This window comes from Citrobacter sp. Cpa228, assembly GCF_030333085.1.
Classification (GTDB): Bacteria; Pseudomonadota; Gammaproteobacteria; order Enterobacterales; family Enterobacteriaceae; genus Citrobacter; species Citrobacter pasteurii.
Genome location: NZ_JAOWGQ010000043.1, coordinates 1 through 418,211, shown reverse-complemented (window position 1 = coordinate 418,211; position 418,211 = coordinate 1). Strand labels below are relative to the sequence as shown.

The following is a 418,211-nucleotide window of genomic DNA, read 5'->3' as shown; positions in this document are numbered from 1 at the left end:
CGGCCATTCATGCCATCCACTTCCCATCTTACACCTCCTTCGGATTAGCCAGATAACCCGTGGTATCCCCGGTCGGGCGGCTATTGGCATTTGGTTTGATGACGATGCTCGGTTTGGTAAAGTGCGCGCCAGGGAGCGGCGCAACCGCGGCCAGGGTGCCGTGTTTTTTACGCAGTTCCTCTATCGGGCCGAAGTCCAGCGCACGCAGCGGGCAGGATTCGACACAGATGGGTTTCTTACCCTCAGCAACACGTTCATGACAGCCATCGCACTTGGTCATGTGTCCTTTGGCGGCATTGTATTGCGGTGCGCCATACGGGCAGGCCATGTGGCAATAGCGACAGCCAATGCACACGTCTTCATCCACGACCACAAAACCATCTTCACGTTTGTGCATCGCGCCGCTTGGACACACCTTGGTACAGGCCGGGTCTTCACAGTGGTTACACGCAATGGAGAGGTAGTAGGCGAAAACGTTCTGGTGCCAGACACCGTTATCTTCCTGCCAGTCACCGCCGGCGTATTCGTAAATACGGCGGAAACTGACGTCCGGCGTTAAATTTTTGAAGTCTTTGCAGGCCAGTTCGCAAGTTTTGCAACCGGTGCAACGGCTGGAATCAATAAAAAATCCATACTGGGTTGTCATCGGTTACTCCTTACACCTTTTCAACCTGAACAAGGTTCGTATGTGATGGGTTCCCCTTAGCGAGAGGAGAAGGTCGCTGGGTCGTCAGCACGTTAATACAACCGCCCTGATCCACACGTTTCACATCCGGGTCATACCAGGCGCCCTCGCCCAGCGCTACAACGCCAGGCATCATACGTGGGGTAACTTTAGCCTCAATATGCACTTCTCCACGGTCGTTAAAGATACGTACCTTGTCACCGTTGTTAATACCCCGCCGTTGTGCATCCATCGGGTTAATCCACATTTCCTGGCGACAGGACGCTTTCAGAACATCAACGTTGCCATAGGTCGAGTGGACGCGAGATTTATAATGGAAGCCCGTTAATTGCAGAGGGAATTTTTCCACCAGTGGATCGTTTAAGCTTTCAAAGCCCGGTGTATAAATCGGTAATGGATCGATCACATCGCCTTCCGGCAGTTCCCAGGTTGCGGCGATGTCTGCCAGCGCTTGAGAATAAATTTCAATCTTGCCTGACGGTGTGGTAAGCGGATTGGCTTTGGGGTCCTCACGAAATGCTTTATATGCCACGTGATGTCCTTCAGGATCACGCTGCTTAAAGATGCCCTGCTTACGGAACTCTTCAAATGTCGGCAGTTCCGGTATAGCCTTGCGCGACTGTTCATACAGATGACGCATCCACTCTTCCTGAGTACGGCCTTCCGTGAACTGTTGCTCGACGCCAAGGCGTTTCGCCAGCTCGCTGGTCATTTGGTAGATAGTCTTGCATTCAAAGCGCGGTTTGATCGCCTGATCGGTGAAAATCACGTAGGACATATTCCCGCAAGATGCATCCAGCGCAAAGTCCATCTGCTCAGAGGCCGTGCAGTCCGGCAGTAGAATATCGGCATATTTCGCCGAGGAGGTCATATGGCAGTCGATAACGACGATCATTTCACACTTCTTATCATCCTGCAGGATTTCATGCGTGCGGTTGATATCAGAGTGCTGGTTAATCAGGCAGTTACCGGCATAGTTCCAGATCATCTTAATCGGAACGTCGAGCTTATCCTTACCACGAACACCGTCGCGCAGCGCCGTCATTTCCGGACCACGCTCAATCGCATCCGTCCACATAAACATTGAGATACTGGTTTCGATGGGGTTTTCCAGCGTTGGCATACGCTCAAACGGTAAATCGTATGATCCCTCGCGTGCACCGCTGTTGCCGCCGTTGATCCCAACGTTGCCGGTCAGAATGGCCAACATCGAAATGGCACGGGTCGCAATCTCACCGTTAGCGTGACGCTGCGGCCCCCAGCCCTGGCTAATATAAGCGGGTTTCGCGCTACCAATTTCACGCGCCAACTTAACAATTCGTTCAGCAGGAATACCGGTTATCTGCGCAGCCCATTCCGGGGTCTTCGCGATACCGTCTTTACCCTGACCGAGAATATACGCCTTATAGTGACCGTTCTTCGGCGCTCCCGCCGGGAGGGTTTTTTCGTCATAGCCCACGCAGTACTTATCGAGGAACGGTTGATCAACCATATTCTCGCTGATCAGCACATAGGCAATACCGTTAACCAGCGCTGCATCTGTACCCGGTCGAATGGGGATCCATTCATCTTCGCGCCCCGCACCGGTATCCGTGTAGCGGGGATCGATTATGATCATGCGGGCATTAGATTTCTGCCGCGCCTGTTCAAGGTAATAGGTCACCCCACCACCGCTCATCCGGGTTTCGCCTGGGTTATTACCAAACAAGACAACGAGCTTACTGTTTTCAATGTCAGACGGGCTGTTACCGTCTGCCCATCCACCATAGGTATAGTTCAGTCCTGCCGCGATTTGCGCAGAAGAATAGTCCCCATAGTGGTTCAGGTAACCGCCGCAACAGTTCATTAAACGTGCCACCAGCGTTTTACCCGGCGGCCATGAGCGCGTCATCGTACCGCCCAGCGTACCGGTCCCATAGTTAAGATAGATAGACTCGTTACCGTAGTCTTTAATCAGACGCTGCATATTGCTGGCGATGATATCGTAGGCTTCATCCCAACTGATGCGCTCAAATTTACCTTCGCCGCGTTTGCCGACACGCTTCATTGGGTATTTCAGACGATCGGGATTATAGACGCGACGACGCATGGAGCGACCTCGCAGACAGGCGCGTACCTGGTGCAAACCGTCGTAGTTGTCATCGCCCGTGTTGTCGGTTTCGACATATTTGATTTCACCGTCTACGACATGCATACGCAGCGGACAACGACTGCCGCAGTTTACCGTACACGCGCTCCAGATCACTTTCTCATTGATCGGTGGCGGGTTGATGGCATCTGCAGCGTTTACAATACGGGTAAATGGCAGGGTAAACGCGCTACTGGCTACTGCCAGTCCGCCTATCGCCGTCGTTTTTACCAAACTGCGACGACTCACCTCAGCAGCCAGCACGGCATCGGGGATCTTAGTTTTCATAGTGGCTCACTCTGCTGCTCACAATAAACAAAACGGGAATGTTCGTTGTATAGTCGTTTATATATCGATACTATCGTTATACAGACCGTTATATATCGAATTTATGCAAAGACAGAGATAAATACTGACTTTCATTCGAAGGCAGTATTACCACTAATGGAGTAAGGGTTATTGTCCGGCATCAAACGGGCGTAAAAAAAGCGCCCTGAGGCGCTTTTTTAGCAAGGAAAAATGACTTAACCGATGAATTCCAGGCCATTCATGTACGGACGTAATACTTCCGGTACCTGAATACGGCCATCAGCTTGCTGGTAGTTTTCCATAACTGCAACCAGCGTACGTCCCACAGCCAGACCAGAACCGTTCAGCGTATGCACTAAACGTGTTTTCTTGTCAGATTTGCTACGACAACGCGCCTGCATACGGCGAGCCTGGAAATCCCACACGTTGGAGCAAGAGGAGATTTCACGATAGGTATTCTGCGCCGGGATCCACACTTCCAGATCGTAGGTTTTGCATGCGCCGAAACCCATGTCGCCTGTGCACAGGATGATCTTGCGATACGGCAGACCCAACAGTTGCAGGACCTTCTCAGCATGACCGGTCATCTCTTCCAGCGCGTCCATCGAATCTTCTGGACGAACAATCTGCACCATCTCAACTTTATCGAACTGGTGCATACGGATCAGACCGCGGGTATCACGACCGTAAGAACCAGCCTCAGAACGGAAGCATGGCGTATGCGCAGTCATTTTGATCGGCAGCGCATCTTCGTCGATGATTTCGTCACGTACCAGGTTGGTCAGCGGCACTTCTGCCGTTGGGATCAGCGCATAATTGCTGCTGTCAGCTTCTTCATCCAGCGGACGCGTATGGAACAAGTCACCAGCAAATTTCGGCAGTTGGCCTGTGCCGTACAGCGTGTCATGGTTAACCAGATACGGGACGTAGTTTTCGCTGTAACCATGCTGTTCAGTGTGCAGATCCAGCATGAACTGAGACAGCGCACGGTGCATACGCGCAATCTGCCCTTTCATAACAACGAAACGAGAGCCGGTCAGCTTAACCGCCGCGGCGAAATCAAGCCCCGTGTGCATTTCACCCAGAGTAACGTGATCGCGCACTTCGAAATCGAACTCGCGTGGTGTACCCCAGCGGCTGACTTCGACGTTGTCATTTTCATCTTTACCCACCGGAACTTCGTCCGCTGGCAGGTTGGGAATGGTCAGCGCAATGTCGCGGATCTCGGCCTGTAAGGTATCAAGTTCAGCTTTCGCGGCATCCAGCTCTTCGCCCAGTTTGTTCACTTCCAGACGTAAAGACTCGATATCTTCCCCGCGCGCTTTTGCCTGGCCGATGGATTTCGATCGAGAGTTACGCTCTGCCTGCAGGTTTTCAGTTTGTACCTGCAGAACTTTACGACGCTCTTCAAGAGCGCGCAGCTTATCTACATCCAGCTTAAAGCCCCGGCTTGCCAGTTTTTCTGCGACTGCGTCTGGCTCATTACGCAGCAGATTGGGATCGAGCATGCTTATCCTGTGCTTATCGAATTAAAATAGGAGAAAGTGACCACAGCCTGCGGTCACAGGGATACAGAGACAACATTACCGCAACGATAACACTAACGGTAGCGTTTTATAGGGCTATTTTGATCCTGTCCGGCGAGCCAGGCGAGCTTTTCGCCAATCTTGCCTTCAAGACCTCTGTTTGTGGGACGATAATAGCGCGTTTGTGCCATTTCCTGCGGGAAGTATTCTTCTCCGGCAGCGTAGGCATTTGGCTCATCATGGGCGTAGCGATATTCCTGGCCATAACCCATCTCTTTCATCAGCTTCGTCGGCGCGTTGCGCAGGTGGACCGGCACGTCGTAATCCGGACGTTCCCGGGCATCAGCCAGCGCGGCTTTAAAGGCGGTGTATACCGCATTACTTTTCGGCGCACAGGCCAGATAGACAATCGCCTGAGCAATCGCGCGCTCACCTTCCGCTGGCCCCACGCGGGTAAAACAATCCCATGCAGAAATTGCCACCTGCATGGCGCGAGGATCGGCATTGCCCACATCTTCAGAGGCAATCGCCAGACAGCGACGGGCAACGTACAGCGGGTCGCCGCCAGCGGTGATGATACGCGCATACCAATAAAGCGCCGCATCCGGCGAACTACCGCGGACCGACTTATGTAATGCTGATATCAGGTCGTAAAAACGATCGCCTTTATTATCGAAACGCGCGCTACGTTCACCGGCAATCTCAGTCAGTAACGTAGCGTGTAAAACGCGTTTTCCGCTGTCATCCACTTCGGCCATGTCGGCCATCATTTCCAGCGTATTTAACGCCCGCCGCGCGTCACCGTTTACCAGTTCAGCAATCGCCCGACGCGTTTCGTTCGGCAAAACGATGTCCTGGCCGCCATAACCCCGCGCTTTATCTGACATCGCCTGGTCCAGCACCTGTTCAATATCGTCGGTGGTTAACGATTTCAGTAAGTAAACGCGCGCCCGCGACAGCAGCGCCGAGTTCAGCTCAAACGAGGGGTTTTCAGTGGTCGCGCCAATAAACGTGATGGTACCGTCTTCAATATGCGGTAAAAACGCATCCTGTTGGCTTTTATTAAAACGGTGAACTTCGTCCACAAACAGGATCGTACGCCGACCAGCGTTACGGTTCTGACGCGCACGCTCAATCGCTTCACGAATTTCTTTTACACCAGACGTAACCGCCGAAATGCGTTCAACATCGGCGTTGGCGTAACGGGCAATAACTTCGGCAAGCGTGGTTTTGCCCGTCCCCGGCGGCCCCCATAAAATCATGGAGTGCAGGTGCCCGGCCTCGATGGCGCGCGGCAAGGGCTTACCCGCAGCCAGCAGATGTTGCTGGCCGATATACTGCGCTAAATTTTCTGGCCGCATACGCGCGGCCAGTGGCTGAAAAGTATTATCAGAAAAGTCGAGCGACAGATTGCTCACTCACACGCCTCTACTTACGTTGATCGTCAACCGTTACACCTTGCGGCGGGGTAAAGGTGAATTTGGAAGGTTCAATAGCGCCGTTCTGCTGCGATTTCAGCTGATAGCTGCTGCGCTGATCGTCTTGTTCAACGGCGCTAAACTGGTGGATCGTCCCGTCCCGCCCAACATTGATCGTAAACTGCTTCAGGTTACCGCTGCTGGTTTTGGGCGTCAGCACAAAATCATCGCCGTTTTGCTTAATATTGTACTGCTGCCAGTCGCTGGACTGGTTACGCGCAATCAGCATAAACGGCGTGTTACCCGTAGCATCTTTCAGCCAGGTCGCCGTCGCCTGCTCAACAAACGGGTTGAAAAACCACAGTGTTTTACCATCTGAGACCAGAATGCTTTCGTCAGGCTGTGTCATATGCCAGTTAAACAGATTCGGACGTTTAACCCATAAATCACCCTGGCCTTCCTGCACCGCTGCGCCGCTACCATCCGTTACCTTCTGGGTAAAACTGGCGTGGAAGCTGCTGACTTTATCCAGACGGCTTTTCAGGTCGCTGGCGGCGTCAGCCCAAACGCTGCTCACCACAAAGCTCGATAGTAATGCACAGGTGATTGCGATTCTTTTCATCGTTATTCCTCAAAATACGTCACTCCCAACGGGGAGCTCCTTCTGCTATCCATTTCAGGCCAAAAATCAGCATGAGGAAAGTAGAAAATACTGAATTACTTAACTTTGCAATCAATCAAAGGGCGGTGGAGCCAGCACTTCACGATTGCCATTATGTCCCTGCTCACTGACAATTCCCTGCGCTTCCATCTGTTCGATGATGCGCGCCGCACGGTTATAACCAATGCGGAACTGGCGCTGGACGCCGGAGATGGAGGCTTTGCGTTTCTGGGTAACAAAATTCACCGCCTGATCGAACAACGGATCCAGCTCTTCCCCACCGTCAAAACCACCGCCACCACCTTCATTCTCGGTGTCTGAGGTGATGCCTTCAACGTACTGTGGACGACCACGCGCTTTCCAGTCCTGGACGACCGCATGAACTTCCTCATCGCGCACAAAAGCACCATGTACACGCACCGGAATCGTTGAGTTTGGCGCAGAATAGAGCATATCACCCATGCCCAACAGGGATTCAGCACCACCCTGATCAAGAATGGTACGTGAGTCAATCTTACTCGACACAGTAAACGCTATACGCGTCGGGATATTTGCTTTGATAAGCCCAGTGATAACGTCAACCGACGGACGCTGGGTCGCCAGCACCAGATGGATACCTGCCGCACGCGCTTTTTGCGCCAGACGGGCAATCAGTTCTTCCACTTTTTTACCGACAGTCATCATCAGATCAGCAAATTCATCGACCAGAACCACAATATACGGCTCTTTTTTCAGCACCGGATGAGTGACATCCATGCTATCGCCTGGTTTCCAGTACGGATCCGGGATTGGACGTCCCATACGATCTGCTTCCGCAATCTTCTCGTTGTAGCCCGCAAGGTTACGCACGCCCAGCGCCGACATCAGCTTGTAGCGACGTTCCATTTCATTGACGCTCCAGCGCAAGGCGTTGGCAGCATCTTTCATGTCGGTCACAACTTCGGTCAGCAGATGCGGAATGCCTTCATACACTGAAAGTTCCAGCATTTTCGGGTCAATCATGATAAAGCGAACATCTTCCGGCTGCGCTTTGTAGAGCATGCTGAGGATCATGGCGTTGACCCCAACAGATTTACCTGACCCCGTGGTACCTGCCACCAACAGATGCGGCATCTTCGCCAAATCGGCAGTCACAGGTTCACCAGCAATGTCCTTGCCGAGAACGACAGTAAGCGGTGACGGATTATCACGGAATTTTGCGTTATCCAGTACTTCACGCAGATAGACGGTCTGGCGTTTTTTGTTCGGTAACTCCAGTCCGACATACGGCTTACCTGGAATAACCTCCACTACACGAACTGCCGCGGTTGAAAGCGAGCGCGCCAGATCCCGGGAAAGGTTAGAAATACGCGCAGCTTTAACACCCGGTGCCAGATTTAGCTCAAAACGGGTAATGACCGGCCCGGGCGAGTAGTTCACCACATCGGCTTTAATACGGAAATCGGCCAGACGCGCTTCCACCAGACGCGCCATTTGCTCCAGCGCGAATGTATCTATTGGCTCAACTTCCGCCGGTGGAGGGGTGAGCAGATCCAGTGATGGCAGCAGCGTCGTCGGACGCTGTACAGGGCGGCTGTCGCCATTACGCATCAATAATGGATGGATCAGGCTTTCCTGCGGCGGCGGTGTGGCAGGCTGCGATGGCTGCTGATAATGCTGCGGCGGTGCGACAGGCTGCGGCGGCTGCTGATATTGCTGCTGCGGTGCGACAGGCTGCGGCGGCTGCTGATATTGCTGCTGCGGTACGACAGGCTGCGATGGCTGCTGATAATGCTGCTGCGGTGCGACAGGCTGCGGCGGCTGCTGATAATGCTGCTGCGGTGCGACAGGCTGCGGCGGCTGCTGGTAATGCTGCTGCGGTGCGACAGGCTGTTGATACTGTGGCGCAGGTTCCGGCATCACGCTGGGGGTAAACAGCGGCTCATGCGGCCCCTCATCCACTAACGCTTTCATTGGTGAGAATTCAAAATCATCAAGCGAGAATGGATTTGCCCCGGCAGGCTGTGCGCCGGAATAACGTTGCTGTTGAGAAGAAGCGAACTGACGCGCCAGTTCCGCTTCTGCGGCTGAATCTTCGTCATCAGCATGCGCTGTGTCATCCTGATACTCTTCGCCATAGCGGTGCTGCTGCGACTGGGCAAACTGACGCGCCAGTTCATCCTGCTGCATGGCATCAATTTCATCGTCACTGTATTGCGCATCTGTATCAAGCTGCTCTTCGCGCGCTTTCTCTTCCGCCATACGTTGTGACGGCAACTTAATGCCATATGAAGCCAACTCTCGGCGTGTCGGGACACGCACACGATTAGGGCGCGGCAGTTGCGGGCCAATTCCCTCTTTCACCTGCGGACGCGGCGCACCGCTCCCAGCAAGACTAAATACCGGTGCGGCAACGGCTGCACCGGCACCCAATGCAGCGTTTTTCACCCCAGCAGCCAGCGGCGCTGCAGCAGCCACAGACTCAACGGGAGGTATGGATGCTGTTGGCATAGACGGTGCAGCGGATTTCACCCGCTCAGGCTCTTGTGCGGGTTCTGGAATCGGTTGATACCAGGCAGCTAGCTGTTCACGCTCACGCGCACGTTTTTCTTCCACTTCTTCAAAATAGTAGAGCGGTGGACGCGCAGGCTTCACCTCTTCAACGACAGGTTCAGGCTCGGCAACCGGCGACTGTTCCACCACCGGCTGCTGATGAACCACGTGTTGTTGCTGCACGGAGTCTTGCTGATAGACCGGCTGCGGTTCAAGCGGCGCATTCTGCTGGTAAACCGGTTCTGGTTGCCAGGCGTGTTCCACCACCGACTCAGGTGCTTGCCACGGCATTGCCGGTTGCGGCATCGTCGGCTGTTCATAGCCAGCTTCGGCAACTGGCGGTACAGAATAAGGCATCTGCGGTTCAACCGGGGCAGGTTGCTGCCAGGGTTCATAAGGCTGAACCGGAGGCTGCGCGTACTGAACGGGCTGAGGGTAACCTTCCGGCGCTGGTGCGATAACCGCTTCACCGGTTTGCGGAGCCGGTGCGGATTGCCATGCCACCGCGGGAGTGGGTTGCTCTGAAGCGGTTCCCGGTACTGGCGCATTTTGCAACAGCGGGTCGACTGGCGCACTCCAGGCCTGAGTTGCCGCAGTGGCAGTGGCGACCGCTGCGGCGGTGACCGGCTCAGTCACTGAATGGCCGTTTAATAGCGGGTCGAATTCATCGTATTCAGGTAATGTGGCACGGTTGCCAGAAAACAACACATCGTCAGGATCGGCTACAACGCCACGCGCGCTGTATTCAATTTCGTCCTCATCATCCATGCGCTTGCCGGAGAACAGCGCGGCATCAGTGTGACGTCCAAGTGGATTGGTGAACTTCTCTGCCAGACGTTTACGGCGCGCTAACGCTCCGCGCAGAATACGTGCCCGTCGAGATCCATGTGGGGTGCCATCAACGGCGTCGACAGACTCTTCATCATCTTCATATTCTTCGTCATCGACCCAGGTATCATCGCGACGAGTACGATTGCTGGCAAATGTCAGGATATTCAGTAACCAGCCACCCAGTTTCTCGGCAATGCTCACCCATGACCAGCCAGTAAACAGCGTTAAACCCGCGGCCCAGATACATAACAGCGCAAGCGTACCGCCACTGCTGTGCAGCAGGGGTTGCAGCGTAGTACTGAGCAGGCTGCCAATAACCCCGCCAGAGGCAAAATACCAGATGTCATCGGCATTGATTGCGGCAAGCCCGCAAGATGTGAGAATCAGCGCCAAAACGCCAATAATACGCAGCGATACGGCGAAGTAATCGACGTATTCGTCGCTGGCCTGATGTCGCCAGGCAAACCAGCAGCCGCCGACGATTATCACGGGGATAGTGTAAGCCATGACACCAAAAATGAAGAACAGCGTATCCGCCAGCCATGCTCCGGGTATTCCTCCCAGATTATGGATAGGTTCGTGCCATGCGGTTTGCGACCAACTGGGGTCCGAAGGGTTAAAGCTGAGTAAGGCAGCCATCAACCAGACGGCAAAAAGGGCAATAAGAATCAGCAACGCTTCCAGAAGTCGGCGCCCGCTGCTTAACTTCGTCAATGTGACGTCTTTGTCTTCAGTGTATTCCTGGCTCAAAAACGGCTCTCCAGGTTTCAGGCTTTTCCTGCCCGATGCTAAAACGGACAACAGCACCGGGTTACCCCGGCACTGTTGCTGTATGGATTAACAGGAGTGTAATCAAACTGCGTCGATTTTGCACCTGTTCCGTGTTAGCGCGTCTTAATTACCAGACGATTGCTCTGTTTGACTTCTTCCATTACCACGTAAGTACGTGTGTCATTCACGCCAGGCAGACGCAGCAGGGTTTCCCCCAACAGCTTACGGTATGCCGACATATCCGGTACGCGTGTTTTCAGCAAATAGTCGAAATCACCGGAAACTAAATGACACTCTTGAATTTCTTCAAGTTTTTGTACTGCAGAGTTGAATTGTTCAAACACATCCGGGGCGCCACGATTCAGAGTAATCTCAACAAAAACCAGAAGTGATGCATCCAGATAATGCGGGTTCAACAGCGCTGTATAGCCCTGAATAAAACCCTGTCTTTCCAACCGACGCACACGCTCAAGGCAGGGCGTTGGTGAAAGTCCCACACGTTTAGAAAGCTCGACGTTAGAAATACGCCCATCCTTTTGCAGCTCATTAAGAATGTTACGATCGATACGGTCGAGATCTTTGCCAGGGCGCTTCTTACTATCTACCATTATTATTGTCTCTCTGTATTCCTTCCCTACTCCTGCCTGACTCTACTAACATCACTGTTCAGAGTCGCTACCCATCACAATAAACCGCAACCCAGAGGGATTTACGGTGCGCAATGCCTGGGTTTATGGTGAGAAGACCGTTGCCTGTCGGCGGCTATCGACATCACGAATGGCATCTGTCCACACCATGCGTAGATTTCACTAACCCGGTAAACATGGTATCTACATGCATGATTATGCAGCATATACATGACACAGTTTTTTTCTTCCTTGAATGTTTTCGCAAAACAGCAGGTGATTGTCAAAGCAAAACATCGATTTTTAGTACAACATGCCAGTTATTCATTGGGAGTGATGGAAAATCGTCATTTTATCACCTTATAACTGACCGATTTTAAGTAGAAATCATTATATCCCCGTCATAGTTCACGTCGCCGGTGCGTTGGCTTCACGCGGCCCCCCAACTCGAATAAATTAGGGAAGCGCATTACCCTCAATTTTGCCCATCATCGGTTTCCGCTATTACACATATTGTTAACAAAATCGCCATACTCTTTTTTTACGTCTGCAAATTCCCTACAATCCTGCCCATTGCCTACCAACAACTATGGGGATCTCATGGGCACGACCAAACACAGTAAACTTCTTATTCTGGGTTCAGGCCCTGCGGGCTATACCGCTGCCGTCTATGCTGCGCGCGCAAACCTGCAGCCGGTGCTGATTACCGGTATGGAAAAAGGCGGTCAGCTGACCACCACAACAGAAGTGGAGAACTGGCCTGGCGATCCAAACGATCTCACTGGCCCGCTGCTGATGGAACGCATGCACGAGCACGCAACGAAATTTGAAACGGAGATCATCTTCGATCACATCAGCAAGGTAGATCTACAAAACCGCCCTTTCCGTCTCACCGGAGACAGCGGCGAGTACACCTGTGACGCACTGATCATCGCCACTGGTGCTTCAGCACGCTATCTGGGCTTACCTTCAGAAGAAGCCTTTAAAGGCCGCGGGGTTTCCGCCTGCGCAACCTGCGACGGTTTCTTCTATCGTAACCAAAAAGTTGCGGTGATCGGCGGCGGCAATACCGCGGTGGAAGAAGCGTTATACCTGGCGAATATCGCCTCCGAAGTTCACTTGATTCACCGCCGCGACAGTTTCCGTGCCGAGAAAATCCTCATCAAACGTTTGATGGATAAAGTTGAAAACGGCAACATCGTGCTGCACACGCACCGCACACTGGAAGAAGTGACTGGCGATCAAATGGGTGTAACCGGATTGCGTCTGCGCGATACACAAAATACTGACAACGTTGAATCTCTTGACGTCGCCGGATTGTTTGTCGCCATCGGCCACAGCCCGAACACGGCTATTTTCGATGGTCAACTTGAACTGGAAAACGGCTATATCAAAGTTCAGTCCGGTATTCACGGCAATGCGACACAAACCAGCATTCCTGGTGTGTTCGCTGCCGGCGACGTGATGGACCATATTTATCGTCAGGCGATTACCTCAGCGGGTACAGGTTGTATGGCCGCCCTGGACGCAGAACGTTATCTCGACGGTCTGGCGGACGCCTGCAAATAGTTTTTACAAATCAGTAACAAAAGTAAAAAAGGCGACTATAAGTCGCCTTTATTTTTGCCCCGTTGTAACATTGTCCTGCCCAAAAATTCCAATAACTCACCTGCTAAGCGTGCAATGAATAAAACCCGTCAAAAAGAGCTTACCCGCTGGTTAAAACAGCAAAGTGTCATTTCTCAGCGCTGGCTGAATATTTCACGCCTGTTGGGGTTCGTGAGTGGCCTGTTAATTGTCGCTCAGGCCTGGCTCATGGCTCGGATTCTGCAGCACATGATCATGGAAAATATCCCCCGTGAAGCGCTGCTGTTCCCTTTCGTCGTGCTGGTCTTGATTTTTATCCTGCGGGCGTGGGTTGTCTGGTTACGTGAGCGAATAGGGTTTCATGCGGGCCAACATATTCGTTTTGAGATTCGTCGCCAGGTTCTGGATCGTCTGCAACAGGCGGGGCCAGCATGGATACAGGGGAAGCCTGCCGGAAGCTGGGCCACGCTGATTCTGGAACAGATTGACGATATGCATGACTACTATGCGCGTTATTTGCCGCAAATGGCGCTTGCGGTATGCGTCCCGCTATTGATTGTGGCTGCCGTTTTCCCGTCAAACTGGGTTGCAGCCCTTATCCTGCTGGGAACCGCACCACTGATCCCTCTGTTTATGGCGATGGTCGGTATGGGCGCTGCCGATGCTAACCGGCGTAACTTTCAGGCACTTGCCCGACTCAGCGGTCATTTCCTCGATCGCTTGCGCGGCATGGAAACACTGAGAATTTTTGGTCGCGGCAAAGCGGAGACGGAAAGCATCCGGGCTGCATCGCAGGATTTCCGTCAGCGTACGATGGAAGTGCTTCGTCTGGCATTCCTGTCTTCGGGCGTGCTGGAGTTTTTCACTTCGCTCTCTATTGCCCTGGTAGCCGTGTACTTCGGTTTTTCTTATCTCGGCGAGCTTGATTTCGGCCACTACGGAACCGGCGTCACGCTGGCGGCTGGTTTCCTGGCGCTGATTCTGGCACCGGAATTTTTCCAGCCCCTGCGCGATCTGGGCACGTTTTACCATGCCAAGGCGCAAGCGGTAGGCGCTGCCGACAGTCTGAAAACGTTCATGGAAACCCCGCTCGCGCATCCTGAGCGTGGCGATATTGAGCTGGCGACCAAAGACGCGGTTTCAATTGAAGCCGAAGATCTGATCATCACCTCACCCGAAGGCAAGATCCTGGCTGGTCCGCTTAACTTCTCCCTACCCGCAGGCCAGCGCGCGGTGCTGGTTGGGCGTAGTGGTTCCGGTAAGAGCTCGCTGCTGAATGTTCTGTCAGGCTTTCTCTCGTATCAGGGCTCATTGCGTATTAATGGCTTTGAACTTCGTGACTTGTCGCCTGATGCCTGGCGTAAACAACTCTCATGGGTTGGGCAAAACCCGCAGCTTCCGGCTGCTACATTGCGCGAAAATGTGCTGCTGGCATGCCCTGATGCCAGCGAAGAACAGTTACAGGCCGCGCTCGATAGCGCCTGGGTCAGTGAGTTTTTACCGCTGCTTCCTCGGGGTGTGGATACCCCTGTGGGCGACCAGGCAGGTCGACTTTCTGTCGGGCAAGCGCAGCGTGTTGCCGTTGCCCGTGCCTTACTCAACCCGTGTCAGTTACTGCTGCTCGACGAACCCGCAGCCAGTCTTGATGCTCACAGCGAACAACGTGTGATGCAGGCATTGAATGCAGCATCGCGCCGCCAGAGCACACTGATGGTTACGCACCAGTTGGAAGATCTTGCCGACTGGGACGCTATCTGGGTCATGCAAGACGGCCAGATTGTCGAACAAGGTACCTACGCGCAACTTAGCGCAGCCAACGGGGCTTTTGCGACATTACTGGCTCACCGTCAGGAGGACATCTAAATGCGCGCTTTGCTACCCTATCTGACGCTGTATAAACGTCATAAATGGATGTTAACACTGGGGATCGTTCTGGCGATCGTTACATTACTGGCAAGCATTGGTTTACTGACGCTTTCAGGCTGGTTCCTGTCTGCTTCCGCCGTCGTCGGTGTCACCGGGATTTACAGTTTTAACTACATGCTTCCGGCGGCTGGCGTTCGCGGGGCGGCAATTACCCGAACCGCAGGTCGTTATTTCGAACGACTGGTCAGTCACGACGCGACGTTTCGTGTATTGCAGCATCTGCGTATTTACACCTTCAGCAAATTGCTGCCGCTCTCCCCTGCCGGGCTCGCCCGATACGGCCAGGGCGAACTGCTCAACCGCGTTGTGGCGGATGTCGACACGCTCGATCATCTCTATTTACGCGTGCTTTCCCCGCTGGTTGGTGCGTTTGTCGTTATTGTGGTAGTCACGCTAGGGTTGAGCGTTCTCGATCTCACACTCGCCATCACCCTTGGCGGTATTATGCTGCTGACTCTGTTTATCTTGCCTCCGTTGTTTTACCAGGCGGGTAAAAGCGCCGGGCAGAACCTGACGCATCTGCGCGGGCAATACCGTCAGCAGTTGACCTCCTGGTTACAGGGTCAGGCGGAGCTGACCCTTTTTGGCGCCAGTGAACGCTACCGCACACAAATGGAAGCCACCGAGCTGCAATGGCATGAAGCTCAGCGTCGTCAGTCCGAATTAACGGCCTTGTCTCAGGCTGTCATGCTGCTGATTGGCGCTCTGGCTGTGGTGATGATGTTATGGATGGCTTCAGGTGGCGTAGGCGGAAACACTCAACCAGGCGCACTGATAGCGTTGTTTGTGTTCTGCGCGCTGGCCGCTTTCGAAGCGCTGGCCCCTGTTACCGGCGCATTTCAGCATCTCGGCCAGGTGATTGCTTCAGCACTACGTATTACCGAACTGACAGAACAGCAACCGGAAGTCACCTTCCCGGATACGGAATCTACGGTTTCGCAACAGATTACTCTGACATTGCGTGAGGTGTCTTTCAGCTATCCTGGGCAAACACAAAAAGCTCTGGACACCCTTTCTTTGCTCGCTAAACCCGGTGAACACATTGCGATTCTGGGTCGGACAGGCTGTGGGAAATCAACGTTGCTGCAATTATTGACCCGTGCATGGGATCCACAACACGGCGAAATCCTGATTAACGATCGTCCGATTTCAACGCTGAACGAAGCCGCATTGCGCCAATGCATCAGCGTCGTACCACAGCGAGTGCATCTGTTCAGTGCGACATTGCGCGATAACCTGCTGTTGGCTGCGCCACACGCCAGCGATGAAGCGCTATCCCGGATGCTGTGTCGTGTCGGTCTGGAAAAACTGCTTGAAGGTGATGGTCTCAATGCCTGGTTGGGTGAAGGCGGTCGTCAGCTTTCAGGCGGAGAGCTACGCCGTTTGGCTATCGCACGAGCCTTGCTGCACGATGCGCCGCTGATGCTTCTGGATGAACCTACTGAAGGTCTGGATGCAACAACGGAAAGCCAAATGCTTGAATTGATTAACGATGTGATGCGCAATAAAACCATCCTGATGGTCACACATCGCCTGCGCGGACTGTCGCGATTTAATCAAATAATAGTGATGGACAACGGACGCATAATTGAGCAAGGTAATCACGCAGATCTGTTAGCCAGGCAGGGGCGTTATTACCAGTTTAAGCAACGTCTGTAAGCTATTATTGAACGATCCAACTCGCGTAGTGGAGTTTCGCTGTCATGCGCCTGGTGCAACTGTCCCGCCATTCTATCGCCTTCCCCTCACCGGAAGGCGCTTTACGCGAGCCTAATGGTTTGTTGGCGCTGGGGGGCGATCTCAGCCCTGCCCGCCTGCTAATGGCCTACCAACGCGGTATTTTCCCGTGGTTTTCTCCTGGCGACCCTATCCTCTGGTGGTCGCCCGACCCACGCGCCATTCTTTGGCCTGACAAATTTCACGTAAGTCGCAGCATGAAGCGCTTTCATAAACACTCACCGTATCGTGTGACACTTAATTACGCGTTTGGTCAGGTCATTGAAGGATGTGCAAACGACCGGGAAGAAGGCACCTGGATAACGCATGATGTCGTGGATGCCTATCATCGGCTGCATGAACTTGGACACGCGCACTCTATTGAAGTATGGCGGCAAAATGAATTAGTCGGCGGGATGTACGGCGTTGCGCAAGGTACCCTTTTCTGCGGTGAATCGATGTTCAGTCGCCAGGAAAATGCCTCCAAAACCGCACTGCTTGTTTTTTGCGCTGAATTTAACCGTCAGGGCGGAAAATTAATCGATTGCCAGGTGTTAAATACCCATACCGCGTCGCTGGGAGCCATTGAGACTCCGCGCAGGGACTACCTTGAACATTTAAGCAGGCTACGCCAGCAGCGCCTACCGAGCCACTTCTGGGTGCCCAGGACGTTATTTTCGCCTCAGGAGTGAATGTTTTCGGCACATTTTTTGTCGGGGTGTTATAATTGGTGCCGCAGAGTCGGTTTAGCCCATTACCCCGCCGCCGTTAAGGAACAGTTCGCGTCAGGCAACGCCTATCGTTTATCTCATCGTTCCCTTACACGTTGCGCTTTTAGTGCGGCTTTGTTGTGTGTGGTTAGAGTAATGCGCCAAACCCGATTTACTGCGTTTTAAACGCACAAATCTTTACTTATTAAAAGAACTTCGGCATTATCTTGCCGGTTCAAATTACGGTAGTGATACCCCAGAGGATTAGATGGCCAAAGAAGACAATATTGAAATGCAGGGTACCGTTCTCGATACGTTACCTAATACCATGTTCCGCGTAGAGTTAGAAAACGGTCACGTGGTTACTGCACACATCTCCGGTAAAATGCGTAAAAACTATATCCGCATCCTGACGGGCGACAAAGTGACTGTTGAACTAACCCCGTACGACCTGAGCAAAGGCCGCATTGTCTTCCGTAGTCGCTGATTGTTTTAACGCCCAAATGGCGTCCAGATAATAAAAGGTCGGTTTAACCGGCCTTTTTTGTGGACTGATATTACGTATTTAATCCTCGATCATTCGTGCATATTCTTCCGTGAGGAAATCCACCAGTGCACGAACCGACGGCAATAACCCCCTGCGCGATGGAAAAACCGCGTGAATGATCTCTCGCTTTGGTTCCCAACCGCCGAGTAATGCCACCAGCTCGCCCGCCACTATTTGCTCTTTTACCATCAATTGCGGAAGCTGAACGACCCCTACACCTGCCACTGCCGCTTCGCGTAAAGCCAGCATATCGGTGGTGATCATACGCGGTGTGAAATGCACTTCCGCACGTGCGCCCTGTGGGCCAAATAATTCCCAGCGATGCACATGCTTACCCGTGGCCAGGCTCAGACCAGGCCATCTGGTCAGCTCCGCTGGCGCATGTAAAGTGCCCATCCGCTCGATCAATCGCGGGCTGGCATACAGGCGATGCCCCCTGTCAGCAAGTACACGCATTACCAGATCGCTATCCTCAAAAGGACGGGGTCTGACGCGAATCGCGACATCAAGGCCTTCACCGACCACGTCAACCCGACGATTTGTCGCCTCAAGCTGTACGGATACATCGGGATAACGTGCCATAAAACGGGCGAGCATGGAGCCGACATGTACGTGCAGTAAAGTGACCGGACAGGTCAGCTTCACAATACCTCGCGGCTCTACCTGCAACGCCGCAATGGCATCCTGCGCTGCCTGCGCTTCCACCAACATAGCCTTACAGTGTTCATAGAACGTTTGTCCAACTTCAGTAACATTAAACTGCCGGGTGGTTCGCTGAATCAATCGCACCCCCAACCGCTCTTCCAGTTGCGCTATCCGTCGGCTCAGTTTTGATTTCGGTTCATCAAGCGCCCGACCGGCCGCAGCGAATCCTCCTTCTTCAACTACGTGAACAAACCACGCGAAATCATTGAGATCCGGCTTAGTCATCTTATTGTCCTATTTATGAGACTGTGAAAGCTATTTTAGCTACTACTCAGTTTTCTGTCATGAATATAAGCTTATTCACATCAAGATAACGCCACTGAGGAGACACATATGAAACAAGTAACAGGCGTCTACACCGCACCTCGCCCACACTGGGTTGGCGATGGATTCCCGGTTCGCTCGATGTTCTCTTACCAGTCTCATGCTGAACAGTTAAGTCCGTTCCTGCTGCTGGATTACGCCGGGCCACATACCTTCACCCCTGGTAATGAAAAACGTGGCGTGGGCGAACACCCTCACCGTGGTTTCGAAACGGTGACCATCGTGTACAGCGGTGAAGTTGAGCATCGTGATTCAACCGGTCGCGGCGGCATTATCGGCCCCGGCGACGTGCAGTGGATGACCGCGGGCGCAGGGATATTGCACGAAGAGTTCCATTCGCCTGAATTTACCCGTCAGGGCGGCGAGCTGGAAATGGTGCAGCTGTGGGTCAATCTGCCGGCAAAAGACAAAATGGCCGTACCAGGATATCAGGGCATTAGTAGTGATGTTATCCCTACTGTCGCGCTGCCAGATGACGCCGGCACTCTCCGTGTCATTGCGGGCAGCTATCAGGAAACAAAAGGTCCGGCACATACCTTCTCGCCGCTGAATGTCTGGGATATGCGTCTGCAGCGTAATCATCAGTTCACGTTGTCCCAGCCGGAAGGATGGAGCACTGCACTGGTGGTACTGAAAGGGAATATCACCGTAAACGGCACCACGCCTGCCAGCGAAGCGCAACTGGTGGTGCTCGGCCAGCAGGGGAAAACGCTACACATTGAAGCCACCAGCGACGCCTGCGTGCTGCTGCTGTCCGGCGAACCGTTGAACGAGCCGGTTGTGGGTTACGGTCCATTTGTCATGAACACGAAACAAGAAATCGCAGAAGCAGTACGCGATTTTAACTCCGGCCGCTTTGGCCAAATCTGAATCAAAGGAGAATACTATGTCCAGCCCTGCAAACTTTAATGGTTCACGTCCGGTCATCGATGTAAATGATTCCGTTATGCTGCTTATCGATCACCAGAGCGGACTTTTCCAGACCGTCGGCGATATGCCCATGCCAGAACTGCGTGCGCGTGCTGCCGCGCTGGCTAAAATGGCCTCCCTGGCGAAGATGCCGGTGATTACTACGGCATCTGTACCGCAGGGGCCTAACGGTCCGTTGATCCCAGAGATCCACGCTAATGCGCCACATGCCCAATACGTGGCGCGTAAAGGTGAAATCAACGCCTGGGATAACGAAGACTTCGTGAAAGCCGTGAAAGCGACCGGTCGTAAGACGCTGATCATCGCCGGTACGATCACCAGCGTATGCATGGCTTTCCCGGCCATCAGCGCGGTTGCGGAAGGCTACAAAGTTTTCGCAGTGATCGACGCTTCCGGTACTTACAGCAAAATGGCGCAGGAAATCACCCTGGCTCGTGTCGTTCAGGCAGGCGTAGTCCCGATGGATACCGCCGCCGTCGCGTCTGAAATTCAGGGGACATGGAACCGTGAAGACGCCGCTGAATGGGCGGAAGTGTATACCAAGGTCTTCCCTGCTTATCAGTTGCTGATTGAGAGTTACAGCAAAGCCCAGGAAGTCGTCACCAACGGTGAAAAACTGGACTCTCAGCGCTGATCTTATCCTCCGTGCCTGCCCGGGCGGAGGAATATGTACATTGCGTAACCAAACGAGAGTGAACACGTAAATTCTGCTTGACCGTTTTAGCGCAACTCCCTATAGTAGCGCCCCGTTGCCCCCCAAGCGGTCAGGCAGCAATACAATATGGTGAGGTGTCCGAGTGGCTGAAGGAGCACGCCTGGAAAGTGTGTATACGGCAACGTATCCGGGGTTCGAATCCCCGCCTCACCGCCATATTTGAAGAAGAGCTCGTACGCAAGTACGGGCTTTTTTTTCGCATATTGCATTTGCCGGATGCGGTGCAAGCACCTTATCCGGCCTACGAATGACGAACAACCTGTAGGCCTGATAAGCGAAGCGCCATCAGGCAAGTCAGTTATTGTCGGCTGAGCAGCGTTAACACCCGCCTCACCGCCATATTTTAAGAAGAGCTCGTACGCAAGTACGGGCTTTTTTTTCGCATGTTGCATTTGCCGGATGCGACGCAAGCGCCTTATCCGGTCGACGAATAACAAACAGCCTGTAGGCCTGATAAGCAAAGCGCCATCAGGCATGCCATTTATCGCCGACTAAGCAGCGTCAACACTTCGTAGTGTGCAGTGTGCGGAAACATATCGAAAAGCTGAACGCGCTCAATGCGATACCCTGGCAATTCACGAATATCCTTCGCCATGGTTTGCGCATTACAGCTGGAATAAACGATAAAACGCGGTGCCATGTGAGAAAGAAAATCACACAGCGGTTTGCCAATTCCCCGACGCGGTGGATTCACCAGCACCAGGTCCGGTACTTCGCCCTGAGCGGTAGCAAACTGAGTTGAGTCCAGCGCCTGAAAATGCAGATTCTGCAACCCAAGTTCCTGCGCCGACTGCTTCGCGCAGGTAATCGCCTCTGGCGCGATTTCAATCCCCGTCAGTTTCATCTGCGGCGTGGCGCAGTGCAGCCCAAACCCCCCAACACCGCAAAACAGATCCCACATGTGATTAACAGGTAGCTGACGCACCCAGTCGCGCGCCGTGGCATATAGCTGCCCCGCCACGAGCGGATTGGTCTGGAAGAAGCTCTGCGGACGGATCCACAGCGGTACGTCGTTAAAACGTTCGGCCAGTGCCTGCTGTTCGGTCAGGAAGATTTCTGTCTCCCCTTCCATAATCGCCATATGCACAGGCTGGATATTGACACTAATGACTTTTAGCTGCGGTAACTGTGCCTGCAGCCACGGTAGCGCCGTACGCAGCTGTGCCAGTTTCGCGTCGGAACGCAGGACAAAACGCAGCATCATACCGCCATCAAACTGGCTTTCCGTTAACAGCAGATATTTCAGTTCTCCACGTTTACGCGCCACGTTATAGGGCGTCAGCCCCGCGCGGGCGATAAACGGTTTGAGTGCGGCAAATACGGGCGCAAAAGACTCAGGATAAAGCGGGCAGTCGCACAAATCCTCAGGCGTACCGTCACGATGCAGCATTCCCAATAGCGGTTTCTCCACGCTGCCGCTAACCACCATTTTAGCTTTATTACGAAAAGCGCTTTCCGGGCCGCTGACTGGCGCGCACCATTCACCGACTGGATAATCGGCCAGCAGATTTTGCAGATCGGCTGTTTTGGCGAAGAGTTGATCGGCGACAGGCTGTGCTATCCACTGACAGGAGCGACAGCGTTCAGCGTCATAAAGTGCGCACTGCATACAAAAACCTACAAATTAACCGGGGGCCAGAATTATACACGTTATTGCAAGCGGAAGAACCGCCTGCTGGACGCAGGAATAAACAGCAGTAGCAACACCAGCATATCCGGCAATTTTTGCATCACCAGCGTATGCAGAATTTCACGTCTGGACTCCCCCGCAATACTGAACAGTTCCGGATATCCGTAGCCCAGCGAAGCCGCCCACAGATAGACGCTGGCGATAATCTGGGTCAGCAGATAGATCCAGCGGGCCCAGTTCCGTCCTTTGACCAGCGAAAATGCGCAGTAAATTTCGATAAATAGCAGCACCAGACTGCCAAGAAATACCAGCGTCAAATTCCAGGTCTGCACACTGCGATGAATAAACTCACTGGTTCCACGAAACCCAAGCGTATTAAAAATCATCAACAGATCGAGACAGCGGATCATGATGATAGCCAGCGCCGCCACCTGCACAAAAGCAGGGACGTTTAAGCGAGCATGTGATGTGGATGATTTCTTAAAAAATCCCAACGCGTCGTCTTCCATGAAAACGGCGCAACCACCACAGCTGCGCCGTATAGACAGATTGGCAGATTTTAGTTTTTTCAGCCGCGTCTTGCACGTTGGATATCGCGTATCCGTTGTTTTTCTGTTCGCGCCATCAGATACCACGCCATAAATCCGATAATTCCTACCACGCCAAGGATCAGCGTCGCCAGTGCGTTGATCTCTGGGTTAACCCCCATACGTACGCTGGAGAACACCAGCATCGGTAACGTTGTGGCTCCAGGACCAGAGACAAAGCTGGCGATAACCAAATCATCCAGCGATAGCGTAAAGGCCAGTAACCAACCGGAAATGACCGCCGGCATAATCATCGGCAGCGTAATGACGAAAAAGACCTTCAGCGGCGTCGCACCGAGATCCATCGCCGCTTCCTCAATGGAGTGATCCAGTTCGCGCAAACGCGAGGAAATCACCACCGCTACGTACGCCGTACAGAAGGTGACGTGCGCCAGCCAGATGGTCAACATACCGCGATCCGCCGGCCAGCCGATGGCATGAGCCAACGCCACAAACAGCAGCAGCAGCGACAAACCGGTAATGACATCCGGCATGACCAGCGGCGCGGTGATCATAAAGGCGAAACCATTCGAACCACGAAAACGACCAAAGCGCACCATCACCACAGCGGCGATGGTGCCAAGGATCGCCGCCATCGTCGCAGCACAGGCAGCAATCGTTAAACTCATGCCGACGGCACTCATCATTGCAGTATCGTGGAAAAGTTCACCGTACCAGCGTGTTGACCAACCCGCCCACACTGTCACCAGCTTAGAGCTGTTAAACGAATAGATAACTAACATCAGCATGGGGGCGTACAGGAAAGTAAACCCCACGACCAGGATAAAGATCCGCCACGGCGAGCGGACGACCGGCAAGTTATTCATCCGTGTTCCCCCACGCTTTTCTGCTGATACTTATGGAACCACATGATTGGCACAATCAGTAACAGCAACATAATGATGGCAACCGCAGACGCTACCGGCCAGTCACGGTTATTGAAAAACTCCTGCCATAGCACACGGCCGATCATAATGCTGTCCGGCCCCCCAAGCAGTTCCGGAATAACAAATTCCCCTACCGCCGGGATAAACACCAGCATTGAGCCAGCGATAATCCCGCCTTTGGTTAACGGTACAATCACGCTAAAAAAGGTTTTCAACGGCCGTGCGCCCAAATCCAACGCCGCTTCCACCAGCGAATAGTCAATGCGCGTCAGTGCGGTATAAATCGGCAGCACCATAAAGGGCAAATAGGCATAAACAATACCGATATAAACCGCCAGGTTGGTATGCAGGATCGTCAATGGCTGATCGATAACCCCCAGCCACATCAGGAAATTGTTCAGCACCCCGTTATTTTTCAGGATCCCCATCCAGGCATAGACGCGAATCAAGAAAGAGGTCCAGGAAGGCAGGATCACCAGTAACAGCAAAATATTGCGTGTAGAAGGCTTGCTGTGTGCCACCGCCCACGCCAGTGGGTACCCCAACAACAGACAGCAGATCGTCGAAATCCCCGCTACCTGCAAAGACTGCAGGTAAGCATCGAAATAGAGCGGGTCGTCCGTCAACTGCAGGAAGTTACCTAAATTGAGCGTAATAGATAGCTGACCATCGGCCCATGCCACAAGGTCAGTGTACGGCGGTATCGCCCGTGCCATTTCTGACAGGCTTATCTTGAAGACAATCAGAAACGGCAATAAAAACAGGAGAACCAGCCACACATACGGCAACGCGATCACCAGCTTGCGACCATGTTTCATTTGCAACTGCGACATATACAGCGTGAAACGGTTCGCTTTTTCGGCACGTGCCGGAGGTTCAAGTGTACTCATCTTCGCTCCTTAAACCGTCAACACCACACAGCTGTCCGCATCCCAACACAAACGTACCTCGTCACCCCAGGTCGGTAGCCCCTTGCGATAGCGATGTTCGTTTTGCAGCTGGGCACTCAACATCTGGCCGCTTTTTAAACGCACGTGGTACACCGACAAATCGCCCAGGTAGGCAATGTGCACCACCTCACCCACCGCAAAGTTATAGCCATCCGGCGGAGGGGCATCACAGAGCATGATTTTTTCCGGACGAAGCGCGACATACACCGGGACGTTATCGACAACAGAAGCATCTGCGTCCACTTTCAGCGGATGCACCAGACCTGGAGACTCTATAATCAAACCATCTTCCTGACGTTCTTTCAGTAGCCCCTCAAAAACGTTTACCGAACCGATAAACTCTGCGCTGTAGCGCGTGGTCGGATGCTCGTAGATCTCTTCCGGCTCGCCGATCTGCACAAATTTGCCGCGGTTCATGATTGCAATGCGCCCTGCCATGGTCATGGCTTCTTCCTGGTCGTGCGTCACCATCACGCAGGTCACCCCTACACGCTCAAGAATATCAACCACTTCCAGCTGCATGCGGTCACGCAGTTTTTTATCCAAAGCGCCCATCGGTTCATCCAGCAGCAGCAGCTTCGGGCGTTTCGCCAGGCTACGCGCCAGTGCCACGCGTTGACGCTGACCGCCTGAAAGCTGATGTGGCTTACGTTTGGCGAACTCCTGCATGTGCACCAGCCCGAGCATCTCATTCACCCGGCTAGCGATTTCTGCTTTCGGCAGCTTGTCCTGCTTGAGTCCAAAGGCAATATTCTGTTCCACCGTCATATGTGGAAACAGAGCGTAGGACTGAAACATCATATTAATTGGGCGCAGATAAGGTGGGACATGCGCCAGATCGACACCGTCCAGCATGATTTGCCCGGTAGTCGGCAGCTCAAACCCCGCCAGCATGCGCAACAGGGTTGATTTACCACAACCGGACGCACCCAGCAGGGCAAATATTTCGCCTTTGTAGATAGTGAGATTGACGTCATCGACGGCGTGCTGACCGTCAAATGACTTCGTCAGGTTGCGAATTTCAAGCAGCGGGGTCAGCGCCTTGCGGATTTTCGCTTGTGGGCGTGGGGTTGCATCATTCACTCAAGTGCTCTCCGGCATAAATAAAGAAACAGTGCAAATAACGCACCTTATTGGTGCGTATTGCCGGGTTTTGTGTGTCCGGGATCGGCACTGCCCGGCAGGCGTAAATCCTGCCGGGTCACGTCCCGTACATCAGGTTATTTCCCGCTTTTTACCTTCGTCCAGGCGCGAGTACGGACACGATCAATCTTCGGATCCTGAACTTTCAGCGTGAACAGCTTGGCGCGGACATCCGCAGGCGGGTAAATACCAGGATTGTCGCGAACTTCCTGGCTGACCAGTGCTGTCGCTTCTTTGTTGGCATTGGCATAGAACACGTGGTCGGAAATATGCGCAATCACATCAGGGCGCAGCAGGTAATTGAGGAACTGATAGGCTTCGTCTTTGTTTTTCGCATCTGCAGGCATCGCGAACACATCAAAGAACGCCATCGCCCCCTCTTTGGGAATCGAGAAGGAGATATTGACGCCATTTTTCGCTTCTTTCGCACGGTTTGCGGCCTGCCATACATCCCCTGCCCAGCCAATCGCGACACAGGTATCACCATTTGCCAGATCGTTAATGTATTGCGAGGAGTGGAAATAACGGATATTCGGACGCAGTTTCAACAGCAAATCGGTTGCCGGCCCGGTGTAATCATCCGCTTTGGTACTGTTTGGATCTTTACCCAAATAGTTCAGCACAGTGGCAAACACTTCTTCAGGCGCATCGAGGAAAGAGACACCGCAGCTTTTGAGTTTTTCCAGATTCTCCGGTTTCAGGATCAAATCCCAGCTGTTAACCGGGGCATCCGCACCCAGCACCGCTTTAACTTTATCCACGTTGTAGCCAATACCGGTGGTTGCCCACATATACGGCATAGCAAACTTATTGTCTGGATCGTGTTTACCCACCAGTTTCAGCAGTTCAGGATCGAGGTTTTTCCAGCCTGGCAGTTTGCTCTTATCCAGGGGCTGAAAAACGCCCGCGGTCAGTTGCCGTTCGAGGAAACTGGCTGACGGGACAACAAGGTCAAAACCGGTGCTGCCAGCCATGAGCTTACCTTCCAGGACTTCATTGGAATCAAATACGTCATAAATAACTTTAATTCCGGTCTCTTTTTCAAAATTAGCCACCGTATCCGGGGCAATATAATCAGACCAGTTATAAATATGCAGCGTTTTTTGTTCAGCAGCGAGCGTGCCGGCAGAGATGGCCATCAGAGCACCCGCAACCAGGCCTGATAACCATTTTTTATTTAATGCGGTCATAATCTCTTTCCTTCTGAAAGTTCGTTAACAAACGAACAAAAAAGTCACACTCTAATGATATGCAAGAAACGTGCATATTATTTCATTCGGCACCAATGAAAGAGAGGTCTCTCTCCCCGCCGCTATTGCTCGCTGATATCCGCTGACTCATTCAACATGCATACAGCCACAGATAGCTCATAGTGGACACATTGAACGGTGACGTTTATAAGCCTTGCAAGAATAACTTTAGCCAGGATTCGAGGATATAGCCCAGATAAAAAAACGTCTTTTATCAATTTTTTATGCAGGTTTTGTCTATGACGTAAAGCGATAGAGACTGAATCGAAGTGAATAATTCTTTAAGAAAAGGTTAAATGCAGAATAAAAACGTGAAATACGCAACCGCTCTGGCAGCGGCTACGCTATAGATACCCAAAATCAGGAACGATTAATGGAGGAAATGCACCTCTGCATTGCCGTTTTGCCCGTCTTCTTCGGCATTAAACAACAACTGATGTGCCCCGGCTTCAAGGATCACCATCGATATCTGTTCTTCGCTCTGACGCACAAAACATTCAAACTGTTCAAACGTCACACCCGGCATAACGGATAACGACTGACAAACCACCAGCTTTGGCAGATTATCATCCTGCATATCCAGAAAGGCCTTTACCGTCAGCGAGCTGGCATTGATTGCGGACAGATCGGCGGCCAGCGGCAGCAGCGCTGAAGGTCTGACTTCCGCCATCGCGGAAAATAGAATGACGTTATCCACCAGATCAATTTTTGCATCAAAAATGCCATCGAAGTTCTGCATGTGCGGTAAATGCAGCGCCTGACAGGTATCACATTCAAAAAAACTCATGCCCAGGTCGTCGAGCCATTGACGCAACGTATCCAGAGTGGGAACGACCAGTGATGTCATAATAATGTGCGACCTCTATTGATGAAAAAATTACCGGCACAGCTTACGCAAAAAGACCGTGTCATACCACGATCGCTATCGATATTGCGTTTAGCCGCCGATTTTAAGACAAAATTCAGGAGTAGCATGACGCTCGATCCACTGGATCATTCGCGCAGCAATATCTATCCCTGTGGTTTTTTCCACGCCCTCCAGCCCTGGAGAAGCGTTGACCTCCATAACCAGCGGTCCGCGTTCTGCACGCAGGATATCGACGCCAGCAACATCAAGCCCCATCGTGCGGGCAGCTTTAAGCGCAATGTCCCTTTCCTGCAGCGTGATATTGGCAATAGTGGCGACCCCGCCGCGATGCAAGTTAGAACGAAAATCGCCCTCTTTCGCCCGGCGCTCAATGGCGGCCACCACCTCGTCTCCCACCACAAAACAGCGAATATCTCGCCCCTTCGCCTCTTCGATATATTCCTGGACCAGAATATGGGCATTCAGACCACGAAATGCATCCACTACGCTCTCTGCGGCCTGGCGCGTTTCGGCCAATACCACACCGATTCCTTGAGTCCCCTCCACCAGTTTCACCACCAGCGGTGCACCGCCGACCATATCAATCATATCGCTGGTATCGTCCGGCGAGTGGGCTATTCCGGTAATGGGCAGGTCAATTCCCTGTCGCGCCAACAGTTGTAACGAACGCAGCTTATCGCGTGCGCGGGTAATCGCTACTGACTCATTCAGCGGATAGCTACCCAGCATCTCAAACTGGCGTAATGCCGCCGTACCGTAGAAGGTAATGGCTGAGCCAATTCTTGGAATGACCGCGTCAAAATGGGGAAGCTGGCGGCCTTTATAATGGATAGAAGACGCTGCCGGGCTAATGTTCATATAACAAGAAAGAGGATCGATAACTTCAACCAGGTGACCGCGTTGCATCGCCGCTTCACGCAGGCGTTTGCAAGAATAGAGCGTTCCATCCCGGGACAAAATGGCAATTTTCACCCTGCACCTCTCTAAAAGACCTGGTAAAAGCTGGCGTATCATACACTGGGTTAAACGCTTTAGCGCGTCGCCCATCCCTGTTTATGTAAATATTCCAGGATAAAGGGACGGCTTTCTTTAATGATGGTGCGGCGAATATGATCGCTCCAGGTATCGCGACGCGTGTTGCTACCACGGGTCAGATAGTACTGCGCAAGCTGTTCGTCATATTGCGACAAAACATCCTGATCGAGCGGCTGGTAATGGTTTTCATGCACCACCAGTGTTGCTGGCAGCCGGGGCTTGATGTCCGGGTTATCCGCAGGCCAGCCGAGACACAGGCCAAACAGTGGCAAAACATGCTTCGGCAGCGTCAGTAATTCCGTTACCGGCTCAATATTGTTGCGCAGACCGCCAATGAACACACCGCCAAGTCCCAGCGATTCAGCCGCTGTCAGCGCATTTTGCGCCATCATCGCCGTATCAACCACGCCAAGCAACAGTTGCTCCGCCAACCCCAGTTGCGCATCGGGGCAAATCTGCAAATGGCGATTAAAATCAGCGCAAAAAACCCAGAATTCAGCGGCCTGTGCGACGTGCTTTTGTCCTCCGGATAAGGTCACCAGGGACTCACGCAGACTTTGATCGGTAATACGAATTATCGTCGTGCACTGCAAAAAACTTGAGCTTGATGTCCCTTGAGCGGCAGCAATAATCGCCTCACGCTGTGCGTCCGAAATACTTTCATCGGTGAAATGGCGAATGGAACGGTGGCTGCGAAGTAAATCAATGGTTGGAGTCATCTTTTTTTTCTCTGGCTGAATGGGAAGAAGCGTCGGGAGCACGCGGCATCAGCTGCGGTGCCAACAGCTGCGCAATGCGCAACATCAATACCACCGCGGCGGGAAGCATCAGCAGCACGCCCAGAAATATCATTACCACGCAGGCTAACGGGCTGCTAAGCGGTGCGGGTAAGGTGAGATAATCGTTAAGCGATAGCAGCGCCAGCGATAACAAAACCATCCCTATTATTTCCAGCATCAATACACTTTTGGGTAATACACCAATTGTGCGCATAAGCGGCCTCCCGGCGAAATGGCTTTCATTATAAAACGTTCCGCCTTGTCGTGTTTAACAGTTATAGCTTGAGGATATCAAAGCAACAGGCTGAACCTGCTTTCCATCCGTCACAAATCGCGGCATCATAACAAGTATTGCCATCCGGCCTGATAAGCTCGAGGAGAGAGAGATGTTTGCCGTTATTTTTGGTCGCCCAGGGTGCCCGTATTGCGTGCGCGCAAAAGAATTAGCAGAAAAATTAAGCAATGAGCATGACGATTTTAACTTCCGCTACATTGATATCCATGCCGAAGGTATTACTAAAGCAGATCTGGAAAAAACGGTAGGTAAGCCAGTTGAAACCGTTCCGCAGATTTTCGTTGATCAACAACACATCGGCGGCTGCACGGATTTTGAAGCGTGGGCAAAAGAGAATATGAATCTGTTCGCCTGATAACTGTTTCTACGCCCTCCGCTGGAGGGCGTCATCAGTTTTTTTTCCGCCGCTGACGCTGGTTGAATAAGCTACTGATAAATAAAAAACACAATGCCCCAAGCGCACACCAAAACACTGCACTGAACAACCATGCCAGCTCTTGCCACAGCGAACGCGTCGGCATAAAAACGAACCGCATCAGTAACAAACAGCACGGCGCTGCCAGTATTGCACCAAGAAGGGGTTTGAGCACCTCGCGACGGTGGGAGAAAAAGCTTGCCACAGCGCCAGGCAGAATAAAAAACAACAACCCGACCTCAGGATGCCCAGCCGCTCTAAATGCGCCTTTCATATTCAGCGTCAATGAAAGACACACTACAATAAAGAGCACAAAGCAGCAGATCGCACCCGCCCAACTTTGCTTATGTTTCAATCGTTCCTCCTGACATCCTCTCTATCGAACACTCTTTTCGCCCGTAGGCGTCCAGTCAGATAAAGTTACTCGGCATTCCATGCCAAAAACACACCCACACGATTCTTATAGCCGTTGATACGTAATGAGATTAAACTAGCCGCATATATTGTCGTGCTGCATTATTTGGGGCTGTGTACGATGCTGTCGCCCCTTAATTTCTGGCAAAAACATTAGCGTAAATTGCCATTTCTTTCAATAGCTTACTAGTAAACAAGAAGTTAGCCTCCGTGAATATAAACGTCGCAGATTTGTTAAATGGGAATTACATCCTGTTATTATTTGTGGTCCTGGCTCTGGGCCTGTGTCTGGGTAAATTACGCCTGGGTTCAGTCCAACTCGGTAATTCCATTGGCGTTTTAGTGGTCTCCCTATTATTAGGTCAGCAGCACTTTAGTATTAACACTGACGCATTAAATCTTGGCTTTATGCTGTTTATTTTTTGTGTCGGGGTGGAAGCCGGTCCCAACTTTTTTTCGATTTTTTTTCGGGATGGGAAAAATTACCTGATGCTTGCACTGGTGATGGTCGGTAGTGCACTGCTGATCGCCCTGGGACTGGGTAAGCTATTTGGCTGGGATATCGGCCTGACGGCAGGCATGTTGGCTGGTTCAATGACGTCTACGCCCGTTCTGGTCGGCGCGGGCGATACGTTGCGCCATTCAGGGATGGAAGGTACACAGCTATCCACCGCCCTTGATAACCTGAGCCTCGGTTACGCCCTCACCTATTTAATTGGGTTGGTCAGTCTGATTGTTGGCGCGCGCTATCTGCCAAAACTGCAGCATCAGGATCTGCAAACCAGCGCCCAACAAATCGCGCGTGAGCGTGGGCTCGACACTGACGCCAACCGTAAGGTTTATCTACCGGTGATCCGCGCCTACCGTGTCGGCCCGGAACTGGTTGCATGGGCTGACGGGAAAAATCTGCGCGAGCTGGGCATCTACCGCCAGACCGGTTGTTATATTGAACGTATCCGCCGCAACGGTATTCTGGCCAACCCGGACGGTGACGCAGTGCTGCAAATGGGCGATGAAATTGCCTTAGTGGGCTACCCGGATGCACATGCTCGCCTCGACCCCAGCTTCCGTAACGGTAAAGAGGTGTTCGATCGCGATCTGCTCGATATGCGTATCGTCACTGAAGAGATTGTGGTGAAAAACCACAATGCCGTAGGTCGTCGTCTGGCTCAGTTGAAGCTGACCGACCATGGCTGCTTCCTGAACCGCGTGATCCGCAGCCAGATCGAGATGCCCATTGACGACAACGTCGTACTTAATAAAGGCGATGTATTACAGGTCAGTGGCGATGCGCGCCGTGTGAAAACCATTGCCGATCGTATCGGCTTTATTTCAATTCACAGCCAGGTGACCGATCTGCTGGCTTTCTGCGCATTCTTTATTATTGGCCTGATGATCGGGATGATCACCTTCCAGTTCAGTAACTTCAGCTTCGGTATCGGCAACGCGGCCGGATTGCTCTTCGCCGGAATTATGCTGGGATTCCTGCGTGCTAACCATCCAACGTTTGGCTACATCCCTCAAGGTGCGCTGAACATGGTCAAAGAGTTTGGCCTGATGGTCTTTATGGCTGGTGTCGGCTTAAGCGCAGGTAGCGGCATTGGTAATGGCCTCGGCGCAGTGGGTGGCCAAATGCTGATTTCGGGTCTGATTGTCAGCCTGGTTCCAGTAATCATCTGTTTCTTGTTTGGGGCTTATGTATTGCGCATGAACCGGGCCCTGCTGTTCGGGGCGATGATGGGGGCGCGTACCTGTGCGCCAGCAATGGAAATCATCAGTGATACCGCGCGCAGCAACATTCCTGCTTTAGGCTATGCGGGCACATACGCGATTGCTAACGTTCTGTTGACGCTGGCGGGGACACTCATCGTCATCATCTGGCCTGGCATCGGTTAGAACTGTTTTTTTGCTTTTAATGAAAATTTTTGCAGGTAAGCAGAACTTTTCTTAAAGGCGTCAGTCATAACTATTGCCACTGCTTTTCTTTGATGTCCCCAATTTGTGGAGCCCATCAACCCCGCCGTTTTGGTTCAAGGTTGATGGGTTTTTTGTTGCCTGGATTTTAGCTCCCCCCCCGAAATTCCTCCCCAAATTTGCAGCATGCCGGTTATGGCACATACTTTTACTCGGTGCTAAATGGTGATGGGGGGTTGCTATGTTACTCGCAGGCAAAGTCACGGTGATCTTCGGTGGCAGCGGCGCTATTGGTAGTGCAGTTGCGCATACTATGGCGCGCGAAGGTGCCCATGTGTATCTGGGCGCGCGCCGTCAGGAAAAGCTGGATTGGACCGCCAGCAGCATCAGAACGGCGGGTGGCGCAGTCGAAACTTTTATTACCGATGTTCTCGACGAACACGACGCATCAAAACAAGTTACTCGCCTTATCCAGCAAACCGGTGGAATAGATGTGGTGGTCAACGCGACCGGTTTTATGCATGAGCAGGGCAAGCGCATCGAGGCATTATCCCTCTCCGGTTTTATGAGCGGTATCACCCCTTTCCTCTCGACACAGTTCAATATCGCAAAAGCCGTAACGTCACACATGGGCGGCAATCGTGCGGGCTTTATTCTTACCGTTGTCGCTCCCGCAGCGCCTATGGCAATACCAGAACACCTCGGACACATCGTCGGCTGATTTCGACCTTTTCACACCGAAGGCTGCTGCGCCGCATTGTATTTTGTCGAGCGAGAACACAGCGTAATACCGCAGACGATAACCAGCGCGCTTACCAAATGATATGAATGCAGCGTGACGTTTAAAAATACTACGCTGAAGAACCCTCCACTCAGTGGAATCAAATGCGAATAGATTTCACCGCGCGTGGCACCAATGGCGCTAATGCCTTTGTTCCACAGTAAGTATGAAAACCAGGAAGGGAAAATAATCAGATAGGCTAATCCGGTTATGACCTCATAATTTGCATAATGATGCCAGTCAGGCATGCCATTGCGCATCAGTTCAAAGCCCAGAACAGGAATAAGCGCGATAGCACCCAATAGTGCACTGACGGCAACAAATGCGTTTCCCTTCACCGCTCGCGGTTTAATCCGCAGAAAAGCACAATAGACCGCCCAACTGAGCGCTGAACCCATAGTCCAGAGATCGCCCTGATTCAGATGATTAAGCACCTGCGCATGTTTCAGATCTCCCTGTGACACCAGCCAGATAACACCAAGGGTACTGAGGATCACTCCGGCAATATTGCGCGTGGAAATAAGCTCGTTAAAAAAGAGCTTATTAATAAGTAATACTATCGCGGGCGTCGTCGACATATAAATTGCGGCATTCAATGATGACGTGTATTGCAGGCCAATGTACAAGGTCAACGGAAAAAGAACCTGACCACAAAGCGCCAGGAATGCGATAGTGCCAAAGGATCTTTTCATCATTGGCCACTGTTCTGCGACCTGGCGAAAATAAAGCGTCATTAACACCAGAGCAGTAAAAATCCAGCGTGCTGCTGATAAAACGATAGGATTAACATCAGCGACCAATATATGGCCAACCACATAGTTTCCGCCCCAAAAACAGGCTGCCAGACTGAGTAAAATATAGGGCATGTTATCCGCCTTGTTGTCACATTCTCTGTATTACAACAAGGCTACGGCGGCGTCAGAATGAATGCTAATATAACCTTTTTATCCAGGTGGATAGATTAAAACTATGAAATTTACGCTCAGGCAACTGGAATTTTACATTGCACTTACAGAAACATTACAAATTTCCAAAGCTGCAGCGCGTTGTCATATCTCCCAGTCATCAATGACCATTGCCATGCGCAACCTGGAAGAAGCGCTAAACGTACAGCTTTTTGTGCGCTATCCCAAAGGGGTCAAGCTTACCGTCGAGGGTGAGCGCTTTCTGAATCATGCCTGTAACATTATCAACAGCAGTCGCGTTGCGATTGATTCCCTGCAAGATACAAGTGATATCCTTACCGGAATGGTGCGTATCGGCGTCGCAGAAACGCTCTCCGCTTATCTGATACCTGATATTCTTGGCGACATTGAACGCCGTTTTCCTCTTCTTGAGATCGTTTTTCATGAAGCCACAGCGCCAGAATTAATACAGGCACTGCGGGACAAACAGGTCGATTTTTGTCTGCTGCTTACCTCAAACATCAGCCACGACGCCGATCTGGATATCGAAACCTTTATTCGCTCCCAGCGACGTCTGTGGACGTCGATCGGACATCCGCTACAGAGCCAGTCCTCTATCCGGTTGAAAGATGTTGGCAAGTTGCCGTTTTTACTGCTGGAAACCGACAAGTATCCTGACGTCATCACAGAGTACTGGCAACAGCGTGGCTACGTACCCAACATCTGCTTTCGCAGCAACTCTTTTGAGGCGGTACGCAGCCTGGTTGCCAAAGGCCGAGGGATCACCATTTTATCCGATCTGGTATATCGCCCGTGGTCACTGGACGGACTGCGCGTTATGCGCAGAACGATTGATGATTTTATTACTTACATGGATGTCGGCACCGTTAAAGCAACACACCAACCGCTGACCACCGAGGCTGGAAAAGTCATCGATTTTTTACGTCAGGTGATTACCCGCCTCGACAAACCTTATTGATACAGCTCAAGAACGTGGCAGCCCGGCAATACGCGCCACCATCAGCAAGATATCTTCTCGCTGCAGCGGTTTTTTGTCCGTGACAAAATGCAGCGTCATCCCCTCGATAAACGCATCCAGCGCCCGCGCGGTAATCGGTTCGAACCACTGCTCCAGCGTCTGCTGACTGCGTAACATCCAGTTTTGCATAACCGTCTTTAACGCCGGTTTACGACTGGCAAACGCATACAATTGGTACATGAGTTCCATATTACCAGGCGTCGTGACCTGGGAGCTATAGATCATATCGGTAATGGCATGGCAGGCCTGTGGCGCATTTTCAACACCGGCAAAAAATGCCTGATATTGCACAGACATGGTGTCAGTAAAACGCTCGAATGCCTCCATTAAAAGCTCATCTATTCCCGAAAAGTAATAGGTCATTGAGCCCAGCGGCACCTCGGCAATCATGGCGATTTTCCGGTGTGTAACCCCATGAACACCATGGATTATAACCGCATCCAGCGTGGCCTGGACTATTTTATCCCGTCGTTGTGGATCGTTCGCGCGTCGCACTGCATTACCTCTTCTTGCATTTGTGTACAAATGTACACAACCTTGCTAATGTTGTCTTCTTCCCTCTTTTCTTTGGCTCGAATTCATGACTGGCATCTCATCACGCAAAGCCTTAAGACGCCGTATGTGGGCGCTTTTCACGTTCTTCTTTTTACCAGGATTATTAATGGCTTCCTGGGCGACGCGTACCCCTGCCATCCGAGATATCCTCTCTATTTCCACCGCTGAAATGGGCGCGGTGCTGTTTGGACTCTCAATTGGCTCGATGAGTGGCATTCTTTGTTCGGCCTGGCTGGTGAAACGATTTGGCACGCGAAACGTCATCCGCGCCACCATGTCATGCGCGGTTCTGGGAATGACAATTCTCAGCCTCGCATTATGGCTGCATTCCGCCTGGCTGTTTGCGTTTGGTCTGTGCGTGTTTGGCGCCAGTTTTGGCGCGGCTGAAGTGGCCATCAACGTCGAAGGCGCAGCGGTTGAGCGCGAAATGAATAAAACCGTGCTGCCGATGATGCATGGTTTTTACAGCCTGGGAACGCTGGCGGGCGCAGGCGTCGGGATGATGCTTACCGCCTTCAGCGTCCCGGCAACCGCGCATATTCTGCTGGCGGCGCTGGTAGCTCTCACCCCTATCTTCATCGCCATCAAGGCGATTCCTGACGGCACGGGTAAAAATGCCGCTGACGGCTCTCACTCCAGCGAAAAAGGCTTGCCATTCTATCGCGATATCCAGTTATTGCTGATTGGCGTCGTGGTGCTCGCAATGGCATTTGCTGAAGGTTCTGCCAACGACTGGCTTCCATTACTGATGGTTGATGGGCATGGATTTAGCCCGACATCTGGATCGCTGATTTATGCCGGCTTTACGCTCGGTATGACCGTCGGGCGCTTCACCGGCGGCTGGTTCATCGACCGCTACAGCCGTGTGACAGTGGTACGCGCCAGTGCGCTGATGGGCGCACTCGGTATCAGCCTGATCATTTTTGTCGACAGCACATGGGTAGCCGGAGTTTCCGTTATTCTGTGGGGACTCGGCGCGTCGCTCGGCTTCCCACTGACCATTTCGGCTGCCAGCGACACCGGCCCCGATGCGCCAACCCGCGTCAGCGTTGTCGCAACCACCGGCTATCTGGCGTTCCTGGTTGGACCGCCGCTGCTGGGCTACCTGGGTGAACACTACGGCCTGCGCAGCGCCATGTTGGTTGTGCTGGCGCTGGTGCTTGTCGCCGCCATCGTAGCGAAGGCTGTAGCTAAACCGGATGTCAAAAATACCACTGTGATGGAGAACGGCTAATGGGTATCAAGTTAATTGCAGTAGACATGGACGGTACGTTTTTAAGCGACCAAAAAACCTATAATCGTGAGCGGTTTATGGCGCAGTACCGTCAAATGAAAGCACAAGGGATCCGTTTTGTGGTCGCCAGCGGCAATCAGTATTACCAGTTGATCTCTTTTTTCCCCGAACTGGCCGACGAAATCTCATTTGTGGCGGAAAACGGTGGCTGGGTGGTCAGCGAAGGGGAAGATATTTTTAACGGTGAACTGGCAAAAGACGATTTCCAGACCATCGTGGAGCATCTGCTGACCCGCACGGACATTGATATTATCGCCTGCGGTAAAAGCAGCGCCTACACCCTGAAGCAGTACAGCGATGAGCATAAATCCATCTCTGCCATGTATTATCACCGTCTTGAGTTTGTCGATAACTTCGACAACATCAACGATGTATTCTTCAAATTTGGCCTGAATATCTCCGACGATCGCATTCCCCAGGTACAGGCAGATCTTCATGAGGCGATTGGCGGCATTATGGTACCGGTGCATACCGGATACGGCAGTATCGATTTAATTATTCCTGGTGTTCATAAAGCCAACGGTCTACGCCTGCTGCAACAACGCTGGAATATTACCGACGATGAGGTTGTCGTGTTTGGCGATGGCGGAAATGATATTGAGATGCTACGCCAGGCTGGATTTAGCTTCGCAATGGCCAACGCTCACGAACCTGTTGTTCTGGCAGCAAAATATCGTGCGGGTTCGAATAACGAAGAAGGCGTGCTGAATGTTATAGATCGCGTACTAAAAAATGAGGCGCCCTTTACCCGTTAACGCATCAGCACAGACGGCAACAAAAGGACAGCATGATATATTCATAATCCGCCTCAAATTAACCCGCTGGATTATTACTTCCAGTGAATATTTCAGGTGAGCAAATTATGAAAAAAAGTGTACTGATGGCAACAGTGTTGCTGGGGTTTGCAGGGTCAGTATTTGCACAAAGCGTTACCGTTGATGTACCAAGCGGTTATAAAGTGGTGATCGTGCCCTCTTCCGTCAGCGTTCCGCAGGCGGTCAGTGTGACTACCGCGCCACAAACGGTGTATGTTGCTCCGGCAGCCACTCCAGCCCCTGTTTACCGCGCACATCCGTATGCGCGTCATGTTGCCAGCGTCGGTGAAGGCATGATCATCGAACATCAGATTGACGATCACCACTAAGTTTCTACCAGGCCCGGGCAACCGGGCTTTAGCCTTCCCGGGAATCCCCAACCCGTTTATCTTTCAGGAAGATAACCATCAGAATCAGCCACAGCACACCGCTGGCCAGATTAAACAGACTGAACAAGCCGTTGCCACCCAGCAGATAAGCATGTTTGCTCAGCTCAATACCGACGGTAAATATCAACATTTGCAGCATACCCATTGCTGCTGAAACTGTCCCTTTGCTCATTTCACTGGCAAACAGCGTCAGGCGCACCAGCCCGGCATTCGCCACGCCAATGCCAAACGCATAAAGACTTAAACCTGCCGTCATCCACAGATACGCATGAGAAGAAAAAACCGTGGCTGCGGCGGCAATGATCAATCCCACAGAGATTGGCCAGCCCCCCATGATAATCAGCGAGCGCACCGTGCGACGTGATGTCAGACGCGCCAGCACCAGGTTACCGGCAATCAGTGCGCCAAAAATCGGCACCTGCAGCAGGCCATATTCGTAGCTGCTGAGATGTTCGCCACTGATAATAATGATCGGGGACTGCGCAATCCACGCCAGCAATGGCAGACTGACAAAGCCCAATGCCAGTGCGCCTGCGACAAAACGCACATTCTTTAGCACCAGCTTATAATCTTTGCCCAACTCTTTGATGGAAAGCTTCTCGCCCAGTCGGGTAGCCGTTTCCGGCATCGCGCGCTGCAGGCCAAAAAAGGCGATTGCAGCCAGCGCGGCAAACAGAACAAACATGCCTTCCCACGGCAGAACATGTACCCAGGCGGCCCCAACCAACGGCCCCAAAAGCGGTGCAATCAATGCTACGTTTGCCATTAGCGCAGTGATTTTAATGCACACCGCTTCTTCAAAGGACTCCTGAATTGCGGCGTAACCTACCGCACCAATAAAGCACAGGCTAATCCCCTGTAAAAAACGCAGGAAAGTAAACTGCTCAATATTCTGCGCAAGCAGGGTCGCAAGACAGGTCACAATGAACCAGAGCACGCCGGTTAACATCACCGGACGACGACCAACACGGTCCGACAGCGGCCCTAACAACCACTGTAAAAACATGCCGCCAGCCAAATAGGCGGTCATGGAGGTTGGAACCCAATCTAAACCGGCCTGATATTGCTCCACCACCGCCAACATTCCGGGTTGGATCATATCGTTACCGATATATGTAGAGAATTCGTAAAGCACCAGACAGAGAGGGAAAAGTAATGCCTGACGCCCCAAGCGGGCGCCTGAAGATAAACGGTTCTGCATGCAATCTCTTAACAAATGAAAAAACGCGCAAAGTGTAATAAATGCGCGGTAGTGGTGATAGTGAATTATGTGATTTGAAAGCAAAATGCGCACATTTTTACACTCAATTGCACGATAGCTTTTTGTTTTAAGGTTAATTTAAGTTGAGACCGCTATCATGCTCAATAAGCCTCATTAATTGTCTTAAAAAGAGTCAGTTAACAGACAAATAGGACAAGACCGCTTTTTATCGCCTGAAAGCAATTTTATGATCCCCAATATGGGCCTTTTTAACGATTACATTGAGTCTGGATGTTATGCTGGAAAATCTGAACAACTCGCTTTTTTACCTGATCAACGCCACGCCGGACTCTGCGCAATGGACGATCTCGCTCGCCATTTTTATTGCCAAAGATCTGATTAGCATCGTACCGCTACTGGCGATCATTCTCTGGCTTTGGGGGCCGAAAAACCATGTGACCATCCAGCGCCAGTTGGTCATAAAAATGGCGATTGCGCTGGCAGTCGGCCTGACCATTTCATGGCTCATGGGACATTTATTCCCTCACGACCGGCCATTCGTCAATCATATCGGCTACAACTTCCTGCACCATGCTGCAGATGACTCTTTCCCGAGCGACCACGGTACGGTTATCTTTACCTTTGCGTTGGCCTTCCTGTTCTGGCACCGCCTGTGGTCCGGAGCGCTGCTGATGGTCGTTGCCGTGGCGATTGCCTGGTCGCGGGTTTACCTTGGCGTACACTGGCCGCTGGATATGCTGGGGGGGTTACTGGCAGGTCTGATCGGCTGCCTAAGCGCCCAGATGATCTGGCAACGATTCGGCACAACCCTGTACCACGGTTTGCAGACCTGCTATCGCACTTGCTTCGCCCTGCCTATTCGTAAAGGCTGGGTACGTGACTAACCCACGGTAAAGAGAGTAGTATTAAGCGCGAAACTGAGCACGTATTCTACTCTCCAGGGGAACTATGGAAACTCGACGCGACGAGCGTATTGGTCAATTACTGCAGGCGCTAAAACGCTGCGATAAATTACACCTTAAAGAAGCCGCGACACTGCTGGGTGTATCAGAAATGACCATTCGTCGCGATCTGAATAATAACACGGCCCCGGTCGTATTGCTTGGGGGCTATATTGTTCTGGAACCCCGTAGCGCCAGCCACTATTTAATCAGCGATCAAAAATCCCGCCTGGTTGATGAAAAACGCCGGGCAGCGCAGCAGGCAGCCAGCCTCGTCCAGGCGCATCAGACCGTTTTCTTCGACTGCGGAACAACAACGCCGTGGATCATTGAAGCTATCGACAATGAATTGCCTTTTACCGCAATCTGCTACTCACTAAATACATTTCTGGTGCTGCAGGAAAAACCGCAGTGCCGCGTCATTCTGTGTGGTGGCGAATTCCATGCCAGCAACGCTATTTTCAAACCGCTCGATTTTCAGGAAACACTGAACAATCTGTGCCCGGATATCGCCTTTTATTCCGCAGCGGGTGTTCATATTGAGAAAGGCGCGACCTGTTTTAACCTGGAAGAGCTGCCGGTGAAACACTGGGCGATGTCGATGGCGCAGCATCACGTTCTGGTTGTCGATCACAGTAAGTTTGGTAAGGTGCGTCCGGCGAGGATGGGTGAGGTAAAACGTTTTGATACCATCATCAGCGACAGCCGCCCTGATGATGCGTTTGTTGAGTACGCTAAAGCGCAACGTATAAAGCTGATGTATTAAACGATGTTGCCGGATGGCGATAGCGTCATCCGGCAATCGGTGTGATTAAGAGAACCAGCCGCCAAACCACTGGTGGAATTTCATCATCACAAAATCCCACATGCGGCTAAAGAAACCGCCCTCTTCCACATCTTCCATCACCATCAACGGGCGCTGCTCGATGGATTTCCCGTTCAACTGGAAGTCGATAGTCCCCACAACCTGGCCTTTCTTCAGCGGCGCAGTTAACTGGGGTTCGGTCAGGGTAAAGCTGGCCTTCAGGTTTTTGAGTTGACCACGCGGGATGGTCACTGAGCCGCCTTCCCCTGCGCCCAAATTCACTTCGCTCTTATCACCAAACCAGACGCGCTGGGTCACGAAAGTGGCATCCGGCTTGATTGGCGTGACGGTTTCAAAGAAACGGAAGCCCCAGGTCAGCAGCTTTTCTGACTCATTAAAACGGATGCGGTCAGTTTTCGCCCCCAACACCACGGAGATCAGGCGCATATCGCCCTGGGTCGCGGAAGCCACCAGGTTGTACCCCGCACCGGCGGTAGTACCCGTTTTCATACCGTCCACGTTCAGATTGGTACTCCACAACAGACGGTTACGGTTCGGCTGACGGATTTTATTAAAGGTGAATTCTTTCTCTTTGTGGATAGCATACTCTTCCGGTACATCGTGGATTAATGCCTTCCCGAGCAGCGCCATATCACGCGCGGTACTGAACTGTCCTGCCGCATCCAGGCCATGCACCGTCTGGAAAGTGGTGTTGGTCAGCCCCAGTTTTTTCGCGTAGCCGTTCATCAGACCGATAAAGGATTCCTGGCTGCCAGCAACATAATCAGCCAGCGCGATACAGGCATCGTTACCAGACTGAATGATAACGCCTTTGTTTAGATCGGACACCGCAACCTGATCGCCAGGTTTGAGGAACATGACCGAAGAGCCGCGCAGAGCCGGATTCCCGGTCGCCCAGGCATCTTTCCCGACGGTAACCATGTCATTCAGATTAATTTTCCCGGCTTTTAGCGCCTGACCGACCACATAGCTGGTCATAATCTTGGTCAGACTGGCGGGATCCAGTTTCTCATCGGCATTACCTTCCGCCAGCACTTTGCCGCTGGCGTAATCCATTAAGATCCACGCACGTGCGTCAACGCTCGGCGGAGCCGTTGGTTGTTCCGCCGCCTGTACGGTCGGCGCAAAAAGGATTAAGAGTGCTGAACCTGCAGCAAGGCTGCGTAGGGAAGAGAAGTATTGCGTCATAAATGCCACCCGAGTATCCATTCCAAAAACCACGTCATACCACACCGTGTTTACACAAAACCGGCTAAGTTGCCTCAGCCAACCATACAGAAAAGTTCTGATGGATGACGTGTAAAATAAGTGCGGTGAGTAATAACGCACTAACGAGCTTAAAGAAACCGTAAGTTGGTAAAGTTTTTAAAGTTTATGCAATAACGCAGCGCTGCGCTGCTCTCATCACGATTTTTTTGCGCCTTGTTGCGTAAATATTAGGTTTACCCCACCATGTGAGCGAGTCAAATAGAGAATGCAGCCATAAAGCTGCTCAATTAATTTGCGGGGTTACTATGATTACACTATGGGGTCGCAATAATTCGACCAACGTAAAAAAAGTATTGTGGACACTCGAAGAACTGGAACTGCCATACAGCCAAATTCTGGCTGGCGGACAGCATGGCGTAAATCATGATGCAGACTATCTGGCGATGAATCCTAACGGGCTGGTTCCACTGCTACGCGATGACGAAACAGATGTATTGCTGTGGGAATCCAATACCATTGTCCGCTACCTCGCGGCCCAGTACGGGCAAAAACGACTGTGGGTTGACGCCCCGGCGAAACGCGCCGAGGGCGAAAAATGGATGGACTGGGCTAACCAGACGCTGAGCCCTGCACATCGGGTTATCTTATTTGGTCTGGTCAGAACCCCGGCGGAGAAACGTGACATGGCGGCCATTGAGGCCGGTGCTAAGGTCTGCGATAACCTGTTTGCCATACTGGACAACGCGCTGGCGGATCAGCCATGGTTCTCCGGAGCTGAATTTGGCACTGCCGATATCGCCGTCGCACCGTTCATCTATAACCTGTTTAATGTCGGCCTGAGCTGGACGCCGCGCCCTCACCTGGAACGTTGGTACCAACAGCTCACCGAGCGCCCGGCATTCCAGAAAGTCGTGATGATCCCGGTCAGCTAATCCTGTCAGGGACTCACTTTCAGCAATTCCCCGTCGGACTCGTCGGTTAATACATACAAATAACCGTCTGGTCCGACGCGCACATCGCGGATCCTCTGCCCCCTTTCCTGCAACAGACGCCCCTCTTCGGCGACGGCATTCCCTTTAACGCTCAGTACGATAACTTCTTTATCTTTCAACGCGCCGACGAACAACTTCTGCCGCCATTGCGGGAAGGTATCGCTATTATAAAAAGCCATTCCGCTGACCGCCGGTGACTTTTCCCAGTAAAAGATAGGTTGTTCCGTACCCGCAACAATCTGGCCTTTTGCTTCAGGAATTTTAAGTCCACTGTAGTTAACGCCCCAGGTCGCGAGCGGCCAGCCGTAGTTTTTCCCTTTCTCCGGGATATTAATTTCATCCCCCCCGCGTGGGCCATGCTCATTGAGCCACAGCGTATCGCTCCAGGGGTTCATCGCCATCCCCTGCGGGTTGCGGATGCCATACGACCAAATCTCTGCCCGCGCGCCCGTTTTACTCACAAACGGATTATCCGGTGGAATTTTTCCCTCGTCGGTCAGCCGTACGACCTTACCCTGCAACTTATCCAGATCCTGAGCGGTTGAACGTTGGTTATTCTCACCAAGGCCAATAAACAGATAGCCGTTGCCATCAAACACCATACGTCCACCAAAATGGTTTCCGGTAGAGAGCTTCGGCTGTTGGCGAAAAACGGTCTGAAACCCTTGCAAATGTTTGAGATCGTCGCTCAGTCGTGCGAAACCTACCGCCGTGCCGGCGTTGCCTTCCCTGTCAGCTTCCGCGAAGCTTAGCCACACCCGGCGGGATTGAGCAAAATCCGGTGCCAACGCCACATCAAGCAGTCCCCCCTGACCATTCGCCCAGACTTTGGGTACGCCGGTCAGCGGGTCGGAAAGCCCCTTCCCTGGCTGCCAGAGTCGAAGCTGACCGCCTTTAAGCGTAATGAGCATACCGCGATTATCGGGTAAAAAAGCCAGCGACCATGGGTGATCGAGTTTGGTTTGCAGCACTTCCACCTTTACCGCGGCGGCATAAGTGGAAAATAGCGCAAGGGAGATAGCACAGAGCAAGAGTCGACGCATAACACCTCCTTAATGGCTCTGCATAAAGCGTAGCCAGCAAGGGGAATTATCTCGTCATATTTACATAATCTTAACGAAAAGGGGGAGCGCCCTCCCCCTGATTCAGACGTGTTCCAGCGTTGGGTAAGATTCCAGGCTCTGGATACTCAGCGTCAGCGTTGTCAGGCAGTTTGCCAGTTTCTCTGCGTTAACGGCGATAAACGTTGGACAATCATGGTGTCCACTCATAAGACAAACAGCGGCGGCGGCTAACGCCCCTTCAGCACGATGAAAGGCATTCCACTCTTCCTGATCAAGATGCATACCGTGAAGCTGTGATTGCTCGTGCAATTCGCGATTCAGTGCAAAAAAATTATCACGCAGACGATCGCTCTCGCTGACTGACATGTAGCCTTTCGCCTTTCTCAACAGCAGATAAGCGGCAAGTTCGATACGGGCGTTTATCAATTTGTTGAGAAGATCGGTTCTCAGTCTGTCAACAACCATACTTTGTTCCTCCTCTTTCCAACTATGGTGCAACTTAATAGTATGGTTAATTTTTGAACAAAGTCGTGTTCAGGATCAATCCATCACCTAAAATTAACATAATTTACAAATAATCTTTAATTCCGCGCCGGGCAGGCCGCTGATGGTATGAGATTGCGATACAATTTTTGTTCAGAACTCTGTAGAATCCCTGCCCTGAATATTCCAATAACTGAACACTTTTTACGCTATGAGCAATGTAACCCACCAGCCGAAAATCGGCTTTGTCTCCCTCGGCTGCCCGAAAAACCTTGTCGATTCTGAACGCATCCTGACCGAACTTCGTACCGAAGGCTATGATGTCGTGCCAAGCTACGACGACGCGGATATGGTCATCGTTAACACCTGCGGTTTTATCGACAGCGCGGTCCAGGAGTCTCTGGAAGCAATTGGCGAAGCGCTGAACGAAAACGGCAAAGTGATCGTCACCGGTTGTCTGGGCGCGAAAGTCGATCAGATCCGTGAAGTCCACCCGAAAGTGCTGGAAATCACCGGGCCGCATAGCTATGAGCAGGTTCTGGAACACGTTCACCACTACGTTCCCAAACCAAAGCACAACCCGTTCCTGAGTCTGGTTCCTGAGCAGGGCGTCAAACTGACGCCGCGCCATTATGCCTATCTGAAGATATCTGAAGGCTGTAACCACCGCTGCACGTTCTGTATTATTCCGTCGATGCGTGGCGATCTGGTGAGCCGTCCGATTGGCGATGTTCTCAGCGAGGCTAAACGTCTGGTCGATGCGGGCGTGAAAGAGATTCTGGTGATCTCCCAGGATACTTCTGCTTACGGTGTGGATGTGAAGCATCGTACCGGTTTCCATAACGGCGAGCCGGTTAAAACCAGCATGGTTGATCTGTGCGAACAGTTGTCAAAACTGGGGATCTGGACCCGCCTGCACTACGTCTACCCGTATCCGCACGTAGATGATGTGATCCCGCTGATGGCGGAAGGGAAAATCCTGCCGTATCTGGATATCCCACTGCAGCATGCCAGCCCACGTATTCTGAAACTAATGAAACGCCCGGGTTCTGTGGACCGACAGCTGGCACGTATTAAACAGTGGCGTGAAATCTGTCCTGAACTGACCCTGCGTTCAACGTTTATTGTTGGCTTCCCGGGCGAAACCGAAGAAGACTTCCAGATGCTGCTCGACTTCCTGAAAGAAGCACGTCTGGACCGCGTCGGCTGCTTTAAATACAGCCCGGTAGAAGGTGCGGGAGCCAATGAGCTGCCGGATCAAATCCCGGAAGAGGTAAAAGAAGAACGCTGGAATCGCTTTATGCAGCTGCAGCAGCAGATCTCTGCTGAACGTTTGCAGGAGAAAGTCGGCCGCGAGATTCTGGTCATTGTTGATGAAGTTGACGAAGAAGGCGCGATTGGTCGCAGTATGGCTGATGCCCCTGAAATCGACGGTGCGGTGTACCTCAATGGCGAAACCAACGTGAAGCCTGGCGATATCCTCCGCGTGAAAGTCGAAAACGCAGATGAATACGATCTGTGGGGCACGCGCGTTTAATAAGCGTAACTCAACCGTAGGCCGGATAAGGCTTTACGCCGCATCCGGCAATGCCTGATGGCGACGCTGAAGCGTCTTATCAGGCCTACGGTTCACCCTTTAATTTTTGGATCCAGCGCGTCGCGCAACCCATCCCCCAGCAGGTTAAACGCCAGCACCGTCAGGAATATCGCCACCGCCGGGAAAATCGCCACGTGCGGTGCGATCACCATATCAGCCCGCGCTTCATTGAGCATGGCCCCCCATTCCGGCGTCGGCGGCTGCGCGCCTAAACCGAGGAAGGACAGACTGGCGGCAGAAATGATTGACGTCCCGATACGCATGGTGAAAAAAACCACGATTGAAGAGACCGTACCCGGCAAAATATGGTTAAAGATAATGGTCGCGTCACTGGCACCAATGCTGCGTGCTGACTCAATAAATGTTTGTTGCTTGAGAACCAACGTATTGCCACGAACCAGTCGCGCAAAAGCCGGAATGGAAAACACCGCAACCGCAATAATCACATTCGCAATCCCACTGCCCAGCACGGCGACCACGGCTATTGCCAGCAGAATGCCGGGAAAGGCGAACAGTACGTCACAGATACGCATAATCAGCCGATCCCACCAGCCTTCGTAATATCCAGCCAGCAGACCCAGTACCGTGCCAATCGCCGCGCCTATAAAGACGGCAAAGACTCCGGCCGCCAGCGAAATTTGTGCACCAACCAGCACGCGGCTAAAAATATCCCGCCCAAGCGAGTCAACGCCAAACCAGTGCAGCATCGACGGCCCGTCATTCAGCCGGTCGTAATCGAAGTAATTTTCAGCATCAAACGGCGTCAGCCAACGGGCAAAGATGGCCACCAGGATCAGGGCCAGCACAAATAACCCCGCGATCATCGCAACATGTTGACGACGAAAACGACGCCAGAACTCATGCCACGGCGTACGTATTTGCTCTGGCTTAACGAGGGGCATCGCATTTAAAATCGCCTGTCGGCGCCAGTTAAAAAATCGCATCCTTACTTGTACCTGATAGCCGGATTAATGGCGGCATAGAGCACATCCACCACTAAGTTAATAAGAATAAATTCCAGGGAAAACAGCAGCACCTCGGCCTGAATCACCGGGTAGTCGCGCATTTCAACTGAGTCGACCAACAATCGCCCAAGTCCAGGCCAGTTGAACACCTTCTCAACCACAATCGAGCCACCCAGCAAAAAGCCAAACTGCAGCCCCATCATGGTGACCACCGGGATCATCGCGTTACGCAAACCATGTTTTAATACCACCCAGGTTTCACTCACTCCTTTGGCCCGCGCGGTACGCATATAGTCCTCGCTAAGCACATCGACAAACGAGGCTCGGGTAAAACGGGCGAGTACCGCGGCCACTGCCGCCCCTAGCGTAATTGAAGGGAGAATGTAGTGTAACCAGGTATCCGCACCTACGGTCGGTAGCCAACCCAACTCAACGGAAAAGATCTGCATTAACAGCATGCCAAGCGCAAAGGCCGGGAAAGAGATCCCGGTGACTGCCAGCGTCATACTCAATCTGTCCGGCCAGCGATTGCGCCAAACGGCGGCAATGATCCCTGCCGTCATGCCAAATAACACCGCCCACGCCATGCTGGCAATGGTCAGCCACAGCGACGGCATAAAACGGCTGGCAATCTCGTCGGCAACCGGACGACGAGAAACCATCGAGGTCCCGAAGTCGCCTTGCAACACGTTGGTCATGTAATGCCAGAACTGAACGTGCAGCGGCTGATCCAGGCCCAACTGCGTACGCACCAGTTCAATCACCTCTGCATCGGCCTCCGGCCCGGCAATAAGCCGCGCCGGATCGCCGGGTAGCAAGTGAACAAATAAAAACACCAGCACCGCCACAATTAACAGCGTTGGAATCAACCCCAGCAGGCGCTTAAAAACATAGTTGAGCATCAGACTCCCTTCGCCGGCCCCACCCACGCAGGGCCGAATGAATAGCTTATTTCAAATCCGCGTCATCAAAACTAAACCCGGTGTCGGGCATGATCCAGAATCCGGTCAAATTCGTACTGTGCGCCGAGATCAGTTTCTCCACCACCAGCGGGATCCACGGCGACTCTTTCCAGATAATATCCTGCGCGTCTTTGTACAACTGCGCTTTTTGCGCCGGATCGTTGGTTTGCAATGCCGCCGTTAAATCATTGTCCACCTGCTTGTTACTGTAGAACGCGGTATTAAACAAGGTTGGCGGCCAGTTCTGTGACGCAAACAGCGGCGACAGCGCCCAGTCCGCTTCTCCCGTAGACGCCGACCAGCCGGTGTAGAACATCCGTACCCCGCTATCTTTCTGCGCCTTGCCCTCGACTTCTGCGGCTCGCTGCCCGGCATCCATCGCCGTAACCTGAGCCTTCACGCCCACCTGCGCCAGTTGCTGCTGGGTAAATTGCAGCACTTTCTGCGCGGTGCTGTGGTTATGGGATGACCACAGCGTGGTGGTAAAGCCGTTGGGATAACCCGCTTCTTTCAGCAATTCGCGAGCCTTTGCCGGATCGTAAGGCCACGGCGTGTAGCTTTGCGCATAGGCTATCGATGGCGGAAGAACGCCCGTTGCCGGCGTCGCGTAACCGGCAAAAGCCACTTTCACCAGCGCCTGACGGTTGATGGCATAATTTAACGCCTCGCGCACCTTCGGATTATCGAACGGTTTTTGCGTGACGTTCATGCTGATATAACGCTGCATAATAGACGGGCTGGCGACCAGTTCCAGGTTTTTGTTCTTCGCCAGTAACGCCGCCTGCTCGTAAGGGATCGGGAAGGCAAACTGGGCTTCCCCGGTCTGTAGCATGGCCGCACGCGTGTTGTTGTCCGTTACCGGACGCCAGGTAATCGTATCAAGCTTTGGCAACCCTTGCTGCCAGTAGCCCGCGAACTTCTTAACTTTGACAAAGTCGGTCTGATTCCAGGTTTCAAGCTGATACGGCCCCGTCCCTACCGGATGGAAACCTATCTCTTTCCCGTATTTCTCCAGCGCAGCCGGGGATATCATCGCCGTAGCCGGATGCGCCAGAATATTGATAAAAGCAGAGAATGGCTGCTTCAGCGTAATCTTCACCGTAGCGGGATCAACAACCTCGGTTTTATCGATATTCTTATACAGGTTATAGCGTTTAAGGTGATTTTCCGGATTGCTGGCGCGATCAAGGTTGGCTTTTACCGCAGCCGCATTGAAATCAGTCCCATCCTGAAACTTCACGCCCTGTCGTAGTTTAACGGTGTACGTCAGGCCATCATCAGAAACGGTATAGCTTTCCGCCAACACATTTTTCAGCTTCATCTCTTTATCAAGGCCGAACAGCCCTTGGTAAAACGACTTGGCTACCGCCTGCGACAACGTGTCGTTGGCATCATAAGGGTCGAGCGTGGTGAAATTAGACCCTACCGCAACCACCACATCTTTGGCAGCCCAGGACGGGGATGCAGCCAGCGCAGAGGCGACCCCCAGAGCAACCAGCCATTTCCGAGCAACAATTTTTGTCATATTATTCTCCTTAAACCCTGCCTGCCTGTCATAAACGCGAAAGCGCATTTTCTGGTTGCCCACGCGCAACATAATGCCCCGGGCCAACTAACTGTAGTGAAACGGGGGAAATTTCTTCACCGCGTTTGCGGATATTGCTGGGGATATCATCCGACAACAGCACGCGCTGTGGCCTTTGATGCGATGGATCAGCGACCGGGACTGCCGCCATCAGTTTGCGGGTGTAGGGATGCTGTGGATTTTCAAACACCGCCCGTCGGGTGCCGATCTCAACGATTTGCCCAAGATACATCACCGCCACACGGTGACTGATCCGCTCCACCACCGCCATATCGTGGGAAATAAACAGGTACGCAATACCCATTTCCCGCTGCAGGTCGAGCATCAGGTTGATGATTTGCCCGCGAATTGAAACATCCAGCGCCGAGACAGATTCATCGGCAATAATCACTTTGGGATTGAGTGCCAATGCCCGTGCAATACAGATACGCTGACGCTGACCGCCGGAAAACTCGTGCGGATAGCGCCAGGCATGCTCAGGCAACAATCCTACGCGTTCCAGCAGCCATGCAACCCGTTTTGACCCCGCATCACCCTGCAATAACCCATGCACCCGTAGCGGCTCCAGAATGGAATATCCCACCGTCTGGCGCGGATCGAGCGACGCATAAGGGTCCTGGAAGATAAACTGGATATCCCGACGCAGCGGCTGCAACTTGCTGGCGGCCAGAGTATCAATACGCTGTCCGTTGAAAATGATTTCCCCACGCTGAGACTCAACCAGGCGCAACAGCGCCCGCCCGGTGGTGGATTTCCCACAGCCCGACTCTCCCACCAGCGAGAGCGTTTCTCCCGGCCACAGGTCAAAGCTGACGTTTTCCACTGCATGCACCTCGCGAGTCACGCGATTTAGAATGCCGCTACGCAGAGGAAAACGCGTCACCAGGTTACGTACCTGCAAAATTGGCTCGCCTTCAACCACGGTATCCTGTTCGGTCTGTGGCTCTACATGGCTGGGATCGTGTAATGAAATAAGCGGGAAACGGCGCGGAAGTTCATGCCCGTTCATTGCCCCAAGCTGCGGCACGGCTGCCAGCAGCGCTTTAGTATAAGGATGCTGGGGAGCGTGAAAAATCTGCTCAACGCTGCCGGTTTCTACCGCCTCGCCCTGATACATCACCAGCACGCGGTCGGCAATATCCGCCACAACGCCCATATCGTGGGTAATAAAGATCACTCCCATCGACATATCCTGCTGCAACACTTTTATCAGTTGCAGGATCTGCGCCTGAATGGTGACATCCAGCGCGGTTGTCGGCTCATCAGCAATTAAAACCGCAGGGCGACACGACAGTGCCATGGCGATCATCACCCGCTGGCGCATACCGCCGGAAAGCTGGTGTGGATAACGCGATAAAATCGCCTTCGCCTCGGGGATGCGCACCTGATCGAGCATTCGCTTCGCTTCTACCATCGCCTCTTCGTGACTGGCCCCCTGGTGCAAGCGGATAGACTCGGCAATTTGCTCGCCCACGGTAAACACCGGATTAAGCGATGTCATAGGCTCCTGGAAGATCATCGCGATATCCGCACCGCGCACGTGACGCATTTGTGATGCGCTCTGTTCACCCAGCTCAATAACCTGTCGATTACGGCGTCGGAGGAGCATTTCATCGCAGCTCACCTCGCCGCCGGACTGTTCAATCAGACGCATCAGCGACAAGGCGGTCACCGACTTACCAGAACCAGACTCACCGACTATCGCCAGCGTTTCGCCACGCTTCAGGCGAAATGACAGATTGCGCACTGCGCTGACACGCTGCTGCTCTTGTTCGAAGGCGATATTCAGGTTGCTGACGGCCAGTACGTCACTAACATCAAGCTCATCACTGTGTGGCAACGCTATCTCCTTTTTCCCGATAAATACCGGTGGTGGGCGTATCACCAGCGTATCCCCATGCGCGGTACATACCTTCGCTGTTAAACGGCAAAGCCACATTCCCTTCATGATCGATAGCAATTAATCCACCGCTGCCGCCCAGCGCCGGCAACTTTTCCATCACCACGCGCTCGCACGCCTCTGACAGACTCAGGCCGCCATAATCCATCAGCGCCGCAATGTCATAGGCCGCCAGCGCGCGAATGAATACTTCTCCGGTTCCGGTACATGAAACCGCAACGTTGGCATTGTTGGCATAGCAACCCGCGCCAACCAAAGGACTGTCGCCCACCCGCCCCGGTAATTTGTTGGTCATTCCGCCGGTCGATGTTGCCGCCGCCAGATTGCCAAACATATCCAGCGCAACCGCACCCACGGTACCCATTTTGTTGTTTTCATCCAGCGGAGTCGCGCTGTGATCCAGCACCGTTTCGCCCACCGCTTGCGCCGCCAGCAGTTGTGCATAGCGTTCTGGCGTCGAGAAAATATCCGCCGAAACGCGCGCCATACCCTGCGCAATGGCAAAATTTTCTGCCCCTTCGCCAATCATCATGACGTGGGGACTGTGTTCCAACACCAGGCGCGCCGCAAGAATCGGGTTTCGCAGATGGCTTACCCCGGCGACGGCGCCTGCGTTCAGCGTATTACCGTCCATCACGCAGGCGTCCAGCTCATGGGTTTCATCACGGGTATACACCGCGCCAATTCCGGCGTTAAACAGAGGGCACTCTTCCAGCAAGCGTACGGCTTCGGTAACCACATCCAGTGCGCTACGACCGTCTTCAAGCATCCGCTGGCCGGTTTCAACGATATCCGACAGCGCTTGTATATAACGCAACTCTTGCTCCTGGCTCAACTGCGCGCGGGTGATAGCCCCTGCGCCGCCGTGAATTGCAATGACTGCTTTACCCATTTTATTCGTCCATCAGGTGGCAGATACCGGGGTTATAAATATCAGAATTTCTGTGACTTATTGATTCGATTTTTGAATATAGAAAGATGCAGACGTCATGTAAAGGTAAAGGCCCGCGCCTAAGTCTGAGGTGGCATACTGTCCGCGTCCATTTTCTGACATAATGAGCGGATTCGATTTTGCCTCGCAGGAGTCTTCTCATGGAATTTACCGCCGGACTGATGCCGCTTGAAACGGCTCTCTCTCAGATGCTTTCGCGTATCACCCCGCTCACCGCCGTCGAAACGCTACCGCTGGTTCAATGCTTTGGCCGCATTCTGACCACCGATATCGTCTCTCCCATTGATGTCCCTGGATTCGATAACTCGGCAATGGATGGCTATGCGGTGCGATTAGCCGATCTGCAATCCGGCCAGCCGCTCTCCGTTGCAGGTAAAGCCTTTGCCGGTCAGCCCTTCAATGGCGAGTGGCCTGCGGGAACCTGCATCCGTATTATGACCGGCGCCCCGGTTCCTGCCGGTTGCGAAGCGGTAGTGATGCAGGAGCAGACGGAACAAACTGACGACGGTGTGCGTTTTACCGCCGACGTCCGCAACGGGCAAAATATTCGTCTGCGCGGTGAAGATATTGCAAACGGTGCGGTGGTGTTTCCCACCGGGACTCGCCTGACAACCGCCGAGCTTCCCGTGCTGGCTTCGCTCGGTATTGCCGATGTCCCCGTTGTGCGCAAAGTCCGCGTGGCGCTGTTTTCTACCGGTGATGAACTGCAATTACCTGGTCAGCCGCTGGGGGACGGACAGATTTATGACACTAACCGTCTGACCGTTCATCTGATGCTGCAGCAGTTGGGCTGCGAGGTGATCAACTTAGGGATTATTCGTGACGATCCCAACGCGCTGCGCGCCGCGTTTATCGAAGCCGACAGCCAGGCTGACGTCGTTATCAGCTCTGGTGGTGTTTCCGTTGGTGAAGCGGATTACACCAAAACCATTCTGGAAGAGCTGGGAGAAATCGCCTTCTGGAAGTTGGCCATCAAACCGGGCAAACCGTTCGCCTTTGGCAAACTGAGCAACAGCTGGTTTTGCGGCCTGCCGGGTAATCCGGTGTCTGCGGCTCTCACCTTTTATCAACTGGTCCAACCGCTATTGGCGAAACTCAGCGGTAACACCGCCTGCGGACTGCCGCCACGCCAGCGCGTGCGCACCGCATCACGCCTGAAGAAAACGCCTGGCCGTCTGGATTTTCAGCGCGGTGTATTACAGCGTACCGCAGAAGGCGAACTGGAAGTCACCACTACCGGACATCAGGGCTCGCATATTTTTAGCTCCTTTAGCCTGGGCAACTGTTTTATCGTGCTGGAACGCGACCGTGGTAACGTCGAAGCCGGAGAATGGGTTGAGGTCGAGCCGTTTAACGCCCTGTTTGGAGGCCTGTAATGGCAGAACTCAGCGACCAGGAGATGATGCGCTATAACCGGCAAATCATTCTGCGCGGCTTCGATTTTGAAGGTCAGGAGGCGCTCAAGGAAGCACGGGTTCTGGTCGTGGGTCTGGGCGGGCTCGGTTGTGCGGCTACCCAGTATCTGGCGGGCGCTGGCGTCGGGCAGTTAACCCTGCTCGACTTTGACACGGTCTCCGTGTCGAATCTCCAGCGCCAGACGCTGCACAGCGATGCTACCGTTGGACAGCCGAAAGTGCTATCCGCCCGCGACGCCCTGGCGCGGATTAACCCCTATATCACCATTACGCCAGTGAATGCGCTGCTGGACGACAGTGAGATTCACTCGCTTATCGCCGAACACGATTTGGTGCTGGACTGTACGGATAACGTCAGCATCCGCAATCAGCTGAATGCAGGATGCTTTGCCGCCAGGGTTCCGCTGGTTTCCGGTGCGGCAATTCGCATGGAAGGACAAATTACCGTCTTTACGTATCAGGAAGGCGAGCCCTGCTACCGTTGCCTCAGCCGGCTGTTCGGTGAAAACGCCCTGACCTGCGTAGAGGCTGGCGTGATGGCTCCGCTGATCGGCGTGATCGGATCGTTACAGGCGATGGAAGCCATTAAGCTGCTGGCAAACTACGGTAAACCGGCGTCGGGAAAAATCGTCATGTACGATGCCATGACCTGCCAGTTTCGCGAAATGAAGCTGATGCGTAATCCGGGGTGTGAGGTCTGTAGTCGGTAAAAAAGTCGGGTGACGGCTTTGCCTTACCCGACCTACAACGGCTCGAACGTAGGCCGGGTAAGCGTTAGCGCCACCCGGCAACAACATCAGATCGACGTACGACCAAATGCGCTCTGCCAGTCGTGCTCGAACTGCGCCACGGCAGCATCAACGGCTGGAGAGCTAATCATCTGCTGAGCGACATCCAACGGCAGCGTGATGGACTCGCAACCTGCCAGCAGGCAATCCAGCGCCTGACGCGGCGTTTTGAAACTGGCGGCCAGCACTTTGGCGTGCGGGGCATGCATTTTCAATAAGGCCTGCAGATCGGTCACCGTCTGAATGCCGTTACCGCCCTGAGCATCTACGCGGTTAACGTATGGCGCTACGTATTCAGCCCCCGCCAGCGCAGCTAAAAGCCCCTGAGCAGCACCGTAAACCGCAGTCCCCAGCGTCGGGATACCCTCTTCTTTCAGCAATTTAATCGCCGCCAGACCTTCTGCCGTCACCGGCACTTTGACCACGATATCCGTGATGATTGCCCGCAGTTTACGCGCATCGCTGACCATCCCTTCGGCGGTGGTCGCCATTACCTGAGCAAACAGACGCCCTTGCCCGCCCATTGCGTCCTGCAGTTGCGGCAGTAATACGTCCAGCGTCTGCTTACCTGCCGCCACAATGCTTGGGTTAGTGGTCACCCCTGCCAACAGAAAAACACGCGCCAACGCTTTTACCGCGGCAACATCAGACGTATCTAAATAGAGTTCCATAACCTTTCCTCAAACGAATAATTAGCATGAATAAAAGGTAGCACGGCAAAACCTCGCGGTTAGTTGACACACGTCAATATAACTTTCATTCGAAAGTAATTTAATCTTTATACGAAAGAAATGAGGCCGCTTATGATTTTCAATATCCAGCGCTATTCCACTCATGATGGTCCCGGTATCCGCACCGTGGTGTTCCTTAAGGGATGTTCCCTGGGCTGTCGGTGGTGCCAGAATCCGGAGAGCCGCGCCCGGACGCAGGATCTGCTCTATGACGCACGTCTGTGCCTTGATGGTTGCGAACTGTGCGCGCAGGCTGCACCGGCAGTGGTTGAACGTGCGTTGAATGGTCTGCTTATTCACCGTGAAAAACTGACGGATGAGGCCATTACGGCGCTGACCCACTGCTGTCCGACCCAGGCACTGACCGTCTGTGGGGAGATAAAAAGCGTGGATGACATCATGGCGACCGTCCTGCGTGACAAACCGTTTTACGACCGCAGCGGAGGGGGCCTCACTCTTTCCGGCGGCGAACCGTTTATGCAGCCAGAGCTGGCGGCTGAATTGTTCCAGGCCAGCCACGAGGCGGGCATTCATACGGCAGTAGAGACCTGTCTGCATGTTCCGTGGAAGTATATTGAGCCGTCATTACCCTACGTTGATCTGTTCCTGGCCGATTTAAAACATGTCGCCGACGCGCCGTTTAAACAGTGGACCGATGGTAGCGCCTCTCGCGTGCTGGAAAACCTGAAAAAACTGGCCGCAGCCGGTAAAAAAATAATTATCCGCGTCCCGCTGATTCAGGGATTCAACGCTGACGAAGCGGCTATTCAGGCCATTACCGATTTTGCCGCCGACGAACTCCACGTCGGAGAGATCCATTTTTTGCCCTACCACACGCTGGGCATCAACAAATACCACTTACTCAATCAACCCTACAACGCCCCGGATAAACCGCTTGATGCGCCTGCGCTGCTCGAATTTGCCCAGCAGTACGCCAGCCTTAAAGGTTTAACCGCGACCCTACGAGGATAATCGCCATGACCACTCTGAAACTGGACACACTCAGCGATCGTATCAACGCGCATAAAACGGCTCTGATCCACATCGTGAAACCGCCGGTTTGTACCGAGCGCGCCCAGCACTATACCGAGATGTACCAGCAGCATCTGGATAAACCCATCCCGGTACGCCGTGCGCTGGCGCTGGCTCATCACCTGGCGGAACGTACTATCTGGATCAAACATGACGAGCTGATCATCGGTAACCAGGCAAGCGAAGTACGCGCCGCGCCAATCTTCCCGGAATACACCGTCTCCTGGATTGAAAAAGAGATCGACGATCTCGCCGACAGGCCTGGCGCAGGTTTCGCGGTTAGCGAAGAGAACAAGCACGTATTGCACGAAGTATGCCCATGGTGGCGCGGTCAGACCGTACAGGATCGCTGTTACGGTATGTTTACCGACGAACAAAAAGGCCTACTGGAAACCGGCATTATCAAAGCTGAAGGTAATATGACCTCCGGCGACGCACACCTGGCGGTGAACTTCCCGCTGTTGCTGGAAAAAGGTCTCGACGGCCTGCGCCACAAAGTCGATGAACGTCGTTCCCGCATCGATCTGACTTGTCTGGAAGACCTCCATGGCGATCAGTTCCTGAAAGCGATTGATATTGTGCTGGAGGCCGTCAGTCTGCACATTGAGCGCTTTGCCGCGCTGGCGCGTACAATGGCATCCGCAGAAACGCGCGCCAGCCGCCGTGATGAACTGCTGACCATGGCGGAAAACTGCGATGTGATTGCCCATGAGCCGCCAAAAACCTTCTGGCAGGCGTTGCAGCTGTGCTATTTCATTCAGTTGATCCTGCAAATTGAATCGAACGGTCACTCAGTATCGTTTGGCCGTATGGATCAGTACCTCTATCCTTTCTACCGTCGTGACGTAGAACTGAACCAGAGTCTCGACCGCGAGCACGCCATTGAGCTGTTGCACAGCTGCTGGCTGAAATTGCTGGAAGTGAACAAAATTCGCTCCGGCTCCCACTCGAAAGCCTCGGCGGGCAGCCCGCTGTATCAGAACGTCACCATTGGTGGTCAGAATCTGGTCAACGGTCAGGCGATGGATGCCGTCAATCCACTTTCCTACGCCATTCTGGAGTCCTGTGGCCGACTGCGCTCTACCCAACCAAACCTCAGCGTGCGTTATCACGCGGGGATGAGTAATGACTTCCTGGATGCCTGCGTGCAGGTGATCCGCTGCGGCTTCGGGATGCCAGCCTTTAACAACGACGAAATCGTCATACCTGAATTCATTAAGCTGGGCATTGAACCGCAGGACGCCTATGACTACGCGGCTATTGGTTGCATCGAAACCGCCGTCGGCGGCAAATGGGGCTACCGCTGCACCGGCATGAGCTTTATTAACTTTGCCCGCGTGATGCTGGCGGCGCTGGAAGGCGGACGCGATGCCACCAGCGGCAAGGTATTCCTGCCGCAGGAGAAAGCGCTCTCAGCCGGCAACTTCAATAATTTCGATGAAGTGATGGACGCCTGGGATACACAGATCCGCTACTACACGCGCAAATCTATCGAAATAGAGTATGTCGTCGACACCATGCTGGAAGAAAACGTACACGATATTCTGTGCTCCGCGCTGGTAGATGACTGTATTGAACGAGCGAAAAGCATTAAACAAGGCGGTGTGAAGTATGACTGGGTATCTGGTCTGCAGGTGGGTATCGCCAACCTCGGCAACAGCCTGGCAGCAGTGAAAAAACTGGTCTTCGAGCAGGGGGTTATCGGCCAACAACAGCTGGCCGCCGCGCTGGCTGATGATTTTGATGGTCTGACCCACGAGCAGTTGCGTCAACGCCTGATCAACGGCGCGCCAAAATACGGCAACGATGACGATAGCGTTGATGCGCTGCTGGCTCGCGCTTATCAGACCTATATCAACGAGCTGAAACAGTATCACAACCCGCGTTACGGCCGTGGTCCGGTTGGCGGCAACTACTACGCCGGGACCTCGTCTATCTCCGCAAACGTACCATTCGGCGCGGCAACCATGGCAACGCCGGACGGCCGTAAAGCGCATACTCCACTGGCAGAAGGCGCCAGCCCGGCCTCCGGTACGGACCATCTCGGCCCAACGGCGGTCATTGGCTCGGTGGGTAAACTGCCTACCGGTTCGATCCTCGGCGGCGTGCTGTTAAACCAGAAGCTGAACCCGGCCACGCTGGAAAATGAGTCTGATAAACAAAAGCTGATGATTCTGCTGCGTACCTTCTTTGAAGAGCACAAAGGTTGGCATATTCAGTACAACATCGTTTCTCGTGAAACGCTGCTGGAAGCCAAAAAACACCCGGATCAGTACCGTGACCTGGTGGTGCGTGTCGCAGGTTATTCCGCCTTCTTCACCGCTCTCTCCCCAGATGCGCAAGACGATATCATCGCGCGCACTGAACATATGCTGTAACCCCCGCCCGGTGACGCTGCGCTTACCGGGCCTACATACTCTCCCTTTAGCCGGGTAAGGCGAAGCAGCTACCCGGCTTTTTACTTTCATTCGAAATTAAATTTGTGCTACAGGTCACATTGTTATTAGAATGTTTCTGGTCGCAGTTATGAGCCAGGAGCAAGTATGACCATCAAAGTTATCGTCACTGATATGGACGGAACTTTTCTCGACGACGCCAAGCAATACGATCGTGCACGCTTTATGGCGCAGTATCAGGAACTGAAAAAACGAGATATTGAATTTGTCGTGGCCAGCGGCAACCAGTATTACCAGCTAATCTCCTTTTTCCCGCAACTCAAAGATGAGATCTCTTTTGTCGCCGAGAACGGGGCGCTGGTGTTTGAACATGGCAAACAACTGTTTCACGGTGAGCTTACGCGCCACGAATCACGCATTGTCATTGGCGAATTGCTCAAAGATAAGCAGCTCAACTTTGTGGCCTGTGGACTGCAAAGCGCCTATGTCAGCGAAAATGCCCCAGAGTCCTTTGTCGCGTTGATGGCAAAACATTATCATCGCCTGAAACCCGTAAAGGATTATCAGGACATTGATGATGTGCTGTTCAAGTTCTCGCTGAATCTGCCTGATCAGCAAATCCCGCTGGTTATCGATCATCTGCATACTGCTCTCGACGGCATTATGAAGCCCGTCACCAGCGGCTTTGGATTTATCGACCTGATTATTCCCGGCTTACATAAGGCCAACGGGATCAGCCGCCTGCTAAAACGCTGGAACCTGTCGCCACAAAACGTCGTCGCCATCGGCGATAGCGGCAACGATGCGGAAATGCTGAAGATGGCGCACTACTCTTTCGCCATGGCCAATGCGGCAGAGAGTATCAAATCAATTGCCCGCTATCAGACCGAGGATAATAACCATCAGGGGGCGCTGAACGTGATTCAGGCAGTGCTGGATAACACTTCGCCATTTAACGTCTAATCCTGCCAGCCGGGGTATCCCTTACCCCGGTTTTCACTCTTTTTCCATTTTGCGCACACCAGCAGGTTTTTAAACTTGCATTAACTAATTTTTAACTTATATTGTCATTTGCAATCAAATTCAGTTTCGAATGAAAGTTAATGCGAGGTGGTTATGGCTTTTACTTTTACCAGCGACACGTTGCCCGCCGATCACAAAGCGGCAATCCGTCAGATGAAACAGCAACTGCGGGCACAGCTTGGAGATGTTCAGTTGATCTTCAATCAACTGAGCGATGCCATTGCCACCCGCGTGGCGGAAATCAACGCCCTCAAAGCGCAAGGTTCCCCGGTATGGCCTGTGTTGTCCTATGCAGATATCAAAGCGGGTCGCGTGAGCGCAGAGCAGCGTGAAGAAATTAAGCGTCGCGGATGCGCGGTCATTAAAGGGCATTTCCCCCGCGAACAGGCGCTGGCATGGGATCAGTCGATGCTCGATTACCTGGATCGCAACCATTTTGATGACGTCTACAAAGGGCCCGGCGATAACTTCTTCGGCACCCTGAGCGCATCACGGCCTGAAATTTACCCAATCTACTGGTCACAGGCGCAAATGCAGGCCCGCCAGAGTGAAGAGATGGCTAACGCGCAGTCGTTCCTCAATCGCCTGTGGACCTTTGAAAGTCAAGGTAAACAGTGGTTTAACCCGGATGTCAGCGTAATCTATCCTGACCGTATCCGCCGTCGCCCGCCGGGAACGACGTCCAAAGGTCTCGGGGCGCATACGGATTCCGGCGCGCTGGAACGCTGGCTGCTGCCTGCGTATCAGCAGGTCTTTGCTCATGTTTTCAATGGTAAGCTGGACGATTACGATCCATGGCAGGCTGCGCATCGCACCGAAGTAGAAGAGTACACGGTGGATAACACCACCAAATGTTCAGTATTCCGTACCTTCCAGGGCTGGACTGCGCTGTCCGATATGCTGCCAGGTCAGGGATTGTTGCACGTGGTTCCTATTCCTGAAGCGATGGCGTATGTGTTGTTACGCCCATTGCTTGACGATGTGCCGGAAGATGAGCTTTGCGGCGTAGCGCCCGGCAGAGTGCTGCCGATTTCCGCGCAATGGCATCCGCTGCTGATTGAAGCGCTAACCAGCATTCCACAACTGGAAGCCGGAGACTCAGTGTGGTGGCATTGTGATGTGATCCATTCCGTTGCGCCGGTTGAGAATCAACAGGGTTGGGGCAACGTGATGTATATCCCTGCCGCACCGATGTGCGAAAAGAATCTGGCCTACGCTCACAAAGTGAAAGCTGCGCTGGAAAAAGGCGCCTCGCCGGGTGATTTCCCACGAGAAGATTATGAAACTCACTGGGAAGGACGCTTCACGCTGGAGGATTTGAATATCCACGGTAAACGCGCACTGGGGATGGAATAAACTGTCCCCTTTCAGCATCTTTAAAACAGCCCGGCTTTCTTCACGACGTGATAAAAACCGGGTATTTTTTTATTCTACTGATACTGCTGCCAGTTTCCATTTATCATGTTCTTTGAGCATCGTAACGTTAATCTCGCCAGACTCTCCGTTTTTAAACTCTACGCTTCCAGATAAAGAACCAACATCATTTACTACATTGAAACTATCGAAACTGTATTCACTAATATCATCAAAATGAACAGACTCAGTTACAAGCTTAAAATCCTCGCTGTTCATTTTTCTTTGCAGAGAAGAAGAGCTTGCCTGATAAGCCTGAACATATTGTCCATTACGGAGCAAATCTATCTCTGTTCGTGCAGCATCCTTCAAATCACCCATCGTGGAAAAAAGGAAAGTGCCAAGGCCGATAAAAATAATCAGTGCGGCAATCACCGCTCCCGCAATAACAAATTTCCTTTTTTTCTTGTCTGCTAACAGACCACGAACCTGCCATCCAGCATCACGAGCCATATCAAAAACAGGGTCGGTAATTTCCGTGGATGCAAATTTATAGCCATCAATTTTACCGAAGCTACCATCTTCTTTTTTACCCCAGGAGCCCCCAGCAGAAAACTCAAGACGTTTCCCTATTTGGACAGATTTGCTCAATCTGAACCCACCCCAATCTGCATCCCATTCCACATCGGTCGTTTTTTCCCGATAGCTAATCTGCTTTTTACTTTCATTGAAAAACAGTCTTAACTCATATTGTTTTTGCAATCCGTATTGGCTGAAATAATCTACCCACTCAGCATCTTCGATATTCCAGGATGCAACAATATCATCGCCATCTTCACGTAAAACGAAAGGATGCTCGTTACTGTTGTTTAAATTTAGTAAGTTTAATTTAAGATTGGCTAAAGAAAGCGGTTCCATCTGACTCATTTCCTTTCCCTGTATTCATAGTTACGGAAAGTATCTTAGCCACAATTGTGGCTAAGATTAATAAGCAGAAAATTTTTTCAGAAAAGTGCGGGGGAGGAACTTATTCGATACCTTTACTACGCAGGTAATCTTCGTAGTTGCCGGTGAAGTCGATCACGCGTTCCGGCGTAATCTCAATCACGCGGGTCGCCAGGGAACTAACGAACTCACGGTCGTGAGAAACAAAGATCAGCGTGCCCTGATACATTTCCAGCGCCATGTTCAGCGACTCGATAGATTCCATATCCAGGTGGTTGGTCGGTTCATCCATCACCAGGATATTCGGTTTCTGCATCATCAGCTTACCGAACAGCATGCGTCCTTTTTCACCACCGGAGAGCACTTTTGCCGGTTTCTTGATATCGTCCTGGCTGAACAGCAGGCGGCCAAGGAAGCTGCGCACAACCTGCTCATCATCGCCTTCTTGTTTCCACTGGCTCATCCATTCGAAAACGGTCAGATCGTTTTCAAACTCGTATTCATGATCCTGCGCGTAGTAACCAACCTGGGCGTTTTCAGACCACTTCACGGTACCGTTGTCCGGCCGCAAATCGCCAACCAACGTTTTCAGCATGGTGGATTTACCCACGCCGTTGGCACCAATGATGGCAACCTTCTCCCCCACTTCCAGCAGCAGGTTGAAGTTTTTAAACAGCGGGCCTTCATCAAAACCTTTCGCCAGCGCTTCCACTTCCAGCGCGTTACGGAACAGTTTCTTATCCTGTTCGAAGCGGATGAACGGGTTCTGACGGCTGGACGCTTTCACTTCGTCGAGCTTGATCTTATCAATCTGGCGCGCACGAGAGGTTGCCTGACGAGATTTAGACGCGTTGGCGCTAAAGCGGCTGACGAAGGATTGCAGATCGGCAATCTGTGCTTTCTTCTTGGCGTTATCGGCCAGCAGACGTTCACGCGCCTGAGTTGCCGCCGTCATGTATTCGTCGTAGTTGCCCGGATAAACACGCAGTTCGCCGTAGTCCAGATCCGCCATGTGCGTACAGACCATGTTCAGGAAGTGACGGTCGTGCGAAATGATGATCATGGTGCTGTCACGCTCATTGAGCGTCTGCTCGAGCCAGCGGATGGTGTCGATATCCAGGTTGTTGGTTGGTTCGTCGAGCAGCAGAATGTCCGGGTTAGAGAACAGCGCCTGTGCCAGAAGCACACGCAGTTTCCAGCCGGGGGCGACTTCACTCATCGGGCCGTAATGCTGCTCTACCGGAATACCGACGCCCAGCAGCAGTTCACCCGCACGCGCTTCCGCAGAATAGCCGTCCATTTCGCCATACTGAACTTCGAGGTCAGCCACTTTATAGCCGTCTTCTTCGCTCATCTCGGCCAGCGCATAAATGCGATCGCGCTCCTGCTTCACTTCCCACAGTTCACCGTGACCCATGATGACAGTGTCAAGCACGGTGAATTCTTCAAAGGCGAATTGATCCTGACGCAACTTACCGATGCGCTCATTCGGATCGAGGGAAACGTTGCCCAGCGTCGGTTCGAGGTCGCCGCCGAGAATTTTCATAAAAGTGGATTTACCGCTACCGTTCGCGCCAATCAGGCCGTAACGGTTGCCGCCGCCAAATTTGACGGAAATATTTTCAAACAGCGGCTTACTGCCGAACTGCATGGTGACGTTGCTGGAAACTAACACTGGCGTATCCTGAAAGAGAAAGAAATATGTGACAAACCGCTTATTATGCCATAACTCTGCAATAAGATCGCGCCGTTCATGCTGCACAGATAAAGTGAAAGCAAAAGGAAAAAAATGTGATTTAGTACACATCCGAATTCCTTGTTGCTCAGAATGCACATATAATGCGTGCCCAACACTACATAAATCTCAACCCACTAGCCTGCCTGGCACTGAATCTCGCATACATGAACATGAATATGAAATTAACAACGCTTTTCGCGGCGGCACTCGCAATAGTTGGTTTTTGTAACACCGCTTCTGCCGTCACGTACCCGCTGCCTACCGATGGCAGCCGTTTGATTGGCCAAAACCAGGTCATCACGATTCCTGAAGGCAACACCCAACCGCTGGAATATTTTGCGGCAGAGTATCAGATGGGTCTGTCTAACATGCTGGAAGCTAACCCAGGCGTGGATACCTTCCTGCCGAAAGGCGGCACCGTGCTGAACATTCCTCAGCAGTTGATCCTGCCGGATACCGTGCATGAAGGTATTGTGATTAACAGCGCCGAAATGCGTCTGTACTACTACCCGAAAGGCACTAACACCGTCATTGTTCTGCCGATCGGTATCGGCCAGTTGGGCAAAGACACGCCAATCAACTGGACCACCAAAGTAGAACGTAAAAAAGCGGGCCCAACCTGGACGCCTACGGCGAAAATGCATGCGGAATACCGCGCTGCGGGTGAACCACTGCCAGCCGTTGTTCCGGCAGGTCCGGATAACCCGATGGGTCTGTACGCACTGTATATCGGTCGTCTGTACGCCATCCACGGTACCAATGCTAACTTCGGCGTCGGCTTACGCGTCAGCCACGGTTGCGTGCGTCTGCGTAACGACGACATCAAGTTCCTGTTTGAAAATGTGCCGGTCGGCACCCGCGTACAGTTTATCGATGAGCCGGTAAAAGCCACTACCGAACCAGACGGCAGCCGTTACATCGAGGTACATAACCCACTGTCTACTACTGAAGCACAGTTTGAAGGCGGGGAAATCGTACCAATTACGCTGAATAAGAGCATTACCAGCATCACCGGTCAGTCTGACGTCGATCAGGCCGTCGTTGAGCAGGCGGTACAGAACCGTTCTGGTATGCCGGTTCGTCTGAACTAATCTGCTATACATGCCCGATGGCGCTACGCTTATCGGGCCTACCAACACTGTAGGCCCGATTAGGCGCCAGCCGCCATCCGGCACACCACATCAATTACATCATCAGTAACAAACCATACCCCACCAGCGCCGCCCATATCAGCATCGGCACCGAATACCAATGGAAACGCCACCAGATCCGGCGGTCGTTTGCCATGCGTAAAGCAATAAGATTCGCCAGCGATCCCGGCAACAGCCCAAAGCCACCCACATTGACCGCCCAGGCCAGCAGCAGCGTCGGCGGGACGTAGTTCAGCAGCAAAATCGTACTGGGAACATTACTGATAAACTGCGACAGGCCAATGGCCGTCAACCACAGCCCCGGCGCTGAAAGCGTGCCAATCTGGTGGGTAATCCCCTGCAAGGCCGGGAGTTGCGTCAGTAAGTGCACATCAATAAACATCGCCATAAACACTAATAGCAACGTCCAGTCAACGCTGAGGATCACGCGGCGAGCCAGCACCATGAACCCTGCGGCGACGATCGCCAGACCCCACAGCTCTTGTTTTAACTCCAGTGCCGCCAGGAAGATGATATACAGCGCCAGACAGCTCCACACCAGACGCGGTTGCCAGTCAGGCGCGGACGTACCGGTGTGATAATGCAATGCTTTATTCGGGAAACTGAACCAGCACAGCACCACCAGCGTTAGCATCATGGCTCCCGCAAGCGGCGCCATTTGCCAGGTAAACGCGGCAAATGACAAGCCAGAACGCCCCCACATCAGAATGTTTTGCGGGTTACCTATTGGCGTCAGCAACGATCCGGCGTTAACCGCCAGCGCCTCAAAGATAATCAGGCGATTCACCGGAATAGCGCACAATTTTTTCAGGGTGATCGTCAGCGGAACAACAATAAATAGCGCCACATCATTGGTCAGAAACGTCGACAGCAGCGCCGCCGCCAGCACCATAAATATCGCCAACTGGCGTTCAGTATTGAAGCGGCGGGTCATCTTGCGCCCTAACACATCAAAATAGCCGCTGAGCTCCACGCCTTTGGTCAGTAACATCAGGCCGCTAAGCGTAATAATCGTGTGCCAGTCAATGGCCCCCGGCCACAGCCGGGGCGCAAATGGCGTGAACAGACTCAGTGCAACCCCGACGATGATTAACAGCTGGAAAAAGCGATCGCGCTGCAAAGCGCGTAGTAAAGGGAAACTCATTCAGAGCCTGTTCCTTGCTGTTGCGTAAACCGGCTAAAAGCCTCCAGCGTTTCCTTACTGACGTGATGCTCCATTCCCTCCGCGTCGCGACGGGCAATTTCCGGGCTGATACCTAACATCAACAGGAAATTTTCCACGATCTGATGACGCTCCCGACTCTCCTGAGCCAGTCGTTCACCTTCAGCGGTTAAAAACACACCCCGCCAGGGAATCATTTCAATCAACCCGACTGAAGCAAGGCGCTTAAGCATTTTGGCAACCGTCGGCTGGGAAACCCCAAGCCGCGCGGCCATATCAACCTGGCGCGCCTCCCCCACCTCAATAATGAGATCGGAAATCAGCTCTACGTAGTCATCAATCAGCTCGCGGCGATGCGCCTCCCGAACCTGACGAAATCCTTCAACGTGTTCTTCGACATTCACCAATTGCGTCACTTTTTTTGTTGTTGGCGTACCTGCGCGACGACTCATTCTGCTTCCTCGTTACTGTGACGCGTTAACGGCATCTGATTAGAGAGCGTTCATTGTAAACCAGAGTTGCGCGGGCACAAAAAATTAACGTTTTAGCAATAGCTATATAATATAGCCTGTGCTATATCTGTATATAATAAAGACATCCCTCAAGGACTGATGGGATCGTGAAGTCAGGAGGTTTATATGAATGAATTTAAGAGGTGTATACGCGTGTTTAGCCACTCTCCCTTTAAAGTACGGTTGATGCTGATCTCTATGCTGTGTGACATGATTAACAGCAAACCAGAGCAGGATAAATCCTCAGCAAAATAATGCGGCGTCGCGGTACGCCGCTTCTTTTTCCTGCCGTCACCCGAATAGGGCGATCGTTTTCGTACCAATAACCCTTCTTTTTGTCAGTTTTGCCACGTCCCTCGCAAAACAATTTCTTTGTAGTAGTTGACCTTCTCTTGTACACACTCTATCTTTTCGCAGCCCTGCATATATTGCGGCTCGCGGATGCGGACCCATTCCCTCTTCTCGCTCTCTCAGGCAGGCAATGACCCTTAGCGCCAGGGTAAGCACATGGCGTTTTTGTAACAGTGGCATATGAATTTAACCCTCAAAGATTCAATCATTGCTCGTAGCCGGGCGATTAGTCCGTGGACTGGCCTCTATTTCTTACAGTCTCTGCTGATCAACCTTGCGCTGGGCTATCCGCTTAGCCTGCTCTATAGCATTGCTTTCACCTGTATATTAATGCTGATGTGGCGCAGTGCGCCGCGCGCGCAGAAAGTGCTGATTGGCATTTGCTCGCTGATTGCGGCAATGTACTTTCCGTTCGGCCAGGCTTACGGCTCGCCAAACTTTAATACGTTGTTGGCGCTGCATTCGACCAACATGGAAGAGTCGACCGAAATCCTGACTATCTTCCCCTGGTACAATTATCTGGTTGGCGTGTTTATTTTTGCGCTCGGCGTTATCGCCGTACGGCGTAAAAAAGACGAGCAGAAACGTCGCTGGAACAAGTACGACAGCCTGTGCTTGCTGTTCAGCATCGTTGCATTCTTTGTTACTCCGGTACAAAACCTGGCATGGGGCGGCGTTTTCAAGTTAAAAGATACCGGTTACCCGGTTTTCCGCTTTGCCAAGGACGTTATCGTCAACAATAACGAAGTGCTCGACGAGCAAGAGCGCATGGCTAAGCTGTCGAGCGTGAAAGACAGCTGGACGGTAACCGCCGTGAAGCCGAAGTATCACACCTACATGGTGGTGATCGGCGAAAGCGCCCGCCGCGATGCGTTAGGGGCATTTGGCGGCCACTGGGATAACACCCCGTTTGCCAGCTCGGTTAACGGCTATATCTTCGCGGATTACATTGCCGCCAGCGGTTCTACGCAAAAATCGCTCGGCTTAACGCTAAACCGGGTCGTCGATAATAAGCCTCAGTTCCAGGATAACTTTGTCACGCTGGCCAACCGCGCAGGATTCCAGACGTGGTGGTTTTCCAATCAGGGACAGATTGGTGAATACGATACGGCAATCGCCAGCATTGCGAAGCGAGCAGATGAAGTTCAGTTCCTCAAAAACGGTGATTTCGAAGCGGACAAAAACACCCGTGACGAGGCGCTGTTGAAGATGACCGCCCAGGTACTGGCCACCGAACGCACTCAGCCGCAGCTCATCGTACTGCATTTAATGGGCTCGCATCCGCAGGCCTGCGATCGTACGCAAGGAAAATACGACACATTCGTCCAGTCGAAAGAGACCTCCTGTTATCTGTACACCATGACGCAGACGGATGACCTGCTGCGCCAGCTTTACGAACAGTTACGTAACAGCGGCAGTAGCTTCTCGATGGTCTATTTCTCCGATCATGGCCTCGCCTTTAAAGAGCGCGGAAAAGAGGTACAGTACCTGGCGCATGACGATCAGTTCCAGCAGAACTTCCAGGTGCCCTTTATGGTACTGTCCAGCGATGACAAAGCGCATCGGGTGATTAAAGCCCGCCGCTCGGCGAATGATTTCCTGAGTTTTTTCTCACAGTGGACGGGGATCAGCGCGGAGGAAATTACCAACAGCTACCGCTTTATCTCTGAGAAAAAAGCCGGACCTGTGTATATCACTAACTTTAAGCTGCAGAAGGTGGACTACAACCACCTTGGTACCGACATCTTTGAGACCAAATCTCGTTAACAGCTCAAATTGCAGGCAAAAAAAATCCGCCTCAGGAGGCGGATTTTTTATATCACCGAAGTGATTAGAAGCGGTAACCAACACCCGCGATCCAGGTACCTACATCAACGCTACGAATACGGCTCTGCTCGTAAGAGAAGTCCAGAGCAACGTTTTCGATCGGGTTGAACTGCACACCGGCACCATAAGAGAAACCGTAATCACTGGTGTCGTGTTTGTCAGCCGGAGAGGCTGCATCCTGGAATTTACCGTAGCCAACACCTACAACACCGTAGACGCTTGCCCAGTCATTCAGACGGTAAGCTGGACCTGCAGTGATGCCGTAGTATTGGGTTTTGTTGTAATCGCCAAACGAGTCGGTACGATCTTTTTCAGTGTAAGTGAAGGAACCGATCACGCCCAGCGGGCTGTTGTCCTGCTCATAACGATACTTCAGGTTGAAACCGTTCATTTTGTTCGCTGCGCCCTGAGCATCGCTCTGAGCGTAACCACCCGTAACGGTAGAAGTAGCAGCTACAGCGGTACCTGCGGAGAAAGCCAGAACAGCGGCCAGTGCTGAAAGACATGCAATTTTTTTCATAACCACCTCAAATGTGCTTCAAGTAAATCTTAAGTTTTAAATATACCAAAAACTGATGGGAAACTCTTTGCGATTCGCGATGTCTAACGGATCTTTTCATGTAACAGAACGTTTCAGAAACCCGCTATCTCTTTCAATTAACATCACTTTTCTAATGATTTATGCCATTATTACGCGCACAACACGGCACATTCATCCAGATGATTCCTAATCGCGCAGATTATTAATCCATCGTTTTCATACCATTGTACGGATCTCAGTAATTTTTTTTTCAACGAATACTCAACCAGCCGAGCGTATTTCCATTACACTCGCTGTTTTACTTTTCTATACACAAACTCACGCGCATCGCAGTAAATCTGCGGCGTCCCGCGGGGAAAGGTGTGTAACCATCATTTGACAGGAGAAAGGATGCCGGGGTCGTCACGTAAAGCGCCAGTCTGGTTGCCTATTTTGGTTTTGCTGATAGCTATGTCCTCTATTCAAAGCGGCGCATCGCTGGCGAAATCGCTGTTCCCTCTCGTCGGCGCGCCAGGCGTTACCGCCCTGCGCCTCGCGCTGGGAACGCTCATCCTTATCGCATTCTTTAAACCCTGGCGTTTACGTTTTGCCAAAGAGCAACGTCTTCCCCTGCTGTTTTACGGTTTGTCTCTGGGTGGAATGAACTACCTCTTTTACCTGTCAATTCAGACCGTCCCGCTGGGCATTGCCGTGGCGCTGGAGTTCACCGGGCCACTCGCGGTAGCGCTGTTTTCATCCCGACGTCCGGTGGATTTCATTTGGGTTGCGCTGGCCGTGCTCGGACTGTGGTTCCTGCTGCCGTTAGGTCAGGATGTTTCTCACGTTGATTTAACCGGTGCCGCGCTGGCATTGGGTGCTGGCGCCTGTTGGGCTATCTATATTCTTACCGGGCAACGCGCAGGGGAAGAGCATGGCCCGGCAACGGTCGCAGTTGGCTCATTAATCGCAGCGCTAATTTTCGTGCCGATTGGCGTCATTCAGGCAGGCGATGCGCTGTGGCACTGGTCTATTCTCCCGTTGGGCTTAGCGGTAGCAGTCCTCTCTACTGCGCTCCCCTATTCGCTGGAAATGATCGCATTAACGCGACTGCCTACACGTACCTTTGGGACACTGATGAGTATGGAGCCTGCACTGGCGGCGGTGTCTGGGATGATTTTCCTCGGGGAAACGCTGACGTTTATTCAGACGCTGGCTCTGGGCGCGATTATTGCTGCGTCAATGGGCTCTACGCTCACCATCCGTAAAGACCCGCAAATTAAGCAAGTTGACGTGAATTAACCTGCCAATATTCTGCATGGTTTGCATAATCATGCAGAATATCTTGTTATCTATCCCCACTATTATTATCGCCCTCTACCTCCCTGTTGAAGCACGCTATTTATGCTGAGGCATAGCATTAACACAATAATAACAACACGCTGTGCTAAAATAATTTATTACATTGATTTATATCGATATTTTATACTTTCACTCGCCTCGCTATTAAAGCAATAGGCAACACCAGAAAAATAAAACTGAAATTAGCGCTATACTTATCCTCGTTGAAGATTTGGGACGTAAACATCAAGAGGATATGAGATTATGAGTACTGCAAAACTGGTAAAAACAAAAGCATCAGCCCTCCTTTATACCCGTAACGATGTAACCGACAGCGATAAAAAAGCGACCGTTGAACTGCTGAATCAGCAGGTGATCCAATTCATCGACCTGTCACTGATCACCAAACAGGCACACTGGAATATGCGCGGCGCAAACTTCATTGCCGTACATGAAATGCTGGATGGTTTCCGGACTGCACTGACCGATCACCTCGATACCATGGCTGAGCGTGCCGTACAGTTAGGCGGTGTGGCACTGGGGACAACGCAGGTTATTAACAGCAAAACGCCACTGAAAAGTTACCCGCTGGATATCCATAACGTACAGGACCACTTAAAAGAGCTGGCCGAACGTTATGCCGTGGTTGCTAACAGCGTACGTAAAGCGATAAGTGAAGCAAAAGATGAGGATACAGCAGATATCTTCACTGCGGCTTCCCGTGACCTCGACAAATTCTTGTGGTTTATCGAAGCGAACATCGAATAACAGACATATAAGAAATACCTATATTACCCTCGCATTTGCGGGGGTTTTGCACCTCTATGGTGCATAACATTGATCATTCGTCACTCCAAAGTAAATTATTTGTAATAATCACCTCACACAATCGTTAACGAAAGATTGTTTTATCAACAATTTTTACGCTAAATAGTCATACCGTTTGCACCGCGCCCGTCATGCACCAAATGAGTGCCCTGAAACGGTGCAAACAGCCCGCTTTGCCCTACTTATTGTGCAACAAAATGAGACACCCTCTTTTTAAAACAATGAGTTGCAAAATTGGCACGATTTTTTCATTAAGCCATATGTTCTCGCAGGGGATCGCCCCGTGGATATAAAAGGAAATCCTATGAAGTCTGTATTAAAAGTTTCACTGGCTGCACTTACCCTGGCTTTTGCGGTGTCCTCCCATGCCGCAGATAAGAAACTCGTTGTCGCAACCGACACCGCCTTTGTTCCCTTTGAATTCAAACAGGGCGACAAATACGTTGGTTTTGATGTGGATCTGTGGGCTGCCGTCGCCAAAGAACTAAAGCTGGATTATGAACTGAAACCTATGGATTTCAGCGGCATCATCCCGGCCCTGCAAACTAAAAACGTCGATTTGGCGCTGGCAGGTATCACTATTACCGAAGAGCGTAAAAAAGCCATCGACTTCTCTGACGGCTACTACAAAAGCGGCCTGTTAGTGATGGTCAAAGCGAACAATAACGATGTGAAAAGCGTAAAAGATCTGGACGGTAAAGTCGTCGCTGTGAAGGGCGGTACCGGCTCAGTGGATTACGCAAAAGCGAACATCAAAACCAAAGACCTGCGTCAGTTCCCGAACATTGATAACGCGTATATGGAACTGGGTACCAACCGCGCAGACGCGGTACTGCACGATACACCAAACATTCTGTATTTCATCAAGACTGCGGGCAACGGTCAGTTCAAAGCTGTAGGTGATTCCCTGGAAGCCCAGCAATACGGTATCGCCTTCCCGAAAGGCAGCGATGCACTGCGTGAGAAAGTGAACGGCGCGCTGAAAACGCTGAAAGAGAACGGTACTTACAACGAAATCTACAAAAAATGGTTCGGTACTGAACCTAAATAATAACCGGTAACGTTGCCCGGTGGCGCGATGCTTACCGGGCCTACGCCTGGATTTTTGAGACCTGTAGGCCGGATAAGCACAGCGCATCCGGCGAAATGGGCAATTGAATATTTACACCACGGTAACAGGTACGACATATGCAGTTTGACTGGAGTGCCATCTGGCCCGCCATCCCGCTTTTGATAGAAGGCGCCAAAATGACCTTGTGGATTTCAATCCTCGGTCTGGCTGGCGGTCTGATTATCGGGCTTGCAGCAGGTTTTGCGCGTACCTTCGGCGGTTGGATAGCCAACCACGTAGCGCTGGTCTTTATCGAAGTCATCCGCGGTACGCCAATTGTTGTACAGGTGATGTTTATTTACTTCGCCCTGCCAATGGCGTTTAACGATTTGCGTATTGACCCCTTCAGCGCCGCTGTTGTCACCATCATGATTAACTCCGGAGCCTATATTGCGGAAATCACCCGCGGCGCGGTGCTCTCAATCCATAAAGGATTCAGCGAGGCTGGGCTGGCGCTTGGGCTTTCACGCACGGAGACTATCCGTCACGTAATTTTACCTCTCGCGCTGCGTCGTATGCTGCCGCCGCTGGGCAACCAGTGGATCATCAGCATTAAAGATACCTCGCTGTTTATTGTCATTGGCGTCGCCGAACTGACCCGTCAGGGCCAGGAAATCATTGCCGGTAACTTCCGCGCACTGGAAATCTGGAGCGCCGTTGCGGTGTTCTATCTGATCATTACGCTGGTGCTGAGCTTCATTCTGCGTCGTCTGGAAAGAAGGATGAAAATCCTGTGATTGAATTTAAAAACGTTTCTAAGCACTTTGGTCCAACCCAGGTGCTGCACAATATTGATCTGAACATTGAGCAAGGTGAAGTGGTGGTCATTATCGGGCCATCTGGCTCCGGTAAATCTACCCTGCTGCGCTGCATTAACAAACTGGAAGAGATAACCTCTGGCGATCTGATCGTCGACGGTCTGAAAGTGAACGATCCGAAGGTAGACGAACGGTTAATCCGCCAGGAAGCCGGAATGGTGTTTCAGCAGTTCTACCTGTTCCCGCATCTGACTGCGCTGGAAAACGTCATGTTTGGCCCGCTACGCGTACGCGGGGCGAATAAAGAACAGGCGGAAAAACTGGCCAAAGAACTGCTGGCGAAAGTGGGTCTGGCCGAGCGCGCCCATCACTACCCTTCTGAGCTGTCCGGCGGTCAACAACAGCGTGTGGCTATCGCCCGTGCGCTGGCGGTGAAGCCGAAAATGATGCTGTTTGACGAGCCAACCTCTGCGCTGGATCCGGAACTGCGCCACGAAGTGCTGAAAGTTATGCAGGATCTGGCGGAAGAAGGGATGACCATGGTGATTGTGACCCACGAAATCGGTTTTGCCGAAAAAGTGGCTTCACGCCTGATTTTCATTGATAAGGGTCGTATTGCCGAGGACGGTAATCCGCAGGCCCTGATTGAAAATCCGCCCAGCCAACGCTTACAGGAATTCTTGCAGCACGTTTCCTGATAGCTCTGCCTCCCTTCTCCCGAAGGGAGGTTTTTCACCAGAATCCTCTCATTTCAATTCTCTCCCGCCCTGACATCTATACTTATCCTTTTGAATTTATTTTCTCATGGGAGGAGTCATGCGCGGGATCCTGTTCATCATTGTTTGTCTGTTGAGTCTTCCGACCCAGGCGGTGACGATTCCTAGCATCACCACGCCAACGTCAACCAACGCACAAGCCACACCGGCAAAAGAACCGGATATTGAACAGAAAAAAGCGGCTTACGGCGCACTGGCCGATGTGCTGGAAAATGACGCCTCGCGTCAGGAGCTGATCGGTCAGTTACGCAAAGTGGCCACTGCCCCTCCTGCCGAGCCGGTACCGACCATTGTCCCGCCCACGTTAACGGAAGAAAAAACGGTGCTGGAAAACGTCACGGATGTCACCCGCCACTACGGTGAAGCCCTCTCCAGCCGCTTTGCCCAGCTTTATCGCAATATTACCGATGCCCCGCACAAGAGCTTTAACTCGCAAACGTTCACCAATGCCCTGACGCATTTTTTAATGCTGGCGGTGTCAGTGTTCGGTTTTTTCTGGCTGGTTCGCCTGTGTGCGCTGCCGCTGTATCGCAAAATGGGGCAATGGGCACGACGCAAAAACCGCGAGCGCAGCAACTGGCTCCAGCTTCCGGCGATGATCGTTGGCGCATTCGTTATCGATTTACTGCTGCTGGCGCTGACATTGTTTGTCGGGCAAATACTGAGCGATAAAATGAATGCCGGCAGCCGCACGATTGCCTTTCAGCAAAGCTTGTTTCTCAATGCCTTCGCACTGATTGAATTTTTTAAGGCCATTTTGCGCCTGATTTTTTGCCCGGCAGTGACAGAGCTGCGGCCATTTAATATTCAGGATGCTGGCGCGCGCTACTGGAACCGGCGTTTGAGTTCATTGAGCAGCCTGATTGGCTACGGGCTTATCGTTGCCGTGCCGATTATTTCGAATCAGGTCAATGTGCAGGTCGGCGCGATGGCAAACGTCATCATCATGCTGTGTATCACGCTATGGGCGCTGTACCTGATTTTCAGAAACAAGAAAGAGATAACGCAGCATTTGCTGAATCTGGCGGAAAGGTCCCTCGCTTTTTTCAGTCTGTTTATTCGCGCTTTTGCGTTGGTATGGCATTGGCTGGCCAGCGCCTACTTCATTGTGCTGTTTTTCTTCTCGCTGTTTGATCCCGGCAACAGCCTGAAATTCATGATGGGCGCTACGCTGCGCAGCCTGGTGATCGTCGGGATCGCCGCCTTTGTTTCGGGCATGCTTTCCCGCTGGATAGCCAAAACCATCACCCTTTCACCGCATACCCAGCGCAACTATCCGGAACTACAAAAGAGGTTGAATGGCTGGCTGTCGACGGCGTTAAGCGTGGCCAGGATCCTGACCGTGTGTGTCGCCGTTATGTTGCTACTCAACGCCTGGGGGCTGTTCGACTTCTGGAACTGGCTGCATTACGGCGCAGGCGAAAAAACGGTCGATATCCTGATCCGTATTGCGCTAATTTTATTCTTCTCCGCCATCGGCTGGACGATTCTCGCCAGCCTGATTGAAAATCGTCTGGCTTCCGATATTCATGGTCGCCCGCTGCCCAGTGCACGGACTCGTACGCTGTTGACGCTATTTCGCAACGCGCTGGCGGTGATCATCAGCACGATCACCATTATGATTGTGCTGTCAGAGATTGGCGTCAATATCGCCCCTTTACTGGCTGGTGCCGGGGCGCTGGGGCTGGCGATCTCTTTCGGCTCGCAAACGCTGGTAAAAGATATTATTACCGGGATCTTTATTCAGTTCGAAAATGGGATGAACACCGGGGATCTGGTCACTATCGGTCCGTTAACCGGCACGGTAGAACGCATGTCCATCCGCTCTGTGGGCGTGCGTCAGGACACCGGGGCATACCACATCATCCCGTGGTCCTCGATAACGACCTTCGCCAACTTTGTGCGTGGAATTGGATCGGTCGTCGCCAATTACGATGTAGACCGTCATGAAGATGCGGATAAAGCCAATCAGGCGCTGAAGGATGCAGTCGCTGCGGTGATGGAAAAGGATGATATTCGTGGGCTTATCATTGGCGAGCCGTCATTCGCCGGGATTGTGGGATTAACCAATACGGCATTCACCTTGCGGGTCTCATTTACCACCCTGCCGCTGAAGCAGTGGACGGTACGTTTTGCGCTCGACAGTCAGGTGAAGAAATATTTCGATCTGGCGAACATACGCGCGCCGGTACAGACATATCAGGTCTTGCCTGCACCGGTGAATGGCCCAACGCCTGCGGCAAGCGAACCGCTGCCGCCAACCGAGCCCACGCTTTAGCGTTGACGCGCCATAAAACGGCGACGCTGATCGTTATCCATAAAGGTCCAGGCAATAAAGCGGCTCTGCTTTTGTCCCTGGGCCATCTCTTTCTTCACCACTTTCACCGCGCCCGCGTCCGTTAACGCGTGATACAGCGGAGGCAAATTCTCGCCACGCGAAACCAGCGTGGTGAACCACATTACCTGGCGACCAAAGGCCTGGCTTTCGGCGATCATTTTTTTGATGAACGCCACTTCACCACCTTCACACCACAGCTCCTGCTGCTGGCCGCCAAAGTTCAGCGCATCATCTTTGTCTTGCCCCAGATTGCGGCGTTTGCGCTCGCTTCCGGCACGGGCAGAGGCAGCAGAATCATGGAATGGCGGATTACACAATGTAGCTTCATACTGCTCATTTTTGTGAATGATGCCATTGAAGATAGCCGAAGCATCTTTCTGACGACGCAAACGAATCGCCCGGGTTAAGCCAGGGTTGCCATTGATAATTGCCTGAGCGCTGCTAAACGCTTCGCTACTGGTTTCGCTGCCGGTAAAACGCCAGCCATATTCATGCACGCCAATCAGCGGGTAAATACAGTTTGCCCCTACGCCTATGTCCAGGATGCTCGCATTTGCCGGAATGGTTCCGGTAGTTTCACCCAACAGGTCGGCCAGATGGTGAATGTAGTCCGCACGACCCGGAACCGGCGGACACAGGAAACCTTCCGGGATATCCCAGTTTGCCACCGCATAATAATGCGCCAGCAGTGCTTTATTGAGCGCCTTAACTGCCTGCGGATTCGCGAAATCAACACTCTGCTCGCCGCCTGGCGTGAGGGTGAGAAATTGCGTCAGCTCTGGGGTAACCTGGCATAACGTCGCAAGATCATAACGGCCATTGTGGCGGTTGCGTGGATGTAATCCCGGTTTCTGGGGGGGCATAGCATTCTCCTTTTAACAGCGGCGTAAGATACCCGCATAACGCCACGGGGTAAACATACACAGCAGGGAAATTTCATTTTTTATGCGAATTCTATCGTTCAAAAAACAGCCTGTTGTTGGTCGATTTTTTGCGGCAAATGCCCTGCAATGACGACCTAAACTTATCAGGCACGATCTGTTGTTTCTCAGAGGATATCATCATGAAGAAATGCCTCACATTCCTTGCCGCTACCGTACTTACCGGCATGACATTTGCGACTTTTGCTGCACAGCCCAATACCAGTCCTGCCACCGGTCCACTACAAGCCTCCGGTACGATTTCCGTGGGCGGAGCATCAAGCCTGGATGACCTCGAAGGTAAGCTGGCAGAAAAAGCAAAAGAGCAAGGCGCGAAAGGTTTTGTGGTTAATTCCGCTGGCGGTAAAAATCAGATGTACGGTACAGCAACTATCTATAAGTAACTCTCCCTCAGCTCAACTGCATTCGCCCTGAATGCAGTTTGCTGTCCTTTCTTTCTGATATCCCCTGCGTGAACTGTAACCGCCATGTTGGAATTTTGAATCCAATGTAAATAAATGTATTTATTTTTGAAGTAATGAATGCTAAAACGTCTCACTGATTAGCAATGATTATCAAAATCATTATCAATTACATATTCATTTTCGCGAGACCTGCAGGGTACAACATCCACAGAGATGTCCCTTCGCGTGAATGAAACCTTCTACTCAAAAATAATAAGTCACTTATTAACATGGATAAAAATCGCAACTTGCCGTCCAGTAGTTTTCATTCACTGACTTTTTTTGCTGGTCTGTGCATTGGCCTGTCTCCGCTAGCCCAGGCTGTCGCAGCAGGCGATCAGGATAAAAAACAAGAAGATACGTTGGTCGTTGAAGCGGCTAAACCTTCGCTGTATGCGCCTACGCAGTCTGCCGACCCTAAATTCTCCCGCCCTGTGGCGGATACCACCCGCACCATGACGGTGATTTCCGAGCAAGTGATTAAGGATCAAGGCGCAACAAATCTGACCGATGCGCTGAAAAACGTACCGGGCGTTGGCGCGTTTTTCGCCGGTGAAAACGGCAACTCCACCACCGGTGATGCGGTTTATATGCGTGGTGCAGATACCTCGAACAGTATTTATATCGACGGTGTTCGTGATATCGGCAGCGTCACGCGCGATACCTTCAATACCGAACAGGTCGAAGTGATCAAAGGCCCTTCCGGCACCGACTATGGGCGTAGCGCGCCGACGGGCTCCATCAATATGATCAGCAAACAGCCGCGCACCGACTCCGGGATCGATGCGTCAGCCAGCGTCGGCAGCGCCTGGTTCCGCCGCGGCACGCTGGACATTAACCAGGCTATCGGCGACACCGCCGCCGCACGCTTAAATCTGATGGGCGAAAAAACACATGATGCCGGTCGCGACAACGTGAAGAATGAACGTTACGGCGTGGCCCCCTCTCTCGCTTTTGGCTTAGGCACTGAGAACCGACTGTATCTGAACTATCTGCACGTGACTCAACACAACACACCGGACGGGGGCATTCCCACCATCGGCCTGCCGGGATATTCCGCGCCTTCCGCAGGGACGTCTGCACTGAATCATTCAGGAAAAGTGGATACGCATAACTTCTACGGCACCAACTCGGATTACGACGATTCGACGACCGATACCGCGACAATACGTTTTGAACATGATCTGAACGACAGCACCACGATTCGCAACACCACCCGCTGGTCACGTATTAAACAGGATTATTTGATGACGGCGGTAATGGGCGGCGCGTCTAACATTACGCAACCCACCAGCAGCGTCGACACCTGGACATGGTCACGCCTGGCAAATACCAAAGATGTCAGTAACAAAATCCTGACCAACCAGACCAACCTGACCTCAAAATTTTACACCGGGTCCATCGGTCATGACATCAGTACCGGTGTGGAGCTGACGCGCGAAACACAAACCAACTATGGCGTAGCCCCGATCACCCCGCCGCCGGTTAATATTTATCACCCCAACAGCGACGTGAATATCGGCGGATTATCGCGTAACGGCGCCAACGCTAACGGGCAAACCGACACGTTTGGCGTATACGCTTTTGATACGTTACAAATTACCCGTGAGTTTGAGCTGAACGGTGGTATTCGCCTCGACAATTACCGCACTGAATATGACAGCGCCACCGCTTGCGGCGCTTCTGGCCGTGGTGCAGTTGCATGTCCGACAGGCGTCGCCAAAGGTTCTCCGGTTACGACCGTGGATACTGCCAAATCAGGCAATCTGGTGAACTGGAAAGCAGGCGCGCTGTATCACCTGACCGATAACGGCAATGTCTACATTAACTATGCCGTTTCTCAGCAACCGCCGGGCGGCAGTAACTTTGCCCTTGCGCAGGGCGGAACCGGTAACAGCGCAAACCGTACCGACTTCAAACCGCAAAAAGCGAAAACCAGCGAGATCGGCACCAAATGGGAGGTGCTGGATAAGCGCCTGCTGTTAACCGCCGCGATTTTCCGTACGGATATTGAAAATGAAGTAGAGCAGAACGACGACGGAACATATTCTCAGTACGGGGAGAAACGCGTTGAAGGCTACGAACTCTCTGTAGCAGGCAACATTACCCCCGCATGGCAGGTTATTGGGGGATACACCCAGCAACGCGCCACGATCCACAGCGGCAAAAACGTTGCTCAGGATGGTTCTTCTTCCCTGCCCTATACGCCGGAACATGCGTTCACGCTGTGGAGCCAGTATCAGGCTACCGATGATATTTCCGTTGGTGCGGGCGCACGCTACGTGGGCAGTATGCATCGCGGTTCGGACGGCGCCGTGGGTACGCCATCTTATACTGAAGGTTACTGGGTCGCCGACGCCAAACTGGGTTATCGTGTGAATCGCAATCTCGATTTCCAGCTGAACGTCTATAACCTGTTCGACACCGATTATGTATCCTCCATTAACAAGAGCGGATACCGTTACCATCCGGGCGAGCCAAGAACCTTCCTGCTCACCGCCAATATGCATTTCTGATCCATCTCGTGGGGCGTAAGCCCCACTTTCAGGAGAAACACTGATGATGTACCACATTCCCGGCGTTCTGTCGGCGCAGGATGTTGCCTGGTTTCGCGAACAACTGGACGCTGCCGACTGGGTTGATGGCCGCGCAACCACCGGCGCTCAGGGCGCACAGGTAAAAAACAACCAGCAGGTGGATACGCAAAGTGAGCGTTACGGCATTTTGCAACAGGCGGTACAAACCGCGGTGAATAACAGCCCGCTTTTCTTCGCCGCAGCATTACCGAAAACGCTCTCCACACCGCTGTTTAATCGCTACCAGGACCACGAAACCTACGGTTTTCACGTTGACGGCGCGGTACGTAGTCATCCGGAAAACGGCTGGATGCGCACAGACCTTTCCGCAACCTTATTCCTCAGTAATCCCGACGATTATGCGGGAGGAGAGCTGCTGGTCAATGACACCTACGGCCAGCATGCGGTGAAACTTCCGGCAGGCGATCTGGTGCTTTACCCTTCCAGCAGCTTGCACTGCGTTACGCCGGTAACCCGTGGGGTTCGTGTGGCATCCTTTATGTGGATCCAGTCGATGATCCGTGACGATAATAATCGCGCCATGCTTTTTGAACTGGATAAAAACATTCAGTCCCTGAAGGCACGTCATGGGGAAAGTAGCGAGATCCTGTCATTACTCAATCTCTACCATAACCTGCTGCGCGAATGGTCTGAAATCTGATACCGCTGATGCGTGGTCGTTTTTCGCCCATCACATTCGCTATACTTATTCTGTAGACATCAGCAGGAGGTACATATGGCATCCGGATGGGCAAATGACGACGCAGTTAACGAACAGATCAACAATACTATTGAAGATGCTGTTGCCCGCGCCCGCGGTGAGTTACCGACGGGGGAAAGTCTGTATGAATGTGAAGAATGCGGCAATCCTATGCCACAGGCCAGGCGTGAGGCAGTACCTGGCGTACGCTTGTGTGTCGCATGCCAGCAGGATAAAGATTCACATAGTTCTACATTTTCAGGATATAATCGCAGAGGTTCGAAAGATAGCCAGCTACGTTGACTCATCTTTACCAAAAGTTTCAGCGCATACGATTTCCTTTACGAGCACGCTTTTTCGCACTCTGTGTGGCAAAATGTGCCGTTGTTGGTTTCTCTGTAAAGCGTAGTGACAAGAACTGTAAATCCTTCGTCTGAATTTATTAATATTCAATAAGTTATTTGTCATTCAATTTTTTTGATTGATGTCGTCAATTCTATTCGATTTTCTCTCACCCAAAAAAACGTGATACTTATCACATCGACGGAACAACGTCTTCTTAACAGAACATCGACTAACCGAATAAACCTGCGAGAGAAAAATCATGAAAAACATTAAATTTGCTGTTGCTGCTATCGCCCTGTCTACCCTGTCATTTGGCGTTTTCGCTGCCGAGCCGGTTTCCTCCACTCAGGCACAAAGCATGAATAAGATTGGTGTAGTTTCTGCTGATGGCGCCACCACGCTGGATGGCCTGGAAGCCAAACTGGCTGAGAAAGCGGCTGCTGCTGGTGCATCTGGTTACAGCATCACTTCCGCTGTCGGTAAAGACAAAATGAGCGGCACCGCGGTTATCTATAAATAACCGAAAGATTACCTGTACGACCCAATGCTCCAACCCTCATTGACCCTGTTTGTTACCCTTTGTTTGCCCGTCCGCCACTGGACGGGCTTTTTTTTGCTTAGTATTCCAGCCGTTGACGGAATTCCTGCAACACGGCGTCCGGCATGCCTATTTGCAGGGCCGCCTCGCAAATCGCCTGCCAGCTTCCGGTATCCAGCGGAATACCTTTTTCCAGCCGTTCCTCGCGAGTATTCACTTCCCACTCCCCTGGCAACAGGATCGGGGCATCTTCAGCATGCGGGGACGCTTTCACCCATTCAGCAAATGCCGCAACCTGGTTGTCACAGTCCGGCGCGCCAAACAGTTCCGGATTCATAATAATTGTGGTCATACAGTTAATGATGGCGTCCGGGCTGGTCTGCAGGCTCTCTTCATGCGTGGTTTTACCCCCTGAAAGCGCACCACCCATAATTTCGCACATCGCGGCCAGCGCATAACCTTTGTGTTGGGCAAACGTGAGCAACGACCCCAGCGGAGAGACCTGCATCACGGCAGGATCGGTTGTGGGCATCCCGTTTGTATCAATCAGGCATCCCGGAGCCACCGGCTCCCCCTTGTGCCATGCCACCCGGGTTTTGCCAAACGCGATGGCACTGGTTGCATAGTCGAGCAATAGCGGGAAGGTATTTTTACGCGGAAAAACAACGCAGAAGGGGTTGGTGCCAAAACGACTATCGCGGCCATGAAACGGTGCGACCATCGGGATCCCGACCACACTCACAAAATGCACTGAGACAAAACCTGCCGCCGCACATTGCTCCGCCCAGTAGCCAATACGTCCGATATGATGCGAATTATGTAATGCCACGGCGGCGATACCGTGCTGGCGCGCTTTTTCAATCCCCAGCGTGATTGCTTCGTGCGCCGCCACTTGGCCAAAGGCACTATCGCCATCAAGCGTAATCACCGCCCCCGCATCTTTAACCACTTTGGCATGACGATTGATCTGCAGATGTCCCTGCGAGAATGAGCGAATATAGCTTGGGATCATGCCGATGCCGTGGGAGTCATGACCGGCGAGGTTAGAGGCAATCAGATGATCGGCCACCAACTGCGCTTCCTGTTTATTGCTTCCCATCTGGTGAAACACGGCCTGGATAAAGGCGTGCAGCGTTGGCACATGGAAGCGATGTCCACTGTTCATTGTTATCTCCTGTTGTGTCGCGTGTTGATTGTGTTTCTTATTATTCAACAAACTATGCTGCGCCACGGCGCTCAGGAGGTCAATAAACGTGCAGAAATTTCACGTTGATGAAAAGAGAGAACCGACAGGCCTGGTAAATGGCCCGCCGGAACAACAAATGGATTAGAAACTTTGCTCGACGCGAGCAAGTCCTTCATCCAGCGTCGCGGATTCACCGGTTGCCACCAGGCAGCAGGCCATCTGGATTTTCAGCGATGCCGGAACCGGCTCACTGCCAGCCAGACAACGCTCAATCCAGCGTGCGGTGGTTTCCGGGTCTTTTGCCACCGGCAGCGGTACCGGCTCGTCAGGCATCTCGCTCTGTCGGTCCTGTAGCACTCGCACGCCGGACGAATCTATCAGGCTTATCTGCGGACAGCGCTGCGGGTTGGCGTACACCTCGCCTTCGGTACCGTGCATCAACAGGCCACGTCCACCGATATCGCCGAAGAATTTTGCCACACGTGAGACGTATTCCGGGTGTGACACGCTGGAAAGACGCAGCGCGGCGTCTTCGGCAAACGGCGTGGCTAATTTAGCCAGCGTGTGCGCACTGTTGCGCACCCCCATTCTCCAGCGCATCGCCAGCTGTTTTTCCAGCGGAGGGCACAGCGCGCTTACCGGGATAAACACCGGCTGATGACCATCCAGTTTTGCCTGTGCCTGCCCGGCATGCAGCGTCGGCGCAATCCCCATCAGTTCAAAAATGGTTTCTGTCAGCACGCGGGTAGGATCCTCGCTGACGCCATGCACCACCACCGGGAATCCCAGCTTATGCAGTAAAATCGCCAATAGCGGCGTCAAATTCGCCTGCTTGCGCGCGCCATTGTAACTGGGGATAACAATGGGCATGGGTTTGGCAACTGGCGGCGTCAGGCGAATGGTGTGGTTTTGCATCGCTTCATAAAAGCCCAGCATCTCCGCTTCTCCCTCTCCTTTAATGCGCAACGCAATCAGCACGCCGCCCATCTCAAGGTCAGGGACATCGCCATTCAGCATATGGGTATACAGTCCGCGAGCAGTATCCTGGTCCAGGTCACGCGCGTGATTTTTACCTCGCCCAATCTCTTTGATGATTTTGCGGTAATCCATCGATAACTCCTTTCCTGTTGCTCGCATCGTTAACGCCGACGGCGGCGCGTAGGTTTCGTTTTTTCTTTTGGTTTTACTATAACGTCTGGCACAGCAGGTTGCTCTATCGGAAAAATGGGTAACGCATTCAGTAAACGCTTGCCATAGTTTTTGGTCAACAACCGCTTATCGTAGATCACGACTTCACCCCAGCAGCCATGGCTACGAATGAGTCGCCCAACCTGCTGGATCAAATTGAACGATGCTGCCGGTAAGCTTTGCACCTCAAAAGGGTAGCGGTTCAGGCTTTTCAGCCACTCCCCCTCAGTGACCACTACCGGACTGTCGATAGGCGGAAACGCAATTTTGTGAATATGCACCTGGCTCAGCAGCTCGCCTTTCAAATCCAGACCTTCAGCAAAAGACTGCAGCCCAACCAGCACGCTGCGTTCGCCGTTTTCTACCCGTTTTCGGTGTAACTCCACCAGACGATAGCGCGGCTGGTCGCCCTGTACCAGCAACAGCAGGCGCAGATCGGTAACGTGCTCAAGAAAACGCTGCATCGCCCGACCGCTGGCAAACAGTACCAGCATGCCCTGATGCTTTTTACTTTCCAGTTGTTCGCGGAAATAAGCGGCCATTTCCGCGATATGCTGCTCTTCGTGCTCAATTAACGGTTCGTAGCGCATCTGCGGAATAACGATTTTGCCCTGCTCAACGTGGTTAAACGGTGAATCCAGCGCGACAAAGCGGTCTCCGGCCTTTTCTTTCAGCCCGCTCATTTCCTGAAGACGCGAGAAGCTATTGAGAGAACGCAGCGTGGCAGAAGTGACAATAATATGCGGCACGCTGCGCCACAGCAGGCGTTCGAGCTGATCGCTCACGCGGATCCCCACGCAGTGAAACCAGACGTGGATCTGTCCGTCACGCACCTCACGCGTCGCCCATTTACTCACCGGCGCGCCTGATGACTGCGCGAGCGATGCCAAACGCCACAATTTGCTTTGCGCCTCAAACATGCCCAGCGCCCGGTTCATCTGTAAAATAACCCGATGCAGACGCACAATATCGTGGGTGCCGGTTTTTTCGCTGAGATCGTTGAGAAACAATTCAGCCAGACCGCGCAGCATTTCCGTCAGTTTCGCCAGTCGCTGGCAGATCTCCATCACTTCACCAGGCAGTTCTCCCATTGCAAAGCGGTGTTCCGCTTCCTGGGTAGCGGGCATATAGAGATTGAGGATGTTATTAAGTGAGGCAATCAGCTCATATAGCTCTTCACAGTGACCGTTCAACCGCTCGGCGTTCGCCAGTGGCGGCGTGGTTTTCGGGCGGAACTGCTCCATGCAGGTCGCGACTAATTTGCAAAACAGATCCAGTTGGAGCCGATACCAGGGGGCGCTGATTTCTGCACTCATCTCCAGCGCATCGCGGGCAACATCCGGCAAATGATGGCCTTCATCAAGGACCAGCAGCAGGTTTTTCGGCTCTGGCAAAACGGCTTCGCTTTCCATAGCCGCCATCACCAACGCGTGATTGGCTACCACCACTTCGGCTTCCTGAATCTCGCGGCGGGCGACAAAAAAAGGACATTCACGATAGTAGTGGCAGTTGCGGTTCAGACAGCTCGCTTTATCGGTGCTCAGACGCTGCCAGAGTCCGTCATCAATGGCGATACCCGTGTGATCGCGCAGCCCGTCCCACTTGTAGCTATCGAGATCGCCTTTTAGCCTGGCGCAGCGCTTTTGTTCTTCCTGGTTGTTGGGCGTCAGGTCATCGTCAAGAAAGGCCAGCAGATCCTGCTGATTGGGTTCGGTACTGGCCAGCGCCGCTAAATTACGCGGGCAGACATAGCGACCACGACCAAACGCGGCGGTAAAACGCAGATCGGGGATAATTTTACGCAGCAACGGCAGGTCTTTGCTGTAGATCTGATCCTGCAAAGCAACGTTGGCGGTACTGACCACCAGCGTTTTTTGTTCTTCACGCGCAATGGCAATACCGGGGATCAGGTACGACAGGGTTTTCCCCACCCCGGTCGGCGCTTCAATCGCCAGATGCCGCCCTTCTTCACCTGCCAGCGTTTTCGCAACGTCAGCAATCATCTGCCGCTGCGGCGCACGGGGGATAAAGTCGGGGATCTGTTCCTGAAGCGCCTTATACCAGGCGGCGATTTGCGCTTTTAACGCGGCCGTTAGTGCCATGAGAAAACCTGAAATACTGTATAAACAGCCACTATTGTGGCACATTTCAGTCCCTGGATGTACCTTTTTCCCCCATTCTGGAAAGCGCTTCGCAATTCATTTTTCCTGGCCGGACGGCTGTTCGGGTCCTGTCCGGCCAATAATTCGCTAACGCTTAATAGTATCCCAACAGCTTCCACCACAGCATGCCCACGACAAAAATGATAATCACATTCGCCGTCACCACGCAGAGGTTGATTTTGTAAAAGCGCGGACGTTCAAAATAACCCTGGGCAAAATAAATGGGGCCAGGTCCACCACCGTACTCGGTATTCCCCCACATCAGGTTACTAAAGATACCGAAGCAAATAGCCACCATCATCGGCGGCGCGCCTGCTGCGATCGCCGTGGCCGCGAAAGGGGCATACAGTGCAGCGACATGCCCGGTCGCCGTAGCGAAGAGATAATGGACGTAAATGTAAAGGATCCCCAACACAATAAACGATTCGATCGCGCCAAAACCCTGAATACCGCTGCCTAATTTTATGGTCATCCATTTAATAAAGCCCAGATCGGCAAGCCCTGTCGCCAGACTAATAATGACGCTAAACCAGATCACCGTATCCCAGGCCGCATGGTCATTAAGCAAACTTTTCCAGCTAACAGCGCCCGAGGCAAACAGATACGCAGCTAATCCCAGCCCGACAGATGTGGCAGACAATCCCGTAATCAAGCTGGTACCCCAGCCAACCAGCGCCAGCACAAAACCAAACGCGACCTTTTTCTCGTTGCTGCTCATCGAACCGAGCTCACCGAGGGCCTGTTTGCCCATCGCTTTCGCCTCCGGCGTACGCTTAAGCTCGGGATCCAATAATTTATAGACCAGTAGCGGCATCAGGCAGAAACAGACCATCGCAGGGACCACTGCGGAAATAAACCATCCACCCCAGGTTATCTCTATTCCTAATGACGATTTCGCCAGACTCGCTACCAGCGGATTCGCCGCCATCCCGGTGAGAAATATTGCCCCGGTAATCGGCGTAAACTGGAAGCACACCATGGTTAAGAAATCGCCGATACGCTTGCCCGTTGCCCCTGGTGCGGAACCCAATACATCATTGATGGAACGAGTGATAGGGAAAATAATCCCCCCGGAACGCGCGGTTACGGATGGCATCGCCGGGGCCATAATCAGATCGGAAACCCCCAGTGAGTAAGCTATACCCAGGCTACTGCCACCAAAGAGCGATAACATTTTATACGCAATACGTTTCCCCAATCCCGAGGTTACAAAACCAAGAGACAAGACGTAGGCACAGAAAATGAGCCATACCGTACCGGATGCAAAACCTGACAATGCTTTTGCCTCTGGCAAGGTTTTGGTAAAAATGACCACGCAAAGTGCAATCAACATCACCGCCCCCGAAGGGAGCGGCTGGGTAAGGATCGCGGCAATGGTCGCGGCAAATATCGCGAACATATGCCAGGCCTGAGGCGTCAGACCATCAGGTACGGGATAAAACCAAACGATCGCGCCTATCGCCAGCGGTATCAGGAACGACAGAATGGATTTTCCCGCGACAGAATTTGTTGACATAAAAATATCCTTATTCCGTTAGCCCAAGAGCGTTCATTTCCGCGACATATATCTCGCTAATACCTGATCCACCATTGCTGGCGCCATTCCAAGGTAATTTGCCGGGTCGGTCAGTTCTTCAATCAACTGCGGGTCAAGTCGTTCCGAGACAGATGGCATCGCATTCAGCACATCCGCCAGTCGTCCCCCTTGTTCATTGACGATACGACAGGCGTCGTACACGACGTCATGCGCATCCTGACGACCGATATACGGCGCCAGTCCCATCATGACCGCTTCAGCCACAATCAGTCCGTTGGTCATGCCGAGGTTACGTTTCATCGCCGCTTCATCAACCACCAGCCCCGCCAGCATAAAGTTAGCCTGATGCAATGCCCCGGCGCTGAGGACGAAACTTTCCGGGATAGCAATCCATTCGGCATGCCACGGCCCGGTTGCGCGCTCCAGATCCTGCACCATTGCATCAAGCATCAGCCCTGCCTGTTGGCGAACGCCTTTGGCACAGGCCAGCATTAACTCGCTGGAAATAGGGTTGCGTTTCTGCGGCATAGTACTGCTGGCGCCGCGCCCTTTAACAAACGGCTCATACAACTCACCAAACTCGTTTGCTGCCAGCAGCATTACGTCGTAGGCAATCTTGCCCAGCGACCCGGTAATCACCGCTAACAGATTCACCGCTTCGGCAAAACCATCACGCGCAACATGCCATGTGGACGTAGGGACATTCAGCCCAAGTTCTTCCATCATCGCTTTTTGTACCGCCAGCCCTTTATCCCCCAGCGATGCCAGCGTACCGGCTGCACCCGCAAATTCGCCGACCAATACACGAGGACGCGCCTGAGTCAGACGTTCCGCGTGACGTTCAAACATATCCAGCCAGATGGCTGTTTTATAACCAAAGGTTACGGGCAGAGCCTGCTGCAAATGGGTTCTCCCGGCCATCGGCGTATCACGGTAACGGCGTGAGAGATCGGCCAGCGTCGCACGAAGCTTGTCCATATCGGTTTCAATTAACGCGAATGCATCACGAATTTGCAGAACTACCGCGGTGTCCATGATGTCCTGCGTGGTTGCGCCCCAGTGCACATAGCCGCCGGACTCGCCAGCCTGTTTAGAAATCTGGTGCACCAGCGGTAGGATCGGATAACCCACGATTTCGGTTTCATGGCGTAATAAATCAAAATCGAGCGTATCGGCATTACATTTTTCAGCAATTTCCTGCGCCGCAGCCTCGGGTATCACACCGCAGCGTGCCTGGGCTTTGGCTAATGCCACTTCCACTTCCACGTATTTGCGTACCAGCTCGCGATCGTCAAACACCGCGCGCATCGCTGGTGTGCCGAAAGAATCCCTGAACAGAACAGAATCAAGTACATTCGAAGCCATAAATCCCCCTGGAAAATCTGATAGTGATAAGATGCGTGTTTACGGTGGTTTGTTAGATATTCAAACACCGCCACAATGTCCAGACATAATAAAATGTCCGTACATTTGAATGTACGGACATTTATAGTATTCATAAGAAATGTAGGGAATAGTCCGTACAAATTTTCGTGATAAAGATCACTAATATTTTGATGAAACCGCGATGAAAGAATCTCTGTACAAGCGAATAGCACGTGAACTGGCGCAGCAAATTTCGGTGGGGACCTTTGCCCCCGGCTCGCTGTTTCCAACGGAAATGGAACTGTGCGAAACATGGCAGGTCAGCCGCCACACCATGCGTGAGGCGTTAAGGGAATTAACAGAACAGGGGCTGATTTCACGGCGTAAAGGCGCGGGAACTCGCGTTTGCGAACCTAAGACTAACGGTGTCAATCACCCGCTATCGCATCTTGAGGATCTGTTGCTGCTGGCCAAAAACAATCTGCGCGTCATCAAGAAAATCGATGAGATTGTGGCAGACATCGAGTTGTCCCAGATGATTGGCTGCCCGCCAGGTTCCCGCTGGCTGCACATTGCCAGCACTCGCGAAGATGCGCAAAACCCCGACGCGCCAATCTGCTGGACGGACAGCTATGCCAGCACGGATTACGCCAAGCTGCGCACCTACATCCGTGACGATCCACACTCATTAATCAGCGATTTGATCGAAACTCATTACGGCATCAAAAGCCATGAGGTGCATCAGACTATTACGGCTGTCGGTGTGCCCAAAAAGGTGGCAAAGATCCTTAACGTAGCGCCTGATTCGCCAGCAATGAGAATTGTGCGTCGTTATCTGGACAGGGACGGGAAAGTATTTGAGACAACGATTTCGATTCACCCGGCAGGACGATATACCTGCTCGATCGTGCTGAAATCGCAAAGTTCGGGGGAGTGATTGAGCTGTCCGGCCTACACCCTGTGTAGACCGGATAGCGTGTTTATACTGCCAGACAGCAAGGTGAATTACTGGGCGGAAGACGGTTTGCGCGGACGGCGCGGTGGACGAGGCTTATCGCCTGCCGGTTTGCCTTCGCCGCTACGCGGTTTCGCTTTTGGCGCACCGCCATCCTGACGACGCGGCTGCTGACCACGCCCTGCGCCACCCTGACCGCGACCGCCACCGCCACCACCACGCTGCTGGCGACCGTTCTGGATCGGCTCGGCTTTGATGGAGGGGTCCGGCTCGTAGCCTGGCGTTGTAATACGCGGGATCTCTTTTTTCAGCAGCTTCTCGATGTCACGCAACAACTTGTGTTCATCGACGCACACCAGAGACAACGCTTCGCCGGTAGCGGCGGCACGCCCGGTACGACCAATACGGTGCACATAATCTTCCGGGACGTTTGGCAGCTCGTAGTTCACCACGTGCGGCAACTCTTCAATGTCCAGGCCACGCGCGGCAATATCCGTCGCCACCAGCACGCGAATATCACCGGATTTAAAATCGGCCAGCGCGCGGGTACGCGCTCCCTGAGATTTGTTACCGTGGATCGCCGCGCTGCGGATACCGTCTTTATTCAGCTGTTCAGCCAGATGATTCGCACCGTGTTTGGTACGGGTAAACACCAGCACCTGCTGCCAGTTGCCTTGACCTATCATCTGCGACAACAGCTCACGTTTACGTTTTTTATCCACGAAATGAACGTGCTGAGTCACCTGCTCTGACGCGGTATTACGACGCGCCACTTCGATTTCCAGCGGATTGTGCAGCAGCTTTTCGGCCAGCGACTTAATATCGTCAGAGAACGTTGCTGAGAACAACAGGTTCTGGCGTTTTGCCGGCAGCTTCGCCAGAACGCGACGAATGTCGTGAATAAAACCCATATCCAGCATGCGGTCAGCTTCATCCAGTACCAGGATCTCAACCTGATCCAGTTTCACCGCATTCTGGTGTTCCAGATCGAGCAAACGACCAGGCGTGGCAATCAGCACATCCACGCCGCCGCGCAGTTTCATCATCTGCGGGTTGATACTGACGCCGCCGAACACCACCAGCGAGCGGATGTTCAGATACTTACTGTAATCACGTACGTTTTCGCCAATCTGAGCCGCCAGTTCGCGGGTTGGCGTGAGGATCAGCGCACGCACCGGGCGACGGCTTTTACCATGCGGCTGATGGGTAATCAGGTGCTGCAACAACGGCAGGGTAAAACCTGCCGTTTTCCCCGTACCGGTCTGGGCGCTGGCCATCAGATCGCGGCCTTCCAGCACGGCAGGGATCGCCTGCTGCTGAATAGGGGTAGGTTCACGGTAACCCTGTTCGGCAACGGCACGTAAAATTTCAGGGTTTAAACCAAGGGAATCAAAAGACATAACAACTCCGAACCGCCCTGACCGTTACCGGTGTCGTTTTCAGGGAGATACATACAATAGAGATGACAAAAACCACAATGTCATGAAGGGGCGGAGTGTAGCAGTTTTTGTGATGTGCCGCATAAATTATCCCTGCGAAGGAAAATAACGGTCCGGACTGGACAAGGTTGCACATCAGTCATAATCTTAATCAATCGATTGATTAAGATCAGAGTCGTGCCATGAATACACCCACCATGACAACCAAAGGTGAACAGGCGAAAAATCAGCTCATTGCCGCCGCGCTGGCGCAGTTTGGCGAGTATGGTCTGCACGCCACAACGCGCGATATCGCCGCACAGGCCGGGCAAAATATCGCGGCTATCACCTACTATTTTGGCTCAAAAGAGGATTTATATCTCGCCTGCGCCCAGTGGATTGCGGATTTTATCGGCTCAAAGTTTCGCCCACACGCTGAAGAAGCCGAGCGTCTGTTTGCCCAGCCAGAGCCGGATCGTGGCGCGATGCGCGAATTAATCCTGCGCGCCTGCAAAAATATGATCATGTTGCTCACCCAGGACGACACCGTAAACCTGAGCAAATTTATCTCGCGTGAACAGCTTTCACCCACCGCGGCTTATCAACTGGTGCACGACCAGGTTATCAATCCGCTGCATACACACTTAACGCGCCTGATTGCTGCTTATACCGGCGGCGATGCCAATGATACCCAAATGATTCTGCATACCCACGCCATACTCGGCGAGGTGCTGGCCTTTCGTCTGGGGAAAGAAACCATTCTGTTGCGTACGGGTTGGTCACAATTTGATGAAGATAAAACCGCGCTGATTGACCAAACGATCACCTGTCACATCGATCTTATCCTACAAGGCTTAACGCAAAGGAGTCTGGAGTCATGAAAAAACCTGTCGTGCTCGGGCTGGTTATCGCGGCCCTCGTTGCCGTGATTGCCGGTGGAACGTGGTGGTACCAAAGTCGACAAGATAACGGCCTGACGTTGTACGGCAATGTCGATATCCGTAGCGTCAACCTGAGTTTTCGCGTTGGCGGCAGGCTGGCCTCACTGGCGGTTGACGAAGGCGATGCTATTACAGCCGGTCAGGTGCTGGGTGAACTGGATCACGCCCCGTATGAAAACGCGTTAATGCAGGCGAAAGCCAATGTTGCCGCCGCGCAGGCGCAATACGATCTGATGCTGGCCGGGTATCGCGCTGAAGAGATCGCCCAAGCGGCAGCGGCCGTCAAACAGGCGCAGGCCGCCTATGATTACGCACAGAACTTTTATAATCGACAGGTAGGATTGTGGAAAAGCCGCACTATCTCCGCTAACGACCTGGAAAACGCCCGTTCATCACGCGATCAGGCGCAAGCCTCGTTGAAATCCGCACAGGACAAACTCACCCAATATCGCAGCGGTAATCGTGTGCAGGACATCGAACAGGCGAAAGCCACGCTCGAACAAGCTCAGGCCCAGCTTGCGCAGGCAGAACTCAATTTACATGACACCACGCTAATCTCCCCGTCTGACGGCACGCTACTCACCCGTGCGGTAGAGCCAGGCAGCATGCTGAACGAAGGCGGCACGGTGTTGACGCTGTCGCTTACGCGTCCGGTTTGGGTTCACGCCTACGTAGATGAGCGGAATCTGAGCCAGGCGCAGCCGGGACGTGAAATCCTGCTCTACACCGATGGCCGTCCGGACAAACCGTATCACGGCAAAATCGGCTTCGTGTCGCCTACTGCCGAGTTTACGCCGAAAACGGTTGAGACTCCTGACCTGCGCACCGATCTGGTGTATCGCCTGCGTATTGTGGTGACCGACGCGGACGATGCGCTGCGCCAGGGAATGCCGGTAACGATCAAATTCAGTGACGAGGCACGGCATGAATGATGCCGTCATTACGCTCAAAGGGCTGACAAAAAACTTTACCGGAATGGAAAAACCGGCCGTTGCCCCGCTCGACTGCACCGTACATGCAGGCTACGTGACCGGACTTGTCGGGCCGGACGGCGCGGGGAAAACCACGTTGATGCGCATGCTGGCGGGATTGTTAAAACCCGATGCCGGAAGTGCTGCAGTAATTGGCTTCGATCCCATCAAGGACGACAGCGCGCTGCATGCGGTGCTGGGCTATATGCCGCAGAAATTTGGTCTGTATGAAGATTTGACCGTCATGGAGAACCTCAATCTCTATGCTGATTTACGCAGCGTCACCGGTGAAGCGCGAGAAAAAACCTTTGCCCGGTTACTGGAGTTTACCTCGCTGGGGCCATTTACCGGACGACTGGCCGGCAAACTTTCCGGCGGCATGAAACAGAAGCTCGGGCTGGCCTGTACGCTGGTCGGCGAACCCAAAGTGTTGCTGCTGGATGAACCGGGTGTCGGTGTCGACCCCATCTCCCGTCGCGAACTGTGGCAAATGGTGCACGAACTGGCGGGGGATGGCATGTTGATCCTCTGGAGCACTTCGTATCTGGATGAGGCAGAGCAGTGCCGCGATGTGTTGCTGATGAACGAAGGGGAACTGTTGTACCAGGGCGATCCCACTCAACTGACGCAAACCATGGCGGGTCGCAGCTTCCTGATGAGCAGTCCGCAGGAAAATAACCGCCGGCTGCTGCAACGCGCCTTAAAACTGCCGCAGGTGAGCGATGGGATGATTCAGGGGAAATCCGTCCGTTTAATCCTGAAAAAAGCAGCCACTGCGGACGATATTCGTCGGGCAGACGGCATGCCAGAGATTAACATCAGCGAAACGACTCCCCGCTTCGAGGATGCCTTCATTGATTTACTGGGTGGTGCCGGAACATCGGAGTCCCCGCTGGGCGCGATCCTGCATACCGTGGAAGGAACGCCAGGTGAAACGGTGATCGAAGCCAAAGCACTAACCAAGAAATTTGGCGATTTTGCCGCGACTGACCACGTAGACTTTGCCGTTCAGCGCGGCGAGATTTTTGGCCTGCTAGGGCCTAACGGCGCGGGTAAATCTACGACCTTTAAAATGATGTGCGGCCTGCTGGTTCCCACCTCCGGCAAAGCGCTGGTGCTGGATATGGATCTGAAAGTCAGCTCCGGCAAAGCGCGCCAGCATCTGGGCTATATGGCGCAGAAATTCTCGCTGTACGGCAACCTGACCGTTGAACAGAATCTGCGCTTTTTCTCCGGCGTCTATGGCCTGCGCGGTCGGGCGCAGAAAGAGAAAATCGATCGTATGAGCGAGGCATTTGGCCTGAAGAGTATCGCTTCCCACGCCACCGACGAACTGCCGCTGGGGTTTAAGCAGCGTCTGGCGCTGGCCTGCTCGCTGATGCATGAACCCGACATTCTGTTCCTTGATGAACCCACTTCCGGGGTCGATCCCCTCACCCGTCGTGAGTTCTGGTTGCATATCAACAGCATGGTGGAAAAAGGCGTCACGGTGATGGTGACCACCCACTTTATGGATGAGGCGGAGTACTGCGATCGCATCGGGCTGGTGTATCGCGGCAAACTAATTGCCAGCGGTACGCCGGACGACCTGAAAGCTCAGGCTGCCGACAACGACACGCCGGATCCGACGATGGAACAGGCGTTTATCACGCTAATCAATGACTGGGATAAGGAGCACGCACATGAGTAATTCCGCTCTCTCCTGGCGTCGCGTACGCGCGCTGTGCGTGAAAGAGACCCGCCAAATCGTCCGCGATCCCAGCAGTTGGCTGATTGCAGTGGTGATCCCGCTGCTGCTGCTGTTTATCTTCGGCTACGGGATCAACCTCGACTCCAGCAAGTTACGGGTAGGGATTTTGCTCGAACAGCAAAGCGAAGAGGCACTGGATTTTACCCATACAATGACCGGCTCGCCGTATATTGACGCCACCATCAGCGATAACCGTCAGGAATTGATTGAGAAAATGCAGGCCGGGCGCATTCGCGGGCTGGTGGTGATCCCGGTGGATTTTGCCCAGCAGATGGCGCGACCAAACGACGTGGCACCGATCCAGGTGATCACCGACGGTAGTGAACCCAATACCGCCAACTTTGTGCAGGGTTATGTCGAAGGCATCTGGCAGATTTGGCAGCAACAGCGGGCGGAAGATCGTGGGGAATCGTTCGAGCCCTTGATCGACGTACAGACCCGTTACTGGTTTAACCCGGCGGCCATCAGCCAGCATTTTATTATTCCCGGAGCGGTAACCATCATAATGACGGTCATTGGCGCGATCCTCACCTCATTAGTGGTGGCGCGTGAATGGGAACGCGGAACCATGGAAGCGCTGCTGTCTACGGAAGTCACCCGCGTCGAACTGCTGCTATGCAAACTGATCCCGTATTACTTTCTGGGCATGCTGGCGATGCTGCTGTGTATGCTGGTGTCGGTGTTTATTCTTGGCGTGCCCTATCGCGGTTCGTTGCTGATCCTGTTTTTCATTACCAGTCTGTTTCTGCTGAGTACGCTCGGCATGGGTCTGTTGATTTCGACTATCACCCGCAACCAGTTTAACGCCGCGCAGGTCGCGCTGAACGCCGCTTTCCTGCCCTCGATTATGCTGTCAGGTTTTATCTTCCAGATAGACAGCATGCCCGCGATTATCCGGGCGGTAACCTACATTATTCCGGCGCGTTATTTTGTCAGCACCCTGCAAAGCCTGTTTCTGGCGGGAAATATTCCTGTGGTGCTAATTGTCAACGTGCTGTTTTTAATCGCTTCGGCGGTAATGTTTATTGGCCTGACGTGGCTTAAAACCAAACGTCGGCTGGATTAAATATGTGTATGGATAATTGTAGCCGTAGGCCGGATAAGGCGTTCGCGCCGCCATCCGGCATTATGCCTGATGCGCTTGGCTTATCAGGCCTACAAACTGGACTGAGAGGACGGGCATGTTTCATCGCTTATGGACGTTAATTCGCAAAGAGCTGCAATCGCTGTTACGCGAACCGCAGACGCGAGCCATTCTGATTTTACCGGTACTGATTCAGGTGATCCTGTTCCCGTTTGCGGCGACGCTGGAAGTGACCAACGCCACGATCGCAATCTATAACGAAGACAACGGTAAACATTCGGTGGAGTTAACCCAACGCTTCGCCCGCGCCAGTGCCTTTACGCATGTTCTGCTGCTGAAAAGCCCAGAGGAGATTAAGCCGACTATCGACACACAAAAAGCCTTGCTGCTGGTGCGCTTCCCGGCCAATTTTTCGCGCAACCTGGACACCTTCCAGCAGGCTCCCATGCAGATTATCCTCGACGGGCGTAACTCCAACAGCGCGCAAATTGCCGCCAATTACCTGCAGCAGATCGTTAAGACGTATCAGTTGGAGCTGATGGACGGCAAGCCGAAACCGAACAACAGCGAGCTGGTCGTGCGTAACTGGTATAACCCGAATCTGGATTATAAATGGTTCGTGGTGCCGTCGCTGATCGCCATGATCACCACTATCGGCGTAATGATCGTCACCTCGCTGTCGGTTGCCCGTGAGCGCGAACAAGGCACGCTGGATCAGCTACTGGTCTCCCCGCTTACCACCTGGCAGATTTTCATCGGCAAAGCAGTTCCCGCGCTGATTGTAGCCACCTTTCAGGCCACCATTGTGCTGGCGATCGGCATCTGGGCTTATGACATTCCATTTGCCGGTTCACTGGGGCTGTTCTATTTCACGATGGTGATTTACGGACTGTCGTTGGTCGGGTTTGGTCTGCTGATTTCATCGCTGTGCGCCACTCAGCAGCAAGCGTTTATCGGCGTGTTTGTGTTTATGATGCCGGCGATTTTGCTCTCAGGTTACGTCTCGCCGGTCGAAAATATGCCGGTGTGGTTGCAGAATCTGACGTGGATAAACCCAATCCGCCATTTTACGGACATTACGAAACAGATTTACCTGAAGGATGCGAGTCTGCAGATTGTCTGGGAAAGTTTGTGGCCGCTGTTGGTGATAGCGGCCACAACCGGCTCAGCGGCGTATGCGATGTTTAGACGTAAGGTGATGTAGCTTTTTATCTTTCGCCAGCAGCGAGACCACGGCGGGTCCGGCCAGGATCACCAGCCCCGCCAGTGCCAGCAAGACGTTGTTTTGCAGCACGCGCGACAGTAACCACAGCACGATCATCGCAGCACCGAAATACCACGTGGTGGTGAGTTCTTCCAGCACATCCGCTACGTCGCGCCAGCGTTGTTCATGGTGACGTTGCAAGGCCAGCATTAAGATAACCGTTACGCCGTAAACGACGCATAATCCCAGGCCGACGCGCACCAGCGTGCCGCTCATCCAGCCCATTACCAGCAACGCCACTACCAGTAAATGCAACACAATCTGCCAGCAACTTAGACCTGTTGCGACACGAACACGTTGTTGCCACCTCATGGCTTTTCTCCTGAAGGATTTTCAACTAATTGTTCAGAGTACCGGACTTTACGGAAAATTCCGCAACACTGCATCTTTTTGTGACGATGACTACACTATTTTATTTAGGAAGTGACGCCAATGGGAGGCTCATGAGCGGATCGGGAGTTCAATTTTCATTCAATGTGCTCACCATTAATACTCACAAAGGGTTCACCGCCTTTAACAGACGCTTTATTTTGCCCGAGCTGCGGGATGCCGTCAGGGCAGTTGGCGCAGATATTGTGTGCCTGCAAGAAGTGATGGGTGCGCACGAAGCTCACTCATTGCGCATTGAGAACTGGCCGGATACTCCCCATTACGAATTTCTGGCGGACACAATGTGGAGCGACTTCGCCTACGGGCGTAACGCTGTGTACCCGCAGGGGCATCACGGTAATGCGGTGCTGTCGCGGTATCCCATTGAGCATGATGAGAATCGCGATGTGTCGATCGACGCGAGTGAAAAGCGCGGGGTGCTTTACTGCCGTATCGCGCCGCCAATGCTCTCTCACCCCATTCATGTCATGTGCGTACATCTCGGTTTACGTGAAGCTCACCGCCAGGCCCAGCTCGCGATGCTGGCTGACTGGGTCAATGCCCTGCCCGACGCGGAGCCGGTGGTGATCGCTGGAGATTTCAACGACTGGCGGCAAACGGCCAATCACCCGTTGAAAACCAGAGCCGGACTTGACGAGATTTTTACCCGCGCCCACGGTAGCCCGGCGCGCACGTTTCCGGTGCAGTTTCCCCTGCTGCGTCTGGACAGGATCTATGTGAAAAACGCGAATGCCAGTACCCCAACAACGCTGGCGCTGCATCACTGGCGACATTTGTCCGATCATGCTCCCCTGAGTGCGGAGATTCAGTTATGAAAAATGGCTGGCGTGAAGGCAATCAAATTCAACTGCTGGAAAACGGCGATCAATACTATCCCGCCGTTTTTGACGCCATTGAACAGGCACAACAAAAAATTATCCTCGAGACCTTTATCTGGTTTGAAGATGCGGTCGGAAAACAGCTGCATACCGCGTTGCTCGGTGCCGCCCGGCGGGGAATAAAAGCTGAAGTACTGCTGGATGGCTACGGTTCACCGGATCTTAGCGACCGTTTTGTTGAGGAGCTGACCGCAGCCGGCGTTGTCTTCCGCTACTACGATCCACGTCCGCGCCTGTTCGGGATGCGCACTAATCTCTTTCGCCGTATGCATCGCAAAATTGTGGTCATTGACGATCGCGTTGCTTTTGTCGGCGGCATCAATTATTCCGCTGAACATATGTCTGATTACGGCCCGGAGGCCAAGCAGGATTACGCCGTCCGCGTTGAAGGTCCAGTCGTTGCTGACATTCTGAAATTCGTGCTGGAAAACTTGCCCGGACAGAGTGTTGTACGACGCTGGTGGCGACGTCATCATCGGGCCATCGACAATCATCGCCCCGGCGAAGCACAGGCACTGTTTGTCTGGCGCGATAACGAAGAACATCGTAATGATATTGAACGCCACTATCTGAAAATGCTGACCCAGGCACGGCGGGAAGTGATCATCGCCAATGCCTATTTCTTTCCTGGCTATCGCCTGCTGCATGCCCTGCGTAAAGCGGCACGACGCGGCGTGCGGGTAAAACTCATCGTCCAGGGTGAACCGGATATGCCGATTGTAAAAGTGGGTGCCCGCCTGCTGTACAACTATCTGGTTAAAGGCGGCGTCCATGTTTATGAATACCGCCGTAGGCCTCTGCACGGCAAAGTGGCGCTGATGGATGACCACTGGGCAACGGTCGGTTCCAGCAATCTCGACCCACTGAGCCTGTCGCTGAATCTGGAAGCCAATCTCATTATTCATGACCGTGCTTTCAATCAGATCCTGCGCGACAACCTGAATCCAATTATTGCAGATGACTGCCAGCGGGTTGATGAATCAATGTTACCCAGACGCACCTGGTGGAACCTGACCAAAAGCGTGCTGGCCTTCCACTTTTTACGCCACTTCCCGGCGCTGGTCGGCTGGCTACCGGCACACACTCCGCGCCTGACTGAAGTGGAGCCGCCAGCACAACCTGCGATCGAAACACAAGATCGCATTCAAACCGAAGATGCAGGAGGAAAAACCTGATGGCGAAGTCGGACGAAAAAGCTGCGGGTAAAAACGAGAAGGCGATGGCGAAATGATGGTGTATATAGTGCCGGATGCGGCGTAACGCCTTATCCGGCCTACTTTCGATACCAAGCGGTAGGTCGGATAAGCGCAGCGCCATCCGGCAACAGACAATTAACGACGATTGCCGAAGATACGCAGTAGCATCAGGAACAGGTTGATGAAATCCAGATACAGCGTTAACGCCCCAAGAATGGCGTATTTCCTCAGGTTGGAACTGTCGCGCAGGTCAATTTGCTCACCGATATTTTTCAGCTTTTGCGTGTCATAGGCGGTCAGACCGACAAATACGATCACCCCAATGTAGGTCACCGCCCACATCAGCGCTTCGCTCTTCAGCCAGAAGTTAACCAACGAGGCCAGCACAATACCGATCAGCGCCATAAACAGCATGTTGCCAAAGCCGCTGAGATCGCGTTTAGTGGTGTATCCGTACAGGCTCATGATACCGAACATCCCGCCGGTAACCACGAAGGTGCTGGCGATAGACGAGTAGGTATAAACGATAAAAATACTCGATAGCGTCAACCCGGTTAACGCCGAATAGAGCATGAACAGCGTCGTTGCCATTCCAGCACTGAGCTTTTGCACCATTCCCGACAGGACAAATACCAGCGCCAGTTGCGCAATGATCAGCCCAAAGAAGGTGATCTTGCTGGAGAAAACAAACATCATCACCGCAGGCGTATTCGCCGCATACCAGGCGATAAACGCCGTCAGCAACAGCCCGCAGGTCATCCAGCCATAGACCTGCGCCATGTAGGTTTGCAGGCCGGAACGGGCCTGCACAATAGAATCGGATCGTGGGAATCGGTCCATGACAATCTCCTGAATCAGTTTGAGCCTAACACAAGTGTACTACTCTACCAGCGTTTTGCTGCTAGCTTATCACTGTCGCGGGCATCAACCCAGCGCTCACCTTCCGGCGTAGCCTCGCGCTTCCAGAATGGCGCGCGAGTTTTCAGGTAATCCATAATGAACTGCCCGGCATCAAACGCGCTGCTGCGATGCGCGCTGGTCACGCCAACAAAAACAATTTCGTCACCCGGCCACAGTTCGCCAATGCGATGAATCACCGTCACACGACCCAACGGCCAGCGCGAACGCGCTTCGTCGACAATCTCCGCCAGCGCTTTTTCGGTCATCCCTGGATAGTGTTCCAGCGTTAACGCCTGCACGCTGTCACCGAGATTGTGGTTGCGGACTTTACCGGTGAAAGTGACCACCGCGCCGTCTTCATCACGCTCGGCAAGCCAGGGATACTCATCCCCGACGCGAAACGGCGCAGGGCCAACAACAATTCGCGTTTCAGCCATCTTAGCCTCCGGTTACCGGTGGGAAGAAGGCCACTTCGTCCCCGGCGTTAAGGGGATGGTCAAAATCGACCAGCGTCTGGTTTACCGCCGCCAGCAGCTTGCCGTCTTCCAGCGCCAACGCCCAACGATCGCTTTTTGCCGCAAGATGCTGGCGCAGTGCTTCTACCGTTGGAAATTCAGCCGTCACCTCTAGCATATCGGTGTTAACCAGTTCTCGCACCTGAGCAAAGAAAAGAACCTTAATCATGCGCATCCACCTTAAAATCTCCCGACTTGCCGCCGCTTTTTGCCAGCAGGCGCACCGGACCAATCACCATATCCTTTTGCACTGCTTTGCACATGTCGTAAATGGTCAACGCCGCAACGGAAGCCGCCGTTAACGCTTCCATTTCGACACCGGTTTTCCCGGTCAGGCGACACAGCGTTTCAATGCGTACGCGGCTATGTTCCGGCTCGGCGTGCAGATTGACTTCCACCTTGCTGAGCATCAGCGGATGACACAGCGGGATAAGATCCCAGGTACGTTTGGCGGCCTGAATACCCGCAATACGCGCCGTAGCGAAAACATCACCTTTATGATGACTACCATCGATAATCATCGCCAGCGTTTCACTGCGCATGGTCACGAATGCTTCAGCACGCGCCTCGCGTACGGTTTCCGCCTTGGCGGAGACATCCACCATATGCGCTTCGCCAGCGGCGTTAATATGAGTCAGTTGCGACATACTTATTTCTTCAAATGTGGGTGGAAATTACACGGACGCGTACGGGCATCAAGCTGCGGCGCAATGATATTTTCCCATGCGGTACGACACGCTTTGGTCGACCCCGGCATGGCGAAAATCAGCGTTTTATTGGCGACTCCGGCAATCGCCCGGGATTGCAGCGTCGCGGTACCAATCTCCTCAAAGGAGAGCATACGGAACACTTCCCCGAACCCTTCAACTTCTCTGTCGAACAGCGGTTGCAGCGCTTCCGGAGCCTGATCGCCTTCGGTTAAACCGGTACCGCCGGTGATGAGCACCACCTGTACGTCGTCACTGGCAATCCAGGCTGAAACCTGGGCGCGGATAGCGTAACGATTCTCTTTGACAATCGCCTTATCGACAATTTGATGACCCGCTTCCTGCGCCGAGTCACGCAGATAATGGCCGGAGGTGTCATCTTCTTCGCCACGACGACTGGAAACGGTAAGAATAGCAATGCGTGTCGGGATAAATTCAGCGCTTACCTGACTCATGAAAAACTCCTTTTAGCGATCAGCCGCCAATGTAAGATAAGTTTTGCGTAATACCGGTATTGTTCTGATGTAAGAAATGGGTCTGCTTTTTCTCCTGCAGCGCGGCTGAAATGCGTTCTTCCAGCGCTGGCTGCTGAGCGTCATCTTCCAGCAAATCACGCAGGCTTACGCCACCTTCACCGAATAAACACAGATGAAGCTTACCGACAGAGGAAACACGCAGACGGTTGCAGGTCGCGCAGAAGTCTTTCTCATAAGGCATGATCAGACCAATTTCGCCGACATAGTCAGGATGGCAAAAAACCTGAGCCGGGCCGTCGCTGCGCTGTCGGATCTGATGGATCCAGCCGCGACGCAGCAGTTCATCGCGCAGTACCTGACCGGAGATATGGTGTTTACGGAAGAGCGAGCTGCCCTCGCCCGTTTCCATCAGTTCAATAAAACGCAGTTGGATCGGACGCGGTTGAACCCAGGCGAGGAAGGTGTCCAGCTGATGATGGTTTACGTCGCGCATCAGCACGGTGTTGACTTTCACTTTTTCAAAACCCGCATCAAAGGCGGCGTCAATGCCTGCCATCACCTGTTGAAACTTGTCCTGTCCGGTAATGGCATGAAACTGACGAGCATCCAGGCTGTCGACGCTCACGTTGAGCGCGGTCAGTCCGGCATCGCGCCAGGCGGCGGCATCGCGCGCCAGACGATAACCATTGGTGGTCACCGCAATCTGACGGATGGCGTCGTTTTCACGCACGGCGGCGATAATGTCGGTAAAGTCGCGACGCAATGAGGGTTCGCCCCCCGTCAGACGCACTTTCTCCGTTCCCAGACTGGCGAACGCGCGCGTGACGCGACGAATTTCATCAACGGTTAAAAAGCCGTTATTGGTGACCCCGCCGGGCTTATAGCCATCCGGCAGGCAGTAGGTGCAACGGAAGTTACACACATCGGTAATCGACAAACGTAAGTAGTAAAACTTACGCGCGAATGCATCGGTAAGTTGAGAGCCCATGTACACCTTTCCAAATACGGGAGGCGAAGTCATTTCTTCCTGCGCCCTGGTGACAATCGTATTCACGTATCGTCACGGCCAAAGCACCGTATCATTTGACCCAGGTGCAGAGGCTAGAGTGTTTATACTCGTCATACTTCGAGTACATTGTGGTTATGCCGATACTAGCGTGTAAATGACGCTTTTGCCATGTACACTTTCGCTGTATAAATATGTATATAGCGGCATGATCGTGCATTTTCGCTACAGAATAAGCAAAAACCACAGTTTTGCATTGATATACATCATCTTGCTGTCAGGTCGATGTCGTCAGAAAGGGGTAGATCGCAGAAAATTATTTTCTGCAGATGACGACTGGATAATTGCTGAAAACACGCTATTTACGTTACTGTAACGCCGATCAATTGATATCAGGAATAACTATGCGCACTCGTACGCTGGCAGATCTGGATCGCGTTGTCGCTCTCGGCGGAGGGCATGGATTAGGACGCGTTCTGTCATCACTTGCCTCTTTAGGTTCACGCCTGACGGGCATCGTCACGACCACCGATAACGGCGGCTCCACGGGGCGAATTCGCCGTTCAGAAGGCGGCATTGCCTGGGGAGACATGCGGAACTGCCTCAACCAGTTAATTACCCAACCAAGCGTCGCATCGGCGATGTTTGAGTATCGTTTTGGCGGTAATGGCGAACTTTCCGGCCATAACCTCGGAAATCTGATGTTAAAGGCGCTCGATCACCTCAGCGTGCGGCCTTTAGAAGCCATCAATTTAATTCGTAGCCTGCTAAAAGTTGATGCACATTTAATTCCCATGTCAGAACTACCGGTGGACCTGATGGCGCTCGACGATCAGGGACATGAAGTGTATGGCGAAGTGAATATCGATCAGCTCACCATCCCACCTCAGGAGCTGATGCTGTCACCAAAAGTGCCGACCACGCGCGAAGCGGTAGAGGCTATCGCTGAAGCAGATTTGATTTTAATTGGGCCAGGCAGTTTTTACACCAGCCTGATGCCGATCCTGCTGCTCGACGAACTGGCACAGGCGTTACGTCGCACACCGGCTCCAATGGTTTATATCGGCAATCTGGGACGCGAACTCAGCCTGCCTGCCGCCAGCCTGACGCTTGCCGATAAGCTGGCCATCATTGAGCAATATGTTGGTAAGAAGGTGATTGATGCGGTGATTGTCGGACCAAAAGTCGATGTTTCCGCCGTGACCGACCGCATTGTGATTCAGGATGAACTGGAGGCCAGCGATATTCCCTACCGTCATGACCGTCAACTGCTGCATAGCGCGCTGGAGAAAGCGGTGCAGGCGTTAGGTTGAACGTATTTGCCTGATGCGCTGCGCTTATCAGGCCTACAGGTGCGCTTGTAGGCCGGATAACGGATCTCCCCCGCCATCCGGCACCAAACACGGCCTGGTGCGCTGCGCTTATCAGGCCTACAGGTGCGCTTGTAGGCCGGATAAGGGGTTTACCCCGCATCCGGCACCCACCTACGATGCCGCGATAAACAATTCACGCAACTGATGCAACTGGTCACGGATCTGCGCGGCCTCTTCGAACTCAAGGTTCTGCGCATGCAGCATCATCTGACCTTCTAACTCGTGAATCTTCTGCTGCAGCGCTTTTGGCGTCATGTCCAGCTCAACAACCTCGGATTTCGCCCCGGCACGTGACTTCCCTTTGCCTTTCGCCTTGGTCTTCGCAATATTCTGACCCAGCGCCAGAATATCGACCACTTTCTTATTCAGCCCTTGCGGCGTAATACCGTGCTCTTCGTTGTAGAGCTGCTGTTTCTCACGACGGCGTTCGGTTTCACCAATCGCTTTGGCCATTGAGGCGGTAATTTTATCGCCGTAGAGAATCGCTTTACCGTTGATGTTACGCGCCGCTCGACCGATGGTCTGGATAAGCGATCGTTCCGAACGCAGGAACCCTTCTTTGTCTGCATCCAGAATCGCCACCAGAGAGACCTCAGGCATGTCCAGGCCTTCTCGCAACAGGTTGATACCCACCAGCACGTCAAACTCGCCCAGGCGCAAATCACGAATGATTTCCATGCGTTCCACGGTATCAATGTCGGAGTGCAGATAGCGCACCCGCTCGCCGTGCTCTTCAAGGTATTCGGTGAGGTCTTCCGCCATGCGTTTGGTAAGTGTCGTCACCAGCACGCGTTCGTTAATCGCCGCACGGGTGCGGATCTCAGACAGCAGGTCATCAACCTGTGTCGCCACCGGACGAACTTCAATGACCGGGTCCAGCAGCCCGGTCGGCCGCACCACCTGATCGACCACATCCTCACCGGATTTCTCCAGCTCATAATTGCCCGGTGTCGCTGAGACATAAATGGTTTGCGGTGCCAGCGCCTCAAACTCTTCAAACTTCAGCGGACGGTTATCCAGCGCCGACGGCAGACGGAATCCATACTCAACCAGCGTCTCTTTTCGTGCCCGGTCGCCACGGTACATCCCACCAATTTGCGGAATCGTAACGTGGGATTCATCCACCACCAACAGGCCATCGGCGGGCAGGTAATCAAACAGCGTCGGCGGCGGCTCGCCCGGACCGCGTCCGGACAGATAGCGTGAATAGTTTTCAATCCCCGAGCAGTAACCCAGCTCGTTCATCATTTCCAGATCGAACTGCGTACGCTGGCTTAAACGCTGTTCTTCCACCAGCTTGTTGTTCGCCAGCAGGATTTTGCGGCGCTCCGCCAGCTCGACTTTAATTTCTTCCATCGCCTGCACAATGCGTTCGCGCGGTGTGACATAGTGCGTTTTAGGGTAGATGGTAAAGCGCGGAATGCTGGATTCAACCTGCCCGGTTAGCGGGTCGAATAGCGACAAGCGCTCAACTTCTTCATCAAACAACTCGACGCGTAGCGCGATATCGTCAGATTCCGCCGGAAAGATATCGATCACCTCACCACGCACGCGGAACGTCCCGCGCTGGAATGCCTGATCGTTACGCGTGTATTGCAGTTCAGCAAGCCGGCGCAGGATCGCACGCTGATCGATAATCATCCCCACCGTCAGGTGCAACATCATCTTCAGATACAGATCCGGATCGCCCAGACCATAGATCGCGGAAACCGAGGCCACCACCACCACATCCCGCCGTTCAAGCAGGGCTTTGGTCGCCGACAGGCGCATCTGTTCAATGTGTTCGTTTACCGACGCATCTTTCTCGATAAAAGTATCCGAGCTCGGGACATAAGCTTCCGGCTGATAATAGTCGTAGTAGGAGACGAAATATTCCACTGCGTTATCCGGGAAGAACTCTTTCATCTCACCGTACAGCTGAGCAGCAAGCGTCTTATTGGGAGCCAGCACCATGGTAGGACGCTGCAAGTCCGCAATCACGTTGGCGATAGTGAATGTCTTCCCCGACCCCGTCACCCCGAGCAGCGTCTGATGCGCCAGACCATCCTCCAGCCCTTCTTCCAGGCGACGAATCGCCTCAGGCTGATCGCCAGAGGGTTTAAAAGCGGAATTCAGTTTGAACGGTTTACTCATGAGCAGCTACCTGAAGCAATGGGCGGGCAGGTGTGTAATTTTACCCGCAGCAGTATATTTTGCCAGTAAAATATACTGGATGAAAAAACAGTAACACACCAGAATATTTCTGTTACGCCATCAGAATGCCCGTCAGAGCAGGCTAAAATTTTGGCACTGGCGGGATAAAACACCAGTAAAAATGTGTTATCCCCAAACCAATGACTTTTTTAACATTTGTCAAGACGGCAGATGAAAGTTTTATGGCAACGCATGACACTTCCGCGACAGCCATTGCTTTTATCTAACATTCTGTATTTCAATAACTATTCTCTCGAGCCGTCTTTCGCATCAATTTAGTCGCAGGCCGCGTCTTCTCTCGCTTACATTGTGTTTTCTAACTCTAATACACAAGGTTATCCACAGGAATAGTGGATAACTGCCTCCAGCCCGTGCTGACTGCCGCCTGGCAAAAACACCGACTTGCTCTTTTCGAGTGGGATAAAAAAAAATTATCGCCATTTTTTTATATTTATCAGCTAACGAAGCCCTGGAGGTGGTCGAGATCTTGCTCGCATTTTCACCATTTACCTGCCTGCACCATCCCGACGCGACCAGGCACTGGCAATGTGCGCAAAATTAACCCGTATCGTTAAAAACCAGATATCGCTGCCGGTGGATCACGCTATCCCGCTGTTTTTCGCGCATTTCCCATTTGTGGCAAGAGATTTGCAATTTTCTTCTGCTCCCCGGCCTGTCGGGCGGATAACTTCATGATGGAGAAAATCTATGTTGAGTCTTCGCGCAGTGAATCACTATTACGGTAACCAGCACACGCTATGGGATGTGGATCTCGACCTGCAGCCCGGCAAGTGTACCGGTGTGCTGGGACTTCCGGGGATGGGGAAAACGACGCTGGCCAATTGCATCATCGGCAATTTGCCTATTGAAAGCGGTACGATGGTCTGGCATCAGGCAGGCGCACCACCGTGCGATCTGAGCCCGATCCCAGCGGCAAATCGCATTGCGCTGGGTATTAACTCCGTTTCACAACAGAGACGGATTTTTTCGCAGCTGACGGTCGAGGAAAATCTGCATATTGCGCGCCAGGCGGTTGAGGAAAGCGAAACGATGAACAGCAGCGATATATACCGCCTCTTCCCACAGTTATACAGTCTGCGTCAGACCAAAGGGGTTGCCTTATCAGAGGATAATCAGCACCAGCTCGCGCTCGCCAGCGCGCTGGTTACACGCCCACGCCTGCTGATCCTCGATGAGCCTACGCGAGGAACGGGTCAGGCGTATATCCACAAGCTGGGGAACCTGATTGTGAGGCTAAGCCAGGAGTTGGGCATCGCCATTATGCTCGCAGAGCAAAGCCTGCCGTTTATTCGTCGGGTCGCTGATTGCTATTGCCTGTTACATCGCGGACGCAATGTGGCCCAGGGACAACTGGGGCAGCTCAACGACCCGTTTCTTAACGGCTGGATGGCGCCGGAGGCAAAACGCTAAGGTCGAGGTAATGCCCTGTCGTTGCGCGTTCTGGCTCGTCTTCCAGCCATGGGATCTCCCCCAGCAGCGGGGCCGGAATCGCGCGTTTCAGCGTTGCCATATATTCAGAATGGCGTTTCCCTGGCGGAGCCACATCATTGGCGACCCACCCCGCCAGCGTCAACCCAGCCTGTTGTACTGCTTGCGCAGTCAGAATGGCATGGTTGATGCAGCCAAGCTTGACGCCAACCACCAGAATCACCGGCAGTTGTTCTGTTTGTACCCAGTCAGAAAAACTCAGCGTGGGTGAAAGCGGCGTAAACCAACCGCCAGCGCCCTCCACCAGCACCCAGTCAGCCTGCATTCGCAGCGCCTGTAAACCAGCAGACATCACTGAGGCCAGAATCGGTCGCCCTTCATCAGCGCTGATGATATGCGGTGACGTGGGCTCGGCAAAGGTATAGGGATTGATTGCCGTATAATTCACTGCCACAGCGCTGTTGCGCTGCAGGGCAAGGGCGTCAGAGTTTCGCAGACCATCTGCCGTCATTTCACTCCCAGAGGCTACAGGCTTATAGCCGACCGTTCGATAACCCAATTGCCCCGCTGCCTGCAGGAGCGCACAGCTGGCAATTGTTTTACCAACCTCAGTGTCCGTCCCGGTGACAAAATACGTTCTGGTCACGTTGAATTACTCCTAAAAAAAGTTGATACGTCAGCGGGTATTTTCCTTGCACAGAGGGCCAGGCTAACTGTAACTGCTGCAGCTGTGAACGGGTCAGTACGCGCTGTTCGCGTCCATCATGGAGATGCGTCGCACCGATCCCTTTGAGCGAGCGCATGGCGCTCAACGCGTCATCAAACCACAGTGTCACCGTATGAAGCTGATACTCAACGTCCCAGCCATGCAGAGCCTTTTCAAGTTGCTCCACGGGCAAGAAACGGTTGGTGTGCTCCCGGTCATCTACCGCTTGCCACGCCCGGCGTAATTCAGGCATCGAACCATGTGCCAACGTACTAAACGCCACCGTGCCTCCGGGGCGCACAACCCGGCAAAGCTCGTTTAGCGCCCCGCGTAAATTATCGCACCACTGAACCGCCAGATTGCTCCAGGCCAGGTCAAAGGTGGCGGCGTTTTGTGGGATGGCTTCAATATCCGCCAGCAGATAGTGGTGGGCAGCATTTTTCCGCTGTGCCTCTGCCAGCATTTGTTCAGAAAGATCCAGTGCGCTGACTTCGCTTCCCTGCTCACGCCAGTAGCGACTCATGCGCCCAGGGCCGCACCCCGCATCCAGTACCCGTGCATAATCCCGTTCACCAAGTAGCGCCAGCAAGGCGTCGGCGCTTTGACACTGTAGCCCGGCATGTTGCTCATAGCGGGAAGCAGCGCGTCCAAATGCGGCAGCAATGGCCTGTTTATTAACCTGCGCCATGCAGCACCTCCAGTAAACAGTCGATATCCTGGCATTCATGCGCCTGCGTCAGCGTCAGCCGCAATCTGGCTGTGCCGACCGGTACCGTAGGAGGCCGGATGGCGGTCACCCAACAACCTTGAGCGCGTAAAGCCTCCGCCAGTTGCAGCGCTTTATGGTTATCGCCCACGATCAATGGCTGGATGGCACTGTCTGAGTTTGCCAGCGTGAAATCCGCAATATCCAGGCCAGCACGAAAACGTTGGATTAACATAGCCAGTTTTTCCCGGCGTTCATCGCCCTCACGACTGCGGATCACTGCCAGCGCGGCACGCAATGCCTGCGCCTGAGCAGGCGGCATGCTGGTGCTGTAAATCAGATGACGGGCAAATTGCAGCAGATAATCAGCCACGCTGTCTGAACACAGGATTGCCGCGCCGCTGACGCCAAATCCCTTACCAAATGTCACCACCAGCAGTTCAGGTTTGACCTGCGAGTGCCAGCACGATCCGCGACCTTCTTCACCAGTGACACCGATACCGTGGGCATCATCCACCAGCAACCAGGCCCCCTGGCGTTGCGCTACGGCATGGATATCCGCCAGCGGTGCGCTATCGCCATCCATGCTGAACACGCCTTCAGTCACCACGAGCTGCTGCCCCGGACAGGGGGCTGACAGCAGACGAGCCAAATGTTGCGGGTCGTTATGGGTAAAACGGCGTAACACGGCGGGACTCAGACTGGCCGCTTCCAGCAACGACGCATGGCTGAGTCGGTCGGCAACAATCCGATCCTCTTTGCCCATCAGCGCGGTGATCACCGCCTGATTAGCGGCAAAACCGGAGATGAACAACAGTGCCCGGGAATAGCCCAGCCAGTGGGCCAGTTCTTCTTCCAGCGCCTGATGCGCAACCGAATAACCGCTGACATGACCCGAGCCGCCGCTGCCGACGCCAAACCGTTCTGCCCCCTGCTGCCACGCACACACAATATGCGGGTGGTGGCTTAAGCCAAGGTAGTCGTTGCTGGAGAAATTCAGATACTGGCGACCATCAGCCTGCAGCCAACGACCGGCGCCCTGCGTCACTGCATAGCGACGACGCAGGGTATCGGCAGCACAACGCGCTGCCAGCGCATCGTCGATTTTTTGTTGCCAGGTCATACGGTTGCCGCGTTGTAGTAATCGTCGGTATCCGGAGTACGCAGCGCCTGCTCCAGGCGTTGCTGCTGTTCGTTATCGCCCGCCAGTACCGCCGTTTGTTGCGGATTCAGACCGAGTTTGCGGAATAAAAGCAGATCTTTGTCTTCGTTCGGGTTGGGTGTAGTGAGCAGTTTGCAACCATAGAAAATCGAGTTGGCCCCAGCCATAAAACACATTGCCTGGGTTTGTTCGTTCATCTGCTCGCGCCCGGCGGAAAGACGCACATACGAGGTCGGCATCATGATGCGCGCGACGGCGATAGTGCGAATAAAATCAAACGCATCGACATCGTCGTTATCAGCCAGCGGCGTGCCTTTTACTTTCACCAGCATGTTGATGGGGACGCTTTCCGGCGGGGTTGGCAGATTCGCCAGTTGCAGCAGCAGACCCGCGCGATCGGTGACCGTTTCCCCCAGCCCCACAATCCCGCCGGAGCACACTTTAATGCCCGCCTCACGCACTTTATCCAGCGTATCCAGGCGCTCCTGATACGAACGGGTGGTGATGATATTGCCGTAAAATTCCGGCGAGGTGTCGAGGTTGTGGTTGTAGTAGTCCAGACCCGCATTGGCCAGACGCTGAGCCTGGGTTTCGTCCAACGTGCCCAGCGTCATACACGCTTCCAGCCCCAGCGCTTTTACGCCCTGAACCATCTGTTCCAGGTAAGGCATATCGCGTTCGTGAGGATTCTTCCACGCCGCGCCCATGCAAAACCGCGTTGAACCGGCCTGCTTCGCCTTACGCGCGGAATCCAGAACCTGCTCAACTTCCATCAGACGCTCGGTTTCCAGACCGGTTTTATAGCGGGAACTTTGCGGGCAGTATTTGCAGTCTTCCGGACAGGCACCGGTTTTAATCGACAGCAGCGTACTCACCTGTACCTGCCGCGGATCAAAATGCTGACGGTGCACTTGTTGCGCTTCAAACAGCAGATCCAGCAGGGGTTTTTCAAATAATTCGGTGACTTGCGACATTGTCCAGCGAGAAGTGTGAGCCATATTGATATACGTTTCGTTGTGAGTTTCGTGTAGACTCGTAAACCTAAATCTTTTTAATTTGGTTTACAAGTCGATTATGACAACGGACGATATTGCTTTTGACCAACGCCATATCTGGCATCCATATACCTCCATGACCTCCCCTTTGCCGGTTTATCCGGTAGCACGCGCCGAAGGTTGCGAACTGATTTTAGCCAACGGTGAAAGACTGATTGACGGCATGTCATCCTGGTGGGCGGCGATCCACGGTTACAATCACCCGCAGTTGAACGCCGCGATGAAAACGCAGATTGATGCCATGTCGCACGTGATGTTTGGCGGCATTACCCATGCCCCGGCTATTGCGCTGTGTCGCCAGTTGGTGGCGATGACGCCAGAGGCGCTGGAGTGCGTTTTTCTCGCGGATTCAGGTTCGGTTGCCGTCGAAGTGGCAATGAAAATGGCGCTGCAATACTGGCAGGCCAAAGGCGAAGCGCGTCAGCGTTTCCTGACGTTTCGTAACGGCTATCACGGTGACACCTTCGGCGCAATGTCGGTCTGCGATCCCGACAACTCAATGCATAGCCTGTGGAAGGGTTACCTGCCAGAAAACCTGTTCGCCCCAGCCCCACAGAGCCGTATGAACGGTGAGTGGGATGAACTGGATATGGTACCGTTCGCCCGCCTGATGGCCGCGCATCGCCACGAGATAGCGGCGGTGATCCTTGAGCCAATCGTACAAGGCGCTGGCGGTATGCGTATGTATCACCCCGAATGGCTGAAACGTATTCGTAAGATGTGTGACCGTGAAGGTATCCTGTTGATTGCCGATGAAATCGCCACCGGGTTTGGTCGCACCGGCAAGCTGTTTGCCTGTGAACACGCCGATATTACGCCAGATATTTTGTGCCTCGGCAAAGCGTTAACCGGCGGGACAATGACCCTTTCCGCGACCCTGACCACCCGCCTGGTCGCAGAAACCATCAGCAACGGTGATGCTGGCTGCTTTATGCACGGCCCAACTTTCATGGGTAATCCACTGGCCTGCGCCGTCGCCTCCGCCAGCCTGTCGCTGCTCGAAACCAATGAATGGCGCTCGCAGGTCGCGGCCATTGAAGCGCAGCTGTGGGCAGAGCTCGCCCCAGCGGCGGACTCCCGTTGGGTCGCCGATGTCCGCGTGCTTGGCGCCATCGGCGTAATCGAAACCACCCAGCCGGTAAATATGGCAGCACTACAGAAGTTCTTTGTCGATCAGGGCGTGTGGATAAGACCGTTTGGTAAGCTCATCTATCTGATGCCGCCGTACATTATTCAGCCTGAGCAGTTGCGCCGCCTGACGCAGGCCGTCAATGAGGCTGTGCGCCATGCAACATTTTTTAGCGATTAATCAGCGGTAAGCTCTACGGTTTCTGGCTACACTTTTTGGCTAACGAGAGGAGTCAGTATGAAACTAATCAGCAACGATCTGCGCGATGGGGAAAAGCTACCACATCGCCACGTCTTTAACGGCATGGGGTATGACGGGGATAATCTTTCGCCACATCTGGCATGGGATGACGTACCCGCTGGGACCAAAAGCTTTGTCGTGACCTGCTACGATCCTGATGCGCCAACCGGCTCCGGTTGGTGGCACTGGGTGGTGGTTAACCTGCCTGCAGATACCCGGGTTTTACCACAAGGGTCTGGCTCCGGACTGGTTGCACTGCCGGATGGGGTGATTCAAACCCGTACGGATTTTGGTAAAGCGGGCTATGGCGGCGCAGCGCCGCCGAAAGGGGAAACCCATCGCTATATCTTTACGGTCCATGCGCTGGATGTGGAGCGTCTTGATGTCGATGAAGGTGCCAGCGGCGCGATGGTCGGATTTAATGTCCATTTCCACTCGCTCGCCAGCGCCTCGATTACAGCGATGTTTAGTTAATCTCTGTGCCGGATGGCAACGCTGACGCGTTTTATCCGGCCTACGAGCTGGTTTGTAGGCCGGATAAGCGTCAGCGCCATCCGGCATTTTTACAGAAACTCCGGAACTAAATGCAGCAGCGCGCCCTGCGCTAACAGTTCGGTCGCGCACTCGATATCCGGGGCGAAAAAGCGATCCTGCGTATAGTGGGCAACCTGCTCACGTAGCGTCTGACGCGCCTGCTCCAGCAGCGGGCTTGAGGTTAACCCTTCACGCAGGTCAATTCCCTGACACGCCGCCAGCCACTCCACGGCAATCACGCCGCGCGTATTCGCCGCCATCTCCCACAGTCTGCGTCCCGCCGCTGGCGCCATCGACACATGATCTTCCTGGTTGGCGGAGGTTGGCAGGCTGTCTACGCTGTGCGGATGCGCGAGGGCTTTATTCTCGCTCGCCAGCGCAGCGGCGGTCACCTGGGCAATCATAAAACCGGAGTTAACCCCGCCATTTTTCACCAGGAACGGCGGCAACTGCGACATATGTTTGTCCATCATCAGCGCAATACGTCGTTCTGATAACGAGCCGATTTCCGCGATCGCCAGCGCCAGATTATCTGCCGCCATCGCCACCGGTTCAGCATGGAAGTTACCACCAGAAATCACATCACCTTCTTCGGCAAACACCAGCGGGTTGTCGGAAACCGCGTTGGCTTCCACCAGCAGAACATCCATTGCCTGGCGCATTTGCGTCAGACACGCCCCCATCACCTGCGGCTGACAGCGCAGAGAATAGGGATCCTGCACTTTTTCACAGTTATGATGCGACTGTGAAAGTGCGCTGGAATCAGTCAACACATGGCGATACAACGTCGCGGCATCAATTTGTCCACGCTGTCCTCGCGCCGCATGAATACGGGCATCAAACGGACGACGCGAGCCTAAAACCGCTTCGGTGGTCAGCGCCCCGCACACCGTCGCGGAAGCAAACAGCTCCTGCGCCTCAATCAACCCACGTAATGCAAAGGCGGTGGAAGCCTGGGTGCCGTTCAGCAGCGCCAGCCCTTCTTTCGCCTCCAGAGTAATCGGCTCCAGTCCGGCCTTCTTCAGCGCGTCTGTCGCCGGGAGCCATTCTCCCTGCCAGCGCGCCTTGCCTTCTCCCAACAGCGTCAGGGACATATGCGCCAGCGGAGCCAGATCGCCCGATGCGCCCACCGAGCCTTTCGCCGGGATCAGCGGATACACTTCGGCATTCACCAGCGCAATCAGCGCTTCAATGACACTCAGGCGAATACCGGAAAAACCACGCGCCAGGCTGTTAATTTTCAGCACCATAATCAGGCGAACCATGTCGTCATCGAGCGCCTCGCCGACGCCTGCCGCATGGGAAAGCACCAACGAGCGCTGCAAATTCTGCAAGTCTTCCGTGGCGATACGGGTCTGGGCCAGCAAGCCAAACCCCGTATTAATGCCATATGCCGTGCGGCCTTCAGTGACAATATTATTGACGCAGGCGACGCTGGCGTTGATAGCATCAATCGCGGCGGCATCCAGATTCAATTTGACCGGCTGCTGCCAGATGTCGCGTAGTTGCGCAAAGCTCAGATGACCCGGTGTTAATGTCATGGTGTTCATATCAGCGTTTCTCCTGCGTCGCAGCAATCATCGGCAAATTCAGCCCTTCTTCGACGGCGCATTCCACCGCAATGTCATACCCGGCGTCGGCGTGACGCATCACCCCGGTCGCCGGATCGTTGTGTAAAACCCTGGCAATACGCGCAGCGGCTTCATCGGTGCCATCACACACAATCACCATCCCGGCATGCTGGGAGAAGCCCATTCCTACCCCGCCACCGTGGTGCAGTGACACCCAGGTCGCGCCGCTGGCAGTGTTAAGCAGCGCGTTCAACAGCGGCCAGTCGGATACGGCGTCAGAACCGTCGCGCATGGCCTCGGTTTCGCGGTTCGGGCTGGCAACAGAGCCTGAATCCAGATGGTCACGGCCAATAACAATCGGCGCGGACACTTCACCGCTACGTACCATCTCGTTAAACGCCAGCCCCAGCTTTTGCCGCCATTCCAGCCCGACCCAGCAGATACGCGCCGGTAAACCCTGGAAATTAATCCGCTCACGCGCCATATCCAGCCAGTGGTGTAGATGTTTATCGTCAGCCACGATCTCTTTCACTTTGGCATCGGTTTTATAAATATCCTGCGGATCGCCGGAAAGCGCCACCCAGCGGAACGGGCCAATGCCGCGGCAGAACAACGGACGAATATAAGCAGGCACAAATCCTGGGAAATCAAAGGCGTTTTCCACCCCCATCTCTTTGGCCATCTGGCGAATATTATTACCGTAATCAAACGTCGGCACGCCCATTTTGCTAAACGCCAGCATCGCCTCGACGTGCGTTGCCATTGAACGTTTTGCCGCCTGCACCGTGCCCTGCGGATCGGATACCGCTTTCGCCTGGTATTCTTCCCAACTCCAGCCGGACGGCAGATAGCCATGCAGCGGATCGTGGGCGCTGGTCTGGTCGGTGACCATATCCGGGCGCACGCCGCGCTTCACCAGTTCCGGCACAACGTCGGCGGCGTTCGCACACAGCGCAATAGAGACCGCTTTACCCTCGCGGGTGTACTTATCAATACGCGCCAGCGCATCGTCAAGCGATGTCGCCTGCTCGTCCACGTAGCGGGTACGCAGACGGAAATCGATCCGGCTTTGCTGGCATTCAATATTCAGCGAACACGCACCCGCCAGCGTTGCAGCGAGCGGTTGCGCGCCGCCCATGCCGCCCAGCCCGGCGGTCAGAACCCAGCGTCCGCTCAGGTTACCCTGATAATGCTGACGCCCGGCCTCAACGAAGGTTTCATAAGTCCCCTGCACGATGCCCTGACTGCCGATGTAGATCCAGCTCCCGGCGGTCATCTGGCCGTACATCGCCAGCCCTTTGGCGTCCAGTTCATTAAAGTGTTCCCAGGTAGCCCAATGCGGCACCAGGTTGGAGTTGGCAATCAGCACGCGCGGCGCATTGTCATGGGTTTTGAACACGCCGACCGGTTTGCCGGACTGAACCAGCAGGGTTTCATCGGATTCAAGTTCGGTCAGCGCCTTGACGATGGCGTCATAGCACTCCCAGTCCCGCGCTGCACGGCCAATCCCGCCGTAAACCACCAGCTCATGCGGATTTTCCGCCACATCAGGATCCAGATTGTTCATTAACATGCGCAGCGGCGCTTCGGTCAGCCAGCTTTTGGCCGTTAAGGTAGTGCCGCGTGGGGCACGAATATCCTGCTGACGATACTTGCTATGAGACATGGTAGAGCACTCCTCGGACAGAATGTAGGCCGGATCAGGCGTTTACGCCGCCATCCGGCAAGTGCCTGATGGCGACGCTAACGCGTCTTATCAGGCCTACGTTGAATGGTTACGCACATCTGGAGTATATACTTGTCTATACAAGCTATCGCAAGGTCGATTTTAACAATTAAGATACATTTTTATTATACTGCGGCAGCAATCACGGTTTTCATCTCCTGTATCAGGACATAAACCGCCCCTGCAGACGATAGCGGGAACCCGGGAAGAGCAAACGGGCATGAGAGACAATAGAAGATGCCGACCAGGTCTTACGGCGGATCAACAGGCAGGGATCGTGCTCTTTGATATGCAACAGCGCACACTCTTCCGCGCTGGCGCGTACCGCTTCGACAATATGTTCCCCTTCCGTCAAAGGGGCGATGAGTGACAGGTAAGCATGCGGCGTGGTCTGGCTGTAATCCTGCAACAGATACTCGGGCACAATTTCGGCATTCACACAGCGATCTTCAATCTGCACGGGTAGGGCGTTCTCGTAGTGCACCATGACAGAGTGAAAAATGGAGGTGCCTTCTTTGACGTTTAACTCCAAAGCCTGCTGCGCGTTTGCCTGGGTTCTTTCCAGCGTCAGCACCTCGCATCGGTGCTGATGCTGGCGCGCATTAATTTCATCCGCGATGCTGCGAATTTCGAACAGCGCGGATTGGCCTTTTGGCTCAGCGACAAACGTCCCCACCCCTTGCAAACGCACCAGTAATCCTTCATCCGTTAGCTCACGCAGCGCCCGGTTGATGGTCATGCGGCTAAAACCATACTGCGCCACCAGTTCCGCCTCAGATGGGATACGATCGTGAGGTTGCCAGATACCGCTGGAAATCTTCTCACTGATCTCCATTTTGACCTTTTCGTAAAAAGGAGCCGGAGCAGAACGGGATGGGTGCATGCGTGAGCCTTCCTTAAGCTGAGAATAAGAGTTGCCAAATGGCGGCGTAACGTTATCAGGCACGTCAGTGCCACCAGTGTGCGATTTGCCAGCCAAGCCGCGCCGCAACGCGCGCCGCGTTGCCATCATCGTCAAAACGGGGATTAAATTCAACCATATCCACCGCCTGGAGTTTACCGCTGCGACAAAGGGGTTCAATCAGCCCCAGCAATGTCGCCAGCGGGACACCCAACGCAGCAGGCGCGGATACGGCGGGCATTTCCCATACCGGCAAAACATCGAGATCGATAGTCAGATAGATAACGTCGACGCTTGATATGAACTGCGCCATCTGCGCCTGCGCATTATGACAGTGCAGATCCTCCACTACGGTCACACCGAGTCGCTGCGCTTCATCCCACAATGCCTGGGTGTTGGCCGCCCGGTTAACGCCAAAGCAGGCGTAACGAAATTCTCGCTGTTGCGCATCGCAGAGCTGCGCCAACTGGCGAAAAGGCGTACCAGAGGTCGCCTGGTCAGCATGGCGTAAATCCAGGTGAGCATCGAGGTTGACGATACCTACGGTTGAACGCGGGAACGCATCCAGTACGCCTGCACCGTGCGCGAAGGCGGTTTCGTGCCCCCCACCCAGCACGAAGGTACGCATTTCAGCCTGCTGGCAGCGTTGCACCGCATGGCGTAACGCCTGCTGCGCGCCTTCGAGATCGGGAGCCTGCGCCACAATATTACCCAGATCCACCAGCCGATCATGACCGTGGTGACTGGCTAAATTTGCAAGCGCTTTGCGCAGCGCATCGGGCGCGCCAGCCGCCCCCGTGCGTCCCTGATTACGCTTCACGCCTTCATCGCAGGCGAATCCCAGTAGCGCTATCTGCTCGCGATAGTTTTCAGGGCTAAACGCTGTACTGAGCGTGATGGTCTGAAACAAGCGCAGCGCAGTTGACGATTCAGCGCGGTCATCGCGACCTTGCCAGAGCGCAGAAGAAGCGGGTTGCCAGTTGGTCATGATGGTTGTCCTCGGAATACGCGCTGGTAGATCGGGTTACGACCGGGCTCATAGAGAATTTCGACCGGTAATTGTGCGTCCCACACCACAAAGTCGGCCACAAATCCGGCTTTCAGTTGACCGTGAGTGGCATGACGCCCCAGCGCACGGGCAGCATGACGCGTTACCCCTGCCCATGCCTCTTCCGGCGTTAAGCCAAACTGAACGCAGACCATATTCATCGCCCAGTGCAGGCTGATAAACGGACTGGTGCCGGGGTTGAAATCCGTCGCCACTGCCATCGGGACCTGATATTGACGCAGCAGCTCTACCGGGGGGCGCTGCTGCTCTTTGAGGAAATAAAACGCGCCGGGCAGCAGCACGCCGACCGTACCGCTTTGACTCATCGCCGCCACGCCCTCTTCATCGAGGTATTCAATATGGTCGGCGGATAATCCGTGATAGCGGCTTACCAACTGCGCCCCCCCCAGCAGCGACAACTGTTCAACGTGACCCTTAACCGGAATGCCCAACGTCTGGGCGGCCTTAAATACCCGTTCGCTCTGCGCGAGGTTAAATCCGACGCTTTCACAGAACAGATCGACGGTCTCAAACAGACCCTGTTCCCACAGCTGCGGCAAAATGGTCTCGCACACCAGCGTAATATAGCCGTCAGGATCATCCCTGAATTCCGCTGGAGTCGCGTGCGCGGCCAACAGCGTCGGACTTATTTCTACGATATTCTCCGCAGCCAGTGCCGCCGCCACGCGTAGAATCTTCTCTTCTGTCTGCAAATCCAGGCCGTAGCCCGATTTGATTTCCAGCAACGTAACGCCTTCTTTGATCAACCGTTCCATTCGCCCCTGTGCGAGCTGTAAGAGCTGCTCATCGGAGGCGCTGCGCGTCGCCGACACGGTGGCATTGATCCCTCCCCCCTGAGCACTGATCTGTTGGTATGAAACACCGTTTAACCGCTGTTCCCATTCACCTGCGCGATTGCCGCCAAACACCAGGTGCGTATGGCAGTCAATCAGACCCGGCGTAATCAATCGTCCTTGCATATCCAGGGTATTGTCATGCGTGAGGTATAACGATGACTCTGGGACGATATCGCGAATCTTACCCTGGCGGACGATCAGCGCATGACCATCCACCAGCCCATACGGGGTATCACGTTCAGGATCCATGGTCGCCAGGCGGACATTACGCCAGATAGCATCATCAGGGAAAAATTGCTGCATTCGACTCACCACTTGTCATAGGTTGTATAGACATTTATTTTGCATCCTGTGGATGTTGTCAACCTGAAGGACCAAAATTGTTATCTAATTGTGATATAAAGACTCTCTACACCCGAGATTGCTGCTATAAAAAACAACTTTTTACCTTTTCACCTTCCCGTTTCGCTCAACTTAGTATAAAAAAGCAGGCTTCAATGGATAACTTTCAAAGCCCGGAGCAACCTGTGAACATTTCATCAGTTTCCCGTCTGGCGCTGGCTATGGCTTTTGGCGTGACGCTGACCGCCTGTAGCTCTACACCGCCCGATCAAATTCCTTCCGATCAGGCCGCGCCAGGAACGTCTATGCGCCCGATTCTGTCGGCCAATGAAGCGAAAAATTTCGTCGCTGCGCACTATTTTTCCGCGCTGACGCCAAACTCTGCGCCGTGGAGCCCCTCTTCTATTACTTTGCCCGCGCAGCCTGACTTTGTCGTTGGCCCGGCAGGCACCCAGGGTGTGACGCATACCAGCATTCAGGCCGCGGTTGATGCGGCAATCATTAAACGTACCAACAAACGTCAGTACATCGCGATTATGCCAGGCGAGTATCAGGGCACGGTCTACATTCCGGCAGCAACGGGAAGCCTGACGCTGTACGGTATGGGCGAAAAACCGCTTGATGTGAAGATTGGCCAGGCTATTGACGGTGAAATGAGCACCGCGGACTGGCGTCGCACGGTAAACCCTGGCGGTAAATACATGCCGGGCAAACCTGCGTGGTACATGTTTGATAATTGCCAGAACAAACGCGGTACCAACATTGGCGTGCTGTGTTCTGCGGTCGTCTGGTCGCAAAACAACGGCCTGCAATTACAGAACCTGACCATCGAAAATAACCTCGGTGACAGCGTGGATGCGGGTAATCACCCGGCCGTTGCCCTGCGTACCGATGGCGATAAAGTGCAGATCAACAACGTCAATATTCTGGGTCGTCAGAACACCTTCTTCGTGACTAACAGCGGCGTACAAAACCGTCTGGAGAACGATCGTCAACCGCGTACGCTGGTGACTAACAGCTACATTGAAGGCGATGTGGATATTGTTTCTGGTCGCGGCGCAGTGGTGTTCGATAACACCGATTTCCGCGTAGTGAACTCCCGCACCCAGCAGGAAGCCTACGTGTTTGCACCGGCTACCCTGTCAAACATTTACTACGGTTTCCTCGCCACCAACAGCCGCTTTACTGCAGCAGGCGATGGCGTCGCGCAACTAGGCCGCTCGCTGGATGTCGATGCTAACACTAACGGTCAGGTGGTTATTCGCGACAGCGTGATTAACGAAGGCTTTAACATGGCGAAACCCTGGGCTGACAGCGTTATCGCAAAACGTCCGTTTGCCGGGAACACCGGTGCGGAAGATGACAAAGGTGAAATTCAGCGCAACCTGAACGACACCAACTTCAACCGCATGTGGGAATACAACAACCGCGGTATTGGTAGCAAAGTGGTTGCTGAGCCGAAGCAGTAATAGCAAAAAGGGATGGCTTACCGCCATCCCTGAACATGTCTATCAACTTAGACTGATTGCCCGGAAGAAAGGCTCTTGCGGGCGATGTCTCTTTTGCTGAGACTGTGTTTCAGAGTCTTGCTAACTGCAGGCTGTAGAGCGGCAGGTTCTGTTGTTTTAGTTATGAATTGTTTATATTCTTTCACAAGACTGAACAGTTCTTCAGAATGCGTTTTAAGTTCTCCATCCTCCATCGATTTAATTTCAACTTCATCATAAGGTTTAAAGAATGCCGTAATAAACCTATTGAAATGGTCTTCCAGATATACTTTTGTCATGGCATTGAGCATGTCACCATCCATTACAGGATCATGCTCCGTTGCAATTCGATTTAACATCTTCGCCGCAGAATGAAAAAGACAGTTACCATCACCGACTACCGGAACAGGTTCCCTTGAAACAGGGCTAAAGCCATTATAATGTCCGTTTTCTAAAACAACGTAAATATCCTTGTTAGTTTCCCACCCTGTCCCTATATCTAAATCTCTAGATTTTGATGCCGAGTTAAAATCAACACGATTAAAAAGGTTATTACCGACTGGGTTAAGAACATGAAGACGAATGCCTTTACTTGCCAAATATGAGTAAAGAGCTAAAACAGCTATTTCGCCATCAATTTGCGAATGGAACTTCTTAAAATCAATTCCACTGAGAATTTCATCCTTCAATTCTTTTTGTTTAGTTAACGCAACTTCAGAATTAGAAATTCTGCCAGTTTGCGGCTCTTCAGGATTAGAAATTTTGGCAGTTTGCGGCTCTTCAGGATTAGAAATTTTGACAGTTTGCGGCTCTTCAGGATTAGAAATTTTGGCAGTTTGCGGCCATTTAGGTTCACTCGGCCATTCAGCAGATAGCCTGTCTGGAAGATAATTATCCCCGAGAGGTTTTATTACACTCATGACATCTCCAGATTTTATAGTTGAAAAAATAGCCTTCATTTTTTTTATTTCTTGAATCTTTTTATCATTTCTCCCACCATTTGTTAGTGTTGGAGTTCTCATATTGAGAACTGTATTCAAATCGTAATTATGGTTCAGGAGGTTGTCCAGTGGCATGTCATCATGGAAATTTGTATCATGAAGTCTTTCCATTGCGGAGTGCCCATAAGACCGAAGTTCCAGCGGAGGTGTATTTTTTTCTTTAGGTAATGCTCGACTCACTGCCTCAAAAATACTTTCTTTTCTAGAATGCTTAGCTGCTAGCCGGAATGAGCCATCGCCGTAATCCAGTATGGAAATCTTCTTATGGCCTTTATTACTTACTTTAATAATATCGTCAAACATTTTTTCTCGTTCTTCCTCCGAGTAACTTTCTGGGACTTCAATGATGTTTATTTCTTTTTTATATACAGAGTTTACAAATTCAATAAGTGCAGAAATCTCAAATTCAGCTTTCACATCCATTGATGAATTTTGCACAGTATTACGTATGAACGCCCTAAGCTTGTACTTATCATCACTGGAGGGCTCCTGGCGTTTAATGTTGCCGGTATTCTGACTATTTTCCACTAGCTGTTCATTTTTTTGAATAGAAGTTTCATTGCTGTTGCTGACAGGCAAACGAAAGGACTTCTGTAGACGGCGGATTTCCCGGCCACTCATCGTTTTGCCAATTACATTATTTTCTTGCAATGATTGAGATGGCGTCTGGGTTTGCAGCGGTAACACCTGCGAAATATTCTCGCTTACCGGTGACAACACGGGTTCCACAGAAAATACCGTTGTGGGGTTATCCGTACCCGTTTTAGGTAGTGAAGCATTGTCATCCTGTACAAGAGCATCAAGAGAATCTCCAGGTCTCGCCACATCCGACAGATCGTCACTTATCTCATTATCACCAGATGCGGAAACGCTACCCAGTGATGAGTCTGAGTACTTTTCTCCAAAAAGTTGATTAAATTTCTCATTGAGATGCGAGCTACCTTCACGCATTTTAAAGTCAAAGTAGGAGTTACCGTCAGAATTATCACAATTATATTTTTCATCTTGATAAACATTCAAACACCCCATGTTCTTTAAGTTAAAATCATTAATTATCTCAACAAATTGAGTTTTATTTATCCCCATTTCTTTAAGTATTGAAAAATCATATTTATAATGTTTACGTTTAATATTCACATCAGTAATATCATTATTTTTAATAACTTCCTGCACAATACGACCAGTAGGAGCAACAACATCAAGTAATACTCTTGAATTGGCAACTTCGGTTTTTATTTCCTCTTGCCACATAAATAATTCTTCTTTTTTAAAATTTTTTGTCAATTTATTAAAAACGGGATAATTAAATTTATTTTCCACATCGACAATAACACCATCTCCCCCACTATATCTTTTTTTAACAAATAATTCATTTAGTGGCAAATCAACTCCATTTTTAAATTTTAAATTTGTTAGTCCCTTTGAACGGCCACCTTCAACGTCGGAAGAGAATAGCGATTTTATTTGTATGGTTGATTCATCCTTCAATAGATAAGGAAGACCTGAGTCTATCTCGGATGCAACAAATAAAAGTTCTTTCATAAAACGAAGAAAAATTCCGTCTTCATCCTTCAACTCAAGATAATTTTCTGCAAGAATTTTTCTAGCTTTATTCTCATTATTTTTACAAAATTCAGAAAATTCAGAAATAAATTCACCTAAAAACTTATTGCCATTTTTTTCATATTTTTCAAAAATATCCGGAAAGTTATTGACAATGGTCATTAATCTCGGATCAAGACCTTTAGTCTCACTATTGATAATGGGAATTCTATTACCAGAATTAATCCTGATAATATTCCCCTTACCAGGATTATTTTCATTTTCCGCTGTTTGCGGCTTGAAATAGCTTTCAATCTTTCTACTATCTCTATCTATCACGTCTTGCCGAGATATATCTTTAATTTGCTTGCGAAGATCATTCAATTCCGATGGCGTCATGCTTCTCATATAATCAAATCTGTTTTCATTTATTAATGAATCAATATATTCGATAAAACCTTTATGTGAAGAATGGGTTATTTTTGCCTCCTCTACTTGCTTAAAACTCTCATAGAAATGAGAAGCAATCAACTCTCTATCATATTTCTTATAAATACAACCAGGAATAGTATAAATCTTACCATTCACCCCTGGTATTTTAAGATCCCCTTTGCCAGATATTGGTTTATATTCTGTCGCAAGTTCATTACACTTACCTTTTGAATCATAAAAATATTTAATCTGCACAAGCAAATGCTTCTGCATCTGCAATTCCGTGACGACCATACCGTTTTCAGTAAACTCAATATTTTCAAATGAAACATTCATTTTTCTTAATATTGACTTTTGCTCTATAATTTCTTCAAGCAACCGTTTTTTTTCTGCTCTATCAGAGGTTTTCCTGGCCTTTTCCTCAAGAGCATTTATATCTTTTAACTTATATTTATTATTATAAGATGTGATTGTAAACGCAGGAGAACTCCCCCCCACAGGAACAGTTGAATCAGTCGATACATTTGATGCAAGGGTTTCATTACCCCCAACGATCGGTTTATCCTGACTCACTGCAACTTCATTTACCAGTTTCTCTTCGCTTGACGATACATCGATAAACTGCTCTTTCGCAACTTGCTCACTGGATTGATTCACTGCAGCTTCAGTTGCCTGCGTATCAACAATATGCTCACTTGCTTCAGGCTGACTGGCTTCAGAATCAGGAATTTTGCCAGTTTGCGGCACTTCAGATGCACTATTGTCTACAGGATATTCATATTTCTCCCCGAAAAGCAGCTCCATCACTGCCGGGCGCTTTAGTATACTAAAACCAAACTTTCTCTGTATTTCTTTTAGTTCTTGAATCATTTCATCACTTTTGTTTAGTTTTGGGGCCATGGTGACAAGTGTATGATAATCCCAATCTTCAACCAGGCACTGTCCCAGGGGCAAATCGCTTTTTGCACTGTTTATCACACTATGCTGCGATTGATACAATGCGTGGTACTCAGAAGAACGCTGTCTCAACGAAGGAAGCATACTCTTTCCGTTATCTTCTATATGTAATCCTCGATACACTGCCTCAAAAATATCTTCTCTTTTAGAACCCTCGGTCGCTAGCTGGAATGAGCCATCGCCGTAATCCAGTATGAAAATCCAATTAGCGAGTTCCTTTGGAGTTAGAGTTCCATATGAGAATCTCTTGCCTGCTTTAATATCGTCAATTAGTTTTTTTCGATCTTTCTTCGAGGAGCCTTTTGGGACGGTTATGAACTCTATTCTTTTTTTATATAAACTGCTTACAAATTGAAGAAAAAATTCAAGCTCCACTTCAGCTTTCACATCCGCTGACATATGTTCCACAGTATCACGCATGAACTCCCCGATCCTGTACTTATAATCCTTATCCACCTTGTCCTTCTCGTCCTGGCTCTGGGGGTCATAATAAAATGATCTAAATTTATACTCCTTAGGACCCTCAGGAAGAGTTGAATCAGTCGATACTGTGACTCTTCGAGCAAAATTTAACCCTATAGTCAGTTTATCCTCTACAGATTCACTGGATTGACTCACTGCAGCTTCAGTTGCCTGCGTATCAACAATATGCTCACTCGATTCAGGCTGACTGGGTTGCCCTACTGCAGAATTAGTTTTTTCATGTCGCGGTAAACCACTAGCCCATTTTAGAAACTCATTAATCCTTTTTGCCTGTTTCTCAGTTGCGCGACATTGTTCTTTATTCTGATGATCCGTTCCGTTTACAGATTTTAATTTTTCGTCATTAAGCGAGCGGATCTCTTCAAGCGCATGAGATGAAAATGTAAAATCGGCACCTTTTATATCGACCATTTTTTCTATTGAAGAAAGTAAATACTTCAACTGGCTTTCTCTGGTGATTGCCAGATGATGATATTTTCTGGCCAATTCCCTGTTGCCCGATGTATGCTCTTTACTTGAATACGAGGCATACTTATCCCATGCATGAGTGGATTCTTGCTGTAAAAACAGGACTTTATCTTTCAGAGATAATTGATTGTAATAGGACTTCACTACCGAAGAGGCTTTTGCAGCTTCCTTAACTGTCAAGGTCTCAATATGGTTGTCCAGCCATGCGATTTCATGCCTTGAAATTTCTCGCTTATGCTTGTCTTTAAGATTGTGAAGCCCAGATATCTTGTCATCTCTCAATTCCCTGAGCGCATTAATACCTTTCTGAGAAAACGCATTTTCTACATGTTTGTTTTTAAGGAATTCTGCAACCATACTCTCCACACTACCGGGTTCTGCTTTACTACCGGGTTCTGCTTCGATGATTTTTTTTAACTCCATTTTAAGTGAGGTAATTTCTTTACGATATGCTTTATTTTTTAACAATGCCAACTGTCTTTTTAGTTCACCAATCTCTTGTCCGTACTCTGCCGATTTGGCATCACGATCCGGAATGATATGATTCACTTGATAATCGGACTGTTCTTTTTCCTTTTGTTTCAGTTCGCGCTTGATTTGTTTAGGGGTTAGATCTCCCAACTTCTCCAGACTGGAAATAGCACCCCTGATATTATCCGCTCTCGAAGATACCGTTTTAACATCTTGTATTCCGCAAAAATTATTATCTTTCACTATGTTACTCAGAGCTGTTCGATAGCCAGAGTCAGCAGCGTAAACAGTATTAATATACTGATTGAATTTCTTACCATGATAAATCGTAGGAAGATATTTCTCTGCATCAGCTTTAGATATAAATTTAAGATTACCCTCTTTAACAAGATTCTCAATAACTGCACAACGCAGTTTATCTTTGTCTGTCCAGCCTTCCATGGATTTTGCAGACCAGTCCGCACACAGTGCATCTATCCCTTTCGCGTAGTGTTTTTTAGCCATAGACCGCGTTAGAGCCTGAGAATCTGCATGGCGTTTACTTTGTTGTAGCGCTTCCCAATTCTTACCATTAGAGTTACGGAACATTAAATTGATATTATTCTGCAAATGATAAAATTTATCCTTTCCAAAAGACTCCTTGGCATCAGCATCTATTCCTATATCTATAACCCTGGCAGGAACAGCACTACCAAATTCATGAACAAGAGATTTTACATATTCACTGGCTTTATTCTCTTGAAATAATTTTGATGTATCCAGAAGAGTGGGGAAGTGTGTCTCTAACGATGCTTTACCACATAGGAGTGCATTATTTTCGTTAAGAATGATTCCCTGGTCCTGGTCTTTTTCACGGATAAATAACTTTAACTTCACAACATTATTGGGTTTGTCAAAGGAGCTGTATTCTGTTTCAGGTTCCTGCCAGGCAATTATATTATCCCATGAAATATTCTTACCGTCATATTTAATCCCGTCAGCACTGATTGATTTCTTTCCTGTACTATCATCGATGGCACTATCAGCAATGAGTGTCATCCTTTCTTTTCTGTCCAACGTTCTGGCAAATGTAGTCCTCCCATCCTTCTCTACCAACAGATATTTAACCAGAGGGTTACCAACATGTTTAGCAGGCACATGTAAGTTAAGGATTTTCTCGTCATCACCGCTGCCAGAAACAAGGGTCAGGGTTCCCATGACACTAACCTGCGCTTTTAGAGGCACGTTAACAGTGGCCGTAGTTTCACTATTAGGTCGACAATCAGAAATACGTTGAATGGTGTGAAATGTTGCAGCTCTGGAAAGTTTTTTGTCTGATGAATTAGATACAGATTTAATGTTTTCCCTAAAGTTGCCTACCGTTTTGTTTCTGCATAATTGCTTCGGAATTGAGTTTTGTACTTCAGGCGCAGTGCTCCATTGACTTCCGGTATTCAATACATCAATTGTACTCATATTATTACTCCAGAATATAATCCATTTAATTATCACTACTTTGAATGAATCACAGCATATATATGCAGCATTGATTCTTATCACTCTGTAGGATACAATATGTTTTGAATGGGAAATTTCAAAAAATGCTCCATTTTCCGGAAATTTTTTTACACAAAAATTCAGTGATGTTTAATGCAGAAAAAGGAAGAAACGTAAACCGTCAGCAGAAACGCGAGTACGGCTAACTGTAGAAGGGAATTAAACAGGCAGAAACAGCAAAAGTATTCGCAATCAATCTTACAGATAGCGACGCCCGCTAACGGGCGTCGCTGTTGTTAGTACGCGTTAATCACCACCCACATCGGACCCTGCCCTACCGCGTAACGGCCTTTCTCCGTCAGCAGCCCTTGTTCGCCTGCAATCTCATACACCGCGATATGGTGCGATTTTTGCCCGGCGGCGATCAGGTATTTCCCACTGTGGTCGATATTAAAACCGCGCGGCTGGGTTTCGGTCGGCTGGAAGCCTTCTTTCGTCAGCACACTTCCGTCTTCTGAGACGCTGAATACCGTAATCAGGCTGGCGGTACGGTCACAGGCGTACAGATGACGACCATCTGGCGTAATATGGATATCTGCCGCCCAGCGGGTGTCGGAGAAATCAGCAGGCATCATATCCAGCGTCTGTACGCACTCAATCTTGCCGTACGGATCTTTCAGTTCCCAAACATCGACTGAACTGTTCAGCTCATTCACGCAGTAGGTATATTGCTGATTCGGATGGAACACCATATGACGCGGACCCGCACCTTCAACGGTGGTCACTTCCGCGGGTTCCTGGGCGACCAGATGACCATCATCGCTGACGGTGAACAGGCAGATACGATCCTGTTTCAACGCCGGAACCCACAGGGTACGGTTATCCGGCGAGATGTTGGCCGAGTGGCAGCCGTCCAGACCTTCAACCACGTCAACCAGCTCTACCGGCAGGCCATCATCCAGACGCGTGACGCTCACGCTGCCCGCGTTATAAGAGCCAATGAACACGAAACGCCCTTGATGATCGGTAGAAATATGGGTTGGGCTACCCGGCAGCGCAGACTCTGCCGCGAAGGTCAGCGCACCGTCATCAGGCGCAATACGATAAGCCAGTACGCGAAACTCCGGACGCACGCCAACATAGAGATAGCGCTTATCCGGGCTGACGACCATCGGCTGTACCTGACCCGGCACATCAACCACCTGCGTCAGCGTCAGAGAACCCTCGTGATTCAGGCTCCAGACGTGAATTTGCTGACTCTCAGGACTGGCGGTATAAACGGTTTGCTTCATGAATACTCCTTTGCTTTTTGGCAGGTGGCTGCAATTGCCTGACACACGCCTAAGGTAGACGCTTTTAACGGTGAATGCTTAATTAAGGCTCAGAATTTTGTCCGGCTCCCGTCTCGGTGTACCATTCCAGCAGACAAAATTCTCAACCTTCATCTGGAAAAAACTATGACCGCACGCGTGATTGCCCTGGATTTAGACGGTACCCTGTTGACCCCGAAAAAAACCTTGCTGCCATCCTCTCTCGAGGCGCTCGCGCGCGCCAGAGAAGCAGACTACCAACTTATCATTGTCACAGGTCGCCATCACGTTGCCATCCATCCTTTTTATCAGGCACTGGCGCTGGATACACCTGCAATTTGCTGCAATGGCACCTACTTGTATGATTATCAGGCGAAAAAGGTGCTGGAATCCGATCCCCTTCCGGTTAACCAGGCGTTGCAGCTGATCGATATGCTGAATGAACATCAGATCCACGGACTGATGTATGTGGATGAGGCCATGCTGTATGAACGCCCGACCGGGCATGTGGTGCGTACCGCTAACTGGGCGCAAACTCTGCCGCCGGAACAGCGCCCTACTTTCACTCAGGTACCTTCGCTGGCACAGGCGGCGCATGACGTCAACGCCGTGTGGAAATTTGCCCTGACCGATGAAGATATTCCGAAACTGCAGCAGTTTGGTAAGCATGTTGAACAGCAGCTGGGGCTGGAGTGTGAATGGTCGTGGCACGATCAGGTCGACATCGCCCGTAAAGGCAACAGTAAAGGACGACGCCTGACCCAGTGGATTGAAGCCCAGGGCGGGTCAATGAAAAACGTGATTGCCTTTGGCGATAACTTTAACGATATCAGCATGCTGGAAGCCGCAGGCACCGGCGTAGCGATGGGCAATGCGGACGACGCGGTCAAAGCCCGCGCCAATATCGTGATTGGTGATAACACCACCGACAGCATCGCGAAATTTATCTATTCCCACCTACTGTAATCAGGCAGTAATCGACACACTCTTAATTTGTGCGTACAGCCACAGGCCAGGTTTGATCCCAAGTTCATCCCTGGCCCATGGGCTAATTCTCGCCCACAGCGTTTTCCCGCCGACCTCAAGCTGAACTTCCACCTGACCGTTATCGTCATAGCACTGCGCGACTTTCGCCCGCAGCACGTTACGAATACTGGTCTGCTGCGGTGGTTGGAGCACCAGTGAAACATCTGATGCCTGAATACGAATACGCAGCGCGGTTTGCAGCGGTTGATCCAGCTTATTGACCCACAGGTGCTGATCGCCAAGCGCCAGCGCGGTCATCGCGTAGTGTGGATGATGTTCCAGTACGCTGACTTTCAGAATGCTGCTTTGCTGTTCCTTCGGCAGCCAAGGGTGCATCACGCTGCTGCCCCAGACGTCCTCCAGCGAACCAAACGCTTTCACCTGCCCATTTTCCAGCACCATTACTTTGTCGGCCAGGTGCAAAATCTCATCCAGCGAGTGACTGACATACAGCATCGGAATATTAATTTCACGCGCCAGGCGTTGCAGGTAAGGCAGCAGTTCGCGCTTACGCGGAATATCCAGCGAGGCAAGTGGCTCATCAAGAAGCAATAACTCAGGCGCGGTTAGCAGCGCCCGACCGATGGCGACACGCTGTTTTTCGCCGCCGGAAAGACCGCCGGGCAGACGGTCAAGTAGCGGTTCAATACCCAACAGCGCCACCAGCTTATCAAACTGTCCGGCCATGCTTTTCGCCATACCGTAACGCAGATTGCCGCGCACTTTATAATGCGGGAACAGACGCGCATCCTGAAAAACATAGCCCACCCGGCGTTTTTCAGGAGTTAAGCAGATACCGTTTTCAACGTCATTCAGTACCCGACCGTTGAGCACAATGCGCCCGGACTGTGGTTGGGTCAGACCACTGATAGCATTAATCAGCGACGTTTTGCCCGCGCCAGAGACACCAAAAATAGCGGTGATGCCGCTGGCGGGCAGCGTTTCGTTGAGCGTCAGACAGTGGGTTCCCAGCGTCTGGGAGAAATTAAGTTCCAGCATGGTTATCGCCCCGTCCGCTCACGGCTAATGCGCGCCAGCCATTCAGAAATGAGCAGCGAAATCAGCGCCAGCACAATAGAAATAATGCATAACCTTGCCGCCGCGCTTTCGCCGCCAGGCGTCTGGATGAGGGTGTACATTGCCGAAGGAATGGTGCGCGTTTCGCCAGGGATATTAGAAACAAAAGTAATGGTTGCGCCGAATTCACCGAGTGAACGCGCAAACGCCAGCACCGTACCGACAATAATACCGGGCAGCATCAGCGGTAAGGTAATGGTCATGAATACGCGCCAGCGCCCGGCTCCCAGCGTGCGGGCCGCCTGCTCCAGCTTGACGTCAACGCCTTCCAGCGCCAGACGAATAGCCCTTACCATCAGAGGGAAGGACATCACCGCCGCGGCCAGCACCGCCCCACGCCAGCTAAAGGCAAAGGTGATGCCAAACCAGTCGTACAGCCACTCGCCAATAAATCCGCGCCGCCCCATAGCCACCAGCAGCAGGTACCCCACCACCACCGGCGGCAGTACCAGCGGCAAGTGCAGTACGCTGTCGAGCAACGCTTTGCCCGGGAACTTACAGCGTACCAGTAGCCAGGCAAAGAAGATCCCAAACGGCAGGCTAAACAACACGGCCAGGGAAGAAACTTTCAGGCTCAGTAAGACGGCCTGCCATTCAGGATCGGTCAGTATCATTACTTGGTCGTAAATCCATAACGTTTGAAGATTTCAGAAGCCTGCGGTCCTTTCAGGTAATCATAGAACGCGCTGACCGTTGCGTTGGAGTGCCCATCAACAACCGCGATCGGGTATTCCACTTTTTTGTGCGAATCTTCCGGGAAGGTCGCCACAACTTTTACGCCTTTGCTGGCGACGGCATCAGAACCATAGACAATGCCCAGCGGGGCTTCGTTACGTTCAACCAGCGCCAATGCGCCACGAACATCTTCAGCCGGAGCCAGTTTCGGCGCCAGGGTATCCCATACTCCCAGTTTTTGCAGCGCTTCTTTCGCGTAAATGCCCGCCGGAACATGTTCCGGATCGCCAACAGCCAGGCGTCCACCGTTCAACAGACTGGTCCAGTTGGTTTTGCTGTCGATGGTGAAGTCTTTCTGTGCACTGGCTTTCGGCGCGACAACGACCAGGCTGTTACCGAGCAGCGTTTTGCGCGTTGCGGTATCGATAGACTTTTTGTCTACCGCGTAATCCATCCATTTCTGATCGGCTGAAATAAACAGATCGGCGGGTGCGCCTGCTTCAATCTGGCGCGCCAGCGTGGAAGAAGAAGCAAAAGAAGAGACGACATCAACGTTCTTCTCTTTTTTATATTCTGCGGCAATGTCCTGCATCGCGTTCGTTAACGACGCCGCTGCAAACACTGTGATTTTACCTTCATCCGCCAGTGCATGTCCGGCAACGGTAAGAGAAAGTGTTGCCCCTGCAAACAAGCGTAACCATGTACGTGCCATCTGTAACTCCTTTGCGTTTCGTTATGTAGGCGCAAATATAACGATTAAATCAGGATTTTCCCAGTGGTTATTACTACCAATTAGAGGTTACACAAAGAAAATATCGGCAGGGAAAGCAGGATCTTGAGGAACTAACGCAGTTGGATAATGAGCAATAAAAAACGCCCGGCTAAGCGGGCGTTCGGGGAATCAATGGTTCTGTCTGGATTGGTCTTTCTGACCGATACCGGAAAAAATGTTGAACACTTCACCCAGTCCGTAAATCAGTCCCAGAATGATGGCCATTACCACAGGTACCATGATTACGGCGAATACCAGACTTTTCAATAACTCTAACATGGTCAACTCCAGATATAGTCCTTAGTTATATTCTAACCACATAACACAGAAAAGCACTCCCCTTTTGTGCGGTCGGCTATGCTCAGGCGCGGTTTTCCGTCACAATACCCTTTTTTGCCAGGAGCTTGTTATGCAGGCCGAAATCCTACTTACACTGAAACTTCAGCAAAAACTGTTTGCCGATCCCCGCCGCATTTCTCTGCTTAAGCACATTGCGCTTTCCGGCTCCATCAGTCAGGGCGCGAAGGATGCAGGTATCAGTTATAAAAGCGCCTGGGACGCGATTAACGAAATGAACCAGCTTAGTGAGCAGACGCTGGTAGAGCGCGCCACCGGTGGCAAAGGCGGCGGCGGTGCAGTGTTAACCCGCTACGGCCAGCGCCTGATTCAGTTGTACGACCTGCTGGCGCAAATTCAGCAAAAAGCCTTCGATGTTCTCAGCGATGACGATGCGGTTCCACTTAATAGCCTGCTGGCGGCTATCTCTCGTTTTTCACTGCAAACCAGTGCGCGTAACCAATGGTTTGGCACTATCACCGCGCGCGACCACGACCAGGTTCAGCAGCATGTCGACGTCCTGCTGGCTGATGGCGCAACCCGGCTGAAAGTCGCGATTACCGCGCAGAGCGGTGAACGTCTGGGGCTTGATGAAGGCAAAGAAGTCTTGATCCTGTTGAAAGCGCCGTGGGTGGGGATCACCCATGATGATGCTATCGCTCAGGCCGCCGACAACCAATTGCAAGGCACCATCAGTCATATTGAACGCAGTAGCGAGCAGTGTGAAGTGTTAATGACCTTGCCGGATGGACAGACGCTGTGCGCCACCGTTCCGACTGACGATGCCCTATCGCTGCAAGAAGGCGCGAATGTCACTGCCTATTTCAACGCGGACAGAGTGATTATCGCCACACTATGCTGAGTGATTGACATCGGCCTGAAGAACACGTATCCCTGTTATTAATCGCTGCAAATAATGGGATACAAAATGTCATCGTTGCAAATTTCGCAAGGCACGTTTCGTCTTAGCGACACAAAAACGCTCCAGTTAGATGCGTTGACGTTAAACGCGGGTGACTGCTGGGCGTTTGTTGGCTCGAACGGTAGCGGGAAATCCGCGCTGGCTCGTGCGCTGGCGGGAGAATTACCGCTCCTGAAAGGCGAGCGCCGCTGTCAGTTCGCGCGTATAACCCGACTCTCCTTTGAGCAGCTCCAAAAACTGGTCAGCGACGAGTGGCAGCGAAACAACACCGATCTTCTCAGTCCCGGTGAGGACGACACCGGGCGCACCACCGCAGAAATCATTCAGGATGAGGTTCACGACCCCGGCCGCTGCGCTGCGCTGGCACAGCAGTTTGGTATCTCCGCCCTGCTTAGCAGGCGTTTCAAATACCTTTCCACCGGCGAAACGCGGAAAACTCTGCTCTGTCAGGCACTGATGTCTGAACCCGATTTGCTGATCCTTGATGAACCGTTTGACGGACTGGATGTGGCTTCACGTTGCCAGTTGGCAGAGGTGCTCGCGGCGTTACATCAGGCCGGTTTTACGTTAGTGCTGGTGTTAAACCGCTTTGATGAGATCCCCGATTTTGTGCAATTTGCTGGCGTACTCGCCGATTGCACATTGACAGAAACCGGTGAAAAAACAGCTCTTCTGCAACAAGCGTTAATCGCCCAACTTGCCCACAGTGAACGGCTTGATGGTATTACCCTCCCTGAACCGGATGAACCTTCCGTACGCCGCATGTTGTCTGAGAACGAACCGCGGATTATGCTCAACGACGGGGTCGTTTCCTATAACGATCGCCCGATTCTTCATCATCTGAGCTGGCGGGTAAATCCAGGTGAACACTGGCAGATTGTCGGTCCAAACGGGGCGGGAAAATCAACGCTGCTCAGTTTAATCACCGGCGATCATCCGCAGGGCTATAGCAATGATTTGACGCTGTTTGGCCGTCGTCGGGGTAGCGGCGAAACTATCTGGGATATTAAAAAGCACATTGGCTACGTCAGCAGCAGCCTGCATCTGGATTACCGGGTAAGCACCACGGTGCGTAACGTCATTCTCTCAGGCTACTTCGATTCCATCGGTATTTATCAGGCCGTATCAGACAGACAACACAAGCTGGTACAACAGTGGCTGGATATTCTGGGAATGGATAAACGCACTGCAGACGCCCCTTTCCACAGCCTTTCCTGGGGACAGCAGCGCCTGGCGCTGATCGTCCGCGCGTTAGTGAAACACCCTACGCTATTGATCCTTGATGAACCTTTGCAGGGTCTGGACCCGCTAAACCGCCAGTTGATCCGCCGTTTTGTGGATGTTCTGATCGGTGAAGGTGAAACCCAGCTGCTGTTTGTTTCTCACCATGCTGAAGATGCACCCGCCTGCATTACCCACCGACTGGAGTTTGTGCCCGAAGGCGATATCTACACCTATCGGCAATCATCCCTGCGTTAGTTTTCATACCGGGGCGCGCTAATGCGCCCTTTTTTAAACCTGATTTTTCAGACAAAAGCTGCAATCATTAAATAACATAATGATTTAAAATCAAAAAATACAATTCAGGCGTTGAGAATCAGTATGTGTAAACGATTCCACTAATTTATTCCATGTCACACTTTTCACAACTTTGTTATGCTATCTTCATTACATGATATAGGCACAACGGAGCGAATTATGAGAGTATTGGTTACAGGTGGTAGCGGTTACATTGGAAGCCACACTTGTGTGCAGTTGCTTAAGAATGGCCACGACGTCGTGATCCTTGATAACCTCTGCAACAGTAAGCGCAGCGTACTGCCTGTTATTGAGCGTTTAGGTGGAAAACATCCGACCTTCGTCGAAGGTGATATCCGTAACGAAGCGCTGATCACCGAAATCCTGCACGATCACGCCATCGATACGGTCATCCACTTCGCCGGTCTGAAGGCCGTCGGCGAATCCGTTGCTAAACCGCTGGAGTACTATGACAACAACGTCAACGGCACTCTGCGTCTGGTCAATGCGATGCGCGCCGCCAACGTGAAAAACTTCATATTCAGCTCCTCCGCCACCGTCTATGGCGATCAGCCACAAATTCCTTACGTTGAAAGCTTCCCGACCGGCACCCCACAAAGTCCGTACGGCAAAAGTAAGCTGATGGTCGAGCAGATCCTGACCGATCTGCAAAAAGCACAACCTGAGTGGAGCATCGCGTTGCTACGCTATTTCAATCCGGTTGGCGCACATCCGTCAGGAGACATGGGCGAAGATCCGCAAGGCATCCCTAACAATCTGATGCCATACATCGCGCAGGTTGCCGTGGGCCGCCGTGAGTCTCTGGCCATATTTGGTAATGACTACCCGACCGAAGACGGTACCGGCGTTCGCGATTACATCCACGTGATGGATCTTGCCGACGGCCACGTTGTCGCTATGGAAAAACTGGCAGGCAAGCAAGGGGTACATATTTACAACCTTGGCGCTGGCGTTGGTAGCAGCGTACTGGATGTGGTCAACGCCTTCAGCAAAGCCTGCGGTAAGCCAGTGAACTACCATTTTGCTCCGCGCCGCGACGGCGATCTGCCTGCCTACTGGGCTGATGCCAGCAAAGCCGATCGCGAGCTCAACTGGCGCGTGACGCGTACACTGGATGAAATGGCACAAGATACCTGGCACTGGCAATCACGCCATCCACAGGGATATTCGGATTAAGGACACGTTATGACGCAATTCAACCCTGTCGATCATCCACACCGCCGTTTTAATCCGCTCACCGGACAGTGGATCCTCGTTTCGCCACATCGTGCCAAACGCCCCTGGCAGGGGGCGCAGGAAACGCCATCTAAACAGGTACTGCCCGCGCATGATCCGGACTGCTTCCTGTGCGCTGGCAATACGCGCGTTACCGGCGACAAAAACCCGGATTACACCGGGACCTATGTCTTCACCAATGACTTTGCCGCACTGATGTCTGATACCCCGGATGCTCCCGACAGCCACGACCCACTAATGCGTTGCCAGAGCGCACGCGGTACCAGCCGCGTGATCTGCTTCTCGCCCGATCACAGTAAAACGCTGCCAGAACTCAGCGTCCCTGCGCTGACAGAAATTGTACAGACGTGGCAGGAACAGACCGCAGAGTTAGGAAAAACCTATCCCTGGGTGCAGGTATTTGAGAATAAAGGTGCGGCGATGGGATGTTCAAACCCGCACCCACACGGACAAATTTGGGCCAACAGTTTCCTGCCTAACGAAGCCGAACGTGAAGACCGTCTGCAAAAAGCGTACTTTGCCGAGCAGGGCACGCCAATGCTCGTTGATTACGTCCAGCGCGAACTGGCGGACGGCAGCCGTACGGTCGTAGAAACCGAGCACTGGCTGGCGGTTGTGCCTTACTGGGCCGCATGGCCGTTCGAAACGCTACTGCTGCCGAAAACGCATGTGCTGCGTATTACCGATTTGACTGACGAACAGCGTGCCGACCTGGCGCTGGCGTTGAAAAAACTGACCAGTCGCTACGACAACCTGTTCCAGTGCTCATTCCCCTACTCTATGGGCTGGCACGGCGCGCCGTTCAACGGTGAAGAAAACGAACACTGGCAGTTGCACGCGCACTTTTACCCGCCGCTGCTGCGTTCCGCGACCGTGCGTAAATTTATGGTCGGTTATGAAATGCTGGCGGAAACCCAGCGTGACCTGACGGCAGAGCAAGCGGCTGAGCGACTGCGTGCGGTCAGCGACATCCATTTTCGCGAATCCGGAGTTTAAATAATGAGTCTGAAAGAAAAAACACAATCTCTGTTTGCAGAAACGTTTGGCTACCCTGCCCCCCATACTATTCAGGCACCGGGTCGCGTAAACCTGATCGGCGAACACACCGATTATAACGACGGCTTCGTTCTGCCCTGCGCCATCGACTATCAAACCGTCATTAGCTGTGCCCCCCGCGACGATCGAAAAGTTCGTGTGATCGCCGCTGATTACGACAATCAGATTGATGAGTTCTCTCTTGATGCGCCGATTATCGCCCACGAAACCCAGCAGTGGTCAAACTACGTGCGCGGCGTGGTGAAGCACCTGCAAAAGCGCAATAACGCCTTTGGCGGTGCGGATCTGGTGATCAGCGGTAACGTCCCGCAGGGCGCGGGTCTAAGCTCTTCCGCCTCACTGGAAGTCGCTGTGGGTACAGTATTCCAGCAGCTCTATCACCTGCCGCTCGACGGCGCGCAGATTGCCCTGAACGGCCAGGAAGCGGAAAACCAGTTTGTCGGCTGTAACTGCGGCATTATGGATCAGCTCATCTCTGCGCTCGGCAAGAAAGATCATGCGCTGCTGATCGACTGCCGTACGCTGGGCACCAAAGCCGTTTCTATGCCTGAGGGCGTGGCGGTGGTGATCATCAACAGCAACTTTAAACGCACGCTGGTTGGCAGCGAGTACAACACCCGCCGCGAACAATGTGAAACCGGCGCGCGTTTCTTCCAGCAGCCAGCGCTGCGTGATGTCAGCCTTGAAGCGTTTAACGCTGTCGCCCTCGAACTGGATCCGATTGTCGCCAAACGCGTCCGCCACGTCATCACAGAAAATACGCGTACCGTTGAAGCCGCGCAGGCGCTGGAGAAAGGCGATCTGCTGCGTATGGGTCAATTGATGGCAGAATCTCACGCCTCAATGCGCGATGACTTTGAAATCACCGTGCCGCAAATTGATACGCTGGTAGAGATTGTCAAAGCGACCATAGGCGATAAAGGCGGTGTACGTATGACCGGCGGCGGCTTCGGCGGCTGCATCGTGGCGCTGATCCCACAAGATTTGGTGCCTGCCGTACAGCAGGCTGTCGCTGAACAGTACGAAGCGAAAACCGGTATCAAGGAAACCTTTTATGTCTGCAAACCTTCACAAGGAGCCGGACAGTGCTAAACGAAATTCCCGTAATGGCGCCCGACGGCCAACCGTTTCGCCTGCTCACCCTGCGTAATGACGCGGGGATGGTAGTCACGCTGATGGACTGGGGCGCGACGCTGCTGTCTGCGCGTATTCCGCTCAGCGATGGTAGCGTGCGCGAAGCATTACTCGGCTGCGCAAGCCCGGAGCAATACCCACAACAAGCTGCATTTTTGGGAGCCTCGATTGGTCGCTACGCTAACCGTATCGCCAACAGCCGTTATACCTTTGCCGGCGAAACCGTCGAATTAATACCCAGTCAGGGCGACAACCAGCTGCACGGTGGGCCGGACGGTTTCGACAAACGTCGCTGGCAGATAGTCAATCAGAATGACCGTCAGGTGCTGTTTGCCTTAACCTCTGACGATGGCGACCAGGGCTTTCCGGGTCACCTCTGCGCCACCGCGCAATATCGCCTGACCGATGATAACCGTATTTCGATTACCTACCGTGCGACAGTGGATATGCCCTGCCCGGTGAATCTGACGAATCACGTTTATTTCAACCTCGACGGCGACAAAACGGATGTGCGCCAGCACAAGCTGCAGATTCTGGCCGATACGTACCTGCCGGTTGATGAAATGGGTATCCCGCATGACGGACTGAAACCCGTGGCGGGCACCTCGTTCGATTTCCGGGCACCTAAACGCATCGACAGCGAATTTCTGGCCGATGACGATCAGCGCAAGGTGAAAGGTTACGATCACGCTTTCTTGTTGCAGACGCAAGGCGATGCCCGCAAACCGGTCGCCATGGTCTGGTCCCAGGATGAAAAACTGCAAATGGAGGTCTACACCTCTGCCCCGGCATTGCAGTTTTATTCCGGGAATTTCCTCGGCGGCACACCATCCCGTGGACCTGAAGCCTACGCCGACTGGCAAGGACTGGCGCTGGAAAGTGAGTTTCTGCCTGACAGCCCAAATCATCCGGAATGGCCGCAGCCAGACTGCTTCCTGCGACCGGGTGAAGAGTATTCCAGCCTGACCGAATACCGGTTTATTCCTGCCTGATAGTTAACCGTGACGAGCCGATACCCGGCTCGTCATTTATTCCCACGCCAGATCCGTTCAAAACCCCACCACTCAAAGACAAAATCGCAACCTTGAATTCACAAGAACCTTACACTGCGCCGCTATTTTCGCTATGGTTATGCGTAAGCATTGCCGCTGGTGCATTACGGCAATATAATGATAATTATTATCATTCAACATGATTTATAGGAGTGAGTGTATGGCTGTAACTAAGCTGGTTCTGGTACGTCACGGTGAAAGTCAGTGGAACAACGAAAACCGCTTTACCGGTTGGTATGATGTTGACCTGTCTGAAAAAGGTGTGGGCGAAGCAAAAGCGGCAGGTAAACTGCTGAAAGAGGAAGGCTACAGCTTCGATTTTGCTTATACCTCTGTGCTGAAACGTGCCATCCACACCCTGTGGAATGTCCTGGACGAACTGGATCAGGCCTGGCTGCCGGTTGAGAAATCCTGGAAACTGAACGAACGTCATTACGGCGCATTGCAGGGGTTGAACAAAGCCGAAACCGCTGAGAAATACGGTGACGAGCAGGTTAAGCAATGGCGTCGTGGCTTTGCGGTAACCCCACCGGAACTGACTAAAGATGACGAGCGCTATCCGGGTCACGATCCACGCTATGCGAAGCTGACCGACAAAGAGTTACCGGTTACCGAAAGCCTGGCGCTGACCATCGATCGCGTTATTCCTTACTGGAATGAAACCATTCTGCCGCGCATGAAAAGCGGTGAGCGTGTGATTATCGCCGCTCACGGTAACTCCCTGCGTGCGCTGGTGAAATACCTGGATAACATGGGCGAAGATGAGATCCTGGAACTGAACATCCCGACGGGTGTCCCGCTGGTGTATGAGTTCGACGAAAACTTCAAGCCGATCAAACATTACTATCTGGGTAACGCTGACGAGATCGCAGCAAAAGCTGCAGCGGTAGCCAACCAGGGTAAAGCGAAGTAATTTCATCAGGCCTACAAGATTGCTTGTAGGCCTGATTACTCTATTTCTTATTCCACTTTACCAGCTGTAACGGACATCCAGGCTACCGTTGAGATCGCCATAATCATTACGTCCCTTTTGCCCTGCAACCTGACCAGTGATGCTCCACTGGCTATTCAGATTCGCCTGAATACCTACTTTCACCTCGGCGCGATCTGCCGGAAGATCCTGCTTCACCTGCGCGCCATCAAACGAAACGGCAACATCATCGCTGGTGTGTAACCAGTTCACCTCCGCAAACGGCTGGATCACCGACGTGGTATTCTTGTGCAACTTGCCATCTACCCGCAGTCCGAGACGCGTGGTCCAACTGTCACCGTTTTGTCCGTCAATACGCGTTCCATTCTGCACAACCGCGTCCGCTTTATATTGCTGCCATGTCACCTGAGCCTGTGGCGTCAGGCTAACAGTATTCAGGTTTTCAAGTCCGATGTCGTACCGATAGCCCGTTTCCAGAGAAACAGCGCTGGCTGTCGAATCATAATCCTTTGACCCCACATCACCGTTATTTACGCTGTTATTGTAGAGACCATACTGGTACCAGCTATCCACATACAGTCCGCTATGGTCCTTCGCATCCGCAAACCAGGTGGCATAAGCCCCAAGGTTGTAACCGGCTACGTTACCACTGGCAGAGAACTGGCTCCCATCCGCCCCTCGGTTACCGGTGCTATCCGTATCGGCATTGATATAACTCACCATCAGCCCTGCTTTCAGGCTCTGCACGCTATCATCCCAGCTCAGTATATCGCCGCCGATCTGGAACTGAGAATAGTTGTTGTCAATATCCACATGATCGTTTGCTGCTGTTGACGACGCATCACCCGCTTTAAAACGCATCCACATACTGCCGTCATCGGTGCGTAACTGGCTGCCTTCGCGGTCATAAAGGGTCTGCATTTGCAGACTACGCGCCATCCACTGGTTGCCGAGATAGGCGCCGATATCGGCGCGATACTGAGGGTCCACAGGGGTGACATTACCACCGTCATCTGGATTAACCGGGGTAACGGTCTGCGAGCGCAAATACCAGTCACCACCGTCCTGATACAAGCGGTACTCATACACTCCGACCTGAACCTGGTTGCCCTGGGTAAAGACGCCGTCAGACTGACCGCCGACATCTATCACCTCGATCCCTTGCGTGGTGAGGGCTCCGTCCCCACCAGTATTAGTAACAAAGACGGTGGTCGTGCCTGCAGTATCGCCGGAAATCAGGAGCTTATCCGTCGGGGAGGCATCATCCCCCAGCTGTGTATTAAGGGAGAGCGTGCCATTATTACCGGTGTAATTGCCGTTAATGGTGAGGGTGTGACCAGTCTCATTGCTCTGGCTGATGGCAATGTTGCCGGCATTCGAGACATCATCATTGATAACGCCGGTACCGCCGAGGGTTGCCCCAGCCGCGATGCTGACGGAGCCGTTAGACGTAGTGGCCATTAACTGCGAAGATGAGCCGGAGACACCGGGTGTGCCAATAACGGCAGAATCAGCGAGCCAGAGGGTGCCTTCATCGACAAGCGTGTCACCGGCGTAAGTGCTGTTACCGGTAAGCAGCAACGTACCCTGCCCGGTTTTTTGCAGGGACCCAATACCCTGAATACTGTTGCTCTCGGTACGGGAGGCTCCCGCGTCGAGGTCATAATCCAGGATCCCACTGTTGGTGATAACACCGGTTAAGGCATTAACGGTGGCGCCGGTTTTAATCAGAGTGGTGCCTTCAAGAATGGCATAATCTGATTCCAGCCAGAGTGAGCCGCCGCTGTTGACGGTGGTGTTGCTGGCGAAACTGGCTATTTTTTTGCCGTCCTCCTCTGTTCTAAGTACCAGCGTCCCCCCCTGATTTACAGTCGATTCTTTAGCGCGACCATAAACGGACTGAATACCCTTGTTGTTGATGGTCGTGCCGGTGGACAACCCAAAAACGGTTTCCGTTCCACCAGCATTGATGACGGAATCCGTTGCGGTTCCCAACACATCGTTTTTTGCTCCCGAATTGATGGTAGTGTGTTCTGCTGTACCATAGACAACCTGTAGGCCTTTTTCGCTCAGCACGGCATTCACGGAGGTGCCATTCTCTTCAACCTCAAGATAGCCTCCCGTTACCTGCGCATCCTGGGACAGACCACCGTCCATGACATACTGCAACCCGCCTTCTATCGTCGTATTGAAGGCGCTGCCGTAAACAAACTGATCCCCGGCATCTATTGTCTCTCCACTAACGGACTCACCGGCCGCAACAGTCGGGGTATAATCCGCCATCGCCGGACCAGAGAGTAACCCCAGCAGCGTGGCGATGCCTGCCGCCCTGGCCTGGTTTTTTATCTGACTGTCACCCTGTGCATGTTCAGAAGCCACGACATACATATTACGCGCGGTATTCCAGACGATGTTAAAATTTTTATTCATAGTCATCCCTTTAATTAATATTAAATTCCCCATGGAATGATAACCCTGGATTTAATATATTTATTACAGGAATGACAAAATTAAGAATATATTTATATTCACCCTAACAATATATTGGCGATATAAATAAATTTATTAATATTAATTAAAAAACCGGCCTGATTCGCCGGTTTTAATAAGGGAGGAAAGTAACTTTAACCGCGACGCGCGTTGACCGCATCCGCCAGCTGGCGCAGCACCGCATCGGTATCTTCCCAGCCAATGCAGGCATCAGTGATGCTTTTGCCGTAGGTCAGCGGCTCACCGCTATCCGGGTTCTGATTACCCTCGACCAGATGGCTTTCGATCATCACGCCAATAATCGCTTTTTCGCCGCCAGCGACTTGTCCGCAAACGTCTTTCGCAACATCCATCTGCTTTTTGAACTGCTTGCTGGAGTTGGCATGGCTAAAGTCGATCATCACTTGCGCAGAGAGCCCTGCTTTAATCAGACCTTCTTTCACGTCGGCAACGTGCTGAGCGCTGTAGTTCGGCTCTTTGCCGCCGCGCAGAATAATATGGCAATCGCCATTACCGCTGGTATTTACGATCGCCGAATGACCCCATTTGGTCACAGACAGGAAGCAGTGTGGTGCCCCTGCGGCGTTGATCGCATCAATCGCAACTTTGATCGTGCCATCGGTACCGTTTTTAAAACCAACCGGGCAAGACAGACCCGATGCCAGCTCGCGGTGTACCTGGGACTCAGTGGTACGCGCACCAATCGCCCCCCAACTCATCAGATCGGCAAGATATTGCGGCGTGATCATATCAAGGAATTCACCCGCTGCCGGCAATCCGCTGTCGTTGATATCCAGCAGCAATTTACGTGCAATACGCAGGCCATCGTTGATCTGGAAGCTATTGTCCATGTGCGGATCGTTGATCAGCCCCTTCCAGCCGACGGTGGTACGCGGTTTTTCAAAATAGACGCGCATGACGATTTCAAGTTCGCCTTTTAACTCTTCGCGCAGCGCCAGCAGGCGAGCGGCGTACTCTTTAGCGGCTGCCGGATCATGAATAGAGCACGGCCCAATCACCACTAACAGGCGATCGTCGCTCCCTTTCAGAATTTTATGAATCGCCTTACGGGCATGAGCCACCGTGTTTGCGGCATTTTCAGTAGCGGGGAATTTTTCCAGCAGTGCGACTGGCGGTAATAACTCGTTGATCTCTTTGATGCGTAAATCGTCGTTCTGATAATTCATGATTATTCCAGCGTTGCCATACTTATATAAATGAATGCAATCCCTCCAATCTATATCTTCAGTCATAAAGTGTAAACGGGGTTTTACAGTACGAACCGTGTTATCCCAGGGTTATGCAAAAAAACGCAAGAATATAGCGAATAATGAGATCAAAACAGCAAATCACAACTGTAATTGCTTATTTCATTATTATTTTCAAAATTCTGTGCTGGCTATCGATACATATCGTGGATTTTTACCCACTGTAATGTAAGGCAACGCCCAATATTTACGTGGCTGATAACGAGAGAATAGAAGCTCTCCTTTTTAATTTTATCCCCCCAAAAACGGTATGATGTCATACAGTAAAGGTGAGAATAACAAAGGGATGGCACAATGGCGCACACACATACTCATACTTCCTCTGAGCAACCCAAAGACAATAACGCCCGCCGACTGATGTTCGCCTTCTGCATTACAGCGGGATTTATGTTGGTCGAAGTGGTGGGCGGAATACTTTCAGGCTCACTGGCGCTGCTGGCCGACGCCGGGCATATGCTTACGGATGCGGCAGCGCTGCTTTTCGCGCTGCTGGCCGTCCAGTTTTCCCGTCGCCCGCCCACAATACGCCACACCTTCGGCTGGCTGAGGCTCACGACGCTGGCTGCATTCGTTAATGCCATAGCATTGGTCGTTATCACCATTTTAATCGTCTGGGAGGCGATTGAGCGCTTCCAGACACCTCGTCCCGTGGCGGGCGGCATGATGATGGTTATTGCTGTTTCGGGTTTACTGGCCAATGTGCTTGCTTTCTGGGTTTTACATCGCGGTAGTGAAGAGAAAAACCTGAACGTCCGCGCTGCAGCGCTGCATGTGATGGGGGATTTACTCGGCTCGGTCGGGGCGATCATCGCTGCGCTGATTATTATCTGGACGGGCTGGACACCTGCGGATCCGATCCTCTCAATTTTGGTTTCCGTACTGGTGCTGCGCAGTGCCTGGAGATTGTTAAAAGATAGCGTCAATGAATTGCTGGAAGGCGCTCCGCTGGCGCTGGATATCGCCGCACTGCAGCGCCATCTCAGCCGGGACATTCCCGAAGTTCGCAATGTGCACCATGTCCACGTCTGGATGGTGGGTGAAAAGCCGGTAATGACGCTGCATGTGCAGGTGATCCCACCGCACGATCACGATGCGTTGCTGGAGCGTATTCAGCATTTCCTTATCCATCACTACCAGATTGAACACGCAACGATCCAGATGGAATATCAGCCGTGCAATGGACCGGACTGCCACCTGTATCAGGGCGTGTCCGGCCACTCACATCATCACCATTAATGAGACAGCGCGTGGGAACCTCGCTCACGCGCGCTGTTGATCCACATCCTGCTCCCGTTGAGGGCGATAACCGTCAGGATCATATATTCCAGCGACATGGCATATACGCCTTGCAGAGCAAAGATCGCCACGCTGATGACGTTGATGATTACCCACAGCAGCCAGTTTTCAACGTATTTACGTGTCATCAGGATCATCGCCACAATCGACAACACCATCATGCAGGAGTCCCAGAACGGGAAGGCATCGGGTTGCAGTTCAGGCACAGCAACCTGTAATCCCAATGCCTGCATTATGTTGACCGCAATGCGGGTCAGGAACGCAAAAACCGGATCGATATAGACCGACATCAGGCCGATCGCTACCACGCAGGCCGCCAGCCAGCCGATCGCTTTTGGCAACGGCAGCCAGCGAATTTTCAGTTCCGCTTCATGCTGGTTGGTTTGCCGGGACCAGGCATACCAGCCGTAGATGTTGGCGGCAAAGAAAAAAACTTGCAGCAACAGGCTGGCATAAAGCTGGATCTGAAAGAAGATAATCGCAAACAGCGTGACGTTTATCAGACCGAAGACGTAATTGCTGATTTTCTCAAGACTCGCCAGGCCAATACACAACAACCCGGCAATCGTCCCCACGGCTTCGATCCACGACAGATCGTAACCACCCGCGCCAATCGGAATATGTACCAGAATGTTCTGCGTGCTAAAAAAGTCCATCTTTTCCCCCAGAGCAAAAAAATTCATTACGCTCGTAGTGTAGCCGCAAATTCCAACATGCGGTTTAACGGCAACAACGCTCCTTCTCGCAGCGCGTGATCAACATGTATCTCATGCGCCACGCCGCCATGTTCCAGCCCCTCAGCAATCGCCTTGAGGCCGTTCATCGCCATCCACGGGCAATGCGCGCAGCTACGACAGGTAGCCCCCTCGCCGGCTGTCGGGGCTTCAAGTAGCTCTTTATCCGGAACGGCCTGCTGCATTTTGTAAAAAATACCCCGGTCAGTCGCCACAATCAGTTGCTTATGCGGTAACGATTTAGCTGCGGTGATGAGCTGGCTGGTTGAGCCAACGGCATCGGCCATATCAACGATAGACTGAGGGGACTCTGGGTGCACCAGCACCGCTGCATCAGGGTACAGCGCTTTCATGCGTGTTAAAGCCTGGGTTTTAAATTCGTCATGGACAATACAGGCTCCCTGCCAACAGAGCACGTCTGCGCCGGTCTGTTTTTGCACGTAGTTGCCCAGATGTCTGTCCGGGGCCCAGATTATTTTTTCACCTAAACTATCAAGATGCTCAATAAGTTCCACTGCGATACTGGACGTTACAACCCAATCCGCACGTGCTTTTACGGCGGCTGAGGTATTGGCATAAACCACCACGGTACGATCCGGATGCGCATCGCAAAATGCGCTGAACGCATCAATCGGACAGCCCAGATCTAATGAACATTCCGCCTGTAAGGTCGGCATCAGGATAGTCTTTTCCGGGCTAAGAATTTTGGCGGTTTCTCCCATAAACCTCACGCCCGCCACCAGCAGCGTAGAGGCTGAATGCTTTGAGCCAAACCGAGCCATCTCCAGAGAATCAGAGATGCAGCCACCGGTCTCTTCAGCCAACTGCTGAATTTCAGGATCGGTGTAATAGTGCGCGACCATAACGGCATCACGCTCTTTCAGCAGGCGCTTGATTTTTTCACGATAAAATTGCTTTTCATCCGCACTCAGCGGCGCTGGCTTCGGCGGAAACGGATAAATTGCTGCTTCTGGATCAAACATCACGCTCATCTTGCTTTCTCGTTTTACTGGCTTAACGAAATAACCGATTAAAAGCGTGACTCACGCCGTATTCGGTTAGATTTGTTTTATATGCTAAACAAGATAGCGGATTGGCGTAAGAAAGTCACAATAATTGCGTGTGATGAATGCCGGATGGCGACTGACGTCTTATCCGGCCTACGTGAATAGTGTCGTCTGTAGGACTGATAAGCTAAGCGCATCAGGCAAGCAGGTTCGAATCAAAAATCCTGCGCATAGCAAAAAAGCGCCTTTAGGGCGCTTTTTTACACTGGTGGGGCGTGCAGGATTCGAACCTGCGACCAATTGATTAAAAGTCAACTGCTCTACCAACTGAGCTAACGCCCCCATATGGGGTTTACTTCTTTATTCTTTCAGAGATGGTGGGTCGTGCAGGATTCGAACCTGCGACCAATTGATTAAAAGTCAACTGCTCTACCAACTGAGCTAACGACCCGCTCGGATGTCACCTGAAAATTTTTACTCGGAACCACCAAAATAGTGGTGGGGCGTGCAGGATTCGAACCTGCGACCAATTGATTAAAAGTCAACTGCTCTACCAACTGAGCTAACGCCCCGAGTGGTGGGTGATGACGGGATCGAACCGCCGACCCCCTCCTTGTAAGGGAGGTGCTCTCCCAGCTGAGCTAATCACCCGATACTACGCTGGATACTACTTACTAACTGAGTTAGTGGTGGGTCGTGCAGGATTCGAACCTGCGACCAATTGATTAAAAGTCAACTGCTCTACCAACTGAGCTAACGACCCACTTTTGCGCTGCTTTTGGTTTGTTTGATATCCCTTGGCAACGGCGGCATATATTACTGATTTCAGATTTTAGCGCAACAAAAATTTCGATGTAAATTACTCAACTGCTTAGGAATCACACGACACGACCAGAAATAACACGATTTCTGGTCGCATGGTGGTCATTACATCGCGCCAAGACGTTTTTGCGCTTGTTTCGCGCCATCAGTGCCAGGGTATTTAGTGATAACCTGCTGATAAACCGCTTTAGCTTTTGCTGTGTCACCTTTGTCCTGCATGATGACGCCGACTTTGTACATCGCGTCTGCAGCCTTCGGTGATTTCGGGAAGTTTTTTACTACCGAAGCAAAATAGAACGCTGCATCATCTTTTTTACCCTTATTGTAATTCAACTGACCGAGCCAGTAATTCGCATTTGGCAGGTAAGTAGAGTCCGGGTACTTTTTGATGAAGTTCTGAAATGCAACGATCGCATCATCCTGGCGGGATTTATCCTGCACCAGGGCAATTGCCGCATTGTAATCGGTATTCGCATCGCCAGTTTGCGCCGGAGCGCCTGACGAAGCTGCAGCACCGGCATCGGGTGCCGGGGTTGCCGCCCCACTCTGATCGCCAGCCGCAGACTGCGCCGCAGGCGCACTACCGCTGCCAAGATTATTCATCTGCAGCAATATCTGTTTTTGGCGTTCAACAACCTGATTCAGCTGGTACTGATTTTCCTGAATTTGACCACGCAGGGAATCAATATCGGACTGATTATCGGAGAGTTGTTGCTGGAGTTGGGTTAAAAGCTGACTGTGAGCGTTAGAAATACGCTCGAGTTGAGTGACTCGGTCTTCGACCGAGCCTGAGCCGACACTACTGATTGGCGCCTGAGCAAAAGCGGCCCAGGGGGCCGCTATGCCAACCAGTAACGACAGACTCAACAGGTGATGTCTGAAGTTACTGCTCATGCAATTCTCTTAGTAAACCAGTACGGCGCGACGGTTTTTGGCGTAAGCCGCTTCGTCATGACCCAGTACTGCAGGTTTTTCTTTACCGTAAGAAACGATGGAGATCTGGTCCGCAGAAACGCCTTTACCCTGCAGGTACATCTTAACGGCGTTTGCACGACGCTCACCCAGGGAGATGTTGTACTCAGGAGTACCACGTTCGTCCGCATGACCTTCTACGGTGACTTTGTAAGACGGGTTGCTACGCAGGAAGTTAGCGTGCGCATCCAGCATTGCGGCGAAGTCAGAACGGATATCGTACTTATCCAGATCGAAGTAAACGATGTTGTTCTGCTGCAGCTGTTGCATCTGCAGACGCGCTTGCTCTTCGGAAGACATGTTGCCGCTACCGTTTGCATCCATACCAGTGCCGGCACCCAGCATGCCTTCGCTGCCGTCATTGCTGGCGTTCTTGTTAGAAGAACATGCCGCAATAGCCATAACAGGCAGAGCAATCATCAGCCCTTTCAGCACTTTGTTCAGTTGCATTTCAATGATTCCTTTATTAATCAATTATTTATTATCACAGATACGGCGACCAGGCAGGGAATTTAACCTGTCCATCAGTTGCCGGAAGACGCGCTTTGAAACGCCCATCTGTAGAAACCAAATTCAGCACGGATCCCATCCCCTGAGAAGAGCTGTAGATTACCATAGTGCCGTTAGGTGCCAGACTTGGCGTTTCGTCCAGGAACGTTGACGACAGAACTTGTACGCCACCCGCTACCAGATCTTGTTTGGCAATGTGCTGCTGACCATTAGCCGAGCTTACCATTACCATAAACTTACCGTCGCTGCTGACATCAGCATCCTGGTTTTGCGAACCTTCCCAGGTAATACGCTGCGGAGCACCGCCGTTGACGTTAACTTTATACACCTGTGGACGACCGGCCTGGTCAGACGTAAAGGCCAGGTTTTGGCTGTCCGGGAACCAGGTCGGTTCCGTGTTGTTGCTGCGACCATCAGTGACCTGACGGATCTGACCGGAACCGATGTCCATAACGTACAGGTTCAGGCTACCGGTTTTAGACAGGGCAAACGCCAGTTTGCTGCCATCCGGAGAAAACGCAGGTGCACCGTTGTGACGCGGGAACGAAGCAACCTGACGCACTGCGCCGTTGGACAACGTCTGAATAACCAGCGCCGAACGACCACTTTCGAAGGTAACGTAGGCCAGTTTTGAACCGTCCGGAGACCACGCCGGAGACATCAACGGCTGCGGAGAGCGGTGAACGACAAACTGGTTGTAACCATCGTAGTCCGACACACGTAATTCGTACGGGAACTGACCACCGTTTGTCTGAACAACATAAGCGATACGGGTACGGAATGCACCTTTAATACCAGTCAGTTTTTCAAACACTTCGTCACTTGCGGTATGGCCCGCATAACGCAGCCACTGCTTGTTCACTTTATACGTGTTCTGTGCCAGTACGGTACCCGGTGCACCACCGGTATCAACCAGTTGATAAGCAACACTGTAGGAGCCATCTGGATTCGGTGTGACCTGGCCTACCACCACGGCATCAATACCCAGGGCAGACCATGCGGCAGGTTGAACTTCCTGCGCGGTACCCGGCTGCTGCGGCAGGCGAGAACGGTCTAATGGGTTAAATTTACCGCTGTTACGCAGGTCAGCGCCCACGATACCACCGATATCTTCAGGTGCAGCACCCGGCCCTGCCCACTGGAAGGGGACAACACCAATCGGGCGTGCCGAGTCCACCCCTTGGGTGATCTCGATACGTACTTCTGCATGCAGCACCGCTGCCCACAGCATCAGAAAACCAAATGCTACTCGTAATGCCTGCTTCATCATATCTCCCTTATCTGGACGGAACGCCCACGATAATTTAGCAGAATGTTAACAAACTCAAATACACAAAACTACCAGAACTCTGTCTCAACCTTAGACCGTTTCCCCCGATTTCTCAGGGGCCGTTATTACAGTTTAAAGTCCAGTTTGGCATCTTTTACTTTTTCATAAACAGCCTGGCTAGGCGGTTTAGGAATTCTGGCTGTTTTCGCAGCCGTTAGCGCAGCCTGGCACAATGCCGGATCCCCGCCCTCTTCAGTCACATCCAGTAGCAGACCATCAGGCGCTAACTTGATATGTAATACGCAGGATTTCCCTGCATACAAATCGGCGCCATACAGACGGCTCTGAATCGCATTACGAATTTGAGATGCGTAAGCACTGATATCAGCACCAGATGCACCGCCATTTGCACCACTTGTACCACTATCTTTCGCCGGTTGGCCGTTTCCTTTCGCTCCACCACCCGATTTCGGTGCATTCTTACCGGAGCTTAGGTCGCCCAACAAGTCGTCAACGCCAGAGGCTGCTGCAGCTTTTTCGGCCGCAGCCTTTTTCGCAGCAGCGGCTTTATCTGCCGCAGCTTTCTTATCGGCAGCGGCTTTCTCGGCTGCAGCCTTTTTATCTGCCGCAGCTTTTTCAGCAGCAGCTTTCTTGTCAGCGGCGGCTTTTTCAGCCGCAGCGGCTTTCGCGGCGGCGGCTTTTTCTGCTTTCTCAGCGGCAGCTTTTTCAGCCGCAGCTTGTTTAGCGGCTTCAGCCTGCGCTTTCTTCGCTGCGTCTGCGGCGGCCTTGGCAGCCTGCGCCTCAGCTACCTTCTTAGCATCGGCAGCCGCTTTTGCAGCTTCAGCTTCAGCTTTCTTCTGGGCATCAGCAGCGGCTTTCTTCGCGGCATCTGCCGCTTGTTTCGCCTGAGCATCTGCTTTGGCTTTCGCGTCTGCAGCAGCCTTCGCCGCAGCCTCTTCAGCCTGCTTTTGTTGCTCCTGCGCTTTCGCCGCAGCGGCTTCAGCCTGTTTCTGCTGTTCCGCCTGCTCGCGCACTTTTTCCTGCGCCGCTAAACGTTCTTTCTCCAGCTGTTTCAGACGCTCTTGCTCTGCCGCCTGCTTCTCACGAAGCTCCTCGGCCTGCTGCTGCGCCTGTTTCTCACGCTGTTCTTCTGCACGTTTCGCACTTGCCTGCTGTTGCTGCTGCCTGTCGTACTGTTGAACAACAGCACCAGGATCGACCATAACGGCGTCGATGGACGAACCGCCACCGCCGCCGGCTGAAGCATCAATGTGCTCATCGAACGAACTCCAGATCAGCGCTGCAAATAAAATAACATGCAGCACCGCTGAAATAATTATCGCCCTTTTGAGCTTGTCGTTTTGTTCGGTTGCCTTTGACACTCTCGGTTCCCAAAAAACTGTTCGCCTGTTACGCGCTATCTTTCAAGCCAGCAAAACGCCGTCATCAGATTGGCTGCGTCATCAAGCCAACCGATTTTACGCCTGCACTGTGTAACAAGTTCAGCGCTTTAATTATTTCATCATAAGGCACGTCTTTCGCACCACCGATTAAAAATACCGTTTTCGGATTGGTCTGCAGGCGGCTTTTCGCTTCCGCGATAACCTGCTCCGGCGGCAGTTGATCCATCCTGTCTTTCTCAACCACCACGCTGTATTGCCCAACACCGGAAACTTCAATAATGACCGGCGGTTCATCGTTACTGCTGACGGCTTGCGATTCGGTCGCATCCGGCAGGTCGACTTCCACACTCTGCGTAATGATCGGCGCGGTTGCCATAAAGATCAGCAGCAGCACCAGCAGTACGTCGAGCAACGGTACAATATTGATTTCGGACTTAAGTTCGCGACGACCTCGTCCACGCGTTCTGGCCATGGTTTACCCCTTGTTGCTCTCGCTAACGGTAAACGCCTGGCGGTGCAGAATCGCGGTGAACTCTTCCATAAAGTTGTCGTAATTCAGTTCCAGCTTGTTCACGCGCTGATTCAGTCGGTTGTAAGCCATAACCGCCGGGATTGCCGCAAACAGACCGATGGCCGTTGCAATCAACGCTTCCGCGATACCCGGTGCAACCATTTGCAGGGTTGCCTGTTTTACCGCGCCCAGCGCGATAAATGCGTGCATGATCCCCCAAACGGTACCGAACAGACCGATATACGGGCTGATGGAGCCGACAGTGCCGAGGAATGGAATATGCGTTTCCAGCGTTTCCAGCTCACGGTTCATCGAGATACGCATCGCACGGGAAGCCCCCTCAACGACCGCTTCCGGCGCGTGGCTATTTGCCCGATGCAAACGAGCAAACTCTTTGAACCCGCTGTAGAAAATTTGCTCTGAACCCGCCAGGTTATCACGACGCCCCTGGCTTTCCTGATACAGACGCGACAATTCAATGCCGGACCAGAACTTGTCTTCAAACGCTTCGGCTTCACGTGAAGCAGCATTAAGAATACGGGTCCGCTGGATAATAATGGCCCAGGATGCGATTGAGAAACCAATCAAAATCAACATGATAAGTTTAACCAGAAGGCTTGCCTTCAGGAACAAATCAAGGATATTCATGTCAGTCACTGCTTAAACTCCGCGACAATAGACTTGGGAAGCGCACGAGGCTTCATTTTGAGTGGATCAACGCAAACAATCAGAACTTCGGCTTCATTCAGCACGACGTTCTCTGCGTTGACAATGCGTTGCGTGAAAACCAATGAGGTGCCACGCATTGACGTAATTTCGGTTTGGACTTCGAGCATATCGTCAAGCCGGGCAGGCGCAAAATACTCCAGGGTCATCTTGCGCACCACAAAGGCTACACGTTCGGCCAACAGAACCTGCTGACTGAAGTGATGATGACGCAGCATCTCTGTGCGTGCTCTTTCATAAAAAGCGACGTAGCTGGCGTGATAAACCACCCCACCGGCATCAGTGTCTTCATAATAGACACGAACCGGCCATCGGAAAATATACTTATTCATTCTTACTGCCTCTTTGTTGGCTTTGCCCACTCACACCGGTCGCTTAACTTTGTAAGCTCCTGGTGACTCGCGTTCTTGCCGCCGCGATGCATCAAGAATGTCGTTGTATATCGCGCTGTCTTCACTTTACATCCCGGTAATGCAATTAGGTTAGTGCTTTCAAACTTCGCTACTATACGCGCGGGAATGGTGCTTTGGAATGGGGGAAAGTAAACGGAGAGTAAAAAATTATGGGCTTATGCAAGCCCATAAATATTTAAGGATGTTTCTTATTCAAAAGAAGAAGAAAATCAGACCAACAACGAGGACGATATCTGCGATCAGCGGGCAGAAGATGCCCTGCCAATGTACGGCGCGAGGACGGAAGCCAACGCCGTGAATGATGCCTGCGCAGACCGCCCACATCAGCAGAAAACCATGCCAGATTTCAAGCGTACTGGTTTTGGCCGCGAAACGTGACGGATCCCAGAATATGCAGCCGGCCAACACGATTGCCAGCACAAAGGAAAGCGCCCGCAAGGGGCGCTTGTCCATCGCGTTGTATACCATCGCGATAATGTTGATCATCAACTATCTTCTTGTCCGGCCTTGCCTGATTCAACGTGCTCAAGCGCCAGCGCTGTGATTATCCCAAATGCACAGGCAAGAAGCGTTCCCAAAATCCATGCGAAATACCACATTTTAAGCTCCTTACTTAGTACAGAGAGTGGGTGTTGCTTTCAATATCTTCTTTGGTGATGCGACCAAACATCTTCCAGTAACACCAGCCGGTGTACAGCAGAATGATCGGTACGAACACACAAGCTACATACGTCATCAGATTCAGCGTCAGCTGGCTGGACGTTGCATCCCACATGGTCAGACTCGCATTCATCATGGTGCTGGATGGCATCACAAACGGGAACATTGCGATACCGGCAGTCAGGATGATGCAGGCTAACGTCAGTGAGGAGAAGATGAACGCCCAGGCCCCTTTCTCCATACGAGAAGTCAGAATGGTCAGCAGCGGCAGAACCACGCCCAGAGCAGGAACCAGCCACAGAATAGGTGCATTGTTAAAGTTCACCATCCATGCGCCCGCTTCACGTGCCACTTCTTTGGTCATCGGGTTAGAGGCGGCGTGGTGATCCAGAGCGGAAGTCACAACATAACCATCAATACCGTAAATAACCCAAACGCCGGCCAGTGCGAAGCAAACCAGAGTCACCAGCGCCGCAACCTGTGAGGTGGTACGTGCACGCAGGTGTAGCTCGCCCACGGTACGCATCTGAAGATAGGTGGCGCCCTGAGTGATGATCATCCCTACGCTCACAACCCCTGCCAGCAGACCAAACGGATTCAGCAACTGGAAGAAGTTACCGGTGTAGTACAAGCGCATGTACTCATCCATGTGGAACGGAACACCTTGCAGCAGGTTGCCAAACGCAACACCGATAACCAGCGGCGGAACGAAGCTACCAATGAAGATGCCCCAGTCCCACATGTTGCGCCAGCGCATATCTTCAATCTTGGAGCGGTAATCGAAACCGACCGGACGGAAGAACAAAGACGCCAGTACCAGGATCATCGCCACATAGAAACCGGAGAACGCAGCGGCATACACCATCGGCCAGGCAGCGAACAGTGCGCCACCCGCGGTGATGAGCCAAACCTGGTTACCGTCCCAGTGCGGGGCGATGGAGTTAATCATAATTCGACGCTCGGTATCATTACGACCGAGGAAACGGGTGAGCATGCCCACCCCCATGTCGAAGCCATCAGTGACCGCAAAACCAATCAGCAGAATGCCAACCAGCAGCCACCAGATAAAACGCAATACTTCATAATCGATCATTTGACGACTCCTGTCTTAGCGTGCCGGCTGAGAAGTCACGGTGGACTGCTCGTAGTGATAACGACCGGTTTTCAGGCTACTCGGCCCAAGGCGTGCGAACTTGAACATCAGATACAGTTCAGCCACCAGGAACAGGGTATACAGGCCGCAAATCAACAGCATCGAGAAGATGAGGTCGCCAGCGGTCAGCGAAGAGTTCGCTACGGCTGTTGGTAACACTTCACCAATTGCCCACGGTTGACGACCGTACTCTGCGACAAACCAACCGGATTCAATGGCAATCCACGGCAGCGGAATCGCATACAGCGCGGTGCGCAGCAGCCATTTTTTCTCGCCGATACGATTACGAATCACGGTCCAGAAGGACACAGCAATGATAGCCAGCATCAGGATGCCGCACGCCACCATAATACGGAATGCGAAGTACAGCGGTGCAACACGAGGGATAGAGTCTTTCGTGGCTTGCTGAATTTGCGCTTCGGTCGCGTCGGTGACGTTGTCCGTGTAGCGTTTCAGCAGCAGACCATAACCCAGATCTTTCTTCATGCTGTTGAACTGGTCGCGAACAGCCTGATCGGTACTACCAGCACGCAGTTCTTCCAGCAGTTGATACGCTTTCATGCCGTTACGAATACGCTCTTCGTGCTGCACCATCAGGTCTTTCAGACCAATGACCGGTGTATCAACGGAGCGGGTAGCAATGATGCCCAAAGCATAAGGAATTTGAATCGCAAAATGGTTTTCCTGCGCATCCTGGTCCGGAATACCGAACAGCGTAAAGGATGCCGGTGCAGGTTGGGTTTCCCACTCGGCTTCAATAGCAGCAAGTTTGGTTTTCTGCACGTCGCCCATTTCGTAACCAGATTCATCACCGAGAACGATAACAGACAAAATGGCAGCCATACCAAAGCTGGCGGCGATAGCAAAAGAACGTTTAGCAAACGCGAAGTCACGGCCGCGCAGCATATAGTAGGAGCTGATACCCAGAACGAACATCGCGCCACAAACATAACCAGAAGCCACAGTGTGAACAAATTTCACCTGAGCAACCGGGTTGAGCACCAGTTCAGAGAAGCTCAGCATCTCCATACGCATGGTTTCAAAGTTGAAATCCGCAGCGATTGGGTTTTGCATCCAGCCGTTCGCAACCAGAATCCACAGTGCGGACAGGTTTGAACCTAAGGCCACCAGCCAGGTGACGCACATATGCTGGACTTTACCCAAACGGTCCCAGCCGAAGAAGAACAGACCTACAAAGGTGGATTCGAGGAAGAAGGCCATCAAACCTTCAATCGCCAGCGGCGCACCGAAAATATCCCCTACATAGTGGGAATAGTAAGACCAGTTAGTCCCGAACTGGAACTCCATGGTCAGACCGGTTGCCACACCCAGAGCGAAGTTGATACCAAACAACTTGCCCCAGAACTTGGTCATATCTTTATAAATCTGTTTGCCGGAAAGGACGTAGACCGTTTCCATGATGGCCAACAAGAACGCCATACCGAGCGTCAGTGGCACAAACAGGAAGTGGTACATCGCGGTCAAGGCAAACTGTAAGCGCGACAGTTCGACTATATCTAACATCATGACTCCTTGCTCATCGCATGAAGACTCCGAGAGTGAACCCCGTTAGAAAGGGTCACACGCATGCCCCAATACAAATTTATTTGCTTCCTTCCGCCGCTGCTCTTTCTTCTCATTTGAAGAAAGGACAATGATGGAAAAGTTACAAACATGTTAATAAAACACTCAAATTGATCCCGCAATTATATTACGCCGTAAAATCCTTACAATAAACAGGTTTTTATCGAGGTAAATTTGCATTTTTCGATAGTGATCAATTTATAGCTAATTTATCACCTTCAGACCAATTTGATCTGCAGCAATTTAACCTCATTTGATGATGTTTACCAAGTTTTAAACATTGATTTAAATCAATTTTCAATTTTAATGTTAATAGTGTTTATCACTAGTGCAACTAGTGAACATCATGTTAACAATATGTTTTTCAATGAGTAATTGCCGTTACTACAAATGATAGAATATTTATTTAAATCTACACGATCTTTTAACCAGTGGGGGGGACAAAATTATGGACAGATAAAGAGTCACTATTGCTGGGTAGCTCACAGTTTTTTGTTTAGCAAGCTCCGTAGCCATTATTTAATACAAATAATTAATTTTAATTTCACTTATAATTAACACCACAATGTAACTATCTCAACTGGAAGCGAAGCGGCAAGCATTGACCGACGCCCTGAGGTTTGGCGATCTCCCTGCAGAGACCCGCCGTTTCGCTTAAATCATCACTGTAAGTTATCACTCCAACCACAACATCGCTTCTACGACAAAGAATGAATATATTCCAAACAATTCATTATCATTTTTATCTTAAATTTAACAAAAAATATTTACGACATATAAGATTAATAAATAAAAAACCGTTATGTCGTTCACAAGTTATTTAGCGAATATCATTTTCGAAATTATTAAAAACGCCCCTAATAAAGCCTGCACCACAAAATAAGATTTCGATCACAAACATCGCAAGTGGTTTATTAGGCAATTCGCTAATAAATAAAATAACCAATGTAAATAAATTTATAACATACTGATTTAAATGAATTTTTATGAAAATAAAATATAACAATCGTTTTATGCAGGATATTTTGAAAATAGATCAATTGCTTCCTTTTCCGCTTCCACTGAAACTCCAAACCTATTAAGAGGTTGTCACAATCCATGTTCTAAATATTAGAAATATTTTTTACTTATTGACCATCAGCCCTACAGAGGATTACCCATGAAGAAATCTACACTTGTTATTGGCGTCATCGGTGCTGACTGCCATGCAGTAGGCAATAAAGTTCTGGATCGCGTTTTTACTGCTCATGATTTTCACGTAATCAACCTCGGGGTGATGGTGAGCCAGGATGAATATATTGATGCCGCAATTGAAACAGGCGCCGATGCCATCGTGGTGTCCTCCATCTACGGCCACGGCGACATTGACTGCCTCGGACTGCGTGAGCGCTGCATCGAACGTGGCCTCGGCGACATCCTGTTGTATGTCGGCGGCAACCTGGTCGTAGGTAAACATGACTTCGCCGATGTGGAAGTGAAGTTTAAAGAGATGGGATTTAACCGCGTCTTCGCACCGAGCCACGACCTGGAAGATGTCTGCGCGCTTATCACTAATGATATTCACCAACACAAAGGCCTCGAGCAGCGTTGCCTGGAAGAGGCCATCTGATGCAAACAGTTTCTGTCGATATCGGCTCGACATGGACCAAGGCAGCCCTCTTCGCCCATGAAGGTGAGGAATTAACCCTGGTAAACCATGTCCTGACCCCAACCACCACACATCATCTGGCAGACGGTTTTTTTGCCAGCCTGAATCAGGTGCTGAACGTTGCCGATGCTCGCCCGTTACTGAAAAGTGGTGAAGTGCAGTTGAAATACTCCTCCTCGGCCAAAGGTGGACTTGCCGTAGCAGCAATGGGGCTGGTGCCTTCCATTACGCTGGAATCGGCAAAAGTTACCGCCCATTCGGCGGGAGCGAAAATCGCGCAATATTATTCGTACAAGCTGAACCGTCATGACATCCAGGAGCTGGAATCATCACCACCAGATATTCTGTTGTTTACCGGCGGTACAGACGGCGGTGAAGAAAGCTACGGCCTGGCGAATGCGCACGCGCTGGCAGGTTCAAAGCTTGATTGCGCCATTATCTACGCCGGAAACCGGGACATTCAGGACGAAATACAAACGATTCTGGGACACAAAGATCTGACCACGGTAGACAACATTCTTCCTGACCTCGATCACCCGAATCCGTTTGCCGCGCGCCAGGCGATTTGCGATGTGTTCTTGTCACGCATTGTCAAAGGTAAAGGTCTGGACGTCATTGTCGGCGAAACAGGCGAAGAGCCAATGCCGACGCCATGGACGGTCTATGAGTTAGTCAAAGCCATTAGCGATTACGACAACGCATGGAAGGAGTTCATGCTGATTGATATGGGCGGAGCCACCACGGATGTCTATTCGGCCAGCGCGAATACCCTCTCCCCCGACACTGTCCTGCATGGTGTTCCTGAACCGTTCGTCAAACGTACCGTTGAAGGTGACCTGGGCATGCGCGTTTCCGCCGTCGTGGTGGGAGAAAGCACGCAGGATATGGTGAAAGTTGTTTTCGCCCAACAGCCACAACGTGAGGAGGCGTTTTATCGCTACCTGCGTCATCTGGTTGGGCAGCCGGACTACCTGCCGGTCAACGCGGAAGAGAAATATTTCGACACTCTGTTAGCCGGTTTGTGCGTGGGCTATGCCACTGAGCGCCACGCGGGCACTAAGAAGCAGGTTTGCACCTGCGTCGGTAACGTGGATTTACAGATGGGTCGCGATCTCACCACCGTACGCAAAGTCGTCGGTTCAGGTGGATGGCTCTCTCGTGCCAGCCAGTTCGATATCCATAACTGGCTTAAATACCGGGAGCTGGACGACCAGGGTAAAAGAATTCTGTTACCGAATCAGTTTGAGTATTACCGCGATTCATATGGCCTGCTCCCGCTACTGGCAAATGTCGCCAGGCTGTACCCGCAAGCCGCTGCTCGCACCAGCATTCAGTGTTTAACCCTACAAAACTAAAGGCAGCTACGAATGGAACTTCGAAATAAAAAATTGACCCACGACGAATTCATGACCGAAAGGCACCAGGTATTGCAAACCTGGGAAACCGGCAAAGACGTTGAGAACTTCGAAGATGGCGTGAAGTACCAGCAATCAATTCCAGATTCAAAACGCTTCTCCCTCGCGCTGTTGAAGGCCGATCAAGAAGGTAAAACACTGAGCCAGCCGCGTGCAGGCGTCGCACTCATGGATGAGCATATCGAGCTGCTTAAAACATTGCAGGAAGAATGTGACCTCCTGCCAAGTACCATCGATGCCTACACCCGTCTGAACCGCTATGAAGAAGCAGCTGTCGGGATCCAAAAATCTATCGAGGCGGGCACCTCCAAACTGAATGGTTTACCCGTCGTCAATCATGGGGTTGCTGCCTGCCGCCGTATGACTGAGTCGCTGGAAAAACCAATCCAGGTCCGCCACGGTACGCCAGATGCACGTCTGCTGGCAGAAATCGCCATGGCCAGTGGCTTCACCAGCTACGAAGGCGGCGGTATCTCCTACAACATCCCTTACGCCAAACGCGTCACCCTGGAAAAATCCATTCGTGACTGGCAGTACTGTGATCGCCTGATGGGACTGTACGAAGAAAATGGTATTCGCATCAACCGTGAACCGTTTGGCCCATTGACTGGCACCCTGATCCCCCCGTTTATGTCCCACTCGGTAGCGATTATCGAAGGTCTGCTGGCACTGGAACAAGGCGTGAAGTCCATTACCGTCGGCTACGGCCAGGTCGGTAGTTTGACTCAGGATATCGCCGCCATTCAGGCGCTGCGTGAACTGTCCCACGAATACTTCCATAACCATGGCTTCGACGATTACGAACTGAGTACCGTTTTCCACCAGTGGATGGGCGGATTCCCGGAAGATGAAGCGAAAGCCTTCTCCGTTATCGCCTGGGGTGCGGCGGTTGCCGGTATGTCCGGTGCCACAAAAGTGATCACCAAAAGCCCGCACGAAGCGTTCGGTATCCCAACGGCTGCAGCCAACGCCCAGGGACTGAAAGCGTCACGCCAGATGCTCAACATGGTCAGCGACCAGAAATTCCCGCAATGCGCTGCCGTCGAACAGGAAGTTGATCTGATTAAGAGCGAAGTCCGCGCAGTGCTGAAAAAAGTCTTCGAACTGGGCAATGGCGACATTGCGCGCGGCACGGTGCTGGCCTTTGAAGCTGGCGTACTGGATGTACCGTTCGCACCTGCCGCTTGCAACGCAGGCAAAATTCTGCCGGTGCGCGATAACACAGGTGCTATCCGTATTCTCGAAGCCGGTGCGGTTCCGCTGCCGAAAGATATTCTCGCCCTGCACCACGACTATGTCGCAGAGCGCGCACATTTTGAAGGCCGCAAGCCTTCTTTCCAGATGGTCATTGATGACATCAACGCCGTATCCCACAGTAAATTAATAGGAAGACCATAATGAAAATCAAAAAGGCCCTTTTCACCGCTGGCTACTCCTCATTTTATTTTGACGATCAGCAGGCCATCAAAAATGGCGCCGGTCATGACGGGTTTATCTATACCGGCGATCCGGTAACACCTGGATTTACCTCTGTTCGTCAAGCGGGTGAATGCGTTTCCGTGCAACTGATTCTGGAAAATGGCGCGGTAGCGGTGGGCGATTGTGCAGCGGTGCAGTACTCAGGTGCAGGTGGCCGTGATCCGCTATTCCTGGCAGAAAATTTCATTCCGTTCCTCAACGATCACATCAAACCGCTGCTGGAAGGCCGTGACGTTGATGCGTTCCTGCCGAACGCCCGTTTCTTTGACCAACTGCGTATTGACGGCCATCTGCTGCATACCGCCGTTCGTTATGGTCTGTCTCAGGCACTGCTTGACGCGGCGGCGCTGGCCACCGGTCGTCTGAAAACTGAAGTGGTTTGCGATGAATGGCAACTGCCGTGCGTGCCGGAAGCCATTCCATTATTTGGCCAGAGCGGCGATGACCGTTATATCGCCGTTGACAAGATGATCCTCAAAGGTGTGGACGTTCTGCCGCATGCGCTGATCAACAACGTGGAAGAGAAGCTGGGCTTTAAAGGCGAAAAACTGCGTGAGTATGTACGTTGGTTGTCCGACCGCATCTTAAGCCTGCGCACCAGCGAACGTTATCACCCAACGCTGCATATTGATGTGTACGGCACGATCGGTCTGATCTTCGATATGGATCCCGTGCGCTGCGCCGAATACATCGCCAGCCTGGAAGCCGAAGCTCAGGGCCTGCCGCTGTATATCGAAGGGCCGGTAGATGCCGGTAACAAGCCGGATCAGATCCGCATGTTGACCGCTATCACCAAAGAGCTGACCCGTCTGGGTTCCGGCGTGAAAATTGTCGCCGACGAATGGTGTAACACCTATCAGGATATCGTGGACTTTACCGATGCGGGCAGCTGCCACATGGTACAGATCAAAACCCCTGATCTTGGCGGCATTCATAACATTGTTGATGCAGTGTTGTACTGCAACAAACATGCCATGGAAGCCTACCAGGGCGGTACCTGTAACGAAACCGAGATCAGCGCCCGCACCTGCGTACACGTGGCGCTTGCCGCGCGTCCGATGCGTATGCTGGTCAAACCTGGCATGGGATTCGATGAAGGTCTCAACATCGTGTTTAACGAGATGAATCGCACCATCGCGTTGTTGCAAACTAAGGATTAAGAGATGGCTCGCACATTTAAGATCTTATCGCCGACGGCTATCCTGGGTTATGGCTTCCCGGAAGAGAGTTTTCGTAAAGCCATGGAAGAGTCACCGGATCTTATTGCTGTTGACGCAGGTTCCTCCGATCCTGGCCCCCACTACCTGGGGGCAGGTAAACCCTTTACCGACAGGGCTGGGGTAAAACGCGATCTGCGCTATATGATCGTGGCGGGCGTTAAGAATAACATCCCGGTCGTGATCGGCACCGCCGGTGGTTCTGGCGCAGCTCCGCATCTGGAGTGGTGTCGCCAGATTATCCATGAGATCGCACAGGAAGAAAAACTGTCCTTCTCAATGGCGCTGATCCCGTCTGATGTCGACAAAGAAATCGTTCATCAGGCGCTGGATAACGGCAAAATCACCGCGCTCGATTTTGTGCCTGAACTGACTCACGAGGCGATTGAAGAGAGTACCTACATCGTCGCGCAGATGGGTATCGAGCCTTTCCAGCGCGCACTGAAAGCCGGTGCGCAAGTGGTGCTGGGCGGACGTGCCTACGATCCGGCCTGCTTCGCCGCGCTGCCGATTATGCAGGGCTTTGATGAAGGTCTGGCGCTGCATTGCGGTAAGATCCTTGAGTGTGCTGCCATTGCTGCCACCCCCGGCTCTGGCTCCGATTGTGCGATGGGCATTATCGACGACAACGGCTTTACGCTGAAGGCGTTCAATCCCAAGCGTAAGTTCACTGAAACTTCTGCTGCGGCGCACACCCTGTATGAGAAGTCCGATCCGTACTTCCTGCCGGGACCCGGCGGTGTGCTGAACCTGAAAGCGTGCACCTTTACCCAGGTTAACGAGGGCGAAGTGTATGTCAGCGGTTCACGTCATGAAGAAACACCGTATGCGTTGAAACTGGAAGGCGCGCGTCAGGTTGGCTTCCGCTGCCTGACCATCGCCGGAACGCGCGACCCGATTATGATTGCCGGAATTGACACCATTCTCGAAGAGGTCCAGGCAAGCGTAGCACGTAACCTCTCCCTGAATGACGACAGCATCCGCATGACGTTCCACCTGTACGGGAAGAACGGCGTGATGGGCAACCATGAACCGATGAAAACCGCCGGTCACGAACTGGGGATTTTACTGGATGTCGTCGCACCGACGCAGGATATCGCCAACAGCGTTTGCTCGCTGGTGCGCTCTACCCTGCTGCACTACGGCTATGAGAATCGCATTGCGACGGCGGGCAACCTCGCCTTCCCGTTCTCGCCATCTGATATTCAAAGTGGACCGGTGTATGAGTTCTCGATCTATCACCTGATTGAAGCAAGCGATGCGCTGCGTTTTGATTTCCACATTGAACAGGTGACGCCAGAAGGAGTTCAGGCATGAAACAGTCAATTTGTTCACTGGCGCAAGTTATTCGCTCGAAAAACGCCGGACCGTACGAACTGGTTTTAGATATTTTATTTAAAACCCGGGAAGACTATCAGCGAGTAAAGCGTTCGGAGCAATTAACTCCGCAACTTATTGCTGGGTTATATAATGTCGAACCTGACTTTATTCACAATATTGTGTGGTTTGATCCCGCTAATGCAGTAAAAATTGTCATGCCGCGCGATATTATTTCCGGCAATGTCGGTGACAATGATGTTTATGGCGCGCAGCAACACGCACCATTATTAAGTATTGAATTCGATCTGTAACAAAAAAACACAATAACAGCCATTGGAGCACAGAGTTCAGCTGTATCACAGTGCTTCGAATATTCATGCGGTTGGTCACAACAGGCGTGCGTCTGAGCTGCTGTCCAGGCTCAGGCGCACGCCACCCTACACAATTCCAATTACCAACCTTTATCCGATGGAGTACACATGAAGAAAATTAGTTTAACGAAGATGATCATATTAGGCCTGATACTCGGCATGATTGCCGGGGTGGCCATTAATAATATGGCCGCGGCTGAAACAGCAAAATCATATGCACAGGATATTTCCATTTTCACCACTATATTCTTACGTATGGTGAAGATGATTATTGCGCCATTGGTTATTTCAACGCTGGTTGTCGGTATTGCCAAGATGGGTGATGCCAAAACGCTGGGTCGTATATTTTCTAAAACCTTTTTCCTGTTTATTTGTGCCTCACTGCTGTCGATCGCATTGGGTCTGGTTATCGTTAATATCTTCCAACCGGGCGCAGGCATCAACTTTGTTGCTCATGACGCAGGCGCTGTTGCCGCCGTTAAGTCTGAACCCTTCACGCTGAAAGTCTTTATCTCACATGCCGTACCAACCAGTATCGTTGACGCGATGGCGCGGAACGAAATCCTGCAGATCGTGGTGTTCTCCATTTTCCTTGGTTGCAGCCTGGCCGCAATCGGTGAAAAAGCCGAGCCTATCGTGAAGGTTCTGGATTCCCTGGTGCACGTGATGCTGAAGCTGACAGGCTACGTCATGCTGTTTGCGCCACTGACCGTTTTTGCCGCTATTTCAGGTTTGATTGCCGAACGTGGTCTGGGTGTCATGGTCAGCGCCGGTATCTTTATGGGCGAGTTTTACCTGACACTGGGCATGCTGTGGGCAATTCTGATTGGCCTGTCGACACTCATTGTTGGTCCTTGCATCAGCCGTCTCACTAAATCAATCTTCGAACCGGCGCTGCTGGCCTTTACCACGTCCAGTTCTGAAGCCGCCTTCCCGGGCACGCTGGATAAGCTGGAAAAATTCGGCGTATCGTCAAAAATTGCCAGCTTCGTTCTGCCTATTGGTTACTCCTTTAACCTCGTAGGTTCCATGGCCTATTGCTCCTTTGCCACCGTCTTTATTGCTCAGGCGTGCAATATCGAACTGAGCATGGGCGAGCAAATTACCATGTTGTTAATTCTGATGCTGACCTCTAAAGGGATGGCGGGTGTACCGCGTGCCTCGATGGTCGTTATCGCCGCTACCCTGAACCAATTCAACATTCCGGAAGCCGGTTTGATCCTGCTGATGGGCGTCGATCCGTTCCTCGATATGGGTCGTTCAGCCACCAACGTCATGAGTAACGCCATGGGCGCTGCCATTGTGGGCCGTTGGGAAGGCGAACACTTCGGCCAGGGTTGCCGTGGAACTGCGCCAGTGAAGTCACCGGAACAGGAACGTCCGGTTACCGAACCGTCAGAAGTTGCGATGTCCTGATACCTCGTTATTGCCGGATGGCGCTTGCGCTTATCCGGCCTACATAACGTTTAATTATCCGTAGGCCGGATCAGGCGGTACGCCGCCATCCGGCGCATGATAAGTACCCCAACAGGAAAGCACCATGACTAAAACTCTGCTCGGCGTGAGTCTCTTTTCTTTCAGCGTCTTGTTTAGCGCTACCTCATTCGCGCAAACCGCGCCGGACTACGCCAGACTGATAGAACAGGCGCATCAAAAGTACAAAAGTAATAACGATGGAAAAGTCGCCGACTACATCCCTGCCCTGGCGACCTACAGCCCAAATAATTTTGCCATCACTATTGCTACGGTGGACGGCAAGATCTACCAGGTTGGCGATGTTAACAAACCCTTTCCCATGGAATCCCTGAGTAAAGTCTTCACCATGGCGCTCGCCATGGAACAGCACGGTCCTCAGGTGGTGCTGGATAAACTCGGGGCTAATGCTACTGGCCTGCCATTTAATTCCGGTTTAGCCGTTGAACTGACCAAAGGCGCGCCGGAAAACCCGCTGGTAAACGCCGGAGCCATGAGCACCGTTAGTCTGATTGAAGCCAAAGACAAAACCGATCGCTGGAACAAAATCCTCGACAACCTGAACGTCTGGGCGGATGCCTCACTGACGGTCAACGAACCGGTATTCAAATCCGAGATGGAGACCAACCAGCACAATCAGGCGCTGGCGAAACTGATGGAATCCTATAACAGCTTCTATGGCAATACCGACGACGCCGTCGAAATTTATACCCGTCAGTGCTCGGTGGATATCACCGTTGAGCAACTGGCCAAAATGGGTGCCGTATTGGCGAACAAAGGCAAGTCACCGTTCAACGGTAAGCAGTTGCTGAATGAAAAATATGTTCCGCAGGTGTTGGCGGAAATGGCAATTTCCGGACTGTACGACGGCAGCGGTAAATGGCTGTATACCGTTGGCATTCCGGCGAAAAGCGGTGTTGGCGGCGGAATGGTTGCGGTGGTACCCGGCAAATATGCGATTGCCGTCTATTCTCCGCCGTTGGACGAAGCCGGTAACAGCGTTCGCGCCCAGCAAACTATCGAATATGTCGCCGAAGCGACAAAAGCCAATGTCTTTTTAACCAAATAACTTTACGCCGGATGGCGCTTCGCTTATCCGGCCTACGACTAACGCATCAATGTAGGTCGGATAAGCGAAGCGCCATCCGGCAAACTACACGAAGAGGTGAGAAGTAAACATGTCTAAACCATTTGTCTGGCAGGAACTCTTTGTTCAGAGTAAAGATAGTACCGAGTATGAATTACTGAGTAACCAGCACGTAACGGTAACGGAGTTAGACGGAGAGGAAGTGATTAAGGTAGCGCCAGAAGCGTTAACCTTATTAGCACAGCAGGCATTTTATGAGGCTTCATTTTTTCTGCGCGCCGGACATTTGAAACAGATAGCCAGCATTTTGCACGACTCGCAGGCCAGCGGTAACGATAAGTACGTCGCTTTACAACTGCTGCGCAACGCTGAGGTTTCGGCCAAAGGCGTCCTGCCTAACTGTCAGGACACCGGGACGGCAACTATTGTGGCCTGCAAAGGACAGCATGTCTGGACAGGCGGCGATGACGCCGAAGCCTTAAGCAAAGGCGTGTATACCACCTTCACCGAAAACAATCTGCGTTACTCGCAAAATGCCCCGCTGGACATGTATACCGAGATCAATACCCAGACTAACCTGCCGGCGCAAATCGACATCAGCGCCACGCCGGGTAATGAGTATAAATTCCTGTTCGTCAACAAAGGCGGCGGTTCTGCTAATAAGGCGGCGCTATTTCAGGAAACCAAATCTATTCTGCAGCCGGAGAAGTTGACGGCTTTCCTGATCGAAAAAATGAAATCGCTGGGTACCGCCGCTTGCCCGCCGTACCACATCGCTTTCGTGGTTGGCGGATTATCTGCCGATCAGGCGCTGAAGACAGCCAAACTGGCATCAACCAAATATTACGATAACCTGCCCACCAGCGGGAACGAGCTAGGTCAGGCGTTCCGCGATACGGCGCTGGAAGCCGAGCTGCTCAATGCCAGCCGCGAGTTTGGCATCGGCGCGCAGTTTGGCGGGAAATACTTTGCCCACGATATCCGGGTGATCCGCCTGCCACGCCACGGCGGCTCCTGCCCTATCGCCATGGCCCTCTCCTGTTCTGCCGACCGCAATATCAAGGCTAAAATTAACAAACACGGTATCTGGCTGGAGAAACTTGAGCATAACCCGGGCAAATTTATCCCTGATTCACAGCGGGTGGAAAACGGCGCCCAGACCGTTCAACTGGATCTGAATCGCCCGCTGCGCGAAATCCTGCATGACCTTTCCGCCCTGCCCATCGGGACTCGTTTGTCGTTAAGCGGCCCAATTGTTGTTGCCCGAGATATCGCCCACGCAAACATCAAAGCGCGCCTGGATAACGGCGAACCGATGCCGGAATACATGAAAAAACATATCGTTTATTACGCCGGCCCCGCCAAAACCCCCGAAAACCAGGCCTGCGGCTCAATGGGTCCAACAACCGGCGGACGCATGGATGGGTATGTCGATGCTTTCCAGGCACAAGGCGGAAGTCTCATTATGCTCACCAAGGGTAATCGCAGTCAGCAGGTCACTGATGCCTGTCACAAACACGGTGGATTTAGCCTCGGCAGCATTGGCGGCGCGGCGGCTCTGCTGGCCCAGCAGTATGTGAAGAGCCTGCAGTGCCTTGAATATCCTGAGCTGGGAATGGAAGCGGTGTGGATGATGGAAGTTAAAAATATGCCTGCGTTCGTATTAGTCGATGACAAAGGCAATAACTTCTTTAGCCAGTTTGAGCAGCAGCATCGCTGCGCAACCTGCCCGGCAGGACATTAAGGAGTCACCATGGAAGCGCGAGCCAATAATGACAGGCACCGCCAGCGTCAGCAGAAACTGAAAGCGCAGGTTGATACCCGCGTGGCGGCGGCAACGGAGAAGAAAGGGATTCTGATGGTCTTTACCGGCAACGGTAAAGGAAAATCTACCGCAGCCTTCGGCACAGCGACGCGCGCGGTTGGTCACGGAAAAACCGTTGGCGTCGCGCAGTTTATTAAAGGCCAGTGGGATAATGGCGAGTACAACACACTGCACCCTCTCGGCGTGGAGTTTCATATTATGGGTACCGGTTTTACCTGGGAAACCCAGAACCGGGAAGCCGATATCGAGGCGGCCACCGCAGTGTGGCAGGAAAGTAAGCGCATGCTGGCCGATGCGCATTACGATCTGGTCGTGCTGGACGAACTCACCTATATGTTGGCTTATCACTATCTGGATACGCAGGAGGTTATCAGCGCCATCGAAAATCGCCCTGCCGACCAAAGCGTGATTGTCACCGGGCGCGGTTGCCATGCGCTGTTACTTGAACTTGCCGATACGGTCAGCGAGCTTCGCCCGGTTAAACACGCTTTTGATAGCGGCATTCAGGCACAGCCAGGAATCGACTGGTAATCGTTCTTTTGCCGGATAAGACGTTTACGCCGCATCCGGCGTTTTGCCCGAAACCGATACGCTTATCGGGCCTATGGTGAACACCGAAACCTGTAGGCCTGATAAGGCGCAAGCCGCCATCAGGCAGCCGACATCACGGATTTATTTAGCAACCAGTTGCGGAAGATCTCCAAATGCAGGGATTCTGATTTCTCCTCCCGCCACGTCATGATAAATCGATTCCCGGTGCGCATTGGAACATCGCAAGGAATCACCATATCCCCACTATCCAGATCGTGTTGAATGGCAAAACGGGGGAGCAATGCGACGCCAAGGTTGGAACGTACCGCCGCAATCAGCATCGACAAGAGATCAAATCTCGGACCTTTATTCACCAGCGGACTGCTGACATCGGACAGCGCAAACCATTCCTGCCAGCCTTTGATGCGGGTACTTTGATGCAACAGCGGGTATTCGTTCAGCAGTTCATCGACGGACAGCTTCCGGTCCGGTTCGGCAAGCAGGCAACGGCTGCACACTGGCAGAATTTCCTCTTCGAACAGGTACTCGACCCCCGACCACGGCGAGTAAAAATCTTCCCGCATGATCGCTGCGTCATATTCCCGGTTAAGAAAATCACCAATATTCGCCAGAGAATGAATATTAACGATAATATCAGGATTGAGTTTATTGAACTCACGCAGGTTTGGGATCAGCCAGTGCGTACTGAACGTTGGGTTAACCGCCAGTTCGATCACTTGTACGGTCGGCTGCCATGTCATGATCGTCGTTGTATCTCGTTCAAGCTTGTTCAGTGTTTCTTTAACGATAGCTAAATAGTGTTTGCCTGCCGCATTTAAAAAAATGCGCTTTTTGGCATGATTAAATAGCGCTGTATTAAGAAAATCCTCTAGCGCATTCACCTGGCGGAAAACAGCACTTTGTGTTAAAGCCAGCTCTTCAGCTGCCCGGGTATAACTTTCGTGACGCGCAACCACTTCAAAAGTTACCAGCAACTCCGTTTTGGGTATTTTTCCTCTCATAACCTCTTCCATATGCAGCGTACAAAAATAGTTTAATTTATAAAAAATAATTCATATCACCCGAACAAACATCGAGTGTTATATTTTATTTCAGGCATTGATGTCATTGATCCAATCCATGATTTGTTCATACTGATGGCGGATAAATATTAACCAATAATACTCAAGCACAACAATAAACACAATTTAATTAAGGTTAAATTCAGACACATAGCGCCAATAAGTTCTTAATAATTTTTCAAGTCATCTTGTTTATTGTGGAAAAAACTTTGCGAGATTAATCAATATTATCATTGTGATAATTTAGGAAAATTCAGCGTTATAACTTACAGGCAAACGACTGCTTTTAATCATTCTCCGGAGTGGTTCTGCCTTTTTTTGTTAGACGTGATAAAGGACACAATGTGAAAATTTTCGGAAAGGTCTGGCTCGTTGGCGCAGGTCCCGGTGATATTTCATTACTCACCCTCAAAGCAGTGATGTGCATTAAACAAGCAGATGTCATTATTTACGACAGGTTGGTCAATCCTAAGATTCTGGAATGGGCATCCGCTGACTGTGAGCTTATCAATGTCGGTAAGAATCCGGGATTTCATTGCGTGCCACAGGATGAAATCAATGCGCTTCTCGTTCAGTATGCTCAGACGCATCACAATATCGTGCGCTTGAAAGGTGGCGATCCCTACGTATTTGGCCGTGGAGCCGAAGAAGCTGAAGGGCTTATTGAGCCGGGGATCCCTTTTGAAGTCGTCCCCGGTATCAGTTCAACCATTGGGGGATTAACCTGTGCCGGGATCCCGGTAACACATCGCGATTACGCCTCTGGTTTTCACGTGGTGACCGGTCATACACGCGAAGGTAACCAGCAACAGAACTGGCGCCAGCTGGCCAAACTGAACGGTACATTGGTTATCGTCATGGGTATCGCTAATCTGGCGTTTATTTGTGAAGAACTGTTGATGGGCGGGAAAGCAGCAGACACACCCGCCGCGCTAATTATGTCCGCGACCCGGGAGAATCAACGCCGCCTGACCTGTACGCTCGGTTCATTACTGGGCAAAGCGCAGGAAGCCAACATTACGCCGCCTGCACTGATCGTCATTGGCGATGTCGTCACGCTGAGCGATCGTCTGTCTTTCATTCCTGCCGCTATCAACCTCCCTGAACATCTTTACTGCGAGAGTCTTGCGTGACGAAAAGACTGGGGTGATGTTTGATGCGCCGCCCGGAAAACGCGACAAAAATAGCTGGTTTGTGCGTACTGAAGTTTCCGGGCAATACTGTCTATAGAATGAACAGGATCATGTAATAGTTCCCCCGCCTTTTGCATTTTTTTCTGATTTACCCAGGTTTTAAAATTAACGCCCTGGCGTTTCTTAAAAAATCGGCTGAAATAATTCGCACTTAAACAGACATGTGCTGCCACAGACTCCAGGGATAAGTCACTATACAGGTTATCATCAATATAACGCAGTGCCGCCAGTAGTTTTTTCTCATGACGAGACAGCTCTGTTAAATAGTGCCGGACGTTACTTGCCGGTTTATCGAACACCACTTCAGATTGTTTTTCTTGTACCTCAAAATTGTTAACAATAAAATGCAATAAATTAGCCGATGCCACCAACGTATTATTATCAACTGCAACAAGCTGATCCCACTCGGCTTTTATTTGAGGATCTCTCATCCATCGTAATTCATCGTCAACAATGATAGTTTTATATTCCGGGTACTTAGCCCGAACCTGACCACAGATAATAAAACCATGCAGATTCTCCTCATAAATTAATGGTATGGAGAACAGACTTAGCCCTGCATGGCAGCTGAATATTCTGGGCTTACATTGTTTCAGAGCCTCAAAAAAGCACTGTTTATCGCACGTTTGGCAACCAACACTGTAGCGTTTATTCGCTCTCATCAGCTTACAGAATGAATTAAAATTATAGCAATCAGAGAGTGCTCTGCCTGTAACATCAACGACTACCGTTGCTAACCCCGTCGCATTGGAGAAAACTTCTGCTATAGAGAAAAAACATAGTAAGTAATCATCCTGAATTTTCAGCGACACGCCATCCTCCAACTTTATTATGACTAAAGGCGGTAATATGCAAAATCCAGGCACAAGAAAGAATGATGCTCGCCGCAAAAAATAATCTCATTTGTGAAGATGATTGTGATCAAATTGCATGATGCGGGATGACAGAAAATAAAAAAGGCCATCAATAGATGGCCAACCATGTCGAAAACGAATCAGTCTTGCTTCCTTCGCGTAACAGCTGTTTTCTGCTACGCGAAGAGGTCGGACCTTATACTGCTTTTTGAGAATTACTTAATTACCGCTTTCAGCGCTTCGCCGATATCGGCCAGGCTGCGCACAGTTTTCACGCCTGCTGCTTCAAGAGCCGCGAATTTCTCATCCGCTGTCCCTTTACCGCCGGCGATGATGGCACCTGCGTGACCCATACGCTTACCTTTCGGCGCGGTAACACCTGCGATGTAGCCGACAACCGGCTTGGTCACATGATCTTTAATGTACGCAGCCGCTTCTTCTTCCGCGCTACCGCCAATCTCACCGATCATCACGATCGCTTCAGTCTGCGGATCTTCCTGGAACAGCTTCAGGATGTCGATGAAGTTAGAGCCTGGGATCGGGTCGCCACCGATGCCCACACAGGTAGACTGGCCGAAACCGTAGTCGGTGGTCTGTTTAACCGCTTCATAGGTCAGCGTACCGGAGCGGGAAACGATGCCCACTTTACCCGGCTTGTGAATGTGACCTGGCATGATGCCGATTTTACATTCGCCCGGGGTGATAACACCTGGGCAGTTCGGGCCAATCATGCGTACACCAGCTTCATCCAGCTTCACTTTCACGGTCAGCATATCCAGGGTTGGGATACCTTCGGTGATGGTGATGATAAGCTTGATGCCTGCATCGATTGCTTCCAGGATGGAGTCTTTGCAGAACGGCGCCGGAACGTAGATCACGGTAGCGGTCGCGCCAGTCGCTTCTACAGCTTCACGTACGGTGTTGAACACCGGCAGGCCCAGGTGCGTGGTGCCGCCTTTACCTGGCGTTACACCGCCAACCATCTGAGTACCGTAAGCAATCGCTTGTTCGGAGTGGAATGTCCCCTGGCTACCGGTGAAGCCCTGGCAGATAACCTTGGTATCTTTATTAATTAAAACTGACATTATTTCCCCTCCACTGCGGCAACAACCTGCTGAGCTGCATCCGTCAGACTTTTCGCTGCAATAATATTCAGGCCGCTATCAGCCAGTTTTTTCGCGCCGAGTTCAGCGTTGTTACCTTCCAGACGTACCACGACCGGAACGTTTACACCTACTTCTGCTACCGCGCCGATGATACCGTCAGCGATCAGGTCGCAACGTACAATACCGCCGAAGATGTTAACCAGTACGGCTTTAACATTGTCATCAGAGAGGATAATTTTGAACGCTTCGGTTACACGCTCTTTGGTCGCACCGCCGCCAACGTCAAGGAAGTTAGCCGGCTCGCCGCCGTGCAGCTTAACGATGTCCATGGTGCCCATTGCCAGGCCCGCACCGTTAACCATACAACCGATGTTACCGTCCAGTGCAACGTAGTTCAGTTCCCACTGCGCAGCCTGTGCTTCACGCGGATCTTCCTGAGACTGGTCGCGCATTTCGCGCAGGTCAGCCTGGCGGAACAGCGCGTTGCCGTCAGCGCCCAGTTTGCCGTCGAGGCAGATCAGGTCGCCCTGCTTGGTCACAACCAGCGGGTTGATTTCGATCAGCGCCAGATCGCGCTCCAGGAAGATAGTCGCCAGACCCATGAAGATCTTGGTGAACTGCTGAACCTGTTTACCTTCCAGACCCAGTTTGAACGCCAGCTCGCGTCCCTGGTAAGGCATCGGGCCTGCCAGCGGATCGAGCGCCACTTTGTGGATCAGGTGCGGGGTTTCTTCCGCTACTTTTTCGATTTCCACGCCGCCTTCGGTAGAGGCCATGAAGACCACGCGACGGGAGCTACGGTCAACCACTGCGCCGAGGTAAAGTTCTTTACCAATGTCGGTCGCGGCTTCAACCAGAATCTGATTTACCGGTTGGCCATGAGCGTCTGTCTGGTAAGTGACCAGACGTTTACCCAGCCAGTGTTCAGCAAAAGCGCGAATGTCTTCTTTGCTGTTAACAACCTTCACACCGCCCGCTTTACCACGGCCACCAGCGTGAACCTGACATTTTACTACCCACGGGCCAGCGCCGATTTTAGATGCGGCTTCTTCTGCTTCACGCGGAGTAGTACAGGCATAACCCACCGGTGCCGGTAAGCCATAGCGGGCAAAAAGTTGTTTTGCCTGATATTCATGTAAGTTCATGTGTTCTATCCATCCTTCAGGTAATCATTATCTTATAACCCGTAGGCCTGATAAGCGAAGCGCCATCAGGCATTACAGCCTCGCCGGATGGCGGCATAAATGCCTTATCCGGCCTACGGGGCAGGTGATACTTTTATTGACTACACGTCCAGCAGCAGACGCGTTGGATCTTCCAGCAACTCTTTAATGGTTACCAGGAAGCCCACTGACTCACGACCATCGATCAGACGGTGGTCATAAGACAGCGCCAGATACATCATCGGCAGGATTTCAACCTTACCGTCTACCGCCATCGGCCTGTCTTTGATGGCATGCATACCCAGGATGGCGCTCTGCGGTGGGTTGATGATCGGCGTAGACATCAGGGAACCGAACACACCACCGTTAGTGATGGTGAAGTTACCGCCCGTCAGATCTTCAACCGTCAACTTGCCGTCGCGACCTTTAACTGCCAGTTCTTTAATGTTCTTCTCGATGTCAGCCATACCCAGCAGATCCACATCACGCAGAACCGGCGTTACCAGACCACGCGGCGTGGAGACCGCCATGCTGACATCAAAGTAGTTGTGATAAACCACATCGTCGCCGTCGATAGACGCGTTCACTTCCGGATAGCGTTTCAGCGCTTCAACCACCGCTTTCACGTAGAAAGACATAAAGCCCAGACGGATACCGTGGCGTTTCTCGAACGCGTCACCGTACTGCTTACGCAGATCCATGATTGGCTTCATGTTGACTTCGTTAAACGTGGTCAGCATCGCAGTGGAATTTTTCGCTTCCAGCAGACGCTCGGCTACGCGTTTGCGCAGACGGGTCATCGGAACACGTTTTTCGCCACGTGCGCCCAGTTGAGCCTGTGGCGCAGGCGCAGCGGCCGGTGCTTTGGCTTCAGCTTTCACCGCCGGGGCTTTCGCCAGATGCTTTTCAACATCTTCACGCGTAATACGACCGCCGACGCCGGTACCGTTAATGGCGCTGGCTTCGAGGTTATGCTCACCCAGCAGGCGACGGATCGCCGGGCTCAGGGCATCGTTGTTCTGCTCAGCAAGAGACGCCTGCTGGCGCTGTGCCGGAGTAGAATCTTTCTCTTCAGACTTAGCGCTGGTTTCTTTACCGGCGCTGTTGCCTTCACGCAGGCGACCAAGGATCTGGCGAGAAGTGACGGTTGTCCCTTCATCTTCCAGAACCGCATCAAGAATACCGTCCGCTGATGCCGGTACTTCCAGTACCACTTTGTCAGTTTCGATTTCTACCAGTACTTCATCACGACGTACTGCATCGCCCGGTTTTTTGTGCCAGGTTGCAACCGTTGCATCCGCTACGGATTCAGGCAGGTCGGGAACAAGAATATCTACGCTACTCATTATTTATCCTTTATTTAATCGACGTTCAGCGCGTCATTAACCAGATCTTGTTGCTGCTTCTGGTGAACGGACATATATCCTACTGCCGGAGAGGCAGAGGCCGGGCGACCTGCATAACGCAGAGCTGACCCAAATGGAATTACTTCACGGAAATGATGCTGGCTGCAGTACCATGCGCCCTGGTTGAGCGGCTCTTCCTGGCACCAGACAAAATCATGTACATGAGCAAACGGTTTCAGCGCTTCCTGCACCGCTTTATGCGGGAACGGATAGAGCTGTTCGATGCGCACAATGGCAACATCTTTTTGGCCATTCTTGCGGCGTTGCTCCAGCAGGTCGTAATAAACCTTACCAGAACACATCACGACGCGCTTCACGCCTTTCGGATCAAGTTCATCGACTTCGCCAATGGCTGGCAGGAAGGTGCCATTTGCCAGTTCGTCCAGCGTAGACACCGCCAGCGGATGACGCAGCAGCGACTTCGGTGACATCACCACCAGCGGACGACGCATCCCGCGCAGCGCCTGACGACGCAGCATGTGGTAAACCTGTGCCGGGGTGGACGGGACGCAAACCTGCATGTTTTGCTCAGCGCAAAGTTGCAGATAACGTTCCAGACGTGCGGAGGAGTGCTCCGGCCCCTGACCTTCATAGCCGTGCGGCAGCAGCATCACCAGACCGCACATACGGCCCCATTTCTGCTCGCCGGAAGAGATGAACTGGTCAATCACCACCTGCGCACCGTTGGCAAAGTCGCCGAACTGCGCTTCCCAGATGGTCAGCGTGCGTGGTTCTGCCGTGGCATAACCATACTCGAACGCCAGCACGGCTTCTTCAGACAGCACGGAGTCCCATACGCGGAACGTGCCCTGGCCGTTATGCACATGCTGCAGCGGCGTGTAGGTTGAACCGTTCGCCTGGTTATGAATCACTGCGTGACGGTGGAAGAAGGTTCCGCGGCCAGAGTCTTCACCCGACAGACGAACCGGAATGCCTTCATCAACCAGCGTGGCGTAAGCCAGATTCTCTGCCCCACCCCAGTCGAACAGCTTATCGCCTGCGGCCATGGCCTGACGGTCACCGTAAATTTTGGCGACGCGCGACTGCATTTCAACGGCTTCAGGCACGGTGCTGATGCGTTTTGCCAGTTCCTGCAAACGCTTCATCTCAACCTTGTTCGGGTAGTTTTCGTCCCACTCGTGGTTGAGGTACGGCGACCAGGTGAAGGAGTGCATGTTCATTGGACGCCACTCTTTCACCACGCATTCGCCAGCATCCAGTGCGTCACGATACAGATTGACCATTTCGGTCGCATCTTCCAGCGTGGCGACTTTGTCCGCTTCCAGCTTGTCAGCGTAGATTTTACGCGGGGTCGGATGCTTTTTGATTTTCTGATACATCAACGGCTGAGTTGCGCTCGGCTCGTCGGCTTCGTTGTGACCGTGACGGCGGTAGCACACCAGATCGATGAAGACATCGCGTTTGAAGGTGTTACGGAAATCCAGCGCCAGACGCGTCACGAAAGCGACCGCTTCCGGGTCATCCGCGTTAACGTGGAAAATCGGCGCCTGAACCATCTTACCGATGTCGGTGCAGTACGGTGTAGAACGCGCATCCAGCGGGTTAGAGGTGGTGAAGCCCACCTGGTTGTTGATGACGATACGCACGGTACCGCCCACTTCATAACCACGCGCTTTCGACATGTTCAGGGTTTCCTGAACCACGCCCTGCCCGGTTACTGCCGCATCACCATGAATGGTAATTGGCAGCACTTTATTGCTGCTCGGCTCATCCAGACGATCCAAACGTGCGCGTACGGAACCGATAACCACCGGGCTAACGATTTCCAGGTGCGACGGGTTAAACGCCAGCGCCAGGTGCACCAGACCGCCTTCGGTTTCGATATCAGACGAGAAGCCCATGTGGTACTTCACGTCACCGGTGCCGAGGTGTTCTTTATGTTTGCCCGCAAATTCGTCGAACAGTTCCTGCGGGCGTTTGCCCAGTACGTTAACCAAAACGTTCAAACGACCACGGTGCGCCATACCCAGCACCACTTCACGGGTACCGCTGTTACCGGCGTGGCGGATCATCTCTTTGAGCATTGGGATTAACGCATCCCCGCCTTCCAGCGAGAAGCGTTTCGCGCCCGGGAACTTCGCACCCAGGTAGCGTTCCAGACCTTCCGCTGCGGTCAGTTCGCTGAGGAAGCGTTTCTTCTCTTCACTACTGAAGGCGGCGCGGCCAGACTCAATACGCTGTTGAAGCCAGCGTTTTTCTTCGGTGCTGGTGATGTGCATATACTCGGCGCCAATCGGGCCGCAGTAGGTTTGTTTCAGCGCGACAACCAGGTCGCTCAGCTTCATCGTGTCTTTGCCGCCGGCAAAAGAACCTACGTTAAAGCTTTCCTGGAAGTCCGCATCGGTCAGATCGTGGAAGGACGGATCCAGATCGGCCACATTTTCTTGCTGCCACAGTCCCAGCGGATCGAGATTCGCATGCTGATGACCGCGGAAACGGTAGGCGTTAATGAGCTGCAGGACTTTAACCTGCTTCACATTGGCATCAGGGTCGGAAATAGAAGAAGAGTAACGTGGGGTAATCAACGCCTGCCGACGGAAATAATCACGTGTTTTTGAGTGGAGTTGATCCGGTTTGACTCCGGTACCAGGTAACTGCTGGAACGTCGAACGCCAGTTAGCATCTACCGAGTCAGGGTCGGTTAAGAAGTCTTCATAGAGCTGTTCTATCCAGCTCTGGTTAGAACCAGAGAGGTAAGAAGAGTCCAACCAGGCTTTCAAAGCGCTGTTCTGCATCGTGATCCCTTAAGCATCTTTTCTGCTTATTTAATACTCTAAATAGATCACGTATCAGGAAGGCGGCAAGCTTGCGAATCCCTGGGAGCTTACATCCAGTAAGTGACCGGGGTGAGCAAGTGCAGCCAACGCACATGCAACGTGATCTATGGCGAGTATTTCGCCGTGGATACTACCACGCACACCGATGTGCGTGCCGGGGTTCACTTGTTGCGGACTGTCGTGTTTTCTGCGTCCGCTAAGGAACCTTTAAAAACTGTCTAATAATCGTCGCTGTTCAGGCTGCGATTATTGCTATCAATGTGGCAGTTTTTAGAGGTTTCCTGCACTTATAATGCCTGATGGCGCGTAGCTTATCAGGCCTACGGGTTATGTCCCTTGTAGGCCGGATAAGACGTTTACGTCGCCATCCGGCAATCACTACAACTTATGCACTACGTTTGAGCAACATCGACTTAATATGGCCGATGGCGCGCGTCGGGTTCAGCCCTTTCGGACATACGCTGACGCAGTTCATGATGCTATGGCAGCGGAATACGCTGAAAGCGTCACTCAAACCTTCCAGGCGGCTGTCGGTCTCGGTATCGCGGCTATCAATTAAGAAGCGATACGCGGCCAGCAGGCCTGCCGGGCCAATAAACTTGTCCGGGTTCCACCAGAATGATGGGCAGGACGTTGAGCAGCATGCACACAAAATACATTCATACAGCCCATCGAGCTTCTCACGCTGCTCAGGCATTTGTAAATGCTCACGAGCCGGAGGATTTTTCCCATTATTCAACAAGTAAGGTTTAATCTTCTCATACTGTGCGTAGAATTGCCCCATGTCTACCACCAAATCGCGCACAACCGGTAAGCCCGGCAGCGGGCGAATGACAATTTTCTTGCCCGGCTGATTCAGCGCAGAAATAGGTGTGATACAGGCCAGTCCATTTTTGCCGTTCATGTTCAGACCGTCGGAGCCGCAGACCCCTTCCCGGCAGGAACGACGAAACGACAGCGTAGGGTCTTTTTCTTTCAGCTGCATCAACGCATCCAGCAGCATCATGTCGCGCCCTTCTTCCGCCTCCAGGGTGTAATCCTGCATGTGCGGAGCGTCGTCAACATCCGGGTTATAGCGATAAACTGAAAACTCGAGTTTCATTGTCCTGTCTCCGCATTAATAAGTACGAATCTTCGGCGGGAATGCCGGGCGCAGTTTCGGTTCCATATTGACCTGACGTCGTGTCATGGATTCCGATTCTGGCAGGTACAGGGAATGGCACAGCCAGTTTTCATCATCACGTTCCGGGAAGTCGAAGCGGCTATGCGCGCCACGGCTTTCGGTACGGAAGTTTGCAGATACGGCGGTGGCGTACGCGGTCTCCATCAGGTTATCCAGCTCCAGGCACTCAACGCGCTGGGTGTTGAACTCGCTGGAGGTATCATCCAGACGGGCATTTTTCAGCCGCTCGCGAATCGCTTTCAGCTCTTCCAGACCTTTCGCCATCGCATCGCCTTCGCGGAATACCGAGAAGTTGTGCTGCATACATTCCTGCAGCGCTTTGCGAATGGACACCGGGTCTTCACCGTTGCGATTACCGTTCCAGCGGTTCAGACGCGCCAGAGAAGCATCGATTTCATCTTCGGTCGCATCCAGCAGGTCACCCTGCTCGGCGATAGATTCCTGCAGATGCAAGCCCACCGCACGCCCAAACACCACCAGGTCCAGCAGCGAGTTGCCGCCCAGACGGTTGGCGCCGTGAACCGACACGCAGGCGATTTCGCCGACGGCAAACAGCCCTGGGATCACCACATCTTCGCCCTGCTCATTCACAGTCAGCGCCTGGCCGGTGACTTTGGTCGGAATACCGCCCATCATATAGTGGCAGGTAGGGATAACCGGGATGGGCTCTTTCACTGGGTCAACGTGAGCGAAGGTGCGAGACAGTTCGAGAATGCCCGGCAGACGGGATTCCAGCACTTCTTTACCCAGGTGGTCGAGTTTCAGCTTAGCGTGCGGACCCCACGGGCCGTCACAGCCGCGACCTTCACGGATTTCGATCATGATGGAACGCGCCACCACGTCACGACCCGCCAGGTCTTTCGCGTTCGGGGCATAACGCTCCATGAAGCGCTCGCCGTGTTTGTTCAGCAGGTAGCCACCTTCACCACGGCAGCCTTCTGTCACCAGAACGCCCGCACCGGCGATACCGGTTGGGTGGAACTGCCACATTTCCATATCCTGCACCGGAACACCAGCGCGGATAGCCATACCCACGCCGTCACCGGTGTTGATGTGGGCATTGGTGGTGGACTGATAAATACGGCCAGCACCGCCGGTCGCCAGCACGGTGGCGCGGGCTTTGAAGTAAACCACTTCACCGGTTTCGATACACAGCGCGGTACAACCGACAATCGCGCCATCGGCGTTTTTCACCAGGTCCAGCGCATACCACTCGGAGAAAATCGTGGTGTGGTTTTTCAGGTTCTGCTGATACAGCGTGTGCAACAGCGCATGACCGGTACGGTCAGCCGCCGCTGCGGTACGTGCAGCCTGCTCGCCGCCGAAGTTCTTCGACTGGCCGCCAAACGGACGTTGATAGATAGTCCCATTCTCCAGACGGGAGAACGGCAGACCCATATGGTCCAGCTCCAGAATCGCTTCCGGACCGGTTTTACACATATATTCAATAGCGTCCTGGTCACCAATGTAGTCCGACCCTTTAACGGTGTCGTACATGTGCCATTCCCAGTTATCTTCATGGGTATTACCGAGCGCAACGGTGATACCACCTTGCGCAGATACGGTGTGGGAACGGGTTGGGAACACTTTGGAGAGCAGCGCACAGGTCTGACCGCTCTGGGAAATTTGCAGCGCCGCGCGCATACCTGCGCCGCCGGCACCAATCACAACAGCATCAAATTCTCTGACTGGCAGTTTCATTACACACCCCACACTACAACAAATCCATAAATGACGTAAACCACCAGCGCAACGACGATAGCCAGTTGCAGAATCAGGCGCACAGCCAGAGGTTTAACGTAGTCGGTCAACACCTGCCACATGCCGATCCAGGCATGAATCAAGATGGAGAAAAGTGCCAGCAGGGTGAAGACTTTGGTGAATGCCGATGAGAAGAAACCGGTCCAGACTTCAAACGTCAGCTCGCCGCTGGTGGCGAAGAAGCCGACCATATAGATGATGTATAACGTCAGAACGATAGCGGTAGCACGGACCAGAATGAAGTCATGTACGCCGTTGCGTCCTAATGCGGAGGCGTTGCTTACCATACGAGGACTCCTGCGAGAAGTGAAAGCACGACAATGATAACGAAACAAATTTTGGCGGAGCGTGTCCCTGCTTCGAGGGTTTCTTCGATATAGCCAAAATCCATCAACAGATGGCGAATGCCCATTACGGCGTGATAGGCCAGCGCAATCAGGATCCCCCACAGAATTAACTCCACAAAGAAGTTATTCATAATGGATGACGCGGTGAGGAAACCTTCAGGGGAGGAAAGGCTGGTACCCAATAACCACAACAGAATCCCGACCGCCACGAAGGTGATCACTCCGGATACGCGATGGAGAATGGACGCTATCGCCGTGATTGGGAACCGGATCGTTTGTAGATCCAGATTGACAGGTCTTTGTTTTTTCACATTTCTTATCATGAATAACGCCCACATGCTGTTCTTATTATTCCCTTTGGACTTCGGGTACAGAAGATGAAGACACCTGTAGCCTGAAAGACGACGGGATTTCCTTCCTCCGGTCTGCGTGCGGGTCAGACAGCGTCCTTACTATAACTACGCGTCATATAAAACACCGCTTCCAGATGCTAAAACGACACGTTACAACGCTGGTTGGCTCGGGATTGCAGGGTATTCCGGAGACCTGGCGGCAGTATAGGACGTTCACAAAATCATTACAATTAACCTACATATAGTTTGTCGGGTTTTATCCCGAACAGTGACATAGGTCACGATAACAACATTATTTTAATTTTTAATCATCTGATTTGACAATCATTAAACAAAGTTGTTACAAACGACACCAGAAAAAGCATATAATGCGTAAAAGTTATGGGGTCACTCTTTCACCGGAGATTTAGTTATGCAACAGTGTGGAAGTATTGACCAATACCGTCAGGACAGTTATTAGTGATAGACAGGTTTAATAATTCGGATTGCTAAGTTCTTGATTTGCAGTTTATTCGCCATGAAAAGACCGTTTTACCTGCAAGCGCCCATAGCTCTGTACCCAGGTCATCCCCTCTTTCGCAGAGCGGCGAGCCAAATAACAAACTGGTAACGGTTCATTGATGTACGAAGGCAAATGTGAGTTCCGGCAGTCTTAAGCAATAAGGCGCTAAGGAGACCGTAAATGGCTGATACTAAAGCAAAAATCACTCTAAATGGTGACGCTGCTATTGAACTGGATGTGCTGAAAGGTACGCTCGGTCAAGATGTTATTGATATTCGTAGTCTCGGTTCAAAAGGGATATTCACTTTTGACCCAGGTTTCACCTCTACCGCATCCTGCGAATCCAAAATTACGTTCATCGATGGTGACGAAGGTATTTTGCTGCATCGCGGCTTCCCGATTGACCAGTTGGCGACCGAGTCCAACTATCTGGAAGTGTGTTATATCCTGCTGTACGGCGAAAAACCGACGCAGGAAGAGTACGACGAGTTCAAAACCACGGTCACTCGCCATACCATGATCCACGAGCAGATCACCCGTCTGTTCCACGGTTTCCGCCGCGACTCTCACCCGATGGCCGTTATGTGCGGTGTAACCGGGGCGCTGGCTGCGTTCTACCACGATTCGCTGGATGTGAATAATCCGCGTCACCGCGAAATCGCCGCTTTCCGTCTGCTGTCCAAAATGCCGACCATGGCCGCAATGTGCTACAAATACTCCATCGGCCAGCCGTTCGTGTACCCGCGTAACGACCTCTCCTACGCTGGTAACTTCCTGAACATGATGTTCTCTACGCCGTGCGAAAAATACGAGGTGAATCCGATTCTGGAACGCGCCATGGACCGTATCTTGATCCTGCACGCTGACCACGAACAGAACGCCTCAACGTCTACCGTACGTACCGCGGGCTCTTCTGGCGCTAACCCGTTTGCCTGCATCGCGGCCGGTATTGCTTCCCTGTGGGGACCGGCACACGGCGGCGCAAACGAAGCTGCGCTAAAAATGCTGGAAGAAATCAGCTCAGTTAAACACATTCCGGAATTTGTTCGCCGCGCGAAAGACAAGAATGACTCCTTCCGCCTGATGGGCTTTGGTCACCGTGTTTATAAAAACTATGACCCACGCGCCACCGTGATGCGTGAAACCTGTCACGAAGTGCTGAAAGAGCTGGGTACCAAAGATGATCTGCTGGAAGTGGCGATGGAACTTGAGCACATTGCGCTCAACGACCCGTACTTCATCGAGAAGAAACTCTACCCGAACGTAGACTTCTACTCCGGCATCATTCTGAAAGCAATGGGCATTCCGTCTTCTATGTTCACCGTTATCTTCGCCATGGCGCGTACCGTTGGCTGGATTGCGCACTGGAACGAAATGCACACCGACGGCATGAAAATCGCCCGTCCGCGTCAACTGTACACCGGCTACGACAAACGCGGTTTTAAGTCTGATATTAAGCGTTAATTGTCTGCCGGATAGCGTTAGCGCCTGTCCGGCTTACAGCAATCAACTCTCCCAGGCCGGACAAGGCGTTGAAGCCAGAGTCCGGCCTGTTTTTATTGATCCACATTATTTTATTCTCATCACGCTTTCTCTATGATTTACTGAGAATTCCGTCATTTAACTCAGGAGCATGGGATGCCTGTTTTACAGTGGAGCCTGTTGTTTCTGCTATCGCTCCTTCTCTCCCTGTTCTTTCTGTTGATACATCTTCCAGGCGCATTGCTGCTCGGTTCGATGATCGTCGGTATCATTTTCAGTCTGCGCGGGATCTCCCTGCACCCTCCCCGCTGCACATTTCTTGCCGCGCAGGCCGTTCTCGGCTGTATGATTGCGCAAAACCTGACAGGATCTATTTTAACGACACTTGCGGCACACTGGCAGATGGTGATGGTTATCCTGCTGGTAACCCTTATTAGCAGCGCGGTAATCGGCTGGCTGCTGGTTCGCTACAGCACTCTACCGGGGAACACCGGCGCGTGGGGTTCATCACCGGGCGGGGCAGCCGCGATGGTGGCGATGGCGCAGGATTATGGCGCCGACATCCGCCTGGTGGCGTTTATGCAGTATCTGCGGGTACTGTTGGTGGTTGGCGCTGCCGCGCTGGTAACCCGACTGGTAATGGGCGACCAGGCGCAAACTGTAAGTGAGCAAATCGTCTGGTTTCCGCCGCTGAGCAGCAATCTATTGAGCACCATACTGCTGGCCGCCGTTGCCGGAACGGTCGGGCGCTTACTGCGCATCCCCTCTGGCGTCATGTTGCTGCCGATGCTGGCGGGCGCATTGCTGAATGCCGGTGGTGTCATGGTAATTGAACTGCCGGAATGGCTACTGGCGATAGCGTATATGGCCATCGGCTGGCAAATCGGCCTGGGTTTTGACAAGCAGATCTTTTTAATGGCGCTGCGCCCTTTGCCGCAGATCCTGTTGTCCATTTTTTCACTGATGACGATTTGTGCCGCTATGGCCTGGGGTCTGGCGCATTACATGCAAATCGATTTTCTCACCGCCTATCTGGCGACCAGTCCAGGTGGCGTGGATTCCGTCGCGGTAATTGCCGCAGGCAGCCACACCGATATGGCGTTCATCATGGCGATGCAAACCCTGCGGCTGTTCAGTATCTTATTGACCGGTCCGGCGGTGGCGCGGTTTATCTCCGCGCATGCGCCAAAACAGCCCACCTAATGCTGGCAGCCCGGACACCAGTAAAACGGTCGCGAGGAAAGTGTCGTTTTCTCGATGATTCCACCACAGCGCTCACAGGTTTCGCCGTCCCGGTGAAAAACCTTAAAGCGAAACAGCGCCCCGTGATACTTGTTCTCATCCGCCAGCCCACGGGTGTTGTAGGACAGACGAGGAATATCAAGCAGCGCATGCGCCAGCACATCCAGCTGTTCATCGCTAAGCTGCGACGCTTTATGCTGCCCGGTCAACCCTACCTGCCAGAGAATCTCTACCCGCAGATAGTTACCTAATCCCGCGAGAAATGCCTGATCGAGCAGCAGACCAGAAAACTGGCGGTTGCGAAAACGCGGGGATAACAGACGCGCTTTAACGTCATCGGGCGTTAAACGTACATCCAGTACGTCCGGCCCAACCCGCTGCAGGAACGGATGGGTGGTAAGCTGCTCTGGCGTCAGCATTTCGATGTCAGACGCGCTATACAGCAGGATAGTTTTATCTTCTGTTTGCAGCCTGACGCGTAGCACCCGCGTGGTTTGCGGAATGTTGCCGGTATCGACCACACGCCACACGCCGTAAAGCTGATTGTGACTATACAGCGTCAGACCATTGGAAAAATGGGTCAGCAAGGCTTTACCCCGCGTTTCAAGCCGGGTAACACGCTGCCCGATGAGTTGGGATTGATACGGTTTTAACTGCTCAAAGGCAAACCAGACATCCGTCAGGGGTTTGCCTTTGACTGCCGCCTCCAGGTTATCCGCCGCGCGGCGGATCTCCGGGCCTTCAGGCATAATACTGTCCTTTGTTAGTGTGTTGCACCGCCCGTCACCGCAATATCGCTGTCCACCTGCAATGCGGTGTCAATGGCAATTTCCAGCGCCCGGCGCACCGTTTCGCTCGCCATACTTGGCGCTCCGGGGTGCGCGGCGGCCTGTTGTGGCAGATAAGGAATATGGATAAAACCGCCCTTCACTGCCGGTGTATCGCGTAACGTATGCAGCAGGCCATACATCACATGATTGCAAACAAAGGTACCCGCGGTTTGGGAAACCGAGGCTGGAATACCCGCATTACGCATGGCCATCACCATCGCTTTGATTGGCAGCGTGCTAAACCATGCTGCCGGTCCCTCGGCGACAATCGGCACATCAACAGGCTGCTGATCGTGGTTATCCGCGATACGCGCATCGTCAACGTTGATTGCCACGCGCTCCACGGTGATATCCGTGCGCCCCCCTGCCTGCCCCACCGCCAGCACCAACGACGGTGACAGCGCGTCAATCGCGGCATTAAGTACGGCCAGAGACTCGCCAAACACACACGGTAGTTGACGCGCAACGACGCGGCATCCAGCGATGATAGCATTGTCGAGCCCGGAGACCACTTCCCAGGAAGGGTTAACTGACTCTCCGCCAAAGGGTTCAAATCCGGTGATTAAGACCGTTTTCATCCTTCCTCCTTACAGGAACATCAGGAAATACATCAGGAACACGTTAACCAGCAACAGCAGTATGCCGGTTGGCACCTGCGCTTTAATCACGGCATTTTTATCCGGTAACTCCAGCAGGGCTGCAGGCACGATGTTAAAGTTCGCTGCCATCGGCGTCATTAAGGTTCCGCAATAACCGGAGAACATGCCAATAGCCGCCATCACCGCGGGGTTACCACCATGCTGCAACACAAGAATTGGAATACCGATCCCGGCGGTCACAATCGGGAAAGCAGCAAACGCATTGCCCATCACCATGGTCAGCAATGCCATGCCGATGGTGTACACCGCCACGGCGATGAAGCGGCTATCTACCGCGAGGTATTCCTGGGTCAGATATGAAATGCCGCTGCCTACGCCCGCTGCCGTAAACAGCAGCCCGAGCGTCGCCAGAATCTGCGGCAGGATGAACGCCCAGCCGATGGAATCCAGCAGACGACGGGCTTCCTGAATGGGCTGATGGACGCGCTCATGGGTCATTTTAACCGCCATGGCCAGACCAATCAGCGAACCCGCAGTCATAGAAAAGAGCGTCACCAGCGTGGCGTGATTCCCTGGCCCAAACAGCGCATCCTGCAAGCCCGGAATATGGTTAAACATCAGTACACCGATAACGGTCACCACCGGAATAGCCAGCGCCGGGAAAAACAGACGATTACCCAGGCGGCTGGCGCTCTCTTCACGCTGCTGCTGGGTGCGTTGATGGTAACTTCCCAGTTTCACACCGCCAAACCCGGCAATCAGCGCCAGTATGACCACCGCAATGCCGACCGCGATATGTACCGTACGTTTGTCGCCAAACAGTGAGTACGTCCAGTCGCCAAGCAGGAACAGCACCCCATACAGTCCCCAAAACAGCCCCGTGCTCAGACGGCGTGGGTTCGCTTTGTCCTGCCAGGACATCACCACCACAATCAACAGTACCGCCCCCGCCAGCCAGTAGAGATAGCTTTGCTGAAAATTCATTGCGCTGCTCCTTTCGCTGCCGCATTGGCTTTCGCCACCTCACGCTGCAGATAGTTGTCCAGACGCCACAAGCGCGTACCGTGGATCAAGAAGGCGCAAATTGCCGTTGGGATCCCCCATAAAGCAATATGCAGTGGCTCAGTCTGGATCCCACCGGACTCCAGCATAAAGTTGTGCATGAAAATGATCGCCCCAAAGGCAACGAAGATGTCTTCACCGAAAAACAGACCAACGTTGTCAGTCGCCGCAGACATTGCACGCAGGCGATAACGCACGGCCCCCGGCAATTCGCCATGATTTTTCTCTGCTGCCCCTTCAGCCATCGGGGCTAATAACGGACGTACCATCTGAGGATGCCCACCCAGGCTGGTCAAGCCCAGCGCGGCGGTCGCTTCACGGATAAACAGATAGACAATGAGCAGACGACCGCTGGTGGCGCTGCGGATTTTCGCGATCCACGCCTGGGCACGCTCTTTCAGCCCGTGACGTTCCAGCAGACCAATGACTGCCAGCGGAATCAGCAGGATAAACGGCAGGTTGCGGGTGTTGAGAAAGCCTTCACCCAGCTTTTCGAGAATAGTGGCGATTGGCATATGCGCCGCCAGCCCGGTGACGATCCCGGCAACGATAACCACCAATACCGGGTTAAAACGTAAAAGAAATCCGACCACGATGACGGCGATCCCCGTCAATGGCCAGAGAGAAATAGCCTCTCCCATAATTAAATCCCTTATGTTGTTGTGTAATATATTATTGTTTTGTATGAATAAACTTACGCGCTAATTTGAATATTGCATGCATTAAAGGCGCTGCGCAAACGACGGGCAAAAGCGAGTGCGTGCTCGCCATCCCCGTGAATGCATACCGTCTGGGCTGTCACGCTCGCCCATGTTCCACTTTGGCTTTTTACTCTGCCGGATTGCACCATTTCTAACGTTTGCGCCAGCGCCTGCTCTTCATCCTCAATCAGTGCGCCTGGCTGGCTGCGCGGAACCAGACTGCCATCAGCCTGATAACCCCGATCGGCAAACACCTCCTGACGCGTTACCAGGCCATAATGTTCTCCGGCACGGATCAGCTCACTTCCCGCCAGCCCTACCAGGATCAATGACGGATCGCAGGCATGAACCGCTTTCGCAATCGCATCGGCCAGTTGAGGATCTTTCGCCGCCTGGTTATAGAGCATGCCGTGCGGTTTCACATGACGCATCACGCCCCCTTCAGCCCGGGTGATGACTGACAGTGCACCAATTTGATACAGCGTCTGAGCATAAACCGTTTCGGCAGGCAGATTCATAGCACTACGACCAAAATTTTCCCGGTCCGGAAAGCCAGGGTGTGCCCCCACAGCCACGCCGTTTTTCAATGCTTCCCGTACACTTGCCAGCATGGTTTGTGCGTCTCCGGCATGAAATCCACAGGCGATATTGGCCGATGACACCAACTGGAGCAACGTCGCGTCGTTCGCACAGCCTTCTCCGAGGTCTGCATTCAAATCAATTTTCATCGTTAAGTCGCCATGTTAGCTGTTCCAGATAGCGCTGCTGATCGTGACGCGCCTTCAACGCCTCTTCCAGCGAGCACTGAACAAAGTGAATCGGTTGTCCAAGAGGGATCTGCGCAAGGTGATACATATCCGCCTCGATGATACAGGCGATACGCGGATATCCGCCCGTGGTCTGGGCATCGTTCATCAGTACAATTGGCTGCCCGTTATGCGGAACCTGTACCACGCCGGGGAGCAAACCGTGTGACAACATCTCGCGGTCTGTCGCGCGTGTCAGTGGCTGCCCCTGCAAGCGATACCCCATACGGTTACTCTGTGGACTCAGTCGCCACGGCGAGCGCCAGAACGATGCCTGCGATGCCTCGTCAAATTCCTGATATTCAGGTCCAGGTAACGCACGAATGTGGTTGCCCCACATCAACTGTTTTACCCCTTGTGGGCCATTGAATTGTCGTGTTGAAACGCCAATCGCCAACTTATCGCCATCGCGTAACAAACGTCCTTCAAACCCGCCAATACCGACTTTCAAATCGGTACTGCGCGATCCCATAACGTCGGGAACATCAATACCGCCCGCCACCGCCAGGTAACTGCGCATACCATGATGCGGGTGTTTTAATGACAGGCGTTGTCCGGCTTTAACCGGCAACCGCCAACCGCTCCATACCGGAGTACGATCCAAATGCGCTTCGCATCCCGCGCCGGTCAAGGCAAACCAACCATCCGCGTCAAACTCCACCACCAGCTGACCCAACGTGACTTCCAGCGCGGCAGCATTCGCATCATTTCCTACCAGCAGATTAGCGACGTTCAATGCCGGTTTGTCCAACGCGCCGCAGTGACTTATCCCTGACTGACGAAAGCCATGACGACCCCCATCCTGTACAGAGGTGTACATGCCAGCACGAATGATGTTTAACATACGCCCTCCTTCTGCGGGACAAAACGTACAGTATCTCCAGCCCGTAACAGGATCGGCTCCTCGCGCTGCGGATCAAAAAGCTTAACGGTGGTACGTCCTATCAGTTGCCACCCGCCGGGCGTTGCAATCGGGTAGATACCGGTTTGTGAGCCGCCGATCCCCACCGCCCCTGCCGGAACAAGTAAGCGCGGTTCGGCTCGTCTTGGCGTATGCAATGGTTCCGGTAAGCTCCCAAGATAGGGAAACCCAGGCTGAAACCCTAAAAACCAGACGACATAATCAACTGACGCATGCAATTCAACGACCTGCTTGTTGCTCAAACCACTGTGCCGGGCGACTTCGGCCAGATCGGGCCCATATTCGCCGCCATAGATAACGGGGATTTCGACAAAGCGCGAATCCGGCTCCAGCGCCTCGCTCTCTTCCCACCAGCGCTGCAGTCGTTCAATCGCATCCAGCGCCAGCGTTTGCGGGGAATTCAGAATCACCGTGATATTGTTCATTCCCGGAATGGCTTCAAGTACATTCGGAGCATCAACCAGACGCTGGGCCAGACGCCAGATGCGTTTCTGAGTTGCCAGCGTAATCGGCGGTTCCAGCTCCAGAACCACCGCGGTTTCACCTAACAGATAACAACGCGCTCGCTGCACTTTCGTCCCTCTTTAATTAGGCTGGGTTAGGGATGTCGACGAACGTCACATCCAGATCGGTATTTTCATTCAGCCATTCGCTCAATGCACGAATACCGCCGCGTTCGGTAGCATGGTGGCCGGCAGCATAGAAATGCAGTCCCTGCTCGCGGGCAGAGTGAATGGTTTGTTCAGAAACTTCCCCGGTAATAAAGGCATCAACACCAAAGCGGGCTGCGCTATCAATGAAACTTTGACCGCCCCCCGTACACCAGGCAACACGCTGAACGGTTTCCGGCCCGGTATCACCGCACCATAACGGTTTACGTCCCAGACGCGCTTCAATCCAGGATGCCAGTTCCAGCCCAGGAACCGGCATGGAGAGTTCCCCCCACGGTACCAGAGGCTCGATTTCACCCATCACGGTAATACCCAACAGCGCGGCCAGCTGTGCGTTATTCCCCAGTTCGGGGTGGGCATCCAACGGCAGATGCCAGCCATACAGGTTGATGTTATTTTCCAGCAGCGTTTTCAGACGCCGGCGCTTCATGCCACGAATAACCGGAGATTCTCCCTTCCAGAAATAACCATGATGAACGATGACCGTATCGGCCCCAAGGCGAACAGCCTCATCCAGTAATGCCTGGCTTGCGGTTACGCCGGTCACGATTTTTTGCACCGTTTCTTTGCCCTCAACCTGCAAACCATTCGGTGCATAGTCGCTTATGGCTGCGCTGTTCAGCTTGTCATTAATCAGTTGTTCCAGCTCGGTGTTTTTCATCATCGTCCTCGTTGTCATAAATTCTGCCCGCTCAATCAGCAACACAGCTTCAGTTAAAATAGCGTCCTCACCTCCGTTCGTCGATAGCCATTTCGCTGACACATCAAGAAACAATCACGCGGCCTGTAAACGTAAATTGCTTACCACCATGAGATTGTATTCATGTATATTTATGCAATCAGACAGCATATTGCAAAAATAATCAGATCTGTATCAAAGTTACAACTTTAAGGAAACACCCTCACACGGCACGTTCCTCCCATCGTGAGGCATTTACTTCGAGAAAATAATGAATAAACAAGCATCTCAGCCGCGCGCGATTTATTACGTCGTCGCGCTGCAAATTTGGGAATACTTCAGTTTTTATGGCATGCGTGCACTGCTGATCCTGTATCTCACTAACCAGCTTAAGTACAACGATAATCACGCGTATGAACTGTTCAGCGCTTACTGTTCGTTGGTGTATGTCACGCCTATTCTCGGGGGATACCTGGCGGATAAAGTGCTCGGTAACCGCATGGCGGTAATGATTGGCGCATTTTTGATGGCAGTGGGACATCTGGTGCTGGGCGCCAGTGAAATGGCTCCGGCGTTTCTCTATTTATCTCTGGCCATTATTGTCTGTGGTTACGGTTTGTTTAAATCCAACATCAGTTGTCTGCTGGGTGAATTGTATAAACCAGAAGATCCGCGCCGTGACGGCGGATTTTCTCTGCTCTATGCCGCCGGTAACATTGGTTCAATTATTGCCCCTATCGCCTGCGGCTATGTGCAGGAAGAGTACAGTTGGGCAATGGGCTTTGCGCTGGCCGCTATCGGTATGCTGGCCGGACTGGTCATTTTCTTATGCGGGAATCGTCATTTCGCTCACACTACCGGCGTCAACAAAGCCGTGCTGTGTGCCAAATCGTTCATTCTGCCGAACTGGGCCTGGCTGCTGGTTCTGCTGGTCGCCGCACCGCTTTTAATTACCGTCCTGTTCTGGAAAGAGTGGTCCGTGTACGCGCTGATTGTCGCCACCGTCATTGGTTTGGCTGTTCTGGCAAAAATTTACCGTCAGGCGCAAACGCAGAAACAGCGTAAAGAACTGGGGCTTATCGTCACGCTGACCTTCTTCAGCTTGTTGTTCTGGGCCTTTGCACAGCAGGGTGGTAGCTCCATCAGCCTGTATATCGACCGCTTTGTCAATCGCGACGTGATGGGATATTCAGTCCCTACTGCCATGTTCCAGTCGGTAAACGCCTTCGCCGTTATGTTGTGCGGCATCGTGCTGGCCTGGGTGGTCAAAGAAAGCGTGAGTGGCAATCGTACTGTTCGTATCTGGGGTAAGTTTGCTCTCGGCCTCGGCTTAATGAGTGCTGGTTTCTGTATTCTGACCTTAAGCGCCCGTTGGTCCGCCACATATGGGCACTCCTCCATGCCGTTGATGGTTTTAGGGCTGGCAGTTATGGGATTCGCCGAGCTGTTTATCGACCCTGTCGCCATGTCACAAATTACACGCATTGAGATCCCAGGGGTAACCGGCGTATTAACCGGCATCTATATGTTGCTTTCCGGGGCCATTGCCAACTACCTGGCGGGTGTGATTGCTGACCAGACATCACAGGGCGCATTTGATGCTTCTGGTGCCATCAACTACTCCATCAACGCCTATATTGATGTCTTTAGCGAAATTACCTGGGGCGCGCTGGCCTGTGTGGCGTTGGTGCTGATGATTTGGTTATATCAATCGCTCAAATTCAAAAACCGTCCGCTCGCGATAGAGTCCTGAGTTTACGGGCCCGACGATGTCATATGCCTCGGGCCTGTTTTGATCCGGCGATTACGAATGACGCGCTGCTTCATATGCTGCCAGCGTGGCTAACCTTGCCTGCTTATGATCGACAATCGGACGAGGATAATTGAGTGTCACCTGCATTTTTTCCGCCCACGTCCACGGTTCGTGAATGGCTTTTCCCGGTACATCGCGTAATTCCGGTACCCATTGGCGGATAAAATCACCGTCACGGTCAAATTTCTCCCCCTGTGTGGTGGGATTAAAAATACGGAAATACGGCGCAGCATCCGTTCCGGTAGAAGCAGCCCACTGCCAGCCACCATTATTCGCCGCCAGATCACCGTCGATCAGTTGTGACATGAAATACTGCTCACCTTTTCGCCAGTCGATCAGCAGGTCTTTCACCAAAAAGCTCGCCGCGATCATGCGTAAACGATTATGCATCCACCCTGTGCCGTTAAGCTGGCGCATCGCCGCATCTACGATTGGATACCCTGTATTTCCCGTCTGCCATGCCTGAAAATGCGTCACGTTATTTTGCCATTGCACACGATCGGTCCAGCGAATAAAGGGCTGATGCCGACACAGTGCGGGATAGTACGTCAGTAGATGGCGATAAAATTCGCGCCAGATGAGCTCGTTTAGCCAAACGCTCCCGGCGCCTCCCTCTAGCGCCTGCGGTTGCTCGACTAACAAACGGTGCAGACACTGACGCGGTGATAACCCGCCGGTGGCAAGGCTTGCCGACAACCGACTGGTACCTTCATTTGCCGGGAAATCGCGTTGTTGCTCGTATTCTGCCGCGCCGTGCTGACAAAACTGACGTAATTGCGCGATAACCGATTTTTCTTCTACCGGGAAAAGCGCCACATCAAAATCCTGCTGTGGATAATTGAGCGTAATTGGCGTTGATGGGGGGGAAATTGCGCCGCTTTCGCGGGCTTTTGGTGCCGCAACACACTCCGGGATACTGTCTTTTAACCGCTTCAGCCAGGCATTTTTAAACGGTGTAAAGACTTTATACATCTCATGATTCCCGGTCATTACCGCGCCCGGCGCCAGGATTACGCTATCGTCAAAACCCTCACACACCACCTGCGATAATGATTTTTCAACCTGAGCATCGCGCTGGCGTTCGTTGATTTCGTACTGATAGTTATAAAACAGTCGGTTAACGTCATGCTGTGCGCAGACATTTTTGACTATCTCTACGCTGGCTGTGAAATCCCCGCCGTCATAAACCAGCAGCGGGATGCCTTTTTCTGCCAGCGCCGTTTGCAGCGCATTCAACTGCTTGTCGACAAACGCCGCCTGACGCGGTGACATATCATGCGCTTTCCACTGTGCGGGCGTGGCAATATATAGCGCCAATACCCGTGCCGCACGATCCCGACATGCCGCTGCCAGCGCAAGATTGTCATGCAGACGTAAATCTCGCCGAAACCAGACCAGATGAGTGGTCATAAAACTCCCGAATAAAAATTAAGCTTTGCCGTGTAAACGCAGAATCGCAGGCCAGAGTTCAAAGTAACGTTGCCCGGACAACCAGCTGTTCGGGTGCTCCGTCATATAGTGTTGGAGGAGCATCAATGGCGCAAGCAGCGGCTGCATCTCACGTCGATAGTTATCGATTATTGAGGTCAGTTCCTGACGTTGACGAAGATTGAGCTGGTTACGGAAATAGCCCTGCACATGCATCAGGACATTAGTATGGTTGCGTCGGGTCGCGTTATTAAACAGCAGATGAATCAACCGCAAACGGTACTCCGTATAAAAAGCATCGAGGCTTGCCCATTCGTGGATTGCGGCAACAAAAGGGCCGAGCTCACGATACTCCGGTTGGGAGTGTGCCAGTAACACCAGCTTGTAACGGGTGTGAAAATCAATCAATGCACCACGTGATAATCCGCTCTGGCGCAGTCGGTGCAATTCATGCAAGGCATAAATACGTACCAGCGTATTCTCGTCAAACAGAAATTTATCGTTCGCTTCTGTGGTCAGACAGGCGCGGATACCAACAGAAATTCTCTTGCTCATTGCTACTCCTTATCCGTTACACAGGTAAGTGTAGACTGCGACGTATAAAAAAACCGCCACATTGCTGTTGGCGGTTTTTTGAGCCTGAACGGTAACTTAGTAGAAATCGCAGGTGGCTTTTTCAGCCTGCTCCATCCACACCGGCTTATCACTGGTTTTCGACCAGACGCGATGTAGGTAGCTGTAAAAACGGGCACGGTCTTTCCAGAACAGCATGACCGGCAGCGCCAGCACACCAGCCAGTACGGCAAAGGTACGGCGCAAGAAAACAATGTGTGCTGGATACTCTTTATAAAAGTCCATAATCCTCTCCCATATATCTGTTCGGTGAATCGCACCGGAAAATAAACTTGGTTAACTGATGAAAATAATACCGCCTTGTGTGTAATTTTGCTACTCATCCGACCACTTATTTTTATCTATTGATGCTCCGTTTAACGTAAACCTGTAATTAAGTTACACAAAGGTTAAATTAATACTAATCATTAGTTAAATGATGGTCTTTGCCATTTTTATACTTTTTTTACACCCCGCCCGCAGATTTTTGCGAAATCTTTGCAACCAAAAACCTACGCTCTGGTTATCACATTTATGCCACTGGAGGTGCACTGTGAGTGCAGGCGTGATAACCGGCATTGTGCTGGTCTTTTTGTTACTGGGTTATCTGGTGTATGCCTTGATTAATGCGGAGGCGTTCTGATGGCAGCGCAAGGATTTTTACTCATCGCCAGTTTCCTGCTGGTGCTGTTTGTTCTCGCCAGGCAGTTGGGCTTTGGGCTGGCGCGTCTTATCAACAACACATCCTTACCCGGCCTTGCAGGCGTTGAGCGTGTGCTGTGGCGTGGGCTGGGTATTTCGCAGCAGGAAATGACCTGGCTGCACTATTTGCTGGCGATCCTCGCACTTAATATCCTCGGCCTGCTGATACTGTTTGCGATGTTAATGGCGCAAAACCTGCTGCCGCTGAATCCACAACAGTTACCAGGGCTATCGTGGGATCTCGCGCTCAATACCGCGGTGAGTTTTGTGACCAACACCAACTGGCAGTCCTATGCGGGTGAAACCACTTTAAGCTACTTCAGCCAGATGGCCGGCCTGACCGTGCAGAATTTCCTGTCTGCGGCGACCGGTATTGCGGTGATCTTTGCCCTGGCTCGCGCCTTCACGCGCCAGAGTATGAACACGCTGGGCAACGCCTGGGTGGATCTGGTCCGCATTACGCTGTGGATATTGCTGCCGATTTCTCTGCTCATCGCGCTGTTTTTCATCCAACAAGGTGCGTTGCAAAACCTGCTGCCTTATCAGGCGATCACCACGCTTGAAGGGACAAAACAACTGCTGCCGATGGGACCTGTCGCCTCACAAGAGGCCATTAAGATGCTCGGTACCAACGGCGGCGGCTTTTTTAATGCCAACTCCTCACATCCGTTTGAAAACCCAACCGCGCTGACCAACATGGTCCAGATGCTGGCAATCTTCTTAATTCCCACTGCGCTGTGTTTCGCCTTCGGTGACGTCGTGGGCGATCGCCGACAGGGGCGCACCCTGCTGTGGGCTATGTCGCTTATTTTTGTCGTTTGCGTGGCGGTTGTAATGTGGGCCGAAGTGCAGGGTAATCCGCATCTGATGGCGTTTGGCGCAGACAGCAATATCAATATGGAAGGTAAAGAGAGCCGCTTTGGCGTGCTGGTCAGTAGTCTGTTTGCGGTCGTCACGACAGCCGCATCCTGTGGCGCAGTCATTGCTATGCACGACTCCTTCACTGCGCTGGGCGGCATGGTACCGATGTGGTTGATGCAGATTGGCGAAGTGGTGTTCGGCGGTGTGGGGTCAGGGTTGTACGGCATGCTGCTGTTCGTGCTGCTGGCGGTCTTTATCGCCGGGCTGATGATTGGCCGTACGCCGGAATATCTGGGTAAAAAAATCGATGTCCGCGAAATGAAAATGACCGCGCTGGCGATTCTGGTTACCCCTGCGCTGGTTCTGCTTGGGACAGCGATCGCCATGATGAGCGATGCCGGGCGTAGCGCCATACTCAATCCCGGGCCGCATGGTTTTAGCGAGGTGCTATACGCGGTCTCGTCTGCCGCCAATAACAACGGGAGCGCTTTTGCCGGATTAAGTGCCAACAGCCCATTCTGGAACAGTCTGCTGGCCGCGTGCATGTTCTTCGGCCGCTTCGGCGTCATTATCCCGGTGATGGCGATTGCCGGTTCACTGGTCGGTAAAAAGAGTCAACCAGCAAGTCCCGGCACGCTACCTACCCACGGCGCGCTATTTGTTGGATTGTTGATCGGTACGGTGTTGCTGGTTGGCGCCCTCACCTTTGTTCCTGCGCTGGCGCTTGGCCCGGTAGCAGAATACCTCTCTTTACGTTGAGTGATGCGGAGCACATGACTATGAGTCGCAAGCAACTGGCGCTGTTCGAACCTTCTCTGGTCGCACAAGCGCTAATGGACGCAGTGAAAAAATTAAGTCCACATACTCAGTGGCGTAACCCGGTGATGTTTATCGTCTGGCTGGGCAGCCTGCTGACCACCCTGTTAACGGTAGCGATGGCGACCGGCCATATGTCAGGTAATCCACTGTTTACCGGCGCGATAAGCCTCTGGCTGTGGGTGACCGTTCTGTTCGCTAACTTTGCGGAAGCGCTGGCTGAAGGGCGTAGTAAAGCGCAGGCCAACAGCCTGAAAGGGGTCAAAAAAACCGCCTTTGCCCGCAAACTTCGTGAACCGAAATATGGCGCGCAAATGGATCACGTGCCAGCCGAAGAGTTACGCAAAGGGGATATCGTGCTGGTGGAAGCGGGCGATATTATCCCTTGTGACGGCGAGGTGATCGAAGGCGGTGCCTCGGTGGATGAAAGCGCCATTACCGGTGAATCCGCGCCTGTAATTCGTGAATCCGGCGGCGATTTTGCCTCCGTCACTGGCGGGACACGCATTCTCTCGGACTGGCTGGTGATCGCGTGTAGCGTCAACCCCGGAGAAACATTCCTCGACCGAATGATTGCCATGGTCGAAGGCGCACAGCGACGTAAAACGCCAAATGAAATCGCCCTGACGATCCTGCTGATTGCCCTGACTATCGTCTTTCTGCTGGCAACCGCCACGCTGTGGCCGTTTTCCGCCTGGGGCGGTAGCGCTGTCAGCGTCACGGTATTGGTTGCGCTGCTGGTGTGTTTAATCCCTACGACGATAGGCGGGCTGCTCTCCGCGATTGGCGTCGCCGGGATGAGCCGCATGTTGGGTGCGAACGTTATCGCCACCAGCGGACGTGCCGTAGAGGCGGCAGGTGATGTGGACGTACTGCTGCTGGATAAAACCGGCACCATCACGCTGGGTAACCGTCAGGCTTCTGATTTTCTGCCCGCCCAGGGCGTGGACGAAAAAACGCTGGCCGACGCTGCACAGCTTTCATCCCTGGCCGATGAAACACCGGAAGGCCGCAGCATTGTAATCCTGGCCAAACAGCGCTTTAACCTGCGTATTCGCGATGTGCAATCGCTGCATGCCACCTTTGTACCGTTTACCGCGCAGAGTCGGATGAGCGGTATCAACATCGACAATCGGATGATCCGCAAAGGTTCGGTTGATGCTATTCGTCGTCACGTCGAAGCCAACGGCGGCCACTTTCCTGCCGATGTGGAGCAGAAGGTCGAAAACATCGCTCGCCTTGGCGCAACGCCGCTGGTGGTGGCCGAAGGCTCGCACGTACTGGGCGTGATTGCCCTGAAAGATATCGTCAAAGGCGGGATTAAAGAACGTTTTGCCCAACTGCGTAAAATGGGGATCAAAACGGTGATGATCACCGGCGACAACCGTTTGACCGCCGCCGCAATCGCCGCGGAAGCCGGAGTGGATGACTTTTTAGCCGAAGCGACACCGGAAGCCAAGCTGGCGCTGATTCGTCAGTATCAAGCGGAAGGCCGTCTGGTGGCGATGACCGGAGACGGAACTAACGACGCTCCTGCCCTTGCGCAGGCCGACGTTGCGGTCGCCATGAACTCCGGGACTCAGGCCGCGAAGGAAGCGGGCAACATGGTGGATCTCGACTCTAACCCCACTAAGCTGATTGAAGTGGTGCACATTGGTAAACAGATGCTGATGACGCGCGGGTCGCTGACCACCTTTAGTATCGCCAACGACGTAGCGAAGTATTTTGCCATTATCCCGGCGGCATTCGCCGCCACCTACCCGCAGCTCAATGCGCTGAACGTCATGCGACTGCATTCGCCGGATTCGGCGATCCTCAGCGCCGTCATCTTCAATGCGTTGGTGATTGTCTTCCTGATCCCACTGGCGCTGAAGGGGGTGAGCTATAAGCCATTATCCGCTTCCGCGATGCTGCGCCGCAATCTGTGGATCTATGGTCTGGGCGGTTTGGTTGTGCCGTTTATCGGTATCAAAGTAATTGATTTACTGCTGACTCTGCTGGGTCTGGTGTGAGGTTTCTGATGAGTGGATTACGTCCTGCATTATCAACATTGCTTTTCCTGATGCTTATCACCGGCGGTGTTTATCCGCTGCTGACCACTGTGCTGGGGCAGTGGTGGTTCCCCCACCAGGCTAACGGTTCGCTTCTGCGCGAAGGTCAGATCGTTCGCGGCTCTGAGCTTATTGGGCAACACTTTACCGCTGCCGGTTATTTTCAGGGACGCCCCTCAGCCACAGCGGAAATGCCCTATAATCCAATGGCTTCAGGCGGCAGTAATCTGGCAGCCAGCAACCCGGAACTGGATAAACAGCTACAAAGCCGGATTGCCGCGCTGCGAGCTGCTAATCCACAGGCTAACCCTGCTGTGCCCGTGGAACTGGTCACAGCGTCCGCCAGCGGTCTGGACAATAATCTGACACCCGATGCGGTCGCATGGCAAATTCCCCGCGTGGCGCAGGCTCGCAACCTCAGCGTTGAAGAGGTTACGCGCCTGGTTGCACAATACACGCAAAAGCCGCTGGTCAGTTTTATCGGCCAGCCGGTGGTGAACCTGGTGGAACTTAATTTAGCGCTGGATAAGCACTGAGAAAAAGGACATGCATAGCGAACCCCTACGTCCCAACCCCGATCGCCTGCTGGAGCAGACCACAGCGCCGCACCGGGGAAAACTGAAAATTTTCTTCGGTGCCTGTGCGGGCGTCGGCAAAACCTGGGCCATGCTAACGGAAGCCCAGCGGCTACGGGCGCAAGGGTTAGATGTGCTGATTGGCGTGGTGGAAACCCACGGACGCAAAGAGACCGCCGCGCTGCTGGACGGTCTCAGCATCCTGCCGCTTAAGCGGCAGTCACGTCACGGACGTAATATCAGCGAGTTCGATCTCGACGCTGCGCTGGCCCGCCGTCCAGCGCTCATTTTGATGGATGAACTGGCGCACAGTAATGCGCCAGGCTCACGGCATCCTAAGCGCTGGCAGGACATTGAAGAGCTGCTGGAAGCTGGCATTGACGTTTTTACTACCGTTAACGTCCAACATCTGGAAAGCCTGAATGATGTGGTCAGCGGCGTCACCGGTATTCAGGTGCGCGAAACCGTTCCTGACCCGTTTTTCGATGCCGCTGACGATGTGGTACTGGTCGATCTCCCACCTGACGATTTGCGTCAGCGCCTGAACGAAGGCAAGGTCTATATCGCCGGTCAGGCAGAGCGTGCAATCGAGCATTTCTTTCGCAAAGGTAATTTGATAGCGCTGCGCGAACTGGCTCTGCGACGCACCGCCGATCGGGTAGACGATCAGATGCGTGCCTGGCGGGGGCGTCCGGGAGAAGAAAAAGTCTGGCATACCCGCGATGCCATTTTACTGTGTATTGGACACAACACCGGCAGCGAAAAACTGGTGCGAGCTGCTGCACGCCTGGCGGCGCGTCTCGGCAGCGTCTGGCATGCAGTGTATGTTGAAACACCTGCGCTACACCGACTGCCCGAAAAACAGCGCCGCGCTATTTTAAGCGCTCTGCGGCTGGCCCAGGAGTTAGGCGCAGAAACCGCCACTCTTTCCGATCCCGCCGAAGACAAAGCGGTGATCCGCTATGCCCGTGAGCATAATCTGGGAAAAATTGTCCTCGGGCGTCCAACGACGCGTCGCTGGTGGCGCAGCGATTCCTTTGCCAACAAACTCGCCCATCGCGCACCGGATCTCGACCTGATGATTGTTGCGCTCGATGAGCCCCCTGCTCGCCCTGTGCCGCAAACTGCAGATAGCCGCACTTTTAAGGATAAATGGCGGGTACAAATTCAGGGTTGCGTGGTTGCCGTCGCGCTGTGCGCCATCATTACAGTGATTGCCATGCAGTGGTTGGTTGCATTTGACGCCGCCAACCTGGTGATGCTCTATCTACTGGGCGTGGTGGTTATCGCCCTCTTTTACGGACGCTGGCCGTCCGTTCTGGCAACGTTTATCAACGTCGCCAGCTTTGATCTCTTTTTTATTGCGCCACGCGGCACGCTGGCCGTGTCTGACGTCCAGTACCTGCTTACCTTCGCCGTGATGCTAACGGTCGGTCTGGTTATCGGTAATCTGACCGCCGGGGTGCGGTATCAGGCGCGGGTCGCGCGTTATCGTGAACAGCGTACGCGTCATTTGTATGAGATGTCGAAAGCGCTGGCCGTCGGACGCAGTCAGACGGATATCGCCGCCACCAGCGAACAGTTTATTGCCTCGACGTTTCAGGCACGCAGCCGGGTGTTATTGCCTGACGAAAACGGTAAGTTGGTTCCCCTGACGCATCAGCAGGGTATGACACCGTGGGATGATGCCATTGCCCAGTGGAGTTTTGACAAGGGGCAGATGGCAGGTGCCGGCACCGACACATTACCGGGCGTGCCGTATCAAATTTTACCATTAAAAAGCGCCGACAAAACGCATGGGCTGCTGGTAGTGGAACCGGGAAATTTACGCCAGTTGATGATCCCCGAACAGCAACGCCTGCTGGAAACCTTCACTTTACTGGTCGCCAGTGCGCTGGAGCGCCTGACGCTAACCGCCAGCGAAGAGCAGGCCCGCTTTGCCAGCGAGCGCGAAAGTATTCGCAACGCCCTGCTCGCTGCCCTGTCCCACGATTTGCGCACGCCATTGACGGTGTTGTTCGGCCAGGCAGAAATCTTAACGCTGGATCTGGCAAGCGAAGGATCGCCGCACGCGCGCCAGGCCAGCGAAATTCGCCAGCACGTCCTGAACACGACCCGACTGGTGAATAACCTGCTGGATATGGCGCGAATTCAGTCTGGCGGCTTTAATCTTAAGAAGGAGTGGTTAACGCTGGAAGAGGTGGTCGGCAGCGCTCTGCAGATGCTGGAGCCAGGTCTCTCTGCCCCGATAAATCTGTCGTTACCAGAACCGTTGACATTGATTCACGTCGATGGCCCGCTCTTTGAACGGGTGTTGATTAACCTGCTGGAGAACGCCGTCAAATACGCGGGTCCACAGGCGCAGATCGGTATTAATGCCAGCGTCGATGGCGAACACCTGCAACTGGACATCTGGGATAATGGGCCGGGTGTTCCATCGGGTATGGAACAGCGCGTTTTTGACAAATTTTCTCGGGGAAATAAAGAGTCATCGGTGCCAGGCGTTGGGCTGGGGCTGGCAATTTGTCAGGCCATTGTGGACGTGCATGGCGGGACTATTTCTGTCCACAATCGCGCGCAGGGAGGAGCATGTTTTCGTGTTACACTGCCCCAGGAAATTCCCCCTGAACTTGAAGATTTTCATGAGGATATGTGACGAACGTACTGATTGTTGAAGATGAACAGGCCATCCGCCGTTTTCTGCGCACCGCGCTGGAGGCCGATGGGCTACGTGTATTTGAAGCGGAAACGCTGCAACGTGGTCTGCTGGAAGCCGCCACGCGAAAACCCGATCTCATCATTCTCGATCTTGGCCTGCCGGATGGCGACGGCATTGATTTTATTCGCGACCTGCGTCAATGGAGCGCGATTCCGGTGATTGTGCTTTCAGCCCGCAGTGAGGAAAGCGATAAAATCGCCGCGCTGGATGCCGGAGCCGATGACTATCTCAGTAAACCTTTTGGTATTGGCGAGCTACAGGCGCGATTGCGTGTGGCATTACGTCGCCACGCCAGCGGGACTTCTCCCGAACCGGTCGTGCATTTTTCTAATGTTAAAGTGGATATCGCCGCCCGCCTCGTACACCGAGGTGACGAAGAGATTCATTTGACGCCGATTGAGTTTCGCTTGTTAGCGGTACTGCTGAATAATGCCGGGAAGGTGCTGACGCAACGTCAGTTATTGAATCAGGTTTGGGGGCCAAACGCCGTCGAACACAGTCACTATCTGCGTATTTATATGGGGCACCTGCGCCAGAAGCTGGAACTGGACCCGGCCCGTCCGCGTCATTTTCTCACCGAAACCGGGATTGGTTATCGGTTTATGCCGTGAATATGCACTGAATAAAAAAGCCGGATCAGCTGATACGCTATCCGGCTTTTTCATCATTCATACCGGATGACGACGCTAGCGTCTTATCCGGCGGGTGATTTATGCGTTTTTCAATACTTCGCTGACAATCTCAACCGCTTCTTTCTCAATCTGCTTGCGATGTTCTTCACCGAGGAAGCTTTCGCAGTAGATCTTGTAAGCGTCTTCGGTGCCGGACGGACGCGCGGCAAACCAACCGTTATCAGTCATGACCTTCAGGCCGCCAATCGATGCGCCGTTGCCTGGCGCTGCCGTCAGACGCGCAGTGATCGGGTCGCCCGCCAGCGTGCTGGCGCTCACCATTTCCGGAGAGAGCTTAGACAACGCCGCTTTCTGCGCGGAAGTGGCTCCAGCCTGAATTCGGTTATAGCTCGGTGCGCCAAAGCGCGCCGCCAGTTCGTTGTAATGCTCTTGCGGGTTCTTGCCTGTCACTGCCGTAATTTCCGCTGCCAGCAGGCACATGATGATGCCATCTTTGTCGGTTGACCACGGTGTACCGTCGAAACGCAGGAAAGATGCCCCCGCGCTCTCTTCCCCACCAAAGCCAAAACTGCCGTCAAACAGACCGTCAACAAACCATTTAAAGCCAACCGGCACTTCAACCAGTTTACGCCCTAAATCATTCACTACACGGTCAATCATCGCCGATGACACCAGCGTCTTACCGACGGCAACATCTTTGCCCCACTGCGGACGATGCTGGAACAGGTAGTTGATCGCGACCGCCAGATAGTGGTTCGGATTCATCAGTCCAGCCGGCGTTACGATACCGTGACGGTCATAGTCCGGGTCATTGGCAAATGCCAAATCAAACTTGTCACGCAGCGCCAGCAGACCGGCCATCGCGCACTCGGAGGAGCAGTCCATACGAATGGCGCCGTCTTTATCAAGATGCATAAAGCGGAAAGTCTGATCGACCTGATCGTTAACGAGGGTCAGATTCAGGTTGTAGTGCTGAGCGATACGTTTCCAGTATTCAATACCAGAACCACCCAGTGGATCAACGCCCAGCGTCAGACCCGCTTTCTGGATTGCCGCCATATCAACGATATCTGCCAGCCCTTCCACGAAGGGTTGAACCAGGTCTTGTTCTTTAACATGACCGGACGCCAGCGCGGCATCCAGCGGAATACGCTTCACGCCTTGCAGACCGTCAGCCAACAGTGCATTAGCCCTGTCTTCTACGACTTTGGTGACGTTGGTATCTGCCGGGCCACCGTTTGGCGGATTGTATTTAATGCCGCCGTCTTCCGGCGGGTTGTGGGACGGCGTGATCACAATGCCATCAGCCAGCGAACCGCCTTTTTTATTGTGGACCAGGATAGCATTCGACACGGCAGGGGTTGGCGTAAAGCCGTTATTTTCCTGCACGATGACATCAACACCGTTCGCTGCCAGCACTTCCAACACAGAGATAAATGCCGGTTCAGACAACGCGTGGGTATCCTTGCCCACATAGCACGGGCCAGTAATCCCGTTTTTCGCACGTTCTTCGGCAATCGCCTGAGCGATAGCCAGAATATGCGGCTCATTAAAACTATGACGACCCGCACTACCGCGATGCCCGGATGTACCGAACTTCACCGCGTGCTCCGCATTCCCTGCCGTCGGTTTTAGTACATAGTATTGCGCCGTTAACTGGGCGACATTAATCAAATCACTCTGTTGTGCAGGTTGACCTGCACGGTTGTGGATTGCCATTGCCTGGTCCCTCTAATGCAAGGATTAAATTGTTCCGCAAACCTTTTCAATCAACTCCGCGGGGAATTGCATTGACTGCATGATGTATTCAACCATGCTGCATTTACGGCCGGTATTGGTATTGGTGATCACCCAATATGGCGTGCCTGGCACGTGCTTCGGTTTGGTTTGATTACCATTTTTCAACAGCGTCTGTTCATCCGCTGCAAAATAAACGCGCGTACGTCCGTGCAACGATTCCGTTGCTTCGGCGAACGCGTTGTGATCCAGTGAATAGAGTGTAGACAGCACCAGCATAAAGCGATTCACTGCTTTTTTCTGTTCCGCATATTCATCGGAAAGCAGCAGTTCACGCATGGCGCGCACTTTGTCTTTCGCGGGGTTGACCGGCTTGGCTTCCACGACAGGTTGCACGGCGCGGACCTCTTTTACTACCGGAGAGACAGGCTGTGATGCGGCGGAAAACTTCAACATACGCCGTAAAATGTCGGATGCGCTCTCGCCAATATGCTTGGTGTGGCTGGCAATATAGCTATAGAGTTCATCATCAACTTCAATCGTTTTCATCTTAATCCAGTGCAATGTTTGGCTGAATACAAGTTGTCAGGACTTTACACGCTGTAGTGTAAAGGCAAATCCTAACAGCGGATAGCGTCAAGCCTGGTGACCAGCAAAACTCGGAGTAACCGTAGTTATTGCAGCCATGTGGCAGAATGGTCAACATGATACCCTAACCCGTCAGTGTGAAAAAAAGAACTTTGCCATGAAATTGAATATCCGAGCGCAATCTGCGCAAAACCCGCACAATAATTCTCCCATCGTCCTGGTTCACGGCCTGTTTGGCAGTCTGGATAACCTCGGGATCCTGGCACGCGATCTGGTGGCCGATCACGACATCATCCAGGTTGATATGCGAAATCATGGCCTCTCCCCTCGTTCACCGGAGATGAATTATCCGGCCATGGCGCAAGATCTGCTGGATACGCTGGACGATCGGCAGATTGAAAAAGCGATCTTTATTGGACACTCGATGGGCGGTAAAGCCGTTATGGCGCTGACTGCGCTGGCTCCTGAACGTGTCGCACGGCTGGTCGCCATCGACATTGCTCCCGTTGACTACCATGTTCGCCGCCACGATGAGATTTTTGCTGCCATTAACGCAGTCACCGACGCGCAATCCTCTTCGCGCCAGCAGGCGGCGAGCGTTATGCGTCAGCACCTGCAAGAAGAAGGCGTGATCCAGTTTCTGCTGAAATCCTTTGTTGACGGCGAGTGGCGCTTTAATGTTCCCGTGCTGTGGGATCAATATCCTCATATCGTCGGTTGGGAGACCATTCCGGCGTGGGAACACCCGGCGCTGTTTATCCCGGGTGGCAATTCACCCTATGTTACCGAAGCGTATCGTGACCAACTGCTGGCGCAATTCCCGCAGGCCCGGGCGCACGTTATAGCCGGCGCGGGGCATTGGGTGCATGCAGAAAAACCGGAGGCGGTGCTGCGCGCCATCCGTCGTTATCTGAGCGAGCAGGTTAACTGATTAAAAACTCAGCGTCCGCGCGTGATTACGCGCGTGGGCGTTGGCGCGCCTCTCCTGCTGATGTATTATGGCGCGCTATCCATCCGGGCGGACGCCTGGCTGATTGTTTCCCCGAAGTCACCAAGATCATGGCCAAAGAACAAACGGACCGTACGACATTAGATCTGTTCGCGCAGGAGCGTCGCCCGGGACGACCCAAAACCAATCCGCTTTCGCGTGATGAACAGTTACGTATTAATAAACGTAATCAGCTTAAACGCGACAAAGTTCGCGGGCTTAAGCGTGTCGAACTGAAACTGAACGCCGATGCCGTTGACGCGCTGAACGAGCTGGCCGAGGCGCGCAACATGAGTCGCAGTGAACTCATCGAAGAGATGCTGATGAACCAACTCACCGCGTTGCGCGGTCAGGCTTAGTCTGAATTTCTGCTCCATACCCTAAATAATTCGAGTTGCAGGAAGGCGGTGACGCAGCGAATCTCCAGGAGCGTACATAAGTACGTGACTGGGGTGAGCGAGGAAAGCCAACGCACCTGAAACTTGAAGTATGACGGGTATAAATCATAAATCGTGTAGCACAGAGTGCAGTCCTGCGTGTTTGCTGTTTCCGCATGCCGGACTGTTCTGCTATGATTGCCCTTATCCGTGGGCAATGCGCCACCACCATTTCAATAAGTTTCAAGAGGTTATTTTACTCATGGCAATCACTGGCATCTTTTTCGGCAGCGACACCGGTAATACCGAAAATATCGCAAAAATGATTCAAAAACAGCTTGGTAAAGACGTAGCCGATGTTCATGACATTGCAAAAAGCAGCAAAGAAGACCTGGAAGGGTATGACATTCTGTTGCTCGGCATCCCAACCTGGTACTACGGTGAAGCGCAGTGCGACTGGGACGACTTCTTCCCTACTCTCGAAGACATTGATTTTAACGGTAAACTGGTGGCATTGTTCGGCTGTGGCGACCAGGAAGATTACGCAGAATATTTCTGTGATGCGTTAGGCACCATCCGCGACATCATCGAGCCGCGCGGCGCCACCATCGTCGGCCACTGGCCAACGGCGGGTTACCATTTCGAAGCGTCCAAAGGTCTGGCAGATGACGACCACTTTGTCGGTCTGGCTATCGATGAAGATCGCCAGCCGGAACTAACCGCTGAACGCGTAGAAAAATGGGTTAAGCAGATCGCTGAAGAGCTGCACCTCGACGAAATCATCAATGCCTGATTTCGTGCGGCGTAGATATTCATCTGCGCCGCATCAATAGATAAAACCAATCAAAATAATTGCTACAAATTTGTAACTTTTTCGTCTGACCCTGTACAATGGCTGGATGCCAATCGGGTGTTGCACAGTGTGTTTGTCGGCGATACCACGTTTTGATTAACAATTTATGCCAGAGACTTGCAGTTTTCATTTAGCCATGGCAGTTCTATAATGAATCGCATTATCTCAAGTGCAATTTCTGTCACTTCTGTTAATGAAGTGAATCGTTTAGCTACAGGACAGATTCCGCATGACTGACAACAATACCGCATTAAAGAAAGCTGGCCTGAAAGTAACGCTTCCTCGTTTAAAAATTCTGGAAGTTCTTCAGGAACCGGATAACCATCACGTCAGTGCGGAAGACTTATACAAACGCCTGATCGATATGGGTGAAGAAATTGGTCTGGCGACCGTGTATCGCGTGCTGAACCAGTTTGATGATGCCGGTATCGTGACCCGCCATAATTTTGAAGGTGGTAAATCCGTCTTCGAACTGACTCAACAGCATCATCACGATCACCTCATTTGCCTCGACTGCGGCAAAGTGGTCGAGTTCAGCGATGATTCCATCGAAGCGCGCCAGCGTGAGATTGCGGCTAAACATGGTATTCGTTTAACCAACCATAGCCTGTATCTTTACGGTCACTGCGCCGAAGGTGATTGCCGCGAAGATGAGCACGCGCACGACGGCAAGTAATGTAATGCTTTCTGAAAAGCCAACCATCCGGTTGGCTTTTTTATGCGCGTTATCAGTACGTTTCCCCTTCCCTCCACTCTTGTGTTGCTTTAATGTAAAAATCAATTGTCCCTTCCGGAGAGTCGAAATGGAACTTCGCCAGCTACGTTATTTTGTGCGCATTGTCGAAACCGGCAGCATGGGTAGCGCGGCGCTCGATCTCAATATTGGGGTTTCGGCACTCAGCCAGCAGATGTCGCGTCTGGAAAACGAACTTGCTATTCGCCTGCTGCAACGCACCTCGCGCGGCGTGACGCCCACCAGCGCCGGGCTGGCATTTTACGCCCAGGCGCAGCTGGCGCTCCGTCACGCAGACGATGCGATCCTCGCCGCACGGGAGGCCAGACTTTCCGGGCACGTCAGCGTTGGCATGGCCCCCAGTACCGCTTCCGTTCTCGGCATGCCTTTCATCAACGCCATGCGAGAAACCTATAGTGATGTCCGCCTGCATGTAGTGGAAAGCCTCTCTGGCAACCTGGAGCGAATGATTAATACCCGCCAGATTGATCTGGCGGTGGTATTTCAAAAAGAAAAGATCCTACGCTGGAGCGCCAGACCGATTCTCGAAGAACGGCTATTTTTAATTGGTACTCATGCCCTACTGGCTGATATTACCGATGACAATATTTCTCCAGCCCAATTGGCACATATGCCATTGATCATGCCCAGCCCTGGCCACGGTCTGCGCGGCAGGCTGGAAGCGATTTGTCAGGAACACGCGCTACGCATTGATATCGCCACAGAAATTGACGGCCTGACGCTACTGATGCACGCCGTTCGCAGCGGAATTGGAGCAACACTTCAGCCCGGTGCGGCAATTTCCCATCTCGATAAAGAGACGCTAAGAGTGATCGGCGTCCATAATCCGATACTTAGCCGCCCCAACTTTCTGGTGAGCCTCTCTGACGATGAGCTCACCCCGGCGGGCCTCGCAGCCCGCGTGGTGCTGACGAAAGTGATGCATCAACTGGTGGAATCTGGACACTGGCCAGGTGCGATTCTTTACAATAATTAAAGGGCTGTTTAGCATCACGTCATAGCGTCCCCACAACTTACTCGTATACATTTTAATTACAAACTTAACAATTGGTTAAGTGGTAATGGAGTATGCGATGGTTGATGTTCTGGTGATTGGCGGCGGCAATGCTGCACTATGTGCCGCCTTAACCGCCCGGGAGCAAGGCGCTTCGGTACTGCTGCTTGAGGCGGCTCCGCGTGAATGGCGCGGAGGAAATTCCCAACACACGCGTAATTTACGCTGTATGCATGATGCGCCACAGGATGTCCTGGTGGAGAGCTATCCAGAAGAGGAATTCTGGCAGGATCTCTGGCGTGTAACGGAAGGAAATACCAACGAAGCCCTGGCACGTCTGGTGATCCGCACCTCTTCACAGTGTCGCGACTGGATGCGCCAGCACGGCGTCAATTTTCAACCTCCACTCTCTGGCGCTCTACACGTGGCGCGAACCAACGCCTTTTTTATGGGCGGCGGGAAAGCCCTGGTGAATGCCTATTATCGCAGCGCAGAAAAGTTAGGCGTACAAATCCGCTATAACACCCCGGTGCAGGCGCTTGAACTGCACAACGGCGAGTTCGTGGCGGCGCTGGCAGGCGAAGAGCGTATTACAGCGAAATCCTGCGTGCTTGCCGCTGGTGGGTTTGAGTCAAACCGCGAATGGCTGCGAGAAGCGTGGGGAGAGAACGAGCGCGGCGAATGGCCTGCAGATAACTTTCTGATTCGCGGCACGCGCTTTAACCAGGGCGTACTGCTCAAATTTATGATCGATGCCGGAGCCGACATCATCGGCGAACCCTCCCAGTCACACTGCGTAGCCATTGACGCCAGAGCGCCATTATATGACGGCGGGATTTGTACCCGCGTGGACTGCGTTTCGCTCGGCATAGTCGTCAACCGTGACGCTGAGCGTTTTTATGATGAAGGCGAAGATTTCTGGCCCAAACGCTACGCCATCTGGGGACGTCTGGTCGCCCACCAGCCCGGACAAATTGGTTACTCCATTATCGACAGTAAAGCGATCGGTCACTTCATGCCCCCGGTTTTTCCTGGTGCACAGGCCAAGACGTTAGCAGAGCTGGCACGCCAGTTGGGGCTGGATACTGAGCGCTTTACCCATACTGTCATGCAGTACAACAGCGCCTGCCGGCCAGGCCGCTTTGACCACACCACTCTGGATAACTGTGCAACACAAAATCTGACACTGGCAAAAACACATTGGGCGCGACCGCTGGATACGCCACCTTACTATGGCTATGCCTTACGTCCGGGGATCACCTTCACCTACCTGGGGTTAAAGGTGAATGAACACGCCGCGGTGCATTTTGCCGGGCTTCCAAGTCGCAATCTGTTCGTCGCCGGAGAGATGATGGCGGGCAACGTGCTGGGAAAAGGCTACACCGCAGGCGTAGGCATGTCGATCGGCACCACTTTTGGCCGCATTGCCGGAAAAGAAGCCGCGCTGGCCGCACGTAAGGAGACTCGTCATGAGGCAGCTTGAGAAACTGATTATCGAAGCGCAAATTATCACCGAACCGGAAGCGGAAGTTGAACGCGTGATGCAGGTCTGCAACGCCTGTCGCTATTGTGAAGGATTTTGCGCCGTGTTCCCGGCCATGACGCAGCGCCTGGAATTCGGTAAAGCGGATATCAATTATCTGGCAAACTTGTGCCATAACTGCGGTGCCTGCCTGCACGCGTGTCAATACGCACCGCCCCATGAGTTTGCCATCAACGTGCCGAAGGCGATGGCAGAAGTCCGGCTTGAAACCTATCAGCACTACGCGCAACCCGCGGCCTTTGGCGCGCTTTATCGTCGCGCAGGCGTCACCGTGACGCTGGCGCTGGTTTTCGGTCTGATCCTGTTTTTACTGCTCGCCATGGGGTTAAAAGGCTCGTTACTCCATCCTCCGCTGGCCGGAGATTTCTACCAAATTTTCCCGCATAACCTGCTGGCCTGGATGTTTGGTTCGGTATTTATTCTGGCGATAGGTCTGCTGATGGCGGGCGTTATCCGCTTCTGGCGCGAGATTTCTCCGGGGATGCCGCGTTCCGTCGAAATTGCTGAAGCCTCACACAATGCACTGACGCTGAAATATCTCGATGGTGGGCACGGTAAAGGGTGTAACGAAGCGGATGATGCCTTCACCCTGATGCGCCGCCGCTTCCATCACTTCACCTTCTACGGTTTTATGCTCTGCTTTGCCGCCACCGTGGTGGCGACGGGCTATCACTATTTCGCAGGTATAGAAGCACCCTATCCGTTCTTCAGCGTTCCGGTCATGCTGGGCACGTTGGGTGGCATTGGCCTGGTTGTCGGCCCGGCTGGTTTGTTATGGCTGAACATTAAGCGCTCACCGCTACATGGCGACGCACGGCAAAAGCCAATGGATCGCGGTTTTATTTTACTGCTGCTGCTGACCAGTCTGACCGGTTTAGCGCTACTGGCGGGAAGAGACACGTCATGGATGGCTATTTTGCTCGCCATTCACCTCGGCGTGGTCATGGCGCTCTTTCTGACCATTCCTTACGGAAAATTTGCCCATGGATTTTACCGTTGTGCGGCATTACTCAAGTGGGCAATTGAAAAACGACGCTAAAATGCAAACGGGCGAAGAAATCTCTCCGCCCGTTGTTGTTCATACCACGTTTTATTTCGCCGTATTATTACTGCGAATTTCCTGCCAGACCTTATCACAATCGGCCTTAACGGATTGATCGTTACCCGTACGCGTTGCCTGGATACACTGTTGGTAATCCAGTACGCGCACGCTTTCTTCATTCGCAAACTGCTGGTGCTGTTTTTCTTTCTTCAGCACATTCAACACGCTTTGGCAGGCTTCGATTTTCTCCGGCGAGCCCTGCGCGGTATTGATACACGCGCTATAGGCTTCTTTAAGACGGCTATCTTCTTTCGGCGCGGGTGATTGCGCGCAAGCAACCAGCCCTGATGCCATGACGGCGATGAGTATCAGCTTTTTCATAACACGCTCCTCAACAAAACGGCAGGCTTGCGGCCTGCCGCTGTCGGCATTAGAAGATGGTGAACGGCGCAATAACGATGAATTTCACGTCGCGCTCATCCTGGAAGATGTTGCCGTAACCACCGCCCCAGCTCGGAATATCTGAATGGTTGTCGTACTGGGTGAAGTGCAGTTTAAACATAGTGCCCTTCGCACGGCCGTCCTGCAGGGTATAGACCGCATCCAGGCTGTAAGACGACTCTTCGATAGTACGATTTTTGTCGTAGTACGCATCCGGGTTGAGCTGCCAGGTAGCCGGTTTAGCATCCCACGCGTAAACGTATGATGCCCCCACAGCCCAGCCAGGCAGGTTCCAGTTCTTCAGGTCATACATCGCGCCGAAGAACACGGCCTTTTCGCCGTTGGCGTTGAAGTCAGAGCGGTTATCCCACCAAACGTCCAGACGACCGTTTGAAGACGCATAGGTCGGGGTCATACGCTGCAGGAAGTAGCCCTGCTGCCCGTCAGCTTTAACCCAGGTCCCTTCCAGTCGCAGATCAACCACTTCCGCTACTTTATAACCGAAGGTCAGCGCCTGCAGCCAGGCCGTGCCGTCATAAATATCGTTCACGGTGCGATCGTCAACTTTGTCACGTGCGCCGTAGAATTGATAGCTGGTAGTAAACGGGTTACCGCCTAAATCGAATTTGTAGCTGGCTTTGGCGAAGTACTGATCGACGTAGCCTTCAGACTGACCAAATGCCGCTTCCAGCAACAGGTTATTTTTGAAGTCATATTTCGCGCCGATTGAATGCAGGTAATCAACGCTGGTCTTTTTATCAGCCTGATAGAATTTATCGACTTCGGTGTGCCACGGCGCTTTATATTCGTTAGCCCACATATAGGAGAAGCTCAGCGCACCCGCATCGCCATAATCGAAGTTGGCACCGGCTTCAGCACCCTGATAGGTACCAGGCATAAAGCTCCAGTGTGGTGCCAGCAGAGTTTGTCCGGTTGGCTGAATATAACCCGCGCGTGCCCAGGTTGGGCCAAATTTGAATTTGGCTGCCGCTTTATACAGGCTAATCCCGCTCTTATCGCCGGAGTAATCTTCGTCATAGCCTTTATTTTTTGAAGAGAATGCGATTTCGTTTGGATGGCCGCTTTCGCTACTTTCGTTCATTTCAATAGCAGTGAATGCTGCGATATCAATACCAAACATATCGGCCGCATAACCGGACTGGAAGTCGAGGTTAGCGTTCCAGGTGGAGTGAGAAAGGTTGGTTTTGTATTTGTCGTGATCGGTCACATCTTTACGGTCACGCTCACGCTGCCAGTAATAGATGCCGCCGGTTAAGGTCGAGTCATCAATAAAACCTTCGGCGTGAACCTGGGGAGCGACAACAAAACCCGACATTGCTGTGATACCGGCGATAGCCAGCGCCAGCGTACTACGTTTGCCACTAAACGTACGCATATGTTAATCCTCTTTGACGTATAAAATGCTGCCGATAAAAGCGGACAGCGAAAAAGCAAAAATTAAAAAAAGTAGCGCTGAGAAAACCTCATTGACTACAATGAATAGACTATTTTTCGCGACGCGAATTATCAATCTCTTTCTGTAACGAGTATGTAATAGTATGAGCAACCGCACATATTTGATTGCTTTCTGTTACATTTTCATCGACAGATAAAAAAGCGTTGAAAAATTGAAAAAATTGCTTGTTTTCCATGAGGATGAAATCGGTTTCAGCCTATTTCATATTGAGGTAGGTTATTTAAACGTAAAAATATTCAGCCATTCCATTATTACAGACATGTAATTAATTCGCTCCGCAAACGGAGCCTGGCGTACGGTTTTTTTGCGAAAAAAACGCCGCATGAATGCGGCGTTTAGACTGGATGCGTAGCGACTTATTCGCCGACTTTAGCCCACGTGTCGCGCAGACCAACGGTGCGGTTAAACACCAGCTTGTCTGCTGTTGCATAGCGGCTGTCGAGGCAGAAGTACCCTTCACGCTCGAACTGGAACGCTTTGCCTGCAACCGCAGCCTGCAGCGACGGCTCACCGTAACCGTGCTTAATCACCAGCGACTCTGGGTTAATGACGGACAGGAAGTCTTCCGCCGCGCCAGGGTTTGGTACGCTAAACAGGCGATCGTAAAGACGGATTTCAATCGGCAGCGCATGGGACGCGCTCACCCAGTGAATAACGCCTTTAACTTTACGACCATCGGCCGGATCTTTGCTCAGGGTATCGGCATCATAGGTGCAGAAAATGGTGGTGATATTCCCTTGTGCATCTTTCTCGACACGTTCAGCTTTGATCACGTAAGCATTACGCAGACGCACTTCTTTGCCCATCACCAGACGCTTGTACTGCTTGTTCGCTTCTTCGCGGAAGTCTGCCCTGTCGATCCAGATTTCACCGCTAAACGGCACTTCACGGCTGCCCATTTCCGGTTTGTTCGGATGGTTAGGCATGGTGACCAGCTCGCTTTCGCCCTGCGGGTAGTTTTCGATAATCAGTTTCACCGGATCGATAACTGCCATCGCGCGCGGGGCGTTTTCGTTCAGATCTTCACGGATGCAGGATTCCAGAGAAGCGATCTCAATGGTGTTGTCCTGCTTGGTCACGCCAATACGTTTGCAGAACTCACGAATTGCAGCAGCCGTGTAACCGCGACGGCGCAGACCCGAGATAGTCGGCATGCGCGGATCGTCCCAGCCTTCAACGTGCTTGTCGGTTACCAGCAGGTTCAGCTTACGCTTGGACATCACGGTGTATTCCAGATTCAGGCGCGAGAACTCGTACTGGCGCGGGTGAACCGGAATGGTGATGTTGTCCAGCACCCAGTCATACAGACGACGGTTATCCTGGAACTCCAGCGTACACAGGGAATGCGTGATGCCTTCCAGCGCATCGCTGATGCAGTGGGTAAAGTCGTACATCGGGTAGATGCACCACTTGTTGCCGGTCTGGTGGTGTTCAGCGAACTTAATACGGTACAGCACCGGATCGCGCATCACGATAAACGGCGAAGCCATATCGATTTTCGCACGCAGGCAGGCTTTACCTTCTTCAAAACCACCGGTACGCATTTTTTCAAACAGCGCAAGGTTTTCTTCAACGCTACGATCGCGGAACGGGCTGTTTTTACCCGGCTGAGTCAGCGTACCACGGTATTCGCGGATTTCGTCCGCTGACAGTTCGTCAACGTACGCCAGGCCTTTATTAATAAGCTCTACCGCATAGGCGTGAAGCTGATCGAAGTAATCCGAAGAGTAGCGAATGTCGCCAGTCCAGTGGAAACCTAACCATTCAACGTCGTTTTTAATCGACTCAACGTACTCGATATCTTCTTTAACCGGGTTCGTATCATCAAAACGCAGGTTGCACTGGCCCTGGTAATCTTGCGCAATGCCAAAGTTCAGACAAATGGATTTCGCGTGGCCAATGTGCAGATAGCCATTTGGCTCCGGCGGAAAACGTGTATGGATAGTGGTGTGCTTACCACTGGCCAGATCTTCATCGATGATCTGACGAATAAAGTTACTCGGGCGGGCTTCAGCCTCACTCATCGTGGATTCCTCAAAGCGTAAACAACGTATAACGGAACATGATCTTATAAGCGACGTCAGGAGACAACTATTAGTTGCACAAAAAAGGTGTTTCAACAGGATATATGAGGGCATTTGCTGCAAAAAAAAGCGGCGGAGGACTATCCCCCGCCGCTTAAGGCACTTAACTCACTTTACTCAGGAGCAGTTATTTACCTTTAATCTCGTACAGTGGTGTTTGACCGGCAACCACATGACCTTCGGCTTTAACAACCAGACCACCGAAATCATCGCTATTGCTGCAAACAACCGGACTAATCATGGAACGTGCGTTGGCGTTCAGGTATTCCAGATCCATTTCCAGAATCGGCTGACCTGCTGCAACAACCGCACCTTCTTCAACCAGACGTTTAAAGCCTTTACCTTCCAGCGCCACGGTATCGATACCCATATGGACCACGATTTCCGCGCCTTTTTCCGTTTCCAGACAGAACGCATGGTTGGTGTTGAAGATTTTCACAATAGTACCCGCTGCCGGAGAAACCACGATTTTATCCGTTGGTTTTACCGCCACGCCGTCACCTACAGCTTTGCTGGCGAATGCTTCATCAGGCACCTGCTCCAGTGCAACCACATCACCGGTAATCGGAGAAACCAGCGCTTCAATGGTGGCTGCATTCGCTACCGCCTGCGGTTTTGCAACCGGGGCAGCCGCTGTCGGGGCTTTGTCAGTAGACGCTGCCGCAACCGGGCCGCGTGCGACAACTTTCTTCATTTCGTCGCCGATAGATTCAGCTTTCGCACCCACGATGACCTGAATAGTTTGTTTGTTCAGCTTAACCACACCCGACGCGCCTAAGCGTTTGCACATCGCATCATTGACGCGGGCAGAATCGCCAACGGTCAAACGCAGACGGGTGATACAGGCATCAATCGCTTTCAGGTTATCCGTACCGCCAACCGCTGCAATGTAGTTGGTTGCCAGTTGAGCTAAACCTTCTTCGGTATTGCTGTTCGCTTCGTCAGTAACAATCTCGTCTTCTTTATCTTCGCGGCCCGGCGTTTTCAGGTTAAACATACGAATAACCGCGCTGAACAGGATGAAGTAGATAACGAAGAACACCAGACCCATGGCGACCAGCATCCAGACGTTCTTACTTGCAGCCGGCAGGTTGTACATCAACACGTAGTCGATAGCACCTGCGGAGAAGGAGAAGCCCGCATGGATCCCCAACAGCGTCGCAACGAACAGACTGATACCCGTCAGAACGGCGTGCAGGAGGTACAGCAACGGAGCCAGGAACATAAACAGGAATTCCAGCGGCTCGGTAACACCGGTCAGGAATGCGGTGATAGCAACGGACAGCAGCATGCCGCCGACCATCGGACGACGCGCTTTCGGCGCGGCGAAGTACATCGCCAGTGCCGCACCCGGCAGACCAAACATCATGATCGGGAAGAAGCCAGACATGAACATACCCGCAGTGCCGTCACCCGCGTAGAAGCGGTTAATATCACCGTGGAATACGGTACCTGCAGCGTTAGTGAATTCGCCAATCTGGAACCAGGCGATAGTGTTCAGCACCTGATGCAGACCGGTTGGGATCAGCAGACGGTTGATGAAGCCAAAAATACCAGAGCCCAGCGCGCCAGCGCCCACGATCCACTCACCACCCGCATGGATGGCGTTCTGCACCGGCGGCCACACGTAGCCGAAGATAGCAGCCAGTATCAAACAGAAGAAGCCCGTGGCGATGGGTACAAAACGTTTGCCGCCGAAGAAGCTCAGGAAATCAGGCAGTTTGATGCCAGACCAACGGTTATACACGGCACCGCCGACCAGACCGGTGATGATACCCGCCAGCACGCCCATGTTGATTGCCGGGTTAATGGTAACCATTGCTTTGGTCAATATGAAATAACCAACCGCACCCGCCAGCGCTGCCGCACCCGCGCTGTCTTTAGACCAGCTGGAAGCCACACCGATAGCAAAAATTAACGCGAGGTTATCAAAGATAGCCCCACCCGCTTGCGCGATGAAGGGTACATTCAGTAAATCTGGTTGGCCAAATCGCAGCAACAGTGCCGCGACTGGCAGCACCGCGATGGGGAGCTGTAACGCCCTACCCAGCCGCTGGAAAAAACCTAAAATATTCATTTTATTCCCCCTACGAGACCCCGATTAGGCTCCTTTGAAGCCATATTTTTATTGTGCGACCATTCCTGACTGCAACAGCAAGAGATTTTGGAACAACAACATTAACCATTCATCTACATTCAGAGTGTGTGAAAAATTAATTCGTATCGCAAATTAAAAGCGTGTTTTTTGTGATTACAATCACCAAATATCGTTATTAACCCTCCCTTGCACTGGCTAACTACGAAAACTTATTTTATCATTCAAAAAATCGAAACGGATTGATCCTTACCGATGCAAAACCAGGTTACGCTTAATACTGCACAGAGACTCAATCCGCCAACTGCTTACATTTACTTTTGAGGTGAAGAATGAGACTGATCCCCCTGAATACCGCTGAACAAGTCGGCAAATGGGCTGCTCGCCATATCGTTAACCGTATTAACGCGTTCAAACCAACGGCAGATCGTCCGTTCGTTCTGGGCCTGCCGACTGGCGGCACTCCGCTGACTGCCTATAAAGCATTAGTCGAAATGCACAAAGCGGGCCAGGTGAGCTTCAAACATGTTGTCACTTTCAACATGGACGAATATGTTGGTCTGCCGAAAGAGCATCCGGAAAGCTATCACAGCTTTATGCACCGTAACTTCTTTGATCATGTTGATATTCCAGCAGAAAACATCAACCTGCTCAATGGTAACGCGCCGGATATTGATGCAGAATGCCGTCAGTATGAAGAGAAAATCCGTTCTTACGGTAAAATCCATCTGTTTATGGGCGGCGTTGGTAACGATGGACACATTGCGTTCAACGAACCCGCTTCTTCTTTAGCTTCCCGTACTCGTATCAAAACGCTGACCCACGACACCCGCGTAGCAAACTCACGCTTCTTTGACGGCGACGTAAGCCAGGTGCCTAAATATGCACTGACCGTAGGCGTGGGCACCCTGTTGGATGCTGAAGAAGTAATGATCCTGGTGCTGGGTCACCAGAAAGCCCAGGCGCTGCAGGCGGCTGTTGAAGGTAACGTTAACCACATGTGGACTATCAGCTGTCTGCAACTGCATCCGAAAGCGGTTGTGGTCTGCGATGAGCCTTCCACTATGGAACTGAAAGTGAAGACGCTGAAATACTTTAACGAGTTAGAAGCGGAAAATATTAAAGGTCTGTAATGATGTCTCCGCCCAGCCGAAAACGTGCAGGGCGGCATTTTTTTGAAATCGGGGGTCGGAATGTATGCTTTAACCCAGGGCCGGATTTTTACCGGTCACGAAATTCTTGATGACCATGCGATTGTTGTCGCCAATGGCCTAATCGATAGCGTTTGCCCACTGTCTGAATTGCCGTCAGGGATTGAACAGCGCTCGCTGAATGGGGCCATTGTCTCCCCCGGTTTTATTGATGTGCAGTTAAACGGCTGTGGCGGTGTACAGTTTAACGATACGGCTGAGGCCGTTACCGTTGAGACGCTGGAAATCATGCAGAAAGCCAATGAAAAATCGGGCTGCACCAACTATCTGCCAACGCTAATCACCACCAGCGATGACCTGATGAAGCAGGGCGTTCGCGTTATGCGTGAATACCTCGCTAAGCATCCAAATCAGGCATTAGGGCTACATCTTGAAGGTCCGTGGCTGAATCTGGTGAAAAAAGGTACGCATAATCCAGGCTTTGTCCGCCAGCCAGACGCTGCGCTGGTCAATTTCCTGTGCGATAATGCGGATGTAATCACCAAAGTGACGCTGGCGCCTGAAATGGTTCCTGTCGAAGTGATCACCCAACTGGTGAATGCAGGTATCGTGGTGTCTGCGGGCCACTCTAACGCGACGCTGAAGGAAGCAAAAATCGGTTTCCGTGCAGGCATTTCCTTTGCAACACATCTGTTCAACGCGATGCCTTATATTACCGGTCGCGAACCAGGTCTGGCAGGCGCGATTCTGGATGAGGCCGATATTTATTGCGGTATCATCGCCGATGGCATGCATGTTGACTATGCCAACATCCGCAATGCCAAACGCCTGAAAGGCGACAAGCTGTGCCTGGTCACCGACGCGACCGCGCCGGCGGGGGCAAACATTGAGCAGTTCATTTTCGCTGGTAAAACAATATACTACCGCAATGGACTGTGTGTTGATGAGAACGGCACGCTGAGCGGTTCATCATTAACCATGATCGAAGGTGTACGTAATCTGGTTGAACATTGCGGTATCGCACTGGACGAAGTCCTGCGTATGGCAACGCTCTACCCTGCTCGCGCCATTGGCGTCGACAAACAACTCGGCAGTATCGCGCCAGGCAAAGTAGCCAACCTGACCGCGTTCACGCACGACTTTAAAATTATCAAGACCATCGTTAATGGCAACGAGGTCGTTACTGAGTAAGAGAAAGAATGACACCAGGCGGACAAGCTCAAATAGGTAATGTTGATCTCGTAAAACAGCTTAACAGCGCGGCAGTTTATCGCCTGATTGACCAGCATGGGCCAATCTCGCGAATTCAAATTGCCGAACAAAGCCAGCTTGCCCCCGCCAGCGTAACCAAAATTACGCGTCAGTTGATTGAACGCGGGCTGATCAAAGAAGTCGATCAGCAGGCCTCCACCGGGGGCCGCCGCGCTATCTCTATCGTCACCGAAACCCGTAATTTCCACGCCATTGGCGTACGCCTGGGTCGCCACGACACGACGCTGACGCTCTATGATATGAGCAGTAAAGTGGTCGCCGAAGAGCATTACCCTCTCCCGGAGCGCACCCAGGAAACGCTGGAATATGCGCTGCTCAACACGATTGCCACCTTTATTGAGAGCTGCCAGCGGAAAATCCGCGAGCTGATTGCGATTTCCGTCATCCTGCCTGGCCTGGTCGATCCTGAAAGCGGCGTTATCCGCTATATGCCACACATTCAGGTTGAAAACTGGGGTCTGGTCGAAGCACTTGAAAAACGCTTTAAGGTCACCTGCTTTGTTGGTCATGATATTCGCAGCCTGGCGCTGGCCGAGCACTATTTCGGGGCAAGTCAGGATTGCGAAGACTCCATTTTGGTGCGTGTTCACCGCGGAACCGGCGCGGGAATTATTTCCAATGGCCGCATTTTTATCGGCCGCAATGGCAACGTGGGTGAGATTGGTCATATTCAGGTAGAACCGCTGGGTGAGCGCTGTCACTGCGGTAATTTCGGCTGTCTGGAAACCATTGCGGCCAATGTCTCTATCGAACACCGCGTACAAAACTTGCTAAAACAGGGCTATCCAAGCCGGCTCACGCTGGATGACTGCAGTATCAAAGCCATCTGTAAGGCAGCGAATAAGGGCGATAATCTGGCAGCAGAAGTCATCGAGCACGTTGGTCGCCATCTGGGTAAAACCATTGCTATCGCCATCAACCTGTTTAATCCGCAAAAAATCGTCATTGCGGGCGAAATTACCGAGGCGGATAAAGTGCTGCTGCCTGCCATAGAAAGCTGTATCAACACCCAGGCGTTGAAGGCGTTTCGCCACAATTTACCTGTGGTTCGTTCCACGCTGGATCATCGTTCCGCCATTGGCGCCTTTGCGCTGGTGAAGCGCGCGATGCTCAACGGGACTTTGCTGCAACGTTTGCTGGAAAGCTAATGCTCTCATATAGTAGTGGATTGCTATCAGACTCATAACGAATTTCCTGGGTAGTTCATGACCATTAAGAATGTAATTTGTGATATCGACGGCGTGCTAATGCACGACAATGTTGCCGTACCGGGTGCGGCAGAATTTTTGACAGGCGTGCTGGAAAAAGGATTGCCGTTAGTCCTGCTGACTAACTACCCTTCGCAAACCGGGCAAGATCTGGCCAACCGCTTCGCCACTGCGGGTGTGAATGTCCCTGATAGCGTCTTTTATACTTCAGCCATGGCTACCGCTGATTTTCTTCGTCGCCAGGAAGGTAAAAAGGCCTACGTGGTAGGTGAAGGGGCGTTAATTCACGAACTGTATAAAGCCGGATTTACCATTACCGACGTGAACCCGGATTTTGTGATTGTTGGCGAAACGCGTTCCTATAACTGGGACATGATGCATAAAGCAGCCTATTTTGTGGCTAACGGCGCGCGTTTCATCGCCACAAATCCGGATACGCACGGTCGCGGCTTTTATCCTGCCTGCGGCGCGCTGTGCGCCGGTATCGAAAAAATCTCTGGCCGTAAGCCGTTTTATGTGGGGAAACCCAGCCCGTGGATTATTCGCGCAGCGCTCAACAAAATGCAGGCACACTCGGAAGAGACGGTTATCGTTGGCGACAACCTGCGTACCGATATTCTGGCGGGCTTCCAGGCGGGTCTGGAAACTATCCTGGTACTGTCTGGCGTATCCAAGCTTGACGATATTGACAACATGCCATTCAGACCAAGCTGGATCTACCCCTCCGTTGCAGAGATTGATGTGATTTAATCCCCAGGCCGGATAAGACGCACTCGCGTCACCATCCGGCAATTCTACAGCGTTATTGCCGGATGGCGGCCTAAACGCCTTATCCAGCCTACAGAATCTTATCCATTCAATAAAATCACCATTTTATTGCTGATTCATCAATAACAATGTTCATTACATAATCTTTTTTCACCAATCCACAATGACCATTGCATTTTTTATTTTCTGACCCGCAATTCGCTTGCGCCCTCTCCCGCTTTGCGGCATTTTCTTTATCAAGCAAACATAAAAAGCATCACGCAACAGGTTAACGGAGAAGGTTATGTGTTCTATTTTTGGCGTATTCGATATTAAAACAGACGCAGTTGAACTGCGTAAAAAGGCTCTGGAATTGTCCCGTCTGATGCGCCATCGCGGCCCGGACTGGTCGGGTATTTACGCCAGTGATAACGCCATTCTGGCACACGAACGTCTGTCCATCGTCGACGTCAACGCCGGTGCTCAGCCGCTGTACAACGTGAAGAAAACGCATATCCTGGCGGTTAACGGTGAAATTTATAACCACCAGGCGCTGCGCGCTGAATACGGCGATCGCTATCAGTTCCAGACCGGTTCCGACTGTGAAGTTATCCTCGCGCTGTATCAGGAAAAAGGCCCAGAGTTCCTGGATGACCTGCAAGGCATGTTCGCTTTTGCCCTGTACGACAGCGAGCAGGACGCTTATCTGATCGGCCGCGACCATATCGGGATCATCCCGCTGTATATGGGTTACGACGAGCACGGTAACTTCTACGTCGCGTCTGAAATGAAAGCGCTGGTTCCTGTATGCCGCACGATCAAAGAATTCCCGGCCGGTAGCTATTTGTGGAGTAAAGACGGCGAAATTCGTCAGTACTACCAGCGCGACTGGTTTGAATACGATGCGGTAAAAGACAACGTTACCGATAAAAACGAGCTGCGTCAGGCGCTGGAAGATGCGGTGAAAAGCCACCTGATGTCAGATGTTCCTTACGGTGTATTGCTGTCCGGCGGTCTGGATTCTTCGGTCATTTCCGCAATCACCAAAAAATACGCCGCGCGTCGTGTTGAAGATCAGGAACGTAGCGAAGCCTGGTGGCCGCAACTGCACTCTTTCGCAGTTGGCCTCGAAGGCGCACCGGATCTGAAAGCCGCACAAGAAGTGGCAAACCATTTGGGTACCGTGCACCACGAGATCCACTTCACCGTTCAGGAAGGTCTGGATGCTATCCGCGACGTGATTTATCACATCGAAACTTACGATGTCACAACCATTCGCGCCTCGACGCCAATGTACTTAATGTCGCGCAAAATTAAAGCGATGGGCATTAAAATGGTGCTGTCTGGCGAAGGTTCGGACGAAGTGTTTGGCGGCTATCTTTATTTCCACAAAGCGCCAGATGCAAAAGAGCTGCATGAAGAGACCGTGCGCAAGCTACAGGCGCTGCATATGTTCGACTGCGCTCGCGCCAACAAAGCCATGTCAGCCTGGGGCGTGGAGGCTCGCGTGCCCTTCCTGGATAAGAAATTCCTTGATGTGGCAATGCGCATCAACCCGCAGGATAAAATGTGTGGCAACGGCAAAATGGAAAAACATGTTCTGCGCGAATGTTTTGAATCCTACCTGCCAGCGAGCGTCGCATGGCGTCAGAAAGAGCAGTTCTCTGACGGTGTCGGTTACAGCTGGATTGACACGCTGAAAGAAGTCGCTGCTGAACAAGTTTCTGACCAACAACTGGAAACCGCCAGCTTCCGTTTCCCGTACAACACGCCATCATCTAAAGAAGCGTATTTGTATCGCGAAATTTTCGAAGAGTTGTTCCCGGTTGCCAGCGCGGCGGAATGTGTTCCAGGTGGCCCTTCTGTTGCCTGCTCTTCAGCAAAAGCCATTGAATGGGATGAAGCGTTCAAAACCATGAACGATCCATCTGGTCGTGCGGTTGGCGTACACCAGTCCGCTTATAAATAAGTTAATCCTTAGAAAAGGGCCCTGCGGGGCTCTTTTTTATGTCCGTTTTCTGTGCAAAAAAACAATTAATAACTAATAATTGCCGAATATTGCGTCATGCTGTTCGCAACCTAACCAAACAGTCACATTCCAGCTATTTTCAATGAAAAAGGGGTTGACGCTTCAAGGCTCAATACGCATAATGCGCCCCGCAACGCCGATAAGGTTACGCGAAAAAAAAGATGGCTACGTAGCTCAGCTGGTTAGAGCACATCACTCATAATGATGGGGTCACAGGTTCGAATCCCGTCGTAGCCACCATCTTTTTTGCGGGAGTGGCGAAATTGGTAGACGCACCAGATTTAGGTTCTGGCGCCGCAAGGTGTGCGAGTTCAAGTCTCGCCTCCCGCACCATTCACCCGTAAGCGTTGCACGGATGGGGTATCGCCAAGCGGTAAGGCACCGGTTTTTGATACCGGCATTCCCTGGTTCGAATCCAGGTACCCCAGCCACTTTTCTTCGATATAGCGGTTCACCGCGACGGTCATTGGGGTATCGCCAAGCGGTAAGGCACCGGTTTTTGATACCGGCATTCCCTGGTTCGAATCCAGGTACCCCAGCCATCGAAGAATATGATAGTATCAGGCTACGTAGCTCAGTTGGTTAGAGCACATCACTCATAATGATGGGGTCACAGGTTCGAATCCCGTCGTAGCCACCATATTAAGGACGTATCGACTCGTTCGGTAAATCCAAAAAATTGTTGGGGTATCGCCAAGCGGTAAGGCTCTGGTTTCTGATACCAGCATTCCGAGGTTCGAATCCTCGTACCCCAGCCAATTTCAAAAAGTCGTCCACTCTGTGGGTGCACCCGTTGGGGTATCGCCAAGCGGTAAGGCTCTGGTTTCTGATACCAGCATTCCGAGGTTCGAATCCTCGTACCCCAGCCATATTAAAAAAGCTCGCTTCGGCGAGCTTTTTGCTTTTCTAACACCGGGAGACGGCAAGCTTTACCCGGCCTACATGACTTGCAGGCCTGATAAGCGTCACGCCATCAGGCCCCACCCGGGCTACAACCCTAACGCATACTTCAGCGCCTGACGCTTCAGCACACCGGCGCGCTCCGCGGCCATAAGTCCTAAGTTACGTATGATGCGCAGCGGTTGCAGATTATTACTGAACCCGGCGTAGAACAAATCCATGCCACTCTGCATGATGAAATTGTCAGTCATACGACGATTCTGATAACGCTTCAGCACTGGTTGACTGATCCAGGACTCACCGTAGCTGCGGGCATTCACCAGCACGTCAATCAGCGCATCCACATCGCGAAATCCCAGATTTACGCCCTGCCCCGCCAATGGATGAATGGTATGTGCGGCATCACCGACCAGCGCCAGCCCCGGCTGGACATACTGCAACGCATGACGACGTGTAAGCGGAAATGCGCCTGCAGCCACAGGCAGCACGTTACCCAGTCGCGATGGGAAATGTTTGGCGATCTCCATCTGTAGTTGGGGCATGTTCAGACCTTGCAGCTGGCGGATGCGTGCCGGTGAGTCGTACCACACCAGCGAGGCCCAGTTATCGAACAGCGGTAAAAACGCGCGCGGACCGTCAGGAGTAAACTGCTGCCAGGTGCTGTCTCCGGGTGCGTTTTCACACTGGACAGTTATCAACATACAAGATTGCGCGTATTGCCAGGCATGGATGCCAATCCCGGCCATTTTGCGTACCTGAGAGTTGGCACCATCAGCACCGATCACCAGCTTCGCATTGATTTTTTCACCACCAGCCAGCTCAAGCTCATGCCGGTCATTATGTCGATGTAAAGAAATCAGCGAGGTGGGCACGCGCAACGTCACTTTAGGGTGAACTTCCAGAGCCTGCCAGAGCGCCTGTTGCAGGACCGTGTTCTCCACCATATAGCCCAACAGAGGCAGCTTAAGCTCGGTGGCATCAAACATCACATGGGCATTTTCCCATTCCCACGTCTCCAGCCGACGATAAGGATGGCTGCGCATCCCCTGCACCGTATCCCAGACGCCCAGCCCTTTAAGCAGCGATACCGAGGCGGAACTGATGGCCGAAATTCTGACATCCGGCTGTCCGTCAGCCACAAACGGCGCGGGCACGGCATGCTCGATAACCGTTACCGTAAATCCGTGCTGCGCCAGTCCCAGCGCCAGCGCGCCGCCGACCATCCCCCCGCCGACAATGGCAATTTCCGTTGGTTGATTTGTCATGGTCAATCATCCTGTTACATGTATTGTGTAAGTTTACAGGATTTTTTACCCCTTGAGGCTGACATCCGTCATACTGGTCACAACCGCGCCAAAGCAGTACACTATGCGCCCTGCATTTCAGCCACAATTTCGCAAGAGCAAGTCGATGACCAAAAAACTCCATATTAAAACCTGGGGCTGTCAGATGAACGAATACGATTCATCGAAGATGGCCGATCTGCTGGATGCCACTCACGGGTATCAACTGACCGACGTGGCGGAAGAAGCGGATGTGCTGCTGCTGAATACCTGCTCAATCCGCGAGAAGGCTCAGGAAAAAGTCTTCCATCAATTAGGTCGCTGGAAGCTGCTAAAAGAGAAGAATCCCAAGCTCATCATTGGTGTTGGTGGCTGCGTGGCATCTCAGGAAGGCGACCATATTCGCCAGCGCGCGCATTACGTCGATATTATTTTTGGGCCGCAAACCCTGCACCGTCTGCCGGAAATGATCAATAAAGTGCGTGGAAGCACCACCCGTAGCCCGGTAGTTGATATCAGTTTCCCGGAGATCGAAAAATTCGACCGCCTGCCAGAACCGCGTGCTGAAGGGCCAAGTGCGTTTGTGTCCATCATGGAAGGCTGCAATAAATATTGTACTTACTGCGTGGTGCCATACACCCGTGGTGAAGAAGTCAGCCGTCCGGCGGATGATATCCTGTTTGAAATCGCCCAGCTTGCGGCACAGGGTGTGCGTGAAGTGAACCTGTTGGGGCAAAACGTCAACGCCTGGCGCGGTGAAAACTACGACGGCACCACCGGCTCGTTCGCCGATCTACTCCGTCTGGTCGCTGCAATCGATGGCATTGACCGTATCCGCTTTACCACCAGCCATCCGATCGAATTCACCGACGATATCGTTGAAGTCTACCGTGATACGCCAGAGCTGGTGAGCTTCCTGCACCTGCCGGTACAGAGCGGTTCGGATCGTGTACTGAACCTGATGGGTCGTACTCATACCGCGCTGGAATACAAAGCAATCATCCGTAAACTGCGCGCAGCGCGTCCGGATATCCAGATTAGCTCCGACTTCATCGTCGGCTTCCCGGGTGAAACCACCCAGGACTTCGAGCAGACCATGAAGCTGATCGCTGATGTCAATTTCGACATGAGTTACAGCTTTATCTTCTCTGCGCGGCCTGGCACTCCTGCCGCCGATATGGTTGATGACGTACCGGAAGAAGAGAAAAAACAGCGCCTGTATATTCTGCAGGAACGTATTAACCAGCAAGCCATGGCCTGGAGCCGTCGTATGGTCGGTACGACCCAACGCATTCTGGTCGAAGGTACGTCACGGAAAAGTGTGATGGAACTGTCAGGGCGTACCGAAAATAACCGCGTGGTGAACTTTGAAGGTACCCCGGATATGGTCGGTAAGTTTGTTGATGTTGAAATTACCGATGTCTGGACGAACTCCCTGCGCGGCAAAGTGGTGCGTACCGAAGACGAAATGGGTCTGCGCATCGCAGAATCCCCTGAGTCGGTCATTGCGCGTACCCGCAAAGAAAACGATCTGGGCGTCGGTACTTACCAGCCTTAATCTTCAATGCCCGATGGCGCAGCGCTTATCGGGCCTACACTTCTGGGCTCGCTGCCCCGGCGGGTCTTGTAATCGATCTTATCATCCCCATATTTATCGCAATGCTTGCGCCTTTCCCCCATGGCGTGAATAATTTCCTTAGATGCCGGTAAATGTTCAGCGTCCGGCGAGACATGCATAAGAGGAACAGTTTGAACATAAACACTCGCGAAATCACCCTTGAACCCGCAGACAATGCCCGTCTGTTGAGCCTTTGCGGTCCATTTGATGACAACATAAAACAACTGGAGCGTCGTCTCGGCATCGAAATTAACCGCCGCGATAACCACTTCAAACTGACTGGTCGTCCAATTTGTGTCACCGCGGCGGCAGATATTTTACGCAGCCTGTATGTCGATACGGCCCCAATGCGCGGTCAGACACAGGACATCGAGCCAGAACAAATTCACCTTGCGATTAAAGAAGCGCGTGTGCTTGAACAGAGCGCAGACAGCGTGCCGGAATTTGGCAAAGCGGTGAATATCAAAACCAAGCGCGGGGTCATTAAGCCGCGAACGCCGAACCAGGCGCAGTATATCGCTAATATTCTTGACCATGACATCACCTTCGGCGTTGGCCCGGCAGGTACCGGTAAAACGTATCTGGCGGTTGCCGCTGCGGTCGATGCGCTAGAGCGTCAGGAGATCCGCCGTATTCTGCTGACCCGTCCGGCAGTAGAAGCGGGTGAAAAACTCGGTTTCCTGCCGGGCGACCTGAGCCAGAAAGTCGATCCCTATTTACGACCGCTGTATGACGCGCTGTTCGAAATGCTCGGTTTTGAGAAGGTTGAAAAGCTGATTGAACGTAACGTCATTGAAGTTGCGCCGCTGGCCTATATGCGTGGTCGTACGTTAAACGATGCGTTCATCATTCTTGATGAGAGCCAGAACACTACCATCGAACAGATGAAAATGTTCCTGACCCGTATCGGCTTTAACTCCAAAGCGGTTATCGCCGGCGATATCACCCAGATTGACCTGCCGCGCAGCACCAAGTCCGGTCTGCGTCATGCCATTGAAGTGCTGGCTGAAGTCGACGAAATTAGTTTTAATTTCTTCCATAGCGAAGACGTGGTTCGCCATCCGGTGGTTGCCCGTATCGTCACGGCGTATGAAGCCTGGGAAGAAGCAGAACAGAAACGCAAAGCCGAGCAGGCTGCAGAACGCAAGCGCGAAGCTCAGGAGCAGGAACAAAAATGAGTCAGGTTATTCTCGATTTACAGCTGGCATGTGAAGACGAATCCGGTTTACCCACAGAAAGCCAGTTTCAGGGCTGGCTGAATGCGGTGATCCCGCAGTTTCAGGAGGAGTCTGAAGTGACCATTCGTCTGGTCGATGACGCGGAAAGCCACGAGCTGAACCTGACCTATCGCGGGAAAGATAAATCAACCAACGTGCTCTCTTTCCCGTTTGAAGCTCCACCGGGCATTGAGATGCCGCTGCTGGGCGATTTGATCATCTGTCGTCAGGTTGTCGAGAAAGAAGCGCAGGAACAAGGTAAACCGCTTGAGGCCCACTGGGCGCACATGGTGGTGCACGGTAGCCTGCATTTACTCGGCTACGACCATATTGAAGACGATGACGCGGAAGAGATGGAATCCCTCGAAACAGAGATTATGCTTGCTCTGGGCTATGAGGATCCGTACATTGCCGAGAAGATTGCAGAATAGTAGCTTGCCGGATGGCGGCGCTTGCGCCTTATCCGGCCTACATTCATGCCTTTCGTAGGCCTGATAAGCGTAGCGCCATCAGGCAAAACATGCCGTCAACAGCTGAGTATACGCATGACGCGCTTTGTATTAACTAACATGAGAACCCATACGACGCCATGAGCGACGACAATTCACACAGTAGTGACACCTTAAACAGCAAAAAGGGATTTTTTTCCCTGTTACTGAGCCAACTTTTCCACGGTGAACCCAAAAACCGCGACGAACTGTTGGAGCTGATCCGTGATTCCGGGCAAAACGACCTTATCGATGAAGATACGCGCGATATGCTCGAAGGGGTGATGGATATTGCGGACCAACGCGTGCGCGACATCATGATCCCCCGCTCTCAGATGATTACCCTGAAACGCAACCAGACCCTGGACGAATGTCTCGATGTCATTATCGAGTCTGCCCACTCGCGTTTCCCGGTGATTAGCGAAGACAAAGATCACATCGAAGGGATTCTGATGGCCAAAGATTTGCTGCCGTTTATGCGCAGCGATGCCGAGGCCTTCAGCATGGAGAAAGTGTTACGCCAGGCGGTTGTCGTACCTGAAAGCAAGCGGGTTGACCGCATGCTGAAAGAGTTCCGCTCCCAGCGTTATCATATGGCTATCGTCATCGACGAATTTGGCGGTGTCTCAGGTCTGGTGACCATTGAGGACATCCTTGAACTGATCGTTGGTGAAATTGAAGATGAGTACGACGAAGAAGACGATATTGACTTCCGTCAGCTCAGCCGCCACACCTGGACCATTCGCGCGCTGGCGCCGATTGAAGACTTCAACGACGCTTTCGGAACCCACTTTAGCGACGAAGAAGTCGATACCATTGGCGGGCTGGTCATGCAGGCCTTTGGTCATCTGCCCGCGCGCGGGGAAACTATCGACATTGATGGTTACCAGTTTAAAGTGGCAATGGCCGACAGCCGCCGTATTATTCAGGTTCATGTAAGAATTCCGGACGACTCACCCCAGCCCAAACTGGACGAATAAACCCGAAACTGGATCTAAGACTACATGGCATTTGCCCCATTAATTGAACGCCAGCGCATTCGCCTGCTGCTGGCGTTATTATTCGGTGCCTGCGGGACGCTGGCTTTCTCTCCGTATGATATCTGGCCCGCCGCGATTGTTTCGCTGATGGGCCTGCAGGCTCTTACCTTCAACCGTCGCCCGCTCCAGTCTGCCGCTATCGGCTACTTCTGGGGACTGGGGCTGTTTGGCTCAGGTATCAACTGGGTTTACGTTAGCATCGCGCAGTTTGGCGGTATGCCCGGCCCGGTTAACGTTTTCCTCGTGGTTCTGCTAGCCGCATACCTTTCCCTCTACACCGGTCTGTTTGCCGGCGTGTTGGCGCGCTTGTGGCCGAAAACCACCTGGCTGCGGGTGGCGATTGCCGCGCCGGTAGTCTGGCAAATCACGGAATTCCTGCGAGGCTGGGTACTGACCGGCTTCCCGTGGCTGCAGTTCGGTTATAGCCAGATCGACGGCCCGTTGAAGGGGCTGGCACCGGTGATGGGCGTTGAGGCGATTAACTTCCTGCTGATGATGGTTAGCGGCCTGTTGGCGCTGGCGCTGGTGACGCGTAACTGGAAGCCGCTGGTTGCCGCATTCGTGCTCTTTGCTCTGCCTTTTCCACTGCGCTATATCCAGTGGTACACGCTTGTGCCGGGAAAAACCACGCAGGTGTCGATGGTGCAGGGTGACATTCCACAGTCGCTTAAATGGGATGAAAGTCAGTTACTCAACACCCTGAAGATTTATCTCGACGCCACCCAGCCCGAGATGGGTAAATCACAGCTCATCATCTGGCCAGAATCGGCTATTCCGGACCTGGAAATTAACCAACAGCGCTTTCTGAGCATGATGGATGACCTGTTGAAATCGAAAAACAGCACGCTAATTACCGGGATCGTAGACGCGCGTCTGAACAAACAGAATCGTTACGACACCTACAACACCATCATCACGTTGGGTAAAGACAGTCCGTACAGCTACGATTCCAGCAACCGCTACAATAAAAACCATTTGGTCCCGTTTGGCGAATTTGTCCCGCTGGAATCGATCCTACGCCCGTTAGCGCCGTTCTTTGACCTGCCAATGTCTTCGTTCAGCCGTGGGCCTTATGTACAGCCACAGCTGCGTGCGCACGGCTTTAAGCTGACGGCTGCCATCTGCTACGAAATCATTCTTGGCGAACAGGTTCGGGATAACTTCCGTCCGGATACGGACTACCTGCTGACTATCTCCAACGATGCCTGGTTTGGTAAATCCATTGGCCCGTGGCAGCACTTCCAGATGGCGCGGATGCGTTCCCTGGAGCTGGCACGCCCGCTGCTGCGTAGCACCAATAACGGTATTACCGCGGTGATTGGCCCGCAGGGTGAAATTCAGGCGATGATCCCGCAGTTTACCCGTCAGGTACTGACCACCAGCGTGACGCCAACGACGGGCTTAACCCCTTATGCCCGTACCGGTAACTGGCCGCTGTGGCTGCTGACCGCACTGTTTGGCTTTGGTGCGGTGGTCATGAGCCTGCGTCAACGTCGTAAGTAACCCTCCTTCCCCTGGCCGGATAACATCTCGCTTATCCGGCTCAAAAATATTTCCCACATCCCATTCTGGCACGTCTATTGCTTTGTTCTACAAGGCAAACGCTGTTTTGGCTGAATGTGCAACCTGGTCGCACCAAAGTTGAGCACCGGTAGCACCTGAAAAGTGCAACAAGATATTTTTGCCCCCAAATGGTGCGGCGCACTTCGCAAAAATAAACAATAACACAGCAAATTCTTTACATTCATCCAAACTAAATGTTAACAAACACATACAAGACTGCACGTTTTAGTAGCAAACAATAACAACATCACAATGGGTATCAATGCGTCCCTGGCGCAGACGATAAAGGAGTTGGATATGCAATTACGTAAGCTCGCCACTGCCATGCTGGTCATGGGAATGTCCGCCGGTCTGGCGCACGCAGAAGACGCAGCACCAGCGGCAGGCAGCACGCTGGATAAAATCGCTAAAAATGGCGTAATCGTCGTCGGACACCGTGAATCATCAGTGCCGTTTTCTTACTACGATAATCAGCAAAAAGTGGTCGGTTATTCACAGGATTACTCCAACGCGATCGTTGAAGCGGTGAAGAAAAAGCTGAACAAGCCCGATCTACAGGTGAAACTGATCCCGATTACATCACAGAACCGTATTCCGCTGCTGCAAAACGGCACCTTCGACTTTGAATGTGGTTCCACCACCAACAACGTCGAACGTCAAAAACAAGCGGCTTTCTCAGACACTATTTTCGTTGTCGGTACCCGTCTGCTGGCGAAAAAAGGCGGCGACGTCAAAGATTTCTCTGACCTGAAAGGCAAAGCCGTGGTCGTGACGTCGGGTACGACCTCAGAAGTCCTGCTGCACAAACTGAACGAAGAACAAAAAATGGATATGCGCATCATCAGCGCGAAAGACCACGGTGACTCTTTCCGTACTCTGGAAAGTGGCCGCGCCGTTGCCTTTATGATGGATGACGCCCTGCTGGCTGGCGAGCGCGCGAAGGCGAAGAAACCGGACAACTGGGAGATCGTCGGCAAGCCGCAGTCTCAGGAAGCCTACGGCTGTATGTTGCGCAAAGATGACCCTGAGTTCAAAAAGCTGATGGACGACACTATCGCCAAGGCGCAGACCTCAGGCGAAGCTGAGAAATGGTTTGATAAGTGGTTTAAAAATCCAATTCCACCGAAGAACCTGAACATGAATTTCGAACTGTCAGACGAGATGAAAGCCCTGTTCAAAGAACCGAATGATAAAGCGCTTAACTAACTAAAATAAATGGGAGGCTTCCCCTCCCTCTCGATTGTTACTCGGCACGGACAGACTATAAGCCTGATGGTCGTTCCCCATCAGGCCTGAAAACCGCAAAACGCCGAATAGCAATCTTCGAGGGTAGCGCTGCTACCCTTTTTTTTCTGGAGTAGATTTATGTCTATAGACTGGAACTGGGGTATTTTTTTACAACAGGCCCCGTTCGGCAACACCACCTATCTCGGCTGGCTCTGGAGTGGTTTCCAGGTCACGGTCGCGTTATCTATCACCGCCTGGATTATCGCTTTCCTCATAGGCTCTCTATTTGGCATCTTACGTACCGTACCAAATCGTTTCCTTTCCGGGATCGGCACGCTGTACGTTGAGTTGTTTCGTAACGTTCCACTCATCGTCCAGTTCTTTACCTGGTATCTGGTCATTCCTGAACTGCTGCCGGAAAACATTGGCATGTGGTTCAAGTCAGAGCTGGATCCCAACATTCAGTTCTTCCTCTCATCCATGCTTTGTCTGGGGCTGTTTACCGCCGCGCGCGTCTGTGAGCAAGTTCGCGCCGCGATTCAGTCCCTGCCTCGCGGGCAGAAAAACGCCGCGCTGGCGATGGGCTTAACGCTGCCGCAAGCCTACCGCTATGTGCTGTTGCCAAACGCTTACCGCGTGATTGTGCCGCCAATGACCTCAGAGATGATGAACCTGGTAAAGAACTCCGCGATCGCCTCCACCATCGGTCTGGTGGATATGGCGGCGCAGGCGGGAAAACTACTGGATTACTCCGCCCACGCATGGGAATCATTTACCGCCATCACGCTGGCCTACGTCCTGATTAACGCCGTCATCATGCTGGTGATGAATCTCGTCGAACGCAAAATCCGCCTGCCTGGCAATTTGGGAGGCAAATAATGTACGAATTTGACTGGAGTTCTATCGTCCCTTCCCTGCCGTATCTGCTGGACGGGTTGGTCATCACCCTGAAAATCACCGTTACAGCGATAATCATTGGTATCGTCTGGGGGACCATCCTTGCCGTCATGCGTCTGTCCAGCTTCGCGCCGATTGCCTGGTTTGCGAAGGGCTACGTCAACGTATTCCGCTCCATTCCACTGGTGATGGTACTGCTGTGGTTCTACCTGATTGTGCCCGGCTTCCTGCAAAACGTGCTGGGACTGTCGCCAAAAACCGATATTCGCCTGATCTCAGCAATGGTCGCGTTTTCGATGTTCGAAGCCGCCTACTACTCGGAAATTATCCGTGCAGGGATCCAGAGTATCTCTCGCGGACAGTCCAGCGCTGCGCTGGCGCTGGGGATGACGCACTGGCAATCAATGAAGCTGATCATTCTGCCGCAGGCATTCCGCGCCATGGTTCCGCTGCTGCTTACACAGGGCATCGTACTGTTCCAGGATACCTCGCTGGTCTACGTATTGAGTCTGGCAGATTTCTTCCGCACCGCCTCCACTATTGGCGAGCGTGACGGTACACAGGTTGAAATGATCCTGTTCGCTGGCGCCGTTTATTTTGTATTCAGTCTGAGCGCATCGTTGTTGGTCAGCTATTTGAAGAAAAGGACAGTTTAATGATTACCCTGAAAAATGTTTCTAAATGGTATGGTCACTTTCAGGTGCTGACCGACTGCTCCACGGAAGTGAAAAAAGGAGAAGTGGTGGTGGTCTGTGGCCCGTCAGGCTCCGGTAAGTCCACTCTTATCAAAACGGTGAACGGCCTGGAGCCGGTGCAACAGGGCGTCATCACCGTTGATGGCACCGTGGTAAATGATAAAAAAACCGATCTGGCCAAACTGCGCTCCCGCGTTGGCATGGTGTTCCAGCACTTCGAACTGTTCCCGCATCTGTCGATCATTGAGAACCTGACTCTGGCGCAGGTAAAAGTGCTTAAGCGCGATAAAAAGCCGGCCCGCGACAAAGCGCAAAAGTTACTGGAACGCGTTGGCCTGTCGGCGCATGCCGAGAAGTTCCCGGCCCAGCTATCCGGGGGTCAGCAACAGCGTGTCGCCATTGCCCGGGCGCTGTGTATGGATCCTATCGCTATGCTGTTTGACGAACCAACGTCGGCGCTCGATCCTGAAATGATCAACGAAGTACTGGACGTCATGGTTGAACTGGCCAATGAAGGGATGACCATGATGGTGGTAACCCACGAAATGGGCTTTGCGCGTAAAGTGGCGAACCGGGTGATCTTTATGGACGAAGGAAAAATTGTTGAAGACTCGCCGAAAGAAGAGTTCTTCGCTAATCCGAAATCAGACCGAGCCAAAGACTTCCTCGCGAAAATCCTGCACTAATCTGGCTGGCGCGCACTGCCATGTGCGCGCCACCTCACGATTTACCTCTTCATTTCTCGAAACCGATACAGCCCAGCGTTAACCTTGTCACAGAGTCCCACTTACAAGGAGCAACAATGGCACTTCCTATCCTGTTTGATTGCGATCCTGGCCATGACGACGCTATCGCAATTGTTCTCGCCCTCGCCTCACCTGAACTGGATGTGAAAGCGATAACCTCGTCAGCCGGTAACCAGACGCCCGACAAAACGCTGCGTAACGTATTACGCATGCTAACGCTGCTCAATCGTAGTGATATTCCCGTCGCCGGTGGCGCTGTGAAACCGCTGATGCGCGATCTGATTATTGCCGATAACGTCCACGGCGAGAGTGGGTTAGATGGCCCGTCGCTCCCGGAACCAGCCTTTGCACCGCAGGCCTGTACCGCTGTAGAACTGATGGCGAAAACCCTGCGAGACAGCCCGGAACCAGTGACCATTGTCTCCACCGGGCCGCAAACCAACGTGGCATTGCTACTGAATAGCCATCCTGAACTGCACGCCAACATCGCCCGTATCGTGATAATGGGTGGAGCAATGGGGCTCGGAAACTGGACGCCCGCCGCCGAGTTCAACATTTTCGTTGATCCTGAAGCCGCTGAAATCGTCTTCCAGTCGGGCATTCCGGTGGTGATGGCGGGACTGGACGTGACGCATAAAGCGCAAATACACCGCGAAGATACCGAGCGGTTCCGCGCTATCGGCAATCCTGTTTCAACGATCGTAGCTGAACTACTCGACTTCTTCTTTGAATATCACAAAGACGAAAAATGGGGATTCATCGGCGCGCCGCTGCACGACCCCTGTACCATTGCCTGGCTGCTGAAACCGGAACTGTTTACCACCGTTGATCGTTGGGTTGGTGTGGAAACCCAGGGTAAATACACGCAGGGCATGACCGTGGTGGATTACTACTTCCTGAGCGGCAATAAGCCAAACGCCACCGTGATGGTGGACGTTAATCGCCAGGGGTTTGTCGATCTGCTGGCAGAACGTCTGAAGTTTTACGCCTGATACACGCCGGACGGCGCTAACGCTGATCCGGCCTACAAAATCGTGCAATTTGTAGGCCGGATAAGACGCTTCGCGTCGCCATCCGGCAATAAGCGATTACGGCTCAAATGGCCGTCTTTGGAACTGATCGTGACCGCATTTCGGGCACAGCGGCAGCACATCCGGTGTGTAAACAGCTAAGTGGAAGTGACATTTCTCGCAAACCAGATTGCCCAGCCCAACCACTTCACCGCTGTGATAAACCCCGTGATGGCTGAGATCCTGGAACACTTCGCGCCATTCGAGCTGCGTTTTATCGGTAATATCCGCCAGTTCCTGCCAGATACTCTCCTTGATGACCCGCATAAAGACGCTGTCAGTCTCCTCATCAAGGCTCTCTTCATAACTGAGCGCAAACTCTTCGAGGTCGCGTCTGACGGCTCTTGTGAGTTCTTCCACCTCGGTTCGCGTTAACTCCCCGGTCTGCATAACTCGCTGACGTGCCTGCTCCACCAGCGCATCGATATCGCGTTCACCATTGCGCAGACGTTCACTAAGTGACGTCACCAGTTCACGGTAATATTGAGCAACCTTGTTCATCGCTTCGCCTCCTGGGTCGTTAACTGTCTATAATAATAGACGTTATTTACGCTACGCTTTGCAAGACTGTCCACAGAGTATGTAAATTCGTGCAATATTTATCCTTGCGGGAATTCAATGCTGAATGCGCGAAAGGCTGTTTTGACGCGGACGTTTGGGCTATGCTATGCGGATCTGAAACACCACATCTAAAGCTACGTTTGTAGCTGTATTGAAAACAGGACCACTGGCTGCCATGCAAGAGCAATACCGCCCGGAAGAGATAGAATCCAAAGTACAGCTTCACTGGGATGAGAAGCGCACATTTGAAGTTACCGAAGACGAGAGCAAAGAGAAGTATTACTGCCTGTCTATGCTTCCCTATCCTTCTGGTCGACTACACATGGGCCACGTACGTAACTACACCATCGGTGATGTGATCGCCCGCTACCAGCGCATGCTGGGCAAAAACGTCCTGCAGCCAATTGGCTGGGATGCGTTCGGCCTGCCTGCGGAAGGTGCGGCGGTAAAAAATAATACCGCGCCAGCACCGTGGACATACGACAACATCGCGTACATGAAAAACCAGCTCAAAATGCTGGGCTTCGGTTACGACTGGAGCCGTGAGCTGGCGACCTGCACCCCGGAATATTACCGCTGGGAACAGAAGTTCTTCACCGAACTGTACAAAAAAGGTCTGGTATACAAGAAAACCTCTGCGGTGAACTGGTGCCCTAACGACCAGACCGTACTGGCAAACGAACAGGTTATTGACGGCTGCTGCTGGCGCTGCGATACCAAAGTTGAGCGTAAAGAGATCCCACAGTGGTTCATCAAAATTACCGCTTACGCTGACGAACTGCTGCGCGATCTGGATAACCTGGATCACTGGCCTGACACCGTTAAAACCATGCAGCGCAACTGGATTGGCCGTTCTGAAGGCGTGGAAATCACCTTCGACGTTAACGGTTATGACAACACGCTGACCGTCTACACTACCCGCCCGGATACCTTTATGGGTGCGACCTACCTGGCTGTTGCGGCAGGTCATCCACTGGCGCAGAAAGCGGCGGCAAATAACCCGGAACTGGCTGCCTTCATTGACGAATGCCGCAACACCAAGGTTGCTGAAGCCGAAATGGCGACCATGGAGAAAAAAGGCGTCGACACTGGTTTTAAAGCCGTTCATCCGCTGACCGGCGAAGAGATCCCGGTTTGGGCGGCAAACTTCGTGCTGATGGAATACGGCACCGGTGCGGTGATGGCTGTTCCGGGTCACGATCAGCGCGACTACGAATTTGCCACCAAATACGGCCTGACCATCAAGCCGGTAATTCTGACTTCTGAAGGCGCAGAGCCGGATCTGTCTGAACAGGCGCTGACCGAAAAAGGCGTGCTGTTTAACTCCGGTGAGTTTGACGGCCTGGCCTTCGAAGACGCTTTCAACGCCATTGCTGACAAGCTGGTAGCTCTTGGTGTCGGTGAGCGTAAAGTTAACTACCGTCTGCGCGACTGGGGTGTTTCCCGTCAGCGTTACTGGGGTGCACCAATCCCGATGGTCACGCTGGAAGACGGTACCGTACTGCCGACGCCAGAAGATCAGCTGCCGGTTATTCTGCCGGAAGACGTGGTCATGGACGGCATCACCAGCCCGATCAAAGCCGATCCGGAGTGGGCGAAAACCACCGTTAACGGTATGCCTGCGCTGCGTGAAACCGACACTTTCGATACCTTTATGGAATCCTCCTGGTACTACGCACGCTACACCTGCCCGCAGTACAACGAAGGGATGCTGGACCCAGAAGCGGCTAACTACTGGCTGCCGGTTGATATCTACATTGGTGGTATTGAACACGCCATCATGCACCTGCTCTACTTCCGCTTCTTCCACAAACTGATGCGTGATGCGGGCATGGTCAACTCTGACGAACCGGCTAAACAGCTGCTGTGTCAGGGGATGGTGCTGGCAGACGCCTTCTACTACGTTGGCGTAAACGGCGAACGTAACTGGGTTTCTCCGGTTGACGCCATCGTTGAGCGCGACGAAAAAGGTCGTATCGTTAAGGCGAAGGACGCAGAAGGCCATGAACTGGTGTATACCGGCATGAGCAAAATGTCCAAATCCAAAAACAACGGCATCGACCCGCAGGTGATGGTTGAACGCTACGGTGCGGATACCGTGCGTCTGTTCATGATGTTCGCTTCTCCGGCAGATATGACCCTGGAATGGCAGGAATCCGGCGTTGAAGGGGCGAACCGCTTCCTGAAACGTGTCTGGAAACTGGTTTACGAACACACCTCACAGGGTGATGCACCGGCGCTGAACGTTGCTGCACTGACGGAAGATCAAAAAGCGCTGCGTCGTGACGTACACAAAACCATCGCGAAAGTGACTGATGATATCGGTCGCCGTCAGACCTTTAACACCGCGATTGCGGCGATTATGGAACTGATGAACAAGCTGGCAAAAGCACCGCAGGAAGACGAACAGGACAGAGCCCTGATGCAGGAAGCGCTGCTGGCCGTTGTGCGTATGCTTAACCCGTTCACCCCACACGTTTGCTTCACCTTGTGGCAAGCGCTGAAAGGCGAAGGCGATATCGACAATGCACCGTGGCCAGTTGCTGACGAAAGCGCCATGGTCGAAGACTCTACGCTGGTCGTGGTTCAGGTCAACGGCAAAGTCCGTGGTAAAATTACCGTCCCGGTAAACGCCACTGAAGAGCAGGTTCGTGAACGTGCTGGCCAGGAGCCTCTGGTGGCAAAATATCTTGATGGCGTTACCGTACGTAAAGTGATTTATGTACCGGGTAAACTCCTCAATCTGGTCGTTGGCTAAGCGCGGGAGGAAGCGTGCGACATCTGACAACATTGTTGTTATCCCTGGTGGTGCTGGTCACCGCCGGGTGTGGCTGGCATCTGCGTAGTACTACGCAGGTTCCCCCCACGATGAAAACCATGATTCTGGTCACGGGTGATCCGAACGGCCCGTTAAGCCGGGCGGTACGTAATCAGCTGCGTTTGAATGACGTTACACTGCTGGAAGACAGCTCAACGCGCAAAGACGTTCCGTCCTTACGCCTTGGTGCAGTCAGCATTTCGCAGGATACCGCGTCCGTGTTCCAGAACGGTCAAACCGCTGAATACCAGATGGTGATGTCCGTTAGTGCTTCAGTCCTGATCCCGGGCCATGATATTTACCCGATCAGCGCTAAAGTCTATCGTTCATTCTTCGACAACCCACAAGCGGCACTGGCGAAGGATAACGAGCAGGAGATGATCGTTAAAGAGATGTACGACAAGGCGGCCGAGCAGTTGATTCGTAAACTGCCAAGCGTACATATCGCTGATGTTCAGTCATCCAGTGATGACGTCGAGCCTGCAGTGAAAACTGCAGCGCCAGCGTCCTCCTCTCCGGCGCGTGTTTCCACCACGCTGGGTAACTGATGCTCAAGTTGTACCCTGAACAACTCCGCGCACAGCTCAATGAAGGGCTGCGCGCGGCGTATTTACTACTGGGCAATGACCCCCTGTTGTTGCAGGAGAGTCAGGACATCGTCCGTATGGCTGCCGCCGCGCAAGGGTTCGAAGAACACCATACGTTCACCCTCGATACCAGCACCGACTGGGGCGCAATCTTTTCCCTTTGCCAGGCGATGAGCCTGTTTGCCAGCCGTCAAACGTTACTCCTGCAACTGCCAGAAAATGGCCCCAATGCCGCCATTAACGAACAACTTGCCTCGCTCGTCACGCTGCTACATGACGATCTGCTGCTTATTGTCCGTGGTAACAAGCTGACCAAAGCCCAGGAAAACGCGGCATGGTATACCGGGCTGGCGAATAACGCGGTGCTGGTCAGTTGCCAGACACCTGAACAGGCACAGCTTCCGCGTTGGGTAGCCGCAAGGGCGAAGCACCATAATCTGCAGCTGGATGACGCCGCCAACCAGCTCTTATGCTATTGCTACGAAGGCAATCTGTTAGCGTTAGCGCAGGCGCTGGAGCGGTTGTCGCTACTTTGGCCTGACGGTAAATTAACATTGCCTCGTGTGGAGCAAACCGTTAACGATGCCGCGCACTTTACCCCCTTCCACTGGGTGGATGCGCTACTGATGGGCAAAAGCAAGCGCGCGCTGCATATTCTGCAACAGCTCCGTCTTGAAGGCAGTGAACCTGTTATTTTGTTACGTACTCTGCAGCGGGAATTATTGCTGCTGGCAAACCTGAAACGGCAGTCGGTTCATACCCCATTACGGGCATTGTTTGACAAACATCGGGTATGGCAAAATCGCCGTGGCATGATGGGAGAAGCGTTAAACCGACTGACCCCCACGCAGTTACGTCAGGCGGTCACGCTGTTAACACGTACGGAAATTACGCTTAAACAAGACTATGGTCAGTCAGTGTGGGCGGAGCTTGAGGGACTTTCCCTGTTGCTTTGCCATAAATCACTGGCAGATGTTTTTATTGATGGTTGATATGAAATCATTGCAGGCTCTGTTCGGTGGCACCTTTGATCCGGTGCATTATGGTCATCTGAAACCCGTTGAAATTCTGGCTAATCTGATTGGCCTGTCTCGGGTCATTGTCATGCCCAATAACGTGCCACCACATCGTGCGCAACCGGAAGCCTCCAGCGCCCAGCGTAAACATATGCTTGAACTGGCCATTGCCGACAAGCCTTTGTTTTCACTGGATGAACGCGAGCTAAAACGCGATACCGCCTCGTACACCGCGCAAACGCTAAAAGAGTGGCGCGAGGAGCAAGGCCCGAACGTGCCGTTAGCATTTATCATTGGTCAGGATTCGCTGCTGACCTTCCCTTCCTGGCACGACTACCACACAATTCTGGACAACACCCATCTTATCGTGTGTCGACGACCGGGTTATCCGCTTGAGATGGCACAGGAACAGCACCAGCAATGGCTGGAAAATCATCTGACGCATTCGCCGGATGACCTGCACAACCTGCCTTGCGGGAAAATTTACCTGGCCGAAACGCCGTGGTTCAATATCTCCGCCACGCTTATCCGCGAACGCCTGGAAAAAGGCGAGCCGTGCGACGACTTACTGCCACGCGCCGTGCTCGACTATATCAACCAGCAGGGTTTGTACCGCTAAGCGTGTTGTTTAATGCCGCCAGCAGGCGGTCGTTTTCTTCCTGACTGCGAACAGCAACCCGGTAATAACGCGCGTCCAACCCAGGGTAATTGGCACAACTGCGGATCAAAACATGTTGTTCCAGCAGTGATTTTTGCAAATCGATATCCGGTCGATCGCAGCGTAACAGCCGATAGTTAGCCCGACCGGGATAGACTGTCAGGCCGGGCAGTGTTTGCAATTGTTGATCAAATCGCTGTCCTTCCTGCGCCAGCCATTTCCACGTCGCCTGCTGGTAGGCGCTATCGCTAAGAATCATCTCTCCCGCCAGCGCGGCAAATGCGTTAATTGACCACGGCATTTGTCGGCTGCGCATCCGTGCCACGGCCTGTTCGTCACTATTGACCAGATAACCCAGTCGCAATCCCGGTATCGCATAGAACTTGGTCAGCGAGCGAAGAACCCAAATGTGCGGATTCTCTTGTAGCCGCGGAATAAAACCCTCCTCCCCGGCAATAAAATCGATAAAGGCTTCATCCAGAATCAAGGTAATCCCCAATTCGGCGCAGCGCGTTGCTATCGCAGCAAGCAGATGACCATCGGGCAATAGCCCTGTAGGGTTGTTGGGCGTACAGAGAAAAAGGCAGTCCAGCTGCGGCGTTAACGCTTCAAGGATCGTGGCGGTGAGCTGCCAACTATCCTCCTCGCGCAGCGCAAACTCATGGATTGCACATTCGCCCCATTCCAGCGCCCGGCGGTATTCAGCAAACCCGGGGGCAACAATCATCGCATGACGCGGCTTGAGCCCATTAACCAGAGTGAAGATAGATTCTGTTTCGCCATTCCCCGCGACAATCCACGAAACAGGTACCTGATGATGCTGCGCCAGCGCCGCATGCAACTGGGTGTAGTCAACGTCCGGGTAGCATTCAGCCCTGTCCAGATTGTCGATAAGCGCGCATTTTAAGGTTGCGGGCATACCCAGCGGGTTAATATTCGCGCTAAAATCCAGCAATTGCTCAGGCGGGATGCCCAACAATGCGGCGGCTTCTCGGGTATTACCGCCGTGCGCGCTCTTCAATAAAGACATCGTGCCGCTCCAGTCAAAAAAGGGTATTTTATTGAAAAAATCTCTGCGCAATCAGGGCAAGCATCATATTTTGTGCGAATAGGCCCAAGAGGAAAAAATGAGACTCTGGTTAGTACGTCACGGAGAAACCGAAGCCAATGTCGCTGGGTTATACAGCGGTCATGCCCCAACACCGCTAACGGAACGGGGGATTGCTCAGGCGCAATCACTGAGTGGACTGCTACACAATGTCCCTTTCGACAACGTTCTGTGCAGCGAGCTGGAGCGTGCCCGCCATACAACGCAGTTGATCTTAGGCGATCGCGAGATTCCTGTGCGTATCATGCCTGAACTTAATGAGATGTGCTTTGGCGACTGGGAAATGCGCCATCATCGCGATCTTGCGCGTGAAGACGCTGAAAATTATGCCATATGGTGTAACGACTGGCAGAATGCGACCCCAACCAACGGTGAAGGATTCCAGGCATTTTCACAGCGTGTTGAACGTTTCATTGCTCAGCTTGCTGATTACAAAGACAGTCAAAATCTGTTGGTGGTAAGTCATCAGGGCGTGCTGAGCGTGCTGGTGGCCCGGCTGCTGTCCATGCCCGCGGCCGCCATGTGGCACTTTCGCATCGAACAGGGATGCTGGAGTGCCATTGATTTTTGTGACGATTTTGCAGTTCTGAAAGTTCTCAATAGTCGCGCCGTATGGCACGAGGGGGAGTGAATGCACTGTTTTTTCTGCCGAAGGGCCTCTCTCCCATTGACACCCTATGACAGGCTGCTATTCTCCGCAACCTGACTTTTCCCGCCTTTCAGAGCTTTGCAGAAATTGTTTTACAAAAATGGCGATGCATTCTGTTGCGTGGGGTGGGATGATAGCGCACCTCAAAAGCGCTTTCGGAGACATTTGTCCCGATATCGCCTCTGGTTCAGGTATACTAACAGACGTTTTTAACTCTTTTTCACCCAGGGGGAACACTTGCAGGGTAAAGCACTCCAGGATTTTGTAATCGACAAAATTGATGACCTGAAAGGTCAAGACATCATCGCCTTAGATGTTCAGGGCAAATCCAGTATCACCGATTGCATGATTATCTGCACTGGCACGTCCAGCCGCCATGTCATGTCTATCGCCGATCACGTTGTTCAGGAATCTCGCACTGCCGGTCTGCTGCCGCTTGGCGTAGAAGGTGAAAACGTAGCTGACTGGATCGTCGTCGATCTTGGCGATGTGATTGTCCACGTTATGCAGGAAGAGAGTCGTCGCCTGTATGAACTGGAAAAACTCTGGAGTTAATGCGTGAAGCTGCAACTTGTCGCTGTGGGTACGAAAATGCCTGACTGGGTGCAAACCGGTTTTACGGAGTACCTGCGGCGGTTTCCAAAAGACATGCCCTTTGAGCTGATTGAAATCCCGGCAGGAAAACGCGGCAAGAACGCGGACATTAAGCGCATTCTCGACAAAGAGGGTGAACAGATGCTGGCCGCCGCAGGCAAAAACCGCATCGTCACCCTTGATATCCCAGGAAAACCCTGGGACACGCCACAGCTGGCGACCGAGCTGGAACGTTGGAAACTGGATGGTCGTGACGTCAGTCTGTTGATTGGCGGGCCGGAAGGACTGTCCCCTGCCTGTAAAGCGGCAGCGGAGCAAAGCTGGTCACTCTCTGCGTTAACTCTTCCCCACCCTCTTGTTCGGGTGCTGGTCGCAGAGAGTCTGTACAGGGCGTGGAGCATTACCACCAACCATCCTTATCACCGTGAGTGATCATTGATTCTTGAGTAGATTAAGCAGCGGATGAAACTACAGAATTCTTTTCGCGACTATACGGCTGAGTCCGCGCTGTTTGTGCGCAGGGCGCTGGTCGCTTTTTTGGGGATTTTGCTGCTCACTGGCGTGCTAATCGCCAATCTTTATAATCTGCAAATCGTTCGCTTTACTGATTATCAGACCCGTTCGAACGAGAACCGCATCAAACTGGTGCCTATTGCCCCCAGCCGCGGCATCATTTATGACCGCAACGGAATTCCCCTCGCCCTTAACCGCACCATTTATCAGATAGAGATGATGCCGGAGAAGGTCGACAATATTCAGGATACCCTCGAGGCGCTACGCAACGTCGTGGATCTGACCGATGACGATATCGCAGCCTTTAAAAAAGAGCGAGCCCGCTCGCACCGATTCACCTCGATCCCGGTAAAAACCAACCTGACTGAAGTTCAGGTCGCTCGCTTTGCCGTGAATCAGTACCGTTTCCCCGGCGTCGAGGTCAAAGGCTATAAACGCCGCTATTATCCGTACGGCTCTGCACTGACCCACGTGATTGGCTACGTATCGAAGATCAACGATAAAGACGTTGAACGCCTGGATAAAGACGGCAAGTTGGCCAACTACGCAGCCACGCATGACATCGGCAAGCTGGGTATCGAGCGCTATTACGAAGACGTACTTCATGGCCAAACCGGTTATGAAGAGGTTGAAGTCAATAACCGTGGCCGCGTCATTCGTCAGTTGAAAGAAGTGGCGCCGCAGGCCGGGCACGATATCTATCTGACGCTTGATTTAAAACTCCAGCAATACATTGAAACGCTGCTGGCGGGAAGCCGTGCCGCCGTCGTGGTCACAGACCCGCGTACCGGCGGTGTCCTGGCACTGGTCTCTATGCCGAGTTACGATCCGAACCTGTTCGTGGACGGCATCTCCAGCAAAGATTATTCTGGGTTACTCAATGACCCCAATACCCCACTGGTTAACCGCGCCACGCAAGGCGTTTACCCTCCGGCATCCACGGTTAAACCTTATGTTGCGGTCTCTGCGTTAAGCGCAGGCGTTATTACCCGCAATACCGGGCTATTCGATCCCGGCTGGTGGCAATTACCCGGCTCAGAGAAACGTTACCGTGACTGGAAAAAATGGGGGCACGGTCATCTGAACATCACCCGTTCTCTGGAAGAGTCCGCTGATACGTTTTTCTATCAAATCGCCTATGATATGGGGATTGACCGTCTTTCTGAGTGGATGAGCAAGTTTGGTTACGGTCATTATACGGGCATCGATCTCGCTGAAGAGCGAGCAGGAAACATGCCAACCCGTGAGTGGAAGCAAAAACGGTTTAAAAAGCCCTGGTACCAGGGTGATACAATCCCCGTCGGTATCGGTCAGGGCTACTGGACAGCAACGCCTATCCAGATGAGTAAGGCGCTGATGATCCTCATCAACGACGGCATGGTGAAAGTCCCGCATCTGCTGATGAGCACGGCAGAAAATGGCAAGCAGGTTCCGTGGGTACAGCCACATGAGCCTCCTGTCGGTGACATTCATTCTGGCTACTGGGAAATCGCCAAAGACGGTATGTACGGTGTAGCGAATCGCCCTAATGGGACTGCGCACAAGTATTTTGCTGGCGCACCCTACAAAATTGCGGCGAAATCCGGTACCGCGCAGGTATTTGGCCTGAAAGCCAATGAAACCTATAACGCACATAAGATCGCCGAACGTTTACGCGACCACAAACTGATGACTGCATTCGCGCCCTATGACAAACCCGAGGTCGCTGTCGCGATGATCCTCGAAAACGGTGGGGCCGGTCCGGCGGTAGGTACACTCATGCGCCAGATCCTTGACCACATTATGTTGGGCGACAACAACACCAATCTGCCTGCTGAAAACCCGGCGGTTGCAGCAGGTGAGGACCAATAATCGTGACGGATAATCCGAACAAAAAAACATTCTGGGACAAAATTCATATCGATCCCACAATGTTGCTTATCTTGCTGGCCCTGCTGGTATACAGCTCGCTGGTCATCTGGAGCGCCAGCGGCCAGGATATTGGCATGATGGAACGTAAGGTCGGCCAGATCGCTATGGGGCTGGTCATCATGGTGGTGATGGCGCAAATTCCGCCCAGAGTCTATGAAGGTTGGGCGCCGTACCTCTATATCTTCTGTATCATCCTGTTGGTTGCTGTCGATGCCTTCGGCGCCATTTCCAAAGGCGCACAACGTTGGCTGGATTTGGGAATCGTGCGTTTTCAGCCCTCGGAAATCGCCAAGATAGCCGTCCCGCTGATGGTGGCGCGCTTTATCAACCGCGATGTCTGCCCACCTTCGCTGAAGAATACGGCTATTGCGCTGGTGCTCATTTTTATGCCAACGCTGCTGGTTGCCGCGCAGCCTGACCTTGGAACCTCAATCCTGGTTGCGCTTTCCGGCCTGTTTGTCTTGTTCCTCTCCGGGTTGAGCTGGCGTTTAATCGGCGTTGCCGTGGTTCTGGTTGCGGCGTTTATCCCGATACTGTGGTTCTTCCTGATGCATGATTACCAGCGACAACGCGTGATGATGCTTCTCGACCCGGAAACCGATCCGCTGGGCGCGGGCTATCACATTATTCAGTCTAAAATTGCTATTGGTTCAGGTGGGCTACGCGGCAAAGGCTGGTTGCATGGTACGCAGTCGCAGTTGGAGTTTTTGCCCGAACGTCATACTGACTTTATCTTTGCAGTACTGGCGGAAGAGCTGGGTCTGGTAGGGATTTTAATCCTGCTTGCCCTGTACATTTTGCTGATTATGCGCGGATTGTGGATCGCCGCCCACGCACAAACGACCTTTGGTCGCGTCATGGCCGGTGGTTTAATGTTGATATTATTCGTTTATGTCTTCGTAAATATTGGTATGGTGAGCGGTATTCTGCCTGTAGTTGGGGTTCCACTCCCACTGGTCAGTTACGGAGGCTCTGCACTGATCGTGCTGATGGCCGGGTTCGGGATTGTCATGTCGATCCACACCCATAGAAAAATGTTGTCAAAAAGCGTGTAAGGGGTACGCAATGCGTAAGCAGTGGATTGGAATCTGCATCGCAGCAGGAATGCTCGCGGCGTGTTCAAGTGATGATGGTCAGCAACAGGCTGCCGTCGCGCCGCAGCCTGCGGTGTGTAATGGTCCGATTGTTGAAATCAGCGGAGCCGATCCGCGCTTTGAACCCCTGAACCCAACGGCGAATCAGGACTATCAGCGTGACGGTAAGAGCTACAAGATAGTCCAGGCTCCCTCTCGCTTTAGCCAGGCTGGACTGGCCGCCATTTACGATGCGGAGCCAGGAAGTAATTTAACCGCCTCAGGTGAAGCGTTCGACCCGATGCAGCTGACCGCTGCGCACCCGACGCTGCCTGTTCCAAGCTATGCCAGAATTACCAACCTGGCAAACGGCAGGATGATCGTCGTGCGCATTAACGATCGCGGTCCTTATGGCAACGATCGCGTAATCTCACTTTCACGTGCCGCCGCCGATCGTCTGAACACATCTAACAACACGAAAGTGCGTATCGATCCTATCATTGTCGCACAGGATGGTTCTCTGTCCGGCCCAGGTATGGCCTGTACCACAGTCGCTAAACAAACGTATGCCCTGCCCTCTCGCCCTGATTTAAGCGGCGGCGGCAGCATGCCTGCTACACCGGATGCGGGTCAGCCGCAAGGTGATATCCGCCCGATCAGCAATTCCACCCTGAAAAGCGATGACCCTACCGGAGCACCAGTAAACAGCGGTGGTTTCCTCGGCGCACCGACCACGCTCGCTTCCGGTGTGCTTGAAGGTAGCGAACCGACGCCAGCGCCACAACCTGCCGCCCCTGTGACTGCGCCAGCCACAACACCGACTGTCGCAGCAGCACCAGCCGCCGCCGTTGCCACTCCGGCAGCCGCAGCCAACGGTCGTTACGTCGTTCAGGTTGGCGCGGTAAGCGAGCAGGCGCGTGCACAGCAGTATCAAAAGCGTTTAAGTCAGCAGTTTGGCGTTCCGGGCCGGGTTGTGCAAAACGGCGCCGTTTGGCGTATTCAGATGGGGCCATTCGCCAGCAAGGCTGAAGCCTCCACACTGCAGCAGCGTCTCCAATCCGAGGCGCAATTACAGTCCTTCATCACCGGCGTGTAATAACGTAAGCCAGGCATCTGAGTTGTCAATTTCTGTAAATGACATTAACAAAGTCACGCGGAAAGTCAGATGCCTGCCAGTTATGCATTTGCTATAGTAGGGCACTTTTTTTAATTTCACCACGGACGTCGTAGTTCAGACCATGAAGACCACTTTTTCCGCTCGTTTCGTGCAGCGCATGGCGCTCACCGCGGCTCTCTGCGCAGCCTCTCTTTCTGCTGCCCATGCAGATGACCTGAATATTAAAACCATGATCCCGGGTGTTCCGCAGATCGATGCGGAGTCGTATATCCTGATTGATTACAATTCAGGTAAAGTTCTCGCTGAACAGAATGCGGACTCTCGCCGTGACCCCGCCAGCCTGACCAAAATGATGACCAGCTACGTCATCGGCCAGGCGATGAAAGCCGGGAAATTTAAAGAAACCGATCTGGTCACCGTCGGCAATGACGCTTGGGCAACAGGCAACCCTGTCTTTAAAGGTTCATCGCTGATGTTCCTCAAACCTGGCATGCAGGTTCCTGTTTCTCAGCTGATCCGTGGCATCAACCTGCAATCCGGTAACGATGCTTGCGTGGCGATGGCGGACTTCGCGGCCGGTAGTCAGGATGCTTTCGTCGGTCTGATGAACAGCTATGTTAATGCGCTGGGGCTGAAAAACACCCACTTCCAGACCGTACATGGTCTCGATGCAGAGGGTCAGTACAGCTCGGCCCGCGACATGGCGATGATTGGTCAGGCGCTGATCCGCGACGTGCCTAACGAATACTCTATCTATAAAGAAAAAGAGTTCACCTTTAACGGTATCCGCCAGCTCAACCGTAACGGTCTGCTGTGGGATAACAGCCTGAATGTTGACGGTATCAAAACCGGCCACACTGACAAGGCGGGTTATAACCTTGTGGCCTCCGCGACGGAAGGTCAGATGCGTTTGATCTCCGCCGTGATGGGCGGTCGCACCTATAAAGGTCGTGAAACCGAAAGTAAAAAGCTGCTGACCTGGGGCTTCCGTTTCTTTGAAACCGTGAACCCGCTGAAAGTCGGCAAAGAGTTTGCCTCAGAGCCCGCCTGGTTTGGTAATACCGATCGTGCGTCGTTAGGTGTCGATAAAGATGTTTACCTGACTATTCCACGCGGCCGCATGAAAGATCTGAAAGCAAGCTATGTGCTGAACACCACAGAACTGCATGCACCGCTGCAGAAAAACCAGGTTGTCGGCACCATCAACTTCCAGCTTGATGGCAAAACCATTGAGCAGCGTCCGCTGGTGGTTCTGCAGGAAATCCCGGAAGGCAACTTCTTTGGTAAAATCATTGATTACATTAAATTAATGTTCCATCACTGGTTTGGCTAAAAATCGAACACTTGAAAGTGTGATTTACGTCCCCATATACTAGGTATCCAGATAACTCCCACACGCCGTGGGAGTTATTATTTATTGATGTAACGCCGGAGCTGACATGAAAACCAAACTTAACGAACTGCTTGAATTCCCTACTCCATTTACTTACAAAGTAATGGGGCAGGCGTTGCCTGAGCTGGTTGATCAGGTGGTTGAAGTGGTACAGCGCCATGCGCCAGGTGATTACTCCCCAACGGTAAAACCGAGCAGCAAAGGCAATTACCACTCGGTCTCTATCACTATTAATGCGACACACATTGAGCAGGTTGAAACACTGTACGAAGAATTAGGTAATATCGATATCGTACGTATGGTGCTGTAAAAGCCTGTCGGTTACCCGCTGCATCCCCGCTCGGGTAACCCCTCCCCCCTGTGATATACTTTCCCCCTCTTTAACATTCTCTACTCTATGTGAGTATCTACGGAGATGCCGTTTTGTATCAGGATAAAATTCTTGTCCGCCAGCTCGGTCTTCAGCCCTACGAGCCAGTCTCTCTGGCCATGCACGAATTCACCGATACCCGCGATGAAAATAGTCATGATGAAATCTGGCTGGTAGAGCATTATCCTGTCTTTACCCAGGGTCAGGCCGGTAAAGCAGAGCACGTACTGATGCCCGGTGATATTCCCGTTATCCAAAGCGATCGGGGCGGTCAGGTGACATACCACGGACCCGGCCAGCAGGTTATGTATGTTCTGTTGAATCTCAAACGCCGCAAACTGGGCGTGCGTGAACTGGTAACACTGCTGGAACAAACCGTGGTGAATACGCTTGCGGAGATAGGTATTGACGCTCATCCGCGCGCTGATGCGCCTGGTGTATACGTCGGGGAGAAGAAAATCTGCTCTTTGGGGTTACGTATTCGTAGAGGATGTTCGTTTCACGGCTTAGCGCTCAACGTGGATATGGATTTGTCGCCTTTCCTGCGTATCAATCCTTGTGGTTACGCCGGAATGGAGATGGCGAAAGTATCGCAGTGGGATAGCGCAGCCACGACCGAGAACATTCGCCCACGCCTGCTGGCGAACATCTTAGCGCTGTTGGGCAATCCCCCCCACGAGTACATCGCAGACTGAAAAACAGGTTATCGTTTGCCGCAGCAAATGTTGTGGCAAATGGCACAAAACAACAACTATTTTACATTTTGCCAGCCTGTCAGGCTGCTTTCTGGCCCGTTTCAATGATATACTGCGTATCACTAATTCAAAAATAGTTGATAAATGCAACATTTCCTTGAATTGAAACGCTTTCCTTCGTAATTCGCAACTGGAACACGCAAGCTATGAGTAAACCCATTGTGATGGAACGCGGTGTTAAATACCGCGATGCCGATAAGATGGCTCTTATCCCGGTAAAAAATGTAGCAACAGAGCGCGAAGCCCTGCTGCGTAAGCCGGAATGGATGAAAATAAAACTGCCAGCGGACTCCACTCGCATCCAGGGTATCAAAGCAGCGATGCGCAAAAATGGCCTGCACTCTGTATGCGAAGAAGCGTCCTGCCCTAACCTGGCAGAATGTTTCAACCACGGGACCGCGACCTTTATGATCCTCGGCGCAATCTGTACCCGCCGTTGCCCATTCTGTGACGTTGCCCATGGTCGCCCGGTTGCCCCTGATGCTAACGAACCGTTAAAACTGGCTCAGACGATTGCTGACATGGCGCTGCGCTATGTCGTCATTACCTCCGTTGACCGCGACGATCTACGCGATGGTGGCGCTCAGCATTTCGCGGATTGTATCACCGCTATTCGTGAGAAGAGCCCGTCGATTAAAATCGAAACGCTGGTGCCTGACTTCCGTGGTCGTATGGATCGCGCGCTGGATATCCTCACAGCCACGCCGCCGGACGTGTTTAACCACAACCTCGAGAACGTTCCGCGTATTTACCGCAACGTACGCCCTGGGGCTGATTACAACTGGTCACTGAAGCTTCTGGAACGTTTCAAGGAAGCACACCCTGAGATCCCAACCAAATCCGGTCTGATGGTGGGTCTGGGTGAAACCAATGCTGAAATCATTGAGGTTATGCGCGATCTGCGCAGTCACGGCGTGACAATGCTGACGCTGGGGCAGTATTTACAGCCAAGCCGTCACCACCTGCCGGTTCAGCGCTATGTAAGCCCGGACGAGTTTGATGAGATGAAGGCTGAAGCGATGTCCATGGGCTTTACCCATGCAGCCTGCGGCCCATTTGTTCGTTCTTCATACCATGCTGACATGCAGGCCAAAGGGCTGGAAGTGAAGTAATCGTGTAATACTCACTTACATTTCAGCAATAAAAAAACCGGCAATTGCCGGTTTTTTTTCATGCAGAGTATGCAGTATGAGCATCGTGCTCCTGACATTACTCTTTATGGGAAAGCTTCTCAGTCTGAACGCTACCGTCAGCCTCTTTCCTGGCATCGGCATTATCATCGTTCATCGCCTTCTTGAAGCCTTTAATTGCCGTTCCCAGGTCTCCACCCAGTGTACGTAACTTCTTGGTACCAAACAGCAGAACGACCAGTGCGGCAACCACCAGCAGTTTGGTAATACTAATCTCACCCATAGATACCTTCTTAACTTAAACCAGGCTGCATAAAGCGCCATATTAACCTGAGAATATTAACGGCCTTTCGACGCGCGCACACAATAGCAATCTGTAACAAGGTGAATCAAGCCTTGTTTAAAAAAACGTCATAATAATTGCGGTGGCGCAAAGCGGCGGTTACGTAACACAGGAAGTTGCGCCCTGACCTGCCTCACCCGCTCGGCAGAAACCTCCGTCATTATCAGCGCGGGCGTTTCCGCCGCAGCGGCAATGGTCACACCAAACGGATCGATAACCCGGCTTTGGCCAATATTCTTGTTACCGCACTCCCCTGCAGCAATCACATAACAGGTTGCATCCAGGGCTCTTGCCGCCAAAAGCGTAGCCCAGTGATACTCTTTCAGCGATCCTCGCACCCAGGCAGCCGGTAAGACCAGGATTTCAGCCCCCTGTAACGCGAGCGCCAATGCCAGCTCAGGGAAGCGTAGGTCATAGCAGGTCATTAACCCTACTTTTAATCCGCCAACGTCCAGCAGCGGCGCTACAGCCTCACCTGCATCGACATTCCGCGACTCCTGAATCGAAAAGGCATCGTAGAGATGTAATTTCGCGTAATGGGCCACGACTCGACCTGCCCGAAGTGCCACCAGCATATTCAACGCCCGGCCAGGCACAGAGGGAACATGAATCGTCAGAATCGTCGTCATCTCGTTTTGCGCGCTCTCTTGCTGTAGCCGCGTCAAAAAACCGCCCTCCAGTAGCTGAGCTGACTTCACCGATAAATCGGGGTCGAGATCGTCACGGGCTAACAGCGCTTCCGGCAACACCAACAGAGATGCTCCCTCTCCTGCGGCCTGAGACATCAACTGGACACACGTTTCCGCATTTTTTTCCCACGAGGGGCTCACGGCAAATTGCCCTGCTGCAACAAACATATTCCCTCCAGAAAAATGGGTTAAGCTCGCCAACAACGATTATTCAGCGTTACACTCACGCTATATACAATCAAATAGCAGGATTACGCAGTGTTACAACTCCTTTTAGCAGTTTTTATCGGTGGCGGTACAGGAAGCGTAGCAAGATGGATGTTAAGCATGCGCTTCAATCCGCTGCATCAGGCCATCCCATTCGGTACGCTGGCAGCAAATCTGATTGGCGCGTTTATTATTGGCATGGGGCTGGCGTGGTTTAACCGCATGACAAACATTGATCCAATGTGGAAAGTGTTCATTACCACCGGTTTCTGCGGGGGACTGACGACGTTTTCAACCTTCTCGGCAGAAGTGGTGTTTTTGCTGCAGGAAGGACGCTTTGGTTGGGCAATGGTGAATGTGCTGGTTAACCTGTTGGGTTCATTTGCGATGACCGCCCTGGCATTCTGGCTGGTTTCAGCTTCTCCTGCACACTAGGCGAAAAAAACCCGCAATTAAGCGGGTTTTGAATGCTTGCTGTCGTATGCTTACAGAGCGATTACGTTTGCAGCAGAAGGGCCTTTGGCACCGTTAGTGATTTCGAACTCTACGCGCTGACCTTCAGCCAGAGTTTTAAAACCATTGGTCTGGATTGCAGAGAAGTGTACGAACACGTCTTTGCTGCCATCTTCCGGAGTAATGAAACCGAATCCTTTGGACTCATTAAACCACTTAACGTTACCTTTAATCTTAGACATCAAAATTACCTTTACATGAAAAATAGACACAAATGCTGTGTCGGGTATCAGTACAACAATTGTGATGCACTTTGTCCAGTCGAACTTTGTCAAAAAGTGATAAATGTCGCGTTATTTTTCAGACAAACAATATATCCATTTGTTTTTAAACAAGTTTATAATAATCCACCTGACAATACAGGTAGTCTGTCAAAACTGGAAACGCATCCAGGCAAAGTAGACATTTCCGTTGTTATACGTACCCGGAATGTAGGTCATCTGGAACGTTGCCGGGCCATAGCCTATCGATGCCAACGGCAGGATCAATGGCACGGGAATATAGTTCCAGTTATCGCGCGCGGTGAAACCAGCTGTATAGCCCAGCCCCAGACGGAAATTATCATCGGCCAGCGGTCGCCAGGTTTTTTCCCAGCCATAGCCGCCAATCGGCTCCCATTTATTGAAGGAATCCTTGAAGGCCATAATATAGAGCCCGTGCCAATTACCCTTATCATCCCAACGGGACTGGCCAAATCCTGCCCCCCAGGGACGTTCGTTGTAGCGATCGGTTTTCTCTTTATCGTAGGCAAAACGCGCATGCCAGGTAATGGCCGGCACATACAGATCATAATGTTCGGGCTGCTGCCAGGTTTCACTGACATTATCTTTAAAAGTATCAAACCACCCTTTATCCTCAGCAATCCCCTGGGGAATAAAGGCTAACTGAATAAAAAGAAATGAAAAAATGAGAAAATAACGTTTAGCGACAATCACGACTTAATTACCATCCTGGGAGTTAGTATTAATTGTAGCAAACGGAACCTTAACGTTAACTTAACAAAGATGCGCTAATAAAAAATCAGAATATTCTCCACATATAAATTTCAGATTATTATCATTATGTTTATTGTGGTTTTTATTTATGACACGCTCTCTTATTTTTATTAACCAGCTTTTTTATGCAAAAACGCCAAAATATATTACAATCAATTAACATAAATGCATCATTACAAAGCAAAATAACACATAAAACCAGAGCGCTTTACAACTTTTGATTGCAGTACTCCCTTCTCATCCGCTATGTTGAAAAAACGCCTGCGCCATCGGTTGAATCCGTATTTTTATTGATTTTAATCAGCAAGAGGCAGGTGTTTATTAGGCACATTCTCACACCGCTTTATGCTTTTTTTAGTTTTTTAACTTTCTGGGCGTCAATATGACAGGGGAAACAATGTTGACATTTATAGAACTCCTTATTGGAGTCGTTGTTATTGTGGGTGTAGCTCGCTACATCATTAAAGGTTATTCCGCGACCGGCGTATTGTTTGTCGGGGGCCTGGCTTTATTGATTATCAGCGCCCTGATGGGACATAAAATTCTGCCCGGCAGTGCCGAAAGTACTGGCTACACCGCGACAGATATTGTTGAATATATTAAGATTTTGCTAATGAGCCGCGGCGGCGATCTCGGCATGATGATTATGATGCTGTGTGGTTTTGCCGCCTACATGACGCATATCGGCGCGAACGATATGGTCGTTAAGCTGGCCTCCAAACCCCTGCAATATATCAACTCGCCTTACATGCTAATGATTGCCGCCTATTTTGTTGCCTGCCTGATGTCACTGGCAGTCTCTTCGGCAACCGGGCTGGGCGTGCTGTTGATGGCGACACTCTTTCCGGTCATGGTTAACGTTGGGATCAGTCGTGGTGCTGCGGCGGCCATTTGCGCCTCCCCTGCCGCAATCATTCTTTCTCCAACTTCCGGGGATGTCGTGTTGGCTGCAAAAGCAGCGGAAATGCCACTGATTGACTTCGCGTTTAAAACCACGCTGCCGATTTCCATTGCGGCCATTATTGGTATGGCGATTGCTCATTACTTCTGGCAGCGCTATCTGGATAAAAAAGAGAACATCTCTCACGAAATGTTAGATGTGGCAGAAATCACCACTACAGCTCCCTCGTTTTACGCCATTCTGCCGTTTACCCCGATCGTCGGTGTACTGATTTTTGATGGTAAATGGGGCCCGCAACTGCACATTATCACGATTCTGGTGCTGTGCATGCTTATTGCCGCAGTGCTGGAGTTCATCCGCGGATTCAACACCCAGAAGGTTTTCTCAGGTCTGGAAGTCGCCTACCGCGGAATGGCAGATGCCTTTGCTAACGTCGTCATGCTGTTAGTTGCAGCCGGTGTATTTGCTCAGGGTCTGAGCACCATTGGCTTTATTCAGAGTCTGATCTCTATCGCCACCTCATTTGGTTCTGCGAGCATTATTCTGATGCTGGTGCTGGTTATCCTGACCATGTTGGCCGCAATGACCACGGGCTCCGGTAACGCGCCTTTCTACGCCTTCGTTGAGATGATCCCAAAACTGGCGCACTCTTCCGGTATCAACCCTGCCTACCTTTCGATCCCAATGCTGCAGGCATCAAACCTCGGACGCACAATCTCCCCGGTATCCGGTGTGGTTGTGGCTGTCGCGGGGATGGCGAAGATTTCACCGTTTGAAGTCGTAAAACGGACTTCTGTTCCGGTTCTGGTCGGACTGCTGATTGTGATTATTGCTACTGAAGTGATGGTACCGGCAACGTCTGCCCTGATTGGCGGTTAACGATACCTGTCAATACCTGACCTTAATACACAAAATCATTTATGCTGCATCGCGGCGGAAAGTGAAGACATCCCCAGGAGCATAGATAACTATGTGACTGGGGTTTCTGCACACAGCCAACAAAGAGGCTGCTTAAAGGATGACGTGTATTAGCCGCCGTGGTAGATACGCTGCGGCCTACCTACTTTCCCGTGAATAATCTCCGCAATGATCAAATGGCGGCTGGCACAGTACTCCAGGTAGCGTCTGGAGGTGGTACGGCTGATAGTAAGCGCCTGGGCGATCGTTTCCGCAGTATGATGCACCGTCGGGTCAGCAAATAACTTAAGTACCGCATTCAGCGTTAGCGCGTCGATCCCCGTCGGCAAATCCCCTTTCGGCTCACCGCGCGCATAGGCATTAAACATTTCATCAATCTGTTTTTGGCTGGCACTGTCATTACCGGCCAGCATTCTTCTGCGTTGCTGATAGCGGGTAAGCGTCTGCCCCAGTCGCTCGTAGGCTATAGGTTTAACCAGATAATCAAACGCCCCGCTGCGTACGGCTTCAGAAACCGTATCCATATCACTGGCTGCCGTGGTAAACACCACGCCGCCTGGGTAACGTGCCTGAGTCAGCTCGTGTAATAAAGTTATGCCCTTACCATCCGGCAGGTAGTTATCAAGAAGAATCAAACCGGGCTTAAAACGCTCAATCATCATTCTTGCCTGCGCAAGATTACCCGCCAGCCATATCTGGCTGAAACCGGGTATATGGCGGATATATTCAGCATGCATTTCCGCCAGTAGCGTTTCATCCTCAACGATCAACAGCGTTAATGGTTCCGTCATTGTTTTTTTTCACTTTCGGAAGAAATAAAGAAAATAAGGTACCGCAGGGGGAGTTATCTTCGAGCGTAATAACCCCATTACAGCGCCTCACATAACTTGCAATCAGATACAAACCGATGCCATGCTCGCCTGGTTCATCGGTACGAGTGCTCACACCCTGTTCAAATATTTTTTCGCGCAATGCTTCCGGTACGCCACAACCTTGATCGGCGACTTCGATGATCACCTCATCGCCCTCATCGCTCAGATAGAGTTCAACGACCTTGTTACCCTGCTGGGTACGCAAACTGGCTTCAAAAGCATTATCAAGCAGATTGCCAACAATTGCTGCAAACTCTGTGCTATCCAACCCCTCAGGAAGTTTATGCAGTTGACTGCCAGGCACAATAATCATAGTGAGGCCCAGTTCCCGCGCACGCTGTACCTTGCCAAACAGCAGGCCTGCAACCTGACGATCGGCGAAAGCGCCGCGCAGACTATCAATGAGTTGCTGCTGCGCCTGCGACTCTCCCTGAACCATGGCCAGCACCCGGTCATACTCTTTCATTTGTAGCAGACCATTGATGGTGGACATCCAGTTCAGGTGTTCATGACGTAGCGTTCTCAGACTTTCTACATACTGTTTGATTTGTGTTAGCTGGGCATTCAGGGTCGCAATTTCATCTTTGCTACGAAAGCTGATGATAGCTCCGAGCAGTTCATCGCCAGAGCGAATCGCCTCACGGTTGGCAATAACACTCAATCCATTAAAGTTAACCATCGCATCCTGACGCTTTTCCGCAATCTGCTGGGTAAAAAAGTCTGCTGGCTGAACGACGTCCGCAATCGGCTTACCCAACCACTTACGTCCGGGCGACGAGAGCCCCAGCATTTTTCTCGCACTGCGGTTTATCGCCGTAATGCACCCGTCAGGATCAACAGCAATTAAGCCTTCGTAGACTGAGCTAAACAGCGCCTCCTGCTGACGTACCACCCGCGCGATTTGTTTAGGCTCCATACCCAACATCTGACGCCGAATATGGGCGGCAAAAAACCAGGAAAGTAACATAAGCACCAGCAACAACAGAATGAACACCCCAGCCATCGGAAGTAAGAAATCCGAGCGCCAGCTGTCGATTTTACTGATCAGGTAGCCAATTGAGACAACACCGATGATTTTACCATCATCATCAAAGATAGGGGTTTTGGCGCGCATCGCCATCCCGATAGACCCTTTACCGGTAATAAAGTAGCTTTCCCCTTTCTCCAGCGCACCGGGTTTGGTGAACTGCATGGGGTAGCCGATTTTATCCGGATTAGGGTGATAAAGACGGATCGAGTGGGTATCACCGATAACCACATAGTCAAAGTCAGTCCCGCTCTGCAACTTATCCGCTATCGTTGCCAGACGCTCGTAATCACGGTGCTTTACGGCAGCAATAATGCTGTCGTTCGAGGCGATAATTTTCGCCTGATTCATTGCCATATCGCGGACATGCGTTGCCAGATAATCTTCAAAGCTGGCGGTAAAGTATTGTGCTAACGCCGCGATGATAAAAACAGAAACGACCAGAATGAGTAGAAAGATACGCAACGGAAACGCCAGACTGCGAAAAAAAGGAAACCGTGTTTTATTTTTCTTTTTCGACATATGTTTTCCTCACCGACGTTAACCGAAACTTATTTTTCGTTGTATATGTAATAAAAATGTTTTATTTACAAGTCACGGCCTAAAATAGGATCGTTACAGATTCCCCACCTTAAATCAATTAAACAAATAAAAACCACACGCTATTTCCGGGTTAAATTAATTAAAAAACTTAAAACCATAAAACACATTAAAACCATCTAACTTATTGTGAAATAAATCAAAATTTGCCGCCAAAATACTCCTTACGATGTATGCAACAGGGAAAAAAAGAAATACTCCGTAATAAAAAAACATTCCCTTCAATTGCAAACAAAACGTTATCAAGTTGCTAAACAGAGCAACAAAAACAGAAACCCAGTAACAAATATACCATCGGGGCTCTATTTACTATGTTCGGTAATAATATATTCACGCAAGTTAAACGCTCAGAAAATAAAAAGATGGCGGTTATCGCTCAATTTCTGAAAGAAAACGATTTGAGCGTTGATACCACCGTCGAAGTATTTATCACCGTCACCCGTAACGACCGCCTGATCGCTTGTGGCGGCATCGCCGGCAATATCATTAAATGCGTCGCGATCTGTGAATCCGTACGCGGTGAAGGCTTAGCACTGACGCTGGCGACTGAGTTAATCAACCTCGCCTACGAGCGGCATTGCACCCATCTCTTCATCTATACCAAAACCGAGTATGAGTCACTGTTTAAGCAGTGCGGCTTTTCGACGCTGACCAGCGTGCCCGGCATTATGGTATTAATGGAAAACAGCACCACTCGCCTCAAACGTTACGCTGAATCATTGGCAAAACAGCGTCGTGAAGGGAAAAAAATTGGCTGTATCGTGATGAACGCCAACCCCTTCACCAACGGGCACCGTTTTCTGATCCAACAAGCCGCCGCACAGTGCGACTGGCTGCATCTGTTTTTGGTGAAAGAAGATACTTCGCGTTTCCCGTATGAAGACCGACTGAACCTGGTTCTCAAAGGGACAAAAGATATTCCACGTTTAACCGTACACCGCGGTTCGGAATACATCATCTCTCGCGCCACGTTCCCGTGCTACTTCATTAAAGAGCAGAGCGTTATTAACCACTGCTACACCGAAATAGACCTGAAAATTTTCCGTCAGTACCTGGCCCCAGCACTCGGCGTTACGCACCGCTTCGTCGGGACTGAGCCGTATTGCACCGTCACCTCCCAGTACAACAACGATATGCGCTACTGGCTGGAGACCCCAACACTTCCCGCCCCGCCGATTGAACTGGTGGAAATTGAGCGGCTGTGTTTCCAGGAGATGCCGATTTCCGCCTCCTGGGTGCGCAAGCTGCTGGTTAAAAAAGATCTCACGGCTATCGCATCCCTGGTTCCCGAAGCCACGCTGCACTACTTGCAAAGCATGGTTGAGCGAACCTCATCGGCTGCGGCAGTCCGCCAAAATACCCCCGCATTAGCAACAGGTGAAAAATGAAAATAAACCAGGCAGCCGTCGCAGGCACTCTCGAGTCCGGTGATGTGATGATTCGCATCGCCCCGCTCGATACGCAGGATATTGACCTGCAGGTTAACAGTAGCGTCGAAAAGCAGTTCGGTGATGCCATCAGGGCCACCATTCTGGACGTTCTGTCCCGCTATAACGTCCGCGGCGTGCAATTAAATGTTGATGATAAAGGCGCACTGGACTGCATTTTACGTGCGCGACTGGAAGCATTACTGGCCCGCGCCAGCGGCATTCCGGCACTGCCATGGGAGGATTGCCAATGATTTCCGATTCTTTACAACAACGTAAATCCCGCACACGCCGCAGCATGTTGTTCGTACCAGGCGCTAACGCCGCGATGGTCAGCAACTCATTCATCTACCCGGCAGATGCGCTGATGTTCGACCTGGAAGACTCCGTCGCACTGCGTGAGAAAGATACCGCGCGCCGCATGGTTTATCACGCGCTACAGCATCCGCTGTATCACGACATTGAAACTATCGTGCGCGTTAATGCCCTCGACTCCGAATGGGGCATCAATGACCTCGAAGCCGTCGTACGTGGTGGTGCTGACATCGTGCGTTTACCCAAAACGGATACCGCCCAGGATGTCACCGATATCGAAAGCGAAATCCTGCGTATTGAAAACGCCTGTGGTCGTGAACCCGGTAGCACCGGTCTGTTGGCCGCTATCGAATCACCATTAGGTATTACCCGCGCGGTAGAAATTGCCCACGCTTCCGAGCGTCTGATCGGTATTGCTCTCGGCGCAGAAGACTACGTGCGTAACCTGCGCACCGAACGCTCGCCGGAAGGTACCGAACTGCTGTTTGCACGTTGCTCAATTCTGCAGGCTGCGCGTTCCGCCGGCATTCAGGCGTTCGATACCGTCTATTCCGATGCCAATAACGAAGCGGGTTTCCTGCACGAAGCCGCACACATCAAGCAACTGGGTTTTGATGGTAAGTCGCTCATCAACCCGCGTCAGATTGAACTCCTGCACAACCTGTATGCCCCGACGCGTAAAGAGCTGGCTCACGCACGTCTGGTGGTAGAAGCCGCTGAAGCCGCCGCCCGTGAAGGCCGTGGCGTAGTTTCCCTGAACGGCAAGATGGTCGACAGCCCGGTTATCGAGCGCGCCCTTCTGGTTATCTCCCGTGCAGAACTTTCCGGCATTCGCGAAGAATAAGGCAAAAAAATGACGCAGAAAATCGAACAGTCTCAACGACAGGATCGCGTGGCGACCTGGAGCCGTCATGCAGAAAGCGAGCTTTCCGCTTATCAGAGCACCGCAAAAGTTGAATTACAGGCGCAAAAACCGCGCAACAAAAAGCTGTGCGCTAACCTGGAAGAGGCCATTCGCCGTTCAGGCTTACAGGATGGTATGACCATCTCCTTCCACCACGCTTTCCGTGGTGGCGATCTGACGATCAACCTGGTGATGGATACCATCGCTGCAATGGGCTTTAAAAACCTGACGCTGGCTTCCAGCTCCCTGAGCGACTGCCATGCGCCGCTGGTTGAACACATTCGCCAGGGTGTCGTCAGCCGTATTTATACTTCTGGTCTGCGTGGCCCGCTGGCAGAAGAGATCTCTCGCGGTCTGCTGGCTGAACCTGTTCAGGTCCACTCTCACGGTGGTCGTGTACATCTGGTACAAAGCGGCGAGCTCAACATTGATGTCGCCTTCCTCGGCGTGCCGTCCTGTGACCCGTTTGGTAACGCCAACGGTTACACCGGTAAAGCCTGCTGTGGCTCGCTGGGCTACGCTCGTGTCGATGCTGAAAACGCAAAACAGGTTGTTCTGCTGACCGAACAGCTGCTGACCTACCCGCATAATCCAGCCAGCATTACCCAGGATCAGGTGGATCTAATTGTACAAATCGACCAGGTCGGTGATGCTGACAAAATTGGTGCTGATGCCACTCGCATGACCACCAACCCGCGCGAATTGCTGATCGCCCGCAGCGCAGCAGATGTTATTGCTAACTCCGGCTACTTCAAAGAAGGTTTCTCATTGCAGACCGGTACCGGCGGCGCGTCTCTGGCCGTTACCCGTTTCCTGGAAGACAAAATGCGCAGCCGCGACATCCGTGCTGACTTTGCGCTGGGCGGCATCACTGCCACCATCGTTGACCTGCATGAGAAAGGCTTAATCCGCAAACTGCTGGATGTACAGAGCTTCGACCGTAATGCGGCAGAATCTCTGGCACGCAATCCAAATCACATTGAAATCAGTGCTAACCAGTATGCCAACTGGGGCTCAAAAGGCGCCTCTGTCGATCGTCTGGATGTCGTGGTGCTGAGCGCGCTTGAAGTGGATACCAACTTCAACGTTAACGTACTGACCGGTTCTGACGGCGTACTGCGCGGCGCATCCGGTGGCCACTGTGATACAGCTGTTGCCGCAGCGCTTTCCATCATCGTCGCACCGCTGGTTCGCGGGCGCATCCCGACGCTGGTTGATAACGTCCTGACCTGCGTAACCCCGGGTTCCAGCGTTGATATCCTGGTCACTGACCACGGTATCGCCGTCAACCCTGCACGCCCTGAGCTGGCAGAACGTCTGCAAGAAGCGGGCATGAAAGTCGTGTCCATTGAATGGTTGCGCGAACGTGCCCAGCAGCTTACCGGTCAGCCCCGCGCTATCGAATTTACTGACCGCGTGATTGCCGTTGTGCGTTATCGCGATGGCTCAGTAATTGACGTTGTGCATCAGGTGAAGGAATAAGCCATGCACCTGCTCCCTGAACACGCCACCTGCCACGCGGTTTCCATTCCCGAGCTGCTTGCCAGCCGTGATGAGAGACAAGCGAGGCAACATGCCTGGCTCACGCGTCATCACGCGCCATTGGTCTCTTTTACCGTGGTAGCGCCAGGTCCGATCAAAGACAGCGAATTAACCCGTCGCATCTTTAATCACGGCGTCATCGCCCTGCTTACGCTGGCGAAACAATCATCCTGGATTGTCAGGGAGCAAACTGCGCTGGTCTCTGCCAGCGGTCCGGAAGGACTGTTGTCCATTGAGGCGCCAGCCCACGACCTCAAGCTCGCCACCATCGAGCTTGAGCATTCACATCCGCTGGGACGGTTATGGGACATCGATGTCCTGACCCCTGAAGGAGAAATCCTGTCCCGCCGTCATTTCGCGCTTCCTGCCCGCCGCTGTCTGTTGTGCGAGCAAAGCGCTGCCGACTGTGCGCGGGGTAAAACCCACGCGCTTTCCGACTTACTCATTCAAATGGAGGCACTGCTGCATGATGCCGATTCCCGCAACATCGACGAATAACGCAGTCCTTCCACTGGATCTGCCCGACGCCTACGCAACGCTTGCCTGGCGCGCCATGCTGACTGAAGTCAACTTATCGCCCAAACCGGGCCTGGTGGATCGCATTAATAACGGCGCACATAAAGATATGGCGCTGGAAGATTTTTATCGCAGCGCAGAGGCTATCCAGGCCTGGCTGCCACGTTTTATCGAATACGGCGCATTCAGCGCGCAGTTGGCACCTGAAGAGGTACTGAAAGGACTGCGTCCGCTGGGTATGGCCTGCGAAGCCGATATGTTTCGCGCCACCGCCGGGGTGAATACCCATAAAGGCAGCGTCTTTTCTCTGGGACTGCTGTGTGCCGCCATTGGCCGCCTGCACCAACTCCAACTGACTGTTACCGCTGAAACCATTTGCTCTACGGCAGCAACATTTTGCCGTGGCCTGACCGAGCGCGAACTGCGCCAGAACAATCAACAACTCACGGCTGGCCAACGTCTTTATCAGCAACTGGGATTAACCGGCGCACGGGGCGAAGCCGAAGCGGGATATCCGCTCGTCATCCAGCATGCCCTGCCGCACTACCGCGCACTGCTGACTCAGGGCCGCGACCCTGAACTGGCGTTACTCGACACATTATTGCTGCTGATGTCTATCAATGGCGACACCAACGTGGCTTCACGTGGTGGCGCGGAGGGTCTGCGGTGGATACAACAGCAGGCCACCACATTATTGCAGCAAGGGGGAATTCGTACCCCTGCCGATCTCCATTACCTACACCAGTTCGACCAACAGTGCATCGAACGCAACCTCAGTCCTGGAGGCTGCGCCGATCTGCTGATCGTTACCTGGTTCTTAGCTCAGATTTCGCAAGTTCATCATTATCACAATTAAAGATCCTTTCCGGAGAATCACACACATGTCTTTAGCAAAAGATAAAATTTGGAAGTTACTGGCCCCATTGGTCGTGATGGGTGTCATGTTTCTTATCCCCGTCCCTGATGGAATGCCTCCACAGGCCTGGCACTACTTTGCCGTATTTGTGGCAATGATCGTCGGTATGATCCTCGAGCCGATCCCGGCAACAGCGATCAGCTTTATCGCCGTCACGATCTGCGTTATTGGCAGCAACTACCTGCTGTTTGATGCTTCCGAACTGGCCGACCCGGCGTTTAAAGCAGGTAAACAAGCGCTGAAGTGGGGTCTGGCAGGCTTCTCCAGCACCACCGTGTGGTTGGTGTTCGGTGCGTTTATATTTGCGCTGGGTTATGAAGTCACCGGTCTGGGTCGTCGTATCGCGCTGTTTCTGGTGAAATTCATGGGTAAACGTACCCTGACGCTGGGCTATGCGATTGTTATTATCGACATCCTGCTGGCGCCGTTTACGCCGTCCAACACCGCGCGTACCGGTGGTACAGTGTTCCCGGTTATCAAAAACCTGCCGCCACTGTTCAAATCCTTCCCTAACGATCCTTCCGCACGCCGTATCGGCGGATATCTGATGTGGATGATGGTTATCAGTACCAGCCTGAGTTCCTCTATGTTCGTTACCGGCGCTGCGCCAAACGTACTGGGTCTGGAATTCGTTAACAAAATCGCTGGCATTCAAATCAGCTGGTTGCAGTGGTTCCTCAGCTTCCTGCCGGTCGGTATTCTTTTGCTGATCGTTGCCCCGTGGCTGTCTTACGTACTGTACAAACCGGAAGTCACCCACAGTGCTGAAGTTGCAGCATGGGCCGGCGATGAACTGAAAACTATGGGTAAACTGACCCGTAAAGAGATAACGCTGATCGGCCTGGTACTGCTCAGCCTGGGCCTGTGGGTATTTGGCGGCAAGCTGATTGACGCTACCGCAGTGGGTCTGCTGGCAGTCTCCCTGATGCTGGCTCTGCATGTTGTACCGTGGAAAGACATTACTCGCTATAACAGCGCATGGAACACCCTGGTCAACCTTGCCACTCTGGTGGTAATGGCCAACGGTTTGACCCGTTCAGGTTTCATCGACTGGTTTGCCAACACCATGAGCACGCACCTGGAAGGGTTCTCGCCTAATGCGACAGTAATCGTTCTGGTACTGGTGTTCTACTTTGCTCACTACCTGTTTGCCAGCCTTTCTGCACACACCGCCACCATGCTGCCAGTTATTCTGGCGGTAGGTAAAGGTATCCCGGGCGTTCCGATGGAACATCTGTGTATCCTGCTGGTGTTGTCCATCGGTATCATGGGCTGTCTGACTCCGTATGCCACGGGCCCTGGTGTTATCATCTATGGCTGTGGATATGTGAAATCCAAAGACTATTGGCGTTTGGGTGCTATCTTCGGTGTCATCTACATCTCAATGCTTCTGCTGGTTGGCTGGCCGATTCTGGCAATGTGGAGTTAATCCGCGCACTTTACACATAGTCAAAACGCATAGCTAAAATGATGCCAGTCAGCTAAACCTGACTGGCATTTTTTATGATTAAATAGATGATATTCAGAATTTATATAAGTGTCCGAATTCATCATGACATCAACATGGCGTTCTTTTTCTTTACTGGCAGCGCTTCTGCTGCCGGTTTCTGCGGCTCAGGCCGATGAACTTCAGGCCAGACAGTACGGTGATTTTGACCGCTACGTGCTGGCCCTCTCCTGGCAAACCGGTTTTTGTCAGAGTCAGCATGAGCGTAATCGTCAGGAGCCTGACGAATGCCGTTTGCAAAAGGAGACCGACAATAAAGCAGATTTTCTGACGGTTCATGGCCTGTGGCCCAGCCTGCCAAAATCCATTGCCGCCCGCGGTGTCGATAATCGTCGTTGGATGCGTTTTGGCTGCGCGACTCGCCCCATACCCAACCTGCCTGAAGCTCGCGCCAGCCGGAAATGCGCCGCTCCCGAAACCGGGCTGTCGCTGGAAAGCGCGGCAAAACTCAGCGCCGTCATGCCCGGCGCCGGTGGGAGATCCTGTCTGGAACGTTACGAGTATGCCAAACATGGCGCCTGTTTCGGTTTTGATCCCGACGCGTACTTCGGCACCATGGTGCGGTTGAACAATGAGATTAAGAGTAGCGAGACGGGCAAGTTTCTGGCGGATAACTACGGTAAAACCGTCAGCCGTAGCGCATTTGACGCCGCATTCGCTAAAAATTGGGGCAAAGAGAATATCAAAGCAGTGAAGCTAAGTTGTCACGGCAACCCCGCTTATCTGACGGAGATCCAGTTTTCATTAAAAGCCGATGCCATCAACCAACCTTTATCATCCCGTTCATTCCTGCCGCAACCGCATCCAGGTAACTGCGGTAAACAGTTTATTATCGACAAAACAGGATACTGAACAGCCCGACCGAACGCTACGCTGCTCCCCTGTCGGGCGGAACAGCGTAGTACTTCTCAAAAGATTACGACTGAATAAAGTCGAGTAGATCGGCGTTGATCTGCTGTTTATGGGTGGTGCAAATACCGTGAGACCCTCCGGCATACACCTTCAACTGTGCATCTGGTAGGATTTCTGCTGCAACCTTGCCGCAGGTTTCAAACGGGACAATCTGATCGTCGTCACCATGAATCACCAGCGTCGGGATGGTCATTTTTTTGAGATCTTCACGCAAGTCTGTTTCCGAGAAAGCATGGATACAGTCGTACAGTGCTTTGATTGATCCTTGTAAGCCCTGTTCGACAAAACTTTCGCGGATCGCCTTCGACTCCTTTGCGCCAGGTCGATTGTAGCCATAAAATGCAGCCGTCAACTCATAGAAAAAGGCGGCACGATCGTTCACAACGCCTTCACGAATGCTATCGAACACCTCCCTTGGTACACCATTCGGGTTAAAGTCGGTTTTAATCATGATGGGGGTTACCGCACCAATGAGTACCGCTTTTGCTACCCTCTGCGTCCCATGGCGGCCAATATACCGGGCAACTTCGCCACCGCCGGTAGAGTGCCCGACATGGACGGCATCTTTAAGATTGAGATGCGCGGTAAGTTCAGCCAGATCGTCAGCATACTGATCCATATTGTGATCATCCCAGGGTTGGGCCGAACGCCCATGTCCACGCCTGTCATGGGCGATCACACGAAATCCTTTCGACCCGAGGAACAACATCTGATCCTCAAACGCATCTGCCGTCAGCGGCCAACCATGACTGAAGACAATGGGCTGTCCACTTCCCCAGTCTTTGAAATGCAAATAGCTGCCATCTTTTAAGGTAAGTTTGTCGTACTGGCTCATGAGATCTCCTGTCGAGGAACACTGAGTTGTCGTGGCGCGCCCGCAGCGAGCGCTTAAAAAGCATAATGCAAATTTGAGAACGATCACGTTTTTTACCTCCCCCTTCATCTGCAGCAATATTGATGATTTGCCTGAATGTGAACTAAATCACTTCAAACCAGGGGTAAGTCTCAGTATCATCATAAAAGCTAAACCCTTGCCGCCTGACGGTGAGGGTTTTCTTTTGGGATTATTTACCTGCGCATCCGCAGTATCGACGACATGGAGTAATAAATGTCCAGACCAACTATTATCATTAACGACCTCGATGCGGAACGCATTGACCGCCTGTTGGAGCAACCTGCGTTTGCTGGTTTACCGATAGCGGACGCATTAAACGCTGAACTGGATCGCGCCCAAATGTGTTCCCCGGAAACCATGCCGCACGACGTGGTGACCATGAACAGCCGCGTGAAATTCCGCAATCTGAGCGATGGCGAAGTACGTGTACGTACCCTGGTATATCCGGCCAATATGACTGACAGCAGTACACAGCTTTCGGTAATGGCGCCAGTCGGTGCAGCGCTTCTGGGTCTGCGCGTTGGCGATACGATCCATTGGGAATTACCGGGCGGTACATCGACCCACCTCGAAGTCATCGAGCTTGAGTACCAGCCTGAAGCTGCAGGCGACTACCTGCGCTAACTCTGTCTTATCAAAGCGACTCGCTTTATCTTACAGGGGATGCATCCGCATCCTCTTTCCGCTTCACCCCCTGCTTTCTTTCATTTACTGCACTTCCTTTTCTCCTGTTCGCAAAACATAAATCTGTGTCGTGACTGACAGAATCATTTTTAATACTATGCTGTTATGTGTTCATGTAATGACAAGGAGAATGTTTATGTACAACACAATCATAATGCCTGTTGATGTATTCGAAATGGAGCTGAGCGACAAGGCTGTTCGCCATGCAGAATTTCTGGCACAAGACAAAGGGGTGATCCATCTGCTGCATGTGCTCCCAGGTTCTGCCAGTCTGAGTTTGCACCGCTTTGCCGCTGACGTTCGCCGTTTTGAAGAGCATCTGCAACACGAAGCGGAAACCCGTCTGCAAACGATGGTCGGTCACTTCAGTATCGATCCTTCCCGCATTAAGCAGCACGTTCGCTTTGGTAGCGTGCGTGATGTGGTCAACGAATTGGGTGAAGAGTTGAATGCAGATGTGGTGGTCATCGGATCACGTAACCCATCAATCAGCACCCATCTGCTCGGATCTAACGCCTCCAGCGTTGTTCGTCACGCGACCCTGCCGGTGCTGGTTGTACGTTAACAGCAACTGATTTGCTATAGAAAACCCCTGCCAGGTGAAGCCCTGACAGGGGTTTTTATTACCTCACAATCAATACAAGTGACCGATATTGACGATGGTGCTGACCGTATCGCCAAAGAATGTCAGACGACTCAGAAAGACGCCAACAAACAGCAGGATAAAGAGCACCTTAGCTCTACGCTCACCGTGACGGCTCAGCACGAATGCCAGCGCCAGGCACACCAGACTCGTCAGATAAAGCGGTGACGAAAGCCAGGCATGTGCCGTCATCTGCATGATGGTGCCGCCGCTTAACCAGATAATCGGCGCGGCGATCATGACCGCCATACATACAACAATCCCCTGGCGCAATGCGGCAACGGCAGGTGCAAGGTTAAGCAGTGGAATCGCCGCACAGCCCATGACCCATACCGTAGCAAAGAACAGCAGCATCGTCAGACCGTTGGCGATAGCGACCATTGCCGGTGCGGCATAGGTCATGCCTTGTACCGCTACCAGCGCGATCCCGAGAAAAGATGCCAGAACAGCCGGAACTTTGTGCCCTTTCGCCAGGAACACCACACCGACTGCCGCTCCGTACAAGGTTGCGCCAAGAATTTCGCGGCTCAACCAGGCATGCTGCAGGTTAATCAGGGCGTTGTAGGCGCGATCCGGGTGTGCGAGATGTAATACCGCCGCCACGGACGCCGCCGCCAGAATCAGTCCGCTAACCAGCCAGTAAAGACGTTTGCTTTCCAGTTTTCCGCGCAACGTGCGCAGCGTCAGAATGAGGGTGATCCCGACCGACATCTGGCTTAAAACCGTAAAAATCACCAGAGGAAGTTCATACTTTTCCATTACTTGCCCTCCGGTTGCTTGGGTTGACGCGCGAGGATAAAACGCGTGCCCGGATTAAGCTGCGGCATGCGCGGGAATCCCGGCGGATACTGCACGGCATTGTTCGGGATGGAATCAGCATCCAGATCAATAAGTGTAAGCGCACCTACCGGACAGGCATTCACGCACGCCGGCTGCATACCAACATCAAGGCGCTCGTAGCACATGCTGCATTTTTCCGCTTTCTTCGTCTCCTCATTAAAGCGCGGCGCACCGTATGGGCAGTTGCGGATACAGTTTTTGCATCCAATACAGCGCTCCGGGTTATGCACCACCACACCGTCCTCACGTTTGGTGTAAGCCTCAACCGGACAAGCCGCCAGGCAGGCCGGATTTTCGCAATGGTTACAGGCCAGCGAGTAGAACGCCCGCTCTTCATGCGGATAAATTTCTTTATCCAGCGGGTAAACATAGCGCCAGTAGCGTTCAGGCTCCAGTTGGTTAAAACTCTTACACGCCATCGCGCAGCCACGGCAGCCGATGCACTTATCGCTATTGACTAAAAACGCGCGTCTCATGCCGCAGCTCCTTCACTTCCTAACAGGGTAATATCAACAAATTGACTATGAATGGCCGCGCCGGGTGCGCCGGTCGCCATTTTGCCCATATCGGCCGGCGTGTCCTTAACCACGTTTTGTACGTTGTAACTAAGCTTGTTGAACCAGGACTCATACATCACAAGGAAATCTTCCGGCACGTTGGTGGTGATTTTGGCGCGCAATTCAACATGACCCGCTTCGTTGAAAACTTTAACGCGAGCGCCCTCGGTGATGCCTTTTTTCTGTGCGGCAAACGGATGGATATACACAAACGGTTCAGGCCAGAAAACCTGCATCCAGTCCAGATTCACAAACTGCGAGTGCAGTCCGTACTGGAGATGAGGCGTAAATAAATGGAACGGTAGTGCGCCTTTAGCACCGGCCTTATATTCCGGCAAGGCTGTGTGACCATTTTCCGCACAGCGTTCTGATTTGAATTCGTACTTGCCCGATGGTGTTTTAAATTTGCGATCGTACCAGGCCGCTGTGCTGACCATTTTCGCTTTGCGCGGCCCTTCAAGCAGATCGTCCCAGCCCGCAATACCAAACTGTTTACCCATCGCCTCGTTGAACTCCTGATCCAACCAGCGTTTGGCATTAAACTCCTGCGGGAAAGTACACGAACCCGGCTCCAGCTTATTGATGGTCTTAGATAACAACGCGGCGATTTCCGGATCGCTTTTACACTCATACAGCGGTTTAATGGCTGGTTCGTTGACGGACAACCAGTAGTGCCAATAAGACGAGGAAACATCCCACTGCTCAAACGTGGTGGTAACAGGCAAGACGATATCGGCGTGCTGCACGGTTTCGTTGAAGAATTGATCGACACAAACCACCATCTCCAGTTTATCGAACGCTTTCACCATCTTGTTGCGGTCGAAATCCTGAGCAAACGGGTTTTTAGACGCGACCCACAGCATTCTTACTGGCGGTTCGCTGGCGTCGAGGATCCCCTGCGCCGTCTGGTTGATGTTCAACGCACGGTCGGAGTATTCGCTCTTTTCACCGCTATCGCTGACAAACTCACCCACCGGGCCACCAGCGCCTTTCATCCCGACAGATCCCACCGGAGGTTTCTGCATCATGCCATGGTAGTTGTAACCCCAGGTCTGCAGATGACCGTAGCGAGCACCACCGCCCTCAATGCCGATGTTGCCGGTCATCGCGACAAATGCGTCGATCGCTCGGACGTTAGCCCCGCCGTTGACATGGCGCTGCATCCCGTAGCCAATCCACACCGTGGCGGGATTTACCGCCGTAAACTCTTCCGCTAACTGGCGGATGACATCAGCCGGCAGGCCACAAATTTCAGATGCCCACTCTACGGTAACACTGTTGCGCAGATAGGCTTCAAATTCGGCATAGCCATGGGAATAGTTGTTGACGAAATCCTGATCAACCAAGTCTTTGTCTACCAGGTGACGCGCCATACCGAGCGCCAGCGCACCATCAGAACCCGGACGAACGCGCAGGTACAGATCGGCTTTGGCTGCGGTTTGCGTCAGCAGTGGGTCAATCACCACGACCTTCGCCCCTTTCTCACGAGCCTGATAGATGTACTTCATGGTGTGCATCGAGCACCACGCCGGGTTTGCTCCCCAAATAATAATGTATTTGGCTTTAACAAAATCTTCCGGGTCGTTGCACCACATATCGCCCATGTCGTAGTTCTGCGCATCAATACCCGCAGGCCAACATGGCGTACCGGCAAAACGGGTGGTGTAACCCAGAGAAGACATCATCCCTTCAACGGCATACCCCATCACGCCAAGATTGCCTGAGTATTTTGATAGTGCCAGCCCCAACATTGAGCCGTCTTTCTTTTTGATCTCCAGCATCTTGCTGGCAATGCGCTGCATCGCCTCATCCCAGGAAACCCGACGCCATTTACCGCTGCCACGGCCATCCTGAACCATCGGATACTTAATGCGGTCGGGGCTGTATACCCGACGCGGATACGTCAGTCCTTTAACGCAAGGCGTTCCGTGCGTGAAGGTAGACTCCGACGCACCTTCTACAAAGGTGATAACGTCATCCTTCACCCAGGTTTTCATGCTACAGGTGTCATAGCAGTTACGCGGACACGCATTGCGGAAAATTTTATACGTCTTAGGGTTAAACGGAACCGGCGGCTGCGCATAAGCACAGCGGGATGACAACAGCCCGCCCGGTAAAGCCGCTACCGTGCCCAGTACAACCAATCCCTTTAAAAAAGAACGTCTGTTCAGAAGTCCCGGATCATTGCTCATAGTGATACTCTCGTGTTTAATTCATCAAGCCAAAAAGACAATTTTTCCGCTACGCTTTTCAATGTGGCGGTTTGTGCATTTCTATTTATTTTTTCGATATACTCGGGAACCCAACTCGCTATATACTCTTTTGTATAGCAATTAAGTGCGACTTGATACTCAGAAGACACCCTGGCGTTAGCCGATAATAAAACCGTCAATTCCAATACATAAGAAATATGATCATCAGGAATATTATTCGCGTTATTTATGGATAGGCCTATGCTTACCATAAACTCCCGAATGTTCAGGGTTGATTTACCCATCACAAGGGCATCTTCTTCGAGATAAACTGACGCGAACGGTGCGGCCTTTAGCGTCTGCGGCCCGACAAATAGCGCATTGAAGTCATACTCCGCTTCCCGCCACTCCTGCTCTGTTAACGTTGAGGCATTTTTATCCAGGGCTGAATAAGCCTCTTTCAACGTAGAGCCATCATAAGAGATAAAAAAATCACGCAACAATAACCCTGTCGATTCAAAGCTCGTCAGGGTTTCATAAATTTCACCCATGAATTAACCAACCATTTATTCATACAGCAAATAAAAAATAATGCAGGTTAATATAATAAAGAAAACGCTAACACTTTCTTTGACCAAAGAAATGATCAGTCTAACTAAAATAATGATTTATGCGGTTTATTGTTTCAAGAATTGACAATTTGCGAGAGGCGGAAATAAAAAAACCGCCAGCAGATAGCTAGCGGTTTGAGTATTGCAGGTGAGTCTTACTTTTTTTATGCTGTCGTCGTGCGGATCAAATAATCAAAGGAACTCAGCGATGCTTTCGCGCCCTCGCCAGTGGCGATGATGATCTGCTTGTACGGTACGGTTGTACAATCCCCCGCAGCAAAAACACCCTTCACGCTGGTTTCGCACTTGGCATCAATGATGATTTCACCCATGCGGTTACGCTCAACGGCGCCTTCCAGCCAGTTCGTATTCGGTAACAGGCCAATCTGCACAAAAATACCCGCCAGTTCCACATTGTGGATATCACCGCTGACGCGGTCACGATACTCCAGACCGGTGACTTTACTGCCGTCGCCTTTCACTTCTGTGGTTTGCGCATTCAGAATAATGTCGACGTTTTTCAGACTGCGTACTTTATTCTGCAGAACCTGATCGGCCTTCATTTCCGGGGCAAATTCCAGCAACGTCACGTGCTCGACGATACCCGCCAGATCGATAGCCGCTTCAACACCCGAGTTACCGCCACCTATCACCGCGACACGCTTACCTTTAAACAGCGGGCCATCACAGTGCGGGCAGTAGGTTACGCCCTTGGTGCGATACTGATCTTCACCCGGAACATTCATGTTGCGCCATTTTGCGCCAGTAGCAATGATGATGCTGCGTGCTTTCAGCACCGCACCGGAAGCCGTTTCAATCTGATGCAAACCACCTTCCTGAGCTGCCGGAACCAGTTTGCTCGCGCTCTGACTGTCGATCACATCAACATCGTAATCATCAACGTGCGCTTTCAGCGCGCCGGCCAGCTTCTGGCCTTCGGTTTTCGGTACGGAGATGTAGTTTTCGATATCAACAGTATCAAGAACCTGACCGCCAAAGCGTTCGCCCATCAGACCGGTGCGAATACCTTTACGTGCAGAGTACACCGCAGCCGCTGCCCCGGCTGGACCCGAACCGACGATCAGCACATCGTAAGCATCACGCTTGTTCAACTCTTCCGCTGCGCGTTTTTCTGCGCCCGTATCAACTTTCGCTACGATTTCAGTCAGCGTCATGCGGCCCTGACCAAACTCTTTACCGTTCATATAGACCGCCGGAACGCCCATGACGTTACGGTCAGTAATTTCGTTCTGGAATGTACCGCCATCAATCGCCGTATGCTTGATACGCGGATTCAGCACGGACATCAGGTTCAGCGCTTGCACCACATCCGGACAATTATGGCAGGACAGTGAATAATAGGTTTCAAACTCAAAATCCCCGTCGAGGTCGCGGATCTGCTCCAGCAGTGACTGTGCCTCTTTCGACGGATGACCGCCTGTCCACAATAGCGCCAGAACCAGAGAGGTAAACTCATGACCCAATGGAGAGCCGGCAAAACGTGGCCCCTGGTGAGAACCCGGGTTGGTTATCAGGAACGATGGCTTACGTACAGCCAGAGTATTATCTTCTTTAAAGGTGACTTTCTCTGACAGTTCAGCAATTTCAGTCAGCAGTTCCTTAATTTCTGCCGATTTAGCGCTGTCATCCAGCGTAGCAATCAGCTCAACAGGTTTGGTCAGTTTCTCAAGATAAGCCTTGAGCTGGGTTTTCATATTTGTGTCGAGCATTATTCTTCCCTCTCTGAAAACATCATCATGCAAGCCGGATTCGCGGAGCCGCATCAATGCAACTTGCGTCATGGTGCTGGAATAAAATGGGCGCGCCTGCGCCCATGACTGACGTAATCTGACGTAATTTCCTAAGTATTTCGCGTCAGAGCAAGGCGGCTAGCCTGAGAATCCCCGGGAGCTTACAGAAGTAAGTGACCGGGGTGAGCAGGCGACGCCAACACTGCTATGACGTGAAAGACGACGGAAATTTAGATTTTACCAACCAGGTCCAGGGACGGAGCCAGAGTGGCTTCGCCTTCTTTCCACTTAGCCGGGCAAACTTCGCCAGGGTGGGAAGCGACATACTGTGCAGCTTTAATTTTGCGCAGCAGGTCAGACGCATCACGGCCGATACCTTCAGCGGTAACTTCGATTGCCTGGATGATGCCCTGCGGGTCAACAACGAAGGTTGCGCGGTCAGCCAGACCTTCATCTTCACGCATGTTGTCGAAGTTACGGGTCAGGGCGCCAGTCGGGTCGCCGATCATCGCATATTTGATTTTCGCGATGGTTTCAGAGCTGCTGTGCCATGCTTTGTGAGTAAAGTGAGTGTCGGTAGAAACAGAGTAAACGTCCACACCCAGTTTCTGCAGTTCTTCGTAATGGTCAGCAACGTCGCCCAGCTCGGTCGGACATACGAACGTAAAATCAGCCGGGTAGAAGAAGAAGACACTCCAACGACCTTCGGTATCTTTCTCGGTTACTTCGATGAACTCACCGTTTTTGAACGCCTGGTTTTTGAAAGGTTTAATTTTGGTATTAATCAAAGACATCTGTACTTCCTCCGTGTTTTCGTTGAGGGATAAGTTAACGAAAATCATTGATAAGGGCTAATGCGTTTCCTTTATCAAATCAATAAGCGTTAACTAACAACCGACTCAACCGCATGTTGTAAACCCTATTCTAAAAGTAAAAAAGGCTCCCTTTGCAGGGAGCCTCATTACCCGAGTTACCCGCAAGTAACTTCAGTGCCAGCAGAACTGGCTATGTGTTGCGCTCTACATTACCTTAACCAAGGTCGTAACAGCGATTGGGATTACATCACCCAACTACCGAAAGGGCAATCGACAGACTGTCGATCTTACCTATGGCTGCGATAGGTTTTGCAACTTAACTCCCTTTCCTTCTAATTTTATAAGGAAAATCAATGTTTAAACGTACATTACTCTTAGCTCTGATCCCTGCTGTCGTCCACGCTGAAGAGCTTCCTGCCCCCGTTAAAGCGATTGAGAAACAGGGCATTACGATTCTGAAGTCGTTCGACGCTCCGGGAGGCATGAAAGGTTATCTGGGAAAATATCAGGACATGGGGGTCACTATCTATGTGACGCCTGATGGAAAACAGGCGATCTCCGGCTATATGTATAACGAGAAAGGTGAAAACCTGAGTAATGCGCTGATAGAAAAAGAAATCTATGCACCTGCCGGGCGCGAGATGTGGCAACGAATGGAAAAAGCGTCGTGGATTCTGGACGGCAAAAAAGACGCGCCGGTTATTGTGTATGTGTTTGCCGATCCATTCTGCCCGTATTGCAAACAATTCTGGCAACAGGCGCGCCCGTGGGTTGAGTCCGGCAACGTTCAATTACGCACGTTGTTGGTCGGCGTGATTAAGCCCGAAAGTCCCGCAACCGCTGCGGCCATTCTGGCAAGCAAGAACCCCGCTAAAACCTGGCACGACTATGAAGCCTCCGGCGGCAAAATGACGCTGACACTGCCAGCAACCCCGCCTGCCAGGCAAATGAAGGCGTTGAATATCAACCAAAAACTAATGGACGATTTAGGCGCCAATGTCACGCCAGCCATTTATTACATGAGCAAAGATAATACCCTGCAACAGGCAATAGGTTTGCCCGATAAAGAGAAGCTGGATATTATCATGGGAGCCAAATAAATATACGCAACGAATGATTGATATTATTTTCATATCAATCATTCTTCTTTTTCACATCAATCAACCCGTTAGCACTTTTTACCGAAAAAATAACCCTGCCTGTGCTATTTTAAGTAGTAGTAAACTATTCATTAAGTTTAACATGCATATGAGATGGAAATGCGTTGCAACTTACACATAACAAAACAGAATGTTTAATAACAAAACTAAAACAGGAATTAGCGTATGGCTAACCTTTACGACCTCAAAAAATTCGATCTCAACCTGCTGGTTATTTTCGAGTGTATCTATCAAAATCTGAGCATAAGCAAAGCCGCCGAAACGCTTTTTATTACCCCCTCAGCCGTTAGCCAGTCGCTACAAAGGCTTCGCACCCAATTCAATGATCCTTTGTTTACTCGGGCAGGGAAAGGCATTACGCCTACCATAACAGCGGTCAATCTACACCATCACCTTGAGAACAATCTTAACAGTCTGGAAGAAACAATAAATATTATGCACAGCTCCAGTCTGAAGAAAAAATTTGTCATTTACAGCCCGCAAATTATCAATAATGCCTACATAAGTGAGTTAATTAAATTTATCAGAGAAGACAAATATGTTGAAATTGAACATCGTGATATTCTGATAACATCGGAAACCGCTGAAGACTTACTCGCCTACCGTAAAGCGGATGTTGTCATTACGACATCACCGATCGTTAACCGCTCGATTATATGTACCCCATTCAGGACAATTGAGACCGTATTGGTCTGTTGCAAAAACCACCCCAGAATAAATGAAAAAACAACGTTAAATGAAATACTGGAAGAACAGTTTACGCGGTATCTCTCTGACGATGCTGGTATAAAAGAGTACCAGTCGGAAACAAATTATTTTCTCGCCAATCGTAAATCCGGGTTCTCTAGTGATTCACTAATGTCAATTATCAACGTTATATCTATTACAGATATTATTGGTTTCATCCCTCAATCAACCTTTGAATCATATTCGTCATCACTCAATTTAAAGAAAATCAAAACAGATATTAAGCCGCCATCAATGAATCTATTTTTAATGTACAATCGGGCATCACTTAACAACAAAAATTTTGAGAATTTCATAACAAAAATAGACAAAAAAACTAAGGAAAGTGACACATTAAAGAATCATAAATATATTAAATAAAAAAAATTTTAAATACATTAGGTGAATGTATTTAAAGGTTGCACGCTTCGTAAATTGGCATATCTTATTCAGAGTATACATTAGAGATGTTATTCTTTTATTCTTTCAGTATGGACTTGCTATGTCTGTTTACAAAATTCCTCTGAGTCAGAGCGTACTGGCAGCCGCTCAGGAACGTATTACCTGGACTTTGGAAACACTGCCCCGCGTGTGCGTTTCACTGTCTGGAGGGAAAGACTCCGGGCTCATGATGCATCTCACCGCCACTCTTGCGCGCCAGTTACATAAAAAAATAAGCGTATTGTTTATTGACTGGGAAGCCCAGTTCTCTTGCACTATCGACTACGTTGAAGCGCTACGAGAACGCTATTCTGACGTTATAGAACATTTTTATTGGGTAGCAATACCGCTCACCACCCAAAATTCTCTCTCACAATTTCAACCGGAATGGCAGTGTTGGGAACCCAATACACAATGGGTGCGGCAACCACCAGCAGATGCGATTACCGATCCCAGTTTCTTTCATTTCTACCAACCTGGCATGACCTTTGAACACTTCGTTCGTGAGTTCGCTGACTGGTTTTCAGAAAAACGTCCTGCGGCAATGATGGTGGGCATCCGTGCCGACGAGTCATATAACCGTTTTGTCGCCATTGCCCATTCGCGTAAGCAACGTTTTGCCGATGACAAACCGTGGACTACCGCCGCACCGGGAGGACACGCCTGGTATATCTATCCGATGTATGACTGGAAAACAGCCGATATCTGGACATGGTTTGCGAAAACAAAAATGCCATGCAACCCCCTGTATAACCTGATGTACCAGGCCGGCGTACCAACACGATATATGCGCATTTGCGAACCCTTTGGTCCGGAACAACGCCAGGGACTGTGGCTGTATCATGTTATTGAGCCACAGCGATGGGCAGCCATGTGCACCCGGGTTAGCGGCGTTAAAAGCGGCGGAATATACGCCGGTCATGACAACCATTTTTACGGCCACCGGAAAATATTAAAACCGGAGCATTTAAGCTGGCAAGCGTACGCTATGCTGCTATTAGACAGCATGCCGCAACAAACCGCAGAGCACTACCGCAACAAAATCGCCGTCTATTTACAGTGGTACAAGAAAAAGGGGATCGATGATATTCCTCAAACCCAGGAAAACGATATTGGTTCTAAAGATATCCCCTCATGGAGACGGATCTGTAAAGTACTGCTGAATAATGACTACTGGTGTCGGGCACTCTCATTCAGTCCCACAAAAATGAAAAACTATCAGCGTTATAACGAACGTATGAAAACCAAACGCCAGGAATGGGGGATCTTATGCAACGACGACTAACTCAGGAACTCACTGGTTTTCTTTCTGGCCTTTCAGAAGAAGAACGAATTGAAGCAATCAATGAATTCAGGATCGCAATCCATAGCGTCAGTCCTTTCCGTGAAGAACCGGTAGACTGCGTTCTGTGGATCAAAAACAACGCTATTTCGCCAAATGATTACAACCCAAATAACGTTGCGCCGCCGGAGAAAAAGCTACTGCTGAAATCCATTGAAGCCGATGGCTTCACACAGCCGATCGTCGTGGTTCAATCAACCCCGGAAGAATATGAAATCGTCGACGGATTCCATCGACATGAAATAGGCAAAAACAAATCATCGCTAAAATCACGCCTGAAAGGTTATCTGCCCGTTACCTGCCTGCAACGCGGGCGTCATGAGCGCATGGCGGCGACAATCCGCCACAATCGTGCCCGTGGGCGGCATCAAATCCATGCCATGTCGGAAATCGTTCGTGAATTATCACAATTAGGCTGGAGCGAAGAGAAAATCGGTCAAGAGCTGGGAATGGATAGCGACGAAGTCTTACGTCTGAAGCAAATCAACGGTCTGCAAGAGTTATTTGCCGACCGTCGATTCTCCAAAGCCTGGACGGTGAAGTAGCGAAATCACGTTACTACAGCGCAACCAGGCGTTCTGCCGCTGCCAGCAGCGTCGATTCTTGCTTAGCAAAACACAGGCGAATCAGCTTATGTGGGAAAGGATCGGCGCAGAAAACCGACAGTGGGATCGCCGCCACGCCGACCTCTTTAGTCAGCCATTGGCAAAATTCCACATCGTTGAGATCAGAAACAGCACTGTAATCAATCAGCAAAAAGTACGTCCCTTCGCAGGGTAGTATTTCCAGCCGACTGTCACGCAGCGCATTCACCAGCACATCACGTTTTCTCTGATAAAACGCGGGCAGCTCACGGTAGTGCGTCGGATCTTCGCGCAGCATATCCGCCAGCGCCAGTTGTGCCGGCGTGTTGACCGAGAAGGTTAAATACTGATGGACCTTACGTAACTCCGCGCTGATAGCCGGTGGCGCAACGCAGTACCCCACTTTCCAGCCCGTCATATGATAGGTTTTGCCAAATGATGAAACGGCAACTGCGCACTCCCTTAGTTGCGGATGCGCCAGCACGCTGGCATGTCCATGCGTGGCAAAACAGATATGCTCGTAGACTTCGTCACTGACAACATAAATCTCATGCCCGTTAATGGCCTGCCATAACGCCTCAAAGTCCGCCTTCTGCCATACTGTAGCCGAAGGGTTGTGCGGCGTATTTAGGATCACCAGCCGGGTGCGGTCACTGATTAGCGCAGCAAATTCCTGCCAGTCGACGCGAAAAGACGGCGGTTGCAGCGCGATGCGTTTAACCACGCCGCCGGATAATTCGATCGCGGGCGCATAGCTGTCGTAGCTCGGGTCAAAACATATCACCTCATCGCCAGGCCGTACCAGTGCCGTAATGGCGGCATACAGCGCTTCTGTCGCCCCTGCCGTTACCGTCACGTCACTGTTTGCATCCGGCTTGTAGCCATACAGTTCGGCGGTTTTATCGGCAATGGCGTCGCGCAGCGGCTGTACGCCCGTCATCGGCGCATACTGGTTTGCGCCATGCGCGACGTGATACGCCAGACGTTCTTGTAAAAAGAGTGGACCATCAAAATCAGGAAATCCCTGCGAGAGGTTAATGGCCTGGTGCTGCTGCGCCAGCGCGCTCATTTGCGTGAAAATAGTGGTGCCCAGATTAGGCAGTTTGCTTTGCGGAATCAGCGGGTTATTACTCATTATTGTTATCCCAGCGTGTGATGTTGTGGTTGAAGCCACTATAGCACGATGCTAGTATTTGGCAATCAAGACGTTCAGACGTCTATATAAAAATAACCTGCCTGGACAGGACAGCCAAAAGGACAACACAACATGAGTAATACCGAGATTCGCGTCGTCACCGGCCCGGCCAACTATTTTTCCCATCCCGGCAGCCTGTCGAGACTCAACGATTTTTTCACAAAGGATCAACTCTCACGCGCCGTCTGGGTATATGGTGAGCGCGCCATCGATGCAGCCCGACCTTATCTGCCTGAGGCCTTTCATCTTGCCGATGCTAAACGCCTGCTGTTTACGGGTCATTGCAGCGAAAAAGATGTTGGGCAACTGGCAACAGAGTCAGGAGAGAATCGCAGCGTGGTGATTGGCGTGGGCGGCGGGACATTGATCGACGCCGCCAAAGCGCTGGCACGCCGCCTTGGTTTACCCTTTGTGGCAATCCCAACCATTGCCGCCACCTGTGCTGCCTGGACGCCGCTCTCCGTGTGGTACAACGATGCAGGTCAGGCACTGCATTTCGAAATTTTCGATGATGCTAATTTTTTGGTGCTGGTGGAGCCAGAGATCGTGCTTAATGCGCCAGACGCATATTTGCTGGCCGGTATCGGGGACACGTTGGCGAAATGGTACGAAGCGGTTGTGCTCGCCCCACAGCCTGAAACCTTGCCGCTGACTGTACGTCTGGGCATCAACGGCGCACTGGCGATCCGCGACGTTCTCCTTCAGAGCAGCGAGCAGGCGCTGGCAGATAAGCAGCGTGGTGAACTGACCCGTGCATTTTGCGACGTGGTGGATGCGATCATTGCTGGCGGTGGTATGGTCGGCGGTCTGGGTGAGCGCTACACCCGCGTGGCGGCGGCACACTCGGTGCATAATGGCCTGACCGTCCTCCCGCAAACAGAGAAGTTTTTACATGGCACCAAAGTAGCGTACGGCATACTGGTACAGAGCGCGCTGTTGGGACAAGATGATGTGCTAACGCAGTTAATTACCGCTTATCAGCGCTTCAATTTACCAACACGGTTGGCTCAACTGGAAGTGGACATCAATAACCACACCGAAATCGATAAGATGATTGCGCATACCCTGCGCCCGGTGGAGTCCATTCATGCGCTGCCGGTGAAGTTAACACCGGAAACACTGCGTGCGGCATTTGAGAAGGTAGAGACGTTTACGGTGTGACTATGGTGCAGGTTGCCTGATGGCGGCGTCGCCTTATCAGGCCTACAGCCAATGCAATGTTGTAGGCCGGATAAGCGTCAGCGCCATCCGGCAAAAAATCAACAGCACTTCGCGCCACCTTTCCCCCCATAGCGCGCATCCTGGCGCTCGCGGAAAAATTCTTCATAAGTCATTGGCACCTGGTCCGGATGCGTAACACGCATATGCTCGACATAGTTGTCATAATCCGGCACACCAATCATCAATCGGGCGGTTTGCCCTAAATATTTCCCGGCTTTAGAGAGCGTTTCAAACATAGTAGTTTCCTGTCGTACAAACGCCCTCCCCGTTAAGGAGAGGGCTTTTTCGTTAAGAGAATATTAGTGCGCGCCTTTCGCCTGCGCCACAATCTCTTCAACATTCTCGGGCATCGGTTCGTACGGTGTTTCTTTCGACGTTGGTTTGTCCTCTTTCAACGCGGCCAGCGCAGTTTTAATGGAGAACAGACCCAGTACCACCACGACCACCATGAAGAAGATGGTCAAGCCAGCATCAAGACGGTTGTTAAATACCAGTTGCGTCAGCTGCGACTGAGTGTACTGTGCCGGAATATTACCGCTGTCGATCATCGCCTGGAACTTGTTAGCGATAGCCAGGAAGCCGATTTTCGCATCCGGGCTAAACGCTTTCTGCCAGCCCGCGGTCAGCGTACAAATCAGCAGCCAGGCGGTTGGCACCAGCGCGACCCATGCGTAGCGCTGGCGTTTCATCTTGAACAGGACGACCGCACACAGCATCAACGCCATACCAGCCAGCATCTGGTTGGCGATACCGAACAGCGGCCACAGGGTATTAATACCGCCTAACGGATCGACCACGCCCTGGTGCAGGAAGTAACCCCAGGCCAGTACACACAACGCGGTTGCCAGCAGGTTCGCCGGTAGCGAGTCGGTCCGTTTCAGCCCTGGTGAAACGACACCCAGCAGATCCTGCAGCATAAAGCGCGCGGCACGGGTACCCGCATCAACCGCCGTCAGGATGAACAGGGCTTCAAACAGAATGGCGAAGTGATACCAGAACGCCACATCCATCATGCCGCCCAGCGCGCCGTGCAGAATGTAAGCCATCCCCACGGCCAGCGTCGGCGCTCCGCCTGCGCGGGAAATAATGGATTGTTCGCCGACATCGTTCGCAATCTGATGCAGCGTATCAGGCGTGATAACAAAGCCCCAACTGCTCACGACCTGTGCCGCTGACGCAACCACATCGGTGGTTCCGGCAGGTGCCAATACTGCCATCGGGCTGTTCATCGCAAAGTAGACGCCCGGGTCGATAACGCATGCCGCCACCAGCGCCATAATGGCGACAAAGGATTCCATCAGCATCCCGCCGTAGCCGATAAAACAGGCCTGACCTTCATTCGCCAGCATCTTCGGCGTAGTGCCGGAGGCAATCAGCGCGTGGAAACCAGAGACCGCACCGCAGGCGATGGTAATAAACAGGAACGGGAACAGGTTACCGCTCCAGACCGGGCCGGTACCATCAACAAACTTGGTCAATGCAGGCATCGTCAGCGTGGGACGCATGATCAGAATACCCACGGCCAGACCCACAATGGTACCAATCTTCAGGAAGGTCGAGAGGTAATCTCGCGGTGCCAGCAGCAACCATACCGGCAACACGGCAGCCACGAAACCGTAGCCCACCAGCATCCACGTCAGCTGTACACCGGTAAAGTCAAAATACGGTGCCCAGGTCGGGCTTTCCGCAACCCAGCCGCCGGAAATAATGGCAAATACCAGGAACACCAGACCGATGACTGACACTTCGCCAATACGCCCCGGACGCAGATAGCGTAGGTAAATCCCCATAAAGATCGCCAGCGGGATGGTGAATGCGACGGTATAGGTTCCCCACGGGCTGTGCGTCAGTGCTTTCACGACGATCATTGCCAACACGGCAAGGATAATCACCATGATCATAAAACAGGCCACCAGCGCAATTACACCGGCTGTAGGACCCATCTCTTCTTTCACCAGTTCGCCAAGGGAACGACCATCGCGACGGGTAGAAACAAACAGCACCATAAAGTCCTGCACCGCGCCGGCCAACACTACCCCGGCGAGCAGCCAGATCATCCCCGGCAGATAGCCCATTTGCGCCGCCAGCACCGGTCCAACTAACGGACCCGCTCCGGCAATTGCCGCAAAATGGTGGCCAAACAGTACTTTTTTATCGGTAGGAACATAATCGAGCCCGTCGTTATGGCGCACGGCTGGCGTCATACGCGTCGGGTCCAGCGCCAGTACATTTTTCGCAATGTACAAGCCGTAGAAACGGTAAGCGATAAGGTAGACACAGACCGACGCCACAACTATCCACAAGGCGTTGATCTGTTCACCACGGTTTAATGCGATATAGCCGAGGGCAAATGCTCCCATTACGGAGAGCACTGTCCAGACGAGGTACTTCCCTGATTTGTTCATAGTTGTTATCCGTTGTCCGATCCAGAGAGATGTTACATTTTGTTTCTATAACATCTTTTCTGGATTTAACAACCTGACAACCATGCAAACCCGAAGTATCACTGAGTATTTACATTGCATTGTTAACTAGATCACTTCATTTACCTGTTAACCCTGCAATTTCATTTTACTTTGCCGGGTGACTTCACCCCATCACCGCCGTGCCTAAACGACAGGTGCAGCAGCGCCGCCCCTGCTCATCGAAGATGACGATTTCCCAGCTTTGATTCTGTCGCCCAAGATGCAACGGCTGGCACACACCGCGCACTTTCCCCTGCGATACCGCGCGGTGATGCGTGGCGTTCAACTCAGTTCCCACCACACACTGCCCGTCGCGAGTCATCAGATAACCCGCCATTGACCCCAACGTTTCCGCCAGCGCCGCTGACGCCCCACCGTGCAACAGACCAAACGGCTGATGCGTACGCTCATCCACCGGCATTTCGGCTTCCAGCACATCGTCTCCCAGTCGGGTATAGACAATGTCTAAATGCGCCACCAGCGTGTTCTGGCTGGTGGCATTCAGTTCATCAAGCGTTAAATGTCGTTTCCAGATCACCGTCATGCTCCCAGTGTCGAACCGCCATCGACCACAATGTCCTGCAACGTAATATGGCTGGCCAGATCGGAGGCAAGGAATAAGATGGTGTTGGCAATTTCCTGGGGACGCGCGATTTTCCCCAGCGGTATACCGAGCTTATACTGCTCGCCAAACCCGCGAATACGCTGTTGTTCCGCGTCATCACTCACCCACAGCGTGCGTTGCATGTCAGTGTCGGTCGATCCCGGCGAAACCACATTACAGCGTACTCCGCTACCCGCCAGCTCCAGTCCGACCGTCAGAGCAAGACTTTTCAATGCGGCTTTTGATGCCCCATATGCACTCATGCCGATTCGCGGCGTGTGCGCAGCATCGGAGGCGACAGTGACAATCGCCCCCCCCTGCTGACGACGAAACTGCGCCATCGTCTGCTGAAACACATTAAACGCCCCGCCAACGTTGACGGCAAACGTCTGATGCCACTCCTCAGCGCTTAACGCATCGGTAGCCCCCATGCGCAGGATCCCGGCAGCATTGACGAGTACGTCTAACCGCTCGCTCTGCGACAGTACGCGCTGGCATACCTCAGCCACCTGCCCACCGTCCGCCACGTCCAGCACTTCGGTGGTAAACGGATACACCTGCTGAGAAAACTCGCGATCGAATCCGGTGACCTTCGCCCCGGTATCAACAAACGCCAGTGCCGTGGTGTAACCAATCCCTTTTCCCGCCCCAGTAACCCAGACCGTTTTACCGGTGAAATCAAAGCCGGTCATGACTTCACCTCACGGGAGAGCAGTTTCCACCAGGCCTCAATCGTTGGGTTCTTCGCCAGCATCACAAAGTCGATATCGCCATGCACTTTCCGCCAACGAGCCGCCAGCGCCATCATACGTACTGAGTCCAGACCGTAATCGATTAAGTTTTCGTCATCCATTGGCTCTTCAGACTCATCGAGCAGCGGCAGAATCACGCCGCGCAGCGCATCTTTACTGTCCGGAACAGGCGTCGGCAGTAACTCCTGGGTCATCACCACGCGACCGGAACGCCCCGCCACGTATTTCAGCGACATCAGGTGTTCATCACGGCTAAAATCTGCCAACGCATCTGCGACCATAAACGGCTTAATATCACGCATGAAGGCATCAGTCGCGGTGGTCATGCAGCCAATATGCGCGTACACGCCGGTGATGATCAGTTGGTTACGTCCAGTGTCTCTTAGCATCTGCTCCAGCGGTGAACGATGAAACGCGCTGTAACGCCATTTAACCAGAATGGTATCCGCTTCGTCCGGCGCCAGCGCATCGACGATTTTTTGCTGTTCAGGCGAGCGCGTCAGGCCGGGTCCCCACATATCGTTCAACAACGCGCGGTCTTCATCACTTTGTTCTTTCGGCTGCGCAGTGTAATAGACCGGAATATTATGTGCTTTACAGTACTGACGCAGCGCGGCGATGTTGGCCACCACCTGTTCCATCATCGGGCAGTTCTCGCCCCAAAAACCGATAAAATAGTCCTGCATGTCGTGGATTAGCAGCGCGGCGCGTTCTGGTTCAAATGCCCAGTCAACTTTATTTGCCGGGACATCAAGCGCCGTTGGCAGCGCATAAGCCTGCAGTTTAGGAATTGCCATTTCTTCTTCTCCTTCAGGCCGGTGAACGTGATGCCAGCCACTGACGTAATTGTTTTTTATCCACTTTGCCGACCGGGGTCAGCGGCAATGACTCAACGCACTCGACACGATCCGGCAATTTGAATTCCGCCACGCCCTGTTCGCGCAGAAAACGACGGATCTGTACTGCACGCAGCGGCGCTTTAACCACCAGGCAGGCGCAACTTTTCTCGCCCATCAGCTCATCGTCCATACTGACCAATGCGGCATGGATCACCGCCGGATGCCGCAGCAGCAGGTTTTCAATCTCTTCTGCAGCGATCTTCTCTCCGCCACGGTTGATCTGATCTTTCTCTCGTCCCTGCACCGTGATGTAACCATCCCGATCGATGGCGATCAGATCACCAGAGCAATAGAATCCGTTAGCATCAAACGCGCTGGCATTATGCTCAGGGCTATTGAAGTAACCCCGGAAGGTGTACGGGCCACGCGTCATCAGGCGTCCAGTCTCGCCCTGTGGCAAAGGATTACCGTCAGCGTCTGCCACCCAGACCTCATCGTCAGGGCACATCGGACGGCCCTGGGTATTGATAATGCGCTCCGGGCTGTCATCCAGACGGGTATAGTTCACCAGCCCTTCCGCCATACCGAAGACCTGCTGCAGCTGGCAGCCAATCTCTGCCGGAATGCGAGCGGCAAGCGAAGCCGAAAGCCGCGCGCCTCCCACCTGCAACAGTTTCAGCGAAGCCAGTTGTGCGTTACTGCCCCACTCCTGAATTGCCTGCAGCCACAGACTCACCGCTGGCGGTACCAACGCCGTAACGTTTACCTGATGCTGTTCAATTAACGGAAAGCACAACGTCGCGCTCGGGTCTGCCGCCAGCACCACAGTTCCACCCGCGAGGAAAACGCCCAGCGCACCTGGCGAACTCATGGCGTAGTTGTGCGCTGCCGGGATCGCGCATAAATAGCGGGTCTCAGCGGCGAAATGGCAAATCTCGTTACTACGGCGCACGCTGTAGTAGTAATCATTGTGGGTACGCGGGATCAGCTTTGGCGTCCCGGTCGTGCCGCCGGAAAGCTGGAAATACGCCACTTCATCAGCTGGTGATGGTGTCGCGGTAAACGCCGTTGCGGGTTGGCTTATAGCCGTTTGCAGATTGTGTTCGCCGTCATCATTGAGCAACTGAACCACGCGCACTGAATTGTGTTCGGCAACAAAGGTATTCAGAAAATCGTCGCCACTGAATAACGCATGCTGGCGATCGGCAATCAGTAACACCGGTTTAATTTGCGCTGCGTAGGCGTTGAGTTCGTTACGCTGATGGCTAAACAGTGCCAATACGGGCGCCACGCCCAGTTTGAGCAGTGCGAAGAAAGTGATATAAAGCTCAGCCACGTTGCCTAACTGCACCAGTGCAGTCTCGCCGGATTTGATCCCCTGACGGCGCAGGCTACAGGCAAGATTATCCGTCGCCTGGTTTAACTGGCGGTAGCTAAGATGGCGTTCCCCGTCAATCACCGCCGTCTGGTCGCTATCAGCATGGCGGGTCAGAATGTCGGTCAGCGGCAAATCCTGCCAGTAGCCTTTTTCACGGTAGCGGCGGGCAAACTCTTCCGGCCAACGGGTGAAAGGAATACTCATTATTGCTCCTTAGAGCCTGTCGATAAGGCCTGAATAGCCTGGTAGACCAGGCGCTTAATGCAGTCCAAAAACATTCAACATGGTGGATAACTTGGCACCTGTTTCACGCCACTCCGCAATCGGTGACGAGGCTGGCACAATGCCGGCTCCGGCGAAAAAACGTACCTGATTACGCAGCAATTTCGCACAGCGGATCGTCACGACCCATTCGCCGTTGCCCTGCGAATCACACCAGCCAACAATGCCGCCGAAAAGTTCGCGATCGAACGGCTCCAGTTCGGCAATCAGTTTCTGAGCAACCTGATGCGGGAAGCCACTTAGCGCCGGTGTTGGATGCAGCAGACAAGCCAGCGTCAGTGCGTTTTCCTGGGCATTGGCTTTACCTTCAAACGGGGTACCGAGATGCCAGAGCGTGGGCGTGGTGACCAGTTGCGGAGACGACGGAAGTTGCAACTCACTGCTGCGATCGCGCAGAACCGCTTTCATCGCCTGGGTGACCAGCTCGTGTTCATGGCGATCTTTCTCGGAAGCTAACAGACGGATCCCAGCCTCCCGGTCCAGAACATCGTCCGGTTGGCGACGCGCAGATCCCGCCAGCGGCAGCGAACTGAAATGGTCGCCTTCTTTGCGTAGCAGCAATTCCGGGCTGGCGCCGATCAGTACACCACCATCGTCGATAGGTACATGGAAGTTGTAGCTTGCCGGGTTTTGCGCTACCAGTCGCTCCAGTAGCGCACCACTGTCGATATTGGCGTCGGCTGTCACATCAATCAGGCGAGACAGCACCACTTTGTCGACTTCCGGGGTTGCCGTCAGCGCCGCTGCTCTGGCGACCATATCTTCGAAAAAATCCTGCTCAGGAATCGATTTACGCTCAACAACATTCAGCGACTGATGGGCAGTAAAGTAACGCGCTGATTGCTGCTTTGCCGTACGTGAGAAGCTTTGCCATGATTGGGGAATAAACAGCGACGAAGGCTGGCGGGTGTCAAAGGGAATGGCTCCTACCATAATGGGGTTTGCGATGCCCTGCGATTTGGCCTGCGCAAACAGTGTGTGCATTTTCTGTTGGAAAGGGCTGTCTGGTGAATCACCATCAATTGCCGGTTCCGCATAGCGGGCGAAGCATCCTGACGTCGTAAAACTACGATACGGCGACATAAAGAAAAAACTGTCGGGAGCGAGAGTTGCCATAGTCTGCGTTTTTTCCTCGGCCAGTGACGTGTCCATATCATCCTCCATAAAATGATAAAGGCTTTAATAATGATTATCATTTATATTTTCGGTCGCTAACCTAAAAGCAAAGCGTCGGTATGTCAACTCTTGTGGTAACACAATGTGCGACTTAGGCTTGCATCCCTGACGCGTAACAATGAAAATGAGAAGCATTAACTACATTGATAACAGGAAGCTTATTTGTGAGATTTCCCGCGTTTTACCGCACTGCGCTGTTACTGGTTGGACTCGCTATTTCAGGAGTTTCTTTAAGTCATGCCGCTGACTGGCCACGCCAGGTTACTGACAGCCGCGGCACGCATACGCTGGAGCATAAACCGCAGCGAATTGTCTCCACCAGCGTGACCCTCACCGGTTCTCTGCTGGCGATTGATGCCCCGGTCGTCGCCAGCGGTGCCACGACACCGAATAACCGTATTGGTGACGCTCAGGGCTTTTTACGCCAGTGGAGCGACGTCGCCAAAGAACGCAAACTGAGCCGCCTGTATATTGGCGAGCCGAGCGCCGAAGCCGTTGCAGTACAAATGCCGGACCTGATTCTGGTCAGCGCCACCGGGGGAGATTCCGCGCTTGCGCTGTACGACCAACTGTCCACCATAGCCCCTACGCTTATCATTAATTACGACGACAAAAGCTGGCAGTCACTGCTGACACAATTAGGTGAAATCACCGGGCAGGAGCAACAGGCAGCGGCGCGTATTGCTGAGTTTGATAAGCAACTGCTCGCGGTAAAGCAACGTATCACCCTGCCGCCACAGCCGGTCAGTGCGCTGGTGTATACCGCAGCCGCGCACAGCGCCAACCTGTGGACGCCGGAGTCCGCGCAAGGCAAGCTGATGGAACAGCTCGGTTTCACGCTGGCACCGCTACCTGCCGGGCTACGTACCAGCCAGAGCCAGGGTAAACGTCACGACATTATCCAGCTTGGTGGTGAGAATCTGGCGGCCGGCCTGAACGGTGAAGCGCTGTTCCTGTTTGCAGGCGACAGCAAAGATGCCGACGCGATTTATGCTAATCCACTGCTGGCGCATCTGCCTGCTGTGCAAAACAAACGCGTTTATGCGCTGGGCACGGAAACCTTCCGTCTGGATTACTACAGCGCGACGCTACTGCTGCAACGTCTGTCGGCTCTGTTTTAATGGTCAGTGCCGGATGCGGCTAACGCCTTATCCGGCCTACAATCCGTAGAGCATAACGCGATCAGACATTCACGGGAACTTGCCGGAATCGGCGCACTTCTCCCAACAACAGCAGCAGTAAAAGACCGACAATCACCAACCCAAACCCACTGACGCTTGCCGAGGCCGCAGGCGTCATCATCGCCCCCAGCCCCCCTAACAGCGCCGCACCAATCGCATCGCCGGTTACGTTCTGCGCGGTCCACAAACCGTTAATTCGCCCGAGCATCGCTTCCGGCGTCTGCGTCTGTAACAGGGTGTACTGCAACAAAGAACTGACCGCACTCAGCCAACCGAACAGCGCCAGACAAACAACCCCCAGCTCCCAGACCGGCATCAAACCAAACAGGCCGATAGCCAGGAAAGAGGCCACGGTTGATGCCAGCATAACCAGACCCGGACGCACGCTGTGTGCCAGTTGTCCGCTGGTTAAAGCCCCGATGGCCGCGCCCAGGGGAATAGCCGCATACAGTAAGCCAATCTGAGCGCTCGACATCTGCCAGTTAATCGCCAGTGCCGGATACAGCACGCGCACGGCGCTCGCCATGGTCAACAGGCCGCCGAGCAGTGCAATACCGCCAATCAGCGGGCTGGCGAACAGAAAACGGAACGCCGCCACCAGCGATGTCAACGGATGTTCACGCGGTTGCGGCGGAGGCGGCAACGCGGGAAGACTCAGCAACGGCAGCAAGGTAATAAATGTACCCGCGGCCGCCAGGCCGTAGTTCCAGACCACGCCCCCGGTCGCCAGCAGCACCCCGCCAAGCATTGGCGAAATAACCGAGCCCAGACGTACCGTCAGCATGGTAATCGCCCCGGCCTGCATCAGATTTTCACGCCCGACCAGCGCAGGCGTCGCCGCCAGCAGCGCAGTGACACCCAGCGAGGCAAAAAAGCCATCCCATAAACCAAGAACATAAATAGCCAGCAACGACGGCTCGGGCAGCAGCGCGTTCAGGCACAGGCCAATAAAACCGATACCACAGGTTCCGCGGGCCAGCAGGATCACCTTTTTGCGTTCATAGCGATCGGCCAGTACGCCACCCACCATCAGACCAATAAACATGGCGCTCCCGGTCAGCGTCACCGACAAACCCACCTGCCAGGTCGACTGGGTCATCATCTGGATCTGTACCGGGACCGCAACCCCCAATAGCCCCAGAGAGACAATGGAAATAAAACGGGCGAGGAAGACGGCGCGAAATGCAGGATGGGTCTTTAACAGGCTGAGATTAAGCAGCCAGGATTGTCGATTCATTACAGAGCCTTACCAGGTACTTTTTCAATATCCATTCAATGGCTGCACATGCTAACATACCCAAATAAGATCGATAACGATAATTACTATCATTATCAGGGAAGTTGATATGTCATGCTCTGTTTCCGCGACACGCGCCTTTGCCGTGCCCGGACTGTTGTTACTACTTGTTCTCACCACGGCATTAAGTCTGGTTATTGGCGCAAAGTCGCTGCCCGCCTCCGTGGTATTTGATGCGCTCACCGGCAGTTGTCAAAGCGCCGATTGCACCATCGTGCTGGACGCGCGACTTCCGCGTACGCTGGCAGGGCTCCTCGCAGGTGGTGCGCTGGGCCTGGCGGGTGCGCTGATGCAGACGCTCACCCGTAACCCGCTGGCCGATCCGGGGATTCTTGGCGTCAATTCCGGGGCCAGCTTCGCGATTGTTTTAGGCGCGTCGCTGTTTGGCTTTTCCTCCCCGCAAGAACAGCTGCTAATGGCTTTTTCCGGGGCTCTCGCAGCCTCACTGATTGTGGCTTTTACCGGTAGTCAGGGCGGTGGACAGCTCAGCCCGGTACGCCTGACATTGGCCGGTGTTGCGCTGGGTGCTGTTCTGGAAGGATTATCTACTGGCATCGCCCTTCTCAACCCGGACGTCTACGACCAGTTGCGTTTCTGGCAAGCCGGTTCACTGGATATCCGCAGCCTGCAGACGCTGAAAGTCGTGCTGATCCCGGTCCTGATTGCCGGTGCTGTCGCGCTGTTTCTTAGCCGTGCTCTGAATAGCCTCAGTCTGGGAAGCGACACCGCAACGGCGCTGGGCAGCAAAGTTGCGCGTACCCAGTTTATCGGCCTGTTGGTGATTACCGTACTGTGCGGAAGTGCGACCGCCATCGTCGGCCCTATCGCCTTTATCGGCCTGATGATGCCGCATATGGCACGCTGGCTGGTGGGCGCAGATCATCGCTGGTCGCTGCCCGTCACTCTGCTGGCCACCCCTTCTCTGCTGCTGATTGCCGATATCATCGGTCGTCTGATTGTGCCTGGCGAGTTGCGCGTCTCGGTCGTCAGCGCGTTTATCGGTGCGCCGGTTCTCATCTTCCTGGTACGCCGCAAACAGCGCGGAGGTGGTGCATGATGCATCTCTCCCGTCGCCTGATTGTCAGTTGTCTGCTGCTGGTCGTTGGTTGCCTGGCCGTTGGATTGTGGAGCCTGCGCAGCGGTGCCGTTATGCTCGAGACCCCGCAAATTATTGCCGCCCTGCTCGGTGATGCACCGCGTAGCATTACGCTGGTGGTGACCGAGTGGCGATTACCACGCGTTTTGATGGCGCTGCTGATTGGCGCGGCGCTGGGCGTTAGCGGCGCGATATTCCAGTCATTGATGCGCAACCCGCTGGGTAGCCCGGACGTGATGGGCTTCAATACCGGTGCCTGGAGCGGCGTACTGGTGGCAATGGTGCTGTTTGGTCAGCATCTTACCGCCATCGCGCTGGCGGCAATGCTCGGCGGGATCCTGACTTCGCTGGTGGTCTGGGCGCTGGCCTGGCGCAACGGCATCGACACCTTCCGGCTGATCATCATCGGGATCGGCATTCGCGCTATGCTGGTGGCCTTCAACACCTGGCTGCTGCTGAAGGCGTCCTTAGAAACCGCGCTGACAGCCGGGCTGTGGAACGCCGGATCGCTCAACGGTCTGACCTGGGCGAAGACCTGGCCTTCTGCGCCGCTGATTATCGTGATGCTGGGGTGCGCCGCGCTGTTGGTACGCCGCCTGCGTTTACTGGAAATGGGTGATGACAGCGCCTGTGCGCTCGGTGTCAGCGTTGAACGCTCACGTCTGATGATGATGCTGGTCGCCGTGGTGTTGACCGCTGCGGCCACCGCGCTGGCAGGCCCTATCTCGTTTATTGCCCTGGTTGCCCCACACATCGCGCGTCGGCTTAGCGGCACGGTACGTTGGGGATTAACGCAGTCGGCGCTGTGCGGCGCCCTGTTACTGCTGATGGCCGATTTATGCGCTCAGCAGCTATTTATGCCTTATCAGCTTCCGGTTGGCGTTGTCACCGTAAGCCTCGGCGGTATTTACCTTATCGTCTTGTTAATTCAGGAGTCCCGCAAAAAATGACCGAATCAGTAGCCCGTTTGCGTGGCGACCAGTTAACGCTGGGTTATGGCAAATTTACCGTGGCGGAAAACCTTAATGTCTCGATCCCCGATGGTCACTTCACTGCCATTATTGGCCCCAACGGTTGTGGAAAGTCCACGCTGCTGCGTACATTGAGTCGTCTGATGACGCCCGCGCACGGCAAAGTCTGGCTCGATGGCGAACATATTCAACATTACCCCAGTAAAGAGGTCGCACGCAGAATTGGTCTGCTGGCGCAAAATGCCACCACGCCGGGCGATATTACCGTGCAGGAGCTGGTTGCTCGTGGGCGTTATCCACATCAGCCTTTATTTACCCGCTGGCGTAAAGAAGATGAAATCGCGGTAACCCACGCGATGCAGGCCACGGGGATCACGCATCTGGCGGCGCAAAGTGTGGATACTCTCTCCGGCGGTCAACGCCAACGCGCGTGGATAGCGATGGTGCTGGCACAAGAAACGTCGATTATGCTGCTCGACGAACCCACCACCTGGCTGGATATCAGCCATCAGATTGATCTGCTGGAGCTGCTGAGTGAGCTAAACCGGGAGAAAGGTTACACGCTGGCCGCCGTTCTGCACGACCTGAATCAGGCATGCCGCTATGCCACCCATCTGATTGCACTTCGTGATGGAAAGATCGTTGCCGAGGGTGCGCCGAAAGAGATTGTCACGGCAGAGCTCATTGAAAAAATCTATGGGCTGCGGTGTATGATTATCGACGATCCGGTAGCCGGAACGCCGTTAGTGGTCCCGTTAGGACGCACAGCAAACAGGTAAATCGCGCCACCTCCGCAGAGGTGGCGAGTCCATTTATTGGATATCGTTGAGCAAGTCACGCATGACTGGCCCAATCTTCTCGAAAGCCATTGGCGTAATGATATCAACGTGCGCGCAGTCCTGGCGATAAACATCCAGACTGGAAATCCACGGCGACCAACTGCGTTCCGGGCTGACTCCCGGCGGTAACGTGCGTTCAGCAACAAACAGCGTAGCGTGTCCCGCAAAAGGTACGCTATGTGCCGTACTCAGCAGGCGAACCGCATCGGCGTAGTTACCTTCGATGGCGCTAAACAATGCGTCGGATGCATTGCCCTGCTGAGCAGTCAGAAACGCCTCCCGCTCACGATCAATTTCCGCTAACACTTCCGGGTCGAGTCCATTGGCCTCTTTTTCCGACCAATTTTGCGTTTCCGGCGGCCAGGTATCCAGCAGGCCAAGAAATGCGACCGTTTCTCCGCGCGCGTGTAATCGGGCAGCAATGCCCTGCGCCAGTGTACCGCCCAACGAGTACCCAATCAGATAATAAGGTCCATGAGGTTGCTGACGAAGTAACGTTGCCAGGTGCTGTTCGCACACCGCATCCAGGTTTTCTGCTGTCTGCATCGGGCCATCCGGTCGCGGTGACTGGATACCCATAATCGACCACTGTGGAGGAAGGTAGCGTGACAACACGCTAAACTGCCAGGCGAAACCCGATGCCGGATGGAAGCAGAACAGCACAGGACCATCGCTTTCACGCAGCGGCAGCAGCGTTTCAAATCCCAACCGTTGCGACTGCTCGTCATCATTGCCATCCAGCAATGCGCTGAGCTGTTCGACGGTCGAGGCCACCATAATCTGCCCAGGCGTTACCTGGCGCTCAAAAATGCGGCTCAATTGCGCCGCCAGCTTCATCGCCAGCAGAGAATGCCCGCCAAGCGCAAAGAAATCCGCTTCAACATCATTGACCTCGCAGCCCAGCAAGGCCGTGAACGCCTGAGCAATCGTAGTTTCAGTCCCTGCTCGCGGCGCCCGCCCTTCCTGACGTGACGTCAGTTGTGGCATTGGTAACGCTTTACGATCCAGCTTGCCGTTGGCGCTGAGCGGGAGCTCCGCCAGTTGCAGCAGCACTGTCGGTACCATATGTGCAGGCAGGGTTGCGCGCAGACTCTCGCGCAATGCCGGAATATCCAGCGGTAAACCCGATTGTGACACCAGATAGCCCACTAACTGGCGCGCATCGCCGCCTGTCGCTACCGCCTGATTGAATACGCAGGCATGGGCAACAGCATGCTCAACATCTGGCAGCTGCTGCATCACCCGATCAATCTCACCCAGTTCAATACGCTGCCCACGGATTTTTAGCTGGTCATCACTGCGCCCAAGATATTCCACCGCGCCATTTTCCAGCCAGCACGCCACGTCTCCGGTACGGTACATACGTTCGCCAGGGTTAAAGGGATCGGCAATAAAACGGCTCGCCGTCAGATCTGGTCGGCCGAGATATCCCTGCGCCAGTTGGATCCCCGTCAGGTACAGGTCACCGGCGACACCAATGGGCACTGGACGCATCATGGCATCGAGGATCCGCAAACCGGTATTCCAGACCGGATAGCCGATTGGTACGCTGTTCCCGGCTACGGCAGCAAGCTCCTCACCCCAGGCTGGATACCAGCTTACATCTACCGCCGCCTCGGTTGGCCCATACAGATTGTGCAGCGGCGCGTGAGTCAGTTGCTCCCATTCGCGGCACAACGCTGCCGGCAGCGCTTCACCGCTACAAAACACCTGTTTCAACGTGGAGCAGCTTTCCCGCGCCGTTTCTGGCGTCAGTGAGGCCACAAACGCCGCCAGCATCGACGGTACAAAGTGCGTTGTCGTCACCCCAAACGTCGCGAAGAACTGTTGCATCGCCAGCGGGTCACGATGTGCCTCTGGTTCAGCCATCACCAGTTTTGCGCCGGCAATGAAGGGCCAGAAAAACTCCCAGACCGAAACATCAAAACTGCATGGCGTTTTTTGCGCCACCACATCGTCGGCCGTCAGCGGATAGTGATTCTGCATCCATAGCAGACGGTTAACGATGGCGGTTTGTCCCACCATCACCCCTTTTGGTCTGCCCGTCGATCCGGAGGTGAAGATGATATAGGCCGTATGATTTGGTCGTGATAAAGCTAATGGTGTGTCATCTTGCTCTGGCAACGGCGCGGTGTAGCACAGGCTTTCCAGCCCAGGGATACCGCTAAAACGAACCCGTTGTTCATCAGTGGTGATAAGCAACGTAGGTTTAGCATCTTCCAGCATCATCCGCAGGCGATCGTCCGGATATCCGGTATCCAGCGGTAACCAGGCGGCTCCCGCTTCGACGATACCGTGCAGCGCCAGCGTCAGGAACACGGAGCGCGGTAAGGCAACCGCCACGCTGTCCCCTGGGCGCACACCGCGTTCGCGCAGCAGTTTTGCCAGTGCCACCACCTGCTGACGCATTTCGCGATAGCTAAACTGATAGCGAGCATCGGCCAGCGCCGGCGCATCCGGTGTTTTGCTGGCTTGCCCGGCCACCAGCGCACTCAATGTGGTGGAAGGGATCGTCACTGCCGTATTGTTAATTGTCGCCAACTGTTCGTGCTCAGACGCCAGCAGCATCTCCACATCCCCGCAGCGTAGCGACGGATTTGCGGCAAATTGCGCGATAAGCGCCGTTAAACGCGAAGCATGCTGTGCCAACGTAGCGGCGTCATATCGCTGCTTATTCGCCAGAATTTCAATGCTCAGCCCACCGTTTTCATCCGGGAACAGCGCCAGTTCCAGATCGTTCACCGGCCCCGTCGCCAGCGTATGGGTTTGTGCCTGCACGCCAGGAATATTCAACTGATAGTCAAAGATCTTCACGTTCAGCACCGGGCCAAACAGTGGTTCAGCCCCGGCCGCACGCCCGCTGTCACGGACAATTTGTTCGGCATCATAGCGCTGGTGTCGGCGCATTTTCTTCAGCTGTCCAGCCAGCCGTTGCGCAAGCGCAGGGAGACTTTCTGCTGCATCAAGTCTCACGCCAAAGGGCAGGACATTTAACACCGGCCCGGTAGCGGTAAGCGCCGCTGACCCCATGCGGCGCATAAAGATAAACCCGGCGGCATAATCCATTCGGCTGCATAAACGACCGAGCCACAATGCAACCAGCGCCAGCGCCAGATCCGCACGCTGAACATCTGGCATGCGTGACGCAAGCTGGCGGAATGAACCTTCAGGCGCAGTTAACTTCATACGAATAATATCCGCGCTGGCTGAGCGACCTGGCAGCGGTTTGCTCGACAATGAAGCCGGCGGCGGCAGTTGTTGGCGTTGTTCAGCCCAGAATGCGCTATCACGTTGCCAGGCATCGCTTTGACGATACTGTTGATACTCTTCCACGACCTCGGCAAACGGCGTAAATGGCGAGGCTGGCGTGGATTCACCGCGCAGCCACGCTGTGTAAATTGCAGCAATCTGGCGGGTAATAGCCGGGAAACTAAAGCCATCAACCAGTAAGTGATGATAGCGCTGATACCAGTACCAGCGTTTATCTCCCACCTGAATGAGCAGATGGAAGACCAGCGGCTTGCCGCCGTCAGCGCGAAGATCCTGTTGCAGATCCGCCCGCATCAACGCGCGTGCCGCCTCGTGCGGACTGGATTCATTGCGTAAATCGAGAATGTCAGGTTCAGCAAAGGTGAGCGTAGGATCAACCCATTGCCAGATGTCACCGTTATCCTCAGTGAACTGCATCCGCAGGGTATCCGCATGCTCCAGACCGGCCACGACCGCCTTTGCCAGCAGTGGTGCATTCAGTTCACCGGTTAATTCGACATAGTGTGCAACGCTCCACGCCGAGGGCAATGTGGAGAGCTTTTCTGCCATCCAGATCCCTGGCTGGGCCGCAACTAAGGGTAAGCGCTGAGTCATTGCGCCTCCTGTACATCGACATAGTTTGCTGGCGTCAGCGTGGTCCAGTTCGCATCCAGCCATTGCTGGCAGGCGTCCTGCGACTGCGGTTCGCACGCAACCGTCCAGCCAGCAGGAAGTGAGCACTGCTGAGGCCAGAGGCTGAATTGACGTTGTGGGTTTTGCAGAATGTAAAACTGTCCCTGCGGGTTATCGAAGGGGTTACTGAATTCCATACTCAACTCCTGTCGTGGAACATCATCCGGTTAAAGCGTGTCGGTGAGCGGTTGCCAGAGCGTCATCAGCCCTTGCATTAAGCCGCCGCGCCAGCAAAGCGCATCATGTCCACCCTCAACCTGACGCCAGAAAATAGACTGTGGTGCAGAGGGAAATTGGGTGAATAGCGCCTGATTAGCACGAAAAATAATCGGCTCGCGGGTCCCGGCTTCCAGCACAATACGTAGACCCTGAACGCTTACCGTTCCGGCCTTCAGTTGTTCAATAATCACGCCATCCTGATGACCATCGCGATGCGGCCACCAATAAGATCCGGACTGACTGAGTACGCAGCCAAACCGATCTGGCCAGTTCAGTCCGGCATACAGCGAAGCCAAACCGCCAAAACTTTGCCCGGCAACCACCGTGCGCTGCGGGTCGTCGCTGAATGGCGTCGTGGTTTTCACCAGCGGCAATAATTCCTGCTGAACTGCCAGCCAAAAATCAGCGTTACACGGCAACTCATGGCTGCGATGCGGCGTATCAATGGCATCAATCAGGAGATATACCGCGGGAGGAAGCTGGCCACGATGAGTGAGTGAGGTCAGTGCCGGCCAGACCGGCATACTGTGTGCCCAAAATTGTCCGTCCAGCAGAATAGCCAGGGGACGTTCTTGCGGGTTGGCTTCACCGGTGGTGAAAACCCACACCCGGCGCGTATTACCCAACCGGTCACTGTGCCATTGCAGGCATACTGCGGGCGAGTCGGGATTTTCAGGGCGATCCCATCCCGGCTGTACGGGAGCATCTGGCATCTCCAGCGCGGACACCGCATGCCCCCGACCCCCTTTCCAGCTTTGAGTATTGAGAGGATCCGCAATAGCCTGTGGCAGCAGTTGTCGCCAGCCTTCGCGTAGCACAGTGCGATCGGGCGTTTCACCCGGTGCCAGTGAGGCAAAAATATCGTTTCGATCGGAGGGGATAAAACAGTAACTGCCGCGCCAGTTAGCGCTCAGGGAAATATTCCAGCACCAAACATTCGTACCATCAATACGTTGCATCGACTGGGGTACGGCATTTTGATGATGATCGGTAACACCCGTGATGTAGACCCACACCCGGCGAATGGCTGACTCTTTTTCGCTTCCCTGTGGATCGCGCCACCAGAACGTTACGCGGTAATCACCGTTGTCTTCTCGCTCCCATTCCGGGCCATTTTTTGACTGCCACCACGCCTCGCTTCCCATCATTAACGCCGTCACTGTCATAACCCCATGTTTATTTTGAAATTTTATATATGAGCGTGAAATATATTGATAATATTATTGATAACTATTTGCATTTGCAATAGCGTATTGACGCGCTGTGGGAAGCGCGCACAGTTTTTCACCACTTATAAACCGACCTGGCGCTGCGTACTTTTTTCTGGAACGGAGGGTTTACGCAGATGCGGGCGACATCAGGCCTGGTGCCCAAAACGGCACACGGGTACTCGTGGCTAAAAGAAAGCAGGACATACAATGAACAACAAGATTCATTCACTGGCCTTATTGGTCAATTTAGGGATTTACGGGGTAGCACTGCCTGCGATGGCAGAAGATAAAACCGATAGCGCCGCCGTCTCTCATGAAGACACCATCGTCGTCACCGCCGCTCAGCAGAACCTGCAGGCGCCGGGCGTTTCAACCATCACCGCAGATGAAATCCGCAAGAACCCTCCGGCTCGCGACGTCTCGGAAATCATCCGTACCATGCCAGGCGTTAACCTGACCGGTAACTCAACCAGCGGCCAGCGCGGTAACAACCGTCAGATTGATATTCGCGGTATGGGCCCAGAAAACACCCTGATTCTGATCGACGGCAAACCGGTCACCAGCCGCAACTCTGTGCGTCAGGGGTGGCGTGGTGAGCGTGATACCCGCGGTGATACCGCCTGGGTACCACCTGAAATGATAGAACGCATTGAAGTCCTGCGCGGCCCGGCAGCAGCACGCTACGGCAACGGCGCGGCAGGTGGTGTGGTGAATATCATCACCAAAAAAGGCAGCAGTGAATGGCACGGTTCATGGGATACCTATTTCAACGCGCCGGAGCACAAAGACGAAGGTTCGACCAAACGCACCAACTTTAGCCTGAATGGTCCAATGGGCGGAGATTTCAGCTTCCGTCTGTACGGTAACCTCGATAAAACACAGGCCGATGCCTGGGATATCAACCAGGGCCATCAGTCAGAACGTACAGGTACGTATTCCAATACCTTACCGGCCGGTCGCGAAGGGGTGATCAACAAAGACATCAACGGTATTGTGCGTTGGGATTTCGCCCCACTTCAGTCACTGGAACTGGAAGCGGGTTACAGCCGCCAGGGCAACCTGTACGCGGGTGACACGCAAAATACCAACACTAACCAGTTGGTGAAAGATAACTACGGTAAAGAAACTAACCGTCTGTACCGTCAGAACTACTCGCTGACCTGGAACGGCGGCTGGGATAATGGTGTCACCACCAGCAACTGGGTGCAGTACGAACACACGCGGAACTCTCGCACCCCGGAAGGTCTGGCCGGTGGAACCGAGGGGATCTTCGACCCGACGGCTTCACAAAAATATGTCGATGCCGACCTGAATGACGTCATGCTGCACAGTGAGATCAGCATTCCGTTGGATCTGCTGGTCAATCAAAACCTGACGCTGGGTACTGAATGGAACCAGCAGCGCATGAAGGACATGCTGTCTAACTCGCAGTCCTTTATGGGCGGTAATATTCCAGGCTATAGCAGCACCGATCGCAGCCCATATTCGAAAGCCGAGATCTTCTCTCTGTTTGCCGAAAACAACATGGAGCTGACCGACAGCACCATGCTGACACCGGGTCTGCGTTTCGATCACCACAGCATTGTGGGCGACAACTGGAGCCCGTCGCTGAACCTGTCTCAAGGTTTGGGCGACGACTTTACGCTGAAAATGGGCATCGCGCGCGCCTATAAAGCACCAAGCCTGTACCAACTCAACCCAAATTACATTCTGTACAGTAAAGGCCAGGGCTGTTATGCCACCGGTTCTGCCAGCGGTATTGGCTGCTACATGATGGGTAACGATGACCTGAAAGCTGAAACCAGCATCAACAAAGAGATTGGTCTCGAGTTCAAACGTGACGGCTGGCTGGCCGGCATCACCTGGTTCCGCAACGATTACCGTAACAAGATTGAAGCAGGTACGGTACCGTTTGACAGAACCTCGATCAGCAAGAAAAACGCAACAACGGGCAAGACCACAACAACCTACACCGATATCTATCAGTGGGGAAACATTCCTAAAGCGGTGGTAGAAGGCCTGGAAGGAACGTTGAACGTGCCGGTTAGCGAAACCGTTACCTGGACCAACAACATCACCTACATGCTGCAAAGCAAGAATAAAGAGACTGGCGAACGTCTGTCGATTATTCCTGAGTACACGCTGAACTCAACATTGAGCTGGCAGGCGCGTGAAGATCTGTCACTGCAATCCACCTTTACCTGGTACGGCAAACAGCAGCCGAAGAAATACGATTACCAGGGTAAACCGGTGACCGGCAGCTCGGCACAAGAAGTGAGTCCGTACAGCATCGTCGGCCTGAGCGCGACCTGGGACGTGACCAAAAACGTCAGCCTGACCGGCGGCGTGGATAACGTCTTTGACAAACGTCTGTGGCGTGAAGGCAATGCCCAGACCACTGGTGATATCGTTACCGGTAATTATATGGCGGGCGCTGGCGCGTACACCTATAACGAACCGGGTCGTACGTGGTTCATGAGCGTTAACACGCACTTCTGATAACGCTTTCCCTCTCCTCGCTGCGGGGAGAGGGAAATCATAACTATGATGCACACAACGCACACACCACTCACTTTCGCAGACCAGACGCTGCACATTGTTGAGTTCGATCCCAACAGCTTTCACGAACACGATCTGCTCTGGCTCCCTCACCATGCCCAGCTAACCGCTGGCGCACGTAAACGTAAAGCAGAACATCTGGCAGGACGTATCGCCGCAATACATGCTTTACGTGAATACGGTATCAAAACGGTGCCCGGCATCGGCGAACAGCGACAACCGCTGTGGCCACATGGCCTCTTTGGCAGTATCAGCCATAGCGCAACAACGGCACTGGCTGTCGTCTCATGCCACCCCGTCGGACTGGATATTGAAGCTATTTTTTCGCCGCAGGTCGCAGTTGAGCTGACTGACAGCATTATCGACAACACTGAGCGACAGGTTTTGCTTCACGCATCACTCCCCTTTCCACTTGCCTTAACCCTGGCCTTCAGCGCCAAAGAGAGTCTGTATAAGGCGTTTTCAGCGCATTTGACGCACCTTCCGGGCTTCTCCAGCGCCAACGTTATCGCTCTCACCACGACGCAGATCACCTTGCAAATTACGCCGTCATTTTCGCAAAGCCTCGCCGGGCTGAGCGTTAACGTTAGCTGGTTTCGGCGTGAAGAAAACATCATTACCCTATGCCCGGCCCCGGCCTTTTCAGTCTGAGTGATCAAGGCAAACGTACTATGCCGGTTGAAACGCCGCCAGCGATCGGCGTTGTCGCCCGTTTTCATCAAAGTTGTCGACAGCCAGCCAACGCTGCAAAACAGCGTCACGCTGTGGCCACTCATCGTCAATCATTGATAGCCAGTCGCTGTCGCGGTTGCGCCCCTTACGCACCATCTTTTGGCGAAAGCGACCTTCATGGATAAACCCTAAACGCTCCGCCGCACGTCGGGATGCGATGTTCAGGGAATCGCATTTCCACTCCACGCGACGATAGCCCAGCGCAAACGCCTGGCGTAGCAACAGCCAGACGGTTTCTGTACCCAGTACCGTATTCTTCATTCGTGGCGACCAGGTCACATGGCCTATCTCGACCGAGCCATTTACAAGGTCGATCGCCATAAATGAGACTAACCCTACGGCGCGCCCGGATTGTAAATCAATCACCGCATAGGAAACCAAAGAGGCATCCGTTGATTTGCCCGTGACCCAACGCACGGCCTCCTCTACGCTCGCAGGACGCGTGCTGGCAAGCCAGGTCCAGTCACGTTCGTCAGGTGCCTGCGCGTAGGCGTCAAACAGATCGGCGGCATGGCTGTCAGCGTCCAGGGGCTCCAGACGGCAATATTGACCAATAAGCACACTCCGTGGCAGCGCGGTTGCGCCATTCCAGTCCGGCAGGGCATCACCCACCGTCTGCCCATACAGATTTATCTCTGGCACTGTTCACCCCCGGTTATGCAAGTAAAAACCACGTTATAGCACCCGCCATTTCACCTTCAAAGCGCTGGTCAGGGATTTTTCACGCAGAACAGAAAATCGCCGCCCCTTCTATACTGATTAGAAATCAACGCTCAGGAGAACACGATGTCACTACCCGATTTTCATGTCTCTGACCCCTTTACGTTAGGCATTGAACTGGAAATGCAGGTAATCAATCCTCCGGGCTACGATCTGAGCCAAGACGCGTCCAGGTTGATTGACGCCGTGAAGTCAGAACTCACCGTCGGCGAGGTGAAGCACGATATCACCGAAAGTATGCTGGAAATGGCGACCGGGGTGTGTCGCGATGTTGACCAGGCGGCCGCGCAGTTTTCCACCATGCAGCACCTTGTTTTGCGCGCAGCCCAAACGCTTCACCTCGACATCTGCGGCGGTGGTACGCACCCGTTTCAAACATGGCAGCGTCAGGAAGTGTGTGATGACGAACGCTATCGGCGGAATCTGGAGAACTTCGGCTACCTTATTCAGCAGGCCACGGTTTTCGGTCAGCATGTTCATATCGGCTGTGCCAACGGTGACGATGCGATTTACCTGCTGCACGGCCTGTCGCGATTTGTCCCCCACTTTATTGCGCTCTCTGCGGCCTCGCCCTATATGCAGGCTGCTGATACACGCTTTGCCTGTGCACGGCTGAACATTTTCTCCGGATTTCCCGATAATGGCCCGATGCCGTGGGTGAGCAACTGGCAGGAATTTACCAGGCTCTTTCGCCAACTGGCGTATACCAGCATGATTGACAGCATTAAAGATTTGCACTGGGACATCCGCCCCAGTCCGCATTTTGGCACAGTAGAGGTACGGGTGATGGACACCCCGCTGACCCTTGAGCACGCACTCAACATAGCCGGGCTTATTCAGGCTACCGCCCACTGGTTACTCACCGAACGGCCATTCAGGCATCAGGAAAATGATTATCTGTTGTACAAGTTCAACCGTTTTCAGGCCTGTCGTTTTGGGATGGAAGGAATACTCACCGACGTGAATACCGGGGATCACCATCGCCTGGCTGATGACACGCTACGCTTACTGGACACTGTCGCAGCGTCGGCGGAAAAAGTGGGGGCAGCGAGTGCCGTTCACACCTTACATCAGCAGGTGAAAAAGGGTCACAATGAGGTGCGGCACATGCGTGATTTTGTGGCAAACGGTGGCTCGCTGAGTGGACTGGTGAAAAAACACTGTGAGATCTGGGCGGGGCATTAAGCGCGACGTTTGCGTTAACCAACGATATCCCGGACAATGGCTTTTTAACTCAAGTTTAACAATGCCATGAAACACCCGCTTGAATCACTGATGACCGCCGCCGGGATACTGCTGTTGGCTCTGCTTTCCTGCCTGCTGCTGCCCGCCCCTTCGCTTGGCCTGGTGTTGGCGCAAAAGTTAGTCACAACCTTTCATTTAATGGATCTTAATCAGTTTTATACTTTGTTGTTTTGTCTGTGGTTCTTGCTTCTCGGGGTGATTGAGTATTTTGTACTGCGCTTCATCTGGCGGCGTTGGTTCTCGCTGGCAGAATAGACCCGCGAGAACCCGTATACCGTTAATGTGTGCGGCTGTGATTTTCTTTACGATACGCCCCAGGCGGCTGGCTAAACGTACGGGTAAAAATACGCGTGAAAGTCTGCTGCGAATCGAAGCCATACTTCAGGCAGATATCGTAAACTTTTTGGTCGGTATCACGCAGATCGCGTGCCGCTAATAATAGCTTACGTTCACGGATATAACGCCCGAGGCTCTCGCCTTTGTACTGCAGAAAAAGGCGCTGCAGATGCCATTTTGAATACCCCGCATGGCGCGCAATATCATCAATGCGCAAGGGTTGGTTCAAATTATCATCAATCCATTCAACAATCGTATCAATTACCTGAGCAGAAATCGTCATCATGCTCTCCCCTCTGTTCATTGCGTTGCCTGCTGCCACCAGGCCGTAAACTGTTGGTCCGGTTCGGACAGTGCTACCGGCTCACCCAGCATCGGCGTCAGCAATCGGTAATGTTGGCGGCGACTGGCAAGTGCCAGTCTTTTGTAGGGATCATCCCAGGTGTGTTTTGCCAGAACGAAGCGACCCGCATGTCCGGGTAATACCGCTTTCGCGTGCAGATCGGCCGCGGCCTGGGCGGTTTCTTCCGGCATCATATGAATGAACTTCCAGTCCTGGTCATACTGACCATTTTCCATGATTGCCAAATCGACCTTGCCAAACTGCTCGCCAATCGCTTTAAAATGCGGCCCGTAGCCGGAGTCGCCGCTGTAGTAAACGTTCTGTTCCGGCGTTTCAAACATGAAACTGGCCCACAGCGTTTGGTTACGTTTAATCCCCCGGCCAGAAAAATGGCGGGCAGGCAGGACATGGACGATCAGCGAGTCCGTCACTTTGACAGATTGATTCCAGTCACGTTCCTCAATAATCTCGCTGTTCATTCCCCAGTAACGCAGGTGCGATCCCACGCCAAGTGGCGTAATCACGCGCTTAATCTTCGGCATCAGGGCCTTGATGGTGGCGAGATCCAGATGGTCATAATGATCATGCGAGATAATAAGAAGATCGATCTCCGGCATCGTCTGCGCAGTCCACGGATACTCACCAGCAAAAGCTTTATTCAGGAATGAAAACGGTGCGGCATAATTGCTCAACACCGGATCAATAAGAATACGCTGGCCCGCCAATTGTAAATACCACGAGGAATGTCCCAGCCAGACAAGGGTATCCTGCTGTGGCGATAAACTGGCGAGATCGGTCGCAACCAGTGGCAACGGCTGCGCGGGTCGCGCGTTTTCTCGCTTCGCGATCAGAAACTCCCACCAGGCCGCCAGCATACCTTTGTTGCCGGTATAGCCCGGGGTCGGGACCTGATTATGAAACTGTCCATCACGATAGTGTGGCGACTGTTCAACCTGACTCAGTTGTGCTCCTTGCGGCGCCTGACCAAATCCGGCATTGAGTACAAACGGTAAACTTGCTGCTGCGGCAATGAGCATAATAACAACCACACAAACTGTGAGACGCTTCATATCCTGACCTTAAACGCGCCCCCTTTCCGCTGGGTTGCGCGACTGACTCTTGATTATGAGTGAGTAAGCACTCATTATAGAAATCGAAAGTTTGTCGTCAAGATGATTTTCAATCTTTGACATTCGCCGTTGCGGTGCGGCAAAGGCCGTGATTCAATCCTATTTTTTTACAGACTTAGGGGTAAAGTGTAGTGGCTCGTCCGAAGAGTGAAGACAAAAAACAGGCATTACTGGAAGCTGCAACCGCAGCATTTGCACAATCAGGCATTGCGGCCTCTACCGCCGTTATTGCCCGCAATGCAGGTGTCGCAGAGGGAACGTTGTTTCGCTATTTCGCCACAAAAGATGATCTGATCAACGAGCTTTACCTCCATTTAAAACAAGACCTCTGCCAGTCAATGATGGCAAATCTGGATCGCTCAGTGACCGATGCCAAAACCATGACTCACTCCATCTGGAACAGCTACATCAGTTGGGGTCTGGACCATACTTGTGGACATCGCACTATCCGCCAACTGGCCGTCAGCGAGAAAATCAGCAAAGAAACCGAACAGCAGGCTGACGATATGTTCCCGGAACTGCGCGATTTATGTCATCGTTCCGTTCGCCCTGAATTTATGTCTGACGAATATCGTGCCTTCGGTGATGGGCTTTTTCTTTCACTGGCAGAAACAACCATGGAATTTGCCGCCCGCGATCCTGCCCGCGCGAATGAATATATTTCGATGGGGTTTGAGGCCATGTGGCGCGCACTGACCCGCGAGGAAAAATAATGGACGGCCAAACGCTGCATGCTTGTGCTAAACGTATTGCGCTCGAACTGCCTTTTACTGAGCAATGCTGGCCGTTCGGCCCGGAATACGATGTCTTCAAAGTCGGCGGTAAGATTTTTATGATTGTCTCAGAGCAGCGCGGTCGTCCGTTGGTTAATTTGAAGTCTGATCCACAAAAATCACTGCTGAATCAGCAGATTTACCGCAGTATCGAACCGGGCTATCACATGAATAAAAAGCACTGGATATCCGTCTACCCCGGCGATGATATTAGCGAGTCATTACTGACTGACCTGGTGAACGACTCATGGCACCGGGTGGTAGACGGCCTGCCTAAGCGGGATCAAAAACGCCTGCGTCCAGACTGATTTATCGTTAACTCCAATAAGTGTTTTTGCTTTTTTCTGTCTTATCTTTTTCCCGCTAACCCTGTACCCTGCTGAAACAAAACGCACCCGCAGGGTACGAAAAACCACCAGGAGTAGTTATGGATATTGTTTCTGTCGCCTTAAAACGTTACTCCACTAAGGCATTCGATCCGAATAAAAAACTGACCGCTGAGCAAGCAGAAAAATTAAAAACACTGCTGCAGTTTAGTCCGTCCAGTACCAACTCTCAGCCGTGGCACTTTATCGTTGCCAGCACTGACGAAGGAAAAGCGCGGGTGGCTAAATCCGCAGCCGGCGGCTTTGTGTTCAACGAACGTAAAATGCTGGATGCTTCCCACGTCGTGGTGTTCTGCGCCAAAACGACGATGGACGATGCGTGGCTGGAACGCGTGGTGGATCAAGAAGAGCGCGATGGACGCTTTGCTACCCCGGAAGCCAAAGCCGCAAACCACAAAGGTCGTACATTCTTTGCCGACCTGCACCGCAAGGAACTTAAAGACGACAACCACTGGATGGCGAAACAGGTGTACCTGAACGTCGGTAACTTCCTGCTGGGTGTGGCGGCAATGGGTCTGGATGCTGTACCGATTGAAGGCTTTGATGCGGCCATCATGGATGCAGAGTTTGGTCTGAAAGAAAAAGGTTACACCAGCGTTGTTGTGGTCCCGGTGGGTCATCACAGCGTAGAAGACTTCAACGCCGCCCTGCCAAAATCACGTCTGCCGCAAGAAACGACGCTGACAGAAGTCTGATCCCCACATTTGCATAAGCTCCACACAGCGGTCATCATAGACCGCTGTTTATTAAGGAGACATTATGCAGGAATTGATATCTCAGGTAGAAGAACTCGGCATTGAAATAAATCACACCACCTCGCTGGTGATGATTTTTGGCATTATTTTTATCACCGCCATTATTGTTCACGTTATTTTGCACTGGGTGGTATTACGCGCATTTGAAAAGCGCGCCAACGCCAGCTCCCGTCTGTGGCTACAAATCATCACGCAGAACAAATTATTTCACCGACTGGCATTCACGCTGCAAGGTATCATTGTCAATATACAGGCCGCACTCTGGCTACAGAAAGGCAGTGAAGCCGCAGAAATATTAGTAACCTGCGCACAGCTGTGGATCATGATGTACGCCCTGCTGTCTTTATTCTCCCTGCTGGACGTGATTCTCAATCTGTCACAAAAGCTCCCTGCCGCATCACAACTGCCGTTGAAAGGAATATTTCAGGGCATCAAGTTAATCGGCGCAATTATCGTCGGGATCCTGATGATCTCTCTGCTGATTGGCCAGTCCCCGGCAATACTGATTAGCGGTCTGGGCGCGATGGCCGCCGTCTTAATGCTGGTATTTAAAGATCCGATCCTCGGACTGGTCGCCGGTATTCAGCTTTCAGCCAACGATATGCTCAAGCTGGGCGACTGGCTGGAAATGCCGAAATACGGTGCCGATGGCGCGGTTATTGATATTGGATTAACCACGGTAAAAGTACGCAACTGGGATAACACCATCACCACTATCCCCACCTGGTCATTGGTATCAGACTCGTTTAAAAACTGGAGCGGGATGTCGGCTTCCGGTGGTCGGAGAATTAAACGCAGCATCAGCATTGATGCCACCAGCATCCATTTTCTTGATGAGGATGAACGCCAGCGATTGCATAAAGCGCATCTGCTGAAACCCTATTTAACCACGCGTCACCAGGAAATCAGCGAGTGGAACCAGCAATTAGATGCGCCTGAGTCTGTATTGAATCATCGCCAGATGACCAATATCGGCACCTTCCGCGCTTATCTGAACGAGTATTTGCGTCACCACCCGCGTATTCGCAAAGATATGACATTAATGGTGCGCCAACTTGCACCAGATGACCACGGTTTACCGATTGAAATTTATGCGTTTACCAATACGGTGGTGTGGCTGGAATATGAAAGTATTCAGGCTGATATCTTCGACCATATTTTTGCCGTCGTCGAAGAATTTGGTTTACGCATTCATCAATCCCCTACCGGAAATGATATTCGTGCGCTGTCAGGCGTATTTCAGCGTTAATCTGCAGAATAGATAAATCACCGATCTCATCACCAGGATGAGATCGGTTAGATATTAGCGGGACTTGCGACGCAGCAGTTTGAATGCCACGAACAGGAACAGGATCCACACGGGCAGCAGGATAGCGGACAGGCGCATATCATCCATGGTGCACATCAGCACCAGAATCATGCCGAGGAAGGCGATACACACGTAGTTACCCGCCGGATACAGCAACGCTTTAAACTGAGTATCACGCCCCTTACGACGCATTGCCGCCCGGAAACGCAGGTGCGCCAGACAGATCATAATCCAGTTCAATAGCAGCGTCGCAACCACCAGCGCCATCAACAGGCTGAAGGCTTTTTGCGGCAACACATAGTTGATCAGCACCACCAGCGACGTAATCGCGCCGGAGAGAATCAATGAGTTTACCGGTACGCCACGACGGCTGACTCGGGTTAAGAACTTCGGTGCATTTCCCTGTACCGACAGACCAAACAGCATACGGCTGTTAGAGTAGACGCCACTGTTATACACCGACAGCGAAGCCACCAGAATGACAAAATTCAGCGCAGAAGCCACCACGTTACTGTCAAGATTATGGAAAATCATCACAAACGGGCTGCTGTTGGATTTCACTTCCACCCACGGATACAGCGCCAACAGCACCACCAATGAGCCGATGTAAAACAGCAAAATACGATACACCACCTGGTTTACCGCTTTCGGGATACTTTTTTGCGGATCCTGCGCTTCGGCAGCGGTAATTCCGATCAGTTCCAGACCACCAAACGAGAACATAATCACCGCCAACGACAGGATCAGTCCGTTCCAGCCAGTCGCGAAAAAGCCGTTATAGCGCCAGAGGTTATCAATGCTTGCATGTTCGCCGCCGTTGCCGGAAACCAGCATCCAGATACCAAAGCCAATCATGCCGATAATCGCCAGGACTTTGATCAGCGCAAACCAAAACTCCGTTTCGCCATACAGACGCACGTTGACCAGGTTGACCGCATTGATAATCACGAAGAAAGCCGCAGCCCAAATCCAGGTTGGGACATCAGGCAGCCAGTACTGCATATAAATTCCGGCTGCGGTGAGTTCTGCCATGCCAACCAGCACAAACATTACCCAGTAGTTCCAGCCAGACAAGAAACCCGCGAACGGACCCCAGTATTTATAGGCAAAGTGGGCAAACGATCCTGAAACGGGTTCTTCAACCACCATTTCGCCCAACTGACGCATGATCAGAAACGCGATGATCCCGGCAACACCGTAACCGAGTAATACAGCAGGTCCCGCCATCTGAATAGCGGGGCCGATTCCCAGAAACAAGCCTGTACCAATTGCGCCGCCCAGCGCAATTAACTGAATATGGCGGTTTTGCAACCCCCGCTGAAGCGTCGGTTCATTCGTCGACGCGGCATCAGACACGCTGGTGTCAGATGCAGTTGACGCGTTTTTCACGCCCTACCCCTGTGTGGTTTTTATTGAAGGGGCTTCTTTTAACATTTCAACCTGGTTGTCGCAAGGCGCAATCGTTTGGATACGCCGGGCATCCTTGCCCAACGCACCGAGGCCCAGGAAAAAAATCAGAAGTCGTAACTGACGGAAACCTTCAGCGTGCGTGGCTCGCCCTGGAACAGATAAGTCCCGGTATCATCAATACCTGACCAGTAATTCTCGTTGGTGACGTTATCGACCCCTGCACGCAAAATCATCTGGTTCTGGTTTTGATTGAGTGACATACGGTAACGCACACCTAAATCCAGTGTGGTAAAACTGTCGAGTTTCTTGGTATTTGCCGCGTTGGCATACTGAGCGCCAGAATGGTTCAGCCGTGCCGTCGCGGTGAGTCCTTCAACAGGTTTAATATCATATTCAGCCCCCAGCACCGCATAGAAGTCCGGTACGCCGATTGCCGTCTTACCGTTGTTGACACCGTTTTGATTTTTACTGAGCGTCGCATCCAGCCACGTTGCACTGGCGTTCAGCCGCAGTCCTAACACCGGCTCACCAAAAACATTCAGCTCCACGCCACGATTACGCTGCTCACCGTTGATGGCGTAATACCGGGTCTGGCTATCCAACTGCGCAACCGGCATTTTGATTTCAAACAACGCCAGTGAACCGCCTACACGGCCAAAGTCTGTTTTGACCCCAACCTCATTCTGTTTTGCATGGATGATTCCGGTGCTTTGACCGTAGTTCACCGCACTGCTTGGCGCGGTGCTGCCTGGCTGTAGCGATTCGGTATGATTCGCATAAAGAGAAAGTTCCTGCCACGGCTTATATACGACACCGTACGTCGGCATCCAGCGGCTGTCATCAAAACTGTTCTTAACGTTTTCAGCGCCTGTTTCTTTGTTGTAATCACGAACCACAACCTTTTGGTGACGGGCGCCGACGGTAAACAGAAGCTGATCATCAAGCACGCCCAACGTATCGCTGAGTAACCACCCCTGACTACGCGTACGTCCACTGGTTAACGGATCGCTATAGTTGCCTCCCGTCGCCGTCACCGCTGGTTTTGCTACATCTTGCGTATCGTAGATATTGACGTCCGGACGTGCGGCACGTGATCCCATACGCCAGGCGATTTTGTCTTCTTTAGTGACGGCGGAATAACCTACATTAACCTTATGCGACACAAAACCCGTATCAAAATTCCCGCGCAGCCCTGCCATCCCGCTGAACGCATCAATAATACGATTGGTATCAAGGCGTCCGGCTTTGGCGTCACCGGCCTGGTTGTATATTTCCGGGGCACTGTACAAACCAATTTCATGCGCGTGCTGCGCACCTAAACCGGCATAAGCGGTCCAGTTATCGGTCAGATCATATTCCGTGCGCGCCATTCCGAACTCATTTTCAATATCGCTATAACCCCATCTCTGGCTATAGTTGTGCGTATTTTTCGGCAGATCGGGGACAAATGGCACATAGTAGACATTGATCCCCATGTTGCCACCGTGAAACGTCTTTTTTTGATACCCGACGTCTAATGAACTGCGGAAACGGTCGCCACGGTAATCCAGTCCCAGCGCTGCCAGCGTGGTACGACGTTTATCATCGTCAACCTCCCCCTCCCCTTCACGATGCAACAGATTCACACGGGCGCCAACCTGGTTATTGTCACCAAAACGGCGTCCGGCATCGAGCGACGTTCCCACCTGTGAGTCACTGGTGTAATCCATACCAAGGCGTGTGATCGGCGTATCGTCTGCATGCTTGGGTTCAAGATTAATCATCCCGCCAACGCCGCTACCGGCCGCGCCATTGAGCAATCCATTCGCGCCTTTAAAGATTTCAACGCGATCGATCATCTGCGTATCCACCACCTGGCGCGGCAGCACACCGGATAATCCACCAAAGGTCATATCATCGCCGTCAAGTTTCAGACCGCGAATACGGTATGTCTCTGCGTAGTTACCATAGCCTTGTACCGCCTGCACGCTCGCGTCATTGGCGACAACATCGGCTACGGTCTTAGCTTGCTGATCTTCGACCAGTTTTGAGGTGTAGCTTATAACGTTAAATGGCACATCCATGGCATTTTGCTGACCAAGCATCCCCAGCCTGCCGCCATTGGCGACCTGACCGTCGAGAAAAGCAGGCAGTAACGTATCGCCACCGGGCTTAAAATCACGTCCCTCTGCAGCCTGTACCACAATGGTCTCTTCCGCTTCTGTGGGGGCCTCAGTTGCATTCACCGTGCCGGAAAGCGCGCCAATAGTAGCGGCCAGCACAGTTTTTCTCATTAAGTGTGCGTATGTTTTAGTGTTGTCCATAGCCATGCCATTAAAAGTCTGACGACGTTGCCGGAGAGCGCCCCGGCAACATGTTGTTATTATTTATTCAGATCAATACGCACCACGTTATCTGGCGCGGAGGTGGAGTGGTCTTTATTGAATTTCTGTTTCACGGTGACAAACAAGGTTTGACCATCAGCAGAGAGCAACAGGCTGTTTGGATTGGGGAGGAGATCCCAGCTTTTCTTCACGCTGTAATCCGTTGCATTCAGGCTAAGCAATTTTCCGGAATCACGCTGGGTAATATAGATTTCATTACGCTTCGCATTGAATTTCACCGCCAGCGAATCCCCGATATCCAGCTGTTTGAGCAGCTTGCCCGTATGAATATCCAACACCAATGTCGTTTTCGCTTTGGAATTGTCGGTGACAAACAGGCGACCAGTTTGCGGGTCTTCCGCCATATTCAACAGCAACGCGGGTTTATCGCCCAGCGGCTGCCAGCGTTTTTCAATGCGCTGAGTACGCGGGTTGATAACCAGGATTTCACCGCCGCCATTTGCCGCATAAATACGCTGCGTCATTTCTGAGTAATGCAGTCCGGTCATCCATTTACCGGTATTTTTAATCCGGGTTTTTAGTTTCAGCGTTTCGGCATCAACCACCCAGATCACCGCCGGATCGGCAACGGCGCCAATATAGAGCAGACCGTTATGCAGCAGTACCTGGCGCGCACCGTATGGGAAACCCTGCGGGTTACGTTCCGGGAACAGCACGCGATTCTTCACTTTGCCGTCTGCGGCATTCAGCGCGCTTAGGCCACCATCCAGGGAGTTGGTGACATACACCGTTTTACCGTCTGGCGAGATAGCCATACCAAAGTTTTTCAGATCGGTGTGGCTCAGACCGATGGTCTTCAGCGTTTGCGGATCCAGCTTGTAAATCACCCCACCCTGAACATCTTTGAACCCTTCCGCACTGGCGACGTACAGCGCATCACCTGCTGGACTCAGCGCCATTTCATACAAGCCGTCAGCCAGTGCGCGCTGCTGAATATCCGTTGCTGCCGGTGCGATTGCTTTTTCCTGTGCCAGCGGGTTACTGGCTGGCGTAGCGTCAGTTGTACAGCCGCTTAATGCAATGGCAGCCAACAATGCCAGAGCGGATGTTGTTTTTTTCATTGTCGGGATCCTTACCAGAATTCATGCAGATTGCTAATAACAAAAAAGTGAATGAGAACTATACGCATTATCTTTATCATATCAAGAATAATTAGCCGGTGAATAAAAAAGATGAAACGAGGGTTTAAAGACGCGAAGAAGTGCGCGCTAATACCGCTTTTTCATCATTACAGTGAATTATTCTGGACGAGAAGGCATCGCAGGCCACAGAATGCACTTTACTGTTTTTCCAACATTTTCAAACGGGTGAACCTGGCGTGGTTCAGTCACTCGTTTTTGAACTACGCCAGGCAACGACTGTCATGAATAAGATCATTAAACGACTTGAGATCGTCAAAAGCGCCATCGAACTGGAAGATGAAGAGATTATTTTCCAGCAGTTGGCGCATCTGAAAAATGAACCTTTGCCAGTCATTCCCGGCGTCATCGTGCAGGCGATTGAAGAACGGCGTTTCGGCGATGCCCTGCGTGAAATTACACACTGGCTACAATCCCAGCGCGCAGTATCAACGTGGCAGGACCCCGGCATTGCCGCCAGTAAGCTCGAACTGAAAGCGCTTGAAACCCAACTGCGTGATCTGATTGATAAGCGCAACACGCGTATTCAAATCCTCGATGATTTCAATGACCTGTACCATCTTCGCCTCGGACCGTTGATGAGCCGAATTCTCGAACTGCGTAAACAACTGGCCGCCAGCGCGCAACGTAAGCAGGAAGCAGAACGAAAACGTCGGGAAAAAGATTATCAGTCCTGTCTGCACTATATTTCACAGGCCGTTGATCAACTGGCGAAACTCAAGCAGCAGTGGGTAAATCTGAGTTCGGACTCCCGCGAATCCGTGGAAACTCGCCAGCGCATTCAGCAACAGACTGAGCTTATCACCGCCCTGCTGGCGGAAATTCGTGAACTGGAAAACGACTTTTCTCGCCAGGACGACAGCGCGACCCGTCAGGCACAGGAGGAAGCCAGCCATGAATATGATGAATATCAGGAACAACAGCAGGATGCTCAGCACCGTTACACCCGCGACCAGCGGCTTTCAGCAGATGAACGTAATGAGTTAAAACGCCTGTGGCGTCAGGCCAGCCGCCTTTGCCACCCGGACGTGGTAGCGGATGACCTGAAAGAGAAAGCCCATCAGATGATGGTGCAGCTTAATCAGGCACGACAAAATGCCGATCTGGCCGCGGTTAGGGCATTACTGACCCAGTTACAAACCGGGCTCGAACCGATGATGGCAAGTGACCGATTAAACGATCTACAACATTTACGTAGCAAGATTCAGCAGCTCAGGGAGCAAATTAATGCGCTGCTCAAAGAGATTAGCGATCTGGAAGCGGAAAACGCCTGGCGTCTTGCCACTTCAGTAACAGACAAAGAAGCCTACTTTTCCGATCAGCAACGGGCACTGACAGAAATCCGCACTACGCTGGAAATGCAGGTACAACAAGTGGAACAAGAGCTATTGGCTGGCTGAGAAAACGTGCGTACAAAAAGCAGACAAAAAAGCGGCTGCAAGACTGATTTTTAGATTAAGCACGAAAAGCTTACTTTAGATTAAACATCTTAAAATATTAATAAATAAAGAATATAAATCTAAATTATATTCATTTACAGCGCATTAATTCAAATCAAACACTATTTTCTCCTTCCAAACATTTAGCTCCTTCACTGCCCGGCCTTTGATTAAGAATTCTCCTGGTAGTTTCCTTCCCCGTTAAGAAAATCACATATCTGTTTGAAATTAATAACAATTAACAATATTTCCCTTCTAAACCTATAGGAATTCCCTGTCATTGTCGAATCGGGGGACACAAAACCTCGCCGATCAATAAGCGAAATCTATCAATCATCTTCACAGAGGTGATATAAACGATTTATCTTAAATTTTAACAAAGTGTAATATCCACTTTAAGAATAGTTAATGATTTAAATAAAGACAGATATTATCTGTTGATATCCGAATAAAAAAGGATCCGTTCAAAGCAAAGAGCGAATATACCCGTCATACTTCAAGTTACATATGCGTTGGCTGCGTTAGTTCACCTCAGCCACATAGTATCTGTACGCCTGGGAATTTTCCCCCGGACTTCCTGTAACTTGAATTATTTAGGGCATACGAGAATTAATTAACATTTCATGCATCGCGAGAAACTCTTTTTTAACCAAAAAAAGAGGCGACTGCTTGCACCAAAATTTCAAGGAGATCGTTATGTCTAAAGCTATTTTTTTGGGTGACTCAATTTACCCCTGGCTTGGCATGCGAGAAATCCTACGTGGCTCATCATTATATATTGATATCGCGTACCATTCCTCCCAGACGCTTTCTGCCGTCCAAACGCTATCTTATGAAACGGATTGCATCATTATTAATCCTGACAAGTCAGATTTTTTAAAATATGCCAGGATTATCCGCAACATGGCTATACGACCATCCACAACGATCATCGTATTAGCCGATGAAGCCACTTTTTCTATTTTTCAAACAGTGTGCGGAATGGCTCTGCAGTTCCTCGATCAGGACACCTGTCTTGATCAGCTATTGCAAACAATCACTCGTATCACCGAAAACAAAAATCAACGCAATATCAAAGAAATACAAACAAAAATAACGACCAACGAATTCAATGTGATGATGATGCTGGCCCGCGGGTGGTCACTGGCACAAATCGCCGGAGTATCGCAAAAAAGTGAAAAAACAATCGGGGCGTACAAAAGCAACATTGCCAGAAAGCTGGGTAAAAGTAATACCCGGCTCAAGTACACCATTTCTCACTATAGCCAGCCGTAACTGACTTATTTAAGGATAGTAATCACAGTTAATTATTAACAGATTTCCTTTCGGCTCATTTTTAATTCCGCCTGGCCCGGAAGGGATCACTATTTTCGAAAATCGACATACCGGGTAGCACATCCGCGTGCCAACCATCGCCAACAACTCAACGTATTAACACATACATAACAGGAATGTAAACGAGGGTTATATATGAATAAGGTTTACAGCATTATTTGGAACGCGGCACTCGGCATCTGGGTTGTCGTCTCTGAATTAACCAGAGGTAAGAAAAAAAGCAGTTCACGTAAAACTGTTGCGGTACTGGCCGCCAGTGCATTAAGTGGCGCTACGATGATGGCCTCAGCTGCGCAGATTACCGCTACGGGCGAGCGAAATATTTCTGACGATTTCCAGAACGGTATTTCTGCGGGCGTTTATCAGGCTCCCCACGACTACGGCTTCTTATATGAAAATAATACTGCCAGTCAGACACTCAATATCAGCGGCGCAATCCCGACAATTAATCCGGGTCAAAGCGGCGTTGTAGAATCAACCACCATCAGTGAGTTACTGCGAACAGGAAAAATCACCCTGCAGGCCACCAGCCCAGGCCAGGATGCAAAAAAAATCACCACAGTTGAAGAGCTGGCGGAATACGTGACGTATAACCAATCGGCTACGCCTTCTCAAAGCGAAAACTTCAAGGTGGTTGACCCGGCATTCCCGGACGGCACAGAAACCATTAAGGTCTATGATACCGATGTGTTAAGTCGCTTTCTTACTAAATCGCAAATCGGCGATTCCGTATTAAATACTTATGATGCAACCAGGTCTGAAATCTATAAGCAGTTTGGTATCGCGCTGGCAACCGATGGTGCTACGGCCAACCTGAACATAGGTAATGACACGCTCAATGTACGCGACAAAGCCAATACCATCGAGTTACTGGCCAAAGACTCCTCCTTACTGGAAGCGCAAGGCGCCAACAGCCAGGTGAACTGGCAGTCCGATAACTATATAAAATTTAACGCCGCTCCGGTTATCCCTGAAAAAACATTCGCCGGCTCAGCGCAAACCTCTGTCTTTGGCGATGATGTGACGCTGATGACTTATGGCTATGATGCAGATGGCAAGGTTATCGAAACCGGGGTGCGCACATTCACCATTACCAGTACGCAGGAGTTGGCTGATTTTAACGACTTCCTGTTAGGCAGAAGTGCCGACGCCGCAGAAAATGCCAATGGCGATAAGGTCAGCCAAATCCAATTGTGGCTGGAGGCTGAAGAGGTCACAACCGTCACAGCAGCACAAGCAAAGTATGCCGGGTATATCGATAGCTTAATTAATTCCAGTAAGTCGTCTGATGAACTCACATGGGACTACAAAGTCTGGACCGATGGAGAGTCACATATCAACAACGCCACTGCCGCCCGCGGTGAGTTGCATGCCATTTATGCCAACGGCGCTGGCACCACCGGTACCCTGAACAAAGAGGCGATAATCGCCGTTGACGGCAGTATCAATGGCGTCATGAAAGCCATTGATGGTGGGGTTATCAACAACCTCGGCGAGCTGAACGCGCTACGCAGTTCTGGCGGGCAAAGCCTGGCGATTGGCATGTTGGCGCAAAACGCCGAGGCAACCAACCGCGGAACTATCAACTCAGGTCTGTTCATTGATAAAGATGGTAATCAGAACGTTAACAGCTACGGCGCATTCGGTATGCAGGGGCAAGGTACCAGCGTTATCACCAACGAAGGCACCATCAACCAGGCGATCACTACCGATAACTTCGGCACCGCATCTGCCGCCGATCCCTGGAGCAAGGATAAACCTGATACGTCGCTGACGCTGGCCATTGGTATGCAGTTGTCCGGCGAGGCAAAAGGTGTCAATAACGGCAATATTAACGTCGTCGACGGACGTAAAAACGGTGAGTCTTACGGTGAAGGCACCGCCTTTGGCGTGGAAGTCGCGGGAAATGCGACCTTTACCAACAGTGCTGATGCCGCTATTTACCTTGGTCGTGACGCAAGTAACCTGACCCAGGATGTCATCATGCCAGGTGGTGCCAGCCTGAGCGCCGGAATTATGACCAAAAGCGCCAAAGAGGTTATTAACAACGGTCTCATCACGTTGGGTACCGGTGTCCGTAACGCGGCAGGAATTTTGATCGGCAACGCAACCGGCAACGTACTGAATACGGGCAACATCGTCATCAATGGTAATGGGGATGCGGGAAACAACAAGAACTACGGTATCTCCGTGCGTGACAGCGGCACGGAAAATAATCAGGAAATCCGCAACGACGGCAAGATTAACGTCAACGGCACGAATAACGTGGGGATCCACGTCAGCGCCAATAACAAAAATGCCGAAGTAACCACCAGTGCCACAGGCTCTATTATCGTGGGCGGTACGGGTGGCATCAACGATCGTAACTACGCCATCTGGGCTGAAGGAGGCGCCAAAGGTCAGGCCGTGGTCAACGTCTACTCCAACATTACGCTGGACAAGGCCGGGAATATCGGCGTACACGTGCGTGATAACGCCATTGCTAACGTTGATAGCCTGAGTAGCCCGGTGTTCAACAACACCGATCAGATTGGCTATTATCTGTATGGGAAAGACGCGGCCGCCAATATTGGTCAGGCGGTGATAAATGACAACGGTCAGGATCGCACCACCATTTTCCGTATCGCCAATGGCGCATTACTGGCCGGTAACACCACCCCTCCTGGCAGCCAGGCCAGCTCCAACCTTGACCTTACCCTCAGCGGTAAGAACTCTGTTGGCGTTCTCGCTACCGGTGCAGGCAGTCAAGTCGATACTGGTGAAGCCACATTTACCGTGCAGGGTAGCGATTCCGCAGCACTGGTCATCGAAGGCGGAGCCAGCGGTAATATCAGCGACAAAACCACCATTAATTTAACCGGTGAACGTACCGTTGCCGGGGTGGTTGATGGCCAGGCGCATCGGTTGAATGGCAGCGCAGAGGGTAATGCCACCAGCACTACGCTTACTTCAAACGCGAAGATCACCTCTGAAGCCAGTGGCAATGAAGTGATCGCCTATATAGCGAGAAATCTGGGTAACCTGATCCTCGATAGCGAATCAAGTATCAATCTGGCCAGCATCGACAGTATCGGCGTTGATGTTCAAAAAGACGGGAGCTTAACCAACAACTCCTCCAGCGCCTTGCATGTCAGCAACGGTATTGGCGTTCGCGCTTCGGGTGCCAGCGCACAGATTAAAAAACTGGGTCAGGTAACCGTTGACGACGGAACCGCAGGCGTGCTGCTGACCAATGGTGCCAGCCTGAGTATTACCGGTAATGCCGGTGATGCAATCACGACCAATGGTTCGGCGGATGGTATTCGTCTCGATACCGGAGCCGGTAAGCTGGCTGCAAAAGGGGTAACGATTAGCGCTAAAGGGACTGGCGCGGGCATTCAAAACGATGCCAACAATACCGATATCACGCTCAACGACGTCACCATCAATGCCAACGACGGCGCGGGGATCCGTACCAGCGTCGCGCTGAACATGAAAGATGGACTAAACAACATTCTCAACGTTAACGGCAAAGGTACCGGATTCGCCTTTGAACAGCGCAATGGTGACGCGGTGACGGGCAATCTGACCATCGACAAAGGCTATACCATTGAGGTACTGAACAGCGAAGGCAGCGGTATCCGCGCCAACACAAACGGTAAAGTCACTACCAGTGCCGATATCAATGTGCACAACGCCGCCGGTGGCTCTGCCATCATCGCGAAAAACGTCAGCGCATTGACCAACAGCGGCAAGATTATCTCTGCCAGCACCACCTCTGCGGTAATCGACGCCAGCGGAGACAGCAGTAAAACCATTACCAACACCGGCACTCTGCAGGCCATCACCGACACTGCGGTGGCCATTCAGTCTGGTAAAGGCAATGACACTATTGATATCAGCGGCGGTGTCACCAGCGGCGTAATCAATACCGGTGAAGGTACGGACACCTTCAACTGGCGTAGCGGCACCTATGCCGGTGAAGTGAATTTCGCCGGTACTGGCGGTAACAATAAAGCCAACATCGGCAATGTGACGCTGGAGAAAACGCGGCACATCACTACCGCTGCAGGTACGGGCAACGCCCTCACCTTCACCGATACAAAAGATGCGAAGATTGGAACGCTGGTCAGCGACAACCTGACTACCGGCACGAATATTGGCACCGGCTGGGATTCGCTGACCCTCAGCGGGTCAAACGCGGATGTCCGCATCGTTGAAAACCTGAGTCTGGCAAGCAAAACTATTGCTGTAAACAATGGTGCAACGCTGCGCACCGGCGACCATGTCGAGCCAACCAGTACTGCCGCCAGTATTGGCGACTACAATGTCACAACCCAGGGCGCAGGCAGCAGGGTTATCTTCGATACCCAGGGTGATAACACCGCGGCGCAAATCTATAACGGTACTATCAGCGGTGACGGGAAGTTTGAACGTGCGGCAGGCGGCACCACGGTCTTTACCGCCAACAACAGCTACACCGGCTCTACCACCATTGCGCAAACAGGTACGTTGCAGTTAGGTTCCGGCGGAAACACGGGCGAAGTTAGCACCGAATCTGACATCATCGATAACGGCATACTGGCGATTAATCGCGCCAACGACGTCCTGCTGAATGGCGTTATATCCGGTATCGGTGCACTGCAGCAAATAGGTGGCGGCATTACCCGTCTGACCGGCAACAATACCTATACCGGTGATACCACCGTCACCAACGGCACGCTGTTGGTGAATGGCGATCAAAGCGCGGCACGTGGCGCAACCACCGTCAGCGGCACATCCACACTGGGTGGTAATGGCATTATCGGCGGCAACGTGTTGATGAACGATGCCACAACAATTAGCGCTGGTGACGGCGGTGCGGGTACGTTATCCATTAACGGTAATCTGCAGCTTGGCAGCAAAACGACTTCCGCCTTCGAACTGGGCCAGGCCTATACACCGGGCGGTAAGCTGAATGACCTGATCAACGTCACAGGCGATCTGCAACTGGACGGGACTCTGGATGTCACCACGTCATCGGGCGGGAATTTCGGTCCTGGGGTGTACCGTATTTATAACTACGGCGGTACGCTGAATAACCAGACGCTGGAGTTAGGTGCTGTACCGGACACTCAGAATAAGAGCAACATCTTTGTCCAGACCTCTATCGACAAACAGGTCAACCTGGTGAACGCCAACGGCGTTACCCTGCAGTTCTGGGACGGTGCAACTGTCAATCAGAGCCATGGTGCATCCGGCATCGAAGGCAACAGCAAGATTGACGGTGGCGATGGTAAATGGATGGCGATCGGTGCTCAGGGTGACAACAACTGGACGACAGCTACCGGCGAGGGCAACGCCCCGTGGGCGCAGAAATCCTTTGCTGTCTTCACCACCAAGGGCGGTACCGTTACCGTGGATAACGCTGCAGGTGAGGTTAACTTCTCCGGGGCACAGTTTGATGCCGATGGCTATGTCGTGAAAGGTAATGCACTTAACGCGTATGCCACCACGGAAAGCGCGACCCACGCAGGCCAGACGCCGGGAACCGGTGAGCTGATGCTGCGCGTCGGAGCCGGTGGCGCGGGGCAAAACTATACCGCGACCATTGAGTCCGTCATCCGTGAAGCCAGCACCAACGACAAACTGACACTGGTGAAAACCGACCTCGGTCGCCTGATCCTCAGTGGCAATAACGAGTATCGTGGCGGTACGCGCATTGATAGCGGCACGTTGCAGATCTCCTCCGATAATAACCTCGGACAGAGCGGAACCGATTTGGCGATTAACAACGCCTCGACATTGCAATTAGGTGCGGATTTGACCAGCAATCGCACCATTGAACTGGGCGCGAATGATAAAGCCGCGGTGTTTGACCTTAATTCGCACCACTTCACGCCGACCGGCGAGATTACCGGCGACGGTAAACTGAAAGTCACCAGCAGCTCAAGCGATGCGGGCAGTACCTTAACGCTCGACCGCGCGAACAGCTACAAAGGCGACACCGAAATTGCCGGCACCGGCAATGCCAACAATGTGACGGTCAATGCCAGCAAAACCGGCGCGTTCGGCAGCAACGAGAGCAGCACCATCACCGTTAATAATGGGGCAACGCTCAACGTCAGCGGCGCAGACACCCGTCTACAATCACTGACCATGAACATTGCCGACAGCCTGTTAACGCTGGCGGATACCGTCACAGCCGCCCGCGCCAAACTGAACCTGACGGGCACAGCGAAAGCGCTGTTAACCAATAACGCCACTGCGGGCAACGCGACGGTCAGCGTGGCAAAAGACAGCACACTGGCGCTGGAAGAAAACGCCAACGGCGGCAATGCCGATGTAACTAACAGCGGGCTGATGACCTTTGCTGACCAGGCAATGGCAGAGAATACCGTCGTCAAAAACCTTGCAGGCGGTCTGGTAGATGTCAGCGCAGTCAACAGCGCGACTTCCATCGGTTCATTGTCCGGTGCGGGTAATGTCGAACTGGGCAATAAAGAATTGTCGCTGGGGAATCTGGTGCTTCCGGAGCCTGACACCATCAGCGGCATTATCAGCGGCAACGACGGCAGCCTGGTGAAAATCGGTAACGGTACACTGATCCTGACCGGCGACAACACCTACACCGGCACCACGGACGTCAACGAAGGTGTGCTGCTGGTCAACGGCAATCAGTCTGCTTCTACCGGTCAGGTCACAGTGAAATCGGGTGCCACCCTCGGTGGTAACGGCATTATCGGCGGTGCGGTCGATGTGCAGGATAACGGCCATATTACCGCCGGTGCCGCCATCAATAGCGTGGGTAAACTGACTACCGGTTCACTGACGCTAAGCGATAACGCCCAGTTGGATTACCAGTTTGGCCAGGCTTATACCCCAGGCGGCGCATTCAACGACCTGATCGACGTGAATGGCTCCCTGACGCTCGACGGTAAGCTCAATATCGAGACTTCTCCGGGCGGAAGCTTTGACGTTGGCGTTTATCGCGTCATCAACTATACCGGCACATTAACCAACAATGTGATGGACATTGCTAACGCACCGGAAGCCGCAGACAGTTTATACGTACAAACTTCGGTGAAAAATCAGGTTAACCTGGTTAACCATGCCGGACTAACGCTGCGCTTCTGGGACGGCACCGGCGGTGAAAATGGCGAGCTGAAAAACAACGGCGTCATCAACGGCGGCGACGGTATCTGGCAATCCAGCCAGGGTAACGACAACTGGACCACGGATGAATCGACGCCAGAGGGCGCGCTGAATGCTCCGTTTACCGATGCCGCATTTGCCGTCTTCCAGGGGGAAGCCGGTAATGTGACCGTCGATAACAGTAAAGGCGATGTCATCATCAGTGGCGCACAATTCGCCACCGACGGTTATCGTGTAGGCGGTGAAGCCATTACTACCGATACCGCCAATACGTTGATTCGCGTCGGTGATGGTACGATCGATGGCGTCAACTACACCGCAACCATTGACAGCGTGATCCGCGGTACCGGTGGTCTGAATAAAGGCGATCTCGGTACGTTGATCCTGACGGGCAACAACACCTACAGCGGCGGCACGACTATCACGTCAGGGACGCTTCAGGTTGCAGGCGATACCAACCTCGGCGCGGCAGAGACCGGAATCACCTTTAACGGCGGTACGCTGAAATATGGTGAAGCGTTTGATACCGCACGTCAGGTTACGCTGGAATCTGGTGGTGGGACATTCGACACCAACGGACATGATGTGTCCCTGCTGACGGAAGTCGAAGGTAACGGTCAACTGACCAAAACCGGTAAAGGTTCACTGACGTTGACGCTGGATAACACCTATACCGGCGGCACCACCATCGAACAAGGTGTATTGCAGCTCGGCACTGGCGGTACGATAGGTAGTATTGAAGGGGATATCGTTGATAACGGCGTGCTCAACGTTAATCGCGCCGATACTCTGGCGTTAAGCGGTAATATCAGCGGAGAAGGTCAGTTGCATCAGACCGGTAGCGGTACGACGGAGCTGCAAGGCCAAAACAGCTACAGCGGTGCAACGCTCATCACCAGCGGGGTATTGCAAGCCGGTGATACCAATACCCTGAGCGCCGCCTCGCACCACTATGTTGTCGCGGGCACCACCCTGAATACCCAGGGTTATAACCAGACAGTCGCAGGGCTGAGCAACGGTGGCGATGTGTCGCTCATCGGCCAGCAACCTGGCACAACCTTAACCGTCAAAGGGGATTACGCCGGCGAAAAAGGCACTATCAACATGGCGGCTATCCAGAACGGTAGCGGCGCAGGTATTGCTGACCGTCTGATTATTGATGGCGGTAAAGCCAGCGGCAGTACGCTGCTGGATGTCGATGGCTCCGGCCTTGGCGCACCGACCGTGGGTGACGGCATCGAAGTGGTTACGGCGCTCAACGGTGCAACCACCACGGCGCAAACCTCACGGGATGCCTTCCATCTTGCCGCCGAGCGTATGGCTGCGGGCGCATTTGAGTACCAACTGCATGCCGGGAATGCGCAGGGTCAGGGCGAAAACTGGTACCTGAGGAGTGAATACCGTCCAGAAACCATGCTGTATTCTGGTCTCGCCAGCGTGGTTCGCCAGGGTGACATCAGCCTGTTAGGCAACATGCACCAGCGTATGGGTGACGAGGTTAAACCGGGACTTGATGAAGACAATCGCGCCTGGGCAAGAATGATTGGTTATTCCGGTAAAACCAAACTGGATGATGCGGCCGGGACGCAAACCAGCTCCCATACCATGGGTATTCAGGTCGGCGTCGATATGTACGCCAATGAAAGCTGGAAAGCCGGGATGTATACCAGCATCCTTGATATCGACAGCAATGTGAAAGGCAGTAAAACGGGCAGCAACGGCAAAGGCGGCAACATCGACGACAACGCATTTTACGTTGGCGGTTATGCCACCTGGTTCTCTGGTGACGGTATGTATGTCGATAACGTGCTGCAATACGGGAACCATAAATCCCGCCTGTCGGCATCGGGTAACAACGGCTCTTACACCGTCAAAGGCAATACGTTGACGGCCTCAACTGAAGTGGGTAAAGCATTCCGTTTAGGTGCCAGCGCCTGGAGCCTGGAACCGCAGGCCCAGTTGATCTATCAGTACAGCGACTTTGATAACAGCACGCTGGATGGTGTAACCCAAACGAGAGTGAATATGGACACCGCCGATTCCTTTACCGCGCGTCTGGGCGTGCGTCTGGTCGCGGACTACGACACCAACCATGGTAAATTCCAGCCGTACGGCCGGGTAAACGTCTGGCAGGGTCTGGGTTCCAAAGATAAAACGCACTTCAGCAATGCGGTCGCCACCACCACGCTGGAATCTTCACAGCAGTACTCCAGCACCGAGGTTGCAGCGGGTCTGTCGTGGTCTATCGACCGAAATCTGCAGGTCTACGGCGAACTGGGGACACAGTTCAGCAACGGCAGCAATAAATCGCAGGTTGAAGCCCCGGTCAATGCGTCTATTGGCTTTAAGAAATCGTTTTAAGCAGGTATAAACTCGCAAGCCCCCTGTTCACAGGGGGCTTTTTTTTGTCGGTCCAGAATACAGCACTGCCTGATACGCCGCACTTATCACGCCTACGGACTTGTGTTCGTTCCTGCAGGCCGGATAAGGCACAGGCGACACCACCCGGTAACGCGGAAGAATCAACGATCAGGGGAACAACAAAGAGGGATGAGATTAACGGTTATATTGCGCTAAGAGTGAAGGAATCTGTTCTGCCAACACCGGGGGAGAAATGAAGAAGCCTTGAATTTTGTCACAGCCAATCTGCGTCAGGCGATCAAGTTGAGACTGGGTTTCGACCCCTTCGGCCAGGACTTCAATGCCAAAATTGTGCGCTAAAGAAATGATGCCCTCAATAATCCTTGTCGATTTAGTGTCGGGCTCTATTTCGGTGACAAACTCTTTATCAATTTTTAAGGTATCAAAAGGGTATTTCAACAGATAATTAAGATTAGCGTGCCCGGTACCAAAATCATCAAGCGCTAACTTGACCCCTATTGCCTTCAGTTCCGTCATATTTTTCGCCGCTATTTGGCTGTCACACAGCGGCGATGTTTCCGTTATTTCAATCTGGCATCGATGAACCGGAAGGCCGGAAGCGGCCAGGTTTTGTCTGATTCGTTGAGGTAAAAGAGGATCGCAGAATTCAAGCGCAGAAATATTTACTGATAATACAAGAGGTTCGGACCAGGTACTCGCAACATTCCACGGCGGACTGGCAACCATATCTTCAATTGAAAATATATTGCCTCTGTCTTCCAGTAACGTAATAAATACATCAGGAGAAATCATACCCATCTGAGGGCTGTTCCACCGCATTAATGCTTCAAACCCGCTAATACACTCGGTATGTAAATTAAAAATAGGCTGATAAACCATATAAAGCTGACTGGTATTCAATGCCTTTTCAAGCGCGGTGAGCACCTCATCGGAATTAAACATTCCCCCTCTCCCTCTACAAATCATATAAATTAAAAACCAGTCAAAATCACTCCCGAGTTGTACGTGCTGTTAAGTGCGTTACATCAGAAAAGAATAGCCAGGTTAGGGTAAAAAAGACATGCTGTGGGTAAATCTGACAATCAGTTTATTCAGATCAGAGGTATTGGTCAGTCCCAGCTTGGCAACAACTCTCATCTTATGCGCCTGAATAGTCTTATAGTTCAGGCTAACCAATTCAGAGATTTCCTCGGCAGAATAACCACTTACCAATAGATTGAGGATTTGTTGCTCTCTTTCCGTCAATCTTTTCTGCGAACGATACAGTCGGGGATTCCATTTCCCGGCTGACAACGTAGCCAACTGAGCAAAATCACGCAATGAGGATTTCTCAGTCAATACTATGGTTTTTTCAACGTATAATAATTCAACACATAATTTCGCCACCAAACTATCAGCAACGATAACGACGACGCTATTATAAAACTTGAACCGGTTTTTATTCAAAAACTGCACAATGGCGGAACAAGGCTGTTCATTGTTAATGATATTAAAAACCATTGTCTGATGCTGGCATAATGACGGCTGCTGCAACATATCCTCAAACTGGAATGTTTTTATCGGCACATGTTTGCTTGTCAGGTAGGCAAACATACCGTTGCCTACAAAATTATCACTGCCACACATCAACATCCTGTTCACCGCTCCTTATAAGCTTCTAATTTTATTACTCATTAAAAATTTAATAATGGTTTTCTCAACTTCAGCCTCTTCACGACGGTTCTTAAAATCGAACTCGCAAGAAACCTGATGACAGGCATACAATTGATTATCCTCATCAAATTCGTTGATCGCGACGACATCAATGACTTTTAGATCAAGCTGAAAACTGCCGAACGTATCAAAATCCAGAGCAGCATTTTTAATCACTGCATCCTTGTAAAGAAAACGGGCATTAACATCTTTAGCGATTAACGCACAGCCACCTTGAGAGATGTTTTTAATCTTAAGTGAGTAGTTCTCTCCGTTTTTGTAACGACCAAAACAGAAAAAATCGAACCCCTTCAGAAAAGAAAACCGCTGATTCTGTCGCTGTTGGGCAAAGAAAATCATATCCGGGATGAGGTAGGATAATCCTGCCTCAGCACCTGTTGATGAGGTTGCTTCAAATCTGGCGCTAAATTTTATAATCCCGCTGTCACTATGCAGGATAAAGTATTGGATCTTTTCAGGAATGATGTCTTCATGACCGGTGACTACAAAGCGTTCGAAATCGATCCTTTCTAACTGCGTGATGACGCTGGTGTTTTCACATAAAACTTCCAGCTTCGTCTTCTTATGCAGTTCTTCACGAAGGATAGCGATGATCTCAAACTTGTTGTCCTTTGCTAATCCAAAGTTCATTCTAAAACCCTTATTTCCATATTTAAGATATGTCTCGGCCCCGGTCTGATGACAGACAAAAACGCGAGATCAGCATCCACCCCTGGCGCCTAATTACCATAGTGGATTCCATGTCGAACAGTTGATTAAAACTTAAGTTTTTAACTATCTTTCATCATTTATTGATACGTAAAAACATTTAATCAGAATTAATTTTAGCTTAAGCCATGCCTAAAACCATGCAAACCTACGCAATGATTATAACAAAAGTGAATAACAACACTTTTAAAAATTCGATTTTGAGATAATAAATAGCAATAATCGCATAGAAATAAAATAGAAAAAATGCTGTAAAACTAAGAGGTTGACAATACAGAGCGTGGACAGGGGGTTGCTGAACCTATAGGCACGATATCCAGCAGGTGGTCATTAGCCAACTAATACCAATACAATGACGTCTCATTTCACAGGGATGAATGTATCATTCAGGTATATTAATCGTAATTTAACTTAAGTAATAAAAAGACCAGCATGATGTTGGCCCCGGTAAATACCGAATTAAATTAGAGTGGCAAACTCTCTTACAGAGGGTACAGCGTTAAAAATTCAATACCGTTGTTTAACGATTGCTCGGGCAGAATCGGCAATTATCATCACTGCCCCAGTAAACGAAGATATTTTTCCATGACGGCAATCCTACTTGTACAAAATTACAGTGGCATAAGTACTGCTATCAATTCTCATCGAGGTAATTTTCCATGATGATGCCTGCTTTTCTTGCGCCAGTTTAGCAATGGCCTCTTCGACAACAGAAGGTGCTGCTGAAACAGCAGATACACTGACGTGGGCCAAAAAACCCCCACACAGGTGGGGCAAAGATGCAGACTCTATATTTATTATTGAACGAGAGAAAAAAGATCGTTTAATGACTCACTCATACTTGGATGGGTAAATATTTGGTCACGCAACACGGTATAAGGTAACCCGGCATCCATCACAGTTTTAATGATATTAATCATCTCATGCGAATCCACACACAGCAGTGAGACACCTAATATCTGCTGCGTATCCGTGTCCACCACAGCTTTAAGTACACCACGCGTATCATCCATGACTCGCGCCCGTGGAATCGCAGCGACGGGAAGCGTCACCACCTGTACCGCCGCACCGCTGGCACGAGCCTGCTCTTCAGTCATCCCCACGCGGGAAAGTGGCGGTGTCATAAAGACGGAATATGGCACATTTTGCCGATCGCCGGTGTTTCTTAGCCCTTCGCCTAACAGGCCATCACGCACAATACGGAAGTCGTCCAGTGAGATATAGGTAAATTGCAGCCCCCCTGTTACATCTCCCATAGCCCAGATGTTATCCGCCGACGTCCGCAAATATTTATTCACAATAATGCCGCCACGATCGTTCACATCGACACCGGCTTTTTTCAGTTGCAGCTGTTCCGTCGCCGGCTTGCGGCCTGATGCCACCAGCAGTGCGTCAACCACCGGTTCCCCTTCCGGCATCTGTAGCTGCACCGCGCCATCATGAGACGAAACCGACTGCACCTTAGCATTGAGGATCAGTTTGACGCCTTTATCGCGTAAAATATCAGCGATCGCATCGGCGATATCCCGGTCCTCACGGGGCAAAAACAGCGGTGCAGCCTCAAAAATAGTGACCTGACTGCCGAAGTTGGCAAACATCGACGCGAACTCAACGCCGATATAGCCACCCCCCAGGATACCCAGGCGCTGTGGGCGTTGGGTCAAATTCAGCAACCCGGTGCTGTCAAAGACGCCTGGCGTACTGGATAATCCCGCAATATCCGGAATCGTCGACTGTGCACCGGTATTAATAAAAATCTTCTCACCGCTTAGCTCAAGCGTCCCTGTCGACTGCATTACCCGCACGGTATAGTTGTCGACAAATTCAGCACGCCCTTCAATCACATCCACATTTTCCAGATCGGCCAGATTATGGAAGTTTTTATCGCGCAGAAAGCTGACCACGGAAGTCTTACGTTGCATTGCAGTCGCAAAGTCATGCTGCAGCTCAGCATCATGTACCAGGGTTTTGGTTGGAATACAGCCGATATTAATGCATGTTCCGCCATACATGGTGTTGGATTGCTCAATAATCGCTACCCGCCAGCCCGTCTTTGCCAGCGTAGCCGCCAGCGTCTTACCTGCTTTGCCAAATCCAATAATGATCGCCTGATATTGTTTCATGCTGCCTCTCCGCAAAGTCATTGTTCATTTGTTACTCTGGATTATAGGCAGTGCCCTGTCAGGTCAGCATATCCATAACGCGCAATTTTCTGTTCAATCGTCTAATCCCAAATAATAAAAACTAAAGATATGCAAAACGAAATGCAAATTAACTATTTGATAGTATTAATTTAATGCAAAAATATGATGATAATTACGGTGCTATCAACAACAACAAAAATTGTTCAGGAGTCTTTATGGATGCACTTAGCCGCTTGCTAATGCTTAACGATCCGCAGGGTTCTATTGATCAAAACTGCTTATTGAGCAGAGACTGGCAACTCCCTCATGCAGCTGGTGAGTTATCCGTGATCCGCTGGCATACGGTAACCCTAGGTAGCGCTTTACTGGAGATGCCTGACGGCAACACTTATACACTGCGTCCTGGTACGGTAGTCATCTTGCCGCAAAACTCCGCGCATCGGTTGTGCCAGTCAGGTGAAGAGCAAACGCATATTGTCTGCGGAAGTCTGCAACTACAGACATCCTCCCGCTATTTTTTAACCGCGTTGCCGGAAGTTTTGCTGCTGGCACCTGGCGAAAATAGCCCCGTTTACCACTGGCTTAAGGCGATGATTGGGCTGATGCAGCAGGAATCATTAAGCATGCTGCCCGGTTCCAACGTTGTGTGCAGCCAGCAATGCGCCACGCTGTTCACGCTTGCCGTTCGCGAATGGTTATCTCAGGCCCCCCCTGCCAAAAATGTGCTGAATCTGCTATTACATCCCCGACTGGGAGCGGTGGTGTTCCAGATGCTGGAATCACCCGCACATCCCTGGAGTGTTGAAGAACTGGCGCAGCGCGCGCATATGTCCCGGGCCAGTTTTGCCCAACTGTTTCGCGAGGTTTCAAACTCCACGCCGCTCGCCGTACTCACCACATTGCGTCTGCAATTCGCCGCCCAGATGCTGTCGCGCGGCGCCCAGCCATTGGTCGTGATTGCCGAATCGGTGGGATATGCCAGCGAGTCATCTTTTCACAAAGTTTTTCTGCGTGAATTCGGCTGCACGCCTGGCGAGTACCGTAAACGGGTGAAAGCGCTGGAATCATAGCGCCCACCGTCAAAGGACTGAAGGCGAGCGCTATCGGGGGCTATTTCTGGGTGCGATGCCTGTGCAGCCACATCAGCTTATACGCTGCCGGAATGATAAACAGTGACAGCAAAGGTGCCGTGATCATGCCGCCAATCATCGGTGCAGCGATACGGCTCATGACTTCAGACCCGGCTCCCGTTCCCCATAAAATCGGCAGCAGACCCGCAATGATGACCGCGACAGTCATTGCTTTAGGACGCACACGCAGTACCGCTCCGTGGTACAACGCCTCATCCAGTTTATCCACGGTAAAGGTTTGCGGATTTTCCAGCGCAGGCTCAGCTTCAATGGCGTGGCGCAGGTACATCAGCATCACCACACCAAATTCGGCAGCCACGCCTGCCAGTGCGATGAATCCGGTCCCGGTCGCGACCGACATATGGAATCCCATCCAGTAGAGAAACCAAATTCCGCCTACCAGCGCAAAGGGCACACTGGTGATAATCAACAGTGCTTCGCCAAAACGACGGAATGCCAGATACAGTAGTACGAAGATAATCATCAGCGTCATCGGCACCATCAGTTTAAGCTTGTGGCTGGCGCGCTCAAGCAGCTCAAACTGCCCGGAGAATGCCACGCTGGTCCCCGGTTTTAGCTGGACGTTTTCAGCAATCGCTTTTTTCAGATCGTTCACCACCGACACCATGTCACGATCGCGGGCATCAATGTAGATCCAACTGGTTGGCCGCGCATTCTCGGTTTTCAACATCGACGGCCCCGAAACCACCTGCACATCCGCCACATCCGCGAGCGTGATTTGCTGTTTCATTGGCGTCAGTATCGGCAGATGCCGTAGCGTTTCCGGGCTATCGCGATAGCTTTGTGGATAACGCAGATTGATCGGGTAGCGGGCGATACCTTCAACCGTTTCACTTACCATGGCGCCGCCTACCGCTGAGGTGATAAACAGTTGCACATCGCCGACGGTCATCCCATAACGGGCGGCCTTTTCACGATGAATATCTACGCTAAGATAACGTCCGCCGACCAGACGTTCAGCCAGTGCGGACGCCACGCCAGGCACCGTTCTTGCGACTTCTTCGATTTGCTCTGCCGTGGCGTCAATATCCGACAACACGGTACCCGATACCTTAATGCCGATAGGACTTTTAATCCCCGTAGAGAGCATATCGATACGGTTACGAATTGGCGGGACCCACAGATTCGCCAGCCCCGGTAAACGAACGGTTTTGTCCAGTTCCTCAATGATTTTGTCCATCGTCATTCCCGGGCGCCACTGATCCTGCGGCTTCAATTGGATGGTGGTTTCCACCATTTCTAACGGCGCGGAGTCGGTCGCCGTTTCAGCTTTACCGGTTTTACCAAACACGCGCGCCACTTCAGGAACCGTCATGATGAGCTTATCGGTTTTTTGCAGCATATCTGCCGCCTGCGCTGCGGAAATCCCCGGCAAGGTTGAAGGCATATACAACAGATCGCCTTCGTTAATCTGTGGTAAAAATTCGCCCCCAACCTTATTCAGCGGGAAGATGACGGTCAGGATCGACAGAACCGCCACCAGCAAGGTCGTTTTCGGCCAGTGCAGCACTTTCAACAATAACGGATGATAAATACGAATCAGGAAACGGTTAAGCGGGTTGCTGCTTTCCGCCGGGATCTTGCCACGGATCCAAAATCCCATCAGGATCGGGATCACCACAATGGCCAGAAACGCAGCACCTGCCATCGCGTAGGTTTTGGTAAACGCCAGCGGACCAAACAACCGCCCTTCCTGCCCTTCAAGGGTGAAGATAGGGATAAACGATAGCGTGATAATCAGTAAGCTAATGAACAGCGCCGGGCCGACTTCCACCGAGGCGTTGGTGATGACTTTCAAGCGCGTATCGTTATCCAGCTTTTCACCCGGATGCTGATGCCCCCACTCTTCCAGCCGCTTATGCGCGTTCTCAATCATAACGATTGCGGCGTCAACCATCGCGCCGACCGCGATGGCTATCCCCCCAAGCGACATAATGTTGGCGTTCAGTCCCTGGAAATGCATCACGATAAACGCGATACACAGTCCCAGCGGCAGAGAAATAATGGCCACCAGCGCCGAGCGGATATGCCACAGGAACAGCGCACACACCAGCGCCACAACGATAAACTCTTCCAGCAGCTTGTAGCTCAGGTTATCAATCGCGCGATCGATCAGTTGACTGCGATCGTATGTTGTAACTACTTCAACGCCTTCCGGCAGACTGCTCTTCAGCGTTTCAAGTTTAGCCTTAACCGCGGAGATCACCTCGCGCGCATTTTTACCGGAACGCAGGATCACTACGCCGCCTGCCACTTCGCCTTCGCCATTCAGCTCGGCGATCCCGCGGCGCATTTCTGGCCCAATTTGTACGCGGGCAACATCACGTAGATAGACCGGAACACCATCAGCGCCGGTTTTCAGCACGATATTATTGAAGTCATCAAGGGACTGCAGATACCCACTGGCACGGACCATATATTCCGCTTCTGCCATTTCGACAGATGAACCACCGGCTTCCTGGTTTGAGGCATCCAGCGCCGATTTCACCTCACCCAGGCTGATGCTATATTGCGTCAGCTTCATCGGATCGATGACAACCTGGTACTCTTTGACCACCCCGCCCACCGAGGCAACTTCCGCTACGTTAGGGATGGTTTTCAATTCATATTTTAAGAACCAGTCCTGCAGCGAACGTAATTGGGCAAGATCATGTTTGCCGCTGCGATCCACCAGCGCATATTCAAATATCCAGCCGACCCCTGTCGCATCCGGTCCCATTTCAGCACTGACGCCTGCGGGTAATTTCCCCTGCACCTGGTTGAGATATTCCAGGACACGGGAGCGCGCCCAATAAGGATCGGTACCGTCTTCAAAAATGACATACACGTAAGAGTCGCCAAATTGCGAGAAACCACGCACCGTTTTCGCTCCCGGCACCGACAGCATGGTGGTGGTCAGCGGATAGGTCACCTGATTTTCAACAATTTGCGGCGCTTGCCCCGGATAACTGGTTTTGATGATCACCTGCACATCAGAAAGATCGGGCAGCGCATCAACCGGCGTATTCACAATGGTCCAGGTGCCCCAGATGCTGAGAAACAGCGCCCCCATCATCACCAGGAAACGGTTTGCCACCGAGCGGCGAATAATCCATTCAATCATTTATCATGTCCTCAGTGTGAATGGGTCGCCTGGGCAGGCATCGCGGGTACAGCGTGTGTCCCATTTTCCTGGGTGCGCATACGATCCAGAGCGCCAGAAATATTCGCTTCGGAATCGATCAGAAACAGACCGCTGGACACCACGTTTTCACCTTCGCTCAGACCAGAGCGGATGGCCGTTAACCCCTGAGACTCATGAAATACGGCAACCTGCTTAGGTACAAATCGTCCTTCATTATCGACGGTGATAACCCGCTGTTCGGTACCAGTATCAATCAGCGCTTTAGACGGGATCAGCAGCATCGGTTCGCTTTGCGTTTTTAGTTGCAGATAGGCATTCATTCCCGGCTTAAGGGCCTCATCCGGGTTATCAACCTGTAGACGAAGCTGGAGCGTGCGCGTCGTGGCATCCACACTCGGCAAAATACTCCATTTGCTAATGGTGAAGGGTTTACCCGGCCAGGCAGGTACGGTAATGGTGAATTGTGAGGCGTCTTTAATCAGCCAGGCGATAGATTCCGGGACTGAAGCACTGACCCATACCGGATCCATTCCCTGAATTTTCGCGACCACATTATCTTTTGAGATGTTCATACCAGTACGTAAATCAAACGCGGTAATCACCCCATCAATAGGAGCCTTGAGGGTAAAGCGGGTCTGAATTTTCCGCGTCGCTTTCAAGCGTTGAATGTCCGCCTCCGGCATTCCCGCCAGGCGTAATCTCTCCAGAATGCCTTCAACCTGCGTCGCGCTGCCGCCCGTTTCCCGCAGCAGTAAATATTCACTTTGCGCTTCTACCCAGTCAGGAATTGTCAGATCGATAAGCGGCGAGCCCTGCTTAATTTTGTCGCCCACGGTCAGCGGATAGACTTTCTCGATAAAGCCTGCCGAACGCGCCTGAACAATGACAAATTGATATTCGTTATAACTGACGTTCGCCGGGAAAGTTTGTGCATATTGCAATGGCCCACGGCGCACGGGTTCGGTTTTTAGCCCCAGATTCTGGGTCTGTGTCGGGTCAATACGCACACCCGGTGCGGATGTATTCGCCGTCTCTTCATCGGCATATTTCGGGATCAAATCCATATCCATAAACGGAGATTTACCCGGTTTATCAAACCGCGTGTTGGGATACATGGGGTCGTACCAGAATAAAACTTTACGCTCTTCTTTTTGTGGAGCAGCGCCGGTATCGGCCGATACTTTTGCGGATGAATAATAGGTATACACACCGACAGAAATAATTCCGCCGACAATCATGCTGCCGAGAATAAGCGCGGTATTTTTAATATTTAAAGACGCCATAGTGATTTCCATTGCGCGATAGTCTCGCCCGTGTCCAGGAAAACCCGGGCAAGAATAAAAGAGAGCAGCGAGATCCGTTATTTACTGATGTGAATATCGCGTAAGACAGAGAGATTTCCCTGCTGAACAAACGTAAATGCAACTTTATCACCAGGCTGGATATCATCGGCCCTGGTATCAGATACCAGCGTGAAACGCATCGTCATTGCCGGCCAGTTCACTGCGGGAATAGGTTCATGTTTAATCGTGACTTTTTTGCTATCCATATCAATAGATTCAATCACGCCTGTCGCACTAATCACTTGCTCCTGCTGGGCCGCAGGCGCCATATTCACCATCTCGCCATGCTGATGTTCATTGGCCTGAGCGTTAAACATGGCTACAGATAACACAGTAAACAAAGCAGCTTTAGCGGTAGTTTTCATGCAATATACTCCTGAGAATTTAAGATTAAAGATCATTCAACCCAGCCACCGCCTAAGGCAGCAAACAGCTTAATTTCATTAACCTGTTGGGCATAATTAAGGTCAAGCAACGATTGCTGTGTAGTGAATAAAGAACGCTCGGCGTCCAGTACTTCGATATAACTAACCGCACCATGTTGATAGAGTGCACGAGCGCGTTGCAGCGTGATGTGTAATGAGTCCAGATAACGCTGTTGTCCGGTAATTTGATCGGCAAGGCTTTGACGCAACACCAGCGCATCCGCAACTTCTTTAAATGCGTTCTGAATTTTCTGCTCGTAATTCACCACCGATTGCTGCTGGCGGATTTCTGCTAAATCGAGATTTGACTGATTACGTCCAGCGTTAAAGATCGGAATGTCTATTTTCGGGACAAAATTCCACATGCCGCTGGCCGCATTAAAGAGGCTGGAAAGATCGCCACTGCTGCTGGATACTGAGCTGGTCAACGTAATCGATGGAAAAAATGCGGCACGCGCAGCGCCAATATTGGCGTTCGCCGCCAGCAATCCATGTTCGGCTTCCATAATATCCGGGCGCTGCAATAATATTTGCGATGGGAGTGCGGGGGGCAGTGTCACGGGTTTTATATCACCGCGACTGCGCACGCGGTCGTCCGGTAATTTCCCGTACGTCCCCAGCAATAGTTGCAGTGCATTGTTCGCCTGAGCCAGTTCGCCTTGACGTTTGGCAATATCGCTGCGTGTGCTTTCAATCACGCCGCGAGCCTGTTCCAGTGCCAGCACGTTCGTACTGCCGGTCATCAACTGTTTCTCGACAAACGCATAAGAGCGCTGGTAGTTTTGCAACGTTTCTTCGGCAATTTGCAGTTGCGCATAAGCCAGACGTTGGTTGAAATAACTTTGCGCCACGTTAGAAATTAATGAGATATGCACCATTCGACGCGCTTCTTCACTGGCGAAAAAATTCTGCCGATCGGCTTCACTCATATTTTTCAGTCGCCCAAAGAAATCCAGATCGAAACTGAGATTCAGTCCCGCTTCAAATTCCCGATTGGTGCTGCTATCGCCTTTTAATTTCCCGCTATAGGTACCGCTGGAACCGGCGTTAAGCTGCGGGTAACGATCGGCATCCGTCACACCATATTGCGCTTTCGCTTCCTGAACCTTCAGCACCGCCATGCGTAAATCCCGGTTATTGACCAGCGCCTCACCAATCAACGCCTTCACCTGGGAGTCAACAAAAAAGGTACGCCAGCCCGTATCCTGATATCCCATCGGGGCCGAAACCAGCGTGTTCTGACTTAAGGAGAATTGCTGCGGAACCGGCAATGCCGGACGCTGATAGTCCGGAGCCAACGAGCAGCCAGCCAGAACAAAAATAGCGCTGAGGGTAAGAAGCTTAAATTTGTACATAGTTCTTCTCGTCCAGACCGGACTGATAACCATAAAAGATGTGTGAATTTATACCTGAATGACTCTGTTTAACCGGTGACAGGAAAATGACAAAACTGTCATTTTGCCAATAACCGATTGCTATCCGATCCGCCTTCTCTAGAATTGAAAATCCGCACAGCCAGTGCGTGATGGAGAATGTCATGAAGATTTTGATTGTCGAAGATGAAAAAAAAACCGGCGAATACCTGACGAAAGGCCTGACGGAAGCGGGTTTTGTTGTGGATTTGGCGGACAACGGTCTGAACGGATATCACCTGGCAATGACCGGTGATTATGACCTGCTCATTCTCGACATCATGCTGCCCGATGTAAACGGCTGGGATATCGTGCGGATGCTGCGCACCGCCAACAAAGGCATGCCCATTCTGCTGCTCACCGCACTGGGCACCATTGAGCATCGGGTCAAAGGTCTGGAGCTGGGGGCTGATGATTATTTGGTTAAACCGTTTGCCTTTGCGGAATTGCTGGCGCGGGTCAGAACGCTGCTGCGACGGGGAGCCGCGGTCATTGTCGAAAGTCAGTTTCAGGTCGCGGATTTAATGGTCGATCTGGTCAGCAGAAAGGTCACCCGCAACGGCACACGCATCACCCTGACCAGTAAAGAGTTTACGCTGCTTGAATTTTTCCTGCGTCATCAGGGAGAAGTGTTGCCGCGTTCGCTGATTGCCTCTCAGGTCTGGGATATGAATTTTGACAGCGACACCAATGCGATTGACGTCGCCGTGAAGCGTCTGCGGGCCAAAATCGATAATGACTTTGAGCCGAAATTGATTCAGACCGTGCGTGGCGTGGGGTACATGCTTGAGGTGCCGGATGGCCACTAAACGATTACAGCGCCCTTTTTCGCTGGCAACACGGTTAACCTTTTTTATCAGTCTGGCGACTATCGCCTCATTTTTCGCTTTCGCATGGATAATGATCCACTCGGTGAAAGTCCATTTCGCAGAGCAGGATATCAATGATTTAAAAGAGATCAGCGCGACGCTGGAGCGTATTATTAACCACCCGAACGAACCGGAATCGCGTCGGCTGGAAACACTAAAAAACGTAGTTTCGGGTTATTCTAACGTCATTATTTCTCTGGAAGATGCCAATCAGAGGGCCATTTTTCATTCGCCTAATGCGCCGGATCTTCGTCAGTTTATCGCCACGGCAACGCCGGATAAAAATGCCCATACCCGTAATGTCTTTTTAATTTCCGGCCCAACGCTGCAAACATCAGAACATGCGCACGGGAAAAACGCGTCCTCCAACTGGCGAATGATTCGTTTACCCATTGGACAGTTGCCAGACGGAAAACCGGCCTATACGTTGTTTATGGCGTTATCGATCGATTTTCATCTGCACTACATTAACGATCTGAAAAACAAGCTGATCATGACAGCATCGTTAATTAGCATGATGATTGTTTTTATCGTGCTGTTCGCCGTCTATAAAGGTCATGAACCGATCCGTAATGTCAGTCGGCGCATCCAAAATATCACCTCTAAAGATCTCGATGTTCGCCTGGACCCGCAGGCCGTGCCGATTGAGCTTGAACAACTGGTTGAGTCATTTAATCACATGATCGAACGAATCGAAGATGTGTTTAAACGTCAGTCCAATTTCTCTGCAGATATTGCTCACGAGATCCGCACGCCAATCACCAACCTGGTCACGCAAACAGAAATTGCCCTCAGCCATCCCCGCAGCACGAAAGAGCTGGAAGATGTGCTCTACTCAAATCTCGAGGAGTTTGGCCGCATGTCGAAGATGGTGAGTGATATGTTGTTTCTGGCACAGGCAGACAATAATCAGTTGATCCCGGAAAAAACAGCGCTGAATCTTGCGGATGAGGTCAGTAAAGTGTTCGACTTTTTCGAAGCCTGGGCGGAAGAACGCGAAATCAGCCTGCGCTTTGAAGGTCGGGCATGCTGGGTTTCTGGCGACCCGTTAATGTTACGCCGGGCAATGAGCAACCTGCTCTCTAACGCGATGCGCTATACGCCAAAAGGCGAGTCTGTCACCGTGCAAGTGAAAGAGGCTGATGATCTCGTGCATATTATTGTGGAAAATCCCGGTACGCCAATAGCCGCGGAACATCTGCCACGACTCTTTGACCGGTTTTATCGCGTCGACCCCTCACGACAGCGTAAAGGCGAAGGTAGCGGCATTGGCCTGGCGATAGTGAAATCGATTGTGATTGCCCACCAGGGCAAGGTCTCCGTGACATCCGACGCTCGCGCTACCCGCTTTATTCTGACATTACCCAAGTATGCCGCTTAATTATTATTGATGGCGCTAATGCGCCATCGATTAAACCTCATATTAATATTATTATTCTCTGACATCATCGTCATAATCCTGTCACCTCACTGACAGCCCCTGATTATTATAATTTTCCTGTAAACCGGCACAGGAGAAATATGATGAATAAGATATCTTCCTTTTTAGCTATCGCTTTTTTTATCTCAGCTGGCGTTAATGCGGCAGAAACATCCACAACGCATCAGCAGGCAACTGTGGCTCACGAGATGATGAATAATAGCGATGCACCTGCTCATCAGAAAATGGCACAAACACATGAAGTACAGGTGCAGAATAGCCAATCCACGCGGGCTAGTGCACTGTCTTTTTCGCAAATGAATGAACATGAAAAAGCGATGGTCGTTCATCAGTCAATGAATAACAGTCATTCATATTCACATGAGCTGCAGGCGAAAAAACATCGCGAACAGGCAGCAACGCAAGGATAGTCCATCGTCTTCACCCGGACATGCGCGCGGGCCTGGATAGCAACACAGCCTGCGCGCTTTCCCGTGGTTAATGTCAATAAATCTTATCAGTAGAACCGTGATAAAGAGCATGAACGCCAGGAGCGCGAGCAAAGGGAACATTGAGCCGTCCCAAAGAGCGCTGAGATCACAGCGCTCTTACATTCCGTGCGTTACAGTATGTCGCTTTAACGCTGGAGTCAGGCATGGCTTTAACCCTTACGGTGTTGCTTGAAAACAGGCGCGCCAGCGGTGCAGAAAAAGCCCTACGGGCAAAACCTGGATTAAGTCTGTTAGTTCAGGATGAAACCACCACGATATTATTCGATACCGGGCCTGATGACAGTTTTAGGCATAATGCCGCACTGATGGGCGTAGACTTGTCTCAGTTAACCGCTGTCGTGCTCTCACATGGTCACTATGATCACTGTGGCGGCGTCCCGTGGCTTCCCGATAACAGCCGCATCATCTGTCATCCACACATTGCCTGCGAACGTTACGCAGCGTTCACGCTTGCAGGATATACCCGTAAAATCAAGAAATTATCGCGCGATAATGATTACTCTCGTCTGCAGATGGCGTACTCCCGTGAACCTTTGCCCCTTAGCGAACGCTTTCTGTGGTCAGGAGAAATATCCGTATCCGCACCGCAGGCCTACGGTGTCATCAATGAGAATCCTCCCCAACGGGACTACATCACTGACGAAGGGGTATTGATCTACAAGTCAGACCGTGGATTAGTCATCATTACCGGCTGCGGACACCGGGGTATTGCCAATATCGTCGCTCACTGCCAGCAAATAACGGGCATCAGCAAAATTCATGCCCTGGTCGGTGGCTTCCATTTACGCTGCGCATCGCCCTATACGTTATGGCAAACCCGACGATTTATTAAACAACAGCAGCCAGAAAAACTTCTCGGCTGCCACTGCACCGGCGCGTGGGGACGTTTGTGGTTGCCAGGACAAGAAGCCCCCGCGACAGGAGATGTTATTGTGCTGGCCGAATAATAATCACCATTGTGCTTATTGTATCTTCATCACATAACATTCATGAATATCAAAATGCGCGCACAACCTTGATCTGGTCGCTTATTATACAAAATAAAGTTCGCTACACTCAGGACAGAGGTAAACAAACAGGAGGTAGTGAATATGTATCGCTCTATTCTGGTGCCCATTGATATCTCTGAAGCCGATTTAACTCGCCATGTTATTCCGCAGGTTGAAGCGCATGCAAAAACCGCTAAGGTCCATTTTTTAGCGGTCATTCCTACCGTTCCGTTCTACGCATCACTCGGGCTTGCCTACTCCAACGAGTTCCCGGACAGAAGTGGTATACAGGCGAAAGCCACCGAAAAGCTCGACAACATTGTTAAGCAATTCAATATCCCCGCCGGCAGAACTCAGACCCATGTGGTTTATGGCCCACCGAAAGATCAGATCCTTAAACTGGCAGATGCCGTGGACGCCGAATTGATCGTCATTGCATCCCATAAACCGGGTTTCAGCACCTATCTGTTGGGGTCAACCGCCGCTGCCGTAGTACGTCATGCCAAATGCCCCGTACTTGTTGTGCGGTGATATTGGTTAGAAAAACAGGAAAACGGGAGCGATCAGGCTCCCGTTTTTATATCCCCAAAACGCTGCAGAAAAAGTGAAATTCAGAGCCGCTGATGTAGACGTTATGCCTACTGGAATAAAACTGTGCCGGGAGGATATTTTATCGAAATGGTACGCCCTGTAGGATTCGAACCTACGACCTACGGCTTAGAAGGCCGTTGCTCTATCCAACTGAGCTAAGGGCGCATAGAGAAGTGATGACTTCATGCAGATGAAACGCGTGAATTATACGGTCAGCGCCTGCTGAGTCAATGCCTTTTGTTCCGGTTGCTGACGAAGTGTACGAATGTTGTTTTTTTCTGGTCGTTCATGGGGTTCCAGGAAATCACCTGGTAACAACTCAGCCAGCATAATGCGGGATTTAAGGTTACAAGTATTTAGAAAATTAATGATTTTGCTTAACATTCCCCAACCACTCCCCTGCTGTTCAGGACCTCGTCAATGTTAAGTATCGCTATCAAGGAAGAAAATAGTCATTTCGAACATGGGTTGAAAATCATCATCTCCCGCCTGGCAAATCAGTGGCATCAGGACATCTGCTTTTTACCTACCGAAGATATCGATCGCGCAGACATCGCCTTTATTTCACTGGATGACGATTGGCTCAGTGCAGGATGTTATCAGGTTCCCGTCCACACCAGACGCCAGCATCGGGTTATCATCTGCAACGGAGGCGATAAAGATAAGCTGATGTTTCGCCCGTGCCTGTATATGCTGCCGCTGATCTATCGCGAAGATAATGTTGAAGCGATAACCCAAAAATTAATCCTGATTCTGCAAAAACGCGCGCTCCGCCACAGTGTGCCTGCAACCATCTGCCATTACTGTACCACCCGCAACTTTTCGGTGGAGGAACGCCAGTTCTTAATGCTACTTGCCAGCGGTAACACGCTCGCTGAAACAGCACATCTTCTCTCCATCAGCGATACCCAGGCCAGAGCAACTCGCCGCCGTATTATGAAAAAGCTGGGTGTGAAAAATGATCAGCAATTTTTAAGGTATATCAGGGCACACCTGAGTTTTCTGCAACAGTAGAGTGAGTCTTGCTGTCGGGAATTTTATTGAGAAATGTCTCATCATCAATTAAGTATCGGCACCTACTGTACCTAACCGCATACTGCCAGAATACCCTATGTATATTATTTCCGGGGAAACAAATAGACACACTCGGTAATATTTGCTCTGACGCCAGGGGGGATATCGTGGCACCGAGCCTGTTATTATGGAATGATAAATCTGAGTACTCTGCCTTTACCGTCAAAAACAGCGATGCAGAACCCCTGCAATTCGCACTTAAATTCGAGCCGATTGTCGATTTGTCTACCGCGTTGAGATACGGTTGTGAGGTCCTCACACATCTTCCCGCAAATATAAACAGTGAAAAATATTTTCACCAACTGTCGGTTCAGCATCGACAGCATCTGTTTTATCAGCAAATTGACAAAATTAAGTGCTACCAACAGGGGCTGCACTACTCACTGAATTTACCGATGCAAGCCTTTCTGAGTTGGCCGCTATTCCATTCCCTGATTACGCCCTCTCCGTCCAGCTTGATTATCGAAATACAAGATCCAAATACGTTTTATTCTTTAAGTACACCCCAGCGGGCGATCGTCTACGACGTAATTCAACACCTTGAAGACCATGGTATCCCAATATGGCTGGATGACGTCAATGAGGAACTGCTTGGCACATTCACCGCAGCCAACTGGCATTTGTCAGGGGTAAAGTTAGATAAAAATACGTTCTGGACTCTCAGCCATGTGCCAGAAAAACTCCGCCAAGTTATTCAGATGGGGCGCGCAATCGCCAGCCTGGTGGTAGTTGAAGGAATTGAAACGCAAAAACAGCAGGAAATTGCCCTGCGCGCTGGCGCAAATTTGGGTCAGGGGTATTTGTGGCCAGCCATTTATCCAGAGCAGGCGCAATAGATACGAACAGGGAAAAAGGAAGGATGCGCAGTGTAAAACGCCGGGAACGGCATCGCCGTTTACGAAACGCCCACTGTACCTGGCAATATGATCACTGTGCCCCCCAGGAATTTGACAGAATTGAGTATCTGGCTCAAAAACTTGATTACACATTACCGGGCGACACAATATCTCAAGCGATTATCACAACAGACAACTATCTCGGCTATACGTTAAATCGCTATTTATTTTCTGGTACACACACGGCCATCTTCCAGACGATTGAATCGGCTCTGCCACTGTTGAAAGAGTCTGAAGCGAGTCAGTTAGTGGTTGATATGGATGGCGCATCAAGCTCATATTTCGATGTTCTGGAATATCTTCGCCGACTCATTAAAGAACAGGATAATATTCAAATTTTCATATTACTTCCCAGTCGCCACGAAGCGCTCAGGCGCTTTATTGCGATGGCTGGGCCATTCTATATCCTGCCGCGCCGTCAGCGCCTCCCGGAGATGCGCCATGCTTTATTATCTATGGTGCCGGATCATATTCACTCCGGGCACATAAATCAGGCTGACTGGGAGATGATCTCATTACTGTCACAAGGTAAATCATTAAAGAAGATTGCTCTGCTGCAGGCTCAACCCTATCACCGCGTTATCTATCGCCTGAACCAGCTGATCACGCTGCTGGGGTTGCCACATCGTCAGCGTTTTTTGCATCTGATACATCGCCTCAGCGTTACCTATCCCCATTTAATTTAACACCCTAACCCTCTGTGATATAAGAATTTATAGGAAATTACTTATTTTCAACTGAGAAAACGAATGTGATTTTTACAAACATTTAATATTTACAACTATTCCTGGTATTATATGTCGCGCAGGTATCCTGCTTTAGCTGACAGATTCAGTACATCTCGACAAAAAAGAATTGCCTCGCCGCCTTAACAAAACCTAAACAATTAGCCTATTGTGTCGTTTTTACTATTTAAAAAAATTTTTCAATCTGCCATAATTCAAACAGCAGGAGATTAATATCAATAGTCATTACCATGCCCTGATCTTTCAGGATATCCTAACAGACATTATGAACTTACGTGCTGTAAGCCTTTTCCGAAAGTGCAGAGCAGGTATAATCCTCACTGTTTTCTGATTAATTGTAAGTTTTCCCTGGTGTGAAATGGATATTCCACAAACTCATTGTTCTGACGTAGAACAACCGAATAAACAAGGATGACATAATATTTATTCGGTTCTTCTTCCAGAGCAATCCTTGGCTATTTGACAATATTATAACGCCTGATGTTTTATCAAAATCGCAAGATACACAAACAGTTTGAGGCATACAACAATGAAACCAGCATCCGTTATCATTATGGACGAACACCCTATTGTCAGAATGTCGATCGAAGTACTGCTCGAAAAGAATAGTAATATTCAGGTTGTTCTGGAAACCGATGACAGCCGCGCAGCAATAGATCATCTACGTACCTATCCAGTCGATCTGGTCATTCTGGATATTGAACTACCTGGCTCCGATGGGTTTACATTACTCAAGAGAATAAAATCTCTGCAGGAAAAAACCCGGGTGCTGTTTCTATCCTCAAAGTCTGAATCATTTTATGCCGGACGGGCGATCCGTGCCGGTGCCAATGGCTTCGTCAGCAAACGAAAGGATCTCAATGATATCTATAACGCGGTGAAAATGATTTTATCAGGATATTCATTTTTCCCTTCAGACACGCTTAACTTTATTAATAATATTAATATACGTAAAGGTGTGCTGAATGACATGCCGTTATCGAATCGCGAGGTTACAGTTTTACGTTATCTGGCGAATGGGTTATCTAATAAAGAAATTGCTGAGCAACTTTTATTGAGTAATAAAACAATCAGTGCTCACAAAGCTAACATCTATTCCAAGCTCGGACTACATACCATTGTTGAGCTAATCGATTATGCAAAGATGCATGAATTAATGTGATCGCACTCCCGGCGAGGCGTCGTTCGGGAGTGCGTTATCAGCGCATGATGTCAATTGTAGTTAATCATAAACGTAGCATCTGCTTTCGCGATCCCCGGTTGAACGCCATCTGCCAGCGCAATATAGTTGGCAAAAAAAGTCAGCATAGCATTGCCATTTTCATCAATGTTTACTGCCTGGCTGGCTTGTTCAAGCGGTAATCGCGTACGGTCGCTATCGTGCAATTCAATCGCGACCTTTTGTGCCATCACGGCATCGTCCAGCGCCAACAACGTGGTACCCGCTGCCGGCGTGCCGGAAAAGGTTATCGAGGCCGACCCCGGCGGGCAGCCTTCAAGTTTCAACGTAAAGGGAACCGGTTGGGTCGTATCCCCGGTGGTCTTTAATTGTTTTGTCGGCCAGGTGCCTAGTTCAACCAACTTATTATTGTCACTGGCAATAACCGCACAGGTGAAGTCCACGATATTACCGTGCAGTTCGATATTAATCTCACCCAGCGAGCTATCTGCATGGCATAGAGAACTGGCTGACACTGCGGATATCAATACGAAAAGCGCACGACGTCTCATTGTTCTCTGCTTATTCATAATCAACTCGCAGATAGCCACGGGCGGTGAAAGGCCCTTCCGCTGGTTTATTGCCCGTCACGCTGACTGGCCATGCTCTAATGCCAACCCGCGCGGCAGCGTTATCATCCAACTGAAAGGGAATGGTGCTGGACAGATTGTTGGGTGTCAGCGGTTTACCGCTGCTGTCGGCCACGATAAAACCTAAATCCGGGTTGTCCGATATCATCATTTGCCCGGACGCTTTTTCGGCCTCGACCCGCATGGTCAGATAAGCTTGCGCGGCAACATTTGTACACTTTATGGCGACCGTTTTCGTTTGCGTATTGATACCTTCGGGCCGGTTACCGGCACCCGCCTTGCTGAACAGCGAGGCACCAATATCGCCAAAATCAAACTCCACGATTTGCCCGGCATTCACCTCGCAGTTTTGTGGAACTTCCACCTTGCCGCTGTAGCTTATGGTGTAAACCGGCGTACTCAGCGCATCTCCCGTACTGGTAGTGACATAGACACTGAACATCGTCTGTCGCGGGATCGGCACCATGTTGATAAATGAACGAATCACTTTTAATTTAAACACCAGCTTCGAATCCATCACGCCAAAAGGCTGCTGTTTGGAAACGTTTGGGTGATTCCCCATGCGGATATAATTACGAGGAGGATAAAACAACCCCGCGTAGCTGTCGGTAATACTCATGGCCCCCAACAGGTAATCATTGAGTTTCAGATACTGAAAGTTATTTTCCGTACTTTGCACGGGGAGTTCGGTCACATAACTTCGGTAGGTGTAATTCACCGTCGTCCCTGCCGGGCAGGTTGCATTCACCCCAACCCAGCCTGACTTTTCAGGCAATGTCACTACCTGACCCGGTTGGTTATTGCTGCTGTTAAAAACATTCGACAGATCGTAATAAACGTCCGTTGGCGTTCCGTTCGAGTTATGGCAGACCGTCGCCCATGACGTATTAGCTATAAGCAGTAAAGCGCTTCCCAGTAGCAAACCGGTTTGTCGTTTCATCATATTATCCCTGTCGTGCCGACGGTCGTTGGCACATCACGTTGGTGAGCGTTACAGCCTGTTTCAGGCTCTCTTCAGGCAAGGTGTAGTGCGCTTCACAGCGTGCGTTTGCGCCTTCACCCCATTGGATCAACAAGTTGCCTTTGAGCGGCAGACCACTCAGATAAATTTGTCCATCTTCACCGACCATGCTGGTGACGCCGCTCGTGGTTTCGCGAACCACCGACCCAAATGGCACTGGTTTTCCATCCCGGTTAACCGTGATAAGCGCCCGCACGCCAATGCGTGTATCAAACGCCGCACGTACCAGTGCCCCCTGCGTGGGCACGACGCTGCTAACGTTATTTTCCACATCGGTGTTGTTATTCATTGAATTGGTATCCAGCGCGACGCGGTTGTAGCGATAAACGGTGGCATACGGCATGACCGCGTAGCCACGCCAGTCGGTCTGCACGCCGGTCTGGTTTTCTATCCGCACCCCCTGGGCTCCTGGTGCTTTTATCAGTACGTTGGTGTCGCCCAGTGGTTGGCTGAGCGTAATGCCGTCCGCATGTCCGATGACGCCACCGGAGAGTTGCCAGTTATAGTCATGCTGGTCACGGTCATAGTTGTAACCCACGCCCAGCGTGCCATAGGCCGCCTGCCAGTTCGCGTTGGCGCTCCCGCTGTACCCGTTGGAGCTGCTGTGTCCCTGATTAACGCTGTAGCTGAGATTGCGTCCATCTAACAGCGTGCCGCCAATACCGCTTTGCCAGCTGTTTTGTCCATTGCTGTTACGGTTCGCATTGAAAGTGGCGTAGGTGCGATCGAGTGCGTTATCACGCGAGTAGCGCCGCCCGGTCAGCAGACTGAACGGTACGGACACATTGAAGGCCAGGATGCGGTCGGTATCAGAGATCCCGACCGATTCATTCCATGACCAGGAGAGTGAATAGCTAATCCCCTGCCAACCGCTGGCATACCCCAGCTGGTACCAGGTATTGGTATCTGAGGTGTTCCAGTACGTTTGCTGGCTACCCGAAACATACAGTGACCCGTAATCGCCAAGGTTCTGCGAAATGTTGATCTGAAAACGGCCCTTTTTGCTGTAGCTCAGATTGTGGTAGCTCTTCACCTGTGGAACATCGTGGCGATTCCCTTCGCTGTCATATTCGTACTCGTAACCTTCCATACTGCGATACGCCACATCATCGAGGGTATAAAACCCTCGCGTCGAATAGCGATACCCCAACAACTGGAAGTTGGTACCGAAGTTGTTCAGTGATTTTGCATACAGAAAACGCAGCGATTGCCCCTGATGCGTACTGTCATCCGCCAGTTGGCTGCGGGCATGCGTTAAATCGACAGAGACGGCTCCCCAGTCACCCAGGTTGCGCCCGGTACCTAACACCAGTGCGGTGTAGCGTGAAGCTAACTGCGTGCCGCCATACGCGGTGTAACCTTCTGGTAGCCCGGCGATTAACGTTCCCTGGAAAAAGAATGGCGAAGACTGCTGGCTATTACCGCTACGAAAATCCCCGGCGACAACGTCATATTTGAAACGTCCTTCACGCTGGAGCAGAGGTACCGTGGAATACGGCACCGTATAGCGCTGTTGACTGCCGTCCTTCTCATCAACCGTTACGTCCAGGTCACCACTCGACGAAGTGGGGTTGAGATCGGTTATCGAAAAAGCGCCTGGCGAAACATAGCTTTGATAAATCACGTAGCCATTCTGGCGAATAGTCAGTTTCGCTGCGGTACGCGCAATCCCACGGACGGTTGGCGCGTAGCCCTGTAAGCTGTCGGGATACATGCTGTCGGACGAATAGAGACGCGCACCACGAAAACCGATACTGTCAAAAACGTCGTTGCCAGTGTTACTGTCACCCATCACCAGCTCACCCTTCAGCGGAATAACCGCACGCTGAAGCCATGTGCCAATGTTTTTCCAGCTTTGCGAATGGTAGCCGTCACCTTTCGAGTAGTTCCATGCACCGTTATTCCTCAGCCGCCATGGGCCATAGTTCAGGCCGCTTAACATGCTTAAGAAATAGCTGTCGGTATCGCTGCCGCGACTGCCGGTAAAGCTATAGTTAACCAGCGCCGCCGGAATACCTTCATCCCACTCCTCTGGCGGAATATAGCCACGCGCACTGTTCAACATTGAGGCTTGCGGCAGGCTGACATTTAAACGCAGTGTAGAAAAATCGAAAGCAATTTCGCTACCAGGAATCGCCTCTGGCAAATTAATACAGGTATTGTTCGCATCCTGACTGAGTGCCGGAAACGCAGTGATATTGACGCCAAGGCGTTTAACCCAGTCGAGATCAAAGCACGGCATCAGCCCGCCGGATTTTTCTCCGGCTTTCCCCGCACTGGTGGCGAAACGAATATCCTGGGTAGCCACAAACTCATCATTGCGCCAAATATCCACACGATAAACGCCTTCAGGCTGGTGATTCCCTTTTTCGAAACGAGACAAATCCGCCACAGTAGCGGTATCGGCAGATAAAAACGCCGGATTGAAATAGCTTTCACCCTGGCTGAAGGAGGGAAAGAGCGCGGCCAGCGTGGACAACGCCACCCCCGCCAGCGGTGGCGTAACCCCCGGTAACAGGCCAGGAAAATACGTTGTCTTATTCATCGTTTTCTCAACGCACGCTAACCGTTTTAGCGGTGGTGACTGCGCCATAATCGTTCACCGTCTGGAACGTAACGTTTCCCTGAACGCCAGTCGGCAACAGGACCTGCGTGTCATTTTTCGGCGCAACCATAACGTTATCAATCTTCGTATTTCCGACATTGAGATTGACCAGCGTGACGTAATACGCTGACGGGTTGGTAATTTTCAGGTGGTTGCCGGTACGGGAAAACTGCAGCATGCCTGGCGCATCTTCCGCGATTTGTGGCAGATTATTTGGGCGGACAAAGAGTTTGATGCGCGACAAAATCGCCAGTTGCAGAACGTTTTTCCCCTCAAGGCTGTTTTTATTGACCGACGGAATAGCCTTCACATTCATCCAGAACAGCGATTCACGGTCTTTGGGCAGAGGCTCGCCCGCGTAGATGATACGCAGCGTGTTTTCGCTTTTAGGTTCACTGACAAACAGCGGCGGTGTGACCACAAACGATTTATCTTTGACGCCTGCGCTGTTCTCTATCCATGAATTAATCAGGAAACGTTCTTTGGTATCACTATTACTAATGGCGAGGGACGTTTGTTTGGCCTCGGCAGGATAAATAACGCGAGTTGCACCTAATGCAATTCCACCAGATGCCTGCACACTGGTGGCAGAAAATAAGGCCAGTAAAATGATAAAGCCTGATTTTAGATAATTAAACATAGCTACAAATACCTTTGGCGTGATTATCGTTAGGAAATAAATCAGGGATACACCAACGTAAACCACACATCTGAACGAAGCGTTCCCGGCGTTATATATTCCGAGACAGCCCGATAGCGAGCAGTGAAATGAAACGTCATCTCTTGCGTTAAAATCGGGGCATAATGAAGCGGCAGCGCATTCGGAATTATTTGTCGCTGTCGCTCATCAAACAACGCCAGACCAATACCCGAAGCCGCAGACGCATCGCCGCTGGCAAGAAAGACCTGTGGATCTTCGGCTGGCGTAACGCCCGCAAAGGCAATCCCCACGTTGTCATAAACATCAGCACTGCACGACGTTAGCCGCAGCGAAAACGGTATGCTGGTAGAAGCAAAACTTCCCGTCCCGGAAAACGCGTTAGTGCGGTACTGCCCCATTTGCACCCGTAAACTCTGGCTGTCTGTGGCAACCGTACAGGCACCATTAACCAGCTGCCCACGTAAATGAAGATGGCCACTTTCCAGTATCACGGTGTGGGCAAACGCCGGCATTACGCAGACCATTCCCGCCAGCGCTACACCTTTCCCTATCATCTGCCACATCCTTCATCATCCCCGGATAGCGCCTCATCCCATGAGGCGGTAGTCTTCCCTGCAAGAATCAAACGGTTTATTCGTACTTCATGATGAAGGTCGCATCCGCATTTGCCTGACCCGGCGTGGCGCTGGTTGCTGTGGCTTTATAACGCGCGGAGAAACGCAGGGTGTTGGTGCCTTCCACCAACGCCTGAGCGGTTGAGAAGGTCGCGCCATCTGGCTTCAGTGCGGTGGAGGTGTTGTCCAGAATTTCGATCCCTACGCCGCCCGCTGTGGTGCTGTTATCCGAAGAGGAGAGAGCCAACAGGCTGTTGTTGGTGAGGTCCGTCTGGCCCGAGAAAGCAACAGCAGCAGTCGCAGCAACTTTCGGGTCACAGTCGTTCAGCACGATGGAAAACGGAATTTGCGCCGTGGTGTCACCGACTGCGGTGAAGCTGGCGGTACGATATTGGCCTAATGTGACAACCTGGTCGGCTGACTGAGTGCTCACGGCACAGGCTGCATTGACCAGCTCACCTTCAAAGTGAACCGTACCGCCGCTCACGCTTACCGGATCTGCCGCCACCGCTGCGCCCGCCATTAACATCATGCTGGCAAAAACAGAAGAGGTCATTAATTTACGTTTCATGGATTTCCCTTGAATTACACACATCCGGCTCCAGCGTCCTGCGGGATCCGTTTGAATCATTATCGACATTAAATGTCAGGCAAATTATCTCTGCATCCTGTAAAGATATATATCGAGAGAGAATTAGCGAAACGTGTACTCCCACTCTCCTGAGTATTTGATTCACTAATTAATCTTCACGAATATGACAATTCGTCACCGGGATAAATTAAACATTTCAATTAATGAAAAATACCTGCAATTCCTTTTAATGACCCTGGCTTATTCTTATTGGACTCTAAGAAAATTCCAGGTGAAAATGAGGCAAAAACGGCCATAACAAGACGTAACAGTCTGGTTTCTGAGATATTACCCATGAAAATACCAGGGTGATGAGTTGTTTCATTTAGGTTAAGTTTCGTTAGCATGCTTATGAATTACGTACCAACGTCCAACACCTGTGGCCGCGCTCACGGGCTACGCGAAACACTCCACCGCACGTAAAAACGCAAACGAAAACTGACAGCACGCCCCGCTTCTGACAAAATAGTGACATCCCCTTCGACTTAACGTAACAGACGGAATCCTCTCTCTGATGGCAGCAAAGATTATTGACGGTAAAACGATTGCGCAGCAGGTGCGCTCTGAGGTTGCTCAAAAAGTTCAGGCGCGTTTAGCGGCTGGATTACGCGCCCCAGGACTGGCTGTTGTGCTGGTAGGTAGCAACCCGGCTTCGCAAATTTACGTGGCAAGTAAACGCAAAGCCTGCGACGAAGTGGGTTTTGTCTCCCGCTCCTGGGACCTGCCTGAAACCACCAGCGAGGCGGAGCTTCTTGAGCTGATCGATACGCTCAATGCAGATGCCACCATCGATGGTATCCTGGTACAACTGCCGTTGCCGGCGGGTATCGACAACGTCAAAGTTCTGGAGCGCATTGCCCCGGACAAAGACGTTGACGGTTTCCATCCGTATAACGTTGGCCGTCTGTGTCAACGCGCACCGCGCCTGCGTCCATGTACCCCACGCGGTATAGTAACCCTGCTTGAACGCTACAACATCGACACCTATGGTTTGAACGCCGTGGTGATTGGCGCCTCCAATATTGTCGGTCGCCCGATGAGCATGGAGTTGCTGCTGGCGGGTTGCACCACCACGGTCACCCACCGATTCACGAAAGATCTGCGCCGCCACGTTGAGCACGCCGACTTACTGATTGTTGCCGTTGGCAAACCGGGTTTTATTCCGGGTGAGTGGATCAAAGAAGGTGCAATTGTGATTGATGTCGGCATCAACCGTCTGGAGAATGGTAAGGTTGTTGGCGATGTGGTCTTTGAGGATGCTGCCGCACGTGCGTCGTATATTACGCCGGTGCCGGGTGGCGTTGGCCCAATGACTGTCGCCACGCTTATCGAAAACACGCTGCAGGCGTGTGTTGAATATCATGATGTAAAGGACGTTTAAGATGGCCACATTTTCACTGGGTAAACACCCTCACGTTGAACTCTGCGATTTGCTGAAGCTGGAAGGCTGGAGCGAAAGCGGCGCCCAGGCAAAAATTGCTATTGGCGAAGGGTTAGTGAAGGTCGACGGCGTTGTTGAAACGCGCAAGCGCTGCAAAATTGTTGCCGGACAGACCGTCAGCTTTGAAGGCCACAGCATTAACGTCATCGCTTGATAACTTCACCGGCAGCGCAAGCTGCCGGGATCATTTTGTCCCCTTGCCGCCCTCTCAGCCCACAACCTGCCCCTGCCCGTTATTTTCACTAAAGTAGAGCACTTTTTGAAAGTTTTTATTCAGCATCCATTTTAGCATTTCCTTATCAGTACCGTTTTTCAACAAAAACCTTGATAAGGACATTATATGACTGTTTCCCGTCTTACCCACAACGCCCTTCAGCGTATACAGCATCCCATTCATGCTGAACATCGTGCCCCTTTTGCTGGTTATAATCGCATGCCGCCAGCCGAACAACAGGGGCCTGTCATCGCTGATCCAAACATCTTACCCAACGCGGTTCAGCCAGAAGCTCTGGATACTCATCAGATAGCTAACAAGAAAGATGCCCCCAAAACCGTTGATTTCAACCTGCATGGCAGAAATGTTAAATTACCTGAACACCCTAAAATCAGTAATGACGATATTATTTCAATATGTAAACAAGGTGATTACATATATAGAGAACTGATGGCCGGTATACCTGTAGAGAATACCAAAGAAAACGCAGCTAAATTGATGTGGTACTTACAGGCACAGGCATCAAACAAAGTTTCTGTTTCTGCGGGATTAGCAGAAAGTGCTCCACAAAATTTCAAAATGGGCGCTTTCAGCATTGAAGATAAAAACCATAATATAGAGAATTTTTTGAATCAAGCTGGCAGTTATTCAAGGAAATCAAGCCATCTCAAAGAATATAAAAATGCCGGAGCAGACTATCAATCACGAGGTTTAGATATTGATAGCAAAAATACATTCCTACCTAATAATCGTAAAACCGTTCTCTTTGCCAGGATGCCACAAAAAAGTGAGAATACTCCTACCGGAACCCCAGGTAAAAATATGTTATTCATTAAAATGGAAGAACATGGATGCCATAAATTAAAAGATAAGATATCTCATGGTTTTAATTACATCCCTACTCTCTTAGAACAGAAGTTTGGGGTAACTAAACGTGATGGCGGTGTAGATAACAGGGAACGAATTCCCGCCGATATCAAAGAAAGTTATTCAGAACTTGCTTCTGGCTTTAACTCATGGACAGGTATGAACATTAATACCAGTAACGCATTGAGTACTACCGGCGGAATAAAAATCATGATTGAAGACTTGGCATTAATGCGGGATTACATCAAGACAGCCATAAGCATCGATTCACAAAACATAGAAGCAAACAAATTTCTGGCGATAACAACCACTCTTTATGATGATTTAAAATCACGTGATCACAGTGATATTAGAATTGGTAATGAGATTATTATCACAGCTCCTTCAGGTCTTAACAGAATTCCTGTCTCATCTGCTGATGTTAATATCAACAATCCTGATTTACAAGAAAAAGCAAAAAATAAATTCATAAAATCACTATCAATAGATAAATCGAAGGAGCCGAGCACATGGATAGAAGATCCTGTGAGCTATATGACCAGGAGTAACGTACTTGGGGCAGATATTAACAGAGACACCGTACTCCAGTCAGGCGGTGTACTATTTATTGACCCTAAAGATTTAGTATCCAGAAACGACCCAAGGCAATATAAAAAAATCACTAAAGACGCCATTGACTGGATATCTGGTTGCATTCAACCCACTGAATCACCATCTGAAAAAGCTTTAAATGATGTACAACTAAAAAAAATAGCATCAGCTGTTGCTGCATGTTGTGAACAAAGCATTTTCATAGAATTAAGAAATGCTATGGGTAATTTACTGGCAACAGATGGAAATAGTAAAATATCATTCATCGGTAGCAAGGGCGTTCCTCATTCTGTGGAGATTAAACGCCAATACACTGGTGGTAGTAACCAAGTAACTGTTGACGTGACTGCATCTACTTCCTATAAGCCTGGGTTTCTATTTGAAAATGTAAAAAATAAAGCAGAGACAATAACGTATCTGGGCATAACAAATAATAATGATGAACACATGGAGGGCAAAATTACAGTTCGAGTAACTCTGGATTCCGACGACAAAATTACATTGACAGTCCCTGAAAATATACATATCAATGGGAATGTAAGCTTCGGCTTGATCGAGGAAGTGGGGGCAAATCTATGATTAACCCTGTAGAATATAAAGAAAAATTTCATCACCTTGTGTCTGCATTAGACAAACACACAGGAGGGACAACGTCGGCTATTAATGACAATGACGTTAGCTTCTTTTGGTTGTCAGACATGTTATTTTCATTCATCCTTAGCGATCCCGATGGCAAAAATCATCAGGAGTTAATTTGCATTATCCATATTGCCCCATTACCAAATGAGAATATTGACAATTCACGTTCACTGTATCTTCAGATACTAAAAGACAATCATTCATGGAGAAATACTGGAGGCGGTATTTTTGGCTTCGATGAGCAAACAGAATGTCTCTGCCTAAGCCTGAGGCTTGACCTCCTAACGGAATCAGAAGACAGTTTTCTTGCAAAAATAGCCTGTGCATATCAAATTTCACTTGAATGGAAAAATAGATTGACGGGAACGAATGAAATCTTGATTCAATTTACCGAGAAAATGTCATGAATCCGATAACACGCTCTATGGTTTTACTTGAACGCCTGTTCAGCGCCTACGGTTCCCCTGGATTTACCGAATCCGCAGAGAACCAGTATATTCTGGAAACTGATAATATCTTGTTCTATTTCTTTGACGAGCCGGAGCAATCAGAGCTTTATATCCAGGCTGACGTAGCGGAATACACCGCCACGGAAACCACGGAGGCGCTTATCGCCCTGCTGAAAATGAATCATCTGTGGGATGCCACAGAAGGCGGGATCATCGGCCTGTCCGTAGAAAACAACGCTTTTACCTATACCTATAAAATACAGTATCCCCTTGCTGAATCTGATGACTACGATGAATATCTGATCGATTTGCTGCCAGAAATCATTCGCTGTATTCAGTATGCGAGAAGCAAGCTTTCTGACTTTTAAGTGATACGAGAACTGAATCTGGCAGCACTCGCTGCCAGTTTTCAGAATGTGTTCCCTGTATGATCGCAATTCAGGCTGTTAGCATGCTGTTTTCTCATTCGAAGCGACTATCATGCCAACCATCGTTACCCACGCAGCCGTACCTCTTTGCTTAGGATTGGGTCTGGGACTCAAAGCCATTCCACCACGCTTGTTGTTTGCAGGGGTTGTGCTGGCAATGCTGCCTGACGCCGACGTGCTGTCGTTTAAGTTTGGCGTCGCCTACGGTAATGTGTTTGGCCACCGTGGTTTTACCCACTCGCTGCTGTTCGCCTTTGTGGTGCCGCTGCTGTGCGTAATCATTGGCCGACGATGGTTTAAAGCCGGGCTGGTTCGCTGCTGGTTATTCCTGACGGTTTCACTGCTGTCGCACAGCCTGCTGGATTCGGTAACGACCGGAGGCAAAGGCGTCGGCTGGCTGTGGCCATGGTCGGATGAACGCTTCTTTGCACCGTGGCAGGTGATTAAAGTCGCCCCATTTGCGCTATCACGCTACGCCACACCGTATGGGCATCAGGTGATAATGTCGGAGTTGATGTGGGTATGGCTGCCGGGGGTTATGATAATGGGTGTGCTGTGGTGGTACAGACGTTATTAATAGTGCCTGATGGCGCTACGCTTATCAGGCCTACCGATCATTCCATCGTAGGCCGGATAAGGCGTGAGCCGCCATCCGGCAATCATTACCCTTACTTACGACGCCAGGTTGTCCCTTGCGGACCGTCTTCCAGCACGATGCCCATCTCGTTGAGACGGTCACGTGCCGCATCCGCCGCCGCCCAGTCTTTCGCTTTACGGGCATCCAGACGCTGCTGGATAAGCGCTTCAATCTCCGCAACTTCACCGTCATCCGCCTGCGCACCGCTTTGCAGGAACGTTTCTGGCTCCTGCTCGAGCAGACCCAGCACGCCGGACAGCTTACGCAGATGGGCAGCCATAGCGTTAGCTGCCGCCATATCTTCGCCCTTCAGACGGTTAACTTCACGCGCCATATCAAACAGCACGGAATAGGCTTCCGGCGTGTTGAAGTCGTCATCCATCGCTTCAATGAAGCGCGCTTCAAAGGCTTCGCCACCGGCTGGTGCCACGGACTTGTCGGTGCCGCGCAGCGCAGTATACAGACGCTCCAGTGCAGAACGCGCCTGCTTCAGGTTCTCTTCGCTGTAGTTCAGTTGGCTACGATAGTGACCGGACATCAGGAAGTAGCGAATGGTTTCGGCATCGTAGTATTTCAGCACGTCGCGCACGGTGAAGAAGTTGCCCAGCGATTTGGACATTTTCTCACGGTCAACCATCACCATTCCGGAGTGCATCCAGTAATTAACGTATTCACCGTCATGCGCACAGGTGGACTGCGCGATTTCGTTTTCATGGTGCGGGAACATCAGGTCGGAGCCGCCGCCGTGAATATCGAAATGGTTACCCAACTGTTTGCAGTTCATCGCCGAACACTCAATGTGCCAGCCAGGACGACCTGCACCCCATGGAGATGGCCAGCTCGGCTCACCCTCTTTGGACATCTTCCACAGCACAAAGTCCATCGGGTTACGCTTCACATCAACCACATCAACACGCGCCCCCGCCTGCAGCTGATCCAGGTCCTGACGTGACAACTGACCGTAATTCGGGTCGGTCGGTACGTCGAACATGACATCGCCGTTATCGGCAACGTAAGCGTGACCTTTGGCAATCAGCTGTTCGGTGATTTCAATAATCTCAGGGATATGATGCGTAGCACGCGGTTCAAGATCCGGGCGCAGAATATTCAGCGCATCGAAATCGTTGTGCATTTCCGCAATCATGCGATCAACCAGCGCTACAAAGCTCTCGCCATTTTCATTCGCGCGCTTAATGATTTTGTCGTCGATATCGGTAATGTTGCGCACATACTTCAGCTTATAGCCGAGGAAGCGCAGATAACGGGCAACAACGTCGAAAGAAACAAAGGTACGCCCGTGTCCAATATGACAGAGATCGTAAACGGTGATGCCACACACGTACATGCCGACTTCCCCTGCATGAATTGGTTTGAATTCCTCTTTTTGGCGCGTCAGTGTATTAAAGATTTTTAACATCGAAGATTCCGTGTAGACGTGTGTGGATAACAAAGCCCTATAATACCTATAAATTGGCCCCGAAGCAGCACACTTTGCAAGGTGATCGAACCTTGCGGTTATGCTATAACACACCCCTAACTCTGACCCTTGACGGGGTCGAAGCACCAATCTATCGGAACAGGATGCAAAAATGGTTACTTTCCACACTAATCACGGCGATATCGTAATCAAAACGTTTGATGATAAAGCGCCTGAAACAGTTAAAAACTTCCTGGACTACTGCCGCGAAGGTTTTTACAACAACACCATTTTCCACCGTGTTATTAACGGTTTCATGATCCAGGGCGGCGGTTTTGAGCCGGGCATGAAGCAAAAAGCCACGAAAGAGGCGATCAAAAACGAAGCCAACAATGGTCTGAAAAACACCCGTGGCACGCTGGCAATGGCGCGTACTCAGGCTCCGCACTCCGCGACAGCTCAGTTCTTCATCAACGTTGCTGACAACGACTTCCTGAACTTCTCCGGCGAAAGCATGCAGGGCTGGGGTTACTGTGTGTTCGCTGAAGTTGTCGAAGGTATGGATGTCGTTGATAAAATCAAAGGCGTTTCCACCGGTCGCAGCGGCATGCATCAGGACGTACCAAAAGAAGACGTTATCATCGAAAACGTGACCGTCAGCGAGTAATCGTGACGACACTGTTTATTGCAGATCTTCATCTCTGCACGGAAGAACCGGCGATCACCGCCGGTTTTCTGCGCTTTTTAGCCGACGATGCACGAAAGGCCGATGCGTTGTACATTCTTGGCGATCTGTTTGAGGCCTGGATAGGCGATGACGATCCCAATCCCCTACATCGTGAAATGGCCGCAGCGATAAAAGCGCTGACGGATTCCGGTGTTCCCTGCTTTTTCATTCATGGCAATCGTGATTTTCTGATCGGCAAGCGTTTTGCCCGTGAGAGCGGCATGACCCTGTTACCTCAGGAAAAAGTGCTCAACCTGTATGGCCGCAACGTACTGATCATGCATGGCGACACATTGTGCACCGACGATACAGGCTATCAGGCGTTTCGCGCTAAGGTTCATCAGCCCTGGCTACAAAAACTGTTTCTCTCCCTGCCGTTATTCATTCGCCAACGCATCGCCGCAAAGATGCGCGCCGGAAGCAAAGCCGCCAATAGCAGTAAATCGCTGGAGATCATGGATGTGAATCCGCAGGCCGTGATTAACGAGATGGAAAAACATCAGGTCCAGTGGTTAATTCACGGTCATACCCATCGCCCGGCAGTCCACGAACTCACGGCCAATGCACAACCCGCTTTCCGCGTGGTGTTAGGTGCCTGGCACACTGAAGGTTCGATGATTAAAGTCACACCTGACGACGTTGAACTGATCGCTTTTCCGTTTTAATCACAGCTGAAAACGTCTGCACACAAGCAACGCAATCGTTTTCCTTGTTTTTAAAACGTGCTATTCTCTCTCGCCTCTAAAGCAGTGTGAAGCACACCCACAGGAGTTTTTAGACGCATGTCTTCCCGCAATAATCCGGCGCGTGTCGCCATCGTGATGGGGTCCAAAAGCGACTGGGCTACCATGCAGTTCGCCGCCGAAATCTTCGAAATGCTGAACGTTCCGCACCATGTTGAAGTCGTCTCAGCCCACCGTACCCCTGATAAACTGTTCAGCTTCGCCGAAAGCGCTGAAGAAAACGGTTATCAGGTTATTATTGCGGGTGCTGGCGGTGCAGCGCATCTGCCGGGCATGATTGCAGCGAAAACGCTGGTCCCCGTGTTAGGCGTTCCGGTACAAAGCGCAGCGTTGAGCGGCGTAGATAGCCTCTACTCAATCGTGCAGATGCCACGCGGCATCCCCGTGGGTACGCTGGCGATTGGGAAAGCGGGTGCGGCAAATGCGGCCCTGCTGGCAGCACAAATTCTGGCAACACACGACAAAGCATTACATCAGCGTCTGAGCGACTGGCGCAAAGCACAGACCGATGAGGTACTGGAGAACCCGGACCCGCGAGGTGCGGCATGAAGCAGGTCTGCGTACTCGGTAACGGTCAGTTAGGGCGCATGCTGCGTCAGGCTGGCGAGCCGCTGGGCATTGCGGTCTGGCCAGTCGGGCTGGATGCCGAACCCGCCGCAGTCCCCTTTCAGCAAAGCGTCATTACCGCTGAGATCGAGCGCTGGCCGGAAACCGCGTTAACCCGCGAGCTGGCGCGCCATCCGGCATTCGTGAATCGTGATGTCTTCCCGATTATTGCCGACCGCCTGACGCAAAAGCAGCTTTTTGACAAGCTCGGCCTGGCAACCGCGCCGTGGCAACTGTTGGCGGATAAAAGCGAATGGTCTGCAGTATTTGACAAACTGGGTGAACTGGCGATTGTTAAACGTCGCGTCGGCGGCTATGACGGTCGCGGTCAGTGGCGTTTGCGCGCGAATGAAACTGAACAATTGCCGGATGATTGCTACGGCGAGTGCATCGTCGAGCAGGGCATTAACTTCTCGGGTGAAGTGTCGCTGGTAGGCGCTCGCGCACACGACGGCAGCACGGTTTTCTATCCGCTGACCCACAACCTGCATCAGGACGGCATTCTGCGTACCAGCGTGGTCTTCCCACAGGCTAACGCCAGACAGCAGGCACAGGCCGAAGCGATGCTTTCCGCCATCATGCAGGAGCTGGGTTATGTCGGCGTGATGGCGATGGAATGTTTCATTACCCCGGAAGGTCTGCTGATTAACGAACTGGCACCTCGCGTGCACAACAGCGGGCACTGGACACAAAACGGTGCCAGCATCAGCCAGTTCGAGTTGCACCTGCGAGCCATTACCCAGCTACCGCTACCAACACCGGTGGTGAACACACCTTCGGTGATGGTGAACCTGATTGGTAGCGACCTGAACTACGACTGGCTGAAACTGCCGCTGGTCCATCTGCACTGGTACGACAAAGAAGTGCGTGAAGGACGAAAGGTCGGCCACCTGAACCTGAGCGACAGCGATACTGCACGTCTAAACGCCACGCTCGAAGCATTAATTCCCCTGCTGCCGCCGGAATACGCCAGCGGCATTATCTGGGCGCAGTCAAAGCTGAAATAAGCCATTAATGTCGGGGAGTTGATTTTATCCTTCCCCGGCCCCTCTTCTGGCGCGTAAAATCCCCTCCATTGCTGTTTTGTACTTTCAGGACTGAACATGAACGATGGAACGGACTATCGCGCGATTCTGCTCGCCGGTACGCCTTTAATCGATGTACGCGCCCCCGTCGAATTTCAACAGGGTGCGATGCCCGGCGCAATCAACCTTCCCCTGATGAACGATGACGAACGCGCCGCAGTCGGGACCTGCTATAAACGTCAGGGGTCTGAGGCCGCCCTCGCGCTTGGCCATCAACTGGTCTGTGGCGAGACTCGCCAGCAGCGGATGAATGCCTGGCTGGAAGCCTGTCGCCAGCATCCTGAGGGATACTTGTGCTGTGCCCGCGGCGGCCAGCGCTCGCACATCGTGCAGCAGTGGCTGCACGAGTCCGGTACTGACTACCCGCTAATACACGGCGGTTATAAAGCATTGCGTCAGGCGGCGATTCAACTCACTGAAGAACTGGTGCAAAAACCGATCGTCTTAATTGGCGGCTGTACCGGGAACGGTAAAACGCAGCTGGTGCAACAGCAGCCAAACGGTGTGGATCTCGAAGGCCTGGCGCACCATCGCGGTTCCTCGTTTGGTCGCACCGTTGAACCGCAGCTGAGCCAGGCAAGCTTTGAAAACCTGCTGGCGGTCGAAATGCTGAAAACCGACAGCCGTCAGGATCTGCGTCTGTGGGTACTTGAGGACGAAGGCCGCATGATCGGCGCTAATCATCTGCCCGAATGTTTGCGCGAACGCATGAGCCAGGCCGCTATTGCGGTGGTGGACGATCCTTTTGAGCTACGGCTGGAGCGGCTGCGCGAAGAGTATTTTGTGCGCATGCACCACGATTTCACCCACGCTTATGGCGAGAGTCAGGGCTGGCAGGAGTACAGCGAATATTTGCATCACGGCCTGTTTGCTATCCGCCGCCGTCTGGGTTTACAGCGTTTTGCCGAGCTGACCGCCCTACTTGACGTGGCTCTGCTCGAACAGCAGGCGACGGGCAATACCGACGCGCATATGGGATGGCTGGTACCGTTACTCAACGAATACTACGACCCAATGTATCGTTATCAACTGGAGAAGAAAGCCGCGAAAATCGTCTTTCGCGGCTCATGGCAGGACGTAGCAGACTGGCTTAGCGCACAGTAATCAATGTCTGTCGCGCTTGTCTGCGCGTTTCGCCAGCCAGTCGCCCAGCACCTGCACGACCTGCACCAGAATAATCAGCGCTACCACGGTGACGATCATGACCTGGGTTTCGTAGCGGTAATAGCCAAAGCGAATCGCCAGGTCGCCTACCCCGCCACCGCCAACGATCCCGGCCATTGCGGAGTAACCGATCAGACTCACCAGCGTTATCGTCAGCCCACGCAGCAGACCCGCACTGGCTTCCGGTAACAGCACGGTGCAGATGATACGCATCGGGCTGGCGCCAAAGGCTTCCGCCGCTTCAATAATGCCTTTATCGACTTCGCGCAGCGCGCTGTCGACCAGTCGGGCATAAAACGCAATCGCCGCTACCGACAGCGGAACCGACGCCGCAATGGGTCCAATGGTATTGCCGAGCAAAAACTGGGTGAGCGGCAGCAACAGCACCAGCAGGATCACAAACGGTACCGAACGAATAATATTCACCAGTACGGAACTGAGCAGATACACAAAACGGTTCTGCCAGAATAAATGGCGGTCGGTGACGAAAATAAGAAACCCTAACGGTAGGCCGCCAACAATCGCCAGCACGGTTGAGATACTCAGCATCTGGAAGGTTTCATTGAACGCCAGCGTCAAATCCGGCAATAAATCATCCACGAATCACCTCCACCTGTGCAGTACGTTGACGAATATGTTCCACGGCAACCTCCACCGCAGAAGGGTTGTGCGGTGCGGTCAGTTGCACCACCAGAATCCCCAGCGCACGTTCGCCGATATATTCAATTTTGCCGTGCAGAATGTTCACCGCCACGCCAAATTTAACCGCCACTTCTGACAGCACCGGCTGTTCCGCCGAATCACCGATGAACAGAATTTTTAGCAACTGGCCGGGCAGATGCTGGCGCAGGCGCTCGGGTAGCGTCAGATTGAGGGTATGCGACACCAGTTGCTGAGTAAAAGCGTGCTGCGGGTGGGCAAAGACATCAAACACCTCACCTGACTCCACCACCTTGCCGCCGGACATTACCGCCACGCGATCGCAAATGGATTTGATCACGTTCATCTCATGGGTGATCAGCACGATCGTGATCCCCAGTTGTTGGTTGATCTGTTTGAGCAGAGCCAGAATGGTGGCCGATGTTTCCAGATCTAACGCGGAAGTCGGTTCATCACACAGCAACACATCCGGGTGATTGGCAATGGCGCGGGCAATACCCACGCGCTGCTTTTGCCCGCCGCTGAGCTGGACAGGAAAGCGACTCGCCTTATCAGACAGTCCCACCAGCGCCAGGATTTCGCTGACGCGCGGGCCAATTTTACTACGCTCCCAACCCGCAGCCTTCAGGCTGAACGCAACGTTTTGCGCCACGGTACGGGTATGCATCAGATTAAAATGTTGAAAAATCATCCCGATACGCTGACGCGCTTTGCGTAAATGACTCCCCTCGAGCGCAGAGATCTCCACGCCGTTCACTTTTACGCTTCCCTGGCTCGGACGCGTTAAGGCATTCAGGGTACGTAGAAGCGTACTTTTTCCCGCGCCGCTGGTCCCAACAATACCAAATATTTCACCTGCGCCAATGCGCAAGCTGACATCATCAACCGCCCGGGTTGATGGTCCACGGCCTGCGGCGAAGTCCACGCAAACCTTTTCTATCTCAATCATAGCCACCTCAGAAATGCGAAAAGGGCAGTCATCGCTGCCCTGTTAAACCGTTGGCGCAGCGATTATTGGGCTGCCGACATCCATTCCGGTTTCTGGAAGGCGCTGTAGATATTTTTCGGATCGTCTATCACCGCGCGATATGCCGGAGATTTCACCGCCTCAACAATATCTTTGGCGAACGGTTTATCCGCATCTTCACTGCGTACCGCGATGATATTTTTCAGATTTTCATCCAGATGCTCTTGCTTGATGGCGCTGGCGAGATCCAGTTTTGCCGCCACGGCAAAGTTACCGTTGACCAGCGCGCCGGTCACGCCGTCCAGCGTGCGCGGCAGCTGTGCGGCTTCCAGCGGTTTAAACACCAGTCCTTTCGGGTTGCTGGCGATATCGCGCTCGGAGGCTTTCGTCGGGTCGATGTTATCTTTGATGGTGATAAGGCCAATTGACTGCAAGAATCGCAGGCCGCGAGCCAGGTTGGTGGGATCGTTGGAAAGTGTGATCACATCCCCTTTTTTCAACTCATCCAGGCTTTTGATTTTATGTGAGTAAAAACCCATCCCGGCCGTTGGGACCACGATCAGCTTGCTCAGCTTCAGGCCTTTATCGGCGGTGAATTTGTCAAAGTAGAGCGAGTGCTGGAACAGGTTGGCATCAATGCTGCCGTTGGAGAGCGCCATGTTCGGCTGCACGTAGTCGCTGAATTCGCGCACCACCACCTTATAGCCTTTCTCTTTTAACGTAGGAGCAATGGCTTGTTTTACCATATCGCCGTACGGCCCAGGCGCGACGCCAAATACGATGGTATGCGGGTCACTGTTCGCATGAGCAAATTGTAATCCGCAGGCCAGTAACAGCGCTCCGGTCGCGACGCGTAAACTCTGACGCAATCCCATAATCTCTCCATTTTAACGTTGTGGTGTCATGTCTCACGCCGTTCTTGCGGCGTTGTTCTTGTTGGCCTGTTAACAGGCTGATTGTTAACATGACACAGATCACAACCTGCTGTCCTTGAAATTATTTCATGATGTTGCAGAGTGTGTTTTTAAATGTGAGAAGGCATGAAAAAGCCGGATGTCGGCACAAGTGCTTTATCCGGCCTACAAATAACGCGATCCCCCTGCTCTCGTAGGCCCGATAAGCGCATCGGGCGGCAGGCGTTCGATTAGAAGTCGTAACGCAGACGCACCAGGTTCATGTCGCCCAGATTGTCGGTGCTGGAGGTGAAGACGTGTTCGTAATCCACACGGAAACCGTAATCCAGCTGGAAGCTGATACCCACACCGTTGTCGGTACGCAGGTAGTTACGACCATTCACGTATTCAATACGGTCACCCATAAAGTATGGCTGCACGGATTTCAGCGCATACTGGCCAACCGGGAAGGTGTATCCCGCAAAGTATTCCAGACCCCAGGCGTCACCGGCAAAATAGTCATTAACAGAGACTTTTTTGGTAGTCATGAAGTTTTGATACCAACCGCCGCCCAGCGAGAAAGTCCAGTTGTCCGGTTTCCAGCTCAGCGCAGTACCGACGATGTTTTGATCGTAGGTTTTGCTGGTGTTGCCACGCATCTCCGCGCGGGTGTAGTTCCACGCCGTACCCCAGGTCAGGTCATCGGTGATGTGATAATCCACACCCAGCGAGCCGCCGCCTTTACGTTTGTAGCGCAAACCGTTGTTCGGGTTGTAGTCATCGCTAAACAGATAAGACGCGTAAAGATCAACATCGCCTACCGTATTTTTATACTTCAGTGACTTACGTGTACGATAGGAACCGTCGTAGTCGCCATTGATACCGTTACCCGGTGCCTGGCCGATCATGTCGTAGTCCCAGATATCCGTTTTCGCACCCACCACATCATAGTAAATGCTGTTCTGTTGACCGAAGGTCAGCGTACCCCAGGTCGCGCTCTTCAGACCGGTGTACAGCATACGACGCGTAGTATCGTTGGCGCCGTTAGCATAGTGATTGTCCCAGTTGAACATCGCCGGGAAGTTAACGCCCAGCTCGTAATAGCTCACCCAACTGATGTCATCAAACAGATAGTAGTCAGCAGCGAAGCGGAAACGTGTTCCACCGTCGAAGCCATTACGTTTGTAGCCATTCTTACCATCGTCACCGGCCATATTCTGGAACTGCGGACGAATACTCCCGCCGACGGTGAAATTAAGACGGCTCAGCGGGTTGCCCGCCTGCGGATCTTGTTTCAGGACCGTGATTTCCGCCTGGGAGGCGAAAGTCGTTAATGCCACTGCTGCGCCGATCGATACCGCCAGCGCCGTTTTTTTTATAGTCATTATTTGTACCTTGATAGATAGCCTGCCAATTATTCAGCATACAAATATTAACGTTTATTAATACACTCGTGTTGTCGGGTTTTTATTGTTCTGTGCTGTTAAATATCAAGGAGTTATCAATTTGTGCTACATAGAGAAAAAAACGCACCGATTTAAAAAAACCGGTGCGTAATCATCACGAATATGAATTAACTGCTGAACTGACGGAACAGCGCTTTGCCTTTAAGAAGACGTGAACCGAGCCATCCGCCGCAGAGAGAGAGCAGCAATGCCCCACAAAGCGGCAACACAACCCACAGCCGCCAGTCTGGCTCCCAGGGGAAATCAAACACGCGGGTTTGCAGCACCGCCAGCGCAGTTTCCGCCCCGATGGCCGCCACCAGTCCGGCGACCATCCCGAGCATCGCGAACTCGCACCACAGCGTGGTACGCAGCAGCTTCTTGCCCGCGCCCAGCGTGCGCCAGACCACCAGTTCCTGATGACGCTGACGCATCCCGACCTGCACCTGCGCCAATAGCAGCAACATACCGCAAGCGGTGACCAGCACTACCATCACCTCCAGCGCGCGGCTCACCTGCTCCAGCACCTGACTCACCTGTTTGAGAATGGCACCAATATCCAGCAGGCTGATAGTCGGGAATTCGCGGTTAAGCTGCGTCAGCATGCCGTTGCAGTTCTCCCAGCGAAAGCTGGTCAGCCAACTTTGCGGCTGCCCGTCGAGCGCACCGGAAGGGAAGATAAAGAAAAAGTTTGGTCGCAGGCTTTCCCAGTCCACTTTGCGCAGGCTGCTGACCGTGGCGCTGAAATCCTGGGTATCGCCCATAAAGGTCACACGATCGCCAGGCTTTACGTTTAACCGCTTCGCCAGCCCCTCTTCCATCGACACTTCACCCGCTTTTGGCGGCCAGCTTCCGGCGGTAATCGGGTTATGATCCGGCCGGGTATCCTGCCAGGTCAGATTAAGCTCGCGGTTAAGCGCTTCATCCTGATTGCCTTCGGTCGATTTCTCATTGATCGCCGTCAGACGCGCCCGCACTATCGGGTAGAACGACTCCGGGATCACCTGATGCTCAGCAAGGAACGCTTTCAGCGGCACCACCTGCTCGCTGGCGATGTTAATAAGGAAGTAGTTGGGGCTTTCTGGCGGCATTTGCTGCTGCCAGCGGTCGAGAAGATCGCCGCGCAGCACCAGCAACAGCGCCAGCAGCATAAAGGACAGCGAAAATGCCGACAGTTGGCTCAGCGTTGACCACGGCTGGCGCAACAGCCGGCTGACCGCCAAACGCAGCGGCAGCGAGGTCAGCGTCAGACCACGCAGCACGTTGAGCAGCATCCAGCCGAGCACACCGCACAGCAGCGCCAGCACCACAGCCCCGGCCAGTACCGCCCACAGCAGCATACTTCCGCCCATCAATCCGGCCAGCAGCGCAACCACAACTATCGTTGCTACGGGCAGATAGACCTTAAGCGGCCAGACGTTTGCCACCACGTCGCGACGCAGTACCCGCAGCGGCTGCGTCGCCAGCAGCAAGCGATAAGGGCGTAGCCCCACCAGCAGAGAAATGACGGTCATCGTACCGAGAGCCCACAGCCACGGCCACAGGCTGGCGGGCGGCAGCTCACCGGGCAGAACTGGCTTCAGTAATACCACCAGCACCCGCTCAAATAACAGCCCGAACAGCCCGCCGGTCACGCCAGACAGCGCCAGCACCATCAGCCACTGGCCGATAATCAGCTTGCGCAGCTGCGCCCTGCCCGCGCCGAGCGTTTTTAATATCGCCACCAAATCGTAACGGCTGCGGCAGTAATGATTCATCGCCACGGCAACGGCAGCAACCGCCAGCAGTAGCGTTAACAGTGCCGACAGCAGCAGGAACTGTTGCGAACGCTCCAGTGATTTCCCCAACGCCCCTTCATCCTGCTCCAGCCCATACCAACGCTGTTCCGGCTTTAGCTGCGGCAGCAGCCATTTTTCATAGGCTTCCAGTTGCTGTGGCGTACCGCCAAATTTATAGCGCCAGGTCACACGGCTTCCCGGCTGGACCGCCGCCGTTTTTTCAACATCCACCATGTTCATCATCAGGCGCGGCGCTATCTGGAACGGATTAAAACCGGAATCCGGTTCCTGCACCACCTCCCCGGCGATGCGCAGGGTGGCATCGCCAACATCAATGGAATCACCGATTTTTAAGTTGAGCAGCGCCATCAGACGCGGGGCCAGCAGCACTGAGCCCGGCTGCGGTTTCAGCCCCGGCGGATTGGTTTGCAACGTGCCGTACATCGGATACACATCATCCACCGCTTTGACGTTCGCCAGTTGCGGCGTATCCTGGGCAAAGGTCATGGTGGCAAAGGTCAGTTGCTCGCCGACTTTCAGGCCACGCTGTCGCGCCGCGTCAATCCACGCTTTCGGCACGGCGCGCGAACTTTGCAGCGATCGGTCACCCGCCATAAATTCGCGGCTTTGCTGGCTCAGACCTTTTTCCATCCGGTCACTGATGTTACCCAGCGCCAACACGCAGGCCACCGCCAGGCTCAGCGCCAGCCAGACTATCAGTAATGAAGGCGAGCGCCATTCGCGCCAGAACCAGCGTGCTATCATGCCTCCTCCTGCAACAGTCCGTTCACCAGACGTAAACGACGATCGCAGCGCGCCGCCAGCTGCGGGTCATGGGTCACCAGAATCAGGGTGGTGCCATGTTCCCGGTTCAGAGAAAACAGCAGGTCGGCGATTTTGTCTCCGGTCTGCCTGTCCAAATTGCCCGTTGGTTCATCGGCAAACAGCACGTCAGGGCGTCCGTTAAACGCCCGTGCCAGCGCTACGCGCTGCTGCTCCCCGCCGGAAAGCTGGGCCGGGAGATGGTTGAGACGTTTTCCCAGCCCCAATTGTTCAAGCAGCGTTTTCGCCCCGTCGCGGCTTTTCCCGCTGTTTTCGCCGCGCAACAACGCAGGCAGCTCAACGTTCTCCAGTGCGTTCAGGGTTGGAATTAACATGAATGACTGGAAGACAAAACCTACGTGTCGCGCCCGCAGTTGCGCCCTTGCTTCTTCGTCCATGGTATGCAGCGCCTGCCCCACCAGACTCACTTCACCGCTGGAGCCATCGTCAAGCCCGGCGAGGATCGCCAGCAGCGTGGATTTCCCCGATCCTGATTCGCCAATCAGCGCAATGGTCTCGGCGCGTTTGACAACCAGTTCAACTCCGGTAAGGATGGATAGCTCGTGATCACCCTGACCGACGGATTTCTTAAGATGATGAACTTCAACAATGTTTTCCGCTGGCATTGGCCTTTCCTGTTCCTGGTTCTGTTAACTTTCCGCGCCGCCGCGGCGGACACGTTACTTATTCTGGGCGACAGCCTGAGCGCCGGATACCGTATGTCCGCCAGTGCGGCGTGGCCTGCACTGCTTAATGATAAATGGCACAGCAAAACACCGGTGGTAAATGCCAGTATTAGCGGCGATACCTCGCAGCAGGGTCTGGCCCGTCTGCCCGCATTACTGAAACAACATCAACCGCGCTGGGTGCTGGTCGAACTGGGCGGTAACGATGGTCTGCGCGGCTTCGCGCCTGCGCAAACCGAACAAACCCTGCGCACAATCCTGCAGGATGTGAAAGCGGCAAATGCCGAACCGCTGCTGATGCAAATTCGTCTGCCAGCTAACTACGGTCGCCGTTATAATGAAACCTTTAGCGCGATTTATCCCAAGCTTGCCAAAGAGTTTGATATTCCTCTGCTGCCCTTTTTTATGGAAGAGGTTTATCTGAAACCCCAGTGGATGCAGGATGATGGTATCCATCCTAATCGTGACGCCCAGCCGTTTATTGCCGACTGGATGGCGAAACAATTGACCCCTTTAGTAAATCACGACTCGTAAATCAACGGAGATCCTGACAGGTAAAGTTATGCAAAAATCGGTCTTAATAACAGGATGTTCCAGTGGTATTGGCCTGGAAAGTGCGCTTGAGCTTAAACGCCAGGGTTTTCGAATTCTGGCTGGTTGTCGCAAACCTGACGATGTCGCACGCATGAACGGCATGGGATTCACCGGCGTATTGCTGGATCTGGACTCACCCGAAAGCGTGGATCGCGCCGCCGATGAGGTGATCGCCCTGACCGATAACCGTTTGTATGGGATCTTTAACAACGCCGGATACGGCGTCTATGGCCCACTGCCCACCATTAGCCGCGAGCAAATGGAGCAGCAGTTTTCCGCCAACTTCTTTGGCGCGCATCAACTGACCATGCGCCTGTTGCCCGCTATGCTCCCTCACGGCGAAGGACGTATCGTGATGACCTCGTCGGTGATGGGATTAATCTCAACGCCAGGACGCGGCGCCTATGCCGCCAGCAAATATGCGCTGGAAGCCTGGTCCGACGCGCTGCGCATGGAACTGCGCCATAGCGGGATTAAGGTCAGCCTGATTGAACCCGGCCCCATTCGCACCCGCTTTACTGAAAACGTCAACCAGACTCAACGTGATGCTCCCGTGGAAAACCCCGGAATTGCCGCACGTTTTACGCTAGGACCAGAAGCAGTCGTCGCCAAAGTGCGTCATGCGTTTGAGAACGACAAACCGAAGCTACGTTATCCGGTTACATTGGTGACCTGGGCAGTGATGCTACTAAAACGCCTGTTGCCAGGCCGCATAATGGACAAAATTTTACAGGGTTGAGTTGAAGCACGCGCGTCAGCCCCCATGTAACAAGAAATCGACAAAAGAGAGTAACTCCATGTCCACACAGAATATTGTTAACATTAACGAATCAAACCTGCAGCAGACCCTTGAACAGTCGATGACCACGCCGGTCCTGTTCTATTTCTGGTCTGAACGCAGCCAGCACTGCCTGCAATTGACGCCGGTACTGGAGAGCCTTGCCACCCAGTACAACGGCCAGTTTATTCTTGCCAAGCTGGACTGCGATGCCGAGCAGATGATCGCCTCTCAGTTTGGCCTGCGCGCCATCCCTACGGTTTATCTGTTCCAGAACGGTCAGCCAGTAGACGGATTCCAGGGCCCGCAGCCGGAAGAAGTTATCCGCGCGCTGCTGGAGAAAGTGTTGCCGAGCGAAGAAGAGCTGAAAGCACGCCAGGCGATTGAGTTCATCGAAGCAGGTAATCACGCCGACGCGCTGCCGCTGCTGAAAGAAGCCTGGCAGATCTCCAACCAGAGCAGCGAAATTGGCCTGCTGCTGGCGGAAACGCAAATCGCGCTGAATCGTTCTGAAGATGCCGAAGCTGTACTCAAAACTATCCCTTTGCAGGATCAGGATACCCGTTATCAGGGGCTGGTCGCGCAAATTGAACTGCTGAAGCAGGCGGCAGATACGCCAGAAATTCAGCAGTTACAGCAACAGGTTACGAATAACCCGCAGGATGCAGCACTGGCAACGCAGCTGGCTATTCAATTGCACCAGGTTGGACGTAACGAAGAAGCGCTGGAACTGCTGTTCAGCCACCTGAAGAAAGATCTCACTGCCGCCGACGGTCAGGCACGTAAGACCTTCCAGGAGATCCTTGCCGCACTCGGAACCGGCGATGCGCTGGCCTCAAAATACCGCCGCCAACTGTACGCACTGTTGTACTAATCCGTTTGATTTTGCCCGATGGCGCTTGCGCTTATCGGGCATACAAATTCTACCAATACCGATCCCTCCGGCATCACATCACGTCTTCTTCAAATGCGTTACGACTAATTGGTGGCGCGAATTATAGAACTTCCGATAAGTCAGGTAGCAGGCAATAATGGTCGACAGGCTGGCGGTAGAAAGCAGCATAAACGTCACCATAATCTGATATTTAATCGCTTTTACTGGATCAATACCCGCGAAGATCAACCCGGACATCATCCCCGGTAAACTTACCAGCCCTACCGTTTTTGCAGAGTCGATCGTTGGGATCAGCGAGGCGCGAATGCTGTCGCGAATCAGCGGCGCAGAGGCCACTTTCGGCGTCGCGCCGAGGCTAAGTTTTTCCTGAATTTGCTGCTGTTCGCTGTTAAACCGCTGTCCCAGATTGTTGTAACACAGCCCCACTGCCACCATCGCATTGCCTGCAATCATGCCGGAGATCGGGATGACCTGCATCGGCGTGAACTCGATAGAGCCAGACAAAACCAGCACCGCCAGCGTTAGCCCCGCCCCCACCGTGATAGCGATAAACGACGAGAGGAAAGCTTTATCAATATATTTACTGCGCTTTTGTGCGTTATAAGCCGCGTTAAAGCAGATAAACAGCACCATCAGTAAGGTCAGAATGCTGTGGTTAACGCCAAAAATATATTTCAGCACATAGCCGACGATAATCAGCTGAACCACCGCCCGGCAAACGCTCCAGAGAATATCTTTCTCCAGCGCCAGTTTTTCTTTGTGGCTAATCAGGATCGCCACCACCACCAGCATCATCGCTAATGCCAGGGACTCATTGGTAATATTATGCTCGTTCATTGCGTGCTTCCTGCATTTCTCCGGCATGCGGCTGAAGGATAATGACATTATCCGCATGATTAATTTCATCTTTGTCGTGCGTCACCCACAGCACAGCAATATTCTTATCGCGCACATAGTGGTGAATTAGCTCGTTCACATTACGTTTATTAGCTTCATCCAGCGCGCTGGTGATTTCATCGAGCAGCAGGATTTTCGGCAGAAACTGTAAATTACGAATTAGCGAGACGCGCTGCTTCTCGCCACCGGACAGCTCATTGATGCTTTTTCTGAGGATCGTCTCGGGGAGCTCAAAACGAGCCAGATCGGCCAGAAACACATCCGGATCCGGACGTTTGTTACGGATTTGCCAGGGGAAAATGAGGTTGTCGTAAACGGTGTCACCAAACAAAGCGGGCGTTTGCGCGCAATAAGAGACCTGCTGGCGATACGTTTCCGGCTTGAGGGTATTGATCTCCTTGCCTTCAAAGAGAATTTCACCGGCAGTCGGACTCATTAATGACGCCACAATCTTGAGTAACGTACTTTTCCCGCAGCCGGACTGGCCGGTAATCAGCTTAAATTCTCCGGCGCGGAGATCAAAACAGATGTTATTGAGAACCTGCGTCTCCCCTGCCTGCCATGCGACATTTTTTAACTGAAGCAGAATGCTGCTTTCTTCCATTACCCATCCCTTTTTTACATCTTTCGTGCAGACAGTCTATGCCTGTAATTTATTATAGGGGAGCCCACCTTGAATAATCGGGTATAATTTAATTAATGAGGCAGTAAAGGACAGCACAACAGGAGGTTTCATCAATGCTCATTTTTATTCCTATTCTTATTTTTGTCGCGCTGGTCATCGTCGGCGCTGGCGTCAAAATCGTCCCGCAGGGATACCAATGGACGGTGGAACGTTTCGGCCGTTACACCAAGACCCTGCAACCAGGTTTAAGCCTTGTGGTGCCGTTCATGGACCGCATCGGTCGTAAGATCAACATGATGGAACAGGTGCTTGATATCCCTTCTCAGGAAGTCATCTCCAAAGATAACGCCAACGTCGCCATTGATGCCGTCTGCTTTATTCAGGTCATCGACGCGCCGAAGGCGGCCTATGAAGTCAGCAACCTGGAACTGGCGATCATCAACCTGACCATGACCAACATTCGTACCGTTCTCGGCTCGATGGAACTCGACGAAATGCTCTCCCAACGCGACAACATCAACACGCGCCTGCTGCATATTGTTGATGAAGCCACGAATCCCTGGGGCATCAAAATCACCCGTATCGAGATCCGCGATGTGCGCCCACCAGCCGAACTTATCGACGCGATGAACGCGCAGATGAAAGCCGAACGTACCAAGCGTGCCTACATTCTTGAAGCCGAAGGGATCCGTCAGGCAGAAATCGTCAAGGCCGAAGGTGAGAAGCAGTCGAAAATCCTGAAAGCAGAAGGTGAACGCCAGTCCGCGTTTTTACAGGCTGAAGCGCGTGAACGTTCCGCAGAAGCCGAGGCTCGCGCAACGCAGATGGTTTCTGAGGCCATTGCCGCCGGGGATATTCAGGCTGTGAACTACTTTGTGGCACAGAAATACACCGAAGCGCTGCAACATATCGGTTCGTCGAATAACAGCAAAGTGGTGATGATGCCGCTGGATGCCAGCAGCCTGATGGGCTCTATTGCCGGGATCACTGAGCTGATTAAGGACAGCGCCAGCGAGCGGAAAAAATCATGATAGCGATGATTCTGGTGCATCCGCACATCTTCTGGCTCAGCCTCGGCGGTTTGCTACTCGCCGCTGAGATGCTGGGCGGTAACGGCTATCTGCTGTGGAGTGGCGTAGCGGCGGTAATTACCGGTCTGGTCGTCTGGCTCGTTCCGCTTGACTGGGCGTGGCAGGGAGCAATGTTCGCCGTATTAACACTGCTGGCGGCGTGGCTGTGGTGGAAATGGCTGGCGAAGCGCGTGCAAGAGCAGAAACCGGCCGACAGCCATCTTAACCAGCGCGGGCAGCAGCTGGTTGGCCGTCGATTTATTCTGGAATCGGGCCTGGTCAATGGCCGTGGACATATGCGCGTCGGCGATAGCTCATGGCCCGTCAGCGCCCGCGACGATTTGAGCGCCGGAACTCAGGTTGAAGTCATTGCCGTTGAAGGGATAACCCTGATTATTAAAGCGGTATCACAATAAAAAGACAGGAAATAAGACTATGGTCAGGAAGACACCCCTTGCCTTTGCCCTTTGCACATTGCTGACCGCCGCCCCGCAGGCATTCGCCTCTTTCGATATGGAAGACTGTAAATGGAGCGACGACAGCTGCCTGCTGAAAGGCACGCCGACCTTTAATCCGGAAAACGACAGCCGCGATAACCTGCTGCGACTGCTGAGCCAGGAAAAATCATTTGCTCTGCCGGTGCAATCAATGCCAGCGGACATCACCCGCTCCCGCGATTTCTATTTTGCGTATCATCCGCAGTGGGATGACGTTGCCCCGCCGCCAGCCACGGCTCCAGTATCCGGCGAAGGCAGCCCACTCTCCCGACAGATGGCCGAACTGAACATTCGCGCAGACGAAATAAACGTCAACGACGCTGAACTTGAGAACCGTCATGTTTCAAATAACACCGGGAGCGTCAGCGCGTTTTTTGCCGCACTGTTGGCCGACTCGACGTTAACGGCGGAACAGCGCCAGGCCTTAGCCCAGGCACGTACAGGGCTGCTATCCGGGGCAACCCGCGAGCAAATTGAGTCTTCGCTTGCCCCCCTCCCGGCTGATTCGTCGGCTCAGTCCTATAAAAATTATCTGGCCGCGGCCGCCAGTTTTTATGCCGGGGATTATGCCAGTGCCGAACGGGATTTCACTCAGCTTGCCAACAGTGAGCGTCCGTGGCTGGCAGAGACCGCGCAATACATGCTGATGCGTGCGGCCCTGAACAAGAGCAGCCAGAACAGCGTGGGCGAGTACGGCGATTTTGATATTGCAAAAATTAACCGCGAGGACGCGACTCAGGCTCAGACGCAGGCGCAAGCCTATCTGCAACGCTTCCCGCAGGGGCTTTACGCCGACTCCGCGCGCGGCATGCTGCGTCGCATTAACTGGTATTTACAGGCGTGGCCGCAGCTGGCAGGGTTGTATGAGAAGACGCTCCAGCAGTCTGCTGACGCTCGGCAACTGCGTGAAATTGTCATCGAATACGATAATGTCTACGGTATGGCGTTCTACGAACAGTCCGTGGTAGAAGCCTTCCCCGATGCGCCGCTTGTCAGCTATATCGAACTGCTGCGGGCGCTGCGTCTGGATAACAACAGTAACCCCACGCTGACGCAAGCGCAGCTCGATGCCAGCAAACCGGTGTTTGAGCAGAGCCAAAAATTGCCGCTATGGCGCGATCTGCAACTGAATCTGTGGCTGGCAACAGGGGACTATGCGGCGATTATTCAGGCAGTTACGCCAGCGCAGAAACTTGCCGCTCACGATACCCTCGCCTTCAGCGAACAAGTGCTGTACGGCGAAGCGCTGATGGGCCAGAAGAACTGGAGCGCGGCGCGTGATTTCTGGCAGCAATTGCTAAAACTCAGCCAGGACAACGAACAGCAGCAGTATGTACAGGCTAAGCTCGCCGCAACGCTGGTTTATAGCGGCGACGTGGCGGCGGTTTTTGCCCCAGAAAGCGCAGTCACCAACCTGCGTTTTCGCTCGCAGATCCTGAAAACACAGGCCTCGCCTGAATTGCTGCGCCAACAGGCCGTCCATGGACCTAACAATGAAGAGCGAACCATCGCCCTGCATACGCTGCTGGTACGCGATCTTACCGAAAACCGCTTTGGCGACTGGTTGAATGACAGAAAACTGGCCAGCGCCATCACTCCTCCGGTTATTAGCGACGCGTTTGATGACGTTAATCTGAGTATTTTCGACTGGAATGGCGATGCAGCTCAAGCCGGTTACACCTGTCGCAGCCTCAATGAAACGGTAACGGTATTAAACAAAAAAGCGGATGATGCCCACGCGCTGAACTGCTTAGGCGAATTCTTCCGCACCACGCAAACCCACGTTGATTTGTGGAAAAACAGTGCCGGCAACGATGTGCTTGAATCAGCAATATCGCGTAAGGAGCCGTTCGGCCAGTTCGACAGGCAAAGCTACTATCAGCAGGTAATCACTTCGCCGAAAGCAGAGGTTGAAGACAAGAGCTTCGCGCTGTATCGCGCCATCATGTGCTATGCGCCGTCAGGCTCTAACGAGTGCGGCGGTGAGGAAGTGGATAAACTGCAGCGTAAAGGCTGGTTCACCCAACTGAAAACGCAGTATCCGGGAAGTCCGTGGGCGCAAAAACTCAAATACTACTGGTAACCGCGCTGCTGACAGGCCAGCCGCAGGCGGCGGATATCGTCGCCGCCTGTGAACATCCGGCCTTCTGGCTGTGGTCCGGCGTGAAGGCCAGTGATGAGCTTAAAGACGCGCAAACGGTCTATCTGCATCAGGGTGAGGTGCTGATTCGTTCAGGTAACGTGGTTTTTCAGCGTCTCGGTCTGCCGGTCAGCCATCTGACCTTTCCGTCAATCTGGCTGACCGTGCGCTTTACCACGCTCGACGTGCCGGAAGCGATCCCGGCGCGCATTATACGATTAATGCAACGCTGGCAGGCGGCTGGCAATCACGTGGTCGGCCTGCAGGTTGATTTTGACGCCGCGACTCACCAGCTCGCCGATTACGCCCGTTTTCTGCAACAGCTGCGCCAGCAGCTGCCGTCGGAGTTCGCTCTTGGGGTGACCGGACTGCTGGACTGGGCCAAGACCGGCGATGTCGCCACGCTGAACGCGTTACCGGTTGATGAACTGGTGGTGCAGAGCTATCAGGGACGTCACACGGTAGCCAACTATCAGGCGTATCTGCCCGCACTCACCCGGTTACGCATTCCGTTTAAGCTCGGGCTGGTACAACACGGGAGCCGGGATGTGCAGGCTGAAGCGCAACTGGAAAAGTCAGCGTGGTATCGCGGTACGGTGGTCTTTATGCTGCAACCACCTCGCGGCTAGGCCTTCGCTTTATGGTGGCAGCAGCCGGAGAGGTTATCCATGATCGGGCATTCGGCGCTGTCATCGCCAGGGCAGCTCTCCGCCAATGCCAGCAAATGCAAGCGCATGGCCTGCAGCTCGCTGATATGCCGCTCGATGTCCGCCACTTTTTCTAACGTGCGCTTTTTGACATCCGCGCTGTGACGCGCCGGATCGTTAAACAAATTTACCAGCTCACCGCACTCTTCCAGGTTAAAGCCAACCTGCCGCGCCTGGCGCAGCAGCGTAAGTTCATTCAGATGCTGCTGGTTGTAGGTGCGATAGCCATTTTCGCTACGCAGCGGCGGCGTCACTAAGCCTTTTTCTTCATAAAAGCGTATCGCTTTGCTGGTTAAACCGGTTCTTTTCGCAACATCGCTAATATTCACATTTCCCCCGCGGATCTTGTTGGTACTGAGCCCCATTATAGCCCAGATTGTCCTAATGATTTACCCGAGAACCCTGCACATTTCCCACCATCACCGCGATGCATAAATCCTTTTAATTCACATTGTTATATTCGATTCAGATCACATTTCTACATTTAATGACTGTACGAAATTGACTCAAATCAAAAGATATATTGGTTCTACATCTTTCATCTTGAACAGAGGGAAACAATTTTATATATAAACGCGAATGATAATGATGATCATTTACATTCAATAAAGGTTCTCTTATGTTGCCACGGAATAACCAAAGGCCATTTATTCTTTCAGCCCTGACATTATGCATGTCCGGCGCTGCTTTTGCAGCTACCTCTCCAACACACACTTCTACGTCCGACGAAGACACGGTGATCGTCACGGCTAACCGCACAGAAAGTAGTCTCTGGGATAGCCCGGCAACCATCCAGGTTATCGATCGCCAGACGCTGCAAAACTCCACCAGCGTTTCTATTGCTGATGATTTACAAGATATTCCCGGCGTCGAAGTCACCGATAACGCCCTCGCAGGGCGGAAACAAATTCGTATCCGTGGCGAAGCGTCTTCGCGGGTGCTGATTTTGATCGACGGCCAGGTCGTCAGTTACCAACGTGCCGGACAAAACTACGGAGCCGGTTTGCTGATTGATGAATCCGCGCTGGAACGTATTGAAGTGGTCAAAGGCCCCTATTCTGTCCTCTACGGTTCGCAGGCGATTGGCGGCGTCGTGAACTTTATTACCAAAAAAGGCGGCGATAAGCCCCTCGGCGGCAGCGTTAAGGCTGTTTATAACTCCGCAACGGCAGGATGGGAAGAGTCGGCAGCGGCCTGGGGCAGCATCGGAAACTTTGACTACCGCATTAATGGCAGCTATTCCGACCAGGGGAACCGCGACACACCTGACGGAAGATTACCCGACACCAACTTCCGTAATAACGGCCAGGGCGTGTGGCTTGGCTACAACTTCGATCGCCACAAAATTGGGCTCTCCCTTGACCGTTATAAGCTGTCCACTCAAACCTGGTTTGACGACCCGGAAGGTCAGTTCGACGACTTTAGCGTCAAAATTCCTAAGCTGGAACGCGAGAAAATCGGTCTTTTCTACGACTACGCGGCCGATGGGGATTACCTGAAGAACATCCATGTTGACGCATACGCCCAGACAATAGAGCGCAAATTTGAAAACCGGGTCAAAACGACCCAGGTCATCCCCAGCCCGATGATTAAAGCGCTGACGGTAAGCAATCAAACCAATACCAACGACAAGCAGTATACCCAGGGGGTAACGCTGCAGGGCAACTTCTCCCTGCCTGCCAACAACGAGCTGGTGATTGGCACTCAGTATCAGCATGACAAAATAAAACAGGACACGGACGGCAGCACGCGCCAGACCGCGGCTACCGGCTTCTTCGATACGCAAACCCGCACGCTGTCATACAACGAAGCGGAGCAAAGCAACACCTCGTTATTCGCGCAAAACGACTGGCGCTTTGCCGATGACTGGACGTGGACCGTCGGCGCACGCCAGTACTGGCTGTCCTCAAAACTCAATCGCAACGATACGCAAACTATCCAAAGCAGCGGTACGACCTGGCAATCTACCGGGGGAAATTCCGTTCACGATGATGAACTGGTGACCTCAACCAGCCTGCGTTATTCCGGTTTTGAAGATCTTGAACTCCGGGCAGCATACGCCCAGGGCTATGTCTTCCCTACGCTGACTCAGCTGTTCACGCAGACGTCCGCAGGCGGCAGCGTGACCTACGGCAACCCAAATCTGAAGGCGGAACACTCGAATAACTATGAGTTAGGCGCGCGGTATAAAGGGAATATGTGGCTGATAGACGGCGCCATTTATTACTCCGAAGCCAAAGACTATATCGCCAGTCTGGCCTGTGCAGGCCAACCCGTTTGCTACGGTAACAGCACCTCTTCACGTGGCGGCTACAACTACTACGACAACATCGATCGGGCCAAAACCTGGGGCATGGAACTCACCGCAGAATACAACGGCTGGGCGGTTTCACCTTACCTGAGCGGTAATCTCATTCGCCGTCAGTACGAGGGCGACACGATTAAAACCTGGGATACCGGCGAACCTACGCTGACCGGGCGCGTGGGTCTGAAACATACCTGGTTGATGAATGTCGCTAACGTAACGTCCGATGTCTTTATCCGCGCGGCGTCCAGCGCCAAAGATAATACCGGTACTACGGAAATTAATTACCCGGGCTGGGCCACGCTTAACCTCGCATTCAACACCGAGTTTGGTCCGCAAGACCAGTATCAGGTCAACCTCGCGCTTAACAACCTGACCGACAAGCGTTACAGAACCGCGCATGAATCTATTCCAGCCGCGGGTTTCAACGCCGCCGTTGGCTTTGCGTGGAATTTCTGACGATGAAAAAACTCATGATTGGCTTACTGAGCCTCGCCTGTGTTTTCAGCGCCCACTCCGCCGACCGCCTGGTAGTAGCGGGCGGATCGCTTAGCGAACTGATTTACGCCATGGGCATCGGCAACCGGGTGGTCGGCGTTGATGAAACCACCTCGTATCCACCCGAAACTGCCGCACTCCCGCATATCGGCTACTGGAAGCAGTTAAGCAGCGAGGGCATTTTATCACTGCATCCGGACAGCTTTATCACCTGGCAGGATGCAGGCCCTCAAATCGTTTTGGATCAACTTAGGGCGCAAAAAGTTAACGTCGTGACGTTGCCGCGCGTCCCGGCCACCGTTGAGCAGATGTACGCCAACATTCGGGAACTGGCTCAAACCCTGCGCATTCCTGAACAAGGTGAGACGTTGATCGATCGCATACGTCAACGTCTGGATCGCGTTCAGCACAGCGTGGCAGCGAAAAACGCGCCGGTCAAAGCCATGTTCATTCTCTCCGCTGGCGGCAGCGCGCCACAGGTCGCCGGCAAGGGTAGCGTTGCCGATGCCATTATGACCCTCGCGGGCGCACAAAATGTCGCCACTCACGCGCAGTACAAAAGCTACAGCGCGGAATCGCTGATCGCGGCCAACCCGGAGGTCATCGTGGTGACGTCGCAAATGGTGGATGGCGATCTGAATCGTCTGAGCGCAATCGCCGGTATTACCCACACTGCAGCCTGGAAAAATCAGCGCATTGTGGCGGTAGACCAGGCGCTGATTCTGGGTATGGGGCCGCGCGTCGCCGATGCGGTTGAAGCCCTGCACCAGCAATTCTGGCCTCACTAACTGGATTTATAAAGAACAATGAAAACTGAACACTCGCTGGATCTCACTGCGCATTTTGCGCTCGAGGGAAGTCAGCCCTTTAAGGATCGCCGCGCCACGATGCCCTGGCGTGGGGCGATCCCGGTTGCCAAAGAGCTATTGTCACAAACCTGGCAGGATGTCATCAGCCAGCCCACCCCGCCGCGTAAACGGCTGGTTTACTTGCATATCCCTTTTTGTGCAACACATTGTACTTTCTGCGGTTTTTATCAAAACCGCTTTGAAGAGGATCACTGCGCCCGCTACACCAACGCGCTGCTGCGCGAAATAGAGATGGAAGCCGATAGCGCATTGCATCAGTCGGCCCCGATTCACGCCGTCTATTTTGGCGGCGGTACACCGTCTGCGCTGTCGGCACGGGATCTGGCCAGAATCATCACTGCGCTACGAGAAAAGCTCCCGCTGGCGCCGGACTGCGAAATCACCATTGAGGGACGGGTGCTCAATTTTGACGACGCCCGAATCGATGCCTGCCTTGACGCGGGCGCCAATCGGTTTTCGATCGGTATTCAGTCTTTCAACAGCCGGATCCGCAAGAAAATGGCGCGCACCTCGGACGGCCCGACCGCAATTGCCTTTATGCAGGGGCTGGTAAAACGGGATCGAGCCGCCGTGGTCTGCGATCTGCTGTTTGGTCTGCCAGGACAGGACGCCAAACTGTGGGGCGACGATCTGGCGATTGCCCGCGACATCGGCCTCGACGGCGTAGATCTTTATGCGTTGAACCTGATCCCCAATACGCCGCTTGGCAAAGCGGTTGAAACCGGGCGCACAACGGTTCCCTCCCCTGCCGAACGTCGCGATCTCTATCTTCAGGGCTGCGATTTTATGGACAGCGCGGGCTGGCGTTGCATCAGTAACAGCCACTGGGCACGAACCACGCGGGAACGCAATCTGTACAACCTGCTGATTAAACAGGGAGCAGACTGTCTGGCATTCGGCTCTGGCGCAGGGGGGTCGGTCAATGGCTATTCCTGGATGGTCGAGCGCAATCTGACCACATGGCATGAATCCATCGCCGCCGGAAAAAAACCGCTCATGATGATGATGCGCACCGCCGAGCGGGGTTTCCAGTGGCGACACACCCTCCAGGCCGGCATTGAAACGGCCCGCGTCCCGCTGGATGAACTGACGCCTCATGCACAAAAACTGATCCCGCTACTGACCCAGTGGCATCACGCAGGACTGACGCGAGATGCCAGCACCTGTTTGCGCCTGACCAATGAAGGGCGTTTTTGGGCGAGCAATATTTTGCAGTCTCTTGATGAACTGATTCAGGCACTTAACGCGCCGCGTATTGCGGTAGAGCAACCATAAAAGGAGTGAAGTATGAGCCATGTCTCTTTACAGGATTTTTTGAAAACTGAGCCGGACGGTACGCTGGAAGCTATCGCAGCCCAGTACAACACCACGCTGCTGGAGGTGGTAAAAAATCTCCCCTCCCCGACGCTGGTTTCCGGCAGTCAATTTGATACCGTCTGGGAAACCGTCAGCGAATGGGGCAAAGTCACCACCCTGGTCCATACTGCTGATATCATTCTGGAATTCACGGGTGAATTACCTTCAGGATTCCACCGCCACGGTTACTTCAACCTGCGCGGCAAAAAAGGCATGACCGGTCATATCAAGGCAGAAAACTGCACGCATATCGCCCTGATTGAACGCAAATTTATGGGCATGGACACCGCGTCCATTCTCTTCTTTAACCAGGCGGGTAGCGCTATGTTCAAAATTTTCCTCGGTCGGGATGAGCATCGCCAGCTACTGGCCGAGCAGGTCAGCGCCTTTCACGCGCTGTCTTCATCCTTAAAGGAACATGCCTGATGGCTCCATGGCTCATTTTTGGTGCGGGTGGTAGCGGCGTCGGCGCGAAAACGCTGGCACTCGCACTGGCGGAACAACGTCCGGTGATTGCCGTCGTTCGCAACGCGCAGATCGCTGCCGGGTTGCAGGAAAAAGGTGTGCAGGTCTTCATTGGCGACGCCTGCAACAGCCAGGTCACCGCCTGTGCCTGTCGCGCAGCGGGTCAACATGCCACGGTGATCTCCTCCATGGGCGGTGCCCAGGATTATCTGGCGCACAGAACCGTCATTGATGAAGCAGAAAAAGCGCAGATCAAACGCATGATTCTGGTGACTTCGCTTGGCTGTGGCGACAGTTGGCCCTTTTTGTCTCCACGCGCCAGGGCCGCATTTGGTCAGGCGGTACGGGAAAAATCGTTGGCTGAAAGCTGGCTACAAACCAGTCAACTGGACTACGCCATTCTCCGCCCCGGCGGTTTACTGAACGGTGTAGCCACAGGTCAGGCGCAACGGATACAGGCCGAGGAGTGCCATGGTTTTGTGATGCGTGCAGATGTTGCAAAGCACATTCACGAGCTGGCTACAGCCCCGTCACTCAATAACCAGATTTACAGTTTGGTTGAGCCAGGACTCAAACCCGCGTAAACCCCTCGCGGCGCGGGAACTTCGCGCCGCAAAGACGTTATGGAGCGTTGCGTGCTTAAGGACTCGCTTTCTTCCGTCAGCATTCTGACGGGTCTTTCTCTGTTGTTGGTCGCTCTGATGCTCTTCGGAGCCAGCCAGGGGGCGCTGAACATTAGCTTCAGCGCGCTGTTCAACGACGAATACCGTGATATCTGGTTGAACATCCGCCTGCCCCGCGTATTGCTGGCCGTACTGGTCGGTGCGGCGCTGGCGACGGCAGGGGTCATCATGCAGGGGCTTTTTCGTAATCCGATGGCCGATCCTGGCCTGCTTGGCGTCAGTAGCGGCTCCGCGCTGATGGTCGGCATCGCGATCGTTATCCCCTTTTCGTTCCCCGTGGTGCTGGTGCTGTATGAGCAGATGATTTTTGCCGTCGCGGGCAGCATGGTGGTCTGCACGATTATTTTCTTGATAAGCCAGCGTCATCACCACGGCGGGATGATGCAACTGCTGTTAGCCGGTATCGCTATCAATGCTCTGTGCGGTTCGGCTATTGGCGTACTGAGCTATGTGGGCGACGAGCAGCAGCTACGTCAACTTACGCTGTGGATGATGGGCAATCTCGGCCAGGCCCAGTGGCCAACGCTGCTGGTCGCCAGCACGTTTGTTCTTCCAGCCATTGCTGTCACCGTTTGTATGGCGGGAACCCTTAATTTGCTGCAACTGGGCGATGAAGAGGCGCATTACCTCGGCGTAAACGTCAAACGTAAGCGTCAGAAATTACTGTTACTCAGCTCGCTACTGGTTGGCGCTGCCGTTGCCGTCAGCGGCGTAATTGGCTTTATTGGCCTGGTGATCCCGCATCTGATCAGAATGACTACCGGCGCCGATCATCGCTGGTTGATTCCCTGTTCTACGCTGGCGGGCGCCTGTCTACTCCTGATTGCCGATACGCTGGCCCGCACTCTGGTGCAGCCTGCCGAAATGCCCGTTGGCCTGTTAACCAGCCTGATCGGAGGACCGTATTTTCTGTGGTTAATCCTGCGTAGCCGGAGGGTGTCATGATCGCCGCAGAAAATCTGATCTACCACATTCAGGGGAGACGACTGACCGACGATGTTTCCCTGACGCTACCCCAAGGAGAGATCATCGCGATCCTTGGCCCGAATGGCGCAGGGAAATCGACGCTGCTACGCCAGCTCACGGGTTATCTGCAACCTCACAGTGGGCGCTGTAGCTTATTCGGCAAGCCGCTGGACGAGTGGTCAATCACCGAGCTGGCAAAAACCCGTGCGGTGATGCGCCAGAACAGTCATATGGCCTTCCCGTTTAGCGTGCAGGAGGTCATTCGCATGGGCAGGCATCCGTATCGTACGTGCAACACCGGCGATGAAACGGAACACATCATGGCGTTGTGTGATTGCCAGGCGTTGGCCGCGCGCGATTATCGGCATCTGTCGGGAGGAGAACAACAGAGGGTACAGCTGGCACGTCTGCTGGTTCAGCTTTGGGAGCCCGAGCCTCGGCCCAAATGGTTGTTTCTCGATGAACCCACCTCCGCCCTGGATATTCACCACCAGCAGCACCTTTTTCGTCTGCTGCGTCGTCTGGTGCGTGAACGGCAGTTTAGCGTCTGCTGCGTCCTGCACGATCTCAACCTCGCGGCGCGTTATGCCGACCGCGTGGTATTGATGGAGCGCGGCAGGATTGTTGATAACGGGTATCCACAGGATGTCCTGAAGCAACGGGCGCTGAACGCGCTGTATGGTGCCGATCTCACGGTCATAAATGAACCGGAGCATCGAACGCCGCTTATCGTCCTCAATCAATAACAGACCGGGAGCGCTCTGACGTTCCCGTTTTTTCCCCCTTCGCCCCCTTTTTTCATCTTTTCTAAAAACGCCCTTGACCTTCCCCTTGCTGGGAGGTTTTCAAACTGCGCAGCACCGCAAGGCACTGCGCTAATTCAGTATATTACAGACTCAACTAACCCTCAAAACCCCTGCATTGCCTCCAGAGTGTGGACATAATGTGGACATTCCACTGAGGGGATTGTAGCTCACAGCGTCCAATAAATAGTCCGGCGCGAAGTGAGCGTAAGTCATTGTCTGTGATATGTCGGAATGACCAAGAATACGTTGTAACGCGATAATATTTCCGCCCTTGATCATGAAGTGCGTAGCGAACGTATGACGTAGCGCGTGCGCAGCTTGCCCATCTGGAAGATTGGGCTTTGCTTCCTTCATGCGCAGACGAAAGGTTTTATAGCTCACGCGGAACAACCTTCCTGACTCCCGATGTTTCACTATTTTTGCAATGTCGTCAGATATGGGAACCACTCTCCGATCTCCATTTTTAGTGATCGTAAACATCACCCTGTTACCGACAATGTTTTCAGCCTTAAGCTGGTAGGCTTCACCCCACCGAGCACCAGTGGCAAGTAGCAGAACGGCAATACGGTAGTAATCACCAGAGCACAGGGATAACAACCGGTTTACTTCCGACTCAGTGAAATACGACATTTCCGTTTTAGGCTCTTTCAGTGCTGAAATTGCTGTTACCGGATTCTCACCGTGAAACTCATCAATTTCAGCCATAGCTTTAAACACGCCACTAAGAGCAAACAGGTCATGATTTATCGTTGAAGCCTTAATCCCCTGCTCCAGTCTGTATGCGCGGTAGTCGATAAGGCATCGAGCATCAATCTGGTAAATCATGGGATCCCCCATATCCTGGCAAATGCAGTTAACAGCACTAAGCCTGCGGTTTGCATAGTTCTTATTCCGCCCTATTAACTGCCACCAAAGAGCAATGAACTCGCTTAGTTTTCGTTTATCAGCCGGTCTGTTCAGGTAATCATGATTTTGATACTTTGCAATGATGCTGCGCTCAAAAGCATGTGCGTCTGCTTTCCTATCAAACTTCCGCCGTATGCGCTTTCCGTCGCGCCCGCGCGGCCTTACATCCACTTCATAGCGACCATCTTCGAGTTTCTTAACGGACATAAGAAAACCCTCCAACAGTCAGATCACTATCCTGGTAACAAATAGTGAAAATGTAATGTTTATATAAAGTTAACCAATCTGTTTCCCGGAGGGGTCTGACTGAATTTCGTCTGGCCCATTGTGTGCGAGAGCCGGTGCTATTTGGCCTCGGCTCGGGTCCGTACGGTCGTACATGAACCACTCCTGGTACTTATGGAACCGTGGATGTCCAAAGAGCTTGATTGCTGACTCAAGAGTCATTTTGGTCGTGTCGCGCTCATACCCGCCATAAGTTGAATAACTCAACCCCGTTAAATCAGTAAGTTGGCGTTTAGTAAGGCGTTCAGATTCTCTGATAAGGCTTAATTTCTCACCTTGCGTCATTGACATAATGCTTTGATCTCGTCATATTACCCGATATCGGTCATTTGGTGCTTAACTAAGCACAATGACCACCTTTAGGCAAAGAGGCTACATTAGCCTCAATATGCCTCAACGTTGGAGTCTAACAAATGACACAATCACGAGAAATCGAATTAAACGCGGGATCTCAACATTTACGGCAATTCCCATTAGATGTAGCCCGCGTTGCACGCACTTGCAAAATGACTACTTCGCAGGCTGACGGCATCAGGGACATGAACACTGAAGAACTTCAAAAGCAGATTTTCGTTACACCTGTTGAATTCGCCTACCTGACAGGCAGAACCCTCAAATCAGTTCGTAATCTGATGGATCGCGCACAACTGCCAGTCCACCGCGAGGGTATGCCAGGTTCAAAACGTCCAAAACGTTTCATCATGCTGCAAGAATACTGGGACGCTGTAGCACACTGCCGCGCACTAATTACCCCGGAAGAAAAACACTACATCGACCGCCTGATGCGAGATAAAGCAACTTATCGCCGCACCACTGGCAACAAACACAATGTGTTGAAACGTAATAGCCGTTCCACCCTACAAAACCGCGCATAAGGAGTAATTAGTAATGCGAAAACAGTATTCACAACACGGATCACATGCCGGAAGTATTCACGGCGCTGTACAGGTCAGTAAAAACACTTTCGCTTATCGCGGTTTCACCATTCGTAAAACGCCACGTAATATTTTTAACGCTCGTCAGACTTATTTGATAAACAAGCGTGACGATAAGGCAGAAACGGATAATTACTATGGCCGTGATTTCGCATTAGCAGAAGCCTGCGCCACGATTGACCGTATGTTAAAAAACAGCAGTTTCTTATAAATGAGGACTGCAATGATGATGGAAATGATGATCGGCGCAGTGCTCTTTATATTTGCAGTGCTGATTTTAAATCTGATTCAGTTTCTGATAAGACGGCATTGCAATAATGTCAAGCAACAGAAAGAGAAGCAGGTTTCTGAGTTCAAAGCCAGACGCGAAGAAGTAGAACGCAAGTCCCGCAGACAACTGTAGCAGGAACAAGATATGAACGATAACGCTCCATCACTTGCCAGCCTGTTAAGGCAGGGTTGCCAAGTCACGCACTGCCGCAATACTCGCGGTTGGATCGAGTGCCCAGACGGACGGTTCTTTAAACCAGAACCGAACAAGGTACGCTTTATTAAAGGTATGAGTAAGCCTTTTGTTTATACGAAAAAGATAAACAAAGGTTTGCTTATCACTCTGGTAAGAGCATTCAAAAAACTACTGTAGTGGTAGGAGGCTTACGTGTTTACTGAAGAGAAAACATCGTGGGAACGGGAAATGCTGATTCGCGAAGCGGTGGAGAACGCGGAGAAAGGTTTTACTGTTAATTTAAAAAATGGCGCACGCATTGTTGTAACTCCTGACAGTCCATCAATTGATTTAATTATTTATGGTCTGGAGAAAACAATTCGCGGAAATCATGAGCGGGCTCGAATGACCTTTATTGATTTTCTTTATTATTGGCATGAAAGGATATTTAAACAGGTTAAGCGGAAACCACGTCCTAATCACTAGCTAATCAGGTTTGAAAATTAAAGGCATTCATTATGTCGGGCTTCATTTTGCCTTTTTCAGGAGGTTGCCATGTCGGTTAAGTCAATAAAACTGGAGAGCGGAATTAGTGATCCGGACTTTATGGAAATAAACACCAATGCACGGAAAAGCGAACGTGCTCACCTTCTTGGTCTGCTGCGTATTTTTATGAGCCAACTGAAAAAGGAAAGTGCCACTCAGGAAGAAATTCATTTATCAGTCGAGCGGTGGATCAGCAACCGCGAATTAATCATCAGTGAGGATAAAAGCTTATGAACAACATCATGTTAGATATTCGCGTATTGGGGAAATCCCCTGATTCTCCAGTGTTCGCTATTGAGTGCGTTTTTTTCGAACCATCAACGGGGAAGATTGGCCCGCAATATTACCGTGCAATTGATATCAGAACCGTGGGCGGTATTTACCCTGAAACGGTTTTACAGCTCATGAAGGGGGATGCCGAACAACGTGCTGAGGTTATCAATGCTACCTGTCGAGAGATTGATGCTGTCAGTGGCGTCTGTCGTTTTATCAAAGACAATGCCTCAAAACACGAAAAACTCATTTGCTGGTCAGCCGGAGACTCAGCAGACGTTGCTACGCTCGCGTATGCTCTTTCCCGCCATGGTCTTGGTCCATCATTACCGTCTTTCGACATTCGTTACCTATCAACATTGATCCATATCGCTGGCGTTACCGGGTATGTCCCGCATCCGCGCCGTTCTACAGCGACTTATATGCTGACAGATGCTGTTTATCGCGCCGAGCAGGTTTGCGAGATCTGGCAGCGCCTGACTTCCCCACACCTCGAATCGTTGTGAGGTTGAAAATGATTAAGTCACCTCTGAAATGGGCGGGTGGAAAAGCTCGCGTTATGCCGCAACTGCTGGAGCATTTGCCAAAAGCTGATTGTCTGATTGAGCCATTCGTTGGTAGCGGAACCGTATTTATGAATACGGAATACCGTCACTATGTGCTTTGCGATAGCAATCTGAATCTGATCAACTTCTTCCGTCAACTAACAGGCCGACCAGAGGACACAATTTCTGCCTGTCGCTGGATATTTAGCGGCGGGAATAATGCCGAGGAATTTTATAAGCGGCGAGCTGAATTCAATTCTCTGACCCAAAAAGCGGACTTAGATCCGGATGCTGCGTTGCTTCATGCTGCGTATTTTTTGTACCTGAATCGCCATACGTACAACGGTCTTTATCGCGAAAATCTGAAGGGGGAATTTAACTCGCCCTTTGGAAAATATGCCGAGCCTTACTTCCCTGAAAATGAAATGCGTTTGTTTGCTGAAAAGGCCAATGACACAAAAGCGCTTTTCTATCATGGCGACTTTCGCGATTCAATCCCTGGCACTATGCGGCTGGCGCATGACGCAGTTATTTATTGCGACCCCCCATACATACCGGCCAGCAAAACAGCCAGTTTCACCACCTACGGCAAGCCGTTTACCCTGGATGATCATCGCGCCCTGGTTGCAGCCCTGCTCAATGTTAATCACCAGTATGGTCATCGCGCGGTGATATCCAACAGCGACACGCCTGAAACTCGCGAAATTTATTCCGCCTTCAACCTTCACTCCCTGAGTGTCCGCCGCTCTGTAAGCGCCAAAAGCCGCGATATGGCTGGCGAGGTTATTGGCGTTCTTCGCGTGTGTGATGGCTGCGATAGTGCTGGCGGTGGCCGCTGCCCGGATTGTGGACCGGTAATGGGGAATGCAACTTACGGCGAGATGTTTTTAGGCTTCGACCCTGCCAAGGGCTGTGAAACGCAGGAGCCTTTCTGATGACCATCAAAAAGACTCATACGGGCATCGTTATTACCAAAGATGGCCCGCAGCGCAAGAAGTTGCACCAGACGGAATCCATGTGGGTAGTCGGTAAAACAGAGTGCTACCGGAAAGACACTGGCAAACGTCACTTTGCCGAACGTACCCGCCGTCGACTGCTGCTTGATTCAATCGAAGAGATTCGGGAGGTTGCCACCCGATGAACACAGTTGATGCAGTGATCACTCGCGTGCTCGACGTTCGCCCATATCGCCATTTCTGGATCGTGGAGGTGGAGGTGTTGAGTTGGGGCAGGTACAGCAGCACGACCATTATCCGTGATACCGAAAAAGACGCCAGGCAGGTTAAGCCAGGCGCCACCGTGACAATTTAGGGGCCGCGCGATGCATCTGAAACGAAGAGGAACACCAGGAAAAGCACCAAAGCATGTTCGGGCATGGACTCCGGAAGAAGACCAAATGCTTATTTTGCTATATGCGGAATTTAGTGCGGCTGAAGTTGCACGCCAGATAGGAAGGCCTCTTGGTGGTGTTGAGCGTCGTATTACAACACTCAGGAAGAGCAATCCAGGTCTCCTGGCAAAGCAGCGACCATTCACTTTGGAAGAAGAACATTTCATACGGCAGAACTGTAAAACAATGACGGTTGAACAGGTGGCTGAGTCTCTTCACCGGAAGCGTGGAGATGTGATCCAAAAAGCACTGCGTATGAAGATCAGTTTTTTTAAATGTGGGGATGCGCATCACAGCACTCGTATTTCAGATGCTGATGTACAGCTAATCAGGGAATTACGGGATGACGAACATGGAGCGAGACTGACGTTTGCCGAGATCGCAGAAAAATTCGACATAACTGAGCATGCAGCATGGCGGATTTATAATTACCGCCTTACGGCTGCTGACTGTGTTTCCCGTGAGCTGGTATCTAAATGAGCGATTCCATCCCACTGACATGGGAATGGAACGCCAAAAGGCAAGCAGTTAATCCATCCCTGGTTGAAGAGTCAGCGATCGAATACATCACTCCAAAAGGCGAACGCAAGGCGCTCGCCTATGGTGATCTGGTTGATGCTGTCTACCGTGCTCCTATGCGCCCGCGCGAGGGCGATGCGCGTGAAGCATTTGATCGCAATGGCCGCGCTAACTACCTCCGCCGCCGGGTGCAGACGCTCCCGGCGTTTATCCGTAAGCGCTTCTCGCAGCACCTTGAAAACCTCGAACGCAACAAGCCAAAAGACGTTGTGCGCTGGCTGTTTGGTACGTTTGAGCGCCATGTGTTACGCCGTGTTGATGCGGTTAATGCGCAATATCTTCCACAAAGTACACTCCCAGCGATCCTTCTCCCACTGCGCGATGACTTCCACCTGTTGCCATGGGCAGACAAAAAACGCCTGAAAAGACTGGCGTATAAGCTTGCGAATCTGATGAAAAGCGAGTTTATGCGCGAGTTTGATTTTCAGTACGAACAAACATCCGATCTCGAGTTTTCGTCGATTTACTCATACGGGGCTGTAGCGAGCAAGGCGGCGACGCTCAATATTGCCATCCCTGGATGGGCGCGTTATTGCGATGAAGAGCTGGACGCCGATGAGGCGCTGCGTGCCGCTGGCAGACTTCATTCCGAAAAATGGTGGCTTAACAAAATCCGCCGTATCCATGACTGCTGGCGCGAACATCTTATGATCGCGACCGGCTATGTCAGCAAAGTGGCTTCACCATATTGCTCTGATCCATGCTTCAGGGAATGGGTTGCGCAGAAAAAAGCGAACTTCGAATTCCTTCAGGCGATGGAACTGGAAGATCAGGACACCGGCGAGCGCAGCTCATTACTGGATAAGGTGATGGGTAGTGTTTCCAACCCGAAGATCGCGCGTCATGAGCTGATGGTGCGCATGCGCGGGTTTGAGGATATGGCGAATGAAATGGGGCTGGTTGGCATGTTCTACACGCTGACAGCGCCGTCGCGTTACCACTCAACACATGTCCAGTCTGGCAGACGAAACGATAAGTACCAGCACGCCAGCCCGCGTCAGACGCAGAAATACCTTTGCAAAGTCTGGGCGCGCGTCAGAGCCAAATGGAGCCGCGAAGGTATTCGCACGTTTGGTTTTCGTGTTGCAGAGCCTCACCATGATGGAACCCCTCACTGGCATCTGTTGCTTTTCCTCCGTCCTGAGGAAGTGGAGTATGCAACAGCTATTTTCCGCAAACACGCCATGAAAGAGGACGGTAACGAGAAAGGTGCTTCAGAGCACCGTTTTACTGTTACGCCGATGGACAAGCAATTTGGGTCTGCAACAGGCTATATCGCGAAATACATCTCGAAAAACATCGATGGCTACGGCATGGATGGTGAAGTGGATCTTGAGTCAGGCCAGCCGGTCAGGGAGATGGCAAAGCGTGTACGCGCCTGGGCTTCACGCTGGAACATCCGCCAGTTTCAGCAGATTGGCGGCGCTCCCGTTACCACCTGGCGCGAATTGCGCCGGTTAGGTAGCCGCGAGCTGGTATTACATCCGGAACTGGAAGCGGCACGGGCAGCAGCCGATGCGCCAGACTGGCCGGGATACACCAACGCTCAGGGCGGGCCATTTGTCGCGCGCGATTGCCTGCGCGTTCGGCTTAACTATGAATTCACCGAAAACGGCAATGATTATGGTGACACGGTCGCCAAAATTACTGGCGTTTATTGCCCTTATACGGGCAGCGAATCAGTCATTTTCACCCGCACCACCGATTACAAGATTGTGCCGAAGCGTAAGCCGTCGCCGGTCGAGATTTTGACCTTAGAAGGCCGCGCAGCGGCCCCTCGGAGTTCTGTCAATAACTGTACGGGGCGCTCCGGAACGGACGAAAAACCACCGTTAAAAGTGGCGGTGCCAGCTGGTACCACACCGTCAAAACCGACGATGCATGCCGGTATTGATCACCCGGACAGTCAGATGACAGAACTTCCGCTGAATATCGAAGATTTGCGCCGATATTCACGCCAGCAACGGCAGGAAATCACCAGCAGACTGAAAAACTTTGGCCGCGAAAGCTCAGATCAAGCCTTCGAGCGTACCGCGCGCGGTCTGCGCACGTCTGTTGATGATGAAACTGCGTTGACGTGGGGGCCAAAAGTGGCAGCTGCGAAAGATATGAGCCTGACACCGGACGAGGCAGAACGGCGTTGGCGAGAACAGCTGCGGACCGAGGCGGAGCGGCGCGCGGATAACTATGCCGCTGCAGTTGCGGAATACCAGAAGAAAAAAGCCGAAGCGGCACTGCGGCAGGAACAGCAAAGAGAAGCTGCGAAACGAAACGGAGTCAGCCAGGAAACCATAGCCAGCATTGGCGCGCAGCTGCGTAGTTGCAGAATTTTCGTCAGTGATGACGTTGTGCGTTCGATTGCTGGCGGTGCCCGCGTTCGCCACGGTGGCGGACTGATTGCCATGAGTAATGGCCGGTTGCAGGAAGTGAAGGCATGGCGTGCCGGTGAGAAAGATAAACCGACGTCTGAATACGTGGCGGTATGTGACCTTGTCGTGCGCTGGAAGAAAGCAGTTAAGAAGAAATAACAAACTGAAATTAAAGGAGAAAATTAAACATTTGGAGTCGATTGGGAAAGAAAGCCAAATGAGATCCTGTCGTTAATGGGGTAATTTGCGGGATTTTCATCATGTTTTTAGTCGACCTTGCATTCCCGCCATTTTTCATCGCGGCGGCGTGATGTCAGTAACACCTACTTAAACTCGGTGATTGTAATTGTCTGATTATTGGTTTTTTATGTACAAAGGACTAGACAATACACAGCTAATGGAGGCGTTATGCCCGATATCACGAAAGACGATCTTTTATACGACGATTACAACTGGAAAGCTAAACAACAGGGTGATGACCCTAAAAAAAAGAAATCGGATGGCGAGCGCTTTAGCCGTTATGAAGGCTATGAAATGCTCTATCTCTTGAATGAAGGTTTTTCCGATAGCAGTACGATGTCAATCGAAACAAAACAGCGTATCGAATGGTCTATACGCGAACTCCTCCCATCTGGTACTCAATCGCGCAAAGATGTAGTGCATTGGGTAGCTAAAAATAAAGAGGAGCATGCGAAGGCATATAAAGAATATCAGGCAAGCAATAACTGATCCGGTTAAACAAAACCCGATCAAGAAGTGAGTTCTGCATGTTATAAAAACACCTCGTAAGAGGTGTTTTTTGTTGTGTAGAAGTGCTCTATGTTCCGATAGTGGATAAATGCGGATAATGTTGCACTTTTTCATCTATATGGTTGTCTATAGTATAGGTAACATGTGAAAAGAGTTAATCAGTAGCCATGAGAAGGAGGGGTTATGCGTAAAGGCATATTTGGAAAGGTACTTCGTCAGTATACAGACGCAGTGGCGGCTCATGTTGACACCCATCTTGAGCAAACAGACAGATACCGCCTTACTGTCGATGCGAATGGCAATGCTACGTTGAACACTGAGAACCCTGATGTTCAGGCTGATATCATCAGGAAAATGAAACATCTTCGCAAATTACATAATCGTGCAAACAAGGATGTTGCTTGATGGCTCCATTGATTATCACAGTGATTCTCGTGTGTGGTTTTTGGTACACCGAGAATCACTACCAATCGCGTATTCACCATGCCAGGACAAACGGTTGGTCTTCTTACTTTTATGTTGCAATGCATGGGTGTCGTTTTGTTGCCCAGGGGTTCCTTTTGGTTCTTGCGGTATACATGGTCGCCTGGCTGCTGGGTATCATTCCGTTTGTGATCAATCTATTCAGGGACAAGCCATTAGAATGGCATTTTCTTGAGTGGTTAGTTGATGCAAAGGTTATGGGGTTACCACTTTTTGCCGTCACCTCAATGCTTTTTGCCTGCCTTATTGCTTACTCGGAAGGAAAAGATGCACGTAAGGTGATGGAAAATGAAGATGCCAGGCAAAAAGCATACAGGGAAATGGCATCAAAGGATTCGCTGGAAAGTCTATTGGTGCAGGCAATTGATACCGAAATGCTGATCTTTGTGACACTTAAATCAAGAAAAGTGTACATCGGGTATGTAGCTGCCCCACGTGTTGAGTTTCACAGTAGCGCACACCTTGAAATCATTCCGTTCATTAGCGGTTACAGGGATAAGGATTCTTTGCGATATAGAGAACAGCATCGTTACTACGATCTCTATTTAGCAAAAGGCATTACCTTTGATTCCACTCCTTTGAACTTACAACATTTTCGACATGTGATTCCAATCGATCAAATTGAAGCTGTTTCGCTTTTTGATGAAGACACATATGGTGATTTTGAGCAGTTCTCTGAACCACTGCCAGATGTAAAAGAATCTCCTGTACCGCAGCCCACTGCTTAAGAATGAATACAAAATAAAAGCGCCTCTCATGGCGCTTTTTTGTTTGCACAATAGCGCACAATTTTGCACAATTTTTTTGAATCAATTTATGCCCTTTCCGGCCTGTGCTGGCGCGGTCTGAGCCGGGATCCGTGCCTGCACAAAAAAAGGGGCGTTTGTCGCGCGCAGGTGACGGGGGAACAGCCCCCGCAACAGGGGCAGGAAGGGGATCCCCTCCAGATACGCTGATTAGCGTCGTAATCGCTTCTTGGCGTGTCGTTTCGTCATGCGCTGTTGCGTTTTGATGGCGTGGGAAAACGCCCGCCAGCGTGGCGCTGAGGCGGATCTGATGTGACCGATGTATTGAGCGGTGTTCAGGCGTCAGTACGCTGCTCCCGAGGGGGAAGAGCAGCAGGGATATTGAAAGTATTTGATGATGTGTCAGGCAGTTCGCCATGCGCTGCCCGGAACAGTCAGCGCTGGCGGTGGTTTATGGTGGGGTATTGCGGGTTAGTTCTGATCCAGCAGTGCGTAAGGGTTAAACCGGATCACCTCTTCACCCATCCAGTCGTTGACGTGCTTCATGGCTTCCATCACCGGCATAAGCTCGTTAATCGCATAGACACGTGCAGCTTTCTCCACGTCGCCAAACGATCCCTTCTCACCCGGCATTGCTCCCATCAACTGTGGTGGCACCCGGTGAGCGGCAAGGATATCGTCGCGGGAAGATGCCTTGACGTTCATGAATTCATCTTTCGCGGTGATCTGCTGGAACGGCAGGATCTGCACACCATCTTTGCCGCCGCCAGGTGCATGCAGCAGGATATTCTTGAAAGCGCCCTTACCTCTGGACTCTGACAGCGTTTTCTTTACCACCTCAACACTCTTGTCGTTGGCCTGCGCCGAACTGATGTAGATGATACAGCCCGCATGAGAGCCGTTGTCATAGTACAACTTGCGGAAAGTATCGGCAGAGTGCGCCAGGCTGGCAGACAACATCCCACCGATATACTCCGGCATGCCGTAGATTTCCTGATTGATATCAGGATTCATGATGTGACACACATCACCACGCCGGAAGGTGTACTCTTCCTTCCCTTCCTGCACATACCAGTAAGTATCAAGGTCTGTACCCCTGCGCGTATATTTCGCCAGTGCATGACGCAGCTCCAGCGGTCCGCCGAGTCGGTTAGTGCGCAGCTCAAGATAGGTGTTACCGAAAACAAACCAGTCAAGGGCAAACCCGGAGAACGCCTGACGCGATAACAATTTGTGGGGGATAAAACAGCCGAGCAACACGTTGCGTTTAAAGTACAGCGCGGACTGATGCCATGACGTTTTGCGCGATGCGCGCGCCAGTCCGTACCAGTCAACCGGCGTTTCAAAGTACCGGCCATTATCGGCGCAGTACATGTTATCCAGCAGATCATAACTCTCCGCCCGGTAAGGGCCATCAAAGCTGAAGGCACTCAGCGACGGGGCGCTTCTCAGTGCGTCAGACAGGTCGCGCGATGTGGCTGGCTGGCGGTTGTAACTCTTTTTACTCTTTTTCATCAGAACTCCATCGCGAATCCACCGCTGCCGTCTTTTTCCTGTCCCAGCGGTTCGTTGATAATGGCGAGCATCGTCGCCCAGGCAAGATCGCCATGGCTGATGCCGCGGGATCGGTCAGTGTCATAGGTGATAAACCCGCCAGGTGTCTTAACTTTTCGCACGGCATTGAAGGCCGTCACAAGTGCCCGCTCACTGCGATCGTATTCCCAGCGACCGGCGCGAATGATATGGAGCATTTTCAACACCAGGGCGCGCTTTGACGCCAGGTTAAAGGTGTACGGCACCGCCATGGGGAAGAACTTTTTCACTATCTGGTAGACGGCTTCACCGTTACCACCGGTCACGTCAATGCCAATGTGCTGAACGTTATATTTAAAAGTCAGGTTTTCGATAACCTTCGCCTGCTCTTCGAACTCCAGCCCCTGTACCTGGATGGTTTCTATCGTGCGGAACTTACCACCAGGCACCAGAGGTGGCACTGTGACGGATACCCCGCCGCTGTCACCCTTACCACTGCTGCCGTTGGCGTCATAGCCAATCCAGACAGCACGCTGTCCCATTGGTCTGCTGGCGAAAGGTTTCCAGTCAGGCCACTCGTCGTAACCATCAGCCCCACAACCGATCAGCGCGTTAAGGTTGAACGCCGACTCACCATCCCGGACGAATTCGCACATGTACAGGTTCTGGAATTCATCGTCGCTGTTCTCGTCCTGTATCTCTTCAAGGTCGGTATACTCCCAGCCGTGTTCTATAACGTCTTTCAGGGTAACAATCTGTCGCCAGGTTTTATCCGGACACAACAGGCCGCTGTTGAGCGTCTTCCAGGTCACATCAAACCCCTGCCGCTTCGATTTGGCGCGCTTTTCGTTCCAGCGATCGCCCGTCCAGAACGGGTAAGCCTCGTGCGTTTCGCCTGATGGTGTGGAAAAGTAGGTTCGCGTCAGTCCTTTCAGTGTCGCCATCGCCCCCGCCACTTTGCGCAGGTTGGTGAAATTGCTGACCCAAAAGAATTCATCGAATTTCAGGTTGCCTGTGTATGACTGCGCGGTTGCTGCTGATGTACCGAGAAAGTGCAGCTCTGCGCCGTTGGACAACACAATCTTGTCGCCCCCCTTCAGCTCAACGTCCACTTCTTCCGCCACCTTCTGGATAAATCCCCTGAACTGGTGCGCCTGACGCCGGGACGCCGACAAAAATATCTGGTTGCGCTGATACGGGTATTTCACATCATCACGCAGCGCATCAAGCAGCGCTTCGCGGGCAAAATACCAGGTGGCACCAATCTGGCGCGACTTCAGGATCATACGGTTACGGTGGTGGCGCTGCTCATACCATCCGCGCTGATGCCAGGAGAGGGAGTCGAGGATTTTTTCCCGCAGTGCCGTGATCTGCTCATTGGTAAAATGGTTTTTCAGCTTGCGTTTGCGCGTTTTTTTACCGCCAGCCGCTTCTGCTGGCTGGCCGTCATTCAGCTTTTTCAGTTGCCGGGTCAGCAGGTCAATCTCCTTGAAGTCGCCCCCGGTCTTCTCGTTCTTGTCCGTCAGCTGGATAAGACGAGCATCCATGGATTGCGTGACACGCTGGATAGCGGGCGTTTCGTCCCATTCGTCGCGTTTCTTCCACGAATAAATTGTGTTCTGGCTGATACCCATCAGGCGCGAGATCTCCGCTGGCGGGTAGCCCTGCCAGTAGAGTTGTTTTGCGCGTAGCCGTACAAAAGCGTCCTGAATCATCTCTTCTCCCCTTGTATGCCGGGAAGATTACCGCGCGCGCGATCCCGCTTTCGCCCTCTTTCAGTTCTGTGCCTTCAGCGACAACAAAAGCACGTTGAGACAGCAACTTACGCTCTGTCATCATGACCATAAACCAACCAGTAACAGGACAATCAGCATGGCGAGCACCGCAAAACCAGCCCGCAAAAAGTTTCGCGTCGCCGTTTCTGGCGCCACCGTTGACGGTCGCGAAATCAGCGGCGAACACCTGAAAGCGGCAGCAGAAAGTTATGACCCGAGCGTTTACGCTGCGCGTGTGAACGTGGAGCACTACCTGTCAATGCTTCCTAACAGCGACTTCAGCGCAATGGGGGACGTTACCGGACTCAGCGCCGAAGATATTACCGATGGCCCGTTGAAAGGCCGCACCGCACTTTATGCGGAGATCGAGCCTTCGGCACGTATGAAGCAGCTCACCGATGAAGGCAAAAAGGTGTATTCCAGCATTGAACTACACCCGCAGTTTGCGCTGAACGGCAACGCCTATGTTGTCGGGCTCGCCATGACGGACACCCCGGCCAGCCTTGGCACTGACCGTCTGAAATTTGCCGCTCAGCAACGCGCACAGGTCATGGCGTTCAATAACCAGCAAACCGAGCCACCGATGTTTACCGAAGCGATGGAGGCGGAGGTTATCGAACTGACGCAGCAGCGCACTGAAGAAGGTAAGCAGTGGCTCAGCCGCGTGATGGACCTCATCGGCAAAGGCCGCAAATCCGACAGCGAGCAGTTCAGCCAGGTGCGTGAGGCCGTTGAAAATGTGGCGCAGTCTCATTCTGACCTTCTCGATCGTTTCAATTCACTGGAACAGAAGAACAGCGAAGCCAGCCAGAAGGTTGAAAAACTCAGCAGTGAATTAACCACCCTGCGGGAACAGTTGCAGACCCAGGACAGTAACCAGGCGTCCCGCTTTGCTGCCACCGGTGGTAATGGCGCACAGCTGGTTGATTACTGATTTAACGAAGAGAGACAGACTAATGACAATCGTACTTTCCGGGAATACCCGCACGCAGCTTGAGCTGTACATGCAGCGTCAGGCGCAACTGAGCGGCGTGACCGTCAGCAACCTGACTAAACGCTATTCGGTGGATCCGTCCGTGCAGCAGAGGCTGGAAAATGCCGCCAAAGAAAGCACCGAACTGACGCAAAAAATTAACGTTATCGGCGTTGACGATCAGGAAGGCGATAAAGTCCTGGTTGATACCACCGGGCCAATTGCCCGCACCAACTCCAGCAGCGACGGGGTAAAGCGCCGTAACCCGGTGAGTCCTCACGAACTGGCTGCACGTCGCTACCGCTGTGAACAGGTCAACTACGATACTTTCATCAGCTATTCACAGCTTGATGCCTGGAGCGCTCACGCTGATTTTCAGGCCCGCGTCAGCCAGCAAATTGCCCGACAGATTGCGCTTGACCGCATCATGATCGGTTTTAACGGCACCTCGCATGCGTTGATCTCCGATTTCGCCGCTAACCCGCTGCTTCAGGATGTGAACACCGGATGGATGGAACAAATTCGTAAGCATGCAGCGGCCCGTGTCATGTCAGATGTGACCATTTCCACACGCGACATGGATAACAAAGTCACAGCAAAGGGACAGTATGGTAATCCGGATGCACTGGTGCAGGACGTCCGTTCTTCTCTGCTGGATGAATGGCACAAAGACGCGCCGGATCTGGTGGTGCTGATGGGGCGTGATTTGTTCAACACCCTGCGTCTGCCGTTGATTAACGCGATGAGCACCACCAACCCAAATACGGAACTGATGGCCGGGCAGTTGATTATCTCCTCGCGCTTTATTGGCGGTCTGCCGGTGTACCTTGCGCCATTCTTCCCGAAAGACGCCATGCTGATCACCTCCTTCAGCAACCTGTCGATCTACTTCCAGAAGGGGTCTCTGCGCCGCCTGATGAAGGAAGAGCCGGAATACAACCGTATCGCAACCTACCAGTCGATGAACGATGCCTACGTGGTGGAGGACTACGGCAAAAGTGCGCTGATTCAGGGTATTAAGTTTGCCGATGCCCCTGCTGAAGGTGGCGGTGCGTAACTGACGGCACGGGCGCAGGCAATGCGCCCGTCATAACGGAGGACATAACTGATGCTGACACCGGCACAGAAACATTTTCAGAACGTCATGGCGCAGCGTACAGGGCTCAACAACGGTGAAGAAACCCTGGGCGAGCGTACTGCACACGAGCAGATCCTGTACCGCCTTCGCCTTGCGCAGTCACGGTTAAGCGGGATCCAGTCCAGGGCAGCAAAAGCGGACGTTAAAAAAGAACTTCTGCCCGATTTTGCCGGATGGATTGACGGCACGCTTGAAGGCGACAGCGGTCGCCAGGACGAAGTGATCACCACCCTGATGGTATGGGCGGTCGACTGTGGCGATCTGACGCTTGGCCTGCGTATCGGTGAGTACGTAATACGCCATAACCTCAGCCTGCCGGACAATTTCGGGCGTGATGCCGCGACGGTACTGACAGAAGAGATCAGCAATCCGATCCTGACGCTGGCAGGCACCGACCCGGACGCAGATTTATCCGGCTTCATCACCCCGCTGGATACGCTATGGGAGATGGTCGCGAACCGTGACATGCCTGATGAGGTGCTTGCCAAACTTTGTAAAGCCTGCGCCTTCGCCCGTCGCACCTCCACTGACCCGGAGACGCAGGGCGCTGCGCTGAAGCTGCTTCGCCAGGCGATGCACCTCAACCCGAACGCCGGTGTTAAGCGTGAGATCGCCGCATTAACCCGCGCACTGAAAAAGGTTCAGGATGCTGGTAGTGATGTGGCCACTACCACCGAAAGTGACGCTGCTGCAGAAAAGAAAGAGCCTGCGAAGACTAAAGCCAGCAGAGCGCCGCGCAAAACAACCACCGGGAAGGCCAGTGCCGCCCGCAAGAGCACGAAAAAATAATTAACGACTTCGACCCCCGTCGACAGGCGGCGCGACCGGCGATCTGAACCCTCTCCGTGTTCTTTTTACCGGTCGCCCACCGCCTGATTTTTCCGGAGAGCACCCTATGAGCATGGTGGCAAAACCCAGAGTAGAACCGGCAGAAAACGACACCACCGATATTGATGACGGTGAAGAGAAAGTCACTGCCGGAGCGTTCTGGCCTGACATTGTGCTTCGGGAACTGCGCCTTGCCAGCCGTATTCCGGGCAGGACAACCACTTCACGGCTTATGCATGTCACCACCGAAGCCGTCGCACATGTTACCGATGAGCTTCAGGAGTGGCAGCAGCAACAACTGGCAGAAGGTTACAGCACGCTGGCGGACGCCCCGACCATTAAACCGAATGGTGAACCTGAAATACCGCCGCGAAAAATAAACGGCGAGAGCATCAATATTCACCGCTACCGCCGTGCGGTCTATGCCGCCACGCGCGCCCTTATCCTTGAGAACGCCCGCGACGTGGACACGACCAACAAGAGCGACCGGAAAACCGATGCGCTGGACACGCAGGCGGAAGACCTCTGGCGCGATGTTCGCTGGGCTATTGCCGATATTCGCGGTGCTCAACGTATCTGGGCGGAGCTTTGCTGATGAAAGTGAAGGCACTACAGGGCGATACCGTGGATTTACTGTGCTGGCGTCATTACGGCACCACGCAGGGGATGACGGAGAAAGTGATCGCAGCCAATCCAGGGCTGAGTGGACAGTTATTCCTTAATCCTGGTCAGGAGGTGGAACTACCGGATCAGGGGCAAAAGAAACAACGGGAGATGGTACAGCTATGGGGCTGAATATATTCCAGCGGATACACGACCACATCACTTTTTTTATGTCAGTGGTGGTCACCGGTATCGGCGTAATGACTATCAGCGAAAAAATCGCGATGGCAGGGCTGCTGTTAGGCGCGCTTTCGCTGGCCCGCGCCTGGCTGCACCGTGGCAGGATTGAACGGGCGCAAAAGCGCCGTAACGATCTGATTGCACAAATCCTCAGTCAGTCTGAAGTCAGGAATCTGCACGAAGCGGAACGCCGGGCGCTGGACCTGTTACAGCATGACGGGCATGGCGATGAATCTGCCCGTTAAGCGCTATGCCGTCGCCGTCATTGTGGCGCTGGGGATCTCACTGGCTCCGGAAGCCCTGCGTACATCCGAAGAAGCACAGGTAAAAATTGCCACATGGGAAGACTGCCGCGCCACCCCATACCGTGACATTGCGGGAGTGGCAACGGTTGGCTGTGGCTCCACGGGTAATGTGCAGAACCGACTGTACAGCGAAAGCGAAGTGGCGAAGCGCTGGGTTAATGACCTGCGTCATGCAGAAAACTGCATTAACCAGAATTTTAACGGTGCGGGCATGCCACAGTCTGTGTTTGAGTCCATGACGGACGCGGCCTATAACCTGGGCTGTTCTGGCCTGATGTGGTTCAAAGACAGAAATGGAACACGCCAGCGCACCACCATCTGGAAACTGGCACAGGCGCACCAGTGGGCTCCTGTGTGCGACCGGCTGACCGATTTTGTTAACAGCAGCGGGAAGCGTGTGCAGGGATTACTCAACCGCCGCACCGATTTTAAGGCCTGGTGCCTGCGTGATGTTGAGGCACAGCGATGAATCAGACAATCAAACTTTACCTGCTGCTGGCGCTGGTTACGGGAGGTTTGCTCTGGCAGACAAACCAGCGCGGAAAAGATTCGGTTCGTAATGATGAGCTTTCCCGTGAACTGAAAAGTACCGGCGAAATCATGGGTGAACTGCGGGCAATAAAAGCAGACGTCACTGTTCTGCTGGCGCAACGGCAGGCAGATGAACAGCAACGAAATGCACAAGGGGAAATCAGACGTGAGCAGATGCGCGAAGCAACGAAAAACGATACGTGCGCTAACACTGTGGTGCCTGTTGCTGTCAGTAACAGCCTGCAAAACCGCCCCGCCAGTACCACGGGTACAGATAGTGCACGAGCCGGTGCCGGAAAGCCTGACAGCCGCGACGCCGCAGCCGGAACTGGCAAGCCCCGTCACCTGGGGCGGAATAGCCAACTGGAGTGATCGCCTTCGCGATGCGCTGGATAGCTGTAATGCCGATAAGGCTGCGATTAGTGAACTCGATATTCGCCGCCTTAAACGACTGACTGAGAACACAGGAGCCAGACAGTGACGTTATTTGATTTTATTGCTGAGCATCCATTCTGGACGCTTATTTATCTTCTGATCATTGCGGGCGTGATTGAGCGCTTCGCACATTAAAAAGGTGCCGCCATGCTGAAAATTAACTCACTGCGTGAAGCGATGGTCCACGCCAGCCGCTGGTGTAAAGCCAACCCGGAGAAGTTCACGGTATTTGTGGAAAGCGGCGGTATTGAGACAACCGGCGAAACACCTTCTTTTGCCTATCGCTATAACCTGGTGTTTTTCGCCATGGATTTTCCGGGCGATATCGACGACTTCACCTTACCGCTGATGGCGTGGCTCTGGCACAACCAGCCAGACCTGCTGCTTAACCCGGAGAATAACAAAGATGTTAAGTTTTCAGTCGCCATCAATGACGACGACAGCGCCGATATTCTCTATGAAATCCCGGTTCGGGAGCGCGTGAAAGTCAGCCGCGATGAAGACGGAACCGTCCACGCGAAACACCTGCCAGAACCAAAACCCCGTATTCCATCAGCTGGCGGGGACTGGCACGCCGTGTTTGAAGACGTGAACTGGGAGACAGCCGTATGAGCGACGATCGCTTTCGTGAACTGGATAAGGTATTCAGCGATATCCTTGCGGGTATCTCTGCGTCCGGGCGGACTCGCTCGGCCCGTCTCATCGGGCAGGAAATCCGCCGCAGCCAACAGCAGCGTATCCGCGCGCAAAAAGGCCCGGACGGAGCCGCTTACCCACAACGCAAGCGCCGGATCATTCGTTCCCAGCAGGGCATTAAGTTTGTCTGGAATAACGAAGTCCGGACGCTGAAAAACTGGCACGGTGGGCGGGGCAAATACGGGCGCACCATCACAGGATTTGACACCGACCGTAATGACATTCGGACGTTTTACCGCAGCGATATTGATCGTTATCTGGAGATTAACACGCGCTCGCTGCGCCGCGACACGGCACGTAAAGCGCCGATGTTTGAGCGCCTGCGTACACTGCGGTTTATGAAGATGCGCCCTGATGCGCAGGGCGTGACCGTGGGTTATGACGGTGTGGCTGCGCGTATTGCCCGCGTGCACCAGTACGGACAGCGCGATCAGGTCGGGCCGGGTGTTGTGACTAAATACCCTGTTCGTGAACTGCTGGGCCTGTCTGCGGTGGATGAACGTCTGATTTACAACGCCACCATTAACAGCCTGGGAAGTGCCGCACGATGAACGCCGAACTGATACGTCTGCTGGAAAACATCATTCGCACCGGCGTAATTTTTGCCGTTGATGAAAAAAAATGGCGTGTCCGCGTGCGTAGCGGAAATCTGGAAACGGGCTGGCTGCGCTGGAACACCCCACGGGCGGGGGCATTCAACATCTGGGTCCCACCTTCCGTTGGGGAGCAGGTCTCCATTGCCTGCATCGGCGGCAACCCGGAGACCGCCATTATTCTGGGGAGCCTGTACAGCAATGATCACCCGGCACCGGGCAGCAGCCTGAAAGAAATCGTGATAATGGCACCAGACGGTGCAGTTGTCCGCTACGACGCCGACGCCAGCGCGCTGGAAGCCACCGGCATGAAGACCGCGAAGATTCAGGCGGCTGTTGGCGTCACACTGGATACGCCCGTTGTGGAATGCACAAAGCATCTGAAAACCGCCACGTTTGAAGTTACGAAAGGCGGCAAGATGCAAGGTGATATTGAACATAGCGGCGGGAAAATGACCTCTAACGGCGTGCAGGTCGACGACCACGGTCACGGTGGCGTGCAAAGAGGCGATAACTGGACGGAGGGCACAAGATGACGGCGACTTACACAGGGATGAATCCCAACGGCACCGGCACCCTGAACGATACCGATCAGCTGTGGAATTCAGTGAAGGACATACTGACCACGCCGCTTGCCAGCCGGGTGATGCGACGTGATTACGGCAGTCTGGTGCCTGATCTGATTGATGAGCCGCAGAATGATGCCACTCGTCTTCAGTGCATGAGTGCCGCCGTTATCGCGCTGGCACGCTGGGAAACCCGAATTGCGCTCAACACCATTGATATCCGCTGGTCAAATGACGGACGAGCCGTGGCAGAACTCTCCGGCATTATCACCCGGAGTATGCAACCAGCCAGCGTCGCAATGACGCTACGGGAGAGCAGCCATGGCGAGCGTTGACTTATCGCAGCTTCCGAAGCCGCAGATCATTAAAGTGCTGGACTTCGAAGAGATCCTTGTTGAGGTCAAAGCGGACATGATTGCAGCATTTCCGCAGGAACAGCAGGCCGCTGTTGCCGCTGCGCTTGAGCTGGAATCTGAACCGCTGAACGCCATTGCCCAGGTATTCGCCTACCGGGAAATGATGCTGATGCAGCGCGTAAATGACGGGGCGGCGGCGTGCATGCTGAGTCATTCCACCTTCAGCGACCTGGACAATCTGGGGGCTAACAATAACACCCAGCGTCTGGTCACGAAGGAAGCCACAGATACCACTGAAGCCGTCTATGAAAGCGATGCTGCATTCCGGTTGCGTATTCAAAGTGCGTTCGAAGGGCTGAGTGTCGCGGGACCAACCGGCGCATATGAGTATTTTGCCAAAAGCGCCAGCGGTAAGGTGGCTGACGCCAAAGCAACCAGTCCGTCACCTGCCGTGGTCGTGGTTTCAGTGCTTTCCACAGAGGGAGACGGAACGCCAGACCCGGCGTTACTGGCAACCGTCAATAAAGCACTGTCTGCTGACGACAAAAGGCCGGTCGCAGATCGCCTGACGGTTCAGGCGGCAGAAATCGTGAATTATCACATCAACGCCGTCCTGTATCTCTATCCGGGGCCGGAGTCTGAACCCATCCGCACCGCCGCAGAGGATGCGTTACGGTCGTGGATAAGCCAGCAGGGCAAGATAGGTCGTGACGTTGCCCGCTCCGCCATTATGGCGGCACTGCATGTGCAGGGCGTTCAGCGCGTGGAGTTACCGGAGCCTGTCAGCGATATCGTTATTGACGACACGCAGGCTGCGCGGTGCGAGTCATTCACTATCACGGTAGGGGGAACAGATGAATAACAGCCTGCTCCCGCCTTCCGCCAGCCGCTTCATGCGGTATGTTGAGAAAGTCACCACACGGCTTGACCGTATTCCGGTTGACCTTCGCAAACTGTGGAACCCGGACGAATGCCCCGTTGACCTGCTTCCCTATCTTGCCTGGGCGCTGTCAGTTGACCGCTGGGACAAAGGCTGGTCAGAACAGACAAAACGGCAGGTGATTAAAGCCGCCTGGCTCGTTCATCGCCACAAAGGCACGATTTCAGCGCTGAAGCGCGTCGTTGAGCCTTTTGGTTTTTTACTGCGGGTGATCGAGTGGTGGCAGAGCAACGAAGAGCCGGGCACCTTCAGGCTTGAAATCGGCATTCAGGAACAGGGGATCACAGAGGAAACCTACCGCGAACTTGAGCGCCTGATTGATGATGCAAAACCCAGAAGCCGTCACCTGACAGGTCTCACCCTGTCATTGCAGACACAGGGCATCATCACAGCAGGAGCAGGTTGTTACATGGGCGATACGCTAACCGTTTATCCCTATTTTCCAGAAACTATATCCGTGAGCGGTGGCGGCTACACCGGCGCGGCAGTCCATTTGATTGATACCGTGGAGGTAGCATTTGGCGACTAAATATCTTGCCCTGTTAACCAATATCGGGGCTGCAAAACTGGCAAAAGCTACGGCTCTGGGAACGAAGGTTGAGATCACTCAGATGGCCGTAGGCGATGGCAATGGCGTGTTACCAACTCCTGATCCTGCACAGACCGCGCTGATACATGAAATACGACGCGCACCGCTGAATATGCTGACCGTCGACCCGGCAAATGCCAGTCAGATAATTGCGGAACAGGTTATACCGGAAGACGTGGGCGGGTGGTGGATCCGTGAAATCGGTCTGTTTGATAAAGACGGCGATATGATTGCGGTTGCCAACTGTGCGGAGACCTACAAACCGCAGTTGCAGGAAGGCAGCGGACGCGTTCAGGCCATCCGTGTGATCCTGATCGTCAGCAGTACCGAAGCGGTAACACTGAAGATTGATCCGGCTGTCGTGCTGGCAACTCGCCAGTATGTTGATAATAAAATTATTGAAGTGAAGAGTTACGCTGACGGACTCATGCGCACCCACGAACAGTCGCGCAACCATCCCGATGCAACCACTACAGCTAAAGGTTTTACGCAGCTTAACAACAGTGTGACGGATGACAGCGAGACACAGGCAGCAACCCCGAAAGCCGTAAAAATTGCGATGGATAACGCGGGCGCGCGGCTGGCAAAAGATCGCAATCTCGCCGATTTACCTAATCCGGCACTGGCCCGCCAGAATCTGCAACTGGGTGACAGCTCGACGAAAAACACAGGCACAACTGCCAATACCGTTGCGGCTGGTGATGATGCACGTATTACCGGTGCGATGCAGAAAGGCCAAAACGGCGCGGATATACCTGACGTGGCGAAGTTTCTCCAAAACCTT

385 protein-coding genes, 14 tRNA genes, 2 pseudogenes and 1 riboswitch are annotated in these 418,211 nt (G+C 52.3%); of the genes and pseudogenes, 223 read left to right on the top strand and 178 right to left on the bottom strand.

Going from position 1 to position 418,211, the window contains the following annotated elements:
* Nucleotides 1-28 precede the first annotated feature (28 nt).
* The 7 genes from OGX91_RS11270 to lrp all read right to left on the bottom strand — a co-directional run bounded on the left by OGX91_RS11270 (nt 29) and on the right by lrp (nt 11,469).
* Nucleotides 29-646 carry a DMSO/selenate family reductase complex B subunit gene (locus tag OGX91_RS11270; protein WP_005123570.1) on the bottom strand — a complete coding sequence of 206 codons (618 nt, stop codon included), beginning with the start codon at nt 644-646 and terminating at the stop codon, nt 29-31.
* 10 nt (nt 647-656) lie between these two features.
* Entirely contained in the window at nt 657-3,101 is a 2,445-nt protein-coding gene (dmsA, locus tag OGX91_RS11265; protein WP_286626267.1) for a dimethylsulfoxide reductase subunit A, read from the bottom strand.
* 236 nt (nt 3,102-3,337) lie between these two features.
* Entirely contained in the window at nt 3,338-4,630 is a 1,293-nt protein-coding gene (serS, locus tag OGX91_RS11260; RefSeq protein ID WP_003836908.1) for a serine--tRNA ligase, read from the bottom strand.
* 92 nt (nt 4,631-4,722) lie between these two features.
* Nucleotides 4,723-6,066, bottom strand: coding sequence for a replication-associated recombination protein RarA (rarA, locus tag OGX91_RS11255; RefSeq protein WP_040233941.1), 1,344 nt, complete (start codon nt 6,064-6,066; stop codon nt 4,723-4,725).
* 10 nt (nt 6,067-6,076) lie between these two features.
* Nucleotides 6,077-6,688, bottom strand: coding sequence for an outer membrane lipoprotein periplasmic chaperone LolA (gene lolA / locus OGX91_RS11250; protein WP_040233939.1), 612 nt, complete (start codon nt 6,686-6,688; stop codon nt 6,077-6,079).
* A 111-nt stretch (nt 6,689-6,799) separates the two neighbouring features.
* Nucleotides 6,800-10,840 carry a DNA translocase FtsK gene (gene ftsK, locus OGX91_RS11245; protein WP_286626266.1) on the bottom strand — a complete coding sequence of 1,347 codons (4,041 nt, stop codon included), beginning with the start codon at nt 10,838-10,840 and terminating at the stop codon, nt 6,800-6,802.
* Nucleotides 10,841-10,974: 134 nt separating this feature from the next.
* Complete coding sequence (lrp, locus tag OGX91_RS11240; protein ID WP_002439523.1) at nt 10,975-11,469, bottom strand: leucine-responsive transcriptional regulator Lrp; 495 nt, start codon at nt 11,467-11,469, stop codon at nt 10,975-10,977.
* Between the two features lie 618 nt (nt 11,470-12,087).
* On the opposite strand from lrp, the gene trxB reads away from it, so the two are divergent.
* The 5 genes from trxB (at nt 12,088) to infA (ending at nt 17,913) form a co-directional block, all read left to right on the top strand.
* A complete protein-coding gene (gene trxB, locus OGX91_RS11235; protein ID WP_005123580.1) occupies nt 12,088-13,056 on the top strand; it encodes a thioredoxin-disulfide reductase in 969 nt (322 codons plus the stop codon).
* Between the two features lie 114 nt (nt 13,057-13,170).
* Nucleotides 13,171-14,937: a heme ABC transporter permease/ATP-binding protein CydD gene (cydD, locus tag OGX91_RS11230; protein ID WP_040233935.1), complete on the top strand. Its 1,767-nt coding sequence runs from the start codon at nt 13,171-13,173 to the stop codon at nt 14,935-14,937.
* Nucleotides 14,938-16,659, top strand: a complete 1,722-nt coding sequence (gene cydC, locus OGX91_RS11225) for a heme ABC transporter ATP-binding protein/permease CydC (RefSeq protein ID WP_005123583.1) — start codon at nt 14,938-14,940, stop codon at nt 16,657-16,659.
* A gap of 44 nt (nt 16,660-16,703) precedes the next feature.
* Nucleotides 16,704-17,408, top strand: coding sequence for a leucyl/phenylalanyl-tRNA--protein transferase (aat, locus tag OGX91_RS11220; protein WP_199948045.1), 705 nt, complete (start codon nt 16,704-16,706; stop codon nt 17,406-17,408).
* Nucleotides 17,409-17,694: 286 nt separating this feature from the next.
* Nucleotides 17,695-17,913: a translation initiation factor IF-1 gene (gene infA, locus OGX91_RS11205; protein ID WP_002211347.1), complete on the top strand. Its 219-nt coding sequence runs from the start codon at nt 17,695-17,697 to the stop codon at nt 17,911-17,913.
* A 78-nt stretch (nt 17,914-17,991) separates the two neighbouring features.
* On the opposite strand, the gene OGX91_RS11200 is transcribed toward infA, so the two are convergent.
* Complete coding sequence (locus tag OGX91_RS11200; RefSeq protein ID WP_199948042.1) at nt 17,992-18,903, bottom strand: LysR family transcriptional regulator; 912 nt, start codon at nt 18,901-18,903, stop codon at nt 17,992-17,994.
* 108 nt (nt 18,904-19,011) lie between these two features.
* Between OGX91_RS11200 and OGX91_RS11195 the strand changes: the two genes are divergently transcribed.
* The 3 genes from OGX91_RS11195 (at nt 19,012) to OGX91_RS11185 (ending at nt 20,803) form a co-directional block, all read left to right on the top strand.
* Nucleotides 19,012-19,872, top strand: a complete 861-nt coding sequence (locus tag OGX91_RS11195; protein ID WP_005123588.1) for a pirin family protein — start codon at nt 19,012-19,014, stop codon at nt 19,870-19,872.
* Nucleotides 19,873-19,888: 16 nt separating this feature from the next.
* On the top strand, nt 19,889-20,566 hold the full coding sequence (locus OGX91_RS11190) for an isochorismatase family protein (protein WP_005123590.1): 678 nt from the start codon (nt 19,889-19,891) through the stop codon (nt 20,564-20,566).
* 149 nt (nt 20,567-20,715) lie between these two features.
* Nucleotides 20,716-20,803: transfer RNA gene (locus OGX91_RS11185), tRNA-Ser, on the top strand.
* 325 nt (nt 20,804-21,128) lie between these two features.
* Here OGX91_RS11185 and rlmC read toward each other — a convergent pair.
* The 10 genes from rlmC to OGX91_RS11135 form a co-directional block, all read right to left on the bottom strand.
* Nucleotides 21,129-22,256 (bottom strand): 23S rRNA (uracil(747)-C(5))-methyltransferase RlmC, encoded by a 1,128-nt coding sequence (gene rlmC, locus OGX91_RS11180; RefSeq protein ID WP_040233929.1) that lies wholly within the window; start codon nt 22,254-22,256, stop codon nt 21,129-21,131.
* A 41-nt stretch (nt 22,257-22,297) separates the two neighbouring features.
* Nucleotides 22,298-22,786, bottom strand: a complete 489-nt coding sequence (locus tag OGX91_RS11175; protein WP_005123594.1) for a YbjO family protein — start codon at nt 22,784-22,786, stop codon at nt 22,298-22,300.
* Between the two features lie 59 nt (nt 22,787-22,845).
* Nucleotides 22,846-23,691, bottom strand: coding sequence for a putrescine ABC transporter permease PotI (gene potI / locus OGX91_RS11170; RefSeq protein WP_040233928.1), 846 nt, complete (start codon nt 23,689-23,691; stop codon nt 22,846-22,848).
* Nucleotides 23,688-24,641 (bottom strand): putrescine ABC transporter permease PotH, encoded by a 954-nt coding sequence (gene potH, locus OGX91_RS11165; RefSeq protein ID WP_199948040.1) that lies wholly within the window; start codon nt 24,639-24,641, stop codon nt 23,688-23,690. Before potH ends, potI begins: the two co-directional genes overlap by 4 nt.
* A 9-nt stretch (nt 24,642-24,650) precedes the next feature.
* Nucleotides 24,651-25,784 (bottom strand): putrescine ABC transporter ATP-binding subunit PotG, encoded by a 1,134-nt coding sequence (potG, locus tag OGX91_RS11160; protein WP_005123599.1) that lies wholly within the window; start codon nt 25,782-25,784, stop codon nt 24,651-24,653.
* A 137-nt stretch (nt 25,785-25,921) separates the two neighbouring features.
* Nucleotides 25,922-27,034, bottom strand: a complete 1,113-nt coding sequence (gene potF, locus OGX91_RS11155) for a spermidine/putrescine ABC transporter substrate-binding protein PotF (protein WP_005123601.1) — start codon at nt 27,032-27,034, stop codon at nt 25,922-25,924.
* Nucleotides 27,035-27,464: 430 nt separating this feature from the next.
* The gene (locus tag OGX91_RS11150) at nt 27,465-27,941 is read right to left on the bottom strand and encodes a type III secretion system chaperone family protein (RefSeq protein WP_005123602.1); all 477 of its coding nucleotides are present in this window, start codon (nt 27,939-27,941) and stop codon (nt 27,465-27,467) included.
* 90 nt (nt 27,942-28,031) lie between these two features.
* Nucleotides 28,032-28,934, bottom strand: a complete 903-nt coding sequence (gene rimK, locus OGX91_RS11145) for a 30S ribosomal protein S6--L-glutamate ligase (RefSeq protein WP_005123604.1) — start codon at nt 28,932-28,934, stop codon at nt 28,032-28,034.
* A gap of 59 nt (nt 28,935-28,993) precedes the next feature.
* A complete protein-coding gene (nfsA, locus tag OGX91_RS11140) occupies nt 28,994-29,716 on the bottom strand; it encodes a nitroreductase NfsA (RefSeq protein ID WP_005123605.1) in 723 nt (240 codons plus the stop codon).
* Nucleotides 29,700-29,990, bottom strand: coding sequence for a DUF1418 family protein (locus OGX91_RS11135; protein WP_040233924.1), 291 nt, complete (start codon nt 29,988-29,990; stop codon nt 29,700-29,702). Before OGX91_RS11135 ends, nfsA begins: the two co-directional genes overlap by 17 nt.
* A gap of 172 nt (nt 29,991-30,162) precedes the next feature.
* Between OGX91_RS11135 and OGX91_RS11130 the strand changes: the two genes are divergently transcribed.
* On the top strand, nt 30,163-30,426 hold the full coding sequence (locus tag OGX91_RS11130; protein ID WP_005123606.1) for a GrxA family glutaredoxin: 264 nt from the start codon (nt 30,163-30,165) through the stop codon (nt 30,424-30,426).
* Between the two features lie 34 nt (nt 30,427-30,460).
* On the opposite strand, the gene OGX91_RS11125 is transcribed toward OGX91_RS11130, so the two are convergent.
* Entirely contained in the window at nt 30,461-30,841 is a 381-nt protein-coding gene (locus OGX91_RS11125) for an inner membrane protein YbjM (RefSeq protein ID WP_040233923.1), read from the bottom strand.
* A gap of 269 nt (nt 30,842-31,110) precedes the next feature.
* Here OGX91_RS11125 and OGX91_RS11120 point away from each other — a divergent pair, with 269 nt between their 5' ends.
* Both OGX91_RS11120 and OGX91_RS11115 read left to right on the top strand, forming a co-directional pair.
* Entirely contained in the window at nt 31,111-32,796 is a 1,686-nt protein-coding gene (locus OGX91_RS11120; RefSeq protein ID WP_040233921.1) for an aspartate:alanine antiporter, read from the top strand.
* Between the two features lie 259 nt (nt 32,797-33,055).
* Nucleotides 33,056-33,532 (top strand): annotated as a pseudogene (locus OGX91_RS11115) (SDR family NAD(P)-dependent oxidoreductase); the annotation flags it as partial.
* Nucleotides 33,533-33,546: 14 nt separating this feature from the next.
* Here the strand turns inward: OGX91_RS11115 and OGX91_RS11110 are convergent.
* Complete coding sequence (locus OGX91_RS11110; RefSeq protein WP_286626257.1) at nt 33,547-34,461, bottom strand: DMT family transporter; 915 nt, start codon at nt 34,459-34,461, stop codon at nt 33,547-33,549.
* 103 nt (nt 34,462-34,564) lie between these two features.
* On the opposite strand from OGX91_RS11110, the gene OGX91_RS11105 reads away from it, so the two are divergent.
* On the top strand, nt 34,565-35,479 hold the full coding sequence (locus OGX91_RS11105) for a LysR family transcriptional regulator (RefSeq protein WP_286626255.1): 915 nt from the start codon (nt 34,565-34,567) through the stop codon (nt 35,477-35,479).
* 6 nt (nt 35,480-35,485) lie between these two features.
* Here OGX91_RS11105 and OGX91_RS11100 read toward each other — a convergent pair whose 3' ends face one another.
* Nucleotides 35,486-36,034: a TetR/AcrR family transcriptional regulator gene (locus tag OGX91_RS11100; RefSeq protein WP_286626253.1), complete on the bottom strand. Its 549-nt coding sequence runs from the start codon at nt 36,032-36,034 to the stop codon at nt 35,486-35,488.
* Nucleotides 36,035-36,119: 85 nt separating this feature from the next.
* Here OGX91_RS11100 and OGX91_RS11095 point away from each other — a divergent pair, with 85 nt between their 5' ends.
* The 3 genes from OGX91_RS11095 (at nt 36,120) to OGX91_RS11085 (ending at nt 38,532) form a co-directional block, all read left to right on the top strand.
* Complete coding sequence (locus OGX91_RS11095) at nt 36,120-37,328, top strand: MFS transporter (RefSeq protein WP_286626251.1); 1,209 nt, start codon at nt 36,120-36,122, stop codon at nt 37,326-37,328.
* A complete protein-coding gene (locus OGX91_RS11090; protein WP_286626249.1) occupies nt 37,328-38,143 on the top strand; it encodes a Cof-type HAD-IIB family hydrolase in 816 nt (271 codons plus the stop codon). The genes OGX91_RS11095 and OGX91_RS11090 overlap by 1 nt, the downstream gene beginning before the upstream one ends.
* Before the next feature lie 107 nt (nt 38,144-38,250).
* On the top strand, nt 38,251-38,532 hold the full coding sequence (locus OGX91_RS11085) for a hypothetical protein (protein WP_040230459.1): 282 nt from the start codon (nt 38,251-38,253) through the stop codon (nt 38,530-38,532).
* Nucleotides 38,533-38,560: 28 nt separating this feature from the next.
* Here OGX91_RS11085 and OGX91_RS11080 read toward each other — a convergent pair whose 3' ends face one another.
* Nucleotides 38,561-39,793: an MFS transporter gene (locus tag OGX91_RS11080; protein WP_040230458.1), complete on the bottom strand. Its 1,233-nt coding sequence runs from the start codon at nt 39,791-39,793 to the stop codon at nt 38,561-38,563.
* A gap of 296 nt (nt 39,794-40,089) precedes the next feature.
* Between OGX91_RS11080 and ybjG the strand changes: the two genes are divergently transcribed.
* Nucleotides 40,090-40,698, top strand: coding sequence for an undecaprenyl-diphosphate phosphatase (gene ybjG / locus OGX91_RS11075; protein ID WP_005123628.1), 609 nt, complete (start codon nt 40,090-40,092; stop codon nt 40,696-40,698).
* Between the two features lie 64 nt (nt 40,699-40,762).
* Nucleotides 40,763-41,521, top strand: a complete 759-nt coding sequence (deoR, locus tag OGX91_RS11070) for a DNA-binding transcriptional repressor DeoR (protein WP_286626246.1) — start codon at nt 40,763-40,765, stop codon at nt 41,519-41,521.
* 45 nt (nt 41,522-41,566) lie between these two features.
* Here the strand turns inward: deoR and dacC are convergent, their stop codons facing one another.
* A complete protein-coding gene (gene dacC / locus OGX91_RS11065) occupies nt 41,567-42,769 on the bottom strand; it encodes a serine-type D-Ala-D-Ala carboxypeptidase (protein ID WP_005123632.1) in 1,203 nt (400 codons plus the stop codon).
* A 326-nt stretch (nt 42,770-43,095) separates the two neighbouring features.
* On the opposite strand from dacC, the gene OGX91_RS11060 reads away from it, so the two are divergent.
* Nucleotides 43,096-43,722 carry a glutathione S-transferase family protein gene (locus OGX91_RS11060; RefSeq protein ID WP_040230455.1) on the top strand — a complete coding sequence of 209 codons (627 nt, stop codon included), beginning with the start codon at nt 43,096-43,098 and terminating at the stop codon, nt 43,720-43,722.
* Between the two features lie 5 nt (nt 43,723-43,727).
* Here OGX91_RS11060 and OGX91_RS11055 read toward each other — a convergent pair whose 3' ends face one another.
* Nucleotides 43,728-44,825, bottom strand: coding sequence for a PQQ-dependent sugar dehydrogenase (locus OGX91_RS11055; RefSeq protein ID WP_286626244.1), 1,098 nt, complete (start codon nt 44,823-44,825; stop codon nt 43,728-43,730).
* Between the two features lie 102 nt (nt 44,826-44,927).
* Complete coding sequence (gene bssR, locus OGX91_RS11050; RefSeq protein WP_005123637.1) at nt 44,928-45,311, bottom strand: biofilm formation regulator BssR; 384 nt, start codon at nt 45,309-45,311, stop codon at nt 44,928-44,930.
* 229 nt (nt 45,312-45,540) lie between these two features.
* On the opposite strand from bssR, the gene rimO reads away from it, so the two are divergent.
* A complete protein-coding gene (gene rimO, locus OGX91_RS11045; RefSeq protein WP_040230451.1) occupies nt 45,541-46,866 on the top strand; it encodes a 30S ribosomal protein S12 methylthiotransferase RimO in 1,326 nt (441 codons plus the stop codon).
* Nucleotides 46,867-46,958: 92 nt separating this feature from the next.
* On the opposite strand, the gene gsiD is transcribed toward rimO, so the two are convergent.
* Genes gsiD through iaaA form a run of 5 tightly spaced genes read right to left on the bottom strand, consistent with a single transcriptional unit; the run spans nt 46,959 to nt 53,230 of the window.
* Nucleotides 46,959-47,870, bottom strand: coding sequence for a glutathione ABC transporter permease GsiD (gsiD, locus tag OGX91_RS11040; RefSeq protein WP_005123642.1), 912 nt, complete (start codon nt 47,868-47,870; stop codon nt 46,959-46,961).
* 2 nt (nt 47,871-47,872) lie between these two features.
* On the bottom strand, nt 47,873-48,793 hold the full coding sequence (gene gsiC / locus OGX91_RS11035; protein ID WP_005123643.1) for a glutathione ABC transporter permease GsiC: 921 nt from the start codon (nt 48,791-48,793) through the stop codon (nt 47,873-47,875).
* A gap of 46 nt (nt 48,794-48,839) precedes the next feature.
* Nucleotides 48,840-50,378, bottom strand: a complete 1,539-nt coding sequence (gsiB, locus tag OGX91_RS11030; protein WP_005123644.1) for a glutathione ABC transporter substrate-binding protein GsiB — start codon at nt 50,376-50,378, stop codon at nt 48,840-48,842.
* A gap of 28 nt (nt 50,379-50,406) precedes the next feature.
* A complete protein-coding gene (gene gsiA / locus OGX91_RS11025) occupies nt 50,407-52,278 on the bottom strand; it encodes a glutathione ABC transporter ATP-binding protein GsiA (protein ID WP_199947319.1) in 1,872 nt (623 codons plus the stop codon).
* Complete coding sequence (iaaA, locus tag OGX91_RS11020) at nt 52,265-53,230, bottom strand: beta-aspartyl-peptidase (RefSeq protein WP_286626240.1); 966 nt, start codon at nt 53,228-53,230, stop codon at nt 52,265-52,267. Before iaaA ends, gsiA begins: the two co-directional genes overlap by 14 nt.
* A 200-nt stretch (nt 53,231-53,430) precedes the next feature.
* On the opposite strand from iaaA, the gene moeA reads away from it, so the two are divergent.
* Both moeA and moeB read left to right on the top strand, forming a co-directional pair.
* Nucleotides 53,431-54,666, top strand: coding sequence for a molybdopterin molybdotransferase MoeA (moeA, locus tag OGX91_RS11015; RefSeq protein WP_286626239.1), 1,236 nt, complete (start codon nt 53,431-53,433; stop codon nt 54,664-54,666).
* Entirely contained in the window at nt 54,666-55,415 is a 750-nt protein-coding gene (moeB, locus tag OGX91_RS11010; RefSeq protein ID WP_155020854.1) for a molybdopterin-synthase adenylyltransferase MoeB, read from the top strand. Before moeA ends, moeB begins: the two co-directional genes overlap by 1 nt.
* A gap of 86 nt (nt 55,416-55,501) precedes the next feature.
* On the opposite strand, the gene fsa is transcribed toward moeB, so the two are convergent.
* Entirely contained in the window at nt 55,502-56,164 is a 663-nt protein-coding gene (gene fsa, locus OGX91_RS11005; protein ID WP_286626238.1) for a fructose-6-phosphate aldolase, read from the bottom strand.
* 132 nt (nt 56,165-56,296) lie between these two features.
* On the opposite strand from fsa, the gene OGX91_RS11000 reads away from it, so the two are divergent.
* The 4 genes from OGX91_RS11000 (at nt 56,297) to OGX91_RS10985 (ending at nt 62,031) form a co-directional block, all read left to right on the top strand.
* Entirely contained in the window at nt 56,297-57,196 is a 900-nt protein-coding gene (locus OGX91_RS11000; protein WP_149692127.1) for a glycyl-radical enzyme activating protein, read from the top strand.
* Between the two features lie 5 nt (nt 57,197-57,201).
* Nucleotides 57,202-59,634: a glycyl radical protein gene (locus OGX91_RS10995; protein WP_286626235.1), complete on the top strand. Its 2,433-nt coding sequence runs from the start codon at nt 57,202-57,204 to the stop codon at nt 59,632-59,634.
* A 165-nt stretch (nt 59,635-59,799) separates the two neighbouring features.
* On the top strand, nt 59,800-60,615 hold the full coding sequence (locus tag OGX91_RS10990; protein WP_286626234.1) for a Cof-type HAD-IIB family hydrolase: 816 nt from the start codon (nt 59,800-59,802) through the stop codon (nt 60,613-60,615).
* Nucleotides 60,616-60,768: 153 nt separating this feature from the next.
* On the top strand, nt 60,769-62,031 hold the full coding sequence (locus OGX91_RS10985; protein ID WP_286626233.1) for a DUF1479 domain-containing protein: 1,263 nt from the start codon (nt 60,769-60,771) through the stop codon (nt 62,029-62,031).
* A 69-nt stretch (nt 62,032-62,100) separates the two neighbouring features.
* Here the strand turns inward: OGX91_RS10985 and OGX91_RS10980 are convergent, their stop codons facing one another.
* Both OGX91_RS10980 and OGX91_RS10975 read right to left on the bottom strand, forming a co-directional pair.
* On the bottom strand, nt 62,101-62,955 hold the full coding sequence (locus tag OGX91_RS10980) for a hypothetical protein (protein WP_223236841.1): 855 nt from the start codon (nt 62,953-62,955) through the stop codon (nt 62,101-62,103).
* A 100-nt stretch (nt 62,956-63,055) separates the two neighbouring features.
* A complete protein-coding gene (locus tag OGX91_RS10975; protein ID WP_005123661.1) occupies nt 63,056-64,648 on the bottom strand; it encodes an ABC-F family ATPase in 1,593 nt (530 codons plus the stop codon).
* Nucleotides 64,649-64,881: 233 nt separating this feature from the next.
* Here OGX91_RS10975 and ldtB point away from each other — a divergent pair, with 233 nt between their 5' ends.
* Nucleotides 64,882-65,802 carry a L,D-transpeptidase gene (gene ldtB / locus OGX91_RS10970; RefSeq protein WP_003035268.1) on the top strand — a complete coding sequence of 307 codons (921 nt, stop codon included), beginning with the start codon at nt 64,882-64,884 and terminating at the stop codon, nt 65,800-65,802.
* 94 nt (nt 65,803-65,896) lie between these two features.
* Here the strand turns inward: ldtB and OGX91_RS10965 are convergent, their stop codons facing one another.
* Together OGX91_RS10965 and mntR are read right to left on the bottom strand one after the other, a co-directional pair.
* Nucleotides 65,897-67,006, bottom strand: a complete 1,110-nt coding sequence (locus OGX91_RS10965; RefSeq protein ID WP_155020851.1) for an anion transporter — start codon at nt 67,004-67,006, stop codon at nt 65,897-65,899.
* Nucleotides 67,003-67,476 (bottom strand): manganese-binding transcriptional regulator MntR, encoded by a 474-nt coding sequence (gene mntR / locus OGX91_RS10960; RefSeq protein ID WP_003035264.1) that lies wholly within the window; start codon nt 67,474-67,476, stop codon nt 67,003-67,005. The genes OGX91_RS10965 and mntR overlap by 4 nt, the downstream gene beginning before the upstream one ends.
* A gap of 186 nt (nt 67,477-67,662) precedes the next feature.
* On the opposite strand from mntR, the gene mntS reads away from it, so the two are divergent.
* Entirely contained in the window at nt 67,663-67,791 is a 129-nt protein-coding gene (mntS, locus tag OGX91_RS10955) for a manganase accumulation protein MntS (RefSeq protein ID WP_005123669.1), read from the top strand.
* A gap of 276 nt (nt 67,792-68,067) precedes the next feature.
* The gene (locus OGX91_RS10950) at nt 68,068-69,654 is read left to right on the top strand and encodes a phosphoethanolamine transferase (RefSeq protein ID WP_040230439.1); all 1,587 of its coding nucleotides are present in this window, start codon (nt 68,068-68,070) and stop codon (nt 69,652-69,654) included.
* A gap of 64 nt (nt 69,655-69,718) precedes the next feature.
* Here the strand turns inward: OGX91_RS10950 and ompX are convergent, their stop codons facing one another.
* Nucleotides 69,719-70,234, bottom strand: a complete 516-nt coding sequence (ompX, locus tag OGX91_RS10945) for an outer membrane protein OmpX (protein ID WP_005123672.1) — start codon at nt 70,232-70,234, stop codon at nt 69,719-69,721.
* 411 nt (nt 70,235-70,645) lie between these two features.
* Here ompX and rhtA point away from each other — a divergent pair, with 411 nt between their 5' ends.
* The 6 genes from rhtA to ybiO all read left to right on the top strand — a co-directional run bounded on the left by rhtA (nt 70,646) and on the right by ybiO (nt 77,323).
* Nucleotides 70,646-71,533, top strand: a complete 888-nt coding sequence (gene rhtA, locus OGX91_RS10940; protein ID WP_005123676.1) for a threonine/homoserine exporter RhtA — start codon at nt 70,646-70,648, stop codon at nt 71,531-71,533.
* Nucleotides 71,534-71,836: 303 nt separating this feature from the next.
* Nucleotides 71,837-72,340, top strand: a complete 504-nt coding sequence (dps, locus tag OGX91_RS10935; RefSeq protein ID WP_005123679.1) for a DNA starvation/stationary phase protection protein Dps — start codon at nt 71,837-71,839, stop codon at nt 72,338-72,340.
* Between the two features lie 364 nt (nt 72,341-72,704).
* The gene (gene glnH / locus OGX91_RS10930; protein ID WP_005123681.1) at nt 72,705-73,451 is read left to right on the top strand and encodes a glutamine ABC transporter substrate-binding protein GlnH; all 747 of its coding nucleotides are present in this window, start codon (nt 72,705-72,707) and stop codon (nt 73,449-73,451) included.
* A gap of 137 nt (nt 73,452-73,588) precedes the next feature.
* Nucleotides 73,589-74,248: a glutamine ABC transporter permease GlnP gene (glnP, locus tag OGX91_RS10925; protein WP_005123684.1), complete on the top strand. Its 660-nt coding sequence runs from the start codon at nt 73,589-73,591 to the stop codon at nt 74,246-74,248.
* Nucleotides 74,245-74,967: a glutamine ABC transporter ATP-binding protein GlnQ gene (glnQ, locus tag OGX91_RS10920; RefSeq protein ID WP_005123686.1), complete on the top strand. Its 723-nt coding sequence runs from the start codon at nt 74,245-74,247 to the stop codon at nt 74,965-74,967. The genes glnP and glnQ overlap by 4 nt, the downstream gene beginning before the upstream one ends.
* 118 nt (nt 74,968-75,085) lie before the next feature.
* A complete protein-coding gene (gene ybiO / locus OGX91_RS10915) occupies nt 75,086-77,323 on the top strand; it encodes a mechanosensitive channel protein (protein WP_286626226.1) in 2,238 nt (745 codons plus the stop codon).
* Here the strand turns inward: ybiO and rlmF are convergent.
* A complete protein-coding gene (gene rlmF / locus OGX91_RS10910) occupies nt 77,320-78,246 on the bottom strand; it encodes a 23S rRNA (adenine(1618)-N(6))-methyltransferase RlmF (RefSeq protein WP_005123691.1) in 927 nt (308 codons plus the stop codon). The two genes, ybiO and rlmF, sit on opposite strands and share 4 nt — an antisense overlap.
* A 200-nt stretch (nt 78,247-78,446) precedes the next feature.
* Between rlmF and mcbA the strand changes: the two genes are divergently transcribed.
* From mcbA to ybiJ, 5 genes are all read left to right on the top strand, one after another.
* Nucleotides 78,447-78,707, top strand: coding sequence for a DUF1471 family periplasmic protein McbA (gene mcbA / locus OGX91_RS10905; RefSeq protein ID WP_040230433.1), 261 nt, complete (start codon nt 78,447-78,449; stop codon nt 78,705-78,707).
* 290 nt (nt 78,708-78,997) lie between these two features.
* Nucleotides 78,998-81,283: a catecholate siderophore receptor Fiu gene (locus tag OGX91_RS10900; protein ID WP_286626222.1), complete on the top strand. Its 2,286-nt coding sequence runs from the start codon at nt 78,998-79,000 to the stop codon at nt 81,281-81,283.
* 43 nt (nt 81,284-81,326) lie between these two features.
* Nucleotides 81,327-82,004: a PKHD-type hydroxylase YbiX gene (gene ybiX, locus OGX91_RS10895; protein WP_199947314.1), complete on the top strand. Its 678-nt coding sequence runs from the start codon at nt 81,327-81,329 to the stop codon at nt 82,002-82,004.
* Nucleotides 82,005-82,079: 75 nt separating this feature from the next.
* Nucleotides 82,080-82,346 (top strand): DksA/TraR family C4-type zinc finger protein, encoded by a 267-nt coding sequence (locus OGX91_RS10890; RefSeq protein ID WP_286626221.1) that lies wholly within the window; start codon nt 82,080-82,082, stop codon nt 82,344-82,346.
* Between the two features lie 301 nt (nt 82,347-82,647).
* Nucleotides 82,648-82,908: a DUF1471 family protein YbiJ gene (gene ybiJ / locus OGX91_RS10885; RefSeq protein WP_005123702.1), complete on the top strand. Its 261-nt coding sequence runs from the start codon at nt 82,648-82,650 to the stop codon at nt 82,906-82,908.
* A gap of 97 nt (nt 82,909-83,005) precedes the next feature.
* On the opposite strand, the gene OGX91_RS10880 is transcribed toward ybiJ, so the two are convergent.
* From OGX91_RS10880 to OGX91_RS10860, 5 genes are all read right to left on the bottom strand, one after another.
* Nucleotides 83,006-84,091 (bottom strand): malate/lactate/ureidoglycolate dehydrogenase, encoded by a 1,086-nt coding sequence (locus tag OGX91_RS10880; protein ID WP_155020846.1) that lies wholly within the window; start codon nt 84,089-84,091, stop codon nt 83,006-83,008.
* 162 nt (nt 84,092-84,253) lie between these two features.
* On the bottom strand, nt 84,254-85,222 hold the full coding sequence (gene ybiB / locus OGX91_RS10875; protein ID WP_188231817.1) for a DNA-binding protein YbiB: 969 nt from the start codon (nt 85,220-85,222) through the stop codon (nt 84,254-84,256).
* 29 nt (nt 85,223-85,251) lie between these two features.
* Complete coding sequence (dinG, locus tag OGX91_RS10870) at nt 85,252-87,402, bottom strand: ATP-dependent DNA helicase DinG (RefSeq protein ID WP_005123708.1); 2,151 nt, start codon at nt 87,400-87,402, stop codon at nt 85,252-85,254.
* 154 nt (nt 87,403-87,556) lie between these two features.
* Entirely contained in the window at nt 87,557-88,978 is a 1,422-nt protein-coding gene (locus tag OGX91_RS10865; RefSeq protein ID WP_005123709.1) for a DASS family sodium-coupled anion symporter, read from the bottom strand.
* 33 nt (nt 88,979-89,011) lie between these two features.
* Entirely contained in the window at nt 89,012-90,364 is a 1,353-nt protein-coding gene (locus OGX91_RS10860) for a class-II fumarase/aspartase family protein (protein WP_005123710.1), read from the bottom strand.
* A 202-nt stretch (nt 90,365-90,566) separates the two neighbouring features.
* Between OGX91_RS10860 and OGX91_RS10855 the strand changes: the two genes are divergently transcribed.
* The gene (locus tag OGX91_RS10855; RefSeq protein ID WP_005123711.1) at nt 90,567-91,301 is read left to right on the top strand and encodes a GntR family transcriptional regulator; all 735 of its coding nucleotides are present in this window, start codon (nt 90,567-90,569) and stop codon (nt 91,299-91,301) included.
* Nucleotides 91,302-91,369: 68 nt separating this feature from the next.
* Here the strand turns inward: OGX91_RS10855 and rhlE are convergent, their stop codons facing one another.
* Nucleotides 91,370-92,719 (bottom strand): ATP-dependent RNA helicase RhlE, encoded by a 1,350-nt coding sequence (rhlE, locus tag OGX91_RS10850; protein ID WP_188231816.1) that lies wholly within the window; start codon nt 92,717-92,719, stop codon nt 91,370-91,372.
* A 221-nt stretch (nt 92,720-92,940) separates the two neighbouring features.
* Here rhlE and cecR point away from each other — a divergent pair, with 221 nt between their 5' ends.
* From cecR to OGX91_RS10825, 5 genes are all read left to right on the top strand, one after another.
* Entirely contained in the window at nt 92,941-93,618 is a 678-nt protein-coding gene (gene cecR / locus OGX91_RS10845) for a transcriptional regulator CecR (RefSeq protein WP_040230429.1), read from the top strand.
* Nucleotides 93,615-94,610, top strand: a complete 996-nt coding sequence (hlyD, locus tag OGX91_RS10840; RefSeq protein WP_286626220.1) for a secretion protein HlyD — start codon at nt 93,615-93,617, stop codon at nt 94,608-94,610. Before cecR ends, hlyD begins: the two co-directional genes overlap by 4 nt.
* A complete protein-coding gene (locus tag OGX91_RS10835; RefSeq protein ID WP_040230427.1) occupies nt 94,603-96,339 on the top strand; it encodes an ATP-binding cassette domain-containing protein in 1,737 nt (578 codons plus the stop codon). The genes hlyD and OGX91_RS10835 overlap by 8 nt, the downstream gene beginning before the upstream one ends.
* Nucleotides 96,332-97,465 (top strand): ABC transporter permease, encoded by a 1,134-nt coding sequence (locus OGX91_RS10830; protein WP_182290743.1) that lies wholly within the window; start codon nt 96,332-96,334, stop codon nt 97,463-97,465. Before OGX91_RS10835 ends, OGX91_RS10830 begins: the two co-directional genes overlap by 8 nt.
* 115 nt (nt 97,466-97,580) lie before the next feature.
* Nucleotides 97,581-98,687 (top strand): ABC transporter permease, encoded by a 1,107-nt coding sequence (locus OGX91_RS10825; protein WP_005123723.1) that lies wholly within the window; start codon nt 97,581-97,583, stop codon nt 98,685-98,687.
* Here the strand turns inward: OGX91_RS10825 and OGX91_RS10820 are convergent.
* The gene (locus OGX91_RS10820; RefSeq protein ID WP_040230425.1) at nt 98,649-99,059 is read right to left on the bottom strand and encodes a YbhQ family protein; all 411 of its coding nucleotides are present in this window, start codon (nt 99,057-99,059) and stop codon (nt 98,649-98,651) included. The genes OGX91_RS10825 and OGX91_RS10820 overlap by 39 nt on opposite strands.
* Nucleotides 99,060-99,190: 131 nt before the next feature.
* On the opposite strand from OGX91_RS10820, the gene OGX91_RS10815 reads away from it, so the two are divergent.
* Nucleotides 99,191-99,952, top strand: coding sequence for an endonuclease/exonuclease/phosphatase family protein (locus tag OGX91_RS10815; RefSeq protein WP_040230424.1), 762 nt, complete (start codon nt 99,191-99,193; stop codon nt 99,950-99,952).
* Entirely contained in the window at nt 99,949-101,190 is a 1,242-nt protein-coding gene (gene clsB, locus OGX91_RS10810) for a cardiolipin synthase ClsB (protein WP_005123729.1), read from the top strand. Before OGX91_RS10815 ends, clsB begins: the two co-directional genes overlap by 4 nt.
* Nucleotides 101,191-101,346: 156 nt before the next feature.
* Here clsB and OGX91_RS10805 read toward each other — a convergent pair whose 3' ends face one another.
* The 6 genes from OGX91_RS10805 to moaA form a co-directional block, all read right to left on the bottom strand.
* Nucleotides 101,347-102,051 carry a Bax inhibitor-1/YccA family protein gene (locus tag OGX91_RS10805; protein ID WP_040230421.1) on the bottom strand — a complete coding sequence of 235 codons (705 nt, stop codon included), beginning with the start codon at nt 102,049-102,051 and terminating at the stop codon, nt 101,347-101,349.
* A gap of 44 nt (nt 102,052-102,095) precedes the next feature.
* The gene (moaE, locus tag OGX91_RS10800) at nt 102,096-102,548 is read right to left on the bottom strand and encodes a molybdopterin synthase catalytic subunit MoaE (protein WP_005123732.1); all 453 of its coding nucleotides are present in this window, start codon (nt 102,546-102,548) and stop codon (nt 102,096-102,098) included.
* A gap of 1 nt (nt 102,549) precedes the next feature.
* Entirely contained in the window at nt 102,550-102,795 is a 246-nt protein-coding gene (gene moaD, locus OGX91_RS10795; RefSeq protein ID WP_005123735.1) for a molybdopterin synthase sulfur carrier subunit, read from the bottom strand.
* Nucleotides 102,788-103,273 carry a cyclic pyranopterin monophosphate synthase MoaC gene (gene moaC / locus OGX91_RS10790; RefSeq protein WP_040230419.1) on the bottom strand — a complete coding sequence of 162 codons (486 nt, stop codon included), beginning with the start codon at nt 103,271-103,273 and terminating at the stop codon, nt 102,788-102,790. The genes moaD and moaC overlap by 8 nt, the downstream gene beginning before the upstream one ends.
* A 2-nt stretch (nt 103,274-103,275) precedes the next feature.
* Nucleotides 103,276-103,788, bottom strand: a complete 513-nt coding sequence (gene moaB, locus OGX91_RS10785) for a molybdenum cofactor biosynthesis protein B (RefSeq protein WP_043015676.1) — start codon at nt 103,786-103,788, stop codon at nt 103,276-103,278.
* Nucleotides 103,789-103,807: 19 nt separating this feature from the next.
* Nucleotides 103,808-104,797, bottom strand: coding sequence for a GTP 3',8-cyclase MoaA (gene moaA / locus OGX91_RS10780; protein WP_005123741.1), 990 nt, complete (start codon nt 104,795-104,797; stop codon nt 103,808-103,810).
* A riboswitch (molybdenum cofactor riboswitch) is annotated at nt 104,785-104,930 on the bottom strand. It overlaps the preceding gene by 13 nt.
* 289 nt (nt 104,931-105,219) lie before the next feature.
* Here moaA and yvcK point away from each other — a divergent pair.
* The gene (yvcK, locus tag OGX91_RS10775; protein ID WP_286626216.1) at nt 105,220-106,128 is read left to right on the top strand and encodes a uridine diphosphate-N-acetylglucosamine-binding protein YvcK; all 909 of its coding nucleotides are present in this window, start codon (nt 105,220-105,222) and stop codon (nt 106,126-106,128) included.
* A gap of 171 nt (nt 106,129-106,299) precedes the next feature.
* Here yvcK and uvrB read toward each other — a convergent pair whose 3' ends face one another.
* Nucleotides 106,300-108,321, bottom strand: a complete 2,022-nt coding sequence (uvrB, locus tag OGX91_RS10770; protein ID WP_199947310.1) for an excinuclease ABC subunit UvrB — start codon at nt 108,319-108,321, stop codon at nt 106,300-106,302.
* A gap of 768 nt (nt 108,322-109,089) precedes the next feature.
* Between uvrB and OGX91_RS10765 the strand changes: the two genes are divergently transcribed.
* Nucleotides 109,090-109,812: an ABC transporter ATP-binding protein gene (locus OGX91_RS10765; protein WP_005123752.1), complete on the top strand. Its 723-nt coding sequence runs from the start codon at nt 109,090-109,092 to the stop codon at nt 109,810-109,812.
* Here OGX91_RS10765 and bioD read toward each other — a convergent pair.
* Genes bioD through bioB form a run of 4 tightly spaced genes read right to left on the bottom strand, consistent with a single transcriptional unit; the run spans nt 109,778 to nt 113,402 of the window.
* Nucleotides 109,778-110,476, bottom strand: coding sequence for a dethiobiotin synthase (gene bioD, locus OGX91_RS10760; protein ID WP_155020839.1), 699 nt, complete (start codon nt 110,474-110,476; stop codon nt 109,778-109,780). The genes OGX91_RS10765 and bioD overlap by 35 nt on opposite strands.
* Entirely contained in the window at nt 110,439-111,224 is a 786-nt protein-coding gene (gene bioC, locus OGX91_RS10755) for a malonyl-ACP O-methyltransferase BioC (protein WP_005123754.1), read from the bottom strand. The genes bioD and bioC overlap by 38 nt, the downstream gene beginning before the upstream one ends.
* Complete coding sequence (bioF, locus tag OGX91_RS10750) at nt 111,211-112,365, bottom strand: 8-amino-7-oxononanoate synthase (RefSeq protein WP_286626214.1); 1,155 nt, start codon at nt 112,363-112,365, stop codon at nt 111,211-111,213. The genes bioC and bioF overlap by 14 nt, the downstream gene beginning before the upstream one ends.
* On the bottom strand, nt 112,362-113,402 hold the full coding sequence (gene bioB, locus OGX91_RS10745; protein WP_005123757.1) for a biotin synthase BioB: 1,041 nt from the start codon (nt 113,400-113,402) through the stop codon (nt 112,362-112,364). Before bioB ends, bioF begins: the two co-directional genes overlap by 4 nt.
* A 76-nt stretch (nt 113,403-113,478) precedes the next feature.
* On the opposite strand from bioB, the gene bioA reads away from it, so the two are divergent.
* On the top strand, nt 113,479-114,768 hold the full coding sequence (gene bioA, locus OGX91_RS10740) for an adenosylmethionine--8-amino-7-oxononanoate transaminase (protein WP_182290748.1): 1,290 nt from the start codon (nt 113,479-113,481) through the stop codon (nt 114,766-114,768).
* A gap of 57 nt (nt 114,769-114,825) precedes the next feature.
* On the top strand, nt 114,826-115,302 hold the full coding sequence (locus tag OGX91_RS10735) for a kinase inhibitor (protein ID WP_005123759.1): 477 nt from the start codon (nt 114,826-114,828) through the stop codon (nt 115,300-115,302).
* A gap of 89 nt (nt 115,303-115,391) precedes the next feature.
* On the opposite strand, the gene hutH is transcribed toward OGX91_RS10735, so the two are convergent.
* The 5 genes from hutH to hutI all read right to left on the bottom strand — a co-directional run bounded on the left by hutH (nt 115,392) and on the right by hutI (nt 121,768).
* Nucleotides 115,392-116,912: a histidine ammonia-lyase gene (gene hutH / locus OGX91_RS10730; RefSeq protein ID WP_199947309.1), complete on the bottom strand. Its 1,521-nt coding sequence runs from the start codon at nt 116,910-116,912 to the stop codon at nt 115,392-115,394.
* A gap of 1 nt (nt 116,913) precedes the next feature.
* The gene (gene hutU, locus OGX91_RS10725) at nt 116,914-118,599 is read right to left on the bottom strand and encodes a urocanate hydratase (RefSeq protein WP_137378390.1); all 1,686 of its coding nucleotides are present in this window, start codon (nt 118,597-118,599) and stop codon (nt 116,914-116,916) included.
* A 223-nt stretch (nt 118,600-118,822) separates the two neighbouring features.
* The gene (locus tag OGX91_RS10720) at nt 118,823-119,542 is read right to left on the bottom strand and encodes a histidine utilization repressor (protein WP_005123762.1); all 720 of its coding nucleotides are present in this window, start codon (nt 119,540-119,542) and stop codon (nt 118,823-118,825) included.
* A 64-nt stretch (nt 119,543-119,606) separates the two neighbouring features.
* Entirely contained in the window at nt 119,607-120,548 is a 942-nt protein-coding gene (gene hutG, locus OGX91_RS10715) for a formimidoylglutamase (protein ID WP_199947308.1), read from the bottom strand.
* Nucleotides 120,545-121,768, bottom strand: a complete 1,224-nt coding sequence (hutI, locus tag OGX91_RS10710; protein WP_040231279.1) for an imidazolonepropionase — start codon at nt 121,766-121,768, stop codon at nt 120,545-120,547. The genes hutG and hutI overlap by 4 nt, the downstream gene beginning before the upstream one ends.
* A 224-nt stretch (nt 121,769-121,992) precedes the next feature.
* On the opposite strand from hutI, the gene OGX91_RS10705 reads away from it, so the two are divergent.
* A complete protein-coding gene (locus tag OGX91_RS10705; RefSeq protein WP_286626212.1) occupies nt 121,993-123,276 on the top strand; it encodes a putative acyl-CoA thioester hydrolase in 1,284 nt (427 codons plus the stop codon).
* 47 nt (nt 123,277-123,323) lie between these two features.
* On the opposite strand, the gene OGX91_RS10700 is transcribed toward OGX91_RS10705, so the two are convergent.
* Both OGX91_RS10700 and pgl read right to left on the bottom strand, forming a co-directional pair.
* A complete protein-coding gene (locus tag OGX91_RS10700) occupies nt 123,324-130,103 on the bottom strand; it encodes an OTU domain-containing protein (protein ID WP_286626210.1) in 6,780 nt (2,259 codons plus the stop codon).
* 317 nt (nt 130,104-130,420) lie between these two features.
* A complete protein-coding gene (gene pgl / locus OGX91_RS10695) occupies nt 130,421-131,416 on the bottom strand; it encodes a 6-phosphogluconolactonase (RefSeq protein WP_199947306.1) in 996 nt (331 codons plus the stop codon).
* A gap of 165 nt (nt 131,417-131,581) precedes the next feature.
* Here pgl and OGX91_RS10690 point away from each other — a divergent pair, with 165 nt between their 5' ends.
* Nucleotides 131,582-132,400 (top strand): pyridoxal phosphatase, encoded by an 819-nt coding sequence (locus tag OGX91_RS10690; RefSeq protein ID WP_286626208.1) that lies wholly within the window; start codon nt 131,582-131,584, stop codon nt 132,398-132,400.
* Here the strand turns inward: OGX91_RS10690 and modC are convergent, their stop codons facing one another.
* The 4 genes from modC to OGX91_RS10670 all read right to left on the bottom strand — a co-directional run bounded on the left by modC (nt 132,401) and on the right by OGX91_RS10670 (nt 135,263).
* The gene (gene modC, locus OGX91_RS10685; RefSeq protein WP_040232493.1) at nt 132,401-133,459 is read right to left on the bottom strand and encodes a molybdenum ABC transporter ATP-binding protein ModC; all 1,059 of its coding nucleotides are present in this window, start codon (nt 133,457-133,459) and stop codon (nt 132,401-132,403) included. It abuts the gene before it with no gap.
* A 2-nt stretch (nt 133,460-133,461) separates the two neighbouring features.
* Nucleotides 133,462-134,151: a molybdate ABC transporter permease subunit gene (gene modB, locus OGX91_RS10680; protein ID WP_005125418.1), complete on the bottom strand. Its 690-nt coding sequence runs from the start codon at nt 134,149-134,151 to the stop codon at nt 133,462-133,464.
* Nucleotides 134,151-134,924 carry a molybdate ABC transporter substrate-binding protein gene (gene modA, locus OGX91_RS10675; protein WP_286626206.1) on the bottom strand — a complete coding sequence of 258 codons (774 nt, stop codon included), beginning with the start codon at nt 134,922-134,924 and terminating at the stop codon, nt 134,151-134,153. Before modA ends, modB begins: the two co-directional genes overlap by 1 nt.
* A gap of 189 nt (nt 134,925-135,113) precedes the next feature.
* Complete coding sequence (locus OGX91_RS10670) at nt 135,114-135,263, bottom strand: AcrZ family multidrug efflux pump-associated protein (protein WP_003023026.1); 150 nt, start codon at nt 135,261-135,263, stop codon at nt 135,114-135,116.
* Nucleotides 135,264-135,393: 130 nt separating this feature from the next.
* On the opposite strand from OGX91_RS10670, the gene modE reads away from it, so the two are divergent.
* From modE to gpmA, 7 genes are all read left to right on the top strand, one after another.
* Nucleotides 135,394-136,182 carry a molybdenum-dependent transcriptional regulator gene (modE, locus tag OGX91_RS10665; protein WP_286626205.1) on the top strand — a complete coding sequence of 263 codons (789 nt, stop codon included), beginning with the start codon at nt 135,394-135,396 and terminating at the stop codon, nt 136,180-136,182.
* 66 nt (nt 136,183-136,248) lie between these two features.
* Complete coding sequence (gene modF / locus OGX91_RS10660) at nt 136,249-137,721, top strand: molybdate ABC transporter ATP-binding protein ModF (protein WP_199947305.1); 1,473 nt, start codon at nt 136,249-136,251, stop codon at nt 137,719-137,721.
* A 219-nt stretch (nt 137,722-137,940) separates the two neighbouring features.
* A complete protein-coding gene (galE, locus tag OGX91_RS10655; protein ID WP_040232497.1) occupies nt 137,941-138,957 on the top strand; it encodes a UDP-glucose 4-epimerase GalE in 1,017 nt (338 codons plus the stop codon).
* A gap of 9 nt (nt 138,958-138,966) precedes the next feature.
* A complete protein-coding gene (gene galT, locus OGX91_RS10650) occupies nt 138,967-140,013 on the top strand; it encodes a galactose-1-phosphate uridylyltransferase (protein WP_005125424.1) in 1,047 nt (348 codons plus the stop codon).
* A gap of 3 nt (nt 140,014-140,016) precedes the next feature.
* Nucleotides 140,017-141,165, top strand: coding sequence for a galactokinase (gene galK / locus OGX91_RS10645; RefSeq protein ID WP_040232498.1), 1,149 nt, complete (start codon nt 140,017-140,019; stop codon nt 141,163-141,165).
* Complete coding sequence (galM, locus tag OGX91_RS10640) at nt 141,159-142,199, top strand: galactose-1-epimerase (RefSeq protein ID WP_040232501.1); 1,041 nt, start codon at nt 141,159-141,161, stop codon at nt 142,197-142,199. The genes galK and galM overlap by 7 nt, the downstream gene beginning before the upstream one ends.
* Before the next feature lie 220 nt (nt 142,200-142,419).
* On the top strand, nt 142,420-143,172 hold the full coding sequence (gene gpmA / locus OGX91_RS10635; RefSeq protein ID WP_003022999.1) for a 2,3-diphosphoglycerate-dependent phosphoglycerate mutase: 753 nt from the start codon (nt 142,420-142,422) through the stop codon (nt 143,170-143,172).
* Nucleotides 143,173-143,229: 57 nt separating this feature from the next.
* Here the strand turns inward: gpmA and OGX91_RS10630 are convergent, their stop codons facing one another.
* Entirely contained in the window at nt 143,230-145,620 is a 2,391-nt protein-coding gene (locus OGX91_RS10630; protein WP_286626202.1) for an autotransporter outer membrane beta-barrel domain-containing protein, read from the bottom strand.
* A gap of 194 nt (nt 145,621-145,814) precedes the next feature.
* The gene (gene aroG / locus OGX91_RS10625; protein ID WP_005125429.1) at nt 145,815-146,867 is read right to left on the bottom strand and encodes a 3-deoxy-7-phosphoheptulonate synthase AroG; all 1,053 of its coding nucleotides are present in this window, start codon (nt 146,865-146,867) and stop codon (nt 145,815-145,817) included.
* Nucleotides 146,868-147,242: 375 nt separating this feature from the next.
* On the opposite strand from aroG, the gene zitB reads away from it, so the two are divergent.
* Nucleotides 147,243-148,184: a CDF family zinc transporter ZitB gene (zitB, locus tag OGX91_RS10620; RefSeq protein ID WP_005125430.1), complete on the top strand. Its 942-nt coding sequence runs from the start codon at nt 147,243-147,245 to the stop codon at nt 148,182-148,184.
* On the opposite strand, the gene pnuC is transcribed toward zitB, so the two are convergent.
* The 18 genes from pnuC to cydA all read right to left on the bottom strand — a co-directional run bounded on the left by pnuC (nt 148,181) and on the right by cydA (nt 159,949).
* Entirely contained in the window at nt 148,181-148,900 is a 720-nt protein-coding gene (gene pnuC, locus OGX91_RS10615; protein WP_286626199.1) for a nicotinamide riboside transporter PnuC, read from the bottom strand. The two genes, zitB and pnuC, sit on opposite strands and share 4 nt — an antisense overlap.
* Before the next feature lie 26 nt (nt 148,901-148,926).
* Nucleotides 148,927-149,970: a quinolinate synthase NadA gene (gene nadA / locus OGX91_RS10610; protein WP_286626198.1), complete on the bottom strand. Its 1,044-nt coding sequence runs from the start codon at nt 149,968-149,970 to the stop codon at nt 148,927-148,929.
* 281 nt (nt 149,971-150,251) lie between these two features.
* Nucleotides 150,252-150,327 (bottom strand) — tRNA-Lys (locus tag OGX91_RS10605).
* A gap of 33 nt (nt 150,328-150,360) precedes the next feature.
* Nucleotides 150,361-150,436 (bottom strand) — tRNA-Lys (locus tag OGX91_RS10600).
* 45 nt (nt 150,437-150,481) lie between these two features.
* A tRNA-Lys gene (locus OGX91_RS10595) sits at nt 150,482-150,557 on the bottom strand.
* Between the two features lie 3 nt (nt 150,558-150,560).
* Nucleotides 150,561-150,636, bottom strand: a tRNA-Val gene (locus OGX91_RS10590).
* 36 nt (nt 150,637-150,672) lie between these two features.
* A tRNA-Lys gene (locus OGX91_RS10585) sits at nt 150,673-150,748 on the bottom strand.
* A gap of 164 nt (nt 150,749-150,912) precedes the next feature.
* Entirely contained in the window at nt 150,913-151,701 is a 789-nt protein-coding gene (gene cpoB, locus OGX91_RS10580) for a cell division protein CpoB (RefSeq protein ID WP_286626197.1), read from the bottom strand.
* A 9-nt stretch (nt 151,702-151,710) separates the two neighbouring features.
* Nucleotides 151,711-152,229: a peptidoglycan-associated lipoprotein Pal gene (gene pal, locus OGX91_RS10575; RefSeq protein WP_003022983.1), complete on the bottom strand. Its 519-nt coding sequence runs from the start codon at nt 152,227-152,229 to the stop codon at nt 151,711-151,713.
* A gap of 34 nt (nt 152,230-152,263) precedes the next feature.
* Nucleotides 152,264-153,556, bottom strand: a complete 1,293-nt coding sequence (gene tolB, locus OGX91_RS10570) for a Tol-Pal system beta propeller repeat protein TolB (RefSeq protein WP_003022981.1) — start codon at nt 153,554-153,556, stop codon at nt 152,264-152,266.
* 128 nt (nt 153,557-153,684) lie between these two features.
* Nucleotides 153,685-154,941, bottom strand: coding sequence for a cell envelope integrity protein TolA (gene tolA / locus OGX91_RS10565; RefSeq protein WP_003022980.1), 1,257 nt, complete (start codon nt 154,939-154,941; stop codon nt 153,685-153,687).
* Between the two features lie 64 nt (nt 154,942-155,005).
* A complete protein-coding gene (gene tolR, locus OGX91_RS10560; protein ID WP_005125437.1) occupies nt 155,006-155,434 on the bottom strand; it encodes a colicin uptake protein TolR in 429 nt (142 codons plus the stop codon).
* Nucleotides 155,435-155,437: 3 nt separating this feature from the next.
* Nucleotides 155,438-156,130 (bottom strand): Tol-Pal system protein TolQ, encoded by a 693-nt coding sequence (tolQ, locus tag OGX91_RS10555; protein WP_003022976.1) that lies wholly within the window; start codon nt 156,128-156,130, stop codon nt 155,438-155,440.
* Nucleotides 156,127-156,531: a tol-pal system-associated acyl-CoA thioesterase gene (gene ybgC, locus OGX91_RS10550; RefSeq protein WP_005125439.1), complete on the bottom strand. Its 405-nt coding sequence runs from the start codon at nt 156,529-156,531 to the stop codon at nt 156,127-156,129. The genes tolQ and ybgC overlap by 4 nt, the downstream gene beginning before the upstream one ends.
* Before the next feature lie 273 nt (nt 156,532-156,804).
* A complete protein-coding gene (gene ybgE, locus OGX91_RS10545) occupies nt 156,805-157,098 on the bottom strand; it encodes a cyd operon protein YbgE (RefSeq protein ID WP_048212241.1) in 294 nt (97 codons plus the stop codon).
* Nucleotides 157,098-157,211, bottom strand: coding sequence for a cytochrome bd-I oxidase subunit CydX (gene cydX, locus OGX91_RS10540; RefSeq protein ID WP_003022970.1), 114 nt, complete (start codon nt 157,209-157,211; stop codon nt 157,098-157,100). The genes ybgE and cydX overlap by 1 nt, the downstream gene beginning before the upstream one ends.
* Before the next feature lie 14 nt (nt 157,212-157,225).
* Nucleotides 157,226-158,365, bottom strand: a complete 1,140-nt coding sequence (gene cydB, locus OGX91_RS10535) for a cytochrome d ubiquinol oxidase subunit II (RefSeq protein WP_005125441.1) — start codon at nt 158,363-158,365, stop codon at nt 157,226-157,228.
* 15 nt (nt 158,366-158,380) lie between these two features.
* Entirely contained in the window at nt 158,381-159,949 is a 1,569-nt protein-coding gene (cydA, locus tag OGX91_RS10530; RefSeq protein WP_005125442.1) for a cytochrome ubiquinol oxidase subunit I, read from the bottom strand.
* Between the two features lie 1,219 nt (nt 159,950-161,168).
* On the opposite strand from cydA, the gene glmS reads away from it, so the two are divergent.
* The 10 genes from glmS to cobO all read left to right on the top strand — a co-directional run bounded on the left by glmS (nt 161,169) and on the right by cobO (nt 172,375).
* Nucleotides 161,169-161,618, top strand: coding sequence for a methylaspartate mutase subunit S (gene glmS / locus OGX91_RS10525; RefSeq protein WP_005122530.1), 450 nt, complete (start codon nt 161,169-161,171; stop codon nt 161,616-161,618).
* A complete protein-coding gene (glmL, locus tag OGX91_RS10520) occupies nt 161,618-163,012 on the top strand; it encodes a methylaspartate mutase accessory protein GlmL (RefSeq protein ID WP_040232514.1) in 1,395 nt (464 codons plus the stop codon). The genes glmS and glmL overlap by 1 nt, the downstream gene beginning before the upstream one ends.
* 12 nt (nt 163,013-163,024) lie before the next feature.
* Entirely contained in the window at nt 163,025-164,470 is a 1,446-nt protein-coding gene (locus OGX91_RS10515) for a methylaspartate mutase subunit E (RefSeq protein WP_040232517.1), read from the top strand.
* Nucleotides 164,470-165,711 (top strand): methylaspartate ammonia-lyase, encoded by a 1,242-nt coding sequence (locus tag OGX91_RS10510; protein WP_005122534.1) that lies wholly within the window; start codon nt 164,470-164,472, stop codon nt 165,709-165,711. Before OGX91_RS10515 ends, OGX91_RS10510 begins: the two co-directional genes overlap by 1 nt.
* A gap of 3 nt (nt 165,712-165,714) precedes the next feature.
* Nucleotides 165,715-167,085, top strand: a complete 1,371-nt coding sequence (locus OGX91_RS10505; protein ID WP_003831426.1) for an acyclic terpene utilization AtuA family protein — start codon at nt 165,715-165,717, stop codon at nt 167,083-167,085.
* Nucleotides 167,082-167,399, top strand: coding sequence for a DUF4387 domain-containing protein (locus tag OGX91_RS10500; RefSeq protein ID WP_005122536.1), 318 nt, complete (start codon nt 167,082-167,084; stop codon nt 167,397-167,399). Before OGX91_RS10505 ends, OGX91_RS10500 begins: the two co-directional genes overlap by 4 nt.
* A gap of 168 nt (nt 167,400-167,567) precedes the next feature.
* A complete protein-coding gene (locus OGX91_RS10495) occupies nt 167,568-168,875 on the top strand; it encodes a dicarboxylate/amino acid:cation symporter (protein ID WP_005122537.1) in 1,308 nt (435 codons plus the stop codon).
* A gap of 124 nt (nt 168,876-168,999) precedes the next feature.
* On the top strand, nt 169,000-170,001 hold the full coding sequence (gene glsA / locus OGX91_RS10490) for a glutaminase A (RefSeq protein ID WP_286626194.1): 1,002 nt from the start codon (nt 169,000-169,002) through the stop codon (nt 169,999-170,001).
* A 109-nt stretch (nt 170,002-170,110) separates the two neighbouring features.
* Nucleotides 170,111-171,763 (top strand): class I fumarate hydratase, encoded by a 1,653-nt coding sequence (locus tag OGX91_RS10485; protein WP_005122539.1) that lies wholly within the window; start codon nt 170,111-170,113, stop codon nt 171,761-171,763.
* 9 nt (nt 171,764-171,772) lie between these two features.
* A complete protein-coding gene (gene cobO, locus OGX91_RS10480) occupies nt 171,773-172,375 on the top strand; it encodes a cob(I)yrinic acid a,c-diamide adenosyltransferase (protein ID WP_005122540.1) in 603 nt (200 codons plus the stop codon).
* A gap of 119 nt (nt 172,376-172,494) precedes the next feature.
* On the opposite strand, the gene OGX91_RS10475 is transcribed toward cobO, so the two are convergent.
* Nucleotides 172,495-173,397, bottom strand: a complete 903-nt coding sequence (locus tag OGX91_RS10475; protein ID WP_005122541.1) for a LysR family transcriptional regulator — start codon at nt 173,395-173,397, stop codon at nt 172,495-172,497.
* Between the two features lie 404 nt (nt 173,398-173,801).
* Here OGX91_RS10475 and cobA point away from each other — a divergent pair, with 404 nt between their 5' ends.
* Nucleotides 173,802-174,590, top strand: a complete 789-nt coding sequence (gene cobA, locus OGX91_RS10470; RefSeq protein ID WP_286626190.1) for a uroporphyrinogen-III C-methyltransferase — start codon at nt 173,802-173,804, stop codon at nt 174,588-174,590.
* Here the strand turns inward: cobA and OGX91_RS10465 are convergent.
* From OGX91_RS10465 to sdhC, 9 genes are all read right to left on the bottom strand, one after another.
* Nucleotides 174,569-175,462 carry a PocR ligand-binding domain-containing protein gene (locus OGX91_RS10465; protein WP_286626188.1) on the bottom strand — a complete coding sequence of 298 codons (894 nt, stop codon included), beginning with the start codon at nt 175,460-175,462 and terminating at the stop codon, nt 174,569-174,571. The genes cobA and OGX91_RS10465 overlap by 22 nt on opposite strands.
* Nucleotides 175,463-175,719: 257 nt before the next feature.
* Nucleotides 175,720-176,589, bottom strand: a complete 870-nt coding sequence (gene sucD / locus OGX91_RS10460; RefSeq protein ID WP_005122544.1) for a succinate--CoA ligase subunit alpha — start codon at nt 176,587-176,589, stop codon at nt 175,720-175,722.
* Nucleotides 176,589-177,755, bottom strand: a complete 1,167-nt coding sequence (gene sucC / locus OGX91_RS10455) for an ADP-forming succinate--CoA ligase subunit beta (RefSeq protein ID WP_003022927.1) — start codon at nt 177,753-177,755, stop codon at nt 176,589-176,591. The genes sucD and sucC overlap by 1 nt, the downstream gene beginning before the upstream one ends.
* 140 nt (nt 177,756-177,895) lie before the next feature.
* Entirely contained in the window at nt 177,896-179,119 is a 1,224-nt protein-coding gene (gene odhB, locus OGX91_RS10450; RefSeq protein ID WP_188231799.1) for a 2-oxoglutarate dehydrogenase complex dihydrolipoyllysine-residue succinyltransferase, read from the bottom strand.
* Between the two features lie 14 nt (nt 179,120-179,133).
* Nucleotides 179,134-181,935 (bottom strand): 2-oxoglutarate dehydrogenase E1 component, encoded by a 2,802-nt coding sequence (gene sucA, locus OGX91_RS10445; RefSeq protein ID WP_005122547.1) that lies wholly within the window; start codon nt 181,933-181,935, stop codon nt 179,134-179,136.
* A 427-nt stretch (nt 181,936-182,362) separates the two neighbouring features.
* Nucleotides 182,363-183,079 (bottom strand): succinate dehydrogenase iron-sulfur subunit SdhB, encoded by a 717-nt coding sequence (gene sdhB, locus OGX91_RS10440; RefSeq protein ID WP_005122548.1) that lies wholly within the window; start codon nt 183,077-183,079, stop codon nt 182,363-182,365.
* 15 nt (nt 183,080-183,094) lie between these two features.
* Nucleotides 183,095-184,861, bottom strand: coding sequence for a succinate dehydrogenase flavoprotein subunit (gene sdhA / locus OGX91_RS10435; protein WP_155020831.1), 1,767 nt, complete (start codon nt 184,859-184,861; stop codon nt 183,095-183,097).
* Entirely contained in the window at nt 184,861-185,208 is a 348-nt protein-coding gene (sdhD, locus tag OGX91_RS10430; protein ID WP_005122550.1) for a succinate dehydrogenase membrane anchor subunit, read from the bottom strand. Before sdhD ends, sdhA begins: the two co-directional genes overlap by 1 nt.
* Nucleotides 185,202-185,606 (bottom strand): succinate dehydrogenase cytochrome b556 subunit, encoded by a 405-nt coding sequence (sdhC, locus tag OGX91_RS10425; RefSeq protein WP_003831406.1) that lies wholly within the window; start codon nt 185,604-185,606, stop codon nt 185,202-185,204. Before sdhC ends, sdhD begins: the two co-directional genes overlap by 7 nt.
* Before the next feature lie 437 nt (nt 185,607-186,043).
* Between sdhC and OGX91_RS24210 the strand changes: the two genes are divergently transcribed.
* The 3 genes from OGX91_RS24210 to OGX91_RS10415 all read left to right on the top strand — a co-directional run bounded on the left by OGX91_RS24210 (nt 186,044) and on the right by OGX91_RS10415 (nt 188,808).
* Complete coding sequence (locus tag OGX91_RS24210) at nt 186,044-186,097, top strand: hypothetical protein (RefSeq protein WP_418135082.1); 54 nt, start codon at nt 186,044-186,046, stop codon at nt 186,095-186,097.
* Nucleotides 186,098-186,303: 206 nt separating this feature from the next.
* Entirely contained in the window at nt 186,304-187,587 is a 1,284-nt protein-coding gene (locus OGX91_RS10420; RefSeq protein WP_005122553.1) for a citrate synthase, read from the top strand.
* A gap of 174 nt (nt 187,588-187,761) precedes the next feature.
* The gene (locus OGX91_RS10415) at nt 187,762-188,808 is read left to right on the top strand and encodes an AbrB family transcriptional regulator (protein ID WP_286626179.1); all 1,047 of its coding nucleotides are present in this window, start codon (nt 187,762-187,764) and stop codon (nt 188,806-188,808) included.
* Here the strand turns inward: OGX91_RS10415 and nei are convergent.
* Genes nei through ybgI form a run of 8 tightly spaced genes read right to left on the bottom strand, consistent with a single transcriptional unit; the run spans nt 188,805 to nt 195,099 of the window.
* Nucleotides 188,805-189,596, bottom strand: coding sequence for an endonuclease VIII (gene nei, locus OGX91_RS10410; protein WP_286626177.1), 792 nt, complete (start codon nt 189,594-189,596; stop codon nt 188,805-188,807). The genes OGX91_RS10415 and nei overlap by 4 nt on opposite strands.
* A gap of 14 nt (nt 189,597-189,610) precedes the next feature.
* Complete coding sequence (gene pcp / locus OGX91_RS10405; protein WP_005122558.1) at nt 189,611-190,255, bottom strand: pyroglutamyl-peptidase I; 645 nt, start codon at nt 190,253-190,255, stop codon at nt 189,611-189,613.
* 9 nt (nt 190,256-190,264) lie between these two features.
* Nucleotides 190,265-191,260, bottom strand: a complete 996-nt coding sequence (locus OGX91_RS10400) for a DUF979 domain-containing protein (protein WP_286626174.1) — start codon at nt 191,258-191,260, stop codon at nt 190,265-190,267.
* The gene (locus tag OGX91_RS10395) at nt 191,257-191,979 is read right to left on the bottom strand and encodes a DUF969 domain-containing protein (protein ID WP_005122560.1); all 723 of its coding nucleotides are present in this window, start codon (nt 191,977-191,979) and stop codon (nt 191,257-191,259) included. Before OGX91_RS10395 ends, OGX91_RS10400 begins: the two co-directional genes overlap by 4 nt.
* A gap of 53 nt (nt 191,980-192,032) precedes the next feature.
* Nucleotides 192,033-192,767: a 5-oxoprolinase subunit PxpA gene (gene pxpA, locus OGX91_RS10390; protein WP_040232526.1), complete on the bottom strand. Its 735-nt coding sequence runs from the start codon at nt 192,765-192,767 to the stop codon at nt 192,033-192,035.
* Complete coding sequence (gene pxpC / locus OGX91_RS10385; RefSeq protein ID WP_005122563.1) at nt 192,757-193,689, bottom strand: 5-oxoprolinase subunit PxpC; 933 nt, start codon at nt 193,687-193,689, stop codon at nt 192,757-192,759. Before pxpC ends, pxpA begins: the two co-directional genes overlap by 11 nt.
* A complete protein-coding gene (gene pxpB, locus OGX91_RS10380) occupies nt 193,683-194,339 on the bottom strand; it encodes a 5-oxoprolinase subunit PxpB (protein ID WP_005122564.1) in 657 nt (218 codons plus the stop codon). Before pxpB ends, pxpC begins: the two co-directional genes overlap by 7 nt.
* A gap of 16 nt (nt 194,340-194,355) precedes the next feature.
* Entirely contained in the window at nt 194,356-195,099 is a 744-nt protein-coding gene (gene ybgI, locus OGX91_RS10375; RefSeq protein WP_286626274.1) for a radiation resistance protein YbgI, read from the bottom strand.
* Between the two features lie 289 nt (nt 195,100-195,388).
* On the opposite strand from ybgI, the gene dtpD reads away from it, so the two are divergent.
* Entirely contained in the window at nt 195,389-196,870 is a 1,482-nt protein-coding gene (dtpD, locus tag OGX91_RS10370; protein WP_005122566.1) for a dipeptide permease DtpD, read from the top strand.
* A gap of 51 nt (nt 196,871-196,921) precedes the next feature.
* Here the strand turns inward: dtpD and phrB are convergent, their stop codons facing one another.
* The 3 genes from phrB to OGX91_RS10355 all read right to left on the bottom strand — a co-directional run bounded on the left by phrB (nt 196,922) and on the right by OGX91_RS10355 (nt 199,216).
* The gene (gene phrB / locus OGX91_RS10365) at nt 196,922-198,340 is read right to left on the bottom strand and encodes a deoxyribodipyrimidine photo-lyase (protein WP_149692088.1); all 1,419 of its coding nucleotides are present in this window, start codon (nt 198,338-198,340) and stop codon (nt 196,922-196,924) included.
* Nucleotides 198,341-198,358: 18 nt separating this feature from the next.
* A complete protein-coding gene (locus tag OGX91_RS10360) occupies nt 198,359-198,913 on the bottom strand; it encodes a DUF1722 domain-containing protein (RefSeq protein ID WP_005122568.1) in 555 nt (184 codons plus the stop codon).
* A gap of 96 nt (nt 198,914-199,009) precedes the next feature.
* On the bottom strand, nt 199,010-199,216 hold the full coding sequence (locus OGX91_RS10355) for a YbfA family protein (protein WP_005122569.1): 207 nt from the start codon (nt 199,214-199,216) through the stop codon (nt 199,010-199,012).
* 307 nt (nt 199,217-199,523) lie between these two features.
* Between OGX91_RS10355 and kdpF the strand changes: the two genes are divergently transcribed.
* Genes kdpF through kdpE form a run of 6 tightly spaced genes read left to right on the top strand, consistent with a single transcriptional unit; the run spans nt 199,524 to nt 207,305 of the window.
* Nucleotides 199,524-199,613: a K(+)-transporting ATPase subunit F gene (gene kdpF / locus OGX91_RS10350; protein WP_001670793.1), complete on the top strand. Its 90-nt coding sequence runs from the start codon at nt 199,524-199,526 to the stop codon at nt 199,611-199,613.
* Nucleotides 199,613-201,292 carry a potassium-transporting ATPase subunit KdpA gene (gene kdpA, locus OGX91_RS10345; protein WP_005122571.1) on the top strand — a complete coding sequence of 560 codons (1,680 nt, stop codon included), beginning with the start codon at nt 199,613-199,615 and terminating at the stop codon, nt 201,290-201,292. The genes kdpF and kdpA overlap by 1 nt, the downstream gene beginning before the upstream one ends.
* Before the next feature lie 20 nt (nt 201,293-201,312).
* Nucleotides 201,313-203,361 carry a potassium-transporting ATPase subunit KdpB gene (gene kdpB, locus OGX91_RS10340; RefSeq protein WP_182290774.1) on the top strand — a complete coding sequence of 683 codons (2,049 nt, stop codon included), beginning with the start codon at nt 201,313-201,315 and terminating at the stop codon, nt 203,359-203,361.
* Between the two features lie 8 nt (nt 203,362-203,369).
* Nucleotides 203,370-203,936: a potassium-transporting ATPase subunit KdpC gene (gene kdpC / locus OGX91_RS10335; RefSeq protein ID WP_199947298.1), complete on the top strand. Its 567-nt coding sequence runs from the start codon at nt 203,370-203,372 to the stop codon at nt 203,934-203,936.
* A gap of 10 nt (nt 203,937-203,946) precedes the next feature.
* Complete coding sequence (gene kdpD, locus OGX91_RS10330) at nt 203,947-206,631, top strand: two-component system sensor histidine kinase KdpD (protein WP_199947297.1); 2,685 nt, start codon at nt 203,947-203,949, stop codon at nt 206,629-206,631.
* Nucleotides 206,628-207,305, top strand: coding sequence for a two-component system response regulator KdpE (kdpE, locus tag OGX91_RS10325; RefSeq protein WP_005121396.1), 678 nt, complete (start codon nt 206,628-206,630; stop codon nt 207,303-207,305). Before kdpD ends, kdpE begins: the two co-directional genes overlap by 4 nt.
* Nucleotides 207,306-207,404: 99 nt before the next feature.
* Here kdpE and pgm read toward each other — a convergent pair whose 3' ends face one another.
* Together pgm and seqA are read right to left on the bottom strand one after the other, a co-directional pair.
* The gene (gene pgm / locus OGX91_RS10320; protein ID WP_005121397.1) at nt 207,405-209,045 is read right to left on the bottom strand and encodes a phosphoglucomutase (alpha-D-glucose-1,6-bisphosphate-dependent); all 1,641 of its coding nucleotides are present in this window, start codon (nt 209,043-209,045) and stop codon (nt 207,405-207,407) included.
* Between the two features lie 24 nt (nt 209,046-209,069).
* Nucleotides 209,070-209,612, bottom strand: a complete 543-nt coding sequence (gene seqA, locus OGX91_RS10315) for a replication initiation negative regulator SeqA (protein ID WP_286626166.1) — start codon at nt 209,610-209,612, stop codon at nt 209,070-209,072.
* Nucleotides 209,613-209,808: 196 nt separating this feature from the next.
* Here seqA and ybfF point away from each other — a divergent pair, with 196 nt between their 5' ends.
* From ybfF to tcuB, 8 genes are all read left to right on the top strand, one after another.
* Complete coding sequence (ybfF, locus tag OGX91_RS10310) at nt 209,809-210,582, top strand: esterase (protein WP_005121399.1); 774 nt, start codon at nt 209,809-209,811, stop codon at nt 210,580-210,582.
* A gap of 128 nt (nt 210,583-210,710) precedes the next feature.
* Nucleotides 210,711-210,998 (top strand): LexA regulated protein, encoded by a 288-nt coding sequence (ybfE, locus tag OGX91_RS10305; RefSeq protein ID WP_005121400.1) that lies wholly within the window; start codon nt 210,711-210,713, stop codon nt 210,996-210,998.
* A gap of 280 nt (nt 210,999-211,278) precedes the next feature.
* Nucleotides 211,279-211,809 (top strand): flavodoxin FldA, encoded by a 531-nt coding sequence (fldA, locus tag OGX91_RS10300; RefSeq protein ID WP_005121401.1) that lies wholly within the window; start codon nt 211,279-211,281, stop codon nt 211,807-211,809.
* 210 nt (nt 211,810-212,019) lie between these two features.
* Nucleotides 212,020-212,106 carry a ryhB-regulated fur leader peptide gene (locus tag OGX91_RS10295; protein WP_049259739.1) on the top strand — a complete coding sequence of 29 codons (87 nt, stop codon included), beginning with the start codon at nt 212,020-212,022 and terminating at the stop codon, nt 212,104-212,106.
* Nucleotides 212,099-212,545, top strand: coding sequence for a ferric iron uptake transcriptional regulator (gene fur / locus OGX91_RS10290; RefSeq protein WP_003022836.1), 447 nt, complete (start codon nt 212,099-212,101; stop codon nt 212,543-212,545). Before OGX91_RS10295 ends, fur begins: the two co-directional genes overlap by 8 nt.
* Nucleotides 212,546-212,672: 127 nt before the next feature.
* A complete protein-coding gene (tcuR, locus tag OGX91_RS10285) occupies nt 212,673-213,599 on the top strand; it encodes a tricarballylate utilization LysR family transcriptional regulator TcuR (RefSeq protein ID WP_155021544.1) in 927 nt (308 codons plus the stop codon).
* Nucleotides 213,600-213,696: 97 nt separating this feature from the next.
* The gene (gene tcuA / locus OGX91_RS10280) at nt 213,697-215,100 is read left to right on the top strand and encodes an FAD-dependent tricarballylate dehydrogenase TcuA (protein ID WP_286626162.1); all 1,404 of its coding nucleotides are present in this window, start codon (nt 213,697-213,699) and stop codon (nt 215,098-215,100) included.
* Nucleotides 215,087-216,199 (top strand): tricarballylate utilization 4Fe-4S protein TcuB, encoded by a 1,113-nt coding sequence (gene tcuB / locus OGX91_RS10275; protein WP_286626160.1) that lies wholly within the window; start codon nt 215,087-215,089, stop codon nt 216,197-216,199. The genes tcuA and tcuB overlap by 14 nt, the downstream gene beginning before the upstream one ends.
* A 51-nt stretch (nt 216,200-216,250) precedes the next feature.
* Here the strand turns inward: tcuB and OGX91_RS10270 are convergent, their stop codons facing one another.
* The 4 genes from OGX91_RS10270 to nagE form a co-directional block, all read right to left on the bottom strand.
* Complete coding sequence (locus tag OGX91_RS10270) at nt 216,251-216,583, bottom strand: ChiQ/YbfN family lipoprotein (RefSeq protein ID WP_005121405.1); 333 nt, start codon at nt 216,581-216,583, stop codon at nt 216,251-216,253.
* A gap of 49 nt (nt 216,584-216,632) precedes the next feature.
* A complete protein-coding gene (chiP, locus tag OGX91_RS10265; protein WP_005121406.1) occupies nt 216,633-218,039 on the bottom strand; it encodes a chitoporin ChiP in 1,407 nt (468 codons plus the stop codon).
* A gap of 437 nt (nt 218,040-218,476) precedes the next feature.
* Nucleotides 218,477-220,144: a glutamine--tRNA ligase gene (gene glnS / locus OGX91_RS10260; protein ID WP_286626158.1), complete on the bottom strand. Its 1,668-nt coding sequence runs from the start codon at nt 220,142-220,144 to the stop codon at nt 218,477-218,479.
* 187 nt (nt 220,145-220,331) lie between these two features.
* Nucleotides 220,332-222,281, bottom strand: coding sequence for a PTS N-acetyl glucosamine transporter subunit IIABC (gene nagE / locus OGX91_RS10255; RefSeq protein ID WP_040232541.1), 1,950 nt, complete (start codon nt 222,279-222,281; stop codon nt 220,332-220,334).
* Between the two features lie 350 nt (nt 222,282-222,631).
* Between nagE and nagB the strand changes: the two genes are divergently transcribed.
* From nagB to OGX91_RS10195, 12 genes are all read left to right on the top strand, one after another.
* Nucleotides 222,632-223,432: a glucosamine-6-phosphate deaminase gene (nagB, locus tag OGX91_RS10250; RefSeq protein WP_003022803.1), complete on the top strand. Its 801-nt coding sequence runs from the start codon at nt 222,632-222,634 to the stop codon at nt 223,430-223,432.
* Between the two features lie 60 nt (nt 223,433-223,492).
* The gene (gene nagA / locus OGX91_RS10245) at nt 223,493-224,641 is read left to right on the top strand and encodes an N-acetylglucosamine-6-phosphate deacetylase (RefSeq protein ID WP_188231790.1); all 1,149 of its coding nucleotides are present in this window, start codon (nt 223,493-223,495) and stop codon (nt 224,639-224,641) included.
* 8 nt (nt 224,642-224,649) lie between these two features.
* Nucleotides 224,650-225,870 carry a DNA-binding transcriptional regulator NagC gene (nagC, locus tag OGX91_RS10240; protein ID WP_199947291.1) on the top strand — a complete coding sequence of 407 codons (1,221 nt, stop codon included), beginning with the start codon at nt 224,650-224,652 and terminating at the stop codon, nt 225,868-225,870.
* A gap of 57 nt (nt 225,871-225,927) precedes the next feature.
* Nucleotides 225,928-226,680: a ribonucleotide monophosphatase NagD gene (gene nagD / locus OGX91_RS10235; RefSeq protein WP_199947290.1), complete on the top strand. Its 753-nt coding sequence runs from the start codon at nt 225,928-225,930 to the stop codon at nt 226,678-226,680.
* Nucleotides 226,681-226,981: 301 nt separating this feature from the next.
* Nucleotides 226,982-228,646: an asparagine synthase B gene (gene asnB / locus OGX91_RS10230; protein ID WP_003835552.1), complete on the top strand. Its 1,665-nt coding sequence runs from the start codon at nt 226,982-226,984 to the stop codon at nt 228,644-228,646.
* 223 nt (nt 228,647-228,869) lie between these two features.
* Nucleotides 228,870-228,946: transfer RNA gene (locus tag OGX91_RS10225), tRNA-Met, on the top strand.
* 8 nt (nt 228,947-228,954) lie between these two features.
* A tRNA-Leu gene (locus OGX91_RS10220) sits at nt 228,955-229,039 on the top strand.
* A 23-nt stretch (nt 229,040-229,062) separates the two neighbouring features.
* Nucleotides 229,063-229,137: transfer RNA gene (locus OGX91_RS10215), tRNA-Gln, on the top strand.
* Between the two features lie 36 nt (nt 229,138-229,173).
* Nucleotides 229,174-229,248, top strand: a tRNA-Gln gene (locus OGX91_RS10210).
* A 21-nt stretch (nt 229,249-229,269) separates the two neighbouring features.
* A tRNA-Met gene (locus OGX91_RS10205) sits at nt 229,270-229,346 on the top strand.
* A gap of 43 nt (nt 229,347-229,389) precedes the next feature.
* Nucleotides 229,390-229,464 (top strand) — tRNA-Gln (locus OGX91_RS10200).
* 36 nt (nt 229,465-229,500) lie between these two features.
* Nucleotides 229,501-229,575: transfer RNA gene (locus OGX91_RS10195), tRNA-Gln, on the top strand.
* 120 nt (nt 229,576-229,695) lie between these two features.
* Here the strand turns inward: OGX91_RS10195 and ubiF are convergent.
* A complete protein-coding gene (ubiF, locus tag OGX91_RS10190; RefSeq protein WP_155021547.1) occupies nt 229,696-230,871 on the bottom strand; it encodes a 3-demethoxyubiquinol 3-hydroxylase in 1,176 nt (391 codons plus the stop codon).
* 145 nt (nt 230,872-231,016) lie between these two features.
* On the opposite strand from ubiF, the gene miaB reads away from it, so the two are divergent.
* The 10 genes from miaB to rihA all read left to right on the top strand — a co-directional run bounded on the left by miaB (nt 231,017) and on the right by rihA (nt 241,372).
* Nucleotides 231,017-232,447 (top strand): tRNA (N6-isopentenyl adenosine(37)-C2)-methylthiotransferase MiaB, encoded by a 1,431-nt coding sequence (gene miaB / locus OGX91_RS10185; protein WP_005121416.1) that lies wholly within the window; start codon nt 231,017-231,019, stop codon nt 232,445-232,447.
* A 191-nt stretch (nt 232,448-232,638) separates the two neighbouring features.
* Nucleotides 232,639-233,685: a PhoH family protein gene (locus tag OGX91_RS10180; RefSeq protein WP_286626152.1), complete on the top strand. Its 1,047-nt coding sequence runs from the start codon at nt 232,639-232,641 to the stop codon at nt 233,683-233,685.
* The gene (ybeY, locus tag OGX91_RS10175; RefSeq protein WP_286626150.1) at nt 233,682-234,155 is read left to right on the top strand and encodes an rRNA maturation RNase YbeY; all 474 of its coding nucleotides are present in this window, start codon (nt 233,682-233,684) and stop codon (nt 234,153-234,155) included. The genes OGX91_RS10180 and ybeY overlap by 4 nt, the downstream gene beginning before the upstream one ends.
* Before the next feature lie 158 nt (nt 234,156-234,313).
* Nucleotides 234,314-235,192 carry a CNNM family magnesium/cobalt transport protein CorC gene (corC, locus tag OGX91_RS10170; protein WP_005121418.1) on the top strand — a complete coding sequence of 293 codons (879 nt, stop codon included), beginning with the start codon at nt 234,314-234,316 and terminating at the stop codon, nt 235,190-235,192.
* 24 nt (nt 235,193-235,216) lie between these two features.
* Complete coding sequence (gene lnt, locus OGX91_RS10165; RefSeq protein WP_182290786.1) at nt 235,217-236,755, top strand: apolipoprotein N-acyltransferase; 1,539 nt, start codon at nt 235,217-235,219, stop codon at nt 236,753-236,755.
* A 357-nt stretch (nt 236,756-237,112) separates the two neighbouring features.
* On the top strand, nt 237,113-238,021 hold the full coding sequence (gltI, locus tag OGX91_RS10160; protein WP_005121420.1) for a glutamate/aspartate ABC transporter substrate-binding protein GltI: 909 nt from the start codon (nt 237,113-237,115) through the stop codon (nt 238,019-238,021).
* 159 nt (nt 238,022-238,180) lie between these two features.
* The gene (gltJ, locus tag OGX91_RS10155) at nt 238,181-238,921 is read left to right on the top strand and encodes a glutamate/aspartate ABC transporter permease GltJ (RefSeq protein WP_003022759.1); all 741 of its coding nucleotides are present in this window, start codon (nt 238,181-238,183) and stop codon (nt 238,919-238,921) included.
* Nucleotides 238,921-239,595 carry a glutamate/aspartate ABC transporter permease GltK gene (gene gltK, locus OGX91_RS10150; protein ID WP_005121421.1) on the top strand — a complete coding sequence of 225 codons (675 nt, stop codon included), beginning with the start codon at nt 238,921-238,923 and terminating at the stop codon, nt 239,593-239,595. The genes gltJ and gltK overlap by 1 nt, the downstream gene beginning before the upstream one ends.
* Nucleotides 239,595-240,320: a glutamate/aspartate ABC transporter ATP-binding protein GltL gene (gltL, locus tag OGX91_RS10145; RefSeq protein WP_003022754.1), complete on the top strand. Its 726-nt coding sequence runs from the start codon at nt 239,595-239,597 to the stop codon at nt 240,318-240,320. Before gltK ends, gltL begins: the two co-directional genes overlap by 1 nt.
* A 116-nt stretch (nt 240,321-240,436) precedes the next feature.
* A complete protein-coding gene (gene rihA / locus OGX91_RS10140; protein ID WP_005121422.1) occupies nt 240,437-241,372 on the top strand; it encodes a pyrimidine-specific ribonucleoside hydrolase RihA in 936 nt (311 codons plus the stop codon).
* Nucleotides 241,373-241,468: 96 nt separating this feature from the next.
* Here rihA and OGX91_RS10135 read toward each other — a convergent pair whose 3' ends face one another.
* Nucleotides 241,469-241,951 (bottom strand): zinc ribbon-containing protein, encoded by a 483-nt coding sequence (locus OGX91_RS10135; RefSeq protein ID WP_005121423.1) that lies wholly within the window; start codon nt 241,949-241,951, stop codon nt 241,469-241,471.
* Between the two features lie 235 nt (nt 241,952-242,186).
* On the opposite strand from OGX91_RS10135, the gene leuS reads away from it, so the two are divergent.
* From leuS to nadD, 4 genes are read left to right on the top strand one after another with little or no spacing between them, the layout of a single operon-like run.
* Complete coding sequence (gene leuS / locus OGX91_RS10130) at nt 242,187-244,769, top strand: leucine--tRNA ligase (RefSeq protein ID WP_286626145.1); 2,583 nt, start codon at nt 242,187-242,189, stop codon at nt 244,767-244,769.
* Between the two features lie 14 nt (nt 244,770-244,783).
* A complete protein-coding gene (gene lptE / locus OGX91_RS10125) occupies nt 244,784-245,377 on the top strand; it encodes an LPS assembly lipoprotein LptE (protein ID WP_040232549.1) in 594 nt (197 codons plus the stop codon).
* The gene (gene holA, locus OGX91_RS10120) at nt 245,377-246,408 is read left to right on the top strand and encodes a DNA polymerase III subunit delta (protein WP_286626143.1); all 1,032 of its coding nucleotides are present in this window, start codon (nt 245,377-245,379) and stop codon (nt 246,406-246,408) included. The genes lptE and holA overlap by 1 nt, the downstream gene beginning before the upstream one ends.
* 1 nt (nt 246,409) lies before the next feature.
* A complete protein-coding gene (nadD, locus tag OGX91_RS10115; protein ID WP_005121427.1) occupies nt 246,410-247,051 on the top strand; it encodes a nicotinate-nucleotide adenylyltransferase in 642 nt (213 codons plus the stop codon).
* Here the strand turns inward: nadD and cobD are convergent.
* Complete coding sequence (gene cobD / locus OGX91_RS10110) at nt 247,026-248,120, bottom strand: threonine-phosphate decarboxylase CobD (protein WP_155021550.1); 1,095 nt, start codon at nt 248,118-248,120, stop codon at nt 247,026-247,028. The genes nadD and cobD overlap by 26 nt on opposite strands.
* Before the next feature lie 97 nt (nt 248,121-248,217).
* Between cobD and OGX91_RS10105 the strand changes: the two genes are divergently transcribed.
* The 10 genes from OGX91_RS10105 (at nt 248,218) to lipA (ending at nt 257,685) form a co-directional block, all read left to right on the top strand.
* Nucleotides 248,218-248,829 (top strand): adenosylcobalamin/alpha-ribazole phosphatase, encoded by a 612-nt coding sequence (locus OGX91_RS10105; RefSeq protein ID WP_286626140.1) that lies wholly within the window; start codon nt 248,218-248,220, stop codon nt 248,827-248,829.
* Nucleotides 248,830-249,084: 255 nt separating this feature from the next.
* A complete protein-coding gene (rsfS, locus tag OGX91_RS10100; RefSeq protein ID WP_003022728.1) occupies nt 249,085-249,402 on the top strand; it encodes a ribosome silencing factor in 318 nt (105 codons plus the stop codon).
* 3 nt (nt 249,403-249,405) lie between these two features.
* A complete protein-coding gene (rlmH, locus tag OGX91_RS10095) occupies nt 249,406-249,873 on the top strand; it encodes a 23S rRNA (pseudouridine(1915)-N(3))-methyltransferase RlmH (protein ID WP_003022725.1) in 468 nt (155 codons plus the stop codon).
* Nucleotides 249,874-249,903: 30 nt separating this feature from the next.
* Complete coding sequence (gene mrdA / locus OGX91_RS10090) at nt 249,904-251,805, top strand: peptidoglycan DD-transpeptidase MrdA (protein WP_005121432.1); 1,902 nt, start codon at nt 249,904-249,906, stop codon at nt 251,803-251,805.
* 2 nt (nt 251,806-251,807) lie between these two features.
* The gene (gene mrdB / locus OGX91_RS10085; protein ID WP_003022718.1) at nt 251,808-252,920 is read left to right on the top strand and encodes a peptidoglycan glycosyltransferase MrdB; all 1,113 of its coding nucleotides are present in this window, start codon (nt 251,808-251,810) and stop codon (nt 252,918-252,920) included.
* Nucleotides 252,921-252,930: 10 nt separating this feature from the next.
* Nucleotides 252,931-254,034 (top strand): endolytic peptidoglycan transglycosylase RlpA, encoded by a 1,104-nt coding sequence (rlpA, locus tag OGX91_RS10080; protein WP_286626137.1) that lies wholly within the window; start codon nt 252,931-252,933, stop codon nt 254,032-254,034.
* Nucleotides 254,035-254,176: 142 nt separating this feature from the next.
* Entirely contained in the window at nt 254,177-255,388 is a 1,212-nt protein-coding gene (dacA, locus tag OGX91_RS10075) for a D-alanyl-D-alanine carboxypeptidase DacA (RefSeq protein ID WP_005121435.1), read from the top strand.
* 106 nt (nt 255,389-255,494) lie between these two features.
* The gene (gene ybeD / locus OGX91_RS10070) at nt 255,495-255,758 is read left to right on the top strand and encodes a DUF493 family protein YbeD (protein WP_000850547.1); all 264 of its coding nucleotides are present in this window, start codon (nt 255,495-255,497) and stop codon (nt 255,756-255,758) included.
* 113 nt (nt 255,759-255,871) lie between these two features.
* Complete coding sequence (gene lipB / locus OGX91_RS10065) at nt 255,872-256,513, top strand: lipoyl(octanoyl) transferase LipB (protein ID WP_286626135.1); 642 nt, start codon at nt 255,872-255,874, stop codon at nt 256,511-256,513.
* A 206-nt stretch (nt 256,514-256,719) separates the two neighbouring features.
* Nucleotides 256,720-257,685 (top strand): lipoyl synthase, encoded by a 966-nt coding sequence (lipA, locus tag OGX91_RS10060; RefSeq protein ID WP_040232557.1) that lies wholly within the window; start codon nt 256,720-256,722, stop codon nt 257,683-257,685.
* A 97-nt stretch (nt 257,686-257,782) separates the two neighbouring features.
* On the opposite strand, the gene tatE is transcribed toward lipA, so the two are convergent.
* Nucleotides 257,783-257,986, bottom strand: coding sequence for a twin-arginine translocase subunit TatE (gene tatE, locus OGX91_RS10055; RefSeq protein ID WP_005120835.1), 204 nt, complete (start codon nt 257,984-257,986; stop codon nt 257,783-257,785).
* Nucleotides 257,987-258,114: 128 nt separating this feature from the next.
* Nucleotides 258,115-258,903: a deaminated glutathione amidase gene (locus OGX91_RS10050; protein ID WP_040232559.1), complete on the bottom strand. Its 789-nt coding sequence runs from the start codon at nt 258,901-258,903 to the stop codon at nt 258,115-258,117.
* A 90-nt stretch (nt 258,904-258,993) separates the two neighbouring features.
* Here OGX91_RS10050 and crcB point away from each other — a divergent pair, with 90 nt between their 5' ends.
* The gene (gene crcB / locus OGX91_RS10045) at nt 258,994-259,377 is read left to right on the top strand and encodes a fluoride efflux transporter CrcB (protein WP_040232560.1); all 384 of its coding nucleotides are present in this window, start codon (nt 258,994-258,996) and stop codon (nt 259,375-259,377) included.
* Between the two features lie 50 nt (nt 259,378-259,427).
* Here the strand turns inward: crcB and cspE are convergent, their stop codons facing one another.
* Together cspE and pagP are read right to left on the bottom strand one after the other, a co-directional pair.
* A complete protein-coding gene (cspE, locus tag OGX91_RS10040) occupies nt 259,428-259,637 on the bottom strand; it encodes a transcription antiterminator/RNA stability regulator CspE (protein ID WP_000034825.1) in 210 nt (69 codons plus the stop codon).
* A 189-nt stretch (nt 259,638-259,826) separates the two neighbouring features.
* Nucleotides 259,827-260,390 (bottom strand): lipid IV(A) palmitoyltransferase PagP, encoded by a 564-nt coding sequence (gene pagP, locus OGX91_RS10035; RefSeq protein WP_005120838.1) that lies wholly within the window; start codon nt 260,388-260,390, stop codon nt 259,827-259,829.
* A gap of 457 nt (nt 260,391-260,847) precedes the next feature.
* Between pagP and dcuC the strand changes: the two genes are divergently transcribed.
* Nucleotides 260,848-262,230, top strand: coding sequence for an anaerobic C4-dicarboxylate transporter DcuC (gene dcuC, locus OGX91_RS10030; RefSeq protein WP_155021553.1), 1,383 nt, complete (start codon nt 260,848-260,850; stop codon nt 262,228-262,230).
* Between the two features lie 149 nt (nt 262,231-262,379).
* Here the strand turns inward: dcuC and dpiA are convergent, their stop codons facing one another.
* Complete coding sequence (dpiA, locus tag OGX91_RS10025; RefSeq protein ID WP_005120841.1) at nt 262,380-263,060, bottom strand: two-component response regulator DpiA; 681 nt, start codon at nt 263,058-263,060, stop codon at nt 262,380-262,382.
* Nucleotides 263,029-264,690, bottom strand: a complete 1,662-nt coding sequence (gene dpiB, locus OGX91_RS10020; RefSeq protein WP_155021554.1) for a sensor histidine kinase DpiB — start codon at nt 264,688-264,690, stop codon at nt 263,029-263,031. Before dpiB ends, dpiA begins: the two co-directional genes overlap by 32 nt.
* 389 nt (nt 264,691-265,079) lie before the next feature.
* On the opposite strand from dpiB, the gene citC reads away from it, so the two are divergent.
* The 8 genes from citC to rna all read left to right on the top strand — a co-directional run bounded on the left by citC (nt 265,080) and on the right by rna (nt 272,747).
* Nucleotides 265,080-266,156, top strand: a complete 1,077-nt coding sequence (gene citC, locus OGX91_RS10015; RefSeq protein WP_005120842.1) for a [citrate (pro-3S)-lyase] ligase — start codon at nt 265,080-265,082, stop codon at nt 266,154-266,156.
* Entirely contained in the window at nt 266,153-266,449 is a 297-nt protein-coding gene (gene citD / locus OGX91_RS10010; RefSeq protein ID WP_005120843.1) for a citrate lyase acyl carrier protein, read from the top strand. The genes citC and citD overlap by 4 nt, the downstream gene beginning before the upstream one ends.
* Nucleotides 266,446-267,354, top strand: coding sequence for an aldolase/citrate lyase family protein (locus OGX91_RS10005; RefSeq protein ID WP_005120844.1), 909 nt, complete (start codon nt 266,446-266,448; stop codon nt 267,352-267,354). Before citD ends, OGX91_RS10005 begins: the two co-directional genes overlap by 4 nt.
* A 9-nt stretch (nt 267,355-267,363) precedes the next feature.
* On the top strand, nt 267,364-268,896 hold the full coding sequence (citF, locus tag OGX91_RS10000; RefSeq protein WP_040232565.1) for a citrate lyase subunit alpha: 1,533 nt from the start codon (nt 267,364-267,366) through the stop codon (nt 268,894-268,896).
* A gap of 3 nt (nt 268,897-268,899) precedes the next feature.
* The gene (gene citX / locus OGX91_RS09995) at nt 268,900-269,454 is read left to right on the top strand and encodes a citrate lyase holo-[acyl-carrier protein] synthase (RefSeq protein WP_005120847.1); all 555 of its coding nucleotides are present in this window, start codon (nt 268,900-268,902) and stop codon (nt 269,452-269,454) included.
* Entirely contained in the window at nt 269,423-270,328 is a 906-nt protein-coding gene (gene citG, locus OGX91_RS09990; RefSeq protein WP_040232568.1) for a triphosphoribosyl-dephospho-CoA synthase CitG, read from the top strand. The genes citX and citG overlap by 32 nt, the downstream gene beginning before the upstream one ends.
* A 25-nt stretch (nt 270,329-270,353) precedes the next feature.
* Nucleotides 270,354-271,817, top strand: coding sequence for a citrate/succinate antiporter CitT (citT, locus tag OGX91_RS09985; RefSeq protein WP_005120849.1), 1,464 nt, complete (start codon nt 270,354-270,356; stop codon nt 271,815-271,817).
* A gap of 123 nt (nt 271,818-271,940) precedes the next feature.
* Nucleotides 271,941-272,747: a ribonuclease I gene (gene rna, locus OGX91_RS09980; protein ID WP_005120850.1), complete on the top strand. Its 807-nt coding sequence runs from the start codon at nt 271,941-271,943 to the stop codon at nt 272,745-272,747.
* 64 nt (nt 272,748-272,811) lie between these two features.
* Here rna and OGX91_RS09975 read toward each other — a convergent pair whose 3' ends face one another.
* On the bottom strand, nt 272,812-273,642 hold the full coding sequence (locus OGX91_RS09975; RefSeq protein WP_005120852.1) for an alpha/beta fold hydrolase: 831 nt from the start codon (nt 273,640-273,642) through the stop codon (nt 272,812-272,814).
* Between the two features lie 273 nt (nt 273,643-273,915).
* Here OGX91_RS09975 and rnk point away from each other — a divergent pair, with 273 nt between their 5' ends.
* On the top strand, nt 273,916-274,326 hold the full coding sequence (gene rnk, locus OGX91_RS09970) for a nucleoside diphosphate kinase regulator (RefSeq protein WP_005120853.1): 411 nt from the start codon (nt 273,916-273,918) through the stop codon (nt 274,324-274,326).
* A 196-nt stretch (nt 274,327-274,522) separates the two neighbouring features.
* A complete protein-coding gene (gene uspG / locus OGX91_RS09965) occupies nt 274,523-274,951 on the top strand; it encodes a universal stress protein UspG (protein ID WP_005120854.1) in 429 nt (142 codons plus the stop codon).
* Nucleotides 274,952-275,020: 69 nt separating this feature from the next.
* Here the strand turns inward: uspG and OGX91_RS09960 are convergent, their stop codons facing one another.
* From OGX91_RS09960 to ahpC, 6 genes are all read right to left on the bottom strand, one after another.
* Complete coding sequence (locus OGX91_RS09960) at nt 275,021-275,788, bottom strand: dimethyl sulfoxide reductase anchor subunit family protein (protein ID WP_040232571.1); 768 nt, start codon at nt 275,786-275,788, stop codon at nt 275,021-275,023.
* Nucleotides 275,788-276,345 (bottom strand): 4Fe-4S dicluster domain-containing protein, encoded by a 558-nt coding sequence (locus tag OGX91_RS09955; protein ID WP_005120856.1) that lies wholly within the window; start codon nt 276,343-276,345, stop codon nt 275,788-275,790. The genes OGX91_RS09960 and OGX91_RS09955 overlap by 1 nt, the downstream gene beginning before the upstream one ends.
* Entirely contained in the window at nt 276,342-278,618 is a 2,277-nt protein-coding gene (locus OGX91_RS09950; protein WP_040232573.1) for a molybdopterin-dependent oxidoreductase, read from the bottom strand. The genes OGX91_RS09955 and OGX91_RS09950 overlap by 4 nt, the downstream gene beginning before the upstream one ends.
* Nucleotides 278,615-279,169 (bottom strand): TorD/DmsD family molecular chaperone, encoded by a 555-nt coding sequence (locus OGX91_RS09945; protein WP_005120858.1) that lies wholly within the window; start codon nt 279,167-279,169, stop codon nt 278,615-278,617. The genes OGX91_RS09950 and OGX91_RS09945 overlap by 4 nt, the downstream gene beginning before the upstream one ends.
* Before the next feature lie 224 nt (nt 279,170-279,393).
* Entirely contained in the window at nt 279,394-280,959 is a 1,566-nt protein-coding gene (gene ahpF, locus OGX91_RS09940; protein WP_005120859.1) for an alkyl hydroperoxide reductase subunit F, read from the bottom strand.
* Nucleotides 280,960-281,210: 251 nt separating this feature from the next.
* Nucleotides 281,211-281,774 carry an alkyl hydroperoxide reductase subunit C gene (gene ahpC, locus OGX91_RS09935; RefSeq protein ID WP_002894394.1) on the bottom strand — a complete coding sequence of 188 codons (564 nt, stop codon included), beginning with the start codon at nt 281,772-281,774 and terminating at the stop codon, nt 281,211-281,213.
* 374 nt (nt 281,775-282,148) lie between these two features.
* Between ahpC and dsbG the strand changes: the two genes are divergently transcribed.
* The 4 genes from dsbG (at nt 282,149) to OGX91_RS09915 (ending at nt 286,009) form a co-directional block, all read left to right on the top strand.
* Nucleotides 282,149-282,895, top strand: coding sequence for a thiol:disulfide interchange protein DsbG (gene dsbG, locus OGX91_RS09930; protein WP_155021558.1), 747 nt, complete (start codon nt 282,149-282,151; stop codon nt 282,893-282,895).
* Nucleotides 282,896-283,120: 225 nt separating this feature from the next.
* Complete coding sequence (citR, locus tag OGX91_RS09925; RefSeq protein ID WP_155021559.1) at nt 283,121-284,062, top strand: DNA-binding transcriptional repressor CitR; 942 nt, start codon at nt 283,121-283,123, stop codon at nt 284,060-284,062.
* Between the two features lie 121 nt (nt 284,063-284,183).
* On the top strand, nt 284,184-285,407 hold the full coding sequence (locus tag OGX91_RS09920) for a phosphoadenosine phosphosulfate reductase (protein WP_040232578.1): 1,224 nt from the start codon (nt 284,184-284,186) through the stop codon (nt 285,405-285,407).
* On the top strand, nt 285,392-286,009 hold the full coding sequence (locus OGX91_RS09915) for an IbrB-like domain-containing protein (protein ID WP_005120864.1): 618 nt from the start codon (nt 285,392-285,394) through the stop codon (nt 286,007-286,009). Before OGX91_RS09920 ends, OGX91_RS09915 begins: the two co-directional genes overlap by 16 nt.
* Nucleotides 286,010-286,022: 13 nt before the next feature.
* Here OGX91_RS09915 and OGX91_RS09910 read toward each other — a convergent pair whose 3' ends face one another.
* A complete protein-coding gene (locus OGX91_RS09910; RefSeq protein WP_286626133.1) occupies nt 286,023-287,183 on the bottom strand; it encodes a pyridoxal phosphate-dependent aminotransferase in 1,161 nt (386 codons plus the stop codon).
* Nucleotides 287,184-287,315: 132 nt separating this feature from the next.
* Between OGX91_RS09910 and OGX91_RS09905 the strand changes: the two genes are divergently transcribed.
* Nucleotides 287,316-288,404, top strand: a complete 1,089-nt coding sequence (locus OGX91_RS09905) for an oxidoreductase (protein WP_149691371.1) — start codon at nt 287,316-287,318, stop codon at nt 288,402-288,404.
* 98 nt (nt 288,405-288,502) lie between these two features.
* Here the strand turns inward: OGX91_RS09905 and OGX91_RS09900 are convergent, their stop codons facing one another.
* The 7 genes from OGX91_RS09900 to entC form a co-directional block, all read right to left on the bottom strand.
* Entirely contained in the window at nt 288,503-288,700 is a 198-nt protein-coding gene (locus tag OGX91_RS09900; protein WP_005123469.1) for a YbdD/YjiX family protein, read from the bottom strand.
* A gap of 63 nt (nt 288,701-288,763) precedes the next feature.
* Nucleotides 288,764-290,869, bottom strand: a complete 2,106-nt coding sequence (gene cstA, locus OGX91_RS09895; RefSeq protein WP_016152202.1) for a pyruvate/proton symporter CstA — start codon at nt 290,867-290,869, stop codon at nt 288,764-288,766.
* Nucleotides 290,870-291,053: 184 nt separating this feature from the next.
* Nucleotides 291,054-291,467 (bottom strand): proofreading thioesterase EntH, encoded by a 414-nt coding sequence (gene entH / locus OGX91_RS09890; protein WP_040232884.1) that lies wholly within the window; start codon nt 291,465-291,467, stop codon nt 291,054-291,056.
* A gap of 2 nt (nt 291,468-291,469) precedes the next feature.
* Nucleotides 291,470-292,225, bottom strand: a complete 756-nt coding sequence (entA, locus tag OGX91_RS09885) for a 2,3-dihydro-2,3-dihydroxybenzoate dehydrogenase EntA (protein WP_199947284.1) — start codon at nt 292,223-292,225, stop codon at nt 291,470-291,472.
* Nucleotides 292,222-293,082 (bottom strand): isochorismatase, encoded by an 861-nt coding sequence (locus OGX91_RS09880; RefSeq protein WP_040232582.1) that lies wholly within the window; start codon nt 293,080-293,082, stop codon nt 292,222-292,224. The genes entA and OGX91_RS09880 overlap by 4 nt, the downstream gene beginning before the upstream one ends.
* 13 nt (nt 293,083-293,095) lie before the next feature.
* Entirely contained in the window at nt 293,096-294,706 is a 1,611-nt protein-coding gene (entE, locus tag OGX91_RS09875) for a (2,3-dihydroxybenzoyl)adenylate synthase EntE (RefSeq protein ID WP_199947283.1), read from the bottom strand.
* A 54-nt stretch (nt 294,707-294,760) separates the two neighbouring features.
* Nucleotides 294,761-295,936, bottom strand: coding sequence for an isochorismate synthase EntC (entC, locus tag OGX91_RS09870; protein ID WP_199947282.1), 1,176 nt, complete (start codon nt 295,934-295,936; stop codon nt 294,761-294,763).
* 188 nt (nt 295,937-296,124) lie between these two features.
* Here entC and fepB point away from each other — a divergent pair, with 188 nt between their 5' ends.
* Nucleotides 296,125-297,081 (top strand): Fe2+-enterobactin ABC transporter substrate-binding protein, encoded by a 957-nt coding sequence (gene fepB / locus OGX91_RS09865; RefSeq protein WP_199947281.1) that lies wholly within the window; start codon nt 296,125-296,127, stop codon nt 297,079-297,081.
* A gap of 61 nt (nt 297,082-297,142) precedes the next feature.
* Here the strand turns inward: fepB and entS are convergent, their stop codons facing one another.
* The gene (entS, locus tag OGX91_RS09860) at nt 297,143-298,378 is read right to left on the bottom strand and encodes an enterobactin transporter EntS (protein ID WP_040232592.1); all 1,236 of its coding nucleotides are present in this window, start codon (nt 298,376-298,378) and stop codon (nt 297,143-297,145) included.
* Between the two features lie 109 nt (nt 298,379-298,487).
* On the opposite strand from entS, the gene fepD reads away from it, so the two are divergent.
* Genes fepD through fepC form a run of 3 tightly spaced genes read left to right on the top strand, consistent with a single transcriptional unit; the run spans nt 298,488 to nt 301,284 of the window.
* Nucleotides 298,488-299,495 carry a Fe(3+)-siderophore ABC transporter permease gene (fepD, locus tag OGX91_RS09855; RefSeq protein WP_040232594.1) on the top strand — a complete coding sequence of 336 codons (1,008 nt, stop codon included), beginning with the start codon at nt 298,488-298,490 and terminating at the stop codon, nt 299,493-299,495.
* Nucleotides 299,492-300,484, top strand: a complete 993-nt coding sequence (gene fepG / locus OGX91_RS09850) for an iron-enterobactin ABC transporter permease (RefSeq protein ID WP_199947280.1) — start codon at nt 299,492-299,494, stop codon at nt 300,482-300,484. Before fepD ends, fepG begins: the two co-directional genes overlap by 4 nt.
* The gene (gene fepC / locus OGX91_RS09845; RefSeq protein WP_005123456.1) at nt 300,481-301,284 is read left to right on the top strand and encodes an iron-enterobactin ABC transporter ATP-binding protein; all 804 of its coding nucleotides are present in this window, start codon (nt 300,481-300,483) and stop codon (nt 301,282-301,284) included. Before fepG ends, fepC begins: the two co-directional genes overlap by 4 nt.
* A gap of 33 nt (nt 301,285-301,317) precedes the next feature.
* Here fepC and entF read toward each other — a convergent pair whose 3' ends face one another.
* Genes entF through fes form a run of 3 tightly spaced genes read right to left on the bottom strand, consistent with a single transcriptional unit; the run spans nt 301,318 to nt 306,671 of the window.
* Nucleotides 301,318-305,208: an enterobactin non-ribosomal peptide synthetase EntF gene (gene entF, locus OGX91_RS09840; protein WP_155021563.1), complete on the bottom strand. Its 3,891-nt coding sequence runs from the start codon at nt 305,206-305,208 to the stop codon at nt 301,318-301,320.
* A complete protein-coding gene (locus OGX91_RS09835; protein ID WP_005123454.1) occupies nt 305,205-305,423 on the bottom strand; it encodes an MbtH family protein in 219 nt (72 codons plus the stop codon). The genes entF and OGX91_RS09835 overlap by 4 nt, the downstream gene beginning before the upstream one ends.
* A 30-nt stretch (nt 305,424-305,453) precedes the next feature.
* Nucleotides 305,454-306,671 (bottom strand): enterochelin esterase, encoded by a 1,218-nt coding sequence (gene fes, locus OGX91_RS09830; RefSeq protein WP_040232598.1) that lies wholly within the window; start codon nt 306,669-306,671, stop codon nt 305,454-305,456.
* A gap of 252 nt (nt 306,672-306,923) precedes the next feature.
* On the opposite strand from fes, the gene OGX91_RS09825 reads away from it, so the two are divergent.
* Both OGX91_RS09825 and entD read left to right on the top strand, forming a co-directional pair.
* Nucleotides 306,924-309,215 (top strand): TonB-dependent siderophore receptor, encoded by a 2,292-nt coding sequence (locus tag OGX91_RS09825; protein WP_040232601.1) that lies wholly within the window; start codon nt 306,924-306,926, stop codon nt 309,213-309,215.
* A 48-nt stretch (nt 309,216-309,263) separates the two neighbouring features.
* Nucleotides 309,264-309,926, top strand: coding sequence for an enterobactin synthase subunit EntD (gene entD, locus OGX91_RS09820; protein WP_188231850.1), 663 nt, complete (start codon nt 309,264-309,266; stop codon nt 309,924-309,926).
* Nucleotides 309,927-309,944: 18 nt separating this feature from the next.
* On the opposite strand, the gene OGX91_RS09815 is transcribed toward entD, so the two are convergent.
* Complete coding sequence (locus tag OGX91_RS09815; protein ID WP_199947278.1) at nt 309,945-310,649, bottom strand: GNAT family N-acetyltransferase; 705 nt, start codon at nt 310,647-310,649, stop codon at nt 309,945-309,947.
* A gap of 144 nt (nt 310,650-310,793) precedes the next feature.
* Here OGX91_RS09815 and OGX91_RS09810 point away from each other — a divergent pair, with 144 nt between their 5' ends.
* Together OGX91_RS09810 and OGX91_RS09805 are read left to right on the top strand one after the other, a co-directional pair.
* Nucleotides 310,794-311,912 carry a YbdK family carboxylate-amine ligase gene (locus OGX91_RS09810; protein WP_040232602.1) on the top strand — a complete coding sequence of 373 codons (1,119 nt, stop codon included), beginning with the start codon at nt 310,794-310,796 and terminating at the stop codon, nt 311,910-311,912.
* 66 nt (nt 311,913-311,978) lie between these two features.
* Nucleotides 311,979-312,227 (top strand): DUF1158 family protein, encoded by a 249-nt coding sequence (locus OGX91_RS09805; protein ID WP_005122002.1) that lies wholly within the window; start codon nt 311,979-311,981, stop codon nt 312,225-312,227.
* A 22-nt stretch (nt 312,228-312,249) separates the two neighbouring features.
* Here the strand turns inward: OGX91_RS09805 and OGX91_RS09800 are convergent, their stop codons facing one another.
* Both OGX91_RS09800 and OGX91_RS09795 read right to left on the bottom strand, forming a co-directional pair.
* Complete coding sequence (locus tag OGX91_RS09800) at nt 312,250-312,591, bottom strand: RamA family antibiotic efflux transcriptional regulator (protein WP_005122005.1); 342 nt, start codon at nt 312,589-312,591, stop codon at nt 312,250-312,252.
* A 17-nt stretch (nt 312,592-312,608) separates the two neighbouring features.
* A complete protein-coding gene (locus tag OGX91_RS09795) occupies nt 312,609-313,721 on the bottom strand; it encodes an MBL fold metallo-hydrolase (protein ID WP_149691375.1) in 1,113 nt (370 codons plus the stop codon).
* Nucleotides 313,722-313,912: 191 nt separating this feature from the next.
* Here OGX91_RS09795 and OGX91_RS09790 point away from each other — a divergent pair, with 191 nt between their 5' ends.
* From OGX91_RS09790 to OGX91_RS09775, 4 genes are all read left to right on the top strand, one after another.
* Nucleotides 313,913-314,494, top strand: a complete 582-nt coding sequence (locus OGX91_RS09790; RefSeq protein WP_005122009.1) for a TetR/AcrR family transcriptional regulator — start codon at nt 313,913-313,915, stop codon at nt 314,492-314,494.
* On the top strand, nt 314,494-314,862 hold the full coding sequence (locus OGX91_RS09785) for an MmcQ/YjbR family DNA-binding protein (protein WP_005122011.1): 369 nt from the start codon (nt 314,494-314,496) through the stop codon (nt 314,860-314,862). Before OGX91_RS09790 ends, OGX91_RS09785 begins: the two co-directional genes overlap by 1 nt.
* 119 nt (nt 314,863-314,981) lie before the next feature.
* A complete protein-coding gene (gene nfsB, locus OGX91_RS09780; protein WP_005122012.1) occupies nt 314,982-315,635 on the top strand; it encodes an oxygen-insensitive NAD(P)H nitroreductase in 654 nt (217 codons plus the stop codon).
* A gap of 64 nt (nt 315,636-315,699) precedes the next feature.
* Nucleotides 315,700-316,944 carry a mechanosensitive ion channel family protein gene (locus tag OGX91_RS09775; protein WP_005122014.1) on the top strand — a complete coding sequence of 415 codons (1,245 nt, stop codon included), beginning with the start codon at nt 315,700-315,702 and terminating at the stop codon, nt 316,942-316,944.
* Between the two features lie 54 nt (nt 316,945-316,998).
* Here OGX91_RS09775 and pheP read toward each other — a convergent pair whose 3' ends face one another.
* The 3 genes from pheP to OGX91_RS09760 all read right to left on the bottom strand — a co-directional run bounded on the left by pheP (nt 316,999) and on the right by OGX91_RS09760 (nt 321,859).
* Entirely contained in the window at nt 316,999-318,393 is a 1,395-nt protein-coding gene (gene pheP, locus OGX91_RS09770) for a phenylalanine transporter (protein ID WP_061067477.1), read from the bottom strand.
* A gap of 125 nt (nt 318,394-318,518) precedes the next feature.
* Complete coding sequence (locus tag OGX91_RS09765) at nt 318,519-320,687, bottom strand: TonB-dependent receptor (protein WP_370552100.1); 2,169 nt, start codon at nt 320,685-320,687, stop codon at nt 318,519-318,521.
* Between the two features lie 89 nt (nt 320,688-320,776).
* Nucleotides 320,777-321,859 carry a YncE family protein gene (locus OGX91_RS09760; RefSeq protein ID WP_199947275.1) on the bottom strand — a complete coding sequence of 361 codons (1,083 nt, stop codon included), beginning with the start codon at nt 321,857-321,859 and terminating at the stop codon, nt 320,777-320,779.
* 302 nt (nt 321,860-322,161) lie between these two features.
* On the opposite strand from OGX91_RS09760, the gene OGX91_RS09755 reads away from it, so the two are divergent.
* The 3 genes from OGX91_RS09755 to OGX91_RS09745 all read left to right on the top strand — a co-directional run bounded on the left by OGX91_RS09755 (nt 322,162) and on the right by OGX91_RS09745 (nt 334,185).
* On the top strand, nt 322,162-323,337 hold the full coding sequence (locus OGX91_RS09755; RefSeq protein WP_182290815.1) for a coiled-coil domain-containing protein: 1,176 nt from the start codon (nt 322,162-322,164) through the stop codon (nt 323,335-323,337).
* A gap of 735 nt (nt 323,338-324,072) precedes the next feature.
* The gene (locus tag OGX91_RS09750) at nt 324,073-324,651 is read left to right on the top strand and encodes a LuxR C-terminal-related transcriptional regulator (protein WP_040232609.1); all 579 of its coding nucleotides are present in this window, start codon (nt 324,073-324,075) and stop codon (nt 324,649-324,651) included.
* A 195-nt stretch (nt 324,652-324,846) separates the two neighbouring features.
* Complete coding sequence (locus tag OGX91_RS09745; protein ID WP_286626127.1) at nt 324,847-334,185, top strand: autotransporter outer membrane beta-barrel domain-containing protein; 9,339 nt, start codon at nt 324,847-324,849, stop codon at nt 334,183-334,185.
* Nucleotides 334,186-334,380: 195 nt separating this feature from the next.
* On the opposite strand, the gene OGX91_RS09740 is transcribed toward OGX91_RS09745, so the two are convergent.
* From OGX91_RS09740 to rclA, 5 genes and pseudogenes are all read right to left on the bottom strand, one after another.
* Nucleotides 334,381-335,148 carry an EAL domain-containing protein gene (locus tag OGX91_RS09740; protein WP_040232611.1) on the bottom strand — a complete coding sequence of 256 codons (768 nt, stop codon included), beginning with the start codon at nt 335,146-335,148 and terminating at the stop codon, nt 334,381-334,383.
* 102 nt (nt 335,149-335,250) lie between these two features.
* The gene (locus OGX91_RS09735; RefSeq protein ID WP_286626126.1) at nt 335,251-335,832 is read right to left on the bottom strand and encodes a helix-turn-helix transcriptional regulator; all 582 of its coding nucleotides are present in this window, start codon (nt 335,830-335,832) and stop codon (nt 335,251-335,253) included.
* Nucleotides 335,833-335,853: 21 nt separating this feature from the next.
* Nucleotides 335,854-336,549, bottom strand: coding sequence for a flagellar brake protein (locus OGX91_RS09730; protein ID WP_005122030.1), 696 nt, complete (start codon nt 336,547-336,549; stop codon nt 335,854-335,856).
* Nucleotides 336,550-337,224: 675 nt separating this feature from the next.
* A pseudogene (locus OGX91_RS09725) lies at nt 337,225-337,374 on the bottom strand (YdgH/BhsA/McbA-like domain containing protein); the annotation flags it as partial.
* A gap of 50 nt (nt 337,375-337,424) precedes the next feature.
* The gene (gene rclA / locus OGX91_RS09720) at nt 337,425-338,750 is read right to left on the bottom strand and encodes a reactive chlorine resistance oxidoreductase RclA (RefSeq protein WP_149691379.1); all 1,326 of its coding nucleotides are present in this window, start codon (nt 338,748-338,750) and stop codon (nt 337,425-337,427) included.
* Nucleotides 338,751-338,986: 236 nt separating this feature from the next.
* Between rclA and rclR the strand changes: the two genes are divergently transcribed.
* Complete coding sequence (gene rclR / locus OGX91_RS09715; RefSeq protein WP_286626122.1) at nt 338,987-339,841, top strand: reactive chlorine-specific transcriptional regulator RclR; 855 nt, start codon at nt 338,987-338,989, stop codon at nt 339,839-339,841.
* A 40-nt stretch (nt 339,842-339,881) separates the two neighbouring features.
* On the opposite strand, the gene OGX91_RS09710 is transcribed toward rclR, so the two are convergent.
* The 4 genes from OGX91_RS09710 to OGX91_RS09695 all read right to left on the bottom strand — a co-directional run bounded on the left by OGX91_RS09710 (nt 339,882) and on the right by OGX91_RS09695 (nt 346,169).
* On the bottom strand, nt 339,882-343,025 hold the full coding sequence (locus tag OGX91_RS09710; protein ID WP_286626120.1) for a CusA/CzcA family heavy metal efflux RND transporter: 3,144 nt from the start codon (nt 343,023-343,025) through the stop codon (nt 339,882-339,884).
* A gap of 11 nt (nt 343,026-343,036) precedes the next feature.
* Nucleotides 343,037-344,329, bottom strand: coding sequence for an efflux RND transporter periplasmic adaptor subunit (locus OGX91_RS09705; RefSeq protein WP_199947272.1), 1,293 nt, complete (start codon nt 344,327-344,329; stop codon nt 343,037-343,039).
* A 77-nt stretch (nt 344,330-344,406) separates the two neighbouring features.
* Nucleotides 344,407-344,754, bottom strand: a complete 348-nt coding sequence (gene cusF, locus OGX91_RS09700) for a cation efflux system protein CusF (protein ID WP_188231768.1) — start codon at nt 344,752-344,754, stop codon at nt 344,407-344,409.
* Nucleotides 344,755-344,786: 32 nt separating this feature from the next.
* Nucleotides 344,787-346,169, bottom strand: a complete 1,383-nt coding sequence (locus OGX91_RS09695) for an efflux transporter outer membrane subunit (protein WP_149691382.1) — start codon at nt 346,167-346,169, stop codon at nt 344,787-344,789.
* Between the two features lie 182 nt (nt 346,170-346,351).
* Here OGX91_RS09695 and cusR point away from each other — a divergent pair, with 182 nt between their 5' ends.
* From cusR to uspF, 5 genes are all read left to right on the top strand, one after another.
* Nucleotides 346,352-347,035, top strand: coding sequence for a copper response regulator transcription factor CusR (gene cusR / locus OGX91_RS09690; RefSeq protein WP_040232623.1), 684 nt, complete (start codon nt 346,352-346,354; stop codon nt 347,033-347,035).
* A complete protein-coding gene (locus OGX91_RS09685; protein ID WP_286626115.1) occupies nt 347,025-348,476 on the top strand; it encodes a Cu(+)/Ag(+) sensor histidine kinase in 1,452 nt (483 codons plus the stop codon). The genes cusR and OGX91_RS09685 overlap by 11 nt, the downstream gene beginning before the upstream one ends.
* A 143-nt stretch (nt 348,477-348,619) precedes the next feature.
* A complete protein-coding gene (locus OGX91_RS09680; protein WP_149691433.1) occupies nt 348,620-348,946 on the top strand; it encodes a PcoE/SilE family metal-binding protein in 327 nt (108 codons plus the stop codon).
* Nucleotides 348,947-349,170: 224 nt separating this feature from the next.
* Nucleotides 349,171-349,974 (top strand): MBL fold metallo-hydrolase, encoded by an 804-nt coding sequence (locus tag OGX91_RS09675; protein WP_040232626.1) that lies wholly within the window; start codon nt 349,171-349,173, stop codon nt 349,972-349,974.
* Between the two features lie 144 nt (nt 349,975-350,118).
* The gene (gene uspF, locus OGX91_RS09670; protein WP_005122045.1) at nt 350,119-350,547 is read left to right on the top strand and encodes a universal stress protein UspF; all 429 of its coding nucleotides are present in this window, start codon (nt 350,119-350,121) and stop codon (nt 350,545-350,547) included.
* A gap of 148 nt (nt 350,548-350,695) precedes the next feature.
* Here the strand turns inward: uspF and OGX91_RS09665 are convergent.
* Nucleotides 350,696-350,772, bottom strand: a tRNA-Arg gene (locus tag OGX91_RS09665).
* A gap of 39 nt (nt 350,773-350,811) precedes the next feature.
* Nucleotides 350,812-350,991, bottom strand: a complete 180-nt coding sequence (locus tag OGX91_RS09660) for a hypothetical protein (protein ID WP_040232627.1) — start codon at nt 350,989-350,991, stop codon at nt 350,812-350,814.
* 36 nt (nt 350,992-351,027) lie between these two features.
* Between OGX91_RS09660 and fimW the strand changes: the two genes are divergently transcribed.
* The 4 genes from fimW (at nt 351,028) to fimZ (ending at nt 354,485) form a co-directional block, all read left to right on the top strand.
* Complete coding sequence (gene fimW / locus OGX91_RS09655) at nt 351,028-351,621, top strand: fimbria biosynthesis transcriptional regulator FimW (RefSeq protein ID WP_005122047.1); 594 nt, start codon at nt 351,028-351,030, stop codon at nt 351,619-351,621.
* Nucleotides 351,622-351,788: 167 nt separating this feature from the next.
* Complete coding sequence (locus tag OGX91_RS09650; RefSeq protein ID WP_286626110.1) at nt 351,789-352,517, top strand: EAL domain-containing protein; 729 nt, start codon at nt 351,789-351,791, stop codon at nt 352,515-352,517.
* Nucleotides 352,518-352,540: 23 nt separating this feature from the next.
* Nucleotides 352,541-353,263 (top strand): fimbria biosynthesis regulator FimY, encoded by a 723-nt coding sequence (gene fimY / locus OGX91_RS09645; RefSeq protein ID WP_005122049.1) that lies wholly within the window; start codon nt 352,541-352,543, stop codon nt 353,261-353,263.
* A gap of 589 nt (nt 353,264-353,852) precedes the next feature.
* On the top strand, nt 353,853-354,485 hold the full coding sequence (gene fimZ, locus OGX91_RS09640; RefSeq protein WP_005122050.1) for a fimbria biosynthesis transcriptional regulator FimZ: 633 nt from the start codon (nt 353,853-353,855) through the stop codon (nt 354,483-354,485).
* A gap of 50 nt (nt 354,486-354,535) precedes the next feature.
* Here the strand turns inward: fimZ and sfmF are convergent, their stop codons facing one another.
* The 6 genes from sfmF to fimA all read right to left on the bottom strand — a co-directional run bounded on the left by sfmF (nt 354,536) and on the right by fimA (nt 360,604).
* Nucleotides 354,536-355,054 carry a fimbria assembly protein gene (gene sfmF, locus OGX91_RS09635; protein WP_149691385.1) on the bottom strand — a complete coding sequence of 173 codons (519 nt, stop codon included), beginning with the start codon at nt 355,052-355,054 and terminating at the stop codon, nt 354,536-354,538.
* A 10-nt stretch (nt 355,055-355,064) separates the two neighbouring features.
* Complete coding sequence (gene fimH, locus OGX91_RS09630) at nt 355,065-356,072, bottom strand: type 1 fimbria D-mannose specific adhesin FimH (RefSeq protein WP_005122052.1); 1,008 nt, start codon at nt 356,070-356,072, stop codon at nt 355,065-355,067.
* Nucleotides 356,073-356,076: 4 nt separating this feature from the next.
* The gene (locus OGX91_RS09625; RefSeq protein WP_286626107.1) at nt 356,077-358,698 is read right to left on the bottom strand and encodes a fimbrial biogenesis usher protein; all 2,622 of its coding nucleotides are present in this window, start codon (nt 358,696-358,698) and stop codon (nt 356,077-356,079) included.
* 7 nt (nt 358,699-358,705) lie between these two features.
* Nucleotides 358,706-359,398 carry a type 1 fimbria chaperone FimC gene (gene fimC / locus OGX91_RS09620; RefSeq protein WP_005122054.1) on the bottom strand — a complete coding sequence of 231 codons (693 nt, stop codon included), beginning with the start codon at nt 359,396-359,398 and terminating at the stop codon, nt 358,706-358,708.
* A 41-nt stretch (nt 359,399-359,439) separates the two neighbouring features.
* Nucleotides 359,440-359,973 (bottom strand): type 1 fimbrial protein subunit FimI, encoded by a 534-nt coding sequence (gene fimI / locus OGX91_RS09615; RefSeq protein ID WP_286626106.1) that lies wholly within the window; start codon nt 359,971-359,973, stop codon nt 359,440-359,442.
* Between the two features lie 76 nt (nt 359,974-360,049).
* On the bottom strand, nt 360,050-360,604 hold the full coding sequence (gene fimA / locus OGX91_RS09610) for a type 1 fimbrial major subunit FimA (RefSeq protein WP_005122056.1): 555 nt from the start codon (nt 360,602-360,604) through the stop codon (nt 360,050-360,052).
* A 574-nt stretch (nt 360,605-361,178) separates the two neighbouring features.
* Between fimA and folD the strand changes: the two genes are divergently transcribed.
* From folD to OGX91_RS09580, 6 genes are all read left to right on the top strand, one after another.
* Nucleotides 361,179-362,045: a bifunctional methylenetetrahydrofolate dehydrogenase/methenyltetrahydrofolate cyclohydrolase FolD gene (gene folD, locus OGX91_RS09605; protein WP_005122057.1), complete on the top strand. Its 867-nt coding sequence runs from the start codon at nt 361,179-361,181 to the stop codon at nt 362,043-362,045.
* Between the two features lies 1 nt (nt 362,046).
* Nucleotides 362,047-362,259 carry a ribosome-associated protein YbcJ gene (gene ybcJ, locus OGX91_RS09600; RefSeq protein WP_137384578.1) on the top strand — a complete coding sequence of 71 codons (213 nt, stop codon included), beginning with the start codon at nt 362,047-362,049 and terminating at the stop codon, nt 362,257-362,259.
* Nucleotides 362,260-362,445: 186 nt separating this feature from the next.
* Complete coding sequence (locus tag OGX91_RS09595; RefSeq protein WP_286626104.1) at nt 362,446-364,356, top strand: hypothetical protein; 1,911 nt, start codon at nt 362,446-362,448, stop codon at nt 364,354-364,356.
* Nucleotides 364,353-364,823, top strand: coding sequence for a CesT family type III secretion system chaperone (locus OGX91_RS09590; RefSeq protein ID WP_155021573.1), 471 nt, complete (start codon nt 364,353-364,355; stop codon nt 364,821-364,823). Before OGX91_RS09595 ends, OGX91_RS09590 begins: the two co-directional genes overlap by 4 nt.
* Nucleotides 364,820-365,233, top strand: a complete 414-nt coding sequence (locus OGX91_RS09585) for a type III secretion system chaperone (RefSeq protein ID WP_005125245.1) — start codon at nt 364,820-364,822, stop codon at nt 365,231-365,233. Before OGX91_RS09590 ends, OGX91_RS09585 begins: the two co-directional genes overlap by 4 nt.
* A 112-nt stretch (nt 365,234-365,345) precedes the next feature.
* Nucleotides 365,346-365,870, top strand: coding sequence for a metal-dependent hydrolase (locus OGX91_RS09580; protein ID WP_149691387.1), 525 nt, complete (start codon nt 365,346-365,348; stop codon nt 365,868-365,870).
* 91 nt (nt 365,871-365,961) lie between these two features.
* Here the strand turns inward: OGX91_RS09580 and cysS are convergent, their stop codons facing one another.
* A complete protein-coding gene (cysS, locus tag OGX91_RS09575; protein ID WP_005125243.1) occupies nt 365,962-367,347 on the bottom strand; it encodes a cysteine--tRNA ligase in 1,386 nt (461 codons plus the stop codon).
* 172 nt (nt 367,348-367,519) lie between these two features.
* Between cysS and ppiB the strand changes: the two genes are divergently transcribed.
* The 5 genes from ppiB (at nt 367,520) to mnmH (ending at nt 371,612) form a co-directional block, all read left to right on the top strand.
* Nucleotides 367,520-368,014, top strand: a complete 495-nt coding sequence (ppiB, locus tag OGX91_RS09570; protein ID WP_003021875.1) for a peptidylprolyl isomerase B — start codon at nt 367,520-367,522, stop codon at nt 368,012-368,014.
* 2 nt (nt 368,015-368,016) lie between these two features.
* Nucleotides 368,017-368,739: a UDP-2,3-diacylglucosamine diphosphatase gene (gene lpxH / locus OGX91_RS09565; protein ID WP_040232643.1), complete on the top strand. Its 723-nt coding sequence runs from the start codon at nt 368,017-368,019 to the stop codon at nt 368,737-368,739.
* 117 nt (nt 368,740-368,856) lie between these two features.
* A complete protein-coding gene (gene purE, locus OGX91_RS09560) occupies nt 368,857-369,366 on the top strand; it encodes a 5-(carboxyamino)imidazole ribonucleotide mutase (protein ID WP_155021576.1) in 510 nt (169 codons plus the stop codon).
* A complete protein-coding gene (gene purK / locus OGX91_RS09555; RefSeq protein ID WP_182290835.1) occupies nt 369,363-370,430 on the top strand; it encodes a 5-(carboxyamino)imidazole ribonucleotide synthase in 1,068 nt (355 codons plus the stop codon). Before purE ends, purK begins: the two co-directional genes overlap by 4 nt.
* 96 nt (nt 370,431-370,526) lie before the next feature.
* A complete protein-coding gene (mnmH, locus tag OGX91_RS09550) occupies nt 370,527-371,612 on the top strand; it encodes a tRNA 2-selenouridine(34) synthase MnmH (protein ID WP_286626100.1) in 1,086 nt (361 codons plus the stop codon).
* Here mnmH and OGX91_RS09545 read toward each other — a convergent pair whose 3' ends face one another.
* From OGX91_RS09545 to ybbA, 6 genes are all read right to left on the bottom strand, one after another.
* On the bottom strand, nt 371,613-372,272 hold the full coding sequence (locus OGX91_RS09545; protein WP_005125237.1) for a methionine ABC transporter permease: 660 nt from the start codon (nt 372,270-372,272) through the stop codon (nt 371,613-371,615).
* A complete protein-coding gene (gene sfbB / locus OGX91_RS09540; protein ID WP_286626098.1) occupies nt 372,265-373,281 on the bottom strand; it encodes a virulence-associated ABC transporter ATP-binding protein SfbB in 1,017 nt (338 codons plus the stop codon). Before sfbB ends, OGX91_RS09545 begins: the two co-directional genes overlap by 8 nt.
* A gap of 62 nt (nt 373,282-373,343) precedes the next feature.
* Nucleotides 373,344-374,174: a MetQ/NlpA family ABC transporter substrate-binding protein gene (locus tag OGX91_RS09535; RefSeq protein ID WP_040232652.1), complete on the bottom strand. Its 831-nt coding sequence runs from the start codon at nt 374,172-374,174 to the stop codon at nt 373,344-373,346.
* A 269-nt stretch (nt 374,175-374,443) separates the two neighbouring features.
* On the bottom strand, nt 374,444-375,577 hold the full coding sequence (locus OGX91_RS09530) for a porin (protein ID WP_003021860.1): 1,134 nt from the start codon (nt 375,575-375,577) through the stop codon (nt 374,444-374,446).
* A 188-nt stretch (nt 375,578-375,765) separates the two neighbouring features.
* Nucleotides 375,766-378,180 (bottom strand): putative ABC transporter permease subunit YbbP, encoded by a 2,415-nt coding sequence (gene ybbP, locus OGX91_RS09525; protein ID WP_286626096.1) that lies wholly within the window; start codon nt 378,178-378,180, stop codon nt 375,766-375,768.
* Nucleotides 378,177-378,863, bottom strand: a complete 687-nt coding sequence (ybbA, locus tag OGX91_RS09520) for a putative ABC transporter ATP-binding protein YbbA (protein WP_149691405.1) — start codon at nt 378,861-378,863, stop codon at nt 378,177-378,179. Before ybbA ends, ybbP begins: the two co-directional genes overlap by 4 nt.
* Between ybbA and tesA the strand changes: the two genes are divergently transcribed.
* Genes tesA through OGX91_RS09505 form a run of 3 tightly spaced genes read left to right on the top strand, consistent with a single transcriptional unit; the run spans nt 378,834 to nt 381,169 of the window.
* The gene (gene tesA, locus OGX91_RS09515) at nt 378,834-379,457 is read left to right on the top strand and encodes a multifunctional acyl-CoA thioesterase I/protease I/lysophospholipase L1 (protein ID WP_005125231.1); all 624 of its coding nucleotides are present in this window, start codon (nt 378,834-378,836) and stop codon (nt 379,455-379,457) included. The two genes, ybbA and tesA, sit on opposite strands and share 30 nt — an antisense overlap.
* Nucleotides 379,458-379,485: 28 nt before the next feature.
* Nucleotides 379,486-380,256: an SDR family oxidoreductase gene (locus OGX91_RS09510; protein WP_005125230.1), complete on the top strand. Its 771-nt coding sequence runs from the start codon at nt 379,486-379,488 to the stop codon at nt 380,254-380,256.
* 58 nt (nt 380,257-380,314) lie between these two features.
* Nucleotides 380,315-381,169, top strand: coding sequence for a co-chaperone YbbN (locus OGX91_RS09505; protein ID WP_005125229.1), 855 nt, complete (start codon nt 380,315-380,317; stop codon nt 381,167-381,169).
* 78 nt (nt 381,170-381,247) lie between these two features.
* Here OGX91_RS09505 and fetB read toward each other — a convergent pair whose 3' ends face one another.
* Both fetB and fetA read right to left on the bottom strand, forming a co-directional pair.
* The gene (gene fetB / locus OGX91_RS09500; protein ID WP_003835795.1) at nt 381,248-382,027 is read right to left on the bottom strand and encodes an iron efflux ABC transporter permease subunit FetB; all 780 of its coding nucleotides are present in this window, start codon (nt 382,025-382,027) and stop codon (nt 381,248-381,250) included.
* Nucleotides 382,014-382,691 carry an iron efflux ABC transporter ATP-binding subunit FetA gene (fetA, locus tag OGX91_RS09495; RefSeq protein WP_005125228.1) on the bottom strand — a complete coding sequence of 226 codons (678 nt, stop codon included), beginning with the start codon at nt 382,689-382,691 and terminating at the stop codon, nt 382,014-382,016. Before fetA ends, fetB begins: the two co-directional genes overlap by 14 nt.
* A gap of 134 nt (nt 382,692-382,825) precedes the next feature.
* Here fetA and OGX91_RS09490 point away from each other — a divergent pair, with 134 nt between their 5' ends.
* From OGX91_RS09490 to OGX91_RS09475, 4 genes are read left to right on the top strand one after another with little or no spacing between them, the layout of a single operon-like run.
* Nucleotides 382,826-383,743, top strand: a complete 918-nt coding sequence (locus tag OGX91_RS09490; RefSeq protein WP_005125227.1) for an SPFH domain-containing protein — start codon at nt 382,826-382,828, stop codon at nt 383,741-383,743.
* On the top strand, nt 383,740-384,198 hold the full coding sequence (locus OGX91_RS09485; protein ID WP_005125226.1) for an NfeD family protein: 459 nt from the start codon (nt 383,740-383,742) through the stop codon (nt 384,196-384,198). Before OGX91_RS09490 ends, OGX91_RS09485 begins: the two co-directional genes overlap by 4 nt.
* A gap of 19 nt (nt 384,199-384,217) precedes the next feature.
* A complete protein-coding gene (locus OGX91_RS09480) occupies nt 384,218-386,362 on the top strand; it encodes a PA5441 family protein (RefSeq protein ID WP_199947252.1) in 2,145 nt (714 codons plus the stop codon).
* The gene (locus tag OGX91_RS09475) at nt 386,332-387,048 is read left to right on the top strand and encodes a DUF3142 domain-containing protein (RefSeq protein WP_199947251.1); all 717 of its coding nucleotides are present in this window, start codon (nt 386,332-386,334) and stop codon (nt 387,046-387,048) included. The genes OGX91_RS09480 and OGX91_RS09475 overlap by 31 nt, the downstream gene beginning before the upstream one ends.
* On the opposite strand, the gene cueR is transcribed toward OGX91_RS09475, so the two are convergent.
* On the bottom strand, nt 387,045-387,455 hold the full coding sequence (cueR, locus tag OGX91_RS09470) for a Cu(I)-responsive transcriptional regulator (RefSeq protein ID WP_005125223.1): 411 nt from the start codon (nt 387,453-387,455) through the stop codon (nt 387,045-387,047). The two genes, OGX91_RS09475 and cueR, sit on opposite strands and share 4 nt — an antisense overlap.
* Before the next feature lie 290 nt (nt 387,456-387,745).
* On the opposite strand from cueR, the gene OGX91_RS09465 reads away from it, so the two are divergent.
* From OGX91_RS09465 to OGX91_RS09435, 7 genes are read left to right on the top strand one after another with little or no spacing between them, the layout of a single operon-like run.
* Nucleotides 387,746-389,890: a TonB-dependent receptor plug domain-containing protein gene (locus tag OGX91_RS09465; RefSeq protein ID WP_286626092.1), complete on the top strand. Its 2,145-nt coding sequence runs from the start codon at nt 387,746-387,748 to the stop codon at nt 389,888-389,890.
* A gap of 2 nt (nt 389,891-389,892) precedes the next feature.
* On the top strand, nt 389,893-390,717 hold the full coding sequence (locus OGX91_RS09460) for a heme/hemin ABC transporter substrate-binding protein (protein ID WP_286626091.1): 825 nt from the start codon (nt 389,893-389,895) through the stop codon (nt 390,715-390,717).
* 18 nt (nt 390,718-390,735) lie between these two features.
* On the top strand, nt 390,736-392,073 hold the full coding sequence (gene hutW, locus OGX91_RS09455; RefSeq protein WP_005125220.1) for a heme anaerobic degradation radical SAM methyltransferase ChuW/HutW: 1,338 nt from the start codon (nt 390,736-390,738) through the stop codon (nt 392,071-392,073).
* A 12-nt stretch (nt 392,074-392,085) separates the two neighbouring features.
* Complete coding sequence (hutX, locus tag OGX91_RS09450; protein WP_199947248.1) at nt 392,086-392,580, top strand: heme utilization cystosolic carrier protein HutX; 495 nt, start codon at nt 392,086-392,088, stop codon at nt 392,578-392,580.
* Complete coding sequence (chuY, locus tag OGX91_RS09445; RefSeq protein WP_286626090.1) at nt 392,580-393,203, top strand: anaerobilin reductase; 624 nt, start codon at nt 392,580-392,582, stop codon at nt 393,201-393,203. Before hutX ends, chuY begins: the two co-directional genes overlap by 1 nt.
* 51 nt (nt 393,204-393,254) lie before the next feature.
* Nucleotides 393,255-394,247, top strand: a complete 993-nt coding sequence (locus OGX91_RS09440; RefSeq protein ID WP_223196014.1) for a FecCD family ABC transporter permease — start codon at nt 393,255-393,257, stop codon at nt 394,245-394,247.
* On the top strand, nt 394,244-395,014 hold the full coding sequence (locus OGX91_RS09435; RefSeq protein ID WP_286626089.1) for a heme ABC transporter ATP-binding protein: 771 nt from the start codon (nt 394,244-394,246) through the stop codon (nt 395,012-395,014). The genes OGX91_RS09440 and OGX91_RS09435 overlap by 4 nt, the downstream gene beginning before the upstream one ends.
* Before the next feature lie 150 nt (nt 395,015-395,164).
* Here the strand turns inward: OGX91_RS09435 and OGX91_RS09430 are convergent, their stop codons facing one another.
* Both OGX91_RS09430 and OGX91_RS09425 read right to left on the bottom strand, forming a co-directional pair.
* Nucleotides 395,165-396,187 carry a phage integrase gene (locus OGX91_RS09430; RefSeq protein ID WP_003835817.1) on the bottom strand — a complete coding sequence of 341 codons (1,023 nt, stop codon included), beginning with the start codon at nt 396,185-396,187 and terminating at the stop codon, nt 395,165-395,167.
* A gap of 69 nt (nt 396,188-396,256) precedes the next feature.
* Nucleotides 396,257-396,556, bottom strand: coding sequence for a helix-turn-helix transcriptional regulator (locus OGX91_RS09425; RefSeq protein ID WP_124021247.1), 300 nt, complete (start codon nt 396,554-396,556; stop codon nt 396,257-396,259).
* A gap of 248 nt (nt 396,557-396,804) precedes the next feature.
* Between OGX91_RS09425 and OGX91_RS09420 the strand changes: the two genes are divergently transcribed.
* From OGX91_RS09420 to OGX91_RS09355, 14 genes are all read left to right on the top strand, one after another.
* The gene (locus OGX91_RS09420) at nt 396,805-397,140 is read left to right on the top strand and encodes a hypothetical protein (RefSeq protein WP_003835821.1); all 336 of its coding nucleotides are present in this window, start codon (nt 396,805-396,807) and stop codon (nt 397,138-397,140) included.
* 13 nt (nt 397,141-397,153) lie between these two features.
* Nucleotides 397,154-397,411, top strand: a complete 258-nt coding sequence (locus OGX91_RS09415) for a DUF4761 family protein (RefSeq protein WP_124021246.1) — start codon at nt 397,154-397,156, stop codon at nt 397,409-397,411.
* 204 nt (nt 397,412-397,615) lie between these two features.
* Nucleotides 397,616-397,843, top strand: a complete 228-nt coding sequence (locus OGX91_RS09410) for a phage filamentation protein Fil family protein (RefSeq protein ID WP_124021244.1) — start codon at nt 397,616-397,618, stop codon at nt 397,841-397,843.
* A gap of 15 nt (nt 397,844-397,858) precedes the next feature.
* Nucleotides 397,859-398,131, top strand: coding sequence for a hypothetical protein (locus OGX91_RS09405; RefSeq protein ID WP_101743133.1), 273 nt, complete (start codon nt 397,859-397,861; stop codon nt 398,129-398,131).
* A gap of 69 nt (nt 398,132-398,200) precedes the next feature.
* Complete coding sequence (locus OGX91_RS09400) at nt 398,201-398,425, top strand: hypothetical protein (RefSeq protein WP_124021243.1); 225 nt, start codon at nt 398,201-398,203, stop codon at nt 398,423-398,425.
* A complete protein-coding gene (locus OGX91_RS09395; protein WP_124021242.1) occupies nt 398,422-398,970 on the top strand; it encodes a 3'-5' exonuclease in 549 nt (182 codons plus the stop codon). The genes OGX91_RS09400 and OGX91_RS09395 overlap by 4 nt, the downstream gene beginning before the upstream one ends.
* A gap of 8 nt (nt 398,971-398,978) precedes the next feature.
* The gene (locus tag OGX91_RS09390) at nt 398,979-399,944 is read left to right on the top strand and encodes a DNA adenine methylase (protein WP_271457150.1); all 966 of its coding nucleotides are present in this window, start codon (nt 398,979-398,981) and stop codon (nt 399,942-399,944) included.
* Nucleotides 399,944-400,150, top strand: a complete 207-nt coding sequence (locus tag OGX91_RS09385; RefSeq protein ID WP_003835835.1) for a hypothetical protein — start codon at nt 399,944-399,946, stop codon at nt 400,148-400,150. Before OGX91_RS09390 ends, OGX91_RS09385 begins: the two co-directional genes overlap by 1 nt.
* The gene (locus OGX91_RS09380; protein ID WP_271454248.1) at nt 400,147-400,320 is read left to right on the top strand and encodes a hypothetical protein; all 174 of its coding nucleotides are present in this window, start codon (nt 400,147-400,149) and stop codon (nt 400,318-400,320) included. The genes OGX91_RS09385 and OGX91_RS09380 overlap by 4 nt, the downstream gene beginning before the upstream one ends.
* 10 nt (nt 400,321-400,330) lie before the next feature.
* A complete protein-coding gene (locus OGX91_RS09375) occupies nt 400,331-400,879 on the top strand; it encodes an AsnC family protein (protein ID WP_271454247.1) in 549 nt (182 codons plus the stop codon).
* On the top strand, nt 400,876-403,506 hold the full coding sequence (locus tag OGX91_RS09370; RefSeq protein ID WP_286626073.1) for a replication endonuclease: 2,631 nt from the start codon (nt 400,876-400,878) through the stop codon (nt 403,504-403,506). Before OGX91_RS09375 ends, OGX91_RS09370 begins: the two co-directional genes overlap by 4 nt.
* Nucleotides 403,507-403,755: 249 nt before the next feature.
* Nucleotides 403,756-404,076 (top strand): hypothetical protein, encoded by a 321-nt coding sequence (locus OGX91_RS09365; protein WP_199953261.1) that lies wholly within the window; start codon nt 403,756-403,758, stop codon nt 404,074-404,076.
* Nucleotides 404,077-404,280: 204 nt separating this feature from the next.
* Nucleotides 404,281-404,502: a hypothetical protein gene (locus OGX91_RS09360; RefSeq protein ID WP_199953262.1), complete on the top strand. Its 222-nt coding sequence runs from the start codon at nt 404,281-404,283 to the stop codon at nt 404,500-404,502.
* The gene (locus OGX91_RS09355; protein ID WP_199953263.1) at nt 404,502-405,308 is read left to right on the top strand and encodes a hypothetical protein; all 807 of its coding nucleotides are present in this window, start codon (nt 404,502-404,504) and stop codon (nt 405,306-405,308) included. Before OGX91_RS09360 ends, OGX91_RS09355 begins: the two co-directional genes overlap by 1 nt.
* 489 nt (nt 405,309-405,797) lie before the next feature.
* Here OGX91_RS09355 and OGX91_RS09350 read toward each other — a convergent pair whose 3' ends face one another.
* Nucleotides 405,798-406,841 (bottom strand): phage portal protein, encoded by a 1,044-nt coding sequence (locus tag OGX91_RS09350; protein ID WP_286626070.1) that lies wholly within the window; start codon nt 406,839-406,841, stop codon nt 405,798-405,800.
* Entirely contained in the window at nt 406,841-408,574 is a 1,734-nt protein-coding gene (locus OGX91_RS09345) for a terminase large subunit domain-containing protein (protein ID WP_286626069.1), read from the bottom strand. Before OGX91_RS09345 ends, OGX91_RS09350 begins: the two co-directional genes overlap by 1 nt.
* Nucleotides 408,575-408,731: 157 nt before the next feature.
* Here OGX91_RS09345 and OGX91_RS09340 point away from each other — a divergent pair, with 157 nt between their 5' ends.
* The 16 genes from OGX91_RS09340 to OGX91_RS09270 form a co-directional block, all read left to right on the top strand.
* On the top strand, nt 408,732-409,568 hold the full coding sequence (locus OGX91_RS09340; protein WP_286626068.1) for a GPO family capsid scaffolding protein: 837 nt from the start codon (nt 408,732-408,734) through the stop codon (nt 409,566-409,568).
* 22 nt (nt 409,569-409,590) lie between these two features.
* Nucleotides 409,591-410,664 carry a phage major capsid protein, P2 family gene (locus tag OGX91_RS09335; protein ID WP_199953266.1) on the top strand — a complete coding sequence of 358 codons (1,074 nt, stop codon included), beginning with the start codon at nt 409,591-409,593 and terminating at the stop codon, nt 410,662-410,664.
* Nucleotides 410,665-410,715: 51 nt separating this feature from the next.
* Nucleotides 410,716-411,534 carry a phage terminase small subunit gene (gpM, locus tag OGX91_RS09330; protein WP_286626066.1) on the top strand — a complete coding sequence of 273 codons (819 nt, stop codon included), beginning with the start codon at nt 410,716-410,718 and terminating at the stop codon, nt 411,532-411,534.
* Nucleotides 411,535-411,640: 106 nt separating this feature from the next.
* Entirely contained in the window at nt 411,641-412,168 is a 528-nt protein-coding gene (locus OGX91_RS09325; protein WP_286626064.1) for a head completion/stabilization protein, read from the top strand.
* Entirely contained in the window at nt 412,168-412,368 is a 201-nt protein-coding gene (locus OGX91_RS09320) for a tail protein X (RefSeq protein WP_003835851.1), read from the top strand. Before OGX91_RS09325 ends, OGX91_RS09320 begins: the two co-directional genes overlap by 1 nt.
* On the top strand, nt 412,359-412,661 hold the full coding sequence (locus tag OGX91_RS09315) for a phage tail protein (RefSeq protein ID WP_286626062.1): 303 nt from the start codon (nt 412,359-412,361) through the stop codon (nt 412,659-412,661). The genes OGX91_RS09320 and OGX91_RS09315 overlap by 10 nt, the downstream gene beginning before the upstream one ends.
* Nucleotides 412,645-413,190 (top strand): lysozyme, encoded by a 546-nt coding sequence (locus OGX91_RS09310; RefSeq protein ID WP_286626268.1) that lies wholly within the window; start codon nt 412,645-412,647, stop codon nt 413,188-413,190. The genes OGX91_RS09315 and OGX91_RS09310 overlap by 17 nt, the downstream gene beginning before the upstream one ends.
* On the top strand, nt 413,187-413,624 hold the full coding sequence (locus OGX91_RS09305) for a DUF2570 domain-containing protein (RefSeq protein WP_286626061.1): 438 nt from the start codon (nt 413,187-413,189) through the stop codon (nt 413,622-413,624). The genes OGX91_RS09310 and OGX91_RS09305 overlap by 4 nt, the downstream gene beginning before the upstream one ends.
* The gene (lysC, locus tag OGX91_RS24205) at nt 413,530-413,733 is read left to right on the top strand and encodes an Rz1-like lysis system protein LysC (RefSeq protein WP_432418875.1); all 204 of its coding nucleotides are present in this window, start codon (nt 413,530-413,532) and stop codon (nt 413,731-413,733) included. Before OGX91_RS09305 ends, lysC begins: the two co-directional genes overlap by 95 nt.
* A 101-nt stretch (nt 413,734-413,834) precedes the next feature.
* Nucleotides 413,835-414,299: a phage tail protein gene (locus OGX91_RS09300; RefSeq protein ID WP_286626060.1), complete on the top strand. Its 465-nt coding sequence runs from the start codon at nt 413,835-413,837 to the stop codon at nt 414,297-414,299.
* The gene (locus tag OGX91_RS09295) at nt 414,296-414,934 is read left to right on the top strand and encodes a phage virion morphogenesis protein (protein ID WP_286626059.1); all 639 of its coding nucleotides are present in this window, start codon (nt 414,296-414,298) and stop codon (nt 414,932-414,934) included. Before OGX91_RS09300 ends, OGX91_RS09295 begins: the two co-directional genes overlap by 4 nt.
* Nucleotides 414,931-415,512: a phage baseplate assembly protein V gene (locus tag OGX91_RS09290; RefSeq protein WP_286626058.1), complete on the top strand. Its 582-nt coding sequence runs from the start codon at nt 414,931-414,933 to the stop codon at nt 415,510-415,512. The genes OGX91_RS09295 and OGX91_RS09290 overlap by 4 nt, the downstream gene beginning before the upstream one ends.
* Nucleotides 415,509-415,877: a GPW/gp25 family protein gene (locus tag OGX91_RS09285; RefSeq protein WP_286626057.1), complete on the top strand. Its 369-nt coding sequence runs from the start codon at nt 415,509-415,511 to the stop codon at nt 415,875-415,877. Before OGX91_RS09290 ends, OGX91_RS09285 begins: the two co-directional genes overlap by 4 nt.
* The gene (locus OGX91_RS09280) at nt 415,864-416,760 is read left to right on the top strand and encodes a baseplate assembly protein (protein WP_286626055.1); all 897 of its coding nucleotides are present in this window, start codon (nt 415,864-415,866) and stop codon (nt 416,758-416,760) included. Before OGX91_RS09285 ends, OGX91_RS09280 begins: the two co-directional genes overlap by 14 nt.
* The gene (locus OGX91_RS09275) at nt 416,753-417,367 is read left to right on the top strand and encodes a phage tail protein I (protein WP_286626054.1); all 615 of its coding nucleotides are present in this window, start codon (nt 416,753-416,755) and stop codon (nt 417,365-417,367) included. Before OGX91_RS09280 ends, OGX91_RS09275 begins: the two co-directional genes overlap by 8 nt.
* Nucleotides 417,357-418,211: phage tail protein (locus tag OGX91_RS09270; RefSeq protein ID WP_286626052.1), on the top strand; the 855-nt coding region annotated here is incomplete at its 3' end. The genes OGX91_RS09275 and OGX91_RS09270, both read left to right, overlap by 11 nt.

What these genes read in the sequence shown, in the direction of transcription:
- glsA (WP_286626194.1), top strand. Translation starts at nt 169,000, where the DNA reads ATGACTAAAACTCTGCTCGGCGTGAGTCTCTTTTCTTTCAGCGTCTTG.
- fimY (WP_005122049.1), top strand. Translation starts at nt 352,541, where the DNA reads ATGCGCAGTGTAAAACGCCGGGAACGGCATCGCCGTTTACGAAACGCC.
- OGX91_RS09975 (WP_005120852.1), bottom strand. Translation starts at nt 273,642, where the DNA reads ATGAGCCAGTACGACAAACTTACCTTAAAAGATGGCAGCTATTTGCAT.
- cecR (WP_040230429.1), top strand. Translation starts at nt 92,941, where the DNA reads ATGAATACACCCACCATGACAACCAAAGGTGAACAGGCGAAAAATCAG.
- fldA (WP_005121401.1), top strand. Translation starts at nt 211,279, where the DNA reads ATGGCAATCACTGGCATCTTTTTCGGCAGCGACACCGGTAATACCGAA.
- galE (WP_040232497.1), top strand. Translation starts at nt 137,941, where the DNA reads ATGAGAGTATTGGTTACAGGTGGTAGCGGTTACATTGGAAGCCACACT.
- pgl (WP_199947306.1), bottom strand. Translation starts at nt 131,416, where the DNA reads ATGAAGCAAACCGTTTATACCGCCAGTCCTGAGAGTCAGCAAATTCAC.
- OGX91_RS09460 (WP_286626091.1), top strand. Translation starts at nt 389,893, where the DNA reads ATGAAAAAACTCATGATTGGCTTACTGAGCCTCGCCTGTGTTTTCAGC.
- OGX91_RS10050 (WP_040232559.1), bottom strand. Translation starts at nt 258,903, where the DNA reads ATGTTTGTTGCAGCAGGGCAATTTGCCGTGAGCCCCTCGTGGGAAAAA.
- OGX91_RS09510 (WP_005125230.1), top strand. Translation starts at nt 379,486, where the DNA reads ATGCAAAAATCGGTCTTAATAACAGGATGTTCCAGTGGTATTGGCCTG.
- holA (WP_286626143.1), top strand. Translation starts at nt 245,377, where the DNA reads ATGCTCAAGTTGTACCCTGAACAACTCCGCGCACAGCTCAATGAAGGG.
- glmS (WP_005122530.1), top strand. Translation starts at nt 161,169, where the DNA reads ATGAAGAAATCTACACTTGTTATTGGCGTCATCGGTGCTGACTGCCAT.
- gpmA (WP_003022999.1), top strand. Translation starts at nt 142,420, where the DNA reads ATGGCTGTAACTAAGCTGGTTCTGGTACGTCACGGTGAAAGTCAGTGG.
- OGX91_RS10820 (WP_040230425.1), bottom strand. Translation starts at nt 99,059, where the DNA reads ATGAGGTGGCAACAACGTGTTCGTGTCGCAACAGGTCTAAGTTGCTGG.
- kdpD (WP_199947297.1), top strand. Translation starts at nt 203,947, where the DNA reads ATGCATAGCGAACCCCTACGTCCCAACCCCGATCGCCTGCTGGAGCAG.
- OGX91_RS09800 (WP_005122005.1), bottom strand. Translation starts at nt 312,591, where the DNA reads ATGACGATTTCTGCTCAGGTAATTGATACGATTGTTGAATGGATTGAT.
- citG (WP_040232568.1), top strand. Translation starts at nt 269,423, where the DNA reads ATGATGCCGATTCCCGCAACATCGACGAATAACGCAGTCCTTCCACTG.
- mntS (WP_005123669.1), top strand. Translation starts at nt 67,663, where the DNA reads ATGAATGAATTTAAGAGGTGTATACGCGTGTTTAGCCACTCTCCCTTT.
- kdpB (WP_182290774.1), top strand. Translation starts at nt 201,313, where the DNA reads ATGAGTCGCAAGCAACTGGCGCTGTTCGAACCTTCTCTGGTCGCACAA.
- OGX91_RS09305 (WP_286626061.1), top strand. Translation starts at nt 413,187, where the DNA reads ATGAATCAGACAATCAAACTTTACCTGCTGCTGGCGCTGGTTACGGGA.
- OGX91_RS10515 (WP_040232517.1), top strand. Translation starts at nt 163,025, where the DNA reads ATGGAACTTCGAAATAAAAAATTGACCCACGACGAATTCATGACCGAA.
- OGX91_RS09310 (WP_286626268.1), top strand. Translation starts at nt 412,645, where the DNA reads ATGAATCTGCCCGTTAAGCGCTATGCCGTCGCCGTCATTGTGGCGCTG.
- OGX91_RS10720 (WP_005123762.1), bottom strand. Translation starts at nt 119,542, where the DNA reads ATGCACCCATCCCGTTCTGCTCCGGCTCCTTTTTACGAAAAGGTCAAA.
- tolR (WP_005125437.1), bottom strand. Translation starts at nt 155,434, where the DNA reads ATGGCCAGAACGCGTGGACGAGGTCGTCGCGAACTTAAGTCCGAAATC.
- moaA (WP_005123741.1), bottom strand. Translation starts at nt 104,797, where the DNA reads ATGGGCTCTCAACTTACCGATGCATTCGCGCGTAAGTTTTACTACTTA.
- nfsB (WP_005122012.1), top strand. Translation starts at nt 314,982, where the DNA reads ATGGATATTGTTTCTGTCGCCTTAAAACGTTACTCCACTAAGGCATTC.
- gsiC (WP_005123643.1), bottom strand. Translation starts at nt 48,793, where the DNA reads ATGCTCAACTATGTTTTTAAGCGCCTGCTGGGGTTGATTCCAACGCTG.
- OGX91_RS09325 (WP_286626064.1), top strand. Translation starts at nt 411,641, where the DNA reads ATGAGCATGGTGGCAAAACCCAGAGTAGAACCGGCAGAAAACGACACC.
- ldtB (WP_003035268.1), top strand. Translation starts at nt 64,882, where the DNA reads ATGAATATGAAATTAACAACGCTTTTCGCGGCGGCACTCGCAATAGTT.
- hutI (WP_040231279.1), bottom strand. Translation starts at nt 121,768, where the DNA reads ATGCAGCAATTTTTCCCTGATGATGCTATCTGGCGTAATGTCCGCCTG.
- OGX91_RS09740 (WP_040232611.1), bottom strand. Translation starts at nt 335,148, where the DNA reads ATGTTTAATTCCGATGAGGTGCTCACCGCGCTTGAAAAGGCATTGAAT.
- ompX (WP_005123672.1), bottom strand. Translation starts at nt 70,234, where the DNA reads ATGAAAAAAATTGCATGTCTTTCAGCACTGGCCGCTGTTCTGGCTTTC.
- ybjG (WP_005123628.1), top strand. Translation starts at nt 40,090, where the DNA reads ATGCTGGAAAATCTGAACAACTCGCTTTTTTACCTGATCAACGCCACG.
- gpM (WP_286626066.1), top strand. Translation starts at nt 410,716, where the DNA reads ATGCTGACACCGGCACAGAAACATTTTCAGAACGTCATGGCGCAGCGT.
- fes (WP_040232598.1), bottom strand. Translation starts at nt 306,671, where the DNA reads ATGACAGTGACGGCGTTAATGATGGGAAGCGAGGCGTGGTGGCAGTCA.
- leuS (WP_286626145.1), top strand. Translation starts at nt 242,187, where the DNA reads ATGCAAGAGCAATACCGCCCGGAAGAGATAGAATCCAAAGTACAGCTT.
- ybcJ (WP_137384578.1), top strand. Translation starts at nt 362,047, where the DNA reads ATGGCCACATTTTCACTGGGTAAACACCCTCACGTTGAACTCTGCGAT.
- nfsA (WP_005123605.1), bottom strand. Translation starts at nt 29,716, where the DNA reads ATGACTCCAACCATTGATTTACTTCGCAGCCACCGTTCCATTCGCCAT.
- citC (WP_005120842.1), top strand. Translation starts at nt 265,080, where the DNA reads ATGTTCGGTAATAATATATTCACGCAAGTTAAACGCTCAGAAAATAAA.
- cydD (WP_040233935.1), top strand. Translation starts at nt 13,171, where the DNA reads ATGAATAAAACCCGTCAAAAAGAGCTTACCCGCTGGTTAAAACAGCAA.
- cspE (WP_000034825.1), bottom strand. Translation starts at nt 259,637, where the DNA reads ATGTCTAAGATTAAAGGTAACGTTAAGTGGTTTAATGAGTCCAAAGGA.
- cydC (WP_005123583.1), top strand. Translation starts at nt 14,938, where the DNA reads ATGCGCGCTTTGCTACCCTATCTGACGCTGTATAAACGTCATAAATGG.
- ahpC (WP_002894394.1), bottom strand. Translation starts at nt 281,774, where the DNA reads ATGTCTTTGATTAATACCAAAATTAAACCTTTCAAAAACCAGGCGTTC.
- fimC (WP_005122054.1), bottom strand. Translation starts at nt 359,398, where the DNA reads ATGTTTAATTATCTAAAATCAGGCTTTATCATTTTACTGGCCTTATTT.
- sfbB (WP_286626098.1), bottom strand. Translation starts at nt 373,281, where the DNA reads ATGATTGAGATAGAAAAGGTTTGCGTGGACTTCGCCGCAGGCCGTGGA.
- OGX91_RS10855 (WP_005123711.1), top strand. Translation starts at nt 90,567, where the DNA reads ATGAAAGAATCTCTGTACAAGCGAATAGCACGTGAACTGGCGCAGCAA.
- OGX91_RS10630 (WP_286626202.1), bottom strand. Translation starts at nt 145,620, where the DNA reads ATGAATAAAAATTTTAACATCGTCTGGAATACCGCGCGTAATATGTAT.
- OGX91_RS10825 (WP_005123723.1), top strand. Translation starts at nt 97,581, where the DNA reads ATGTTTCATCGCTTATGGACGTTAATTCGCAAAGAGCTGCAATCGCTG.
- fetB (WP_003835795.1), bottom strand. Translation starts at nt 382,027, where the DNA reads ATGAACGAGCATAATATTACCAATGAGTCCCTGGCATTAGCGATGATG.
- rhtA (WP_005123676.1), top strand. Translation starts at nt 70,646, where the DNA reads ATGCCGGGGTCGTCACGTAAAGCGCCAGTCTGGTTGCCTATTTTGGTT.
- rimO (WP_040230451.1), top strand. Translation starts at nt 45,541, where the DNA reads ATGAGCAATGTAACCCACCAGCCGAAAATCGGCTTTGTCTCCCTCGGC.
- lrp (WP_002439523.1), bottom strand. Translation starts at nt 11,469, where the DNA reads ATGGTAGATAGTAAGAAGCGCCCTGGCAAAGATCTCGACCGTATCGAT.
- OGX91_RS10860 (WP_005123710.1), bottom strand. Translation starts at nt 90,364, where the DNA reads ATGGCTTCGAATGTACTTGATTCTGTTCTGTTCAGGGATTCTTTCGGC.
- OGX91_RS09480 (WP_199947252.1), top strand. Translation starts at nt 384,218, where the DNA reads ATGGTCAGGAAGACACCCCTTGCCTTTGCCCTTTGCACATTGCTGACC.
- OGX91_RS09370 (WP_286626073.1), top strand. Translation starts at nt 400,876, where the DNA reads ATGAGCGATTCCATCCCACTGACATGGGAATGGAACGCCAAAAGGCAA.
- dtpD (WP_005122566.1), top strand. Translation starts at nt 195,389, where the DNA reads ATGAATAAACAAGCATCTCAGCCGCGCGCGATTTATTACGTCGTCGCG.
- rhlE (WP_188231816.1), bottom strand. Translation starts at nt 92,719, where the DNA reads ATGTCTTTTGATTCCCTTGGTTTAAACCCTGAAATTTTACGTGCCGTT.
- OGX91_RS09785 (WP_005122011.1), top strand. Translation starts at nt 314,494, where the DNA reads ATGGACGGCCAAACGCTGCATGCTTGTGCTAAACGTATTGCGCTCGAA.
- glmL (WP_040232514.1), top strand. Translation starts at nt 161,618, where the DNA reads ATGCAAACAGTTTCTGTCGATATCGGCTCGACATGGACCAAGGCAGCC.
- moaE (WP_005123732.1), bottom strand. Translation starts at nt 102,548, where the DNA reads ATGGCTGAAACGCGAATTGTTGTTGGCCCTGCGCCGTTTCGCGTCGGG.
- OGX91_RS10830 (WP_182290743.1), top strand. Translation starts at nt 96,332, where the DNA reads ATGAGTAATTCCGCTCTCTCCTGGCGTCGCGTACGCGCGCTGTGCGTG.
- fepG (WP_199947280.1), top strand. Translation starts at nt 299,492, where the DNA reads ATGATGCATCTCTCCCGTCGCCTGATTGTCAGTTGTCTGCTGCTGGTC.
- OGX91_RS09530 (WP_003021860.1), bottom strand. Translation starts at nt 375,577, where the DNA reads ATGACTATAAAAAAAACGGCGCTGGCGGTATCGATCGGCGCAGCAGTG.
- OGX91_RS09730 (WP_005122030.1), bottom strand. Translation starts at nt 336,549, where the DNA reads ATGAACTTTGGATTAGCAAAGGACAACAAGTTTGAGATCATCGCTATC.
- OGX91_RS09340 (WP_286626068.1), top strand. Translation starts at nt 408,732, where the DNA reads ATGGCGAGCACCGCAAAACCAGCCCGCAAAAAGTTTCGCGTCGCCGTT.
- OGX91_RS11200 (WP_199948042.1), bottom strand. Translation starts at nt 18,903, where the DNA reads ATGACTAAGCCGGATCTCAATGATTTCGCGTGGTTTGTTCACGTAGTT.
- rnk (WP_005120853.1), top strand. Translation starts at nt 273,916, where the DNA reads ATGTCCAGACCAACTATTATCATTAACGACCTCGATGCGGAACGCATT.
- OGX91_RS10005 (WP_005120844.1), top strand. Translation starts at nt 266,446, where the DNA reads ATGATTTCCGATTCTTTACAACAACGTAAATCCCGCACACGCCGCAGC.
- entF (WP_155021563.1), bottom strand. Translation starts at nt 305,208, where the DNA reads ATGACTCAGCGCTTACCCTTAGTTGCGGCCCAGCCAGGGATCTGGATG.
- OGX91_RS09805 (WP_005122002.1), top strand. Translation starts at nt 311,979, where the DNA reads ATGAAACACCCGCTTGAATCACTGATGACCGCCGCCGGGATACTGCTG.
- rna (WP_005120850.1), top strand. Translation starts at nt 271,941, where the DNA reads ATGACATCAACATGGCGTTCTTTTTCTTTACTGGCAGCGCTTCTGCTG.
- OGX91_RS09955 (WP_005120856.1), bottom strand. Translation starts at nt 276,345, where the DNA reads ATGAGACGCGCGTTTTTAGTCAATAGCGATAAGTGCATCGGCTGCCGT.
- ubiF (WP_155021547.1), bottom strand. Translation starts at nt 230,871, where the DNA reads ATGACAAATCAACCAACGGAAATTGCCATTGTCGGCGGGGGGATGGTC.
- OGX91_RS09435 (WP_286626089.1), top strand. Translation starts at nt 394,244, where the DNA reads ATGATCGCCGCAGAAAATCTGATCTACCACATTCAGGGGAGACGACTG.
- nagB (WP_003022803.1), top strand. Translation starts at nt 222,632, where the DNA reads ATGAGACTGATCCCCCTGAATACCGCTGAACAAGTCGGCAAATGGGCT.
- moeA (WP_286626239.1), top strand. Translation starts at nt 53,431, where the DNA reads ATGGAATTTACCGCCGGACTGATGCCGCTTGAAACGGCTCTCTCTCAG.
- gsiD (WP_005123642.1), bottom strand. Translation starts at nt 47,870, where the DNA reads ATGCGATTTTTTAACTGGCGCCGACAGGCGATTTTAAATGCGATGCCC.
- OGX91_RS09535 (WP_040232652.1), bottom strand. Translation starts at nt 374,174, where the DNA reads ATGGGATTGCGTCAGAGTTTACGCGTCGCGACCGGAGCGCTGTTACTG.
- OGX91_RS09390 (WP_271457150.1), top strand. Translation starts at nt 398,979, where the DNA reads ATGATTAAGTCACCTCTGAAATGGGCGGGTGGAAAAGCTCGCGTTATG.
- gsiB (WP_005123644.1), bottom strand. Translation starts at nt 50,378, where the DNA reads ATGACAAAAATTGTTGCTCGGAAATGGCTGGTTGCTCTGGGGGTCGCC.
- citF (WP_040232565.1), top strand. Translation starts at nt 267,364, where the DNA reads ATGACGCAGAAAATCGAACAGTCTCAACGACAGGATCGCGTGGCGACC.
- tolB (WP_003022981.1), bottom strand. Translation starts at nt 153,556, where the DNA reads ATGAAGCAGGCATTACGAGTAGCATTTGGTTTTCTGATGCTGTGGGCA.
- bioF (WP_286626214.1), bottom strand. Translation starts at nt 112,365, where the DNA reads ATGACCTGGCAACAAAAAATCGACGATGCGCTGGCAGCGCGTTGTGCT.
- dmsA (WP_286626267.1), bottom strand. Translation starts at nt 3,101, where the DNA reads ATGAAAACTAAGATCCCCGATGCCGTGCTGGCTGCTGAGGTGAGTCGT.
- OGX91_RS10700 (WP_286626210.1), bottom strand. Translation starts at nt 130,103, where the DNA reads ATGAGTACAATTGATGTATTGAATACCGGAAGTCAATGGAGCACTGCG.
- cusF (WP_188231768.1), bottom strand. Translation starts at nt 344,754, where the DNA reads ATGAAAACTACCGCTAAAGCTGCTTTGTTTACTGTGTTATCTGTAGCC.
- modA (WP_286626206.1), bottom strand. Translation starts at nt 134,924, where the DNA reads ATGGCACGTACATGGTTACGCTTGTTTGCAGGGGCAACACTTTCTCTT.
- kdpA (WP_005122571.1), top strand. Translation starts at nt 199,613, where the DNA reads ATGGCAGCGCAAGGATTTTTACTCATCGCCAGTTTCCTGCTGGTGCTG.
- asnB (WP_003835552.1), top strand. Translation starts at nt 226,982, where the DNA reads ATGTGTTCTATTTTTGGCGTATTCGATATTAAAACAGACGCAGTTGAA.
- potI (WP_040233928.1), bottom strand. Translation starts at nt 23,691, where the DNA reads ATGAATAACTTGCCGGTCGTCCGCTCGCCGTGGCGGATCTTTATCCTG.
- OGX91_RS09365 (WP_199953261.1), top strand. Translation starts at nt 403,756, where the DNA reads ATGCCCGATATCACGAAAGACGATCTTTTATACGACGATTACAACTGG.
- kdpC (WP_199947298.1), top strand. Translation starts at nt 203,370, where the DNA reads ATGAGTGGATTACGTCCTGCATTATCAACATTGCTTTTCCTGATGCTT.
- OGX91_RS09285 (WP_286626057.1), top strand. Translation starts at nt 415,509, where the DNA reads ATGACGGCGACTTACACAGGGATGAATCCCAACGGCACCGGCACCCTG.
- OGX91_RS09835 (WP_005123454.1), bottom strand. Translation starts at nt 305,423, where the DNA reads ATGGAATTCAGTAACCCCTTCGATAACCCGCAGGGACAGTTTTACATT.
- OGX91_RS09585 (WP_005125245.1), top strand. Translation starts at nt 364,820, where the DNA reads ATGAATCCGATAACACGCTCTATGGTTTTACTTGAACGCCTGTTCAGC.
- pxpC (WP_005122563.1), bottom strand. Translation starts at nt 193,689, where the DNA reads ATGTTAAACATCATTCGTGCTGGCATGTACACCTCTGTACAGGATGGG.
- OGX91_RS10835 (WP_040230427.1), top strand. Translation starts at nt 94,603, where the DNA reads ATGAATGATGCCGTCATTACGCTCAAAGGGCTGACAAAAAACTTTACC.
- hutU (WP_137378390.1), bottom strand. Translation starts at nt 118,599, where the DNA reads ATGTCTCATAGCAAGTATCGTCAGCAGGATATTCGTGCCCCACGCGGC.
- lipA (WP_040232557.1), top strand. Translation starts at nt 256,720, where the DNA reads ATGAGTAAACCCATTGTGATGGAACGCGGTGTTAAATACCGCGATGCC.
- modE (WP_286626205.1), top strand. Translation starts at nt 135,394, where the DNA reads ATGCAGGCCGAAATCCTACTTACACTGAAACTTCAGCAAAAACTGTTT.
- fepD (WP_040232594.1), top strand. Translation starts at nt 298,488, where the DNA reads ATGTCATGCTCTGTTTCCGCGACACGCGCCTTTGCCGTGCCCGGACTG.
- cstA (WP_016152202.1), bottom strand. Translation starts at nt 290,869, where the DNA reads ATGAACAAATCAGGGAAGTACCTCGTCTGGACAGTGCTCTCCGTAATG.
- OGX91_RS10500 (WP_005122536.1), top strand. Translation starts at nt 167,082, where the DNA reads ATGAAACAGTCAATTTGTTCACTGGCGCAAGTTATTCGCTCGAAAAAC.
- OGX91_RS11000 (WP_149692127.1), top strand. Translation starts at nt 56,297, where the DNA reads ATGATTTTCAATATCCAGCGCTATTCCACTCATGATGGTCCCGGTATC.
- OGX91_RS09685 (WP_286626115.1), top strand. Translation starts at nt 347,025, where the DNA reads ATGGCCACTAAACGATTACAGCGCCCTTTTTCGCTGGCAACACGGTTA.
- cobD (WP_155021550.1), bottom strand. Translation starts at nt 248,120, where the DNA reads ATGTCTTTATTGAAGAGCGCGCACGGCGGTAATACCCGAGAAGCCGCC.
- dacC (WP_005123632.1), bottom strand. Translation starts at nt 42,769, where the DNA reads ATGACGCAATACTTCTCTTCCCTACGCAGCCTTGCTGCAGGTTCAGCA.
- gltI (WP_005121420.1), top strand. Translation starts at nt 237,113, where the DNA reads ATGCAATTACGTAAGCTCGCCACTGCCATGCTGGTCATGGGAATGTCC.
- OGX91_RS11190 (WP_005123590.1), top strand. Translation starts at nt 19,889, where the DNA reads ATGTCCAGCCCTGCAAACTTTAATGGTTCACGTCCGGTCATCGATGTA.
- ybeD (WP_000850547.1), top strand. Translation starts at nt 255,495, where the DNA reads ATGAAAACCAAACTTAACGAACTGCTTGAATTCCCTACTCCATTTACT.
- OGX91_RS10420 (WP_005122553.1), top strand. Translation starts at nt 186,304, where the DNA reads ATGGCTGATACTAAAGCAAAAATCACTCTAAATGGTGACGCTGCTATT.
- nagC (WP_199947291.1), top strand. Translation starts at nt 224,650, where the DNA reads ATGACACCAGGCGGACAAGCTCAAATAGGTAATGTTGATCTCGTAAAA.
- OGX91_RS10670 (WP_003023026.1), bottom strand. Translation starts at nt 135,263, where the DNA reads ATGTTAGAGTTATTGAAAAGTCTGGTATTCGCCGTAATCATGGTACCT.
- OGX91_RS10485 (WP_005122539.1), top strand. Translation starts at nt 170,111, where the DNA reads ATGTCTAAACCATTTGTCTGGCAGGAACTCTTTGTTCAGAGTAAAGAT.
- OGX91_RS09775 (WP_005122014.1), top strand. Translation starts at nt 315,700, where the DNA reads ATGCAGGAATTGATATCTCAGGTAGAAGAACTCGGCATTGAAATAAAT.
- tcuA (WP_286626162.1), top strand. Translation starts at nt 213,697, where the DNA reads ATGGTTGATGTTCTGGTGATTGGCGGCGGCAATGCTGCACTATGTGCC.
- OGX91_RS09950 (WP_040232573.1), bottom strand. Translation starts at nt 278,618, where the DNA reads ATGAGCAATGATCCGGGACTTCTGAACAGACGTTCTTTTTTAAAGGGA.
- OGX91_RS10135 (WP_005121423.1), bottom strand. Translation starts at nt 241,951, where the DNA reads ATGAACAAGGTTGCTCAATATTACCGTGAACTGGTGACGTCACTTAGT.
- ppiB (WP_003021875.1), top strand. Translation starts at nt 367,520, where the DNA reads ATGGTTACTTTCCACACTAATCACGGCGATATCGTAATCAAAACGTTT.
- OGX91_RS09375 (WP_271454247.1), top strand. Translation starts at nt 400,331, where the DNA reads ATGCATCTGAAACGAAGAGGAACACCAGGAAAAGCACCAAAGCATGTT.
- OGX91_RS09355 (WP_199953263.1), top strand. Translation starts at nt 404,502, where the DNA reads ATGGCTCCATTGATTATCACAGTGATTCTCGTGTGTGGTTTTTGGTAC.
- chiP (WP_005121406.1), bottom strand. Translation starts at nt 218,039, where the DNA reads ATGCGTACGTTTAGTGGCAAACGTAGTACGCTGGCGCTGGCTATCGCC.
- gltJ (WP_003022759.1), top strand. Translation starts at nt 238,181, where the DNA reads ATGTCTATAGACTGGAACTGGGGTATTTTTTTACAACAGGCCCCGTTC.
- phrB (WP_149692088.1), bottom strand. Translation starts at nt 198,340, where the DNA reads ATGACCACTCATCTGGTCTGGTTTCGGCGAGATTTACGTCTGCATGAC.
- sucC (WP_003022927.1), bottom strand. Translation starts at nt 177,755, where the DNA reads ATGAACTTACATGAATATCAGGCAAAACAACTTTTTGCCCGCTATGGC.
- OGX91_RS09750 (WP_040232609.1), top strand. Translation starts at nt 324,073, where the DNA reads ATGTCTAAAGCTATTTTTTTGGGTGACTCAATTTACCCCTGGCTTGGC.
- clsB (WP_005123729.1), top strand. Translation starts at nt 99,949, where the DNA reads ATGAAAAATGGCTGGCGTGAAGGCAATCAAATTCAACTGCTGGAAAAC.
- OGX91_RS09695 (WP_149691382.1), bottom strand. Translation starts at nt 346,169, where the DNA reads ATGTACAAATTTAAGCTTCTTACCCTCAGCGCTATTTTTGTTCTGGCT.
- OGX91_RS09590 (WP_155021573.1), top strand. Translation starts at nt 364,353, where the DNA reads ATGATTAACCCTGTAGAATATAAAGAAAAATTTCATCACCTTGTGTCT.
- nadD (WP_005121427.1), top strand. Translation starts at nt 246,410, where the DNA reads ATGAAATCATTGCAGGCTCTGTTCGGTGGCACCTTTGATCCGGTGCAT.
- hutH (WP_199947309.1), bottom strand. Translation starts at nt 116,912, where the DNA reads ATGAACACCATGACATTAACACCGGGTCATCTGAGCTTTGCGCAACTA.
- OGX91_RS09360 (WP_199953262.1), top strand. Translation starts at nt 404,281, where the DNA reads ATGCGTAAAGGCATATTTGGAAAGGTACTTCGTCAGTATACAGACGCA.
- ybgC (WP_005125439.1), bottom strand. Translation starts at nt 156,531, where the DNA reads ATGAATAAGTATATTTTCCGATGGCCGGTTCGTGTCTATTATGAAGAC.
- OGX91_RS10880 (WP_155020846.1), bottom strand. Translation starts at nt 84,091, where the DNA reads ATGAACAGTGGACATCGCTTCCATGTGCCAACGCTGCACGCCTTTATC.
- glnS (WP_286626158.1), bottom strand. Translation starts at nt 220,144, where the DNA reads ATGAGTGAGGCTGAAGCCCGCCCGAGTAACTTTATTCGTCAGATCATC.
- OGX91_RS09905 (WP_149691371.1), top strand. Translation starts at nt 287,316, where the DNA reads ATGAGTAATACCGAGATTCGCGTCGTCACCGGCCCGGCCAACTATTTT.
- OGX91_RS11150 (WP_005123602.1), bottom strand. Translation starts at nt 27,941, where the DNA reads ATGACATCACTGGTCGTTCCCACTCTGGATACGTTGCGTCAATGGCTC.
- moaC (WP_040230419.1), bottom strand. Translation starts at nt 103,273, where the DNA reads ATGTCGCAACTGACTCATATTAACGCCGCTGGCGAAGCGCATATGGTG.
- OGX91_RS10475 (WP_005122541.1), bottom strand. Translation starts at nt 173,397, where the DNA reads ATGAGAGGAAAAATACCCAAAACGGAGTTGCTGGTAACTTTTGAAGTG.
- tcuB (WP_286626160.1), top strand. Translation starts at nt 215,087, where the DNA reads ATGAGGCAGCTTGAGAAACTGATTATCGAAGCGCAAATTATCACCGAA.
- OGX91_RS10990 (WP_286626234.1), top strand. Translation starts at nt 59,800, where the DNA reads ATGACCATCAAAGTTATCGTCACTGATATGGACGGAACTTTTCTCGAC.
- mntR (WP_003035264.1), bottom strand. Translation starts at nt 67,476, where the DNA reads ATGAGTCGTCGCGCAGGTACGCCAACAACAAAAAAAGTGACGCAATTG.
- nagA (WP_188231790.1), top strand. Translation starts at nt 223,493, where the DNA reads ATGTATGCTTTAACCCAGGGCCGGATTTTTACCGGTCACGAAATTCTT.
- citT (WP_005120849.1), top strand. Translation starts at nt 270,354, where the DNA reads ATGTCTTTAGCAAAAGATAAAATTTGGAAGTTACTGGCCCCATTGGTC.
- OGX91_RS09315 (WP_286626062.1), top strand. Translation starts at nt 412,359, where the DNA reads ATGGGGCTGAATATATTCCAGCGGATACACGACCACATCACTTTTTTT.
- fimZ (WP_005122050.1), top strand. Translation starts at nt 353,853, where the DNA reads ATGAAACCAGCATCCGTTATCATTATGGACGAACACCCTATTGTCAGA.
- nagE (WP_040232541.1), bottom strand. Translation starts at nt 222,281, where the DNA reads ATGAATATTTTAGGTTTTTTCCAGCGGCTGGGTAGGGCGTTACAGCTC.
- rlmF (WP_005123691.1), bottom strand. Translation starts at nt 78,246, where the DNA reads ATGCCCCCCCAGAAACCGGGATTACATCCACGCAACCGCCACAATGGC.
- gltL (WP_003022754.1), top strand. Translation starts at nt 239,595, where the DNA reads ATGATTACCCTGAAAAATGTTTCTAAATGGTATGGTCACTTTCAGGTG.
- entC (WP_199947282.1), bottom strand. Translation starts at nt 295,936, where the DNA reads ATGGACACGTCACTGGCCGAGGAAAAAACGCAGACTATGGCAACTCTC.
- OGX91_RS10355 (WP_005122569.1), bottom strand. Translation starts at nt 199,216, where the DNA reads ATGGACTTTTATAAAGAGTATCCAGCACACATTGTTTTCTTGCGCCGT.
- OGX91_RS09795 (WP_149691375.1), bottom strand. Translation starts at nt 313,721, where the DNA reads ATGAAGCGTCTCACAGTTTGTGTGGTTGTTATTATGCTCATTGCCGCA.
- hutX (WP_199947248.1), top strand. Translation starts at nt 392,086, where the DNA reads ATGAGCCATGTCTCTTTACAGGATTTTTTGAAAACTGAGCCGGACGGT.
- seqA (WP_286626166.1), bottom strand. Translation starts at nt 209,612, where the DNA reads ATGAAAACGATTGAAGTTGATGATGAACTCTATAGCTATATTGCCAGC.
- mrdA (WP_005121432.1), top strand. Translation starts at nt 249,904, where the DNA reads ATGAAACTACAGAATTCTTTTCGCGACTATACGGCTGAGTCCGCGCTG.
- OGX91_RS09415 (WP_124021246.1), top strand. Translation starts at nt 397,154, where the DNA reads ATGCGAAAACAGTATTCACAACACGGATCACATGCCGGAAGTATTCAC.
- OGX91_RS09675 (WP_040232626.1), top strand. Translation starts at nt 349,171, where the DNA reads ATGGCTTTAACCCTTACGGTGTTGCTTGAAAACAGGCGCGCCAGCGGT.
- fimA (WP_005122056.1), bottom strand. Translation starts at nt 360,604, where the DNA reads ATGAAACGTAAATTAATGACCTCTTCTGTTTTTGCCAGCATGATGTTA.
- yvcK (WP_286626216.1), top strand. Translation starts at nt 105,220, where the DNA reads ATGCGCACTCGTACGCTGGCAGATCTGGATCGCGTTGTCGCTCTCGGC.
- fimH (WP_005122052.1), bottom strand. Translation starts at nt 356,072, where the DNA reads ATGAAACGACAAACCGGTTTGCTACTGGGAAGCGCTTTACTGCTTATA.
- OGX91_RS10805 (WP_040230421.1), bottom strand. Translation starts at nt 102,051, where the DNA reads ATGGACCGATTCCCACGATCCGATTCTATTGTGCAGGCCCGTTCCGGC.
- cysS (WP_005125243.1), bottom strand. Translation starts at nt 367,347, where the DNA reads ATGTTAAAAATCTTTAATACACTGACGCGCCAAAAAGAGGAATTCAAA.
- fimW (WP_005122047.1), top strand. Translation starts at nt 351,028, where the DNA reads ATGTTAAGTATCGCTATCAAGGAAGAAAATAGTCATTTCGAACATGGG.
- OGX91_RS09335 (WP_199953266.1), top strand. Translation starts at nt 409,591, where the DNA reads ATGACAATCGTACTTTCCGGGAATACCCGCACGCAGCTTGAGCTGTAC.
- OGX91_RS09300 (WP_286626060.1), top strand. Translation starts at nt 413,835, where the DNA reads ATGCTGAAAATTAACTCACTGCGTGAAGCGATGGTCCACGCCAGCCGC.
- OGX91_RS09745 (WP_286626127.1), top strand. Translation starts at nt 324,847, where the DNA reads ATGAATAAGGTTTACAGCATTATTTGGAACGCGGCACTCGGCATCTGG.
- galK (WP_040232498.1), top strand. Translation starts at nt 140,017, where the DNA reads ATGAGTCTGAAAGAAAAAACACAATCTCTGTTTGCAGAAACGTTTGGC.
- OGX91_RS10495 (WP_005122537.1), top strand. Translation starts at nt 167,568, where the DNA reads ATGAAGAAAATTAGTTTAACGAAGATGATCATATTAGGCCTGATACTC.
- OGX91_RS09705 (WP_199947272.1), bottom strand. Translation starts at nt 344,329, where the DNA reads ATGGCGTCTTTAAATATTAAAAATACCGCGCTTATTCTCGGCAGCATG.
- fimI (WP_286626106.1), bottom strand. Translation starts at nt 359,973, where the DNA reads ATGATAGGGAAAGGTGTAGCGCTGGCGGGAATGGTCTGCGTAATGCCG.
- OGX91_RS09960 (WP_040232571.1), bottom strand. Translation starts at nt 275,788, where the DNA reads ATGGAAAAGTATGAACTTCCTCTGGTGATTTTTACGGTTTTAAGCCAG.
- rlmC (WP_040233929.1), bottom strand. Translation starts at nt 22,256, where the DNA reads ATGCAGTGCGCACTTTATGACGCTGAACGCTGTCGCTCCTGTCAGTGG.
- OGX91_RS10735 (WP_005123759.1), top strand. Translation starts at nt 114,826, where the DNA reads ATGAAACTAATCAGCAACGATCTGCGCGATGGGGAAAAGCTACCACAT.
- OGX91_RS09425 (WP_124021247.1), bottom strand. Translation starts at nt 396,556, where the DNA reads ATGTCAATGACGCAAGGTGAGAAATTAAGCCTTATCAGAGAATCTGAA.
- OGX91_RS11105 (WP_286626255.1), top strand. Translation starts at nt 34,565, where the DNA reads ATGAAATTTACGCTCAGGCAACTGGAATTTTACATTGCACTTACAGAA.
- OGX91_RS09735 (WP_286626126.1), bottom strand. Translation starts at nt 335,832, where the DNA reads ATGTGTGGCAGTGATAATTTTGTAGGCAACGGTATGTTTGCCTACCTG.
- galT (WP_005125424.1), top strand. Translation starts at nt 138,967, where the DNA reads ATGACGCAATTCAACCCTGTCGATCATCCACACCGCCGTTTTAATCCG.
- tcuR (WP_155021544.1), top strand. Translation starts at nt 212,673, where the DNA reads ATGGAACTTCGCCAGCTACGTTATTTTGTGCGCATTGTCGAAACCGGC.
- gltK (WP_005121421.1), top strand. Translation starts at nt 238,921, where the DNA reads ATGTACGAATTTGACTGGAGTTCTATCGTCCCTTCCCTGCCGTATCTG.
- OGX91_RS09490 (WP_005125227.1), top strand. Translation starts at nt 382,826, where the DNA reads ATGCTCATTTTTATTCCTATTCTTATTTTTGTCGCGCTGGTCATCGTC.
- OGX91_RS09900 (WP_005123469.1), bottom strand. Translation starts at nt 288,700, where the DNA reads ATGTTTGAAACGCTCTCTAAAGCCGGGAAATATTTAGGGCAAACCGCC.
- OGX91_RS09660 (WP_040232627.1), bottom strand. Translation starts at nt 350,991, where the DNA reads ATGTTAAGCAAAATCATTAATTTTCTAAATACTTGTAACCTTAAATCC.
- potH (WP_199948040.1), bottom strand. Translation starts at nt 24,641, where the DNA reads ATGAGTACACTTGAACCTCCGGCACGTGCCGAAAAAGCGAACCGTTTC.
- mcbA (WP_040230433.1), top strand. Translation starts at nt 78,447, where the DNA reads ATGAAGAAATGCCTCACATTCCTTGCCGCTACCGTACTTACCGGCATG.
- OGX91_RS09595 (WP_286626104.1), top strand. Translation starts at nt 362,446, where the DNA reads ATGACTGTTTCCCGTCTTACCCACAACGCCCTTCAGCGTATACAGCAT.
- citR (WP_155021559.1), top strand. Translation starts at nt 283,121, where the DNA reads ATGGCTAACCTTTACGACCTCAAAAAATTCGATCTCAACCTGCTGGTT.
- OGX91_RS09825 (WP_040232601.1), top strand. Translation starts at nt 306,924, where the DNA reads ATGAACAACAAGATTCATTCACTGGCCTTATTGGTCAATTTAGGGATT.
- OGX91_RS11270 (WP_005123570.1), bottom strand. Translation starts at nt 646, where the DNA reads ATGACAACCCAGTATGGATTTTTTATTGATTCCAGCCGTTGCACCGGT.
- iaaA (WP_286626240.1), bottom strand. Translation starts at nt 53,230, where the DNA reads ATGGGTAAAGCAGTCATTGCAATTCACGGCGGCGCAGGGGCTATCACC.
- ahpF (WP_005120859.1), bottom strand. Translation starts at nt 280,959, where the DNA reads ATGCTCGACACAAATATGAAAACCCAGCTCAAGGCTTATCTTGAGAAA.
- OGX91_RS11055 (WP_286626244.1), bottom strand. Translation starts at nt 44,825, where the DNA reads ATGCGTCGACTCTTGCTCTGTGCTATCTCCCTTGCGCTATTTTCCACT.
- OGX91_RS09910 (WP_286626133.1), bottom strand. Translation starts at nt 287,183, where the DNA reads ATGAGTAATAACCCGCTGATTCCGCAAAGCAAACTGCCTAATCTGGGC.
- ybiB (WP_188231817.1), bottom strand. Translation starts at nt 85,222, where the DNA reads ATGGATTACCGCAAAATCATCAAAGAGATTGGGCGAGGTAAAAATCAC.
- bioA (WP_182290748.1), top strand. Translation starts at nt 113,479, where the DNA reads ATGACAACGGACGATATTGCTTTTGACCAACGCCATATCTGGCATCCA.
- tesA (WP_005125231.1), top strand. Translation starts at nt 378,834, where the DNA reads ATGAACTTCAACAATGTTTTCCGCTGGCATTGGCCTTTCCTGTTCCTG.
- uspG (WP_005120854.1), top strand. Translation starts at nt 274,523, where the DNA reads ATGTACAACACAATCATAATGCCTGTTGATGTATTCGAAATGGAGCTG.
- OGX91_RS10980 (WP_223236841.1), bottom strand. Translation starts at nt 62,955, where the DNA reads ATGAGTCAGATGGAACCGCTTTCTTTAGCCAATCTTAAATTAAACTTA.
- lolA (WP_040233939.1), bottom strand. Translation starts at nt 6,688, where the DNA reads ATGAAAAGAATCGCAATCACCTGTGCATTACTATCGAGCTTTGTGGTG.
- OGX91_RS09945 (WP_005120858.1), bottom strand. Translation starts at nt 279,169, where the DNA reads ATGGGTGAAATTTATGAAACCCTGACGAGCTTTGAATCGACAGGGTTA.
- serS (WP_003836908.1), bottom strand. Translation starts at nt 4,630, where the DNA reads ATGCTCGATCCCAATCTGCTGCGTAATGAGCCAGACGCAGTCGCAGAA.
- OGX91_RS10765 (WP_005123752.1), top strand. Translation starts at nt 109,090, where the DNA reads ATGTTGAGTCTTCGCGCAGTGAATCACTATTACGGTAACCAGCACACG.
- OGX91_RS09430 (WP_003835817.1), bottom strand. Translation starts at nt 396,187, where the DNA reads ATGTCCGTTAAGAAACTCGAAGATGGTCGCTATGAAGTGGATGTAAGG.
- dinG (WP_005123708.1), bottom strand. Translation starts at nt 87,402, where the DNA reads ATGGCACTAACGGCCGCGTTAAAAGCGCAAATCGCCGCCTGGTATAAG.
- OGX91_RS09400 (WP_124021243.1), top strand. Translation starts at nt 398,201, where the DNA reads ATGTCGGTTAAGTCAATAAAACTGGAGAGCGGAATTAGTGATCCGGAC.
- glnP (WP_005123684.1), top strand. Translation starts at nt 73,589, where the DNA reads ATGCAGTTTGACTGGAGTGCCATCTGGCCCGCCATCCCGCTTTTGATA.
- OGX91_RS11060 (WP_040230455.1), top strand. Translation starts at nt 43,096, where the DNA reads ATGATTACACTATGGGGTCGCAATAATTCGACCAACGTAAAAAAAGTA.
- OGX91_RS09280 (WP_286626055.1), top strand. Translation starts at nt 415,864, where the DNA reads ATGGCGAGCGTTGACTTATCGCAGCTTCCGAAGCCGCAGATCATTAAA.
- OGX91_RS09760 (WP_199947275.1), bottom strand. Translation starts at nt 321,859, where the DNA reads ATGAAAAAAACAACATCCGCTCTGGCATTGTTGGCTGCCATTGCATTA.
- tatE (WP_005120835.1), bottom strand. Translation starts at nt 257,986, where the DNA reads ATGGGTGAGATTAGTATTACCAAACTGCTGGTGGTTGCCGCACTGGTC.
- OGX91_RS09395 (WP_124021242.1), top strand. Translation starts at nt 398,422, where the DNA reads ATGAACAACATCATGTTAGATATTCGCGTATTGGGGAAATCCCCTGAT.
- entD (WP_188231850.1), top strand. Translation starts at nt 309,264, where the DNA reads ATGCACACAACGCACACACCACTCACTTTCGCAGACCAGACGCTGCAC.
- sdhA (WP_155020831.1), bottom strand. Translation starts at nt 184,861, where the DNA reads ATGAAACTGCCAGTCAGAGAATTTGATGCTGTTGTGATTGGTGCCGGC.
- dsbG (WP_155021558.1), top strand. Translation starts at nt 282,149, where the DNA reads ATGTTTAAACGTACATTACTCTTAGCTCTGATCCCTGCTGTCGTCCAC.
- pcp (WP_005122558.1), bottom strand. Translation starts at nt 190,255, where the DNA reads ATGAAAACGGTCTTAATCACCGGATTTGAACCCTTTGGCGGAGAGTCA.
- cydA (WP_005125442.1), bottom strand. Translation starts at nt 159,949, where the DNA reads ATGTTAGATATAGTCGAACTGTCGCGCTTACAGTTTGCCTTGACCGCG.
- OGX91_RS10395 (WP_005122560.1), bottom strand. Translation starts at nt 191,979, where the DNA reads ATGGGAGAGGCTATTTCTCTCTGGCCATTGACGGGGATCGCCGTCATC.
- pnuC (WP_286626199.1), bottom strand. Translation starts at nt 148,900, where the DNA reads ATGGACTTTTTTAGCACGCAGAACATTCTGGTACATATTCCGATTGGC.
- OGX91_RS10105 (WP_286626140.1), top strand. Translation starts at nt 248,218, where the DNA reads ATGAGACTCTGGTTAGTACGTCACGGAGAAACCGAAGCCAATGTCGCT.
- odhB (WP_188231799.1), bottom strand. Translation starts at nt 179,119, where the DNA reads ATGAGTAGCGTAGATATTCTTGTTCCCGACCTGCCTGAATCCGTAGCG.
- entA (WP_199947284.1), bottom strand. Translation starts at nt 292,225, where the DNA reads ATGACCGGCTTTGATTTCACCGGTAAAACGGTCTGGGTTACTGGGGCG.
- ybgE (WP_048212241.1), bottom strand. Translation starts at nt 157,098, where the DNA reads ATGATCAACATTATCGCGATGGTATACAACGCGATGGACAAGCGCCCC.
- sdhB (WP_005122548.1), bottom strand. Translation starts at nt 183,079, where the DNA reads ATGAAACTCGAGTTTTCAGTTTATCGCTATAACCCGGATGTTGACGAC.
- entE (WP_199947283.1), bottom strand. Translation starts at nt 294,706, where the DNA reads ATGAGTATTCCTTTCACCCGTTGGCCGGAAGAGTTTGCCCGCCGCTAC.
- OGX91_RS09625 (WP_286626107.1), bottom strand. Translation starts at nt 358,698, where the DNA reads ATGAATAAGACAACGTATTTTCCTGGCCTGTTACCGGGGGTTACGCCA.
- OGX91_RS10865 (WP_005123709.1), bottom strand. Translation starts at nt 88,978, where the DNA reads ATGTCAACAAATTCTGTCGCGGGAAAATCCATTCTGTCGTTCCTGATA.
- OGX91_RS11195 (WP_005123588.1), top strand. Translation starts at nt 19,012, where the DNA reads ATGAAACAAGTAACAGGCGTCTACACCGCACCTCGCCCACACTGGGTT.
- dpiA (WP_005120841.1), bottom strand. Translation starts at nt 263,060, where the DNA reads ATGACGGAACCATTAACGCTGTTGATCGTTGAGGATGAAACGCTACTG.
- nadA (WP_286626198.1), bottom strand. Translation starts at nt 149,970, where the DNA reads ATGAGCGTGATGTTTGATCCAGAAGCAGCAATTTATCCGTTTCCGCCG.
- hutG (WP_199947308.1), bottom strand. Translation starts at nt 120,548, where the DNA reads ATGACCAACTGGCAACCCGCTTCTTCTGCGCTCTGGCAAGGTCGCGAT.
- bioB (WP_005123757.1), bottom strand. Translation starts at nt 113,402, where the DNA reads ATGGCTCACACTTCTCGCTGGACAATGTCGCAAGTCACCGAATTATTT.
- ybgI (WP_286626274.1), bottom strand. Translation starts at nt 195,099, where the DNA reads ATGAAAAACACCGAGCTGGAACAACTGATTAATGACAAGCTGAACAGC.
- hutW (WP_005125220.1), top strand. Translation starts at nt 390,736, where the DNA reads ATGAAAACTGAACACTCGCTGGATCTCACTGCGCATTTTGCGCTCGAG.
- rclR (WP_286626122.1), top strand. Translation starts at nt 338,987, where the DNA reads ATGGATGCACTTAGCCGCTTGCTAATGCTTAACGATCCGCAGGGTTCT.
- rclA (WP_149691379.1), bottom strand. Translation starts at nt 338,750, where the DNA reads ATGAAACAATATCAGGCGATCATTATTGGATTTGGCAAAGCAGGTAAG.
- trxB (WP_005123580.1), top strand. Translation starts at nt 12,088, where the DNA reads ATGGGCACGACCAAACACAGTAAACTTCTTATTCTGGGTTCAGGCCCT.
- OGX91_RS10400 (WP_286626174.1), bottom strand. Translation starts at nt 191,260, where the DNA reads ATGAATTTTCAGCAAAGCTATCTCTACTGGCTGGCGGGGGCGGTACTG.
- deoR (WP_286626246.1), top strand. Translation starts at nt 40,763, where the DNA reads ATGGAAACTCGACGCGACGAGCGTATTGGTCAATTACTGCAGGCGCTA.
- glnH (WP_005123681.1), top strand. Translation starts at nt 72,705, where the DNA reads ATGAAGTCTGTATTAAAAGTTTCACTGGCTGCACTTACCCTGGCTTTT.
- OGX91_RS11085 (WP_040230459.1), top strand. Translation starts at nt 38,251, where the DNA reads ATGAAAAAAAGTGTACTGATGGCAACAGTGTTGCTGGGGTTTGCAGGG.
- OGX91_RS11135 (WP_040233924.1), bottom strand. Translation starts at nt 29,990, where the DNA reads ATGCGCACAATTGGTGTATTACCCAAAAGTGTATTGATGCTGGAAATA.
- OGX91_RS10950 (WP_040230439.1), top strand. Translation starts at nt 68,068, where the DNA reads ATGAATTTAACCCTCAAAGATTCAATCATTGCTCGTAGCCGGGCGATT.
- aroG (WP_005125429.1), bottom strand. Translation starts at nt 146,867, where the DNA reads ATGAATTATCAGAACGACGATTTACGCATCAAAGAGATCAACGAGTTA.
- OGX91_RS11175 (WP_005123594.1), bottom strand. Translation starts at nt 22,786, where the DNA reads ATGGAAGACGACGCGTTGGGATTTTTTAAGAAATCATCCACATCACAT.
- cusR (WP_040232623.1), top strand. Translation starts at nt 346,352, where the DNA reads ATGAAGATTTTGATTGTCGAAGATGAAAAAAAAACCGGCGAATACCTG.
- chuY (WP_286626090.1), top strand. Translation starts at nt 392,580, where the DNA reads ATGGCTCCATGGCTCATTTTTGGTGCGGGTGGTAGCGGCGTCGGCGCG.
- lnt (WP_182290786.1), top strand. Translation starts at nt 235,217, where the DNA reads ATGGCATTTGCCCCATTAATTGAACGCCAGCGCATTCGCCTGCTGCTG.
- pxpA (WP_040232526.1), bottom strand. Translation starts at nt 192,767, where the DNA reads ATGAAAATTGATTTGAATGCAGACCTCGGAGAAGGCTGTGCGAACGAC.
- OGX91_RS09420 (WP_003835821.1), top strand. Translation starts at nt 396,805, where the DNA reads ATGAACACTGAAGAACTTCAAAAGCAGATTTTCGTTACACCTGTTGAA.
- OGX91_RS09710 (WP_286626120.1), bottom strand. Translation starts at nt 343,025, where the DNA reads ATGATTGAATGGATTATTCGCCGCTCGGTGGCAAACCGTTTCCTGGTG.
- OGX91_RS09345 (WP_286626069.1), bottom strand. Translation starts at nt 408,574, where the DNA reads ATGATTCAGGACGCTTTTGTACGGCTACGCGCAAAACAACTCTACTGG.
- OGX91_RS10505 (WP_003831426.1), top strand. Translation starts at nt 165,715, where the DNA reads ATGGCTCGCACATTTAAGATCTTATCGCCGACGGCTATCCTGGGTTAT.
- ybfF (WP_005121399.1), top strand. Translation starts at nt 209,809, where the DNA reads ATGAAATTGAATATCCGAGCGCAATCTGCGCAAAACCCGCACAATAAT.
- ybbP (WP_286626096.1), bottom strand. Translation starts at nt 378,180, where the DNA reads ATGATAGCACGCTGGTTCTGGCGCGAATGGCGCTCGCCTTCATTACTG.
- dps (WP_005123679.1), top strand. Translation starts at nt 71,837, where the DNA reads ATGAGTACTGCAAAACTGGTAAAAACAAAAGCATCAGCCCTCCTTTAT.
- OGX91_RS10890 (WP_286626221.1), top strand. Translation starts at nt 82,080, where the DNA reads ATGGCATCCGGATGGGCAAATGACGACGCAGTTAACGAACAGATCAAC.
- OGX91_RS09920 (WP_040232578.1), top strand. Translation starts at nt 284,184, where the DNA reads ATGTCTGTTTACAAAATTCCTCTGAGTCAGAGCGTACTGGCAGCCGCT.
- OGX91_RS09810 (WP_040232602.1), top strand. Translation starts at nt 310,794, where the DNA reads ATGTCACTACCCGATTTTCATGTCTCTGACCCCTTTACGTTAGGCATT.
- moaD (WP_005123735.1), bottom strand. Translation starts at nt 102,795, where the DNA reads ATGATTAAGGTTCTTTTCTTTGCTCAGGTGCGAGAACTGGTTAACACC.
- OGX91_RS09320 (WP_003835851.1), top strand. Translation starts at nt 412,168, where the DNA reads ATGAAAGTGAAGGCACTACAGGGCGATACCGTGGATTTACTGTGCTGG.
- purE (WP_155021576.1), top strand. Translation starts at nt 368,857, where the DNA reads ATGTCTTCCCGCAATAATCCGGCGCGTGTCGCCATCGTGATGGGGTCC.
- OGX91_RS10690 (WP_286626208.1), top strand. Translation starts at nt 131,582, where the DNA reads ATGACCGCACGCGTGATTGCCCTGGATTTAGACGGTACCCTGTTGACC.
- modB (WP_005125418.1), bottom strand. Translation starts at nt 134,151, where the DNA reads ATGATACTGACCGATCCTGAATGGCAGGCCGTCTTACTGAGCCTGAAA.
- citX (WP_005120847.1), top strand. Translation starts at nt 268,900, where the DNA reads ATGCACCTGCTCCCTGAACACGCCACCTGCCACGCGGTTTCCATTCCC.
- cpoB (WP_286626197.1), bottom strand. Translation starts at nt 151,701, where the DNA reads ATGAGCAGTAACTTCAGACATCACCTGTTGAGTCTGTCGTTACTGGTT.
- purK (WP_182290835.1), top strand. Translation starts at nt 369,363, where the DNA reads ATGAAGCAGGTCTGCGTACTCGGTAACGGTCAGTTAGGGCGCATGCTG.
- OGX91_RS10965 (WP_155020851.1), bottom strand. Translation starts at nt 67,006, where the DNA reads ATGAGTTTCCCTTTACTACGCGCTTTGCAGCGCGATCGCTTTTTCCAG.
- dpiB (WP_155021554.1), bottom strand. Translation starts at nt 264,690, where the DNA reads ATGTCGAAAAAGAAAAATAAAACACGGTTTCCTTTTTTTCGCAGTCTG.
- nagD (WP_199947290.1), top strand. Translation starts at nt 225,928, where the DNA reads ATGACCATTAAGAATGTAATTTGTGATATCGACGGCGTGCTAATGCAC.
- moaB (WP_043015676.1), bottom strand. Translation starts at nt 103,788, where the DNA reads ATGAGTCAGGTAAGCGCTGAATTTATCCCGACACGCATTGCTATTCTT.
- OGX91_RS09915 (WP_005120864.1), top strand. Translation starts at nt 285,392, where the DNA reads ATGCAACGACGACTAACTCAGGAACTCACTGGTTTTCTTTCTGGCCTT.
- OGX91_RS09290 (WP_286626058.1), top strand. Translation starts at nt 414,931, where the DNA reads ATGAACGCCGAACTGATACGTCTGCTGGAAAACATCATTCGCACCGGC.
- bssR (WP_005123637.1), bottom strand. Translation starts at nt 45,311, where the DNA reads ATGGTTGTTGACAGACTGAGAACCGATCTTCTCAACAAATTGATAAAC.
- OGX91_RS11090 (WP_286626249.1), top strand. Translation starts at nt 37,328, where the DNA reads ATGGGTATCAAGTTAATTGCAGTAGACATGGACGGTACGTTTTTAAGC.
- OGX91_RS09755 (WP_182290815.1), top strand. Translation starts at nt 322,162, where the DNA reads ATGAATAAGATCATTAAACGACTTGAGATCGTCAAAAGCGCCATCGAA.
- folD (WP_005122057.1), top strand. Translation starts at nt 361,179, where the DNA reads ATGGCAGCAAAGATTATTGACGGTAAAACGATTGCGCAGCAGGTGCGC.
- OGX91_RS09350 (WP_286626070.1), bottom strand. Translation starts at nt 406,841, where the DNA reads ATGAAAAAGAGTAAAAAGAGTTACAACCGCCAGCCAGCCACATCGCGC.
- cydX (WP_003022970.1), bottom strand. Translation starts at nt 157,211, where the DNA reads ATGTGGTATTTCGCATGGATTTTGGGAACGCTTCTTGCCTGTGCATTT.
- OGX91_RS11095 (WP_286626251.1), top strand. Translation starts at nt 36,120, where the DNA reads ATGACTGGCATCTCATCACGCAAAGCCTTAAGACGCCGTATGTGGGCG.
- cobO (WP_005122540.1), top strand. Translation starts at nt 171,773, where the DNA reads ATGGAAGCGCGAGCCAATAATGACAGGCACCGCCAGCGTCAGCAGAAA.
- uvrB (WP_199947310.1), bottom strand. Translation starts at nt 108,321, where the DNA reads ATGAGTAAACCGTTCAAACTGAATTCCGCTTTTAAACCCTCTGGCGAT.
- miaB (WP_005121416.1), top strand. Translation starts at nt 231,017, where the DNA reads ATGACCAAAAAACTCCATATTAAAACCTGGGGCTGTCAGATGAACGAA.
- OGX91_RS09505 (WP_005125229.1), top strand. Translation starts at nt 380,315, where the DNA reads ATGTCCACACAGAATATTGTTAACATTAACGAATCAAACCTGCAGCAG.
- OGX91_RS11130 (WP_005123606.1), top strand. Translation starts at nt 30,163, where the DNA reads ATGTTTGCCGTTATTTTTGGTCGCCCAGGGTGCCCGTATTGCGTGCGC.
- ybiO (WP_286626226.1), top strand. Translation starts at nt 75,086, where the DNA reads ATGCGCGGGATCCTGTTCATCATTGTTTGTCTGTTGAGTCTTCCGACC.
- OGX91_RS09465 (WP_286626092.1), top strand. Translation starts at nt 387,746, where the DNA reads ATGTTGCCACGGAATAACCAAAGGCCATTTATTCTTTCAGCCCTGACA.
- infA (WP_002211347.1), top strand. Translation starts at nt 17,695, where the DNA reads ATGGCCAAAGAAGACAATATTGAAATGCAGGGTACCGTTCTCGATACG.
- OGX91_RS09580 (WP_149691387.1), top strand. Translation starts at nt 365,346, where the DNA reads ATGCCAACCATCGTTACCCACGCAGCCGTACCTCTTTGCTTAGGATTG.
- modC (WP_040232493.1), bottom strand. Translation starts at nt 133,459, where the DNA reads ATGCTGGAACTTAATTTCTCCCAGACGCTGGGAACCCACTGTCTGACG.
- aat (WP_199948045.1), top strand. Translation starts at nt 16,704, where the DNA reads ATGCGCCTGGTGCAACTGTCCCGCCATTCTATCGCCTTCCCCTCACCG.
- ybiJ (WP_005123702.1), top strand. Translation starts at nt 82,648, where the DNA reads ATGAAAAACATTAAATTTGCTGTTGCTGCTATCGCCCTGTCTACCCTG.
- OGX91_RS10815 (WP_040230424.1), top strand. Translation starts at nt 99,191, where the DNA reads ATGAGCGGATCGGGAGTTCAATTTTCATTCAATGTGCTCACCATTAAT.
- OGX91_RS09880 (WP_040232582.1), bottom strand. Translation starts at nt 293,082, where the DNA reads ATGGCAATTCCTAAACTGCAGGCTTATGCGCTGCCAACGGCGCTTGAT.
- OGX91_RS09385 (WP_003835835.1), top strand. Translation starts at nt 399,944, where the DNA reads ATGACCATCAAAAAGACTCATACGGGCATCGTTATTACCAAAGATGGC.
- ybiX (WP_199947314.1), top strand. Translation starts at nt 81,327, where the DNA reads ATGATGTACCACATTCCCGGCGTTCTGTCGGCGCAGGATGTTGCCTGG.
- modF (WP_199947305.1), top strand. Translation starts at nt 136,249, where the DNA reads ATGTCATCGTTGCAAATTTCGCAAGGCACGTTTCGTCTTAGCGACACA.
- OGX91_RS11110 (WP_286626257.1), bottom strand. Translation starts at nt 34,461, where the DNA reads ATGCCCTATATTTTACTCAGTCTGGCAGCCTGTTTTTGGGGCGGAAAC.
- OGX91_RS10900 (WP_286626222.1), top strand. Translation starts at nt 78,998, where the DNA reads ATGGATAAAAATCGCAACTTGCCGTCCAGTAGTTTTCATTCACTGACT.
- sfmF (WP_149691385.1), bottom strand. Translation starts at nt 355,054, where the DNA reads ATGAGACGTCGTGCGCTTTTCGTATTGATATCCGCAGTGTCAGCCAGT.
- OGX91_RS10985 (WP_286626233.1), top strand. Translation starts at nt 60,769, where the DNA reads ATGGCTTTTACTTTTACCAGCGACACGTTGCCCGCCGATCACAAAGCG.
- OGX91_RS10360 (WP_005122568.1), bottom strand. Translation starts at nt 198,913, where the DNA reads ATGAGCAAGAGAATTTCTGTTGGTATCCGCGCCTGTCTGACCACAGAA.
- OGX91_RS10270 (WP_005121405.1), bottom strand. Translation starts at nt 216,583, where the DNA reads ATGAAAAAGCTGATACTCATCGCCGTCATGGCATCAGGGCTGGTTGCT.
- ybeY (WP_286626150.1), top strand. Translation starts at nt 233,682, where the DNA reads ATGAGTCAGGTTATTCTCGATTTACAGCTGGCATGTGAAGACGAATCC.
- pal (WP_003022983.1), bottom strand. Translation starts at nt 152,229, where the DNA reads ATGCAACTGAACAAAGTGCTGAAAGGGCTGATGATTGCTCTGCCTGTT.
- ybbA (WP_149691405.1), bottom strand. Translation starts at nt 378,863, where the DNA reads ATGCCAGCGGAAAACATTGTTGAAGTTCATCATCTTAAGAAATCCGTC.
- rlpA (WP_286626137.1), top strand. Translation starts at nt 252,931, where the DNA reads ATGCGTAAGCAGTGGATTGGAATCTGCATCGCAGCAGGAATGCTCGCG.
- OGX91_RS10510 (WP_005122534.1), top strand. Translation starts at nt 164,470, where the DNA reads ATGAAAATCAAAAAGGCCCTTTTCACCGCTGGCTACTCCTCATTTTAT.
- potF (WP_005123601.1), bottom strand. Translation starts at nt 27,034, where the DNA reads ATGACCGCATTAAATAAAAAATGGTTATCAGGCCTGGTTGCGGGTGCT.
- dcuC (WP_155021553.1), top strand. Translation starts at nt 260,848, where the DNA reads ATGTTGACATTTATAGAACTCCTTATTGGAGTCGTTGTTATTGTGGGT.
- OGX91_RS10415 (WP_286626179.1), top strand. Translation starts at nt 187,762, where the DNA reads ATGCCTGTTTTACAGTGGAGCCTGTTGTTTCTGCTATCGCTCCTTCTC.
- OGX91_RS09485 (WP_005125226.1), top strand. Translation starts at nt 383,740, where the DNA reads ATGATAGCGATGATTCTGGTGCATCCGCACATCTTCTGGCTCAGCCTC.
- OGX91_RS09680 (WP_149691433.1), top strand. Translation starts at nt 348,620, where the DNA reads ATGAATAAGATATCTTCCTTTTTAGCTATCGCTTTTTTTATCTCAGCT.
- OGX91_RS09765 (WP_370552100.1), bottom strand. Translation starts at nt 320,687, where the DNA reads ATGAGAAAAACTGTGCTGGCCGCTACTATTGGCGCGCTTTCCGGCACG.
- fepC (WP_005123456.1), top strand. Translation starts at nt 300,481, where the DNA reads ATGACCGAATCAGTAGCCCGTTTGCGTGGCGACCAGTTAACGCTGGGT.
- OGX91_RS09410 (WP_124021244.1), top strand. Translation starts at nt 397,616, where the DNA reads ATGAACGATAACGCTCCATCACTTGCCAGCCTGTTAAGGCAGGGTTGC.
- OGX91_RS10295 (WP_049259739.1), top strand. Translation starts at nt 212,020, where the DNA reads ATGAATCGCATTATCTCAAGTGCAATTTCTGTCACTTCTGTTAATGAA.
- OGX91_RS09295 (WP_286626059.1), top strand. Translation starts at nt 414,296, where the DNA reads ATGAGCGACGATCGCTTTCGTGAACTGGATAAGGTATTCAGCGATATC.
- mnmH (WP_286626100.1), top strand. Translation starts at nt 370,527, where the DNA reads ATGAACGATGGAACGGACTATCGCGCGATTCTGCTCGCCGGTACGCCT.
- pgm (WP_005121397.1), bottom strand. Translation starts at nt 209,045, where the DNA reads ATGGCAATCCACAACCGTGCAGGTCAACCTGCACAACAGAGTGATTTG.
- fsa (WP_286626238.1), bottom strand. Translation starts at nt 56,164, where the DNA reads ATGGAACTCTATTTAGATACGTCTGATGTTGCCGCGGTAAAAGCGTTG.
- OGX91_RS09380 (WP_271454248.1), top strand. Translation starts at nt 400,147, where the DNA reads ATGAACACAGTTGATGCAGTGATCACTCGCGTGCTCGACGTTCGCCCA.
- citD (WP_005120843.1), top strand. Translation starts at nt 266,153, where the DNA reads ATGAAAATAAACCAGGCAGCCGTCGCAGGCACTCTCGAGTCCGGTGAT.
- sucD (WP_005122544.1), bottom strand. Translation starts at nt 176,589, where the DNA reads ATGTCAGTTTTAATTAATAAAGATACCAAGGTTATCTGCCAGGGCTTC.
- cydB (WP_005125441.1), bottom strand. Translation starts at nt 158,365, where the DNA reads ATGATCGATTATGAAGTATTGCGTTTTATCTGGTGGCTGCTGGTTGGC.
- sucA (WP_005122547.1), bottom strand. Translation starts at nt 181,935, where the DNA reads ATGCAGAACAGCGCTTTGAAAGCCTGGTTGGACTCTTCTTACCTCTCT.
- moeB (WP_155020854.1), top strand. Translation starts at nt 54,666, where the DNA reads ATGGCAGAACTCAGCGACCAGGAGATGATGCGCTATAACCGGCAAATC.
- entS (WP_040232592.1), bottom strand. Translation starts at nt 298,378, where the DNA reads ATGAATCGACAATCCTGGCTGCTTAATCTCAGCCTGTTAAAGACCCAT.
- bioC (WP_005123754.1), bottom strand. Translation starts at nt 111,224, where the DNA reads ATGGCGCAGGTTAATAAACAGGCCATTGCTGCCGCATTTGGACGCGCT.
- fetA (WP_005125228.1), bottom strand. Translation starts at nt 382,691, where the DNA reads ATGGAAGAAAGCAGCATTCTGCTTCAGTTAAAAAATGTCGCATGGCAG.
- uspF (WP_005122045.1), top strand. Translation starts at nt 350,119, where the DNA reads ATGTATCGCTCTATTCTGGTGCCCATTGATATCTCTGAAGCCGATTTA.
- dacA (WP_005121435.1), top strand. Translation starts at nt 254,177, where the DNA reads ATGAAGACCACTTTTTCCGCTCGTTTCGTGCAGCGCATGGCGCTCACC.
- sdhC (WP_003831406.1), bottom strand. Translation starts at nt 185,606, where the DNA reads ATGTGGGCGTTATTCATGATAAGAAATGTGAAAAAACAAAGACCTGTC.
- OGX91_RS10995 (WP_286626235.1), top strand. Translation starts at nt 57,202, where the DNA reads ATGACCACTCTGAAACTGGACACACTCAGCGATCGTATCAACGCGCAT.
- OGX91_RS11080 (WP_040230458.1), bottom strand. Translation starts at nt 39,793, where the DNA reads ATGCAGAACCGTTTATCTTCAGGCGCCCGCTTGGGGCGTCAGGCATTA.
- sdhD (WP_005122550.1), bottom strand. Translation starts at nt 185,208, where the DNA reads ATGGTAAGCAACGCCTCCGCATTAGGACGCAACGGCGTACATGACTTC.
- hlyD (WP_286626220.1), top strand. Translation starts at nt 93,615, where the DNA reads ATGAAAAAACCTGTCGTGCTCGGGCTGGTTATCGCGGCCCTCGTTGCC.
- fur (WP_003022836.1), top strand. Translation starts at nt 212,099, where the DNA reads ATGACTGACAACAATACCGCATTAAAGAAAGCTGGCCTGAAAGTAACG.
- nei (WP_286626177.1), bottom strand. Translation starts at nt 189,596, where the DNA reads ATGCCTGAAGGCCCGGAGATCCGCCGCGCGGCGGATAACCTGGAGGCG.
- corC (WP_005121418.1), top strand. Translation starts at nt 234,314, where the DNA reads ATGAGCGACGACAATTCACACAGTAGTGACACCTTAAACAGCAAAAAG.
- ybfE (WP_005121400.1), top strand. Translation starts at nt 210,711, where the DNA reads ATGGCCAAAGAACAAACGGACCGTACGACATTAGATCTGTTCGCGCAG.
- zitB (WP_005125430.1), top strand. Translation starts at nt 147,243, where the DNA reads ATGGCGCACACACATACTCATACTTCCTCTGAGCAACCCAAAGACAAT.
- rihA (WP_005121422.1), top strand. Translation starts at nt 240,437, where the DNA reads ATGGCACTTCCTATCCTGTTTGATTGCGATCCTGGCCATGACGACGCT.
- OGX91_RS09275 (WP_286626054.1), top strand. Translation starts at nt 416,753, where the DNA reads ATGAATAACAGCCTGCTCCCGCCTTCCGCCAGCCGCTTCATGCGGTAT.